The organism is Marihabitans asiaticum, assembly GCF_007828725.1.
In the GTDB taxonomy this organism is placed as follows: Bacteria; Actinomycetota; Actinomycetes; order Actinomycetales; family Dermatophilaceae; genus Marihabitans; species Marihabitans asiaticum.
In genome coordinates this window covers 225,876-621,211 of the sequence record NZ_VIUW01000003.1, presented here as the reverse complement: position 1 = coordinate 621,211, position 395,336 = coordinate 225,876, and the positions used below count along the sequence as shown (strand labels likewise).

The following is a 395,336-nucleotide window of genomic DNA, read 5'->3' as shown; positions in this document are numbered from 1 at the left end:
CACCCCTTCGTCGACTCGCTCGGACGAGAGATCGCCGAGCAACGGCTCGGCGGCGCCTGGGGGCTCCCGGACCGGCTGCCGGAGCGCGCCTACCGGGTGATCACGCTCGCGGGGACGGCGTCCGCAGCCGCTCGGATCGGGTTGGAGCACTCCGGGGCGGTGACCGCTCGTACCGCGGCAGACCGGGAGCAGGCGTTGCGCGCGCTGGCGAAGGGGGCGGATGCCCACCTCGTCGACGCGACGAACGCCGCCTGCGCGGCGGTCGCCGGCTGGGTCCCGGCCCGCTAGGCACGAAACCCAGCCGGCTGGGTCTTGATGAGCTGGCTGGGTCTCGAAAGCCAGCCAGGTCCACGAAACCCAGCCGGCTGGGTTTTGTGGAGGGGGCGAAGGGGTCAGAGCACCGAGCGGTACACCTCGAGGGTGCGCTCGGCGATGCTCTCCCAGGAGAACTCGCGCACCGCCCGCTCGCGTCCGGCGGCACCCATCGCCCTGGCGCGGTCCTCGTCTGAGACGGCCTCGGTCAGGGCGGCGGCGAGGTCGCTGACGAACCTCTCGGGGTCGGTCGGCGCGCCCGTGCCGTCGCTCACCTGGTCGATGGGGACGAGCCAGCCGGTCTCGCCGTCCGCGACCACCTCCGGGATCCCCCCGGTCGCGGTGCCCACGACCGGCAGGCCGCACGCCATCGCCTCGAGGTTGACGATGCCGAGGGGCTCGTAGACCGACGGGCAGACGAAGACCGTGCCGGCGCTGAGCAGCGCGATGACCTCAGCGCGCGGCAGCATCTCGGCGATCCAGACCACGCCGTCGCGCTCCTGGCGCAGCCCCGCGATGAGCTCCTCGACCTCGGCCTGGATCTCGGGGGTGTCCGGCGCCCCGGCGCAGAGCACGAGCTGGACCTCCGGCGGGAGCTCGGCCGCGGCTCGCAGGAGCAGGGGCAGGCCCTTCTGCCGGGTGATCCGGCCGACGAAGACCACGCTGGGCCGGCCGGGGTCGACGCCGTGGCGGCGCACCGCCTCGTCCTCGCGGGCGGGCTGCCACAGCTCGGCGTCGATGCCGTTGTGCACGACGTGGACCCGGTCGGGGTCGATGCCGGGGTAGGAGCGCAGGATGTCGGCGCGCATGCCCGCGCTCACCGCGATGATCGCGGCCGCAGAGCGGTAGGCGCTCTCCTCGATCCAGGAGGACAGGGCGTACCCTCCGCCGAGCTGCTCGGCCTTCCACGGCCGCAGCGGCTCGAGGCTGTGAGCGCTCACGACGTGCGGGATGCCGTGCAGCAGCGAGGCGACGTGCCCGCCGAGGTTGGCGTACCAGGTGTGCGAGTGCACGAGGTCGGCGCCGGCGCAGTCCTGCGCCATCGCCAGGTCCACGCCCATCGTCCGCAGCGCGGCGTTGGCCCCTCCCAGCTCGACGAGATCGGGGTATCCCGTGGTCCCCCCTTCGCCCCTCTCCTCGCCGAAGCAGCGCACCCGCACGTCGAGGTCGCCGCGGCTACGCAACGCCCTCGTCAGCTCCGCGACGTGCACCCCCGCCCCTCCGTAGATCGCCGGCGGGTACTCCTTGGTCAGGATGTCGAGACGCACACCCCACACGGTAGGGCCGACGCGCTAGGTTCGGGGGTGAAGACGACCCGAAAGGCAGCCATGCCGCAGCGACGCACCGCAGCACCGAAGGTCCTCGCCATCGTCCTCGCCGGCGGGGAGGGCAAGCGGCTCATGCCGCTCACCGCCGAGCGGGCCAAGCCGGCCGTCCCGTTCGGGGGGATCTACCGGCTCATCGACTTCGCCCTGTCCAACGTCATCAACTCCGGGTACCGCAAGGTCGTCGTCCTCACCCAGTACAAGTCGCACAGCCTGGACCGGCACGTCTCGCGCGCCTGGCGGATGTCGACCATGCTGGGCAACTACGTCGCCGCGATCCCGGCCCAGCAGCGGGTGGACAAGTCGTGGTACACCGGCAGCGCCAACGCGATCTTCCAGTCGCTCAACGCGATCGCCGACGAGCGCCCCGACATCGTCGTCGTCGTCGGCGCCGACCACGTGTACCGGATGGACTTCTCCCAGATGGTCGAGCAGCACCTCGACACCGGCGCCGCCTGCACCGTCGCCGCGATCCGCCAGCCGATCGAGCTGAGCACCCAGTTCGGCGTCGTCGAGGTCCAGCCGCAGGACCCTCGGCGCATCTCCGCCTTCCGGGAGAAGCCCGCCGACGCGGTCGGGCTGCCGGATGCCCCGCACGAGGTGCTCGCGTCGATGGGCAACTACGTCTTCACCACCGACGCGCTCATCGACGCCGTCACCCGCGACGACCGCGACGAGGACAGCTCGCACGACATGGGTGGCGACATCGTCCCGGACTTCGTCTCGCGCGGTGAGGCCTTCGCGTACGACTTCAGCAGCAACGAGGTGCCGGGGGCGAAGGACCGCGACCGCGGCTACTGGCGCGACGTCGGCACCCTCGACAGCTACTACGACGCGCAGATGGACCTCACCTCGATCCATCCGATCTTCAACCTCTACAACTACGACTGGCCGATCTACACCCACTACGGGCCGTACCCGCCGGCGAAGTTCGTCCACGGCGAGCAGGGCCGCATCGGTGAGGCGCTGAACAGCTGCGTCTCCCCCGGCGTCGTCGTCTCCGGCGCACGGGTGAACAACTCGATCCTCTCCCCCGGGTGCTTCGTGCACTCCTACTCCAGCATCGACGACTCGGTGCTGCTCAACGGCGTCGACGTCGGGCGCAGCGCCCAGCTGCGCCGGGTGATCCTCGACAAGGACGTCGTGGTCCCCGAGGGCGCCCAGATCGGCTTCGACGCCGAGCACGACCGGGCGCGCGGCTTCGTCGTGACCGAGTCCGGGATCACCGTCGTCGGCAAGGGCCAGGAGGTCCCGCGCTGAGCGCGCAGACCCGCGAGCAGTCGTCCCCGATGCTGCTCGTGATGGACGTCGACTCCACGCTGATCCAGGCCGAGGTGATCGAGCTGATCGCCGCCCATGCGGGGACCGAGGCCCAGGTCGCGGAGGTGACCGAGGCCGCCATGCGCGGCGAGCTCGACTTCGCCGCCAGCCTGCACGCCCGGGTGTCCACGCTCGCGGGGGTGCCGGTCTCGGCCTTCGACGATGTCCGCGAGGCCGTCGCGTACATGCCCGGGGCGAGGGAGCTGGTCACCACCTTCCGCTCCCGGGGATGGCCGGTCGGCCTGGTCTCCGGCGGCTTCGAGGAGGTCGTCCGACCGCTGGCCGACGAGCTCGGCATCGAGCACGTCCGGGCCAACCGGCTGCAGGTCGAAGGGGGTGTGCTCACCGGCCGCGTGGACGGCCCGGTCGTGGACCGGGCGGCCAAGGCCGACTTCCTGCGCGAGCTCGCCGCGCGCTACGACATCCCGATGGGCCGGACGGTCGCGGTCGGTGACGGCGCGAACGACATCGACATGGTGACCGCCGCCGGTACCGGCGTCGCCTTCTGCGCGAGGCCCGCGCTCCAGGCGGTGGCCGACGTGGTGCTCGACGAGCGCCGGCTCGACCTGCTCCTCCCCTCGCTCGGCCTGGCCCAGTAGAGGGTCAGGTGCCGACGGCGTGGAAGCCGCCGTCGACGTGGACGATCTCGCCGGTCGTCGCGGGGAACCAGTCCGAGAGCAGGGCGACGCACGCGCGCGCAGTGGGGACAGGGTCGGTCACGTCCCAGCCCAGCGGCGCCCGCTCCTGCCACTTCTCCTCGAACTGCTCGAAGCCGGGGATCGAGCGGGCCGCGGTGGTCTTGATCGGGCCGGCGGCGACGAGGTTGCAGCGCACCCCCTTCGGCCCGAGGTCGCGGGCGAGGTACCGGCTGGTGGACTCGAAGGCCGCCTTGGCCACCCCCATCCAGTCGTAGACCGGCCAGGCGAAGGAGGCGTCGAAGGTGAGCCCGACGACCGAGGAGCCCTCGCGCATCCGAGGCAGCGCCGCGACGGCGAGCGCCTTGAGCGAGTACGCCGAGACGTGCACGGCGGTGCTCACGTCCTCCCAGCTCGCCTCGAGGAAGGTGAAGGCACCCTCGGGAGCGAAGCCGATGGAGTGCAGCACCCCGTCGAGCTGGTCGCAGTGCTCGCCGAGCCGGTCGGCCAGGGTGTCGAGGTGGGCCTCGTCGGTGACGTCGAGCTCGATCACCGGGGGCCGCTCGGGCAGGCGCCCGGCGATCTTCTCGGTGATCCGCATCGTCCGGCCGAAGCTGGTGAGGATCACCGATGCGCCCTGCTCCTGGGCGAGCCGGGCGACGTGGAAGGCGATCGAGGACTCCATGAGCACCCCGGTGATGAGGAAGGTCTTGCCGGTCAGCATCTGGTGCCTTTCTGCAGAGGATGGTGGCTGGGGTACGACGGAGGAGCCTCGAAGGCCCTCAGTGCCCCATCCCGAGGCCGCCGTCGACGGGCAGCACGGCACCGCTGACGTAGGCGGCGTCGTCGGAGGCGAGGAAGGCGACGGCCCCGGCGACCTCCTCGGGCTGGGCGAAGCGCTTGGCCGGGATGGCGCCGCGGTACTCGTCCTGGGTCTTCTCGGGCAGCTCCGCGGTCATGTCGGTCTCGACGAAGCCGGGCGCGACGACGTTGGCGGTGATGCCGCGCCCCCCAAGCTCGCGGGTGATCGACCGCGCCATCCCGACCAGCCCGGACTTGCTCGCGGCGTAGTTGACCTGCCCTGGCGAGCCATACAGCCCGACGACGCTGGAGACGAGCACGATCCGTCCGAATCGCTTCTTGACCATCCCGGTGCTCGCCCGACGCACGCATCGGAAGGCGCCGGTGAGGTTGGTGTCGAGGACCGAGGTGAAGTCGTCCTCGCTCATCCGCATGAGCAGCTGGTCGTTGGTCACGCCGGCGTTGGCGACGAGCACCTCGACCGGCCCCCCGAGGATCTCCTCGGCCGTGGTGAAGGCGGCGTCGACCGATGCCGCGTCGGTGATCTCGCAGGCGACGACCTCGAGGCCGTCGACCGGGTCGCCGGAGCGCGAGGTGACGACCACCGAGTGCCCGTCGGCGACGAGGCGGTCGGCGATGGCGCGCCCGATCCCGCGGTTGCCGCCGGTGACGAGGGTCCGTCGTGGCGTCGTCATGGGTGTGCTCCTCGTCCCTGGTGGCTCCGCATGCGCGGGTGTGCGCTGCGTCACGTCCGCACGCTAGATCACTACCGGCCGGTAGAGCCAGGCGGGGTCCGTGGCCAGGGGCTTCTCAGGCCGCAGGCGTAGCCTGGGGTGATGCCTCACCCCGAGCAGGTCACGTCGATCACGACGGTGCCAGAGCCTGCCTCGGTGGACCGCGACCGTCGCACCCGCCAGTACCTGGCGATGATGGGGCTGCGGACACTCTGCTTCGTCCTCGCCTACTTCGCCGAGGGCTGGCTGCGCTGGACCTGCGTGGTTCTCGCGGTGGTCCTGCCGTACATCGCGGTGGTCGTCGCCAACGCCGTCCGGCCGCAGGTCGACACCACCGTCGCGCCCGTCCCACGGGACCAGCTGACCCGATGACCGGTCCTGATCTGCTCGTCTGCAGCGCGAAGGGGTGTCGGCGGGCCGCCGACGCGGCCGTCGTGTGGCGCAACCCCCGGCTGCACGACCGCACCCGCCGCAAGGTGTGGCTCGCCTGCACCGAGCACACCACGACCCTGCGGGACTTCCTCACACTTCGTTCCTTCCCCGTGCAGGTCCGCGCGCTCGACGACATCCCCGACGACGGCCGGCCGTGGGAGTGAGCGCGGAGCACCGCGCCGTGCTGCGACGCTCGCTCACCCTGCGCTGGCTCCGGTGGTGGCTGGTGGCCCTGCTCGTCGCCGTGGGCGCCTACGTCCTCGGTCAGTGGCAGTGGGGCAAGTACGAGGATCGCGCGGCCCGCGCGGACCGCGTGGAGCGTCACTACGAGGCGGCCCCGGTGCCGGTGGAGCAGGTGCTGGACGACGCCCCGGTCTCGCAGGACCGGGAGTGGACCCGGGTCGAGGCGAGCGGCCGGTACGCCGGCGACGATCTCGTCGTGCGCAACCGGCCCCGCGACGGGGACTACGGCTACGAGGTGCTCTCACGCCTCGTCCTCGCCGACGGGCGCTCGCTCGTCGTGGACCGGGGCTGGATCCCCTTCGCCGAAGGGGGTGCCACCGTCGCCCCGGACATCCCGCCGGCACCTGAGGGCGAGGTGAATGTGCTCGGGTGGGTCCGGCTCGGTGAGCCGTCCTTCGAGCGCGACATGCCGCCGGGGCAGGTGGCCAGCATCAACCTCCCGGAGGTCTCCGAGGCGTGGGACGAGCCGGTTCTCGGCGGGTACATCGTCCGGGACACCGGGGCGGGGGTGCGCGAGGGCGCCGGGTCACCGCTCGCGCTGGACCGGCCGAGCACCGGCACCGGACCGCACCTTGCCTACGCCATCCAGTGGTGGCTCGTCATCCCGGCGGGCTTCGCCGTCGTCTGGTTCGCCGCGCGTCGGGAGGAGCGGGAGGCCCGCGGCGAGCCGCGGGCTCGGCCCGCCAAGGTCCGGATCTGGGACGAGGAGGACGCCTAGGGCCGCATCGCGCCCTGCCCGACGGTCGCAGCGCCGTCGAGCACCTCGGGCGAGAAGCGGGTATCGTCGTCGAACTGGGTGCGGTACAGGTGGGCGTACAGGCCTCCACGCTCGAGGAGCTCCCGGTGCGTGCCGCGATCCACGACCCCTCCGTCCTCCAGGACGAGGATCTGATCGGCGCCCCTCACCGTGCTCAGGCGGTGGGCGATGACGATGGCCGTGCGGCCCTGCAGCGCGGTGTCCAGGGCACGTTGCACCGCGGCCTCGGAGCTGCTGTCGAGGTGCGCCGTCGCCTCGTCCAGCACGACGACGGACGGTGCCTTGAGCAGCAGGCGGGCGATGGCGAGGCGCTGCTTCTCCCCGCCGGAGAGCCGGTGTCCCCGGTCACCGACGACGGTGTCCAGCCCGGACGGCAGAGAGCGGACGAGGTCGATGATCTGAGCGTCCTCGAGGGCGCGCAACAACTCATCCTCGGTCGCCTCGGGCCGGGCGAAGAGGAGGTTCTCCCGGATCGTGTCGTGGAAGAGGTGGGCCTCCTGGCTCACGACGCCGATGGTCTCGCTGACCGACTCGAGGGTGGCGTCGCGCAGGTCCATCCCGCCGACCCTGATCGAGCCGGTGGTCGGGTCGTAGAGCCGGGCGACGAGGGCGGTGAGGGTCGTCTTGCCCGCGCCGCTCGGCCCCACGAGCGCCGTCACCGAGCCAGCGGGCACCGTGACGTCGATGTCGTGCAGGACCTCGTCACCGCCCTGACGATCGCCGGTCGTGCGGGACTCCAGCGAGGCGAGCGAGACCTCGTCCGCCCCGGGGTAGGCGAAGCCGACGTGGTCGAGCCGTACGTCGAGCGCGCGCCCGCTCGGCAACGGCCGCGCATCGGGACGCTCGGTGATCGTGGGCCGCAGGTCGAGCACCTCGAAGAGGCGGGCGAAGGAGACCAGCGCGGTGAGGATGTCGACCCGCGCGTTGCTGATCGCTGTCAGTGGCCCGTAGAGCCGGGCGAGCAGGGCGGCCAGCGCGAGGAGGGACCCGACGGTCAGGCCGCCGTCAACGGCCATCACCCCGCCGAATCCGTAGACCATCGCCGTCGCGAGCGAGGCGACGAGGGTGAGGATGACGAGGAAGACGCTGCGGTTGACCGCGATCCGCACCCCGATGTCGCGCACCAGTGCGGCCCGCTGGTCGTACTCGCGCTGCTCCCTCCCCCGCTTGCCGAAGAGCTTGACGAGCAGCGCGCCGCCGACGTTGAAGCGCTCGGTCATCTGGCTGCCGAGGTCGGCGTTGAGGTTCATCTGGTCGTAGGACAGCTCGGCCAGGCGCCGACCCATGACCCGGGCGGGGATGAGGAAGAGCGGGACGAGCGCGAGCGAGGCGAGGGTGAGCTGCCAGGAGAGGCTGGCCATGGCGGCGACGATGAGCACGAGCGAGATCGCGTTGCTCACCACGCTGGAGAGCACCGTCGTGAAGGCCTGCTGGGCGCCGGTGACGTCGCTGTTGAGCCGGGAGACGAGCGCTCCGGTCTGAGCCCGGGTGAAGAAGGCGATCGGCTGGGCGAGGACGTGGCCGAAGACCTGCGTTCTCAACCGGTAGATCAGCCCCTCGCCGATCCTGGCCGAGACCCAGCGCTGGACGAGCGTGACGACCGCCTCCACCGCCGCCAGGCCCGCGACGAGGAGTGCCAGGGTGACCACGACGTCCCTTCGTCCCGGGGTGACTCCGTCGTCGATGAGGCGCTGCAGGATGAGCGGGGTCGCGACGACGGTGACCCCGGAGACCGTGACGAGCGCGAGGAAGGCGGCGATCAGACCGCGCATGCCCCGGGCGTAGCCGAGGACCCGCCGGGACGTGCCGGCCGGCAGCGATGCGCTGTTGACCGAGCGGTCCTGGGTCATCGAGCGCATCAGCGCCCAGCCGTTGGTCTGGCTCACCGGCCGCCCTCCTTGAGTTGCTCTCGATGACTCAACCACCGATGGCGGGCACGGATTCCCGCGGGCCTGTCGGTATACCCGTCCTCGCCGCGGATCCACCGTCGATGATGCGCTCGCTCAGTTGCTCAGTCCCACCCGGCGGCCGATAAGCCGGTCCAGCGCGGCCGTCCCGAGCAGTCCACCGGCTGCCACCGGGATGTGGCGCGAGCGGGCGAGTCGGCCCACCCGGTCGTGCAACACCCCTTCGGCAAGGACGAAGGGCAGCACGGCCGCGGGCGGCTCGGGCAGGTAGGTCCCCACGGCCGGGTCGCGTTCGAGCAGCACCGGGTCGAGGTCGGCCAGGGTGGTGGTGCGCCAGGTGGGCGGCCCGTGCCGCGCGACGAGCGCCGCGAGCCCGCGCGCCGCGACGCCGTCGGAGCTGCCACCGGCGACGAGGACGACGCGTCCGGACGGGTCGACGCCGCACCGATCGAGCACCTCGACGCAACCCGCGACGAGCATCGGGTCGGGCGCGAGGGACTCGGCCATCACCACCCGACCCCCTCCGCGCCCGAGCAGGTCTGCGGCGCGGGGTAGGTCGACCCGGGCGTGGTACGCCGGGGTGATGAGCATCGGCACCACGAGCACGGTCCCGGTCAGCTCAGCGCCGAGCTGCTCCGGTGACGGGGTGTCGGTCTCGAGATAGGCACAACGCACCGGCAGCCCAGTGACTGTCGCAGTCCGCTCGGCCTGCGCCTGCACCGCCTGCCGGTGCCTGGGATCGGGGGACCCGTGGGCGAGCAGCACCACGGTGGTCCTCACCCGACGGCTTCGGTACACCCCTGCTGCATCCTCTCCGGCACGGTCACGACCTGACCGACGATCACGACGGCCGGGGCCTGTACCCCGGCTCTGCCGGCGTCTTCACCAGCGCGTCCCAGGGTAGTTCGAGTGACCCGCTGACTGGCGCTCCATCCACGCTCGACGATGGCGACAGGGGTGTCGGGGTCGCGACCCGTCGCGACCAGCCTCGCTGCCGTCCGTCCGAGCGCCGAGACCGCCATGAGCAGCACGAGGGTGGCATCGCGGGGTGCCTCCCGCGCCGCGTCGAGGGTCGGGCCGGCCCCGTCGTGCCCGCTCGCGACGACGAAGGAGGTACTGATCCCCCGGTGGGTCACCGGGATTCCTGCGGCGGCAGGGACCGAGATCGCGCTGGTGACTCCCGGCACGACCTCCACCGGGACCCCGTGGGCCGCGCAGTGCAGTGCCTCCTCGCCACCGCGGCCGAGGACGAAGGGGTCTCCGCCCTTGAGCCGGACCACCCGCAGACCACGCCGTGCCCGGTCGACGAGCAGCGCGTTGATCCGTTCCTGCGAGACCGCGTGGTGGCCGCGCTGCTTGCCGACATCGAGGATCTCCACGGAGGCGGGAAGACCCTCGAGCAGGTTGGTCGGTCCGAGCCGGTCGGCGATGACGACGTCCGCGGCCTCCAGCAGACGCCGCCCGCGGACCGTGATGAGGTCAGTGGGCCCAGGGCCCCCGCCGACCAGTGCGACGTGCCCGACCGCAGGCCTCCCGGACCGCTGCGTGCGGGTTCGGGCCACCGGCAGCTCCGTGCCGTCCAGGCGAGAGCCGATGGCGTCGCGCAGGCGCGTCGCCCGCCGCGGGTCGGCCCCGCCGGTCACTGCGACGGTGATCCCCTCGGCGGGGCCGGCGCCCCGGACGACGGCCGGGTTCCATGCCGCGGATCGGCTGGCGTCGTCGGCCCGCACGCACCACACACCGGCGTCCTCGGCAGCATCAGCCACGGCCGTATCAACCTCGGTGACGCCGGTCGCGGTGTGGACCAGCCAGAACCGGTCGGCGCGGTCCGTGCTGGGGGCGAGGTGGTGGCGATCGAAGCGGGCGCGGTGCCAGACCACCCTGGGGTGCTGCGCCAGGCCCGGCTCGTCCAGCTGAGGAGCGACGATGCTCACCCGCGCACCCGCGGCGAGGCAGGAACGCGCCTTGCGCACCGCGACCGGTCCACCACCCACGACGAGGACGCGACGATCGGTGAGATCGAGGCTGAGCGGGTAGGAGTCACCGCCCATCAGAGCGCCTCCTGCCTCACGTGTGGATCCCGCACTCGGTCTTCGCGCTGCCCGACCACCGGCCGGCGCGCGGGTCCTCGCCCTCGAGCGTCGGGCGGGTGCACGGAGCGCACCCGATCGAGGTGTACCCGCTGTGCTGGAGCGGGTTCTGGGGCACGTCGTGCTCAGCGAGGTATCGGTCGACGTCATCATCGGTCCAGCCCGCGATCGGGTTGAGCTTGACCATGCTCCTCGTGTGATCCCACTCGAGGATCTTCGTGCCGGCACGTGGCGGTGCGTCCTGGCGCCGGACCCCGCTCGCCCAGGCCTCGTAGCCGTCGAGGGCACGGCCCAGCGGCTCGACCTTACGGATCGCGCAGCACCGGTCGGGCTCGCGGTCGTGCAGGCGAGGACCGTGGCGCGCGTCCTGCTCGGCGACGCCGAGGAGCGGGTAGATCGTGCGGATGCGCAACGGCAGCATCGCCGCGTAGGCATCGCGGGTCGCGAGGGTCTCGGCGAAGTGGTACCCCGTGTCGAGGAAGAACACGTCTGCCCCGCTCAGCGTGGTCCCAGCGAGGTGGACCAGCGCGACGTCGCCCATCGAGGACGCGATGGTCAGGTCGTCGCCGTACCGATCGTGGGCCCATCGCAACGCCGAACGGGCCACCTCGACCCGGCCCTCGTACCGGTCGCCGTGAGCCCTCTCAGCTGAGGCGAGCTCGGCCGCCGCGTCCTCGAGCTCGGCCTGGACCTGCTCGTGGTCTGTGCTCGCCGTTGTCATCGGGCCTCCTCGAGGTCGGAGCGGTGCAAGGTGACGGTGAAGATGCGTACGCAGGACCCGCACGACCAGGCTCCGCGGGGTTCCTCGACCGGCCGCAGGTCGGTCTCGGCGCAGAACGGGCAGTGGTAGATCGCTGGCGTGCTCATCGGATGTCCTCCTCGTCGGCTCGGCGGGCCCACGCGGCGAAGGACTCGCCGCTCCCCCGCTGCGCGAGGTAGGTCCGTGAGACGCGCTCGATGTAATCGGGCAGCTCGTCAGCTCGGACCTTGAGCGCGCGGGTCTTGCGTGCGAGCGCCGGCTCGGCGCCGAGGGCGCCGCCGAGGTGGACCTGGTAGGTCTCGACGACCCGGTCCTCCTCCCCCTTCGCCACCATGCCCTTGAGGCCGATGTCGGCCGTCTGGGTGCGCGCGCAGCTGTTGGGGCAGCCGTTGAGGTGGATCGATATCGGGACGTCCATCTCCGGCAGGCGCGCCTCGAGCTGCTCGACGGTCCAGCGGGCGCGGCCCTTGGTCTCGGTCAGCGCGAGCTTGCAGTACTCGATGCCCGTGCACGCCATGACCCCCCGTCGCCACTCGCTGGGGCGGGCAGGTAGCCCCAGGCCGTCGAGGGTCGCGATCAGACCTTCGGCTCGGTCCGGCTCGACGTCCAGGACGAGCAGCTTCTGGTGCGGGGTCAGGCGGATGCGCCGAGAGCCGGCCGCCTCGGCGGCGTCGGCGACCGTCGCGAGGATCTCGCCGTTCACCCGCCCGCCGATGGCGGCGACACCGACCCAGACGCGGCCGTCCCGGTGGCGGTGCACGCCGACGTGGTCGCGACGCAGCTCACCAGGGGTGTGGGGGGCCGGCCCGTCGGGCAGCGCACGCCCGAGGTAGTCCTGCTCGAGCACCTCGCGGAAGCGCTCGGTGCCCCAGTCCGCGACGAGGAACTTCAGCCGGGCCCGGTTGCGGAGCCGTCGATAGCCGTGGTCACGGAAGATCCCGCACACCCCGGCCCACACCTCGGGCACCTCCTCAAGGGTGACGAAGGTGCCGAGCCGCTGAGCGAGCATCGGGTTGGTCGAGAGCCCGCCGCCGACCCAGAGGTCGAAGCCCGGACCGAGCTCGGGGTGCTCCACACCGACGAAGGAGACGTCGTTGATCTCGTGAGCGACGTCGAGGCTCGGGCTGCCGGACACCGCGGTCTTGAACTTGCGCGGCAGGTTGGAGAACTCTGGGCTGCCCAGGTACTGCCCGACGATCGCCTCTACCGCCGGCGTGCCGTCGATAATCTCGTCGGCCGCGATCCCGGCGACCGGCGAGCCGAGGACGACGCGCGGCACGTCTCCGCAGGCCTGGGTCGATCCGAGACCGACGCTCTCAAGCCGCTCCCAGATCTGCGGGACGTCCTCGACGCGCACCCAGTGCAGCTGGATGTTCTGCCGGTCGGTGATGTCCGCGGTCCCGCGGGCGAAGTCGGTGCTGATGCCGGCGACGACCCGAAGCTGCTCGGTGCTCAACGCGCCGCCGTCGCAGCGGATGCGCATCATGAAGTACTCGTCGTCGAGCCCGTCCCCGCCGGTGTGGGTTCCGTCGAGGCCCTGCTTGCGCTGGGTGTAGAGCCCCCACCAGCGCATCCGCCCGGTGAGGTCGTCCGGCGCGATCGAGGCGAAGCCTTCGCGGCTGTATGTCTCCAGGATCCGCGCTCGCACGTTGAGTCCGTCGTCGGCCTGCTTGAACTCTTCGTTGTGGTTGAGCGGGGAGCGGTCGCCGTCGGCCCACGCGCCGGTGGACGTGGTGCGGGTGGGCCGTGCAGCTCGTGGGGCAGCCTGTGCAGGGGTCGTTGCGTTCACCCCGCGAGCGTAGCGAGTCTCCTTATGCAATGCATAACGCTGAATTATGTGTTCTAGGTCATGCGAGCGACACGAGGTCCTGGTAGTCCGGCCCCCAGAGGTCCTCGACCCCGTCGGGGAGCAGAAGGATCCGCTCGGGCTGCAGTGCCTCGACCGCCCCTTCGTCGTGGGTGACGAGCACGACCGCGCCCTTGTAGGTCGAGAGTGCCCCGAGGATCTCCTCACGGCTCGCGGGGTCGAGGTTGTTCGTCGGCTCGTCGAGCAGCAGGACGTTGGCCGAGCTGACGACGAGCAGCGCGAGCGACAGCCGGGTCTTCTCTCCGCCGGAGAGCACACCGGCCGGCTTCTCCACGTCATCGCCGCTGAAGAGGAAGGAGCCGAGCACCTTGCGCACGTCTGTCTCCCCGAGGTCCGGCGCCGCGGACTTCATGTTGTCCAGGACGGACCGGTCGACGTCGAGGTTCTCGTGCTCCTGGGCGTAGTAGCCGAGCTTGAGGCCGTGGCCCGGCTCGACCTGCCCGGTGTCGGGCTGGTCGACCCCGGCGAGCATCCGCAGCAGCGTGGTCTTGCCCGCGCCGTTCAGACCGAGCACGACCACCTTGCTCCCCCGGTCGATCGCGAGGTCGACATCGGTGAAGATCTCCTGGCTCCCGTAGGAGCGGGACAGACCCGAGGCGCGAAGGGGGGTCCTGCCGCACGCGGACGGGTCGGGGAAGCGCAGCTTGGCGACCTTGTCCTGGGTCCGCTCCCCCTCGACCCCGGCGAGCATCCGCTCGGCACGGCGGATCATCTGCTGGGCCGCGGCGGCCTTGGTCGCCTTGGCCCTCATCTTCTCGGCCTGCTCGAGCAGGGCACCGGCCTTCTTCTGGGCGTTGGCGAGCTCGCGCTTGCGGCGCCGCTCATCGGTCTCCCGGGCCTGGAGGTACTGCTTCCACCCCATGTTGTAGATGTCGAGCTCGCAGCGGTTCGCGTCGAGGTGGAAGACCCGGTTGACCACCACCTCGATGAGATCGACGTCGTGGCTGATGATGATCAGGCCGCCGGCGTAACCGCGCAGATGGTCGCGCAGCCAGGCGATGGAGTCGGCGTCGAGGTGGTTGGTCGGCTCGTCCAGCAGCAGGGTCTCGGCTCCGCTGAAGAGGATCCGCGCCAGCTCGACCCGTCGGCGCTGACCGCCGGACAGCGTCGAGAGCGGCTGGTCCATGCGGTGGCTCTCGATGCCCAGAGCCTGGGCGATGGAGGCCGCCTCGGCCTCCGCGGCGTACCCGCCGGCGGACTCGAACTGGGCGTCCAGCCGCGAGTAGCGCCGCATCGCCCGCTCCATCGTCTCGGGGTCCTCGCTGGCCATCCCCTCCTCGGCGGCGGCGCGGTCGGCGACGATCGTGTCCAGGCCGCGGGCGGAGAGAATCCGCGCCCGGGCGCTGATCGACAGGTCACCGGTGCGCGGGTCCTGGGGCAGGTACCCGACATCGCCGCTGCTTAAGATCGTGCCCCCGGCCGCCTGGGTCTGGCCGGCGATCACCTTGGTGAGCGTCGTCTTACCGGCGCCGTTGCGCCCCACGAGTCCGACCCGGTCGCCGGGCGCTACCCGGAAGCTCGCCTCCTCCAGGAGGATGCGCGAGCCCGCGCGCAGCTCGACGGAGGTGGCGGTGATCATCGTGCTCCTGCAGGGGTCGATGGTGGGGGGTCGGTGTGGCCTGCCGGAGTCCCGCGCCCTCTCCAGGCGAAGGGAGGCGGCCTGGGTCGCGCGGCAGCGCCCCGTCGACGGGCCACGGGCTAGTCTAAGCGCCACCGGCCCCCGCCCCTGGGTGGCCCGCGCACGGACGAGACAAGGACGCGGCACGGATGAGTTTCAACGACAACGCATCCCTCGACACCTCTCGCATGGGTGGGGGTGGCGGTGGAGGCCGTGGTCCGGTGATCGCCGGGGGCGGCGGCATCGTCGGCCTGATCGTCGCGGTCGTCTACTTCCTCTTCACCGGCAACCTGCCCGGTGGCGACGGCGGTCAGTCCCAGGCGCCGGCCGAGCAGGGCCAGCAGCAGGGTCAGGGCAGCGGGTACGAGGAGTGCAGATCCGGGGCGGACGCCAACGAGAGCCGCACGTGCCTCATGGTCGGCGGCGAGAACAGCCTCTACGACTACTGGAGCAACCAGCCCGACCTGAAGCAGGGGCTCGGCGACCGGGAGTTCCCGAACCCGACGGTGAACATCTACTCCGGGCAGACCCAGTCGCAGTGCGGCACCGCGAGCAACCAGGTCGGCCCCTTCTACTGCCCGCTCGACCAGGGCATCTACATCGACACCGACTTCTTCGACATCATGGAGCGTCAGCTGGGGGCCGAGGACGGCCCGCTCGCCGAGCTCTACGTCCTGGCCCACGAGTACGGGCACCACATCCAGAACCTCTACGGCGTGCTGGAGGAGAGCCAGAAGGACCCGAAGGGGGCGAACTCGGGCGCGGTGCGTGTCGAGCTCATGGCTGACTGCTTCGCCGGTATGTGGGTCCAGGACGCGGCGACGACCAAGGACAAGAACGGCAACACGCTCCTGGAGCAGCCCACCGAGGAGCAGATCCGCAACGCGCTCGGCGCGGCGAAGTCTGTCGGGGACGACACGATCCAGAAGCGTTCGGGCGGTGGGGTCAACCCCGACGGCTGGACCCACGGGTCGGCTCAGGCGCGCCAGGGCTGGTTCATCAAGGGGATGCAGGCCGAGAACATCAACCAGTGCGACACCTTCGAGGTGGACAACCCCGAGAACGTCTGACCTCCCTCAGCCAGGGTCCTCGATCGTCACCCGCACCGCCCGTGCCCGCTCCAGGGCTGTGCGCAGCACCGTCAGGCGCGGGTCGGGCAGGTCGTAGAGCTCACGCGTCGGCAGGGAGCGAAGGGGGGTCAGTCGCGGGTCCTCGAGGACCTCGGCGAGGAGCTGGCGATCTCCGCCGAGACACATCCCGTCGAGCCTGCGTGCTCGGGCCTGTGGGTCCGGGTGGGTGAGCAGCCGCGCGGCGTGGTCTCTGACGCGGGTGACAAGCTCGTCGGCCTGCTTGCCGCGGCGCCGCGCGTAGCGCTGCTGGCTCCACCCGCCCTTCTTCGTCCGCGACTGGACGTAGGCGCTCCCCACCTTGTGCTCGACGAGGGTTCCCCCCTTCGCCAGGCCGATCGCGTAGCCGCCACGGCGCACGAGGAGGAGCCCGAGCAGGTCGTGCTCGAAGGTCTCGACCCCGACGACCCGCTGCGGCTCGGTCAGGCCGGCATTGCGCTCCTCGAAGCGCTCACGCCACGCCGGGTAGCGCTCGGGCGCCACCTCGACGACGCGCGTCACTCAGATGTTGAAGCCGAGGGCGCGCAGCTGCTCGCGGCCGTCGTCGGTGATCTTGTCCGGGCCCCACGGCGGCATCCAGACCCAGTTGATCCGGTGCCCGACGACGAGGCCCTCGAGGGTCTGCGCGACCTGGTCCTCGATGACGTCGGTGAGCGGACAGGCGGCCGAGGTGAGGGTCATGTCGATGATCGCGTTGTTCTGCGGGTCGACGCTCACGCCGTAGACGAGACCGAGGTCGACGACGTTGATGCCGAGCTCGGGGTCGACCACGTCGCGCAGCGCCTCCTCGACGTCGGCGACGTTGACGGGGGTGGGGGTCTGGGTCATGTCAGCTCTCTCCTTGGGTCGCGGTGAGCGCGGTCGGGTCGACGCCGGCCTGGGCCAGGGCGTCGGTCAGGGCCATCCACCCGAGCAGGGCGCACTTGACGCGGGCGGGGTACTTCGCGACGCCGGCGAGGGCGACGCCGTCACCGATGATCTCCTCGTCGCCGGGGTCCTCACCCTTGCTCGTGAGCATCGCCTTCATCCCGGCGTGCACCTGCATCGCCTCGGCGACCTCCTCGCCGGTGATCTCCTGGGCCATCATCGAGGTCGAGGCCGTCGAGATCGAGCAGCCTGTCGCCTCGTAGGAGATGTCGGCCAGCCGGGCGTGCGGGCCGTCGCCGTCGAGGTGGACCCGGAGGGTGACCTCGTCACCGCAGGTGGGGTTCACGTGGTGCACCTCGGCCTGGTGACCCTCCCGCAGACCGGTGTGGAAGGGTCGCTTGCTGTGCTCGAGGATGAGCTCTTGGTACAGGTCCACCGGGTCAGGCTCCCTTCGTCGTCGGCACCTGGTCAGGGTCAACGCTCGACCCGGCCGTCTCTATGCCGAAGATGTCTGGCACCCGGTCCAGCGCCGCGAGCAGCGCGTCGACCTCTGCCGCAGTGTTGTAGACGCCGAACGACGCCCGAGCGGTGGCCGCGGCCTCCATCCGGCGGTGCAGCGGCCACGCGCAGTGGTGTCCGACGCGGACCGCGATGCCGGAGTCGTCGAGCACCTGCCCGACGTCGTGCGCGTGCACGCCGTCGACGACGAAGGACACCGCACCGCCGCGGTCGGTGGTGTCGGTCGGACCGACCACCCGGACCCAGGGACGGCGCGCGAGCCCGTCGAGCAGACGGGCGGTGAGGGCGTCCTCGTGGGCGCGCACCGACTCGATCCCGAGGTCGTCGACCCAGCGCAGCGCCGCGGCGAGGCCGATCGCCTGGCTGGTCATCGGCACGCCCGCCTCGAAGCGGGTGGGTGGCGGCGCGTAGGTCGAGCCCTCCATCCGGACGAGCTCGATCATCGATCCGCCGGTGAGGAAGGGCGGCATCGCCTCGAGCAGCTCGTGGCGGCCCCAGAGGATGCCGATGCCGGACGGGCCGTAGACCTTGTGCCCGGAGAAGGCGAGGAAGTCCACGCCAAGCTCGGTGACGTCGACCCGCCGGTGGGGCACGGACTGGCAGGCGTCGAGGACGACGAGCGCGCCGACCGCGTGCGCGGCGTCCGCAACCTGGCGCACCGGGTTGGTCGTGCCGAGGACGTTGCTCACGTGGGTGAGCGCGACGATCTTGGTCCGCTCGGTGATCAGCTCGTCGAGCCCGGTGAGGTCGAGCCGACCCTCGTCGGTCACCCCGATCCAGCGCAGCGTGGCGCCGGTTCGCCGGCACAGCTCCTGCCACGGCACGAGGTTGGCGTGATGCTCCATCTCGGTGACGAGCACCTCGTCGCCCTCACCGAGCGCGAAGCGCTCGTGGCCCGGCAGGTCGGACGTCGCCGCGTTGGAGAAGGCGTAGGCGACGAGGTTGAGCGCCTCGGTCGCGTTCTTGGTGAACACGACGTCGTTCGGCTCGGCCCCGATGAAGGCCGCGATCGTCTCCCGGGCCTCCTCGTAGGCCTCCGTCGCCTCCTCCGAGAGCGCGTGCGCCCCCCGGTGAGGAGCGGAGTTCGCGGTCGTGAGGAAGTCACGCTCGGCGTCCAGGACGGCCAGCGGCTTGTGCGATGTCGCCCCGGAGTCGAGGTAGACGAGGGGCTTGTCGTCCCGGACCCGGCGAGCAAGGATCGGGAACTGGGCGCGGATCGCGTCCAGCTGCTCGTCGGTGAAGGGGCTCATCGTCAGGCCCCGGCGGTTACGAACCGGTCGTAGCCGTTCGCCTCGAGGTCGTCGGCGAGCTCGGGTCCACCCTGCTCGGCGATCCGCCCGTCGACGAAGACGTGGACGTGGTCCGGGGTGATGTAGCGCAGGATCCGCGTGTAGTGGGTGATGAGCAGGACCCCGGACCCGGTGGCCTCCTTGGCGCGGTTCACGCCCTCGGACACCACACGCAGGGCGTCGACGTCGAGGCCGGAGTCGGTCTCGTCGAGGACGGCGAACTTCGGCTCGAGCAGCTCCATCTGGAGGATCTCGTGGCGCTTCTTCTCACCACCGGAGAAGCCCTCGTTGACGTTGCGCTCGGCGAAGGAGGAGTCCATCCGCAGGTTGTCCATCGCCCCGCGCATGTCCTTGACCCAGTGCCGCAGCTTCGGGGCCTCTCCGGAGACGGCGGTCTTGGCGGTGCGCAGGAAGTTGCTCACCGTCACGCCCGGCACCTCGACCGGGTACTGCATCGCGAGGAAGAGCCCGGCGCGCGCCCGCTCGTCGACCGACATCGCGAGCACGTCCTCACCGTCGAGGGTGATCGTGCCGGAGGTGACCGTGTAGCGCGGGTGGCCCGCGATCGAGTAGGCGAGGGTGGACTTGCCCGAGCCGTTCGGGCCCATGATCGCGTGGGTCTCGCCGCTGTTGATGGTGAGGGTGACGCCCTTGAGGATCTCCTTGGCGCCCTCCTCGGTCTCGACGCTGACGTGCAGGTCGGTGATCTGGAGTGTCGACATCGGTGGTGCTTGCCTTCTTCCGGTTGACGAAGGGGTGGTGTCTTGGGGGTTGTCGGTGGGTGGCTCAGCCGGCGGCCAGGGCGACGAAGACCTGACCGTCGTCGTCGACCGTGACCTGGTGGACCGCGACGGGAACCGTGGCTGGCAGGCCGGAGGGCTCCCCGGTCCGGACGTCGAAGGTGGAGCCGTGCAGCCAGCACTCGACCTGGCAGCCCTCGACCTCACCCTCGGAGAGGGAGACGTTGGCGTGGGTGCAGGTGTCGTCGATGGCGTGCACTGCGCCGTCCTCGGTGCGCACGATCGCCACGAGGCGACCCTCGATCTCGGCCTGGGCGGCGCCCACCTCGGGGAGGTCGGCGACGCCGCAGACGTGGACCGGCTCGCCGTAGGTCGCGGTCGCGGCGGTCATGCCCGCTCCCCCGCCTGCGTCGAGACGGCGGCCAGCTCGTCCTCGATGGCGGTCATGAGCCGCTCGGTCACCTCGGGGATGCCGATCCGCGAGACGATCGCGGCGAAGAAGCCGCGCACGACGAGGCGGCGCGCCTCGTCCTCGGGGATGCCCCGGGACTGGAGGTAGAAGAGGTGCTGGTCGTCGAAGCGACCGGTGGTCGAGGCGTGGCCGGCGCCAGCGATCTCGCCGGTCTCGATCTCGAGGTTCGGCACCGAGTCGGCCCGGGCACCGTCGCTGAGCAGCAGGTTGCGGTTCAGCTCGTAGGTGTCGGTGCCTTCGGCCTCGGCCCGGATGAGCACGTCTCCGATCCAGACCGCCCGGGCGGTGTCGCCGTTCAGCGCGCCCTTGTACTCGACGTTGCTGCGGCAGTGCGGCGCCTCGTGGTCGACGAAGAGCCGGTGCTCGAGGTGCTGCCCGGCGTCGGAGAAGTACACGCCGAAGCCCTCGAAGGTGCCACCGGTGCCCGCGTAGGTCGCGTTGGTGCACACCCGGACCACCTCCCCGCCGAGGGTCACCGCGACGTGGCGCACCCGGGCGTCCCGGCCGACGACGACGTCGTGCTGGGCGAGGTGCTGGGCGTCGTCGGCCCACTCCTGGGTGGTGACGAGGGTGAGGTCGGCGCCGTCCTCGGTGGTCACCGTCAGCTGCTCGGCGTACCGCGAGGTCCCCGCGTGCTCGAGGATCACCGTCGCGCGGGCAAATCGCCCGACCCGCACGAGGAGGTGCCCGTGGACGACCTGCTCGGAGTCGCCGGTGAGCCGGATGCGGACCGGCTCGGTCAGCTCGGCCTCGGCCGGGATGTCGAGCACGGCGACCCCGCCGCTGCGGGCGGCGGCGATCGCCGCCGGCCGGTCTGCCGGACGCGGCAGACCGAGGCCGCGCCACTCCTCGACGCTCATGCTGCCCAGGGTCACCCCTTCGGGCAGCGACTCCTCCCAGTCCAGGCAGGCGCCGGTGGCCTCGTCGGCGAGCAGCGCGCCGAGGTCACCCACGGGGGTGAAGCGCCACTCCTCCTCGCGACCGGTCGGCATCGGGAAGTCGGCGACCTCGAAGGATCGGGGGCGCTCGCCGCGGGACTGGTCCGGGACCATCGTGTCCGCGCTGTGGGTGTGGGCCTGCTGGCCCGGGTTCTGCGTCAGCAGACTCATCAGCCGACGGCTCCTTCCATCTGCAGCTCGATGAGGCGGTTCAGCTCGAGGGCGTACTCCATCGGCAGCTCCTTGGCGATCGGCTCGACGAAGCCGCGCACGATCATCGCCATCGCCTCCTCCTCGCTCATGCCGCGGGACTGGAGGTAGAAGAGCTGGTCGTCGGAGACTTTGCTGACCGTCGCCTCGTGCCCCATCTCGACGTCGTCCTCACGCACGTCGACATAGGGGTAGGTGTCGGAGCGGCTGATCGTGTCGACGAGGAGCGCGTCGCAGACCACGTTGGCCTTGGACTTCGTCGCGCCCTCGAGGACCTGGACCAGGCCGCGGTAGCTCGTCCGGCCACCGCCCCGGGCGACCGACTTGCTCACGATGTTGCTCGAGGTGTTCGGGGCGGCGTGCACCATCTTGGACCCGGCGTCCTGGTGCTGGCCCTCGCCGGCGAAGGCGATGGAGAGGGTCTCCCCCTTCGCGTGCTCACCCATGAGGAAGACGGCCGGGTACTTCATCGTCACCTTCGAGCCGATGTTGCCGTCGACCCACTCCATGGTGGCGCCCTCGGCGCAGGTGGCCCGCTTGGTCACGAGGTTGTAGACGTTGTTCGACCAGTTCTGGATCGTCGTGTAGCGCACCCGGGCGTTCTTCTTCACGACGATCTCGACGACGGCGCTGTGCAGGCTGTCGGTCTTGTAGATCGGCGCGGTGCACCCCTCGACGTAGTGCACGTAGCTGCCCTCGTCGGCGATGATCAGGGTCCGCTCGAACTGGCCCATGTTCTCGGTGTTGATCCGGAAGTAGGCCTGCAGCGGGATGTCCACGTGGACACCCGGCGGGACGTAGATGAAGGACCCGCCGGACCAGACCGCGGTGTTCAGCGCGGAGAACTTGTTGTCCCCGGCCGGGATGACGGTGCCGAAGTACTCCCGGAAGAGGTCCTCGTGCTCCCGTAGCCCGGAGTCGGTGTCGACGAAGATGACGCCCTTCTCCTCCAGGTCCTCGCGGATCTGGTGGTAGACCACCTCGGACTCGTACTGGGCGGCGACGCCGGCGACGAGGCGCTGCTTCTCCGCCTCGGGGATGCCGAGCTTGTCGTAGGTGTTCTTGATGTCCTCGGGCAGGTCCTCCCAGCTCGTGGCCTGCTGCTCGGTGGACTTCACGAAGTACTTGATGTTGTGGAAGTCGATGCCGGTCAGGTCGCTGCCCCAGGTCGGCATGGGCTTCTTCTCGAACAGGCCCAGCGCCTTGCGCCGCAGGGCACGCATCCACTCCGGCTCGGACTTGCGCTCGGCGATGTCGTCGACGACGGCCTGGCTCAGCCCGCGCTGGGCCGAGGCGCCGGCGCTGTCGGTGTCGTGCCAGCCGTACTCGTAGCGGCCGAGGTCCTTCAGGCCGGGGTTGAGCTCTTCGATGTTGGTGCTCATCGCGTGGCCCTCTCTGTTGGGGTGCTGGTGGGGATGAAGGTCGTGCAGACGTGATCGCCCTGGGCGAGGGTGGCGAGGCGCTGGACGTGGGCTCCGACGAGCCGGGAGAAGGCCTCGGCCTCGGCCTCGCACAGCTCGGGCACCTCGTGGGCGACGTGCTGCACCGGGCAGTGGCCCTGGCACAGCTGGACGCCGGGGAGTCCGCGGTCGCCGACGGGTCGGACCGTGGCCGCGTAGCCGTCACGACGAAGGGCGGTGACGAGGGCCTCGACGCGCTCGGCAGGGTCGGTGCCGGCCGTGTCGACCTCGGCCGCGTACCGCTCCTCGAGGCGGGTCGCCCGCGCCTGGGCGAAGGACTGGATCGCGTCGTCGCCGGCGGTCTGGCGCAGGAAGCGGACCGCCTCGACCGCCATCGAGTCGTAGTGGGTCGGCAGGGCGTCGTGCCCGACCTCGGTCACGACCCACTCGCGGGCTGGGCGGCCTCGCCCACGCTTGCCGGTGGTGCGCTCGCGGGACTCGACGGCGCCGTCGGCGAGCAGCTGGTCGAGGTGACGTCGCACACCGGGCGGGGTGAGGCCGAGGTCATCGGCGATCTGCGCTGCCGTGATCGGACCGCGCTCGCTCACGGCGGCCAGGACCCGGTCCCGGGTGCGCGCGTCGTGGTCGGGCTCGCCGGCGGGACCGACGGCGGCACGCGTCGCGCGGCCCAGCTCGGGCTCCGATCCAATAAGCACACGACCATGTTACGTAATTGCTGTCGGGGTGTGAACCCAGGGGAGCCTTACCGCCCCGCCCGACCTAGACTCTCCGCTCGTGGCTGCAGTGGAGGTGCGTGACCTGACCCGTGTGCTCGGGGGCCGCCCGGTCGTGGACGGCGCGACCTTCAGTGCGCAGCGCGCCGAGATCACCTGCGTCCTCGGCCCCAACGGCGCCGGCAAGACGACGACGATCGAGTGCCTCGAGGGCCTGCAACGACCCGACGGTGGCAGCGTGCGGGTGCTCGACGCCGACCCCTGGCACGCGGGCGCGGCGCACCGGGCCCGGGTCGGGGTGATGCTCCAGGATGGCGGACTTCCCCAGTCGGTCACGCCCCAGCGGCTCCTCGCCCATCTCGACCGCCTGTACTCCGGCACCACCCTCCTTGCCGAGCTGTCCGAGCAGCTGGAGCTCTCCCCCTTCGCCCGGACCCCGGTCCGACGGCTCAGCGGCGGGCAGCGCCAGCGGGTGGCTCTTGCGGCCGCGCTGCTCGCCCGACCCGACGTCGCCTTCCTCGACGAGCCGTCGGCCGGTCTGGACCCGCACGCCCAGCGTGAGGTGCACGCGCTGCTGCGGCGGACCGCCGACGACGGCGCCGCCCTCGTCGTCACGACCCACTCCTTCACCGAGGCCGAGCGGCTCGCCGACCGGCTCGTGATCATGCATCGCGGCACGGTGGTCGCCGAGGGCAGTCCGGCGCAGGTCAGCGCCGGGAGCAGCCTCGAGCAGCGCTACTTCGAGCTGACCGACGCAGCGGCGGCATGAGCGCTGCCCCTCCCCTGCAGCGCGTCGGCGCGCAGACCCGTCACGAGGCAGGCGTGCTGCTGCGCAACGGCGAGCAGCTGCTCGTCTCGGTGGTCCTGCCGCTGCTCGCCCTCGTCGGGCTCGCCCTGGCCCCGTACCCCGAGCTGCCCGAGCCCCGGATCGACACGATCGCTCCCGGCGTCCTCGCGCTCGTCGTCGTGAGCACCGCATTCACCGGGCAGGCGATCCAGACCGGCTTCGACCGGCGCTACGGCGTGCTTCGGCTCCTGGGGACGACTCCGCTGGGGCGAGCCGGACTTCTCGCCGGCAAGGCGGTGGCGGTGCTCCTCGTGCTGCTGCTCCAGCTCGTGGCCGTCGCGATCATCGCCGCGCTCATGGGGTGGCGCCCCGCACCAGGGGGCATCGCGCCCGCGCTGGTCTCGGTGATCCTCGGGACGTGGTGCTTCGTCGCCCTCGCACTCGTGCTCGCGGGCACGCTGCGGGCCGAGGCCGTTCTCGCGCTGGCCAACCTCGTGTGGGTGCTCCTCGCCGGCGCCGGCGGACTGCTGCTCGCCGCCGACCTGATCAGCCCCGCGCTCGCCGCGGTCACCCGCTGGCTCCCGTCCGGGGCTCTCGGGGACGGCCTGCGGGCCAGCCTCCTCGGCGGAGACATCCCCTGGATCGAGTGGCTCGTCCTGCTCGGCTGGGCCGCGGGCCTGAGCGGCCTGGCGCTGCGGCTCTTCCGCTGGGACGACTGAGACTCCCCCTTCGCCCGACCTGCGTGCGGCCCACCCACCCGCACCGCCTACCGTTGGCTGCGTGAGCACGACCGCCCGCCAGGCCGACACACGTTGGCTGCCCGCCCTGCTCGTCGCCAACCTCGTCTGCCAGGTCGGCATCGTCGTCACCGGAGGGTTGGTGCGGGTGACCGGCAGCGGCCTTGGCTGCCCCACCTGGCCGCAGTGCGTGCCCGGCTCCTACGTGCCCACGGTGGAGCAGGAGGAGGGCTTCCACAAGATCATCGAGTTCGGCAACCGGACGCTCACCGGCGTGCTCTCCGTCGTGGCCCTCGCGCTGCTCTGGGCGCTGTGGCGGTACGCCCGGCACCGCCGTGACCTCATCCTCGGGACCGTCGGTGTTCTCGTGGGGATCGCCGCGCAGGCGATCGTCGGGGGCATCTCGGTGCGGACGGGGCTGAACCCCTGGATCGTCGGATTCCACTTCACCGCCTCGATGGTGCTCGTGGCGATCTCCGCCTGGCTGGTGTGGCGGGCGCGGCAGCCTGCGGGCCCGACCAACTCGCTGCTGCACCCCTTCGTCTCGCGGGCCAGCTGGGCCGTGGTGGCCGTGCTGGGCGTGGTGCTCGTGCTCGGCACCGTCGTCACCGGGTCGGGTCCGCACTCCGGCGACGCCGAGACGCCGGCCCGGACCGGCTTCGACCCGCGGACGATCTCGTGGCTGCACGCCGACGCCGTGATGCTGCTCGTCGGTCTCGTCGTGGCGGTGTGGATCGGCGCCCGCATCGCCAGCCGCTCCGAGATACCCGGCCGGGCCTGGGGGGTCGTTCTTGCGGTGACCCTTGCCCAGGGGCTGGTCGGCTACACCCAGTACCTGACGAACCTGCCCGAGGTGCTGGTCGTCACGCACATGCTCATGGCTGCCCTGCTCGTCGTCGCCGTGACCCGCGCGATGGTGCTGTCGCGGACCCCCAGCCCGCGGACGCCCGAGTCCCGGACCGCCGAATCTGGGGTCAGGTGAGGCCCGGGAGGGGGAGGTGCAGGAGGGGGTCGACCGCCACGCCGAGGAAGAGCAGCGAGACGTAGGTGATCGAGAAGTGGAAGAGCCGCATCGGGCGCAGCCGTGACTGCGGCTCTCCTCGGCGAGCGGCAGAGTGCAGGCGGTGCGCCTCGGCGATGAAGAGGCCGCCCGAGGCGACCGCGGCGACGAGGTAGACCCACCCCATCCCGGCCACCGGTACGAGCACCAACGAGGTCGCGACCATCACCCAGGAGTAGGCGACGATCTGGCGGGCGACGGTGATCTGCTCCTGGACGACGGGAGCCATCGGCACCCCGGCCCGCGCGTAGTCCTCGGTGAAGCGCATCGACAGCGGCCAGTAGTGCGGTGGGGTCCAGAAGAAGATCACGAGGAAGAGGATGATCGCCGGCCACTCGACCCGGTTGGTCACCGCGGACCAACCGATGAGGGTCGGCATGCACCCGGCGACCCCGCCCCACACGATGTTCTGCGCCGTGCGGCGCTTGAGGATCATCGTGTAGCCCACGGCGTAGAGGACGATCGCCGCGAGCGAGAGCAGCGCCGAGAGCGGGTTGACCAGCAGCCACAGCCACCCGGTCGAGGCGAGGGTGAGCACGACGCCGAAGACCGTCGCCGCGACCGGTGTCACCTCCCCCGTGACCAGCGGCCGCGACGCGGTGCGCCCCATCTGGGCGTCGATGTCGCGGTCGTAGACCATGTTGAAGGTGTTGGCGGCGCCCGCGCTCAGCGATCCACCGACGAGGGTCGCCAGGACCAGCCAGAGGTCGGGCAGTCCGCGCTGGGCGAGGAACATCACCGGCACCGTCGTCACGAGGAGCAGCTCGATGATCCGCGGCTTGGTCAGCGCGACGTACGCCCGGACCGTGCTCCCCCGCCGCCGCTCAGCGGCACCGGCAGGCGCGTGCGATCGCTCGATCGTGGTCAACGGGTCCTCGGGATGGGTCGCGGCAAAAGGTGCGCCAGGGTGGCGCCTCGACCATGCTATCGCCCCACCCCGACGTCTAGGCTGGTGGGGACGCGCCACGCACGACGCCAGACCACGAGAGAAGGCACCTTGACCGCGAAGAGCTCGACCACCAGCACGAAGAAGAAGACGGCGAAAGGGGGCGGCGCGGCGACCCGCAGCCGATCGGTGAAGAAGCCGGTCGCCCGCAAGGCGGGCTGGAACGACCTCGACATCGCTGCGGTCGACACCGTCCGCCTGCTCGCCGCCGACGCGGTGCAGCACAAGGGTGACGGGCACCCCGGCACCGCGATGAGCCTCGCCCCTGCCGCCTACCTGCTCTACCAGCAGGTGATGACTCACGACCCCAGCGACCCGGCCTGGCTCGGCCGCGATCGCTTCGTGCTGTCCTGCGGGCACTCCAGCCTGACCCAGTACATCCAGCTCTACCTCAGCGGCTACGGCCTCGAGCTCGACGACCTCAAGGCGCTGCGCACCTGGGGCAGCCTGACCCCGGGGCACCCCGAGGTGCACCACACCAAGGGCGTGGAGGTCACGACCGGCCCTCTCGGCTCCGGTCTGGCCACCGCCGTCGGCATGGCCGCCGCGCAGCGGCGCCAGCGCGGGATGCTCGACCCGGACGCGAAGGCTGCCGACTCCCCCTTCGACCACCACATCTGGGTGCTCGCCTCCGACGGAGACATCATGGAGGGCGTCGCGTCCGAGGCGAGCTCCTTCGCCGGTCACCAGGAGCTCGCCAACCTCACGGTGATCTACGACAACAACGAGATCTCCATCGAGGACGACACCGACATCTCCTTCAGCGAGGATGTCGTCAAGCGCTACGAGGCCTACGGCTGGCAGACGATCACCGTGGACTGGCGCTCGGGCAAGGACTACGTCGAGAACGTCGACGCCCTGCTCGCCGCCTGCGAGAAGGCCAAGCGCTCGCGCACCAAGCCGACCTTCATCGAGCTGCGCACGATCATCGCCTGGCCCGCCCCGACCAAGCGGGACACCGGCGCCGCCCACGGCTCGGCGCTCGGCGAGGACGAGGTCGCCGCGACCAAGGAGCTGCTCGGCTTCGACCCCGAGAAGAGCTTCGCCGTCGACCCCAAGGTCCTCGCCCACGCCCGCAAGGTCGGCAAGCGGGGCAAGGCGGCGCACAAGGACTGGGACAAGCGGTACGCAGCCTGGCGCAAGGCGAACCCCGAGAACGCCGAGCTGCTCGACCGGCTCGTGGCCAGCGAGCTGCCGAGCGGGATGACCAGGGCGCTGCCGACCTTCCCCGCCGACACCGAGAAGGGGATGGCCACCCGCGCCGCCTCCGGCAAGGTGCTTACCGCTCTCGCTGACGTCGTCCCCGAGCTCTGGGGCGGCTCGGCCGACCTCGCCGGCTCGAACAACACGACGATGGAAGGCGAGCCGTCCTTCGTCCCCCGAAGCAAGCAGACCGAGATGTTCTCCGGCGGCCCGTACGGCCGGACGCTGCACTTCGGCATCCGTGAGAACGCGATGGGGATGATCCTCAACGGGATCGCCCTCGAGGGCCTCACCCGACCGTACGGCGGGACCTTCCTCGTCTTCAGCGACTACATGCGCCCGGCGGTCCGGCTCGCCTCCCTCCAACAGCTGCCGGTCACCTTCGTCTGGACGCATGACTCGATCGGCCTCGGCGAGGACGGACCGACGCACCAGCCGATCGAGCACCTCGCCTCGCTGCGGGCGATCCCCGGTCTCGACGTCGTCCGCCCGGCGGACGCCAACGAGACCGCGGTTGTCTGGGGTCAGGTCCTGGGGAACGGCAGCACCGCGGGGCTGGCGCTGAGCCGACAGGCGCTGCCGGTCCTGGACCGGAAGCGCTACGCGAAGGCTGCCGGCGCGGCGAAGGGCGCCTACGTCCTGTCCGAGGCGAAGGGGGGAACCCCCGACGTCATCCTCATCGCCACCGGATCCGAGGTTTCGATCGCACTCGAGGCACAGACCCGCCTGGAGCGCGGTGGCACCGCGACCCGCGTCGTGTCGATGCCGTGCCGGGAGTGGTTCGAGCGCCAGTCCCGGCGGTACCAGGACTCGGTCCTGCCGAAGTCGGTGCGGGCCAGGGTCAGCGTCGAGGCGGGTGTGGCGATGGGCTGGCACGACATCGTCGGCGACTCCGGTCGCTGCGTGAGCATCGAGCACTTCGGCGCGAGCGCTCCGTACGAGACCCTCTACGAGAAGTTCGGCTTCACCCCCCAGGCCGTCGTCAGGGCCGCCAAGGACTCCCTCAAGGCGGCGAAGGCCGCCCACGGGGTCCCCTCGGTGCTCGAGACCGCACCCCGCAAGGACGACGAGACCGGCACCGACGTCGGCACCCCCCAGCCGGCGCAGAGCAAGGCCGCGGCCCAGGCCGCGACGAAGGCCTGAGACGCAAGGAGTGAGAGACATGACGACAGCCAAGCCCGCACCCATCGCCGCCCTCGAGGAGGTCGGGGTCTCGGTGTGGCTCGACGACCTCTCCCGTGAGCGGCTGGACAGCGGCAACCTCCAGGAGCTCATCGACACCAAGGGGATCGTCGGGGTGACGACGAACCCGTCGATCTTCCAGGCCGCCCTGGCCGACGGCGAGGCCTACACCGATCAGCTCACCGAGCTCGCTGCCGCAGGCACCGACGTCGACGAGGCGGTCTTCGCCCTGACGACCGACGATGTCCGCGAGGCCTGCGACCTCTTCCGCCCGGTCTACGAGGCGACCGACGGGGTCGACGGCCGGGTGTCCATCGAGGTCGACCCGCGGCTGGCGCGCGACACCGAGCAGACCGTCGAGGTCGCGGCCCGCCTGGCGCAGACGGTCGACCGGCCCCAGGTCTACATCAAGATCCCCGCGACCGAGCAGGGCCTCCCGGCGATCACGGAGACCCTCGCGGCAGGGATCAGCGTCAACGTCACCCTGATCTTCAGCCTCGAGCGCTACCGCGCGGTGATGAATGCCTTCATCGACGGCCTGGAGAAGGCGCACGCGGCGGGCCGGGACCTGAGCACCATCCACTCGGTCGCGTCCTTCTTCGTCTCCCGCGTCGACAGCGAGGTCGACGAGCGGCTGGAGCAGATCGGGACCGATGCCGCCCTCGCCCTGCGGGGCAAGGCCGGCATCGCCAACGCGCGCCTGGCCTACCAGGCCTACGAGGAGGTCTTCGCCACCCCGCGCTGGCAGCGCCTCGAGGACGAAGGGGGACGCCGGCAGCGCCCGCTGTGGGCCTCGACCGGAGTGAAGAACCCGGACTACCCCGACACGATGTACGTCACCGACCTCGCGGCGCCGAACACGGTGAACACCATGCCCGAGAAGACCCTCGACGCCGTGCTCGACCACGCGGAGGTCGCCGGCGACCAGGTCAGCGGCCGCTACGACGAGGCTCAGCAGGTCCTCGACCAGCTCGCCGACCTCGGGATCAGCTACACCAAGGTCACCGACCAGCTCGAGGCCGAGGGCGTCGAGAAGTTCGAGGCGTCCTGGGCCGAGCTGCTCTCGGGCGTGCAGGAGGAGCTGGACAAGGCAGGCCGGCGATGAGCGCGCTCTCGGTCAGCGCCTCCGGCGCCGCGGCCGACGCGATCGGGGCGGCCGTTCCCGCCCTGGTCGAGGAGCGCTTCGCGAGCCGGCTCTTCGAGCAGGACGCGACCCTGTGGGGGCCGGAGGCGGAGTCCGAGGCCAGCAAGCGGCTCTCCTGGGTCGGCCTCGCCCGCAGCTCCCGTCCGCTCCTCGGTGAGATCCGGGCGATGCGCGACGAGCTCCGCGAGCAGGGGGTGGACCGGGTGGTGCTGTGCGGCATGGGCGGCAGCTCCCTGGCGCCCGAGGTCATCTGCGCCACCGCGGGTGCCCCCCTCGTCGTGCTCGACTCCAGCCACCCCGATGTCGTCCGGGCGGCCTTGGTCGAGCTCGAGCGCACGGTCGTCGTCGTCTCGAGCAAGTCCGGGTCGACCGTCGAGACCGACAGCCAGCGTCGCTGCTTCGAGCAGGCCTTCACCGATGCCGACATCGACCCCGCGCAGCGGATCGTCGTCGTGACCGACCCCGGCAGCCCCCTCGAGGAGGAGGCACGCGGCAAGGGCTACCGGGTGGTGACCGCGGACCCCCAGGTCGGCGGACGCTACTCGGCGCTCACCGCCTTCGGGCTCGTCCCCTCCGGCCTGGCCGGCGCCGACATCGAAGAGCTGCTCGACGACGCCGAGTCCGTCACCGACCTGCTCGACGCCGACGACGAGGCCAACCCAGGCCTGCGGCTCGGCGCCGCGATGGCCGGCACCTCCCCCCTTCGCGACAAGCTCTACCTCGTCGACCACGGGACCCAGGTCGTCGGCTTCGGCGACTGGGCCGAGCAGCTCGTCGCCGAGTCCACGGGCAAGGAGGGCACCGGGCTCCTGCCCGTCGTCCTCGGCAGCCCTGGCGAGCGGTCCCTCCCCCAGGACGCGACCCTCGTCCGGCTGACCGCGCAGGGCGAGGAGTCGCCACCGCCGCCGGACGCGGCCTCGACCGTCGACGTCGCGGGCAGCCTCGGCGCCCAGCTCCTCCTGTGGGAGGTGGCCACCGCGGTCGCCGGCCGGCTGCTCGGGATCAACCCCTTCGACCAGCCCGACGTCGAGTCGGCGAAGGCGGCCGCGCGCGAGCTGATGGAGACCTCCGGCGGGGACCGCCCCGCGCCCGATGCGGTCGACGGCGCGGTCGAGATCCGCGGCCTGGGTGGTGACTGGCTGGGCGGCGCCGAGACCGTCGGCGACGCGGTCGACGCGCTCCTGGGCCGACTCACGCCGAGCGGGTATGTCGCGGTCATGGCCTACCTCAGCAGCGAGGTGCACCCCGAGCTCGAGGAGCTCGCCGACCAGCTCGGCGAGCGCAGCGGCCGACCCGCCACCTTCGGCTGGGGGCCGCGGTTCCTCCACTCGACCGGCCAGTACCACAAGGGTGGCCCGCAGAACGGGGTCTTCGTCCAGATCACCGACGAGCCGGACCACGACCTCGCCGTGCCGGGTCAGGACTTCACCCTCGGCGAATTCATCAGCGCCCAGGCCGGCGGCGACGCGCAGGTCCTCCTCGACCACGGCCGCCCGGTCCTCTCGCTGCACCTCACCGACAGCAGCGGCGCCGCGCAGGTCGCCGCCGCACTGCGCGAGACCCGCGGATGAGCCCGGCGCGGATCAGCGCGACGCGCAACCCCCTTCGCGATCCCCGCGACAAGCGGCTGCCGAGGATCGCCGGACCGTGCAGCCTGGTGCTCTTCGGGGTGACCGGCGACCTCGCGCGCAAGAAGCTCCTCCCGGCCATCTACGACCTCGCCAACCGTGGCCTGCTGCCGCCCGGCTTCAGCCTCGTTGGCTTCGCCCGCCGGGACTGGCAGGACCAAGACTTCGGCAAGGTGGTCTACGACGCCGTCCGGGAGCACGCCCGCACCCCCTTCCGCGAGGAGGTGTGGCAGGCGCTGGCCGAGGGCTTCCGCTTCGTACCGGGCGTCTTCGACGACGACGCGGCTTTCGACCTGCTCGCCGAGACGGTGCGCACGCTCGACGCCGAGCGCGGAACCGGCGGCAACCATGCCTTCTACCTCTCGATCCCGCCGGCGTTCTTCGCCACGGTGTGCGAGCAGCTGCAGCGCAGCGGGCTCACCGAGGGAGAGGGTGAGAGCTGGCGCCGGGTCGTCATCGAGAAGCCGTTCGGCCACGACCTGGAGAGCGCCCAGGAGCTGAACGCCATCGTCGAGTCGGTCTTCCCGGCCGACTCGATCTTCCGCATCGACCACTACCTCGGCAAGGAGACGGTGCAGAACCTCCTGGCGTTGCGCTTCGCCAACCAGCTCTTCGAGCCGGTGTGGAACAGCCACTACGTCGACCACGTGCAGATCACGATGGCCGAGGACATCGGGATCGGCGGCCGGGCCGGCTACTACGACGAGGTCGGCGCGGCGCGCGACGTCATCCAGAACCACCTGCTCCAGCTGCTCGCCCTCACCGCGATGGAGGAGCCGACGAGCTTCACCGCCGAGTCCCTGCGCGCCGAGAAGGAGAAGGTCCTCGCCGCGGTCCGTCTGCCCGACGACCTCGGCCGGCACACCGCCCGGGGGCAGTACGCGAAGGGGTGGCAGGGCGGGGAGCAGGTCGTCGGCTACCGCGACGAGGACGGGGTGGCGCCGGGCTCGACGACCGAGACCTACGCCGCGATGCGCCTGGACATCGACACCCGTCGGTGGGCCGGGGTGCCGTTCTACCTGCGCACCGGCAAACGGCTGGGCAAGCGGGTGACCGAGATCGCCGTCGTCTTCAAGCGGGCGCCGCACCTGCCCTTCGGCGACACCGAGACCGAGGAGCTGGGTCAGAACGCCGTGGTCATCCGGGTCCAGCCCGACGAAGGGATCACGATGCGCTTCGGGGCGAAGGTCCCCGGCAACCAGATGGAGGTCCGTGACGTCACGATGGACTTCGGCTACGGCCGGTCCTTCACCGAGGTCAGTCCCGAGGCCTACGAGCGGCTCATCCTTGACGTGCTGCTCGGCGACCCGCCGCTCTTCCCGCGCCACGAGGAGGTCGAGCTGTCCTGGAAGATCCTCGACCCGGTCGAGCGCTACTGGGCTCGGGCCGAGTCGATCGACACCTACCCGGCCGGTACCTGGGGCCCGGACAGCGCGGAGACGATGATGGAACGTGACGGACGAGAGTGGAGGATGCCGTGATCGTCGACCTGCCGAGCACCTCGACCCGAGAGGTGAGCAAGAAGCTCGTCGCGGTCCGTCAGGACGTCGGCGCGATGGCGCTCAGCCGGGTCCTGACCCTCGTCGTGCTCGTCGAGGAGTCAGGCCTGGAGGAGGCGCTGCGGACGGCCTCCGCGGCGAGCCACCAGCACCCGTGCCGGATCGTCGCGGTCGCGCTCGGCGGCAAGCGCGGCTCGGCGCGTCTGGACGCCCAGATCCGGGTCGGTGGTGACGCCGGCGCGAGCGAGATCGTCGTGCTGCGGCTCTTCGGGCCGCTCGTCGAGCATGCCCGCAGCGTGGTCACCCCACTCCTGCTGCCCGACTCCCCCGTCGTCGCCTGGTGGCCGCTGAAGCCGCCGAAGAACCCTGCTGCCGACCCGGTCGGCGCGATGGCGCAGCGACGGATCACCGACGTGGCGACGACCGGCAGCCACGGCCCCGCGCTGCGGACCCTGGCCAAGCACTACGCCGATGGTGACACCGACCTGGCGTGGGCCAGGGTCACGCACTGGCGGGCGATCCTCGCCAGCGTGCTGGACCGCGCCCCCTTCGAGCAGGTCACCGAGGCGGTCGTCGCGGGCGCCTCGGACTCGCCGTCCGCCGACCTGCTTGCGGGCTGGCTGGCCTTCCGGTTGAAGTGCCCGGTCTCCCTCGTCCGGTCCCGGGAGCGCTCCGGCGTCATCTCGGTGCGCCTCGAGCGGGCCAGCGGACCGATCGACCTCGTCCGTCCCCAAGACGGTGAGACCGCCGTGCTCAGCCAGGCCGGGCAGCCAGACCGCGCCATCGCGCTGCCGCACCGCAGCGACGAGGAGTGCCTGGCCGACGAGCTGAGCCGCCTCGACCCCGACGAGGTCTTCGAGGACGCCCTGACCAAGGGCATCCCGAAGGTGACGGTGCGCCGCATGTCGATGTCCGACGCGGTCGCTCGCGGAGACGCCCCGTCGCCCTCAGAGGGGCGATACACCGCCGCCCGGCTCGCGCGCGAGGCCCGCACCGGTGACGCCGCGGCGATGGTCGAGCGCGCCGCCCCGGAGAAGAAGTCCCGGGACAGCACGGCGGTGAAGAAGGCCGCTCGGCGCAAGCTCGCCGAGACGGAGGACTCGTGAGCAGCCCGGAGCTCGTCATCCGCCCCGACGCCGATGCCGCCGCCCGCGAGGTCGCGGCTCGGCTCCGGCAGGTCATCCCCGCCGGGCGCGCGGCGGGTCGACCCCTGGAGGTCGGCCTGACCGGCGGCTCGATGGGCACCGCCGCGGTCGCCGCCTGGGTCGAGGACCACCAACGTGACCCCTACGACCTGGACGGAGTGGCGATCTGGTGGGGCGACGAGCGCTTCCTGCCGGCCGGCGACCCGGACCGCAACGACACCCAGGCCGACGATGCCGGACTGACCCGTCTCGGCCTCGACCCCGCGACGGTGCACCGTGTCCTCGGGCCGGAGAGCTCACCGGACGTCGAGAGCGCGGCACAGGACTACGCCCACCAGATCCGCGAGCATGGCCGAGGAGGCTTCGAGGTCCTCATGCTCGGCGTCGGCCCCGACGGACATGTCGCCTCGCTCTTCCCCGGGCACCCCGCCCAGCTGACGCAGGACGCGATCACGGTCGGGGTGCACGGGTCACCCAAGCCGCCACCCGAGCGGGTCTCGCTCACCCTGGAGGCGATGGAGCGGGTGGTGCAGGTGTGGTTCGTCGTGGCTGGGGCGGACAAGGCGGAGGCGGTGCGCGACGCTCTCGCCGGCGCCGGCCCGAGCACGTCGACCGCGGCGCAGGTCACGGGCCAGCGCGCCACGGTCTGGTTCCTCGACGAGGCCGCCGCGAGCCTGATCGACCCGGACGGGGCGACCCCGGTCTAGCGGCCAGGCGGCCTAGCGGATGGTGCCGCGGTCGCGCAGCTGCCCGAGTCGCTCCTCGAGCAACGCCGCGCCCTCGGTGTCGCTGCGCCGCTCCTTCACGTAGGCGAGGTGAGTCTTGTAGACCTCGGCCTTCGGAGCCTGGGGCGGGTTCTCCTGGTCCTGCCCGGCCGGCAGACCGCAGCGGGGGCACTCCCACTGGTCGGGGATCTCGACGCCCTCCTCCCGGGCGAAGCTTGGGCGCACCTCGTGTCCGTTGCCGCACCAGTAGGACACCACGACCCGCGCAGCGCTCTCTCCGCGCTCGGCCTCACCGCTCGGTCCGGACCCGACCCGGCTCCCTCGGATAGCGTTGCCCCCGCCCGTGGCCATCGGTGATCGTCCTCAGACGTCGAACCGGTCGACGAGACCGATCCCGACGATGGAGACGAACCACAGCAGCCCGACGACGATGGTGAACCGGGTGAGGTTGCGCTCGGCCACCGAGGACGACCCGAGGGAGGCCGTCATCCCACCGCCGAACATGTCGGAGATGCCGCCGCCCTTGCCCTTGTGCATGAGGATGAGGAGGGTGAGGATCAGCCCGGTGATCACGAGGATCACCTGGAGTCCGATGCGTACTACGTCCACGGGTCGTGCCTTCGTCGTCGGTGCGGGGTTCGACGGCAGGATACCCGCAGGCACCCCGCCGCCCGATCAGGTCGTGAGGTGGTTCTGGTAGCGGCAGATCGCGGCGAACTCCTCGGCGTCCAGCGAGGCGCCGCCGACGAGCGCTCCGTCGACGTCCTCCCCGGCCATGATCGCCGCGACGTTACCCGACTTCACCGAGCCGCCGTAGAGCACGCGCACCCCGTCGGCCAGCTCGGGCGAGGTGATCTCGGCGATCGCCTCCCGGACCGCGGCGCACACCTCCTGTGCGTCCTCGGGGGTGGCGACCTCACCGGTGCCGATCGCCCACACCGGCTCGTAGGCCACGACGACGCTCGCGAGCTGCTCGTCGGTGAGCCCGGCCAGCGATCCCTTGACCTGGGCGACGACGTGCTCGACGTGCTCGCCCGCCTGGCGCACCTCGAGCCCTTCACCGACGCACACGAGCGGGGTGAGCTCGTGCCGGTAGGCGGCCGCCGCCTTGGCGGCCACCACCTCGTCGGACTCGTCGTGGTGCTCGCGGCGCTCGCTGTGCCCCACGACGACGTAGGTGCAGCCGAGCTTGGCGAGGAACGCCCCCGAGATCTCGCCGGTGTAGGCGCCGCTGTCGTGCACCGACACGTCCTGAGCCCCGTAGCGCAGCGCGAGCTGGTCGCCGTCGACGAGGGTCTGGACCGAGCGCAGGTCGGTGAAGGGCGGCAGCACCGCCACCTCTACGGCGCCGAAGTCGTGCTTGGCGTCGCGCAGCGTCCAGTCGAGCTTCTGCACGAGGTGTGCCGCCTGCTGGTGGTCGAGGTTCATCTTCCAGTTGCCCGCCATGAGCGGGGTGCGTGTGCTCATCACTTCTCCTCGTGCTGCTCGAAGATTGTCAGGCCGGGGAGCTCCTTGCCCTCCAGGTACTCCAGCGAAGCGCCGCCACCGGTGCTGATGTGGCCGAAGTCGCTGTCGGCGAAGCCGAGCTGGCGCACCGCGGCGGCGGAGTCCCCGCCACCGACGACGGTGAGGGCACCCCCCTTCGTCGCCTCTGCCAGGGCCTGCGCCACCGCCTTGGTGCCGGCGGCGTACGGCTCCATCTCGAAGGCACCCATCGGGCCGTTCCAGAACACCGTCTTGCAGTCGGTGAGCGCGTCGGCGAACTCCTGGGCGGCGTCCGGTCCGATGTCCAGGCCCATCCGGTCGGCGGGGATGGCGTCGGCCGCGACGACCTCGTGGTCGGCCTCGGCCGAGAACTCGGTCGCGACGACGACATCGCTCGGCAGGACGATCTGGACGCCCTCCTCCTCGGCGCGCTCGAGGTACTGGCGCACGGTGTCGACCTGGTCCTCCTCGAGCAGGCTCGTGCCTACCTCGTGGCCCTGCGCCTTGAGGAAGGTGAAGACCATCCCGCCTCCGATGAGCAGCCGGTCGGCCGTCCCGAGGAGGTTGTCGATCACCCCGAGCTTGTCGGAGACCTTGGCCCCGCCGAGGACGACGGCGTAGGGCCGCTCCGGCTCCTCGGTGAGCCGCTGCAGGACGTCGACCTCTGCCTGGACGAGCCCGCCGAGGGCGGCCGGCAGCCGGCTGGCGATGTCGTACACCGATGCCTGCTTGCGGTGCACCACCCCGAACCCGTCCGAGACGTAGACGTCGGCCAGCTCCGCGAGCTGGTCGGCGAAGGCGGCGCGCTCGCTCTCGTCCTTGCTCGTCTCCCCGGGGTTGAACCGGAGGTTCTCCAGCAGGGCCACCTGGCCGTCCTCGATCCCGTCCACGACCTCGTGGGCGCTCTCGCCGACGGTGTCCTCGGCGAAGGCGACGTCCTGGCCGAGCAGCTCACCGAGGCGACCGGCGACCGGGCGAAGGGAGTAGCGAGGGTCGACCTCGCCCTTGGGCCGGCCGAGGTGGGCGCACACGACGACCCGCGCGCCCGCCTCGGTCAGCCGGGTGATGGTCGGCAGCGAGGCCCGGATCCGCCCGTCATCGGTGATCCGGTCACCGTCGAGCGGGACGTTGAGGTCCGAGCGGAGCAGCACCCGCTGCCCGCGCAGCTCTCCGAGGTCGTCGATCGTGCGCACGTCTGGTCCTTTCGCTGCCGTGACGGATCAGAGGGAGGAGCCGACCAGCTGGGTCAGGTCGACGAGGCGGTTGGAGTAGCCCCACTCGTTGTCGTACCAGGAGACGACCTTGACCTGGTTGCCGATGACCTTGGTCAGGCCGGCGTCGAAGATCGAGCTGGCCGGGTCGGTGACGATGTCGGCCGAGACGATGGGGTCCTCGGTGTACTTCAGGATGCCCTTGAGGTCACCCTCCGCGGCCTTCTTGATCGCCGCGTTGACCTCGTCGACGGTCACCTCACGGCCGGCCTCGAAGGTGAGGTCGGTGGCCGACCCGGTCGGGGTGGGGACGCGCAGCGCGTAGCCGTCGAACTTGCCCTCGAGCTCGGGGATGACCAGCGCCACGGCCTTGGCCGCACCGGTCGAGGTCGGGATGATCGACAGGGCCGCCGCCCGGGCACGGCGCAGGTCCTTGTGCGGGCCGTCGAGCAGGTTCTGGTCCTGGGTGTAGGCGTGGACCGTCGTCATCAGTCCCTTGACGATGCCGAACTCGTCGTTGAGCACCTTGGCCATCGGCGCCAGGCAGTTCGTGGTGCACGAGGCGTTGGAGACGATGTGGTGCTTCTCCGGGTCGTAGTCGGAGTCGTTGACCCCCATGACGAAGGTGGCGTCCTCGTTCTTCGCCGGAGCCGAGATGATGACCTTCTTGGCGCCACCGTCGAGGTGCGCCTTGGCCTTCGTCGCGTCGGTGAAGATCCCGGTGGACTCGATGATGACGTCCGCGCCGGCGTCGCCCCAGGCGATGGCGGCGGGGTCCTTCTCGGCGAAGACCTTGATGGTCTTGTCCCCCACGGTGATCGAGTCCTCGGTGGCGCTGACGTCCTCGTCGAGGACGCCAAGCACCGAGTCGTACTTCAGCAGGTGGGCGATGCTCTTGTTGTCCATGAGGTCGTTGGCGGCGACGATCTCGATGTCGGCGCCGGACGCCTGCACGGCACGGAAGTAGTTGCGGCCGATCCGGCCAAATCCATTGATCCCAACACGAACGGTCACTGCGATGCCTCCAGGTGATCGGTGCGGCCGGGTCACTCGTCGACTCGGGCCGCGGGTGCACCACCTAGCCTATGCCGTCGGTCACCCTCGCCGCAGGCCGGGCCCGGGGGTCACCCGACGGGGGCTCACGGCTCGAGCATGTCCGCGGTGAGCGATGACTCCGTGTCGGGGATGCCCAGCTCGGCGGCGCGCTTGTCCGCCATCGCGAGGAGCCGGCGGATCCGCCCCGCGACGGCGTCCTTGGTCATCGGCGGGTCGGCGAGCCGGCCGAGCTCCTCGAGGCTGGCCTGTTTGTGCTCCACTCGCAGCTCACCGGCCTGACGCAGGTGGTCGGGGATGTCACCCTCGAGGATCTCCAGCGCCCGCTGCACCCGCGCACCGGCGGCGACCGCGGCCCGGGCCGAGCGGCGCAGGTTCGCGTCGTCGAAGTTCGCCAGGCGGTTGGCGGTCGCCCGGACCTCCCGGCGCATCCGGCGCTCCTCCCACGAGAGGACCGCGTCGTGGGCTCCGAGCTGGACGAGCAACGCCCCGATCGCGTCGCCGTCGCGGATCACCACGCGGTCGACCCCGCGCACCTCACGAGCCTTGGCGCTGACCCCGAGACGACGGGCGGCGCCGACGAGGGCGAGCGCGGACTCCGGGCCCGGGCAGGTGACCTCCAGCGCCGAGGACCGACCCGGCTCGGTGAGGCTGCCGTGGGCGAGGAATGCCCCCCGCCAGGCAGCCGCGGCGTCGCACTGGGCTCCCCCGACCACCTTGGGGGGCAGCCCGCGCACGGGGCGTCCCCTGCTGTCGACCAGCCCGGTCTGGCGCGCGAGCGCCTCACCCTCCTGTGCCACCCGCACGACGTAGCGGGTGCCCCGCCGGATGCCACCGGAGGCGAGCACCATGAGCTCGCTGGAGTGCCCGTAGACCTCGGCGAGGTCGGATCGCAGCCGGCGTGCCGCGCTGGCGGTGTCGAGCTCGGCCTCGACGACGATCCGGCCCCCGACGATGTGCAGCCCTCCGGCGAACCGGATGACCGAGGCGATCTCTGCCTTGCGGCAGCAGACCTTGGTCACCTCGTGACGGCTGAGCTCGTCCTTGACCGTGGCGGTCATGGCCATGCGGGGATCCTGCCTGTCGTCCGGCTCACCGGGCGGTCCGGGGCCTGTCGAGGATGTCACGGTACGCCGCGGCGAGCCGCAGCGCATCGTGGTGGCCGGGATGCCCCGGTCGGGCGACCTGGTGGAGCTCGAGCACGGCCCCGATGCGGGCGCAGGCTTCGTGCACGTCGTCGTGGGCGCCCCTGAGGAGGCCTGCGTCGACGAGGACGGTATCCACCTGCAGCTCCGGCGCCATCTCGCGGAGGGTCTCGAGATGCCGCACCACCGAGAACCCCTGGGTCTCCCCCGTGCTCAGCTCGAGGTTGAGGGTGAGGATCTTGTGCGCCTGGGTCTCCACCAGCGCTCGGCGCAGGTCAGGGACGAGGAGGTGGGTCAGGACCGAGGTGAACCACGAGCCCGGCCCGAGCACGACCGCATCAGCGGCCCGTACCGCCTCGACCGCCTCGACCCGCGCCGGCGGCGCCTCGGGAAGCACCGCGATCGACTCCACCGTGCCGGCCGTCGTCGCGATCTGGACCTGCCCGGTGACGATGTCGACCCGCTCCGGGTGCTGCGGGTCGACTCCCCGGACCTGAGCTCTTAGCTCGAGCGGCACCGCGGACATCGGCAGGACCCGGCCGCGCGCCTGGAGCAGGCGCCCCACGAGGTCGAGGCCGGCCACCGGGTCCTCGTTGAGCTGCCACAGCGAGACGATGAGGAGGTTCCCCAGCGCGTGCTGGCCCAGCTGCCCCGCGCCGGGGAAACGGTGCTGCAGCACCTCGCTCCAGGTGTGCCCCCACTCGCTGTCGTCGCACAGCGCGGTCAGCGCCATCCGCAGGTCCCCCGGAGGGAGCACCCCGAACTCCTGGCGCAGCCGGCCGCTCGACCCGCCGTCGTCGGCGACGGTGACCACCGCGGTCACCTGCTCGCTGATGTGGCGCAGGGCGGACAGGGTGGCGGCCAGCCCGTGCCCACCGCCGAGGGCCGCGACCTGCGGGTAGGTGCCTCGAGGCGTGAGCGCGGGAAGGCCGGGTGTGGTCCTCATCTGGTCGCTCCTGCTCATTCCTGGCCGAGGTCGCGGTGGACGATGAAGGTGTCCAGGCCTGGGCCGGAGAGCCGCCGGGCGAGCGCCTCGGCCATCGCCACGCTCCGGTGCTTGCCGCCGGTGCAGCCCACGGCGACCGTGACGTAGCGCCGGTTCTCCCGCAGGTAGCCCGCGGTGACCGGCACGAAGAGCGATACGACGCCGTCCAGGAACTCCTGCGCGCCCTCCTGACGCAGGACGTAGTCGGCGACCGGCACCTCTCGGCCGGTGCGCGAGCGCAGCTCGGGGACCCAGTACGGGTTGGGCAGGAAGCGCATGTCGAAGACGAAGTCGGCGTCGAGCGGCACGCCGTACTTGAAGCCGAAGGACATCACGGCCACCCGCACCCCGGCGTGCTCCTCGGTGGTGAAGATCGGGTGGATCTTGCGCGAGAGCTGGTGCACGTTCAGCCCGGAGGAGTCGATGACCACATCGGCGGTGGAGCGCAGGTCCGCCAGCCGCTCGCGCTCGTCCTGGATCGCGTCGAGGAGGCGTCCGTCGCCCTGCAGGGGGTGAGGCCGGCGCACGGACTCGAAGCGGCGCACCAGCGCCTCGTCGGTGGCCTCGAGGTAGAGCAGGGTGGCCTTCCGGCCCCGAGCCCGGATGCGCTCGACCGCCTCGACGAGGTGGTCGAAGCCGTGCGCCCGGATGTCGACGACCACCCCCACCCGGTCGACGGGGACGCCGCGCTCGAGCGCCTCGTCCTCGGTGACGCCAAGCTCGACGAGCTGTGGGAGCAGCGGCGTCGGCAGGTTGTCGATGACGTACCAGCCGAGGTCCTCCATGACGTTCGCGACGGTCGAGCGACCGGCCCCGCTCATCCCCGTCACGATGTAGACCTCGCCCCGAACCCCTTCGTCATCGCCACCGTGCACCGTGGCCAGCCCCTCTCCTGCGTCGTCATGCGTGGTCATCGAGCACCTCCCCGGTCCGTGGGTCGACCGCCGGCGCGGAACCCTGCGAGCCCAACTCTGCCGCAATGCGACCCGCCAGCCCAGGCCCGATCCCGGGGACCTCGGCCAGCTGCTCGGGCGTGGCCTCCTTGATCCGACGGACGGAGCCGAATCGGGCGAGCAGCGCCTTGCGCCGCGCCGCCCCGAGACCGCTGATGCCGTCGAGCGCCGAGGCGGTCATCGCCTTGCTCCGGCGCTGGCGGTGGAAGGTGATCGCGAAGCGGTGCGCCTCGTCCCTGACCCGCTGCAGCAGGTAGAGGCCCTCGGAGGTGCGGGGCAGGACGACGGGGTACTCCTCGCCGGGCAACCACAGCTCCTCGAGCCGCTTCGCCAGGCCGACCAGGGCGACGTCCTCGATCCCGAGGTCGTCGAGCACGCGCTGCGCGGCGGCCACCTGGGGGGCACCACCGTCGACGACGACGAGGTTCGGCGGGTAGGCGAAGCGGCGCGGCCGCCCGGTCTCCTCGTCGATCCCGGCGGGTGTCCCCCCTTCGCCGCCCGAAGGGGGCACGCCGGCGTGGTCATCCATGGCCACGAGGTGGCGCATCCGGCGGGTGAGGACCTCGTGCATCGCGGCGGTGTCGTCGGTGCGGCCGTCGACGTCGCCCCTGACGACGAACCGGCGGTACTCGGCCTTGCGCGGCAGCCCGTCCTCGAAGACCACCATCGACCCGACCACCTCCTGACCCTGGATGTGGGAGATGTCGAAGCACTCGATCCGCAGCGGCGCGTCCTCGAGCCCGAGGGCCTCCTTGATGTCCTGGAGGGCCTGGCTGCGGGCGGTGAGGTCCCCCGCGCGGGCGACCTTGTGCCGGGCCAGTGCCTGGCTGGCGTTGCGCGCCACCGTCTCCATGAGCGCCCGCTTGTCGCCGCGCCGCGGCACCCGCAGGTCGACCTGGCTGCCGCGCTGCTCGGAGAGCCAGGCGGCCAGCGCGTCGGCGTCGGCGGGCAGCACCGGGACGAGGACCTCGCGCGGCACGTCCTCCTCGCCGTAGACCCGTTGCAGGAGGTGCTGGACGACCTCCTCGAGGGTCTCGGCGTCCTTCTCCGCGACCCACCCGCGCTGGCCTCGGATCCGGCCCCCGCGGACGTGGAAGACCTGGATCGCCACCTCGAGCTCGTCGTCGGCGACGGCGAAGACGTCGGCGTCGGTCCCGTCGGGCAGGACGACCGCCGACTTCTCCAGGGCCTTGGTGAGCGCGCCGATGTCGTCGCGCAGCCGCGCCGCCTGCTCGTAGTCCATCTCCTCTGCAGCGGTGCGCATCCGCTGCTGCAGCCGGCGGACGAACCTGTCGTGGCTGCCGGCCATGAAGTCACACAGCTCCTCGGCGATCGCCTGGTGCTCCTGCGCGCTGACCCGCCCGACGCAGGGGGCGGAGCACTTGTCGATGTACCCGAGGAGGCAGGGCCGACCGACCTGCTCCGCGCGCTTGAAGACGCCGTTGCTGCAGGTGCGCACGGGGAAGACGCGCAGCAGCAGGTCGAGGGTCTCGCGGATCGCCCACGCGTGGGTGTAGGGGCCGAAGTAGCGGTTGCCCTTGCGCTTGGAGCCGCGCATGACCATCGCGCGCGGGTACTCCTCCGCCATCGTCACCGCGAGGTACGGGTAGGACTTGTCGTCGCGGTAGCGGACGTTGAAGCGCGGGTCGAACTCCTTGATCCAGGCGTACTCGAGCTGGAGCGCCTCAACCTCGGTCGCGACGACGGTCCACTCCACGGACGCACCGGTGCGGACCATGGTCGCCGTGCGCGGGTGCAGGCCCCGCGGGTCCTGGAAGTAGGAGGAGAGCCGGGAGCGCAGCGACTTCGCCTTGCCGACGTAGATGACCCGGCCGTGCGCGTCGCGGAACCGGTAGACCCCCGGGTCCACGGGGATGGACCCCGGGGAGGGGCGATAGGTCACCGGGTCAGCCACCCGGCCACCTTAGGTGCAGGGCCGACGGGCGAAGGGGGCAGTCCGCTCACCCGACGACGAGGGAGTCCCCGTCCTCGGTCACCGTGCGGCGGCCCAGCCCGCTGCTGGCCGGTCCCCCCGTCGGCTCCCCGCTCGCCGGGTCGAAGGTGCTGCCGTGGCACGGGCACACGATGCCCTGCTCGTCGACCTCGCCGACCGCGCACCCCTGGTGCGGGCAGGTCACGTCGAAGGCGTGGTACTCCCCCTTCGTCGGCTGGGTCACGACGACCGAGTCGACGATCACCCCGCCGCCGACCGGGACGTCACCGCTGGGCACGGTGACCTCGGCACCCCCTTCGCCGCCGGACTCGCCCTCGGACCCGCCGCAGCCGCCGAGCAGGCACGCGCACGCGGCCACCCCTGCCGGCGCCACGAGGGCGGTGCGGCGGGCCACCCCCTCGGGCGGGACTGGACCGGAGGGCGTCGGGGCGGCAGGTCGACTCATGACTCCATCGTCCCAGACCACCGGCCCGAGCCACGGGCAGGGGATCTCCTGGTAACAGGTTGATCACGGACGGCGGGAGGGGTACCCCGCACGGTACCAACGGGTCCACTATTCCTTCAGCCCACGCGTCGGTCGGGGGTCACGGGCCCTCGCCCGGTCTTTCTTCAGGAGGCAACGTGCACAAGCGTTCCGTCATCTCTGCGGGGGCCCTGCTCCTCGCGACGTCCATGACCCTCACCGCCTGCGGGACCCGCGGCGGCGACTCCGGCGGCGGCTCCGAGGGCGGCGGCGACAGCGGCGACAAGGTCGCCAAGATCGGCGTCATCGCCCCCCTGTCCGGCGACCTCTCCGCCCTGGGCAAGGGCATCGAGAACTCGGTGGACCTGGCCATCAAGCAGGCCAACGAGGAGGGTGGCATCGAGGGCTGGACCCTGGAGATCGCCCCCGAGGACGACCAGGCGAACCCCGACGTCGGCAAGAACGCGGCGAGCAAGCTCGCGGGCGACAAGGACGTCGTCGGCGTCGTCGGCACGCTGAACTCCTCGGTCGCCGGCACCGTCGCCCCCGTGCTCGACACCGCGAAGATCGTCCAGGTCTCCCCTGCCAACACCGGCGTCTCGCTCACCAAGGGCGAGGACGCGGAGAACCCCTCGCGGCCGTACGCGAACTACTTCCGGACCTGCACGACCGATGCCGTCCAGGGCCCCTTCGCTGCCCGGTACCTCTACGAGGAGGCCGGGATCAAGAAGGTGGCGACGATCCACGACAAGAAGGCCTACGGTCAGGGGCTGGTCGAGTCCTTCACCGAGGAGTTCGAGAAGCTCGGCGGCGAGATCGTCGCCGCGGAGACGATCAACCCCGACGACGACAAGTACGACGCCGTCGTCACCTCGGTCAAGGCCAAGAAGCCCGACGCCGTGTACTACGGCGGGGAGTACCCGCAGGCCGGTCCGCTGAGCCAGCAGATGAAGGCACAGGGCCTGAAGGTCCCGCTCATGGGTGGCGACGGGATCTTCAGCCCGGAGTTCATCAAGCTCGCCGGCAAGACCTCCAACGGCGACCTCGCGACCTCCATCGGCGCGCCGACCGAGAAGCTCGAGTCCGCCCAGGCCTTCGTCGACGCCTACGAGGGTGGCGGCTACTCCGACGACTATGAGGCTTACGGCGCGCAGTCCTACGACGCCGCCAACGCGATCATCGAGGCGCTCAAGGTCTCGCTCAAGGACGCCGAGACAGCCGAGGACGCCCGCCAGGCGACGATCGACGCCATGGCCGACGTGACCTTCGACGGCGCCACGGGCAAGGTGGCCTTCGACGAGTTCGGGGACACGACCACGCGGGTGCTCACCGCCTACGAGGTCAAGGACGGCGAGTGGACGGACGTCAACACCGAGGAGTTCAAGTGATCGGACGGGTCTGACCCGCCCTGACAAGAGAATCCCCTCGACTCATGTGGCGGGTGGAGCCCACCGGCTCCGCCCGCCCGTTCGGGCCGCCACCATCCCTCCCCACACCCAGGAGGCCATGTGGACCAGTTCCTGCAGCAGCTCGTCAACGGGCTGACGATCGGCTCGTTGTACGCGCTGATCGCTGTCGGGTACACCGTCGTCTACGGCATCGTGCAGCTGATCAACTTCGCGCACGGCGAGATCTTCATGATCGGCGCCTTCGGCGCGCTGAGCACCTACCTCATCCTCTTCCAGGGGCAGACCTCGCTGTGGGTGCTCCCCTTCCTCGTCCTCGGCGCGATGGCCGCCTCGGTGGGGGTGGCGGTCCTCACCGAGCGAGTGGCCTACCGGCCGCTGCGTGGAGCCGGGCGGCTCGCGCCGCTCATCACCGCGATCGGCATCTCCGTCTTCCTCCAGGAGTTCGTCCGCCTCTTCTACGACAAGGTCCCCGGGCTGGACTTCCCGTCGGCCAAGCAGAAGATCCCCTTCCCCCAGATCGAGGTGGTCACCGGTCCGGCGATCGAGCTCGGGCCGGTCACCATCCAGCGGGCCGCGGTCTTCACCATCGGCTGCCTCATCATGTGCGGCGCGGCCCTGTGGTGGTTCATCAACCGCACCCGTACCGGGCGCGGGATGCAAGCCGTCTCCCAGGACCCCGACACCGCCAAGCTCATGGGTATCAACGTCGACCGCGTCATCGTCGTCGCCTTCGCCGTCGGTGCGGCCCTGGCCGCGATCGCCGGCGTCGCCCAGGGTCTGCTCAACACGAACATCAACTTCAAGATGGGCTTCATCGCCGGGTTGAAGGCCTTCACGGCCGCAGTCCTCGGCGGGATCGGCAACGTCTGGGGCGCGATCCTCGGTGGTCTCGTCCTCGGCGTCCTCGAGACGCTCGCCGTCCAGTTCCTCCCCGGCGGATCGCCGTGGAAGGACGTCTGGGCCTTCGCCCTGCTCATCCTCGTCCTCGTCTTCCGGCCCCAGGGCCTCCTCGGCGCCAAGGTGGTCGACCGCGCATGAGCACCATCACCTCCAGCAGCACCACGACCGGCCGCGAGCGCCTCGGCCTGCGGCTCGCCCTCGCCGGCGGCGCGCTGCTCCTCGTCTCGGGCCTGCTCTCCTGGTCCTTCGAGCCGATCTTCGGTGACATCAGCATCCGGCTGTGGCCGGTGTCGCTGCAGGTCTTCGCGATGCTCATCGGGCTCACCGCTGTCGCCCTGGCGCTCTCCCCCACGGTGCTGCGCCGAGCGCTGGGCTGGGTGCACGCCGGTCCCGGGCTGTGGGCCCTGGGTATCGGCGCCACCGCATACACGGCGCTGTCGCTCGCTGCGATCGCCGTCGAGGCCGGTGGGCTGATCAACGCCAACGAGGGGGCTTGGATCGCCCTCGTCGGCGCCCTGCTCCTGCTCGGCGGCGGCTGGATGGTGCGGGACCGACCCCGCGCACCCGAGGCGTTCAGCGCCCAGGGGCCGGCGACCGTCGAGATCGTGACGATCGTCGCGATCTGCGCGCTCGCGCTGGCCGCTGCCGCCTATGCCCTCGGCCGCGACGACGCCTGGGTGTTCGTCCTCTTCCTGCTCACCCTCGGCGTCATCGGCACCGCACTGGCTCGCGCCGAGGTCTTCGAGTGGCTCGGGGGTGCCGCGGGCCGGCACCAGCACGTGCTGACCCTGGGCGCCTTCGCGGCGGCGTTCCTCTTCCCGTTCACCCAGGACGGGTCGGAGATCAACATGTCGATCGCCACCCTCGTGCTGATCTTCGCCGCGACCGCCATCGGCCTGAACATCGTCGTCGGGCTCGCCGGACTGCTCGACCTGGGGTACATCGCCTTCCTCGGTGCCGGCGCCTATGTCGGGGCGATCTTCTCCGGGTCGGTCTCCTCCTCGATCGGGTGGACCCCGCCGTTCCTCGTCACCGCCCTGATGGGCGGACTGTTCGCCGCCCTGCTGGGTCTGATCGTCGGCTCGCCGACGCTACGCGTCAGCGGTGACTACCTCGCCATCGTGACCCTCGCCTTCGGCGAGATCTTCCGGCTCGCGATGTTCAACCTCGACGGCAACAACGGCCCGGACCTGACGAACGGGCCGAACGGGATCACCGCGATCCCGAACCTGTCGATCCTCGGCTTCGACTTCGGCGAGTCGCACACGATCGCCGGGGTCGAGCTCAGCCGGGCGGCCAACTACTACCTCTTCATGCTCTTCATCACCGCGCTCATCGTGCTGATCTTCGCGCGGCTGAACAACAGCCGGATCGGCCGCGGCTGGGTGGCGATCCGCGAGGACGAGCGGGCCGCCGAGGCGATGGGTGTCAACGTCTTCGGTCTGAAGCTGCTGGCCTTCGCCGGCGGCGCCTTCCTCGCCGGTGTCGCCGGCACGGTCAAGGCCCACTACGACACCTCGGTGACACCCGACCAGTACCAGTTCCTCGAGTCCGCGTTCCTCCTCGCGGCCGTCGTCCTCGGCGGCATGGGGACGATCGCGGGCGTCATCCTCGGAGCGGTCGTGCTCAAGCTCATGCCGGAGAAGCTGCGCTTCTTCAGCGAGTACCGGCTGCTCCTCTTCGGGCTGCTCCTCGTGATCATGATGCGCTTCCGGCCCGAGGGTCTGGTGGCGAACAAGAGGCGTCAGCTCGAGCTGCACGACGACGACCAGGACCGTGCCGCGCAGACCGATCGGTCGCCGCAGACCAAGGAGGCGCTCCAGTGAGCACCGCAGCCGTCCCCCACGCCGATGCTCCGTCCTCCCCCGGGCGGGGGGTGGTGCTGGAGGCCCGCAACATCGTCATGAGGTTTGGCGGGCTCACCGCCGTCGACGACGTCTCGTTCCAGGTGCACGAAGGGGAGATCGTGGGCCTGATCGGCCCCAACGGCGCCGGCAAGACGACCTTCTTCAACTGCCTGACCGGGATGTACAAGCCGACGAGCGGTGAGGTCACCCTCGGCGGGCGGGCCCTGCCGCCGCGGCCCCGGGCCGTGGTGACGGCGGGCATGGCGCGGACCTTCCAGAACATCCGCCTCTTCGGCAACATGACCGCGCTGGAGAACGTCATGGTGGGGCGTTACTGCCGCACCTCGTCGATGGCTCTCACCTCGATCCTGCGCGGGCCGAAGTTCCGCCGCGAGGAGCGCGAGTCGATCGACCGGGGCCGGGAGCTGCTGCGCTTCGTCGGTCTGGACGACAAGGCCGACCACCTGGCGCGCAACCTCCCCTACGGCGAGCAGCGTCGCCTGGAGATCGCCCGGGCGCTGGCCACGGAGCCTCAGGTCGTGCTGCTCGACGAGCCCACGGCCGGTATGAACCCCCGGGAGACCGAGGAGGCGATGCGGCTGATCTTCCGCATCCGCGAGCTCGGGATGGCGGTGGTGGTGATCGAGCACGACATGCGCTTCATCTTCACGCTGTGCGACCGCGTGCTCTGCCTCGTCCGTGGCGCGCTGCTCGTCGAGGGCAGCCCGGCGCAGGTCCAGTCCGACCCTCGGGTCATCGAGGCCTACATCGGAGGGTCGGAGGACGACGACATCAGCGCGGACGAGCTGACCGAGGAGGACGTCGAGGTGCTTCACGCCGAAGGGGTCGACGTCGAGCCCTCGCGGACCTCGGCCCGGTCGGAGAACGGCCGATGACCGCCCTGCTGGAGGTCAAGGACCTCGTGGTGGCCTACGGCAAGATCGTCGCCGTCAAGGGCATCTCCTTCATCGTCGGTGAGGGCGAGGTCGTGACCCTCATCGGTACCAACGGCGCGGGCAAGACGACGACGCTGCGCACGATCTCCGGTCTGCTCCGCCCGGCGGGCGGGTCGGTGCTCTACCGGGGCGAGGACATCAGCGCCACGCCGGCGCACCAGATCGTCGGTCTGGGCCTGGCGCACTCGCCCGAGGGGCGGCGGATCTTCCCGCGGATGAGCGTGGAGGAGAACCTCCTGCTCGGGGCCTACGGTCGACGTGACAACGACATCGACCGTGATCTCAAGGCCGCCTACGAGCTCTTCCCCATCCTCGGCGAGCGCTCACGCCAGCACGCGGGCACCTTCTCCGGCGGGGAGCAGCAGATGCTCGCGATGGGCCGGGCGATGATGAGCCGCCCGAAGCTGCTCATGCTCGACGAGCCGTCGATGGGCCTGTCGCCGCTGATGATGAAGCGGATCATGTCGACCGTCACGACCCTGCGCGAGCAGGGGACGACGATCCTCCTCGTGGAGCAGAACGCGCGGGCCGCGCTGAAGATCGCCGACAAGGGCTACGTGCTCGAGGTCGGGCAGATCGTCACCGAGGGGACCGGCCAGGAGCTGCTGCACAGCGACGAGGTGCGCAAGGCCTACCTCGGCGAGGACTGAGGCCCGCTCAGCCCGCGCGCTTGGCCCGGCGAGCGGCGGCCTTGGCCTTCGCCGACGGCGCGGCCTTGCTCGTCGCCTTCTTCGGTTGCCGCTTCGCCGCGCCCTTCGCTGCCCCCTTCGTCGCCGACGCCTTCCCCGACCGCGGGGTCGCCTTCGCCGCTCTCCTGCCGGCCTCGCTGTGCTCGGTGATGTGATCGGCGAGGGTGTCCTGCGGCGAGCCCACCTCGACCCGGGGATGGCGGGCGAGGACCGGCGCGAGGAACCGGCCGGTGTGCGACCCGGTCTGCTCGTGCCGGTCGACGACCTCCTCGGGCGTCCCTTCCGCGACGACCCGGCCACCGCCGGAGCCGCCCTCGGGGCCCATGTCGATGACCCAGTCGGCGCTCTTGATGACGTCGAGGTTGTGCTCGATGACGATCACGGTGTTGCCCTTGTCCACCAGGCCCTGCAGCACGTGGAGCAGCTTGCGGATGTCCTCGAAGTGCAGGCCGGTGGTGGGCTCGTCCAGGACGTAGACGGTGCGCCCGTTGGAGCGCTTCTGCAGCTCGGCGGAGAGCTTGACCCGCTGGGCCTCGCCGCCGGACAGGGTCGTCGCGGGCTGCCCGAGCTTGACGTAGCCCAGGCCGACCGAGTTGAGCGTCTTCATGTAGCGGGTGATCGAGGGGACCGCCGCGAAGAAGTCCTCGGCCTCCTCGATCGGCATGTCGAGGACCTCGGCGATCGACTTGTCCTTGAAGGTCACCTCGAGCGTCTCGCGGTTGTACCTCGCGCCGTGGCACACCTCGCACGGCACGTAGACGTCCGGGAGGAAGTTCATCTCGATCTTCAGGGTCCCGTCACCGGAGCAGGCCTCGCAACGGCCGCCCTTGACGTTGAAGGAGAAGCGTCCCGCCTGGTAGCCGCGCACCTTGGCCTCGGTGGTGTCGGCGAAGAGGGCGCGCACCTTGTCGAAGACGCCCGTGTAGGTCGCCGGGTTGCTCCTGGGGGTCCGTCCGATCGGGCTCTGGTCGACGTGGACCACCTTGTCGAGGTGCTCCAGCCCGGTCACCGTCTTGTGCCGTCCCGGCACGTGCCGGGCACGGTTGAGCCGGTTGGCCAGGACGTTGTAGAGGATGTCGTTGACCAGGGTCGACTTGCCCGACCCCGAGACCCCGGTGACCGCGACGAGCTGCCCGAGCGGGAAGGTGACGTCGATGCCGGCGAGGTTGTTCTCCCGGGCTCCCTGGACGACCAGCTCGCGGCCGGTCTCACGGGGCCGGCGAACCGGCGGCATCGGGATCTCCAGCTCCCCGGACAGGTAGCGTCCGGTCACCGACTCGCGGGTGCTGGCGAGCCGGTCGACCGGGCCGGAGTAGACGACCGCTCCCCCGTGCTCCCCTGCTCCCGGGCCGATGTCGACGATCCAGTCCGCGGCGTGGATCGTGTCCTCGTCGTGCTCGACGACGATGAGGGTGTTGCCGAGGTCGCGCAGCCGAGTCAGGGTCTCGATGAGGCGGGCGTTGTCGCGCTGGTGCAGGCCGATGCTTGGCTCGTCGAGGACGTAGAGCACGCCCACGAGCCCCGCGCCGATCTGCGTCGCCAGGCGGATCCGCTGGGCCTCGCCGCCCGAGAGCGTGCCGGCCGCCCGCGAGAGGGTGAGGTAGTCCAGCCCCACGTCGAGGAGGAACTTCAGCCGCGCCTCGATCTCCTTGACCACGAGGGCCGCGATGTGGCGCTCCCGGTCGGTGAGCTCGACGGTGTCGATGTACTCCTTGGCGTCGGCGATGGACAGCTCGGAGACCTCGGCGATGTTCTTCCCCGACACCGTGACGGCGAGGACCTCCGGCTTGAGCCGGGTACCGCCGCACGTCGGGCAGGCCACCTCGCGCATGTAGCCCTCGTACTTGTCCCGGCTCCACTCCGAGTCGGTCTCGGCGTGCCGGCGCTTGATGAAGCTCACCACCCCCTCGAAGCCGGTCGAGTAGGCACGCTCGCGGCCGAAGCGGTTGCGGTAGCGGACGTGCACCTTGTGGTTGCGTCCGTGCAGCAGCGCGGTCCGGGCCCGCTCGGGCAGCGCGCGCCACGGGGTGTCCATGTCAAAGCCCAGGTCGTCGCCGAGGGCGCTCATCGTCCGCTGGAAGTACTGGGCCGACTGGGTGCCCGACGCCCAGGGCTGGATGGCGCCCTCACGGAGGGTGAGGTCCTCGTCGGGCACGACGAGGTCGGCGTCCACCTCGAGCTCGACCCCGATGCCGGTGCAGGCCGGGCAGGCCCCGTAGGGCGCGTTGAAGGAGAAGGTCCGCGGCTCGAGCTCGTCGAGCGCGATCTCGTGCTCGTTGGGGCAGGCCATCTTCTCGGAGAAGCGGCGCTGCGAGGGCAGCGGCTCCCCGCGGGAGTCCAGCACCTCACCCCCTTCGTCGGTCACGTCGACGAAGTCGATGACGACGATCCCCGACGCCAGGCCGAGCGCCGTCTCCACCGAGTCGGTGAGGCGCTGCTTGGCGGTGCGGTCGCCCCCCTTCGCCACGAGCCGGTCGACCACCACCTCGATCGTGTGCTTCACCTGCTTGGTCAGCTTCGGTGGATCGCTGAGCTGGATGACCTCTCCGTCGACCCGGGCGCGGCTGTAGCCGGCCGTCTGCAGCTCGGCGAAGAGGTCGACGAACTCCCCCTTCTGCCCCCGGACCACCGGCGCGAGCACCTGGAAGCGGGTCCGGTCGGGCAGGTCGAGCAGCCGGTCGACGATCTGCTGCGGGGTCTGTCGGCCGACGGGCTCCCCGCACACCGGGCAGTGCGGCCGCCCCACCCGGGCGAAGAGCAGCCGCAGGTAGTCGTTGACCTCGGTGATGGTGCCGACCGTCGAGCGAGGGTTACGGTTGGTCGACTTCTGGTCGATCGAGACCGCCGGGGACAGCCCCTCGATGAAGTCGACGTCGGGCTTGTCCATCTGGCCGAGGAACATCCGCGCGTAGGCCGAGAGGGACTCGACGTAGCGCCGTTGCCCCTCGGCGAAGATCGTGTCGAAGGCCAGCGAGGACTTGCCCGACCCGGACAGGCCGGTGAAGACGACGAGGCTGTCCCGGGGCAGCTCGACGTCGACGTTCTTGAGGTTGTGCTCACGGGCGCCCTGGACGACGATCTGGTCGTGGGCGCGCGAGCCGGCGCGTCGCGGAGAAGTCACACGGTCAACTGTAGGTCGCACCCCCGACAGCCATCGCAACCGTGTCTAGGGTGACCAGATGAGCACGCCCATCGAGGACTACGCGATCATCGGCGACACCGAGACCGGGGCGCTCGTGAGCCGGGACGGCTCGATCGACTGGCTCTGCCTGCCCCGCTTCGACTCCGCCTCCTGCTTCACCGCCCTGCTGGGGACCCCGGAGCACGGCCGCTGGCTGCTCACCCCGTCGGCTCCGGCCACGACGACGCGAGCGTACCGGGGCGACTCCTTCGTCCTGGAGACGACGCACGAGACCGCGAGCGGGACGGTGAGGGTGACCGATCTCATGCCCCTCGCCGACGGCCGGGCCGACATCATCCGCCGGGTCGAAGGGGTGAGCGGGCGGGTCGAGATGACCCAGGAGTGGGTGGTCCGCCTGGGCTACGGCCGGGTGGTCCCATGGGTCTCCCGGCGGGAGGAGCACGGCGAGACGCTGCTCACGGCCGTCGCCGGGCCGGACATGCTCGTCCTGCGCGGCGGGCACCTCCCGGACCCGGACGGGCGCCACCACCGCGGCCGCTTCACCGTCACCGAGGGAGACGTGCTCGACCTCACCCTCACGTGGTGCCCGTCGTGGGAGCCGGTGCCGGAGCCGCTTGCGGTCGACGAGCGGATCGAGAGCACGGTCGAGCGCTCGAGCGCCTGGGCGAGCCAGTGCACCTACGACGGCCCGTACCGCGCCGCCGTGGTGCGCTCCCTTCTCGTGCTCCGGCTGCTGACCGACACCCGTCGTGGGGGCATCGTCGCCGCGCCCACGACCTCGTTGCCCGAGGACATCGGGGGCGAGCGCAACTGGGACTACCGGTACTGCTGGCTGCGGGACGCCTCGCTGACCCTGGAGTCGCTCCTGCGGTCCGGGTTCGTCGAGTCCGCCGGCCGATGGCGCGACTGGCTGGTCCGCGCGGTCGCGGGCGACCCGGAGGACCTGCAGATCATGTATGCGGTGGACGGCGGTCGGGAGCTGCCCGAGCGCGAGCTGGACCACCTGCCCGGCTACGCGGACAGCCGTCCGGTCCGGGTGGGCAACGCCGCGGTCGACCAGCGGCAGACAGACGTCCTCGGAGAGGTGATGATCGCTCTCGAGGACGCCCGCGCGCTCGGCCTCGCCGAGTCCGCGCAGTCCTGGGCGGTGCAGCGGGCGCTCGTCGACAGCCTGGTCGAGCACTGGGACGAGCCCGACAACGGGCTGTGGGAGATCCGCGGGCCGACACACCACTTCACCCACAGCCGGGTGATGGTCTGGGTCGCCTTCGACCGCGCGGTGCGCGCGGCCGAGACCTACGGCTACGAAGGGGACGTGCGGACCTGGCGGGAGCTGCGCGACCGGGTGCACGCCGAGGTGTGCGAGCGGGGCTGGGACGAGGAGAAGCAGAGCTTCACCCAGCACTACGACACCGACGAGGTCGACGCGTCCCTGCTCCTCCTCCCCCTCGTGGGGTTTCTGCCGCCAGACGACCCCCGGGTCCGGTCCACCATCGCCGCGGTCGAGCACGACCTCATGCGCGAGGGCTTCTTGCTGCGCTACCGCACCGAGACCGGTGTGGACGGGCTGGCCGGCGACGAGCACCCCTTCCTCGCGTGCTCGTGGTGGCTGGTGAGCGCCCTCGCGGTCACCGGGGAGGTCGAGCGGGCGCGCGAGCTCATGGATCGTCTCCTCGCCGTGCTCAACGATGTCGGCCTCGTCGCCGAGGAGTACGACCCGGTCGCCGGGCGCCAGGTCGGGAACTTCCCGCAGGCGTTCTCCCACCTCACCCTCATCGGGGCCGCGCACGACCTCGCCGAGGCCACCGCGGGTACGGTCGGTCCATGATCGAGGAGACGGAGTACACCGGAGCGGTCACCCCGGGAGGCGCGGCCCAGGTCCGAGAGCTGGAGCACCTCACCATCCGCAAGATGGCGGTGAGCGAGATGAGCAACAACGTCTACCTCCTGACCTGTCGGAGCACCGGTGAGCAGCTGCTGATCGACGCGGCGGACGACGCACCACGCTGCCTCGAGCTGGTCGCGCTCGGCGGGCAGCGCCTGGCTCACCTCGTGACCACGCACCGGCACTGGGACCACGTGCGCGCGCTGGCCGAGGTCGCCGAGGAGACCGGTGCGAGGACCTACGCCGGTGCGGACGACGCCGACCACCTGCCCGTGGCACCGGACGTCCCGCTCGAGCAGGGTGATCGGATCCGCTGCGGCGAGGTCGAGCTCGAGGTCTCCGTCGTCCGCGGGCACACCCCGGGATCGGTAGTGCTGGCTTACGCAGCAGCCGACGGGTCGACGCACCTTTTCACCGGTGACACCCTCTTCCCCGGCGGGGTCGGAGCGACCGACCGCTACGACTACCAGGACTTCGAGACCCTCTACCAGGACGTCGTCGAGCGGATCTTCGAGGTCTACGATGACCGCACCTGGTTCTACCCCGGTCACGGGGACGACTCCACCCTGGCGGCGGAGCGCCCGGAGCTCGACTCCTGGCGCGAGCGCGGTTGGTGAGCACGCGGGTCCCGGCACCCCTCCTCGTCCTCGGAGGGGTGATCTCGGTCCAGTTCGGGGGCGCCCTGGCCGCGACCCTCGTCCCTCAGATCGGTGCGGCGGCGGCGGTCCTGCTGCGGCTGCTCTTCGCTGCCGGGATCATGCTGGCCGTCGCCCGGCCGAGGCTCTCGGGTCACAGCGCCCAGGCCTGGCGCACCGTCGTCCTCTTCGGCCTCGCCCTCGGCGGGATGAACTGGGCCTTCTACTCGTCGCTGGCGTACCTGCCGATCGGGGTGGCCGTCACCTTCGAGTTCATCGGCCCGTTGCTCCTCGCGGCCTCTGGTTCGCGCCGGCCGCGCGACATCGCCGCGGTCGGTGCAGCGGCGGTGGGCGTGGTCCTCGTCTCCGAGGTGACCCACGTGCCGCTGCATGAGCTGAGCTGGCGAGGTATCGCCCTGGCACTGCTCGCCGGTGCGTTCTGGGCTGCCTACATCGTCTTCTCGGCACGCACGGGGGCCGCGTTCGAGCGGCTGGACGGTCTCACCCTCGCGATGGTCGTGGCGACCGCGGTCGTGCTGCCCGCGGGCGCGCTGAACGTCGAGGCGATCGGGCTCGACCACGTACTCAAGGGGCTCGGCCTGGCCCTGCTCAGCTCGGTGGTGCCCTACTCGCTCGAGCTGCTCGCCCTGCGACGGCTGAGCGCGACGGTCTTCGGGATCCTGCTCAGCCTCGAGCCGGCCGTCGCCGCCCTGGCCGGGCTCGTGGTCCTCGGACAGGTCCTCGGCGGCGCCCAGCTCGCCGGCATGGCGATGGTCGTCCTCGCGAGCGTGATCGTCCTCGGCAGCCCGAGACCGCGCCAGGAGTCGCCGTCGGACCTGACCGAGACCGGCGGATAAGGGGTCAGCTCGACTCGGCGTCCTGCGGCCCGTCGTTCCGGGTCTTCCACAGGCTGGCCGCCGCCGTCACGCCGAGGATGAGGACGATGCCGCCCAGCGAGACCGCGATTGGGATCTCCGGCACCGGGACGTGCTCGCCGCCGTTGATGAAGGGCAGCTCGTTCTCGTGCAGGGCGTGCAGGAAGAGCTTGAGGGCGATGAATCCGAGCAGCACGGCCAGGCCGAGGTGGAGGTAGACCAGCTTCTTGAGCAGGCCGCCGATGAGGAAGTAGAGCTGGCGCAGCCCCATGAGGGCGAAGAGGTTCGCGGTGAGCACGATGTAGGGCTCCCGGGTGAGGCCGTAGATCGCCGGGATCGAGTCAACAGCGAAGAGCAGGTCGGTCAGGCCGAGGGCCACGACGACGATGAACATCGGGGTGACGAGACGCTTGGCGTTCTCCTTCACGAAGAGCTTGGTCGACCACTCGGTCGTGCTCGGGAAGGTCTTCTGGACCCACTGGACGATCCGGTTGTCCTCGTCCCCGGCGGTGTCGTCTCCTCCCTGCTCCCGGACCTGGGTGATCGCGGCCCAGAGGAGGATCGCGGCGAAGATGTAGAAGACCCAGGAGAAGTTGTTGATCGCCGCGGCGCCGACGAAGATGAAGATCGTCCGCAGGACGATCGCGATGATGATGCCCCACAGCAGCGCGGTCTGCTGGTACTTCTGAGGCACGTTGAACTTCGCCATGATGAGCAGGAAGACGAAGAGGTTGTCGATCGAGAGCGAGTACTCGGTCAACCAGCCGGCGAAGAACTCCGTCCCACGCTCACCACCCTGCAGGGCCCACAAGCCGAAGCCGAAGACGACCGCAGCCGAGACGTAGATGCCCAGCACGACCGAGACCTCGCGGGTCGACGGCACGTGCGGGTTGCGTGCCACCCACCAGACGTCGAAGGTCAGCACCGCGGCGGCGACGGCGAGCGTGAGGAGCCATACCCACGTGGGGATGTCCATCTCGCCGCCGCTGATGAGCGCGGGCGAGATGCTCGGGAGGGTGGCGATCGTCGAGGTCACAGGTTGCCTTCCGGACAGCAGCTGGTCACGTCCGGAGGTCTCTCCCACCCTGGGGCCGGGCCCCCGGGCTCCCGCTCCACTCGGAGAGGTCGCCGTGCTGACGAGGGCGCCGCGTAGGGATACTCCCCTCCGCTCCGGAGGATTCTCGCAGACAAGCCCGCCTGCGACGACCGCTGGCCCCTCAGCGCGTCGCCTCCGTCATCTGGCGCAGCTCCTTCTTCAGGTCGCCGACCTCGTCGCGCAGCCGGGCCGCCAACTCGAAGTGCAGGTCGGTCGCCGCCTGGTGCATCTGGGTCGTCAGCTCCTGGATGAGGTCGGCGAGCTCGCCTGCCGCCATGTCCTGACCGCGCTCGCGGCGCCCCTCGTCGGCCAGCGCCGGGCGCGCTCCGCCCTTGCCCCGGGACTGTGCGCGCCCGGAGCCGATGAGCGCGTCGGTGTCGGCGTCCTCGCGGGCCAGCAGGTCGGTGATGTCAGCGATCTTCTTGCGCAGCGGCTGGGGATCGACCCCGTGCTCGCGGTTGTAGGCGATCTGCTTCTCCCGGCGCCGGTGCGTTTCGTCGATCGCGTGCTGCATCGAGTCGGTGATGTTGTCGGCGTACATGTGCACCTGGCCCGAGACGTTGCGCGCGGCGCGCCCGATCGTCTGGATCAACGATCTCGAGCTGCGCAGGAACCCTTCCTTGTCGGCGTCGAGGATGCTCACGAGCGAGACCTCGGGCAGGTCCAGGCCCTCACGCAGCAGGTTGATGCCGACGAGCACGTCGAACTCGCCCAGCCGCAGCTCACGCAGCAGCTCGACCCGGCGCAGGGTGTCGATGTCGGAGTGCAGGTAGCGCACCCGGACGCCCTTGTCCAGGAGGTAGTCGGTGAGGTCCTCGGCCATCTTCTTGGTCAGGGTGGTGACGAGGACCCGCTCGTTGCGCTCGGACCGGACGGTGATCTCGTGGAGCAGGTCGTCGATCTGCCCCTTCGTCGGCTTGAGCACGACCTCGGGGTCGACCAAGCCGGTCGGGCGGATGATCTGCTCGACCACCCCGTCGCTCTTGGCCCGCTCGTAGTCCCCAGGGGTGGCGCTGAGGTAGACGGTCTGACCGATCCGCTCGAGGAACTCCTCCCAGGTGAGCGGCCGGTTGTCCATCGCCGAGGGCAGCCGGAAGCCGTGGTCGACCAGGGTGCGCTTGCGGGACATGTCGCCCTCGTACATCGCGCCGATCTGGGGCACGGTCACGTGCGACTCGTCGATGACGAGGACGAAGTCCTCGGGGAAGTAGTCGAGCAGGCAGTTCGGCGCCGACCCCGGCTCGCGGCCGTCGATGTGCATGGAGTAGTTCTCGATCCCCGAGCAGCTGCCGACCTGGCGCATCATCTCGATGTCGTAGGTCGTGCGCATCCGCAGCCGCTGCGCCTCGAGCAGCTTGCCCTGGCTCTCGAAGGTCTTCAGCTGCTCGGCCAGCTCGTGCTCGATCCCGGTGATCGCCCGTTCCATCCGCTCCGGTCCGGCGACGTAGTGCGTCGCCGGGAAGACGTACATCTCCTGCTCCTCGCGGACCACCTCCCCTGTCACCGGGTGCAGGGTGTAGATGCGCTCGATCTCGTCGCCGAACATCTCGATCCGGATGGCGTGCTCCTCGTAGACCGGGATGATCTCGATGGTGTCGCCGCGCACCCGGAAGGTCCCTCGCGTGAAGGCGAGGTCGTTGCGGGTGTACTGCATCGTGACGAAGCGACGCAGCAGGGTGTCCCGGTCGATCTCCTCGCCGACCCGCAGCGAGACCATCCGATCGACGTACTCCTGCGGGGTACCCAGGCCGTAGATGCACGACACCGACGCGACGACGACGACGTCACGCCGGGTGAGCAGGCTGTTGGTCGCGGAGTGCCGCAGCCGCTCGACCTCGTCGTTGATCGAGCTGTCCTTCTCGATGTAGGTGTCCGACTGCGGCACGTAGGCCTCGGGCTGGTAGTAGTCGTAGTAGCTGACGAAGTACTCCACCGCGTTGTGCGGCAGGAGCTCGCGGAACTCGTTGGCCAGCTGGGCGGCGAGGGTCTTGTTGGGCGCCATGACCAGGGTCGGGCGCTGGATCTGCTCGATCAGCCAGGCGGTCGTGGCGGACTTGCCGGTGCCCGTCGCCCCGAGGAGGACGACGTCCTGCTCACCGGCGTTGACCCGCCGGGCGAGCTCGGCGATGGCCGCCGGCTGGTCCCCCGCCGGCTCGAACTCCGAGACGACGTCGAAGGGAGCCACCGTGCGCTGCAGATCGGTCACCGGACGCATGAGACCAACCTAGACGCCGCCACCGACAACCTCAGAACTCCACCGGGAACTCCGGCGCCCCGGGCGCAACGCCCTCCCGGATCGAGCGCCAGTGCCCGCCCGGACCGCGGCGCAGGGTCCATCCGCCGAGGATCGCGTGCTCTCCCAGCGCGGCGACGAGGCGGGTGACCACCCCTTCGGCCTCGGCGTCCTCCTCGGCGTCGCTGCTCGGCTCGACGAGGAAGCGCAGATGGATCTGCGGCTGCATCGATACGAGCTCGACCGAGCGGTCCTCGACCCGGTGGGTGGCGGCCAGGAGCCGCTCCGCGGTCGGGAGCAGGGTGGCCGGGGCGACGCCGGGTCGGGTCTCGTGGACGTCGATCGCGACGCGGTAGGAGGGCATCAGTCCTCCCCCGGCTGCCAGCGGGTGCGGCGCGCCCACTCCTGCGCGCGGGAGTCGGCCACGGCGAACCACGGCTCCTTGGCCTCGGGATACCTCGCCCAGACACCGTCGGCCGCGACGATCTCCCGTTTCATCGCCGCGTAGTCCGCCCGCGCCTCCGGGTCGGCCCGCAGCCAGTCGCGGACGAGGAGCGTCCACTGCCACCCCGGCGACCCGACCTCGCGGACGTGGACGTGGGTCATCCGCCCGGGGTCGCTCGTGAGGTGGTAGCGCTTGGGCCAGGGGGTGTCGTCCTTGCTCACGTCGTGGTCGATCTCGAGGCGGCGGGGGTAGCCGGCGGCGGTGAGCGCCTCGACGAAGGCGGGGTCGTCGGCGTCCTCGAGGTGGGCCACGCCGAGCTGGATGTCGATGACGTCCTTGGCGACCAGCCCGGGTACCGCGGTGGAGCCCACGTGGTGCGCGGAGACCAACCGGTCGCCCAGGGCGTGCCGGATCCGGGCGATCAGGCGATCGGCCTGGCCGGGCCAGATCGGGTCCGGATCGGCCAGCTGGACCACGCTCGGGCGATCGGCGGCGCGGCCGGCCACGAGGTTGTCGGCGAAGGGGGTGAGCCGCTCGGCCCAGAGCCGGTCCACCTGGGCCGCCAGATCCTCCGGCGTGCCCTCGTTGCCGAGGAGCACATCAGCGGCCGCGCGACGCTGCGCGTCGCTCACCTGGGAGCGCATGCGTGCCCGGGCGTCCTCCTCGGGGATGCCGCGATGCTCCACCAGCCGGCGCACCCGGGTCTCCTCGCTGGTGTCGACGACGAGGACGAGGTGGTACTGCGCGCCCATGTCCTTCTCGAGCAGCAGCGGCATGTCGTGGACGAGGACCCGTGCCCCCTCGGCGCGCGCCTGCTCCCGCAGCCGGGCGGTCCGCTCCCAGATCGCGGGGTGGGTGATCGCCTCGAGGTCGCGCAGCGCAGCGGGGTCACCGAAGACGACCCGGCCCAGCGCCGGCCGGTCGAGCTCACCCTCTTCCGTGAGCAGGTGGTCGCCGAAGCGCTCCGCGATCTGCGCGAGGGCGGGTTCCCCCTTCGCCACGACCTCGCGGGCCACCTGGTCCGCGTCGACGACGACGGCGCCGAGCTCGGCGAGGCGGCGCGCGACGGTCGACTTGCCGGACCCGATGCCGCCGGTCAGTCCCAGATGCAGCATGCCGGCAACTCTATGCAGTCTCACCGACACCGTGCGCCCACCGACGCCGAAGGGGGCCACGCACCGACTCGGTGCGTGGCCCCCTTCGCCTGGGGCGACCTGAGGTCAGCCGCCGGTCAGCTTCTCCCGCAGGGCGGCCAGCGCCTCGTCCGAGGCGAGGGTGCCCTCGGAGGCCGGAGCAGCCGGCGCCGGGGCACTGCTGGTGCTGCTGGACGAGCTCGAGGAGCTGTCCGAGGAGTAGGAGCTGGTGGACTCCCCCGCCTCGGCCGCGGCGGCGTCGTCGGCCGCGGACTTCTCGATCTGGGCGCGGTGGGCCTCCCAGCGCGCGTGGGCGTCGGCGTACTGCTTCTCCCATGCCTCGCGCTGGGCCTCGAAGCCCTCGAGCCACTCGTTGGTCTCGGGGTCGAAGCCCTCCGGGTACTTGTAGTTGCCCTGCTCGTCGTACTCGGCGGCCATGCCGTACATCGTCGGGTCGAACTCGGTCATGCTCGCGCCGTCCTCGTTGGCCTGCTTGAGGCTGAGCGAGATGCGGCGACGCTCGAGGTCGATGTCGATGACCTTGACGAAGATCTCGGTGCCGACGGTGACGACCTGCTCAGGCAGCTCGACGTGACGCTCGGCGAGCTCGGAGATGTGCACCAGGCCCTCGATGCCGTCCTCGACGCGCACGAACGCACCGAAGGGGACGAGCTTGGTGACCTTGCCCGGGACGACCTGGCCGATCGCGTGGGTCCGGGCGAAGTGCTGCCACGGGTCCTCCTGCGTGGCCTTGAGCGAGAGCGAGACGCGCTCACGGTCCATGTCGACGTCGAGCACCTCGACGGTGACCTCGTCGCCGACCTCGACGACCTCACCGGGGTGGTCGATGTGCTTCCAGGACAGCTCGGAGACGTGGACGAGGCCGTCGACGCCACCGAGGTCGACGAAGGCGCCGAAGTTGACGATCGAGGAGACGACGCCGGAGCGGACCTGGCCCTTCTGCAGCTCCTTGAGGAAGGTGGTGCGGACCTCGGACTGGGTCTGCTCGAGCCAGGCGCGGCGGGACAGGACGACGTTGTTGCGGTTCTTGTCCAGCTCGATGATCTTGGCCTCGATCTCCTTGCCGACGTACGGCTGGAGGTCGCGCACGCGGCGCATCTCGACGAGGGAGGCGGGCAGGAAGCCGCGCAGGCCGATGTCGAGGATGAGGCCGCCCTTGACGACCTCGATGACGGTGCCGGTGACGACGCCGTCCTCTTCCTTGATCTGCTCGATGGTGCCCCAGGCGCGCTCGTACTGCGCACGCTTCTTGGAGAGGATCAGCCGCCCTTCCTTGTCCTCCTTCTGCAGGACAAGGGCCTCGACCGGGTCGCCGACGGCGACAACCTCGCCGGGGTCGACGTCGTGCTTGATGCTCAGCTCGCGCGAGGGGATGACGCCCTCGGTCTTGTAGCCGATGTCGAGGAGGACCTCGTCGCGGTCCACCTTGACGATGTGACCCTCGACGATGTCGCCGTCGTTGAAGTCCTTGATCGTGGAGTCGATCGCGGCGAGAAGTTCTTCCTGAGAGCCGATGTCGTTGACGGCGATCTCGGGGGCGGTCTGAGAGACCGTGGTGGCAGTCATGTAGTAGGAGCTCCGATGCGGACAGGTAATCGATGTGGACAGTTAATGCTGGTGGACCGTCGGTGCATGCCACAGAGGCGCGCACAGCGGTCGCCCAGCAATCCTAGCGACCATGCTCCGGCAACACCAACGGGGGGCCCTTGGCACGATGAGCCCATGGCAGAGCATCCCCACTTCGGCCGTCGTCCCCTCTCCGGCGGGGAGACCACCTCGGCCAACCGGCGCTGGTGGGACTCCGAGGCCGCCGACTACTACGCGGAGCACGGCGACTTCCTCGGCGACTGCGAGCTGGTCTGGGGGCCAGAGGGGTGGCGCGAGGACGAGCTGGCGGTGCTCGGCCCGCCGGAGCGGCTGCGTGGGGCTCGGGTCCTGGAGTTCGGCGCCGGCGGCGCCCAGGGCGGTCGGTGGCTCGCCGCTCGCGGCGCGACGGTGGTGAGCAGCGACCTGTCCGAGGGGATGATCGAGGTCGCGAAGGGGGTGAACCGGCGGGTCGAGACCGGCGGCTCCCCTATACCCGCTCTCGCCGTCGCGGACGCCTGCTCACTCCCCTTCGCCGACGCCTCCTTCGACCTCGCGGTCTCGGCCTACGGGGCGGTCCCCTTCGTCGCCGACTCGGCGGGGCTCATGGTCGAGCTCGCCCGGGTGCTGCGGCCCGGGGGCCGGCTCGTCTTCTCCACCACCCACCCGATCAGGTGGGCCTTCCCCGATGCTCCCGGACCGGACGGCTTGGCGGCACGGTACAGCTACTTCGACCGCACGCCCTACGTGGAGGGCGAAGGGGGAATCGTCACCTACGCCGAGCATCACCGCACGCTCGGTGACCGGGTGCGCGAGCTGGTCGCCGCCGGCTTCGTCGTCGAGGACCTGGTCGAGCCGGAGTGGCACCCGCAGAACTCTCAGACGTGGGGCGGGTGGTCACCCCTGCGGGGAGATCTGCTGCCCGGGACGGTGATCTTCAGCGCCCGTCGTTAGCGCCGCTGCGGGTCGTCGAAGACCTCGGTGATGCCCTGCTCACGCACCGATCCATGGCGCGGCTCGCTGGGGCGTCGGTCCGACCCGCTGCGTCCGGAGAGCAGCAGGAGGGCGCCCACTGCGAGGAAGATCAGTCCCGCGATCGCCGAGAGCAGCGGGAGACGCTCGATCAGGGCGAGGCTGCTTGCATTGTCCTTGGCGTCCGCGACGTTGGCCGCGACAGTCTCGTCGGTGAAGGCGATGTCGAGAGCGAGCACCGACTGGCCGTCCTCGAGCTTGCGCTCCTGCTTCTCGTGCTGCTTGATCATCGACCCGGTCGTTGGGTCGACCCAGATGTCCTTGGTGCTGCTGTAGGTGCCCTCGACGTCGGTGGCGATCTCGGCGGGCTCGTCCGTGGACTCGACGCGGAAGACGTAGGTGTTCAACCCGTCGAGCTCCTCCTCGCCCTGGAACTCGGCGTCTACCGCGCGACCGAGGACGCCGTCCCAGAACGGGTAGGTCTTCTGCTCGACGTCGAAGGGGAACTTGTTGACCAGCCCGGTGTGGGGCTCGGCGTCCTCGCCGACGTACTCCTGATAACCCTCTTCGAGCGCAAGCGCGGTCTCGCGGTCGGTGGCGAACTTGTCCGTGCCGGCGTTGACGAGGCGCTTGTCCTCGTCGTTGTCATCAACGCAGTCGGGAGGGTTGGGGCCCTCGACCTTGGTGAGGCAGGTGAAGGTGGAGAAGGCGATGACCTCGTCGGTCGAGTTCTCGGGGTCGGCGACGCTGTGGCTGAAGTACTGCACCGGCGAGGAACCACCGGTCGGCAGGGCCGACGCCTCCCCGGTCAGGTAGGTCTTGGTGTCGATGCCCAGAGGGGTCTTCTTGACCTGACCCGGGATCCAGGTCAGCGCGAGGACCGACAGCATGAGAAGGAGGCCGGCCAGGGCCAGGCTGATCAATCCGAGGACCTTGCGCATCGTGTGGATACCTATCTCTGCGGGTTACTTGCGGGCAACATAGCAGCCAAAGCGCTTTGAGCATCGTTCATCTGCGCGACATGGGTCACATCCGTGGTGCGACAACGAGCACCTTCGCGAACGCCTCGCGACGGGATATCGTGCCGGCCGTGAGTACCCCCCGCGGCGAAGGCGCCAAGACTATCGGTCAGCGCCTTGACGCCGCCGTGGACTGGGCTCGGTCACGTGGTGGCGCGAATCGTCCGGCGCTCCTGGTGGTCGGTCTCCACCTGATCCTCGTGGCTTGGCTGGTCGTGCCCGGCGGCCTTTTCATCGACGACTTCCGTGCACAGGCCTACGCAGCCGGCCGGGGACCCTGGCCGTTCATCATTGAGAGCAACCGCACCCATCTTGCACCAGGCCCCAGAACCGTGGACTGGCTCATGGCGCACGGCGCCCCGCTCGAGCACTGGCCCGCTGTCGTGCTGACCCTCCTCATAGCCGCGACGCTGGCTACATCGGTGTGGCTGCTCATCAACGAGCTGACGACACGACGGCTCGGCGCTGTAGCGGGCACTGTGATCCTGCTCACCTCGGCTGGCTTCGCTCCGTCTACCGCCTGGTTTCGTCAAAGCCTGACCACGCACGCCGCGCTCGCCCTTGGGGTCTTCGCAACCTGGGCGACGATCCGCGGCGTCCGTGAGGAGAATCGCCGGTTGGCCCTGCTGCCCGTCGTCCTGCTGCCACTGGCGTACTGCTTCTCCGAGCGTGCCGTCCTGTTCACCCTCGTCATCGCCTGGGTCCACCTCGTCCACGGTCGAGGCGCGATCAGCGAGCGACTCCGGACCTCGCTGCCCGTCGCACTGCCCCTTGCAGGGTTCACCGCCGCATTCCTCGGGGTGTACGCAGCGGGGGATTTTGACACGTTGGACAAGGGTGACCCGAGCGTTGGGCACTTCTTGGCGAGCACCGGACGCTCGCTCTTCAAGAACGAGATCCCGGCCCTGCTCGGCGGTCCGCTGCGGTGGCAGGTCGAGAACGGGGCATACTCCTCGGCACAGACTCCTACCGGTTTCGCGGCCGCTACTTGCCTAGGGCTGCTCCTTGTCGTCCTGTGGCGGGCACGGGACCGTAGCGCCCGTCGCCGGATCGCGCACGTAGCAGCTCCTGCCGGGATCTTCGTCTTGGCCGTATACGTACTCATCTACTTCGGACGGATCAGCCGAGGCGCGACCGACATCGTCGACGACCTACGCCTGTACCCCGACGTCCTCGTTGCTCTCGGAGTCACGCTGGCGGTCGTCCTCGACACCATCCCCGCCCCGACTCGGGCCTGGAGGCGAACTGCCGCCGCGAGCGTCGCCTGCGTCGTCGGACTCAGTCTCTTCTCATGGGTCTCTTTCGGCCTGAGATGGCACACCAACCCCTCGACCAGCTATGTAGAGGCGCTGCGCAGCGGACTTGAGCGTGACCCATCGACGCCCGTCCTCCCGGCCGCAGTGCCCGACTCGATCGTGCCGTGGTGGGTCCAACCGGACTTCTCCACGGAGCCGCTTATAGCGCTGCTTTCCCCCGAGACGCCGACAGCGGTGGCTCGCGAGGACAGCCGTGTGGTCTCACCGAGCGGCAAACCGGTACCGGGCCACCTGACCGCACTGATGTCGTCCGAGAAGTCCGAGCAGCTGTGCGCCGCCGTCTCGGTGGACGGTCAAGCCATCGTCCGGCTTCCGGGAGCGCAAGGCTACTTCCGCGGCTCTTTGGTCCGTGTGGGAGCGCTGGTGGGCGATGCCACCGACATCGAGCTCGGCGTGCTCACCGACCAGGGTGAGATCATCATGACGGAGACGGTCCGACCGATCACCGTACGACGAGGTCCTCACACTCTGATCGCGCCCGTCCCCCGCGATGCCCGAGTGCGGGCGGTTGTGGTACGTCAGAGCGATTCCGAGGTTAACGTCTGCCTGACCAGCGGCTCCGTCACGCTGCCGAAGGAGAGCCGATGACTGCCGTGACGGTTCCGGCGGCTACACCGACAGCCGTTGAGCGTGACAACCAGCTCGAAGGCTTGCGCGCGGTTGCGGCCCTAGCCGTGCTGATGACGCACGCCGGCTTCCTCTCGGGCCGGACCGGTGGCACCGTGCTGCCGGGACCACTCGCGCGTCTCGATATCGGCGTCGCCATCTTCTTCGTCCTCAGCGGCTTTCTGCTCTACCGACCCCACGCCCGTCACCACGCGGGTCTGGGCGAACGACCTGCTCTCCGGCCCTATGCCGTTCGACGTTTTTTCCGCCTCGTGCCCGCCCTGCTTCCGGTGCTTGCGGCGACCTACCTGCTGGTGCCCGACTCACGGGCCGCAGGCGCCATGCCATGGCTGGCCAACCTGGTCCAGCTCCAGAGCGTCAGGTCAGATTGGCAGCTCCCTGGGCTCGCGCAGCTGTGGAGCCTGTCGACCGAGGTGATGTTCTACGTCGCGTTGCCTCTACTAGCGCTGCTGATCGGGCAGGCGGCGCGCGGCCGTGGCGGAAGAGAGATGCTGGTCCTCGCAGGGTTGTGTGCCCTCGCCTGGGGCGCGCGCGCGTGGTTGACAGAGGACTCGGGTGGGACGTTCACCTGGGGACGGACCCTGGTGTGCCACCTGGACTGGTTCGCTGGGGGGATGGCCCTCGCGGTCATTCGGGTGCGCCCCCCGCTTCTCGCGGTGGCGCGGGCCACTCTCACGCCGTCGGTGGGAAGCGTGCTTGCGATCGCAGCATCGCTCTTCTGGGTGCTCTCCACCTCCCTCGCAGGCCCGTTCGACCTGAGCCGCCCAGGTCTGGCTTCGGACCTCTTCAAGCACATCGGGTACGGGGTGTTCTCGGTTCTGCTTGTCGCGCCCGCTGCTCTGCTGGATCACCCGGCCCTCCGATCGGTCCTTGCATCCCGCGTGATGGTCGCCCTCGGAACGATCAGCTATGGAGTGTTCCTTTGGCACCTGCCAATCATGTTCTTCGTGCGTGATACCGCGGGCTGGCAGCTTTTCGGTGGCCACTTCTGGCTCACCTGCGCGATAACCCTGGCTGTGACCGTCCCAGTAGCGCAGCTGAGCTGGCGCCTGCTCGAGAAGCCGATCATGGAGTGGGCGCGACGACTCTAGGATCCGCTTCGTCCCCGAGCACGTGCTTGTGGCGCCGACACGGCAGCGCCGACCACCGTCAGGGCGAGCAGCTGACTGACGACGTCCCGATTCGTCTCCAGCCCTGAGGGCCAGGGAGAAGCGGCTGACCACACCACCCAGACCGTGGCGAGCACGGCGAGAAGTACCGCTGGTCGGCACCGCTCCGGGAGCCGCACGAGACCAAGACCGAGCAGGCCCAGCGGCCCTCCCAGGAAGAACAGCGCGGCGGACGGGATCGCAATGCTCGACCAGCGCCGTGCAGGCGTCCCAACGGTGGTCGGAACCGTCGTGCTCTTGCGTCGGCTGACGACCGCGAGGGCGAGAACCATGCCCGCCAGGACCAGTCCGCCCACGATGAGCGCAAAATAGACACGCTGCGGGCGGAACTCCAGGTCCACGGAGGTTGCCCCTCCGGCGGGAAGAACCCACCCCTGGGACCACCCGTCTACAGTGATCGGGCTCAGGACCTCGCCGCCACTGGTCGCAACCCAGCCCGGGTTGGCGTTCTCTCGAACCTGAAGCACCACAGCCTCGGCCCGCTCGCCGACCTCGACGCTGCGACTGGTGCTTGTCCAACGCGTCGGCTCGACCGGAGCAGACTCTGGCTCCGCGAGCGCGTCTGAGGCGAGCGTCAGTGTCCTCGGCGCGAACGCAGGGGAGGCAAGCACACGGATCCGGTGAGTGCCCACCGACAGGGAGACATCGCCGCATGCAGTCAGACTCATCGGCCGACCCAGGCGCAGTTGCTCGCGCGTGCCCGTCACCCGGGTCTGCACTTCCTCGCCGTCCACCTGCAGCGACGGACCGAAACCGCACTTCAGCCCGACCTTCTGGGCGCCGTCCAGGGCACTTCGTGGCGCATCGACCACCTCGACCTCACCGATGACCACCGGGGGCTCGTCGGACGGGAGCAGCAGCTGCGGGCGCGTCGACTCGGCCTCCAGCACGGTGACCCTGATCCGGCTCGTGCGTACCTCAGGGATCGTCACTGTGCCGTCCGCGGAGACCGCGCGCTCGACATCACTGCGGCCGTCCGACTGGATCCGGACCTTCGTGGGTCTGCGCCCACCCACGGCAGGGTCGGTTTGCAGAGCCAGCTCGGTGACCGGCCGACGATCGGGCCAGGAAAGCTCGATCCATGGGTCGCCGTCGGCCTCCGGCCTCGGCGCCCAGTACGTCGAGGGGTCACCATCGACGCCGAGCTCGGCCGCGGTCTGCGGGGAGTGGAAGGTGCTCGATGCACTGACGTCCAGCCCGTCGAGTCGAGCCAGCAGCCGGTCCGAGGCAGGTCGGGGAATGAGGGTCCCGGTGATCGCGACCGTGCTTTCGCCGGCGAGCTCGATCTCTCGGCGCAGGTCGGTCTCGTCCGGCGCCCGCCGATCGGATCCGTCCCGGCAGCGCACGATACCTGCCCGGTCCGTGATACACGCGTAGGCACGGTCGATGGAGGTCTGCAGATGGGTTCCGGCCAGCTGACCGGGCACCGGCCCTGGGACCCGCGCCCAGGTCTCTACCCGAGGAAGAGAGCCAGCGCCGATATCACGGATGGACACCGTGGGACGCTCGTCGTGGACGTCGGTCACCCGCAGACGGAACCGACTGCTGGAGCCGGCTGGCACCGCGACGTCGACGGTGTATCGGGCTGGCGGGTCACTGGCGAAGCCCGGCGGGGTGATGGGTGTCCGGGCGCTTCCGGCATCGGTCTCCACCCGGACCTCAGCCACGCTGGCACCTTCGTCCATATCAAAGGTGACGGGGATGGTGAGGCCGAGGTCCACCTGGTCCTCCCACTGGACCTCGATCCACTGCCCTACTGGATCCTCTCCCGCGGATCGCCAGGCGGTATCACCGGAGCCGTCGAAGGCCGACTCGGGCAATGCAGATGGATCGCCTTTCTGGCCGAAGGCAGGCATCGTCAGCGAACTCGAGGCCCGGACCGACTCGGCGCCTGACAGAAGCGCGGCGGTCTGTGCGTCACCACCGTCAGCCGGCAGCCACGGCATCAGCCAGTCGTGGTCGGCGCGATTCGCCCGATACGGCTCGTCCTCGGCGAGCAACGGCCCGTACAGCGAGCGCACGGCGGCGAAGTTCGCCTCCCGGCGCTGCAGGGTGTCGGTCAGGATGACCGAGCTGTCAGTCTCGACCGTCTCGGTGACCGACCGCGTGTCGCTGGCAAGGACCATCGGGCGCTTCGTCGCGGTGAGCGCTACCGCCTCGGGTCCACCCACGACGACCAGCGGCTTGGCGCGAGCTGTTGGGGGAACCACCCCGCTCGAGCCCGGTAGCTCATAGATGCCGATCGCCGGCAGCGCAGCTTCCTCGCCGACGAAGGGTCGTAGGGTCGCCGATGCTGAGAGACCGACCTCTGGTCCTATCGACTTCACCCGTCGCAGACCGGCGGAGCGTAATGCAGCGTCGGTCACCTGCGGTTCGGGGGCGCCGGAAGCGCTGTAGTCGAGGTCTGCGCGCAGGAGCACACGAGTGATCCCGGTGCGCTCGAACAGCCGTCCCAGCTCCTCGCCGCCGTACCCCGATGCGATGCGGGCTTCGATGTCGTTGAGCAGACGGGTCGCTCCGGCCGAGCCAAGTGGGACTGCGTTGCGCACCATCCAGGGAGTCATGGCGAGAGGTTGCAGCGGCTCGTCTCGGGAGTTGCCCCAGTACGATGCCGGGAAGGTCGCACCGGGTACGACGAGAGCACGACCGCCGTCGTCGGTCGCTTCTAGATAGTCCGCAGCCTCCTGCCAGTAGTCGGGCACCTCGACGAAGCTCCCGCGCTGGACAACGCCTACCAAGGCCGGTCCTGCTCCCATGGCGACGACCGCAGCGGCCGCCACGGTGGGGACGAGTGCGGGCCGCCACCATCGTCGGCGGGCCCCCCACCGCGCGAGCACCGGGACAGCGTGTGTCAGTCCCATGACGAGTGGGATGCGGATCACAGGCTCGAACTTATGGGCGTTTCGCAAGGGTGCGAGGGCGCCGTCGAGCAGCGGCTGAGCCGCGGCGATCGGCGCCCACGGCAGCGCCCCTGTGGTTGACCCCAGCATCACCAGCACCAGCCCAGCCAGCAGGCCCACGCGCGCGAACCCACCCCATGTCGACGGGGCGGTGACGAGGCCTGCCAGGCCAAGCAGAACGAGCACCAGGCCGAGTGCGACCAGCGGCGTCGCGCCAAGGACGATCGGGCCCGCCGGCCAGAGGCTGTTCTGCGGCCAGCCGATCGTCGCTAGCCACTGCGTCGTACCGCGGAGCGCCTCGGTCGCCGAGGCGAGCGATGTCGAGACCTCCGCCGCCTCGATCCAGGAGAGGAAGGGTGGGCTGTACCGGCCGAGGAGCAGCAACGGGCCGACCCACCACAGCGATACCGCGGCGACGGCAACCGCCCAGCGCCAGAGCAATGCCAGACGCCAGCGCTCCCGGGTGAGGATCCACAACACCGGGAGGACGAGCACGGCACCGGTCGCGACCGCGTTGACCGCCCCGGTCATGAGCACAGCGGCAGCGGATCGTAGCGCGGCGGTCCACAACTCACCAGGACCCACAGCGACGAGTGGGATCAGGACCCATGGCGCAACCGCCATCGGCCAGATCTCGGAGCTCACCGCACCGAGCCCGAGGAGCATGCGCGGCGCAAGTGCGTAGGCAAGCGCGCCGAGCAACCGAGACCCCTCGGTGCCGATCGAAAGTCGCTTGAGGAGGAGACGCATCCCATGGAAGGCGACCAGCAGGATAAGCGCCCACCACAACCGCTGAGTCACCCAGGCTGGCACTCCGACCAGGTCGAAGACTGCGAAGAACGGGCCCATCGGCCAGAGGTAGCCGTAGGCCTGGTTCTGAAGCTGGCCCGCCGCCCCCGTGCTGTCCCACAGCTGAAGTGCTCTGCTGAGGTAGCCGACGGGGTCGACGACGAGGTCGAGCTTGGTGTCACCCGCGATCCGACCCGGCTGTTGGACGAGAGCGAAGGCGATCAGGAACGCGGACGGCCCAAGTGCCCGTAGCCACCTAGTGATGCGGCTCTCCGGCTCGCCGGAGTGATCGCCACTCACCCCCGCTCCAGCACGATCACGGCGTTCCAGGACAGCACCTCACGGACGCCGGGCAGACGCATGACCCAGCGGGCCCACGACGGGTGGTACCGAGGCAGCAAACCGACCACACGGACGTCTCCAACCCTCTCCCTGGCCGCGACGGCTCGCCGCATGCGAGCGATCGAGCAGGCGAAGAGGGTCTTGCCGAAGTCGTTCTTGGGGCGGTGTCCGTGGCGGGCCGCGTAGCGGTCCGCCGCCGAACGCCCACCGAGGTAGTGCCACGGGGAGGTCTCGTGACCACCCCACGGGGAGAGCCACGGTGTCCAGGACAGGTAGATCAGCCCGGACGCTCGGGTGATGCGGATCATCTCGTCCAGCATCTGCTCCGGCGAGCTCACGTGCTCGAGCACGTTGCTGGAGAAGGCGATGTCCACCGAGGCCGACTCAAGGGGGATCGCCGTCCCGGACCCCCGCAGGCAGTTGCGCCCAGCTACTCCTCGAGCGGTGAGCTCGCCGACATCGGGCTCGATCCCGACATAGCGTGCTCCGCCCGACGCGAAGGCGTCCGCGAAGTAGCCTGGGCCGCCTCCGATGTCGACGAGCAGCGCGCCGTCAAGCCGTCTCCACCGTGCAAGCTCCGCGACCGAGTCGGCGGCCAGTAGCCCGTAGAACCGATCGGGATCTGTCTGCTCGCTGCGGAACGCGCTGAAGAGCGCGACGCTCCGCCGCAGGCTCCCGGGAGCGTACTGCGGGGTATACCTGCGGGTAGCATCAGCCCGTCCTGCAGACATCCAGATCCTCTCTCTGCCGTTGGAGGCACTCCGTATGCGCATCGCCTTCCTCAGCTGGCGAGACTCCACCCACCCCGAGGGTGGCGGCGCCGAGCACTACGCCGAGCGGGTGTGCGAGGGGCTTGGCGCTCTTGGTCACGACGTCACCCTGTTCTGCGCTGCGCACGACGGGGCTCCGACCGATGAGTCTCGCCGAGGCTACCGCGTCCACCGCGCGGGCGGCCGCTTCTCGGTGTATGCCGCGTCACTCCTGGCGATGCGAGCCGCCGCGCGACGCGACGCGCCCTTCGACGTCGTCGTCGACACCCAGAACGGCGTCCCGTTCTGGGCGCCTCTCGTGACCCGCACTCCCGTGGTCGTCCTCGTCCACCACGTCCACCGCGAGCAGTGGCCGGTGATCTTCGGGCCCCTCCTGGCGCGCCTGGGCTGGCTCGTCGAGTCCCGAGTAGCACCACACGTCTATCGCCACCGGCGGTACGTCGTGGTCTCTGCACCGACTCGCGATGAGCTGGTCGACCTCGGGGTGGCTGACGATCGGATCAGGATCATCCACAACGGGACCGACACTCCCCGCGCCATGGCGGTGCCCCGGGCCGCGGCTCCGACGCTGGTCGTCCTGGGGCGACTGGTGCCGCACAAGCGCGTCGAGCACGCAATCGACCTGATCCAGCTGCTGCGCGGCACCCATCCCGACCTCCGGCTCCGCATCATCGGCGAGGGGTGGTGGCACGACCGACTCGTCGAGCACGCACGGCTGACCGGTCAGAGCGACGTCGTGACGATGACCGGCTACCTGTCAGAAGAGGACAAGCACGCCGAGCTGGCTCGCGCGTGGGTCGCGATCGCACCAAGCATCAAAGAGGGGTGGGGGCTGACGGTTGTCGACGCCGCGACCCACGGCGTGCCGACCGTCGCCTACCACGGCACGGGAGGACTCGAGGACTCGATCGTCGACGGCACCACGGGCGTCCTGGTCGAAGATTTCGACGCGATGGTCGACGCAGTAGACACCCTGCTCACCGAGCGCGAGACGCGGGAGCAGCTTGGCGAAGCGGCGCGCGCCTACGCAGCGCAGTTCAGCTGGTCGACGACGGTTCAGGAGTGGGACGACGAGCTCAGTCGCGTCATCGCCGCCGACGGAACTCAGGACCCGTAGTTGACGACCTCGTCGGCGCTCGTCTCGATACCAGAGGTGTTGTCCGGCGAAACGGCCATGAGCAGCGCCCAGACCAGCAGGAATGCGGCAAGCGCTCCGAGGACAAGGCTGATGACGGCGGAAAGCGCCTTGGGGCGCCCCGAGGTTGCAGTCGACATGAAAGTCCTTTCTCTACTCGAGAGTAGATAGTAGTCGACCCGTGACCTGTGCGCGAGCCTCGCCCGACGGTGGCGCGTCGCCCGCTCCCGATCGTCCTGCATCGTCGCGTGTCCACACCGCGAAGGCGGGCCCGTCGTGAACCAGCTCGAACCCCCGGACCTGACGAGGCCACTCTCCCGGGCTGTCCTTCCAGATAAAGACAGCCTCGACGTCATGCGCGTCGAGATCGTGCGGCTCGAGCAGGCCCGAGCGCCATCGACTCGCTGCCGCGGGCTCTCCGTCGTCCACCGTGATCAGCGAGCCGCCGCGCTCGACGGTGAGGGTCGTGGACCGGACGGTGCGCGCGTCCACGGCAAGTGGCAGAGGGTCGACGAAGGGGCGCCCGTCGGCCCAGGTCGGCGCCCTCAGTGCCTGCCACGGAAGGACCAGCACCCGCCCGTCGGAGGGGACCGCCGCGACTGCCTGCGACCACTCCCGCGGGATGTCGGTGGGCCGGTACGCCTCGCGAAGTCGCGCCCCGGCATCCGGTGCGGTGAGGGCGCACAGACTAACGGCGACGACGGCCATCGCCGGGCCGGCCGCGCGCACCCGCAGCCTGGACCGGAGCCCGGTGACCGCGGCGGACGCTCCGAGCGCAGTGAGGACCGCGACGGCACCGGCGCTCCAGCCCAGCAGGCGATGACTGTCGCGGATCAAGGCCACACCCGGGACGGCCTGGAGCTGGGCCGCGACGCCCTGGCCCCACGTCGTCGCGAGCACGAGCACCACCACGGTCGGTACCGACCAACCGGCGAGCGCGAGCCGGACCTCCCCGCGCCCAGCACTGGCGCGGACGGCGCCGTACCCGGCAAGAAGGATCAGAGCCACTGAGGCGATGAGCGGACCGCCGGAGAGCCGGGAGGCCAGGTGCGCTCCCTGCGCCCAGATGCCCCCGAGCGTCATGATCGACGTGAGGACACCCCCAGGCGCATCCGCCTGCGGAGCGAACGCAACGGCACCGTCGGCGTCCGCGCTCCCGACACCGTTGGACAGTGCCGGGAGCAACCACGGCATCGTGAGCAGAGCGGGGCCGGCGAGGAGCGGCAGACCTGTGGCGAGGCGACGGGAGTGGGCGATGAGCGCAGTCACCGTGATGAGTGTGGCGACCGAGCCCCACGGGGTAAGGGCAGCCGGCAACGCGGCACAGGTCAGCACGAGCGTCCGGCGCCCCAGCCCCCCCTTCGCCCGGAACGCCAGCACCAGCCACGGGATGGTGGTGTAGGCGAGCATGGTCGGAGCCTGGCCCAGCAGGAGTCGCTCGACGACGAAGGGGTTCCAGATCGCCGCCGCGGCGGCGACCGGTGGCGCCCACGGCCATGATCGGACCAGGAGCGCGAAACCCATCCCTGCACCAAGCAGAGCAACGAGGAGCAGGACCCGTTGCTGGACGGCGGGCGGTACGAGGCCGGCGATGAGCGCCGTGACCAGGTCCAGCGGCACCGCCCGCGGCAGGTAGCCGTCCATCCCCAGCGCGGCCTCGTTGATCACGGGGTCAGGGACGGTCACGAAGTCCCGGAACAGGATGTGCCCGTGCCGCGCCGTGCTCGCCAGCATGATCGCGGTAAGTACCACGGACACCGCTCCAGCGGCCCAGAGCTGACCATGCTCGGCCCTCCGTGAGCCGCTCAGTGCGCGGCCTCGTGCCACGACCGGCCGGCCCCGATGCTCACCTCGAGCGGCACCTCGAGCTCCAGCGCACCGCCCATCTGCTCACGCAGCAGCTCCTCGACCTGGTCGCGCTCCCCCGTCGCCACCTCGACGACGAGCTCGTCGTGCACCTGCAGCAGCACCCTGGAGGCGAGCTCTCGCTCCTCCAGCGCGGCGTGCACCCCGAGCATCGCGAGCTTGACCACATCGGCTGCCGAGCCCTGGATCGGTGCGTTGAGCGCCATCCGCTCGGCCATCTCGCGGCGCTGCCGGTTGTCGCTGCCCAGGTCGGGCAGGTAGCGGCGCCGACCGAGCATCGTCTCGGTGTAGCCCGTGGCCCGCGCCCGCTCGACCACCTCGTGCAGGTAGTCGCGCACGCCGCCGAACCGCTCGAAGTACTCGTCCATCAACCCCTTCGCCTCGGCCGTGCTGATCGTCAGCTGCCGGGAGAGGCCGAAGGCCGAGAGTCCATAGGCCAGGCCGTAGCTCATCGCCTTGACCTTGCTGCGCATCTCAGGGGTGACCTCCGCCGGCTCGACGCCGAAGACCCGCGACCCCACGAAGCGGTGCAGGTCCTCCCCGGAGCGGAACGCCTCGATCAACCCCTCGTCACCGGAGAGGTGGGCCATGATCCGCATCTCGATCTGGCTGTAGTCCGCCGAGAGCAGGCAGTCGTAGCCCTGGCCGACGACGAAGCTCTCCCGGATTCGCCGCCCCTCCTCGGTACGGATCGGGATGTTCTGCAGGTTCGGGTCGGTCGAGGAGAGCCGGCCGGTCGCGGCGATCGTCTGCTGGTAGGTCGTGTGGATCCGCCCGTCGTCGCTGACCGACTTGATCAGCCCCTCGACGGTCACCCGCAGCCGCGCCGCGTCGCGGTGGCGCAGCAGCGCCTCGAGGAAGGGATGCTCGGTCTTGGCGTAGAGATCGGCCAGCGCCTCAGCGTCGGTGGTGTACCCCGTCTTGGTCCGCCGCGTCTTAGGCAGTCCGAGTGTGTCGAAGAGGACCGCCTGCAGCTGCTTCGGCGAGCCGAGGTTGATCTGCTCGTCACCGATCGCCGCCCACGCGTCCGCCTGAGCCTGCGCGACCTTGTCGGCGAAGTAGGCCTCCAGGCGGGTCAGCGCCTCCATGTCCGCAGCGATACCGGCCCGCTCCATGTCGGCGAGCACCCCCACCAGCGGCAGCTCGACGTCGCGCAGCAGATCGGTGCCCCCGGTGTCCTCCACCTGCTCGAGGAGGACACCGGCCAGCTCAGCCACCGCCCGGGCCCGGACCATCGAGTCCTGCGCGGCCTCGTCCTCGTCGGCCGTGAACTCGAGCACCCCCTGCTCCTGCGGCGCCCCGCCGCCGCCCCCTTCGACCGCCAGCTCTCGGCCGAGGTGGCGCACGCACAGGTCCGCCAGGTCGTAGGAGCGCTGGTCCGGCCGGACGAGGTAGGCCGCAATCGCGGTGTCGACCTCGAGCCCGGCCAGGGACCAGCCGCGCGCCCCGAGGGCCTGCGAGGCTCCCTTCGCGTCGTGCATCACCTTGTGCCGGGTCGGGTCGGCGAGCCAGTCGTGCAGCGCGGCCTCGTCCTGCGGGGTCATCTCGGCGACGTCGACCGATGCCGCCGACCCGTCGGCGGTGGACAGTGCGACCGAGGCGACCTCGCCGGTCCCCCGGCCCCAGGCGCCGACGACGTCAAGACCGAGCCGCACCCGGTCGCCGCCGTGCTCGGCCAGCCACCCCGACAGCGCGCCGGGCGCCAGGGTCTCGCCGTCGACCGCCAGCCCGCCGCTCACCTCGGTCTGCGCGGTGTCGAAGGTCTCGAAGAGGCGGTCGCGCAGCACCCGGAACTCGAGGCTGTCGAAGAGGGTGTGCACCGCCTCCCGGTCCCAGGTCTGGCGCCCGAGCTCGCTGACGTCGACCCCGACCGGAGCGTCGGTGAGCAGGCGGTTGAGCCGCCGGTTGCGCAGCACGTCGTCGAGGTGGTCGCGCAGCGACTGGCCCGCCTTGCCGCCGATCTCCCCGACGCTGGCGACGATTCCCTCGAGGTCGCCGTAGGCGCCGATCCACTTCGCGGCGGTCTTAGGACCCACCCCGGGCACCCCGGGCAGGTTGTCGCTGCTCTCCCCGACCAGCGCCGCGAGGTCGCTGTAGCGCTCCGGACCGACCCCGTACTTCTCGGTGACCGCCGAAGGGGTCATCCGGGCCAGGTCGGACACCCCCTTGCGGGGGTAGAGGACGGTCGTGCCCTCGTCGACCAGCTGGAGGGTGTCCCTGTCGCCCGAGCAGATGAGCACCTCCATGCCCGCCGCACGGCCCTGGGTGGTGAGGGTGGCGATGATGTCGTCGGCCTCGTAGCCCTCGAGCTCGACGTGGCGGATATGCAGGGCGTCGAGCACCTCCTTGAGCAGCGGGATCTGCCCCTTGAAGGCGCTCGGGGTCTCCGACCGGCCCGCCTTGTACTCCGCGTACTGCTCGCTGCGGAAGGTCTGCCGGGAGATGTCGAAGGCGACGCCGACATGCGTCGGGTCCTCGTCACGCAGCACGTTGATGAGCATCGCGGTGAAGCCGTAGACCGCGTTGGTGTGCTGCCCCGTGCTCGTCGAGAAGTTCTCCGCCGGCAGGGCGAAGAACGCGCGGTAGGCCAGGGAGTGCCCGTCGAGGAGGAGAAGTCGACTCACGCCCCCAACCCTAGGCGCTCGCGCGGACAACGCTGCCCGACCGTAGGCTGCACCTGATCGACACCCGGGAGCACACCCGCCGTGGGCCCCGCACATCACCAGAAGGAGGACGCGTGAGCGACCTGGAGCAGCGTGACACCGAGCACCGTGACACCGACGAGACCTCCCAGGCCATGCTCGAGCAGCTGGCCGGCATGCACGAGGGCACCCTGCTCGAGCGGATGGGCATCGAGATCGTCGAGGTCTCCCCGCAGCGAGTGGTCGGACGAATGCCGGTGGCAGGCAACACCCAGCCCTACGGGCTGCTGCACGGCGGCGCCTCGGTCGTGCTGGCCGAGAGCCTCGGCTCCGTCGGCTCGGCCGTCCATGCGGGGCGGGACAGGATCGCCGTCGGTCTGGAGATCAACGCCTCGCACCATCGCGCTGCCCGCGAGGGCTACGTCACCGGGGTCGCCACTGCCGTCAGCCTCGGGCGCACCCTCGCCTCCTACGACGTCGTGATCACCGACGAGAGCGAGCGACGCACCTGCACCGCCCGGATCACCTGCCTGCTGCGCGACGCGGCTCCGGGCAGCTGACCGAGCGATCTGAGGGAGCACGGCGATGATCGGCACCGGCACGCTGCTCAACATCGTCACCGTGCTCGTCGGCGGCGGCCTGGGGATCCTCGTCGGCAACCGTCTGCCCGAGCGGACCCGCAGCGTCGTCACCGACGGTCTGGGCCTGGTCACCCTGCTCATGGCCGGCCTGAGCGTCGCCGAGGTGACCTCGCCCGTCGTCTCGGACGCGCTCGGCTCCGGCGCCCCGATCCTCGTGGTCCTCGGGTCGTTGCTGCTCGGCGGGATCGCCGGGTCCCTGCTGCGCATCGAGGAGCGGCTGGAGTCCCTCGCCGGGCGTGTCCAGCGCGTCGTCGGTCAGCGCAGCACCTCGCACGAGAGCCGGGAGCGGTTCATCGAGGGATGGCTGACCGCGAGCCTGCTCTTCTGCGTGGGGCCCCTGACGATCCTCGGCAGCCTCGACGACGGCCTCGGGCGGGGCATCGACAAGCTCGCCCTCAAGGCGGTCCTCGACGGTTTCGCCTCCCTGGCCTTCGCCTCGACCTTCGGCGTCGGCGTGCTCTTCTCGGCGGTCAGCGTCGGGGTCGTCCAGGGCACGCTCACCGCGGTCGGGTGGGCCCTGGGGTCGGTTCTGCCGGAGGCGCACATCCTCGTGCTCACCGCGACCGGCGGCCTCGTCCTCGTCGGAATCTCGCTGCGGCTGCTGCGCATCCGCGATATCCCGGTGGGTGACCTCCTGCCGGCCCTGGTCATCGCCCCGCTGCTCACCGAGCTGGTGATCAGCCTGCGCTGACCGGGCGAAGGGGGTGGATCAGGCCTTGTCCATCCCGGCCACGACCGCGTCGGCGACCTCGCGCATCCCCATCCGCCGGTCCATGGCGGTCTTCTGGATCCACCGGAAGGCCTCGGCCTCGGTGATCTTGAGCTTCTTCATCAGGACCCCCTTCGCCCTCTCGACCGCCTTGCGGGTCTCGAGGCGCTCCCCGAGGTCGGCCACCTCGTCCTCGAGCGCGTGCAGCTCGGCCCAGCGGGACATCGCGACCTCGATGGCGGGGCGGACGTCGGCCATGGTGAAGGGCTTGATGACGTACCCCATCACCCCGGCGTCCCTCGCGCGCTCGACGAGCTCGCGCTGGCTGAAGGCGGTGAGCATGACAACGGGACAGATCCGCTGGTTGCCGATCGCCTCGGCCGCGGCGAGCCCGTCCATGACCGGCATCTTGACGTCGCAGATCGCCAGGTCCGGCCGCAGCTCCTCGGCGAGGGCCACCGCCTCCTGCCCGTCACCAGCCTGCCCGACCACCTCGTAACCCTCTTCGACGAGCATCTCGGCCAGGTCACCCCGGATCAGCGCCTCGTCCTCGGCGATGAGGATGCGCCGGGGGGCTTGGGAGCCGGTCTGGTCAGTCGGCGTCATCTACGACCTCACTGTCGGTTCGTGCTGGATCGTGCCAGCGGGGGCTTGGCGACGTGCCGGGAGCGGGACTCGAACCCGCACGCCCTTGCGGGCAGAGCATTTTGAGTGCTCCGTGTCTGCCATTCCACCACCCCGGCGCGGACCACAGCATATCGGCGCCGCCAAAGGTCAGAGCATCCGGTAGGCGCTCGCCACACCGTTGCGCGCATCGCCGAGCCGGTGCACCCGGATCCCGTTCGTCGAGCCGGGGATGCCGGGAGGGGACCCCGCGACGATGACCACCTTGTCGCCCTCGTCGCCGCGACCGGAGTCCAGCAGCACCTCGTCGACCATCATCGCGTACTGGTCGGTGCTCGTGACCTCAGGCGTCAGGAAGGTCTCGATGCCCCAGACGAGCGCCAGCTGGGAGCGGACGTCCTGGAGTGGGCTGAAGGCAAGGATCGGCAGCTTCGGGCGGAGCTGGGCAAGGCGCCGGGCGGTCCCCCCGGTCTGGGTGAAGGCGATGAGGAACCTCACCCCGAGCTCCTCGCCGATGTCGGTGGCCGCTCGGGCGATGACCACCCCCTGGGTCCGGCCCATGCCGTCGAGGTCACCGATGCGGTGCAGCGCCTGCTTCTCGGTGCTCGTGATGATCCGAGCCATCGTCTTGACCGTCTCGATCGGGAACTTGCCCGCGGCGGTCTCGCCCGAGAGCATCAGCGCGTCGGCCCCGTCCAGCACGGCGTTGGCGGCGTCCGAGGCCTCGGCCCGGGTCGGGCGGCTGTTGTCCACCATCGACTCCAGCACCTGGGTGGCGACGATGACCGGCTTGGCCTTGCGACGGGCCAGTTCGACCGCCCGCTTCTGCACGACCGGGACCTCCTCGAGGGGCATCTCGACCCCGAGGTCTCCCCGGGCCACCATGATCCCGTCGAAGGCGTCGATGACGGCCTCGAGGTCGGCGACCGCCTGCGGCTTCTCGATCTTGGCGATGACCGGCAGACGCACCCCCTCCTCGTCCATGATCGCGTGCACCCGCTGGATGTCGTGCGGGCTGCGCACGAAGCTCAGCGCGATGTAGTCGGCGCGCAGGTGCAGCGCCCAGCGCAGGTCCTCCTCGTCCTTCTCGCTCAGGGCCGGCACGGAGACCGGCACGCCGGGGAGGTTGATGCCCTTGTTGTCCGAGAGCGATCCGCCGTAGATCACGACGCAGCGGACGTCGGTCTCGGTGACGTCGTGGACCGAGAGCGAGATCTTGCCGTCATCGATGAGGATCCGGTCCCCGGCGCTGACGTCGCGGGGCAACCCGTCGTACGTCGTGCCGACCTCGGTCGCGTCCCCCGGGACGTCCCTGGTCGTGATCGTGAACTTGTCGCCGGCGTTGAGCCGCACCGGGCCCTGCGCGAACCGACCGGTGCGGATCTTGGGGCCTTGCAGGTCGACGAGCGTGCCGACCGCGCGGCCCATCGCGTCCCCCGCCGCCCGCACGGCACGGTAGTTCTCCTCGTGGAAGGCGTAGTCACCGTGGGAGAGGTTGAACCGCGCGAGGTCCATGCCCGAGGCGACGATCTCCTGGATGCGCTGCGGGGTCGACGTGGCCGGTCCTAGGGTGCAGACGATCTTCGCTCGGCGCATGGCCCCGAGTCTACGTGCCGGCGCGTGCCTCAGACGGTCAGCGGTCGATCGGTCGGCTCCACGGGTCGCGGCAGCTTCGACTCGCCCATGAGGTACTCGTCGACGCCGTGCGCGGCCGCCCGCCCCTCGGCGATCGCCCACACGATGAGGGACTGGCCGCGACCGGCGTCGCCGGCGACGAAGACGCCCGGCACGCTCGTCATGTACCGGCGGTCCCGCACGATGTTCGAGCGCTCGTCGAGCTCGACGCCGAGCTGCTCGACCACCCCTTCGCCCTGCGGGCCGAGGAACCCCATGGCGAGGAGGATGAGCTGGGCCGGGATCTCGCGCTCGCTGCCCTCGACCGGCTCGAAGCCGTCGTCGGTGCGCTTCACCTCGGTGAGGCGCAGACCCGCGACGTTGCCCTCGTCGTCCCCGACGATCTCGGTGGTCGAGACCGCGTAGACCCGGTCGCCGCCCTCCTCGTGCGCCGACGCGACGCGGTAGAGCATCGGGTAGGTGGGCCAGGGCTGGTTCGCCGCCCGCTCCTCCCCCGGCTGGGGCATGATCTCCAGGCTGGTGACCGACCGGGCGCCCTGGCGGATGGAGGTGCCGAGGCAGTCGGCGCCGGTGTCTCCACCACCGATGATGACGACATCCTTGCCTGCGGCCGTGACCTGACCCTCGACCTCCTCGCCCAGGGCCACGCGGTTGGCGTCGGGCAGGAAGTCCATGGCCTGCACGACACCGGCGAGCTCACGCCCGGGGACCGGAAGATCGCGTGGCACGGTGGCGCCGACCGCGAGCACGATCGCGTCGTACCGGTCGCGCAGCTGCTGGCCGGTGACCTCGCTGCCGACGTCGACTCCGGAGCGGAAGCGGGTGCCCTCCGAGCGCATCTGGGTGATCCGCCGGTCCAGGATGCGCTTCTCCATCTTGAACTCCGGGATGCCGTAGCGCATCAGGCCGCCGGGCTTGTCCGCCCGCTCGTAGACGGCGACGGTGTGCCCGGACCGGGTGAGCTGCTGGGCGACCGCCAGCCCCGCCGGGCCCGAGCCGACGACGGCGACCGTCTTGCCGGTGAGCCGGTCCGGGATCTGCGGCGGGACGTCCCCGCGACCGAAGGCCTCCTCGATCGTCGTGAGCTCGACCTGCTTGATCGTCACCGCCGGCTGGTTGATGCCGAGGACGCACGCGGTCTCGCAGGGCGCCGGGCACAGCCGACCGGTGAACTCGGGGAAGTTGTTTGTGGCGTGCAGCCGCTCGATGGCGTCGTGCCACTCCCCCTTCCAGGCCAGGGTGTTCCACTCCGGGATGAGGTTGCCGAGCGGGCAGCCGGAGTGGCAGAACGGGATGCCGCAGTCCATGCAGCGGCCCGCCTGGCGCTGGAGCTGGCCGAGCTGCTGCTCCTCGTAGACCTCCTGCCAGTCCTTGATCCGGACATCGACGGGTCGGCGGGCGGGCAGCTCGCGCTCACGGGTGGTGAGGAAGCCCTTCGGGTCAGCCATGCGATGCCTCCATGATCCGGTCCCACACCTCGGCGCCGTCGACGTCGAGACCCTCGGTCTCGGCCTCGGCGCGGATGTCGAGGACCTTCTGGTAGTTGCGGGGAAGGACGAGCGAGAGCCGTGCCAGGCCGTCGTCACCGGCGTCGAGCAGCCGGCGTGCGACCGCCGACCCGGTGACCTCCAGGTGCGCCTGCAGCAGCTCCCGGGCCCGCTCGCGGTCGCCCTCGCGCAGCGCCGAGACGTCGACCAGCTCGGGGTTGACGAGGTCGGCGTCGAGGTCGAGCACGTAGGCGACGCCGCCGGACATGCCGGCCGCGACGTTGCGCCCGGTTGGGCCGAGGATCATCACCTCGCCACCGGTCATGTACTCGCAGGCGTGGTCACCCACCCCTTCGACCACCGCGGTGGCCCCGGAGTTGCGCACGCAGAAGCGCTCCCCGACGATCCCGCGCAGGAAGATCTCGCCGGAGGTCGCGCCGTACCCGATGACGTTGCCGGCGATGACGTTGTCCTCGGCCACGAGGGCCGAGTCCTCGGCCGGGACGACGACGACCTGCCCGCCGGAGAGCCCCTTGCCGACGTAGTCGTTGGCGTCACCGATGAGGCGAAGGGAGATCCCGCGCGGCACGAAGGCGCCGAAGGACTGACCGGCGCTCCCGCGGGCGGTGATCCTGATCGTCCCGTCGGGCAGCCCCTCGGGGTGACGCTTGGTCACCTCGTGCCCGAGCATCGTCCCCACCGTGCGGTTGACGTTGCGGATGCTGACCTCGCCGCTGGCCTGGGTGCCGTCCTCAAGCGCGGGTCGAGCGATCCGGATCAGCTCGTGGTCCAGCGCGTGCTCCAGGCCGTGGTCCTGCGCCTTGCTGTGCCGGATGCCCGAGCCGTCGAAGGACTCCACCCGCTGCAGCACCGGGGCGAGGTCCAGACCGCTGGCCTTCCAGTGCGCGACGGCGCGCCGGGTGTCGAGCAGGTCGATCTGCCCGATGGCCTCCTCGATCGAGCGGAGCCCGAGAGCCGCGAGGTGCTCGCGCACCTCCTCGGCGATGTACTCGAAGAAGGTCTCGACGAACTCCGGCTTGCCCGAGAAGCGGCTGCGCAGCTCGGGGTTCTGCGTCGCGATGCCCACCGGGCAGGTGTCGAGGTGGCAGACCCGCATCATGATGCAACCGCTCACGACGAGCGGGGCGGTGGCGAAGCCGAACTCCTCGGCGCCGAGCAGCGCGGCGATGACGACGTCGCGTCCGGTCTTGATCTGACCGTCCACCTGGACGACGATCCGGTCGCGCAGGCCGTTGAGCACCAGGGTCTGCTGGGTCTCGGCCAGGCCCAGCTCCCACGGCCCGCCCGCGTGCTTGAGCGAGGTGAGCGGGGAGGCGCCGGTGCCGCCGTCGTGGCCGGAGATGAGCACCACGTCGGCGTGCGCCTTGCTCACGCCGGCCGCGACCGTGCCCACGCCGACCTCGGAGACGAGCTTGACGTGCACGCGGGCGTCGGGGTTGGAGTTCTTCAGGTCGTGGATCAGCTGGGCGAGATCCTCGATCGAGTAGATGTCGTGGTGCGGCGGCGGGCTGATCAGCCCCACACCCGGGGTCGAGTGCCGGGTCTTGGCCACCCACGGGTAGACCTTGGGACCAGGCAGCTGTCCCCCTTCGCCCGGCTTGGCGCCCTGCGCCATCTTGATCTGCAGGTCGTCGGCGTTGGTGAGATAGGTCGAGGTGACCCCGAAGCGGCCGGAGGCGATCTGCTTGATCGAGCTGCGCCGCTCCGGGTCCATCAGCCGCTCGAGGTCCTCACCACCCTCGCCGGTGTTGCTCCGCGCCCCGAGGTGGTTCATCGCGACGGCGAGCGTCTCGTGGGCCTCCTGGCTGATCGACCCGTAGCTCATCGCGCCGGTCGAGAAGCGCTTGACGATCTCCTCGGCCGACTCGACCTCGTCGATGCTGATCGGCTCGCGTGGCGTCTGCCCGCCGAGCTCGAAGAGCCCGCGCAGGGTCATCAGCCGCTCCGACTGGTCGTCGACCCGCTGGGAGTACTGCTTGAAGATGTCGTAGCGGCGCTGACGGGTCGAGTGCTGCAGCCGGAAGACGGTGTCGGGGTCGAAGAGGTGCGGCTCCCCCTCACGGCGCCACTTGTACTCCCCGCCCGCCGGGAGGGTGCGGTGCGGCAGGCGCATCCCGTCCTGGGGGTAGGCCGAGGCGTGGCGGGCGGCGGCTTCCTGCGCGATGACGTCGAGGCCGACACCGCCGAGCTGGCTCACCGTGCCGGTGAAGTACTCGTCGACGAGCTCCTGCGACAGCCCGATCGCCTCGAAGACCTGGGCGCCCCGGTAGCTCGCGACGGTGGAGATGCCCATCTTGGACATCACCTTGAGCACGCCCTTGCCGAGCGCCCTGATCAGGTTGGCGACCGCCTCCTCCTCGCTCACCCCGGTGATCACCTCGCGACGGACCATGTCCTCGACGGACTCCATCGCGAGGTAGGGGTTGACCGCGGCCGCCCCGTAGCCGATGAGCAGCGCGACGTGGTGTACCTCGCGGACGTCTCCGGCCTCGACCAGCAGACCGACCTGGGTGCGGGTCTTCTCCCGGATGAGGTGGTGGTGGACCGCGGCGGTGAGGAGGAGCGAAGGGATGGGCGCGTGGTCGCGTCCGGAGTCCCGGTCGGACAGCACGATGAACCGCGCTCCCTCGTCGATCGCCGCCGACACCTCCTCGCAGATCTCCCGGATCCGCTCGGCCATGCCCTCGCCGCCGCGCAGGTGGTCGTAGAGACCGCGCACCACGTGGGTCGCGTAGCCGGGCAGGTCACCGTCGGCGTTGATGTGGACGATCTTGGCCAGCTCGTCGTTGTCGATGACGGGGAAGGGCAGGATGACCTGGCGGGCGTGAGCCGGCTCGGCGTCCAGGGCGTTGCCCTCGGGCCCGATCGCCGTCCCCAGCGCCGTCACGAGCTCCTCGCGGATCGCGTCCAGCGGCGGGTTGGTCACCTGGGCGAACTGCTGGGTGAAGTAGTCGAAGATCAGCCTCGGCTTCTGGGAGAGCACGGCGATGGGCGTGTCGGTGCCCATCGAGCCGAGCGCCTCCGCGCCCTGCTTCGCCATCGGCGTGAGGAGGATCGAGAGCTCCTCGGCGGTGTACCCGAAGGTCTGCTGGCGCCGCATGACCGAGGCAGGGGTGTGCAGCACGTGCTCGCGAGAAGGCAGGTCGCCCAGGTTGATCCGACCGGCGTGCAGCCAGTCCCCGTAGGGGTGCTCCGCCGCCAGCTCGGACTTGATCTCGTCGTCCTCGACGATGCGACCGGCCGCGGTGTCGACGAGGAACATCCGTCCGGGGTTGAGCCGCCCCTTGCGCACGACCCGCTCCGGCTCGATGTCGAGCACCCCGGACTCCGAGGCCAGCACCACCAGGCCGTCGTCGGTCACCCAGTACCGGCCCGGGCGCAGCCCGTTGCGGTCGAGGACCGCGCCGACGAGGGTGCCGTCGGTGAAGGTCACCGCCGCCGGGCCGTCCCAGGGCTCCATGAACATCGAGTGGAACTCGTAGAAGGCCTTGCGGGCCGGGTCCATCGTGGCGTGGTTCTCCCACGCCTCGGGGATCATCATGAGCACCGCGTGCGGGAGCGAGCGGCCCCCGAGGTGCAGCAGCTCAAGGACCTCGTCGAAGGACGCCGAGTCCGACGCCTCGGGGGTGCAGATCGGGTAGAGCCTGCTCAGGTCGCCGGGGATGAGGCTGGAGTCGAGCTGGGACTCCCGGGCATGCATCCAGTTGCGGTTGCCCTTGACGGTGTTGATCTCGCCGTTGTGGGCGATGTAGCGCATGGGGTGCGACAGCGGCCAGCTCGGGAAGGTGTTCGTGGAGAAGCGGGAGTGGACCAGCGCCAGCTCGCTCTCGAAGCGCTCGTCGGAGAGGTCGGGGTAGAAGGGCTCGAGCTGAGCAGTCGTGAGCATGCCCTTGTAGACGAGGGTCCGGCAGGAGAGGGAGGCGAAGTAGACGTCGGTCTCGCGCTCGGCCCGCTTGCGCACGCAGAAGGCCAGCCGCTCGAGGGTCATGCCCGAGACCTCGCCTCCGGGGGCGGCGACGACGAGCTGGGCGAAGTGGGGCATGCAGTCCCGTGCCATCTCACCGACGAGCTCCCGCTCGACCGGGACGTCACGCCAGCCGAGGACGACCAGTCCCTCCTCGCCGACGATGGCCTCGACCCGGCCCATGACCTCGCGTCGCTCGCCGGCGTCCAGCGGCAGGTACGCGGTCCCCACGGCGTAGGCGCCCGCTCGCGGGAGCTCGAAGTCGACCACCTCGCGCAGGAAGCGGTCCGGCACCTGGGTGATGATGCCCGCGCCGTCCCCCACGAGCGGGTCGGCACCGGTAGCACCACGGTGCTCCAGGTTGGTCAGCGCGAGGAGCGCCTGGTCGACGATGTCGCGCCCGGCACGACCACGCATCGTCGCCAACATCGCCACACCGCAGGCGTCGTGCTCGGCGGCCGAGCGGTAGAGACCCTGGTCGTACGGCTGGGCGGAGTAGCGGCGGTAAGGCGAGGTCGCCACCGGCGATCACCGTCCTCTCACTTGTGGGGACACCCCGACCTCGCCGCAGGGGGGCGAGGTCGGCTTGCACGGGTGTGGACGGCACCGGCCACTGGAGCGGAGGATATCAGGGGGCCGTCTTACCTAGTGACCCTCTGGTCTCTCATCGTGAGACGGCCTGAGTCTCCGCCCTCATCGGCCGCGTCCTTCGTCGACGACGCTCGTCGGCGCCCACACGCCACCCAGATGAGCACCCCGAGCCCCATGACCACGAGGGAGGTCCAGACGTTCAGCCGCTGACCGAGCACCACCTCGGCCTCGTCGGTGCGCATCAGCTCAAGGAAGACCCGGCCCACGGGATAGCCGGCGACGTAGGCGCCGAAGAGCTGGCCCGGGGCGAGGTCCGGCAGGCGCCGCTCGAGCAGGAGGAGCAGGACGGCGAGGACCAGGCAGAACAGGGACTCGTAGAGGAAGACCGGGTGGAAGGTGCCGAGCACCTCGGCCTGCCCGGAGGCGTCGGTGACCGCCCGGCCCGCGCCGGCGTCCCAGCGGTGGATCTCCAACGCCCAGGGGAGGTCGGTGGGGCCCCCGTAGAGCTCGTTGTTGAACCAGTTGCCCCAGCGACCCACCGCTTGCGCAACCGGCAGGGCCGGCGCGATGGCCGTGCCGAGGGTGAGGAACGGCACGTCGTAGCGCCGGCAGGCGATCCACGCGCCGATCGCACCCCCGGCGACCGCGCCCCAGATGCCCAGGCCGCCGTTCCAGATCTTCAGCGCGTCGACGAGCTCGCCCTGCGGGCCGAAGTACGGGTCAGGGGTGGTGATGACGTGGTAGATCCGGGCGCCGATGATCCCCGCCGGCACCGCCCACAGCGCGATGTCCACCACGACGCCGTCCTGCCCGCCGCGGGCGCTGAGGCGGCGCTGGGTGATCCAGACCGCGGCCATGATGCCCGCGAGGATGCACAGCGCGTACGCGTGCAGGGTGATCGGCCCGAGCGAGAGCGCGGCGACCTCGGGGCTGGGCAGGGTGGCCGGCGCGAGCCCGAGGCTCACTGCTGGGCGACCCGGTCCTGCGGCACCTCACCGGAGGTGAGGACCTCCTCGAAGGCGTCGATGTCCGGCTGGCCGTCCTCGGTGGCGAAGGAGCCCCAGTTGACCTTGGTGTCACCGACCGAGAGCGACGGGGTGCCGGTGACGCCGTCCTTGACCGACTGGTCGTCGACACTCTTGACGTAGTCGACGTAGGTCTCGTTCTGCGCGCACTCGGTCCAGGCGTCGAGCTTCTCGCCGGAGAGCCCGGCCTGCTCGGCGAGCTGCTCGAACTGCTCCTGGCTGAACTCGTTCGGCTCCTGCGGCTGGTTGTCGAAGAGCGCCTTGTGGTACTCGGTCCAGACGCCCTGGTCGGCGGCGCAGAGCGCGTTGCTCGCCGCGATCGCGGAGTTGTCCTGGTTGAAGTTGGTGTCGATGACGGTCTTGAGGTGCACCTGCAGGGCGATCTTGCCGTCCTGGGCGAGCTCGGTGATCGACTGCCCGAAGGCGTCCTCGAAGATCTTGCATGCCGGGCAGCGGAAGTCCTCGTAGACGTGGACGGTCGGCGCACCCTCCACGAGCTCGGCATCCGGGTAGGGGTTGAAGGGCTGGCCCATCTCGGTGCTGGCGGGCGCCGAGCCGTCGCCGCCCTTGTCCTGCTGCGCCGACCAGATGACGCCCGCGACGACGAGGATCACGGCGACGATCGCCACGATGCCGCCGACGACGATGGCGTTGGCACCGGTCCCGCCGCTCTTCTTCTTCGCGGCGTCGATCTTTGCCTTGCGGTCGGTACTCATCGGTTCTCCTGGTCAGGGGACATGGAAGGGCGGGCTGGTCGGGTCAGCGACCGAGAAGATACCGGTCGAGGCTGAGCATGCTCTGCGGACGCCAGAGAAGCCAGGCCCCGCACAGCGCGAAGCCGATGTCGCGAACGATCTCGCGCCCGTACTTCGTCTCGTTCTCCGCGACCTGCCCCCCGCCACCGAAGCACCCGCAGTCGATGGTCAGCCCGCGAGCCCACGCCTGGGCGATCCCGACGACGAAGACGACCATGAGCAGCGCCCCGATGGCGGCGCTCACTCGGGTGAAGAGCCCGAGCACGAGCAGAGCGCCGAGGACCACCTCCGCGTACGGGAGGCCGTAGCCGACGTAGCGGGCCAGCTCGAAGGGGAGGACGTCGTAGGCCTGGACGGCGCGTGCGCTCGCCACGGGGTTACCGACCTTGAGCCCTCCGGCGAGGAGCAGCGCTCCCCCAAGAATCAGCCGGGCGAGCAGGCCCACGGCGTCGAGGACACGAGACGATGCCCTCACCGGTCCGCCTCCGCACCCGAGGCGCTGACCCCGGCGCGGACCCCGGCGCGGACCCCGGCGGCGAGCTCGCGGGTCAGGGCGTCGAGCCGCTCCAACCCCTGCTCGACCTCGACGTCCATGAGGCAGGAGACGAGCGCCGACCCCACGATCACGCCGTCGGCGAAGGAGGCGATCTGAGCCGCCTGCTCCCCGGTCGAGACCCCCAGGCCGACGCAGACCGGGGTCGAGGTGTGCTCCCGGGTGCGTCGCACGAGGTCCTCGGCCGTGCCGCCGACCGTGGCCCTCGCCCCGGTGACGCCCATCGTCGACGCGGCATAGACGAAGCCGCGCGTCGCCTCGGTCACGCGGGAGATCCGCTCCGGCGTCGAGCTCGGCGCGACGAGGAAGACTCGGTCCAGGCCGTGCTCGTCGGAGGCTGCGATCCACTCCTGCGCCTCGTCGGGCACGAGGTCGGGGGTGATCAGGCCGGCGCCGCCCGCAGCGGCCAGGTCGGCGGCGTAGGTCGGCACGCCGCGACGCAGCACGAGGTTCCAGTAGCTCATGACGAGCGGGGGGACCCCAGCCGCCCGGACGGCCTCGGTCGCCGCGAAGACGTGGTCCACGCCGACCCCGTTCGCCAGGGCTTCCGCAGCAGCTCGCTGGATGACCGGGCCGTCCATGAGCGGGTCGGAGTAGGGCATCCCCACCTCGACGACGTCGACGCCGGCGGCGCACATCGTCTCCATCGCGCGGATCGAGGTCGCGACGTCGGGGTAGCCGACGGACAGGTACCCGACGAGCGCGGCGCGCCCCTCGCGGCGGCAGGCCGCGAGCACCTCGCCGACGCCCCGGTCGGTCGCGCCGGTCGCGCCGGTCGCGCCGGTCGCGTCGGCCGGTACGGCGGTCATGCCTGGACCCCGTCCGCGACGCTCGCCGCGCCGACATCCTCGGCTCCCCCGGTGACGACCGCCCCGGGGGCCGGGGCGCTGCCCCCTTCGTCCTCGACGAGACCGAACCAACGGGCCGCGGTGTGCATGTCCTTGTCCCCCCGGCCGGAGAGGTTGACCAGGACGAGCCCGTCCGGGCCGAGCTCACGCCCGATCTCGAGGGCCCCGGCGAGGGCGTGGGCCGACTCCAGGGCGGGGATGATGCCCTCGGTGCGGCAGAGCAGGCGGAAGGCCTCCATCGCCTCCTCGTCGGTGGCATACCGGTACTGCGCCCGCCCGGTGTCGCGCAGGTGCGCGTGCTCCGGCCCGACGCTGGGGTAGTCCAGGCCCGCCGAGACCGAGTGGGTCTCGAGGGTCTGGCCCTCCCCGTCCTGCATGAGGTAGCTCATCGCGCCGTGCAGGACGCCGGGCTCGGCGGAGGCGAAGCGGGCCGCGTGGCGACCACCCTCGATGCCCTCTCCCCCGGCTTCGACGCCGACGAGGCGCACCGCGGCGTCGTCGACGAAGCGGTGGAAGATCCCCATCGCGTTGGACCCGCCGCCGACGCACGCGACGACGGCGTCGGGGAGGCGGCCGGTGAGGTCGAGGACCTGCTGGCGGGCCTCCTCGCCGATGATCGCGTGGAAGTCGCGCACCATCTCCGGGAACGGGTGCGGACCCGTGACCGTGCCGAGCACGTAGTGCGTGCGCTCGACGTTGGTCACCCAGTCGCGCAGGGCCTCGTTGATCGCGTCCTTGAGGGTGGCGCTGCCGTGCTCGACGGCGACGACCTCGGCACCGAGGATGCGCATGCGGGCGACGTTGAGCGCCTGCCGCTCGGTGTCCACCTTGCCCATGTAGACGGTGCACTCCAGGCCCATGAGCGCGGCGGCCGTCGCGGTCGCGACCCCGTGCTGCCCGGCGCCGGTCTCGGCGATGACCCGGCGCTTGCCCATCCGCTGGGTCAGGAGGCACTGAGCGAGGACGTTGTTGATCTTGTGCGAGCCGGTGTGGTTGAGGTCCTCGCGCTTGAGGATGACCCGCGCCCCGCCGGCGTGGGCGGCGAAGCGCGGCACCTCGGTGATGATGCTCGGCCGACCGGTGTAGGTCCGGTGCAGCCGCTCGAGCTCGTCGGTGAACTCGGGGTCGAGCATCGCCTTCTGCCGGGCCTCGTCGAGCTCTTCCAGAGCGGGGATGAGCGCTTCCGGGACGTACCTGCCGCCGAAGGCCCCGAACCGGCCCGGCCGCGGCGCGGCGCTCATCGACCGGCTCGCATGCTCGCGACCGCCGCTGCCGGGTCTCCCCCGGTGACCAGCGCCTCGCCGACGAGGACCGCGTCGGCGCCGGCGCGGGCGAAGTCCGTCGCCGCCTCCGGCCCACGGATGCCGGACTCGGCCACCGTGACGCAGTGCTCCGGGATGTGCGGTGCCACCCGCGCGAAGGTCCCGAGGTCCACCTCGAGCGTCTTCAGGTCGCGGTTGTTGACCCCGATCACCTCGGCGCCCGCGGCGACGGCACGCTCGGTCTCGGCCTCGTCGTGGACCTCGACGAGCGCGGTCATCCCGAGCTGCCCGGTGAGCGCGAGCAGCTCGCCGAGCCGGGCGTCGTCCAGCGCGGCGACGATGAGCAGGACGAGGTCGGCGCCGTAGGCCCGCGCCTCCCACACCTGGTAGGGGGTGACGAGGAAGTCCTTGCGCAGGATCGGCACGTCGACGACGGACCGGACGGCCTGCAGGTCGGCCAGGGAGCCGCCGAAGCGGCGCTCCTCGGTGAGCACGGAGATCGCCGCGGCCCCGCCGGCGGCGTACTGGGCGGCGAGGGCGGCCGGGTCCGGGATGTCGGCGAGCGGGCCGCGGCTGGGGCTGGAGCGCTTCACCTCGGCGATGACGGACAGGCCGGGCGCGGTGAGCCGCGGCATGACGTCGAGGGCTGCGGGAGCCGCCTCGGCGCGACGCTGGATGTCAGCGAGTGAGGTGCTCTGCTGCCGGCTCGCGAGGTCCTCGCGCACGCCGTCGATGATGTCGGTGAGGACGGTCGGCATGGCCCCAGGCTAGCCGTCGGTCGGGTCGTCCCCGTCGCTCACCCGGTCCCAGGCGGAGCGCGCCGGTCCGGTCGGACGGTTCGGTGCCGTCTGCGCGCGGGACCCACCCGGATCCTCACCGAGGGCGGACCAGCGTCGTCCGCCGGTCAGCACACCGGCAGCGGCCAGGACGAAGGGGGCGGCAGCCGCGGCGCCGAGGACCGGCCAGGGGGTGGCCGAGGCGTCGACCACCCGCTCCGGTCCGTCCGCGTGGGAGGCGGACAGGATGGCGAAGGGGGCGAGCCCGGCCCGCAGCGCCAGGCCGACGAGGGCGAGGGAGAGCAGGACCAGCGCGACGGCCGAGACGAGCCGGCCGGCTCGCCCGCTCGTCACGGCGGCGACCCCGGCGGCCAGGCCGACGAGGGCGAGCCCGACCAGACCCGGTGCGGCTTCGGCCCCGGTTGCCGCAGCGGGGACCTCGCCGGTCACGGCGGTCACCGTCCCCGTCACCCAGGTGCTCCGCGAGGCGACGAGCGCGATGATCGCGCCGGCGACGCACAGCAGCAGCACGACCGGCTTGCGGGCGAGGGCCGAGCGCCGGCTCACCCGCCAACCGTCCGCATCGCGGACGCCGTCGCCACGGCCCGCAGCGTGGCCGCGGCCTTGTTGACGCACTCCTCGTGCTCGAGGTGCGGGACGGAGTCGGCGACGATGCCCGCTCCGGCCTGCACGTGGGCCTGCCCGTCGACGATCACCGCGGTACGGATGGCGATCGCCATGTCCATGTCTCCGTGGAAGTCGAGGTAGCCCACCACCCCGCCGTACACGCCCCGGCGGCTGCGCTCGTAGTGCTCGATCAGCTCCAGGGCCCGCGGCTTGGGCGCCCCGGACAGGGTGCCCGCGGGGAAGGTCGCGGTGAGCACGTCGTAGGCGCTGGCCTCCTCGCGCATCGTCCCGACGACGGTGGACTCCAGGTGCATGACGTGGCTGTAGCGGCGCACGGTCATCAGCTCGAGGCAGTCGACGGTCCCCGGCTCGCACACCCGCTGCAGGTCGTTGCGGGAGAGGTCGACGAGCATGAGGTGCTCGGCGCGCTCCTTAGCGTCGGCGAGCAGCTCCTCGGAGAGCCGCACGTCGTCGTCGGCGACCTTGCCCCGCGGCCTCGTCCCCGCGATGGGGTGGGTCAGCGCCTCCCGGCCGGTGACGGTGACCAGCGCCTCGGGTGAGCCACCCACGACGTCGTAGGTCGAGCCGTCGGGCCGCGGCAGCCGGAAGTAGTACATGTACGGGCTGGGGTTCGCGGCGCGCAGCGCGCGGTAGACGTCGAGCGGGTCGGCGGTGCACGAGACGGAGAAGCGCTGGGAGAGGACGACCTGGAAGACCTCCCCGGAGCGGATGTCCTCCTTCGCCTCCTCGACGATCTCCTCGTACCGCGCGGCGGTGACATCGCTGCTCACCCCGGCCAGCAGCCGCGCGGCGGCGTCGGCGTCGACGGTGGCGACCGACGACGGCGAAGGGAGGGCGAGCGCCTGGGTCATCGCGTCCAGCCGCCGCACGGCGTCGGCGTACGCCTCGTCGGCCCGCTCGGGCGAGTTGTCGTAGTTGATCGCGTTGGCGACGAGGAGGAGCGAGCCGTCGAGGTGGTCGAGCACGGCGACGTCCGTCGCGAGGACCATCCCGAGCTCGGGCAGCCCGAGGGTGTCCGGGAGGTCCGCGGGGACCCGCTCCCAGCGGCGGACCGCGTCGTAGCTCACGGCGCCGACCATCCCTGAGGTCAGCGGGGGCAGCCCCTCGACGGGCTCGGTGGCCAGCACCTCGAGGGTCGCCCGGAGCACCTCCGTCGGCGCCCCCTCGGTCGGGACCCCGACAGGTGGCTCGCCGATCCAGACCGCGCGACCGTCCTTCTCGGTGAGGGTGGCCCGGCTCGCGGCCCCGATGATCGACCAGCGCGACCACACCCCCTGCTCGGCCGACTCGAGGAGGAAGGTGCCCGGCTCCCCCTTCGCCAGCTTGCGGTAGACCGAGACGGGGGTCTCGCCGTCGGCCATGAGCCGGCGCACGACGGGGATGACCCGGCGGTCCCGGGCGAGCACGGCGAAGGCGTCGGCGTCCGGCCAGGTGCCGCCGTAGCCGAGCTCGGGCACGCCGGTCACGAGCCGTCCCCCGCGAGCGCGCCGAGGTCGTCGGCGAAGCAGGTGCGCGACCCGGTGTGGCACGCGGCGCCTACCTGATCGACCCGGACGAGCAGGGCGTCACCGTCGCAGTCGAGGGCGACCGACCGGACGTGCTGGACATGCCCGGAGGTGTCTCCCTTGCGCCAGTACTCGCCGCGGCTGCGCGACCAGTAGGTGACTCGTCCGGTCGTCAGGGTGCGGTGCAGCGCCTCGTCGTCCATCCAGCCGAGCATGAGCACCTCCCCGGTGTCGTGCTGCTGGACGACCGCCGCGACGAGGCCGTGCTCGTCTCGCTTCAGGCGGGCAGCCAGGGAGCGCTCGAGGGGCGAAGGGGTGGGGTCTGGCACCGGCACATCGTCGCAGAGGGAGCTGTCGGCTCGCGTCGGGGCCCGCGACCGCCGCGCAGGCGGCTAGCGCGCGTTCTGGGCCGTCCACGAGGCGTGCAGGCCCGCCTAGGTCCCGCCGGCGCGGACCAGATCGCGGTGATGGCCCTGCTCGACGATGCGGCCCTGCTCGACGACGACGACCTCGTCTGCGGCCTCGGCGGTGGAGAGTCGGTGCGCGATGGTCAGCGAGGTCCGCCCCGCCATGAGGCGCTCCAGGGCGACCTGGATGCGCACGTCGGTGCGCGGGTCGACCGCCGAGGTCGCCTCGTCGAGCACGAGGAGATCGGGGTCGCTGAGGTAGGCACGAATGACGGCCACGAGCTGTCGCTCACCGGCCGAGAGGGACGACCCTGCGGGCCCGACCGGGGTGGCGAGCCCTGCGGGCAACGAGTCCACCCACCCGGTGAGCCCGAGGTCCTCGATCGCGGCGAGGATGCTCGCCCCGGTCGCCTCGGGCGCACCGACAGCGGCGTTGACCGCGAGGTCGGCGTCGAAGAGGAATCCCTCCTGCGGGACGAACGCCACCCGGTCGCGAAGGGTGGCGAAGCGCACCTCGCGGATGTCGACGCCGTCGAGGCAGACCGTGCCTGCGCTCGGGTCGACGAGGCGGGTGACGAGCTTGGCCAGGGTGGACTTGCCCGAGCCGGTCTCGCCGACGATCGCGACCCGGGCCCGGGCCGGGACGTGCCAGGTGATCCCGTGGAGCACCGGCTCGCCCCCGGGGTAGGCGAAGTCGACGTCGTGCAGGTCGAGGGTGACCGGCCCGCGCGGCAGGTCCACCCCGGAGTCACCGGGGTCGGCCACATCGGCCGGCGTGTCCACGAGATCGAGCACGCGGCGCCACCCGGCCACGGCGTTCTGCAGCTCGTTGAGCACCTCGGTCGCGATCTGTACCGGCTGGGTGAAGAGGGTGACGAGGAAGATGAAGGCGAGCAGCTGGCCGAGGGTGATCCGCCCCCCGGCAGCCATCCAGGTCCCCACCGCGAGCACGGTCGCCAGGGTCAGACCGGTGAAGAGCTGGCCGGTGCTGAACGCGAGGGTGCTGCGGACGTGGGCTCGTACCCCCGCGCGACGGTGCTCCTCGACCGCATGGTCGATCCGCGCGGCGGTGCGGCCCTGGACGTGATGGGCGCGGATGGTCTCGGCCCCACCGATGGCCTCCGAGATCGCCGCGAGCATGTCCGCGACCCGCTCCCGCACCGCGAGGTAGGCCCGTCCCAGCATGGGCTGGAGCCGGCTCACCGCCATCGTCAGCGGCACGAAGGTGGCGAGGACGACGAGCAGCAGCATCGGGCTGTAGAAGGCCATGAGCAGCGCCGAGACGACGATCTGCCCCAGGCTCACGACGAGGGTGATGCCGCCGAACTGGGCGAACTGGCTGATGGTGTCCACGTCGGAGGTGACCCGGGCGACCATGCTGCCGCGGCGCTGAGAGGTCTGGGTGAGCACCGAGAGGTCGTGCATGTGTCGGAAGGCGGTGGTCCTCAAGGTGGCCAGGCCGGCCTCGGACGCCCGGAAGAGCCGGATGTTCACCAGCCGCGCCGCCCATGCGGTGACGACGACGGCGGTGGCGCACCCGACGAGGGTGAGGGCCACCGCGCCGGCGTCGACACCTCCAGCCTCACCGAGCCCGCGGTCGACGGTCTGCTGGACCGCCACCGGCACCACGACCCGGCCGAGGGTCATCAGCGCCGCCAGCGCGACGGTGACAGCGAGACCCTGGGTGAGCTCGGGCGAGAGCGCCAAGCCGCGGCGGACGGTCTCGCGCACCGAGCTGGTCGACGTGCTCAGGTCCGGGGCGGACGGGGTGGTCGAGTGACTCATCGCGCCGCGCCGTCCAGCCGATCGTCGGAGGTGTCGGCGTCCCGTCGGGCGTAGGCGGTGACCAGCTCGGCGTAGGTGGGGTCGCGCTCGAGCAGCTCGAGGTGCGTCCCACGGTCGACCACCCTGCCCTGGTCGAGATGAACCACCTCGTCGGCGAGAGCGATGGTGGAGAGACGGTAGGCGATGAGGACGACGGTCCCGCCGCCGCGAGCAGCCAGGCCCGCCAGGATCTCCAGCTCGACGGAGGGGTCGACCGCCGAGGTGGCGTCGTCGAGGACCAGCAGGCGGGGCCGGCGCACGAGGGCCCGTGCCAGCGCGATCCGCTGCCGCTGCCCCCCGGAGAGCGACGTTCCACGCTCCCCGACCCGCGTGTCCCACCCCTGGGGCAGCGCGGCGACGAAGCCGTCCGCTCGCGCGGTCTGCAGCGCCGAGCGCACCTCGGCGTCGGAGTAGGCCTCCCCGAGGGTGATGTTGGCGCGCACCGAGTCGTCGAAGAGGAAGGTGCTCTGCGGCACGAGCACCGCCGATCTGCTCACCTCCCCGGGCGCGAGGTCGCCGACGTCGATGCCGTCGAGCTGCACCGAGCCCTCCTCCGGTCGGAGCAGCCGGACGAGGAGCGCGGCGAGGGTGGACTTGCCGGCGCCGGTCGCCCCGACGACGGCCAGGGTGCGACCCGGCTCGACCTTGAGGTCGACGCCGTCCAGCGCTCTGGGCCGGTCCGCGGAGGGAGGGTGATCGACGGTGTCCGCCGCGGCGCGCTCGGCCAGGTCGGCATGGCTGCCCGGCAGGTAGCGGTAGGAGACCCCGGCCAGCTCGACCGCGAGCGGGCCGGTGCCGCGGAGCTGCTGCGAGCCGCCCTCGGGTGGGACCTCGGCCTGCAGGACCGCGCTGACCCGCTCCCACGACGCAAGGGTGCGCGGTAGCTCGCCGAGCACCCACCCGAACGCCCGCACGGGGAAGGCGAGGAGCGCGAAGAGGTAGGCGACCTGGACGACCTCGGCCGCCGTCATCGATCCCGACGAGGCGCGCCAGGTGCCGACGGCCAGAACGACGAGGGTGCCCACCTGGGGGATCGCCTCGACCAGCGGGTCGAAGGTCGCTCGTGCCCGCCCCACGGCGACGTTGGCGCGCCGCAGGCGGTCCGTGGCCTCGGCGAACCGCTCGGTCTCGCGCTGCTCGGCGCCCACGGCCTTGACGAGGAGCGCCGCCTCGAGCGACTCGTGAGCCACCTCGCTCACCTCCGCGCGCATCGCCTGCGCGCGGGTCGCCAAGGGTGTCATCGCTCGCTGGTACACGGCGTTGACGACCATGAGCAGTGGGAAGACCACCAGCCCCACCAGCGCCATGACCGGGTCGACGAGGGTCATCTCGAGAAGGCCGACGAGGAGCATCACCAGGACCCCGAGCGCCATCGGCAGCGGCATGAAGACCATCCAGGTGGCCTCGACGTCGGCGTTCGCGTTGGACAGCAGCTGGCCCGACGGATGGCGGTGGTGCCAGGACAGCGGGAGGCGCAGGTACTGGCGGGTGACGAGACGGCGGTCGTGCGCCGCGGCGGCGAACATCGTCATGGCACCGCCGATGCGGCGGAGCAGGACCCCGATCGTCGTGCCGAGGACGACGAGGACGACGGCCACGACGATGACGCCGATATCGCGCCCGCTCACCTGCCCGGACGAGACGGCAGGGGTGATCTGCTCCTCGGTCACCCAGCCGACGACCCGGGCCATCGCCACGGTCATCACCCCGAAGACGGCCGAGCCGACGACGGCCACGGCGAAGGTACGTGGGGAGATGCGCACGCCCCGCCAGATCACCCGCGCGGCGCGCCGCGCGACCGAGGCTCCCGCACCGGGCGGCGTCAGGTCGGGTCCGACGGTCGGCACAGCGATACCCTGCCAGGTCAGAGCGACACCTCGTGCATCGCCGACCCCGACCAGACCTGGGAGACCTCATGCGACTCGCCCGCGCCGAACGCCACGCCCTCTGCGACACCCTCCTCGCTGCCGGACCGACCGCTCCCACGCTCAGCGGGAGTTGGACCACCGCCGACCTGGCTGCCCACCTCGTGCTGCGCGAGAGCCACCGGCTCGACCTCGCCGCGGGCATCGTCGCCCCGCCGCTCGCGCAGCGCACCGACCAGGCAACTCGCCGGCTCGCCGAGGACACCCCCTTCGAGTCCCTCGTCGAGAAGGTGCGCTCGGGTCCACCGGCGTGGCACCCGACCCGGCTCCGGGCCCTGGACGAGGCCGCGAACCTCGTCGAGATGTTCGTCCACCACGAGGACGTGCGGCGCGCCCGCGGCGTGGTCAACCCGCGCCAGCTCGACCAGGACATGACCGACGGGCTGTCCGCCCGGCTGGTCGCGATGGCCCCCCTCATGCTGCGCGGCGTGAAGGACATCGACGTCGAGCTGGTCACCGCACGGACCCGCAAGCGGGTGAGCCGCGGACGGGGGCCGGTGGTCGAGATCCACGGGCACCCCGGCGAGCAGATCCTCTTCCTCTACGGCCGCAAGGGCGTGGCTCAGGTGGAGTTCCTCGGAGACGACGCCTCCGTGGCGTCGCTGTCCTCGGCCAGCCTCGGCGTCTGAGCCGCGGCCCGGCCCCGACGGACCGGGTGCCCGGCGCGCTCGAGAGCGTCCTTGACCTCCCCGATGCCGACCTCGCCGAAGTGGAAGATGCTCGCGGCCAGCACGGCGTCGGCCCCGGCCTGAACCGCCGGCGCGAAGTGGGCGGGCGAGCCGGCCCCTCCGCTGGCGATCACCGGCACCTGGACCTCCCCGCGCACCGCGCGGATCAGCTCGACGTCGAACCCCGCCTTGGTCCCGTCGGCATCCATCGAGTTCAGCAGGATCTCGCCGGCTCCCAGGTCGGCCGCCCGGGCGCACCACTGCACCGCGTCGATGCCGGTCCCGCGGCGTCCCCCGTGGGTGGTGACCTCGAAGCCTCCGGTCACCGCCCCGGTGTCGTCCCGGCGCCGCCGGACGTCCGCCGAGAGCACGAGGACCTGGGCGCCGAACCGGTCGGCGACCTCGGCGATGAGCTCCGGGCGCGCGATCGCCGCGGTGTTCACCCCCACCTTGTCCGCGCCGACCCGCAGCAGCCGGTCGACGTCCTCGACCGTGCGGACCCCGCCCCCGACGGTGAGCGGGATGAAGACCTCCTCGGCGGTCCTGCGGACGACGTCGTAGGTGGTGGACCGGTCCGAGCTGCTCGCGGTCACGTCGAGGAAGGTCAGCTCGTCGGCTCCGTCCTCCCCGTAGCGCCGAGCCAGCTCCACGGGGTCGCCGGCGTCGCGCAGGTCGGCGAAGTTGACCCCCTTGACCACCCGCCCGTCGTCGACGTCCAGGCAGGGGATCACACGTACAGCCACAGACACGAGCGGCAGCCTAGTCCCGGGATACCCTCGGACGTCGTGAGGCATCAGCCGCCGGACCCCGCCGCGTCGCCCGCGCTCCGGGTCGCCGACCTCGTGCGTGAGGCTCCCCCGGTGGGCGCTGCCCGGGTCGTCGGCATCGACGGGCGCAGCGGCGCCGGCAAGACCGACCTCGCCGACGAGGTCCACGCCGCCACCGGGTGGCCGGTGGTCCACGCCGAGGGCGTCTACCCCGGCTGGGACGGACTCGCGAAGGCTCCCGCGCTGCTCGCCGAGCACCTGCTCCGACCGTTGTCCCACGGCCAGGACGCCGAGCTGCCGACCTGGGACTGGCGGGCGGGACACCCCGGGCCGGTGCGGTTCGTCCCCTTCGCCCCTGTCGTCGTCCTCGAGGGGTGCGCCGCGACGGCGGAGCCGGCCCGCGAGCTCCTGTGCGTCACCGTCTGGCTCAGCGCGCCGGAGGCTGTCCGGCGCCGGCGCGCGCTGGACCGGGACGGCGAGACCTTCGCACCTCACTGGGAGAGGTGGGCCAGGCAGGAGCGGTCGGTGCTGAGGGGCCTGGAGGGGCAAGCCGACCTCGTGCTGGCGACATGAGCATCCGGGCCGAGGTGAGGGCGCTGCGCCCGCGCGCGACGGTCCGCGCTCGCTTCCAGCGGGTCCTCGACCGCTCCAGCCGGATCCTCCTGGCATCGATCGGCGCTGCGGCCGCGTGGTGGCTCGCCCGGTACGGCCTGGACCACCCCGCCCCCTTCTTCGCGCCGGTCACGGTCGTCGTCACCCTCGGCCTGACCTACGGTCAGCGGCTGCGCCGGATCGCCGAGCTCGTCGTCGGCGTCGCGGTCGGGGTGCTCGTCGGTGATCTCTTCGTGCTCACCTTCGGCACCGGCGTCTGGCAGATCTCGGTCGCCGCCTCGATCGCGATGTTCATCGCGACCTTCCTCGGCGCCGGTCCCCTGCTGACCGTCCAGGCCGGGGTGCAGGCGATCATCATCACCACCCTCGTGGCCGACGCCGATGCCGCCCTCTCGCGATGGCTCGACGCGGTGGTCGGCGGCGTCATCGCGCTGCTTCTCGCGACCCTCGTGCCTTCCTCACCCTTGCACCGACCGCGACGGGAGGTCTCCGAGCTGGTCGACGAGGTGGCCGAGATCCTGCGCGACTGCGTGCACGCCGTGCGCGAGCGCGACGAGGTGGCCGCCGAGCGCGCGCTGCACCGCGCGCGGTCCACCGAGACCGCGGTCACCCAGCTGCGCGAGGACGCGAAGGCGGCGCTCGAGGTCGCGGCGATCTCTCCTTTCCACCTGCGTCGCAGGCCGGACCTGCGGACCGTGTCGGCGACGGTCACCCCGCTCGACCGGTGCATCCGCAACCTGCGGGTCCTCGCCCGCCGCAGCGGCGTCGCCGTCCGCTCCGACGAGCCGGTCCCGGGCGCCTACCTCGACTTCCTCACCCATCTCGCCGACGCCGCCACGGCGCTGAGCGAGGACCTCGGGCAACGCGGGTCCGGCGAGTCGCTCCGGGCGCCCCTGGCGGCCGTCGCCGCCGAGGGCGCGGCCCGCGCGGAGGACGCCTCGCTCTCCGCCGAGCTGATGCGTGCCCAGATGCGCTCGATGTGCCTCGACCTGCTGATGGTCACCGGGCTGGGCTACCAGCAGGCGCGCGAGCTGATCATCGCCGCCGATGCCGCGCCACGAGATCGCTGAGCCGCTGGGCCTCCGCGACCGAGCCCGGGCCGTCGGCCCGCTGGATGGCCATCACCGCCACGTCGTCGCCGTCCTCGAGGTCGAGCCGGACCCACGGCATGCCCTCGGCGAAGCGGACCCCCTCGATCTGCTGCCACGGGATGGTCTGCGCGGGCCCGAGGTTGCGCACGAAGAGACCGTCCTCGTGCGCGGCGGCGCGGATCGTGACGTACCGGCTCAGGACGAGCGCGACGGCGACCCCGAGGCCGACGAAGGCGACGCGGTCCGCCAGCTGGAAGCGCTCGGGCACGACGAAGGCGACGACGGTGAAGACGACGACCGAGGCCACGGCGAGGACCGCGGGCACGACCCGGCCGCGCCGCGGGACGAAGGGGGCGTCGCCGGCCATCAGATCCGGCACGCCGTGATCTCGGTGACGAGGATGGCGCGTGCGCCGAGCTCGTAGAGCTGGTCCATGATCGCGTTGGTCCGCGTACGCGGCACCATCGCCCGCACCGCGAACCAGGTCTCGTCGTGCAACGGCGAGAGCGTGGGCGACTCCAGGCCGGGAGTGAGCTCGGCGGCCCGCTCCACGAGCTCAGCCGGGCAGTCGTAGTCGAGCATCACGTAGTGCCTGGCGGTGACCACTCCCGTGAGCCGGCGGCGCAGGACCTCGACCGCGCCCCCTTCGTCTCTGCCCGGACGCCGGATAAGCACGGCCTCGCTGCGCAGGATGGGCTCACCGAAGACCTCCAGCCCCTGGTTGCGCAGGGTGGTCCCGGTCTCCACGACGTCAGCGATGGCGTCGGCCACCCCGAGCGTGATCGCGGTCTCGACCGCGCCGTCGAGGCGGACCACCTCGGCGTCGATCCCGGCCTGCGCGAGGCAGGACCGCACCAGACCCGGGTACGAGGTGGCCACCCGCCTGCCGTCGAGGTCGCCGGCGGTCTGCGCCGTCCCGGGCCGACCGGCGAAGCGGAAGGTCGACCGGGCGAAGCCGAGCGCCAGGGCCTCCACGGCGGGGCTGGCCGAGTCGAGCAGGAGGTCGCGGCCGGTGATACCCGCGTCCACCTGCCCCTTGCCGACGTAGACGGCGACGTCGCGTGGCCTGAGGTAGAAGAACTCGACGCCGTTGTCGGGGTCGGCGACGACGAGCTCCTTGCTGTCGCGTCGCACCCGGTAGCCCGCCTCTCGCAGCATGGCGACGGCGGGCTCGGAGAGCGAGCCCTTGTTCGGGACGGCGATGCGCATCGCGGTGCAGTACTCCTCTTCTCAGAGCTTGGCGTAGACGTCGTCGAGGGTCAGGCCGCCGTCGATCATCAGCACCTGGAGGTGGTAGAGCAGCTGGCTGATCTCCTCGGCGAGGCGCTCCTGCCCCTCGTGCTCGGCGGCCATCCACACCTCGGCGGCCTCCTCGATCACCTTCTTGCCGATCGCATGGGTGCCGGCGTCGAGGGCGGCGACGGTGCCCGACCCCTCGGGGCGGCTCGCCGCCTTGTCCGACAGCTCGGCAAACAGGTCCTCGAAGGTCTTCACGGCGAAGATTCTAGGTCGCCGCTCCCGCGGCCCTCTCCTCCGGCTGCCTGTCGGGACGCTCGGTGCGCGAGGCCCGCAGCCAGACGGTGAAGCCGTACACCACGAAGACGGCGTAGACGGCGTAGAGGACGGCCGTCGGCACGTAGCCGCTGTGCCACAGCAGCGGCACCCCGACGAGGTCGACGGCGATCCACGCCAGCCAGAACTCGTTCCACCCCTTCGCCATCGCGAAGGTCGCGACGAAGGAGCCGACGAAGATCCACGCGTCCGCCCAGTAGTACCACCGCGGGGCCGGCCACCCGGCCCCGAGCTGGGCGAAGACCCACTGCCCGACGATGACGCCGGCGACCCACCCGGCGACGAGCAGGAGGCGCTGGTTCATCGTCTGCCAGCGGGGGGTGATGGCGTGCCGCTCGTGCTGGTTGACCCGCTTGACCTGGCTCCAGCGCCACCAGCCGTAGAGGCTGGTCACGATGAAGAAGATCTGCCGGCCGGACTGGCCGAAGAGCGGGGCCTTGTCGGCGCCGTCGTCGAGCCCGATCGTGATGCCGACGTAGACGAAGAAGAGGATGGCGTTGCCGACGATCCCGATGGGCCAGGCCCAGACCTTGCGGAGCATCCCGCCGATCGCCGAGCCGAGACCGAAGGTGACGCCGACGAGCTCCATCACCGAGAGCCGGTAACCCGCGACGTCGAAGCCCGCCGAGTAGAACCACTCGAGGAGAGACATGGTTGATCCTTCTCTGCCGCACCCCTCTCGTCCGGACTATGACCGTCGGCCCTGGGGTCTCACCAGAGTTCACCGTCTGCATTGGGCAGCCGGGTCGCGGGCTCTCTACCGCCGGTTCGGGATCTCACCGAGTCACGAGGTGCGTGCGCGGCTCATTGTGGCGAAGGGTGGTCGCCGGCCGAAATCGGGTGGCCGTGGGCTCGGCCACCCGATTGGATGGCGGGATGGATGCCGCACCCTCCGAGGACGCCTTCCGGGCCCTCGCTCGCAGCTCACCGTGGCGCTGGAGCAGCGTGCGGTTGACGTGGCACGACCCGCTCGGCGACGACGTCGGTGACGCCCAGGCGTGGATCCGTGACCGCAGCCTGCTCCGGGTCGAGTACGCCGGGGAGGTCCAGGTGGGCCGTCACGAGCCCGCCGTGGCGATGCGCTACGCCCTCGACGGTGACCGGACCGGCGGTGAGCCGGTGCACCTGCCCCGGCTCCGGGAGATCGACCCGGTCCTGGGCGAGGACGGACTGGTCCTGCTCCGCCCGGACCGGGACGACGTCGAGGACGCGGACCCCTTCTGGCAGACCTACCTGTGGCTCGCGCTGCTCGATCCGGTCGAGGTCGCCGACGGTGACTCCTCCCGAGACCCGGTCACCGGGGAGGAGCGCCCGCTCGCCGAGGGTGAGCAGGTGCCCGGCACGCGCATCACCGAGCTGCGAGCAGCGCAGCGACGGGGCCGGGAGACGTGGTGGGCCCGGGTCACGCCGACCTGGGCCTACGCCCCGCGCTGCGGCTGCTGCCCGCTGCTCTGGGGCGAGGTCTCTGAGTGGTTCGAGGGCGAGGCGGGCGGCCCGGTCGCCGATCGTCGGGACTACCCGGAGAGCTACGAGGTCGCCCTGGACGTGCAGACCGGCATCTGTGTGCAGGCCAGACCGGTCGGGTCTGCGCCCGCCTTCGCCGGGCACGACGTCACCATCCACGAGGTCGACGTCGCCTACCCCGACGAGCTCTTCACCCGCTCCGGCCGGCTGCGGCGCCTGCTCAGTGGGCGTGGCCGCTGACCTGGGCGCGCAGGTCCTCGATCGCCTCGGCTGCCGACTCCGCTCCGTAGACGGCCGACCCGGCGACGAAGACGTCGGCGCCGGCCTCGGCGCACCGCTCGATGGTCTCCCCGGAGACTCCCCCGTCGACCTGGATCCAGATCTCTCCCCCGCGCCTGCGGACCGCCTCGCGCACCTCGCGCACCTTGGGCATCTGGTCGGCCATGAAGGCCTGCCCGCCGAAGCCGGGCTCGACGGTCATCACGAGGACCATGTCGAGCTCGGGCAGGAGCTCTTCGTAGGGCGCGAAGGGGGTACCCGGCTTCAGCGCCATGCTCGCCCGGGCCCCCTGGGCCCGGATGTCCCGGGCGAGGGTCACCGGGTCCGCCGCGGCCTCGATGTGGAAGGTCACGCTGCCCGCTCCGGCCTCGGCGTACGGAGGGGCCCAGCGGTCTGGGTCCTCGATCATCAGGTGGCAATCGATCGGGACCGGGCTGACCTTCAGCAGGCTCTCCACGACCGGCAGCCCGAGCGTGAGGTTGGGCACGAAGTGGTTGTCCATGACGTCGACGTGCGCCCAGTCGGCGGTCGCGATCGCCTCGAGCTCGTGCTGGAGGTTGGCGAAGTCGGCGGCCAGGATGCTCGGTGAGATCTGCACGGGCGGTGCCCTCCCTGCGGTCGGTGGTCGGTCAGCGGGTCTTGCGGATCAGGGCGAGGAACATGCCGTCGGTGCCGTGCAGGTGCGGCCAGAGCTGGGCCATCGGCCCGTCGCCGGTGCCCTCGAGGTCGCCGACGCAGACCTGCTGCAGCGTCTCGGGGGCGTCCAGCAGCTCGGCGTCGCCCCGCCGGCGCAGCACGTCCTCGACGACGAAGCGGGTCTCGGACAGGTGCGGGCTGCACGTGGCGTAGGCGAGGACCCCGCCCGGGGCGAGAGCGTCCAGCCCGGAGGTCAGCAGGTCGCGCTGCAGCGGCCCCAGGGTGGTGAGGTCGTCCGGGCTGCGGCGCCACCGGGCCTCCGGCCGCCGGCGCAACGCCCCGAGACCGGTGCACGGTGCGTCGACGAGCACGCGGTGGTACCGAGCCGGCTCCTCCGCGCCGACCTCGCGGCCGTCCCCGACGCGTACCTCCAGCTCGCGCCCCGCCTCCCGGGCGGCGGCAAGGGCTGGGCGCAGCGTCTGGCGGACCAGCTCGGCGCGGTGCTCGCTCACCTCGTTGGCGACGAGCGCGGCGCCTCGCTCGGCGGCGAGCGAGGCGAGCAGCCCCGCCTTGCCGCCGGGTCCGGCGCACAGGTCGAGCCAGCGCTCTGCCCCGTCGACCCCCTCGACGGGAACCTGCGCGAGCGCCAGCGGCAGCAGCTGGCTGCCTTCGTCCTGCACCGCCGCCCGGCCCTCGCGGACCGCGGCGAGCGAGCCCGGGTCGCCGCCGGCGATGACGACGGCGAAGGGAGAGTGCTCACCCGCGCTGGTCGTCAGCCCGACGGCGCCCAGCAGCTCCTCGGCGGTGGACAGGCCGGGGCGTGCGACGAGGGTGACCGGCGCGGGGACGTTGTGGGCGGTGAGCAGCTCGCCGAGGCGCTCGTCGATCGTCTCCTTCGTCGCGGCGCCGTGACCGACGAGCGCCTGGCGCAGCGCCTTGACCACCCACTCGGGGTGAGAGGTCGAGACCGCCAGACGGGCGGCGGCCGGCTGGTCAGGGACGACCTCCTCGCGCCACTGCTCCAGGGTGCGCTCGGACATCCTCCGCATCACCGCGTTGACCAGGCCGGCGGCTCCGGCGCCCGCGACCTGCCGGGCCAGCGCGACCGACTGGTCGGCGGCCGCGTGCTCGGGTACGCGCATCCCGAAGAGCTGGTGCGCCCCGAGGCGAAGCACGTCCAGGGCGGAGGGGTCGAGGCGGCGGACCGGCCGGTCGGCCGCCACGGCGATGATCTCGTCGTAGAGCCCCTGCATCCGCAGGGTGCCGTAGGTCAGCTCGGTGGCGAACCCGGCGTCGCGCCCGGAGAGGCGACGGCGGCGGATCTCCTGGGGCAGCTCGAGGTTGGCGTAGGCACCGTCGGCGACCGCACGCAGCACCGTGTAGGCCGCGAGGCGGGACGGGTCGCCCTGCCGTCCGCGCTGCGCGGGCGCGGTGCGCGACCGCTGCGGGGGCCCACCACGCCGCCCACCTCGTCGACCGTCGGTGGGCCGCCCACCTCGCCGATCGTCGGCGGGCCGCCCACCGCGGCCCCCGTCGGTGGGCCGGTCGCCTCGTCGGTCCGCGCTCATGAGACCTCATCCTCTCCCAGCCGCTCACCGGGCTCGATGCGCACCCCGCGCGCCCAGTCGGCGGCGTCCATCGCCTTCTTGCCGACCGGGGTGACCTGCCCGAGGCGGACCGGCTGGTCGGCGGTGCCGACGAGCACCTCGCGCTTGCCGGGGTGGATCTCGCCGGGGCGCAGGCTCACGCCGGTGTCGGCACCGGTGTCGGCGCAGGTGACCGGTCCGATTCGCAGCCGGTGCCCGCGGAAGGTGGTCCAGGCGCCCGGAGCGGGGGTGCAGCCGCGCACCAGCCGGTCGATCGCGCTCCTGCGCCGGGTCCAGTCGATGCGCGCATCGGCGGGCTGCAGCTTGGGCGCGGTGGAGACCCCGTCGACCGCCTGGGGACGCGCCTCCAGCCGGCTGGCGGCGAGCCCGTCCATCGTGGCGACGAGCAGCTCGGCGCCGCCCTCGGCGAGGCGCTCCAGCAGCTCACCCGAGGTGTCGCGGTCGCGGATCGTCTCGGTCATCGACCCGAGGACCGGGCCGGTGTCCAGGCCCTGCTCGATGACGAAGGTGCTGGCACCGGTCACCTCGTCGCCGGCGATGATCGCGCGCTGAACCGGCGCTGCCCCCCGCCAGGCCGGGAGCAGCGAGAAGTGCAGGTTGACCCACCCGTGCTCGGGGATAGCCAGTACCTCGGCCGGGAGGATCTCGCCGTAGGCGACCACCGGGCAGCAGTCGAGGTCGAGCGCAGCGAGACGCTCGGCGAAGCCGTCGTCGCGCGGTCGATCGGTGATGACCTCGATCCCGAGCTCCTCGGCCACCCGCCGCACCGGGGTCGGTTCGCGGCGTCGACCCCGCCCGACCGGGGCGTCGGGACGGGTGAGCACGGCGACCACCTCGTGCGCGGACGCGGCGAGCGCGCGAAGGGAGGGGACAGCGGCCTGCGGGCTGCCGGCGAAGAGGAGACGCACGACAGGGCAGTCTAGGTGCGCCGCGGGCGGTTGCGACCGGACCCCTGGCGGGCGCAGAGTGCTCCCATGAGCGAGAACGAGAAGAAGACCGCCGAGCGTCAAGAGCGCGGCGAGGACCGTCCGGCCGTCGAGCCCGACACGGTCTCCGACCCGGCCAAGGACGACGACACCGGCCGCAACTGGACCGACGAGGGCGGCGCGATGCCGCAGGGCCCGGCCACCGACGAGGACGCCGCCGACCACGACTGAGCGGCTCAGGCCCCGTCGACGGCACCGACCCGCACCGAGGTCAGCACGGCCTCCTTGTGCGCGCTCTCGCGCGCTCGGACCTCCCGTAGCGCCCCTGCGAGCGCGCCGGCCTGCTCCCACGGCCCGCGTACGACGAGGAGCACCGCCGCGTCGTCACCCGGCACGGGTAGGGGTCCGAGCACCTCACCCCCGGACCCCGACACGGCGCTGGTGATGCCCGCCACGCGGGTGCGCAGGGTGCGGACCTGCGCCGACCACGACGTCGGCGGGAGACCGAGCTCGGCCCGCTCGGCCAGCTCGCGGCCGGCGAACCACTGCGGGTCCCAGCGCACCAGCGCCTCGACCGGGGGCAGGGTCACCTGGGCCGGGGCACCGGCGAGCACGACCACTCCCCCCGCGGACCAGGGCAGCGACAGCGCGGCGGCGCCGAACCACCTGCGGACCGCCTCCTCGGCCGCCCGCAGGTCGGGGCGGTCCAGCAGCGCCCAGGCGTCGAGCAGGAGCACCGCCGCGTAGCCGCCGTCGGCGACCGGCTCGGCGCCCGGGGTCGCGACGACGACCGCCGGCTCCCGCGGCACGCGCGCGTGCACCCGGTCCCCGCCGGAGGTGATCACGGCGACACCCGGGAAGGCGCGCCCGATCTCCTCGGCGGTCCTGCGGGCCCCGATCACCCCGGCTCGCAGCCGGGTGCCCGCGCAGTGTGGGCAGGTGAACTGCCCGGCGGCGTGCCCGCACCACCGGCACCGGGGGTCCTGCGAGGGCCCGTCCAGGGCCAGCGGGCCCTGGCAGCGCTCGCACCGCGCGGGTGCGCGACAGGTGGCGCACGACATCGCCGGTAGGTACCCCCGGCGTGGCACCTGAATCAGCACCGGACCGTGGGCGAGCGCCTCGCGTGCGGCCCGGTAGGCGCTCGGCGGGATGCGCGCATGGGCGGCGTGCCCCTCTCGCTCCTCCTCAAGCCCCTCGCCGGCGACCAGGACCCGTGGGGCGGCCCGCCGCTGCGGGGTACCGCCGATGACGTGCAGCCGCCCCTCCCCGACCTCTCGGGCGGTCTCGGCCGACATGGTCAGGCCCCCGACGAGCAGTGCTGCCCCTGCCTGGTCGGCCCGCGCGGTGAGGACGAGCCGGGTGTGCGGGTACGGGGCGCGGGGCTCTGCGTGCAGGTCGTCTCCGTCGTCCCACCAGGCCACCAGGCCGAGGTCGTGCACGGGGGCGTAGGCGGCGGCCCGGGTGCCGACGACCACCCGCACGTGGCCTCGGAGCACCTTCAGCCACGCGGTGTAGCGCGCCTGGGGGCCCTGGTCGGCGGTGAGGCGGACGTGCCGTCCGGGGCCGAGCACCTCGGTCAGGCGCTCGTCCACCCGGTCGACGTCGCGGGCGTCGGGCAGCACGATCACGGCGCCGCGCCCCGCCCCCTCGGCAGCCAGGGCGGCCTCGGCCAGCGCCTGGGGCCAGTCCTGCTCCGGTGGCAGGCAGGGCGCCGCGAGCCAGGCCGCCCTGGGGGACTGCCCCGCGTGCACCCGGCGCCACCATGCGGCCCCGGCGCGGTAGCGACCCAGCGCCGAGCACGGGTCGCTCTCGGGCGCTCGCGTCGCCTCCTGGACCCCGGGCTGGTCCGGGCCTGACGACGGGAGCGCCTTCTCGGCGCGCGCGTGCCGCGGCGGGATGGCCAGCCGGAGGACGTCCATCACCGTGCCCGCCTGCTCGGCGGCCACCTGCCGGGCCAGCTGCAGGATCTCGGGCGTGAGCACCGGCTCGACCGAGACGACCGAGCGGATCGGGGCGAGCCGCCCACCGTGGGTGGCGCTCTCCCGGCGCTGGATCACGAAGCCGGGCAGGTCGCGGCCGGCGAAGCGCACCTTGACCCGGACCCCCGGTCGGGCGGCGTCGGCGAGCTCTGCCGGGACCGAGTACTCGAACTCCCGGTCCAGGTGAGCCAGGCCGGTGTCGACGAGGACCGCCGCGACCGGCTCCTCCACCGCCGCCGACTCCTCCACCGGGTCCGTCCCCGGACCGGCGTCACGCTCCCCCTTCGCCGTGGGGTCGGGCAGCTCGAGCAGCGGCTCGGGCTCGTCTGCGGTGGGCATGTCGCCGAACCTACCCAGCGGGACCGACAGCGGCCCGCGGGACCCAGGTCAGAGGCTGGCAGCCGCCCTCAGCTGGTCCACCTTCGTCGTGCGCTCCCAGGTGAAGGGATTGTCCACGCCCGGGGCCTCGGTCCGGCCGAAGTGCCCGTACGCGGCCGTCGGCCGGTAGATCGGGCGCAGCAGGTCCAGCTCCTCGACGATGGCGAGCGGCCGGAGGTCGAAGACTGACTCGACCGCCGCCTGGATGCGCTCGGCGGGGACGGTCTCGGTGCCGAACGTCTCGATGTAGAGCCCGACCGGGTGGGCCTTGCCGATCGCGTAGGCGACCTGGACCTCGCAGCGCCGGGCCAGGCCCGCGGCGACGACGTTCTTGGCGACCCAGCGGGTGGCGTAGGCGCCGGAGCGGTCGACCTTGCTCGGGTCCTTGCCCGAGAAGGCGCCGCCACCGTGACGGGCCATCCCGCCGTAGGTGTCGACGATGATCTTGCGCCCGGTGAGCCCGGCATCGCCCATGGGGCCGCCGATGACGAACGTGCCCGTCGGGTTGATCAGGGTGCGGTAGTCCGCGGTGTCCAGCTCGACGCCGGAGCCGAGCAGGTCGGCCATGACCGGGTCGAGGACGTGCTCTCGCAGGTCCGCGGGCAGCTGGCGCTCGTGGTCGATCTCGGCGCTGTGCTGGGTCGAGATCACGACGGTGTCGAGCCGCACCGCGGCGTCGCCGTCGTAGTCGATGGTGACCTGGGTCTTGCCGTCCGGGCGCAGGTAGTCCAGCGTGCCGTCCTTGCGCACCTGCGCCAGCCGCTGGCTGAGCCGGTGGGCCAGCGAGATCGGCAGCGGCATCAGCTCGGGGGTGTCGTCGCAGGCGTAGCCGAACATCAGGCCCTGGTCGCCGGCGCCCTGCTTGTCCTTGGGGTCGACACCGCCGGTGCGGTTCTCGTAGGCGGTGTCGACACCCTGGGCGATGTCGGGGCTCTGCTGACCGATCGAGACCGACACCCCGCAGGATCGGCCGTCGAAGCCCTTCTCGCTGCTGTCGTACCCGACGCCGTCGGCGACGAGGTCACGGACCAGCTTGGGGATCTCGACGTAGCCCTGGGTGGTCACCTCACCGGCGATGTGCACCAGGCCCGTCGTGACCATCGTCTCGACGGCGACGCGGCTGGCGGGGTCCTGCTCGAGCATCGCGTCGAGGATGGTGTCGGAGATCTGGTCGCAGATCTTGTCCGGGTGCCCCTCGGTGACGGACTCGGAGGTGAACAGGCGACCGGCCACGGGTGCTCCTGACGGGTTGGGGCGGGATGAAGCGCCGCGGCCGTGGCCGAGCGCGCACAGCAGTCTAGGACGTGGCCGTCTCGGACCGGACGAGGTCCCAGATGGCGTGGGCCACAGCGGCCTTCGGGGCGGGGCCGACGGTGACCTGCTCGTGGCCCGGCCGCAGCAGGTGCACGGTGCTGGAGTCCTGGCCGAAGGTGATCCCCACCCCCACCTCGTTGACGACCAGGAGGTCGCAGCCCTTGCGGGCCAGCTTGGCGCGGCCCAGCGCGAGGACGTCGCCGGTGGAGTCACCGGTCTCGGCGGCAAAACCGACGACGAAGGGGGTGTCCCCCCCTTCGCGGTCCGCGACGACCCCGGCGAGGATGTCGGGGTTGCGGACCAGCTCGATCTGCGGGGCGGAGTCGTCACCGGGCCCGTCGTGGCTCTTCTTGATCTTGGAGTCGGCGTACTCGGCCGGCCGGAAGTCGGCGACGGCGGCCGCCATGACGACGACGTCGCTCGCGCCCGCCCGCTCGGCGACGGCCCGCTGCATCTCAAGCGCTGTCTCGACCGCCACGACCTCGACGCCCGCAGGGGGTGGGACCTCCAGGTGCGCAGCGACGAGGGTGACCGCGGCTCCTCGCGCCGCCGCGGTCTGCGCCAGCGCCACTCCCTGCTTGCCGCTGCTGCGGTTGCCCAGGTACCGGACGGGGTCCAACGGCTCACGGGTGCCGCCGGCGGTGATGAGCACCGAGAGCCCAGACAAGTCTGGCTCGCTGTCGACCGGCTCGACCGCGGCGAGAGCCGACCGGTAGATCTCCTCGGGCTCGGGCAGCCGGCCTGGTCCGGTGTCGGTGCCGGTGAGGCGCCCTGACGCGGGCTCGACGATGCGCACCCCCCGCGCACGGAGGGTGGCTACGTTCGCGACCGTCGCGGGGTGCTGCCACATCTCGGTGTGCATGGCGGGGGCCATGACCACCGGGCAGCGGGCGGTGAGCAGGACGTTGGTGAGCAGGTCACCGGCCAGGCCGGTCGCGGCCTTGGCGAGGATGTCCGCCGTCGCGGGGGCGACGACGACGAGGTCGGCCTCCTGCCCGATGCGGACGTGCGGGACCTCGGTGATCGAGGCCCACACCTCGCTGCGCACCGGCCGCCCCGACAGCGCCTCCCAGGTGGGGGCGCCGACGAAGCGCAGGGCGGCCTCGGTCGGGACGACGGTGACCTCGTGCCCGGCCTCGGTGAAGAGCCGGAGCAGCAGCGCCGCCTTGTAGGCGGCGATGCCGCCGGTCACGCCGAGGACGACGCGCACGAGACCTCGCTCAGGCCTGGTCGTCGGTGAAGGCCAGGTCCGCCTCCGGGGTGGCTGACTCGCTCGCCGCGCCCAGCGGCTGCTCCGCGGCGACGGAGGCGACGCTCTCGGTGATCGGCTCGCTCGTGAGCAGCCCCTCGTTGATCTCGCGCAGGGCGATCGACATCGGCTTCTCGTGCACCTGGGCGTCGACGAGCGGGCCGATGTACTCCAGCAGGCCCTCCTGGAGCTGGCTGTAGTAGGCGTTGATCTGCCGCGCCCGCTTCGCGCTGTAGAGCACGAGGGCGTACTTGCTGTCGGCCTTGGTCAGAAGGTCGTCGATCGGCGGGTTGGTGATGCCGGTCGGGTTCGCCTGGGTACCAGACACGTGTGTCCTATCCGGTTGGTTCTGATGCGGTCTTCTTCTCGGATCTCATCAATGATACGAGTTCCTGCGCCGCACGCCGAACCTCGTCGTTGACGATGACCTCGTCGAACTCCTTGCTCGCCGCCAGCTCGACCTTCGCCGTCTCCAGCCGGACGGCCCGCTCGGCCTCGCTCTCGGTGCCCCGGCCGACGAGCCGGGTCACGAGGTCGTCCCAGGACGGCGGGGCGAGGAAGACGAAGCGCGCGTCCGGCATGCTGGCCCGCACCTGACGCGCGCCCTGCAGGTCGATCTCGAGCAGGGGCAGCCGCCCCTCGGCGAGGGCCTCCTCGACCGGTCGCCGGGGCGTCCCGTAGGAGGCTCGGCCGTGCACCACGGCCCACTCGAGCATCTCGCCCGCAGCGACCATCTCGGCAAAGCGGTCTCCGCTGACGAAGTGGTAGTGCACGCCGTCGACCTCACCGGGTCGAGCGGGCCGGGTCGTGGCCGACACGGACAGCCAGACCTCGGGGTGCTGCTCGCGGATGTGGGCCGCGACAGTCCCCTTGCCGACCGCGGTCGGCCCGGCGAGGACGGTGAGGCGTCCCGTCACTGGCCGTCGAAGCGGGCGACGAGGGCAGCGATCTGGTGCTGCCCCAGCCCGCGCAGGCGCCGCGACTCGGCAATCCCCAGCTCGCGCATGATCCGCCGGGCCTTGACCCGCCCGACACCGGGCATCGACTCGAGCAGGGCGGTGACCTTCATCTTCGCGATCGCCTCGCTGCGGTCACGCTCCCCGATGACCTCGCGGATGGAGCCGTCGGCACTCTTCAGCCGCGCCTTGATCGAGGCGCGCTCACGCCGGGCCTGAGCGGCCTTGGCGAGCGCATCGGCTCGTTGCTCTGTGGTGAGTGGTGGGACGGCCACGCCGACTCCTTGCTCTCGTGGGACGCGCCAGATGATGGGCGGTCGCGCCAGTCTACTGAGGATCGCAGCGCCGTCAGGCGCCTGTCACGACCTCACGTACCTGAGCGGCCACCTCGTGCGCGCGGCGGCGCAGGGCCGCGGTGTCGGGTCCGGCACGCAGCACGTCGCGACTGCTCGAGGCGAGGACCTGATCCAGCGCCCCTGCGAAGACGCGGCGCACGTCATCCGCGGTCGCGCCCTGCGCGCCGAGGCCAGGCGCGAGCAGGGGGCCAGCGCTCCTCGGCAGGTCGATCCCCAGGTCGGCGACGGCGCTTCCGACGGTGGCACCAACGACGAGACCGACGCTGCCGAGCTCACCGGCAGCCAGGGCGTCGGCGTTGTCCTCGGCGGCCCCGTCGGCGATGGTCGCGGCCACGGAGCGGCCGTCCTCGCCGCGGGCGTGCTGGACGCTCGCCCCCTCGGGGTTGGAGGTCAGCGCGAGGACGAAGACCCCGCGTCCGGTCTGGTGCGCGAGATCGATCGCCGGGCGCAAGGACCCGTATCCGAGGTACGGGCTGAGCGTGATCGCGTCCGCCGGTGCGGGGGCGTCCGTGCCGAGGAAGGCCTGCGCATACGCATCGACCGTGGTCCCGATGTCGCCGCGCTTGACGTCGAGGACGGACAGGGTGCCGGCAGCGCGAAGCTCGTCGGTCACCCGCTCGAGCAGGGCGACGCCGCGGGAGCCGAAGACCTCGAAGAAGGCCGACTGGGGCTTGACCGCCGCGACCGACCCGGCGAAGGCCTCGACGCAGGTCAGGGCGAAGCGCTCGACCCCCGAGTAGTCGTAGGTGAGCCCCCAGGACTCGACGAGCTCGCGGTGCGGGTCGATCCCCGCGCACAGCGGCCCGTGCCGGTCCATGGCCGGGCGCAGGCGGGTGCCGAAGGGGGCCTCCACACTCGTCATCGAAGCCCTCCCTCGTGGGCGATCCCGACGACGTCGGCGAGCCGGTCCACTCCGAGCGCGTCGAGTGCGTCGGCGAGCTCCCGGCCGACCCGCAGCGGCGCCGTCGGGTCGTTGAAGGCGGCTGTCCCAACCTGGACGGCGGTCGCGCCGGCGGCGAGAAGCTCCAGGGCGTCGGCCCCGGTGCGCACACCCCCCGCGCCGACGATGGGCACGGCTGGCACCCTCCCTTCGCGCATGGCCGCGCTGACCTGCCAGATCGCCCGCACGGCGACCGGGCGGACGGCCGGGCCGGAGAGGCCACCGGTCGTCGCCGCGAGGTGCGGGCGGAGCCGCACCGGATCGATCGCGACGCCGAGCAGGGTGTTGATCATCGTCAGACCGTGCGCTCCGGCCTTGACCACGGCGGCCGCGATCTCGGTGATGTCGGTGACGTCGGGGCTCAGCTTGGCCAGGATCGGGATGCCCCGCGGCACCTCCTCGCGGACCAGGGTGATCACCTTGTGCGAGCCGCTCGGCTCGCAGGCGAAGACCAGCCCGCGGTTGGCGACGTTGGGGCAGGAGATGTTGACCTCGATCGCCGCAACAGCGGAGGCGTACGGGGAGCGCACCACCCGCCGCGCCACGGCGGCGAACTCGCTGGCCGTGCCGCCTGCGATCGAGACGACGACCCGCGCGCCGATCGAGTGCAGCCAGGCGAGGTCCTCCTCGACGAAGGCGGCGACACCCGGGCCCTGCAGGCCGATCGAGTTGAGCATCCCGGAGTCGGTCTCGGCCATCCGCGGGGTCGGCCGGCCGCTCACCGGTGCCGCCTTGACCGACTTGGTGACGAAGGCACCGAGCTCGGTGATGTCGATGAACCGGTGCATCTCGCGGCCGTTCGCCGCGCACCCCGAGGCCGTCATCATCGGGCTCGGCAGAGGCACACCGGCGAGGTCCACGCTCAGGTCGACCATCAGCGCGCACCCGCCTCGGGGGCGCCGAGCGCGTCGTCGGGCACGAGGCAGCGACCGTCGACGAAGGCATCCCACCGCACCCGGTCACCGCGGAAGACCGGGCCCTCGACGCAGGAGCGGACCATCTTCGTCGTCCCTGTCGCGTCGCGGACCGGCATGACGCAGGTCATGCAGATGCCGATGCCGCACGCCATCGCCTCCTCGACCGCGACCTGGGCGACGATCCCGTGCTCCTGAGCGGCCTCGTGCAGCGAGCGCAGCATCCCCATCGGCCCGCAGCCGTAGATCACCGAGGCGCCGGTTCGGGTGATCAGCTCGGGCAGCACGTCGCTGACCCATCCCTTGCTGCCCTCCGAGCCGTCATCGGTGGTGATCGTGACCCCGTCGGCGCTCCGGCGCCCCTCCAGGACGCCGAAGAGCCGGTCGCGGCTCGCCGCGCCGAGGACGATCTCGACGTGACAACCGCGCTCGCGCAGCACGTCCGCGAGCCAGAAGAGCGGGGCGGACCCGTAGCCGCCTCCGACGAGCACGCAGGCCACCGGCTCCTGCGGGACCGGGAAGGGGCGACCGAGCGGGCCGATGAGGTTGACCCGAGCACCGGTGGGCAGGGCGAGGAGCTGCTCGGTGCCGGGTCCGTGCGCGGCCACGACGATCTCGACGGTCCCGCCGTAGGCGCCCTGGGGGCTGACCCGGTGGATCGAGAAGCTGCGGCGCAGCAGCATCGAGGAGTGCTCGTCGCCGATCGCGGCCGCGACGAACTGCCCGGGTCGGGCCAGCTCGGCGATCCCGGGCGCGACGAGGGTGAGGTGCTGGTAGATGCCCGCCGGGGCGCTGCGGATCACCTCGGCGTCGACCTGGACCACGCGCGCGCCCTCCCGGGCCGCGGTGCCCAGCGGGTGGGACGGGGTCACGAGCTGCGCCCGTAGAGGTCGAGGTCGGCGGCGTGCTCCTGCAGCGGCTTGACCCGCAGCTCGCCGTGGATCCGCGACTCGATCGCCTGCACCGCCGCGCCGAGCTGCTGCACGGTGGTGACGATGGGTTTGTCCATCGCCGTCGTCGCGGCCCGGATCGCGTAGCCGTCGGCCCGGGCGTGCTGGCCGGACGGGGTGTTGAAGACCATGTCGATCTCGCCGTCGAGGATCCGCTCGACGATGCTCGGCTCGCCCCCTTCGCGCTCGGAGTGCTTGCGCGCGACCTCCGCCTCGATCCCGTTGCGGCGCAGCACCTCCGCGGTGCCTCGCGTCGCGACGATCCTGAAGCCGAGGTCGGCGAGCCGCTTGACCGGGAAGAGCATGGCCCGCTTGTCCCGGTTGGCGACCGAGACGAAGACCGCCCCGGTGGTTGGTAGTCCGGTGGAGAGCGTGCCGAGCTGGCTCTTGGCGAAGGCGTGACCGAAGTCGGTGTCGATCCCCATCACCTCTCCGGTGCTGCGCATCTCCGGCCCGAGCAGGCTGTCGACGATCTCACCCTCGCGGGTGCGGAAGCGCTTGAAGGGCAGCACCGCCTCCTTGACCGACATCGGGGCGTGCGCGGGCAGGTCTCCCCCGTCGCCGTGGGCCGGCAGCAGTCCCTCGGCCCGCAGCTCGGCGATGCGCGCCCCGAGCATGACCCGGGCGGCAGCCTTGGCGATCGGCACCCCGGTCGCCTTGGCGACGAAGGGGACGGTCCGCGAGGCGCGCGGGTTGGCCTCGAGGACGTACAGGACGTCCTGGGCGAGGGCGAACTGGACGTTCATCAACCCACGCACCCCGACCCCCTTCGCCAGCGCCTCGGTGGCCTCGCGGACCCGCGCCAGCTCGGATGCGCCGAGCGTCGCCGGCGGCAGGGTGCAGCTGGAGTCACCGGAGTGGATGCCGGCCTCCTCGATGTGCTCCATGATCCCGCCGAGGTACATCTCCTCGCCGTCGTAGAGCGCGTCGACGTCGATCTCGATGGCGTCGTCGAGGAAGCGGTCGACCAGGATCGGGTGCTCCGGGCTGGCGACGGCGGCCCGGGTCACGTACTCGGCGAGGGTCTCGTCGTCGTAGACGATCTCCATGCCGCGACCGCCGAGGACGTAGCTCGGGCGCACGAGCACCGGGTACCCGATCTCCCGGGCGATCTGCACCGCCTCGTCGGCGGAGAAGGCGGTGCCGTGCTTCGGCGCGTTGAGGCCGGCCTCGGCGAGCACCCGGCCGAAGTGGCCCCGGTCCTCGGCGAGGTCGATCGCCTCCGGCGAGGTGCCGACCACCGGCACCCCCTCGTCCTTGAGGGCCTGGGCGAGCCCAAGCGGGGTCTGCCCGCCGAGCTGGACGATGACACCGGCCACCGGGCCCGCGGCGGTCTCGGCGTGGATCACCTCGAGGACGTCCTCGAGGGTCAGCGGCTCGAAGTAGAGACGGCTGCTCGTGTCGTAGTCGGTCGAGACCGTCTCGGGGTTGCAGTTGACCATCACCGTGTCGTACCCGGCGTCGCGCAGGGCGAAGCTCGCGTGCACGCACGAGTAGTCGAACTCGACGCCCTGACCGATCCGGTTCGGGCCCGAGCCGAGGATGATCACCGCGGGGTTCTCCCGCGGCTGGACCTCGTCCTCGACGTCGTAGCTGGAGTAGTGGTACGGCGTGCGGGCCGCGAACTCGGCCGCGCAGGTGTCGACGGTCTTGTAGACAGGGCGCACCCCGAGGGCGTGGCGCACCCCGCGCACGACCGACTCGGGCATCCGGCGCAGCCGGGCGACCTGGGCGTCGCTGAAGCCGTGCCGCTTGGCCTCGGTGAGCACCTCCGGCGAGAGGCGCGGGGCGTCATGGATCCGCTGGGCGGTGTCGTTGATCAGCGCCATCTGGTCGAGGAACCACGGGTCGATGCTCGTCGCGGCGTGCACCTCCTCGACCGAGCAGCCACCGCGCAGCGCCTGCTGGACGAGGACGATCCGCCCGTCGGTGGGGGTGCGCGCCTCCTCGAGCAGCTCGCGCGCCCGCTCGAGGCTGGGCTCGTCACCGTCCCAGTGGAAGGTCGACCCCGCGGCCTCCATCGAGCGCAGCGCCTTCTGCAGCGCCTCGGTGAAGTTGCGGCCGATCGCCATCGCCTCGCCGACGGACTTCATCGTCGTCGTCAGCGTCGGGTCGGCCGCCGGGAACTTCTCGAAGGCGAAGCGGGGCACCTTGACCACGACGTAGTCCAGCGTCGGCTCGAAGCTCGCCGGCGTCTCCTGGGTGATGTCGTTGGGCACCTCGTCGAGGGTGTAGCCGATCGCCATCTTCGCCGCGATCTTCGCGATGGGGAAGCCCGTCGCCTTGCTCGCCAGGGCCGAGGAGCGCGAGACGCGCGGGTTCATCTCGATGACGATGATCCGCCCGTCGACGGGGTTGACCGCGAACTGGATGTTGCACCCACCGGTGTCGACCCCGACCTCGCGGATCACCGCGATGCCGATGTCCCGGAGCCGCTGGTACTCGCGGTCGGTGAGGGTGAGCGCGGGGGCCACGGTGATCGAGTCGCCGGTGTGCACCCCCATCGGGTCGAGGTTCTCGATCGAGCAGACGACGACGACGTTGTCGGCGTGGTCCCGCATGACCTCGAGCTCGTACTCCTTCCACCCGAGGATCGACTCCTCGAGGAGCACCTCGGTCACGGGGGAGTACTGCAGGCCGGCGCCGGCGATCCGGCGCAGCTCGGTCTCGTCGAAGGCGAAGCCGGACCCGAGCCCGCCCATGGTGAAGGAGGGGCGCACGACGACCGGGTAGCCGAGGTCGTCGGCGGCGGCGAGCACCTGCTCCATCGAGTGGCAGATCCGGCTGCGCGCCGACTCGGCACCGCAGCGCTCGACGACGCCCTTGAAGCGTTCGCGGTCCTCGCCGAGCTGGATCGCCTCGACGTTCGCCCCGATGAGCGGGCAGCCGTACTTCTCAAGGACCCCCGCGTCGTGGAGGGCGATCGCGGTGTTGAGCGCGGTCTGACCGCCGAGGGTGGCGAGCACCGCGTCGGGGCGCTCGCGCTCGATGATCTTCTCGACGACCTCGGGGGTGATCGGCTCGACGTAGGTCGCGTCGGCGAACTCGGGGTCGGTCATGATCGTCGCGGGGTTGGAGTTGACGAGGATGACCCGGATGCCCTCCTCGCGCAGGACGCGGCAGGCCTGGGTGCCGGAGTAGTCGAACTCGCAGGCCTGCCCGATGACGATCGGGCCCGAGCCGATGACGAGGACGCTGCGGATGTCGTCGCGCGTGGGCACTTTAGGCCTGACCTTCCATGAGGGTGACGAAGCGGTCGAAGAGGTACCCGGCGTCGTGCGGGCCGGCGGCCGCCTCGGGGTGGTACTGCACGGAGAAGGCGAGCAGACGGCCCGTGGAGTCCTCCGAGGGCTCGCGCAGCTCCAGCCCCTCGACGACGTCGTCGTTGAGGCAGACGTGGCTGACGGTGACCGACCCGAAGGGGGTCTGCGTCGCCTGGTCCAGGGGGGCTTCGACGGCGAAGCCGTGGTTGTGCGCGGTCACCTCGACCGTGCCGGTGGTGCGGTCCATCACCGGCTGGTTGATCCCGCGGTGGCCGTACTTCAGCTTGTAGGTGCCAAAGCCGAGGGCTCGCCCGAAGATCTGGTTGCCGAAGCAGATGCCGAAGTAGGGGGTGCGATCCTCAAGCACCTCTCGCAGCAGCGCGACCGCGTGCTCGGCGGTCGCGGGGTCTCCGGGACCGTTGGAGAAGAAGACCCCGTCGGGCGCGACGGCGCGGATGTCCTCGATGCTCGCATCGGCGGGCAGGACGTGCACCTCGATCCCGCGCTCGGCGAGCATGCGCGGGGTGTTGGTCTTGATCCCCAGGTCGAGCGCGGCGACGGTGAGGCGCTTCTCCCCCTTCGCCGGGACCACGTAGCGCTCCCTCGTCGAGACCTCACCGGCCAGGTCGGCCCCGGACATCGCCGGGGCGGAGCACACGCGCTCCAGCGCTTCCTCGTCGCTCGCCGGCCGGTCCGCGCCGGAGAAGATCCCCACCCGCATCGCCCCCCGCTCGCGCAGGTGCCGGGTGAGCGCCCGGGTGTCGATCCCGCAGATACCGACGACCCCTTGGGTGGCGAGCTCGTCCTCGAGGGTGCCGCTCGCCCGCCAGCTGCTGGGCCGCACCGCCGGGTCACGCACGACGAAGCCGCTGACCCAGATCCGCGCCGACTCGTCGTCCTCGTCGTTCCACCCGGTGTTGCCGACGTGCGGCGCGGTCATGACGACGACCTGACCGTGGTAGCTCGGGTCGGTGAGGGTCTCCTGGTAGCCGGTCATCCCGGTCGAGAACACCGCCTCGCCGACCGTGGCGCCGAGGGCGCCGTAGGACTGGCCAGGGAAGGTGCGCCCGTCCTCGAGGACGAGGACGGCGGGCTGCCGGTCGGGGGTCATGCGGTCACCTCGGGGTCGGTCGTGGGCTGCGGCGAGTAGGTGATCCGGCCGCGCAGGACGGTGGCGCGCACCGCGCCGGTGAAGGTGCGGCCGTGCCAGGGGTTGTTGCGGGCCAGGGAGGCCGAGCGGGTGGCGTCGACGGTGACCGGCGCCTCGGTGTCGACGAGGACGAGGTTGGCCGGGCGGCCCACCTCGATCAGGCCGCCGTGGCCGGCCGCGCTCAGGCCGGCGAGCCGGGCGGGCGCGGTGGACATCACCCGGGTGAGGTCGGCCAGCGTCATCTCACCGGTGCGGACCATGAGGTCGTGGACGACGGCGAAGGCGGTCTCGAGCCCGAGCATCCCGAAGGCCGCGTCGACGAAGGCGTGCTCCTTGTCGTGGCGGGCGTGGGGGGCGTGGTCGGTCGCGACGACGTCGATCGTGCCGTCGGCGAGAGCGGCCCGCAGCGCGGCGACGTCCTCGTCGGGGCGAAGGGGTGGGTTGACCTTGTACACCGGGTCGTAGCCCCGCAGCAGGTCGCTGGTCAGGGCGAGGTGGTGCGGGGTGACCTCGGCGGTCAGCCGCGCTCCCCTGGCCTTGGCCCAGCGCACGACCTCGACCCCTTCGGCGGTCGTGACGTGCGCGACGTGCACCCGGGCTCCGGTGAGCAGGCTCAGCTCGGCGTCGCGGGCGATGATGCTCGCCTCGGCGGCCGCCGGCCAGCCCGGCAGGCCGAGGCGGCCGGAGAGCTCGCCCTCGTCGCAGCAGGCGCTGGGACCGGCGAGGTCGGGGTCCTGGGCGTGCTGGGAGATCACCCCGTCGAAGGCGCGGACGTACTCCAGGGCTCGCCGCATCACCCGCGGGTCGGCTACGCAGCGGCCGTCGTCGGAGAAGACGGTCACCGCGGCACGGGAGCGGTGCATCAGCGCGAGCTCGGCGAGCTCGCTGCCGCCGAGGTCCTTGGTCACCGCCCCGATGGGCTGGACGTCGACCAGCCCCGCGGCCCGGCCGAGGTCGAGGACCCGCTCGGCGTTCTCCGCGGTGTCGGTGACCGGGGTGGTGTTGGCCATCGCGAGGATCGCGGTGAACCCGCCGGCGGCCGCGGCCGCCGAGCCGGTCGCGATCGTCTCGGCGTCCTCACGGCCCGGCTCGCGCAGGTGCGTGTGCACGTCGACCAGGCCGGGCAGCAGGTCCAGGCCGTCGCCGTCGAGGCGGGCGGGCTCCCCCTTCGCCTCCGCCGTCGCCTCTGCTCCGAGGGCGACGACGACCCCGCCGCGGACGAGGACGTCGGTCGCACCGCCCGCGACGCGGGCCCCGGCGATGAGCAGGTCGGTGTCGGGGGCGCTCACGCGCTCGCTCCTTCCTCGGAGGCCAGCAGGTGGTAGAGGACGCTCATCCGGACCGCGACGCCGGCGCTCACCTGGTCGAGCACGAGGGAGCTGGCCGCGTCGGCGGCGTCGGCGGCGATCTCCAGGCCGCGGTTCATCGGGCCGGGGTGGCAGATCACGCCGTGCGGGCTGGCAGCGGTGAAGGCGGCGAGCCGGTCGCGGGTCAGGCCGTAGCCGATCGTGTACTCGCGCGGGGTCGGGAAGTAGCCGCCGCTCATCCGCTCGCGCTGCACCCGCAGCATCATCAGCACGTCCGGGACGCCGCCTGCTACCTCTCCGGCGAGGACGGCGTCGAGGTCGTGGCTGAGCGTGAAGCCGTCGCGCTCGGCCCACGCGGACGCGCCGCTGGGCATGAGGGTCGGCGGGGCGACGACGGTGACCTGGGCACCGAGCATCGCCAGGGACAGCAGGTTGGAGCGGAAGACGCGGCTGTGCGTGACGTCGCCGACGATCGCCACGTGCCGCCCGTCAAGCGACCCGAGGCGGCGCTCGACGGTGTAGGCGTCGAGGAGGGCCTGGGTCGGGTGCTCATGGGTGCCGTCGCCGGCGTTGACCACGCTGGTACCCGTGCCGAGCTCGTCGAGCCATCGGGCGACCTGATGGGCCGCGCCGGAGGCGCCGTGCCGCATGACGATGGCGTCGACACCCATGGCGGCGATGGTCAGCGCCGTGTCGCGCAGCGACTCGCCCTTGCTCGTCGAGCTGCCCTTGCCGGTGATGTTGATCGTGTCGGCCGACATCCACTTGCCGGCGATCTCGAAGGAGCTGCGGGTGCGGGTGGAGTCCTCGAAGAAGAGGTTGATCACGGTGCGGCCGCGCAGGGTCGGGATCTTCTTGACCTGGCGGCGCTGGACCTCCTGCATCTCCACGGCCGTGTCGAGGATGCGACGCACGGCCGCGGCGTCGAGGTCGGCGACCGAGAGGAGGTGGCGCGCGGCGCGCGGCTCCGGTGCGCTCATCGGGCCCCCCCGGAGATGGTCACCGAGTCGGCCTCGTCGTCGTACCCGCGCAGGCGCACCGAGACCCGCTCGCTGTGCGAGGTCGGGAGGTTCTTGCCGACGTGGTCGGCGCGGATCGGCAGCTCGCGGTGGCCGCGGTCGACGAGGACGGCGAGCCGGACCGCGCGCGGCCGGCCGTAGTCGGCGAGCGCGTCGAGGGCGGCCCGGACGGTCCGCCCGGAGTAGAGGACGTCGTCGACGAGGACGACGACCAGGCCGTCGACACCGCCGCCGGGGATCTGGGTCTCCTGGGCGGCGCGGGTGGGCTGGGCGCGCAGGTCATCGCGGTACATCGTCACGTCGAGCGAGCCGGCGAGGACCTCGCGCCCCTCGATCTCGGTGATCAGCGCGGCCAGGCGGCGGGCGAGCTCGACCCCCCGGGTGGGGATGCCGAGGATGACGAGGTCGTCGGCTCCCCTGCTCTGCTCGAGGACCTCGTGGGCGATGCGCTTGAGGGCCCTGGCGATGTCGCTCTCGGAGAGGACCTCGCGGGCGTCGATGGTCGAGTCAGGACGTGGCATGTCGGCCATGCGCCGCAGACCTCCTTCTCTGCCTCACGGGACAGCGGTTAAAGGATGTCGATCGCAGGACACTCTAGAGGGCCGCCTGGAGTCCTGGCAGGGTGGGGTCATGAGCACCCTGAGCACCGCCGAGATCCTCGACCTCGACCTGCCCGACTGGCGCCCGGTGGGCGGCGCCCTGCGCACCCGCTTCGTCACCAAGGGCTTCACGGCCGGCATGGAGCTGCTCCGGGCGATCACGCCGCTCGCCGAGGAGGCGAACCACCATCCCGACGTCACCCTCACCTGGCCGCACGTCGACATCGCCCTCGTCACCCACGACGCGGGCGGGCTGACCGGCAAGGACGTCGACCTCGCGCGGGCCATCTCGGCAGTCGCCGCCGAGCAGGGGGTCCCTGCCGACCCGAGCGTCGTGCAGGTGCTCGAGGTGGCGCTGGACACCGGCGACCACGAGGCGATCGAGCCCTTCTGGTCGGCGGTGCTCACCGGCGCGCCGGACAACGTCACCGACCACGAGGTCATCGACCCGACCGGACAGCTGCCCGGCCTGTGGCTGCAGGCCAGCGAGAGCGCCGGCGAAGGGAGCGAGAAGCAGCCCGCGATGCGGTTCCACCTCGACGTGTACGTCCCGCACGACCAGGCCAAGGCGCGGGTGGAGGCGGCGGTCGCCGCCGGCGGACGGGTCACGCAGACCCGCTTCGAGCCGTCCTGGACCGTGCTCGAGGACACCCACGGCAACACCGCGTGCGTGTGCACGGACCTCCCGCACGGCTAAGGCGCGACACGACTAAGGCGCGGCCCGGTCCCCCGTCTCGCCCTCGCTCTGGTCCCATCGGTCCCGCCGGGGCCGACGGGTCGCACCGTCGCGTCGCCCCGGCACGATCTCGGGACGCCGGCCGACCACGTCGGCGACCGAGCCGAAGCTGGCCAGCTCGGTGAGGATCACCCGCGTCGGCGTCATGAGCCGGACCTCGCCCCGCTCCCTCGATAGGAGCAGGTCGTCCACCGGCTCCCAGCCGGCCCGCACCGCCTCCGTCGTCGTGTTGCGCAGCTCGTCCTCGGGGCCGCAGGGCAGGACGAAGAAGACGACGTCGAAGCGCTTCGGCGAGACGGCAGGGGTCACCCAGCAGTCCCAGGCGAGGAGGTCGGCGAGATCCACGCGGTGGCCGGTCTCCTCGGCGAGCTCGCGCACCCCGGCGCGGTGCGCCGCGACGACGAGCCGCGTCGGGTCCGCGGCGAGGGAGGTGTGCCGCCACGCGGCGAGGTCGAGGTCGGACCCGGCTGGGTCGTCGCCCGCGGGGTCGGTGTCGACGGGGTCGGTGTCGACAGGGTCGACCCGGCCGCCGGGGAAGACGACGGCGCCAGCGGCGAAGTCCATCGTCGCCGCGCGGTGCTGGACGAAGACCTCCAGCCCGCCCGCCCCGTCCCGCAGCGGGATGACGCTCACCGCCGGACGCGCCGGCACCGGGTCGACGAGGCGCCGCGCCATCGTCACCCGCTCGGGCCCGTCGAGAAGCCCGGCAGCGCGCTCGGTGTCGACGAGGTGGCTCAGAGCCGACGGGGAGGGGTCAAGCACCTCGTAGCCCCGAGCGGCGTACCAGGGCCCGTTCCACGGCACGTCACGGTAGGTCCGCAGGGTGAGCGCGTGGGCCCCTGCGTCCCGGGCGAGCGACTCGGCGGCATCGAGGAGGTCACCGCCGATGCCGCGGCCCTGGTGGTCGGGGTGGACGCTGATCTGCTCCAGGTGCCACCACCCGGGGACCGGCCGGACGAGGTGGACGAACCCGACAAGCCCGCGCTCTCCCCCTTCGCCGTCCGCTCCCCCGTCGGCAACGAGCAGGTCCCCGCCGGCTCGCAGCCGCTCCCCAGGCACCGGATCGGTCCACCTCGAGGTGTCCACCACCGCCTCGAAGCGCCGGCCCGCGGCCCGCTCGACGGCAGCGATCGCCGCGGCATCATGGGGCTCTGCCGGGCGGATCATCGAGACGCTAAGGCCGCCCTACACCAGGGTGGGCTTGACCTCGGAGATGCGGGCGAGCAGGCCGTTGACGAAGCGGGGCGACTCGTCGGTGCTCAGGGTGGTCGCGAGGGCTACCGCCTCCGAGATCGCGACCGGGTCGGGGACCTCCTCGGAGTGCAGGATCTCCCAAGCTCCGACGCGCAGGACGGCCCGGTCGACGTCGGGCATCCGCTCCAGGGTCCACCCGTGGCTGTAGGTCGAGAGCAGCTCGTCGACGTCGGCCCAGTGCTCGACCAGGCCCTCGACGATCGCGATCGTGTACTCCTGCAGCGGGTGCTGGGTCGTCGGCGTCTCGACGCGCTCGGCGAGCAGCGAACCGACGTTGACCCCGCGCGCCTCGGCCTCGTAGAGCAGCTCGACCGCTCGCTTGCGCGCCTTGGTCCGCTTGGCCACTCAGCTCACGCGGCCGAGGTAGCTGCCGTCCCGGGTGTCGACCTTGACCTTGGTGCCCTGCTCGACGAAGAGCGGCACCTGGATCTCCGCACCGGTCTCGACGGTGGCCGGCTTGGTGCCACCGGAGGACCGGTCACCCTGCAGGCCGGGCTCGGTGTAGGTGATCTCGAGGACGACCGACGGAGGCAGCTCGATGAAGAGCACCTCACCCTCGTGCCGGGCGACGACGGCCTCGCCGTTCTCGAGGAGGAACTTGCTCGCGTCACCGACGACCTCCGGGGTCACCGGGATCTGGTCGAAGGTGTCGGGGTCCATGAAGACGAAGTCGGTGCCGTCGTTGTAGAGGTACTGCATCGTCCGGCGGTCGACGTTGGCCGTCTCGACCTTGGTCCCGGCGTTGAAGGTCTTGTCGACGACCTTGCCGGTCGTCACCGACTTCATCTTGGTCCGCACGAAGGCGGGGCCCTTGCCGGGCTTGACGTGCTGGAACTCCACGACGGACCAGAGCTGGTTGTCGAGCTTGAGGACCATGCCGTTCTTCAGGTCGTTGGTGCTTGCCACGTCTTCTCGCGCCTCACGTCTGGTGTCGATGATCCCGGACATCCTATCGAGCACAGAGCCACCCGCCGAACCAGCCGTCTCCCGCCTCGATACGGGCACACTGGCTCTCATGTCGACCTCGAAGATCCTCGGTGCCGCCGCTGCTGCTCTCGGCGGCATCGCGCTGCACGACGTCCTCCAGCGCGAGCACACCCTCAAGCACAACTTCCCCGTCGTGGGGAACCTGCGCTATCTGCTCGAGCGGATCGGGCCCGAGCTGCGCCAGTACATCGTCACGAGCAACGACGAGGAGCGCCCGTTCAGCCGGGACCAGCGCGGCTGGGTCTACGCGAGCAGCAAGCTGGCGAACAACTACACCGGCTTCGGCACCGACAATGACATCGAGCGCGACGACGCACACGTCGTGATCAAGCACCGCACCTTCTCCGACGTGGCCCCCTCTTCGTCGCTGGCGCACGGCGCGAAGGGGGACCACGACGACGTCGTCCACCTCCCCGCCGCCAAGGTCATGGGGGCCGCCCGAGAGCGGCGGCACGCCTTCCGGCCGTCCTCGATCGTCAACGTCTCGGGAATGAGCTACGGGTCGCTGTCCGGGCCGGCGGTCGAGTCGCTCAACCGTGGGGTCGCCCTGGCCGGCGCCTACCAGAACACCGGCGAAGGGGGCCTGTCCCCCTACCACCGCAACGGCGGCGACCTGATGTTCCAGGTCGGCACCGCCTACTTCGGCTGCCGCGACAAGGAGGGTCGCTTCGACCTCGACCAGCTGGTCGAGCTCGTCGAGTCCGCGCCGGTCAAGGCGATCGAGGTCAAGCTGAGCCAGGGCGCCAAGCCGGGCCTGGGCGGGATGCTGCCCGCCGCGAAGATCAGCGAGCAGATCTCGCAGATCCGGGGGATCCCGATGGGCGAGGACTGCGCCTCGCCGTCGCGGCACACCGCCTTCAGCGACGTGGACTCGATGCTCGACTTCGTCGAGACCATCGCCGACGCGACCGGCCTGCCGGTCGGGATCAAGTCCGCCGTCGGCGACCTCAGCTTCTGGATCGAGCTGGCCAGCCAGATGGGTGACGGGCAGCGCGGCGTGGACTTCGTCGCGGTGGACGGAGGCGAAGGGGGGACCGGCGCGGCCCCGCTGATCTTCACCGACAACGTCGCCCTGCCGTTCCGGATGGCCTTTGCGCGGGTGTTCGGGGTGTTCGCCGAGGCGGGCCTGACCGATGACATCACCTTCATCGGTGCCGGCAAGCTCGGGCTGCCCGACAACGCGATGGTCGCGATGGCCCTGGGCTGCGACGTCATCCACGTCGGGCGGGAGGCGATGCTCGCGATCGGGTGCATCCAGGCGCAGAAGTGCCACACCGACCACTGCCCCACCGGCGTCGCGACCCAGAACGACTGGCTCTCGCGCGGGCTCGACCCCGAGCTGAAGTCGGTGCGGCTCGCGAACTACCTCAACACGCTGCGCCGTGACCTGCTCAAGGTCTCCGAGGCGATCGGGGTGTGGCACCCCTCGCTCGTGACCGGTGAGGACATCGAGATCGTCAGCGAGTCGCGCTCGGGCATGAGCGTGCGCGAAGCCTTCGGTTACCAGCAGGGCTGGGCCGACCTGCGGCCCGAGCTCGAGGACGAGGTGATCGCGATGATGAAATCGATGGCCGAGCCCGAGGAGGACCAACCCGAGCCGTCGGTCGAGGAGTGAGGCCTACCCCTCGTCACCGCCCGATCGCCGCGTAGGCCGCCCGCAGCAGCCCCTCGCTCGGACCTTCGAGCCGGGCGGGCTGCGCGAGACCGTCGAGGACGACGAAACGCAGCAGCGAGCCGCGAGACTTCTTGTCCCGACGCATCGCGGTGTACAGCTGGTCGAAGGTCGCGTCGGCGTAGCCGGTCGGCAGCCTCAGCGCAGCAAGCACGTCACGGTGTCGCTGCACCAGCGCGTCGTCGATCCGGCCGGCGCGAGAGGAGAGCTCGGCGGCGAAGACCATGCCGATCGCGACCGCCTCGCCGTGCCGCATCCGGTAGTGCTCGTGGTGCTCGATCGCGTGCCCGAGCGTGTGCCCGTAGTTGAGGATCTCGCGCAGGTGCGACTCCAAGAGGTCGGCCGCGACCACCTGGGCCTTGACGCGGATCTTGCGCTCGATGACCTCGCGCAGCCGGGGCGAGCCGGGCCTCACCGCGTCGTCGGGATCCGCCTCGACGAGTTCGAGGATGGCCGGATCGGCGATGAATCCTCCCTTGACCGCCTCGGCGAGCCCGGCCCGCAGGTCAGCGGGCGGCAGGGTCTTGAGGGAGTCGAGGTCGCAGAGCACGCCGACCGGCACGTGGAAGGCGCCGACGAGGTTCTTGCCCTCGGCTGTGTTGACCCCCGTCTTGCCGCCGACGGCGGCATCGACCATGCCGAGGACGGTCGTCGGGACGTGGATCACCGGGACGCCGCGCAGCCAGGAGGCGGCGACGAAGCCGGCGAGGTCGGTGACGCTGCCCCCGCCGACCCCGACGACGAGGTCGGTCCGGGTGAACTCGGCCTGCCCCATCTGCGACCAGAGCCGCGCCGCGACGTCGATGGTCTTGGCCGCCTCCGCGTCCGGGACCGGACCGGTGATCACCTCGAGGCCCGCGCCCTCGAGAGCGGCGACCACCGGGTCAGCCAGGCGGGCCAGCGGCTCTGGGTGGACCACCAGTGCCCGGCGGGCCCCGACGGGGACGAGGTCGACAACCTCGTGCGACACCCCATGACCGACGAGGACGTCGTAGTCCTCACCCACCGAGATGACGGTCGTCGCCTCGGCGCTCACTCGCCCTCCCCGAGGATGGCCAGGACCTCGGCGACGACATCCTCGACGCTGCGGCCAGCCGTGTCGACGACGTCGGTCGCCAGCCGCTCGTAGGTGGGACGGCGTTCGCTCATCATCGCCAGCCACGAGGCGCGGGGGTTGACCGCGAGCAGCGGACGGGACTGGTTGAATCCGATCCGCTTCGCCGCGTCGGCGATGCCGACGTCGAGCATGACGACCCGGGCGCCACGGGCTGCCGCGGCAGACACCCCTTCGTCGACGGCGGCGGTCATCACCGCTCCCCCGCCGAGGCACACGACCGCTCCGTCGTGCTGCAGGGCGGCGTCGACCGCCGCTGCCTCCGCCACGCGGAAGGCTTCCTCGCCGTCCTCGACGAAGACGTCGGAGATCGACTTGCCGAGCGCGACCTCGATGTCGACGTCGGTGTCGCGCAGGTCTGCTCCGAGGCGCTCGGCGACGGCGGCTGCGACGGTGGACTTGCCGACCCCGGGCGGGCCGATGAGCACGAGTGCCGGTGCGCTCACGCGATCCCTCCCCACTCCTCGCCGTCCCAGCTGCGCATCAGCTCGGGGATCGAGTCGAGGTAGCCGCGGTGGTTGCGGGCGGTCTCGGCGACGCTGTCGCCGCCGAACTTCTCCACGCAGGCCTGCGCGATCTCCAGCGCCACCATCGCCTGGGCGACGACCCCGGCAGCAGGCACGGCGCAGACGTCCGAGCGCTGGTGGATCGCGGTAGCGGCCGCACCGGTGGTCACGTCGACGGTCTGCAGGGCGCGCGGGACGGTGCTGATCGGCTTCATCGCCGCGCGGACCCGCAGCGGCTCGCCGGTGGACATCCCGCCCTCGGTGCCGCCTGCTCGACCGGTACTGCGCCGGATCACGCCGTCCTCGCCCCGGACGATCTCGTCGTGCGCGGCGCTGCCGCGCCGGCGGGCGGTCGCGAAGCCGTCGCCAAGCTCGACGCCCTTGATCGCCTGGATGCCCATGAGGGCCGCGGCCAGGCGCGCGTCGAGGCGGCGGTCGCCGTGGACGTGACTGCCCAGCCCCGGCGGGAGTCCGTAGGCGAGCACCTCGACGACCCCACCAAGGGTGTCGCCGGCCTTCTTCGCGGACTCGATCTCGGCGATCATCGCGGCGGTCCCCTGCTCGGACAGTGAGCGGACAGGGCTGTCGTCGAGCGCGGCGGTGTCGTCTGGCGTGGGCAGCGGTGCGTCGTCGGGGACGTCGCCCTCGCCGATGGCGACGGTGTGGGCGACGAGGCGGATCCCGTAGGCCTGCCGGAGGAAGCGCCCCGCGATCTCCCCGAGGGCCACCCGGGCGGCGGTCTCCCGCGCGGAGGCGCGCTCGAGGACCGGCCGGGCCTCGGTGAAGCCGTACTTCTGCATCCCGACGAGGTCGGCGTGCCCGGGTCGGGGCCTCGTGAGCGGACGGTTGCGGGCGATCTCCTTCTCCGCCCCGATGTCGCTGGACGCGGCGAGATCCGCCTCGCTCACCGGGTCGGCGCTCATGACGGTCTGCCACTTGGGCCACTCGGTGTTGCCGATCATCACCGCGATCGGTGAGCCGAGGCTCACCCCGTGGCGCACCCCACCGAGGAAGGTCACCTCGTCCTGCTCGAAGCTCATTCGCGCGCCTCGCCCGTAACCGAGGCGACGGCGGGCGAGGGCGGCAGCGACGTCGGTGGTGCTCACCTCGACGCCGGCGGGGAGTCCTTCGAGGGTCGCGACCAGTGCCTGGCCGTGCGACTCACCAGCAGTCAACCAACGCAGCATGGCTCGATCTTCCCATCGACGCGGACGTGCCTCGTACCGCGGTCCGCGATCTGTCACCGCGGGCCGACGTCGGCCGGGACCTCACGCCCGGGCCTCACGCCGCCGCATCCAGCAGACTCGCGACCCATGCCTCCATCGGGCTGAGCTCGCCCGCCGCCGGGGGTCCGCTGCCATGCCCGCGAAGGGGTGGTGCGGCTGCGTCGTGGGTCGACCCGGTAGGGGCGTGGACCCGCACGGTGTGCGGACCAGATCCAGGGAGAACCTCGACGCTCCAGCCGGGTGCTTCCTTGTCGTAGTTGTGCCGCGCACACTCACCGGCCCCGTTGCTGCTGCTCGTCGCGCCCCCGGTCGAGGCCGGGTCGACGTGGTCGGCGTGGCGGGTCGGTGCGTCGCACCACGGTATCCGGCAGGTCGGGTCGCGCAGGGCGAGCAGGCGGCGTAGTCCTCCGGAGAAGAGGCGGCGCCGTGAGTCCGCCCCGACGAGGTTGCGCCCGCTCGGGTCGGTGAAGAGCCGCCGGATCCAGACCCCGTCGCGCTCGCGGCTGGCGCGGCCGCCCGCGGCGTCGTCGCCAGCGTCGTCGCCAGCGACACCCTCGTCCACCCCGGCGAGCAGGTCCGCGATCTGCTCTCGGGCGATCTCGGCGGGCACCGGCCCCCACCCGGGGACCTCCGCCGGGTCGCTCGGTCGCCCCAGCGGGCTGCCGGCGACATCGCCGAGCCGAGGGAGGAGGGCGGCCGGGGTCATCACGAGTCCAACCTCGACCGGCTGGACCTCGCCCTCTCCCCGCCCGGACAGCAGGGCGAGGGCGGTATCGGCCATCCAGGCCCCGCGGCCACGGTCATCCGCTGCGCGCGCCGCGTCTCGGGCGGCGTCGCCGGTGCTCACCCACCGGGCCTGCTCGGCAGCGTCGAGCGACGCCTTGGCGCCCACGACGTCGACCATCCGGCCGAGCACGGTGAGGAAGGCCATGCCGTCGGGGGCTGGCCGCACGCTCACATGACGGGAGGCGACCGCACGCCGGTGCCGCTCGACCACCGACTCGGCGTCGATCTCGGCAGCGACCCGGCGCGCCGCCGCGTCCACACCGCGGTCACCCAGCCCTCGCAGGTCGGGGCTGAGTCGGCGATCCGCCTCACGGCGGTCCCCCGCCGACAGGCAAGCGGTACCGCGGGCCACGAGCGTGGCTCGCCACTCGCTGATCTCCCCCTTGGTCAGCGCGGCCATCGTCTGCGGCAGCTCGCCGGTCAGCGCCTTGGCCAGCCCGACATGACGGTCGGCCTGGCTCGGTGAGCACCGTCGTGCAAGCGCCACCTCGGAGCGAGCGGCCGCCCGCCGCTGGCGCGCGGTCCGCGCGTCGATCTCGCGACCGGACTCCAGGGCCGCGACCTCGGCGTCACGGCCCTCGACGAAGGAGGAGGTGAGCCGAGCCTGCGCGGCCGCGGCCGCCCCCTTCGCCCGCTCGAGCAGCTCGATCATCTCGATGGTCTCGCCGTCGTCGAGGACCTGCTGGCCGACCGTCGTCAGCCAGTCGAGGAGCTCACGCGCGACGGCGCAGGGCGGACCGTCCCACTCGCCCTTCGCCGCTGATCTGCTCATGCTCACGACCCTAGGGCCGACCGGTGACAACGCTCCGCTGCGCAGCGCTGACCGGGGCGTTAGCCTCGCCGAGTGTTGTCCGACGATCCATCGCTCGAGGCATGGACCGTGGCGGCCGTGCTCGCCGACCCGGTGTGCCGTGCCGTCCTCGACCGGATGAATCAGCTGGACCTTCCCGACGACCGGGACCTGTCATGGGAGGCCGACGGTGTACGCCCCCTTCGGGCTCGAGGACGTCGTGGCCATGCACATGTGTCCGCACCGGGTCATCGCTCCCGCCCAGATCTACGAGGACAAGGTCCGGTCCTACCGTGAGCGCTGGCCGTCGCTGACCGCTGAACGGTGGTGATCATCGCCAACCCGGTGGCCGCCGCGGGGCGAACGTCCAACCAACGCGACCCAACTCGCGTAGACCGATCCGTCTACACGAGACGTACGGTGAGGCGATGAGCGAGACCACCGCCATCCGCATCAGTCGCGACACCCACGCCCAGGTGACCCGACTCGCGGCCGAACGTCACGAGACGATTGACGCGACCGTCAGCCAGGCATTGCGAGCGCTGCGACAGGATGCGATGGCCCGTGACCTCGCCGCCGAGCTGAGCGAGGACGAGACCCGGTGGCTCGATGCTGACGCCGGGGTGATGTCGTCGAACTCGATCTGAGTACGCCCGTCGGCAGCGAGGCCGGCCGTAGACGACCGGCAGTCGTCGTCACCGCCGCTCGCGTGCTGCGCGGTGGACCGAACGTCATCCAGGTCGTTCCCCTGACCCGCACACGCCGCAGGAGCAGTACTGAGATCGTCATCGATCCCGACGAAGGCAACGGTCTCGCGGCAGCATCCTCGGCGCAGTGCCAGCACGTGCGCTCCGTCGCCACGGCGCGCATCCACGACCGCACGGGCAACATCGGGCCGGTAGCCCTCGGCGAGGTCCGAGAGGTACTGGGCCTGCTCATGGACCTCTGAGCCCTATCGAGGTAGCAACGCCTCCCGCCCTGCTGCCTGCATAGCAGCCACAGGAGCGACCTCGCCGGTGAAGAGCTCGAACTGCCGCGCCGCCTGGTGCACGAGCATCTCCAGACCTGACACGACCGTGGCCCCCGCCGCAGTGGCAGCCCGAGCAAGCCCGGTCGGCCAGTCGGCATAGACCACGTCGAGCAGTACCGTCCCCGACAGGTCGCCCGGGGAGGCGACCAGGGCGTCCGTCGCAGCCTGCGCCCCCGCGCCGGGGACCGTGCTCACAACGACCCGGCTCTCCCCCTCCGCCCAGTCCGCGATCGGCACGTGCACCACGTCGACCGCGGTCAGATCGGCCAGCACCGCAACCGCCTCCGCGTTGCGCGCCGCGACCCGCACCCGCGCCGACCCGAGCTCCTCGAGCGCCAGCAGCGCGGAGCGCGCCGTCGCGCCGGACCCGATGATCGTCGCCTCCTCGGGGCGCTCCACCCCCGCCTCGCGGAGCGCAGCGGCAACCCCGTGGACGTCGGTGTTGTCCCCCGCCCACCCGGTCTCGGTCCGCACGAGCGTGTTGATCGCCCCGGCACGCCGGGCCAGCCCGGAGACCTCCTCGGCGACGTCGAAGGCGACGACCTTGAGCGGCATGGTCAGGCTCAGCCCACGCCAGGAGGCGTCCAGACCGACGACGAAGGGGGCGAGCCCCCCTTCGTCGACCTCGAACCGCCCGTAGTCCCAGCCCCGCAGACCCAGGGCGGCGTACGCGGCCGTGTGCAGGACCGGGGAGAGGGAGTGCGCGACCGGGGAGCCGAGGACCGCTGCCCTCAGCAGCTGTCCTGGTTCTCCGAGCACCACTGCTCGAACTCCTGACGGTTCTGCTCGTGCTCCTCGGGCGAGGCGGTGAACTTGGTCTCCCCGCTGCTCGGGTCGACCGTGACGAAGAAGAGCCAGTCACCCTCCTCCGGGTCGGCCGCCGCCTCGATCGCCGCGGCGCCGGGGTTGTTGATCGGTCCCGGCGGCAGTCCCTGGTGGACGTAGGTGTTGTAAGGGCTCTGGTCGGCGCGCATCTCGTCGGTCGTGCCGGCCTTGCCGCGCTCCTGGTAGATGTAGTGGACGGTGCTGTCCATCTGGAGCTTGCCGACGGTCGGGCCGTCGGTCTGCTCGAGCCGGTTCTCCACGACCCGCGCGACCTTGCCCCGGTCCGCCGCACCCGACTCGCCCTCGACGATCGAGGCGACGGTCAAGGTGCGCTCCCAGTCCTCGCGCGGCAGGCCGATCTTTTCCAGCTCTTCAACGGTCTTGCCGATCATCGTGTTGAGCTGCTGGACGGCGGTCGCGTCCTTCTCGAACTCGTACGTCGAGGGGAAGAGCCAGCCCTCGACCTTGCCGTCGGCCTCGGCCGGCAGCTCGAGCTCGTCGGAGGACTCCGCGGCCTCGTAGTCCTCGACCGGGATCTCCGTGCTCTCGGACAGCTTCTGATAGATCTCCGAGCGCCACAGGCCCTCCTGGATCGTCAGCCCCTCCGCGATCCGGTTGGCGTTGTCGGCCAGCCAGGCGAAGGCGTCGCTGGCCTTCATCTCCTCCTTGAGCTGGTAGACGCCCGGCTGGATCTTCGCCGCCTTGTCGGGGTCGGCGTTGGCCTCCTGGATGAAGGCACCGGCGGAGGCGACGACGCCGGCGTCGGTGAGGGTGGAGGCGATGTCCGAGCCGGACTGACCCTCCTCGACCGTCACCTCGACCTGGCCCGAGCCTGGCCCCTCGTAGTCCGCGTAGTCCTCCCCGCCGGAGGGGATGAGCGAGCGAAGGGAGCCGAAGGCGAAGACGACCGCCGCAAGGACCAGCACCGCCGCGATCACCACGGCGACCACCGTGCGTCCGCGCTTGGGTGAGGGCCCGTGCACTCGCCGCTCACGCCTCGAGGACGGGGGCGGCCGATGGTCGTCGAAGATGTCGTCCTCGAGGTGGGCGTTCATCGTCGACCGTCCTTACGTCTCGGCTTGCGAGCAGGGGGACCGGCGAAGAGCTCCCCGAGGGGCTCCCCCAGACTGCGTTCCCGGTCGATCGCCGCCTGGAGGATCAGGACGGCCGCCGCCTGGTCGACAACCGTGCGGTGGGATCGTCCTGGCAATCCGCTGGCATGCAAGCCACGGTGAGCATCTACCGTCGTCAGGCGTTCGTCCACGAGGCGGATCGGCGTGTCGGCAAGCCCCGGTCGGGCGTTCAGCCTGGTCCGAAGCGCCTCGCACCACTCGCGGACGTGCTGCGCGGCGGCTCTCTCCGCGCCGTCCAGCGACCGCGGCAGGCCGACGACGACCCCGACGGCGCTGCGGTCGGCGACCACCTCGACGACCTCTTCGACGTCGCCCCAGCCGTCGAGATCGCGACGAAGGGTGGTCAGCGGCGTCGCGAGCAGACCGTCGGGATCGCACACGGCAACCCCGACCCGGGCGGCGCCGACGTCGATGCCGACGCGCACGCCGCGCTGCCAGCCGGCGCTCAGGAGCTCGCCCCCAGCTCTCGCCGCACGGCCGCGAGCGCGTCGTCGACCTTGCTCGCGTCCGCACCTCCGCCCTGGGCGAGGTCGTCCTTGCCGCCGCCACCTCCGCCGAGGGTCTGGGCCGCCACGCGCACCAGCGCCCCCGCCTTGACCCCGCGCTCCCGCGCGGCCTGGTTGGTGGCGATGACGACGACCGGCTTCGCGCCACCGTCGCCGGTCAGCGCGACGACGACCGGACGGTCCTCGCCGAGCTTGCCGCGGGTGTCCAGCACCATCTGGCGGACGTCGGCGGCGGAGCCGCCGGCGACATGGGTCGCGACGAGGGTGATCCCGCCGACGTCCTCGCCTTGGTCGGTCAGCGAGCCAGCCGCCGCGGCGACCTGCTCCTTGCGCAGGGCGTCGAGCTGTCGTTCGGTGTCACGCAGCCGAGCGACCAGCTCGCTGACCCGCTCGGGCAGCTGCGGTCCGGGCGCCTTGACGATCTCGGAGAGCTGGGCGAGCAGAGCGCGCTCGGTCGCGAGGTAGGACAGGGCGTTCATCCCGACGAAGGCTTCGAGCCGGCGCACCCCGGAGCCGACCGAGGACTCGCCGGTGAGGGTGAGCGCCCCGATCTGGCTGGAGCGCCGCACGTGCGTCCCTCCGCACAGCTCACGCGACCACGGCCCGCCGATCTCGACGACCCGGACCTGCTCGTCGTAGGTCTCGCCGAAGAGGGCGAGCGCGCCCTGCTCGCGCGCCTCGGGCAGGGTCATGTAGGCGGCCGAGACGGGCAGGTCGTCGCGCACCGCGAGGTTGGCCACGTGCTCGATCTCGGCGCGGGCGTCCGCGGACAGGCCCTGGTTCCACGCGAAGTCCAGGCGCAGGTAGCCCGGCTTGTTGTACGAGCCGGACTGCAGGGCCGACGGGCCGAGCACCTGCCGCAGGGCGGCGTGCACGACGTGGGTGCCCGAGTGGGCCTGGCAGGCGTCGATCCGCCACTGCGGGTCGACCTCGGCGAGCACGGGGGTCCCGACCCGGACCGGTCCGGTGACGACCTCGACCGTGTGCGCGACGAGGCCCTTGACCGGTCGCTGCACGTCCTTGACGACGAGGTGGGTCCCGTCCCCGCTGATCACCCCGGCGTCGGCGATCTGACCGCCGGACTCGGCATAGAAGGGCGTGCGGTCGAGGACCACCTGACCGGACTCCCCCGGCGCGATCTCCTCGACCCGGCGGCCCTGGCTCACCAGGCCCACGACGGTCGCCTCGGTGGTCAGCTCGGTGTACGCCCGCCAGTCGGTCGCCCCGGCGGAGCGCAGCTCCTTGAAGACCTCGGTGTTGGCGTGGCCTCCCTTCTTGGCCTTCGCGTCGGCCTTCGCGCGCTGGCGCTGCTCCTCCATGAGCGCGACGAAGCCCTCGCGATCCACCGCCAGCCCCTGCTCGGCGGCCATCTCCAGGGTGAGGTCGATCGGGAAGCCGTAGGTGTCGTGCAGCTTGAAGGCGTCGCTGCCGGACAGCTGCTCTCCCCCGGACTCCTTGGTCAGCACGACCGCGGTGTCGAGGATCTGGGTGCCAGAGGCGAGGGTGCGCCGGAAGGCCTGCTCCTCGGCGTAGGCGATCTGCGCGATCCGCTCGAAACCGTCACGCAGCTCGGGGTAGCTCGCGCTCATCTTCTCCATCGACACCGGCAGCAGCTCGGGTAGCGCGGGGTCCTCGTAGCCGAGGAGACGCATCGAGCGCACCGCGCGGCGCAGCATCCGCCGCAGCACGTAGCCGCGTCCCTCGTTGCCGGGGGTGACGCCGTCACCGATGAGCATGAGGGAGCTACGGACGTGGTCGGCGACCACCCGCAGGCGCACGTCGTCCGGGTGGGACTCCCCGGCGGTCTTGGCCCCGGTCGCGCCGTAGGTCTTGCCGGTCATCTCGGCGGCCTTGGCGAGGACGGGGTAGACCTCGTCGATCTCGTACATGTTGTCGACGCCCTGCAGGATGCTCGCGATGCGCTCCAGGCCCATGCCGGTGTCGACGCTCTGCGCGGGCAGCTCACCGGCCACGTCGAAGTCGTCCTTCGCCCGGACCGCCGAGAGGTCGTACTGCATGAAGACGAGGTTCCACACCTCCATGTAGCGGTCCTCGTCGACCTCCGGCCCGCCCTCCTGGCCGTACTCCGGGCCGCGGTCGTAGAAGATCTCGCTGCACGGACCGCCCGGACCCGGCACGCCCATGTGCCAGTAGTTGTCCTTCTTGCCGCGGCGCACGATCCGCTCCGCGGGCAGCGGGGTGACCTCCTGCCACAGCCGCTCGGCCTCGTCGTCGTCCTCGTAGACCGTCGCCCAGAGACGGTCGGGGTCCAGGCCGTAGCCGCCATCTGCCTGATCGCTGGTGAGCAGCTCCCAGGCGAAGGCGATCGCGTCGCGCTTGAAGTAGTCGCCGAAGGAGAAGTTGCCGTTCATCTGGAAGAACGTGCCGTGCCGCGAGGTCTTGCCGACCTCGTCGATGTCACCGGTGCGCACGCACTTCTGCACGCTCGTCGCCCGGTCCCACGGGGCGCTCTCCTGCCCGAGGAAGTACGGCTTGAAGGGGACCATGCCGGCGTTGACGAAGAGCAGGTTGGGGTCTTCGTGGATCAGCGGGGCAGAGGGGATCACCGCGTGGCCCTTGCCCTCGAAGAAGGTCAGCCAGCGGCGCCGGATCTCGGCAGTCTCCATAGAGTGTCGTCAGTCCTTGCTCGGGTCCCTGACCGACGGGCTCGGTCGGGTCGGCCCGGTCCGGGCCTGCGCCGGATCTTACGGGGCGAAGGGGGCAGAGCTCACCTCACATCTCGGTGGGCTGGACACCCTCAGCGCGCGCGCAGCCGGCTTCTCAGCCAGGACCACCGCTCCTGCAGCCGGGACTCGAAGCCCCGGTCGGTGGGTCGGTAGTAGGAGCGGTCGGCGAGCTCGCGGTCCAGCTCGTCGGGCAGGTACTGCTGCGCGGCGACCCCGTCGGCCTCGTCGTGGGAGTAGACATATCCCTGCACCTTCGACCCGCCCGACGCGCCGGCCGCGCGATCCGACGCCTGGGTGTAGCCGCTCCCCCGCAGGTGCGCCGGGACCGCCCCGACCTTGCCGGCGCGCACGTCGGCGACGGCCTCGTTGATCCCGGTGTAGGCGGCGTTGGACTTCGGCGCGAGCGCGTTGTGCACGACCGCCTGGGCGAGGATGATCCGCGCCTCGGGCATCCCGATCTGGGCGACGGCGTGCATCGCGGCGACCGCGGTCTGCAGCGCCGTCGGGTCGCCCAGGCCGACGTCCTCGGAGGCGGCGATGACCACCCGCCGGGCGATGAAGCGCGGGTCCTCCCCCGCTTCGAGCTGGCGGGCGAGGTAGTGCAATGCCGCGTCGACGTCGGAGCCGCGCATCGACTTGATGAAGGCCGAGGCGACGTCGTAGTGCTGGTCGCCGGTCCGGTCGTAGCGCACCGCCGCACGGGCCACCGCCTGCTCGACGTGGGCGAGGGTGATCGGCAGCACCGCGTCGGGGTCGAGCACCACCCCGGCATCGTCCTGGGCCACCCCGGCCGCCGCCTCGAGGCTGGTCAGTGCACGCCGGGCGTCGCCGCCGGCGATCGCGACGAGGTGATCGCGGGCGTCCTCGGCGAGCGCGAAGCGTCCGTCCAGGCCGCGCTCGTCGGATACCGCCGCCGTGACGACCTCGGCGACGTCGTCACGAGCCAGCGACTCCAAGGTCACGAGGATCGAGCGGGAGAGCAGCGGAGCGATGACCGAGAAGGAGGGGTTCTCCGTCGTCGCCGCGACGAGGACGACGTCCCTGTTCTCCACCCCCGGCAGCAGCGCGTCCTGCTGGGCCTTGGTGAAGCGGTGGATCTCGTCGAGGAAGAGGACCGTCGAGCGGCCGTAGAGCGAGCGCGCGGTCGCCGCATCCTCCAGCACCTTGCGCACGTCCTTGACCCCGGCGGTCACCGCCGACAGCTCGACGAAGTCGCGGTCCGCCGCGGTCGCGACGAGGTGAGCCAGGGTGGTCTTGCCGGTCCCCGGAGGACCCCAGATGATCGCCGACACCGGGCCGGCCGCTCCCTTCGCGCCCTCGACGAGGCGGCGCATCGGGCTACCGGGCCGCAGCACCTCCCCCTGGCCCCGGACCTCGTCCAAGGTGCGCGGGCGCATCCGCACCGCGAGCGGGGCGGTGTGCGCGTCGCCGCCGCTCTGCTCACCCGCGCCCGCACCGAAGAGATCGTCGTCAGCCACGAGTGGCAGGCTAGCCCGCGTGACCGACACCCCCGCCCGCCCTTCGCTGCTGCGGCGCTGGGGCGAGGTCGTCGGAGAGCACCCGTGGCGGGTCGTGGCCGCCTGGGCGGTGCTCGTCGCCATGAGCTTCGCCCTCGCGCTCGGGGCAGTGGGCAACGAGCCGCTCTTCGACCGGCTCGGCAGCGGCGAGATCAGCTCACCGGGCGACGCCCGCGACGCCCGAGATCTCGTCGAGGCGGCCGGCGGGGGCGGCTACGCCGACGACACGATGATCATGCGCGGCGTCGACCTCACCGACGCCCAGGCCCAGGCCGCCGCGCTGGAGGCGCTCGCCGATCTGAACGACGTCGACGGGGTCGCTCAGGTCGCCCACCCCCTGCTCTTCCCCGACGGTCCCTCGGACGCCCGGGCCGCCCCCTTCGTCCGACCCGGCGAGGGCCAGGCCAGCGACGTCGTCACCGTCGTCGGCTACGAGTCGAGCCTGACCGCGGGCGAGCTGGAGCAGGCACGCGCGCGGGTCGCCGACGGTCTGGGCGAGCTCGCCGAGGCCTCTGAGGCGAGCAGCTCGAGCACCGGCAGCGTCAAGGACCTCGTCGACGCGATCGTCGGGCAGGTGTCGACGGACATGAAGCGCGGCGAGGGGATCGCGTTGCCGATCTCCTTCGTCGTCATGGTCCTCGTCTTCGGCGGGTTCCTCGCCGCCGGGCTGCCGATCCTCGGGGCGATCGCCTCGATCGGGGGTGCGCTCGCGGCGCTGCTCGGCTTCTCCCACCTCATCGACCTCGATGCGACCGTGGTCAACATCGTCACCGTCCTCGGACTCGGGTTGTGCATCGACTACGGCCTGCTCGTCGTCAGCCGCTTCCGGGAGGAGCTGCGCGCCGGCGGCGACGGCGGGCCGGGCGCGGTGACCCACGAGCAGGTGGTCGCCGCCACCGGACGCACCCTGGACCGCGCCGGTCGCACCGTGATCTTCTCCGCGGTGACCGTGGCGATCTCGATGGCCGGGCTCCTCTTCTTCCCCACCGTCTTCATGCGGGCCAGCGGGGCTGCGGGGATGAGCGTCGTCGTCCTCGCCCTGCTCGTCGCGACCAGCCTCATCCCGGCGCTCTGCGCGCTCGGCGCCCGCCGCCCGCTGCGCAAGGGCACCGAGACCAGCGGCGACGAGGGCATCTTCAGCCGGCTCGCCGCCTGGGTGCAACGTGCCCCGTGGCTGGTCATCACCGCCGTCCTCGCCGTCCTGGTCACCCTCGCCCTGCCGAGCCTGCAGCTGCGCACGACCTCATCCGGCGCCGAGCTGCTCCCGACGAGCGCGCCGGAACGTCAGTTCATCGAGACCCTCGCCGAGGACTTCCCGGCCCTCTCCAGCCCTCAGGTGAGCATCGTCACCACCGCCCCGACGGAGCAGGTGCAGCGATGGGCCGAGCAGGAGGCGCCGCAGCTGCCCGGGGTGGAGCAGGTGGGTCAGGTCGAGCAGATCGGCACGACCGACGCCGGTGATGCGGTGCAGGTCCTCGGCCTGCGCACCGGCGAGGTCGACCCGCTCGGCGAGCGCAGCCGCGACCTGGTCGCCGCCCTGCACGCCGACCGCCCTCCCTTCGACGCCGCCATCGGTGGACAGGCCTCGAGCCTGCGCGACTTCACCTCGAGCACGCTGCAACGGGCCCCCTTCGCCCTCGCCCTGGTCATCCTCGCGACCTTCGCCCTGCTCTTCCTCATGACCGGCTCGGTGGTCATCCCGGTCAAGGCCCTGGTGATGAACGTCGTCTCCCTCGGGGCGAGCCTGGGCGCGCTGGTGTGGATCTTCCAGGACGGGCACCTCCAGGGCGTGCTCGACTTCAGCTCGGTCGGCGCCGTGGAAGCCACGATCGTCGTGCTCGTCCTGGCCTTCGGCTTCGGCCTGTCGATGGACTACGAGGTCTTCCTCCTCGCCCGCATCGTCGAGCTGCACGAGCGGGGAGTCCCGACCGACGAGGCGGTGCGGCTCGGGCTGCAGCGATCCGGTCGGATCATCACCAGCGCCGCGCTGCTCATGGTCATCGTCTTCTCCGGCTTCGTCACCGCGCAGGTGCTGGCAGTCAAGGAGACCGGCGTCGCGCTCGTGCTCGCGATCGTCCTCGACGCCACGCTCGTGCGGATGCTCCTCGTGCCCGCGACGATGACCGTGCTCGGCGAGTGGAACTGGTGGGCTCCGCGGTGGATGAAGAGCCTGCACGCGCGTTACGGCATCACCGAGTGACCGTCGCAGCCCTGACGAAGGGGGACCTCCTCGCCCTCGCCGGAGGCCACCCGGTCATCGAGTGCGAGGTCGATGCGTCGTCGACGCGCAGCGTGGGTCTGCGGTCGCGGACGGGCTGGGCAGCCCTCGTCTTGCGTCCGACCCGCACGCACGGCACGCCCGTGGACCTCCTCGGCGACGACGCCGCGACGATCGTCTCGCTGCTCACCGACCCGCCGACCGCGCGCTGGCTCGATGATCACGGGGCGAGCGGCGCGACGATCACGCGGCCTCACGCACCCGAAGTCATCACGGCGCTGGGCACCGATCCGGCGGCGTACACCGACTGGGAGTGGCTCGTGACGACCAGGCCGCCCGCTCCCCCGGCCCGCGCGGTCGAGGACCTCAACGAGACCTGCCGCGAGGAGATCACCTCGTTCCTCGCCAAGCACAGCCCCCGCTCCGACGGCCGCCCCTTCGCCTGGCCCGGACAGCTGTGGCTCGGCGTGCGGGACCCCCGAGGGCAGCTCCTCGGGGTCGGCTGCCGCGACTGGTCGCTCGGTGGCTACCCGAAGCTCACCGGCATCGCCACGGCGAGCGCACGTCGCGGCGAGGGCATCGGTCGCTCGGTGACGGCAGCGCTGACCCGTCACGCCCTCGACGAGTCGTCGATGTGCACCATCGAGCACTACAGCGACAACGTCGTCGCCGCCCGGCTGTACCGGGACATGGGCTTCGACCAGGCCGTGGAGTGGCGCAGCGGGCCCCTTCGCTGAGTCCCACAGTCCGGGTCCGCCGACCCGGTCGTGGTGCCAGGATGGAGGTGCAGAGACGCAGATCGTGCGCCGCGCTCACCGTCGAGGAGATGCCATGAGAGCACTGCAGTACACGTCGATCGGACGTCCGCCGGAGGTCGTCGAGATCCCCACTCCCGAGCCCGGCCCCGGCGAGGTCCTGCTCAAGGTCACCGCCGCCGGTGCCTGCCACTCCGACGAGTTCGTCATGAGCCTGCCGGAGGATCAGTACGCCTACGGCCTGCCGCTCACCCTCGGCCACGAAGGGGCGGGCGTCGTCGCCGCGCTCGGCGAGGGCGTCACGGAGCTCGAGGTGGGCACGGCGGTCGCGGTCTACGGCCCGTGGGGGTGCGGCTCGTGCCGCACGTGCCTCACCGGCGCCGAGCAGTACTGCGAGGTCGCTGCGAAGCGCGGGATCATGCCCCCAGGTCTCGGGGCACCGGGAGCGATGGCCGAGTACATGATCGTCGACCGCTCCCGGCACCTCGTGCCCATCGGCGACCTCGACCCCGTCAGCGCCGTGCCCCTGACGGACGCCGGCCTCACGCCCTACCACGCGATCAAGCCGTCGCTGCCCAAGCTCGTCCCCGGCTCCACCGCCGTCGTCATCGGCGCGGGCGGCCTCGGGCACATGGGCATCCAGATCCTCAAGGCCCTCTCGTCCTGCCGGGTCGTCGCCCTCGACGTCGGTGAGGACAAGCTCGCCTTCGCGCGCGAGGTAGGCGCCGACCACGCCCTGACCTCCGACGAGAGCGCCGTCGACGCCGTCCGGGAGCTGACCGGAGGACGGGGCGCCACCGCTGTCTTCGACTTCGTCGGGGTCCAGGCCACGACCGCTCTCGCGGCGCAGATGGTGCACTTCCAGTCCGACATCGTCATCGTCGGTGTGGGCGATGGCGCTGTCTCCGTCGGCTTCTTCACCACGCCGTGGGAGACGTCGGTCCGCTCGCCGTACTGGGGGACCATCCCCGAGCTCCACGAGGTCGTCGCGCTGGCCCAGAGCGGCGCCATCCACGTCGAGACCGAGACCTTCAGCCTCGACGAGGCCCCGAGCGCCTACGAGCGGATGCACGCCCGGACTCTTCGCGGCCGCGCCGTCATCGTCCCCTGACCTCAGGAACCGCCCTCGGCGAGCACCTCGGTGCCCGTCAACCCGGCCACGAGATCGGCGACGCCGGTGATGTCGCCGACGACGGCACGTCCACCGGTCCGCTCGACGAACCGGAGCGCTGCCTCGACCTTCGGCCCCATCGACCCCGGGGGGAGGTCGAGGTCGCGCACGTCCGCACGGCGCAGACGGCGCACGAGCGAGGGCTCCCGGGTGCCCCGGTCGGCGATGACTCCCGCCACGTCGGTGAGCAGGAGCAGGACGTCCGCCCCGATGCGCTCGGCGAGGAGGCCCGAGGTGAGGTCCTTGTCGACGACGGCCTCCACGCCGCGCAGCCGCCCCCCTTCCCCCCGCGTCACCGGGACGCCACCGCCTCCACCGCAGACGACGACCGCCCCGGTGACGAGCAACGTCTCGATCTCGCGTGTCTCGAGGACCTCGAGCGGCTCCGGCGAAGGGACGACCCGTCGCCAGCCGTCGCCCTCGCGTTCGAGGTCCCAGCCGTAGCGGTTCCGGGCGGCGCTGGCAGCCACCTCGGGGAGGACCGGGCCGACCGGCTTCGTCGGACGCTGCAGCGCAGGGTCGTCCGGCGCGACGAGCGTCTGGTCGAGCAGGCCGAAGACACCTCGCCCGGGCAGCTCGCTGCGCAGCGCCTGCGTGATCCAGTAACCGATCATCCCCTGGGTCTGGGCGCCGATGACGTCAAGCGGGTACGGCCGCTCAAGACTCGGATCGGCGCTGCTCTGCGCGGCGAGCAGGCCGACCTGCGGCCCGTTGCCGTGGGTGACGACCAGCTCATGCTGGTGCGCGAGCGGCGCCAGGGCAGCGACGGCCTCCGCGACGTGCTCCTGCTGCACCCGCGCCTCTGGACGCTCCCCGCGACGCAGCAGCGCATTGCCCCCGAGCGCGACGACGAGTCTCATAGCTCACACGGTGGCACACCGGAGGCTGCGCCGTCCCTCGATACGATGGCAGTGGCGGGTCCCGCAGCCAGGACTGCCCGCGCGAAGGGCGTGTCGGTCACCGCGGTCGACCTCAGCCGTGGAGAGCGCGATGACAGTCCAGACCCCCACCACACCCCCTCCGGTCCGTCGCCGGGTGGTCATCCTCGGAGCCGCCGGCCGCGACTTCCACAACTTCAACGTCGCCTTCCGCGACGACCCCGAGAGCGAGGTCGTGGCATTCACCGCGACGCAGATCCCGGACATCGACGGTCGGCGGTACCCGGCGGAGCTCGCCGGAGCGCTCTACCCGGACGGCATCGCGATCGTCGCTGAGGAGGGCCTGGAGGACCTCGTCCGCGACGAGGCGATCGACGTCGTGGTCCTCGCCTACTCCGACCTCAAGCACGAGACGGTCATGCACCTGGCGTCACGGTGCATCGCCGCAGGTGCGGACTTCACCCTCATGGGCGCCCGGTCGACCATGCTCGAGAGCTCGGTGCCGATCATCGCCGTCTGCGCAGTGCGCACCGGCGTGGGCAAGTCCCAGACGAGCCGGTACCTCGCGCGGATCCTCGTCGGCATGGGCAGGCGCGTCGTCTCGGTCCGGCACCCGATGCCGTACGGCGACCTGGCGAAGCAGGCGGTCCAACGCTTCGCCACGTACGAGGACCTCGACCGGCACGAGTGCACTATCGAGGAGCGCGAGGAGTACGAGCCACACATCGACGCCGGGCTGGTCATCTACGCCGGCGTGGACTACGAGGCGATCCTGCGGCAGGCCGAGCGGGAGGCCGACGTCATCCTCTGGGACGGCGGCAACAACGACCTGCCCTTCTACCGACCGGACCTCATGATCACGCTGGCCGACCCCCTTCGCCCCGGCGACGAAGCCCGGTACCACCCGGGCGAGGCGAACGTCCGGATGTCCGACGTCGTCGTCATCGCCAAGTGCGACAGCGCATCCCCCGACGACGTCTCGGCCGTCGAGGCCTCCGTCCGTGCGCTCGCCCCCGACGCCGAGATCGTCCTCGTCGACTCCCCGGTCACCGTCGAGGACCCGACCGTCGTCGAGGGCCGACGGGTCGTCGTCGTCGAGGACGGCCCGACCCTGACCCACGGGTCGATGTCCTTCGGCGCGGGCGTTGTCGGCGCGAAGGGGGCGGGCGCCACCGAGATCGTCGACCCCACCCCCTTCGCCGTCGGCTCGATCGCGGACACCTACGCGGCGTACCCCAACGCGCGAGGCATCCTCCCGGCGATGGGGTACGGCGCGGAGCAGGTCCGTGACCTCGAGGCGACGATCGCGGCGGTGCCGTGCGACGCCGTGGTCTCGGGGACCCCGATCGACATCACGCGCGTGCTCTCGGTCGACAAGCCGCTGACCCGCGCCCGCTACGAGCTGCGCGAGCGCGAGCCGGGCCAGCTCGAGGCAGCGGTGCGCCGTGCTCTCGCGTAGATCGGCGCTCACCGGAACCGAGGAGCTGCAGGCCGCCGAGCACCTGCGTTGCTGCGAGACGCTGGCTCGGGTCGCACCGGACAGCCCGACGGCGTGCGAGGGCTGGACCGCGCACGACCTGGCCGCCCATCTCTGGTCGCTCAAGCAGCGTGACCCGAGGTGGTGGGTCGGTCCGGGCTCTCGCCGACGCGTCGCCCGTCTCAAGGAGACCTTGCGCTACGAGGAGCTCGTCGACCGACTGCGCGCCACCCCACCGGGCTTCGCGTGCATGCCCGACGACCGGTTCAACCGCTACCTGCACTCGCTCGGCGAGTACTACGTCCACGGGCAGGACGTCGCCCGACCTGCGGGAATCACCCGGCCGCCGCTCGGCGCCGCCCTCGACGAGGCCTTGTGGGTCCGCGCCGGGCAGGCTGCGCGGATCCTCCGTCGGCGGCCCCCGGGCCTCGTCCTGGCCACGCCAGACGGACGGTCCCAGGCGGTCACCCGTGGCCGTCCCCGTCAGCGCGTGACCGGGCCACCCGGCGAGGTCGTCCTGTGGGTCTACGGACGGACGAACATCGCTCGGGTCGAGGTGGAAGACCTCGCTCAGCCCTGAACGGCCTCACCCTTCGGCTCGGGCTGTGCGTCAATCCCGGCCTCCTTGCGCTGCTCCGGGGTGATCGGCGCGGGGGCGTCGGTGAGCGGGTCGTAGCCCCCTCCGGACTTCGGGAAGGCGATGACGTCGCGGATCGAGTCGGCGCCGAGGAGGAGCATGACGAGGCGGTCCCAGCCCAGGGCAATGCCGCCGTGCGGGGGCGCGCCGAACTTGAAGGCGTCGAGGAGGAAGCCGAACTTCTCCTGCGCCTGCTCCTCCGAGAGGCCCATGACCTTGAAGACCCGCTCCTGGACGTCGCGGCGGTGGATACGGATCGACCCGCCGCCCAGCTCGTTGCCGTTGAGGACGATGTCGTAGGCGTAGGCGAGGGCCTCGCCCGGTCGCTCGTCGAAGGTGTCGAGGTACTCGTTCTTCGGCGAGGTGAAGGCGTGGTGGACCGCGGTCCACGCACCCCCGCCGACCGCGACGTCGCCGGCCGCGACGGCGTCGGACGCCGGCTCGAAGAGCGGGGCGTCCTTGACCCAGACGAAGGCCCACTGCGACTCGTCGACGAGGTCGCAGCGCTTGCCGATCTCGACCCGCGCCGCGCCGAGCAGAGCCCGGCTGGCCTTGGGCGCACCTGCGGCGAAGAAGATGCAGTCGCCCGGCTCGGCGCCGACGTGCGCGGCGAGGCCGGCCTTCTCCTCCTCGGAGATGTTCTTCGCGACCGGGCCACCCAGCTCGCCGTCCTCGCCGACGGTGACGTAGGCCAGGCCCTTCGCCCCGCGCTGCTTGGCCCACTCCTGCCAGGCGTCGAACTGGCGCCGCGGTTGGCTGCCGCCACCCGGCATGACGACCGCGCCGACGTACTCGGCCTGGAAGACCCGGAACGGGGTGCCCGCGAAGTAGTCGGTGCACTCGACGAGCTCGACCCCGAAGCGCAGGTCCGGCTTGTCGCTGCCGAAGCGCGTCATCGCGTCGTGGTACGTCATCCGCGGGAACGGCGTGGTCAGCTCGACGCCGATGACCTTCCAGATCTCGGCCAGCAGCGCCTCGGTGAGCTCGATGATGTCGTCCTCGGTGACGAAGGACATCTCGATGTCGAGCTGGGTGAACTCCGGCTGCCGGTCCGCGCGGAAGTCCTCGTCGCGGTAGCAGCGCGCGATCTGGTAGTAGCGCTCCATCCCGGCGACCATGAGCAGCTGCTTGAAGAGCTGGGGGCTCTGCGGCAGCGCGTACCACGCCCCCGGAGACAGCCGGGCGGGGACGAGGAAGTCGCGGGCCCCTTCGGGCGTCGACCGGGTGAGGGTCGGGGTCTCGATCTCGACGAAGTCGCGCGCCTCGAGCACCCGTCGGGCGGCGGCGCTGACCTTGCTGCGCAGCCGCAGGCCGGCGCCGGCGCTGTGCGCGCCGGGGCGGCGCAGGTCGAGGTAGCGGTGCTTCAGGCGCGCCTCCTCGCCGACGGTGACGCGCTCGTCGATCTGGAAGGGCAGCGGGTCACTGGTCGAGAGCACCTCGATCTCGCTGGCCACGACGTCGATCTCGCCGGTGGGGATGCTCGGGTTGACGTCCTTGGCCTCGCGCGGGGTCACCTCACCGACCACCTTGATGCAGAACTCGCTGCGCAGGTCGTGGGCGGCCCCGGTGAGCACCTCGTCGCGGGCGACGACCTGGACGTGCCCGCTGGCGTCGCGCAGGTCGATGAAGGCGACACCGCCATGGTCACGGCGGCGGCCCACCCATCCGGTGAGGGTGACGGTGGTACCGGCGTGCTCGGCGCGCAGGGTGCCGGCCTCGTGGCTACGAAGCATGAGGGATCCTCTCGGGTCAGGTCCGCGGCAGACCACGAGAGCGGCTGCCGAGGAGCGGCGAGCCCAGTCAGGTGCGGGCGGGGGCCAGGTCGCGGTGCCACCACACCTTCGCCGAGAGATCCTCGGCCTTTCGTGCCCGGTCGCGTCGGGCGAACGGCCTGGCGGCTGATGAGGTCATCGGGCGGGTCGTCACGCCGCCACCACCGGACGGACACGATGATAGGGCGAAGGGGGATGTGCGCGGAAACGTGTTGTCCGGCAGCTACCGTCGTGACCGTGACCAGCACCAACGCCCGCCGCCCTGACCAGCCAGCCCTGACCCGACGTGCCGCCCTGCTCCTCGGCTCGGCCGGGATCGTCGGGGTCGCCGCGGCGTGCAGCGACGGGTCCGACGGGCCGGACATCCCATTCGTCGGCGACGACACGTCCACCGACGGGGCGCAGCCGTCGGAAGAGATCAGCTGGCCGGTCACCGCCCCGGGAGATCCGGCAGCCGCCGCGGTCGCGGTCTCCGCGGCCCTGATCGCCTCCTCCCCCGCAGCCGTCGTCGTCGGCCCGGACGCGGCCGACGAGGTGCTCACCGAAGCCGGGGAGGCAGCCGTCGCCGCCGGCGTGCCGTGCTTCGTCGACTCCCCCGACCTGGGCGGCGAGCTGGAGCGGCTGGGCGTCGAGCGGGTTCGGCTCTTCCCGGCCACGACGGCCGGATCCAGCGAGACCACCAGCGAGACCTCGAGCGGCTCGGCCAGCAGCTCCGCCTCGGGCGAGAGCGCGTGGAGCGAGGCGGTGAGCGCGCTGGAGCAGGTCGACTCGCTGCCCGAGGTCGAGCGGGACGACACCCGGCGGGTCGTCGTGACCACGCCCGACGAGGCAGCCTTCGGCGCGGCGGTGGCGACGGTGCGCGCGGTCCTCGGTGCTGGGGAGGGCACCACCGTGGTGCAGGCGAGCGACCCGCGCGAGGACGAGGCCGTCGAGGCGCTGCGCGCCGAGCGGGAGACCTCGCTCGTCGCGGTCGGCGACAGCGACACCCTCACCGGCGACGCGCTTGCCGGGGCAGCCACCATGGCCGCAGCGGCGCAGACCCTGCCGACCGGAGGCATCCTGCCCCTGGGCGGCGAGCGCCGGATGATCGCCCTCTACGGTCACCCCGGGGTGGCCGGGCTGGGGCTTCTCGGCGAGCAGGACCTCGACACCTCGATCGAGCGGGTCAAGGGTCTGGTCGGCGACTATGCCTCGATCGACGACAGCCAGTTCATGCCCGCCTTCGAGGTGATCGTCACCATCGCCGACTCGGCCGCCGGCGAGGATGGCAACTACTCCACCGAGGGCGATCCGCAGATGTACCGGCCGTGGGTCGACGCCGCCAAGGAGGCGGGGGTCTACGTGCTGCTCGACCTCCAGCCCGGCTACACCGACTTCGTCACCCAGGCCAAGATCTACGAGGAGCTCCTCGCCGAGCCGCACGTCGGGCTGGCGCTGGACCCGGAGTGGCGACTCGAGCCGGGCCAGCGGCACATGGAGCAGATCGGCCACGTCGAGATCGAGGAGGTCAACGAGACCGCCGCCTGGCTGGCCGAGCTGACCCGCTCCAAGGGCCTGCCGCAGAAGGTCTTCATGCTCCACCAGTTCCAGCTGCAGATGCTGCGCGACCGCGACCAGCTGCGCACGGACCTGCCCGAGATCGTCACCGTCATCCACGCCGACGGGCACGGCACCCCGGACCTGAAGCAGGGCACCTGGGGCGCGATCAAGGCCGACCTGCCCGATGGGGTGCTGCTCGGCTGGAAGAACTTCATCGACGAGGACAAGCCGACCTTCACCCCGCAGCGGACGATGACCGAGGTCGACCCCAAGCCGAGGTTCGTCTCCTACCAGTAGCCGCTAGGGCAGGTCGTCTCCGCTGACGTAGACCCACCGGCCGCCACGCCGCACGAAGGTCGAGGCCTCGGCGTGCTCGCCGGACTGGTAGGTGGGCCCCTCCCCCGTCTCCCACGAGGCCCGGAAGTGCACCCGTCCGTCGAGGTCCTCCGCCTGGCCGCCCACGGTCGCGAGCACCCTCAGCCCGGTCCAGCGCAGCCCGGGCGACGGCTCGACCCGCTCCGGGCGGGTGCGCGGGTGCCAGGTCCGCCAGAGATGGTCGGCGGCGCGGGCGTCGCCCCGCTGGAGCAGGTCGTACGCGGTGTACCGGGAGCGCATGAGCGCCTCGGCGCTCTGCGCCGGCTCACCGTCGAGGATCGGCTCGCAGTGCTGGGCGAAGGGGGAACCCGCCCCGCACGGGCATGGCAGACTCACCGGTTCGCCGGGTGCTCGGGCCACGGGGTGTCGGCCGGTCGGAGGTCGGCCCAGTCCCTGGCTCGGTACTCCAGGGCGGTCAGGGCCGCAACGAGCAGGGTCGAGTTGTGCAGCCGACCGGCGAGGATCGCCCCGCGGATCTCCTCGAGCCCGGCCCGCCGGACGACGAGGTGGGCTTCCTCCCCTTCGCGCTCGTGCCGCTCACTCTGGGCGACCTCGCCCAGGCCGGTCGCAAGGTAGACCCGGATGCACTCGTCGAGCCCGCCGGGCGAGGTGAAGTAGTCGACGAGGACCGACCAGTGCTCGGCGACGAGGTCGACCTCCTCGGCCAGCTCGCGCTGGGCGGCCCGCAGCGGGTCCTCGCCCTCGACGTCGAGCAGACCGGCAGGCAGCTCCCACTCCTTGGCCGCGACCGGATGACGGTACTGCTGGATGAGCACGGCCCGCCCGTCGTCGTCGAGCGCCAGGACGGCCACCGCACCGGGATGGTCGACGACCTCCCGGGTCAGCCGGGTCCCCTCGAGCTCGAAGGTGTCGCGGCGGACGTCCCACACGGCGCCGTCGAAGACGCGCTCCGATGAGTCCACCTCCCGCCGGACCAGCTCGTCGCGTAGCTCGCTCACGCCGTCGTGCCCGGCTCGCGGGCGCGCTCGACCTCGACGAGGCGGGCGTCACGCTGGGCCTGCACCCCGGCGCCGATCAGGCCGGCGAAGAGCGGGTGCGACCGGTCCGGACGTGACTTGAACTCCGGGTGCGCCTGGGTCGAGACGTAGTAGGGGTGGACCTGGGCGGGCAGCTCGACGAACTCCACGAGACCCAGCTCGGGGTGAGTGCCGCTCACGACGAGACCCGCCGCCTCGAGATCGGAGACGTAGGCGTTGTTGACCTCGTAGCGGTGACGATGCCGCTCGGTGACCTGGGTCGCCCCGTAGGCGCCCGCCGTGACCGACCCGTCAGCCAGGCGCGCCGGGTACGACCCCAGGCGCATCGTCCCCCCGAGGTCGCCCGCTCCCTCGACGAAGGACTTCTGCTCCTCCATCGTCGAGACGACCGGGGCCGGCGTCTGCGGGTCGAACTCGGTCGAGCTCGCCCCCTCGATGCCGGCGACGTTGCGGGCGTACTCGATGACCATGCACTGCAGCCCAAGGCAGATGCCCAGGGTGGGGACCTGCTGCTCGCGGGCCCAGCGCAGGGCCCCGAGCTTGCCCTCGATCCCCCGCACGCCGAAGCCGCCGGGGACGAGGACGGCGTCGACGCCACCAAGGGCCTTCTGCGCGCCCGCCTCGGTCTGACAGTCGTCGGAGGCGACCCACCGGATCGCCACCTTGGCGTCGTGGTGGAAGCCGCCGGCGCGCAACGCCTCGGTCACCGAGAGGTAGGCGTCGGGCAGGTCGACGTACTTGCCGACCAGCGCCACCTCGACCTCGTGCTCGGGGTGGTGCACCCGGCGCAGCAAGGTGTCCCAGGAGTCCCAGTCGACGTCCTTGAACGGCAGGTTGAGTCGGCGGATCACGTAGGTGTCGAGCTGCTCGCTGTGCAGCACCTTGGGGATGTCGTAGATGCTCGGCGCGTCGACGGCGGCGGCGACGGCGGCCGGCTCGACGTCACACATGAGCGAGATCTTGCGCTTGATGTCGGTGGGGATCTCCCGGTCGGCCCGCAGCACGAGCCCGTCGGCCGAGATCCCGACCTGGCGCAGCGCGGCGACGGAGTGCTGGGTCGGCTTGGTCTTCAGCTCCCCGCTCGGGGCGAGATAGGGCACGAGCGAGACGTGAAGGAAGAAGGAGTTCTCCCGCCCGATCTCGTGCCGCACCTGACGCGCCGCCTCGAGGAAGGGCAGCGACTCGATGTCGCCGACGGTGCCACCGATCTCGGTGATGATGATGTCTGGGGCCTCGCCGTCGCTCACCCCGGGGCTGCCCGCGGCGGGCGCGCGCATCCGGTCCTTGATCTCGTTGGTGATGTGCGGGATCACCTGGACCGTGTCGCCGAGGTACTCCCCGCGCCGCTCCCGGGCGATGACCCGGCTGTAGACCTGGCCGGTCGTGACGTTGGCCGATCCCTCGAGGTCTGCGCCGAGGAAGCGCTCGTAGTGGCCGATGTCGAGGTCGCACTCGGCGCCGTCCTCGGTGACGAAGACCTCGCCGTGCTGGAAGGGGTTCATCGTCCCCGGGTCGACGTTGAGATAGGGGTCGAGCTTCTGCATCGTCACCCGCAGGCCGCGCTGGCCGAGGAGGTGCCCGAGGCTCGAGGCCGTCAGTCCTTTGCCGAGGGAAGAGGCTACGCCTCCGGTCACGAAGATGTGCTTGGTGAGAGCCGCCACGGGCTTCCACCTTACGGCACGTCGAGGCTCTCCTCGTACCACCGGGCCCACATCCGAGCCGTGTCCCGCAGACCCGGCCAGCCGGTGGCGCGCTCCCGCGCGACGCCCGCGAGATGCTCGGCGCGGGCCGGGTCGGCGAGGAGGTCGAGCACCCCCGTCGAGATCCGCGCGGCGAAGCTGGGGCCTGGCCCGGGCGGGACCAGCACGCCGGCTCCGTCGACCAGGTCGACCAGTCCACCGACGGCACTGGCGACGACCGGCGTGCCGGCTGCCATCGCCTCCTGCACGACGAGCGCCCGCGCCTCCCACTCGCTCGGGACGACGAGGACGTCGGCAGCGAGCAACCACGCCTCGACCTCGGCGCTCTCGCCGAGCATGGCGACCTCCCCTAGCCCGTCGACCCGGCCCGCCATGTCCTGCTGGCCCGGGCCGACCAGCGCCCACTGGGCAGCTGCGGCGCCGTCGCAGGAGCTCGCGGCGACGAAGGCGTCGAGCCTCTTCTGGGGCGCGACGCGCCCGAGCGCCAGGGCGAGCGGTCGGTGCGGGCTTAGCCCGTACCGCGACAGCAGCTCGCCGCGGTGCTCTGCCCGCCAGCCCGCACGGTCCGTGGCCAGCAGCCCCGGGACCCGCGGGGAGGGCACGGGCGCCAGGCGGGCGTCCCGCGCCCCGAGCGCGACGGCGTCCGCGACGAGGTCCGAGCTGGCGCCGGTGACGAAGGTGGCGCCGCGCACGAGATGGCGGGCCGCCGCCGCACCGACAATCCGTCGCGGCGAGATCCGGGACCCGCGGACCTGGTTGTGCAGGCTGAGGACGACCGGAGGGCCGCCCGAGCCCAGACCTCCGCCACCGCGAGCGGCGCGCACCGCGCGCAGGCCGGCTCGGAAACCGTGGGCGTGCACGACCTCGACCCCGCCGGCCACCTCACGCGCCCGACCAGGGCTGGGGTCGACGACCGCGTGCGGGAAGGCGAACCGGTCCTGCGTGGCGGCGTCGGTGAGGACGGTGACCTCGTGCCCGAGCGTGCGCAGACTGGCGTCCAGGTCACGGACGTGGGTGCCGATCCCCCCGGCGCTCTCCCACAGCACGAGCAGCACCCGGGTCATGAGCGCCACCGCAGCAGTGCCGCACGCACGACGGGATCCACGACCGCAGCGGCGGCCGCGGTCAGGGCGGCGAGCACGGTCGCCACACCGAGCGACACGGCAAGCGCCGGCACCTCCGTGAGGTCGGAGCGCCGGACGAGCCAGGCGAGCACGCACGCGAGGACGAGCGCGCCCCCGACAACCCCGACCAGGCGGGCGAGCCCGGTCACCGCTGTCGGCCCCCAGTCGCGACGGACGAGGACGAGGAGGATCGTGGCGGCGACCGACATCCCCGCAGCACTGGAGCATCCCAGCACCACGAGCGTTCGCCCAGGACCGGCGTCGGGGGCGAGCACCACCGCCGGGACGCCCGCGGAGATCACCCAGCCAACGGCCATCGCGAGGCCGGCCTGCACCGCCCGCCCGTGCAGGTACAGCGACCTCGTCGCCAGCGCCGTCACCGAGAAGCCCACGAGACCGAGGGCGGTGCTCGCCAGCGCCACGGGGAGCGCGTCGAGCGCCCCGGACCCAGCGCCCGCCTGCCGCGCCGAGCGGTCGAGCAGGCCGAACGCGACCCCCACGGCGGGCGCGGCGGCGACCAGGCCCGCAGCCGCCGCGCCGGAGACCGCCGTGACCACGCGCAGCGCCGAGCCCAGCGTCCTCGCCGCGCCCTCCTCGCCGGCGGAGCGGGCGAGCCGGGCGAAGGTGGCCGTGGCGATCGGGACGGCGAGCACCGCGTAGGGCAGGAGGTAGACGGTCTGCGCGTACTGGTGGACGACGAGGGCGCCGTCGCCGCCGGAGCGGTTGGCCACCCGGATCACGACGAGCAGAGCCAGCTGCTGAGCGATCAGCGCGACCACTCCTGCCGCTGCGAGGGAGGCCGCGCGGCCGGTCTCCTCGGCGCTGAGCGACCAGCGTGGCCGCAGGGTGATCCCCGCCGAGGCCGCGACGGCCAGCAGCGGCAGCGAGAGGGCCGCCACCCCGGCGGTCGTCCCGACCCCGAGGATCACCCAGCCGGCCGTGGGGATGACCGCCGAGCCGTCCGGTGGTCGCGGGACGACCGCAGCGTAGAGGAGATAGGTCGCGATGACGACCACGCTCGAGAGCAGCGGCGCGAGCGCGGCGGCGAGGAGTCGCTCGTGCGCCTGCAGCACCCCGGTGACGACGATGCCGATGCCGTAGAGCAGGACCTGGGGGCTGAAGAGGACGAGCAGTCGGGTGCCGAGTGCGGCCGCGCCGTCCACCTCGACCCCGGCGAGCAGGGCCCGGCTGATCCAGGGCGCCGCCAGGGCGAGGGCGATCGAGGCGGGGAGGAGGACGGCGACGGCCCGGGTGAGCAGCGCCGAGGCCACGTGGTCGGATCGCGCCCGTCCGCTCGCCTGGGCGACGAGCGGCACGACGACCGCGGCCAGCACTCCCCCGGCGGCGATCTCGTAGACGAGGTTGGGGACCGCGTTGACGCTCTGGTACACCGTCCCGACCCCGCTCGCGCCGACGGCTCCCGCGAAGGCCAGCCACCGGAGAAGCCCGGCGACCCGAGCGGCCCCGGTGACGACCCCGACCTGGGCGGCGGCCGTGCGCAGGGCGACGCTCTCGCGTGGCCCAGCACTCACCGCTTCGCCCCCTCCGGTCGTGACCGGCCGAGCTGGTCCAGGGCGCGAAGGGCGGGTGTCGCCTCGATCACCCGGGTGAAGCTGATCCGCTCGCTGGCGAGGGTGAGTGCGAGGACGCCTCCGAGCACGCCGGCGCGCGTCGTCGGCCGAAGCGCCCGGACCGCGGAGAGCCCAAGGAGCGAGCCGAGGGCGTTGGCCCCGCAGTCACCCAGTATCGAGCGCCCCGCGAGGTCGTGCGGCAGCACCCCGAGACCTGCACCCAGACCCGCTGCGAGCGCCGGCCGACCAGCTGGCCGGGTCAGCAGGGGGAGACCGATGAGGCAGCCCACCTTCAGCGCCCGCCCCGGACGCAGGTCGAAGAGGTTGAGCAGGTTGGCCGTCCCGGCGATCACCCCGGCATCGACGAGCAGCCACGCGCGCTCCCCTCCCGCCTCCCGGCGCGCCGCCCAGGCGGCGGCGCCGATGATCGTGACGATCTTCAGCGACCCCGTGCTCACCCGGCCGCGGCGCAGCGCGCCGAGGTGACCGCGCACCCCCTTCGTCCCGGCGTCCCCGACGAGGTCGTCGACCAGACCGGCAGCCCCGCTGCCGAGGACGCAGCCGAGCGCCGTCGCGTCTCCCGCGGCTGCGGCTGCGATGGCGGTCGCGGCGACCCAGGCGGGGCCCTCCGCGAGGGTGACGGCGCTCCCGTCGAAGCTCGTCCGTTCGAGGGCGCGTCGGGCCGGAGCCGGGAGGCGGTGGTCAAGGGTGACCAGACCGGCCGCGCAGCCGGCGCCGAGCAGAGCCGCGCCCGCGGCGCTCAGGGGGCGCATCACGACTCGTCGGGGATGGCCGACGTGGCGTCGGCGGCCACCCCGTAGTGCCCGCTGTCGCCGGCGAGCTGCTCCTGGAGCGCCAGGACCACCTGGGCTCGGCCGATGGCCCGCTCCGGACCGTCGACGGTGGACAGCCCGTCGCTCAGCCCGGAGTCCTCGCGGGCCACGCTGACCGGGGAGACGGCCTGGCCGCCCACGGACGGTTCGGGGGCGGTGAGCACCGCACCGCCGCTGCGTCGATCGATGTCGGCGGCGAGCTCGACGAGCTGCGTGGCGGTGCGGGTCGCGGCATCGTCCTCGCCCTGACCGTCGCCTGCGTCCTGGGGGATCATGCCTCCCACGAGGACCACGGCGCTCGGACTCTCCTGGGGCGGGGCGCCGCTGACCAGACCCGCGTCGCCGAGGACGGCGAACGCTGCGCGCCGCTGGGCGGTCGACGGGAGGGGAAGGTTGTCGGCCGAGCGGCTGCCGATGATCAGCCCGAGGATCTCGGGCATCGTCGGCTCGCCAGAGGTCCGCCCGATCGCACGACGGGCGTCGGCGAGCACCTGCGGCGAGCCGGGCGCGAGATCCATGGTCCGCGAGCCCGCCGCGGCGAACCAGTCCTGGTCGACCGTGACGGTGGCCGTGACTCGACCGCCGGCATCCCGCACCGCGTCGGCGATGCCGGTCACGTCGCCGTTGTCGGCCCGCGGCAGACGCACCAGCGCGACCCCGCGCCCGTCGAGCCGGCCGTCGACGACGGTGGGCAGCAGCGTGTCGACGAAGTCGTCCTGCGCCTCCAGGGCCCGGTCGCGCTCCTCGGACTGGGCACGCAGGGTCTCCTTCTCCTGCCGCAGCTTGGTGACCTCGCCGGTCAGGGTGTCGCCGATGTCGTCGCGCAAGGGTCCGGCCCCGAGGAGTACTCCCATCGCGAGCGCGACGAGCACCGCGGCGAGGGAGACCATGTGGTAGCGGAAGTCGATCACGACAGCGCCCCCACGGTGGCCGCCCACAGGTCGTCCCACCACGCCCCGACGATCTGCAGCAGCGCCTGCCCGGTCGGTGTGGCCCACATCGCGACGAGCAGCGCGAGCACCCCGACCAGGGCGAGGAGGAGGATCGACCCCACGGAGATGCGGGCTCGGTAGAGCCGGCTCACCCCCTTCGCGTCGATGAGCTTGCTGCCCACCCGCAGCCGGGTGAGGAAGGTGCTCGACATCCCCGCCCTCCCCTTGTCGAGGAACTCCTCCAGCGTGGCGTGCGTCCCCACGGCGACGATGAGCGTGGCCCCCCGGTCGTCCGCGAGGAGCATCGCGATGTCCTCGCTCGTGCCGGTGGCGGGGAAGGCGACATGGTCGACCCCGAGGGCCTCCACCCGCTCGACGCCGGGCGCGCGCCCGTCCCGGTAGGCGTGCACGACCACCTCGGCACCGCAGGACAAGGTCGCATCGCTCACCGAGTCCATGTCGCCGACGATCAGGTCGGGTCGGTGGCCAGCCTCGACGAGCGCGTCGGCGCCACCGTCCACACCGATGAGCACGGGCTTGTACTCCCGGATGTAGTGCTGCAGCGCCGCGAGGTCGTCCTTGTAGTGGTAGCCGCGGACGACGACGAGGGCGTGCCGACCCTCGAAGTCGGTGCGCACGTCGGGCACCCCGACCCCGTCGAAGAGGAGCGCCCGCTCCTCGATCATGTAGCGCATGGTGTTTTCTGCGAAGGACTCGAGCTGGACGGCGAGCCCGGCGCGGGCCTCCTCCATCGCCGTGCGCACGGACTCGGCGGTGAGCAGCTCGCCGGGGATGACGACCTCGCCGCTGATCAGTCGGGCGCCGTCGAGCTGAGCGGGCCGACCCTCGGCGAGCCGCTCGAAGAGCTCGGGGCCGGCCGCGTCGAGCAGGGGGATCCCCGCCTCGACGATCGCCTCCGGGCCCTGGTTCGGGTAGCGTCCGGTGATCGAGCGGGCGGCGTTGACGACCGCTGCCGGCTGGCACTGCACCAGGGCCTCCCCGCTGACCCGGTCGATGTCCTCGTGGTCGATGACGGCGATCTCACCCGGCCGCAGCCGCTTGGTCAGCTGCTTGGTGCGCCGGTCCATGCGCAGCACCCCGGGCACACCAGGCAGGTCGGTGCCACCGGGGTCGGCGCGCTGCGGACGAAGGGCCATCCGGGGCATCGTCCCACGGCCACCCGAGAGCCTCCGCTCCACCACGCTCACCCCCTCGCGGCGTCGGCCGACGGGTTCGGGGTTCGACCGGCCTGGCACGACTCGAGCAGCTCTTCGGCGTGCGTCAGACCGGCAGAGGAGTCGGCCCCACCCATCATCCTGGAGAGTTCGACGAGGCGGTCGGTTCCGGTGACCTCGTGCACGTCGCTGGCGGTGACCCGGCCGTCTGTCGTCTTGCGCACGACGAGGTGACGGTCGGCGTGCGCGGCGACCTGGGCGAGGTGGGTCACGACGAGCACCTGGCTGCGCCGGGCGAGCGCCTGGAGCCGCGCGCCCACGTCCAGCCCCGCGCGCCCGCCGACCCCGGCGTCGACCTCGTCGAAGACGAAGGTCGGCATCGAGCTCGCGCTGTCGGCGACGGCCACCTCGAGCGCCAGCATGATGCGGGATAGCTCACCCCCGGACGCCGCCTGAGCGACCGAGCGGGGCGGGCTGCCGGGGTTGGCGGCAAGCATGATCTCCACCCGGTCGGCGCCGTGCGGGCCGGCATGTATCAGGCCGTGCGGGCCAGGCACCCGATCGGACTCGTCGCCGCTGGCGGCGCCGACCACGACCGACACCGACGCATCGGGCATCGCGAGGTGGGCAAGCTCCTCGGCGACCCGCTGCGCCAGGGCTTCAGCCGCCCGGCTCCGGGCCCGCGTCAACCCCTCGGCGGCCTCGGCCACCTCGGCCGCGGCCGCCTCGACCTGCTCGGCGATGCCGTCCAGGCGGTCGTCGGCCTGCTGCAGCTCGAGGAGCCGGGAGCGGATGCTGTCGCGGTGGGCCAGGACCGCGTCGATGTCCTCCCCGTAGCGCCGGGTGAGTGCGGTCAGCCGGGCGCGGCGCTCGTGGACGGCGTCGAGCCGCTCGGGGTCGACCTCGATGTCGGCGGCGTACCCGCTGAGGTCGGCCGCGACGTCGATGAGGAGGGTCCGGACCTCGGCGACCCGGTCGCGAAGGGGGGTGAGCCGCCGGTCGCGGTCGAGCACCTGGTCCAGGGCCCGCTCGGCCTCGGCGGTCAGCGCAGCCGCATCAGGATGCTCGGGCAGTTCTCCTCCGCTGAGCGCCCCGTGCGCCTGCAGGGCGGCGACCCGCAGGTCGTCCGCGTGACCGAGGCGCTCGGACTCCTCTCGCAGCGCGTGATCCTCCCCCGGGGTCGGGTCGACGGAGTCGATCTGCTCCAGCTGGTAGGTCAGGGCGTCCAGCTCCTGTCGCCGGCCGGCCTCGGACGCGGTGAGCTCGGCCAGCTCGTCACGCAGCCCGGTCCACCGGGCGCGCGCCTGGTCGTACTCCGAGCGCGCGGCCGCGACCGCCTCGCCGCCGAAGAGGTCGAGGACCTCGCGGTGCTCGCTGGCTCGCCGCAGGCGCCACTGGTCGGCCTGGCCGTGCAGGGCGACCAGACCACGGGTGATCTCACCGAGGGTGCCGACCGGGATCGTCCGACCACCCGCGTGAGCCCGGGACCGGCCGCCCGCCCGGACCACCCGGCTCACCGGCAGCAAACGGTCCTCGAGGCGGGCACCTGCCCCCTTCGCGATGATGCTCGCCTCGGACGGCTCCTCGACCTCGAGCACGGCGTCGATCGAGGACTCGGTGGCGCCCTCGCGGACCAGACCCGCGTCGGAGCGGGCGCCGAGGAGCAGCTCGATGCTGGAGACGAGCATCGTCTTGCCCGCGCCCGTCTCGCCGGTGAGCACGGTCAGCCCCGGATGGAGGTCGACGGTCGCGTCGGCGATGACCCCGAGGTCCTGGATACGGATCTCCTGGATCAACAGGCCCCCTCGTCCTCCGCACGCTCCTCCCTGCGGCCACCACGCCAGCCCTCGACCGACAGGTCGAACTTCGCGACGAGGCGGTCGGTGAAGGGCGAGTCGGTCAGGCGCGCCAGCCGGACGGGCTCTCCGGAGAGCGAGACCTCGATCCGCGAGCCCGGCGGCAGGTCCACGGCGCGCCGCCCGTCGCACCACAGCACGCCGTGGCCGTCGGTGCCGGCGACCAGGTCGACGGCGAGGTGCGCGGTCGGGCTGAGGACCAGCGGACGGGCGAAGAGGGCGTGGGCGCTGAGCGGGACGACGAGGACGGCCTCGACGCCGGGCCAGACGATCGGCCCCCCGGCCGAGAAGGCGTAGGCCGTGGACCCGGTCGGGGTGGACATCACCACCCCGTCGCACCCCCAGGTCGACAGGGGGCGCCCGTCGATCTCGACGGTGAGCACAAGCATCCGCTCGCGGGCCGCCTTCTCCACGGTCACCTCGTTCAGCGCCCAGCTGCGTGCCAGCTCCCGGCCATCGAGGGTGCCCACGACCTCGAGGGTGATCCGCTCCTCGACCGTGTACGAGCGACCGACGATGTGCTCGACCGTCGCGTCGAGGTCCTCACGCTCGGCCTCGGCGAGGAAGCCGACGTGGCCGAGGTTGACCCCGAGCACGGGGACGTCGCTGCCTCGCGCGAGCTCCGCCCCTCGCAGGATCGTCCCGTCTCCCCCGAGGACCACGACGAGCTCGCACCCCGCGGCCGCGCCCCCGGGAGCGGCCGGGTCGCCCGGGACCACCCCAGGGGTCGTGCCGAGCGGGCCGTCCATGAGCTCGCCGACGGGGAGGGCTACCTCGAGCCCTGCGGCCTGCAGTCGCCCCACGACCTGCCCGGCGACGTCGAGCGCCTCGGGCCGACCGGGGTGCGCCACGAGCAGGATGCGCCTGGTGCTCATCAGTGGTCCTCCTGGGTCGTCACGGCCCGCACCGTCTCGGTCTGAGCCTGCCACGACATGCCGACATCGCTCGCGGCGGCCAGCCAGAGCAGGTACTCGCGGTTGCCCTCCCCGCCGGTAATCGGGCTGCGCTCGAGTCCTAGGACGGCAAGCCCTTCTTCCCCCGCCGAGGTGAGGACGCCGACGAGGGCATCGTGCCGCGCTGCGGCAGAGCCGACGACACCGTGCTTGCTCAGGCGGGCCCGACCGACCTCGAACTGCGGCTTGACGAGGAGCACGGCCTGTCCGCCCGGCAGGAGACAGCGCCGGACGGACGGCAGGGCGAGGCGAAGGGAGATGAAGCTCAGGTCGGCGACGATCCGGTCGACCGGGCCGCCGATGTCGCCGGGGCTCAGGCCCCGCACGGTCACCCCGCTGAGGTCGGTGACCCGAGGGTCGGCTCGCAGCTCGCCCGCCAGCTGGTCGTGCCCGACATCGAGCGCGACGACGTGCGCCGCACCCCGGTCGAGGAGGACCTGGGTGAACCCCCCGGTGCAGGCACCGAGGTCGAGGCAGCGCAGGCCCTCGACCCGCCACCCCGCGCCCGCCTGTCCAGCAGGCGCGGATCCGGCGAACGCGTCGAAGGCTCCCACGAGCTTGTGCGCGGAGCGACTGACCCAGCGGGCGTCGTCACCGAGCACCTGGAGCAGCTGGTCGGCGCGCACCCGTTGACTGACCTTCGTCGCGGGCACGCCGTCGATGGTCACGAGACGGCGATCGACGAGGTCCTTGGCCTGTCCACGCGAGCGGGCCAGCCCGCCGTGCACCAGGGCGACGTCGAGCCGGCGCTCTTCACTCACCGAGGTCGCTCAGCCTGCCCTGCAGCGTGCGGTGCAACGACTCGGCCGCACCAAGGATGCCGTCGAGGTCCTCTGCCGGGAGAGCGGTGAGCTCACCGAGAGCACCGTCGATCACGAGGTCGCCGGTCTCGGTGGGGGTGGCATCGGTGGTGGTGGTGGCGTCGGTGGCGACGGGGGCGGTCGGACCTGGCTCACTGGTCATGCCGTGCTCGTCCCGCGCTTCGCCGCGGTGGTGGACGTCGACGACGTGTTCTTCGCAGGGGTCTTCTTGGCCGAGGTCTTCTTGGCAGGGGTCTTCTTGGCGGACGTGCTCGCCGGGGCCCTCTTCGCGGTCGTCTTCTTCGTCGAGGCCTTCTTCGTCGGCGTCTTCTTCGCGGGCGTCTTCTTCGTCGAGGCCTTCTTCGTCGAGGCCTTCTTCGCCGGTGTCCTCGTCGCCGGCGTCCTCGTCGCCGGTGTCCTCGTCGCCCGCTCCTGCTCCTCCGGCTCCGTCCGGGCGCGCAGCGCCGCAGACGCACCGGCGAGGTCGCCGGTCTCCTCCTCCGGCCAGGCAGACCCCCGGGGCGGCGTCACGGCCGACGACGCCTTCGACTGGGCGGAGGCGACGAGCAGGGTATCCGCGACACGGACGACGTCCAGGGCCCGGGTGAGCACCTCCTCGGTGACCGAGAGATAGAGGTGGACGAGCTTGCGGGCCGGATCCATGGCGCGACGCCTTTCACGACGAGGTCATTCGACCCGTCAACGCTACCCTGCCCGCTCCACGAGTCGCTGCATCACGCCTTGGGCGTCGGCGCGGGTCAGTCGGGCGTCGTCGACCGCCGCCCAGACCGCGTCGAGAGCGGCGCGCAGGGCGTCGACGCCCCTCCCCTCGAGCCGCACCTCACTCCCGTCGAACCTCGCCATCGCCCCGCCGCGGCGGTGGGTCCCCTCGCTCAGCTGCGCGGGCGGGTACTCGCCCCGCAGACCCCGCAGATCCTCGAGCACCAGGTCGGGTCGCTCGGTCGGGTCGGCCTGGGCCGCATCGACCCAGCCATGCACGCCGGTGAGCACCAGCGCCCCCTTCGTCCCGGCAGCCGTGGCACCTGCGATGTCGGTCTCGAGCCGGTCTCCGATCGCGAGTACTCGCGCAGGCGGGCAGCCGAGACGGCGGGCAGCGATCTGGTACATCGGCGCGTTCGGCTTGCCGACGACCTCGGGTCGACGCTGCACGGCGCCGGCCACGGCACCGACCAGCGAGCCGTTGCCCGGGGCGATGCCACGCTCGGTCGGGAGGGTCTGGTCATCGTTGGTCGCGAGCCACAGCGCCCCTCCCTCGATGGCGTAGGCAGCTTCGGCGAGGTCGGCAGCACACACCTGCGGGCCATAACCCTGCACGACCGCATCCACCGGCTCGGAGCCCGCCGCGTCGGACGGCAGGACGACCTCGTAGCCGCCCTCGGTCAGGGCTTGGGCGACCCCTGGCCCTCCGATGGCCAGCACGCGTGCCCCCCGCGGCAGTCGCTCGCCGAGGATGGCGGCAGCCGTCGTCGAGCTCGTCACCACGTCCGCGGGGTCGACGTGCAGGCCGAGCGAGCGCAGCTGCTCGGCAACGGCCTCGGGGGGACGTGAGGCGTTGTTCGTGGCGTAGACGACCGGCAGCCCGGTGCCGGAGAGTGCTTCGACCGCGTGCGGTACCGCGTCCGCGCCGCGATAGACGACGCCGTCGAGGTCGCAGATCAGCCCCTCGACCCCGCGCAGCGGGCTTGCCGTGGTCGCTGACGGCGAAGGGGTCACAGCTCGTCCAGCGGACCGACGCCGTCCAGCTCGTCGACCCGCTCGGCGGCATCGGTCAGACCGTCGTTGTCGGCCAGGGCCGCCTTGGCAAACCACTCCCGCGCCTCGTCCCGGCGGCCGACCTCGAGCAGGGCGTCGGCATAGGCGTAGTACAGCCGTTCGGACCCAGGCCGTACTGGTCCGCTCACCGCGTTCTGCAGGGCCAGCACCGCGGCCTGGGGCTGCCCCATGTCTCGGCGGATCCCCGATCCGATGATGAGCATCTCAAGCTGGTCCTCGGCGCCGAGGGAGCGCGCCTCAGGGGAACGCAGCAGCTCGAGCGCCCGCTCGGGCCGGCCAAGTCCCCGCTCGCAGTCGATCATCAGCGGCAACAGGTGCGAGGACCCGCTCAGCCGACGTACGGTGCGGAACTCGGTCAGCGCCCGGGCGAAGTCGCCCGACCGGTAGGCGACGAAGCCGAGCGCCTCCCGGGCCGCCGGGACCCGGCCGGCGCGCCGGACAACCGTCTCGGCGTGCGCCATCGCACCCTCGTAGTCCTCTTCCTCAAGCCGTCGCGCCACCATCACCAGGTGCTGGGCGACCCCATCGGCGTTGTCCTTGCTCAGCGTCCTCAGCTGGGCGCGCACCGATCGGTCCAGCTCGCCGCCGGTGACGTCGTCAGCGATAGCCGGCTCGGGGCGACGCCCCTGCTTCGGGACGAGCCGCGAGCCCGAGACCCGTCCTTCTCGGTCGGCTCCCCCACGCGCGGGCCGGGACGAGCTCGCGCGGCCCTGCCCGTCGCCGCGTTGCCGTCCCCGAGTCGAAGAGCCCTCGCGGCGGGACGGCCCGCGTCGATCGCCGGTCGCGTCTCGCCCGTCACGGGCGCGGTCCTCAGCCACATCGATCTCCTTCGTCGGCGGCGCACGGCCGCGCACAGATTACTGCTCCACCGCGGTGGTCTGACACGACCACTCCCAGCACAGCAGAAGGCCCCTGGTCGCATCACCCTTATGGGGAGCGGCCAAGGGCCTTCCGACTTGAAGTGGTGTCCGGCTGCGTCCTACTCTCCCACACTGTCTCCGGTGCAGTACCATCGGCGCTGAAGGGCTTAGCTTCCGGGTTCGGAATGGAGCCGGGCGTTTCCCCTTCGCTGTGACAGCCGTAACTCTGTCGAGATATTCACGTGTTCAACCACTACCCGGTTGGGGTGTGGGTGTTCGTGTCTCGGGAACCGAGCAGTGGACGCGAGCAGTAAGTTCTTACCTGTTGGTGTTTCTTATGGTTTGTTGGTCAAGTTGTCGGCTTATTAGTACCAGTCAGCTGCGTGCATTGCTGCACTTCCACGTCTGGCCTATCAACCCAGTAGTCTGCTGGGAGCCTCTCACACCATGGGTGTGTGGAAACCTCATCTTGAGACGTGCTTCCCGCTTAGATGCTTTCAGCGGTTATCACTCCCGAACGTAGCTAATCAGCGGTGCCCCTGGCGGGACAACTGACACACCAGTGGTTCGTCCAACCCGGTCCTCTCGTACTAGGGTCAGCCTCTCTCAAGTTTCCTACGCGCGCAGAGGATAGGGACCGAACTGTCTCACGACGTTCTAAACCCAGCTCGCGTGCCGCTTTAATGGGCGAACAGCCCAACCCTTGGGAGCAACTCCACCCCCAGGATGCGACGAGCCGACATCGAGGTGCCAAACCATCCCGTCGATATGGACTCTTGGGGAAGATCAGCCTGTTATCCCCGGGGTACCTTTTATCCGTTGAGCGACGGCGCTTCCACAAGCCACCGTCGGGTCACTAGTTCCGACTTTCGTCCCTGCTTGACATGTCTGTCTCGCAGTCAAGCTCCCTTGTACACTTGCACTCGCCACCTGATTGCCAACCAGGCTGAGGGAACCTTTGAGCGCCTCCGTTACATTTTGGGAGGCAACCGCCCCAGTTAAACTACCCACCAGGCACTGTCCCTGATCCGGATCACGGACCGAGGTTAGACAACCAGAACGACCAGAGTGGTATTTCAACGATGACTCCACACCCGCTGGCGCGGGTGTTTCACAGTCTCCCACCTATCCTACACAAGCCGTCCCGATCACCAATACCAAGCTGTAGTGAAGGTCCCGGGGTCTTTCCGTCCTTCTGCGCGTAACGAGCATCTTTACTCGTAGTGCAATTTCGCCGAGCTCGCGGTTGAGACAGTGGAGAAGTCGTTACGCCATTCGTGCAGGTCGGAACTTACCCGACAAGGAATTTCGCTACCTTAGGATGGTTATAGTTACCACCGCCGTTTACTGGGGCTTAAATTCTCCGCTTCGCCACCAAAAGTGGCTAACAGGTCCTCTTAACCTTCCAGCACCGGGCAGGCGTCAGTCCGTATACATCGTCTTGCGACTTCGCACGGACCTGTGTTTTTAGTAAACAGTCGCTTCTCCCTGGTCTCTGCGGCCCTCACCCCTAGTGAGCAAGCCACTTCAGGGTTTGGGCCCCCCTTCTCCCGAAGTTACGGGGGCATTTTGCCGAATTCCTTAACCACGATTCACTCGATCGCCTTAGTATTCTCTACCTATCCACCTGAGTCGGTTTGGGGTACGGGCGGCATGCACCCTCGCTAGAGGATTTTCTCGACAGCATAGGATCACCCTACTTCCCACAAGTGTGGTCACCATCAGGCCTGAGGATAAATGCCAGGCGGATTTGCCTACCTGACTCCCTGCACCCTTGGACGTGGACTACCATCGCCACGCGGAGGCTACCTTCCTGCGTCTCCCCATCGCTTGGCTACTACGAGATCGGGTCGAGCGTTCCACCCGCAGATGCTGACCCGAAGGCCAGCTGTCGCGGGTTTCAGACTCTTAGCATCACTCGGTTCGCCAGGGGCGGTTGCACGCCGGTTCCGGAATATCAACCGGATGTCCATCGACTACGCCTGTCGGCCTCGCCTTAGGTCCCGACTTACCCAGGGCAGATTAGCTTGACCCTGGAACCCTTGGATATTCGGCGGACGGGTTTCTCACCCGTCTTTCGCTACTCATGCCTGCATTCTCACTCGTGCGGCATCCACGACTGGATCACTCCGCCGCTTCACTCGCCGCACGACGCTCCCCTACCCAACGACACGCCTGGACACCACCCACAAGGAGTCATGTCAAGCAAAGATGTCGATGCCACAGCTTCGGTGGTGTGCTTGAGCCCCGCTACATTGTCGGCGCGGAATCACTTGACCAGTGAGCTATTACGCACTCTTTCAAGGGTGGCTGCTTCTAAGCCAACCTCCTGGTTGTCACGGCAACTCCACATCCTTTCCCACTTAGCACACGCTTAGGGACCTTAGCTGGTGATCTGGGCTGTTTCCCTCTCGACCACGGAGCTTATCCCCCGCGGTCTCACTGCCACGCTTACAACTTACCGGCATTCGGAGTTTGGCTAACGTCAGTAACCTGGTGAGGCCCATCGGCTATCCAGTAGCTCTACCTCCGGTAAGAAACACGTGACGCTGCACCTAAATGCATTTCGGGGAGAACCAGCTATCACGGAGTTTGATTGGCCTTTCACCCCTACCCACAGCTCATCCCCTCAGTTTTCAACCTAAGTGGGTTCGGTCCTCCACGACGTCTTACCGTCGCTTCAACCTGGCCATGGGTAGATCACTCCGCTTCGGGTCTAGACCCAGCGACTAAAACGCCTCATTTAAGACTCGCTTTCGCTACGGCTTCCCCACACGGGTTAACCTCGCCACTGAGCACTAACTCGCAGGCTCATTCTTCAAAAGGCACGCCGTCACAAGACTTAACGCTTGCTCCGACGGATTGTAAGCACACGGTTTCAGGATCTATTTCACTCCCCTCCCGGGGTACTTTTCACCTTTCCCTCACGGTACTTGTCCGCTATCGGTCACCAGGGAATATTTAGGCTTAGCGGGTGGTCCCGCCAGATTCACACGAGATTTCTCGGGCCCCGTGCTACTTGGGATAACTCACGGGAGTGCACAACATTTCGTCTACGGGGGTCGCACCCTCTACGCCCAGCCATTCAAGACTATTCGACTATGCCACGCATTTCTCACTCCCTGACGGATCATCAGCTCCGCCGGCAAGCTCCCACAACCCCGCACCTGCAACGCCTGACAGCTATCACACAGGCACGGTTTAGCCTGATCCGCTTTCGCTCGCCACTACTCACGGAATCGCGGTTGCTTTCTCTTCCTGTGGGTACTGAGATGTTTCACTTCCCCACGTTCCCTCAACCCTGCCTATATATTCAGCAGGGAGTGACTGGACTTAACCTCCAGCCGGGTTTCCCCATTCGGAAATCCTCGGATCACAGTCTGGTTATCGACTCCCCGAGGCTTATCGCAGATTCCTACGTCCTTCTTCGGTTCCTGGTACCAAGGCATCCACCGTGCGCCCTTAAAAACTTGAGCCACAAAAGATACACAAAGATAAGATGCTCGCGTCCACTGTTCAGTTCTCAACACACGACCAGCCACCAACCGAAACCACCAGCACCACACACCACCAACAAAAGAAGCGCGAACTCCTTCTGCAGGCGACGGGTATACCGGCCACGGCCAGCCCCAGCCACAGAGACCACCACACACCACCCCACGGGCGGCGCATGATCCCTCAGGACCCAACAACGTGCCATCTTCTTCTGTGCCGACACCCACCACACCAGACCCCATCAGGCAGCTTTCCCCACCACCAAGCACCCCCACCCTCGAAAAAGAGAGAAGGGGACGCGTGGTGGTCGTACTCACGCCAACAGGGCCCACAGCAGTGAGCGCCTCGCAACCGATGTTCCACCCAGAGCAACCTGCCGCCCCACACACGGGGACGAAACAGGCCACCACCAACCCCACCACGTGGGGCCGGTTGAGTGAGCTCCTTAGAAAGGAGGTGATCCAGCCGCACCTTCCGGTACGGCTACCTTGTTACGACTTAGTCCCAATCACCAGTCCCACCTTCGACGGCTCCCCCCACAAGGGTTGGGCCACCGGCTTCGGGTGTTACCGACTTTCGTGACTTGACGGGCGGTGTGTACAAGGCCCGGGAACGTATTCACCGCAGCGTTGCTGATCTGCGATTACTAGCGACTCCGACTTCATGGGGTCGAGTTGCAGACCCCAATCCGAACTGAGACCGGTTTTTTGGGATTCGCTCCACCTTACAGTTTCGCAGCCCTTTGTACCGGCCATTGTAGCATGCGTGAAGCCCAAGACATAAGGGGCATGATGATTTGACGTCATCCCCACCTTCCTCCGAGTTGACCCCGGCAGTCTCCTATGAGTCCCCACCATCACGTGCTGGCAACATAGAACGAGGGTTGCGCTCGTTGCGGGACTTAACCCAACATCTCACGACACGAGCTGACGACAACCATGCACCACCTGTATACCAGCCACAAAGGGAACACCCATCTCTGAGTGCGTCCGGTATATGTCAAGCCTTGGTAAGGTTCTTCGCGTTGCATCGAATTAATCCGCATGCTCCGCCGCTTGTGCGGGCCCCCGTCAATTCCTTTGAGTTTTAGCCTTGCGGCCGTACTCCCCAGGCGGGGCGCTTAATGCGTTAGCTGCGGCACAGACCTCGTGGAATGAGGCCCACACCTAGCGCCCAACGTTTACGGCATGGACTACCAGGGTATCTAATCCTGTTCGCTCCCCATGCTTTCGCTTCTCAGCGTCAGTAGTGGCCCAGAGACCTGCCTTCGCCATCGGTGTTCCTCCTGATATCTGCGCATTTCACCGCTACACCAGGAATTCCAGTCTCCCCTACCACACTCTAGCCTGCCCGTACCCACTGCACGTCCAAAGTTAAGCCTTGGATTTTCACAGCAGACGCGACAAACCGCCTACAAGCTCTTTACGCCCAATAATTCCGGACAACGCTCGCACCCTACGTATTACCGCGGCTGCTGGCACGTAGTTAGCCGGTGCTTCTTCTGCAGGTACCGTCACCCAAAGGCTTCTTCCCTGCTGAAAGAGGTTTACAACCCGAAGGCCGTCATCCCTCACGCGGCGTCGCTGCATCAGGCTTGCGCCCATTGTGCAATATTCCCCACTGCTGCCTCCCGTAGGAGTCTGGGCCGTGTCTCAGTCCCAGTGTGGCCGGTCGCCCTCTCAGGCCGGCTACCCGTCGTCGCCTTGGTAAGCCACTACCTCACCAACAAGCTGATAGGCCGCGAGTCCATCCCAAACCGAAAAACTTTCCACACCACCCCATGCGAGGCGATGTCATATCCAGTATTAGACGCCGTTTCCAGCGCTTATTCCAGAGTCCGGGGCAGGTTACTCACGTGTTACTCACCCGTTCGCCACTAATCCACCCGTGCAAGCACGGGCTTCATCGTTCGACTTGCATGTGTTAAGCACGCCGCCAGCGTTCGTCCTGAGCCAGGATCAAACTCTCCGTTGATGAACAAAACCCCCACCCCCCACAAGAGCAAGGGGCAAGAGCCAATCCAAAACACCGAAGTGTCAAACATCCCAGCCGAGACGCAACAACTAGCAAAACCTAGTCATCACAATCCCAACCAAAGGAAAAGACCACCACCAACACACACCCACACCACAACGATGCAGGCACACGCCAGTGACAGCCCAAAAAAATTGGCATCGATCACTAAAAAAATGACACGCTGTTGAGTTCTCAAGAATCACACACACACCAACAAGCACAACCCAACCGGGCCACACCATCAGGGCGTCTGATCGTCATGCTCACCGCCGTAGCGGCGAGCATCTACTGTAGCAGCCCTTCCGGGCGGCTCACAACTTGCTCAGCTCCGGGGACCGGCCTACTTGGTGCGACCCGGCAAGGGCCGCCGCTTGGTGTCCGTTCCTCCCGTATCGGGCTGACTGGAGAAACAGTAGACGGTGTCGGCCGCGCGAACCAAATCGGGGCTGTGTGGCCGCCTCTGCAGCCGGCGTCAGGCGCGTGCGAGCCGAGCCGCGGCGAGGTTCTTCTTGCCGCGACGCACGACCGCCACCTGCCCGTGGAGGAAGTCCTCCGGTGCCAGGGCCGCCTCCGAGTCGGCGATCTTGACCCCGTTCACCGAGGCCGCACCGTCCGCCACCGCCCGCCGGGCGGCGTTGCGGCTCTCGACGAGTCCGGTCGCGACGAGCACGTCGACGATGGTGTCGCCCGGGGCGACCTCGCCCCCCGGCAGCTCGTCCGTGGCGTCCCTGAGGGTGTCGGCCCCAAGGGTGCGCAGGTCCCCCTTGCCGAAGAGTGCCTCCGAGGCCGCTACCACCTGCTCGGTCGCGTCGGCGCCGTGCACGAGCGTGGTCACGTCGGCTGCGAGAGCACGCTGGGCGGCTCGGCGGTAGGGCTCCTCCGCCACCTGCCGCTCGAGCTCGGCGATCTCCTCCTGACCACGATCGGTGAAGGTCTTCAGCAACGCCACGACCGAGGCGTCCTCGACGCCCAACCAGTACTGGTAGAAGGCGTACGGGCTGGTCATCGTCGGATCCAGCCATACGGCGTTGCCCTCGGACTTGCCGAACTTGCGGCCCTGGGAGTCGGTGATCAACGGGGTCGTCAGGGCGTGCGCCGACCCTCCGTCGACGCGGTGGATCAGGTCGACTCCGGCGGTGATGTTGCCCCACTGGTCCTGGGCACCGGTCTGCAGCGTGCAGCCGTGCTCACGGTACAGGTGGAGGTAGTCCAGCGCCTGGAGGATCTGGTAGCTGAACTCGGTGTAGCTGATCCCCTGCTCCGACCCGAGCCGAGCGGCGACCGCATCCTTCTTGATCATCTGGTTGACCCGGAAGTGCTTGCCGTAGTCACGCAGGAAGTCAAGCGCCGAGATCGGTGCGGTCCAGTCGAGGTTGTTCACGAAGACCGGCTCGGCCCCCTCCTTCGAGGTAAGGATCCTGCGGACCTGTGCGGCGATGCGCTCGACGTCCTGCGCCGTCTGCTCCTTGGTCTTCAGCACCCGCTCGCTCGTCGGTCGCGGGTCGCCGATGAGACCGGTCGAGCCGCCGACCAGACCGATGACCTGGTGCCCGGCTCGTTGGAGGTGACGCAGCAGGATGAGCTGGACGAGGTTGCCGAAGTGCAAGGACGGGGCCGTCGGGTCGAAGCCGCAGTAGACCGTGATCGGGCCGTCCGCCAGCGCCTGCCTAAGGGCGGACTCGTCGGTCGTCTGCGCCACGAGCCCACGCCACGTGAGCTCGTCGAGGATGTCGGTCACCGCGGGTCACTGCCTTCGTGTCTGGGAGCGGGGTCGGGGGCAAGCCTGCCACGCCGCCCGGGGCGGTACGCCGACACGCTCGGCTCACCGTCGACCCAGAAGCGCCAGGGGTAGGCGACCGCGTCCCCGCCGGGTCCGCTCACCCCGACCCGGGGTCCGCTGCGGATGAGCGAAGGGGGAAGAGCCTCCCTCTTCGACACCGCGACCCGGCCCGAGCCGAGGGCGTCCGAGCCGTCGTCAGAGGAGTCGAGGGCGAGCGCCTTGGTCAGCCGAGCCGGGCCGCGGGTCCAGTCCCGTGGTCGCACCGCAGCGCGCCGGGCGGCGACGAGGTCGTGGCCGCGGATCACCTCACCGGCCCGCAGCAGCACCGCCCCGGAGCGGCCCGGCGGCCAGCAGACGAGGTTGGCGCACCAGTGCATGCCGTACGTGAAGTAGAGGTAGAGGTGACCGGGCGGGCCCCACATCGACTCGACCCGCGGGGTGCGGCCGCGGTAGGAGTGCGAGCCGGGGTCCTCCCCCTGGCCGCGGTACGCCTCGACCTCGGTGAGCCGCACGACGACGTCGTCGACGCGCAGGTGCGCGCCGAGGAGCTCGGGCGCCACCTCGACCGGGTCCCGGTCGAAGAACGAGCGCGGCAACGGCGCGGGGTCGGGGCTCACCGAATGCTCAGCGGGCGACGATGCGGGTGCTCGCCCACTCCCCGAGCTCGTCGGCACGGGCTCGGGCCGCCTGCAGCTGCTCGGCCACGCGGGCGGGGGCGGTTCCCCCCTTCGCGTCCCGGGAGGCCATCGATCCCTGCACCGAGAGCACCTCGCGCACCCCGGACGTGAGGTGCGGCGAGATCGCGGCGAGGTCCGCGTCGGAGAGGTCCCACAGCTCGATGCCTCGCTCCTCGCACACCCGCACGCACGACCCGGCGACCTCGTGCGCGATGCGGAAGGGCACCCCTTCGCGAACCAACCACTCCGCCACGTCCGTCGCGAGCGAGAAGCCCTGGGGCGCGAGAGCGGCCATCCGGTCGGTGTGGAACCTCAGCGTGGCCACCATCCCCGCCACAGCGGGCAGCAGCAGCTCGAGAGTGTCGACGGCGTCGAAGACCGGCTCCTTGTCCTCCTGCAGGTCCCGGTTGTAGGCCAGCGGCAGCGCCTTGAGCGTCGCGAGCAGGCCGGCCAGGTCACCGATGAGCCGGCCGGCCTTGCCGCGGGCCAGCTCGGCGACGTCGGGGTTCTTCTTCTGCGGCATGATGCTCGACCCGGTCGAGTAGCTGTCGTCGAGGGTGACGAAGGCGAACTCCTTGGTCGCCCAGAGGATGACCTCCTCGGACAGCCGCGAGATGTCGACCGCGGCCATCGCGCAGACGAAGGCGAGCTCGGCGACGAAGTCCCGCGACGCGGTGCCGTCGATCGAGTTCTCGACCGAGGAGTCGAAGCCGAGGTCGGCGGCGACCGCTTCCGGGTCGAGACCGAGGCTGGAGCCGGCGAGCGCACCCGAGCCGTAGGGAGAGGAGGCGGTGCGCCGGTCCCAGTCGCGCAGCCGCTCGACGTCGCGCAGCAGCGGCCAGGCGTGCGCGAGGAGGTGGTGGCCCAGCAGCACCGGCTGGGCGTGCTGCAGGTGGGTGCGACCGGGCATCGCCGCGGTCGGGTGGTCCTCGGCCTGGGCGAGCAGAGCCTCCACGACGGCGAGCAGGTGCGCGGCAACGACCCGCGCGTGGTCGCGCAGGTACATCCGGAAGAGCGTGGCGACCTGGTCGTTGCGCGAGCGCCCCGCGCGCAGTCGCCCGCCGACCTCGGCCCCGGCGCGCTCGATGAGTCCGCGCTCCAGCGCGGTGTGCACGTCCTCGTCGTCGGCGGCGGGGATGAAGGAGCCGGACTCGACGTCGGCCAGGAGCTGCTCCAGCCCGGCGAGCATCGCGTCGCGGGTGTCGTCGTCGAGCAGCCCGGCGGCGTGCAGCACCCGGGTGTGGCCGCGCGAGCCGGCGATGTCGTACGGCGCCAGCCGCCAGTCGAAGTGGGTGGACTTGCTCAGCGCGGCAAGCGCATCGCTCGGCCCGCCGGCGAAGCGGCCGCCCCAGAGGCTGATCCGACCCTCGCCGGTGGTCTGGTCCTGGGTCACGCGGTCTCCTCGGTCTCGGTCTCGCTGTCGGTGGGGGTGTCGGTGCTGGTGTCGGTCGTAGCGGGTGGTGTCGCGGTCGACTCGTCGCGGGTCGCGGTCAGCGCGTGGAGCCGGTGCACGAGGCCCTCGGCGGCATCGGAGCCCACGGTGACGACCATGATCGTGTCGTCACCGGCGATCGACCCGACGACCTCGGGCATCCGTGAGTGGTCGATCGCCGAGGCGAGGTAGCTGGCCGCCCCCGGGGGCGTGCGCAGCACGACGATCTGCTCGCTGCGCTCGGCGGTCACGAGGAGCTCCTCGCACAGCCGCCGGAGCCGGTCGTCGTGCTCCTGGGGGTCGACGGCGGCCCGGGGGGTGCGGTCTCCCCCTTCGCCGGGGACGGCGTAGACCAGGGCGCGCCCGACCCGGACCTTTTCGGCCCGCAGGTCGAGGAGGTCACGGCTGAGCGTCGCCTGGGTCACCGAGATGCCGTCGGCCTCGAGCAGCTCGAGCAGCTCGACCTGGGAGCGCACCGCGTGCTCGGAGAGGAGCTTGACGATCCGGGCCTGGCGGCCCTGCCGGGTCGAGACGATCATGGCATGCTCCCTCCGCTGAGCAGGAAGGCCAGGACCGCCTTCTGCGCGTGGAGCCGGTTCTCCGCCTCGTCCCAGACGACCGACTGCGGGCCGTCGATGACCTCGGCGCTGATCTCGAACCCGCGGTAGGCGGGGAGGCAGTGCAGGACGAGGGCGTCCCGGGCGGCCCGGACGAGCAGCTCGGGGGTCAGGGCGAAGGGGGTGAACGGCGAGTCCTCGGCCTGGCGAGAGGTCTTCTCCCCCTCCTGGCCCATCGACACCCAGGTGTCGGTGGCGACGGCGTCGACGCCGTCCACCGCGGCCAAGGGATCGTCGGTGACGCCGACCGAGCCGCCGGTCTCGGCGGCGATCCGCTCCGCGCGGGTGAGGATGTCGGCCCTCGGGCGGTGGCTGGCCGGAGAGGCGAGGCGCACGTGCATCCCGGCGGTGGCGCAGGCGAGCAGGTAGCTCTGCGCCATGTTGTTCGCGCCGTCGCCGAGATAGGCGAGGCTCCGTCCGGCCAGGTCGCCGCGGTGCTCGCGGATCGTCATCAGGTCCGCGAGGAGCTGGCAGGGGTGGTAGTCGTCGGTCAGGGCGTTGACCACGGGGACCGCGGCGTGTCGAGCCATCTCCTCGAGCCGGTCCTGCCCGTAGGTGCGCCAGACGATCGCCGAGACCTGGCGGCCGACGACGCGGGCCACGTCGGCGACGGACTCGCGGACCCCGATCTGGGCCAGGTCGCCGTCGACGACCATGGGGTAGCCGCCGAGCTCGGAAACTCCGGCGGCGAAGGAGAGCTGGGTGCGCAGGGTGGGCTTGTCGAAGATGATCGCGACGGTCTGTGGGCCCTCCAGCGGACGCCGGGCGTAGCGGTCGGCCTTCATCGCCAGGGCCAGGTCGAGGACGCGGCGCTGCTCCTGCGGGGTGAGGTCGTCGTCGGCGAGCAGGTGGCGGGTCATGGGGTGCTCCTGGCGGCGGCCGAGTCGAGGATGGTCGGGAGGGCGGTGACGAGGCGGTCGAGCTCGTCGTCGGTGACGACGAGCGGTGGGGCGAGGCGGATCGCGTCCGGGGCGACCGGGTTGACGAGGAAGCCGGCCTCGCGCGCGGCCAGCGCCACGGCCGCCGCGCACGGCTCGCGCAGGGCGATGGCGCGCAGCAGGCCCCGCCCTCGGATCTCGCGCACCATGGGGTGCTCCAGCGCGGTGATGGCGCGCGCCAGCCGGTCTCCCGCGCGCTGGGCGTGCGCGACGAGACCGTCGCGCTCGATCGTGTCGAGCACGGTCAGCGCGGCGGCGCAGGCCAGGGGGTTGCCTCCGAAGGTCGACCCATGCTGCCCCGCGGCGAGCAGACCGGTCACCTCGGGGCCGAAGGTCACGAGCGCCCCGATCGGCACCCCGCCCCCGAGGCCCTTGGCGAGGGTCATCGCGTCGGGGACGATGCCGCGCTGCTGGTGGGCGAACCACGAGCCGGTCCGGGCGATGCCGGTCTGGATCTCGTCCACGACGAGCAGGGCACCGACCTCGGTGGTCAGCTCGCGCGCTGCCCTGAGGTAGTCGGTGCTCAGCGGTCGCACCCCTGCCTCGCCCTGGACCGGCTCCAGGATGAGCATGGCGGTGCGCTCGTCGAGGGCCGCCCGCAGGGCGCCGACGTCGTCGGGCGGGACGTGGTGGACGTCCGGGATGAGCGGCTCGAAGGGGTCGCGGTAGGCGGCCTTGTGGGTGAGCGCGACGGCCCCGGTGGTGCGTCCGTGGAAGGCACCCTCGAGCGCGACGATCCGGGACCGTCCAGTGCGGCGCGAGAGCTTGATCGCCGCCTCGACGGCCTCGCTGCCGCTGTTGCAGAAGAAGACCCCGGAGCCGGGGGGCGCCGCCGCGAGCTCGAGCACGCGCTCGGCGGCGCTGACCTGCGCCGGCGTGGTGAAGAAGTTCGAGACGTGGACGAGCTGGCCGACCTGCCTGCTCAGCGCGGCGACGAGGTCCGGGTGGGCGTGCCCGAGGCTGTTCACCGCGATGCCGGAGAGCAGGTCGAGGTACGCGCGGCCCTCGACGTCCCAGACCGTGCATCCCGAACCGTGGTCGAGGACGAGGCCGGGCACGCCGAAGACCGTGATCGCGCTGTCGTCGTAGCGCTGCAGCCAGTCGGCGGTCGTGCCGGTCTGCGCGCGCGTGCCGGTCTGTGCACTCGTGCCGGTCTCTGCATTCATCGCGTGGCCTCGCCGGCGGTCTCGTCGGGCACGATCATCGTCCCGATGCCCTCGGTGGTGAAGATCTCGAGGAGCATCGAGTGGGCCTGTCGCCCGTCGACCACATGCGCCTGCGGCACTCCCCCTTCGACCGCCCGTACGCAGGCCTCGAGTTTCGGGATCATCCCGCTGTCCACCGACCGCAGCAGCTCGCGGGCGCCGGCGACCGAGAGCCGGCTGAGCAGCGAGTCCCGGTCCGGCCAGTCGGCGTACACCCCTTCGACGTCGGTGAGCACGACGAGCTTCTGGGCCCGCAGCGCGACCGCGAGCGCGGCGGCGGCACTGTCGGCGTTGACGTTGAGCACCTGGCCGGTCGCGTCGAGGTCCGGGGCGATGCTCGAGACCACCGGGATCCGGCCCGCGCCGAGGATGTCGCGTACCGCCGACGGGTCGACCTGCTCGACGTCGCCGACGAGCCCGAGGTCCACCTCCTCGCCGTCCACCTCGACGCTGCGGCGCCGGGCGCCGAAGAGCCCGGCATCCTCGCCGGACAGCCCGACGGCGACCGGACCGTGCTCGTTGAGCAGACCGACGAGCTCGCGTCCGACCTGGCCCATGAGCACCATGCGCACGACCTCCATCACCTCGGGGGTGGTGACGCGCAGCCCGCCCTGGAACTCGCTCGCCAGCCCCAGCCGACGGAGCATCGCGGCGATCTGCGGCCCTCCGCCGTGGACGACCACCGGACGCAGGCCCGCATGCCGCAGGAAGACGACGTCCTCGGCGAAGGCGCGCCGCAGGGCATCGTCGGTCATCGCGTTGCCGCCGTACTTCACGACGACGAGGGCGCCGTGGAATCGCTCCAGCCAGGGCAGCGCCTCGATCAGGGTGCTTGCCTTGCTGCGAGCGACGCGAAGGGCGGCAGCGTCGATCGCGCCGCGCAGGGTCGGCACCTCGGCGCTCATGTCGAGTACGCCGAGTTCTCGTGGACGTAGTCGTGGGTGAGGTCGTTGGTCCACACCGTCACCTCGTGCTCTCCGGCGTGCAGGTCGATGATGACACGCACCTCGCGGGCGCTGAGGTCGACCCTCCCGCGGTCCTCGCCCACCCCGCCCGCGCGGCACACCTGGACCCCGTTGATCGCGACGTCGAGCACCCCCGGCTCGAAGTCGGCCGAGGTCGTCCCGACGGCGGCGAGCACCCGCCCCCAGTTGGGGTCCTCACCAAAGACGGCGCACTTGAAGAGGGCGTTGCGCGCGACCGCCCGAGCCACCTCCAGCCCGTCGTCCTCGGAGGCAGCGCCGATCACGCTCACCGCGATGTCGTGGCGGGCACCCTCGGCGTCCCCGATGAGGGCGCGGGCGAGCTCGGCGCACACCCGGCGGACCGCCTCAGTGAGCTCGTGGCGCCCCGGGGTGATGCCCGAGGCGCCGGAGGCCAGGAGCAGGACGGTGTCGTTGGTGGACTGGCAGCCGTCGGAGTCGATCCGGTCGAAGGTCGTGCGGACCGCCTCGCGCAGCACCGCGTCGGCGTCCGGCGCGGCGAGCACCGCGTCGGTGGTGATCACGACGAGCATCGTCGCCAGCGCCGGGGCGAGCATGCCCGCGCCCTTGGCCATCCCCCCGACGCTCCAGCCGTCGCCGGTGACGGCCGCGCTCTTGGGCACGGTGTCGGTCGTCATGATCGCCTCGGCCGCGGCGGGCCCGCCCTCGGCGCCCAGCGCGGCGGAGGCGTCGTCGACCCCGGCCAGCAACCGGTCCATCGGCAGCAGCTCGCCGATGAGCCCGGTGCTGCAGACCGCGACGTCTCCGGCGGAGACGCCCAACCGCTCGGCCAGGTGCTCCGCCGTGCGGTGGGTGTCGGCGAAGCCCTGGGCTCCGGTGCAGGCGTTGGCGCCGCCGGAGTTGAGCACCACCGCGTCGACCCGGCCGTCGCCGACCACCTGGCGTGTCCAGGTGACCGGGGCGGCCTCGACCCGGTTGGAGGTAAAGACGCCCGCGGCCACGTGCTCGGGGCCGTCGTTGACCACGACGGCGACGTCGGGGCGCCCGCTGGCCTTCAGCCCAGCGGTGACCCCGGCTGCGCGGAAGCCGCGCGGGGTGGTGACGCTCATGACTCCTCCTTCGGCGGTGGCGTCCAGGACGAGAGCGACGAGGCGGTGACGACCAGCCCCGCCTTGCGCCAGGCGGTCGCTGCGTCCGTGGCCCGCTCGGCCGGGACGAGGATCCAGTCGGTGTCATAGGTCGACATCGTCAGCAGCGGGATGCGCCGCTGGGTCGTCGGGCCGAGCAGCTCGTGCATCACCCCCACCATCTCGAAGTCGAGCGGACCGGCGACCTCGAAGGCGACGTAGGGCCCCTCCTGCCGGGTGCCCGACGGGACGAGGTGGGCGTCGCAGAGCACCGAGGTCTCGTCCGGTGTCCGGGTGATGGAGCAGAAGCGGGCGCTGGCCAGCGGCCAGGTCGGGTCCTCCCCCGCGGCCAGCCGGGCGATCGCGAGCTGCTCGGGGTGCTGCATCAGGTGCAACGGCATCCGGCTCACGGGGCCACCCCGATCACCGGGAGGCCGGTGTCCTCCGGCAGGCCGAGGGCGAGGTTCATCGACTGCACCGCAGCCCCGGCGGTCCCCTTCGTGAGGTTGTCGACGGCGGCGACGGCGACGACCCGACCCGCATGCGCGTCGAGGGTGACCTGGACGTGCACCTGGTTGCTCCCGAGCACGTCGCCGGTGCGCGGCCAGCGCCCCTCGGGCAGGAGGTGGACGAAGGGCTCGTCGTCGTAGGCGCGGGACCACGCGTCGCGCACCGCGCGCTCGTCGCAGCCCTCGGCCACCCGGGCGGTCGCGGTCGCGAGGATGCCCCGCGGCATCGGGGCGAGGGTGGGGGTGAAGGACACCCGGGCGGCTCGCCCGGCGGCGAGCGCGAGGTTCTGCTCGATCTCCGGGGTGTGCCGGTGCGCCCCGCCGACGCCGTAGGGCGACATCGCCCCCATCACCTCGGCGCCGATCAGGTGTGCCTTGGCGGCGCGTCCGGCGCCAGAGGTCCCCGAGGCAGCGACGACGACGACGTCCTCGGGCTCGCAGACGCCCGCGGCAAGGCCGGGCGCGAGGGCGAGGCTGACCGCGGTCGGGTAGCAGCCCGGCACCGCCACCCGCCGGGCCCCGCGCAGGCTCTCCCTCCCCTTCGTCCCGTCGCCGGTGACGAGCTCGGGCAGGCCGTAGGGCCAGGTCCCGGCGAAGGGGGTGTCGTAGAAGCGGGTCCAGGCGCTCTCGTCGCGCAGCCGGTAGTCGGCGCCGCAGTCGATCACCACGGTGTCCTCACCGAGCTCGGCGGCGATCCGCGCCGAATGGCCGTGCGGCAGGGCGAGGAAGACGATGTCATGGCCGGCGAGGACCTCGGGGGTGGTCTCGTCGAGCACGCGGTCGGCGAAGGGGGTGAGCTGGGGCGCGATGTCGCCCACCGTGGATCCGGCGTTGCCGGAGGCCGTGAGGGCCCCGACCTCGATGTCCGGGTGACCCGCGAGCAGGCGGATCAGCTCCGCCCCCGCGTATCCGCTCGCGCCTGCGACCGCCGCCGTCTTCATCTGCATGATCTTACATGACCATGAGTGAGTATCCACACGCGCCCCCTGGCGCGGCGTTGCCCGGCCCTACCGCTGCACCGCCCCCGTCGCCGTCGCCGCCGCGGCGACGGCGGCATCCCGTGCGGCGCTCACCTCGTCGGTCGTCAGCGTGCGCTCGCCGGAGCGGAAGGAGAGCCGGTAGGCCAGCGACTTGCGTCCCTCCCCCAGCTGGTCGCCGCGGTAGACGTCGAAGAGCGCGAGCGCCTCGAGATCGGCGCCGGCCCCGGAGCGCAGGGCGCCCTCCACCGCGGCGGCCGGGACGGAGTCGTCGACGACGAGCGCCACGTCGGTGTGCGCCACCGGGAAGGTCGAGAGGGTGCGGGCGCGGACCGGCACCCCGGAGGCCGCGACGAGGGCGTCGAGGTCCAGCTCGGCGGCCACCGGCCGGCCGGGCAGCCCCGTCGCAGCGGCCACCGCGGGCGCGAGCTCCCCGACGTGCCCCACGGCGAGCTCCTCGCCGTCGACCACGACAACGACCCGGGCGCACCGGCCCGGGTGGAACGGCTCGACGCTGTCGGCGCACAGCTGGACCTCCAGCGCGAGCGCCTCACCGATGGCGCGGACGATCTCGACCGCATCGGTGGTCTCGGCGGCTCGGCCGCTGCCCCACCATCCGGCCCGATCCCGCTCGCCGACGAGGACGAAGGCGAGGTGGCGCGGCTGGTCCGGGACCCCGGCGTGGATCGCGGCGAGGGTCGCCGCGTCGGGGTGGGCTCCGACGTCGAGGGTCGGTGCGGCGGCACGCTCCCCGCGCTGGTCGAGCACCAGCCCGATCTCGAAGAGGGCGACGTCCTTGGCCCCGCGGGAGACGTTGCGGCGGGCGGAGTCGATGAGCGTGGTGAGCAGGCGGGTGCGCAGCAGCGGCTGCTCGTCGGAGAGCGGGTTGAGCACCGCCACCGTGCGCTCTCGCTCGGCGCCTGCGTCCAGGCCGAGCGCCTCGTGCTGGGCGTCCCCGACGAAGGGGGCGCTCCACACCTCGCTCAGACCCTGGTCTGCGAGGAGGTCGGCCAGCCGGCGCCGGACCCGCTGGGCGTGGGTCAGCCCCGACCCACCTGGCGGGGTCGGCAGCACCGACGGGATGCGGTCGTAACCGCCGAGCCGGGCGATCTCCTCGACAAGATCCTCTCCGGTGCGCAGATCGGGTCGCCAGCTCGGCGGGGTGACCTCGATCGGGTCCTCGCCGGTCACGGCGGCGCCGATCTCGGTGAGCGAGCGGCGCACCTCCTCGGCGGGGTAGTCGACGCCGACGATCCGGCTCGGCATCGAGACGGGCAGGGTGATCGGGGTCGGGAGCGGGGGCTCGCCGACGTCGGTGACGCCGGGGTCGGCCACCCCGCCGCCGTGCTCGACGAGCAGCTCGACGGCGCGCTGCGCCGCGGCGGGCGCGAGCAGCGGGTCGACGCCACGCTCGAAGCGGCGCGAGGCCTCTGAGGGCAGCTTGTGCCGGCGAGCGGTGCGGGCCACGGTGACCGGGTCGAAGTGGGCCGCCTCGATGAGGATGTCGGTCGTGCTCTCGCCGACCTCGCTGTCCTGCCCGCCCATGACGCCGGCCAGGGCGAGGACCCGCTCGCCCCCGTCGGTGATGAGCAGGTCCTCGGCGTCGAGGGTCCGCTCAGTCCCGTCGAGGGTGCGCAGGCGCTCCCCGGCTCGCGCCCGACGCACGAGGACCGGACCCTCCAGCGTCGCCAGGTCGAAGGTGTGCAACGGCTGACCGAGGTCGAGCATGACGTAGTTGGCGATGTCGACCGGTAGGGAGATCGGCCGCATGCCAGCCTCGGTGAGCCGGGTCGCCATCCACGGCGGGGTGGGCGCGGACACGTCGACCCCCCGCACGACGCGGGCCACGTAGCGGCCGCAGCCGGCCTGGCCGCGGATCGGGCGGTCGTCGCGCAGCTCGACCGGGTAGCCGTCGGCCGTGGGCGCCGGCGCCCGCTCGGTGAGGGCGGGGACGGGGTCGACGAAGGGGGCACCCGTGGCGTGCCCGTACTCCCGGGCCACTCCCCGGATCGAGAAGCAGTACCCCCGGTCCGGGGTGACGTTGATCTCGACGGTCTCGCGGTCCAGGCCGAGCAGCGCGATCGCGTCCTGGCCCGGGGTGAGCTCCGCGGCGTCCGGGCGGTCGGTGAGGACGAGGATGCCGTCGTGGTCCTGACCGATCCCGAGCTCGAGGGTCGAGCAGATCATCCCCGCCGAGACGTGGCCGTAGGTCTTGCGAGCGGAGATCTCGAAGCCGCCGGGCAGCACCCCGCCGGGCAGGATGACGACGACGAGGTCGCCGACGCCGAAGTTGTGCGCACCGCAGACGATGCCCTGCGGCTCACCGGTCCCGTTGGAGTCACCGACATCGACGGTGCACCAGTTGATGACCTTGCCGTTCTTCTGCTCCTCGGGCTGGCAGCTGAGCACCCGGCCGACGACGAGCGGGCCGGTGATGTCGCCGGAGTGCAACCCCTCCTCCTCCAGGCCCACCCGCACGAGTGCGGCGGCCACCCCTTCGCCGGTGACGTCCGGCGCCAGGGTGACGTGCTCGCCGAGCCAGTCCACGGGTACCCGCATCAGATCTCCATCCCGAACTGGGCGTCGAAGCGGACGTCGCCCTCGATCATGTCGCGCATGTCCGACACCCCGGTGCGGAACATCAGCGCCCGGTCGATGCCCATCCCGAAGGCGAAGCCGGTGTAGCGGTCCGGGTCCACGCCGACCGCGGTGAGCACGTTGCGGTTGACCATCCCGCAGCCGCCCCACTCGATCCAGCCCGTGCCGCCGCAGGTACGGCAGGCGGCGTCCTCGCCACGGCAGACGAAGCACCGCAGGTCCATCTCGGCGCTCGGCTCGGTGAAGGGGAAGAAGGACGGGCGCAGCCGGGTGGTGATGCCCTCGCCGAAGAGCTCGGTGGCCAGCCGGTCCAGGGTGCCCTTGAGGTGCGCCATCGTGATGCCCTCGTCGACGGCGAGCCCCTCGACCTGGTGGAAGGCCGGCATGTGCGTCGCGTCGAGCTCGTCGGTGCGGAAGACCCGCCCGATCGCCGCCACGTAGAGCGGGACGCCCCGCTCGAGCATCGCGCGGGCCTGCACCGGAGAGGTGTGCGTGCGCAGGATCAGCCCGCGCTCGCGCGGGTCGACGTAGAAGGTGTCCTGCATCTGGCGCGCCGGGTGGTCGGCGTCGAAGTTCAGCGCGTCGAAGTTGAACCACTCGGCCTCCACCTCGGGGCCCTCGGCGATCTCCCAGCCCATCCCGACGAAGAGGTCGGCGATGCGCTGGCTCATGAGCTCGATCGGGTGCCGCCGTCCGAGCGGGCGCCGCCCGGAGGTCTGGGTGAGGTCGAGGGTCTCCTCCCGGAGCACCCGCTCGTCGCGCTCGGCTTCGAGCTCGGCCTGGCGTGCGGCGAAGGCCTGGCCCACCCGGCCGCGGGCCTGACCGACCCGCTTGCCGGCGTCGGCCTTCGCGCTCGGCGGGAGCGCACCGATCTCGCGGTTGGCCAGGGCCAGGGGGCTCTTGTCCCCCTGGTGGGCCGGGCGGATCGCCTTGAGGTCCTCGAGCGAGTCGGCCTGGGCGATCGCGGACAGGGCCGCGTCGACGGCCGACTCGACCGCCTCCGGGGCGAGCGCGGCCACCTCGACGGGGTCGTAGCTGGTGTTGGGTCCGGACACGGGTGGAGAGTCTACGGGCGCCCGCTCGCCGACCGGATCGGGGTTTTGGTCGTCGGGATCGCTCGCGGGGGTGCGCGCGCTGCCCGACCCGGCGAGGATGAGCGGGTCAGCCACGTCGGACGAAGGAGTCTCACGATGACCACGCCGAGCCATGCCACCGGCCGCACCGACATCCCCGTGCCGACCGTGACGATCGGTGACCGGTTCGACGAGACCGCGCAGCGATGGAGCGAGCGAGAGGCGCTAGTGGAGTGCCAGAGCGGGCGGAGGTGGACCTACGGCGAGCTGCGCGACGACGTCGACCGGCTCGCCCGGGGCCTGCTCGCCGTGGGTGTGGCGGCCGGGGACCGCGTCGGCATCTGGGCGCCGAACTGCGCCGAGTGGGTGCACGTGCAGCTCGCGACGGCGAAGATCGGCGCGATCCTCGTCACCGTCAACCCGGCCTACCGCACCCACGAGGTGCAGTACGTCATCGACCAGGCCGGCATCTCGGTGATGGTGGTCGCCGAGCGGTTCAGGACGAGCGACTACCCGGCGATGCTCGAGGAGATCGCCAGCGAGGTCCCGTCGCTTGCCCGCACCGTGGTCATCGGCTCGTCGGGCTGGGAGCAGCTGCTGGAGCGCGGTGACGAGGTCGACGCCGGCGAGCTGCGGGAGCGCCAGGGGAGCCTGGACCCGGGCGAGGCGATCAACATCCAGTACACCTCGGGCACGACCGGCTTCCCGAAGGGGGCGACCCTGAGCCACCGCAACATCCTCGGCAACGGCTTCTTCGTCGGGGAGTACTGCGGCTACACCGAGGAGGACCGGATCTGCATCCCGGTGCCCTTCTACCACTGCTTCGGCATGGTCATGGGCAACCTCGCGGCGATCACGCACGGGTCGTGCATGGTCATCCCGGCCGCCGGCTTCGACCCCGCCGCCTCCCTCGACGCGGTCGAGGCGGAGCGGTGCACGAGCCTGTACGGGGTCCCGACGATGTTCATCGCGGAGTGGGCGCTGCCGGACTTCGCCGAGCGCGACGTCTCGAGTGTCCGGACGGGGATCATGGCCGGGTCCCCCTGCCCCGCCGAGATGATGCGCAAGGTCATCGATGCCGGCATCACCGACATGACGATCTGCTACGGGATGACCGAGACCTCCCCGGTCTCGACCCAGACCACGGCCGACGACCCCTTCGAGGCGAAGGTGGGGACGGTCGGCCGGGTAGGGCCGCACCTCGAGGTCGCGGTGGTAGACCCGGTGACCGGCGAGACCGTGCCCCGGGGCGAGCCCGGCGAGCTGTGCACGAAGGGGTACTCGGTGATGCTCGGGTACTGGGACGAGCCGGAGAAGACCGCGGAGGTGCTGCGCGACGGCTGGATGCACACCGGTGACCTCGCGGTCATGGACGAGCAGGGCTACCTGCGGATCACCGGCCGGATCAAGGACCTGGTGATCCGTGGCGGAGAGAACATCTACCCGCGCGAGATCGAGGAGTTCCTCTACACCCACCCCGACGTGCTCGACGCCCAGGTCATCGGGGTGCCGGACGAGAAGTACGGCGAGGAGCTCATGGCCTGGGTGCAGCTGCGCGATGGCGCCGAGCCGATGACGGCGCAGTCGTTGCGGGAGTTCGCCAGCGGCTCGCTGGCCCACTACAAGATCCCGCGGTACGTGCACGTCGTCGACGAGTTCCCCATGACGGTCACCGGGAAGGTGCGCAAGGTCGAGATGCGGGCGGCGGCCGAGGAGATCCTGAGCCATCAGTCTTGATCCGTTCCAAGATTGGTGAGATTCTAGGCGGATCATGTCTTCCCCCCTGGCGACTCCCCTGGCGAGCGACGACGCGGCTGAGCTGCTGCGACGGCACTCCCTGCGCGTCACCGCCCCACGCCTGGCCGTCATGCGCGAGCTCGCCGACCACCCGCACGCCGACGTCGACACCCTCACCCAGGGCGCGCGGGCGAGCCTTGGGTCGGTGAGCACCCAGGCCGTGTACGACGTGCTGCGCGCGCTGGCCCGGGTCGGGCTGGTCCGCCGCTTCGAGCCCGCCGGTCACCCGGCGCGGTTCGAGCTCGAGCTGGGGGACAACCATCACCACCTCGTGTGCCGTTCGTGCGGCACGATGAGTGATGTCGAGTGCGCCCCCGGCGCGGCGCCGTGCCTGACCGCCGCGGACGACAAGGGCTACTCGATCGACGAGGCGGAGGTCATCTACTGGGGCTACTGCCCCGACTGCTCCGCTCCGTAGGACCAGGCGCCGCGCCACGACCGGAGCCCCTGACCACGCACCGCAGCATCCACGACACGCCCACCGGGCACGGGTCGGCCCCAACGCCGAGCAGCTCCCGGTGAACCGGCCGGCGGTGGAGCGCACCAACACCTACGCCTTCGACGGGGCGATGACCTACGAGCACTCGGGGTCCGCGCCGACCTACCTGCCCAACAGCTTCGGCCGCCCGCACGCCGACGAGGAGGGCCCTGTCCCCACCGGCTGGGAGGCCGACGGCGAGATGGTGCGCTCGGTCTACGAGCTGCACCCCGAGGACGACGACTTCTCCCAGCCCGGCGCCCTGGTGCGCGAGGTCTTCGACGACGCCGCGCGCGAGAGGCTCGTCGCCACGGTCGCCGGCACGCTGGACGATGTCGTCGAGCCGGTGCTCTCCAACGTCTTTACGTACTGGAGCAACATCGACGAGCAGATCGGCCAGCGGATCAAGGCCGCCTACGACGAGGCGAAGGGCGCGAGCAACCCTGGCGGGGAGCCCGAGGACGCCAAGGACGAGCAGGACGTGATCAAGGAGTAGGTCTGGGGCGATGCGGGTGCTCAACCCCGCGTGGAGGCGTACAGGCACAATGTCGCCGCCATCGCGAGGTTGAGCGACTCGGCGTGGCCGTAGATCGGGACCCTGACCGTCTCGTCGCAGCGCCGGCGACGTTCCGTCGGCAGGCCCCAAGCCTCGTTGCCCATGATCCAGGCATGCGGGGAGCGGCGGTCGACCTCGTCGACGGTCCGCTCCCCCGTGCCGTCGGCGGCGTAGGTCCTCACCCCGGCCGCCCGGAGCCGGTCCAGCGTGTCCTCGACGTCGAGGCCGGTGACCACGGGCAGGTGGAAGAGCGAGCCGGCGGTCGAGCGGACCACCTTCGGGCTGGTCACGTCGACCGAGTCCGACGAGACGAGCACGGCGTCGGCGCCGGCGGCGTCGGCTCCCCGGATCACGGTCCCGAGGTTGCCCGGGTCGCGCACGTTGGTGAGGAAGATCAGCGTGCCCGGGGAGGCGTCGAGGACGTCGTCGATCGCGGCGGGGCGCCAGGAGACGACCGCGGCCATCCCCTGCGGGTGCTCCGCGTCGCACATCGCGCGGAGCACCTCGTCGGTAACCTCGTGGACGAAGCGGCCGGCGGAGCGGGCGCCGTCGACGATGTCCCGGTGGCGCTCGGTGGCCGCCTCGGTGACGTACAGGTCGACCAGGTCCTGGGGCGCGTGCCGGACGACCTCACGGACCCCCTGAGGACCCTCCACGAGGATCGCGCCGCTCTTGCGTCGCGCGCCACGACGCGAGAGCCCCCGCACCGACCGGACCCGATCCGAGGTCGGGTTGGTCAGCACGGGGGCTGATCGCGCGGTGCGCTCCGGCTCAGTCCCGGGCGGCACCGGTGGAGGCGCCGGTCTCGGGGACATTGGCCTTGGCGATCTCGACCAGCGCGGCGAAGGCCGCCTCGTCGTTGACCGCGAGCTCGGCGAGCATGCGGCGGTCGACCTCGATCTCGGCGGCGCGCAGGCCCTGGATGAACCGGTTGTAGGTCATGCCGTTGGCCCGGGCCCCGGCGTTGATCCGCTGGATCCAGAGGCGGCGGAAGTCGCCCTTCTTCTGCCGGCGGTCGCGGTAGCTGTAGCCGAGGCTGTGGATGACCTGCTCGTTGGCCTTGCGGTAGAGCCGCGAGCGCTGGCCGCGGTAGCCGCTGGCGCGCTCCAGGACGACCCGGCGCTTCTTGTGGGCGTTGACCGCCCGCTTCACGCGTGCCACGTGATTACTCCTTCGATGTCGGGGGCGTCCGGTCGCTCAGCGACCGAGCAGCTTCTTGATCTTCTTCTCGTCGGCCTTGGAGACGACGACGTCGCTTGCCAGACGCCGAGCGTGCTGCGGGCTCTTCTCGTGGAACTTGTGGACGTGGTTCGCGCGCTGGCGCATGACCTTGCCCGAGCCGGTGACCCGGAAGCGCTTCTTGGCGCCGCTGTGCGTCTTGTTCTTCGGCATGACGCCGATCTCCTTCTCGCTTGGTTGCGGTGGTGAGTCTGTGCGGTGAGTCGTGCTGGCCGACCGAGCTCCAGGTCAGCCCTGGGCCGGAGCGCCGTTCTCGGCGGGCTGCCCGTCCGTGGCCTCCGCGACGTCCGCGGCGTCCTCGTCGGACGCGCCGGCCTCGTCGGGCGCGCCGGCCTTGGTGTTCTTGGCGGCCTTGGCCTCGTCCTGGCGGCGTCGCTGCTCGGCCTTGGCCTCGGACTTCTTGCGGGTCGGTGCCAGCACCATCACCATGTTGCGACCGTCCTGCTTCGGCTGGGACTCGACGGTCCCGAGCTCGACGACGTCCTCGGCGAGGCGCTGCAGCAGCCGGAAGCCCAGCTCGGGCCGGGACTGCTCACGGCCGCGGAACATGATCGTCACCTTGACCTTGTCCCCGCCGGAGAGGAAGCGCTCGACGTGGCCCTTCTTGGTGCCGTAGTCGTGCGAGTCGATCTTCGGGCGGAGCTTGATCTCCTTGATGACGGTGTTGACCTGGTTCTTGCGCGCTTCACGCGCCTTCATGGCGGCTTCGTACTTGTACTTGCCGAAGTCCATGAGCTTGGCGACGGGAGGCTTGGCCATCGGGGCCACCTCGACGAGGTCGAGGTCTGCCTCGGCCGCCAGCCGGAGCGCGTCCTCGACCCGGACGATCCCGACCTGCTCCCCGTTGGGGCCGACCAGCCGCACCTCGGGAACACGGATGCGGTCGTTGATGCGAGGCTCGCTGATGTGATGCTCCTTCTGCTGTTCGGATCACGGACCGAGGAGACGACGAAGGGCTCCCCGTCACCTGCCCGAGAAGCCCACCGATCCGAACGCAGACACCCCCGCGGTCCGGCCGGACTGGCCGGGCGACGAGGACGTCGCGACCTGAAGACCCGGACGAGCGATACCTGATCGTGCTCGACTTGGGTGGAAGCGGTGAGGCCTCTCTTGCGCCGCGCACGAACGTACGCGACCGGTCGATCGCCAAGGATAGCGCGCGTGGCCCTCGCATCACCAATCGAGGGGGCGCTCGGCCCGCTTCGCGCGCCGAGAGAGCCTCAGCGCACCCGGAAGGACATCTCGTCGACCCGGGCGCGCAGCTCGCCGTCGCTCGCGAGCCGCTCACCGACATCGGTCACCAGCGACTCCAGCCGCTCCCTGGACAGGCCGGGCACGAGGACGAGCTCGACGACCAGGAGACCGGGGGCGTCCCCGGGCTCGAGCGAGTGCTCGATGACCTCGTCGTGGGTCGAGAGCGCGCCGTGCACTGCCGTACGCACGAAGGGGTCCTCGTGAGCTGGGGTCCAGGGCTGGCGCTGGGCCAGCGCCCACATCATGCTGGGCCGGATCTCGACGGCGTGGTCGCTCGCGCAGTCGAGCACCATGAGGTGAGCACGCTCGGTCACCGCCGCCTCTGCCGCGCGCTCGCTCGTCACCGGCACCGGCCGGAGCGAGGGGTCGAAGGCGGCGAGGTCACCCAGTGAGCTGAAGACCGGCAGCGCGGTCCGGCCGTCGGGGTGGTCGAGGAGCACCACGGCCATGTCGGTCTCGGCCTCGCCAGGTACCGCGGTCACCGGCACGAGCAGCCGGACGCCCCGAAGTCCCTCGACGAGCACGGCGTCGCCCTGACCCAGGGCAGCATCGAGCGAGGGTGGGCGCGTGCCGTCGTCCCCCTCGAACCCCGTGCTCGGCAGGGTGCGTCCTCCCCAGGGCACCCCGGCGGAGTCTGCGGAGCCGGCGTGGTCGTCGCCTCGGCCCGGGGTCACTGCGGCCCCGCTGCGGCGATGGCATCGGCCAGCGTGAGCGTGCCCCGGTACAGCGCGGACCCGATGATCGCCCCCTCGACCCCGTCCGGGACGAGGGTGCGCAGCGCGGCGACGTCATCTCGTGTCGTCACCCCGCCGGAGGCCACGACCGGCGCCTCGGTGCGTGAGCACACCGAGCGCAGGAGCTCGAGGTTGGGCCCGGCGAGCATCCCGTCCTTGGCCACGTCGGTGACGACGTAGCGGGCGCAGCCCTCGCGGTCGAGGCGCTCGAGGGTCTCCCAGAGGTCTCCCCCTTCGCTGGTCCATCCGCGTGCGGCCAGGGTCGTCCCTCGCACGTCGAGACCGACCGCGACCCGGTCGCCGTGCTCGGCGACCGCCCGGGCGGTCCACGCGGGGTCCTCCAGTGCGGCCGTGCCGAGATTGACCCGGCGGCAGCCGGTGGCAAGGGCGCGCTCCAGCGAGGCCTGGTCCCGGATCCCGCCGCTCATCTCGACGGCGATGTCGAGCCGTCCGACGATCTGCGCGAGCAGATCGGCGTTGCTGCCCTTGCCGAAGGCGGCGTCGAGGTCGACCAGGTGCAGCCAGGTCGCACCTTCACGCTGCCACTGCAGCGCCGCCTCGACCGGGTCGCCGAACTGGCCCCCGCTGCCGGCGACCCCTTGGACGAGCTGGACGGCGCGCCCCTCGGAGACGTCGACGGCCGGCAGCAGCTCGAGAGCTCGGTCATTCACAGTGATCTCACCCAGTTCTTCAGTAGGCGCAGCCCGGCATCCCCGGACTTCTCCGGGTGGAACTGCGTCGCGGACAGCGGGCCGTCCTCGACGGCGGCGACGAAACGGTGCCCGTGCTCGGCCGTGGAGACGACGCGGCTGGCCCGTTCGCCGTCGTCGGGGACGGCATAGGAGTGGACGAAGTAGAAGCGCTCGTCGGCGAGCCCCTCGAACAGGGCCGACCCAGGCCCCGGTCGCACCGGGCTCCACCCCATGTGCGGAACGACGTCGGCCGGTAGGCGCTCGACCCGCCCGCGCCAGATCCCCATCCCGGGCTCGGCGGCGGCGGAGTGCTCGGTCGAGCCGTCGTAAAGGACCTGGAGGCCGACGCAGATGCCCAGCACCGGGGCGTCGCGGGCCACGCGGGCGCGCACGAGCTCCTCACCCCGGGCCGCTCTCAGGCCGGCGATGCAGGCATGGAAGTTGCCGACCCCTGGGACGAGCAGCCCGTCGGCCCCGGCGGCGCGGGCCGGGTCGGCGGTGAGCTCGACGCTGGCGCCGACATGCTCGAGGGCCCGGACGACGGAGCGGACGTTGCCGCTGCCGTAGTCGAGGACGACGACGGAGGCGGTCATGGGCGGACATCCTTCAGGGCGCTGGCGAAGGCGGCGACGGAGCGCTCGTGGGGTTCGACGAGCGGGCCCGCGACGTCGCCACTGACGATGATGTCGCCCCCGGGCAGACCGAGGGAGCCGAGCACGTCGGCGAGCCACTCGTGGGCGGTCTGGCCCCGCCGGCGCAGCAGGGTGGCCAGCTCACCCTCGGAGCGCCGACCCCCGGAGAGGGGCGCGAGGTCGCCCGGACGAAGGGGGGCCAGCCCGGGGGTGCGTACCACCGGGCCGAGGCGTGGCCGGACGGCCCACCGGGCCAGGGTGCGGAATCCGGGGCGTTGGGTGGTGAGCACGGCGGTGTCGCCGGTGACGGCGGCCCCGATCGACGGCCCCAGACGGTGCGTGGCGCGCGAGAGCAGCACGCTCACCGCGTCGTCGTACGGGGGTGGCGCAGAGGCTGCGCCGGGATGCGGCACGACGACGGCCCACCGGCCCGCGGCGGCGACGTGGCAGGGCACGACCCCTTGGCGCACCCACGACGCGGCCGCGGGAGCGGAGGCCTGCAGCAGGACGACCGCGGTCATCGTCGGCGCGGTCCCACGATCAGAGCGAGCCCTTCGCGCTCGGGATGCCCTCGACGCGCGGGTCCCGGGCCACGGCGGCGCGCAGCGCCCTCGCGACGGCCTTGAACTGGGCCTCGACGACGTGGTGCGGGTCGCGGCCGGAGAGCACCCGCACGTGCAGGGCGATCCCCGCGTGGTGGGCCAGCGACTCGAAGACGTGCCGGGTGAGCGAGCCGATGAAGTTGCCTCCGATGACGACGTGCTCCTGGCCCGCCGGCTCGCCGGTGTGGACGACGTACGGGCGTCCCGCGACGTCGACCACCGCGTGGACGAGGGCCTCGTCCAGGGGCACCGTCGCGTCGCCGAACCGGGAGATCCCCGACTTGTCGCCGAGCGCCTCGCGCAGGGCGTCCCCGAGCACGATGGCTACGTCCTCGACGGTGTGGTGCGCGTCGACGTCGACGTCGCCGCTCGCGCGGACGTCGAGGTCGATCAGGGCGTGCTTGGCCAGGGAGGCGAGCATGTGGTCGTAGAAGCGCACCCCGGTCTGGACCGAGCTGCGCCCGGTGCCGTCGAGGTCGAGGGTCAGCTCCACCGAGCTCTCCGAGGTGGAGCGGGTGATGGTCGCGGTGCGGTGCTCGCTCATGAGGTGCCTCCGTGGTGCCGGTGGGCTGCGGGTCGATCGGCGGGGCGCTGGGCATGGTCGAGGTGCTCCGGCACGAGGTCGCCCATCGCCTCGAGGAAGCGGCTGGTCTCCTCCGGGGTCCCGGCGGTGACCCGCAGGTGCCCGGGGATCCCGATGTCGCGCACGAGCACCCCGGCGGCCAGGAGAGCCTCCCACGTCTCCGCCGCGTCGGCGAGCCCGCCGAAGAGGACGAAGTTCGCATCGCTCGGCACGGGCCGCAGGCCCATCGCGGCCAGCTCCTCGACGAGGCGGTCACGCTCGGCCTTGATCGCGTCGACGGTCGCGAGCAGCGCGGGCGCGTGGCGCAGGGCGACCTCGGCCACCGCCTGGGTGGGCGTGGAGAGGTGGTACGGCAGGCGCACCAGCCGGAGCGCGTCGACGAGGTCGGGGTGGGCGGCGAGATAGCCGAGCCGGGCACCGGCCAGGGTGAAGGCCTTGCTCATGGTCCGGGTCACGACGAGGCGGTGGTGGTCGCCGAGCAGCTCCAGCGCCGAACGGGTCCCGGGCCGGGCGAACTCGGCATAGGCCTCGTCGACGACGACGATCGCGCGCGGCGCCGCGGCAAGCACGGTCTCGATCGCGGCGAAGGGCAGCGCGGTGCCGGTCGGGTTGTTCGGCGAGCAGAGCAGGACGAGGTCCGGGTCGCAGGCACGCACCTGCTCGGCGGCGGAGTCGACGTCGAGGTCGAAGCTCTCGGCGTGACGCTGGCCGTCGACCCAGCGGGTGCCGAGGGTCTCGGCGATGATCGGGTGCATCGAGTAGGCGGGCGTGAACCCGATGGCGGTCCGCCCTGGGCCCCCGAACGCCTGGACGAGGTGCTGGAGCACCTCGTTGCTGCCGTTCCCGGCCCACAGCTGTGCCGGCGAGAGGCGGACGCCGGACTGCATCGCGAGGTAGTCGGCGAGTGCGGCGCGGAGGCTGGAGAACTCCCGGTCGGGGTAGCGGTTCAGCCCCTCGAGGTCGGTCCGGAGCCGGTCCAGGGCGTCGGCGATCACCTCGCCCGGCACCGGGTAGCTGCTCTCGTTGGTGTTCAGCTGCACGGCGACGTCGAGCTGGGGAGCGCCATAGGCGGTGCGTCCGCGCAGGTCGGGGCGCAGCGCGGCCTCGACCTCCGGTATCCGACTCATCGCGGCGCGCCCTGCGGGTCGGTGCGCGCGGTGACGGCCTCGCCGTGGGCGGGCAGGTCCTCTGCCTCGGCGAGCGTCACGACGTGCGGGGCGACCTCGGCGAGGGCGGCCTCGTCGTACCGGATGACGTGGATCCCTCGCAGGAAGGACTGCACCGACAGCCCGCTGCTGTGGCAGGCGCAGCCGCCGGTAGGCAGCACGTGGTTGCTGCCCGCCGCGTAGTCCCCCAGCGACACCGGGCTGTACGGGCCGACGAAGACCGCTCCGGCGTTGCGCACCCGCGCCGCGACCGTGTCGGCGTCTGCGGTGATGACCTCGAGGTGCTCCGCGGCGTAGGCGTCGACCACGGCGAGGCCGGCGTCGAGGTCGTCGACGAGGACGGTGCCCGACTGCTTGCCGGTCAGGGCCGTGCGCACCCGCTCGCGGTGCTTCGTGGCGTCCGCCCGGCGGGCCACCGCCGCGTCGACCGCGTCGGCCAGCTCCGGGCTGTCGGTCACGAGGACCGAGGCGGCGAGCGGGTCGTGCTCGGCCTGGCTCACGAGGTCGGCGGCGACGTGGTCGGGGTCGGCGGTGGCGTCGGCGAGCACCGCGATCTCGGTCGGCCCGGCCTCGGAGTCGATGCCGATGAGGCCCTTGAGCATCCGCTTGGCCGCGGCGACGTAGACGTTGCCCGGACCGGTCACCAGGCTGACCGGCTCGCACCGGGGGTGCGCTCCCCCCTCTGTCGGTGCGGTGGTGTCCGTGAAGCCGTGGGCGAAGGCCGCGATCGCCTGCGCCCCGCCCATGGCGTAGACCTCGTCGACCCCGAGCAGCGCGCAGGCGGCAAGGATCGTGGGGTGCGGGTAGCCCGTCAGCGCGTCGGGGTTGTCGCGCTGGGGCGGGCTGGCGACGGCGAGGGAGCCGACCCCGGCGATCTGGGCGGGCACGACGTTCATCACGACCGACGAGGGGTAGACGGCCAGCCCGCCCGGGACGTAGAGGCCCACCCGCTCGACCGAGACCCAGCGCTCGGTCACGGTGCCTCCGGGAGCCACCTGGGTCGTCGTGTCGGTACGGACCTGGTCGGCGTGCACGGCCCGGGCGCGCTCGATCGAGACCTCGAGGGCGCGGCGGACGTCGGGGTCGAGCATCTCCAGCGCGGCGGTGAGGACGTCGGCGGGCACCCGGAGCCGCTCCGGTCGCACCCCGTCGAACCGCTCGGCGCAGTCCAGCAGGGCCGCCGCCCCGCGGTCCTGCACGTCGGCGACGATGGGAGCCACGGCGCCCAGCGCCGCCTCGACGTCGTACTCGGCGCGCGGCAGCGCCGCGCGCAGCTCGGCCACCGACAAGGCGGTGCCACGCAGATCGGTCGTCGAGAGCATGGCGACCATCCTAGGTTCGCCGCGCGGTCCCCCTTCGCCCCGTCTCATCGGCCCACCGGCCAAGGCGAAGGGGTGAGCTCAGCTCTCCCCGTAGAAGACTCGGTCCACGACCGCCCGGGCGTGCCGGGTCGCGCGACGGTAGGAGTCGGCCAGGGTCGACCCGGACTGCGGGGGCAGGCCGACGATGCGGGCCACCCCGTCGGACTCGCGGGCGTTGGACGGGACCGAGTCCACGGGTCGGCCGCGCGCGAGCATCCCGGCGTTGCGCAGCCGGGAGGCGAGCGACCAGGCCCGGCGCAGCACGGCCGCGTCCTCGGTGCTCACCAGATCGGCCTCCTCGGCGGCGGCGAGCGCGCGCAGCGTGCGGGTCGTGCGCAGACCCGGCACCGAGTGGGCGTGCTGCATCTGCAGCAGCTGGACGGTCCACTCGACGTCGGAGAGCCCGCCGTAGCCGAGCTTGAAGTGGGCGCGCCGGTCGGCGCCCCGCGGCAGGCGCTCGCCCTCCATCCGGGCCTTGAGCCGGCGCACCTGACGCATGGCGTCGACGGAGAGGCCGCCCTCGGGCCAGCGCAGGGGGTCGATCAGCGCGGTGAAGCGCTCGCCGAGGTCGGCGTCACCGGCGACCGGCGCCGCCCGCAGCAGCGCCTGGGCCTCCCATGGCTCGGACCAGCGCTCGTAGTACGCGCGGTAGGAGGCCAGGCTGCGGATGATCGGCCCGGACCGGCCCTCCGGGCGCAGGTCGGCGTCGAGCCCGAGCGGGGGGTCCGACCCGGGGGTCCCGAGCGCCTTCTGCAACCGCCGGACGACCTCCAGCGCGCCCTCCTGCGCCTCCTGGTCACCGACCCCGTCGTGCGGGTCGTGGACGAAGAGGACGTCGGCGTCGCTGCTGTACCCGGACTCGGCGCCACCGAGCCGGCCCATCCCCACGACGAGTAGGTCGGTCCCGAGCTCGCGGCCGAGGGAGCCCTCGACGTCGGCGACGACGACCTCGAGCGCGGCGTCGATCGTGGCGCTCGTGAGATCGGTCAGGGCGACGCCGACCTCGTCGAGGCTGATCTGCTCGGTGAGGTCGGCCACCGCGATCCGGAAGTACTCCGCGCGCCGGATCGAGCGGATCGAGCCGATCGCCGCCTCGAGGTCGTCCTTGCGGCCGGCGGCAGCCCGCATCCGGCCGAGGACGTCCTGACGCGAGCGCGGCTCGAGCCCGGTGCTCTCGCCGAGCATCTGCACCGCCTCGGGGCTGGCGAGGAGCAGGTCGGCGGCGAAGCGGCTCGCGCCGAGGACGGTCGCGAGGGTGTGCGCCGCCTCCCCTTCGTCGCGCAGCAGGCGCAGGTACCAGTGCGTCGTCCCGAGCGACTCGCTGACCTTGCGGAAGGCGAGCAGGCCCGCGTCCGGGTCGGCCTCGTCGGCGAACCAGCCGAGCATCACCGGAAGCAGCTGCTTCTGGATGGAGGCGGTCCGGCTCACCCCGTCGGTCAGGGCCTGGAGGTGGCGCAGCGCCCCGTCGGGGTCGCGGTACCCGAGCGCGAGGAGGCGGTCCTTGGCCGCCTCGGGCGAGAGACGGACCTCGTCGGTCGAGAGCTTGGCCACCGCGGAGAGGAGCGGGCGGTAGAAGAGGCGCTCGTGCAGCCGCCGCACCTCGACCGACTGCTCCTTGCGAAGGGAGGTCACCGAGTCGGCGGGATCGGCGAAGATCTTCATCGCCCGGCCGAGGACGCGCAGCTCGGCTTCCGCGGTCGGCATGAGGTGGGTGCGGCGCAACCGCCGCAGCTGGATGCGATGCTCCAGGGCGCGCAGCACCCGGTAGGCGTGGTCGAGGGTGGCGGCGTCCTCCCGGCCGATGTAGCCGCCGCGGGCGAGGGCGTCGAGGGCGACGAGCGTGGTCCCCGAGCGCACTGACGGGTCGGCCCGGCCGTGGACCAGCTGGAGCAGCTGGACGCTGAACTCCACGTCACGCAGCCCGCCGGGGCCGAGCTTGATCTGGCGGGCGGCCTCGCCGGAGGGGATGTGGTCCTCGACCCGGCGCCGCATCGCCTGGACGTCGTCGACGAAGTCCTCTCGTGAGGAGGCCTCCCAGACGAAGGGGCGGATCGCCTCGAGGTAGGCCTGGCCGAGGTCGGCGTCGCCAGCGACGGGGCGCGCCTTGAGCAGGGCCTGGAACTCCCAGGTCTTGGCCCACCGCTCGTAGTACGTCTTGTGGCTGGCGACGGTGCGCACGAGCGGGCCCTGCTTGCCCTCGGGCCGCAGCGCCGCGTCGACCGGCCACAGCGAGCCGTGGCTCGTCGACGCCGAGCAGACCGCCATCATCCGCGTCGCGATCCGGGTAGCGGCGGCCAGCGCCTCGTCCTCGTCGCACCCGTCGCGGGCTTCGGCGACGAAGATCACGTCGACGTCGGAGAGGTAGTTCAGCTCGCGGCCGCCGCTCTTGCCCATGCCGATCACCGCGAGGCGGCAGCGGTGCGCGTCCTCGGGCGCCTCGCGGGAGGCGATGTCGACCGCGGCCTCGAGCGCGGCCCCGGCGAGGTCGGCGAGCGCGCTCGCCGTGCTCGGCAGGTGCTCGGCAGGGTCGGGTGCGCTGACGTCGCGGGCGGTGATGCCACAGAGCTGACGTCGGTACTCCACCCGCAGGGCGTCCTGGGGGTCGAGCCCGTCCGGCTCGCGGACCGCGGCGAGCATCGCCTCGACCCGTTCCTGCGGCGCGAGCTCCTCGGCGGCGGCGACGTCGCGCCAGTGCTCCGGGTGGGCGACGAGGTGGTCGGTGAGCGCCGAGGACGCCCCGAGCACCCCGAGCACCCGGTCCCGCGCAGCGGGGTCGGTGCGCAGGGCCTCGACGAGGCCGGTGGCGCTCTCCCCCTTCGCGACCTCGAGCAGGCGGACCAGGCCGAGCAGGGCGGCGTCGGGGTCCGCGGTCGTCGCGAGCGCGTCGAGCACCTCGCCGCGCAGCCCGGTCAGCGGGTCCAGCGCCGGGTCCTCGATGAGCTGGTGCCCGCGCCGGGTGTCGAGGATCCCGTGCCGGGAGAGGTCGGCCGAGGGGGTGCGGCCACCGGTGTCGTCAGGCATGGGCTACAACCGCGGCAGCAGGTGCTCGAGCTCGAAGGGGGTGACCTGGTTGCGGTAGTCGTGCCACTCCTGCTGCTTGTTGCGCAGGACGAAGTCGAAGACGTGCTCGCCAAGGGTCTCGGCGGCGAGCTCGCTGGACTCCATCGCCTCGATCGCCTCCGACAGCGACGCGGGGAGCGGCTTGATGCCCATCGCGCGCCGCTCGCGATCGGTGAGCTGCCAGACGTCGTCCTCGGTCTCGGCGGGCAGGTCGTAGCCCTCCTCGATGCCCTTCAGCCCCGCGGCGAGCATCACCGAGAAGGCGAGGTAGGGGTTGCAGGCGGCGTCGACGGTGCGCACCTCGACCCGGCTGCTCTGCGCCTTGTGCGGCTTGTACATCGGGACCCGAACCATCGCGGAGCGGTTGTTGTGCCCCCAGGTGAGGTGCGCCGGCGCCTCTCCCCCGCCCCAGAGCCGCTTGTAGCTGTTGACCCACTGGTTGGTGATGAGGGTGAACTCGCGGCCGTGGTGCAGCAGGCCGGCGATGAACTGGCGACCGGTCTTGCTCAGCGAGTAGGGCGCCCCCGGCTCGAAGAAGGCGTTGGAGTCGCCCTCGAAGAGTGACATGTGGGTGTGCATGCCCGATCCCGGGTGGTCGGCGAAGACCTTGGGCATGAAGGTCGCGTAGATGCCTTGCTCGAGCGCTACCTCCTTGATCACGGTGCGGAAGGTCATGATGTTGTCCGCGGTGGACAGGGCATCGGCGTAGCGCAGGTCGATCTCGTTCTGCCCCGGCGCGCCCTCGTGGTGGCTGAACTCGACGGAGATCCCGACCTGCTCGAGCATCGTGATCGCGGCCCGGCGGAAGTCGTGGGCGGTGCCCTTGGGCACGTGGTCGAAGTAGCCGCCCTGGTCGACCGGGACCGGCGCGGCATCGGGGGTGCCCTGCTTGAGCAGGAAGAACTCGATCTCGGGGTGGGTGTAGAAGGAGAAGCCCATGTCGGCGGCCCGGGAGAGGGTGCGCCGCAGCACGTAGCGTGCGTCGGCCAGGGCCGGGCTGCCGTCCGGGAGGGTGATGTCGCAGAACATCCGGGCGGTGCCCGGCTTCTCGCCACGCCAGGGCAGCACCTGGAAGGTCGAGGGGTCCGGCTTGGCCAGCATGTCCGCCTCGTAGACGCGGGTGAACCCCTCGATCGCGCTGCCGTCGAAGCCGATCCCCTCGGCGAAGGCCCCCTCGAGCTCCGCGGGCGCGATCGCGACCGACTTCAGTGTGCCGAGGACGTCGGTGAACCACAGCCGCACGAAGCGGATGTCACGCTCCTCGATGGTGCGAAGGACGAACTCCTGCTGGCGATCCATGACCCCATCCTGCCGTACCCGACGAACGGACCCCGGGGCGGCGCGGTGCGTCGCCCCGGGGTCCGTTCGAGTGGTGTGTCCGCCGTGCTCTAGGAGCGCTTGCGCACCTTGAGCACCATGTTGTCCCCGTACTCGGCGATCACCTTGATCTGGGTGCCGGTCCCCGCGACCTTGGTCGAGCCCAGCGGGTTGTCGGCGGTCCAGTACCGGTTCGGGTCGAGGTCGTCGAAGGTCCGCTCGGGGCGCTGCGAACGCACCCGCTCGGCCATGCCGTTGCGATGGAAGGTCACCTTGTCGGTGCGCTGCCGGCCGAAGGTCGCGTCGAAGGGCTGCCGCCGGTTGCCGAGCTTGACCCCGTCACGGAAGGTGATCGGGTCGGGCCGGGCGTCCACCGGGAGCACCTGGCCGTGACCGGGGTGCTGGGAGGTGTTGTTGTCCGAGTACTCGTTGTCGATGTACCAGACGAGCAGACCGTCCTGGTAGGGGAAGCGCTCCACCCAGTTCGGCTTGGTGCTGGCCCACCCGAAGTTGTATGGCCCGGTCTTCAGGTAGGCGTCGTACCCGGAGTACACCCGGTTCTCCGCGAGGTAGTAGTGCGAGACGGTCTCGGTGGTCGAGCCACCCATCCGGGTGAAGCCGTCAGCGCTCCAGCCGTTGTCCCCGGACTCCACGTCGTCGTCGAGGCGGACCTGACCGTCGGCGGTGATCCGCACGTCGTCGATGAAGGCACCCTTGAGGTGCACCCCGCCGTCGGTCTGGTAACGGAACCTGACCTCGATCTCCTGTCCGGCGAGGGCCGACAGGTCGAAGGTGTACTCGGTCCAGCTCATGTCGCCGCCGTCGATGGTGGGCCCGACCTGCTGCCAGGTCGCTCCCCCCTTCGGCCGGGCCTCCGCGACGAGGAAGTCGTAGCCCTCCTCGATATCGTGAGCGATCCACGCCGACATCGACGCCGACGTGACTCCGGAGAGGTCGACGCTGCGGGTGAGGGTGTTGTTCAGGTCGTCTGCGGACCCGCTCCACCACTCGGAGGAGCCCGAGTGCGGGGTGTTGTAGTCGGTGGTGATCTTCTTGTCCGGCAGGGTCACCGCGACCGCCTGCGGCAGATCCGGGTCGTCCCGGTCCGCCGGGCCGACCGGCACGGTCTGCGCGCGCTTGCCGGCCTCGACGGTCTGCACGTCGGACCAGCCCAGCTGGAGCTTCTCCCAGGCGCCCATGTAGCCGGGGCTCGAGCCGATGTCCACGGTGCCGTCGTTCAGCCAGCTACCGCCGGACATCAGCGTCCAGAAGCCGGTGCCGTTGTCACCGCCGGCAGTGTCGTACAGGTCGGGAAGGCCGAGGTCGTGGCCGAACTCGTGGGCGAAGACGCCCAGACCACCGTTCTCCGGCTCGGTGGTGTAGTCACCGATCCAGATGCCCGAGTCACCGAGCGGCACTCCTCCGAGGAGGTTGCCCTGAGGCCCGGAGCGGCCGATGCCGTTGGAGAAGGCGTACCACCGGTGCGACCAGATGGCGTCCTCACCCTGCGCTCCGCCGCCGGCCTCCTCGCCCTCGCCGGCGTGGATTGCCTGGAAGTGGTCGATGTAGCCGTCCGGCTCGTTGAAGTCTCCGTCGGCGTCGTGGTCGTAACGGTCCCAGACGTCGAACTGCGCGAGGTACTGCTTGATCTCGCGCTTGGTCTTGCCCTGGGCACGCTGGTCCTCGTACCAGGCGGTGGCGGTGTCCTTGATGTAGTTCCAGTAGCCCTCGGCCTCGGAGGTACCGTCGCCGGAGACCGGGTTGTGACCGTAGCGGGCCTCGTTGTAGGGCACGGTCACCCAGTTGCTCACGTCGCCCTGGAGGAGGAAACGGCCGTTGCTCTGCTTCTGGTAGAAGTGCCGCATCGACTCCTTGCGCTTGTGGAACATCAGCTGCCGGTAGTGCTTGCGGTTGAAGTTCTTCTTCCAGATGGTCGAGTTGTCGTCCGTGGCGTTGCCGTCCCAGATCCGGTCGGGCTTCTCGATCTCGTTGTGCACCGGGCCCGGCTCGCCCCCCTGGGGCTGCTTGGTCTGGTCGCCGAAGTCGGTGAGGATCGTGAAGAGGTTGGCCGTCCGGTCGACGTCGTACTCGACGTAGCGAGACGGCTTCTGAGCGGCGCGAGCCCGCGCGTTCTTCGGCGGCGCAGCACCCTCGACCTCGATCACCTCCTTGCCGGCCCGAGTGGTCACCTTCGCCTCGCCTCGGACGAGCTGGTCGACGGCGGCCTCACGGAGCCGGCGGCGTTCTTCCTCGAGCGGGTGGGGCTTGTCATCGGTCTGTGCAGGCTGGGCGGAGTCCTGATCCGCCGGGGGCGCGGCGGTTGGGGCCGCGGAGGAGGAGGACATCGGGACCATCGCGAGGATGAGCGCAGAGGAAGCGATGCCGGCCAGAGCCGTGGTGTGGCGTCTACTCACAGGGTGACTTCTTCCGTTCCGGACCGCGGGCTCCGTCGCCGCGCGGCTGTGGCTGCACTCAACCAACTGATTCCTCTCCCCTGGAAGCAACTTGTCGGATCTTGAACCGATCTTTACCGCCGCCTGACCATCTCGCTCCCTCGGCTCCGCCGGCAGCCGGGTGGCTACCCTGGCGCCATGCCTGAGAACGGACCCGCGCAGCCGGACCAGCCCCAGCCGCCGTACGGGGGTGGCCCCGCCAGCGGGGCAGCCTCATCGCCACCGCGCCGCATCCGGATCCCGCACCTGCACGAGATGACCTCGACGGGCGAGCGCTGGACGATGCTCACCGCCTACGACATGTATGCGGCCGAGATCTTCGACGAGGCCGGGGTCGAGGTGCTGCTCGTCGGTGACTCCGCGGGCAACAACGTCTTCGGCTACGAGACCACCCTCCCGGTGACCGTCGAGCAGATGATCGCCCTCACCCGAGGCGTCGCGGTGAGTGCCCGGCGCGCCCTCGTCCTGGCCGACCTCCCCTTCGGCAGCTACCAGGCCTCGCCAGAGCAGGCCTATCTCACCGCCAGCCGGTTCATGAAGGAGGGGTTGGCGCACGCGGTCAAGCTCGAAGGGGGCGCCGAGATGGCTCCGACCATCGAGCGTCTCGTCCGCGGCGGGATCCCCGTCTGCGCCCACATCGGATTCACCCCCCAGAGCGAGCACACCCTCGGCGGCTACCGGGTCCAAGGGCGCGGCGACGCGGCGGAGAAGACCCTCGCCGACGCGCGCGCGGTCGAGCAGGCCGGTGCCTTCGCCGTCGTGCTCGAGATGGTCCCCGCCCCGACCGCCGCGGCGGTCACCGAGGCCCTGTCGATCCCCACCGTCGGGATCGGCGCCGGCCCGGACTGCGACGCCCAGGTGCTCGTCTGGCAGGACATGGCGGGGCTGCGCGGCGGCAAGGCGCCACGCTTCGTCAAGAAGTACGCCGACCTGCGTGGCGAGCTGGCCCGTGCGGCCGGCGAGTACGTGCGGGAGGTCAAGGACGGTTCCTTCCCGGCGGCAGAGCATTCCTTCGAGTCATGAGCGAGCCTCCCCCCTTCGACTCCCCGCAGATCCGGACCCGATGGTCCGAGGTCAGCGGGGGGATCGACGCGGCCAATGCCTACCAGCGTCACTTCGACGCCCTCCTCGCCGACGGGGTCGACATCCACGGCGAGGCCCGCTTCGTGCACGCGCTGCGGCCCGCGCCGATCCGCGTCCTCGACGCCGGCTGCGGCACCGGCAGGGTCGCGACCGAGCTGACCCGGCTGGGTCACGACGTCGTCGGGGTCGACGCTGACCCGCACATGATCGAGGTCGCCGAGGAGCTCGACGACCTCACCCGATTCGTCGTCGCCGATATCTCCACCCTCGAGCTGCGCACCCAGGCCTTCGACATCGTCCTGCTCGCCGGCAACGTCCTGCCCTTCCTCGCCGACGGGACCCTCGTCGCCGCCCTACGGCGGCTCCGGGCCCATCTCGCCGCGGACGGCCTGCTCGTGGCCGGCTGGTCCCTGCCGGGCCACCAGCCCGAGGGCGCCTCGGCGCTCGGCGTCGCCGAGGTCGAGCGGGCGGCCTTCGCCGCCGGTCTCTCGCTCGTGCGGCGCTATGCCGGCTGGGGTGGCGAGCGGTGGCCCGGCGACGGGTCGTACTGCCTCGCCCTCTACCGACGGTCCTGAGGCGGCTGCGCGGGAGGCGAAGGGAGGGTCAGCAGGACCCGTCGTCCGCGGCGGACCCCCAGCCCTTCTCCTCCCAGGCCTTGTCCTCCTCGTCCCACTTCTCGGTCTTCTCGGCCGCGGTCGCGAGCGCGTCCCGCGCCTCCGCCTCGGTGTCGTAGGGGCCCATGAGGTTCTCCCCCTTCGACTTGACCTCGTCGGCCTCGACCTCGCCGGACTCGATGTTGTACCAGAAGACCATCGCGGTGATCCCTCTCTCGTGTCGGGGCCGTCGTCGGCCCATGCCTACACTCGACCCTATGCCTGGAGCAGCCGTACGTCCCGACCACCAGGTCCGTGCTGGTGCGGTCTCACCACGCCGCCCGGTGCCGGCCACGATCGCCCGACCCGAGTACGTCGACAAGCCGGCGCCCGCCCCCTTCACCGGGAGCGAGGTCAAGGACGCCGAGACGATCGAGCGGATGCGCGTCGCCGGCAGGATCGCTGCCCGGGCGCTGGCCGCGGCTGCGGCCGAGATCGCCCCTGGCGTGAGCACCGACCGGCTCGACGCGGTCGCCCACGAGTACCTGCTCGACCACGGCGCGTACCCCTCGACCCTGGGCTACCGGGGCTTCCCGAAGTCGGTGTGCACCTCGGTCAACGAGGTGATCTGCCACGGCATCCCCGACGACCGGCCGCTGCAGGACGGTGACATCGTCAACATCGACATCACCGCCTTCGTCGACGGCGTCCACGGCGACACCGACGCCACCTACCTCGTCGGTGAGGTCGACGAGGAGTCGCGCCTGCTCGTCGAGCGCACCCACGAGGCGATGATGCGCGGGATCAAGGCCGCCCGTCCGGGCCGCCAGATCAACGTCATCGGGATGGTCATCGAGAAGTACGCGGCCCGGTTCGGCTACGGCGTGGTCCGTGACTTCACCGGCCACGGCATCGGCAGCGCGTTCCACTCCGGCTTGGTCATCCCTCACTACGACGCGGCCCCCGGCTACGACACCGTCATCGAGCCGGGCATGACCTTCACCGTCGAGCCGATGCTCAACCTCGGCACGCACGAGTGGACCATGTGGGACGACGACTGGACCGTCGTCACCAAGGACCTGGCTCGCTCGGCACAGTTCGAGCACACCATCCTCATCACCGAGGACGGCCACGAGATCCTCACCCTCCCCTGAGTCGAAGGCGATCACCAATGGGTAAGAAAGAGCACGCGCTGGGCGTCGACATCGGCGGGAGCGGGATCAAGGGCGCGCCGGTCGACCTGGACAGGGGCGCCTTCGCCGACGACCGGCTCCGGATCCCCACCCCGGACGTTGCGACCCCGGAGGCGGTGAGCGAGGTCGTCGCGGAGATCGTCGAGCACTTCTCGCTGAAGAAGGGCGCGCCGGTCGGTATCACCCTGCCGGCGGTCGTCACCCACGGCGTCGCCCGCAGCGCGGCGAACATCGACCCCTCGTGGATCGACTGCGACGCCCGCGAGCTGTTCACCGAGCGCCTCGGCCGCCCGGTGACCCTGGTCAACGACGCCGATGCCGCCGGGGTCGCCGAGGGCCAGTTCGGCGCGGCGAAGAAGCAGGACGGGCTGGTCATCCTCACCACCCTCGGTACGGGCATCGGCAGCGCGATGCTGCTCGACGGCGACCTCGTGCCCAACTCCGAGCTCGGCCACCTCGAGATCGACGGTCATGACGCCGAGACCCGGGCCGCGGAGTCGGCACGCGACCGCGAGGAGCTGGACTGGGAGGAGTGGGCGCAACGGCTCACCACCTACTACCGGCGGGTCGAGGACCTCTTCTGGCCCGAGCTCTTCGTCGTGGGCGGCGGCATCAGCAAGCGCGCCGACGAGTTCTTGCCGTTGCTGCAGATCCGCACCGAGATCGTGCCCGCGAAGCTGAAGAACAAGGCGGGCATCATCGGGGCGGCCTACCTGGCGGCGCGGGAGAGCTGACCCATCGAGCGGCGCCTGGGGACCCCTGACGCGGTCGCCGTCGGCCTGGCGACCATGATCGGCGCCGGCGTCTTCGTCGCCTTCGCACCGGCGGCGCGCGCGTCGGGCGACCTCCTGCTCCTCGCGCTGGCGATCGCGGTGGTCGTGGCCGGTCTCAACGCGCACAGCAGCGCCCGGCTCGCCGCCCGGTACGCGGAGTCCGGTGGGGCCTACGTCTACGGGCGCGAGCGCCTGGGCACGCCGTGGGGCCACCTCGCGGGCTGGGCCTTCGTCGTGGGCAAGACGGCATCGTCGGCGGCGATGGCGCTCACCGTCGGCGCCTACCTCGCGCCGGGCCGCAGCACCAGCCTGGCGGTCGTGGTCGTCCTGGCGGTGCTCGCGCTGAACCTCCTCGGCGTCCAGCGCAGCGCCCGTGCAGCGACGGTGATCGCCGCCGTCGTCATCGCGGGCCTGCTCGCCTTCGTCGCCGTCATGCTCCTCGCGCCGCCCGAGCTGCTCGTCGAGTCCGCTCCTCGCAGCGACCCGGTCGGGGTGCTCGGCGTGCTTCAGGGCGCCGGCTTCCTCTTCTTCGCCTTCGCCGGCTACGCCCGCATCGCGACCCTGGGCGAGGAGGTGCGCGACCCGGCCCGCGCCATCCCCCGGGCGGTCCTCATCGCCCTCTCCGCGGTTGCCGTGATCTACCTCCTCGTGGCCGTCGCGCTGCTGCGATCGGTCGGCAGCGAGTGGCTCAGCGCGCGGGTCTCGCCGCTGGCCGAGGCGGCGGAGATCTCCGGGGTGCCGTGGCTTGGTCCGGTGCTGCGTGTCGTCGCCGGCGTGGCGGCCACCGGCGCCCTGCTGGCCCTGCTCCTCGGGGTCTCTCGCACCGTGCTCGCCATGGCTCGCGACCGCTACCTGCCGCACCTCCTCGCACGGGTCGATCAGCGTGGGGTCCCGGTCGCCGCGGAGCTGAGCGTGGCGCTCGCCGTGGTCCTTCTCGTCGTCCTCTTCGACGTCCGGGCCGTCATCGGCTTCAGCAGCGTGTGCGTCCTGGCCTACTACGCGATCGCCAACGCCAGCGCCGCGACGCTCCCGGCGGGTGCGCTCGCTCGGTCCATCCCCGTGCTCGGGATGATCGGGTGCCTCGTCGTGGCGCTCGCCCTCCCCCTCACCTCGCTGGTGTCCGGGGTGCTGGTCCTGCTCGTCGGGGCGGCCACCGGGTGGCTGTCGCACACGGCGCGGACAGCGGGGGGCGAAGGGGGATGAGCCGGCCTGTAAGCCGGGTCCTGTGACGCGCCGCGAGCGGCGCGCGACGGCCATCCATCTGGGGTCGCCGTCACCGACGACCTCTAGCGTCCTACCCGTGCGCTCGGGCGGGCCGCCCTGGTGACGCGCACTGTCTGGACTTGCTCCAGGTGGGGTTTACCTAGCCGGACCGGTCACCCGGCCCGCTGGTGGTCTCTTACACCACCGTTTCACCCTTACCGGCGCCAGGCACCGGCGGTCTGCTCTCTGTGGCACTGTCCCGCGGGTCGCCCCGGGTGGCCGTTAGCCACCACCTTGCCCTTCGGAGCCCGGACTTTCCTCGACGCCGAGACGCCGCGGCCGTCCGGCCGACTCATCCGGGACCAGGATACCCACCCGCGGGGCGGCAGCGTCAGCCGACGATCTCGAGCTCGACCCGGCTGGACGCGACATCGGCGGTCACGACCCGGACCGTCACCGCCGACCCGAGCTCGACCCCCTTCGTCCCGGTGTCGTGGCTCGCGCGCGCGAGGACGGGCGGGTCCTGCAGCTGCACCTCGACCTGACCCCCGCTGCGGCCGGTCGCGTCGTCGACGACGACCGCCGGCAGTCGATCGCCGACGCGACCTGCGAGCACCACGGCCTCGACGGTGTCGGTGCAGGCCCGCTCGACCGCTCCCGCCAGACGCCCGGAGCGCTCCATGATCTCGGGCAGGTCGGGCAGCGCCTCGCGCGCCCAGCCCGGCGCCTCGTCCCCGGAGCTGATCGCCGCGCACACCGCGAGACCGAAGCGGTCGACCAGGCGGCGCAGGGGTGCGGTGACGTGGGCGTAGGGCGCAGCGATCGCGGCCTGCTCGGTCTCCTCAGGCAGCTCACCGTCGAAGGCGGTGTACCCGGCCCCGCGGAAGAGCATCGTCGCCTCGTGCACGAGCGCGAGGTGAGCCGGGTCGCTCACGTCGAGCGAGCGGAGCAGCTCGCCGTAGCCATACTCGCGCGGCCAATCGACCCCGAGCCCGAGCGCCACCGCCCGCAGCTGTCGGATCGCTCGGTCCTCGGGCGCGGGCATGGTGCGCAGCACCCCGACCCGCCCCGAGAGCATCAGCTCGCCTGCGACCATCCCCGTCATGAGCGAGATCTGCGCGTTGAAGCGCTCGACCGGCAGCAGGGGTCGCAAGGTCAGCTCGACCTGGCCGTCCGCGCCGAGCACCACCTCCTGCTCTGGCATCGGCAGGGTGGCACCGCCGCGGGCCTCCTCCAGGGCGATGCGGCGCCGCCCGACCTCGGCGAGCAGCGCGATGCGGCCCTCGCCGTCGCCGTCGTCGAGCTCTGCCTGGGCCTGGTCGTAGTCGAGCCGGTCGACCGAGCGGACCATCGCCGCGTAGAGCTCGTGCCGGACCACCTCACCCTCGGCGTCCAGCCGGAGGTCCCAGACGTAGGCCGGGGTGCGCTGTCCTGGGAGCAGGCTGGCGGCCCCCTCGGAGAAGACGGGTGGGTGCAGCGGTGTCCGGGTGTCCGGTGAGTAGATCGTCTGGCCACGGCGCCGGGCCTCGGCGTGGACGGCTCCCCCGGGCGCGACGAAGGCGTCGAGGTAGGCGATCGCGTAGCGCACCCGGTGTCCCTCCCCGTCGCGCTCCAGGTGCATCGCCTGGTCGAGGTCCATCGAACCCGGGGGGTCGATGGTGAAGAAGGGCACGTCGGTCTCGTCGCGGCCGGGGAGGTGCAGCGGCTGCTCCGCGACCCGGGAGGCCTCGGCCAGGACGTCGTCGGGGAACTCCGCCGGCACCTCGAGCTCGTCGCGGATCTGCTCGAAGCGCTCGTGGAGGGCAGAGCCGTCGCCGCCGGGCACCCCGCTCGGGAGCGTCGTGCGGGTCGGGCGGATCGTCCGTGGGCGCTGCGCAGGCATGGCCGCAGCCTAGGTCGTCGGGTCGGCTAGGTGCGGTTGGTGAAGGCGACGACGGCGTGGCCGTCGGGCCAGGCCTCGATGGCGGTGAGCGAGCCCGGCGCGCCGGCAAGGCGCCAGATGCGGTCGTGGGCGAGCCCGAGGACGTGGGCGAGGACGACGAGGATCGGCTTGCGGTGGCAGACGACCACCACGGTCCCCCCGCGGGCTACGACGGCCTCCCAGGCGGGGAGCACCCGGGCGGTCAGGTCGTCGTGGGACTCCCCTCCCGGCGGGGCGTAGGCGGCGTCGTCGCGCAGCGCCCGGAAGGCCTCGGCGTCGCGCGCGACGAGATCGCCGACCGCCTCCCCGTCCCATGTGCCGAAGGACTGCTCGTCCCACTCGGCGTCGGTCTCGACCTCCGCGCCCAGGGCGGCCCCGACGTGGGCCGCGGTCTGGCGGGCCCGTGCCAAGGACGAGCTGATCACGGTGGCCTCGCTCTCCCCGACGAGGGCCGCGACGGCTGCGGCAGCGCTGCGCGCCTGCTCGTGACCGGTCTCGGTGAGGTCCGGGTCGACGCCGCCGCGCCCGTCGAGCCGCCCCTCCTCGGTGAGCCGGGTGACCCCGTGGCGCACGAGGACGATCCGGGTGGGCTCACCCGGGTGCGGCGGCGGGCGAAGGGGGAGCTGCTGGGCGTCGGAGGTCGGCTCGAGTTCGTCGGGGTCGGCCCCTCCCTCCTCGGTGGCGACGTGCCACCGCTCGATGGTCTCCCCGTCCATGGCGCGGTTGGAGAGCGCGTCGGCGTCGGCGTTGTCGGCGCGGGGGACCCAGGAGTAGCGGACCGACCCGCCCGCCGCGACGATGGCGTCGGCGAGCTTCCTCGCCTCGAGCGCGAGGGCGCGCATGTCGGCGTGCTTGATCTTCCACCGCCCGGACATCTGCTCGACGACGAGCTTGGAGTCCAGCGCCGCCTCGACCTCGACGTCAGCGCCGATCCGTTGCGCCGCCTCGAGGCCGGCGATGAGGCCGCGGTACTCGGCGACGTTGTTCGACGCCGTGCCCAGCGGCGCGGCCAGCTCGACGAGCAGATCACCGCTGTCGGCGTCCCGCAGGAGCGCGCCGTACCCGGCCACCCCCGGGTTGCCCCTCGATCCGCCGTCGGCCTCGAGGCGCAGCCGTCTGGGCATCACTCGCCGGGGCGCACGAGGATGCGCCCGCACTCCTCGCAGCGCGCCACCTCGTCGGGTGGCAGCGCGCTGATCCGCTCGAGGTCGACGGGGTTGAGCTCGAGCTGGCACCCGCCGCACCGCCGCGCCGTCAGCTCGGCGGCGGCCAGACCGCCGGACTGGGCCCGGATCCGGTCGTAGAGGGCGAGCAGCGGGTCCTCGATCTCGGCCGCGATGCCGTCGCGAGGGGCGCTCACCTCCTGCTCGTCTCGGTCGAGGACGGCGCGGGCGGCGGCGACCTCCGAGCGGAGCCGCTCGACCTCCTCGACCAGGCCGGGCTCTCGCGCGCTCGCCTCCTCGAGGGCGCCGCGGCGCTCCTCGGCGCGCTCCATGACCTCCAGCTCGACGTCCTCGAGCTCGGACTGGCGCCGGGCGAGGGACTCCAGCTCGTGCTGCAGAGCCTGCAGGTCCTTCGCGCTGCCCTGCCCGGAGTCCAGCCGGGCCTGGTCGCGCGCGGCCCGGTCGCGGACGAGCTGGACATCGGCCTCGGCACGCTGCAGCTCACGCTCGACGTCGCTGACCTGGGTCTGGGCCAGGACGACCGCGTCCCGGACCCCGGCCAGCTGCGCCTCGGCCTCGGTCAGCTCGGCCTGCTGCGGGATCCGGGTCCTCGCGTGGGCGATCTGCTGCAGCCGGGTGTCGATCTGCTGCAGGTCGAGCAGTCGGCGCTGGGTGCTCGGGTCGGCCTTCAATCCTGGGCTCCTTCGGGGCCGGTCGCGCCGACCGTGAAGGTCCACGGGTCGGTGCAGAGGGTGCTGACGTAGGTGTCCACCGTAGCCGGGTCGTGCCCGTCCGCCGCGAGGCCGGAGAGCAGGTCGGTCAGGGCGCGGGACAGCCACAGCGACTCCCCCGCCCAGTGACCGACGTCGAGGAGGTACGGCGGACCGCCCCGGGACTCCTCGCGGGCCTCGAGGGCGGGGTGGTGGCGCAGGTCGGCGGTGACGTAGGCGTCGGCTCCGCTGCGGCGCACCGCGTCGAGCATGCCGTCACCGGCGCCGCCCATCACCGCGACCGTCTCGATGGCCGCGTCCGCGGGTCCGGACACGCGGATCCCTCCCGGGGCCGCGGGCAGCGAGCCGTGAAGCCGCTCCGCCAGCGCTCGCAGCGACAGCGGTGCGGCGAGCCTGCCGACCAGCCCGAGCGGGCGCTCCTCCTCGATCGCCAGCGGCTCGGGTGCCTCGATCCCGGCGGCTGCGGCGAGCGCGGTGTTCACGCCCGGGTCGGCGGAGTCGGCGTTGGTGTGGGCGACGTAGAGGGCCACGTCGCCGACGACGAGGGAGGTCACGGACTCCCCCTTCGCCGTCGTCGTCGCGACCGAGTGCACCCCCCGCAGCAGCAACGGGTGGTGGGTCAGCAGCAGGTCGGCGCCGGCGTCGCGCGCCTCCTGGATCACCGCGAGGGTGGGGTCGACCGCAGCGTGCACCCGGCGGACCGGCTGGTCCAGGTCGCCGGTGACCAGCCCGACCTGGTCCCAGGACTGCGCGCTCTGCGGCGGGAAGAGACGGGAGAGCACGGCGACGACGTCGCCCACGGTGACGCTCATGTGGGCCCGGCCGGGATCGAACCGACGACATCCACGGTGTAAACGTGGCGCTCTACCAGCTGAGCTACAGGCCCTGGCCTCGCGCGGCGAGGCGCAGTCATTGTGCCAGGCGCTGCCTGCGCTCCCCCTGCCGCTCGCCGTCAGCCGAGCCGCTCGACCGCCTCGCGGTACCCGGCGAAGTCCCGCCGCTCCCCCGCCCCAGCGATGAGCGACCAGGCCACCCGTCCGTCCGGGGCGACGAGGTAGGTGCCGCGCACCGCCATGCCGCGCTCCTCGTCGAAGACGCCATAGCGGCGGGCGACCTCGCCGTGCGGCCAGAAGTCGGAGAGGAGCGGGAAGAAGTAGCTCTGCTGGTCGGCCCAGGCGCGCAGCGTGTACACGGGGTCGCAGGAGATCGCGAGGACCTCGCGGCGCTCCCCGGCGAAGCTCTCGAGGTCGTCGCGGATCTCGCTCAGCTCACCGGTGCAGATCCCGGAGAAGGCGAAGGGGTAGAAGACGAGGAGCACGCTCTTGCGGCCTCGGTAGTCCGACAGCGCGACGGTGGCGCCGTTCTGGTCGCGCAGGGAGAGCTCCGGCGCCTGGTCACCGACCGAGATCACGGCGGTACCAGCTCAGCGGGGGCTCTTCGGGGACACCAGGCGGGTGCAGATCCAGTCCTGGCCGCACTTCGTGGTGCCCGAGGTGTGCAGCCCGGCGGTGCTGGAGGCCTCTTCGACCTCGGTGGGGTCGACCTCCTCGGGCCGGCCCGGGCACGGGGTGAGCAGCAGGATGCTGCCGCCGTCCTCGAGGGTGCCGATCGAGTCCACGAGCGCGTCGGTCAGGTCACCGTCCCCGGCGCGCCACCAGAGCAGCACGTGATCGACCACCCCGGTGTAGCCCTCGTCCTCGAGCTCGGCCCCGATGGCCTCCTGGGCTGCGGCACGGAACTGCTCGTCCGTGTCCTCGTCCCAGCCGAACTCCTGGATGACCTGGTCGTTCTCCAGGCCGAGCCGGCTCACGGCTGCGGCCGCGGTCTCGCCCGTCACCGATGCGTCCTTTCCGTCGTGGGCACGACCGGCTGGTCGCGCTGCGTGCCTCCCAAGTCCACCCAATCAGACTCGGATCCGCAACTGCCGTGCGCGGGGCCCTTGTCGATGCTTGCGCTGCGGGCGGTGCTGGAGCGTCGCCGGATCTCTTCGGCCACGGCCTCCGCGGTGCGCGCGTCGAGATGCTGGGCGAGCGGCTGCACCGCGCCCTGAGTCGAGATCACCCGCACGTCCGCGAGCCGCAGCCCGCGCGCCAGCCAGCCCTGGCTCACCGCCACGGACTGCACCCGGCGCCAGGGCGCCACCTCGACGACCCGTCCGAGCCGTCCGCGGCGGACGACGACGAGGTCCGGCGTGAGCAGGACTCCTTGGTAGCGCCAGGCGAAGGGGTCGAACCACCTGGCCCGTCGGGGGCACCCGATCGCCGCCGCGGGCAGACCGTGGTCCATCACCTCGAGGACGGGCGCGAGGTCGATGCCCGGTCCGAGCGCCCCGACCACCGCTCGTACCTCGTCTCGGGTCGCGGTCGGGACGAGGCTTCCCTCGCTGCCCACGTCCTCGCCGCCGACCTTGACCCCGGCGACGTTGGCCGAGATCGACCACCACCCCAGGCCGCGCCAGAGCCACGGCTGGGCGATGCCGATCGCCTGCACCTTGCCGACCGGCACGCTGGAGGTGGCCAGCGTGGTCAGCCCGTGCCGCATCCGCAGGGTGTCGCCCTGCAGCCTCACCGTGAGGTTGGCCCAGGTGGTGAGCCGCTTGACGACGTTGATCCCCCCGAAGAAGAGCACGGGGACGAAGGCGCTCGCGGCCGCCGGCTCGACGAGCACCCCGACGACCGCCGCGACGAGCCCACCGAGGAGGACGAAGAGGGTGCCGGGACTAAGCACCGAGCCCACCACGAGGCGGGAGAAGGGCATCTGCACCAGCGGAGGCGTCGCCGCAGCGGCTCGCCCGTCGCCGGCGCCCGTCGCCGGATGACCGTTCGTCTGAGGTTTCCCGGGGATCTGCGGTGGTGAGAGGTACCGGTCGGGGCCGACCGGGGCACCCTCGACCGGGGAACCCTCGATCAGGGCGCCCTCGACCGGGGCACCTGAGCGCTCGGCGAGGTCGACGATCCGGTCGCGAAGCTCGTCGGCCTCGGCCTTGCCCAGGTACGCCAGTGAGGCGTGCGAGTCCTCGCCTCCGGCGGCCTCGACCCGCACCTCGGAGAGGCCGAAGAGCCGGGCGAGGAGCGGCTGGTTGGCGTTGACCGACTGGATCTGGGAGTACCGGATCTCCCGGTGCTGCCGGAAGAGCGCCCCGGTGCGGACCTCGACGCTCGTCGGTCCGAGCCGGTACTGGGAGAACCACCAGGACGCGAAGCCGAGGGCCACGACCCCGGACAACGTCACGGCGAAGGCAGCGAGGGCGAGCAGCGGATGGGACGCCGCGGACGCCTCGAACCCGTCCGGGCCTGGAGGACCGCCGCCGGTGTCCCCCGGGCGGCCTCCCGTCGCCGCGGTGAGGAGGTCGTCGGCCATCTGGCTGAGGAAGTAGCCGACGGCGGCGAGGAGGAAGAGGCCACCGCGAAGGGGTGGTGAGAGGGGGTGGAAGCGACGCCACCCGCCCTCGGGAGCGGTCCCGCTCATAGGCCCGCGCGCCTGCTCTCACCGAGCGCGGTGAGCCGCTGCCGCAGCTGCTGGGCCTGGACCTCTGGGAGGCCGGGCAGGTCACCGGCGCTCACCGGGTTGGCGGTGTGGACCTCGATGGAGGCCAGCCCGCTCTGGCGCATCAGCGGCCCGGCGGAGACGTCGACGTACTGGATCCGGCCGTAGGGGATGGTGACCAGCGAGCGGAAGAGCCGGCCCTTGCGGATCGCCAGCTCGTCCTCCAGCTCGGCGAAGGAGATCGCGCTGACCTGCCGGCCGATGAACCACACCGACCAGATCCACAGCGCCAGCGCCAGCACCGCACCGATCGCGAACCACGGTGACACGAGCACCGCGGGCACGGTCAGCCCGAGGGCGAGCGGGAGCAGCCACACCGAGGCCACGAGCCGGCGGACCCGCGCCAGCCTGGGGTCGATCGCGCGCCAGTCCGCGCCCGCGGAACCCCGCAGAGGCAGACCGTCCGGAAGGTCCGTGACGTCCTGAAGGACCGCTCCCTGCTCGCTCACGCCCCCTATGGAAGCACGACCCGCACCGAGCGCCGCGCACCTCATCCCCCTTCGCTCCCCCCTCGCTCCCCTTGGTGAGGCCCCGGCATGTGACGCGGGCCACGCCAGGTGGGAGGATGGGAGCACACGACCCACCGGGCTCGTGGCTCGCGACGCGAAAGGACCCCGAACGTGACGGCAGGCGACGACCGGCTCAAGGACGGACCGATCCTCAACGGCATCCCGGCCAACCTCCCCGACATCGACCCGGACGAGACCCAGGAGTGGGTCGAGTCCCTCGACGCGCTCGTCGACGAGTCCGGTCGGCGGCGGGCTCGGTACGTGATGCTGCGCCTGCTCGAGCGGGCGCGGGCGATGAACGTCGGGGTGCCCTCGCTGACGACCACCGACTACGTCAACACGATCCGCCCGGAGCACGAGCCGTGGTACCCCGGCGACGAGGAGATCGAGCGCCGCTACCGCGCGTGGATCCGGTGGAACTCGGCGGTGCAGGTGCACCGGGCCCAGCGCCCGGACCTCTCGGTCGGGGGTCACATCTCCACCTACGCCTCGGCAGCGACGCTGTACGAGATCGGCTTCAACCACTTCTGGCGTGGCAAGGACCACCCCGGCGGCGGTGACCACATCTTCTTCCAGGGCCACGCCGCCCCGGGGATGTACGCGCGGGCGTTCCTCGAGGGGCGCTTCGACGAGGCCGACATGGACAGCTTCCGCCAGGAGGCGGCCCACCTCTCGGGGCAGGACGTCCCCGGGCTGCCGAGCTACCCGCACCCGCGCCTGCTCCCCGACTTCTGGGAGTTCCCGACCGTCTCGATGGGTCTGGGCCCGATGAACGCCATCCACCAGGCCCAGATGAACAAGTACCTCCACAACCGCGGCATCAAGGACACCAGCGACCAGCGGGTGTGGGCCTTCCTCGGTGACGGCGAGATGGACGAGCCGGAGAGCCGGGGGCTGCTGCACACGGCCGCCTACGAGGAGCTGGACAACCTCACCTTCGTCATCAACTGCAACCTGCAGCGGCTCGACGGCCCGGTCCGGGGCAACGGCAAGATCATCCAGGAGCTCGAGGCCTTCTTCCGCGGCGCCGGCTGGAACGTCATCAAGGTCGTGTGGGGCCGCGGCTGGGACCCGCTGCTCGCCGCCGACCACGACGGTGCGCTGGTCAACCTCATGAACCACACCCTCGACGGCGACTACCAGACCTTCCGCGCCAACGACGGCCAGTACGTCCGGGAGCACTTCTTCGACCGCGACCCGCGCACGCGCCGGATGGTCGAGGACTGGAGCGACGAGGACATCTGGTGGAAGCTCAAGCGTGGCGGCCACGACTACACCAAGGTCTACGCCGCCTACAAGGCCGCGGTCGAGCACTCCGGTCAGCCCACGGTGATCCTCGTCAAGACGATCAAGGGGTACGGCCTCGGTGAGCACTTCGCGGGTCGCAACGCCACCCACCAGATGAAGAAGCTCACGCTGGATGACCTCAAGGGGCTGCGCGACAGCCTGAAGATCCCGGTCAGCGACGAGGAGCTGGAGAAGGACCCCTACCTCCCGCCGTACTACAACCCCGGCCCGGACGACGAGGCCATCCAGTACATGAAGGAGCGTCGCGAGAAGCTCGGCGGCTACCTGCCCACGCGCACCGTGAGCTACCCGGAGATGACCCTGCCCGGGGAGGACACCTACAAGCAGCTGCGCAAGGGTTCGGGCAAGCAGGAGGTCGCCACCACCATGGCGTGGGTGCGGCTGGTCAAGGACCTCATGCGGGACAAGGAGATCGGCCACCGCTTCGTGCCGATCATCCCCGACGAGGCGCGCACCTTCGGGATGGACTCGTTCTTCCCCACGAAGAAGATCTACAACCCTCACGGGCAGAACTACACCTCGGTCGACGCCGAGCTCATGCTCGCCTACCGGGAGTCCGACGAGGGCGTGCTGCTGCACACGGGCATCAACGAAGCGGGGTCGGTCGCGGCCTTCACCGCCGCCGGGACCGCGTACGCGACCCACGGCGAGCCGCTCATCCCGCTGTACATCTTCTACTCGATGTTCGGCTTCCAGCGCACCGGTGACGGCATCTGGGCCGCTCAGGACCAGATGGCCCGCGGCTTCCTGCTCGGAGCCACCGCTGGTCGGACCACCCTGACCGGCGAGGGTCTGCAGCACGCCGACGGGCACTCCCAGCTGCTGGCGGCGGCCAACCCCGCCGTCGTCGCCTGGGACCCGGCCTTCGGCTTCGAGATCGCGCACATCATGCGGGCCGGCCTGGAGCAGATGTATGGCGGGGACGCGCCTCAGGAGGACCCCTCGCGCAACGTCATCTACTACCTCACGATGTACAACGAGCCGATGGTCCAGCCCGCCGAGCCGGACGGCATCGACGTCGACGGCCTGCTCAAGGGGATGTACCTCTACCGGTCCGGTGACGCCGACGGCCTGGGCGAGACCCCACCTCGCTGCCAGCTGCTCGGCAGCGGTGTCGGGCTCCCGTGGGCGCTGGAGGCGCAGGAGCTGCTGCGCGAGGACTGGGGGGTCGTCGCCGACGTCTGGTCGGTCACCTCCTGGAGCGAGCTGCGGCGCGAGGCGATGCGCTGCGACGAGGACGCCTTCCTGCGACCCGAGCAGGAGAAGCGCACGCCGTACATCAGCACGGCGCTGCAGGACACCGTCGGCCCGGTGATCGCGGTCTCGGACTACATGAAGCAGGTCCAGGACCAGATCCGCCCCTGGGTGCCCGAGGAGTTCGCCGCCCTCGGCACCGACGGCTTCGGCTTCTCCGACACCCGGGCTGCCGCCCGGCGCTACTTCCACGTCGACGGTCCCTCGATGACGGTCCGTGCCCTGCAGCTGCTCGCCGCCCGGGGCTGGGTGGACGAGGACATGCCCAGGCAGGCGGCCGAGAAGTACCAGCTGCACGACACCCAGGCCGGGACCTCGGGCACCGCTGGAGGCGACGCCTGAGGCGCTCACCCCTCGCCGGCCACCCCGTCGCGTGCGGTGACGCACATGTCGGGGTGGTCGCAGAACAGCCCGTCGACGCCGGCCTCGATGAAGGCGTGAGCCTCGGCCACCGCGCGGCCGTGCCCTCCCGGGTCCTCGCCGAGGCGGTAGTCGAGCGGCAGGAAGGCGTTCTCCGCGCGGAAGGTCCACGGCATCACCTGCACCCCTGCCGCGTGCGCCGCATCGACCAGCGTCGTCGGGTCACCGAGCGAGCCATCGGGTCGACGAGAGATCAGCTGACTCCTGTCCGGTCCGATGGCGTCCACCCAGGGTGAGAGACCGGTCAGGGCCTCCGGCGTGGACAGCTCGGCGTAGGTGGTCCCGGTCTCGGCGAGGTCGTAGGGGCCGCCCTCCTGCGTCATGAGCAGCAGCGTCCTGGCGCGGTACCCGTGCCGCTCCCGCAGCGCCTTGAGGGTGGCCACCTCGAAGCACTGGGTCCACATCGGGGCCGACACCGAGTTCAGCCCGAAGGCGGTGACCAGCCGGACCAGCTCGGTCTCCGGGTCCAACCCGAGGCCGTGGAGATACGTCGGGTGCTTGATCTCGGGGATGATCCCGATCTCTCGCCCCATCTCGCCGGAGAGGGTCTCGCGCAGGCGCAGCGCCTCCTCGAAGGTGAGGATCTCGTGCTGCCCGTCGTGGGTTGCCGAGTCCGGGCGCAGCTCACCGAGCCGCTCGACCGCCCGGAGCGTCTTCAGCTCCGCGAGGGTGAAGTCGTCGGCGAACCACCCCGTGACCGCCACCCCGTCGATGGTCCTCGTGGTCCGGCGATCGGCGAACCGCGGGTGCGTCGCGACGTCGGTCGTGCTGCCGATCTCCGGCTCGTGCCGGACGACGAGCACACCGTCGCTGCTCATCACGAGGTCGGGCTCGATGTAGTCGGCCCCCAGCTGCGCCGCGAGGCGGTAGGCGACCTCGGTGTGCTCGGGCCGGTACCCCGATGCCCCGCGGTGACCGATGATCAGGGGACGGCCCAGGTCTGGCACGCTCTGCTCCCTTCGCGCCGTGCGGTGTGGTGGTGGACGCCGGTCGAGACGATGACGGCTGAGCGCCTAGGATCGGGCGCGTGTCCAAGGTACTGACGTCTCTGCCAGCAGGTGAGCGTGTCGGGATCGCCTTCTCCGGTGGTCTCGACACCTCCGTCGCCGTCGCGTGGATGCGGGAGAAGGGGGCGATCCCTTGCACCTACACCGCCGACCTCGGCCAGTACGACGAGGACGACATCGCCTCGATCCCCGGCCGGGCGGCACAGTACGGCGCGGAGCTCTCTCGCCTCGTGGACTGCAAACCCCAGCTCGTCGCCGAGGGGCTCTCGGCGATCGCCTGCGGCGCCTTCCACATCCGCTCCGGTGGGCGCACCTACTTCAACACCACTCCCCTGGGCCGGGCCGTCACCGGCACGATGCTCGTGCGTGCAATGGCCGAGGACGACGTCTTCATCTGGGGTGACGGCTCGACCTACAAGGGCAACGACATCGAGCGGTTCTACCGCTACGGGCTCATGGCCAACCCCGCACTGCGTATCTACAAGCCGTGGCTGGACAGCGATTTCGTCACCGAGCTCGGCGGACGCCAGGAGATGAGCGAGTGGCTCACCGAGCGTGACCTGCCCTACCGGGACAGCGCGGAGAAGGCCTACAGCACCGACGCCAACATCTGGGGCGCGACCCACGAGGCCAAGACCCTGGAGCACCTCGACGAGTCGATCGAGATCGTCGACCCGATCATGGGTGTGCGCTTCTGGGACGAGGCGGTGGGGATCGAGACCGAGGACGTCACGGTGCGCTTCGAGCGCGGACGGCCGGTCGCGATCAACGGCACCCGCTATGACGACCCGGTGGCCCTGGTCCACGAGGCCAACACCATCGGCGGCCGGCACGGTCTGGGCATGTCCGACCAGATCGAGAACCGGATCATCGAGGCGAAGTCGCGCGGCATCTACGAGGCGCCTGGCATCGCGCTGCTCCACATCACCTACGAGCGCCTCGTCCAGGCGATCCACAACGAGGACACCATCGCCGAGTACCACGCCGAGGGGCGCAGGCTTGGTCGCCTCATGTACGAGGGCCGGTGGTTCGACCCTCAGGCGCTCATGCTGCGCGAGTCCCTGGAGCGGTGGGTCGCCTCGGTCGTCACCGGCTCGGTCACCCTGCGGCTGCGTCGCGGCGAGGACTGGAGCATCATCGCCACCGAGGGTGAGAACTTCAGCTACCACCCGGACAAGCTCTCGATGGAGCGCACGGACAACGCCGCCTTCGGCCCGATGGACCGGATCGGTCAGCTGACGATGCGCAACCTCGACATCGCCGACAGCCGCTCCAAGCTGGAGGTCTACGCCGCTCAGGACCAGCTCGGCGGCGGCTACGCCGACGTCATGGGCGACCTCGAACCCGGTGGCGCCGAGCAGATCGCGGCCAATCCGGCGACGAAGGACGTCGACGAGGAGGGCGAGGCCCTCGACCGCGCGGCGATGGAGTTCGGCACCGACTAGAGGCGCCCCGGCCCGCTTGTCGGTCATCGACAAATAGGCTGTCGGCATGGCCGGTTCCCGCGTCCCCGCGCGCACCCGTGACGCCGTGCGGCGGCGCTCCGGTCAGCTCGCGACGGCCGCGACCCGCAGCATCGAGCAGACCTACGGCTGGTACGGCGAGCTGACCGCCCAGGAGCGGTCCTGGGTCGCGCAGATCGCCCAGGCCGGCATCGCCGACTTCGTCGCCTGGATGGCGAGCCCGCCGGACGACGGCCGGCATCACCCGGAGGCGATCTTCGGTGCCGCGCCGCGGGCGCTCACCCGATCGATCAGCCTGGCCCAGACGCTGGACCTCGTGCGCGAGGTGGTCGACGTCGTCGAGACCCACGTCGAGACGATCGCCCGCCCGGGCGATGTCCCCGCGCTGCGCGACGCCGTGCTGCGCTACAGCCGGGAGGTCGCCTTCGGCGCCGCCCAGGTGTACGCGGAGGCGGCGGAGCAGCGTGGCGCCTGGGACGCCCGGCTCGAGTCGCTCGTCCTCGACGCCGTCCTGCGCGGCGAGGTGGACGAGTCGATCCGCTCGCAGGCGACGGCCCTGGGGTGGAGCGCGACCTCCTCGGTGGCCGTCGTGGTGGGCGCATCACCGGCGGTGTCCGTCGACGACTTCGAAGGGGTGGTCTCGGGGCTGCACCGATCGGCCGCCCGGCGAGGGCTGATGATCATCGCCGGGGTCCAGGGCCGCCGCCTCGTTGTCGTGCTGGGGCAGGTGAACGACCTCGCCGGCGACGTCGACAGCCTGCTCGAGCACTTCGGGGACGGGCCGGTCGTGCACGGTCACCTCGTCGAGGACCTCGTCGCCGCACCGCTGTCGGCGGGCGCTGCGCTCGCCGGGCACGACGTGGCGTCGGGCTGGCCGCGATGTCCCCGCCCGGTGAGCGCGGCCGACCTGCTCCCCGAGCGGGCCCTCGCAGGAGAGGAGTGGGCGCGCCTCGAGCTGCTGTCGACGGTGTGGGAGCCGCTGCAGTCCCAGCCGGCGCTGCTCGAGACGGCCGAGCAGCACCTCGACACCCGGTCAGGGTTGGAGGGCACGGCCCGCGCGCTTTTCGTGCACGTCAACACGGTGCGCTACCGGATCGCCCGGATCGGTGATCTCACCGGGCTCGACCTCGCGGACCCGCACGACGCCTTCACCGTCAGGGTCGCCCTCACCCTAGGACGCCTGTTGGAGGTTTCCTCTAAATCGACACGGTGAACGCTGGCGAGGTCGGTATCGCTGGACGGGGCCGCGGCTCGCGAGAGTAGACGGGTGCTAGCGATCACCTGCCCCGGACAGGGCTCCCAGTCCCCCGGCTTCCTCTCTCCGTGGCTCGAGCTGCCCGGCATGCGCGACCGCCTGCACTGGCTGTCGACCGTCGCCGGCGTGGACCTCGAGCAGCACGGGACGGTCTCGGACGAGGCGACGATCAAGGACACGGCGGTGGCACAGCCACTCATCGTCGCCAGCGGGATGCTGGGGCTCCTGGGCCTCTTCGAGCACCCCGCCGACGGCTTCCGAGTCGTCGGGGTCGGCGCCGGGCACTCGGTCGGTGAGCTCACCGCCGCGGCCGCTGCGGGGGTGATCACCGCCGAGCAGGCGATGGTCCTCGTCGCGCAGCGGGGCCGGGCCATGGCCGATGCCTCGGCAGTCACCGAGACGGGCATGAGCGCTGTGGTCGGCGGGGACGCCGCCGAGGTCCAGGCGAGCATCGAGAAGCACGGCCTGACCCCTGCCAACGTCAACGGCGCAGGCCAGGTGGTCGCCGCCGGTACTCGCGAGCAGCTCCAGGCGCTGGCCGAGGAGCCTCCGGCGAAGGCCCGGGTCCTCCCGCTCCAGGTGGCCGGAGCCTTCCACACCGAGCACATGCGTCCGGCGGTGTCGGTCATGCACCGCCTCGCCCGAGCCGTCTCCACCCACGACGCCCGGGTACCCCTCCTGAGCAACGCCGACGGGACCGTCGTCACCTCGGGCCGCGACGTGCTCCAGCGCATCGTGGGCCAGGTGGCCTCACCAGTGCGCTGGGACCTCTGCCTGGAGACGATGCGCGACCTGGGCGTCACCGGGGTGATCGAGGTGCCCCCAGCGGGCACTCTCACCGGCCTGTCCAAGCGTGAGCTCAAGGGTGTCGAGACCCTCGCGCTGCGCACCCCGGACGACCTGGAGGCGGCCCAGCGGATGGTGCGCGAGCACGGCGAGGAGCGCACTGCGTCCTCGCCCGCGTGGCGTCTCGTGGTCGCCCCGGCCAAGGGCACCGTGGCCCTGGAGCCCGCCGGACCCGGGGAGGACGTGGACCCCGGTGCGGTTATCGCTCGCGTCTCGTCGTTGCGGGACACCCACGAGGTCGTCTGCGCCCACGGAGGTCAGGTGCTCGAGTGGCTCGTCGAGGAGGGCGACCCGGTAAGCCCGGGTCAACCGATCCTCCGGCTGCACCCGATGGGACAGACCGGATGAGCATGGTCACCCTCAGCCCGGGACTGGGCACGACGACCGGCGGGTTCCACTCCAGGATCAGCGGCATCGCCGGGTACCGGCCGGAGCGGGTCGTCACCAACGACGAGGTCTGCGAGCAGATCGACTCCACCGACGAGTGGATCCGGGAGCGCACAGGCATCCGTACCCGGCACCGCGCCGCGCCGGACGAGAGCGTGGTCGACATGAGCGAGGTCGTGGCGCGGCGTGCCATCGACCATGCGGGCCTGACGCCCTCGGACATCGACGTCGTGCTGCTCGCCACGGTCACCCACCCGTACCAGACCCCCGCCGCGGCGCCCGAGGTCGCGCACCGCCTAGGACTGACCTGCATGGCGATCGACATCTCGGCCGCGTGCGCCGGCTACTGCCACGGCATCGGACTCGCCTCGGACATGGTCCGCGCCGGCTCGGCGGTCAACGTCCTCGTCATCGGGGTCGAGAAGCTGTCCGACTTCACCGACCCCACCGACCGGACGATCGCCTTCATCTTCGGTGACGGTGCTGGCGCCGCGGTCGTCTCCCGCTCCGAGACCCCTCAGATCAGCCCGACCGTGTGGGGCAGCGCCGGCGACCAGCACCGGGTCATCTCCCAGGACGACTCGTGGGTCGACGTGCGGCACAACCCCGACATCGTCTTCCCGACGATCAAGATGCAGGGCCAGACGGTCTTCCGCTGGGCGGTCTGGTCCGTGGCCAAGCACGCCCAGGAGACCCTCGACCGCGCCGGGATCACGGCGGGCGACCTCGACGTCTTCGTGCCGCACCAGGCGAACCTGCGGATCGTGGACTCGATGGTCAAGACCTTGGGCATTCCCGACCATGTGACCGTGGCCCGCGACATCGTCACGACCGGCAACACCTCGGCCGCGTCGATCCCGCTCGCGATGAGCAGGATGCTCGAGGAAGGCGAGATCGCCAGCGGCGACCTCGCCCTGCAGATCGGCTTCGGCGCGGGCCTCGCCTACGCCGGGCAGGTGGTCGTCGTCCCCTAGCGAGGACCACCGCAGCACGACCCCACGAGAAATCACCACCAGAGAAGGAGCATCACCCATGGCTCACACCGAGCAGGAGATCCTCGACGGACTCGCCGAGATCGTCGCCGAGGAGACCGGCGTCGACACCGCTGAGGTCACCGCGGACAAGAGCTTCACCGACGACCTCGACGTCGACTCGCTGTCGATGATGACGATCGCCGTGAGCGCCGAGGAGAAGTTCGGAGCGAAGATCCCCGACGAGGAGGTCAAGAACCTCAAGACCGTCGGCGACGCCGTGACGTACATCAAGAACAACCAGGCCTAAGGGCCAGCCCCAGGCGTCGGCCGGCTCGCTCGAGCCGGCCGACGTCACCCCCTTCGCTCCGTAGAAGAAGGAGACCTCATGTCCTCCCGCTCCGTCGTCGTCACCGGCCTCGGCGCCACCACTCCTCTCGGCGGCGACGTCGCCACCACCTGGGAGGCGATCCTCGCCGGCACCCCGGGCGCACGTCCCCTGACCGAGGACTGGGTCGGCGAGCACGAGCTGCCGGTGACCTTCGCAGCCACCCTGCACACCCCGGCGGCGGAGGTCCTGGCCCGGGTCGAGACCAAGCGGCTCGACCCCTTCGCCCAGTACGCCCTCGTGGCCTCTCGTGAGGCCTGGACCCACGCCGGCAGGCCCGAGGTCGACCCGGAGCGCCTCGGTGTCGCGATCGGCAGCGGGATCGGAGGGATCACGACGATCATCACCGCCTGGGACACCCTGCGGGAGAAGGGCGCGCGACGGGTCTACCCCCTCTCGATCCCCATGCTCATGCCCAACAGCGCCGCGGGCACGATCTCGCTCGAGCTGGGCGCCCGTGCGGGCGCGCACGCGCTCGTCTCGGCCTGCAGCTCGGGTGCCGAGTCGATCGGCTACGGCGCGGGGATGATCCGCTCGGGCAAGGCCGATGTCGTCGTCGCCGGAGGCGCGGAGGCGGCGGTGCACCCGCTGCCCATCGCCGGGTTCGCGGCGATGCAGGCCCTCTCGACGCGCAACGACGACCCGGCCGGCGCGTCGCGGCCCTACGACGCGAGCCGCGACGGCTTCGTCCTCGGTGAGGGCGCCGCCGTCATGGTCCTCGAGGACGAGGAGCACGCGCGGGCCCGCGGGGCGAGCATCATCTGCCGCCTGTCCGGGGTCGGGACCAGCGCCGACGCCCACCACATCGCCGCCCCCGAGCCGGAGGGCGCCGGGGCCGCTCGGGCGATGACCGAGGCGGTGCAGGACGCCGGTGCCGCGGCCTCCGACCTCAGCCACATCAACGCGCACGCGACCTCCACCCCCGTCGGCGACGTCGCGGAGGTGGCCGCGATCCGTCGCGCCTTCGGGTCCGACGCTGACCACATGGCCGTGAGCGGGACCAAGTCGATGACCGGTCACCTGCTCGGGGCGGCCGGCTCGCTCGAAGCCGTGCTCACGGTACTGGCGGTGCAGCACCGGGTGGCGCCCCCGACGATCAACATCACCGAGCTCGACCCCGAGGTCGACCTCGACGTCGTCCGGGACGAGCCGCGACCCCTCGGGGACGGGCCGCTCCTGGCGCTGAACAACTCCTTCGGCTTCGGCGGCCACGACGTGGCGCTCGCCTTCGGGTCGCTCTGATGGCTCGCCAGCCCAACGCCGCGTCGGCCCAGGCGTCCTCGACGACGGCCGGCAAGCCGGCCCGCGCGGACGACCCCCGGCACCCCCAGCGCCGGTTGGAGGCGTGCCTGGACGACGGCTCGCTCGAGCTGCTCGCGCCGGACGACACCTCCGGGATGCTCACGGCCCGAGGGACGGTCCGGGGTCGCCCCGTCATCGCCTTCGCCTCCGACCCGACGGTCATGGGTGGCGCGATGGGCGTCGAGGGATGCCGCAAGGTGGTCGAGGCGTACGAGCGCGCGATCGAGGACGAGCTGCCGATCATCGGCATCTGGCACAGCGGCGGGGCCCGCCTGCCCGAAGGGGTCGTCTCGCTGCACGCGGTCGGCGAGATCTTCGCCGTGATGACGCGCGCGTCCGGGCTGATCCCGCAGATCTCCGTCGTCATCGGCGCCGCCGCCGGTGGGGCCGCCTACGGCCCTGCGCTGACCGACATCGTCATCCTCGCGCCGGAGGGACGGATCTTCGTCACCGGACCGGACGTGGTCCGGTCCGTTACCGGTGAGGCGGTCGACGCCCTTCGCCTTGGTGGGCCTGAGCCCCACGGCCGGCGCAGCGGGGTGGTGCACGTCCTCGCGAGCTCGATCGACGACGCCTTCGAGCGGGCTCGGTCTATCACCTCCCTGCTCGACCCCTCGGCGGTCGGCACCTGTGACCCCGGGTCCGTGCAGGACCGTGACCTCGCGCGCTCCTTCCCGGAGTCGGCTCGTCGTGCCTATGACGTCCACCCGGTCGTCGAGGACCTGCTCGACGAGGGAACGACCGAGGAGCTGCACGGGCGCTGGGCGCCGAACATCGTCACGGCGCTCGGGCGGCTCGGTGGCGGCGCGGTCGGTGTCATCGCCAACAACCCGATGCGCCTCGGCGGCTGCCTGGACTCGGCGTCGGCTGAGAAGTCCGCCCGGTTCGTGCGGATGTGCGACGCCTTCGGCATCCCGCTCGTGGTGCTCGTCGACGTGCCCGGCTACCTCCCCGGGGTCGGCCAGGAGTGGGACGGAGTCGTGCGTCGCGGGGCGAAGCTGCTGCACGCCTTCGCCGAGTCGGTGGTCCCGCGCGTGACCGTCGTCACCCGCAAGACCTACGGCGGCGCCTACATCGCAATGAACTCACGCTCTCTCGGAGCCACCCGCGTCTTCGCCTGGCCCGACGCCCAGGTCGCGGTGATGGGCTCGGTCGCGGCGATCCGGATCCTGCACCGGCGCCGGCTCGCGGAGGTCGACGACGCCGAGCGCGAGGCGGTCGAGGCCGAGCTGGCGGCCGAGCACGACCGTCTCTCCGGCGGTTTGGAGCGGGCGGTGGAGATCGGGGTGGTCGACGAGGTCGTCGAGCCGGCGCAGACCCGGTCCGCGATCGCGGCGACCATCGCCTCCGCGCCGGCCCGGCGGGGGCGGCACACCAACATCCCGTTGTGAGGCGATGGCGAAGGGGGTGACTCCCCTAGCCGACCTTGTGCAGCCAGCGCACCGGTGCGCCGTCGCCGGCGTGCCGGAAGGCCTCGAGCTCGGCGTCCCACGCGGTGCCGAGCAGCTCGCCGAGCATGTCCTCGACGGCCTCTCCGGCGCCCTGGGCGAGGGTGAGCACCTCACGGAGCCGGTTCTCGTGCACGACGACGTCGCCCGAGGCGGAGATGGTGGCGTGGTGGATGCCCAGGCTGGGGGTGTGCGACCAGCGGGAGCCGTCGAGGCCGGGGCTGGGCTCCTCGGTCACCTCGTACCGGACACCGTCCCACCCTCGCAGGGCAGACGCCAGCGCTGCTCCGGTGCCCGGGGCTCCGGTCCAGGAGAACTCGGCACGCTTGAGCGACCGGCCGAGCGGCTGCTCGGTCCAGTCGAGAGACACGTCACGACCCAGGGCAGACTCCATCGCCCACGTGATGTGGGGGCAGAGCGCCGTCGGGGTGCTGTGAATGAACACCACGCCTCGCGTCGTAGCTGACATCCCGTTCCTCCTCGGTGCGATGGACGTCTTCCCCAACGCCACACACCTGGATGATTAGAGGTGGGATGCCGACCTGAGCGGCCAGCGGGTGCAACCGTATGTCCGAGCGAGCTCGGTTGTGCTGCCATTGTGCACCATCCGTCTCGTGAGCACCACCCTTCACAGCGGTCACTCTGCTGACGGTGCGGGCGGCCTCCTCAGAGGTCGACGACGGGCGCGTCGGAGTCCTTGGCCGGCTCCTCGCCGGCCAGGCCCTTGGCCATGGTCACGAGCATCCCGAGCTTGCCGGGCGACTCCCACAGCTGGGCGGTGTCGCCGTCGACCTCGAGCAGCACGTTCTCGGGGTCCTCGGGACCCCCGCTCATGAAGGCGGAGGCGGAGGGGTCCCACAGCTCCTCGATCTTGGCACGGTCCTGGTTGACGCGTGCGGTGCCGGAGAGCGAGACCCAGCCCTTGTCGCTGGAGTAGGAGACGTTGACCGCGGGACGAGCGGTGATCGCCTCGACCTTCTCGCTGTCGAAGCGGGTGAGGAACCAGATCTGCGCCGGGTCCTCGAAGTCCTGGGTGCCCATGGGGGTCGAGACGAGCCGACCCTGCGGGTCCTGGTAGGTCAGGATCGCGATCTGCGTGTCCTTCATGACCTCGGCGACGGTGTCGCGGTCGGTGGTGCTCATGTCTGCTCCTCGCGCTGGTTAACGGCTTGGTCGCCACGACTCTAGGTGCCAGCACCGACAAGCACCGCCGGGAGCAGTCGGTGTCCTGTCGCCGGGTCGCCAGTCCGCACCGTGGGGCGGCTGGGGCTTGAACCCAGGACCGACGGATTATGAGTCCGCTGCTCTGACCGACTGAGCTACCGCCCCTGCGCCGTCGGCGCGACGGCCCCCGCAGGCTACCCGCCCGAGCGCACCACCTAGGAGTCGAATCCGACGCCGAGCGCGTCCAGGCCCTTGAGCAGCAGCGGCCGGCGCCCGGTGCGGTCCTCGCGAGCGAGCGCGGCGCGGGTGCTCTGCACCGCGAGGTAGCGCAGCGGCTCCGGCGGGAAGGGGACGGGCTTGTCCCGCACCATCGACAGCTGCGTGACCTCGCTATCGGCGCCCTCGAGCAGGTCCAGACCGACCCGAGCCCCGAATCTGGTCGAGGCGACACCCAGCCCGGTGTAGCCGACCGCGTAGGCGACGCGTCCCCCCTTCGCCGTGCCGAAGACTGGGGTGAAGCGCGACGTCGTGTCGATCACCCCGGCCCACCGGTGGGTGAACCGCAACCCCTCGAGCTGCGGGAAGATCTCGAAGAAGTGCCGGGCCAGCAGGTCGTGCGACGGCCCCTGCTCGAGCTCGACCGCGATCTGACCCCCGAAGTGGTAGTTGGCGTCGTAGCCACCGAAGAGCACCCGGTCGTCGAGGGTGCGCCGGTAGTAGTGGAACTGGTTGCCCGCGTCGGTCAGTCCCTCTCGCCCCTGCCAGCCCACGGCGTCCAGCTGCGTAGCGGACAGTGGCTCGGACATCAGCACGTGGTCGTACACCGGCAGCACCCAGGCGTCGATCCGGCGCAGCAACCCCGGGAAGGGTCCGGTCGCCAGGAGCACCTGGCCGGCGAGAACCTCTCCCCCGTCGCAGCGCAGCCGCACGCCAGCGCCGTCGACCTCGAGCTCGCGCACCACCGTCGACTCCACGATCTCCACCCCCAGCTTGCGCGCGGCTGCGGCGAGGCCCAAGGCGAGCCGAGCGGGGTCGACCAGGCCGACAAGGGGGTCACGCATCCCCGCCAGGTACCGCGGCGAGCTCACGGCAGCGCGGCACTCCTCGGCGTCGAGCAGGCTCACCTGCGCGCCATGCTCGCGGTGCAGCCGGTAGGAGTCGTGGACCGCGTCGACCTGGTGCTCGTCCAGAGCGAAGGTCAGCTCCCCGGGGACGTGCAGGTCGCAGTCGATCCCGAGGCGCTCGACGTCGGCGCGCAGGCCGGCGAAGTTCTCCTCCCCCAGGCGCTCCAACGTCGCGATCTCGTCCGGCCAGCAGGCCACCCCTTGGGCCAGACCATGGGTGAGGGAGGGGCTGACGAAACCTCCGTTGCGCCCGGACCCGCCAAAGGCGAGGGTCCCCCCTTCGAGCACCATGACCCGTCGGCCCGGGTCCCGCTCGCGGGCCTGGAGCGCCGCCCACAACCCGGTGAAGCCGCCCCCCACGATCGCGAGGTCGGTGGTTGCCGTCCCGGCGAGCGGTCCCTCCGACTCTGGGACCGGGCGCACGTCGGGGTCGGTCCAGAACGGCCGGCGCCGCGCGCCGTCCAGTGCCGGGTGCTCTGCCTGATCCGTCATCGGATCCTCCTTCGCCGATGACCGCAGCCTAGTGAGCGATCACGCTGCAGACGCTGACCTTGAGGAGCCGGCCGCAGTGCGAGGATGGCGCCATGAGGCGGGTAGGTGTCGCAGCAGCTCTCGTGGCGCTGCTCGCTGCCCTGCCGGGATGCGCCGACCGCGAGCGGATCCCGCCGAGCACGACCACGTCGACCACCACGACGACGATGGGGCCGACGACGAGCGAGGCGAGCGCGCCGCCCGCCCCTGACGAGCTCCGCGTGGCGATCAGCGACGACCAGCCGGGGCTGGGCCTGAAGCGCGAGGGCACGTACACCGGCCTGGACGCCGACATCGCCCGCTTCGTCGCCGGGCAGCTCGGGGTCGAGCAGGTGACCTTCGTCAGGTCCGTGCCCGACCAGCGCGACGAGCTCCTCGCGACCCGGCAGGCCGACCTCGTCGTGGCCTCCTACTCGATGACCGAGGAGCGCGCGCGCACCGTGCGTTTCGCCGGCCCCTATCTCGTCACCGGCCAGGACCTGCTGGTCCGGGAGGGCAGCAAGATCGGCTCGCCGAAGAACCTTCGGGGCAAGACCGTGTGCGGCGCGACCGGCAGCGCCGGGACGGCGCTGCTCGTGGAGAAGTTCGTCGGCCTGCGTATCGTCACCGAGCCCACGGTCGCCGCGTGCGTCGAGCGACTGCGCGAGGGCGACGTCGCGGCGGTCACCTCGGACGCGGCGATCCTCGCCGGGTACCTCATGGACGACGAGGGTGAGCGCGACCTCAAGCTGACCGGCAAGCAGTTCAGCACCGAGCGGTACGGCATCGCCATGCGGCCGGAGGACGAGCAGCTCTGCGAGCGGGTCACCGCCGCGCTGGAGACGATGATGCGCTCCGGCGCCTGGCGCACGGCCGTCCGCTCCAACCTCCCGGAGCCCCAGCTCATCGGCACGAGGACCTACGTCACGCCCCAGGTCGAGCCCTGCCTGCACACCCCTGAGCAGGACGAGACCGAGACGAGCCCGGCGACGACGACTGGGTGAGGGCGAAGGGGGAACGGCGAAGGCCATGTCCCGGGACGCATCCCGGGACATGGCCTGACTGGCTCCCCCGGTTGGACTCGAACCAACAACCCTCCGGTTAACAGCCGAATGCTCTGCCAGTTGAGCTACAGGGGATCGCGCCGGGCCACGATAGCAAGAACTCTCCGGCCGGGCGAAACCGCTTCAGAGCTCGCGCCCGACGTGCTCGGCGAGGCGAGTCACCGAGTCCGCGACGCCGGCCCGCAGCTCGGGATGATCGGGGTCGGCGCCGTCCTTGTAGAGCACCTGGACGCTGAGGGCGCCGTCGGAGAGGTCCTTGCGCAGGACCACCCGCGCCGAGGTCGCCCGGTCGATGTCGACCCGCTCGACGAGCACGACGCTGGCCTGGACCCGCTCGCGGAAGGCGTCGGGCACCTGGGCCGGAGCGCTGATCCGCCAGGTCTGGCGGGGGCGCTCGTCGACGAAGCTCGCCCACAGCTCGTCTCGGTCGGGCCGGTAGCCGCCGCTGTCGATGAGGTGCCAGGGGCAGCGCACCGACTCCGGCCCGTCGACGATCAGCCGGTGGGTGGTCACGGTGATCGTCCCGCCGTCGTCGAGCGGCGCGGCCGCGATGACCCGCTCCCCATGGTCGAGGTCCTGGGGCGCGGGAGGCGGGTGCTGTCGTCGGGGCCACCTCATCGCACGATCTCCTCTCGGATCTTCGCCCGGCGACGTTCGAGGTCCTGGAGCTGCACGGAGAGCTCGCGGACCTGCTGGGGGTCGCCGTCCGGCGCGGCGGAGAGCCGCCTCATCTGCGACATCGCCTCGGCGATCTGGCGACTGACCGACACCTCCTGCACCCGGGCGAGCAGGGAGTCGACGTAAGGCCGCGGCGGGAGCCCGGTGGAGCTGTCGTGGACGACCGGCAGGGGGGCGACCGCCAGCTCGGCCAGCAGCCCGCGGACCGCGAGGGGGGCCGCGTCGGTGACCGCGGAGTGCCACGCGGCGAGGGAGAGGTCCGCTCGCAGGCCGACGATGCGCAGCGCGTCGAGCACGGCGCCGTGCGCAGGTGCGGTGAGGGCGTGCGGAGCGATCTGGTCGATCGTCTCGGGCGAGAACAGGCTCGGGTACTGCAGGAGCGACTGCAGCAGCTGACGCTCGGCGGAGACCACCGGGTCGCGCAGGTCTGGGGGCGGCAGGCTGACGGCGGCCTCACCGGCCGAGGGCTCGGGGACGGCCTCTTCGCCCTGTCGTCGGGTGGGAGCGGACGGCGAAGGGGGGCGAGCTCGCCCCGCACGCTGGGTCGCCGAGCGCATCTGGTCGACCTCGACCCCGACCCATCCGGCAACCGTGCGGATGTACTCCGGACGCAGCGCCGAGTCTCGGATGCTGTTGATGATCGGCGCCACGGCGGCCATGGCGCGCACCCGGCCCTCCGCGCTCGAGAGGTCGAATCGCTCGAGGGTGGTGCGCACGGCGAACTCGAACATCGGTACCGCGGACTCGACGAGGTCGCGAACCGCCGCGTCACCTTCACGCAGTCTCAGGTCGCACGGGTCCATCCCGTCCTTCGCGACCGCGACGAAGGACTGGCTGGCCCACCGCTGGTCCTCCGCGTAGGCCTTCATCGCCGCCTTCTGGCCGGCCGCGTCGCCGTCGAAGGTGAAGACGACGCGGGCCGGTGAGAGGTCGGGCTCGTCCCGCATGATCCGCCGGAGCACCTTGATGTGGTCTACGCCGAAGGCGGTGCCGCACGTGGCGACCGCCTGCTGGATCCCAGCCAGGTGGGCGGCCATGACGTCGGTGTACCCCTCGACGACGACCGCCTTGCGCTCGGTGGAGATCGCCTTCTTGGCCAGGTCGAGGCCGTAGAGCACCTGGCTCTTCTTGTACACGCTCGTCTCGGAGGTGTTGAGGTACTTCGCCTGGACCCGGTCGTCCTCGAAGAGCCGCCGCGCGCCGAAGCCGACCGTGTCGCCGGTCGTGTCCCGGATCGGCCAGAGCAGGCGACCACGGAAGCGGTCATACAGCCCGCGCGAACCCCGTCCGCAGAGCCCGGCCGCGAGCACCTCGTCGTCGGTGAACCCACGCCCGAGCAGGTGCCGCACCAGCTCCTCCCCGCCCCGAGGGGCGTAGCCGAGCCCGAAGTGCTCCGCCTCGGGGCGCATGAACCCCCGCTCCCGCAGGAAGTCCCGCCCGGCCCGGCCCTCCCTGGTGTCGACGAGCATCTGGTGGTACCACTGCTCGGCGACCCGGTTGGCCTCGATGAGCCGGGAGCGCTTGCCCAGGCTCTCCCCCTGACGTGGTGCCGACCCCTCCTCGTAGCGCAGCTCGAGCCCGAGCTTGGCGGCGAGCCGCTCGACCGCCTCGGTGAAGGTGAGGTGGTCCACGGCCCGGACGAAGTCGATGACGTCACCCCCTTCGCCGCAGCCGAAGCAGTGGTAGCTGCCCACCGACTCGCGCACGGTGAAGGACGGGGTCTTCTCGTCGTGGAAGGGGCACAGACCCTTCATCGCGCCGACGCCCGCCGGACGCAGGGTGACGTGCTCACGGACGACGTCGGTGATCGAGGTGCGCTCCTTGACGCTGACCACGTCCTCAGCACGGATCAGCCCGGCCATCGCTCACCTCGCTCCCTCGACGTCCTCGGGCGAGTCTAGGACCTGACCGTTGTGCGGCCCGGCCGACCGCCTACCGGGTCCTCGCTGGAGGTCAGGGCGTGGGGACCAGCATGACCCGGCCACCCTGGCCTCCAGGCTCGCCGGAGTCACCCTCGGACCAGATCGCCTCCACCCTGTAGCTCTCGGCACCGATGACGACGGTCGTGCCCTCCTCGACGTCGTGCGGCTCGAAGGGGGAGGTGCCGTCGGCGATGCGTACCGTGGCGCTGTCGCCGTCGACACCGGTGGCTACTGCCCTGCCGCCGTCGATGTCGGCCGGTTGGTTCTCGGAGAGCACGACCGCATCGTCCGGGGTAGTGGCCGGTGGCCCCGCCGCGGCCGCGGAGCACGCCGAGAGCGACAGACTGCCGACGACGGCTCCCGCCGCGGTCACGGCACGCAGACCCACCTCAGTCCGCCCCATCGACTCGACGAAGGGTGACCCGCCCGGAGGCCCTCCCGGGCGGTCCGTCCGCTCACATCCTCCTACCGCGTTTGGCGTGGACGAAGCGACCGATGAGCCGGCTGGTCATGTCCTTCAGCTGTGCCAGCGCAGGGCGGGAGTCGTCGAAGGAGGCCGGGACGGCCCGTGTCGCCAGCAGACGTCGGTGATCGAGGTGCGCTCCTTGACGCTGACCACGTCCTCAGCGCGGATCCTGCCCGCCACGTCTCACCTCCGTCGTCCTTCCCGGCGAGTGCCAGTGGCGCAGCGCCTAGCGCGACTACTGGTCCTCAGGGACGAGGACCACGACACCGTCTCGCCCGGCACCCGACGCTCGGGCACCGTCGTCGACGGTCCGCACGAGATAGCGGCTCTCGCCGACCCTCACCTCGTCGCCCTCGACAACCTCCGTCGGCTCGGCCACCCCTGACGATCCGACGAGGTGGAGGGTCGCCCGGCCATCGTCGATACCGGAGACAGCGACGGTGCTCCCTGCGACGTCTGCCTGCACGTTGGTGCCGATGATCACCGCCCCCGGCTCGTCAGCCCCCTCGATCTCACCCGCGCAACCCCCGAGAGCCGCGACCACCGCGGCCAGTGCGAGCGCCATCCACCGGCGCAGCGTCATGACGCGATTCTCCTGAGCACCACCCGGCCCGAGGCCTGTCCCTCCGGGCAGGTCTCCGCGCTGGAGGCCCGAGGAGTCCTGCCCTGCCAGGCCTGGGCCAACCGGGCCGCAGATCGCCGCGTCTCGAGCCGCGAGACCTCGATGGCCCGCACCTGCCCGAGCACCGCGCGCTCGCTCGCCCGCACCCGCTCGACATCCATCCCTTCGCTGACGCTCATCCCTGCTCCTCGACCTCGGTACGCCCGGCGTTCCGACGGTAGGCACCGGGTGCGTGGGGTGACCATGGGGAGCACTCCCCTCCCCAGCGGGGTCAGTCGTAGCGGTGCGCGTGCAGCAGCAGCGCGCGGGCGTCGGTGAGCGAGGCCACCTGGTCGACGACGACCCGCAGGCGCCCCGCCTCGTCGGTCGCCGCGGCGTGGTCGGCGGCGAGGTCGGGGTCGAGCCGCTGCTCGGGGCGCTCGGCGAACCACTGCACCAGGTCGGTGACGACCTGTCGTTGATGGACGTAGACCTCACGCCGCGAGTCGGCGCTCATGACGAAGTGGTGCGCGACCGCCTTGAGCATCGCCACCTCGGCCCGGCTGGTGGCGGGCACGACGAGCGAGGCCGAGTAGCGCGAGAGGTCGGCAGGCCCGTAGACCTGACGGGTCGCCGCCTCCGCGGCGTGGACGAAGCGACCGATGAGCCGGCTGGTCATGTCCTTGAGCTGGGCCAGCGCAGGGCGGGAGCCGTCGAAGGAGGCGGGGACGGCGCCTGTCGCCAGCAGCCGCTCCAGACCGGAGCCGAGGTCATCGTCGGTGAGGTCCGCGGCGTAGGTCTGCCGCGCCGCGGCGACCAGGGTGGAGCGCACCCCGATGTCGCGCAGCGCTCGCAGGTCGAGCAGCCCGGCCGCCACCGCGTCCTCGACGTCGTGCACGCAGTAGGCGACGTCGTCGGACCAGTCCATGACGTCGGCCTCGAGGCAGCGCGCCCCCGGCGGCCGGTCGGCCGGCACGCCCTCGCGCACCCAGGCGAAGGCGTCCAGGTCGTCCTCGTACACCCCGAACTTCGAGGTCGGGTACGGTCCGTCGCCGCGCCGCCAGGGGTACTTGATCGACGCGTCGAGGCTCGCCCGGGTGAGGTTGAGTCCACCGGGTCGGCCATCGGGGTGGGCTCGTTTGGGCTCGAGACGGGTGAGGATCCGCAGCGTCTGGGCGTTGCCCTCGAAGCCTCCGATGTCGGCCGCGATCTCGTCGAGCGCGCTCTCGCCGTTGTGGCCGAAGGGGGGATGTCCCAGGTCGTGGGCGAGGCAGGCGACCTCGACGACGTCGGCGTTGCAGCCCAGCGCTCCCCCGAACTCCCGGCCGATCTGGGCGACCTCGAGGCTGTGGGTGAGCCGGTTGCGGATGAAGTCGTCGCTGCTCGGCTGGAGCACCTGGGTCTTGGCCGAGAGCCGGCGCAAGGCTGCCGAGTGGATCAGCCGGCCCCGGTCCCGCGCGAAGTCGTCACGGTCGGCACGCTTGTGCGCTGGATCCTCCTGGACCCAGCGCCGCCGGGCGTGGTCGCTGTACCTCACGGGGGCACTCTAGGCATGCCCGGTGTCCGTCCCGTGCCCCGGAACGAGCGGCGGCCCCCTCCACGGCGACCGGTAGCCTCGACCCAGCCGAGCGAAGGGATACCCATGTTCCGCAAGATCCTCGTGGCCAACCGGGGCGAGATCGCGATCCGCGCCTTCCGCGCCGCCACCGAGCTGGGCGCGACGACGGTGGCCATCTACCCCTTCGAGGACCGCAACTCCGAGCACCGGATGAAGGCCGACGAGGCCTACCAGATCGGCGAGGAGGGGCACCCCGTGCGCTCCTACCTCGACCACGAGGCGGTCGTGCGGATCGCGGTCGAGGCCGGCGTCGACGCGATCTACCCCGGCTACGGCTTCCTCTCCGAGAACCCGCAGCTGGCCGAGGCGTGCGAGCGGGCGGGGATCACCTTCGTCGGCCCGCCCGCCGAGGTGCTGCACCTGACCGGCAACAAGGCGCGGGCCATCGCTGCGGCGAAGGGGGCAGGGCTGCCGACGCTGCGCGGTGCCGAGCCCACCACCGACCTGGACCAGCTCGAGCGCGCCGCTGCCGAGATCGGCTTCCCGGTCTTCGTCAAGGCGGTCAGCGGCGGCGGCGGCCGCGGGATGCGCCGGGTCGAGGCGGCCGGTGAGCTGCGCGACGCGCTCGAGGCGGCACAGCGCGAGGCCGACGCCGCCTTCGGCGACCCGACGCTCTACCTCGAGGAGGCGGTGGTCAACCCCCGCCACATCGAGGTGCAGGTCCTCGGGGACGCCACCGGAGAGGTCGTGCACTACTTCGAGCGGGACTGCTCGGTGCAGCGCCGCCACCAGAAGGTCGTCGAGATCGCTCCGGCGCCGAACCTCGACCCGGACCTGCGCGAGCGGATGTGCGCCGACGCCGTCGCCTTCGCCCAATCGATCGGCTACGTCAACGCCGGGACCGTGGAGTTCCTCCTCGGGGAGGACGGTCGCTACGTCTTCATCGAGATGAACCCGAGGATCCAGGTCGAGCACACCGTCACCGAGGAGGTGACCGGGGCCGACCTCGTCGTGAGCCAGCTGCAGATCGCCAGCGGCGCGACCCTCGCCGACCTCGGCGTGCGCCAAGAGGAGATCGCCACCCAGGGCTACGCCCTGCAGTGCCGGATCACCACCGAGGACCCGGCCAACGGCTTCCGACCCGACGCCGGCATCATCTCGGCCTACCGCTCCGCCGGCGGGTCGGGGGTGCGCCTGGACGGCGGCACCACCTTCGTCGGGTCCGAGGTGAGCGCCCACTTCGACTCGATGCTGGTCAAGCTCACCTGCCGCGGGTCCACCTTCGACATGGCCGTCCGGCGCGCCCGAAGGGCCCTGGCCGAGTTCCGCATCCGCGGGGTCTCGACGAACATCCCCTTCCTCGAGGCCGTGCTCGCCGACCCGACCTTCCTCGCCGGCGAGGTGACGACGAGCTTCATCGACGAGCGACCCCAGCTGCTCAAGGCGCCCACCGGCAAGGACCGGGCGACGCGGCTGCTGACCTACCTCGCCGAGACGACGGTCAACCAGCCGCACGGGCCCCGCACGACGACGATCCACGCCCGGGACAAGCTGCCCGAGCTGCCGAAGGGAGACCTGCCGGAGGGCACCCGGGACCGGCTGCGCCGCCTCGGACCCGGTGGCTTCGCCCGCGACCTGCGCGAGCGCACCGAGGTCGCCGTCACCGAGACCACCTTCCGGGACGCGCACCAGTCCCTCCTCGCGACGCGGATGCGTACCCGCGACCTGCTGCACGTCGCCCCCTTCGTCGCGCGGATGACCCCGCAGCTGCTCTCGATGGAGGCCTGGGGCGGCGCGACCTACGACGTCGCCCTGCGCTTCCTCCAGGAGGACCCGTGGGAGCGCCTCGACGCCCTGCATACGGCGATGCCCAACGTGCCGCTGCAGATGCTGCTGCGCGGTCGCAACACCGTCGGGTACACGCCCTACCCGACGCAGGTGACCGACGCCTTCGTCGCCGAGGCCGCGCGCAGCGGGCTGGACATCTTCCGGATCTTCGACTCCCTCAACGACGTCGAGCAGATGCGCCCGGCGATCGACGCCGTGCTCGAGACCGGGACCGCGCTAGCCGAGGTGGCACTGTGCTACACCGGCAACCTGCTCGACCCGGGTGAGGAGCTCTACACCCTCGACTACTACCTCGGGCTGGCCGAGCAGATCGTCGACGCCGGCGCCCACGTGCTCGCGATCAAGGACATGGCCGGTCTGCTGCGTGCGCCCGCCGCGGCCCGCCTCGTGCGCGCGTTGCGCGAGCGCTTCGACCTGCCCGTGCACCTGCACACCCACGACACCGCCGGTGGACAGATCGGCACCCTGCTCGCCGCGATCGACGCCGGGGTCGACGCCGTCGACGCCGCGAGCGCGACCATGGCCGGCACGACCTCGCAGCCCTCGCTCTCCGCGCTCGTCGCGGCCACCGACGGCACCGAGCGACCCACCGGGCTCGACATCGAGGCCGTCTTCGCCCTCGAGCCCTACTGGGAGGCGGTCCGTAGCCTCTACGCCCCCTTCGAGTCCGGGCTGTCCTCTCCCACCGGCCGGGTCTACCGGCACGAGATCCCCGGCGGGCAGCTGTCCAACCTGCGCCAGCAGGCGATCGCCCTCGGGCTGGGTCATCGCTTCGAGGACATCGAGGACATGTACGCCGCGGCCAACGCGATCCTCGGCAACATCGTCAAGGTCACCCCGTCCAGCAAGGTCGTCGGCGACCTCGCGCTCTCCCTGGTCGGCGCGGGCGCCGACCCGGCGGAGTTCGAGGCCGACCCTGCCCGCTTCGACATCCCCGACTCGGTCATCGGCTTCCTCAGCGGCGACCTCGGCGACCCGCCGGGTGGCTGGCCGGAGCCGTTCCGCAGCAAGGCGCTGCAGGGCCGGCAGGTCCGCACCCCGCAGGCCGAGCTGACCTCCGAGCAGCAGCAGCGCCTGGCCGACGAGCCGCGAGCGACGCTCAACGAGCTGCTCTTCCCCGGGCCGACCAAGGAGATGCTCGCCGCTCGGGAGAAGTACGGCGACACCTCCGTCCTCGGCACCCTCGTCTTCTGGCACGGCCTGGAGCACGGCGACGAGTACCGCGTCGAGATCGAGCCGGGCAAGACCCTCGGCCTCGGGATCAGCTCGATCAGCGAGCCGGACGAGCATGGCATCCGAACCGTCATGGCGACGGTCAACGGTCAGCTGCGCCCGGTCCGGGTCCGCGACGAGAGCGTGGCGGCCGACGTCGTGGCGGCCGAGAAGGCCGACTCGTCGGTCCCGGGTCAGGTGGCTGCCCCCTTCGCCGGGGTGGTGAGTCTCCAGGTGGCCGAGGGCGACAGCGTCGAGGCCGGGGCCACCGTGGCGACCATCGAGGCGATGAAAATGGAGGCGAGCATCACCAGCCCGGTCGGGGGAAAGGTGGCGCGCGCCGCAATCGGCCCCGCCCAGCAGGTCGAAGGGGGTGACCTGCTCGTCGTCGTGGAGTGACCTGGCGTCCGGTGATCCGCGTCGGCCGGCCGGCTCAGCCGCCGCTGACCGACAGCTCGGCCTGGGCGACCTGCTCGGCCTGGGCCTGGTCCAGCTCGCGGCTGCGCAGCCAGTTCTCCGGGAGCGCGACCTGACGCGGCGACCCCGCCCGGCCGCGCGGACCCTCGGCCGCCTCTGCCGGCCACGGCACGTCCGGGTCGAGGGTGGCGATGAGGGCATCCAGCGCCGCGAGGGAGTCCACGAGCGCGAGCTGGTTGCGGACGTGAGATCCGGCGGGGAACCCCTTGAGGTACCACGCGATGTGCTTGCGGATCTCGCGGCAGGCACGCAGCTCGTCGTCGAAGAACTCGGTGAGGTGCTCGGCGTGCAACCGCAGCGTCGCGCTCACCTCGCCGAGGGTCGGCCGGACCCGCTCGTTGGACCCGGCGAAGGCCGCCGCGAGGTCGGTGAAGAGCCAGGGCCTCCCCAGGCAGCCCCGCCCGACGACCACCCCGTCGCAGCCGGTCTCGGCAACCATGCGCAGGGCGTCCTCGGCCGACCAGATGTCGCCGTTGCCGAGGACCGGGACGCTCGTGACCGTCTCCTTGAGCAGGCGGATGGCCGACCAGTCGGCCTGCCCCGAGTAGGCCTGGGAGGCGGTGCGCCCGTGCAGGGCGACCGCTGCCACCCCTTCGTCCACCGCCGCCTGCGCCGCGTCGAGGTAGGTGAGGTGGGCGTCGTCGATCCCCTTGCGCATCTTGACCGTCACCGGGATGTCGCGGCGGGCGCCCTCCTCGACCGCGGCGGCGACGATCGAGCGGAAGAGGTCACGCTTCCACGGCAGGGCCGCTCCCCCGCCCTTGCGGGTGACCTTGGGGACCGGGCAGCCGAAGTTGAGGTCGATGTGGTCGGCGAGGTCCTCCTGGACGATCGTGCGCGCCGCCAGCCGGGTGGCGGCGGGGTCGACGCTGTAGAGCTGGACGCTGCGCGGGAACTCGTCGGGGTCGTGCTCGAGGAGCCGCATGGTCTCCGGCGCCCGCTCGACGACCGCGCGGGAGGTGACCATCTCGTTGACGTAGAGGCTGGTGGCGCCGCTGGCGCCTCCCGCTGTGCTGCCCTGCGCGCCGTAGCGGCGGCAGAGCCGGCGGAAGGCAAGGTTGGTGATCCCCGCCATGGGGGCCAGCACGACCGGTGAGGTGATCTCGAGGGGCCCCAGGCGAAGGGGGGCCAGCGTCGTGGGGGTCTCGGTCAGGGTGCTCATGACGCCCCCATCGTCCCATCGATGGGCTAGTCGGCTCCAACCGCGGGCCAGGGCGAGGCCAGCGCTGGGTGCAGGACCAGCTCCCCGGGCTTCGGGCGCGGGCCGCCGACGTAGCCGGTGAGCTCGGCGACCCGGGCCACGGCGCCCTCGGCCGGGTCGTACTCGAGGATCCAGGGCTGGGTCTGGGTGAAGGTCGAGGAGAGCAGCACCCGCTCGCCGCTCCAGCCCGACGGCTGTGGACCGGAGAAGGACCCCTCGCCCCGCTCGAAGGCGAGGATCCGGGCGTCGTCGGTGGCGTCGGGCGCGGAGATGTAGATCGCTTCGTCGGCACCCAGGTCCGCCGCCACCGGCGGCAGGAGGGAGACCGCGGCCGCTGCTCGGCCCTGCGGCGAGACCGCGGTCGGGCCCAGCACGCTGTTGACCGGTCCAGGCATGGGGCCCCGGTCCCCGGCGATCCCACCGTCCTCGTCGTAGGAGGCCATGCTCAGGTGTCCCGGGGAGCTGGTGATGAGCCGCCGTGAGGTGGTCGCGGTCGAGCCGTGGTCGCGCGTCGCGGTGCCGTCGCTCACCCGCCACGCGGCCGTGCGGCCCTGGGCGAGGAGGTCGCCGCTGGCGGTCCAGCCGGCCTGGGCGACGGTCTCGTCGGGGATTGCGACCTCGCTCACCGATCCGCCCGCGACGTCGACGACGACGACCGCGCCCGGCTGGGGGACGACGACCTGGTGTCCGTCCCGGGAGATCCAGCTGCTCTGCGGCGTGAGGGGCTCGGGGCCGTCCTGCAGTCGTCCGTGCAGCTCGCGGTCGACCTCGACGTACTCCTCCTCGGCGCCCGGGAGGTAGAGGACGAGGTGGACCCGCGCCGAGGTCTCCGCCTGGCGCAGCATCACCGCGCGCACGGGCTGGTCGGTCGCGGCGAGGCCGGGCAGGTCCTGGCCGGGCTCGATCCCGAGGGTCGGTGGCAGGCCGCTCGCCTCCCGGTCCGTCGTCTCGGGCAGCTCTGCGATCGGGACATCGGCGGCGAGCAGGTCGACCCTCGCCCCGTCGAGCTCGTGCACCGAGACGTGGGTGGAGCTCGACTCGTCGGTGGGCTCCTCGCTGCCGGTGCAGCCAGCCGCCGCGAGCAGCACAGCAACGAGCGCGACCGTCGCCCTCCGGGGCCGCCGCCGCTGCTCGCGTCGTCGCGGTGCTGCACGCACGGGCACGAGCATGCCAGACGAAGGGGTGGGAGAGGATGGGGTCGTGACGGGGCGATCGAGCGTGGGTGCGGGCCGAGGCTCGCTGGAGCGGTACGCCTGGGTGGCGATCGCGGCCGCGCTGGCGACGATCGGGCTGAAGACGAGCGCCTGGCTGGTCACCGACTCCGTCGGCCTGCTCTCCGACGCCGTGGAGTCCCTGGTCAACCTGGTCGCCGCGATTGCTGCGCTGGTCGCGTTGCGGGTCGCCGCGCGACCCGCCGATCAGACCCACCACTTCGGTCACGCCAAGGCCGAGTACTTCTCCGCGGCGATCGAGGGCGCGATGATCGCGGTCGCGGCGCTGGTCATCATCTGGCAGTCGGTGCTTCGACTGCTCGACCCGAGCCCGCTCGAGGAGGTCGGGGTCGGGCTGACCATCTCGGTGATCGCATCGGTGCTCAACGCCGCCGTCGCCGTCATCCTCATCCGGGCCGGGCGCCGCCACCGCTCGATCACCCTGCGCGCCGACGGCCGTCACCTCATGACCGACGTCGTCACCTCGGTGGGGGTCGTGCTCGGCGTGGGCCTGGTCTGGCTCAGCGGACTGGAGTGGCTGGACCCGGTGGTCGCCCTCGTCGTCGCAGCCAACATACTGCTCGCGGGATGGCAGCTGCTCCGCGAGTCCTCCGAGGGCCTCATGGACTCACCGGTGGACGAGGTGACGACCGAGCAGATCATCGCGGTGCTGACCGACCACAGCTCGGGGCAGGTCCACTTCCACGGGTTGAGCACCCGGGTCTCGGGGCACCGGATGTTCGCCCAGGTACACATGCTTGTCCCCGGGCGTTGGAGCGTGCGCGAGTCGCACGACCGCCTTGAGGAGATCGATCAAGCGCTGCTCGAGGCGATCCCCGAGCTGATCATGAGCATCCACCTCGAGCCGCGCGAGGACCCTCGCTCCTACGACGACTACGAGACCGAGGTGCCGATCCACGGACCCGACCAGGTCGCGGGCTCACCCGCCGAAGGGAAGACGACATGAGTGCACTGATCACCCCCACCACCGTGAGCACGATGCTCGAGGGTGACGACCGGGTCGTCGTCCTCGACGTCCAGTACGAGCTCGGCGGGCGCTCGAACGACGAGCTCTACCGTGACCGCCACATCCCCGGGGCCCGGGCGCTTGACCTGGACACGGCCCTGGCCGGCCCGCCCGGTGCCGGCGGTCGACACCCCCTGCCCGAGGCCGAGGTGCTCGAGCGCGCCCTTCGCCAGGCCGGGGTCGAGCAGGGCGACACGGTCGTCGTGTACGACCAACGCACCTCGCTGGCCGCGGCCCGCGCCTGGTGGGTGCTGCGCTGGGCCGGGCTCGACTCGGTCCTGGTCCTCGACGGCGGTCTGGACGGATGGGAGCGGGCGGGGTACCCGACAAGCACCGAGCAGGTCGACCCGCCGCCGGGAGGGGTCAGCGTGCAGCCGGGCTCGCAGGCCGTGCTCGACGCCGTGACGGCAGCGCAGGTCGCCGAGGCCGGCGTGCTCGTCGACGCGCGTACCCCGGCACGCTTCCGCGGCGAGGAGGAGCCCATCGACGCGGTCGCCGGTCATATCCCCGGAGCGGTCAACGTGCCGATGGCCGACCTGATCGCCGACGACGGCACGATGCTGCCCGCGGAGCAGCTCCGAGCTCGCTTCCACGCCGTCGGCGCGCACCGCGGCGGCAGCGCCCCGGTCGGCGCGTACTGCGGCTCCGGGATCACCGCCGCGCACAGCGTCCTGGCGATGCACGAGGCCGGGATCGCCGCACTGCCCTACATCGGGTCCTGGAGTCAGTGGATCACCGACAGCGGCCGCCCCAACGCGACCGTCGACGCCGAGGGGGAGTCGTGAACCGCGACCGTGAGCGCACCGCAGTCACCGGCAGAGGGTGGCTGGCCTCGCTGCTCGCCACGGCGGTGGCCTTCGGGGTGCTTGACGGGGTGTGGCTGGGCATCGTGGCCGGCGGGCACTACCGCGACGCCCTCGGACCTCTCGCGGCCGAGCCGGCAAACGTGAGCGCCGCGGCCCTCTTCTACGTCGTCTACTGCGGCGGGCTCACCTACTTCGGGACCGTCGAAGGGGTGGCTGCTCGCCGCGTCGCCCCGGCCGCGCTGCGGGGCGGGATGCTCGGGCTCGTCGCCTACTCGACGTGGGACCTCACCAGCCTCGCCGTCATCGACGGCTTCCCGGTCGGCATCGTCCCGGTCGACATCGCATGGGGCACCGTCGCGAGCGCCCTGGCCTGCGGTCTGGCCGCGGCCGCGGTCAACCGGCTCGGCCTGGGCGGATCTCCTCGGCGATGAAGTCGCGCAACGCCTTCGCGACCCCGTCCGGGTGGGTGACCGGAGCCAGGTGCGTCCCCGGCACGTGAACGACAGTCGCGCCCGGCCGAAGTCGCAGCGCGTCCTGCTCCCCGAGCCGGAACTGGTCCAGCTGACCGTTGATGAAGCGCACCGGGACGCTCACGTCGTGCAGCAGCGAGAGGTCACCGTGATCGACCACGGCCTGCCACGCGACGGGGATGGTCGCCACGTCCACGCCGTGCTCGACGATGGCCTCACCGGCCTCGCCGAGGGCCCGCTGCAGCAGGGTCTTGTCGGCGGCGGTCAGGGTCTCCCTCAGCCGGGTCACGGACAGGCCCAGGCGCACCCCTTCGCCGACGGCCTTGTACGGGGCGGCCATCGGGGTGCTCGGGTCGGCGGAGGCGCCGAGCAGCGCCAGTCCGGCGATCTCGCGATGCCCGGCCCGGGCCGCGCACTCCAGCGCGACGTACCCGCCGAGACTGTGGCCCACGAGCAGCGGCGGGGCGGCGCACTCGATGACCGCCTGCTCGACCACGGCGACCGCCGAGTCCATGTCGAAGTCCTCGCCGAGGCGCGTCCCGTGACCCGGCAGGTCGGGTGCGTGGATGACATGGCCGGGCAGCCTCTCGCGCAACGGACCCCAGCAGGCGGCGTTGAGCCGGCTGCCGTGGACGAGCACCAGCTCGAGAGGCATCCGCGCGGCCCTCAGCAGCCGAGGAGGCGAGGGGCGAGGTAGGCCTGCACCTGGTCGATGCTGATCCGCTCCTGCGCCATGGTGTCGCGCTCGCGGATCGTCACCGAGTCGTCCTGCAGGGTGTCGAAGTCCACGGTGATGCAGTACGGCGTACCGATCTCGTCCTGGCGCCGGTAGCGCTTGCCGATCGCCTGGGCGTCGTCGAAGTCGACGTTCCAGTGCTGGCGCAGCGCGGCGGCGAGGTCGCGGGCCTTCGGCGAGAGGTCGGCGTTGCGCGAGAGCGGGAGCACGGCCGCCTTGACCGGCGCGAGGCGGTGGTCCAGGCGCAGCACCGTGCGCTTGTCGACCCCGCCCTTGGCGTTGGGCGCCTCGTCCTCGGCGTACGCGTCGACGAGGAAGGTCATGAGCGAGCGTGACAGGCCGGCGGCCGGTTCGATGACGAAGGGGGTGTACTTCTCCCCGCTCGCCTGGTCGAAGTACACCAGCTCGGTGCCCGAGTGCTTGCTGTGGCTGGAGAGGTCGAAGTCGGTGCGGTTGGCGATGCCTTCAAGCTCGCCCCACTCGCTGCCGGTGAAGCCGAACCGGTACTCGATGTCGGTCGTGCCCTTGGAGTAGTGGCTGAGCTTCTCCTTCGGGTGCTCGTAGAGACGCAGGTTGTCGGGGTTGATCCCGAGGTCGGTGTACCAGCGCATCCGCTCCTCGATCCAGTAGCGGTGCCACTGCTCGTCCTCGCCGGGCTTGACGAAGAACTCCATCTCCATCTGCTCGAACTCACGGGTGCGGAAGATGAAGTTGCCCGGCGTGATCTCGTTGCGGAAGGACTTGCCGATCTGACCGATGCCGAAGGGGGGCTTGCGCCGGCTCGTCCCGAGGACGTTGAGGAAGTTGATGAAGATGCCCTGCGCGGTCTCGGGGCGCAGGTAGTGCAGGCCGCTCTCGTCCTCGACCACCCCGAGGTAGGTCTTGAGCATCATGTTGAACTCGCGCGGCTCGGTCCAACGCCCCCGCGTCCCGCAGTCCGGGCAGGCGATGTCGCTCGCCGGGATGTCGTCGGGGTTGACCTCCGGGGCGTCGGCGCCCTTCTTCGCGTTGACCTTGTCGGCCAGTGCCTCCTGGAGGTGGTCGAGGCGGTGCCGCTTGTGGCACTGGAGGCACTCGACCAGCGGGTCGGAGAAGGTGCCGACGTGGCCGGAGGCGACCCAGGTCTCGCGCGGGAGGATGATCGAGGAGTCCAGGCCGACGACGTCGTCGCGACCCTGGACCATCGAGCGCCACCACTGCCGCTTGATGTTCTCCTTCAGCTCGACACCGAGCGGGCCGTAGTCCCAGGCCGAACGCGTCCCTCCGTAGATCTCGCCGCAGGGGAAGACGAACCCGCGGCGCTTGCACAGGGAGACGACGGTGTCGACGGTCGAGGTCTGCTTGGCCATGCGGGCAAGGTTATCGGCCCGTCGGGGTGCGGCGAGAACCGCTTGGACAGGCGCCTACGCTGGTCCCGTGCCAGACCACCGCGCTCCCTCGTCGCAGACCCCGTCGGACACCCCCGTGGCGCGGGCCACTGCCCCGCTGGTCCGGTTCGTCTCCGGCCTGCCGCCCGCCGTCCCGGTGCTCTTCGTCTTCGGGCTCGTGATCATCGGGAGCGTCTTGCAGAGCTGGGGGTGGCTGCTCCTCGCCGCTGCCGCGCTCATCCTCGTGTGGGTCCTGGCGATCAGCTGGCCCCGGCTCACGCAGTCGGAGAAGCTGCTGCGCCTCGCCGTCATCGCGCTCGTCGTCGCGGTCACGATAGTCCGCGCCCTCCCCCGCTAAAGATCCGAATTTCCCTAGGTTTCTGTCAGGCGCTCAGGAATCTTCCTGAGCGCCTGACAGAAGCCTAGGGATCTGCGGGGGCGCTGGATTGACAACCATTATCGAAGTAGTGAGAATGGTTGTCATGCAGAAGCTCGTCGCCCTCTCCGCCGTCGCCGCCCTCTCCCTCGCCGCCTGCGGCGAGAGCAGCTCCTCCACCGAGGGCCAGGGCGAGGCGGCAGGCGAGACGCTCGACGTCGTCACCTCCTTCTACCCGCTCCAGTACGCGATCGAGCAGGTCGGGGGCGAGCGGGTCAGCGTGAACAACCTCACCAAGCCCGGCGCCGAGCCGCACGACCTCGAGCTCTCGCCCCAGGACGTCCTCACGGTGAGCAAGGCCGACGCGCTGGTCTATCTCAAGGACTTCCAGCCCGCGGTCGACGACGCCGTGGGTGAGGCGAAGGAGAGCCTGGACGTGACCGAGGCCGCGCGGCTCGACCTCAGCACGACCGACGAGCACGAGGGCGAAGGCCACGAGCACGAAGGCGACGACCACGACCACGACCACGGCTCTCAGGACCCGCACTTCTGGCTGGACCCGATGCGCTACGCCGATGTCGCCGACGCCATCGCCGAGGAGCTCGGCCGGCTCGACCCGGAGCACCAGTCGGACTACACGGCAGCGGCGAAGGACCTGCGCACCCGCCTGACCGACCTCGACGCGAGCTTCACCGAGGGCCTGAAGACCTGCACTCAGGACGACCTCGTGACCAACCACGCCGCCTTCGGCTATCTCGCCGACGCGTACGGCTTCCACCAGGAGGCCATCACCCTCGGCCCGGACACCGAGCCCAGCTCGACGGCGATGGCCGAGGTCGTCGCGCACGTCAAGGAGCACGACATCGCGACGATCTACGCCGAGACGCTCGTGCCCACCGACGTCGCCGACACGATCGCCAAGGAGACCGGAGCCACGGTCGAGGTCCTCGACCCGATCGAGGGGGTCACCGACTCCTCCGCCGCGCATGACTACTTCGGCATCATGGATGCCAACCTCGAGACGCTGAAGAAGGGGCAGGACTGCTCGTGACCTCTCCACGGCTGGCCACGCCGGTCGTCCGACTGCGCTCGGCGTCCTTCGGGTACGCCGAGCGCGTCGTCGTGACCGGGGTCGACCTGACCGTCGACGCGGGCGAGGTGATCGCGGTGCTCGGGCCGAACGGGTCGGGCAAGTCCACCATCGTCAAGGGCATCCTCGGTCTTGCCCAGCTGACCTCCGGGACCGTCGAGCTCTTCGGGGAAGCGGCCGACGAGCTCTCGGACCGCACCCGACTGGGCTACGTCCCGCAGCGGCACACCCTCTCGGCGGCGATCAAGGCCACGGTGGAGGAGATCGTGGCCATCGGGCGTGTCCCCCACCACCCGGTGTGGGCGCCGTGGCGCCAGTACCGCCGCAGCGAGCGTCGGGTGATCCGCGACGCCATCGACGTCGTCGGCCTGGGCAGCCAGCGGACGCACGACGTGGCCACCCTCTCGGGAGGCCAGCAGCGGCGGGTGCTCATCGCCCGGGCGCTGGCGTCCTCCCCCGAGCTGTTCCTCCTCGACGAGCCGACCGCCGGGGTCGACGTCGGCAACCAGCAGGTGCTCGCCGACGTCCTGGCGCGCCTCGTCGCGTCCGGTGCCACGATGATCATCGTCACCCACGAGCTCGCCGCCCTGCGCGACATCGTCACCCGCGCCGTCGTGGTCAGGGACGGCGGGATCACCTACGACGGCCCGCCCGCGGCACTCTCCGACTCAGACCACGCCCACGACCACCACCATCACGACGACGACCTGGCTCCGCCCCCTTCGCACCTGCCACGACAGATCCCCACCACCGGGAGCGCCCGATGAGCGACCTGCTCTCCCTCGAGTTCATGCGCAACGCGCTCATGGCTGCTCTGCTCGTCGGGCTCGCCGCCCCGCTCGTCGGGGTCTTCCTCGTCCAGCGGGGCATGTCGCTCATCGGCGACGGACTGGGCCACATGGCCCTCGCGGGCGTCGGGATCGGGGTGGCCACCTCGACCTCACCGGTCTTCGTCGCCCTCGTCGTGACCCTCGTGGCGGCGGTGCTCATCGAGCTGTTGCGGCACTACGCCCGCACGAGCGGCGACCTCGCGCTCGCGGTGATGTTCTACGGCGGGATCGCCGCCGGTGTGGTCCTCGTCGCGAAGGCACCCAGCGGGTCATCCGTGAACCTCTCCGGCTTCCTCTTCGGGGCGATCACGACCGTGACCCGGGCCGACCTCGTGACCTTCGCGACGCTGACCCTCGCGGTGGTGCTGGCGACGGGCCTGATGCGCCAGCGCCTCTTCGCCGTGGCCCAGGACGAGGAGTACGCCCGGGCTGTCGGACTGCCGGTCACCGCGCTCAATGTGCTGCTCGCCGCGCTGACTGCCCTGATCGTCGTGGTTTCGATGCGCGTCGTCGGGCTGCTGCTCATCAGCGCCCTGATGATCCTGCCGAACGCGACCGGCCAGCAGCTCGGGCGCAGCTACCGCGGGTCGCTACTGTGGGCCGTGCTCGTCGGCGTGCTCGCCAGCGTCGGCGGGGTGATCACCTCCTTCTACGCCGACACCCCCTCCGGCGGCACCATCGTCCTGATCCTCATCGCGGTCTTCGTCGTCTCGGCCACCGGAGCAGGCCTGCATAGGACGCTGCGGCGGTCCCGGAGCACCCCGGTCACCGGGCACCCCCACGGGCACGTCCACTGGGAGAGCTGTGGTCACGAGCAGGTGCTGCACGGAGACCACGTCGACTACCTGCACGACGGCCACCGGCACGCGGCTCACGGCGACCACTGGCACGAGCACGGTGAGCACGACGACGGTGAGCACGACGACGTAGAGTCGGCCCCGACACCGACGGGAGGACAGCGATGACCCAGACCACGCGACGACCCACCCGGCAGCGCCGCGCCGTCGCCGAGGCGCTGGCCACCTCGCCGGAGTTCCACTCCGCCCAGCAGCTGCACGCCCACCTCCAGCGCGAGGGCACCAAGATCGGGTTGGCGACGGTCTACCGGGCGCTGCAGGCGATGAGCGACGACGGCGACGTCGACGTCGTCCGGACCGACGACGGCGAGTCGCTCTACCGCAGCTGCAGCACCGGGCACCACCACCACCTCGTCTGCCGTGGGTGCGGCCGGGCGGTGGAGATCGAGGGACCTGCCGTGGAGCGCTGGGCCACCCGGGTCAGCGACGAGCACGGCTTCGTCGACGTCGAGCACACCGTCGAGATCTTCGGCACCTGCCAGGACTGCGCCGACTGATCGGGCACCTGCGGGTCAGCTCGACGGGCGGTCCACGGCTCCCCCGTACCTCCGGTCGCGCCGGGCGTACGTCTCGATGGCCTGCCACAGGTGCCGGCGGTCGTAGTCCGGCCACAGCGTCTCCTGGAAGACCATCTCGGCGTAGGCGCTCTGCCACAGCAGGAAGTTGCTCGTGCGCTGCTCACCGCTGGAGCGCACGAAGAGGTCGACGTCCGGCATCCCCGGCTCGGGCAGGTACCGGGCGACCGTCCGCTCGTCGACGCCGCTGCCCTTGAGCCGGCCCCGGCGGACGTCCTCGGCGATGCGCTGCACGGCGTCGGCGATCTCGGCCCGGCCTCCGTAGTTGACGCAGAAGTACAAGGTCATCGCGTCGTTGTCGGCGGTCAGCTCCTGGGCGGTCTCCAGCTCCTTGATCACCGAGCCCCACAGCCGGGGGCGCCGCCCCACCCAGCGCATCCGCACCCCCCACTCGTGCAGCTGGTCGCGTCGCCGACGGATCACGTCGCGGTTGAAGCCCATGAGGAAGCGCACCTCCTCGGGCGAGCGCTTCCAGTTCTCGGTCGAGAACGCGTACGCCGACAGGTGGGTGACCCCGATCTCGAGCGCACCGGCCACCACGTCGAGCAGGGCCGCCTCACCGGCCTCGTGCCCTCGGGTGCGGGGCAGCCCGCGCTCGTTGGCCCAGCGGCCGTTGCCGTCCATGACGATCGCGACATGACCCGGGACGAGCTCGGGGGGCAGTGCCGGCGGGCGGGCGCCGCTGGGATGGGCGAAGGGGGGGACGTAGCGGCTCATCGTGTCCTTCCGGGATCGGGGGTGCGGTCGACGTACCCGAGCGCGCGGATCCCGCGCTCGAGGTGCCACTGGGCGAAGGCTGCGGTCAGCCCGCTGCCCTCGCGACGCTCGCGAGGGCCGGAGTCGTCGGCCCGCGCCCAGTCCCCGGACAGCAGCGCACCGAGCAGCTCGAGGGTCGCCGGCGCCGGCGCCGAGGAGCCGGCCGGGCGGCAGCTGGGGCACACCGCTCCGCCGGAGGCGATGTGGAACGCTCGGTGCGGCCCCTCGGCCCCGCACCGAGCGCAGTCGTGCAGGCTCGGCGCCCACCCGGCCACCGAGAGCGCCCGCAGCAGGTAGGCGTCGAGGACCAGCGTCGCCTCGTGGGCGCCGCCGGCGAGGGTGCGCAGGGCACCGCACAGCAGGTGGTACTGCGCCACCGCGCTCTCGTGCTCCTCGGTCAGCCGGTCGGCGGTCTCGAGGATCGCGACAGCGGCCGTCCAGTCGGCGTAGGACGAGGCGAGCACGTGGCCCCAGGCGTCCAGCCCGACGGCCTGGGTGATCGTGTCCAGGGAACGCCCCTCGTAGCACTGCAGGTCGACGTGCATGCCGGGCTCGAGGCGCGCCCCGAAGCGGGACTTGGTGCGGCGCACACCCTTCGCCACCGCCCGCACCTTGCCTCTCGACCGGGTGAGGATCGTGATGATCCGGTCCGCCTCACCGAGCTTGTGCGTGCGCAGCACGACACCGGAGTCACGGTAGAGGGGCATGGGGACAGTCTCCTACACGCCGTTCCTCGCACACCTGTTCGATCGGGCTGCTAGCCTGGGCACATGCTGCAGGCGACCCTCTTCGACGAGGCGGCGGTGCCGACGCTGGCGCCGCTGGCCCCGAGTCGTCGGGCGCTCGATGCCACGGCGTGGATCGACGTCCAACCGGGCTGGCTCACCGGCGGGCACGAGGTCCTGGACACCCTGGTCCGTGAGGTGGACTGGGTCGCCGAGCGCCGCCAGATGTACGACCGGGTGCTCGACGTGCCCCGCCTGACCCGCTTCTACGCCGAGGGCGAGCCGCTCCCCCGCGACATCGTTCGCCAGGCTGGCGCGGTCCTCACCGAGCACTATCGAGACGAGCTCGGCGAGCCCTTCGCGACCGCCGGGATGTGCCTCTACCGCGACGGCGAGGACTCCGTCGCCTGGCACGGAGATCGCATCGGCCGCAGCCGTGAGCGCGACACGATGATCGCGATCGTCTCCCTCGGCTCGGCCCGGGTGCTGGCCCTGCGCCCTCGGGACGGCGGCTCGAGCACCCGGGTGACCCTCGGCCACGGTGACCTGATCGTCATGGGCGGGTCGTGCCAGCGGACCTGGGACCACTGCGTCCCCAAGGCGAAGGGGGTGACCTCCGCCCGGATCAGCATCCAGTACCGGGTCCGCGGGGTGCGCTGACCGACCGCTTACTCGCGACCGGAGCTGATCCAGGTCGGGTCCAAGTTGATGTTTCGGCCGCCCTCCACTGCGGCCGCCACCGCGTCCAGCTCAGCCATCGCGTCGTCGTCAAGCCTGAGATCGGCGAAGGCGAGGTTCTCCCGCATCCGCTGGACTCGCCGTGATCCGGGGATCGGCACGCAGGTCACGCCGAGCCGGTCCGCGCGCTGGACCAGCCAGGCAAGTGCCACCTGTGCGCGGCTGGCTCCATACCTCCCGGCCACCTCGCCGATCGCGGCGACCACACGCTCCACTCGCTCTGCACCGCGCTGATCGGGTGGACGGCATGCGCGCGCCGCAGCTCCGATGCGGTGACCTCGCTCAGGCCGAGGTGACCGACCGCGCCCGCTGCTAGCAGACGGCCACGACGAAGGCGAAGGCGGCCATGACGAGAACGGCGACGATGAGGGTACCGGAGGGACCGTCGAAAACCAGGCGGTGGGGAGCAGCACGCCCACCGAGGCGGCCACGGCGCTGCCCAGGACGAGGAATCCCCCGGCGTGAAGGAAGTCGTGCCGGGCCGCCGCGACCATCTGCGCCAGGCGGCTGCCGTGGACGTGCTCCCGCGAGGGCATCTTGATCATGTCGTCGCGCCCGAGCCGCAACCACACCCAGCCGACGATGACCGCCGTGGCGAAGGAGGCGAGGAAGCGGGCCAGCACCATCTCGGTCTGGCCGGATCCCTCGGGAGACGAGCGAGCCGGCGATCGGCACGCTGGCCCACTCGCACCCTGGGAGCACCATCCCGGACAGTCCCGCGACCGGCACCGCCGAGGCGGGCCGTCGCGGGAGCATCCGGGTGATGGCGTCCGGTGGGATGAGCACGGCGATCGCCGCCGAGAGCACTACTCCGAGGACGAGGAAGGGCAGCGCCTGCAACGAGATCGACACGAAGACGGTGAATCACGACGCGAGCGCGGTGTGCTCCTCGAAGAGCCCGGTGATCCACGGCCGGGCCAGGGTGAGAGCGGCGATGGCCCCGGCGAGGACGAAGACCGGCAGCGCCGACTCGCGTCGTCCGGCCTCCGGTCGAGGTCGGACCTCCCAGTCCGTGCTGTCCAGGTCGTGGCTCACGCCGCCCACACTAGAGCGAGACCCGAGCCGAGTCGCGTTCTGCCCTGTTCACCGCCGACATGATCGCCCGCAACGAGGCCTTGACGATCGACTCGTGCAGCCCGACCCCCCACAGCACCCGGTCCCCGACCGCGCACTCGACGTAGGACGCGGCGCGCGCATCACCACCGGCGGAGAGCGCATGCTCGTGGTAGTCGAGCACCCGCACGTCGACGCCGATGCTCGACAGGGCGTCGGTGAAGGCGTCGATCGGGCCGTTGCCGCGTCCGTGCAGGGTGACCTCCTGCCCGCCGTCGCGGATGACCGACTCGATGTGGTCCATCCCGTCCTCGCTGCCGGTGAGGGTCGAGCGGACCGGGCTGAGGCGGCCCCAGCGCTCCCCCTCGACCTCGCCGTGCAGGTACTCGTCGGAGAAGATCCGCCACAGCGCCTCGGCGCTGACCTCTCCCCCTTCGCTGTCGGTCTTGCGCTGGACCACCTGAGAGAACTCGACCTGCAGGCGCCGCGGCATGTCCAGGCCGTGGTCGGCCTTGAGCAGGTAGGACACCCCGCCCTTGCCGGACTGGCTGTTGACCCGGACCACGGCCTCGTAGGACCGGCCGATGTCGTGCGGGTCGATCGGCAGGTAGGGCACGCCCCAGGGGATGTCGTCGACGCTGGTGCCGGCCTCCTTGGCCCGGCGCTCCATGTCGTCGAAGCCCTTGTTGATCGCGTCCTGGTGCGACCCGGAGAAGGCGGTGTACACCAGGTCACCGCCCCACGGGTGGCGCGGGTGGACCGGCAGCTGGTTGCAGTGCTCGACGGTGCGGCGGATCTCGTCCATCCGGCTGAAGTCGATCTGCGGGTCGATGCCCTGGCTGAAGAGGTTCATCCCCAGGGTGACGAGGTCGACGTTGCCGGTGCGCTCACCGTTGCCGAAGAGGCAGCCCTCGATCCGGTCGGCCCCGGCCAGGTACCCGAGCTCGGCGGCGGCTACCCCTTCGCCCCGGTCGTTGTGCGGGTGCAGCGAGATGAGCACGCTGTCCCGCCGGTCGAGGTGGCGGCCCATCCACTCGATCGAGTCGGCGTAGACGTTGGGGCTGGCCATCTCGACGGTCGCCGGCAGGTTGATGATCATCTTGTGCTCGGGGGTGGGGTCGATCACGGCGATGACCTCGTTGCAGATCCGCGCAGCGAACTCCAGCTCGGTGCCCGTGTAGGACTCGGGGCTGTACTCGTAGTAGACGACCGTCTGCGGGATGCCCGCCTCGAGCTCCTTGCACAGACGCGCACCCTGCAACGCGATGTCGATGATGCCGTCCTGGCTGGCGCCGAAGACGACGCGACGCTGCAGCACGGAGGTCGAGTTGTAGAAGTGCACGATCGCCTGGGGGGCACCGGCGATCGCCTCGAAGGTCCGCTCGATGAGGTGCTCGCGGCACTGGGTGAGCACCTGGATCGTCACGTCGGGCGGGATGTGACCGCCCTCGACGAGCTGACGGCAGAAGTCGAAGTCGGTCTGGCTGGCGCTGGGGAAGCCGACCTCGATCTCCTTGTAGCCCATCTGCACGAGCAGGCGGAACATCGTCAGCTTGCGCTCGGAGTCCATCGGGTCGATGAGCGCCTGGTTGCCGTCGCGCAGGTCGACCGCGCACCAGCGCGGAGCCTTCGTCATCACCTGGTCGGGCCAGGTGCGGTCAGGCAGCTCGACGCTGATCTGGTCCTGGAAGGGGAGGTACTTGCGGGTCGGCATCCCGGAGGGGGCCTGGGGGTGGATCATCGTACTGCTCCTGGTCGTCGCTGCTGGCTCGGCCGGGCACGAGCTCCTCCGCGACGAGGGGCGGCCGGTACTAGGCCTCGTCGCGGCGAAGAAGGAGCAGAAGGGTCCGCACGGCGGTCACCCTAGCGCTCACGAGCGGCGGGCGTGCAACGCCTCCGCGATCTGGACGGCGTTGAGCGCCGCGCCCTTGCGAAGGTTGTCCCCGACGACGAAGAGCACGAGGCCCTTGCCCTCGGGCGCCGCCTGATCGGCGCGGACCCGCCCGACGAAGACCTCGTCGCGCCCGGTCGCCTCGAGCGGGTTGGGGTGCTCGGTCACGACGACACCGGGCGCCTCCTCGAGCAGCTCGAGGGCCCGCTCGACCGACAGCTCGTCGGCGAGCTCGACGTGCACCGCGAGGGCGTGCCCGGTGAAGACCGGGACGCGCACGCAGGTGCCCGAGACCCGCATGTCAGGGGCGTGCAGGATGCGGCGCGACTCGTTGCGCAGCTTCTGCTCCTCGTCGGTCTCGCGGGACCCGTCCTCGACCACCGACCCGGCCACGGGGACGACGTTGAAGGCGACCGGCACGACGTACGTCTCAGGCGAAGGGAGGGTCAGGGCCGACCCGTCGCGGGCGAGGTCCTTGGGGTCGCCGCTGGCGTACCCGGCGCGCAGCTGGGAGTCGAGCTCGTCCAGACCGGCACCCCCGGAGCCGGAGACGGCCTGGTAGCTGGCCACCCGCAGGCCGACGATGCCGGCCTCTTCGTGCAGCGGGCTGAGCACCGGCATAGCGGCCATCGTGGTGCAGTTCGGGTTGGCGACGATGCCCTTGGGGATGTCGTTGAGGTCGGCGGCGTTGACCTCGGAGACGACGAGCGGCACCTGGGGGTCCTTGCGCCACGCGCTGGAGTTGTCGATGACGGTGGCGCCCGCCGCGGCGACCTTGGGCGCCCACTCCGTGCTCGTGCTACCACCCGCTGAGAAGAGGGCGATGTCCAGGCCCGAGAAGTCGGCGGTCGCGGTGTCCTCGACGGCGATCTCCTCGCCCTTCCACGGCAGGGTCGTGCCGGCTGAGCGGGCCGAGGCGAAGTACCGCATGGAGGTCACGGGGAACTCCCGCTGCTCCAGCAGGTCCCGCATGACCTGACCGACCTGTCCAGTGGCTCCGAAGACTCCGATGTGCATGTGCTCCACCCTACGAGACGCCAGCGGGCCCGCCGTCACGGTGCTCGTGACGGCGGGCCCGGCCGAATGATGACGCGCAGGTCAGCGGTCGCGTCGTCGCTCTCGATCTCGGTGGAGGACGTCGCGCACCTCCGAACGCAGCTCGTTCACCTCTTCCTCGAAGTCGTGCACCTCGCTACGCACCTCCTGGACCAGGGACTTGCGGAACTGCCGTCGACGCCCGTGGACGAGCAGCTCGTTCTCGCGCATGAGTGCCTTGCCGGTCGCGACCGCCATCCCGATCATCACGAAGACGAACGGCACGGCTACGAGGATCGACATGGTCTGCAGCGCGGACAGCCCGCTGCCTCCCGCGCCCCCGACGATGATCAGCGCCGCGGCGATCGAGCCCTCGAGCACGGCCCACAGGATGCGGCTCCAGGTCGGCGGGTTCGGGTCGCCGCCGGAGGCGATCATGTCCACGACGAACGAGCCCGAGTCTGAGCTCGTGACGAAGAAGACGATCACCAGGCCGATGGCCACGACGCTCAGCAGGGTCGAGAGCGGGAGTCCGTCGAGCATCTGGAACAGGGCGAGATCGGTCGAGACCGCGCCCTCGGAGTCGATCAGGCCACCGTCACCGAAGATCTCCCGGTAGATGCCGCTGCCACCGAAGATCGAGAACCAGAGCAGCCCGACCAGCGTGGGCGCGAGCAGGACGCCGAAGACGAACTCCCGGACGGTGCGTCCGCGCGAGATGCGCGCGATGAAGACGCCGACGAAGGGCGACCAGCTGATCCACCAGCCCCAGTAGAAGGTGGTCCAGCGCGAGAGCCAGCCCTGCCCGTCCTCGCCGGAGAAGGCGAAGGTGCGGAAGCTGAGCCGGAAGAAGTTCTGGATGTAGGAACCGAGCTGCTGCACGAAGTCGCTCAGCAGGAAGAAGGTCGGTCCCAGCAGCAGCACGGTCACCATGAGCAGGCCGGCGACGACCATGTTGATGTTCGAGAGGAACTGGATGCCCTTGTCGACACCGGTGACCACGGAGATCGTGGCGATGGCGGTGATACCGACGATGAGCAGCACCAGGAGCGTGGTCGACACGCTCCCCTCGTCGTTGACCTCGGCGACGCCGAGGTGACCCAGACCGGCCCCGACCTGGGAGACACCCAGGCCCAGCGAGGTCGCCACGCCGAAGAGTGTGCCGACGATGGCCAGGACGTCGATGACGTCGCCGACCCAGCCCTTGACCCGGTCGCCGAAGATCGGCTCCAGGGCCCAGCGGATCGAGATCGGGCGCTTCTTGCGGTGGACGGCGTAGGCCATCGCGAGGCCGACGACGACGTAGATCGCCCAGGCGTGCAGACCCCAGTGCAAGAAGGTGGTGTCCATCGCCTCACGAGCCCGTGCCGCGGCGGAGTCGCCCGTACCCGGCGGCGGGCTGGCGAAGTGGTTCAGCGGCTCGGCGACGCCCCAGAAGACCAGGCCGATGCCCATGCCCGCGGCGAAGAGCATCGCGAACCATGACGGCAGGGAGAACTCCGGGTCCTCGTCCGGGTCACCGAGGACGATGTTGCCCATCTGGCTGAAGCCGATCCAGAAGGAGAAGAAGACCATGGCGGTCACGCTGAGCACGAAGAACCAGCCGAGGTCGCCGACCACGGTGTCCATGACCGTGCCGAGCGCCTCGTCCAGGGTGCCGGGCGCGATGAGCGCGAAGCCCACGAAGACCACCAGCAGCACGGTGGCGGGCCAGAAGACCCGGGGGGCAGAGATCGCGCCCTCGGAGTAGTGAGTGGGCGGCAGGGGTGGCGGTTCGGTCTCGGTCGCGGCCAGCGGGACCTCGCCGGGCGGCTGGCTCGAGTGCTTGGTGTCCTCGCTCACAGGGACTCTCCGATCGGTGGCGTACAGAGCTGTCGGCGACCGCGCCGGTGGTGGTTTCGCGGACGCCGACCTGGGTCTCGTGCGGGCTCACTGTACAAGGTCGCCCGCTCGCCACCCGGTGCTCGCGCCGTCGACCCGCTCGTCGCCAACGGCGTCGGCCCAGGTCAGAAGCCCAGACGCTGCAGCTGCTTGGGGTCCCGCTGCCAGTCCTTGGCGACCTTGACGTGCAGGTCGAGATACACGCGCTGACCGAGCACCCGCTCGATGCCCTGGCGGGCCGACGTGCCGACCTCGCGCAGCCTCGACCCACCGCGCCCGATGATGATCGCCTTCTGGCTCTCCCGCTCGACGAAGACGTGAACCCGCACGTCGACCATCGGGGCGTCCGCGGGCCGGTCGGCGCGCGGGGCCATCTCCTCGACGACGACGGCCAGGGAGTGGGGCAGCTCGTCCCGGACACCCTCAAGCGCCGCCTCTCGGACGAGCTCGGCGATCATCGTCTCGGTGGGCTCGTCGGTGAGGACGTCCTCCGGGTAGAGCGGGGCGGGCGACTCGGGCAGCTGCTCGCCGAGCACGGAGAGCACGTCGTCGACCTGGTCTCCGGCCACCGCCGAGCAGGGGACGATGGCTGCCCAGTCACCGAGCTGGTCGATCGCGATGAGATGCTCGGCGAGGCGCTGCTTGTCCACCGCGTCGCTCTTGGTCGCGATCGCCACGACCGGTGTGCGGCGCACGCGCTGCAGCTCGGCGAGATCCTTGGCGATGTAGGTGTCACCGGGCCCGATCCGCTGGTCGGCGGGCAAGCAGAATCCGACGACGTCGACGTCGAGCAGGGTCTCGCGCACGAGGTCGTTGAGCCGCTGCCCGAGGAGGGTCCGCGGCTTGTGCAGGCCGGGTGTGTCGACGAGGACGAGCTGGCGTCCCGGGCGGGAGACGATGCCGCGGATCGTGTGGCGGGTCGTCTGCGGCTTGCTCGAGGTGATCGCCACCTTGTCACCGACGAGGGCGTTGGTCAGCGTTGACTTGCCGGCGTTGGGCCGGCCGACGAGGCAGGCGAAGCCGGCGCGGTAGGGGCCTGCGGCTGCTCCGGCGCTCATCTCTCGTCCTCGCTCTCGTCGCTCTCCTCCGGCAGCCGGTCGACGACGACGGTCGCGATCCGGTGCCTCCTGCCGGCCATCTTCTCAGCCGTCAGCGCGAGCCCGGCGATCTCGACGCGGGACCCGAGGATCGGGACGCGGCCGCCGACCTTGCCGATGAGGCCTCCGACGGTGTCGACCTCCTCCTCGTCGAGGGTGATGTCGAAGAGCTCCTCGAGGTCGTCGACGTGCATCGACGCAGGTACCCGCGTGCGCCCGTCCTCGAGCTCCTCGACGCCCGGCGTCTCCCGGTCGTACTCGTCCTCGATCTCGCCGACGATCTCCTCGATGATGTCCTCGATCGTCACCATCCCCGCGGTTCCCCCGTACTCGTCGACGACGATCGCGGCGTGGATGTGGTCCTGCTGCATCTCGCGCAGCAGGGCGTCGACCGCCTTGCTCTCGGGGACGAAGGGCGCGGGGCGCATCATCGTGCTCACGAGATCTCCCGCCGCCTCGGGAGCGGCGTCGACCCTTCGCACGACGTCCTTGAGGTACAGCAGCCCGACGATGTCGTCGGTGCTCTCCCCCACGACGGGCACGCGCGAGAACCCGGAGCGGATGAAGAGCTTCATCGCCTTGCGCACCGGCTTGTCGGCCTCGATGGTGATCATGTCGGTCCGCGGCACCATCACCTCGCGGGCGAAGGTGTCACCGAGCTCGAAGACCGAGTGCAGCATCTCGCGCTCGCCGGCCTCGATGAGCGCCGACTCCCCGGCGAGGTCGACCAGATCCCGCAGCTCGGCCTCGGAGCGGAACGGCCCGTCGCGGTAGCCCTTGCCGGGTGTCACGGCGTTGCCGAGGGTCACGAGCAGCCGGGCGACCGGGCCGAGGACGCGGCGCAGCCCGACGACGACGGGGGCGGCGGCCAGCGAGACGGCGGTGCTGTGCTGGCGACCGAGGGTCCGCGGCGACACCCCGACGAGGACGAAGGACACGAGGGCCATGACCGCGACCGCGGCGAGCAGCGCCCGGGTGTCGTCCTCGACGATGTCGGCCACGACGATGGTGACGATGACGGCCGCGGTGGCCTCGGCGATGGCCCGCACGAAGGTGAGGACGGCGACGTACCCGGAGCTGTCGGCGAGGATCGTGCGAAGGGGGCCCGCCCCCCTTCGCCCGTCGTCCTCGGCCTCGTCGGCCGCGACCCGGGAGGTCGAGGCGATCGCCGACTCGGTGAGGGCGAGGACGAAGGCCAGCAGGACCGCCGCGATCGTGGCGAGGACGAGAGGGGCGCTCACGAGCGGCCGGCGGGCGGCGTGGCCGTGCGGCCGCGCTCGGCGAGGAAGGTGAGGAGCAGACGGCGCTGGAGGTCGAACATCTCGCGCTCCTCGGCGACCTCGGCGTGGTCGTAGCCCAGGAGGTGGAGGATGCCGTGGGTGGTGAGCAGGAGGAGCTCTTCCTCCACCGCGTGCCCGGCCTGGACCGCCTGGCGCGCAGCGACCGCCGGGCACAGGACGATGTCGCCGAGGATCCCCTCGGAGAGCTCGCCGGGCCGTCCGGGGAGCAGCTCGTCCATCGGGAAGGACATCACGTCGGTCGGTCCCTCGAGGTCCATCCACTGCTCGTGCAGCTCGGCGATCGTCGGCTCGTCGACGAGGCGCACGTAGAGATCGGACTGAGGGTGCACGTGCATCTCGTCCAGGACGTACTCGGCCAGCTCACGGATCTCGGCCAGGTCCGCGGCGTGGTCGGTCTCGTTGCTCAGCTCGATGCTCATCGGGCGCCCTCTCCCCCCTTCGTCCGGCCGCCGGAACGGCTGGCGTCCCACCGGTCGTAGGCGTCGACGATCTGCCCGACCAGGCGGTGGCGCACGACGTCCTGGCTGGTCAGCTCGGCGAAGTGGATGTCCTCGATTCCGTCGAGGACCCGGCGCACGACCTTCAGCCCGGACTCGGTCCCGCCGGGCAGGTCGACCTGGGTGGTGTCGCCGGTGACGACGACCTTGGAGCCGAAGCCGAGCCGGGTGAGGAACATCTTCATCTGCTCGGGCGAGGTGTTCTGCGCCTCGTCGAGGATGATGAAGGCATCGTTCAGGGTTCTTCCACGCATATAAGCCAGTGGCGCGACCTCGATCGTGCCGGCCGCCATGAGCCGGGGGATCGACTCGGGGTCGAGCATGTCGTGCAGGGCGTCGTAGAGCGGGCGCAGGTAGGGGTCGATCTTGTCGTTCAGCGACCCGGGCAGGAAGCCGAGGCGCTCCCCCGCCTCGACGGCGGGCCGGGTGAGGATGATCCGGTTGACCTGCTTGGCCTGCAGCGCCGCGACGGCCTTGGCCATCGCGAGGTAGGTCTTGCCGGTGCCGGCCGGCCCGAGGCCGAAGACGACGGTGTTGGTGTCGATCGCGTCGACGTACTGCTTCTGGCCGAGGGTCTTGGGCCGGATCGTGCGGCCGCGGTTGCTCACGATGTTCTGCGTCAGGACGTCGGCGGGTCGGTCGTGGGTCTGCCCGCGCAGCATCGAGATCGAGCGCTCGACCGCGTCGCGGTTGAGCGCCTGGCCGGTCGAGGCGATCTCGATGAGCTCACCGAGCAGGCGGTCGATGATGTCGACGTCGTCCTTGGGGCCGCTGAGGCGGAACTCGTTGCCGCGCACGAGGATCTCGGTCTTGGGGAACTGCCGTTCCATGGTCCGCAGCAGCTCGTCCCGCGCCCCGAGCAGGGCGACGGGCGAGACCGAGTCGGGCAGGACGATTGTCTCGTCGACGATCCGGGCGGGGCCGGAGCCGGTGCGCACGGTCTCGTCGGGCAGGGCGTCGAGGGCGGAGAGGTCTGGTCGGTCGGAGTCAGGCATCGTGGTCACGAGTTTACGGGCGAAGGGGTCACCGTCAGCCCCAGCGGAGGCGGGCGGCGATCACGGCGATGGCGGCGGGTCCGGCGACCCCGGCGCGGAGCACGCTCGGCCCGAGGCGGACCGCGGTCGCGCCGGCGCCCTCGAGCCGCGACAGCTCGCCGGCGGCGATGCCGCCCTCGGGGCCCACGACGAGGACGATCTCCTCGGGTGCGCTCAGCCGATCCTCTGGGAGTGTGGCGAGCGGGGTGGATGCCTGCTCGTGGAGGACGAAGGGGGCGCTGCCCCCTTCGCCGATCCGCTGCAGGAGTGCCGCGGTGCCGAGGACCTCACCGACCGCGGGCACCCGCGAGCGCCGGGACTGCTTGGTCGCGGCGGTGACGACGTTGGTCCACTTCTGCCGGCCCTTGGCCCGCTTGGCGTCCTTCCACCGGACGATGCAGCGCTCGGCCTCCCACGGGATCACCTCGTCGACGCCGAGCTCGGTGGCCGCCTCGATGGCGTCCTCGTCGCGCCCGCCCTTCACCAGCGCCTGGACGAGGACGATCCGCGGGCGCGGCTCGGGGTCGTGGCGGAGCGACTCCACGACGAGGTCGACCTCGCGCGCGCCGACCGCCGCGACGACGGCCGCGGCGCTGCGGCCGGCCCCGTCCGCGACGAGCAGCTGCTCGCCCGGCGTGACCCGCTTGACCGTCGCGGCGTGTCGCGCCTCCTCGCCGATGAGGGTGAGGCGCCCACCCTCGGCCAGCGCGTCCAGCGAGCCGGGCGGGACGAGGTAGAGCTGGGCGGTCACCGGTGCCTCACGCCCGGTCAGCGCCCCTTGAAGGCGTGCCGCAGCCGGCCCATGAGGCTGTCGTCGAGGTCGCGCAGCTCGCCGCTTGGGTTGGTCTCCTCGCGGGTCTCGGCCAGGTCGCGCAGCAGCTGCTCCTGCCGGCCGTCGAGCCGGGTCGGGGTACGCACGTCGGCGTGGATCACGAGGTCACCTCGGCCCTGGCCGCGCAGGTGGGTCACGCCGAGCCCGTCGAGCACGATCGTGTCGCCGGGCTGGGTGCCGCGCCTGATCTCGACCTCTCGGTCGCCGTCGAAGGTGGTGAAGGAGACCGTCGTGCCCAGCGCCGCCGCGGTCATCGGGAGGGCGATCGAGGCATGCAGGTCGTCGCCCTCTCGGCGGAAGGTCGGGTGGTCCTGGACCCGCAGCTCGACGAAGAGGTCGCCGGCCGGCCCGCCCCCCATGCCGACCTCCCCTTCGCCGGCGAGGTGGATCCGGGTGCCGCTGTCGACCCCAGCGGGGATCTTGATGTTCATCGTCCGGCGCGCGCGCACCCGGCCCTGGCCGGAGCACTCGTGGCAGGGGTTCGGGATGACCTCGCCGAAGCCCTGGCAGGCAGCGCAGGGCCGGGAGGTCATCACCTGGCCGAGGAAGCTGCGCTGGACCATCTGCACCTCGCCGCGGCCGCCGCAGGCGTCGCAGGTGCGCCGGCTCGTGCCGGGCTGGGCCCCGTCACCGGTGCAGGTGCCGCAGGTCTGCGCGGTGTCGACCGTCAGCTCCTGGGTGCCGCCGAAGACCGCCTGCTCGAGGTCGATCCGCAGCCCGACGAGGGCGTCCTGGCCACGCGTCTGGCGCGAGCGGGGACCGCGCCCACCGGCGGCGGTGCCGAAGAACTGCTCCATGATGTCGCTGAAGGAGAAGCCCTGGCCGAAGCCGTCGTGCGCGCCGCCGTAGGGGTCGGCACCCATGTCGTACTGGCGCCGCTTGCCCTCGTCGGAGAGCACGTCGTAGGCCTGGCTGACCCGCTTGAACTCCTCCTCGGCCTCCGGGCCGGGGTTGACGTCCGGGTGCAGGGTGCGGGCCTTCTTGCGGTAGGCCTTCTTGATCTCCTCCGCAGTCGCGGAGCGCTCGACGCCGAGGTCGGTGTAGTAGTCGTTCACAGGTGGTGACGTCCTCGTAGGTCTCGTGATGGGGCGGTAGTCCGGTGGGGGCGCTGAGGCGCTGCTCAGCCCTCCATGATGCGGGAGAGGTAGGTGGCGACGGTACGCACCTGGCTGATCGCCGCGGGGTAGTTCATCCGGGTCGGGCCGAGCACCCCGACGTGCCCGACCAGTTCGTCACCGACCCCGTAGCCGCTGGTGACGATCGAGGTGGACTGCAGGCCGGTCACGGGGTTCTCCCGGCCGATCCGCACGGCGACCTCGCCGGCCCCCTCCTCCTCGGTGCCGGCGTGGGTGCCGAGCAGACGGAGCAGGACGACGTGCTGCTCGAGCGCGTCGAGCACCGGCTCGAGGGTGAGCGGGAAGTCCGAGGGGGTGCGCGCGAGGTTGGCGGTGCCGGCGAGCGCGACCTTGGTCTCGCTCTCGTCGCGGGCGGCGTCCTCGAGCGCCGCGAGCACGCCGGAGGTGAGGCTGGAGCTGGTGTGCTGGTCGTCGTCGAGGGAGCGCAGCGCGGTGAGCGCATCGCCGAGCCGGCGCTCGAGCGCGGCGGCGTTGATCACCGTCCGCGAGCGGGCGAGCTCGTCGAGGCCGGTCGGGGTGGTGTAGTCGGTGTCGGTGAGGATGACGCGCTGCTCGACCCGGCCGGTGCCCATGATGACGACGACCATGAGCCGGGTCGGGCTCATCGGGACGAGCTCGACGTGGCGCACGGTCGAGCGGGTGAGCGAGGGGTACTGCACCACGGCGACCTGCTTGGTCAGCGTCGCGAGCAGCCGCACGGTGCGGTCGAGCACCTCGTCGAGCTCGTCGGCACCGTCGAGGAACTGCGCGATCGCGGCGCGCTCTGCGCGCGACAGCGGCTTGAGCTGGGCGAGCTCGTCGACGAAGGTGCGGTAGCCGGCATCGGTGGGGATCCGTCCGGCGCTCGTGTGCGGCGCGGTGATCAGCCCGGCGTCCTCGAGCGCGGCCATGTCGTTGCGCACGGTCGCGGCGCTCACGCCCAGCTGGTGGCGGTCGAGCAGCGAGCGGGACCCGACGGGCTCGCTCGTGCGCACGTAGTCCTCGACGATCGCGGCGAGGACCGCCATCCGACGGTCGGTGCTCATCCCCACCTCCTGGCGACATCTCGGACCTGGTCGGTGCCGTTGGCACTCTCGTTCACTGAGTGCCAAGTCTACGGAGGGGTGGCGACATTCCCAACCGGCTCGCTCCCCCTTCGCCCGTCCTCGGCTAGTCTCCCGCGCCGTGGCGGACCGATATGGCGACGACGTGCTCTCCGGCGACTGGCGGGCGGCGGGGCGCCGCCGTGCGCGCGAGGTCGAGGCGCAGACCGGGATGGTGCTCGAGGACGTCGAGACCGGGTGGGTCGGGGCGGCGATCGCGATCGAGAAGTCCGGCGGCATGCACGTCGTCCATCTCGAGGACCGCCGCGGCAAGGTCAAGGCCTTCCGGCTCGGACCGGGGTTCCTCGTCGACGGCGAGCCGGTGACCCTCACTCCCCCGAAGGCCGCGGGCCGGGCGGCCCTGGCCCAGGCGCGGCAGGCGAGCTCACGGACCGCCAGCGGCTCGGTCGCGGTGCAGGGCGCGGCGGCCCGGGTCGCGGTGGGCTCGCGGATCTTCGTCGAGGGGCGCCATGACGCCGAGCTCGTCGAGAAGGTCTGGGGCCACGACCTGCGCGTCGAAGGGGTCGTCGTCGAGATGCTCGACGGGGTCGACGACCTGGCCGGCGCGATCCGGGACTTCGCCCCCACCCCCGATCGGCGGATGGGGGTCCTCGTCGATCACCTCGTGCCTGGGTCCAAGGAGTCCCGGATCGTGGCCGAGGCCGCGCGGGTCGACCCGAGCAACGTGCTCGTCGTCGGTCACCCCTTCGTCGACGTCTGGCAGTCGGTCCGGCCCGAACGCCTCGGCATGGAGCAGTGGCCGCAGGTCCCCCGCTCGGTGGAGTGGAAGCGGGGGATCTGCGCCCACCTCGGCTGGCCGCACGAGGATCAGGCCGACATCGCGCGGGCCTGGCAGCGGATCCTCGCCCAGGTGAGCAGCTACACCGACCTCGAGCCCGCGCTGCTCGGCCGGGTCGAGGAGCTCATCGACTTCGTCACCGCCCCCTGATGCGCCCCCTGAGATCCGAATCTCCCTAGGCGTTTGACAAGGCGCCGAGGAAATTTCCCGGGCGGCTGACAGGAACCTAGGGAGATTCGGCTCTGGGGTGGGGTGTGCGAAGGGGGGTGAAGGGGGGCGAAGGGGGAGGTCGGTCAGTCGCGGGGGCCGCCGGCGACGTAGACGACCTGCCCGGAGACGAAGCCGGCCTGCTCGCTGCAGAAGAACGACGCCATCGCCGCGATGTCCTCGGGCTGGCCGACCCGCTGGACGGGGATCTCCTTGGCCGCGTAGGCGATGAAGTCGTCGAAGGGGACACCCATCCGCTCGGCGGTCGCGGCGGTCATGTCGGTCTGGATGAAGCCGGGCGCGATCGCGTTGGCGGTGACACCGAACTTGCCGAGCTCGATCGCCAGGGTCTTGGTGAAGCCCTGCATCCCCGCCTTCGCCGCCGAGTAGTTGGCCTGCCCGCGGTTGCCGAGCGCGGAGGTGGAGGACAGGTTGACCACGCGGCCGAACTTCTCCTGGGTCATGTACGCCTGGCAGGCCTTGGTCATGAGGAAGGCGCCGCGCAGGTGCACCCCGAGGACGGAGTCCCAGTCGTCGGTGGTCATCTTGAAGAGCATGTTGTCGCGGATGATTCCGGCGTTGTTCACCAGGATCGTCGGCGCCCCGAGCTCCTCGGCGATGCGCTCGACGGCGGCGGCGACCTGCTCCTCGTCGGCCACGTCGACACCGACCGCGAGCGCCTGCCCGCCGGCGGCCTGGATCTCCTCGACGGTGCCCTGGCAAGCCCCCTCGTCGAGGTCGAGGACGGCGACCTTGTTCCCGTCCTGGGCGAGGCGAAGGGCGACGGCCTTGCCGATGCCACGGGCGGCTCCGGTGACGACGGCGGTGCGCTGGGTACTCATGAACTCTCCTTCGAGCTGATGGTCAGGTCACGATCAGGTGATCGGTGTCCATACCTACCAGGACAACGGCGAAGGGGGATCACCGGCCCACCGGTCGGTCACCACCTCTTCGAGCGTCGGGACGACACCTGCCGGCCGAGCTTGCTGAAGGAGTTGACCGCCTTCTGCGGCACGGCGCCGGGCAGGCGCGGGGTGGGCAGCCTCCCCTCGGTGGGCACCACCCACCCACGTCGTCGGGCGAGAAGGCACAGCCCTGCCCCGACGAGCAGCGCGGCGGGGGCCGCCCAGACCTCCACCTCGAGCGCGTCGAGGGCCACGTAGGCCGCGGCCGCGGCGAGCGCGGCGGAGGCGTAGAGCTCGGACTGGCGCAGGATCTGAGGGACCTGCCCGAGCATGATGTCGCGCACCGCTCCGCCCCCGACGGCGGTGAGCACCCCGAGGAGCATCGCGGGCAGGGGGGAGAGCCCGTAGAGCAGCGACTTCTGCGTCCCCGCGACGGCCCAGGCGCCGAGCGCGACGGCGTCGACGTAGGGGAAGACCTGGCGCCACCGCCGGCCCTCGAAGCGGACGAAGAAGGCGACCACCGCCGCGCCGAGCGCGCAGCCGAGGTAGGCACGGTCGGTCAGGGCGACCGGTGTCTGGTCGAGCATGACGTCGCGGATCACCCCGCCGCCCAGCGCCGAGACGATCGAGAGCACGGCGAAGCCCACCGCGTCGAGCCGGAACTGGCGCGCCACCGCGGCCCCGAGCAGGGCGTTGGTCACGACCGCGATGAGGTCGAGATGGCGCAGTGCGGCGGTGACGATCTCCTCGGAGCCGCTCACTCGTCCTCCTCCAGCAGTGCTCGGACCACGGTGTCGGCCAGCAGGCGGCCGCGGCGGGTCAGCACGAGCCGCCCTCCCAGCGCCTCGCGACCGTCGACGAGCTGGTCCGCGATGAGGCCCGCGACGGCCTGGCGACCCGCAGGTCCGACCCGGTCGGTCGGCAGGCCCTCGGCGAGGCGGATCCGCAGGAGCACCTCCTCGGCGTGGCGTTGCTCGTCGGTGAGCTGCTCTCGGGCGGCGGCCGGCGAGGCCCCGTCGGCGAGCCGCTGCGACCACGTCCGGGGATGCTTGACGTTCCACCACCGGGTGCCGGCCACGTGGCTGTGCGCGCCCGGCCCGACACCCCACCAGTCGTCCCCGCGCCAGTAGGCGAGGTTGTGCCGGCACTGGTCGGCAGGGGTGGCTGCCCAGTTGCTGATCTCGTACCACCGGTACCCGGCATCGGTGAGCAGCGCATCGGCCAGCTCGTACTTGTCGGCCTCGTCGTCCCCGGTCGGCAGCGGCAGCTCGCCGCGGCGCACCCGGGAGTGCATCTTCGTGCCCTCCTCGACGGTCAGGGCGTACGCCGACACGTGGTCGGGCTGCAGCTGCAGCGCCGCCTGCACCGAGTCACGCCAGTCCGGGACGCTCTCCCCCGGCGTGCCATAGATGAGGTCGAGGCTGACGGCGAGCCCCGTCGCGCGGGCGGCGGCGACGGCGCGGGCGACATTCGCGGGGTCGTGGGTGCGGTCCAGGGTGCGCAGGACCGAGCCGACGGAGGACTGCATCCCGATACTTACCCGGGTGAAGCCCCCTTCGCGCAGGGTCCTCAGCGAGGCCTCGGTGACCGAGTCCGGGTTGGCCTCCGTCGTCACCTCGGCTCCGTCGGCGAGGCCGAACCTCGTGCGGACGCCGTCCAGCACGCGGACGAGGTCGCCGGCGTCGAGCAGGGTGGGCGTGCCGCCGCCGAAGAAGACCGTGCTGACCGGCGGCGCCTGGAGCCCGAGCACCTGGGTCGCCAGGTCGAGCTCGGCCAGAGCGCCGACGGCGAAGGTGTCCCGGCTCGCCCCGGGAGGGCCGTCGGGGGTGCCCAGCTCGGCTGCGGTGTAGGTGTTGAAGTCGCAGTAGCCGCAGCGCACGGCGCAGAACGGTACGTGCACGTAGATGCTCAGCGGCCGGGCCCCGACCCGGGCCGCGCTCGACCGGTCGAGCGGACCGTGCGGCGGCACGTCGGCTCCCTCGGGTGTGTGCGGCACCGGCCCATCCTGCCATCGCGGCACGCGGCCTCCCCCAGCACGCCACCTGCTACCGGGCACACGGGACGTGCGCACGCCTAGAGTCGGTCGTGACCTACCGACGGAGGCATTCATGCGAACTGTTCGACGGACCACCCCGGCCTCGCCGGAGAAGGTGTGGGGCGTCCTGGCCGACGGCTGGACCTACCCGAACTGGGTGGTCGGAGCCTCGCGGATGCGGGCGGTGAGCGCCGACTGGCCCGGTCCAGGCGCCACGCTGCACCACTCGGTGGGGACCTGGCCGCTGGTGCGCGACGACGAGACGCGGGTGCAGGAGGTCGAGGAGGGCCGACGTATCGTCGTGGAGGCCCATGCCCAACCCGCCGGGTCCGCGGTCGTCGAGATCGTGCTCACCCCGGACGGGGAGGGCACGACGGTGGAGATGCGCGAGGACGCGGTCTCGGGTCCGGCGCTGCTCGTGCCGGAGCCGGCCCGTCAGGCCGCGATCGCCGTACGCAACCGGGAGGCCCTGCGACGCATGACGCTGCTGGCGGAGCGCGCCGACGACCCGGGCGACGTCCCCCCGCTCTGAGGACGGCCGGGCCTCACCACCGGGGCTCCCGCCGGCTGATGGCACGGATCGCCGCGCGCTGAGCGAGCCCCGTGGGGCGACCCCACCAGGAGGCGTCGCGAAGGGCGGCCCGGGCCGCGAGATGCCCGCACCCCCCGTGGACCCCACCGCCGGGGTGGATCGCGGCGCTGCCGAGATAGAGACCGGCGATGTGGGTGCGTGGCCCCCCGAGGCCGGTCGTCGGCCGCCAGATCGCCTGCTGGAAGAGCTGCATCGTGCCGCCGGCGATCGCGCCCTCCCCGAGGTTGGGGTCGGCCTCCTCGAGGTCGCCGGGCCCCCGGTGCTCCCGACCGACGACACCGTCCCGCCAGCCCGGCGCCAGCTCGTCCAGCATCTGCTCGCAGCGCTCGGTCGTCACCGCGACAGCCGCCGCCCCACCCACCTGCCGCGGCAGGTGGGTGTACAGCCACAGCGACTCCCCGCCGTGGGGGGCTCTGGTCGGGTCGACCGTGGCCATCTGCCCGACGAGGGCGAAGGGGTGATCCGGCACCCTCCCGGCACCGAGCTCGGCCGCCCAGGTGACCAGGCCCGGCAGGTCCCGGCCCGCGTGCACCACGGCCGCCCCCCGGGCCCGCTGCGCGCGCCAGGGCATCGGCCGGCTGAGCCGGTAGTCGAGCTTGAGCGTCGGCAGGTCCCAGACGAAACGCTCCATCCGGGTCCGCAACCCGCCCGGCACGTCGGTGTCGTCGAGGAGGCGGCGGTAGAGATCCGGGGCACTGGTGTCGGCGACCACACCACGGCGGGCCCGCACCACCTGGCCGTCCTCGGTCTCCACGGCCGTCGCACGCCCCCCTTCGACCCGGACCCGGCGCACCGGCCGCCCGGTCTCCACCTGCGCACCCGCCCACTCGGCGCGGCTGCGCAAGGCCTGGGCGAGGACCCGGGCTCCGCCCTTCGGGGAGGGGAACCCTACGTCCTGGGCGAGCATCGACATCACCCATCCGTAGAGGCCGCTGCCCGGGGCGTCCGGCGGGATGTCGGCGTGGAGGGCGTTGCCGGCGAGGATCTCCCGACCTCGAGCACCGCCGAAGATCTCGCGGCCCATCTGGGCCACCGGGAGCAGGGCGAAGCGCGCCAGGTCTGGCAGGTCGAGGACGCCGACGGAGCGCACGAGCGGCAGCAGCGAGGTCGTCGGGGGCCACTGGGTGAGCAGGGCCCGCCAGAGCGGCTCCCTGATGGCCCGGTAGCGGGAGCAGAGCCGCAGCCACGCCTCGCCGTCGCCCGGATGGTCCTGCTCGAGCAGCTCGGCGGTCTGCTCAGGTCGGGCGAGCACTGCCGAGCCCTGGACGTCCAGCGGGCCGCTGACATGGGTCACGGGGGCCGGGGCGTGGGCCCACTCCAGGCCGAAGCGGTCGAGCTCGAGACCGCGCAGGACCGGTGAGGCCAGACCGAGGGGGTGGCAGGCGCTGAACTCGTCCATCACCCACCCGTCGACGTCACGGGAGGCGACGGCGCCCCCGACGCGCTCTTCGCCTTCCAGGACGAGCACGTCCCAGCCGGCATCGGCCAGCTCGCAGGCCGCGACCAGCCCGTGGTGCCCGGCTCCGATGACGACGACGTCGACGCTCTGGGTGCTCACGCCCCTCACTCTCGCACCCGGACCCGGTCGGTGTCGGTGAGAGCACCGAACGGGTCCTACAGTGGCGACCATGCAGCGGTGGATCGAGCTCGAGGGCGTCGTCAACATGCGAGACCTCGGCGGGCTGCCGACATCGGACGGCCGTGAGGTCCAGCCCCGACGCCTGATCCGCAGCGACAACCTCCAGGACCTCTCCCCCGGCTCCGTGGCTCACCTCGTCGACGAGCTCCGCGTCACCGACGTCGTCGACCTGCGCAGCAACATCGAGCACGAGGTGACCGGAGAGGGACCGCTCCGGTCGAGCGGGCTACGCCACCACCACCACAGCCTGATCATCGAGGACGCCGACCAGCGGCGCACCGTAGAGGCCGCGCTGGCCTTCAGCTTCGAGGACGACGAGCAGCCGCGGGCGAAGCCGGTGCGGGACGCGGACTTCTGGTCCCGGCACTACACCGGGTACATCACCACCCGCCCCGACTCCCTCGTCGCGGCGCTCGACGTCATCTCCCGCAGCGCCGGCGGCACGATCGTCCACTGCGCAGCGGGCAAGGACCGGACGGGGACGGTCGTCGCCCTCGCGCTGGACGTCGCCGGGGTGCCCCAGGAGGAGATCGTCGCCGACTACGTGCTCTCCGCCGAGCGGATCGAGGCGATCATCGGACGGCTCGTCGACGTCGAGCCCTACCGGCGCACGCTGCCCTCGCACACGATCGACGAGCAGCGCCCGCGCGCCGAGGCGATGACCGGCGTGCTCGGCTGGGTCCGACGCGAGCACGGCGACACCGCCGGCTGGCTGCGCGCTCAGGGGTGGACCGCGCAGGACGTCGAGCGCCTGCGCTCACGGCTCGTGGACTGAGGTCAGCCCTTCGCCGGCTTGGCGGTGACGTAGATCGGGATGACGCCCTGCACCGCGACCTGCCCGTCGGTGCGCACGGCCTTGACCCGCACGTCGACGTCGAAGGGGGCCTCGCGCGCCCAGTCCTCCTCGGAGGTCTCAGCGACGCAGAGCAGGTCGGTGGTCGACTTCGCGAGGTACTCGACCTGCAGGCCCCGAGGCAGCCAGCGCTGCTCCGCCGGGCAGGTCGCCTCGGCGAGCAGCCCCATCGCGGCCTCGAGCCCGTTGCACACGGCGATCGCGTGCAGCGTGCCGATGTGGTTGTGCACCGCCTTGCGGTTCGCGATGGTCAGCTCGGCGTGGTGCGGGCGGACCTCACGCACCTGCGGGCGCACGGTCCAGAAGTAGCGCGCCTTGCGGGCGTAGAGCACGGAGAAGAGGCGCTTGCCGAAGGGCATCTGCAGGGCGCGCTGGTAGAGCGCGTAGGTGGGCTGCGACATGAACACCCAGCCTAGGCTGGGGCCGCGGGGCCGCGCGCACGCCCGGGACGTGACCTGCCCTACTTCGCGTCCTTGGCCTTGCCGTCGTCGGAGGAGAGCGCGGCGATGAAGGCCTCCTGCGGCACCTCGACGGAGCCGATGTTCTTCATCCGCTTCTTGCCCTCCTTCTGCTTCTCGATGAGCTTGCGCTTGCGGGAAATGTCGCCGCCGTAGCACTTGGCCAGCACGTCCTTGCGGATCGCGCGGATCGTCTCGCGGGCGATGACCCGCGAGCCGATCGCCGCCTGGATCGGGACCTCGAACTGCTGACGCGGGATGAGCTCCTTGAGCTTGCCGGCCATCATCGTGCCGTAGGCGTAGGCCTTGTCCTTGTGCACGATCGCGCTGAAGGCGTCCACCCCTTCGCCCTGGAGGAGGATGTCCACCTTGACCAGGTCCGCGGCCTGGTCACCGGCGTCCTGGTAGTCCAGCGAGGCGTAGCCCCGGGTGCGCGACTTCAGCTGGTCGAAGAAATCGAAGACGATCTCGGCGAGCGGCAGGGTGTAGCGCAGCTCGACCCGGTCCTCGGAGAGGTAGTCCATGCCGCCCATCTGGCCACGCTTGCCCTGGCACAGCTCCATCACCGCACCGATGAACTCGCTCGGCACGAGGATCGTCGCCTTGACCACCGGCTCGCGGACCTCGGCGACCTTGCCGTAGGGGAACTCGCTCGGGTTGGTCACGACGATCTCGCTGCCGTCGTCCATCGTCACGTCGTAGACGACGTTGGGCTGGGTGGCGATGAGGTCGAGGGCGAACTCGCGCTCGAGGCGCTCTCTACAGATCTCCAGGTGCAGCAGACCGAGGAATCCGACGCGGAAGCCGAAGCCGAGGGCCGCCGAGGTCTCGGGCTCGTAGACCAGCGAGGCATCGTTGAGCTTGAGCTTGTCCAGGGCGTCGCGCAGGTCCGGGTAGTCCGAGCCGTCGATCGGGTAGAGCCCGGAGAAGACCATCGGCTTGGGGTCCTTGTACCCCCCGATGGCCCGGGTCGCGGGGGCGGAGGCGGCGGTGACGGTGTCACCGACCTTGGACTGGCGCACGTCCTTGACCCCGGTGATGAGGTACCCGACCTCACCGACGCCGAGGCCCTCGCTCGGGATCGGCTCGGGGCTGATCACCCCGATCTCGAGCAGCTCGTGGGTGGCCTTGGTGCTCATCATCGCGATCTTCTCGCGCGGGGTGAGGTTGCCGTCGACCACGCGCACGTAGGTGACGACGCCGCGGTAGGTGTCGTAGACCGAGTCGAAGATCATCGCCCGAGCGGGCGCGTCGGGGTCGCCCTCGGGAGCGGGCAGCTGGGTGACGATCTCGTCGAGCAGCTCTTCCACCCCTTCGCCGGTCTTGCCCGAGACCTTGAGCACGTCCGAGGGCTCGCACCCGATGAGCCCGGCGAGCTCCTCGGCGTACTTCTCCGGCTGCGCCGAGGGCAGGTCGATCTTGTTGAGCACCGGGATGATGGTCAGGTCGTTCTCCATCGCCAGGTACAGGTTGGCCAGGGTCTGGGCCTCGATGCCCTGCGCGGCGTCGACGAGCAGCACCGCACCCTCGCACGCCGCGAGGCTGCGGGAGACCTCGTAGGTGAAGTCGACGTGCCCGGGGGTGTCGATCATGTTCAGCGCGACGGTCTCGTCGAGGACCTGCCAGGGCATGCGCACGGCCTGGCTCTTGATCGTGATCCCCCGCTCACGCTCGATGTCCATGCGGTCGAGGTACTGGGCGCGCATCTGACGGGGCTGGACGACCCCGGTGATCTGCAGCATGCGGTCGGCCAGCGTCGACTTGCCGTGGTCGATGTGGGCGATGATGCAGAAGTTGCGGATCTGCTCCGGCGGGGTCGCGTGCGGCGGCAGCGCGTGGGTCGCGATGGGTGACACGAGAGGGACTCTCACCTCGGGCAGGATCGAAGGGGGCGGGCACGGATCGAGGCTCATTGTCGCACCCAAGAGCCGACGCGGAAGAACTCGACCTACGCTGCGCACGTGGCCCCGACCGCGACCCGCCCACCGCTCCCGAGGACCTCCGCGTCGCCGCGGACCCTCGTGACCGAGACCGTGCTCGTGCTGCTCGTCTCGCTCGGCGCGTCCGCGCTGCGTTCGGCCTTCGCCCTGGCCATCAAGCTCGCCCGACCCGAGCCCCTGCGCGAGCAGACCACGGCGATGAACTCCTCGCGCGCCCCGGACCTGCCGTGGCTGGACCTGGCCTACCAGCTGGTCGACGTCGGGCTCGGCCTCATCCCCGCGCTCCTTGCGCTGCACCTGCTGCTGCGCGACGACTCCCGCGCGGCCCGCGCGATCGGCTTCGACGGTCGACGGCCGGGATCCGACCTCGCCCGCGGCCTGCTCCTCGCCGCTGCCGTCGGGCTGCCTGGCCTCGGGTGGTACCTCGCCGCCCGGGCCATCGGCATCAACACCACCGTCGCGGCGGCGAACCTCGAGAGTCACTGGTGGAGCGTGCCCGTCCTCGTCCTCGCGGCCATTCAGAACGCCGTGCTCGAGGAGGTCGTCATGGTCGGCTATCTCTTCACCCGGTGGGGGCAGGCCGGGTGGGGAGTGGTCGTCGTGATCCTTACCAGCGCCCTGATCCGAGGGAGCTACCACCTCTACCAGGGCGTGGGCGGCTTCGCCGGCAACCTCGTCATGGGGCTCCTCTTCGGCTGGGTCTACACCCGCACCCGCCGGGTGATGCCGCTCGTCATCGCCCATACCGTGCTCGACGTCGTCGCCTTCGTCGGCTACGCCCTGCTCCGGGGCCAGGTGGGCTGGCTGACCTGAGCTGCTGACCTGGCCCGATGCCAGGCGGGGCGAAGGGGGGTACCCGGCAACCCCCAGCGTCGGCGCGGACCGTCCTACCCTGTGGCCCCATGAGCGCTCTGACCTCGGCCACCCGTCGCCTGGTCTCGGCTGCCTCCGAGGCGGTGGCTCGTCGCCGCGACCGCCCCCGTCGGGGCCCAAGGATGCACACCCAGAGCCAGCGGACCGCCGCGCGCGGCAGCCAGTACCCCGGCGACTTCGACGGGGCGGCCGGTGCCCCCTTCGCCGCCCGAGTCGATGACGAGGCGCAACCCGGTGAGGTCGTCTGGGCCTGGGTTCCGTACGAGGAGGACCACGCCAAGGGCAAGGACCGGCCGGTGCTGGTGATCGGCAGCGACGGGCCGTGGCTGCTCGCCCTGCCGATGACGAGCATCGACCACGACCTCGACGAGGATCAGGAGCGCTCCCAGGGTCGCTACTGGATCGACGTCGGCTCCGGCGGCTGGGACCGGCGGCGCCGGCCGAGCGAGGCCCGGCTCGACCGCGTCGTGCGGATCCACCCGCACTCGGTCCGGCGCCCGGGCGCGGCGGTCAGCCGCGCGGTGTACGAGGCGGTGCTCGACGGCATGGCGGCGATCCGCGAGGGCCGCCCATACGACGACGACCCGGTCTAGGACCGGGTCGTCGTGAAGGGATCAGCTCAGCTGCTGAGGCTGTTGACCCGCTTGGCCATGGCCGACTTCTTGTTCGCGGCCTGGTTGCGGTGGATGACGCCCTTGCTCACGGCCTTGTCGAGCTTCTTCGACGCGGTCTTGAGCGTGTCGTTAGCCAGGGTGGCGTCGCCGGCGTCGACGGCCTGGCGGACCTTGCGGATCCAGGTGCGCAGCTCGGACTTGTAGGCGCGGTTGCGCTCGGTCCGGGCCTGGTTGGTCTTGACCCGCTTGATCTGGGACTTGATGTTTGCCACGTGTGTGCGCTCTTCCTTCGATGGTCGATGGTTGCCGTTGAGGGCGGCAGGACGTCTCGGGACCGGCGTGGGGATACCGTGGGAGAGACACCCTGGGTCGTGCTTGCAGTGCGCGCACGACCGAGGCGCGCACGCGACCGCCAAGGCTACCAGCGGGCCGGATGCCTCGGGAAATCGGCCGTGGTGGCTCAGCCGGAGCCGTGGGTGCGGGTGATCGTGAGGATCGCGCGCTCCACCGCGTACACCGGGTCGCGGCCACCCCCCTTGACCTCCTCGTCTGCGGCGGCGACCGCCTGGATCGCCGTGGCCAGGCCCGGGCCGCTCCATCCGTTCAGGGCGCGGCGGGCCTTGTCGACCTGCCACGGCGCCATGCCGAGCTCGCGCGCGAGGTCGGTCGAGCGCCCGCGGCCGGCACCGCCGACCTTGGCGAGCTGCCTCAGCTGACCGGCCAGCACCGCGACGATCGGCACCGGGTCCACCCCGACCGCGACCGCGTGCCGCAGCAGCCGCAGCGCCTCCCCCGCCTCGCCGGCGACCGCCGCGTCGGCGACGCGGAACCCGGTCGCCTCGACCTTGCCCCCGTGATAGCGCTCCACGACGTCGGCGTCGATCGTCCCGGTCGTGTCGTCGACGAGCTGGGTGCATGCCGAGGCGAGCTCGCGCAGGTCCTTGCCCACCGCCTCGACGAGGGCCTGCACGGCGTCCTGGGTGATCTTGCGCCGGGCCCGGCGGAACTCGCCGGTGACGAAGTCGGCCTTGTCCCGGTCGGACTTCACCGCCGGACAGTCGATGACGCGCGCCCGGGACTTCTTCAGTGTGTCCAGGACCCGCTTGCCGCGGTTGCCCGAGCCGTGCAGGACGACGAGGGTGACGTGCTCGACGGGGTCGGCGAGGTAGTCGAGCAGGTCCTGCTGCAGGGCATCGGTCGCCTCGTGCAGACCGTGGACGACGACGGCCTTGTCCTCGCCGAAGAGCGAGGGACTCACGTGCACCCCGAGCGCGCCAGCCTCGTACCCCGCCGGCTCGACGTCGATGACGTCGACCTCGGGTGAGGACACCCGCAGGTCTTGGAGCAGGGAGTCGACGGCACGCTCGGCCAGCAGGTCCTCCGGGCCGCTGACGAGCACGAGCGGGGGCACGCGGCTGGGGACGTCGACGGACTCGGTCACGGGATCACCCTGCCACGGCCCACCGACGGCTCACTCCCCCTTCGTCGCCGACGGGCCCGCACCCCTGGCCGGCAGCGGGTGCTCGGCGCCGTCGGCGTCCGTGCCCGCCGCCGCCTTGCCGGAGACCACCGCCCCGGTCAGCCCTCGCCGCGCCGGGTCGGCGACCGGCAGCGGCGGCTCGGCGGTCTCGTCCAGGCGCCGCAGCGCCCGAAGCACGAGCTCTCGGTCGGTCGTCGGCCAGAACGGCGGCAGCGAGCGCTGCAGGAACCCGGCGTAGCGGGCCGTGATCATCCGGTTGTCCAGGAAGGCGACGACCCCCTTGTCGTCGCCCCGGCGGATGAGTCGACCCGCACCCTGAGCCAGGCGAAGGGCGGCATGGGTCGCCGAGACGGACATGAAGCCGTTGCCGCCGCGGCGACCGATCTCCTCGGTGCGGGCCGAGGACAGCGGGTCGTCCGGGCGGGGGAAGGGGATGCGGTCGATGAGGACGAGCTGGCAGCTGCTCCCCGGCACGTCGACCCCCTGCCACAGGGTGAGGGTCCCGAAGAGGCACGTGGTGGGATCCCGGGCGAAGGCGCGCACCAGGGTGGTGATCTGGTCCTCGCCCTGGCAGAGCACCTCGATCTCCTCGCCGAGCCGCTCGCGCATCGCCTCGGTGGCCTCCCGGGCCGCGCGCATCGAGGAGAAGAGCCCGAGGGTGCGCCCGCCGGCAGCCCGCACGAGCGCCTCGATCTCGTCGAGGGTCTGGGTCGCGAGGCCGTCGCGGCCGGGCGCGGGCAGGTGCTCGGCCACGTAGGCGATGCCTTGCTCGGGATAGGCGAAGGGAGACCCGACGTCGAGTCCTCGCCAGGGGGGTGCTCCCTCGCCCGAGAGGCCGAGGGTGCGGGCGACCGAGTCGAAGCTGCCGCCCAGCTCGAGGGTCGCCGAGGTGAGGATCACGCTCCGGTCGGTCCGGTTGCCGGCCTCGTCGGTGGAGTCGTCCTCGAAGATCCGGTCGCGCACGAGCATCGCGACGCTCATCGGCGCGACCCGGAGCACCGGCCCGCGCCGCGCATCGCCGGCGAGCCAGACGACGTCGAGCTCGCGCTCCTCGAGGATCCGCCCCGCCACGTCGAAGAGGTCCTCGACCGCGGCGGTCGCGACCTGCCGCCCGCCGTCGACACCGTCAGTGCCGCCCCCCTTCTCGGGCGTCAGCTCGGTGAGCAGCCCGCGGGTGATGTCGCGCAGACGGGTCAGGGCGAGCGCCAGCGCGTCCGGCAGTCCCCCGCGGAGCCGGCCCTCGGGAGCCTCGGCCAGCAGCGCCTCGAGGTGGTCCGCGAGGTCGTCCAGCTCGTCGGTGGACTCCACGAGCTTCCCCGCTCGCCTACCCGCCGCACGCAGCGCACCGGCGGTGAGGTCGTCGGTGATCGTGGAGGTGACCCGGTCGACCAGCTCGTGCGCCTCGTCGACGATGAGGACGTCGTGCGGGGGCAGGAGGAACCGGCCCTCGAAGGCGTCGATCGCCATGAAGGAGTGGTTGGTGACGACGACGTCAACCTCGCGGGCGGCGGCGCGGGACTGCTCGACGAAGCACTCCGAGAACTCGGGGCAGCGCCCACCGAGGCACTCCTCGGCACTGACCGACACCTGCCGCCAGGCGCGCTCGGAGACTCCGGGGACCAGCTCGTCGCGGTCACCGGACTCGGTCTGCTCCGCCCACTCGCGCAGACGCACCACCTCCTGTCCGAGCCGACCGGCGGCCGCGTCGACCTCACCGACGTCGAGCAGGCCCCCGTCGTCGTCGGGGAACCCGCCGTCGAGCTTGTGCCGACACACGTAGTTGCGCCGGCCCTTGACCAGGGCGTAGGTCGGTCGGCGGCCGAGCTCGCCCTCGAGCGCGTCCGCGAGGCGGGGCATGTCACGGTCGACGATCTGGCCCTGGAGCGCGATGGTGGCCGTCGCGACGACGGCCGGTCGCCCGGCCCGCATCGCGTGCTGGACCGCCGGCACGAGATAGGCGAGGGACTTGCCGGTGCCGGTCCCGGCCTGGACGAGCAGGTGCTCGCCGGAGCTGATCGCCTGCTGCACCGCGTGGGCCATCTCGACCTGACCGGGCCGGGTCGTGCCACCCACGCCGTCGACGGCGGCGGCCAGCAGGTCGTCGAGGGAGGGCACCGGCCCACCCTATGTGCGTCCGTCGGACTCGGATCCATCGGAGAGAGAGCCTGTGGATGAACCGTCCGACGCCCCGGGCTCCTACGCTCAGAGCATGGCGAGCCCCGAGCGCCCTGGCCGGGCCGCGAGTGCGGACCCCAGCGCCGATCCCCGACGATGGTGGGCCCTCGCGGTCCTCGCCGCAGGTCTGTCGATGATCGTCCTCGACGGCACGATCGTCGCGATCGCCCTGCCGACGATCATCACCGAGCTCGACCTCGACCTCACCGACGCGCAGTGGGTCGGGAGCCTGTACGCAGTCGTCTTCGCGGCGCTCCTCCTGTCCTTCGGTCGCCTCGGCGACCGGTTGGGGAGGCGGCGCGTCTTCGCGGTGGGGGTGGCCACCTTCGTCCTCGCCTCGGTGCTCGCCGGCTCCGCGGACTCCGCCGGCACGCTCATCGCCGCCCGCGCCCTTCAGGGGGTCGGCGGCGCGATGGTCCTGCCGGCGAGCCTGTCGAGCGTCAACGCGACCTTCCGCGGGCGTGATCGCGCCGCCGCCTTCGGGGTGTGGGGCGCGGTGATGGCAGGCATGGCCGCGGTCGGTCCCCTCCTCGGCGGCTGGTTGGCGACCGCGGTGGACTGGCGCTGGATCTTCTACGTCAACGTTCCCCTCGGGGCGGCAGTCTTCGTCGGCACCTTCCTCGTTGTCCCGGAGACGAAGGGGGCGGGCTTCGGCCGCGGGATCGACGTCGACGGCCTGCTCACGAGCTCGATCGGATTCGGCCTTCTCGTCTTCGGGCTCATCGAGGGCTCCGACCTCGGCTGGTGGAAGCCGCAGCGGGCATTCACCGTCGCCGGGGTCACCTGGCCGGCCGACGCCCCGGTCTCCCCCGTCCCGGTGTCGATCGCGCTGGGGTTGGCCTTCATCGGCCTCTTCCTCCTCTGGGAGCGCCACCGCGCCCGGGTGGCTCGCTCGGCGATCCTCGACCTCGAGCTCTTCCGGCACGGCACCTTCAGCTGGGGCAACCTCACGGCGATGACCGTGGCTGTCGGGGAGTTCGCCCTCGTCTTCGTCCTCCCGCTTTTCCTCGTCAACGCCCTCGGCCTCACCGTCATGCAGGCCGGGTGGGTGCTCGCGGCGATGGCGATCGGCGCCTTCGTCGCCGGCGCGCAGGCGCGACACCTCGCGGCCCGGATGGGACCGCCAGGGGTCGTCGTGCTCGGCCTCGCGCTCGAGGTCATCGGCGTGGCCGCGACGGCCTTCGTCGTACGTCCCGACGCCAGCCCGTTGCTCATCGCCGCGGCGATGGTCGTCTACGGCGTAGGCCTCGGCCTCGCCTCGGCCCAGCTCACCTCCACCGTGCTGGCGGACGTCCCTCCGGAAGAGTCCGGTAGCGGTTCGGCGACCCAGTCGACAGTGCGACAGGTCGGCTCGGCGCTCGGCAGCGCGCTCGCCGGATCGGTCCTCGCCGCCGGCCTGGCGCACTCCCTCCCGTCCCAGCTCGCGGAGGTCGGCGGGCTGCCTCCTGACGTCGCCGACGGCCTTGAATCATCGACCTCGGCCTCGGCCGGTGGCGTGATCCGCTCGCTCGCGGAGCAGGGCACCGCCGGTCGGCTCGGCGAGATGGGCCCTCAGGTCGTCGACGCGCTCGCCGCTGGATTCGCCGACGCGACCCGGGTCGTGGTGCTCGCCGCCACCGGCTGCCTCGCGCTCGGGCTCGTCGGGGCAGTCCAGGTGGCCCGCGCGGCGCGGTCCGCGCAGGCCACCGACGGGCCGGGTCAACCGAAGGACTGACCCCAGGTCCCTCCCTTCGCCCGATGTGCGCAGGTCCCCCTCCGCGATGTCATCGAAGGGTGACGAACAAACCTGCACGCGCCGCAAGCGCGGTCACCGGGCGCCTCGGCGCCCGGGTCGCCCTCGCCCTCGGCATCCTCGTGGCCGTCGTGATCACGGTGCTCCTTGGCTCGGTGGAGGCGCCACCGCGCGGGTCGGGTGTGCCCGACGGCGCGGAGTCGGCCGGCGTCGCCGAGCAGCTGGAGCAACGACCCGGGAGCGACATCGCGCCGGTCCTCCTCGTCGGTTCTCGTGGCGACGGCTCCGAGCTCACCGACGCCGACCTCGGCTACCTCGCCGATCTCGGCACCACCCTCGGCGAGCAGACCGGTCACCAGGCCTCACCCCCTCGGCCCAGCGAGGACGGGCAGGCGGCCATGGTGGCGGTGCCGATGACCCTCTCGGCTCAGAGCACCGGCGACGCCGAGACCATCGGTGCGCTGCGCGACCGCGTCGCCGACTCCCCGACCCCGCCCGGGCTCGAGGTCTCGATCACCGGCGGCCCGGCCTTCGGCGCCGACGTGGCCTCCGCCTTCGACGGGGCCGACCTGCGGCTGCTGCTGGTCACCGTGGCCGTCGTCGCGGTGCTCCTGCTGCTCACCTACCGCTCGCCGGTGCTGTGGCTCGTGCCGCTCGCGGTCGTCGGGCTCGCCGACCAGGTGGCGGGTCGGGTCGCGGCGGCCGCGGGCTCGCTCTCCGGCCTGGACTTCGACGCCGGCATCGTCAGCGTCCTCGTCTTCGGCGCGGGCACCAACTACGCCCTCCTGCTCATCTCCCGCTACCGCGAGGAGCTGCGCCGCGAGGCCGACCACCGCCTCGCCCTGGCCCGAGCCCTGACCGCCACCACCCCCGCGATCCTCGCGAGCAACCTGACCGTCGTGCTCGCCCTGCTCACCCTGCTGCTGGCGGCCGTGCCGAGCACCCGGGGGCTAGGCCTGGCCTCGGCCGCGGGTCTGCTCGTCGCGCTGGCCGCCGCCCTGATCGTCCTGCCGGCCGCGCTGGCGCTGTGCGGCCGCCGGATCTTCTGGCCCTTCGTCCCGCAGCCGGGCACCGAGGGAGAGCAGGCGAAGGGGGTGTGGGGCCGGGTCGCGTCCGCGGTCGGTCGTCGCCCGGCGGCCGTCCTCACCGCCGGGACGGTGCTCCTCGCGGTCCTCGCGAGCGGCCTGCTCGGCACCTCGGTCGGGCTGAGCCAGGAGGACTCCTTCCGTGGCGGCAGCGAGTCCGCGCGCGGGTTGGCGGTGGTCGCCGAGCACTTCCCCGCCGGGGAGACCGCACCGCTGACGATCACCGCCGCAGCCCGAGCCGTGCCTGGGGTGCAAGCCGCCGCCGAGGATGTGCCGGGAGTGGTCTCGGTCCGCCCGAGCGGCGCGCCGGCGGACGGCACCGCGGTGCTCACGGTGGTCGGCGAACCGGCACCGGGGACCCCCGCCAGCCGAGAGCTCGTCGCCTCGCTACGTGACGCCGTCCACGAGGTCCCAGGAGCTGAGGCGCTCGTCGGTGGTGCGAGCGCGGAGTCGCTCGACGCCCGCGAGGCAGCCAAGCGTGACCTGCTCGTCGTCGCCCCGCTGATCCTCGCGGTGGTCGCGCTCGTGCTGCTCGTGCTGCTGCGCTCGGTGCTCGCGCCGCTGGTCCTGCTGACCCTCAACATCGCGAGCGCGATGGCGGCCCTGGGCCTGGGGTCCTTCCTCAGCCGGACCGTCCTGGGCTTCCCCGCCCTGGACACCGCCGTGCCCCTCATGGCCTTCCTCTTCCTCGTCGCCCTCGGCGTCGACTACACGATCTTCCTCGTCCACCGCGCCCGACACGAGGCCGCGACCCACGGGACCCGCGCCGGCATGGTGCGCGCGGTGGAGCGCACCGGTGCGGTCATCACCAGCGCGGGGATCGTGCTCGCCGGGGTCTTCGCCGCGCTCGGTGTGCTGCCGCTGGTCGTCCTCGCCCAGCTCGGTCTCATCGTCGGCATCGGCATCCTCATCGACACCCTCCTCGTGCGCACGATGCTCGTCCCGGCCGCCGTCGAGATCCTCGGCGACCGGTTCTGGTGGCCGGCCGCGGCTCCGAGCCGCGGCGCCTCCCGCCGGTAGGTTGGCCGCTATGGCCGCCGATCTCGCCACCCGTGACGGGCTTACCGACACGGTGCGCGCTCTCCAGGTGGGCCAGCACCTCCTCTTCGCGGCACTCCTCCTCGTGTGCACGACGCGTGCCCTGACCGAGGGGGCGACCCCCTTCGCCCAGCTGCCCGCCGCACTCGCCCTGATGCTCTGGTACGTCCTCGGCGTGCGCCTGGCCCGGTCGCGCACCTCCGGCCGCACCCGAGGCACGGCCGTCGCGTGGCTGCTCGGCCTCGTCCTGCTCTGGTGCCTCCTGGCCGTCATCAGCGCGGAGAACGTGTGGATCGCCTTCAGCCTGTGGCTGCTCGCCGGTCACCTGCTCCCCCTCGGCCCCGCGCTCGCGGTGAGCGGCGCCATCCTCGCGGTCGTGCTGACCGCGCCGCTCGCCCACGGCCGCGAGACCAGCTACGCCGCCCTCATCGGCCCGACCCTGGGGGCACTCGTCGCCCTCGGGGTCGCTCGCGCCCAGGCGCGCCTGGTCCGGGAGTCCCGGGCACGGCAGGAGATGCTGGCCCGTCTGCTCCGGGCCCAGGAGGAGACCGCGACCCTGACCGAAGAGCTGGCCCGCAGCCAGCGTGACGCCGGCGTGCTCGCCGAGCGGACCCGGCTCTCCCGGGACATCCACGACACCCTCGCGCAGGGCTTCTCCGCGATCCTCATGCTCTCCCGTGCGGGTGCCGCCGAGCAGGACCTGGAGGCTCGGACTTCTCTGCTGCGCCAGATCGAGACCACCGCGGCCGAGAACCTCGACGAGGCGCGGCGGGTCGTCGGCGCCCTGGCCCCCGGCCCCCTCGAGAGTGCCTCGTTCCCGGCCGCCCTGGGCCGGATCCTCCAACGGCTGACCGAGCAGACGGGCATCGAGGCGACCCTCGACGTCGACCCCGACCTGCCCCCGCTCACCACCGGCACCGAGGTGGTCCTGCTGCGCGCCGCGCAGTCGGCACTGGCCAACGTCCGCGCCCACTCCCAGGCCGCAACGGTGCGCGTCACGGTCACCGCCGTCCCCGATCCGGGCGGCCAGCAGATGCTGCGGCTCGACGTCGTCGACGACGGGCGCGGCTTTGACGCGAGCCGGTCGGTCCCGCCCGGAGAGGGCGAGGACGGCCCCCTTCGCGGTGGCTACGGACTTCTCGCGATGTCCGCCCGGCTGCGCGAGATCGGGGGCAGCCTGGAGGTCGAGTCCGCCCCCGGCGAGGGCACCGCCGTCTGCGTCGCCGTGCCGATCCCCGCACCGAGCAACCCGCCGCAGGAGCGCTCATGACCGAGCACGCCGTCACCGCGGTCGTCGTCGACGACCACCCGATCACCCGGCTCGGGGTGGTCACCATGCTTCAGCAGCACGGCATCGTCGTGGTCGGCGAGGCAGGCACGGGCGAGGACGGCGTCGCCGTCGTGGCCCAGCACCGCCCGGACGTGCTCGTCACCGACCTGCGCCTCGGCGCCGGCATCGACGGGGTGGGGGTGACCGAGCAGGTGCGAGCCCTCCCTTCGCCGCCGGCCGTGCTCGTGCTGACCACCTACGACGAGGACCGCGACATCGTCCGTGCCGTCGAGGCCGGCGCCGCCGGCTACCTCCTCAAGGACGCACCGCCGGACCAGCTTGGGCGAGCCGTCCGCGACGCGGCGCGGGGCCTGACTGTGCTCACGCCCGACCTCGCCAGACGCGTCGTGACCCACCTGCAGGAGGGGCGGGTGAGCCTCTCCGCCCGGGAGAGCCAGATCCTGGCGCTCGTCGCCGACGGCCGCAGCAACCGCGACATCGCCCGCGCACTGGTGATCTCCGAGGCGACGGTCAAGACCCACCTCGTGCACATCTTCACCAAGCTCGACGCGAGCTCGCGCACCGAGGCGGCCGCCATCGCCCGCCGGCGGGGGCTGCTCGGCTGACCTCCACCCCTTCGCGATATGAAGGGAGACGTGAGCACACCCACAACCTCCGCCACCGTCCCCAGCGACCTCGACATCGCCACCGCAGCGACCCTGCGACCCCTGGGCGAGATCGCCGACGAGCTCGGCATCCCGGCCGATCAGGTCGAGCCCTACGGGCGCGACGTCGCCAAGGTCAGCCTCGAGGCGGCGAAGGGGGAGCAGCGCGGCCGCTACGTCGTGGTCACGGCGGTGACGCCCACCCCGCTCGGCGAGGGCAAGACGACGACCTGCGTCGGGCTGGCCCAGGGGTTGCGCCGGCTCGGGAGCAAGGCCGTGGTCACCCTGCGGCAGCCGTCGATGGGGCCGACCTTCGGCATCAAGGGCGGGGCGGCCGGGGGCGGGTACAGCCAGGTGCTGCCGATGGAGCGGCTCAACCTGCACCTCACCGGCGACTTCCACGCCATCACCGCCGCGCACAACCTGCTCGCCGCGATGATCGACAACCACCTGCACTTCGGCAACGAGCTCGGCCTCGACCCACGAGGCATCACCTGGCGCCGGGTGCTCGACATCAACGACCGTGCGCTGCGCGATGTCGTCGTCGGGCTCGGTGCGCGGGTCGACGGGGTGCCGCGGCAGACCGGCTTCGACATCACCGCCGCCAGCGAGCTCATGGTGCTCATGACCCTCGCCACCTCGCTGACCGACCTGCGCGAGCGGCTCGGGCGGATCGTCGTCGGCTACAGCGTCGACGGCGCGCCGGTCACCGCCGAGCAGCTCGGGGCGGCGGGTGCGATGGCAGTCATCCTCCGTGACGCCCTGCAGCCCAACCTGCTGCAGACCCTCGAGGGCGGGCCCGCGCTGGTGCACCTCGGCCCGTTCGGCAACATCGCCACCGGGACCTCCTCCGTCGTCGCCGACCAGGTCGCTCTCGCTCATGCCGACGTGGTCGTCACCGAGGCGGGATTCGGCGCCGACATGGGCGCCGAGCGATTCGTCAACGTCAAGTGCCGCCAGGGTGGCCTCACCCCTGATGTCGCGGTCGTCGTCGTCACCGTGCGGGCCCTCAAGGCGCACTCGGGACGCTTCGAGATCAGGCCGGGTCGGCCGCTGCCCGAGGGTCTCCTGGAGGAGTCACCGGAGGACGTGCGTGCCGGGCTGGCGAACCTGCGCAAGCACGTCGAGATCGTGCGTTCCTTCGGGATCAGCCCGGTCGTGGCGATCAACGCCTTCCCCCAGGACCACGAGAGCGAGCACGCGGTGATCGAGCAGCTGGCCACCGAGATGGGCGTGCGCTGCGCGGTCACCCGGCACGTCGCCGAGGGCGGCGCCGGCGCCGAGGAGCTCTCGCGGGTCGTTCTCGAGGCGCTGGAGGAGCCCGGCAAGCTGACCTTCACCTACCCGCTGGACGCTCCGCTGGCGGAGAAGATCGAGGCGGTCGCCACGCTCGTCTACGGGGCCGACGGGATCGACCTCTCCCCCGTGGCGTCCAAGCATCTCGCGGAGTACGAGCAGCTCGGCTTCGGCCACCTGCCGGTGGTCATCGCCAAGACCCACCTGTCGATCAGTCACGACCCCGCGCTCCTCGGTGCACCGACCGGATGGCGCCTCCCGGTGCGCGAGGTGCGCGCCAACGTCGGTGCCGGCTACGTCTACGCGATCTGCGGTGACATGCGCACGATGCCCGGCCTCTCGCGCCACCCCAACGCCGAGCGGATCGACCTCGACGCCTCCGGGGAGATCTCCGGCTTGTCCTAGACGGCGCCCGGCTGCTGCATCAGGCCCCCGTCGGCGAAGATCGTCGTCGCGGTGATGTAGCTCGCCGCGTCGGAGGCGACGAAGCAGGTGACCTTGCCCATCTCCTCGGGGCTGCCGATGTACCCCAGCGGGATCGCTGCTCGCAGGGCGGCCTGGTCGGCGGCGTCGTCGTCGGCGTTGATCGGGGTGCGGATGGCGCCCGGCGCGACGTTGACCACCCGGATGCCGTGCTCACCCAGCTCGACCCCGGCAGTCCGGGTGAGCATCTTCATCCCGCCCTTGCTCACGCAGTAGGTGAGGTCGCTCGGCATCGGCCACTCCTCGTGGGTGCTCGAGGTGTTGACGATCACTCCCCCACCACCCTGGGCGATGAGCTGCTCGGCGGCGATCTTGGAGCCGAACACCGCGCCCTTGAGGTTGATCGCCATCTGCAGGTCGTACTTGTCCTCGGTGAGGGTGAGCAGCTGCTGGGAGAACTCGACCCCGGCGTTGTTGACCCAGACGTCGATCCGGCCGAAGGCTGCGACCGCCTCGTCCTTGAGCCGGGTCAGGTCCGCGACCGAGCTGACGTCTGCCTCGACGGCGATCGCCCGCTCCGGCCCGCCGAGCTCGGCGACCATGGCCTGCGCATGCTCGGCGTCGGAGACGTAGTCGATGATGACCCGCGCGCCCTGCGCGGAGGCCTCGCGGACGATGCCCTCGCCGATGCCGGAGCTGCCGCCGGTGACGACGACGACCTTGTCCTGCAACGGCCCAAGCGACTCACTCATGCGTTCTCCCTCATGCGTTCTCCCTCTCGGTGTGCGCGTCGGTGTCGGTGGAGCAGATGAGGTGGGCGACGATCGCCGTCCACCCGGCCTGGTGGCTGGCCCCGAGCCCGCGCCCGGAGTCGCCGTGGAAGTACTCGCTGAAGGTCGGGTGCGCCTGCCCCCACAGCGGGCCGGTCGGGACGTGGATCGGGTCGCTGGGGCGGCGACCGTCCTCACCGAGCCGGAAGAGGCTGATGAGCCGCTGGTCCAGCTCGAGGGCGGCCTGGCGCAGACTCACCTCGTGGCCGCTGCCGGTCGGCAGCTCGACGCTGACCTCGCGGGACATGTCGACCCCGTAGGTGCGCAGGGCATCGGTGAGCAGCACGTTGACCGGGAACCACACCGGCCCACGCCAGTTGCTGTTGCCACCGAACATCCCGTTCTCCGACTCACCCGGGACGTACCGCACCGACAGGTCGCGCCCGTCGAGGTGGACGGTGGTGCCCTCCCGGTACGCGGCGGACAGCGAGCGGATGCCGAAGGGAGAGAGGAACTCCCCTTCGTCGAGCAGCCGGGCGAGGATGCGCCGCAGGCGATCCGGGGAGAGGACCGAGAGGGTGGTGTCCTCGCGCCCGTCGCGCTCGGAGTGCACGAGCGAGCCGGTCAGCTCCGGGCGGCGCTGGCGCAGCCACTCCAGGCGCCGGCTGTAGTCCTTCAGCTCCCCGGGCACCCAGTCCGGCTCGTTGGCCACCGCCATGAGGGGCAGCAGGCCGACCATCGAGCGGACCGCGATCGGTGTGCTCACCCCGTCCTCGCCGACGACGACGTCGAAGTAGAAGCCCTCGTCCTCGTCCCAGAGGTGCACCGACCCGGTCCCGAAGCTCTCCATCGCCTCGGCGATCGCGAGGAAGTGCTCGAGGAACTTCGTCGCGAGCTCGTCCCAGGCCCGGTCCACCCGGGCCAGCTCCCACGCGACGCGGAGCATGTTGAGGCAGAAGAAGGCCATCCAGCTCGTCGCGTCGGACTGCTCGAGGACCTGACCGTCGGGCAGCGGCTCGGAGCGGTCGAAGGGACCGATGTTGTCCATCCCAAGGAACCCGCCCTCGAAGAGGTTGGAGCCGTCGGTGTCCTTGCGGTTGACCCACCAGCCGAAGTTGAGCAGCAACTTGGAGAAGACGCGCACGAGGAAGTCGTGATCCTCGCCGGAGTCGATGGCGTAGACCTGCCAGGCCGCCCAGGCGTGCACCGGCGGGTTGACGTCGGAGAAGTTCCACTCGTAGGCGGGCATCTGCCCGTTCGGGTGCATCGCCCACTCGCGGCACAGCAGCAGCAGCTGCTCCTTGGCGAAGGCGGGGTCCATGTGCGCGATCGCGACGCAGTGGAAGGCGAGGTCCCAGGTCGCGAACCAGGGGTACTCCCACTCGTCGGGCATCGAGATGACGTCGGCCAGGGCGAGATGGCGCCAGTCGGTGTTGCGGCCCTGCGGCGGGGGCGCGAGGCGCTGCGGCGGTGGGGTGGGCTCGGCGGGGTCGGGGTCGCCCTCGAGCCACTGCCGCACGTCGTAGCGGTAGAGCTGCTTGCACCAGTTCAGCCCGGCGAAGGCACGACGGGCGATGAGTCGGTCCTCCTCACTCGTCTGCTCGGGGATGATCGCGGCGTAGAACGCGTCGGCCTCCGCGCGGCGGGTCTGCACGAGCTGGGCGGCGTCGGCGAAGGGGGTGAGCCTGCCGTCGTGATCGAGCGAGTCCTCGCGGACGAGCCGCAACCGGACGGTGACGCTCTCGCCCCCCGGGACTGCGTCGAAGGCCCAGACGAAGGCGGCCTTGGTGCCGCTCTCGGCGGCGAGCAGCGACCGGTCGCCGCTCACGATCGCGGCGTCGATCGCATCCTTGGGGTGGGCCGCCTGCCCCTTCTCAGTCCCGAACGCGGCCACCGTGTTGGTCTCGTTGTCGCAGAGCAGCAGCTCGGGCCGCCCGCCGTCGCTCGCGTCGTCCGCGAGGACGAGGTAGCGACCGAGCCAGTCGTGCTCCGCGACGAGGGCGCTGCCTCCTTCGCCCTCGTCTGTCGCGACCCGGGTCAGCGACGGGCGTCGCTCGTCACGCCCCCAGCTCCAGGTGTTGCGGAAGACGACCTGCGGGGCGAGGTGCAGCGGCGCGGGGTCCGGGCCGTGGTTGGTCGCGGTGATCTCGATGATGACGTCGGTCTCGCTGCGCTTGGCGTGCCGGGTGACGACGTCGAAGAAGCGGTCGCCCTGAAGGACCCCAGTGTCGCTCAGCTCGAACTCGTCGTCGGCGTAGCCGCGCTCGGCATTGCGCGCCACGAGCTCGGCGTAGGGGTAGGCGGCCTGCGGGTAGCGGTACAGGTACTCCGCGAAGGAGTGGGTGGGGGTGGCGTCGAGGTGCCACCAGTACTCCTTGACGTCCTCGCCGTGGTTGCCCTGCGGGCCGGTCAGGCCGAAGAGGCGCTCCTTGAGCCGGTCGTCGCGCCCGTTCCACATCGCCGTCGCGACGTGCAGGAAGCCGTAGCGGTCGGTCAGCCCGGCGATCCCGTCCCCACCCCACCGGTAGGCCCGGGTGTGCGACTGCTCGAAGGGGAAGTGCTCCCAGGCGTCGCCGTCGGCGCTGTAGTCCTCGCGGACGGTCCCCCACTGCCGGCCCGAGAGATACGGGCCCCAGAGGCGCCACGGGTCGTCGCTCGTCGGTGACTGGGAGAGGCGTTCGTGCTCAGCGGTCTGCGGCTGTCTCGGCTGATCGCTCACAGCCGCCCACTCTATGCAGGCGTCAGAGGGTCGGGGACCGCTCCGGTCACCCTGTTCAGCGCGCGCATCCCGTGGAAGCCGATGAGGGCGGCCGCGGTCCCCAGGGCGATCCCGGCGAGCTGGACGTCACCGATCGCCCAGGTGAAGTCCGCGATGCCGATGATCAGGGCGACGGCGCCGGTCATGAGGTTGATCGGGTTGCCGAAGTCGACCCTGTTCTCCACCCAGATCTTCACGCCGAGCAGGCCGATCATCCCGTAGAGCGCGGTCCCTGCCCCGCCGAGCACGCCCTGCGGGACGGTGGCGATGAGCTGGCCGAACTTCGGGCTGAGCGAGAGGAGCACGGCGAAGGCGGCGGCGACCCAGTACGCGGCGGTCGAGTAGACCCGGGTCGCCGCCATTACCCCGATGTTCTCGGCGTAGGTCGTCGTGCCCGATCCGCCGCCGGAGCCGGCGAGGGTGGTCGCCAGGCCGTCGGCGATGAGTGCCCGGCCCATGTACGGGTCGAGGTCGTCGCCGGTCATCGTCGCGACCGAGCGGACGTGACCGACGTTCTCGGCGACGAGGACGAGGATGACGGGGATGAAGAGCCCGGCGACAGCGATGTCGAAGTGCGGCGCGGTGAAGTCGGGCAGGCCGATCCACCCGGCCTGCCCGACCTGGGTGAAGTCCAGCTCGCCACGGACCGCGGCGACGAGATAGCCGGCGATCACGCCGACGAGGATCGAGAGGCGAGAGAGCATCCCCTTCGAGAGGACGGACACGACGAGGATCGTCACGAGCGTCACGGTGGCGGTCACGGGCGAGACGACGAAGTTGTTCTTCGCCGCCGGCGCGAGGTTGAGCCCGATGAGCGCGACGATCGCCCCGGTAACCATCGGCGGCATGAGGGCGCGCAACCACCGGTCGCCGGCGGCGTGGACGACGACACCGAGGACGGCGAGCGCGACACCGGCCATGACCACACCGCCGAGGGCCGTCGGCAGGTCGTGGCTGGCCGTGGCGGCGGTGAGGGGTGCGATGAAGGCGAAGGAGCTGCCCAGGTAGCTCGGCACCCGGCCGGCGGTGATGACGAGGAAGAGCATCGTGCCGACGCCGGAGAAGAAGAGCGTCGTCGCCGGTGGCAGGCCGGTGAGCAGTGGCACGAGGAAGGTCGCGCCGAACATCGCGACGACGTGCTGCATGCCCAGGCCGACGGTGCGCCCCCAGGAGAGCCGCTCCCGCGGGCCGACGACCTCTCCGGGCGCGATGGTTCGTCCGTCGCCGTGGAGGCGCCAGCCTCGGGTCGAGGTCTGCTCGGTGCGCTCGTCAGCAGGGGCTGTCATGGCGGCAACTGTAGGCGCAGGGTGGAGACCCTCCACGAGGTCTACCCGATGAGCTCCCCGCGGATCCGCTCGAGGTACTCAGCGCCCAGCTCGGTCAGGGTCAGGTCCTTGCGTTTGACGCCCGTTCGTGGGACCGGGACGTCCGTGCTCCGCAGGACCCCGTTCGCAATCAGCCGCCGCACCGTTCGGTAGAGACCGCGCTCGGTGAAGGTCCACCCAGTCTGCTCGGCGAGCTCGTCAACAAGACCCTGGACGGTGATCGGCTGCTCGTCGCGGACGATGCCCAGGACGACCACCGTCGTCATCGACTTCTTGTAGACCTCGGTCCAGGACGAGGTCATCTCCTCGAGCCACTCGTCGTGCTCACTCGTCACGGACGGTCCTCGAAGCCGCGCTGGCTGATCGCGGACACGGTGTGCACGAGAAGGCCCAGCCCCCACAGCGCCGTCATCGCGACCACGGCACCGAACCAACCCTCGTCGAGCGGGAAGCCGGTGCGGGCCCACTCGCCCGTGGACGCGCGGACGAAGAGGTGGAGGTGGAACGAGGTGATCACGACAGCGAAGGTGGCGGCGTGGGCGAGATAGGGGCCGAAACGCAGACGGCGCAGCTCGTGACGGCGAGCGATCAGGAACCAGGCGTAGTAGAGCGCCAGAACCACGGTGGCCACGGCTGCCGGTAGGCCGATACGACCCCCGTCGAGCGCGACCACGACCTGAACCGCTATCGCTAGGGCGATGACGGTGAGGACGAACGGAAGGAGAGTCCTCCGGCTGTCGATCGTCGTTGTCATGACCACTCCCTTTGTGCGCATCGTTGGTTGTGTACCAATAGTACACAACCATCGATGCGCACAGAGAAGGTCAGTCGAGTCGCCGCACCAGGGTCACAGAGTCTCGGTCGTCGCCTTCGGCGACGCGGATCAGCCCGGGAACCCTGCCCACCTCGCGATAGCCGAGCTGGCCGTAGAAGTCGCCCAAGCCGTCACCATCGCGGTAGTCCAGGGTCAGCAGCTCCACGCCCTGCTCCCGCGCGGCTCGGTGCAGCACTGCCATGAGCTGGCGACCGTGTCCTCGCCCTTGGCGCTGCGGGTCGATCATGACCGCCTCGGCGACCCGGGCGTGGCTCATCAGCTCATTGGTCGCGCGACGAAGGAAACCGACACCGATGATCGACCCCGTGGGCGACATCAGGGCCAGACCGGTCTGGGTCCCGGACTCCAGTGCGGCGGCGCGCCGGTCGAGCTCGGCCTCGACCGCCTCGGCCGAGGCGCCGGGCAGGAACCCGACCGACCCTCCAGCGTCGTTGACCCGGGTCCACAGGCCGCGCAGCTGCGCCCGTGGCGCCTCGGGGCAGGCGACTGAACGAGCGGGGGTACGGGGACTCCAGGACGTGCCACCGACGACCCTTGGCCTCGTGATCTTGCTGCTCGACGTGCACCAGGCCCGCCGACTCCGCAAGTGCCTGGGTCGCCGGGTCATCTGCGCCGACCCTCAGGCGAAGCGGCGCGTCGGGGAGCCACTCCAGGGAGTGAGCGACCACGAGCTGCAGCACCGCAGCCGCTCGGCCGTCCGCCGCAGCCGCTGCGCTGGAGCGAATCGTCAGCGCAATGTCTTCCTCGCGCGGGCGCACGCCGACGAAGCCGAGGAGTGCACCGTCGGCCCCCTCGACGACCCACGACCCGTAGCCGTCGACCTCCCAGTGCCCGACCCAGCTGGCGACGACCTCTGCAGCATGCTCCGGGTCGCCGACGAGCTCACCGAGCGCCTCCGCGTCCGACTCCGCCGGCTGACGCACGATGAAGCCGTCACCGGCGATCGAGGTCGGCATGCTCGCAGACGACGAAGTGAACGGCTGGTAACCCATGGGTCCATCGTGACCCATCTGTCGTCTCGGTGAGAGGAACCTGCCGGGGCAGAGTGGGAGAATGCCCAGGATGCCCGCCACACCACTGCCCGCCCTCGAGGTCAGCACGAGCTCGAGCTCCGAGGACGTCCTCGACGCGGTGACGCGCTGGGCGTCAGAGCGTGGGATGACGCTCTATCCGCACCAGGAGGAGGCGGCCCTCGCGCTCATCGCCGACGAGCACGTCATCCTCACCACCCCCACCGGGTCCGGGAAGTCCCTCGTCGCGACCGCCGCCATCGCCCACGCGCTCAGCCAGGACAAGGTCGCGGTCTACACCGCCCCGATCAAGGCCCTGGTCAGCGAGAAGTTCTTCGACCTGTGCGCGATCTTCGGCGCTGCGGACGTCGGGATGCTCACCGGCGACGCAGCGGTGAACGCGGATGCGCCCGTGCTGGTGTGCACCGCCGAGGTGCTGGCCAACATGGCGCTGCGCGAGGGCCGGCGGGCCGACGTCGGTCTGGTCGTCATGGACGAGTTCCACTACTACGCCGAGCCCGACCGCGGCTGGGCCTGGCAGGTGCCGCTGCTCGAGCTGGTCGACGCGCAGATGCTGCTCATGTCGGCCACGCTCGGCGACACCACCCGCTTCGTCGAGGACCTTCAGCGGCGCACCGGACGCGAGGTCACCGTCGTCGCCGACGCTCCCCGCCCGGTCCCCCTCACCTTCTCCTGGTCGATGACGCCGCTGCAGGAGACCATCGAGGACCTCCTGGAGTGGGACCGGGTGCCGGTCTACGTCGTGCACCAGACCCAGGCCAACGCCGCCGAGCACGCCCGCACCCTCGCGACGATGCCCAAGCTGCTCACCCCTTCGGAGAAGGCGGCGCTCGCCGAGGAGCTTGCCGGCTTCCGCTTCTCGGCCGGATTCGGCCGCACCCTCTCCTCGTTGCTGCGCAAGGGCGTCGGGGTGCATCACGCCGGCATGCTCCCCCGCTACCGCCGGCTCGTCGAGCGCCTCGCGCAGCGGGGGTTGCTGAAGATCATCTGCGGCACCGACACCCTCGGCGTGGGGATCAACGTCCCGATCCGCACCGTGCTCTTCACCTCGCTGACGAAGTTCGACGGGCACCGCCACCGGGTGCTGCGGGTGCGCGAGTTCCTCCAGGTCGCCGGGCGGGCAGGACGCGCCGGCTTCGACACCGAGGGCTTCGTCGTGGTCCAGGCGCCCGAGCACGTCATCGAGAACGAGCGGGCCGTCGCCAAGGCCGGGGACGACCCGAAGAAGCGCAAGAAGATCCAACGCAAGAAGGCGCCCGACGGCTTCGTCGTGTGGACCGAGGACACCTTCACCAAGCTGACGTCCAACCCGCCGGAGACGCTGCGCTCCCGGATGAAGGTCGACAACTCGACCCTGCTCAACGTCGTCGCCCGGGAGGAGGACGCCGTGGCCGTGCTCTCTCGTCTCACCCGGGACAACCACGAGGACGCGAAGGGGAGAGCGCGCCTTGCGCGACGGGCGATCCGGCTCGGTCGCTCCCTCCTGGACTCGCAGGTGCTCACCCGTCTGGACCCGCCGGACGAGCACGGGCGCAGCGTCGCCCTCACCGTGGACCTGCCCGCCGACTTCGCGCTGAACCAGCCGCTCGCCCACTTCGCCCTCGCCGCGCTCGAGCTGCTCGACCCTGACGACCCGAGCTACGCCCTCGACGTGGTCTCGGTCGTCGAGGCCGTGCTCGATGCCCCCCGCCCCCTGCTCCTGGCGCAGCAGTGGGCCGCGCGCAACGTCGCGCTCGCCGAGATGAAGGCCGACGGGGTGGAGTACGAGGAGCGGATGGCCCGGCTGGACGAGATCACCTGGCCGGAGCCGCTCGCCGACCTGCTGCGCCCGGCCTACGAGGAGTACCTCGTCGCTCACCCGTGGCTGCCGGCGGACGGGCTCGTCCCGTGCAGCATCGTGCGGCACATGTGGGAGGACGGCATGTCCTTCTCCGACCTCGTGCGCCGCTACGAGCTCGCCCCCCGAGAGGGCCTGCTGCTGCGCTACCTCTCCGACGCCTACCGCACCCTGGCGCACACCGTGCCTGCGTCGTTCCGGGACGAGCGGGTCGAGGAGATCATCGGCTGGCTCGGCGAGGTCATCCGTCAGACCGACTCCTCGCTCCTCGACGAGTGGGAGGCCCTGGCGAACCCAGCGGCCGATGTGGCCGAGGCAGTAGCGCACCACGAGCCCGGTGACCTGCGCCCCTCGTCGCGCCCGATCTCGGCGCAGCCGCAGGCCTTCCGCCCGATGGTCCGTGGGGCGTTGTGGCAGCGGGTCGCGCTCTCGGCGCGGGACGACCTCGACGCGCTGGCCGCGCTGGAGCACGCGGCCTGCGCCCTGGCCGACGACGGGCGCTCCCCCCTGATGACGAGGGACGACTGGGATGTCGCTCTCGGGGACTACTGGGAGGAGCACGGCTCGATCGGCACAGACGCCGACGCCAGAGGGCCGCACCGGATCCGGATCGAGACCGACGCGCTCGGGCCAGCCCCGGGCATGCCCGATGGCGGGGCCGAGGCCACCTCGGACGTGCGGCTGTGGCGGGTCACGCAGACGCTCAGCGACCCCGAGCAGCACGGCGACTGGGTGATCGAGGCCGAGGTCGACCTCGACGCCTCCGACCGGGTCGGTGAGCCCGTCGTACTCGCGACCGCGCTGCGGCGGCTGTGATCGTGAGCTCGCCGTGATCCTCATCGACCCGCCCACCTGGGAGGGCTGGGACACGACATGGAGCCACCTTGTCTCCGACACCTCGCTCGAGGAGCTGCACGAGCTCGCCGGGCGGGTCGGCCTGCCGCGGCGGCTCTTCGACCTCGACCACTATGACGTCCCGGCCCGGGAGTACGAGCGGGTCGTCGCCGCCGGCGCGGTCGAGGTGAGCGGGCGTGAGCTGATCACGCGCCTGCGCGCGTCCGGTCTCCGGGTCAGCGCAGCCGACCGAGCTCGCGCCGGAGGTTATCCCGCGCGGCATCGGTCCAAAGCTCGTGGGCGTGCTCGGTGGCGTACAGCCGGGGACGGGTGACGAAGGGGGTGAGCACGGCGGTCCGCCCGCGGCGGTAGTCCGCGTCGTCGACGTGCGCGTACTCGCGACGGACGTCGGAGCAGTACTCGTCGAAGCGCTCGGCGGGCGTGGCGAGGATCCACAGGTCGGCGTCGTGAAGCACTGCCTCGTCGCTGTCGCCGTCCGTCGGCAGCTCGTGCGCGGCGGTCGACCGGACGAGTCGAGCCACCTCGGCGACCTCGCGCTCCTCGACACCCAGCGCCGCGAGCTCTTCTTCTGCCAGGCGCGCGCTGGCCTCCTCGTCCTCGCCGGGGCGACCCTCGTACACCGCGTCGTGGTACCAGGCGGCGAGCACGGTCACGGGACGGGACCCCAGCACCTCGACCGCAGACAGCACCTCGGCCAGGTGGCGCTCGTCGTGGTAGCCCCGATGAGGCTCTCGCCAGCGCTCGAGCAGCCCCTCGGCCACGTCCGATCTCGGGTCCCCCGCCAGCGCCTCGACCGCGCGCACGAAGCCCGTCGTCGCCACGACGTACGCCTCGCGCTCCCTCACGATGCCGATCCTCGCAGGCAATCTCGCAGCCTCGCTCACGACGCCTCGGCGAGGAGTCGTTCGAGATAGTCCTCGAGCGGCGATCGTGCCGACGGCGTGGCGGTCGGGCTCGTCCCGTGACCACGGATCGGCGGCGCCACCGCGTGATGTCGTCGACCGGCCGGGGTGATGATCTCGAGGGTGTGTGCTCCGCCCCCGGGGTCGAGCCCGCCAGCGACGACCTGAACCCGCCAGCCCGGTGCGTCCTTGACGTGGTTGTGCCGCTCGCACACGCCGCCGGCGTTGACCGCGCTCGTCGGACCTCCGTCGGCATATCGCTCGACGTGATCGACGTGCCGGATAGGCGCGTCGCAGAACGGGATCCGGCAGATCTGGTCGCGCAGCTCGATGAGCTGGCGCAGCCCGCCACCGAAGAGTCGACGCCTGGAGTCCATCGCGACGAGGTCGCGACCGTCCGGCGAGGTGAAGAGTCGTCGCAGCCAGACCGCGGCAGTTGATTGCTCGGCCAGGTCGAGCAGTCGGAGGACGTGATCGCGGGCTGCGCTGCCGGGGACCGGGCCCTGGCCGGGGATCTCCGCGACGCCCTCCCCACCACCGAGCAGGTCTCCCGGGGTCATGACGAGTGCGACCTCCACCGCCTGCGGCTGGCCCTCCGTCCTCCCCGAGAGCAGCTCGAGGGCTCGGTCGGCGATCCACGCCCCCGGGCCACGCCGGTCAGCAGCGCGGACGGCGTCGGTTGCGTCGTCCCCGGTCGCGACCCAGCGCTGCTTCTCCGCGAGGGTCAGCGCAACCTGTGCGCCGACGATCTCGACCATCGGCCCGAGGATCGTCAGGTACGCCATCCCGTCTGGCGCGGGACGCACGCTCACCTGCCGCGAGGCAGCCGCCCGCCGCTGCCGCTCGACGATCGCCTCCTGGTCGAGCTCGATGGCGGCCCGGCGCGCAGCGTTGCCCAGCGCACGGTCACCGAGCCGACGCAGGTCGGGTGCAAGCCTGCTGTCGATCTCGCGCCGGTGCTCGGCCGAGACGGTCGCGGTCTCACGCACGAGGAGCGTCGCCCGCCACTCGCTGATCTCACCGCCGCTCAGCGCGGCCATGGTCTCGGGCATCTCGTGGCACACCGCCGCGGCGAAGCCGACATGACGGTCGGCCTGCGCGGGCGAGCACCGTCGAGCGAGCGCCACCTCGGCGCGAGAGCCGGCTCGAGCATCGGCAGCCTGGCGGGCATCAAGCTCGCCGCGCGAGCGCTGGTCGTCGACCCGCTGGTCACGGGACGCGACAAAGGCCGCCGTCGCTCGCGCCTGCACGGCGGCTGCCGCGGCCTTGACGCTCTCCATCGCGGCGATGAGGTCGAGGCACTCGACCTCTGGCAACCGCTCGACGACGCCGTCATCCCAGACGCTCACGGACGCAAGGATCGCGCGGCCGGCGGCAGCCACCCCTTCGTGCCTCCCCTGTCCAGTCGAGTCCAGGTCGCTCACGTCCGTCATGTCCACCTCCCCCGTCGACCTCGTCGTCTACCTATATTAGAACATGTGTTCGATCAACGGTCAAGAGGTCGCCGTCATCCCGTCCGTCGCTGCCCTCCTCGCCCCTCGACCGGGGCTGTGGGAAGGTTCGGCCATGAGCACCCAGACCGCGCCCGACGAGGACCGCACGCTCGAAGCCGTCCGCAGGCGCGGCGTCGAGACCACCGGCATCGAGATCATCGAGGAGTCAGAGCGGACCGCGCGGCCCCGCGACCTCTTCTGGCCCTGGTTCGCCGCCAATGTCTCCGTCTTCGGCATCTCCTACGCCGCCTTCGTCCTCGGCTTCGGGATCTCCTTCGCCCAGGCCGCGATCGTCTCGGTGGTCGGCGTGATCATCTCCTTCGCGCTGTGCGGTGTCATCGCGATCGCCGGCAAGCGCGGCTCGGCCCCGACGATGATCCTCTCCCGCGCGGCCTTCGGGGTGACCGGGCAGAAGGTGCCCGGAGTCGTCAGCTGGCTCGTCTCCATCGGCTGGGAGACCTTCCTCGCGATCATGGCGGTGCTCGCGACCTCGACGATCTTCGACCGGCTCGGTTGGGGCGGGGGCGCCGGCACCAAGGTGGTCGCCGCGATCGTCGTCGCCGCCCTCATCGTCGCGGCCTCCGTCGCCGGCTACCACATCATCATGCGGATGCAGTCGGTGCTCACCTGGATCACCGCGGCGATCACGATCCTCTACGTCGCGATGACGGTCGACCACATCGACACCGCTGCGCTCGCCGACCTGCCCTCCGGGTCCGCCGGGGCGACGATCGGGGCGCTGGTCATGGTGATGACCGGCTTCGGTCTGGGGTGGATCAACATCGCCGCCGACTGGTCGCGCTACCAGAGCCGCGATGCCTCCGGCGCCGCCATCGCCGGGTGGAACACTCTCGGCGGCGCGCTCGCCCCGGCCCTGCTCGTCTGCTACGGCCTGGCCATCGCCGGCTCGGACGAGGCCGTACGCGAGGGCATCGGCGGTGACCCGATCGGGACCCTCGCCACCCTGCTGCCGACCTGGGTTCTCGTGCCCTTCCTGCTCGCCGCGATCCTCTCGCTCGTCTCGGGCGCCGTGCTCGGCATCTACTCCTCGGGGCTGACCCTGCTCTCGCTCGGCGTGCGCATCCCCCGGCCGATGGCGGCCCTGATCGACGGGATCATCCTCACCCTCGGCACCTTCTACGTCGTCTTCGTCGCCCAGGACTTCCTCGGCCCCTTCCAGAGCTTCCTCATCACCCTCGGGGTGCCGCTCGCCGCCTGGGCGGGGGTGATGATCGCCGACATCGCGCTGCGCCGGCGCGACTACGACGAGGGGGCGCTCTTCGACACCTCGGGGCGGTACGGCGCGTGGGACTGGGTCTCGATCGGGACGATGGCGCTCGCGTCGACCCTCGGCTGGGGCCTGGTCGTCAACACCTTCACCGATGCGGCGAGCTGGAACAACTGGCAGGGCTTCCTGCTCGAGCCGCTCGGCCTCGGCACCTGGAACGCCGCCGACGGATACTGGGAGGGCAACTGGGCCTACGCCAACCTCGGGGTGCTCCTCGCCCTCTCCCTCTCCTTCGCCGTGACCTACCTGGCTCGACGTGGCACGGTCGCCCGGCAGGAGGAGCGGGCATGACGGGCGAAGGGGGTGAGCCGGCCGAGACGGGACTGCCCGACCTCGGGGACGCCTGGCTGCTCGTCGTCGATCCGCAGCGCATCTTCGCCTCGCCGGAGGAGTCCCCGTGGGGGTCACCGATGTTCGAGTCGATCGTCGAGCCGCTTCATCGGCTCGCCGGTGCGCTCGGACCGGACCGGACGGTCATCACCCGCTGGCTGCCCGGCCAGGCGCGCCCCGGGGCGTGGGCGGAGTACTTCGCGGCGTGGCCCTTCGCGGACCGTCCCCCCTCGGACCAGGTCTTCGACCTCGTCGCGGACCTGCGCGGCCGCACCGCTCACCCGACGCTCGACCAGCCCACCTTCGGCAAGTGGTGCCCGGAGCTCATCGATCGGGTCGGAGCGACCCCGACCCTGCTCCTGACCGGGGTCTCGACCGACTGCTGCGTGCTCTCCACGGCGCTGCCCGCCGCCGACTCCGGTGCGCGGGTGGTCGTCGTCACCGATGCCTGCGCCGGGTCGACCCCGCAGAACCACGGCGCGGCGCTGACGGTCCTCGGGCTCTACCCGCCGCAGATCACGCTCGCGACGAGCGCCGAGGTCCTCGCCGCCCTGGGCTGAGCACTCAGCCCGCGGTAGCCATGGTATCGAGCCCGATCATCGGCCGGTCCGAGCGGTCCGCCAGGGCGATGTCCACCGGCGCGTCGGCGCTGACCCGGTGCTCCTTGCCCCGGACCCGGAAGGCGACCGGGTCGCCGTCCTCGAGGGTCACGGTGAACCGCTCGCCGGTCACGCGGGCACGCAGGCGACTCCCCCGGATCGTCAGGGGGAAGCTCATCGCCTCCCAGGCCCGCGGGAGGCGCGGGTCGAAGGTCAGCTCGCCCCCGCCGTCGCGCATCCCACCGAAGCCGGACACCAGGCAGGCCCACACACCGCCGGTGGAGGCGACGTGGACCCCGTCGGAGGTGTTGCGGTGCAGGTCGGCGAGGTCGGTGAAGAGCGCCGACTGGAAGTACGCCAGCGCCTCGTCGGGCAGGCCGACCTCGGCGGCGATGATCGACTGGACGACCGCGGAGAGCGAGGAGTCGCCGGTGGTGATCGGGTCGTAGTAGTCGAAGTCGCGCCGCTTCTCCTCGGCGGTGAACATGTCTCCCTGCAGGTAGAGCGCCAGCACGACGTCGGCCTGCTTGAGCACCTGGAACCGGTAGATCACCAGCGGGTGGAAGTGCAGCAGCAGCGGGCGCTTCTCCGGCGAGGTGCCCTCGAGGTCCCACAGCTCCTTGTCGAGGAACTGATCGTCCTGGGGGTGCACCCCCAGCTCCTCGTCATAGGGGATGCACATGCCCTCGGCACACTCCCGCCAGGTCGCGGCCTCGTCCTCGGCCAGCCCGAGACGGCTGCGGACGAGGTCGGCGCGATCACCGGCGTACTCGTCCAGCCGCTCGACCGCATCGGCAGCGCAGAGCAGGTTGCCCCGGGCCATGACGTTGGTGAAGAGGTTGTTGTTGACCACGGTCGTGTACTCGTCGGGACCGGTGACCCCGTGGATCTCGAACGACCGCTCCTCCCCCGTGCCTCGCCAGAAGCCGAGGTCGGCCCACATCCGGGCGGTCTCGACGAGCACGTCGATCCCGTCCCGGGCGAGGAAGTCGGTGTCGCCGGTGACGTCGACGTACTTCGTCAGCGCGTAGGCGATGTCGGCGTTGATGTGGTACTGCGCCGTACCCGCCGCGTAGTACGCCGAGGCCTCCTCGCCGTTGATCGTGCGCCACGGGAAGAGCGCCCCGTCGACGTCGAGCTCCTCGGCCCGATCCCGCGCCCGCGGGAGCATCGCGACCCTGGCTCGCAGCGCGCTGCGGGCGGCGGCGGGCATCGTGTGGACGAGGAACGGGACGACGTAGACCTCGGTGTCCCAGAAGTAGTGGCCCTCGTACCCGGACCCGGTCACCCCCTTCGCCGAGACGCCGAGCTGGTCCGACCGGGCGGTGGCCTGCGCCAGCTGGAAGAGGTTCCACCGGATCGCCTGCTGCAGTGCCGGCTGGCCCTCGACGACGACGTCGCAACCGGCCCAGTACTCGTCGAGCCAGCGGCGCTGCTCCTGCTGGAAGTGCTCGATCCCGCGCCGCCGCACGCGGTCAAGGGTGCGCCGACAGCGGTCCGCCAGCTCGCGGACGGGTACCCCCCGCGAGGTGTGGTAGGTGACCGCCTTGGTGATGGTGATGGGTTGGCCCTCGCGCGCGTCGACCTGATACACCTTCTTGGCCAGGTCCGGCTCGGAGGCCTCGATCTCGCTCCAGTCGTTGTCGGTGACGATCGCGTGCTCCGCGCCCACCGCGATGGTCATCCCCGAGGTCGCGACCCGGTGGCCCAGGAGCATCCGGCGCTCGTTGCACCAGTCCAGCTGCGGCTCGAGCACCCGATGCGCGAAGGTGGCGGTCTTGCGCGGGTCGAACCCCTCGCCCATCGCCGCCTCCTTCGCGTAGTACTCGTCGCTGCCGTCCTGCCGGTTGAGCAGCTGGGAGCTGACGACGACAGGGGCGTCGCCGGAGAGCATCTCGATCTCCATCGTGAGCAGCGCGAGGTGCCGCTCGGTGAAGGAGACCATCCGCGAGGTCCGGATGCGGACCTTCTTGCGCGAGGGGGTGTTCCAGATGATCTCGCGCCGCAGGACTCCGTCGCGGAAGTTGAGGGCACGCTCGTAGTGCTCGAGGTCGGCGAGGGAGAGGAGCAGCGGCTCGTCGTCGACGTAGATCTTCATCAGCTTGCCGTCGGGCACGCTGACGATCGTCTGCCCGGTCTTGGCGAAGCCGTAGGCCGCCTCGGGGTGCTGGATCTCCCAGGTCTCGTGGAAGCCGTTGACGAAGGTGCCGTGGGTGTGGGCGTCGCGACCCTCGGTGGGGTTGCCGCGCATGCCGAGGTAGCCGTTGCCGACGGCGAAGAGGGTCTCGTCGCGGCCGAGGGTCTTCGTCGACGGCGAGGACTCGACCAGGCGCCACTCATCGACGGGGAAGCGGGTCCGGTCGATCGGGTCGGCGAGCTCGGCGGGGTGACCGGGGGTAGCGCCGTTCGGGCTCACGGGAGCAGCTCCTCGAGGTCGTCGACGACGACGTCCGCGCCCCGCGCGGTCAAGGTGTCCGCGCCGGCACCGCGGTCGACCCCGACGACCAGGCCGAAGCCGCCGGCACGCCCGGCGGCCACCCCGGACTCGGCGTCCTCGAGCACCACCGACCGCTCCCGGGTCACGCCCAGCCGGTCGGCCGCCTTGAGGAAGGTGTCGGGGGCCGGCTTGCCCGGAAGACCCTCCGCCGCGGCCACCGCGCCGTCGACGACGACGGGGAAGCGCTCGGCGATCCCGGCGGCGGCCAGGACCGCCGGCGCGTTCTGGCTGGAGGAGACCACTGCGAGCCGAGCTCCCTTCGCCGCCAACGCATCGAGCAGCCGCACCGACCCGGGGTAGGGCTCGACACCGTCCCGCTCCAGCACGGCGTTGAAGGCGTCGTTCTTGCGGTTGCCCAGACCGCACACCGTCTCGACCTCCGGGGAGTCAGAGGGCTCCCCCTCGGGCAGCTCGATCCCCCGCGAAGCGAGGAAGGAACGCACCCCGTCGTACCGGGGCTTGCCATCGACGTAGGCGTAGTAGTCCTCATCGGTGTACGGGCGCTGGCCATCCCGGCCGGCGAGGTAGTCGTTGAACATCTCGGCCCAGGCGGCCATGTGCACGGTCGCGGTCGGGGTGAGCACCCCGTCGAGGTCGAAGAGCGCGGCGTCGTAGTCGTCCCAGTTCACGCGGGACAGCCTACGAATCAATCCCGGCAGAGCGCGAAGCCAGGCCCATGCTGCCCGCCCAGCAGACGAGGCCGACCAGGCCCCCGGCGACGAGCGCAGCGGCACCCGGCCCCGAGAGCACCGCCGCGGCGATGCCGCCGATGCCGGCCGCCGTCGCCGCCAGCCCCATCGTCCTGAACGGCGCCCAGTCCAGGACGAGCGCCAACGGGATGAGGTGCTGCCCGAAGATCACCGCCGCCAGCGGGAGGATCAGCTGCGGGCGGTCCACGGCCAGCCCGATCGTCACGACGAGCCCGGTCGCCAGCACCGCAGCGATGACGATCCGCCACCACAGCCGGCGGCGGTCCCCCAGGTCCTCGATCCGCTCGTCGTCGGCCTGCCGCACGGCGACGAGCACGAGGTAGGCACCGATGAAGAAGCCGACGGCGACCCAGATCGCGGTGCTCGAGACGAAGCCACCGGCGAGCGCGAGGAGCCACCACAGCGTGCCGAGCACGGCGTAGATGAGCGCGTTCATCCGCGCGGCGATGGGCGGTCGGGCCGCCTCGGCCGGGTCAGCCGGCATGAGCCTGCACGGCGAAGGGGGTGAGCTCGGCTGCGAGGTCGCCCATCACCTTGGCCTGGACGTGAGTGCCCTCGGCGCGGTGCTCCTCGATGAGGATCTCCGCCTCCTCGTGGATCCGCGAGACGAGGTCCCCGCGGCCGTAGGGGATGAGCACGTCCACCTCGATGTCGGGCTGCGGAAGCTCCTCGGCGACGAGCTGGCGCAGCTCCGGCACGCCCTCACCCGTACGGGCGCTGACGGCGATCGCGTACCGCTCGTGCCGCAGGATGCGCTCGACCACCTCGGGGTCGGCGACGTCGGCCTTGTTGACGACGATGACCTCCTTGACGTCGGCCGCGTCGACGTCGGCGAGCACCCCTCGCACGGCGCTGATCTGACCCTCCGGGTCGGGGTGGCTGCCGTCGACGACGTGCAGGACGAGGTCGGCGTCGGCGCACTCCTCGAGGGTGCTGCGGAAGGCCTCGACGAGCTCGTGCGGGAGCTGGCGCACGAAGCCGACCGTGTCGGTGAGGGTGTACTCGCGCCCGTCCGGGGTCTCGGCCCGGCGGACGGTCGTGTCCAGGGTCGCGAAGAGCTGGTTGTCCACGAGCACTCCGGCGTGGGTGAGCCGGTTGAGCAGGGTGGACTTGCCGGCGTTGGTGTACCCGGCGATGACGACCGCGGGCAGCTGGTGGGATTGGCGGGCGTTGCGGCGGGTGTCGCGGTGGGTCTTCATCGCGGTGAGCTCACGCCGCAGCTTGGCGATGCGGCTGTTGATCCGGCGCCGGTCCAGCTCGATCTTGGTCTCACCGGGACCGCGCGAGCCCATGCCCTGCCCGCCGGCGGCCTGGCCACCGGCCTGCCGGGACATCGACTCACCCCAGCCGCGCAGCCGCGGCAGGAGGTACTGCAGCTGGGCGAGCTCGACCTGCGCCTTGCCCTCCTTGGACTTCGCGTGCTGGGCGAAGATGTCGAGGATCAGCGCGGTCCGGTCGATCACCTTGACCTTGACGACGTCCTCGAGCGCGCGCCGCTGGCTGGGGGCGAGCTCGGTGTCGCAGACGACGGTGTCGGCACCCTCCGCGACCACGATGTCGCGCAGCTCGGCGGCCTTGCCCGAGCCGAGGTAGGTGCCGGGATCGGGTCGCTGGCGGCGCTGGAGCACACCGGCGAGGACCTCCGACCCGGCGGTCTCGGCGAGCGCGGCGAGCTCGCGCAGCGAGTTCTCCGCGTCCTCGAGCGTGCCCTCGGTCCAGATGGCGGCGAGGACGACCCGCTCCAGGCGCAGCTGGCGGTACTCGACCTCGGTGATGTCCTCGAGCTCGGTGGACAGGCCCTGGACGCGGCGCAGGGCGCTGCGCTCCTCACGGTCAAGCTGCTCGCCGTCGTAGCCGGCTTGCTCTCGGGCGCCCGCGGGTCCCCCTTCGCGCCCGTCGGCGAGCGCCGACGCACGCCGGGAGAGCACCCGGTCCACCGCGCGCTGCCCGGCGTTGGTGTCGTCGTCGCTCCCGACGGCCTCGAGCCAGCCGTCGTCGGAGATGTCAGTGGTGTGCGGTTCAGTCATGTTCTCCTCAGGATCTCATCGGAGAACGCCGCGACGCGAGCGATTAGTCCCCTCCGCCTCCCAGTCCTCCTGCAGGTCAGCCGTGGGCGCGGGTCCGGATGTCGATCGCCTCGGTGCGCTCGGCGTCCGCGCGCTCGTCGTCGGTCATCTGCTGGCTCTCGATCTCGGCTTGCACCCGGCGCAGGTAGTGGGCGACCTCGGATGAGGTCCGCTCCTCGTCCCAGCCGAGCTCAGCGGCCATGAGGCGTGCGGCCGGCTCGGCTGCCTCGAGGCCGCGGTCGAGGGTCTCGATGGAGATCCGGGTGCGCCGGGTGAGCACGTCATTCAGGTGCAGGGCCCCTTCGGCACGGGCGGCGTAGACCACCTCGACCGCGAGGTACTCCTCGGCCCCAGCCAGCGGCTCGGCGAGCTCGGGGCGGTCAGCCATGAGCTCGAAAAGGTCTTCGACGAGCGAGCCGTAGCGGTCGAGCAGGTGGGTCACCCGCCAGGTCGGCAGGTCGTGGCGCCGGCTGAGGGCATCGAGCTGGTTGACCAGGGCCTGGTAGCCCTCCGCCCCGACGAGCGGGATGTGCGCGGTCACGCTCTCGGGCACGCCGGCCCCCAGGTCCTCCCGGGCCGCGTCCACGGCGTCGGCGGCCATGACCCGGTAGGTCGTGTACTTGCCGCCGGCGATCGAGACCAGGCCGGGCTGGGGACGGGCGACGGCGTGCTCGCGGCTCAGCTGGGAGGTCTCCTCGCTCTCGCCGGCAAGCAGCGGGCGCAACCCGGCGTAGACCCCCTGGATGTCCTCGCGGGTGAGCGGGGTGAGCAGCACCTCGTTGATCTGGCCGAGAAGGTAGTCGATGTCTGCCGAGGTCGCCGCGGGGTGAGCCCGGGAGAGGTTCCAGTCGGTGTCGGTCGTGCCGATGATCCAGTGGGTACCCCACGGGATGCAGAAGAGCACCGAGGTCGGGGTCCGCAGGATCAGGCCGGTCTCGGAGTTGATCCGGTCTCGGGCGACGACGAGGTGCACGCCCTTGCTCGCCCGGACGTGGAAGCGACCGCGGCCCCCGGCCATGGTCTGGATGTCGTCGGTCCAGACTCCGGTGCAGTTGATCACCACCGACGCCTGCACCTCGGTCTCCTCGCCGGACTCGACGTCGAGCACCCTGGCCCCGACAACCCGCTCCCCCGCGTGGAGCAGACCGACGACCTTGGCCGAGGTGAGCACCCGCGCTCCGTACGCCGCGGCCGTCCGGGCGACCATCATCGTGTGGCGCGCGTCATCGCACTGCGCGTCGTGGTACTGCAGACCCCCGTGGTGGGTCTCCGGCTTGAGCGCCGGCGCGATCGTGCGCACGCCCCGCCTGGAGAGCTGCTTGGTGCGCGGCACCGAGCGCGCCCCACCCATCGTGTCGTAGAGGGTCAGGCCAGCAGTGACGTACGGGCGCTCCCAGAACGCATGCTCGAGCGGGTAGAGGAAGGCGACCGGCTTGACCAGGTGCGGCGCGATCCGGGTGAGCATCAGCTCACGCTCCTTGAGCGCCTCGCGCACCAGCGCGAAGTTGAGCTGCTCGAGGTAGCGCACCCCACCGTGGAAGAGCTTGCTCGAGCGCGACGAGGTCCCCGAGGCGAAGTCGCGCTGCTCCACCAGGGCGACCTTCAGACCACGGGTCGCGGCGTCCAGGGCGACACCGGCCCCGGTCACCCCGCCCCCGATGACGAGCACGTCGAGCTCGGTCGCTCCGAGCTCCTGCCATGCCGCGGCTCTCTGGTCCGGGTTGAGTGCGACGGATGCGGGCACAGATCTCTCCTGCCGGTGGCTCGGTCGGCGCCGCGGTTCACGGCGCCTCTGAACCACCCACGTTAGCCCCCTGACCCTGTCCCCCAGCGACCGCGCTCCGCCCAGGTCTCGCACCTGCCAGACTGCCGGTCATGACCCCTTCGCAGACGTACGTCCTCGCCATCGACCAGGGCACGACGAGCAGCCGGGCGATGATCTTCGACGAGTCGGGCGAGGTGGCGGCCGTCGACCAGGTCGAGCACGAGCAGATCTTCCTGCGGGCCGGCTGGGTAGAGCATGACCCGATCGAGATCTGGAAGAACACCCGCAAGGTGATCGGCGGAGCTCTCGCCCAGGGCAACTTCAACAGCAAGCACATCGCCGCAGTCGGCATCACCAACCAGCGCGAGACCGTCGTGGTCTGGGAGAAGAGCACGGGCCAGCCCATCCACAACGCCGTCGTGTGGCAGGACACGCGGACCCAGCGACTCGTCGACGAGCTCGCCGGCGACGACGGACCCGACCGGTTCAAGGCAGTCTGCGGTCTCCCGCTGGCCACCTACTTCGCCGGGCCGAAGATCCGCTGGATCCTCGACCACGTCGACGGGGCGCGCGAGCGCGCCGAGGCCGGAGAGCTGCTCGCCGGCACCATGGACACCTGGGTGCTGTGGAATCTCACCGGTGGTGCGGACAACGACGGGGTCCACGTCACCGACGTCACCAACGCCTCGCGCACGATGCTGATGGACCTGCGCTCCCTCTCCTGGAGCGAGGAGCTGTGCGAGGCGATCGGTGTGCCGATGGCGATGCTGCCTCAGATCCGCAGCAGCTCCGAGGTCTACGGAGAGTGCAAGCCCGGCGTGCTCAACGGCACCCCGGTGGCCGGCATCCTCGGTGACCAGCAGGCGGCGACCTTCGGGCAGGCCTGTCTCGAGCCCGGGACGGCCAAAAACACCTACGGCACCGGCAGCTTCATGCTGCTCAACACCGGCACCGAGATCGTCGAGAGCGACAACGGCCTGCTCACCACCGTCTGCTACCGGCTCGGCGAGGAGGACGCGGTGTATGCCCTCGAGGGGTCGATCGCGGTCACCGGCTCACTCGTGCAATGGGTGCGGGACAACCTCGGGCTGATCGACGACGCGCCCCAGATCGAGGACCTCGCCGGCACCGTCGAGGACAACGGCGGCGTCTACTTCGTGCCGGCCTTCTCCGGCCTCTTCGCTCCGCACTGGCGCCCCGACGCGCGCGGCGCGATCGTCGGGCTGACCCGGTATGCCAACAAGGGCCACATCGCCCGCGCGGTGCTCGAGGCCACCGCCTTCCAGACCCGTGAGGTGCTGGACGCGATGCAGGCCGATGCCGAGCGGGCGGGCGATCGGCTGAGCGAGCTCAAGGTCGACGGCGGCATGATCGCCAACGAGACCCTCATGCAGTTCCAGGCCGACATCCTCGGGCTGGACGTGGTGCGCCCCGAGGTCGCCGAGACCACCGCGCTCGGTGCCGCGTACGCGGCAGGGCTGGCCGTCGGCTACTGGGACTCCGTCGACGAGATCACCGCGAACTGGGGCGAGGGCCAGCGGTGGAGCCCGCAGATGGACGACGACGAGGTCGCCCGGCTGTACCGGCAGTGGCAGAAGGCGGTCACCCGCACCCTGGACTGGGTCGACGAGGACACCGACTCGGAGGAGACACCCCAGGCGGGGACCGAGTGACCGAGCACTACTTCAGCGAAGGGGTGCCGGCTACGGAGGCGGAGCGCCGCCCCCAACGGGTCGACCTGGGTGGGTCCACGGTCACGGTCGAGACCGCTGGCGGGGTCTTCTCCCCCGGAGGCCTGGACAAGGCGACCGCGATCCTCCTCGACGAGGTGCCCGCACCTCCCCCTTCGGGCACCGCTGTCGACCTGGGCTGCGGATGGGGGCCGATCGCCCTCGCGATGGCTCTGCGCTCGCCTGGCCTGGATGTCCTCGCGGTCGACGTCAACGAGCGCGCGCTCGACCTCACCCGGCGCAACGCCGCCAGCCTGGGCTGTGAGCGGGTGCGGGCGATCCGGCCCGACGACGTGCCCGACGACCTAGAGGTGGACCTGCTCTGGTCGAACCCGCCGATCCGGGTCGGCAAGGCGGCGCTGCACGAGCTGCTGTCGATGTGGCTGCCGCGCCTGACGCCCGCCGGGGAGGCGTGGCTCGTCGTCGGCAAGAACCTCGGCGCCGACAGCCTGCAGCGCTGGATCGGCGACGAGCTCGCCCTGGTCTGCACCCGGGAGGCGTCCTCGAAGGGCTTCCGCGTCCTGCGCGTCACCCACTGACGCCAGTCCTACGACTGTCAGAGGAGGGAGGTCTCGCCATCGGCGACGAGCACCGCGGGACCGGCGAGCTCGACCTCGCGGCCGGGCAGCGCCCGCACCCGGAGCGAGCCGCCGGGCACATCGACCCGCCACTGCGTGGACTCGTCCGCGGCCCCGGACCAGATGCCCATCGCCAGGGCCGCCGCGCACACCCCGGTACCGCAAGAGCGGGTCTCGCCCACCCCTCGCTCGTAGACCCGCATCGCGAGATGACCCGGCCCGAGCACCCGGACGAACTCGACGTTGCTGCCCTCGCGCGGAGCCGGTCGGACCACGGGCGCCCGCGTGAGGTCGAGGCCGTCGAGAGAGACCTCGGGGGGCAGTGCCACGACGGTGTGCGGGTTGCCGAGGTCGAGCGAGAGCGCGCTGTAGGGCTCGTCGATCTCCTCAGCCTCCTCGACGTGGACCAGGGAGTCCGCCCCACGCTCGGCCACCTCGTCGCCGTGCACGAGGCGCCAGGCCCCCATGTGCGTCACGACCTCCTCGCCCTCGAAGCGGACCCGACGCACCCCGGCCCGGGTCGCGATCGCGGTCTCACCGTCGCCGATGAGCCCTTCGCGGCGCAGCCAGGCGGCGAGCACCCGGGTGCCGTTGCCACACATCTGCGCGAGCGAGCCGTCGGCGTTGCGGTAGTCCATGAACCACTCGGCGGCGCCGGCCTGCTCCAGGACGTCCGGCTCATCGGCAAGTCGCGTCGGCACGACGCGGATCACCCCGTCGCCGCCGATCCCGGCATGGCGGTCGGCGAGCAGCGCCACCTGCTGCGCGGTGAGGTCGAGCCGCCCATCGAGATCGGGGACGACGACGAAGTCGTTCTCGGTGCCATGGCCCTTGGTGAAGCGCACTGTCATGACCCCATTGTGCGCGAGCTCAGGGGGAGACGTCGCCGGCCTCGACCTCGCACAGCGCCCGGCCGACCAGGTCCGGCTCGGTGACGCAGAGCCAGCGCACCCGCGGGTCGGGGCGCAGCCACGACTCCTGGCGGCGGGCGTAGCGCCGCGTGGCCGCCTGCGTCGAGGTGATCGCCTCGGCCTCGCCGATCACGCCGTCCAGCTGGCGCAGCGCCTGGGCGTAGCCGATCGCCCGCGACGCCGTGCGCCCCTCGCGCAACCCCGCCCGGTCGAGGTCGGCGACCTCGTCGAGCATCCCGTCGGCCCACATCCGTCGCACCCGCTGCTCCAGCCGCGCGGTCAGCGCGTCCCAGTCGTCGTACAGCCCGATGACGACCGAAGGGAGGACGTAGCGCTTGGTAGGAGCCGTCGCCGAGAACGGCCGGCCGGTCAGCTCGATCACCTCGAGGGCCCGGATGACCCGCCGGACGTTGTTCGGCTCGATGGCGTCGGCGGCGGCGGGGTCGGCGGCACGCAGCTCCGTGCGCAGCAGGTCGTCCTGACCGTCCGCGCTGCGCTCCTCGAGGCGTGCCCGTACGTCCGGGTCCGTCGGCGGGATCTCCAGCTCATCCAGGGCGGCACGCACGTAGAGGCCCGAACCCCCGGCGAGGATCGGCAACCTGCCTCGCGCCCGGACCTGCTCGATCGCCTCCCGAGCCCGCAGCTGGTAGTCCGCGACCGTGGACTCCTCGGTGACGTCCAGGACGTCGAGGAGGTGGTGGGCGATCCCCCTTCGCTCCTGGGGCGTCAGCTTGGCCGTGCCGATGTCCATGCCTCGGTAGAGCTGCATGGAGTCGGCGTTGACGACCTCGCCGCCGAGCCGCTCGGCGAGGTCGAGGGCGAGCCCGGACTTGCCGGTGGCGGTCGCCCCGACGACGGCCACGACCTGGGCCGGGGCCACCATCAGTCGTCGTCGTGGCCGAAGGGGTCCTCGTCCTCGCCGGGCATCCAGCTGTGGCCCGGCACCCCCCAGCCCTCCCGCTTGACGGCCTTGCGCGCCCTCTTCTTGTGCTTGTCGGCCAGCCGGTCGACGTAGAGGAAGCCGTTGAGGTGGTCGTACTCGTGCTGCATGCAACGGGCGAACCAGCCGGTGGCGGTGAAGGCGAGCTCGTTGCCGTCGAGGTCGTACCCGGTCACCTCGGCGCTCTCCCCGCGTCGAAGGGGGAAGGAGTAGCCGGGGACGGACAGGCACCCCTCGGACTCGTGCTCGGGGTCGGCGTCACCGACCGCCGGCTTCGCGGCCTTGACGTAGGGGTTGATGATGTGGCCCTGGGCGGGTACCCCGTCGGCGTTCTCCATCTTCCAGGTGAAGACGCGCAGCCCGACCCCGATCTGGGGCGCGGCGAGCCCGACGCCGTTGGCCGCGTCCTGGGTCTGGAGCATGTCGGCCACGAGGGTGGCGATCTCCTCGTCGATCTCAGTCACGGGCCGGGCCCGGGTGTGCAGGACGGGGTCGCCGGTGATGACGACGGGGCGGATGGTCATGGAGAGGATTCTCTCGCATGACCATCCGCCCCGTGCATCGGCTCAGCCCTGCTGGATCGCGGAGACCTCCAGGTTCAGCACGATCTTCTTCGAGACGAGGACGCCACCGGTCTCGAGCGCGGCGTTCCACGTCAGGTCCCACTCCTCACGGTCGACCTCGGTCGACGCGGTGAAGCCGATCCGGGTGTTGCCGAAGGGGTCCTGAGCGCTGCCCTCGTACTCGGCCGCCAGCTCGACGGTACGGGTGACGCCCTTGATCGTCAGCTCACCGACGAGGACGAACTCGTCACCGGAGACGTCCCGGACACCGGTCGAGACGAAGGTGATCTCGGGGTGGGTCTCGGCGTCGAAGAAGTCGGCGGAGCGGAGGTGACCGTCGCGGTCGGAGTTGCCGGAGTCGATCGAGGCGACCTGCATCGTGGCGCGCGCGCTCGAGGCGGAGAAGTCGTCGGCGACGACGATCTCGCCGGCCAGGTCCCGGAAGGAGCCGCGGACCTTGGTGACCATCGCGTGGCGGGCGACGAAGCCCACCTCGCTGTGGCTCGGGTCGATGGTGTAGCTGCCGGGGGTGATGGCGATGGACTGGTTGGTGGTGCTCGACGTTGTCATGGCTCTTACCTTAGTTTATATTTCATCTATCTGCAACCGGCTGAGACTTCCCTCCCCTCTCGACCCCACCCGCGCTCGTACTTGTGGTTGCCTGGTGGGGCAGCGCTGCGCTCGCAGCGTGACCCGAGCGAAGGGAGATCACTATGGGTTTCATGGACGACGCCAAGAGCAAGGCTCAGGACGCCATGGACAACAACCCTGACAAGGTCGAGGAGTACTCCGACCAGGGGCTCGAGAAGGGCGGCGACTTCGCCGAGTCGAAGGGCGCCAGCTCCGAGCACGTCGACAAGGGCAAGGACACCCTCGACGGCAAGATTGGCGAGTGAGCCACCTCTGACACCGTCCGGGGGCCGTCCCACACTGGTGGGGCGGCCCCCTTCGTCATGTCTGGGCGGGCGTCAGGCCGAGCAGGTCAGCCGGTCTGGCAGGCGCTCGCCGCGATCGCCGGCGCGGGGGGCGCACCGATCCCCGGCATCCCGAGCGATACCGCCGGCTTGCCCCCCGGCTCACCCTGCGCCCGCTCCCAGGCGTCACCGCCGGCCGTGCGACGCACGCTGTAGACCCCGCCGCTCAGGGCACCGTCGGCGATCAGGTGGTGCGGGGCCCCGTAGGTGACATCGACCTGGACCAGGTCACCGGGCCGTGGGTGCTCGCCGCCCTCGGGCACGGCGAAGTGGACCAGCCGGTTGTCCCGCGCCCGTCCGGAGAGCCGGTGGGTCTGTCCGTCCTTGCGGCCCTCGCCGGTCGCGACGAGAACCTCGACGGTGCGCCCCTCGACGCCGCGGTTCTCCTCCCAGGAGATCTGGTCCTGGAGGGCGACGAGCCGCTCGAAGCGCTCCTGGACGACCTCCTTGGGCACCTGGTCGGGCATCGTCGCGGCGGGGGTCCCCGGACGGATCGAGTACTGGAAGGTGAAGGCGCTGGCGAAGCGGGACTCGGCGACGACCCGCAGGGTCTCCTCGAAGTCCTCATCGGTCTCGCCGGGGAAGCCGACGATGAGGTCGGTGGTGATCGCGGCGTCCGGAATCTGCTGACGCACGCGTTCGAGGATGCCGAGGAACCTGGTGCTGCGGTAGCTGCGCCGCATCGCCTTGAGGACCCGGTCCGAGCCGGACTGCAGCGGCATGTGCAGGCTGGGCATGACGTTGCCCGTCTGCGCCATAGCCTCGATGACGTCGTCGGTGAAGGCGGCAGGGTGCGGGCTGGTGAAGCGCACCCGCTCCAGGCCCTCGACCTCGCCGGCGGCCCGGAGCAGCTTGCCGAAGGCGAGCCGGTCGCCGAACTCGACGCCGTAGCTGTTGACGTTCTGACCGAGCAGGGTCACCTCGATGACGCCCTGGGCGACGAGCGCCTCGAGCTCGGCGAGGATCAGGCCCGGCCGGCGATCCTTCTCCTTGCCCCGCAACGCGGGGACGATGCAGAAGGTGCAGGTGTTGTTGCAGCCGACCGAGATCGAGGTCCACCCCGCGTAGGCCGAGTCGCGGCGGGTCGGCAGGGTTGAGGGGAAGGTCTCGAGGGACTCCAGGATCTCGACCTGGGCCTCCTGGTTGTGCCGGGCGCGGTCGAGCAGGGCGGGTAGCGAGCCGATGTTGTGCGTGCCGAAGACGACGTCGACCCAGGGGGCCTTCGCGACGATCGTGTCGCGGTCCTTCTGCGCCATGCAGCCGCCGACGGCGATCTGCACCCCGGGGTTGCGCTGCTTGCTGGGGCGCAGCTGCCCGAGGTTGCCGTAGAGCTTGTTGTCGGCGTTCTCGCGGACCGCGCAAGTGTTGAACACGACGACGTCCGCGGTCTCGCCGCGCTCCGCCTCCGGCAGCGAGGCGTGGTCGACGTAGCCGGCGGTCTCGAGCAGGCCGGCGAGGCGCTCGGAGTCGTGGACGTTCATCTGGCACCCGTGGGTGCGGACGTCGTAGGTCTTCGGTGCAGCAGTCATGACCGCACCAGGGTAGTCACCCCCGGAGCGGCCCTCTCCTCGTGACATGCTGGCCCTTAGCCGTACCACCGACGAGAGGGCGACCGATGGACGCCACGGCCGCACCGGAGCGCGACCCTGCCGACCTCGTCGTCCTGCTCGACGAGGACGGCGAACCCACCGGGACCGCACCGCGGCTGGACGTGCACACGAGCGACACCCCGCTGCACCTCGCCTTCTCCTGCCACGTCACCGACGGCGCCGGGAGGCTGCTGCTCACCCGCCGCGCGCTGAGCAAGCGGGCCTGGCCCGGGGTGTGGACCAACGCCTTCTGCGGACACCCGCGACCTGGGGAGGACCCGGTCGCCGCCGTGCACCGCTACGCCGAGCACGAGCTCGGTCTCGTCCTGGGCGATCTCGAGCCGCTGCTGCCCGACTTCCGCTACCGCGCGGTCGACCCCGGCGGCGTCGTGGAGCACGAGGTCTGCCCGGTCTGGCTGGGCCGGACCACGACGCCCCCGCGCCTGAACCCGGACGAGGCGGTGGAGTGGACCTGGGTGACCCCCCGTGAGCTGCGCACGACCGTGGCGGTGGCCCCGTGGGCCCTCAGCCCCTGGCTGGTCCTGCAGCTCGATCAGCTCCCGGCCGACGTCAGCCTCCTCGACCGCGCAGGTGCGCTCCCATGACCGCCGGGACTCAGGCCGACCGCCCCGCCGACCCCCTGAGCCGCCCGACGTCCGACGCCGGCGGGCGCAGGCCCGAGCTGAGGGACGGCCAGGCGCTCGAGGAGGCCCTAAAGTCGGCGCAGAGCGGGGGCAAGCGGTTCCGCCCCCGCCTCGTCCGCTCGGTCCACGACCTGCTCGGCGGTGACGCCGGGCCGGCCGTCGACCAGGTCGCCGACGCGGTCGAGCTCCTCCACACCGCCTTCGTCGTCCACGACGACGTCATCGACGGGGACGACCTGCGCCGCGGCGCGCCGAGCGCCCCCGGCAGGTTCCGGGCCGCCGCGATCCGGGGCGGTGCCGCGACGGGACCGGCCGGGTCCTACGCGACCGCAGGGGCTATCCTCACCGGGGACCTCGCCCTCGGTGCTGCCCTGCGGGCCGTCGCGACGGCCCCGGTCGCGCGCGAGCAGGTGCACCGGATGCTCGAGCTCTTCGACCACGCCCTCGCGGTCTCCGCCGCCGGCGAGCTGGCCGACGTCCGGCTCTCGCTCGGCGCGCGCGAGCCGACGCTCGAGGAGGCCCTCGCGGTGGCCGAGCAGAAGACGGCGGTCTACTCCTTCAGCCTGCCGATGCAGTGCGGGGCGGTCCTCGCCGGAGCTCGGGCGTCGGTCGTCGACGGGCTCGGCCGGATCGGCCGCGACCTCGGGCTGGCCTTCCAGCTCATCGACGACCTCACCGGGGTCTTCGGCGCGCCGGCGCAGACCGGCAAGGGGGAGATCGCCGGCGACCTGCGCGAGGGCAAGCGCACCCCGCTCGTCGTCCACGCCCGCTCGACCCCGGCGTGGCCGGTCGTCGAGCGCCACCTCGGCGACCCCACGCTCGACGAGCAGGGTGTCGCGCGGGTGCGCGCCGCGCTCACCGACGCCGGGTCGCGATCCTTCGTCAGCGACCTCGCCCTAGAGCGGCTCCGGACGGCCAGCGTCCGAGCGGCCGACCTCGGGCTGCCGCCCGAGCTCGTGGCCTGGGTCCGCGAGCTGTCCGGCTCCCTGCAGGAGGGTGCCGAGTGAGGGCAGCTCGCCGACCCCGCCCGGGGGACGGCCCGGCATACCAGCGCTACGACGCGACCGCGCAGGCGGCAGCCGAGCTCGTCATCGGGCGGTACTCGACCTCCTTCGGGCTGGCCACCCGGCTGCTCGAGACGCCGGTCCGCGGTGACGTGCGCGCCATCTACGCTCTGGTGCGGGTCGCCGACGAGATCGTCGACGCGCCCCGCCCCGACGTCACCGTCGACGACCAGCGGGCCGTCCTCGACCACCTCGAGTCCGAGGTGGGCAGCGCGATCGAGCGCGGGCTCAGCTCCGACCTCGTCGTCCACGCCTTCGCCCGGACCGCTCGACGGTGCGGGATCAGGATGGATCTCGTTGAACCGTTCTTCGCCTCCATGCGAACCGACCTGACCCGGACCACCCACGACCCGGCCAGCTTCGCGACCTACGTCCACGGCTCCGCCGAGGTCGTCGGGCTGATGTGCCTGCGGGCCTTCCTCACCGAGGAGGTGGACCCGGAGCAGGCCTACGCCCGGCTCAGGCCCGGGGCGCAGCGCCTCGGCGCGGCCTTCCAGAAGGTGAACTTCCTGCGCGACATCGCCGCCGACCGCGAGGACCTCGGCCGCGGCTACTTCCCCGGCGTCGACCCCCGCGCGGTCGACGACGCCGAGCGCGACCGGATCCTCGACGACGTCGACGCCGACCTCGCGGCCGCTGCCGTGGCCATCGCGCAGCTGCCCCGGAGCAGCCGCCGCGCCGTGGAGGTGGCGCACCGGCTCTTCGCCGAGCTGTCCGCACGGCTGCGCCGCACCCCCGCCGACCAGCTGCGCTCGGAGCGGATCCGCGTCCCCGGCCCGCGCAAGGCCGCGGTCGTCCTCGACACCCTCGTGCGAGGCGCCCGATGAGGTTCCTCCCCCGCCCCTCCCGCACCGGGGCACCCCGCGAGCCGGGCACCGCGTGCGTCATCGGCGGTGGCGTGAGCGGCCTGGCGACCGCCGCGCTCCTCGCCGCCGACGGCTGGCAGGTCGAGCTGGTCGAGCGCGCGGAGCACCTCGGCGGCCGCGCCGGGCTGTGGGAGCACGACGGCTACCGCTTCGACACGGGCCCCTCCTGGTACCTCATGCCGGAGGTCTTCGAGCACTTCTTCGAGATGGTGGGGACCTCGGTGGACGCCGAGCTCGACCTCGTGCGCCTCGACCCGGCCTACCGGGTCTTCTTCGAGGACCATGACGGACCCCTCGACGTGCAGGGCACGCGGGCGGCCAACGAGGCGCTCTTCGAATCCCTCGAGCCCGGCGCCGCGGCGGCCCTGTCCGACTACCTCGACTCCGCGCGCCACGTCTACGAGCTCGCGGTCGACCGTTTCCTCTACACGAGCTTCGACAGCGCCGGCTCCCTGCTCAACACCGACGTGCTGCGCAACGGGCCGCGGCTGTCCAGCCTGCTCACCCGCTCCCTCGAGTCGTACGTCGCCGCCCGGTTCACGGACCCGCGGCTGCGGCAGGTTCTCGGCTACCCGGCCGTCTTCCTCGGCACCTCCCCGGACCGCGCGCCGAGCATGTACCACCTCATGAGCTGGATGGATCTCGCCGAGGGGGTCCTCTACCCGTGCGGTGGCTTCACCGCCCTCGTCGACGCACTGGCGCGCTGCGCCGTCCGGCACGGGGTCCGGGTGCGCACGAGCACGAGCGCGACCGCCATCACCACGACGGAGGCCCCGCGACCCCGGGTCACCGGGGTGAGCGTGCTCGGCCCGGACGGGACGCCGGAGGTCATCGCCTGCGACGTCGTCGTCGGCGCCGCCGACCTGCACCACGTCGAGACCGAGCTGCTCCCCGAGCACCTGCAGACCTACCCGCAGTCCTGGTGGGAGCAGGTCGACGCCGGTCCCGGAGGTGTCCTGGCGCTGCTCGGCGTCGACGGCGCGCTGCCCGAGCTCGCGCACCACTCGCTCTTCTTCACCACCGACTGGCGCCGCAACTTCGACGACATCCTCGGGCCCGACCCGCAGGTGCCCGACCCCGCGTCGATCTACGTGTGCCGCCCCTCCGCCACCGACGCCACGGTGGCGCCGGCGGGCAAGGAGAACCTCTTCGTCCTCGTGCCCGTCCCGGCCGACCCGGGCATCGGCGAAGGGGGCACCGACGGCGCGGGTGACCCCCTCGTCGAGCGGGCGGTCGACGCCGCGATCACGCAGATCGCGGCCTGGGCGGAGGTGCCGGACCTCGCCGAGCGGATCGAGGTCCGACGCACGATCGGACCCGCCGACTTCGCCCACGACCTCTCCACCTACTCGGGCAGCATGCTCGGGCCCGGGCACGTCCTGCGTCAGAGCGCCTTCTTCCGCGCGGACAACATCTCGAGGAAGGTCGAGGACCTGTACTACGCCGGCTACTCGACCCGACCCGGCATCGGACTGCCGATGTGCCTCATCAGCGCCGAGCTGGTCCTCAAGCGGCTCCGCGGCGACTCCTCGAGCGGGCCGAGCCGCACCCCGGCCGTCACCGACCGCGGGAGGGCGGAGTGAGCCTGGTCTACCTCGCGACGGTGGTCGTCTCGGGTCTCTGCATGGCTCTGGTGGACTACCGGTGGCGCCTCGCGCTCTTCGACCGGCCACTGCCCACCGCCATCGTCGTGGCCGCCGGGAGCGTGCTCTTCCTCGCGTGGGACCTCGTCGCGATCGCGTCGGGCATGTACGTGCGCGGGGAGTCACCGGCGATGACCGGGATCGAGCTGCTGCCGGAGCTGCCGCTCGAGGAGATCGCCTTCATCGTCTTCCTCAGCTACCTCACCTGCGTGCTGCACGGGCTCTTCTCCCGGCTGCTGCCCGCCGCCGAGGAGGGGGCCCGATGACCTACGCAGGTCTGGCCGGGTGCTTCCTCGCCGGGTCCGCTCTCGTCCTCATCGTCGCGGCGGTGCTGCGCCGGCCCGCGCGGCGGTGGTGGCTGGCGACCGGAGCGACCGCGCTCGCCCTCGTCGTGCTCACTGCGGTCTTCGACAACGTCATGATCGCCGCCGACCTCTTCCGCTTCGACGAGAGCCAGCTCTCCGGGGTGCACGTCGGGCTCGCGCCGGCCGAGGACTTCGCCTGGCCGCTCGCGGCGGCGCTGGCCCTGCCCGCCCTGCGCCTGCTCCTTACCCCCGACGACGAGCGTGCTGCCCGGGTCGGTGGCCGATGACCACGACCACGATGCGCTCCCCCGTCGCCAACCTCGTCGGCTCGTCGCGGCCGCTGTCCTGGGTCAACACGGCCTACCCCTTCGCCGCCGCCTACCTGCTCGCCGGCGGACGGGTCGACCTGACCTGGGTCATCGGCACGCTGTGGTTCCTTGTGCCCTACAACCTGCTCATGTACGGCGTCAACGACGTCTTCGACTACGAGTCCGACATCCGCAACCCGCGCAAGGGCGGGGTCGAAGGGGTCGTCCTCGACCGTGGCCTGCACCGGATCACCCTGTGGGCGGCGGTGCTGTCGAACCTCCCCTTCGTCCTCGCCCTGGTCGTCCTCGGCGACCTCCGCGCGACCCTCGTGCTCGCCGGGTCGGTCTTCGCCGTCGTGGCGTACTCGGCACCCGGTCTGCGGTCCAAGGAGCGCCCGTTCCTCGACTCCCTGACCTCGAGCACCCACTTCGTCAGCCCGGCGGTGCTCGGCGTCGCCCTGGCGGGGGGCAGCTTCGACCGGGTGGCCCTCGCCGCCCTCGGGGGCTTCTTCGCCTGGGGCGTCGGCTCGCATGCCTTCGGTGCCGTGCAGGACATCGAGGCCGACCGGGCGGGGGGTATCGCCTCGATCGGCACCGTCCTCGGCGCGCGGGCCACGACGCGCGTGGCGCTGGCGGCCTACCTGCTGGCCGGGGTCCTCCTGCTCACCCTCCCCTGGCCCGCCCGGCTCGCCGCCCCGCTGGTCCTGCCGTACCTCGCGAACCTCGTGCCCTATCTCCACCTCACCGACGCCGAGTGCGAGCGGGCCCACGCCGGCTGGCGACGCTTCCTCTGGCTGAACTACCTCACCGGCTTCCTCGTCACCCAGCTGCTCATCGTCATGACGCTCGGCCTGCTCGGGCCTTGACCGCTCGCCGGAGGCGCACCCCTCGGTCGCGCCAGCGCAGCCACGGGGGGTGCACCCGCCAGTTGACCTCGAGGGTGCGCACCGCGCGGACGAAGCGGCGCCGCACCTGCTCGCCCCCGCGCAGCGAGCGGGCCGACATCTCGACCCGCAGGCCGGGTGCTAACCGGATCCGCCGGGAGGGCCCGAGGACGAAGGCGAGATCCATGTCGTCGTGCAGGTCAGGGTCGTCGCGGTGCACCTCGCCGCGCACCTCGACCCACACGCTGCGGCGCAGGGCCATGCTCGATCCCCACAGCACCGTGTGGCCCAGCGCGAGGTGACTCAGCAGGTAGTAGGCACCGAGGTAGAGCGCCGCAGCGGGTGCGACGAGCGGCCGCGGCAGGTCGTAGAAGGTGCCCCAGCCGGTCACCGCGCTGAGCTGAGGGTCGGCCATCTCGCGGGCCACCCGCTCGACCCACCGGGGGCCGGGTCGCGAGTCGGCGTCGAGCCGGGCGATGACCTCACCGCGGGCCGCGTCGTACCCCGCGGCCGTGGCCGGCGGGATGCCGACCTGCGCCTCGTGCAGGACCACCGCACCGGCGGCCCGTGCGACCGCCGCGGTCTCGTCCTGCGAGGCGTTGTCGACGACGACGACCTCGAGGGGTGCCAGGCTCTGGCGGGCGAGCAGCGCGAGGCAGGTGCGCAGCGCAGGGGCGTCGTCGCGGGCCGGGATGACGACCGAGACGCTCGGGAGCGCCGCGGCGTCCACCGCAGCCCTCATCGCCGGCCCCCGGGCGACGGCCGACTCACCGCGAGGAGCAGGGCGGCGACGACGGCGCCGAGGAGCCCGGCGGCGAGGTCACCGAGGGTGTCCTCGTAGCCCACCTGGATGCGGTCGTCGAGGACGGTGTGGCCGAACCACTCCCCCATCTCCCAGAGCAGCGCGAGCGTCGTGGCCAGGGCGCTGCCCACGACGACCACGCCCGCCCGGGTCATGCCGTCCCCGAAGAGCCCGACCCGCTCCAGCGCGGCGTACCCGATGGCGCCGACGAGGCCGGTCATCGCGGCGTGCACGACGACGTCGAGCCAGCTCACCGCGACGTACCAGTCGAGCATCGCGGCCCAGGCGCCGAGGAGGAGCGTCGTGCAGTAGGCGACGTCGAGCGGGGCCGGCGTGCGCAGCGTGCGGGGGATCATCGAGCCGCCGAGTACGAGCATGAAGAGGGCGAACCCGATGAACCCCCACCACAAGGTCCCCACGACCACGCTGACCGCGGCCACGAGACGCAGCAGGTCCACCGGGACCGGTCTGAGCAGCTCGCGCCAGGGCTGGCCCCGCAGCGCCGCCAGGGCGTCTCGCACTGGCTCAGCTCACCCGAGTCACCGTGATCTCGACGTCGAGCTCGCTCAGCTCGGGGCCGGCGTACATGCCACGGAACGGCGAGACGTCGTCGTAGTTGCGTCCCCGCCCGACGACGACGTAGTCGAGGTCGACCTGGGTGAGGTTGGTCGGGTCGTAGGGCAGCCAGGCGCCGTCCCACACCTCGATCCAGGCGTGCGACTCACCGGGGCAGTCCTCGCCGCGCTGCAGCTCGGACTCCTGCGCGACGTACCCCGATACGTAGCGGGTGGGGACACCGATCGAGCGCAGCGCCCCGATGGTGATGTGCGCGAAGTCCTGGCAGACGCCGCGACCCCGCTCCCACGCATCGGCGGCGTTCTCGAAGACCTTCGTGGCCCCCTTCGCGTACTCCATCCGCTCGTGCACCCGCTCGACGACGAAGCGCGCGGCGGCGCGCGGGGTCGGCTCCTCACGCGCCTGCTTCGCGATCTCCTGGAGGTCGGCGGGCGGCTGGCTGCGCGGCCCGATGTTGAGGTACTCGCTCAGCAGGTCGCAGGTGGCCTCGTCCGCCAGCGCGTCCCACCCGCTGGTCTGCACCTCGACGGGCAGCTCGGAGCGCTCGACGATCGAGCTGGCCTCGATCTCGAGGACCCGGTGGGGCACCTGCACCTCGACCGCCATCACCTCGGTGCCCCAGTGGTCGGTGTAGTGATGGCTGAAGGAGTGCGGGCGCACCCGGATGCGTGCCTCGACGGTCGTCTGCCCGGGCTCGTCGACCGGGATCATTCGCAGCTCGTTGTGCGAGGCGACGACGTCGTCCTCGTAGCGCATGATCGTCCGGTGCACGATGCGGTGCCGTCGGGTGCTCACAGGATCTCCCCCGTCCACTCCTGGACCGGAGCTGACTTGAAGTAGCGGTCGCCGATGGCCTCGGACGCCGCGGTGACGGCGTCCTGGACCTGGCGCATCTGGTTGGGCAGGTCGGCGAGGACGTGGTCGGGGTCGTTGTACTCGAGCCGGCTGCGCATCTCGCCGAGGATGCGGCGGCCCTCGTCGGAGAAGCCGACCCGGTCGTTGTCGGGCGCGAGTGTCATGAGGCGACGCTCGGCGTCCTCGAGCGAGGCGAGGACCGAGCGCGGGAAGCGGCGGTCGAGGCTGAGGAAGGCCGCGGCGCTGCGGTCGGTGATCACGCCGCGCATGGTCCGCAGCATCGCCTGCTGCGCGCCGCAGCTGGAGAGGACGACCCCCCAGCTCGGACCCCAGTCGAGGGCCCCCGTGGCGACGATCCGTGCGGTCATGTCCGCGCGCTCGAGAGATCGGCCGAGGCAGATGAAGTTCCACGCGTCGTCGTGGCTCATCGTGACGTCGGCGATGCCGGCCACGAGCGCGGAGCGTTCGCGCACCCACCCGAGGTGCTGCTGGGTGGCCGCCTTCGTCCCGAGCCCGTTCCACCGGTGCCAGGAGGTGTTGATGACCTCCCACAGCTCGGTGGAGAGGGTCTCGCGTGCCCGGCGAGCGTTCTCGCGCGCGGCGAGCCACGAGCCGGAGATGGCGCTGGGGTTGGCGGCGTCGAAGACGAGCTGACGCGCGACCTCCTCGTAGCCCACCTCGGGGTTGATCTCGTCGTACCCCATGATCCCGCCGAGCAGCATCGAGGAGGTGTAGTTCTCGTTCTGCGCCGGGTCCTCGATGAGCGAGAGGCGAAGGGTGTCGACCATCCGGGCGGTGCCGTCGGCGCGCTCGATGTAGCGCCCGATCCAGAACAACGAGTCGGCGATCCGGCTGAGCATCAGCTCTCCTCCCCCGTCGTCGGGACCGCCTGGGGCGGTGAGGTCTGCGTGGGGCTGGGCTCGGAGTCCAGCGGCTCGGTCGGGGGTGCGTCGTCGTCGCTGCTGTGCGGGCGCTGGCTGCTGAGCAGGATCATCTCGGCTGCCTCGTTCGACGGAACGCGGACGTTGCGCCCGGCGAGCACCCAGGTGTCCTTGGAGCCGCCACCCTGGCTGGAGTTGACGACCAGCTGGCCCTCGGGGAGGGCGACCCGGGTGAGGCCGCCGGGGACGACCTCGACCTTGTCTCCGTCGTTGACGGCGAAGGGGCGCAGGTCGACGTGGCGTGGGCGGAGCTTGCCGTCGATGAGGGTCGGGACGGTGGAGAGCTGGACGACGGGCTGGGCGATCCAGCCCCGCGGGTCGCGCTCGAGGTTGGCACGCAGCTCGTCCAGCTCCTGGCCGGTGGCCTTGGGCCCGATGACCAGGCCCTTGCCGCCGGAGCCGTCGACGGGCTTGACGACCATCTCGTCGAGGCGGTCGAGCACGGTCTGCAGGTGCTCGGGCTCGTTGCACCGGTAGGTGTCGACGTTGGGGAGGATCGGGTCCTCCTCCAGGTAGTAGCGGATGAGGTCCGGCAGGTAGGAGTAGACGAGCTTGTCGTCGGCGACGCCGTTGCCGATGGCGTTGGCCAGTGTGACTCGTCCCGCGCGAAGGGCGGAGATCAGCCCGGTGACGCCGAGCATCGAGTCGCGGCGGAAGTGCACCGGGTCGAGGAAGTCGTCGTCGATGCGCCGGTAGATGACGTCGACGCGCTCCTCGCCGTGGGTGGTGCGCATCTTGACCTCGCCGTTGCGCACGACGAGGTCGCGCCCCTCGACGAGCTCGACGCCCATCATCCGGGCGAGGAGCGTGTGCTCGAAGTAGGCGCTGTTGTAGACACCGGGGGTGAGCACGACGACCGTCGGGTCGGTACGGCCCTCGGGAGCCGCGGCGCGCAGCGCTCGCAGGAGCATGCGGGGGTACTCGTGCACCGGGCGGATCCGCATGGTGGCGAAGGCCTCGGGGAAGACGTTGGCCATCGCGCGGCGGTTGGCGATGACGTAGGAGACACCCGAGGGCACCCGGACGTTGTCCTCGAGGACACGGAAGTCGCCGTTCTCGTCGCGGATGAGGTCGATGCCGCTGACATGGGCCCGCACGCCGTTCGCCGGTCGTAGACCCGCCACGGCGCGGTGGAAGTGGCTTGAGGTGGCGATGAGGCGCCAGGGGATGATGCCGTCGTCGACCGCGCGGGGCATGCTGCCCTGCCGGGAGTAGATGTCGTCGAGGAAGTGCTCAAGGGCATCCACCCGCTGCGCCACGCCCCGCTCGACGTCCGCCCACGCGTCGGCGTCGATGACGCGCGGCACGGCGTCCAGGGGGAAGGGCCGCTCCTCACCCGCGTGGTCGAAGGTGACGCCCTGGTCGAGGAACATCGACGCGAGCGCGTCGGCGCGCTCCTTCAAGCTCTCGGGGTCCATCTCCCGCAGCGTGTGATGGATCGGCTTGAAGGGAGCCCGCGGCTGCCCCTCCTCGGACATCATCTCGTCCCACGCCTCGCCGGCGGCGTAGCCGCTGAAGAGGCCCTGGGACTGGCTCTGGCTCTGGCCCGCGGAACCTTGGGACTGTCGTTGCGCCTGACTCACGCCGCCCACCCTATGCAATCGGGGCGCCGCTCACGGCTGGTCAGTCGCGCCGATGCTCGGGCAGCGCGTCGAGCGCCTCGGAGATCACCTGGCGCGAGACCTCGCCGCCGTGTCCCTTGCGCGCGAGCATGCCGGCGAGGCGCCGGGTCTGCACGGCTCGGTCCAGGCCGTGCATCGAGCGCAGCTTCTTGTCCACCAGCCGGCGTGCGATCTCGCGCTCGTCCTCGGGCTCGATGTCGCCCAGCACCTCCCGGGCGGTCTCCTCGTCGACGCCCTTGGCCCGCAGCTCGTGCTGCAGGGCCCGGCGGGCGAGCCCTCGCCCCTCCTGCTTGGAGCGGACGAAGCCGCGGGCGTAGGCCTGATCATCGACCAGGCCCACCTCCTCCATGCGGTCGAGCACGGTGGCGGCGACGTCGTCGGGGCAGCCCTTGCGCCTCAGCCCCTGCTCGAGCTGCGAGCGCGACTTCGGCGATCCGGTGAGCATGCGCAGCACCACCGCCCGGGCCACGGCGTGCGGATCGGCATCGGGATCCGGCTGCTCGCGTGGCTCGGGCGGCGGGGTGCTGTGCACGGTGCTCACGAGTCCCTTGGGGCGCTGCTCTAGAAGTCGACCGGGACGTCCTCGACCTGCTCGGCGTCTGCCGCTTCCTCGGGCTGGACACCGATGCCGAGCTTGCTCTTGATCTTGGTCTCGATCTCGTCGGCGAGCTCGGGGTTGTCCTTGAGGAAGTTCCGCGCGTTTTCCTTGCCCTGGCCGAGCTGATCGCCCTCGTAGGTGTACCAGGCGCCGGCCTTGCGCACGAAGCCCTGGTCGACCCCCATGTCGATCAGGCCGCCCTCGCGGGAGATGCCATGGCCGTAGAGGATGTCGAACTCGGCCTGCTTGAACGGCGGGGAGACCTTGTTCTTCACGACCTTGACCCGGGTGCGGTTGCCGACGGCGTCGGTGCCGTCCTTGAGGGTCTCGATCCGGCGGACGTCGAGACGGACCGAGGCGTAGAACTTCAGCGCCTTGCCGCCGGTCGTGGTCTCCGGCGAGCCGAACATCACCCCGATCTTCTCGCGCAGCTGGTTGATGAAGATCGCCGTCGTGCCAGAGGTGCTCAGCGCACCGGTGATCTTGCGCAGGGCCTGACTCATGAGCCGGGCCTGCAGACCGACGTGGCTGTCACCCATCTCGCCCTCGATCTCGGCGCGCGGGACGAGCGCCGCGACCGAGTCGATGACGATGATGTCCAGCGCCCCGGAGCGCACGAGCATGTCGGCGATCTCGAGCGCCTGCTCACCGGTGTCGGGCTGGGAGACGAGGAGCGCGTCGGTGTCGACGCCGAGCTTCTTGGCGTACTCGGGGTCGAGCGCGTGCTCGGCGTCGATGAAGGCCGCGATGCCGCCGGCCCGCTGGGCGTTGGCCACCGCGTGCAGAGCAACCGTCGTCTTACCGGAGGACTCCGGGCCGTAGACCTCGACGACACGGCCTCGCGGCAGGCCACCGATGCCCAGGGCGATGTCCAGGGAGATCGAGCCGGTCGGGATGACCGAGATCGGCGGACGGATGTCGTCGCCGAGGCGCATGACCGCGCCCTTGCCGTAGGCCTTCTCAACCTGACCCATGACGTTCTCGAGGGACTTCAGCTTCTGCTCGTGGAGCTTGCTGTCGATGGCGGTGACGTCTGCCATGTGCGCTACCTGCTTCCTTCTGCTCGTGTCGTGCGCGCCCACCGGCGACCAGGACCGTCGGTCGGACTTCTCGCGTCCTGGTCAGACGCTAGAGATCACCACCGACAACGATCCGCAGCCGCCGTGAGGCTGTGGATCGTGGCGTCGCCGCGGCGATCACTGTGGATGACACTATCCCGAACACCTGTTCGAGCCTGGGCAAGGGTGGCGCGACACGCCGCGTGTCGTCTGCGGGACGCCACCGAGCCAGCACGCGGCGCCATCATGGGGTGATGGACCACCCCCTGCCCCGGCTGCGCCAGACCGTGCTGGACGCCGAGAACGTGCGCGAGCTCGCGGAGTTCTACCGGCAGCTCCTCGGCCTGGTCTACCGCGAGGAGGCGGAGCCACCCACGAAGGGCGAGGACGACGCGGACTGGCTCAACCTGCGCTACCCCGACGGCTCCCCTGCCCTGGCCTTCCAGCAGGTCGACCGGGCGGTCTCGCTCGGGGGCCGGGTCCTGCTCGACCGGTCCGACGATCCCGAGGAGCCCCTCTTCGTCGTCGCCGACCCCGCCGGCCACCCGTTCTGCCTCTTCGTCGCCTGACCGTCGCCCGATGCGGGCTACCCGCCCGACCCCAGGGGCAGGGAGGCCAGGACCTCGTGGCGGGGTCTCCCCTTCGCCGCTTCGTGCAGGTAGGAGGCAACCAGCTCGACCGAGTCGACGACGAAGGGGTCACTGGTCCAGGTGTCGAGGACCCGCAGCCACCGGGTGGCCTCGATCGGCCGGCGCAGCCGGGCGAGGGTGAGATGCGGGACGAAGGCCTTGCCCTCCGGCGTGGCGCCGGTGACGTTGGCGGCTGCCCGGCTGGACGCGGCCAGATGGGTGAGCGGCTCTCGGGCGGCGTCGTCGACGCCGAGCCAGAGGACCGAGGCGCGGGTCGGGTCCGGGAAGCACCCGGCCCCGGTGAGCCGTAGGGCGAAGGGGGCGACCCGGCCGGCAGCCTCGGCCAACCGCTCGGTCAGCTCGTCCGTCCGCGCCTCGTGGACCGAGGACATGAAGGCCAGGGTGAGATGCCACTGCGCCGGGTCGATCCAGGGCATCCCCTCGCGCGGCGCGAGGAAGTCGGCGAGGTCCTCGCGCACCGGGTCGGGCAGGCCCACCGAGACGAACATCCGTTGCCCCATGCCGGCACTGTGCCAGGTCGAGGCGCCTCAGGAGCGCAGCAGGGTCTCGATCCGGCGGGCGGCACCCCACGCACCCGCCACCCCGAGCACGACGAGATAGAGCACGTGGAGCAGCAGCCCGGGCCCGACGTCGCCGAGCATCAGCCCCCGCTCCAGTGCCACGCCGTGGTACAGCGGGCTGAGCATGACGACCGGCTCGGCCCAGTCCGGATAGGTCGACAGCGGGAAGAAGGTCGCCGAGAGGAGGAAGAGCGGCTGGATCGCCAGGAAGATCCAGTCGAAGTCCACCCAGCTGCGCATGAAGGTCGTCGCGAACATCCCGACCCCGGAGAAGGCCAGACCGATGAGCAGGGCCGCAGGGACCGCGAGCCAGGCCCACGGGTTGGCGAAGGGGTCGACCACCCCGATCCCGAGGGCGATGAGGAAGAAGGCGAGCGCGTACGCCCCTCCCCGGATGAGGGACCAGACGACCTCACCGGTCGCGACGTCGCGCGGCCCGATCGGGGTGGCGAGCATCGCGTCGTAGAGCTTGGCGTACTTCAGCTTGAAGAAGACGTTGAACGTCGAGTCCATGACCGCGCCCATCATCGCCGAGCTCGCGAGCATCGCCGGGGCCACGAAGACCGCGTACTCGACGACGCGGCCGGACTCGGCGGTGACGCTCGGGACGAGCGCCCCGACCCCGATGCCGAGCGAGAGCAGGTAGAAGACCGGCTCGGCGAGCCCGGTGAGGAAGATCAGCCACTGCCGTCGGAAGGCGGTCACGTTGCGGGCCACCACGCCGCGCCAGAGCATCAGCCCCGGCGTGATCGGGGGCACGGTGCGCGGCGACGCCGGAGCCGAGGGGCGGGCGGTCGTGCTCATGACACCAACCTCTTGCGCATCCCGGTCAGGGCGAGGACCAGACCGCCGGCGACGAAGACGAGCAGCACCGCCAGGTGAACCAGGGACATGACGTCGGCGCTCGCGGTGGCGCAGTCGCGGGAGAGCTCCACGCCGTGCCAGAGCGGGGTGACCCAGGCGAGGACCTGCATCCCGGTCGGCAGCAGGTCGACGGGGAAGAACACGCCGCTGAAGAGCATGAGCGGGGTGATGACGAGGCGGAAGACGACGTTGAAGACGCCGTCGGTACGCGCCCGCGAGGTCACCCCGAACAGCACGGTCGCGAACGCCAGGCAGGTCAGCACCCCCACCGGGATCGACAGCAACGCCCACCAGGAGGCGAAGGCTCCGAAGAGCGAGGCGACGAGGACGAAGGCGGCCGACGCGATCGCGGACTGCATCGCGATGACCGACAGGTGCCCGAGCACGACGTCGGTGACCGTGAGCGAGGTCGCGAGCATCGAGTGGTACATCCGGTTCCAGGTGAAGTAGCCGTAGACCGGCCACATCGACTCCTGCGCGGCGTCCATCATCCCCTGCACCGCGATGAGCGCCGGGGCGACGAAGAAAAGGTAGCCGACCCCGCCGACACCGCCGGAGCTGTCGTCGACGAGCGACCCGAGACCGATCCCGAGCGCGAGCAGCATGAGCAGCGGCCCGCCGAAACGGCTGAAGACCGACCCGACCCAGGTCCGCCGCCAGACCCGGAGGAAGTACTCCGCCGCCAGCCCGACGCGCCGGGGACCCGGCGGGACGAGGGGGGCCACCCCTTCGCTCGTCATCAGTCGACCAGGGTCCGACCGGTGAGGTGGAGGAAGACGTCCTCGAGGGTGGACCGGCGCACCAGCGCGCTGACCGGCTGCAGACCGCGGTCGGTCACCGTCTCGAGCGCCGCGTCGCCATGGTCGGCGTAGATCAGCAGGCGGTCCGGCAGCGCCTCGACCCGCTCCCCGACGCCCTCGACGAGGTGAGCCAGCTCGGTGTGCCCGCCGTCGCTCTCGTCGTGCCCGTCGACCGGCAGCCGCAGCTCGAGGACCTCGCGGGTGGAGTGCTCCTGGATCAGCGCCCGCGGCGAGCCCTCGGCGACGATCCGGCCGTGGTCCATCACGACGAGCCGGTCGCACAGCTGCTCGGCCTCGTCCATGTAGTGGGTGGTGAGGATCAGGGTGACCCCGCGCCGCTTGAGCCGGAAGAGCCGGTCCCAGAGCACGTGCCGGGCCTGCGGGTCCAGGCCGGTGGTCGGCTCGTCGAGGAGCAGCACGTCGGGGTCGTTGACCAGTGCGCGGGCGATGGTCAGGCGCCTCTTCATGCCGCCGGAGAGGGGCTCGACCTTGTCGCGGCGGCGCTCGGTGAGCTGGGCGAAGTCGAGCAGCTCCTCGGTGCGCTCGCGGATCACCGCCCGTGGTAGGCCGAAGAAGCGGCCGTAGACGTGGAGGTTCTCCTCGACGGTCAGCTCCTCGTCGAGGTTGTCCTGCTGCGGGCAGCTGCCCAGGCGGGCGCGGATCGCCGCGCCGTCGACGTCGGGGTCGAGGCCGAACATGCTCAGCTCGCCCCCGGTCCGCGGCGAGGTCGCCGCGACCATCTTCATCGTCGAGGACTTGCCGGCGCCGTTCGGTCCGAGGAAGCCGAAGGCCTCCCCCTTCGCCACCTCGACGTCGATGCCCTTGACCGCCTCGAAGTCGCCGAAGGTCTTGGTCAGGCCGCGGGCGAGGAGGATGGGCACGAGGGGTGAGGCTACTCCCCGATCGAGTCGGTGACCGAGCGCGGGACGTCCATCGTGGTGTCCTCCCCCAGCCGGCGGGACTCGGGGACGTCCATCGCGTCGCAGATCGCGTGCCACACCTGCCGCGGCGGCAGGCCGGCGTCGAGCGCCTCGTTCACGGTGCGCCCGCCGAGCGCCTCAAGCACGTGGTGGCGCGCCAGGGTATGGGCGTACCCGGCGCCGAACTCGCCCTCCATGAGCGACCAGAACTGACTCATCCGCACCACTGCACCGTAACCGCGGGCCGGCGCTGTCACCGCAGGCGGGCATACTGCGGAGCGTGCGACTCATCACAGCCGACGAGGTCCCCACCAGCCTGGCCCGGACCCAGGAGCCGACCGCGGCCCCGGTGCGGGTCGCCCTGGTCCAGCACTCCTGGCGCGAGGACGGGGACGAGCTGGTGCGCGTGCTCACCGACGCGATCGGCCAGGCCGCGAGCGCCGGCGCGCAGATCGTCTTCCTGCCCGAGATCACCCTGCTGCGCTACCCCGCCGACGTGCTGCCGACCGAGCCTCCCGGCCCGGGCGCGGAGTCCCTCCAGGACGGCCCCACCGTCACCTTCGCCCGCGCGGCCGCGCGTGAGCACGGCGTCTTCGTCCACGCGTCCCTGTACGAGCGGGCCGAGCGACCCGACGGCTCCGACGAGGGCACCGAGCCCGACGGGCTCGGCTACAACACCGCGGTCGTGATCAGCCCGGACGGCGAGATCGTCGCCCGCACCCGCAAGACCCACATCCCCGTCACCGCCGGGTACTACGAGGACAAGTACTTCCGGGCGGGCCCGGCCGACGACCCCTACCCGGTGCACGAGGTGGCGCTGGGCGAAGGGGGGTCCTCCCCCCTTCGCCTCGGGTTGCCCACCTGCTGGGACGAGTGGTTCCCCGAGGTGGCCCGCGCCTACTCCCTCGGGGGCGCGCAGGTGCTCTGCTACCCGACCGCGATCGGGTCCGAGCCCGACCACCCCGACTTCGACACCCAGCCGCTGTGGCAGCAGGTGATCGTCGGCAACGGCATCGCCAACGGGCTCTTCATGGTCGTGCCCAACCGCACCGGCGACGAAGGGGTCAACGACTTCTACGGCTCGTCCTTCATCTCCGACCCGTACGGCCGGGTGCTCGTCCAGGCGCCGCGCGACGAGGAGGCGGTGCTCGTCGCCGACCTCGATCTCGCGCAGCGCGACGACTGGCTCGCGCTCTTCCCCTTCCTCTCGACCCGGCGGCCCGACACCTACGGCGTGCTTGCCGAGCCGATCAGGCCCGAGCACGAGCGCGTCGACCCGCACGCCGTGACGCAGGGCACCGAGGTCGAGAGATGACCGACTGGCGGATGCCGGCTGAGTGGGAGCGTCACGACCGCACCTGGATGGCCTGGCCGAGCTCCGGCTACACGCTCGGCGCGACTGTCGAGGAGGCCGACGATGCGCGGCGCACCTGGGCTGCCGTGGCGCGCGCGGTGGCCCGCTTCGAGCCGGTGACGATGGTCGTCACCCCGCCCGACGTCGGGGTGGCCCGCGAGCACCTCGGCACCGGCTCCGAGCACGAGATCGATATCGTCGAGGCAGACCTCGACGACGCCTGGATGCGCGACATCGGTCCCACCTTCGTCATCGCCGACGGCCGGCTCGGCGGCGTCGACTGGGTCTTCAACGGCTGGGGCGGCCAGGAGTGGGCCAGCTGGAGCCGCGACGCGCAGGTCGCTGGGCTCGTCACCGACGTCGCCGGCGCCACCCACCTGCCCTCGCCGATCGTCAACGAGGGCGGCGGCTTCCACGTCGACGGGCAGGGCACGGTGCTGCTCACCGAGACGGTCCAGCTCGACCCCGGCCGCAACCCCGGCGCGACGAAGGAGTCGATCGAGGCCGAGCTCGCCGCTCGCCTCGGGGTGACGACAGCGATCTGGCTGCCGCGCGGGCTGACCCGCGACTACGACGAGTTCGGCACCCGTGGGCACATCGACATCGTCGCCTGCTTCAGCGAGCCCGGCGTCGTCCTGCTCCACTGGCAGGACGACCCGGAGCACCCCGACCACGAGGTGAGCCGCGAGGCCGAGGCCGTCCTGCTCGCCGCCACCGACGCGAAGGGGGACCCGCTGCGGGTCGTCCGCGTCCCGGCCCCGCGGACCCTCCGCGACGACGAGGGTCCGGTCGACTGGAGCTACATCAACCACCTGGTGTGCAACGACGGGGTGGTCGCGTGCGTCTTCGACGACCCGCGCGACGAGGAGGCGCTCGCCGTCCTGCGTGAGGCCTACCCCGACCGCGAGGTCGTTGGCGTCGACGCCCGACCCCTCTTCGACCGCGGCGGGGGTATCCACTGCATCACCCAGCAGCAGCCGGCAATCTGAGGAGCGCCCTGGGCCGACCCACCGCACTCGGCGGAGTCGCACCGCCTGAGCGATTATCTTGCTTCATTAAGTTACCTCTGCAAGTATGTACCCATGGGCACTCTTGCACACGACCTGCACGTCCTCGTGCGACGCATGGACCGCGAGGCCGACCGCCGCCTCGCGGCCCTCGGGACGAGCTACTCCCGCTACGTCGTCCTGCTCGTCACCGGTGAGCAGCCCGGCCTGACCCAGCGAGACCTCGCCGAGGCGATCGGGGTCAGCGAGCCGGCGACGAGCCGGACGGTCGCGGCGCTCGTTGCGGGTGGGGCGATGGCCTCGGAACGCGTCCCCGGGACGGGCAACCGCCGGGCGCTCCACCTCACCGACGCGGGTCGCCGCCTCGTCGATGACGCGAGCGCAGTGCTCGGCAGCTCCTTCGACGACCTCGCCCGGTCGCTCGGGATCGACCCGGAGGCCATGGCCGCCGACGTCCGTCGGCTCGCCGAGACGGTAGAGGAGGGCTGAGCCTTGACCGACGACCTGCTCGTGACCCACCTCGCCGCCGCACTCGTCGCGCTGCCGCTCGGCGGCTACCAGCTCTTCCGCCGGACGAAGGGGGATGCCCGCCACGTCCTCGTCGGCCGGGTCTGGGTCGGGCTGATGCTCTACGTCGCGCTGTCCTCCTTCGGTCTGCGCGACCTCAACAACGGGTCCTTCAGCCTGCTGCACGTCCTCTCGATCGTCACGCTCGTCTCGCTCTCCCTCGGGATCTGGCGCATCCGCGCCGGCGACGTCCGCGCGCACCGAGGCGCCATGACCGGCAGCTGGCTCGGGCTGTGCGGTGCCTTCGTCGCCGCCGTCGCCGTCCCCGATCGGACGCTGCCGACCTTCGCCCTCGACCACCCGACCGGGGCCCTCGCAGCCCTCCTCGCCGTGGCGGCGACGAGTTGGGTCGTCATCCGGCTCGGCGGCCTCCTCGCCGACCGCGCTGCCCTGCCGGCAGCACCCCTTCGTCCGCCCGACTGACGGTCGGTGCGGGGCGAGGGGAGCTGCCGGGATCACCGCCCAGACAGGATCTCCTCGGCCATCGCCAGCCCGGCCTCACGCTCGGGCTGCATGATCCGGTCCGCCCCGAGCCGAGAGAGCGCGGTCGTGTGCTGGGCGGACCCGGACTTGGCCCAGATCTCCCGCACGCCGAGCGCCGTGAGCGCGGTCATGATAAGCAGCGAGGCCTCGACGTCGGTCACTCGAGGATGCACAGGGTGTCCTCGTCGATGCCGATCTGGGTCAGGGTTTCGACGTCGTGGGCCTCGGCGATGACGAGGTGCCGGATGTCGTCGGCGAGCGCCTGGACGAGCGTCTCGTCTCGGGGTGAGCACCGCGATCTGGCTGCCGCGCGGGCTGACCCGCGACTGCGGCGAGTTCGGCACCCGTGGGCACGTCGACATCGTCGCGTGCTTCGCCGAGCCGGGCGTCGTGCTGCTGCACTGGCAGGACGACCCGTCGCACCCGGACTTCGAGGTGAGCCGGGAGGCCGAGGCGGTGCTCGCGGCCGCGACCGACGCGAAGGGGGATCCGCTGCGGGTCGTCCGGGTGCCGGCACCTCGCACCCTCACCGACGACGAGGGTCCGGTCGACTGGAGCTACATCAACCACCTGGTGTGCAACGACGGGGTGGTCGCGTGCGTCTTCGACGACCCGCGCGACGAGGAGGCGCTCGCGGTGCTGCGCGAGGCCTACCCCGACCGCGAGGTCGTTGGCGTCGACGCCCGACCCCTCTTCGACCGCGGCGGGGGTATCCACTGCATCACCCAGCAGCAGCCGGCGCTCTGATCAGGCTCGTCCGTAGCGCAGGAAGAGGAAGTCGTCGGCCTCGTATGCGGCGGCCAGGGCCAGTCCCCGAGGGGCCGGGGCCGGCACATCGCCGGTGATGCGACTGGCATCTCCGCCGCCGACGAGTGTCGGTGAGATGGTGATCGACAGCTCGTCGACGAGGTCGTCGGCGACGAGGTCACCGAGGAGGCTGGGCCCCCCTTCGCTAAGGATCCGGGTCAGCCCGCGGGCTGCCAGCTCATCCACCGCCCGTGCGGCATCGACCCGCCGCTCGCCGGCGACGATCACCTCGGCGACCTCCCCGGCGCGCTCGATCCGGCCGGGTGGAGCGGTCGCGCAGGTGATCATGATCGGCCGTTCGGGGGCGTCGACGAAGGCCGGCGAGGACAGGTCGAGGTCGAGGCTGGCACTGACCACGGCGAGCTGCGGGTGGCGCAGCGGCCGGTCGCCGCGATGGTCCATGTCCTGCGGCCGGGTGCGCACGGCGCCGTACCCCTCCGCTCGCACCGTGCCCGCCCCGACGAGCACCACATCGCTGAGCGAGCGCTGCAGCAGGAGCAGGTCGAGGTCCACCGCTCCCGAGAGCGGCCCGGAGCGACCGTCGAGGACACCGGACCCGTCGACGCTGGAGACCATGTTCGAGCGCACGACCGGTCCGGGTCGTGAGGCGAAGGTGTACTCGGTGCCCGCGTCGACGCTGTCGGCGGGGGTGGGGAGCAGGCGGCGAAGGGTCGGCACGGCCGCAGGATGCCATCCTCGTGCCCCTGCCCTGCAGATGTGACGGGGGGCTGTCGGTCCTGGGTGGCAGGCTGTCCCCTGCGATGACCAGCCCCGACGTCCTCGAGCGCTTCTCCCCCGCGACCCGCGCGTGGTTCGAGAGCAGCTTCGCCGCGCCCACCGACGCCCAGCAGGGAGCCTGGTCGGCGATCAGCGCGGGCAGCCACGCGCTCGTCGTCGCGCCCACCGGGTCGGGCAAGACGCTCTCGGCCTTCCTCTGGGCGATCGACCGGCTCATCTCCACCCCACCGCCGCAGGAGCCGTTGGCCCGCTGCCGGGTGCTCTACATCTCCCCGCTCAAGGCGCTCGCCGTCGACGTCGAGCGCAACCTGCGCTCACCGCTGGTCGGCATCGGGCACGCCGCGACCCGGCTGGGTCTCGACGCGCCCGAGGTGAGTGTCTCGGTGCGCTCCGGCGACACCCCGGCCAGCGAGCGCCGCGCCTTCGCCAAGGCACCGAGCGACATCCTCATCACCACGCCCGAGTCGCTCTTCCTCATGCTCACCTCGGCCGCCCGCGACGCACTCGTCGGGGTCGAGACGGTCATCGTCGACGAGATCCACGCCCTCGCCGGGACCAAGCGCGGCGCTCACCTGGCACTGAGCCTCGAGCGGCTCGACGCCCTCCTCCCCCGGCCCGCTCAGCGGGTCGGCCTCTCGGCCACCGTGCGTCCGATGGAGGAGGTCGCCCGCTACCTCGCCGGGGGTCGTCCTGCCGAGATCGTCGCCCCGCCGTCGACGAAGGAGTGGGACCTCGACGTGGTCGTCCCGGTGGCCGACCTCGGCGAGCTCGGCCAGACCGTCGAAGAAGACCTCACCGGACCGGCCGCCGGGCAGCAGGCCCGCACCTCCATCTGGCCGCACGTCGAGGAGCGGGTCGTCGACCTCGTGCAGCAGCAGCGCTCCACCCTGGTCTTCGTCAACAGTCGCCGGCTCGCGGAGCGGCTCACCACCCGGCTCAACGAGATCCACGTCGAGAGGCTCGAGGCAGCGGCCGCCGCCGGCTCCCCCACGGACGAAGGGGGTGAGGTCACCCCGTCGTCCCCACCCGTCTCGAACGTCGCGACCCAGAGCCCGCCTGCCCAGGTGGGCGGGCAGGCCGGGACGGGCGGCGGCGTGCCCGCGATCCTCGCCCGCGCCCACCACGGCTCGGTGAGCAAGGAGCAGCGCGACGAGATCGAGGAGGCGCTCAAGGCCGGCCGCCTGCCGTGCGTCGTCGCGACGAGCAGCCTCGAGCTGGGCATCGACATGGGCTCGATCGACCTCGTGATCCAGATCGAGTCGCCGCCCTCGGTCGCCTCCGGCCTGCAGCGCGTCGGACGAGCCGGGCACCAGGTGGGGGCGGTCAGCCACGGGGTGGTGATGCCGAAGTTCCGCGGCGACCTCGTCCAGGCCACCGTCGTCGTCGAGCGCATGCGCAAGGGCGCCATCGAGTCCCTCACCGTGCCGACCAACCCCCTCGACGTCCTTGCGCAGCAGGTCGTCGCGATGTGCGCCCTCGACGACTGGACCGTCACCGATCTCGGCGCGCTCGTGCGCCGCTCCGCCCCCTTCGCCACTCTCGCCGAGCCGGTCCTCCAGGCGACGCTGGACATGCTCGCCGGGGCCTACCCCTCCGAGGACTTCGCCGAGCTGCGCCCCCGGATCACCTGGGACCGGGTCGCCGGCACCCTCACCGGGCGCCGCGGGGCGCAGCGGCTCGCGGTGACCAGCGGCGGGACCATCCCCGACCGGGGCCTGTACGGCGTCTTCCTCGCCGGCGGCGACGGTCCCGGCCGGCGCGTCGGCGAGCTCGACGAGGAGATGGTCTACGAGTCGCGTGTCGGTGACGTCTTCACCCTCGGCACGACCTCCTGGCGGGTCGAGGACATCACCCACGACCAGGTGCTCGTCACCCCCGCGCCGGGGCAGCCGGGCCGGTTGCCCTTCTGGCACGGCGACCAGCTCGGCCGCCCGGCCGAGCTCGGCGCCGCCCTCGGCGGCATGGTCCGCGAGCTCGTCGGCCTGCCCGCCACCGCCGCGCGTGAGCGCCTCGCCGCAGCCGGTCTCGACCCGTGGGCGGCGGACAACCTCGTCGGGTACCTGCACGAGCAGCGCGAGGCGACCCGGCACGTCCCCGATGACCGCACCATCGTCATCGAGCGCTTCCGCGACGAGATCGGCGACTGGCGGATCGCGGTGCTCTCCCCCTTCGGCGGGCAGGTGCACGCCCCGTGGGCGCTGGCGATCTCGGCGCGGATGCGCGAGCGCTACGGCATCGAGGTGCAGGCGATGCACGGTGACGACGGCATCGTGCTGCGACTGCCCGACTGGGAGGTCGACGCCGATGGCGGGCTCGGCGCCGGCGGCCGGATGGGTGAGGAGCTCATCGAGCTGATCACCCTTGACCCGCGCGAGATCCAGCCCCTCGTCACCGAGCAGGTCGGCGGGTCCGCGCTCTTCGCCGCCCGCTTCCGCGAATGCGCTGCCCGGGCCCTGCTGCTGCCGCGCCGGCGGCCCGACCGCCGCCAGCCGCTGTGGCAGCAGCGCCAGCGCGCCGCCTCGCTGCTCGAGGTGGCCAGCCGGTATCCCAGCTTCCCCATCGTCCTGGAGACCGTCCGCGAGGTGCTCCAGGACGTCTACGACGTCCCTGGCCTGGTGCGCCTCATGGAGGGCATCGAGCGCCGCGAGGTCACCCTCGTAGAGGTCGAGAGCCCGCGGCCCTCCCCCTTCGCCGCGTCGTTGATGTTCGGCTACGTCGCGCAGTTCCTCTACGAGGGCGACAGTCCTCTCGCCGAGCGGCGCGCGGCCGCGCTGACCCTCGACCCGGCGCTGCTGGCAGACCTCCTCGGGCAGGGCGAGCAGGTGGCGCTGGCCGACCTGCTCGATGTCGAGGCGTTGCAGCGCACCGAGGCCGAGCTGCAGCGCCTCGCCGACGGGCGGCGTGCCCGCGACGCCGAGGATGTCGCCGACCTGCTCCGGGCCCTCGGCCCGCTCTCGGCGGCGGCGATCGAGGAGCGGTCCGAGCCCGCCCTGAGGGGCGAAGGGGTGTCCGCCGCCCTGACCAGCCTGGCCCGGTCGCGCCAGGTGGTCGAGGTCACCGTCGCCGGGGAGGTCCGGTGGGCGGTCGTCGAGGATGCGGCACGGCTCCGCGACGCGCTCGGGGTGCCGCTTCCACCGGGCGTGCCCCAGGTCTTCCTCGAGCCGAGCGAGGACCCGCTCGGTGACCTGCTCTCGCGCTATGCCCGCACCCACGTCCCCTTCGCGGCCGAGGACGCGGCAGCGCACTGGGGCATCGGGACGGCGGTCGCGCGCGACGGTCTGCGCCGACTGACCCAGCGCGGGCGTGTGGTCGAGGGCGACCTGCGACCGTCCGAGCTGGGCGGAGGCAGCGGCGGCGACTTCTGCGACGCCGAGGTGCTCCGGCTGCTGCGGCGACGCTCGCTGGCCGCGCTGCGCCACGAGGTGGAGCCGGTGCCGCCCGAGCAGCTCGCCGCCTTCGTCCCTGTCTGGCAGGGCATCGGCGGGAGCATGCGGGGCGAGGACGGCGTGCTCCGTGTCGTCGAGCAGCTCGACGGCGTGCGGCTGCCCGCATCGGCGCTGGAGTCGCTCGTCCTTCCCGCCCGGGTGAGCGACTACGCACCGGGGATGCTCGACGCGCTCGTCTCGACCGGTGAGGTGCTCTGGGCCGGGCACGGCTCGCTGCCCGGCGACGACTGCTGGGTCTCGCTGCACCTGGCCGACACCGCCGCGCTCACCCTGCCGCCGGCGCAGCTCGAGGACCTGCCCGAGCCGCACCGCCAGGTGCTCGACGCGCTCAGCGGGGGCGGCTCCTTCCTCTTCCGCGCCCTGTCCGAGCAGGTCGGGTCGACCGACGACACCGAGCTCGCCGCGCTGCTGTGGGACCTCGTCCACCGCGGGCTGGCCAGCGGCGACACCCTCGCGCCGGTGCGCGGCCTGCTCGCCGGCGGCCGGACCGCGCACCGCACCCCGAGACGCCCGGTGGCGCGCACCCGCTACGGCCGGCGGACCAGCCTGGGCCGGGCGCCGCTTCCCTCGCGGACCGGGCCGCCGCAGGTCGCCGGCCGCTGGTCCCGCCTCCCGGAGGTGGAGACCGACCCGACGGTGCGGATCCATGCCTTCGCCGAGGGTCTGCTCGACCGGCACGGGGTGCTCACCCGGGGCGCGGTGCAGTCCGAGTCCGTGCCCGGAGGTTTCGCGGCGATCCACCGGGTGCTCACCGCCGCCGAGGAGGCGGGCCAGGTGCGGCGCGGCTACTTCGTCGAGGGGCTGGGCGGCTCGCAGTTCGCCGTGCCCGGCGCGGTCGACCAGGTCCGCTCGGCCTCCGGTGACGCCGAGGTGTGGGTGCTCGCCGCGACCGATCCCGCGAACCCTTACGGCGCGGCCCTGCGCTGGCCCGAGTCCGAAGGGTCGCACCAGCCCGGCCGCAAGGCCGGTGCGCTCGTGGTGCTCGTCGACGGCCGGCTCGTGCTCTACGTCGAGCGCGGCGGGCGCAGCCTGCTCTCGTGGAGCTCGGAGGAGGCGGTCCTGGGTCGGGCGGCCCGAGGGCTGGCCGAGGCCGTGGCGAAGGGCGCGCTCGGGCGCCTCACCGTGCAGCGGGCCGACGGTCAGCAGCTGCTGGGCAGCGAGCACCCGCTGACGCGGGCACTGGAGGAGGCCGGGTTCCACGCCACTCCGCGGGGCCTGCGGTTGCGCCGCGCACCTCGAGGGTCGGCTCGTGCCTGAGGGAGATACCGTCGCCCGCACCGCCGACCGGTTGCACCGCGCCCTCAGCGGGGTGCCGCTGGACCGGGTCGACCTGCGCTGGGGCACTCTCGACGGCTCGCCCCTGGTCGGGGCCCGCACCCTGGAGGTGGTCAGCCGGGGCAAGCACCTGCTGCACCGCGTCGAGGGCGGGTGGACGATCCACAGCCATCTGAAGATGGAGGGTCAGTGGCGGGTCGAGCGCCCGTCGTCCCCGTCGGGGCGCCGGTACGAACGCCACCCGCACGTGCGGGCGCTCCTCGATGCGCGCGGCTGGCGCTGCGTCGGCCTGCGACTCGGTCAGCTCGACCTGGTCCGCACCGACGAGGGCGAGCTCGTCGAGCACCTCGGCCCGGATATCCTAGACCCTACGGTCGATCTCGGCGCGGTCGCCGCCGCCGTGACGACGGACCCCCGCGGTCTGGCCGAGACCTTGCTCGACCAGCGGGTCGTGGCCGGGATCGGCACCTTCTGGGCGAGCGAGCTGCTCTTCATCAAGGCGTTGCCGCCGTGGTTACCGTCTGCTGAGGTACCCGTGGACTCCGTCCGGACGCTGCTGGAGCGCGGCGCCCGCCTCATGGCACGGGCCGCGCAGACCGGCTGGCAGTCCAGCACCGGTGAGACCCGCCGCGACCGGACGCAGTACGTCCACGCCCGGTCCGGTCGGCCGTGCCTGCGCTGCGGCGACACCGTGCGGGTCGCCTTGTCCGGCCCGCCGGGGCGCGAGCGCACGATCTTCTACTGCCCGCGGTGCCAGGGCGGTCTCGCCCCGACCGACGACGGGCGCCCGCAGCGGCCCCTCGGCGCCTCCGGTGGTCACCGCTGAGCGGAGAGGACCGGGATGCGCGAGCGGACCGCCTCGACCTGCCCGAGGTCGATCGTGCGCCCGAGCAGGCCCGGCTCTGAGCCGAGCTCGTCGACCGGGTTGCCGAGCGGGTCGATCACCGCGGAGTGACCGATACCCAGCGGCGCCGCCCCCTTCGCCTCCTGGTGCGCCTGCCCGGCCGCGACGAGCCAGGACTGGGAGTCCAGCGCCCGCGCCCGGGTGAGGGTCTGCCACTGCTCGAGCTTGCCCGGCCCGGCCCCCCAGGAGGTCGGCAGGGCGATCACCTCGGCCCCACGCAGGCCGAGGGCGGTGAACTGGTCGGCGAAGCGCACGTCGTAGCAGGTGGCGAGGCCGACTTGCACGGTCCCGCCCCGGCCGTCGGCGACCGGCGCCACGACGTACTCCTCTCCCGGGGCGACCGTATCTGACTCCTTCGAGCCGAAGGCGTCGAAGAGGTGGACCTTGCGATAGACCGCCTCTCCGGCGGGCCCGGTGAGCAGCACGGTGTTGTGCACCCGGCCACCGCCCGCCGGGGTGAAGAACCCGGCCGCGATGGTGATCCCCAGCTCGCCGGCGAGTCGGCGCAGCAGTGTCGGCGTCGCTCCGTCGTCAAGGTCCTCGGCCGCCGCGCGGACGGAAGATCCGAACCAGCTGCTCGTCGCCTCGGGGAAGACGACGAGCGCCGCTCCCTGGCGAGCTGCCTCTTGCGCTGCCCCGCGGACCTGTCGAAGGTTGTCCTCGCGGTCGTCGGTGGATCGGATCTGCGCCGCGGCCACGGTGAACGACCGCTGCGCAGGGGTGTCGTCGGTGCTCATGTCAGGCTCCTTGGGCGCTGGCGGTCGGTCTCGCCAGACTACGCATGCCAGACTCGGCACACGCCGAGCGCGGCGGCGATGCACTCACAGGTATTGGCCGAGCTGATCCAGTCCCTCCTCGCCAAGCACCTCTCCCGCGAGCAGCGGGATCTGGGTGACCGGCAGTCCGGGCAGCAGCTCGGCAAGCCGGGTGAGGTGTCCGTCCTCGACCTCGCGCCGAGCTGCCAGGAGATCCCCGGCGCCGGCGGGCGACCGCTTGTTGACGACCAGCGCCCCCACCGACATCCCGGCCCGACTCAGCTGAGCGTGCAGCTCGGCGCTCTCCAGGACCGGTAGGCGCTCGGCGGCGAGCACGATGACGAAGGCTGCGCGCTGCTCGTCCTGCAACAGGTCGCGCATCCCGCCCAGGCGTGCCTGCCGACGCTCCAGGATGGCCCGGATCTCCTCGTCGCGACGCTCCCGACGGTCTCGGGCCCCGCCGCGTTCGCCACCGTCCGGCGCCAGGCCCCGCGCTGCCGCACCGAAGCGGGCCGAGCGCTCCTGGCGCCGTAGCAGCCCGTCGGTCCATGCCTGCATCATCTCCGGGAGGGCCAGCAGCCTGGCGGTGTGACCGGACGGCGCGGTGTCGACGACGACGAGCTCCCCGGGCCGCCGCTGCTCGAGCACCTCAGCCAGCCGCTCGAGCACCGCTGCCTCATGGGTGCCCGGCGCGTCGCGGGCGAGATCGAGGTGACGCGCCACCTCGCCGTGGAGACGCTCCGGCATGAGCCGCTGGAGGGTGGAGCGCACGGCGCGCAGGTGGTCCTCGGTGGTCCGGGCGGGGTCGATCTCCAGACTCCGCAGGCCGCCGGCGCGGGTCGAAGCCGGCAGCAGGTCCACCGGCTCGTCCCCGACCTCTCTCCCCCAGAGGTGGCCGAGGTTGTGCGCGGGGTCGGTCGAGACCACGAGCGCCCTTCGCCCACTGCGCGCCGCGCCGAGCGCGAGCGCGCTGGCCACCGCGGTCTTGCCGACCCCGCCCTTGCCGCCCACGAAGATCACCTCGCGCTCGGCCGCGAGGGCATGCACCTCGCCCATCAGCAGCAGCTGAGGTGCTCGAGCGGGCTGGAGTCCAGGCCCATCCGGCGGTGCCAGGCGTGCACCTCGTCGTAGACCGCAGGCAGCAGCTCGAGGGTGTAGAAGGACGCCGGTCCTGGCACACCGAGCGCCTCAGCCATGACGATGACCATGAGCAGGTCGTCCTCCTCGCGCTGGGCCCGAGCCAGGGTGCGTCGGTAGGGAGCCGCGTACGCCTCCGCCAGTCCACGGCGCAGCCCCGCGAGCCGGCTGCGCCCGCTCACGTCCGCTCCTTCACCTCGGCCTCGCTCAGCTCGGCGAGCTCGGCGTCGTCGTCGCCGTCGTAGCCCCTCGCCTTGCTCATCGCGGTCACCGCCTCGACGAGCACCCAGACCGCGGCGACGAGGATCACGAGGTCGAGCCCGAGGAGGAGCCAGTTCTGCTCGCTCCAGAAGGTGCCCAGCTGGATGAAGAGGGCGTAGATCGTGACGATGCCCAGGAAGACCAGGGGCACGAGGGCAGGCAGCGGGGTCCGACCACGACGGATGAGCATGATCGCGACGATCGAGAGGCTCAGCGCCGCCATGAGCTGGTTGGTCGTGCCGAAGAGCGGCCAGATGAGCAGCCCGCCGGAGCCGTCGGCGCCGGCGCCGAAGGTCAGCGCGAGAGCCACGCCGACCGCGATGACCGTCGCGACGAGCTTGCCGAGCCGCACGCCGGCGATGTCGCCGATCTCCTGGACGACGAAGCGCTGCAGGCGCACCCCGGTGTCCATCGTCGTCGCGGCGAAGAGGATCGCGGTGGTGGCCATGACCGTCGCGGCGAGCGACTGCGGCAACCCCAGGCCCGCCTCGACGATCCGTCCACCACCTTCGACGAAGGCGGTCACGCCACCGTCGTTGAACGCCTGGTAGGTCTCCTCCCAGTCCGAGAGGGTGGCGAAGCCGGCGGTCGTCGCGATGATCGCGCCGAGGGCGAGCAGCCCCTCGCCGACCGCACCGAAGTAGCCGACGAACCGGGCGTCGCTCTCCTTGGCCAGCTGCTTGCTGCTCGTGCCCGAGCTGACCATGCCGTGGAACCCGCTGATCGCCCCGCAGGCGATGGTCACGAAGAGCAGCGGCACGAGCGACGGGGTGCCGTCGGGCACCTCCTGGTTGTACGACGGGGCGACGATCTGCGGGCGGGCCAGGAGCACCGAGCCGTAGAGGATGCCCAGGGCGATGAAGAGCTGCAACCCGTTGATGTAGTCACGGGGCTGGAGCAGCACCCACACCGGGAGCAGGGAGGCGATGCCGGCGTAGAGGAAGAGCAGGACGATCCAGACCGCCTTGTCGGGCAGGCCCAGCACCGTCTCGGGCAGCGCCAGCGGAGCCGAGTCGCCAATCCAGATGAGGGCGTAGAGGGCGAGGACGCCGACGACGGAGACGAGCGGCAGGCTCCAGCGCAGCCGGTAGATCGCCTGGCCGATGAGCAACGCGACGACGAGGGCACCCCAGGTCGGGATCACCGCCGTCGGTGTCGCGATGAGCAGGTTGGCGATGACGACGGCGAAGGCCGCGTTGACCATGAGCAGCAGCAAGAAGATCACGACGAGGAAGAGGTTGCGTCCCCGCGCGCCGATGTACCGCCCGGACAGCGCCCCGATCGAGCGGCCCCGGTTGCGCACCGACGCCCACAGCGCCCCCAGGTCGTGCGCTCCGGCGAAGAAGACCGTGCCGATCGTCACCCAGAGGAAGGCTGGCAGCCAGCCCCAGATGACCGCGACGGCGGGGCCGACGATCGGCGCGGCACCGGCGACGGAGGTGAAGTGGTGGCCCCACAGGACGAACTTGTTCGTCGGGACGTAGTCGACCCCGTCCTCGAGCTGCACCGCCGGGGTGGGCCGGGAGTCGTCCAGCGCGTAGATCTTCTCCGCGAGGAATCGCGAGTACAAGACGTAGCCGGCGAGGATCATGCCGATCCCGATGACGGAGAGCAGCAGGGAGTTCATGTCGTCACGTCCTCGTCGACGTCGGTGTGGTCTGCGTCACCCGACCGTACACGCCCCGATCTGGTCGAGCTGCCAGGCCCACTCCCACGCCGTTTGCTCCCACGCCGCGTAGCGCCCGGAGCGTCCGCCATGACCGGCCACCATCTCGGTGCGCAGCAGGATCGGTGCGGTCGCCGGGTCGTTCGTCGTCAGGTCGCGCAGCCGCGCCACCCACTTCGCCGGCTCGGTGAAGCTGACCCGGGTGTCGTTGAGCGAGGTCGTCGCGAGGATCGCCGGATAGGCGGTTGCGGCGACGTTCTCGTACGGGCTGTAGCCGCGCATGTAGTCGTAGACCTCGGCATGATGCAGCGGGTCGCCCCACTCGTCCCACTCCCCGACGGTCAGCGGCAGCTCCGGGCGCAGGATCGTCGTGAGCGCGTCGACGAAGGGCACCGCGGCGAGCACCGAGCGCCACAGCTGTGGCGCGAGGTTGGCAGCGGCACCGACGAGCAGGCCGCCGGCCGACCCCCCTTCGGCCGCCAGGCGGTCTTGGGCCACCCAGCCGGACTCGACGAGGTGGCGACCGCAGTCGACGAAGTCGGTGAAGGTGTTCTGCTTGCGCTCGAGCCGCCCGTCCTCGTACCAGGCGCGTCCCATCTCACCGCCGCCGCGCACGTGCGCCACGGCGTAGACGACCCCGCGGTCGAGCAGCGAGAGCCGCGCGATCGAGAAGTACGGGTCGAGGCTGATCTCGTAGCTGCCGTACCCGGTGAGCCACCCGGGGTTGCTCCCGTCCGGGACGACGCCGCGGCGAGTGACGATCGAGAGCGGGATCGTCGTGCCGTCCTCTGCGCTGACCCACTCGCGGCGCTGCTCGTAGTCCTTCAGGTCGACCCCGAGGACCGGCTGCTGCTTGAGCGTGACCTGCTCGCCGGTGGCGACGACGACGTCGAGGACGGTGCGCGGGCTGACCCAGCTCTCGTGGGTGACCCGCACCCGGTCGGTGTCCGGGTCGGCCGCGCCGATCAGCCCGAGCGTGGCCATGGGGTCCTCGCTGACCACCAGGTCGTGCGGGGCGGCGTAGTCGGACCCGGCGAAGGGGGCGGAGCGGGTCGTGCGCGGGAGCACCCGGGCGGCGGGCACCCCGTCCTTGCGAAGGGAGAGGACGGCGAAGTCGTCGTAGGCCTCGGCGTGGAGGAACCGCTCGCCGTCGACCCGCTCGAGCAGGGGCTGCCAGTCCTCGGAGGACGTCGAGTCCAGCGGGGCCCAGGAGAGGTCCCACTCGCGGTGGCGGCGGTTGTGGGTGATGAGCAGGTGGTCGGCGGCGGGCTCGACCTCGTACTCCACGCCCTCCTCTCGGGGAGAGACGCACCGCGCCGGCCCCGTCGGGTCGTCGGCGTCGATCAGATGGGTCTCGCTCGTGGTGCGGCTGCCGAGCGCGATGACGACCCAGCGGTCGTCGCGGCTCGGGGCGATGCCCATCCAGAAGCGCTCGTCGTCCTCCTGGTGGACCAGGACATCACCGGAAGCTGCGGACCCGACCTCGTGCCGCCACACCTGGTAGGGGCGCCACGCCTGGTCGACCCGCACCGTGAAGAGGTGAGAGCCGTCGCGGGAGAAGACCGCGCCGTAGCCCGCACCGCTGATGGCGTCGTCGAGGACCTCGCCGCTGGCGATGTCGAGCACGACGACGTCGAAGCGCTCGTCGCCGGCGGTGTCGACCGAGTAGGCCAGGCGGGTGTGGTCGGGGCTGACCTCGAAGGCGCCGAGGGCGAAGAAGTCGTGGCCCTCGGCCACCGCGTTCTCGTCGAGGAGCACCTGCTCGCCCGGCAAGGCCGCTCCCGGCTCGAGGTCGGGCACGTCGCTGCGGTCGCGCAGCGGCGCCCGGCAGTGGATGCCGTACTGAAGCCCCTCGACGGTGCGGGTGTAGTACCACCACGGCCCGGCGGGCATGGGCACGGTGAGGTCGGTCTCGAGGGTTCGTGAGCGGATCTCCTGCACGATCTCCTGCCGCACCGGCTCCAGGTGATCCGTCATCGCCTCGGCGTAGGCGTTCTCGGCGCGCAGGTGCTCCAGCACCTCTGCGGAGTCTCCGTCGCGCAGCCACTCGTAGGGGTCCTCGAAGACCTGCCCGTGGTGCTCTCGGCGCCAGCTGCCGGTGCGCGCGACGGGCGGCGTGGGACGGGCCGGGGACTGCTCACCCATCAGGCCGACACCGCTCGCGGGCCGAGGAGCACCTTGAGGTCGGCGATGAGCGCCTCGGAGACGTCGACCCGCCACGCCGGGTCCACCGCCATGGTGACCGACCGACCGGGTTGCATGAGCCGCAGGTGGACCTCGGTGGTGCCGGGGTGCTGGCCGAGCACGTCCTTGATCTGCTCGATCCGACCGGTGGTGGCCCGGCGCAGGTCCATCGAGAGGGTGATCGGGCCGCGTGGGCCGTCGGTGATCTCGGGGATCGTCAACGACTCGGCGTAGATGCTCACCGAGTCGTCGCGCACGTTGATCCGGCCCTTGACCACGACGACGATGTCCTGGGTGAGCATCGTTGAGACGGTCATGTAGGTCTTGGGGAAGAAGAGGCACTCGATCGAGCCCTCGAGGTCCTCGACGGTGGCGATCGCCCACAGGTCGCCCTTCTTGGTCCGCTTGACGGACAGGCCGGTGACGAGGCCGGCGATGGTCACGTCACCCTTGCGCTCCTCGAGGGACTCGGCCTGGGTGAGGCTAGAGATCGCGGTGTCGGCGGCGCGCTGGAGCACGTGCTCGACCCCGAAGAGCGGATGGTCGCTGACGTAGAGACCGAGCATCTCCCGCTCGAAGCTCAGCTTGGCCTGCTTGTCCCATTCGACGTCCGGGACGGTGCGCAGCCCCATCGCGTCGATGCCGGCGGGCGTGTCGTCGTCGTCGCCGCCGAGGAGATCCCAGAGGCTGTCCTGACCGACGGCTTCCTGGCGCTTGACCGAGACGAAGGCGTCGACGTACTCCTCGTGCACCATGACCAGCCCCTGGCGCGGGTGCTCGAGGTCGTCGAACGCTCCGGCCTTGATGAGCGACTCGATGGTGCGCTTGTTGCACACGACGGCGGGGCACTTGGAGAGGAAGTCCTCGAAGGAAGTGAAGCGGCCCTTCTCCTCGCGGGCGCGCACGATCGCGTCGACGACGTTGCGGCCGACGTTGCGGATCGCCTCCAGGCCGAACCTGATGTCCTCCCCCACGGCGGCGAAGCGTCCGACGGACTCGTTGACCGACGGGGGGAGCACGCGCACCTTCATGTGCCGGCACTCCCCGAGGTAGAGCGCCGACTTGTCCTTGTCGTCACCGACGGAGGTGAGCAGGGCGGCCATGTACTCGGCGGGGTAGTTGGCCTTGAGGTAGGCCGTCCAGTACGACACGAGGCCGTAGGCGGCGGTGTGCGCCTTGTTGAAGGCATAGTCGGAGAACGGGACGAGGACTCCCCACAACGCCGCGATCGACGCCTCGTTGTAGCCGCCGGCCTTCATCCCCTCGCTGAAGGGGACGTACTCGGCGTCGAGGACCTCCTTCTTCTTCTTGCCCATCGCGCGCCGGAGGAGATCGGCGTTGCCGAGGGTGTACCCCGCCAGCTTCTGCGCGATCTCCATCACCTGTTCCTGGTAGATGCACAAACCGTAGGTCGTGCCGAGGATCGGCTCGAGCGCCTCCACCATCTGCGGCTGCAGCTTGCCCTCGAGCTGGGGGTCTAGCGGTGTCGGCTTCTGCTTGCCGTTCTTGCGCAGCGCGAAGTTGGTGTGGGCGTTGACGCCCATCGGGCCGGGCCGGTACAGCGCGAGCGCGGCGGAGATGTCCTCGAAGTTGTCCGGCTGCATCAGACGCAGCAGGGTGCGCATGCCGCCACCGTCGAGCTGGAAGACCCCGAGCGTGTCCCCGCGCGCGAGCAGCTCGTAGGTCTTGGGGTCGGTCATGTCCTTGCTCAGCGCGTCGAGGTCGATCTCGAGGTCGCGGTTGAGCTTCACGTTCTCCAGGGCGTCGTCGAGGATCGTGAGGTTGCGCAGGCCGAGGAAGTCCATCTTGACCAGGCCGAGGTTCTCGCAGCTCGGGTAGTCGAACTGGGTGAGCACCTGCCCGTCCTGGAGGCGCCGCATGATGGGGATGACGTCGATCAGCGGCTCGCTGGACATGATCACGCCGGCGGCGTGCACCCCCCACTGCCGCTTCAGGCCCTCCAACCCCTTCGCGGTCTCGAGGATCTCCGCGAAGTTCGACTCGCTCGCGACGAGGTCGCGGAACTCCTGGCCCTCGGCATAGCGCTCGTGCTCGCTGTCCCACATCTTGCTCAGCGGCACGCCCTTGCCCATGACGTCGGCGGGCATGGCCTTGGTCAGCTGTTCACCGACGGCGAAGGGGTGACCCATCACCCTGGCCGCATCCTTGACCGCTTGCTTGGCCTTGATCGTCCCGTAGGTCGCGATCATCGCGACGCGTTCGTCGCCGTACTTCTCGGTGACGTAGCGGATCACCTCGCTGCGGCGCCGCTCGTCGAAGTCGACGTCGAAGTCGGGCATCGACCTACGCTCGGGGTTGAGGAAGCGCTCGAAGATCAGGCCGTGCGGGACCGGGTCAAGGTCGGTGATCCCCATCGCATACGCGCACATCGAGCCCGCTCCGGAGCCTCGCCCGGGCCCCACCCGGATGCCGTTGTCCTTGGCCCAGTTGATGAAGTCCGCCACGACGAGGAAGTACCCCGGGTATCCCTTTCCGACGATCACCTCGATCTCGTAGTCGGCCTGCCGGGTGGCGTACTCGGGCACACCGTCGGGGAAGCGCTTGGCCAGCCCCGAGCGCACCTCCTTGACGAACCACGACTCCTCGGTCTCCCCGGGCGGGCAGTCGAAGCGCGGCATGAAGCGCCCTTCGCCCTCGGTGAAGGACACCTCGCACATGTCGGCGACGAGGAGGGTGTTGTCGCACGCCTCCGGCAGCTCACGCCACAGGTGACGCATCTCATCCGGCGACTTCAGGTAGTAGCCGTCGCCCTCGAAGGAGAACCGGTCCGGGTCGAGCAGCGTCGACCCGGAGTTGATGCACAGCAGCGCGTCCTGCGCGATGCTGTCCTCCTTCTTGACGTAGTGCAGGTCGTTGGTCGCCAGCAGCGGCAGCCCGAGCTCGCGCCCGAGCCGCAGCAGGTCCTCGCGGACCCGGCGCTCGATGGCGATGCCGTGGTCCATCAGCTCGAGGAAGTAGTGCTCCGCCCCGAAGATGTCGCGGAACTCCGACGCCGCCGCGAGCGCCTCGTCGTACTGCCCCATCCGCAGCCGGGTCTGGATCTCGCCCGACGGGCAGCCGGTCGTGGCGATGAGCCCCTCGCCGTACTGGCTCAGCAGCTCGCGGTCCAGGCGCGGCCACTTCGCGTAGACCGAGTCCAGCGACCCGCGCGAGCTCATCGTGAAGAGGTTGTGCATGCCGGTGTTGTTGCGGGCCAGCAGCGTCATGTGGGTGTACGCGCCACCACCGGAGACGTCGTCGCGCGGGTTGCTCCGGTCACCGCCGAAGCGCACCCGGGTCTTGTCGCTGCGGTGCGTCCCCGGCGCCACGTAGGCCTCGACCCCGATGATCGGCTTGACGTCGTACTTCTGCGCCGTCGACCAGAACTCGTAGGCCCCGAAGAGGTAGCCGTGATCGGTCGTCGCGATCGCCGGCATCCCCATCTCCTGGGCGGTCGCGAACATGTCCTCGATCCGGGCCGCACCGTCGAGCATCGAGTACTCGGTGTGGTTGTGCAGGTGGACGAAGTTCTTCTCGCGAGGCAGGGGCTGTGGCATCCCCGCGATTCTAGGACGAGGCGCTGACACCCCTTCGCCAGCCGCCACGGGGCGGCGGGACTCGCTACGGTCTGATGCCATGTTCGTCCCGATGTCCGTCAACGACTTCATCGACCGCGCAGCGACGGTCTACGGCGACCGGGTGGCGGTGGTCGACGAACCGGACCAGCCCGCTCCCCCGCTCGAGGGCCTCACCTCCACCCGCCTACGCGAGCTGGCCCACGCCCAGGCGGCCCACCTCGACGCCCTGGGCGTCGGGCCCGGCGAGCGGGTCGCCGTCGTCTCGCAGAACTCGGCGCGGCTGCTCGTGAGCTTCTTCGGCGTGTGCGGGTCGGGTCGGGTGCTCGTCCCGGTCAACTTCCGCCTCGCCCCGGAGGAGGTGCGGTACATCGTCGAGCACTCCGGCGCCCGGGTGCTCTACATCGACCCCGAGCTCACCGCCATCCGGGCGGAGGTGAGTGCCGAGCACACGTTCGTCCTCGGTGAGGACGAGGACCTCTTCGGTACCGAGCGCGAGGACTCTCCCGAGCCGCGAGCGTGGCAGCCGGACGAGAACGCGACGGCGACGATCAACTACACCTCGGGGACCACGGCCAGGCCGAAGGGGGTGCAGATCACCCATCGCAACATCTGGGTCAATGCCCTCACCTTCGCGCTGCACGCCGGGATCACCGACCGAGACGTGTACCTGCACACCTTGCCGATGTTCCACGCCAACGGCTGGGGCATGCCCTTCGCGCTGACCGGGCTGGGCGTCCCGCAGGTCGTGCTGCGCAAGGTCGACGGGGCCGAGATCCTGCGGCGGGTGGAGGAGCACGGCGTCACCGTGATGTGTGCCGCCCCCGCCGTGGTCGCCGCCGTCCTCGACGCAGCCGCTCGGTGGAAGGGCGAGATCCCGGGTCGGGACCGCGTGCGGATCATCGTCGCCGGCGCTCCGCCGCCCACCGAGACCGTCGCCCGGGTCGAGTCGGAGCTGGGCTGGGAGTTCATCCAGATCTACGGGCTGACCGAGACCAGCCCGCTGCTGACGATCAACCGCGCCCGCGCCGAGTGGGACGAGCTCCCGGCCCAGGAGCGGGCCACCCGGCTCGTCCGGGCCGGGGCGCCGGCGCTGGGCGTGCGGATGGCGCTCTCGGACTCCGGCGAGCTGCTCGCCCGGAGCAATGTCGTCATGGAGGGGTACTGGGAGCAGCCGGAGGAGAGCGCGCGGGCGCTGGAGGACGGGTGGTTCCACACCGGCGACGGCGGCTCGATCGACGACGAGGGCTACGTCACCATCAGCGACCGACGCAAGGACGTCATCATCACCGGCGGGGAGAACGTGTCCTCGATCGAGGTCGAGGACGTGATCTTCTCCCACCCCGACGTGACCGAGGTGGCCGTGATCGGAGTGCCCAGCGAGAAGTGGGGCGAGACGATCAAGGCCCTCGTCGTCCTCACCGAGGGCAGCACCGCGACCGAGGCGGACATCATCGCGTGGTGCAAGAGCCGGATCGCCGGGTACAAGGCGCCTACCTCGGTCGAAATCCGCGAGGACCTCGCCCGCACCGCGACCGGCAAGCTGCAGAAGTTCAAGCTGCGCGCCCCGTACTGGCAAGGCCAGGACCGAGGCGTCAGCTAGGGCGCGCCCGAGCGCCCGGTCGGGCGAGGGTGGACCGGTCAGGCCAGGTCGTCCAACCGGTCCAGCGCCTCCTGCAGGTCTGCCGGGTAGCTGCTGCGGAACTCGACGTACTCCCCCGACCCCGGGTGGACGAAGCCCAGCCCCATCGCGTGCAGCCACTGCCGTTGCAATCCCAGACGAGTCCCGAGCGAGGGGTCCGCGCCGTACATCGGGTCGCCCACGCACGGGTGCTTCAGCGCGGCCATGTGCACCCTGATCTGGTGGGTCCGTCCGGTCTCGAGGTGCACCTCGAGCAGGGACGCGTGCCGGTAGGCCTCGATCAGCTCATAGTGCGTCACCGCCGGCTTGCCCGAGTCCATGACCGCGAACTTGAAGTCGTGCCCCGGGTGCCGGCCGATCGGCGCGTCGATCGTGCCGACGAGCGGGTCGGGCAGGCCCTGGACCAATGCGTGGTAGACCTTGTCGACCGTGCGCTCCTTGAAGGCGCGCTTGAGCACCGAGTAGGCGTGCTCGCTCTTGCACACCACCATCAGCCCGGAGGTGCCGACGTCGAGGCGAGAGACGATGCCCTGACGCTCGCTCGCCCCGCTCGTGCTGATCCGGTAGCCCGCCGCCGCGAGACTCCCGAGCACCGTCGGCCCGCTCCACCCGACGCTCGGGTGCGCGGCCACCCCGACCGGCTTGTCGACGACGACGATGTCGTCGTCGTCGTGGATGACGCGCATGCCCGGCACCGGCTCGGCGACCACCTCCAGGCCCGGGGTCTCCCCGGGAGAGGGCAGCGAGATCTCGACGTGGCTGCCCGGATGGACGCGCTCGGACTTCGTCGCGGCCGCACCGTCGAGGAGGATCTTGCCCTCCGCCGCCAGGTCGGCGGCCTTGCTGCGCGACACCCCGAAGAGCCGGGCGACGGCGGTGTCGAGCCGCTCCCCGGCCAGCCCGTCGGGGACGAGGACGTTGCGCACCTCAGGCATGGTCCTCCCCCTTCGCCCCGACGACGCCGGGCTCCTCCCCGGCTCGGGCGTGCCGCCCGCCCTTGACCCCGTCCAGCCCGACGTCGCTGAGGCTGAGCCAGAGCAGGCCCACAGCGCCGATGACGATCGCGACGTCGGCGATGTTGCCCACGAAGAGGCCGCCGTAGTCGATGAAGTCGATGACGTGCCCCTTGCCCGGCGCGGGCTCCCGGAAGAAGCGGTCGTAGAGGTTGCCGAGAGACCCGCCGAAGAGCGCACCCAGCGACAGCGCCCAGCCGACGCTGCGGGTGCGCCAGGCGGCAACGGCGACGACGACGGTGATCACCACGGCCAGGCCGGTCATGACGAGCGTGCTCGAGCCCCCCAGGCTGAACGCCGCGCCCGGGTTGCGGATGAGGCGCAGGCTGAGCAGGTCGCCGAGGAGCGGGACGACGTGACCGTCGTCGAGGGATCGGAGGGCCCAGACCTTGCTCGCCTGGTCGGCGACCAGGCAGGCTGCGGCGACGAGGGCGAAGGGGGTGAGCGTGGCCCTGGTCAGCGCCGCTCCTGCTTGGTCTTGCATGGCACGCACAGGGTCGCACGCGGATAGGCCTGAAGTCGAAGCTTGCCGATCGCGTTGCCGCAGGACTCGCACTGCCCGTAGCTACCGTCCTCGAGGCGCTCGAGCGCGTGCAGGTTCTGGATCAGCATCGAGCGGGCGTTGTTGGTGAGCGTGATCTCCTGCTCGCGCTCGAAGGTCTTGGCGCCCTGGTCCGCCTGGTCGTCGCCCGCGCCGTCGGCGTGATCGCGCATGAGGTCGACCAGCTCGTGCTCGGCCACCTCGATCTCCTCGCGGAGGCGCTCGACCTCGCCCTCGATCTCGGCCCGCACCGACTTCAGCTCGGACTTGGTCCACGGGCTCTCGTCCTCACGGACCACGAGTCGCGGGGCGAGCGTGCCGGCGCTGCTCCGCCCGCGACGGGGGGCGGTCTGCGACGACGCCCTGGTCGCGGTCTTCTTCGTCGGCGCTGCGTTCTTCGCCGTGGCCTTCTTCGCCGTGGCTTTCTTCGCGCTGGTCTTCGTGCTCTTCTTCGCCGGCACTGCCTTCTTCGGCGTGGCCTTCTTCGCGCTGGTCTTCTTCGCGCTGGCCTTCGTGCTCTTCTTCGCCGGCACTGCCTTCTTCGTCGTGGCCTTCTTCGCGCTCTTCTTCGCCGGCGCCGCCTTCTTCGCCGAGGTCGACGTCTTCGCGGTGGCCTTCTTCGTGGCGCCCGTCTTCTTGGGCGGCGCCTTCTTCGCCGATCCGGCGGATGTCGACCTGGCCATGACCGTCCTCACGTCGAACGACCCGCATGGTGCGGGCCGAGGGTGGCCGCAGGATAGACGCTCCCTACGGCCGACGGCTACCGGAACGCGCCCGGAGATGCGGAACGGGGCGGTGCATCGTCACGATGCACCGCCCCGCCCGTGGTCTGCGGGTACCGCTCGATCAGGCCTGCTTCTGCTCCTGGCGCGGGTCACCCTTGGGCTGAACCCCCACCGTGTCGAGCTCGCGAAGCTGCCCGGAGATGTAGTCCTTGAGCCGGCTGCGGTAGTCCTTCTCGAAGGCCTTGAGGTCCGCGATCTGCTTCTCGATCGTGGACTTCTGCTGCTCGAGCTCTCCGAGGATGCGCTTGCGCTTGTCCTCCGCCTCGGCAACCATGCCCTCCGACTTCGTCGTGGCGTCGCCGATCAGCTTGTCGCGCTGGCTGGTGCCCTCGCCGATCAGCTTCTCGTTCTGCGCCCGGCCCTTGGCGACGAGGTCGTCGTGCTCGGCCTGGCCCTTGGCGCGGGTCTCCTGCGCATTGGCCTGGGCCTCGGCGACCAGCTTGTCGCGCTGGCTCTGGCCCTCGGCCACGTGCTCGTCGTGCAGCTTCTGCGCCAGGGCGATCAAGCCCGCTGCGCCGCCCCCACCGGCGGCTGCGCCTCCGGCCAGGGCCGCCATGCTGCTGCTGCCGTCGCTCTGCGGCGGCGTGGCCGCGCCGGCCTCCTCCATCCGACGACGCGAGTCGGCCTCGGCCTTCTCGGCGTCGGCGTTCGCCTTCGTGATCCGCTCCTGGGCGGCCCGCTCGGCCTCGTCGGCACGCGCGTTGACCGTGCTGATCCGCTCCTCGGCACCTCGCTCTGCGTCGGCGACCTGCGCGTCCTGGTCCTTGCGGGCCTTCTCGTCGCGGCCTCGCGCGGCGTCGGCGCTCTTGTCCTGCGCGTCCTGCTCGCTTGCCTTGGCGCGGGCGTCCTCGAGGGCGGACTCGGTCCGCTCCAGCCGAGCCTTGAGCTCGCGGTTCTCCTTGAGCAGCGAGTCGTTCTCCTTGGCGATCGCACCGTCGTCGGCCGCTCCAGCACCCGACCCCGCGGCGGCCGCGGTGGACTCGCCCGTCGCGGCAGAGCCACCGTCCTGGACGCGGGCGCGCAGGTCCTCGTTCTCCTTGACCATCCGTCGCATCTCCGCGACGACCTCGTCCAGGAAGTCGTCGACCTCCCGCTCGTCGTAGCCACGACGGAACTGGGTCTGGGTGAACGTCTTGTTGAGGACGTCCTCTGGCGTCAGCGCCATCTTTTCTCCTCGTTGCACGGTCATCGCGCCCTGAAGGACATCGGGCGCCGATGCATCAGCAGGCGTACCGCGTCAGCCTAGACGATGCTCAGCAGGATCGATACTCCGAGGATCAGCACGAGGAAGGCGAGGTCGAGCTGCACCCCGCCGAGCCGAAGCGGGGGGATGACTCGCCGCAGGGCGCGCAGCGGTGGGTCGGTGATCGTGTAGACGGCCTCGGCGACGACGAGGACGATCCCTCGCGGACGCCAGTCCCGCGCGAAGACCTGGATCCAGTCGAAGACCAGCCGCGCCAGGAGCACGAGGAAGAAGGCGTAGAGCACCAGGTGCAGCACCGCGCGGAGGAGTTCCATGGCTCATTGATACCCGAGAGACCTGGCAGTCGTGGAGCGCGGGTCGCCCCGCTCCGTTGCGACAGGAGGGCGAAGGGGTGAAACGACGCCAGGGCGCCCCCGCGAGTGTCCGCGGGGGCGCCCTGTGGGACGCGTGGGGTGTGCGAAGGGGGGTCAGCTCTGGTTGAAGAGGTTCCTCGCCGCAGGACCGTCGGAGGACTCGGCTGCCACCTCGACATGCTCGGGCGAGAGCAGGAAGACCTTGTTGGTCACCCGCTCGATCGTGCCGTGCAGACCGAACACCAGGCCGGCGGCGAAGTCCACGAGCCGTTTGGCGTCGGCGTCGTCCATGTCGGTGAGGTTCATGATGACCGGCACGTCGTCGCGGAAGCTCTCACCGATGGCGCGGGCGTCGTTGTAGGTGCTCGGGTGGATCGTCGTGATCCGGTTCAGCGGCCCGACGGAGACCTCCCGCACCGCGGCCCGTCGGTCAGCCTGCTCCACCGGGTGAAGCCTGGTGACAGCCGCCTGCGGAGCCTCCTCGATCTCGTACTCGGCCTGAGCGTCGTCGACCAGCTGATCGTCGTACTCGTCGTACCTCTGCTCCTCGGCGAACCCGAGGTAGACCATCGCGTCACGAAGTCCCATGTCTTGATCCTTGCCTCAGCCGAACACGGCTGGCCGATTCACCGTCGCGACTGAAGTTACCGGTGTGACTCACGAGATCCGAGGATTGCCGACCCGACACGCAGGTGTGTCGCACCGTGAGCGATGGCCTGCTCCAGGTCCGAGCTCATACCCGCCGAGACGATCTTCGCCTCCGGGTGCGCCTCTCTCAGCCGCGCGGACAGGTCCTGCAGACGGGCGAAGGCCTCGGCAGGGTCCGCGCCACGCGGCGCGACGGCCATGACGCCGCCGAGGCGCAGCCCGCTCTCGACCACCTGGTCGCCGAGCTCGATCACGGCACCGGGCGCGGCTCCGCCACGGCCTGGGTCCTCCCCGTCGAGGTCGACCTGGATCAGGGCGGTCAGGTCATGACCCTCTCCGGCTCCCTTCGCCAGAGCACGCACGATCTTGGGTCGATCCACCGAGTGCACGACATCGGCGAACCCCGCCACCAGCGCTGCTTTGTTGCTCTGCAGCTGCCCGACGAAGTGGACCCGGACGTCGGCGGGCAGCGCGCCTTCGTCGACGAGCTTGGCCTGCGCCTCCTGCGCCTTGTTCTCGCCGAGGTCGCGGACCCCGAGCTCGAGGAGCAGGTCGACATCGCTGCGAGGGAAGTACTTCGTCACGACGACGACGTGCACGTCGTCCCGGCGGCGGCCGGCGTCACGGCACGCGGCGTCGACCCGGTCGTCGAGCGCGCGCAGCGCGTGACCCAGCTCGTCGCGTCTGGCGGATCGGTCGGTCACGAGGACAGGCCTACCACGCCGGCCAGCCGGCCGGTGCGCCCGTCCCGGCGGTAGGAGTACAGCGAGTCGTCCTCGCGCGTGCACCCCGGGAGCCAGGTGCAGGAGGTGACGGCGGGCAGGGTGGCGAGCTGGGCCATCACCGCTCCGGCCACGTCGATCGCCGGCGTGCCGCCCCAGGTCATGGCGTAGGCCGCGGGGTTCTCCGCCGCCGCCTCGGACCGCATCTTCGCCGGGACCTCGTAGCACCGCGAGCAGACCGACGGGCCGATGACCGCGCTGATGTCCGATGCCCCCAGGTCGGCCATCGCCTCGACGACCGCGGGCACGACACCTGCGAGCATCCCCGGCCGGCCGGCGTGCGCCACCCCGACCACCCCCGCCGCCGGGTCGGCGAGCATCACCGGGGTGCAGTCCGCGACGAGGACTGCTAGCGCGAGACCGGGGGTCGTCGTGACCATCGCGTCGCACGTCGGCTCGCCACTCGCGTCGCCCACCTGCTCGACCGCAGCACCGTGCACCTGCCGCATGTAGGCCACCGGCACGCCGAGACGCTCGCTCAGCACCTGCCGGTTCCTTTGGACAGACTTCTCGACGTCGTCGACGTGGCTGCCGAGGTTCAGCCCGGCGTACTCCCCGTCGCTCACCCCACCGTGCCGGTGGGTGAGCGCGGTCAGCACACCTCCCGCACGGCGCTCCCAGCGCAGGGGGTCGCTCGGTGCGAGCACGCGCGGCTCAGCTCACTTGAGGAAGTCGGGCACGTCCAGGTCGTCACCGTCGTCGAAGGTGACCTGCCGCGGCGGCTGCTGCTGCGTAGCGGCGCGCTCACGCCCTTCGCCAGCGGTCCGCTCCTCCGGCTGCGAGCCAGCAGCGCCTTCGGCAGACGGCCGCTCGCCCTGACCCTGCGCCGCCTGACCGGCAGACTCGCGCGCCGGCTGCTCCACCGACCCGTCGATCGCCCCGGCCTGCTGCGGCGCCTGGCGCTGCGGCGTCGGCTCCTGCTCACGGCTGGGTGCGGAACCGGACTGGCCACCGGGCTGCGGCTGGCGAGGGTTCTGGCTGGACCCCTGGACGGTGCCGAGCGCCCGCTCGTCCGGGCGAGGGTTGGGCGAGCCGCCGTCGAACCCGGCGGCGATGACGGTGACCCGCACCTCGTCCCCAAGGGCGTCATCAACGACAGCACCGAAGATGATGTTCGCGTCGGGGTGGGCGGCTTCCTGAACCAGGCGCGCGGCCTCATTGATCTCGAAGAGGCCGATGTCGGACCCGCCCTGGACCGAGAGCAGGACACCGTGGGCCCCGTCAATGCTCGCCTCGAGGAGCGGGCTGCTGATCGCCAGCTCGGCGGCCTGGACCGCACGGTCCTCGCCCCGAGCCGAGCCGATCCCCATGAGCGCGGACCCGGCCCCCTGCATCACCGACTTGACGTCGGCGAAGTCGAGGTTGATCAGGCCGGGAGTGGTGATGAGGTCGGTGATGCCCTGGACACCGGAGAGCAGGACCTGGTCCGCACTGCGGAAGGCGTCGAGCATCGAGACGGCGCGGTCGCTGATCGAGAGCAGGCGGTCGTTCGGGATGACGATGAGCGTGTCGACCTCGTCGCGCAGCGCGCCGATGCCCGACTCGGCCTGGGTCGCTCGGCGGCGCCCCTCGAAGGTGAACGGTCGGGTGACCACACCGATGGTCAGCGCGCCGAGCGACTTCGCGATCTTGGCCACGACGGGCGCGCCACCGGTTCCGGTGCCGCCGCCTTCACCGGCGGTCACGAAGACCATGTCGGCACCCTTGAGCACCTCTTCGATCTCGTCCGAGTGGTCCTCGGCGGCCTTCTTGCCGACCTCCGGGTCCGCCCCCGCCCCCAGACCGCGGGTGAGGTCACGGCCCACGTCGAGCTTGACGTCGGCGTCGCTCATGAGCAGGGCCTGAGCGTCGGTGTTGATCGCGATGAACTCGACGCCCTTGAGGCCGACCTCGATCATCCGGTTGATCGCGTTGACACCCCCGCCGCCGATGCCGACGACCTTGATCACGGCGAGGTAGTTCTGGGCAGATGCCACGGGGGTCTCCTGGGTGGGTCCGACGGTGAGGGGCTCGCGCGGAGGTCACATCTCAACCTTGAGTAGAGGATTACTCCAAGATCATGACCTTGCGGATCCGACGGTATGCCCCTTCCCCCGCCACCGCAAGAACGGGCCCTGCGTGTCGAGATCCTCGGGTCACGCCCTAGCGCGTGACAGGCATCCGCGGAGTAGAGACGTCGATCCGCTGCGGCTTCTCCTCGAGCAGGACCGACAGTACCTCAACCTTTAGCTGAGGTTCTGATGCGTCGCCCCAGACGACGGTCGTCTTGCCGGCGCGGAAGGACACTCGCTCCGCGGGATCCACGGTCACCGACGAGACCGTCCGTCGGACTTCCTCGGGGAGGGACTCGAGCAGCGACAACGCGGCTCGGACACCGTCGGCCCCGACGTCCTCGGTGCCATCGGCTGTCACCGTGGGGACACCCTTGGGCGCCGACCGGGCGCGCTCGACGAGATTCCCGTCGATATCGTAGATCTCTACCTGACGTTTACTTTTCTGCACGGCCAGCGCAGGAACCCTGGGGACCACGTCGACCCTCAGGCTCGAGGGCCAGTCGCGCGATACCTCTGCGGACTCCACCGTCGGCCGCTCCTCGACGCGGTCCGTGAGCTCTGCGAGGTCTGACCGAGCCAGTGGGGTGCCCACCGAGCTCTCCAGCGACCCGCGGATCGCCTCCTGCTCCGGAGCGTCAACCCCGACGACCTGGACCGACCGCACGGCCAGCACGGGGCTGAGCAACAGCAGGTAGGCCAGGCCGAGGACGAGGGCGACACCCGCGACCCACGCCAGGACGCGGCGTCGACGAAGGGCGGTGATCCGTGCCGCCCGCTCGACGAACCGGTCGTGCTGCCCGTCTCGAGCGGTCATCGAGCGCCGAGCCTCTCGACGATCGTCCCGGCCAGCGCGGTGACGTCCCCGGCCCCCACGGTCATGACGATGTCACCGCTGCGAGCGTTGGAGACGACATGAGACAGCGCGTCCGCCTCCGAGCGCACCTGGACCGAGCGGCCTGCCGCGCGCAGTCCCGCCGCGACGAGCTCCGAGGTCACCCCCGGAACCGGGTCCTCACGGGCCCCGTAGATCTCGAGGAGGGTGACGTCGTCCGCGGCCGCCAGACCTCGCGCGAAGTCCTCGGCGAAGTCTCTGGTCCGCGAGTAGAGGTGCGGCTGGAAGATGACGTGCAGCCGACCCGGGCGGGCGATCTCGGCAGCGGTGCTGACGACCGCGGCGACCTTGCCGGGGTTGTGCGCGTAGTCGTCGACGACGGTGATCCCGTCGACCTCGCCACGGACCTCGAACCGTCGCCGGGTCCCGACGAACGCGGCCAGGCCCTCGAGGACGCGGTCGGGGTCGTGGCCGCACCCCTGCGTCGCGGCGAGGAAGGCACCCGCGGCGTTGAGCAGGTTGTGCCGGCCAGGGACTCGCAGCACCAATCGGTAGCTCCGCCGGGCCACGGTGAGGCGCGCCGACCCTCCATGCCCCTCGAGCGTCACTTCGTCGAGGCGGGCATCGGCGGTGTCGGAGAAGCCGTAGGACACGACCGTGCGGTCGCCGGACTCGCCACGGAACCTCTCCCCCAGCGACGCCGAGCCGGGGTCGTCGGCACACACCACGAGCAGACCCCCGGGACGGACGGTGCGGGCGAACTCCCCGTACGCGGCCTGGACGGTCGCGAAGTCACCGTAGAAGTCGAGGTGGTCCGGCTGGACGTTGGTGACGACGGCGACGTGCGGGTGGTAGACGAGGAAGGACCCGTCGGACTCGTCGGCCTCGGCGACGAAGTCGTCGCCCTCGCCCAGCGCGGCGTTCGTCCGCTGCTCGGCCAGCTCGCCCCCGAGGGCGAAGCTGGGAGCGGCCCCGATGTGCAGCAGCGCCGAGGTGAGCATCGAGGAGGTCGTCGTCTTGCCGTTGGCCCCGGCGACCGCGACCCGTCGGGAGTCCTGCATCGCCACGGCGAGCGCCTGGCTGCGGTGCAGGACCCGGGCCCCCGCCGCGCGCGCGGCGCCGAGCTCGACGTTGTCCTCGCGGATCGCCGAGGACACCACGACGGTGTCGGCGCCCTCGACCTGGCGTGGGTCGTGACCGATCGCGACGCGGGCGCCGCGGGCTCGCAGGTCGTCCAGGACGGGCCCGTCCTTGGCGTCGCTGCCGCTCACGGTCAGGCCCGCGTCGAGCAGCAGCCGCGCGACCGCGGACATCCCCGCGCCGCCGATGGCGAGGACGTGCACGTGAGCGAGCTGGTGCAGCGGCGGAAGGTCTGCCTCGACGTCGAACCGGAAGGGCAGCGCTGACCGGACGTTCATCGCCGTCCGCCCAAGCGCCAGGCCCGCACGACGAGGTCGGCGAGCAGCTCATCGGCGTCTCGCTCCCCGATGCCCTCGGCTGCGGCAGCCATCGCCGCCAACCGCCCTTCGTCGGTGAGCAGCGGGACCACCACGTCGCGCACCCACGCCGGGGTGACCTCGGAGTCCTCGGTCAGCGTCCCGCCGCCCGCCGCGACGACATCCCGCGCGTTGAGCCGCTGCTCCCCGTTGCCGATCGGCAGCGGCACGTAGCAGGCCGGCAGACCGACGGCGGTCAGCTCGCAGACGGTGTTGGCGCCGGCACGACAGACGACGGCGTCGGCGGCGGCGTAGGCGAGGTCCATCCGATCGACGTACGGCACGACGACGTAGGGCACGGTCGACCCCTCCGTCGCCGGCTCGAACTCCTTGCCCGCCCCGGTCACGTGCAGCACCTGCACCCCGGCAGACTGCAGGACCCCAACCGATCGCGCGAAGGACTCGTTGAGACGCTGCGCCCCGAGCGAGCCCCCGGTGACGAGCAGGGTCGGCAGCTCCGGTCGCAGACCGAAGTGGGAACGCCCCTCCGCGCGCCGGGCGTCGCGGTCCAGGCCCGCGATCTCACGGCGCAGCGGCATGCCGATGACCTGCGCGTGGGCCAGCTCGGTCTGGGCGAAGGTGGTCGCGACGTGACGCGTCAGCCGAGCACCGACCTTGTTCGCGATGCCCGCTCGTGCGTTCTGCTCGTGGATCGCGATCGGGACCCGTCGGCGCCGGGCCGCGAGGTAGACGGGGGTGCTGACGTAGCCGCCGAACCCGACGACGACCTCGGCGCCGCTCGCGTCGATGATCTCGCCTGCGCGGCGGACCGCGCCGGCGAGCGCACCGGGCAGCGCGAGCAGCTCGGCGCTCGGCCGACGCGGCAACGGCACCTTGGGGATCGTCGCGAGCTCATACCCCCGGTCGGGAACGAGCCGTGCCTCGAGACCCGCCGCGGTACCGACCACGACGATGTCGACGTCAGGGTCGCGGCGTCGCAGGCAGTCGGCCAGCGCGAGCAGCGGGGAGACATGGCCTGCGGTCCCACCACCGGCGAGGAGGACGCGTCGGGGACCGCTGTCTGGGGGCGTCACGAGCGCGTCCTCCGTCGGGCGAAGGGGATCGGCACCAGGGCGCGGGCCCTGGACCGAAGGGTGGGCCGGGTCGAGAGCGCCGCGGCACAGGCTGGCTCGCTGCGGGCGAAGGAGATGAGGATCCCCACCCCGATCATCGTCATGACCAGCGAGGACCCTCCGGCCGAGACGAAGGGCAGCGGGACCCCGATGACCGGGAGCATCCCGATGACCGACCCGATGTTCACCATGGCCTGGACGAGGATCCAGGCGCACACACCCACCGTGACGAGGCGCACGAAGAAGTCGTCGGTCTGGTCGAAGAGCCGTAGCCCGACGACGGCGAAGCCGGCGAAGAGCGCGACGATCGTCAGCGTCCCGAGCAGGCCGAGCTCTTCACCGATGATCGCGAAGATGAAGTCGTTGTACGGCTCGGAGAGCCATCCCCACTTCTCCCGGCTCGCGCCGAGCCCGACCCCCCACCAGCCGCCGTCGGCGAGGGCGTAGCGACCATGCATCGGCTGCCGGCAGATCGCGTAGTAGAGGTCGGTGCCTGGGGCGCACTGCTCCGGGTAGAGCCAGATCCGGATGCGTTCCATGCGATTGCTGCTCGTCGCGGCGAGGACGGCCACGACCGCGCTCATCGCGCCCAGACCGATCGCGAACCACCGCAGCCGCACGCCGGCCGCGAAGAGCATCCCGACGGCGATGGCCGCGATGACCAGGGCGGTGCCGAGGTCCCGCCCGACGAGGACGAGGCCGAGGACCACGACGGTGATCGGGACGACGAAGGGGACGAGGGCGTGCCCGAGGCTGCCCAGGAGCGCACGCTTGCGCTCCAGGACCAAGGCTCCGCCCAGGATCAGCCCGATCTTCGCGATCTCGCTGGGCTGGATGCTCACCGGGCCGACGTAGATCCAGTTCTTGTTGCCCTGGAAGCCCTGGCCGATGAGTGGGACGAGCGCCAGCAGCGCGACCCCGCCCGCAAGGGCGAGCAACGACACCCGCTTCCAGAAGCGGATGCTGCGGGTGGCGGAGAAGGCCAGCGCGCCCAGGCCGATCGTCGCGAACATCAGCTGCTTGAGGAAGATCGTGAAGGAGGAGTCGTTCTCCTTCAGGGAGGCGATCATCGACGCGGAGAGCACCATGACCAGGCCGATGGTCACGAGGAGTCCGACGATGCCGAGGAGCAGGTAGTAGGTGGTCAGCGGCGACTCCAGGCGCCGCAGCACGGTCCGCGCCGAGGACCCCGACGAGCGGCGCGACAGCGACCCTCCGCTCGTCGCATTGCTGCTCACGTGGCTCACCCCTGGTCGTAGTGCCGGTGCACGGCCCGGGCGAAGGCGTCGCCGCGCGCCGCGTAGCTCTCGAACATGTCCATGGACGCCGCCGCCGGTGCCAGGAGAACCACGTCACCCGGGCGGGCGGCTGCGGCGGCCTGGCGGACGACGAGGTCCATCGCCTCAGTGTCGGTGGCGGCGATGTCGAGCACGGGGACATCCGGCGCGTGTCGCTCGATCGCGTCGGCGATCTGCTGGCGGTCCGCCCCGATGAGCACGACCGCGCGGAGCCGGTCGGCGTTGTCCCGCACGAGCTCGTCGACGTCGGCGCCCTTGAGGAGCCCTCCGGCCACCCAGACCACCCGCTCGTAGGCGCGCAGCGACGCGGCTGCGGCATGCGGGTTGGTCGCCTTGCTGTCGTCCACCCAGTGGACGTCGTCGACGGTGCGGACGTGGGCGATGCGGTGCTCGTCGGGCCGCCAGGCGCGCAGGCCCTCCTGCACGGCGTGCGGGGGGACCCCGCAGGCCCGCGCCAGCGCCGCTGCGGCGAGTGCGTTGGCGACGACGTGGTCGGGGACGGGGAGCCCGTCCGCTCCGAGGTCGGCCGCCGTAGCGAGCTCGGCGGCCTGGTGGGCCCGGTCCGGGACGTAGGCGCGGTCGACGAGCACGTCCTCGACCCGGCCGAGCATCGATGGCGCTGGAGAGCCCAGGGTGAAGCCGATCGCCCGGCAGCCCTCGACGACGTCGGCCCGCTCGACGAGCGTGCGCGTCGCGACATCGCCGACGTTGTAGACGCAGGCCACCTCGGTGCCCTCGTAGACCTTGCCCTTCGCCGCGAGGTACTCCTCGAACGAGCCGTGCCAGTCGACGTGGTCGGGCGCGATGTTCAGGCACGCCGAGGCGAGGGGGCGCACCGAGTCCTGCCAGTGCAGCTGGAAGCTGCTCAGCTCGACGGCGATGACGTCGTACGGCTCGGGGTGGAGCACGGCCTCGAGGATCGGGGTGCCGACGTTGCCGGCGGCGCAGGCCCGCAGCCCCGAGGCCTGGAGGATCGAGGTGAGCATCTGGACAGTGGTCGTCTTGCCGTTGGTCCCGGTAAGGGTCAGCCACGGGGCGCCGCCGCTCTCGGGGCGCATGCGCCAGGCCAGCTCGACCTCTCCCCAGATCGGGATGCCGAGCTCGGCAGCGCGGGCGAGGAGGCGCTGGTGCGGCGGCCACCCCGGAGAGGTGACGACGACGTCGATGCCGGGATCGATCTCGACCTCGCCCGCCTGCTCCCCGAGGTACATCCTCGCGCCGAGAACCTCGAGGATCGTCGCCCGCTGTGCGAGCGGGGAGCCGTCCGGTGCCGCCTTGCCGTCGACGACGCTCACCTCTGCACCGCGCTCGAGCAGGGCGTCGGCCGCAGCGAACCCGGAGACGCCCAGGCCGGTCACGAGCACCCGCAGACCAGACCAGTCCGCGTCGCGGTGGGTCAGGCCGCCCAGCCGGGCCGTGGGAGCGCTCATGCCCCGACCACCCACTCGGCGTAGAAGAGCCCGAGACCGAGGGCGACGAAGAGCCCGGCGATGATCCAGAAGCGGATGACGATGGTGACCTCCTGCCACCCGAGCAGCTCGAAGTGGTGCTGCAGCGGCGCCATCCGGAAGACCCGCTTGCCGGTTGTCTTGAACGAGGCGACCTGGATGATCACCGAGAGGGTGATGACGACGAAGAGCCCGCCGAGGATGACGATGAGCAGCTCGGTCCGGGTGAGGATCGCCAGGCCCGAGAGCGCGCCGCCGAGGGCGAGCGAGCCGGTGTCGCCCATGAAGATCTTGGCCGGCGAGGCGTTCCACCACAGGAACCCGAAGCAGGCACCCATGCCAGCGGCGGCGACCACGGACAGGTCGATCGGATCTCGGACGTCGTAGCAGGCGATGCCGGGGGTGGTCTGGCAGTTCTGGTTGAACTGCCAGATCGAGATGAGGACGTACGCGGCGAAGACCATGACCGACGCGCCGGTGGCCAGGCCGTCGAGCCCGTCGGTGAGGTTCACGCCGTTGCTCGTCCCCGCGATCATCAGGTTGGCCCAGAGCACGAAGAGCACGATCCCCAACGCCGGTCCGGCGAAGGCGAGGTCGAGCGGGAGGTCTCGGGCGAAGGAGATGTGGGTCGAGGCCGGGGTGCGCAGCGCCTCGTTGGGGAACTGCAGGGCGAGCACGGCGAAGATCACCCCGACGGCGGTCTGCCCGATGAGCTTCTGGTGGGAGCGCAGCCCGAGGCTGCGCTGCTTGCTGATCTTGATGTAGTCGTCGGCGAAGCCGACCGCCCCTAGCCCCGTCATGAGCAGCAGGACGAGGATGCCGCTGGCGGTGGGTGCGGACCAGGTGAGCAGGTGGGCGGCCGCATAGGCGATCAGGGTGGCCGCGATGATCACCGCGCCGCCCATCGTCGGCGTACCGCGCTTGGTGTGGTGGCTCGTGGGGCCGTCGTCGCGGATGAACTGCCCGTACCCCTGGCGCACGAGGTACTTGATGAACATCGGTGTGCCGAAGAGCGCCACCACGAGGGAGACGACGGACGCGATGAGTACTGCCTTCACTCCGTGACCTCCATGGACTCCGTGGCGAGCCTGTCCCCGAGGAACCGTAGCCCGGCGTCGCGGCTGGACTTCAGCAGCACCACGTCGCCTGATCGGAGCAGCCCGGACAGCGCGCGGTGGGCTGCATCAACGTCCCCGACCTCGTCTACCTGGGCCACCCCGGCACTGCGAGCGCCCTCGGCAATGGACCTGGCCTCGTCGCCGACCGAGAGGACGATGTCGATGCCGAGCTCGCCGGCGAGCTCACCGACCTCGCGGTGCAAGGTCGGCGACTCCGGCCCGAGCTCGAGCATGGCGCCGAGCACCGCGACGCACCGCCCAGGCCGGTCGTCGGCGCCCCGCCGCGAGTTCATCGTCACCATGGCGCGCAGCGCGGCGGCCATCGAGTCGGGGTTGGCGTTGTAGGCGTCGTTGACCACCCGCACCCCGTCGGGACGCTCGGTGACCTCCATCCGCCACCGGCTGGTCGGGTGGGCGGTGGCCATCGCCCGGGCGATGCTCTCGAGCGGCATCCCGGCAGCGTGCGCCGCCGCGAGCGCGGCGAGGGCGTTGCCCACGTGATGCCTCCCGACGAGCGGGAGGGTGACCTGAGCGGTGCCGAAGGGGGCGTGCACGGCGAAGGTGGGTCGGCCCCCTTCGTCTAGGGTCACCGCGCTCGCGCGGACGTCCGCGTCGGCGGACTCCCCCACGAGCAGCACCGGGCACGGCGCTACCTGCGCCATCGCGCGGACCCGCGGGTCGTCGGCGTTGAGCACGGCGAGTCCGTCCGGCGGGAGTGCGCGGACCAGCTCGGACTTCGCCGTCGCGACCGCGTCGAGCGAGCCGAACTCGCCGACGTGGGCGTGCCCGACGTTGAGGACGATGCCGACCTGCGGAGGGGCGATGCGGGTGAGGTACTCGACGTGACCGCCGCCTCGGGCACCCATCTCCACGACGAGGTGGCGGGTGCTCTCGGTGACCCGGCAGACCGTGAGGGGCACCCCGACCTCGGAGTTGTACGAGCCCTGCGGGGCGATGGTCTCGCCGTCGGCGGCGAGCACCGAGCCGAGGAGGTCCTTGGTGCTCGTCTTGCCCGAGGACCCGGTGATCCCGATGACGTGCAGGCCCTCGACCCGCTCCAGGAGCGCTCTGCTGAGGGCGACGAACGCCGCCTGGGTGTCCTCGACGACCACGCACGGCAGCCCGTCGACGGCCCTGGTGGTCAGCGCGGCGGCCGCGCCGCGCTCGGCGGCCTGGTCGACGTAGGCGTGACCGTCGGCGTGCTCGCCGACCCGGGCGATGTAGAGGCTCCCCGTCTCGGCCTCCCGGGCGTCGGTGACGACGGGTCCGTCGAGAATGACCTCGGCGTCGCCGTGCAGCTCGCCCGCCGTGATCTCGGCCAGCTCGGCCAGCGTGAGAGCGATCATGACCCCGTCTCCCTGATCAGCTCGACGAGCTCGTCGGCGGCCACCTGCCGGTCGTCGAAGGGGGTGGTCACGCCGTCGATCTCCTGTCCACTCTCGTGCCCCTTGCCCAGCAGGGCGACGGTGCCGCCCGGACGCGCGGCGCGCAGAGCGTGGGCGATCGCGGCACGACGGCCGGCGACCTCGACGACCTCGCCGGGGCCGCGGCGGGCACCGTCGACGAGGGCGGCGCGGATCGCCTCCGGGGACTCGGCTCGCGGGTTGTCGTCGGTGACGACGACGAGGTCGGCATGGGCGGCCGCTGCGGCACCCATCGCGGGACGCTTGCCGGGGTCGCGGGAGCCACCGGCGCCGATCACGGCGACCAGGGCGCCGCCGGCGTCCTCGCGCAGCGCCGCGAGCGCCGAGGCGACGGCGTCCGGGGTGTGCGCGAAGTCGACCACGACCGTAGGAAGGTCCTCCCCGCTCGAGCTCTCGGGGGCGGGGACCAGCTCCATCCGACCGGGCACGACGGGGCGCTCGAGAACGGCCGCGCCGACCGTCTCGGGGTCGTGCCCGGCGAGCAGCAGCGCGGTGGCAGCCATGGCCGTGTTGGTGCGGTTGAAGCTGCCGGGCAGATGGCTGCGCAGGGCGAGGTCCACAGCGGTACCGGCGACCTCTCCGACGAGACGGAAGTCGCTGCCGTCGACCTCGGTGAGGACGACGTCGGCCGGCGTGTCGCTCGTCGAGGCGAGCGTCACCACGGGGACCTCGGCCTGCTCGGCCAGTCGGGCGCCCCAGGTGTCGTCGACGCAGACCACGCCCTGGCGGGACCGTGCGGGCGTGAAGAGCGAGGCCTTCGCGGCGAAGTAGTCCTCCATGTCGGCGTGGAAGTCGAGATGGTCCTGGCTGAGGTTGGTGAAGAGCGCGATGTCGAAGACGACCTCGTCGACGCGGTGCAGCACGAGGGCGTGGCTGCTCACCTCCATCACGCAGTCCTGCACCGCACGGTCGGACATCACCCGGAGCAGGGCGTGCAGGTCCGGGCTCTCCGGGGTGGTGCGCGCGCTCGGCACCCGATCAGCGCCGACCCGCGTCTCCACGGTCCCGATCAGGCCGGCGCGCCGACCCATGGCCTCGAGGGCGCTGGTGAGGAGGTAGGCGGTGGTGGTCTTGCCGTTGGTTCCGGTGATGCCGACCGCGCGGATACCCGGTCCGGCTGGCAGCGCGGTCCCGTACACGATCGCCGCGACCGCCCCGAGGATTGCTCGGGGGTCCTCGACGACGATCGTCGGCAGGTCCACCCCGGACTCGTGCACCAGTCTCGCTCCCCGCTCGTCGGTCAGCACCGCTGCGGCGCCGGCCGCTGCGGCCTGGACCACGAACTGCGCGCCGTGGGCGTTCGCGCCGGGAAGGGCGGCGTAGAGGTCACCGGGTTGGACCGCGAGCGAGCTCAGGCTGACCCCGGAGACGGCGGCCTGCGTCGTCGGCGAGGTGGCACCGGCGACCCGAGCGATGTCGGTCACGGCTGTCGGGGTGAGCCCCTCAGGGCGGGGGTATGGCACGACCGGCGACCCTACCTCGCGCCCGGGTTGCCCCGGTCACGTAGCAGCCCGGGGGTGTCCTCCGCGGGCTTCTCGTCCAGGCTGGTCTTGATCGGGTCACCCTCGATCGGCGACGGCGGCACCTTCTCCGCCTGCAGGGCGTGGGTCATGACGTCCTTGAAGACCGGGGCCGCGACCTGACCTCCGAAGTACCCCTTGATCGGTCGCTGCACGATGACGGCGACCACGAGCTCGGGGTCCTGCGCGGGGGCGAAGCCGATGAAGCTCGCGGTCTTGCCGGAGTAGCCACCCGCCTCCTCGTCGTATCGGTCCGCGGTACCGGTCTTGCCCGCGACCCGGTAGCCCTCGATCTGGGCCTTGGGTGCGGTGCCCTGCTCGGTCACGACGCCCTCGAGCATCCGGTTGACCGACCGGGCGGTGTCCTTGGAGACCACCTGGGTCCGCTTGCCGGCGGGAGCGGGGGTCCACCCCCCTTCGCCGTCCGACGTCGCCGCCACCAGGCTCGGGGTGACCCGCACGCCGTCGTTGGCGATGGTCTGGAAGACCCCGGCGACCTGCACCGCGGTCGTCGAGAGCCCCTGCCCGTAGGTCACCGTGTACCGCTGCACGCCGTCCCACTTGTCGGCCGCGGGCAGCAGCCCGGCCGACTCGCCGGGGAAGCCGAGCCCGGTCTTTGACCCGAGGCCGAACCCCCGGAAGTAGCTCTCCATGGTCCGCGGCTCCAGCGTCTCGCCGATGAGCATCATGCCGACGTTGCTGGACTCGGCCAGCGCGCCGCCGACGGTCCGGTACTCCACCGGGTGCGGGTGGGAGTCGCGCAGCGTCGCGTCGTAGCGCTGGAGGTGGTCGGGGATGATCATCGGGCTGTCGGGGGTGATCGTCCCCTCCTCGAGCCCCGCGGCCACCGTCATGATCTTGCTCGTCGAGCCGGGCTCGAAGACGTCGCTGAAGGCGAGGTTGGCGAAGACTCCGTCGGCGTCGCCGATGTTGTTGGGGTCGAAGGTGGGGTAGCTGGCCAGCGCGACCAGCTCGCCGGTGTCGACTCGCATCACGACGACGGTGCCGGACAGCGCATCGGTCTCCTCGACCTTCGCCGCCAGCGCGTTCTGCGCGTACCACTGGACGTCGTTGTCGATGGTCAGGCGGACGTCCTTGCCCGGCCGGGCCGAGCTGCCGGCGGAGTCCGCGCTCGGGAGGCGGCTGCCGTCCTGGGCGATCTCGTAGGTCGCCTCGCCCTGCTGACCCTTGAGGGTGTCGTCGAGCATGAGCTCGAGGCCCCCGCCGGCGCTCTGGTCGTGCGGCTGGACGAAGCCGACGAGGCTCGCGACCGTCGTGGACTGCGGGTAGGTGCGCTGGGTCGCGCGCTCGCTGTAGACGCCGGGGATCCCCAGGGCACTGATCTTGCGCCAGGTCAGCGGCGAGATGTTCGGGGCGAGGATGGTGTAGCGCCGGTCCCCGGTCAGCGCCGTCCGCACCTCGCCCTCCTCCTTGCCGATCAACCCGGCCAGCTCCTCCGCGGCGCCGGCGACGCCGACCTTGACCTGCTTCTCCCCCTCGGTACGCGTGTACTCGGGCACGGCGCTCTGGTCCACGACGACGCGGCGCCGCTCGGCCGAGGCGGCGAGCACGGTCCCGTGGGCGTCGTAGATCGTCCCTCGCTGGGCGGGGATCGCCTCGCTCAGGGTCCGCTGACGCAAGGCGTCGCGGGCGACCTCCGCCGAGTCGATGCCCTGGATCCGCACGAGCTGCGCGGCGAAGAGGCTGAGCACGATGAGCGCGGCCACCATGAGCAGGCGCATCCGCGGGCGTGGGTTGCCCGGTCGTGGCGGGGCCGGGGCCGCGGTCCGGGGTGGGGGCGCACTCGCGCGGGTCGGGCGCGGCCGGGTAGCCGTCGAGGAGGGACGCCGCTGGCTCACGTGCTCTCCTGTCCTGATCGCTCCGGGGATCCGTCGGGGTGCGTGCGGTGGTGGGTCGGTGGGTCAGTCCGCGTCCTGCGGACCCTTCTTCTCTGCGCCGTCGGCCTTGGTGCCCTTGTCCTTGGTGCCCTTGTCGTCCTTCTGCGCCCCCTTCGCCTCGCCCGCCGTGCTGCCCTCCTCATCGTCGGCCGGCGCGCCCGGGGCGGTGCTCCCCGACGCCGAGGCGGCCGCGTCCACGGTAAATCCGTCCGGCTTCTCCGCGGCCTTCGCCACGCCGAGCACCGCGCCCTGCTCCAGGTCGACGAAGGCCGCCGCGTCAGAGGGGACCATCCCGAGCGCGCCGGCCCGGGCGGCGAGCGCCTGCGGCGCGGACTGCGCGTTGACGTCCTGGACCAGCGCCTCCCGGGTCTCGGACAGCTCGGCCGAGCGCGCCTCGAGCCGCCCGGCCTCGAAGGAGTCCTTGGCCATCGCCGTGTTGAGCGCCAGCAGGGCGGCCAGCCCGGCGAGGAGCAGGCTCACGAGCAGCACCGGGAACCACGGGGAGCCCGTGGCGTCGGCGGCGGTGAGCACGCGCAGGTCGCGGCCGGACCGGCGGCTGCCCTGGGTGCTGGGACGACGGGCGACAGTGGTCGCGGTGGAGAGCTGGCTCATCGCGGGGTCCTTCCGGTGCCAGGCGGCGTGGTGCGGGGTGGGCGGATGCGTTCGGCGGCTCGAAGGCGTGCAGAGGCGGAGCGGGAGTTGGCGGCGAGCTCGTCGGCGTCGGCCCGGCCCGCCCCTCGGGTGAGCAGCCGCAGCTCGGGGGCGTGCTCCTCGAGCTCGACCGGGAGGTCGGCGGGTGCGCTCGACGTGGCGCCAGCGGTCAGTCCTCGCTTGGTGATCCGGTCCTCGAGGGAGTGGAAGGACAGGACGGCGATCCGTCCGCCGACGGCGAGGCGGTCCAGCGCTCGTGGCATCGCCCGGGACCAGACGGAGAGCTCGGCGTTGACCTCGATCCGCAGCGCCTGGAAGGTCCGCTTCGCCGGGTGCCCGCCGCTTCGCTGGGCGGCCGCGGGGATCGCGGCGCGGAGCAGCTCGACCAGTCGGGCGGAGCGGGCGAAGGGGGTGACCTCCCGCTCGCGGACCACGGCTCGGGCGATCCGCCGGGCGAACCGCTCCTCGCCGTACTCCTGCAGGACCCGGGCGATCTCGCGCTCGTCGTAGTCGTTGAGCACGTCGGCGGCGGTCAGCTCCGCGCCGGGGTCCATCCGCATGTCCAGCGGTGCGTCCTGGGCGTAGGCGAAGCCACGGTCGGGCTCGTCCAGCTGGACGCTGCTCACGCCGAGGTCGAAGAACATCGAGCTGGCCGTGTCCAGCCCGAGGTCGTCGAGGACCTCGGGCAGCTCGTCGTTCGTCGCGTGGGCGTAGCTGACCCGGTCGGCGAAGGGGGCGAGCCGCCCCTTGGCCAGGTCGAGCGCCAGCGGGTCGCGGTCGATCGCGACGACCCGGACGCCGGGGTGTCGCTGCAGCACCGCCTCGGCGTGTCCCCCCATGCCGAGGGTGCCGTCGACATGGACGGCCCCGTCGGTGAGGACGGGGCCGAGGAGGTCCAGGACGGGACCGAGCATGACCGGCACGTGCCGCTCCGCGGGGGTACGCATCGGGGCTGCCTCCTTCGGGGGCATCGGCTCGGGTGTGTCGGTCATGGGTGTCTGCGGTGCTCCCGGGGCTGCTGGGTCCTGGTCCCCATCCGGACCGGTCCGGCGCGGGGGAAGACGCGTCGGCGTCGGCTCGGCTGGAGGCCAGGGCCCAGCAGCGGTCACATGAGTCCCGGGATCACCTCTTCGGACTGGTCGGAGAAGGCCTGCTCGGTGGCCTCGAGGTAGGACGCCCAGGCCTCGGCGTCCCAGACCTCGACGCGGTTCCCGGCGCCGATCACGGTGCAGTCGCGGCTCAGGCCGGCGTACTCGCGCAGCGCGGTGGGGATCGTCACCCGCCCCTGCTTGTCGGGGATCTCGTCGGAGGCGCCGGAGAGGAAGACACGCATGTAGTCCCGCGCCGCCTTGCTCGACGTCGGAGCCTTCTGCATCGCGGTGGCGATCTCGGTGAAGGCGTCGAGGGGGAAGACGTACAGGCAGCGCTCCTGCCCGCGGGTGACGACCAGTCCGTTCGCCAGGCGATCACGGAACTTGGCCGGGAGGAAGAGGCGCCCCTTGTCGTCCAGCCGAGGCGTGTGGGTACCGAGAAACACCGGAGCACCTCCCAACCGACTCGACCCAGGCGACGCCAGTGCGTCCCGATGTCCTCCACTTTACTCCACTATTGCTCCCTACACCACCATCCGATGACCGCAAGAACGCAGTTTCTCGTCGGTGAAGCCCTGATTTCTCGCGGTGGTGCAAAGTGGAGCGACTTTCTGCGCACGACGCGGCTTGCGGCGCCCTTTCGACCCCTTCACCCCCTTCGCAACCTCGCATCCGCGACGACGCCACCGGGCGGCCCGGGGCCGTAGGGTCGGGGGGAGCAATGTGGGGCACGCAGGAGTGCACCCCGAGAGGAGTCCGGTGACCACCCAGCTGCAGCCCAGTGCCCCCAGCCAGGGCGATCTCGACGAGGTGGCCCAGGTCGCCGGCGCCCTGGTCGAGGCGATGCGCTCGGTCATCGAGGGCAAGGACGAGGTGATCGATGCGGCGGTCACCGTCCTCCTCGCCGAGGGGCACCTGCTCATCGAGGACGTGCCCGGCGTCGGCAAGACGATGCTCGCCAAGACGCTCGCGAGGGCCCTGGACACCTCGATGCGGCGGATCCAGTTCACCCCAGACCTGCTCCCCAGCGACATCACCGGGGTTAGCGTCTTCAACCAGGACGATCGGCAGTTCGAGTTCCGCCCCGGCGCGGTCTTCGCCAACGTCGTCGTCGGTGACGAGATCAACCGTGCCTCCCCCAAGGCACAGTCCGCCCTGCTGGAGTGCATGGAGGAGCACCGGGTCACGGTCGACGGCACGACCTATGCGCTACCCCACCCCTTCATCATCATGGCGACCCAGAACCCGGTCGAGATGGAGGGCACCTACCCGCTGCCGGAGGCCCAGCGCGACCGCTTCATGGCCCGGGTCTCCGTCGGCTACCCCGACGCCCGAGCCGAGATGGCGATGCTCGATCACCACGGGTCCGCCTCCCCGCTGGAGGAGGTCCGTCCCGTGACGGACGCCGAGGGGGTCGCCGCACTGATCCGCACCGTCCGCCGGGTGCACGCCTCCCCCGCCGCCCGGCAGTACGTCGTCGACCTCGCCGCGGCGACCCGCACGAGCAGCGCGGTGCGGCTCGGCGCGTCGCCCCGTGCCACGCTGCACCTGCTGCGCGCCGCGAGGGCACGGGCAGCGCTGCGCGGGCGTGACCACGTGCTGCCCGACGACGTCCAGGCCCTGGCGCAGGCCGTGCTCAGCCACCGCATCCTGCTGAGCAGCGAGGCGCACGTCGCGAGGCAGACGCCGGAGCGGGTCATCGCCGACCTCGTCCAGCGGACGCGGGTCCCCGGCGGCCGGTGAGCGGCGCGGCATGGGCTCGAGCCTGACCCTGCGCGGGCGCCTCGTCCTGGCACTCGGGGCCGCGCTGGTCCTCGCCGGCGTCCTGCTCGGCGTACCGGACCTGACCCGCGTCGGGGTCCTCCTGCTCGGGCTCGCCCTCATCGCCCGGCTGCTCGTCGCCCGCCCGCTCTCCCTCGCGCTCGAGCGCCAGGTCTCCCCCGCGACCGTGGCCCCGGGCGAGGGGGCGAGCGTGACCCTCGACCTCCACAACGTCGGCCGGAGCACGACCGCGATGCTGCAGGCAGAGGAGGAGGTCGGCCACGCCCTCGGGGACCGGCCGAGGATGCTCGTCCCGCGGATCGCGGCCGCCGAGCACCGGCGGGTCACCTATCCCATCCGCTCCGAGCTCCGGGGGCGCCACCAGCTCGGTCCGCTGACCGTCCGGGCCAGCGATGCGTTCGGTCTGGCGGTCCGCTCCGGCCGGCTGTCCGGGAGCAGCGCCGTGACCGTGCTGCCTCGCACCGTCCGGCTCACGAGCATGCCGCGCTCCCGACCCGGAGCCGGAGGCGAGACCCCCGCGACGGCGCAGCTCAGCCTCCACGGCGAGAGCGACGTCGGGGTGCGCGAGTACCGGCAGGGAGACGACCTGCGCCGGATCCACTGGCCCTCCACGGCGCGGACCGGAGCGATGATGGTCCGACAGGACGATCAGCCGAGCCGCACGCGCGCGCTGGTCCTCCTCGACAACCGCGCCGCGGTGCACACCGGCAGCGCAGCGGGTGACTCCTTCGAGTGGGCGGTGTCGGCCGCCGCCTCGATCGCGGTGCACCTGCTGGCCGAGGAGGTCGAGACCTACCTCGCGACCTCGGACCCCGCGCACCTGGCGCTGGCGCCACTGCCCTCGATCGAGGAGACGCTCGAGGCGCTGGCGGTGGTACAGCAGTGCTCGGCAGCCACCGCGGACTCCCTCACCGAGTCCGCCGCAGAGCTGGGCTCCTACGGCGGCGCGAGCACCATCGCCGTGGTCGGCCCGCTGAGCGAGGTCGAGGGCCGGGCGCTCACCGCCGCGGGCCGGGGCCTCGCGCTCGTCATCGACCCTACGGTGCTCGGCACGGGCGACGGGCGGTCGAGCCCGACGACGCACCTGCTGATCGGCGGAGGGTGGCGGGCCCTGGACGTGCATCTCGGCGATCGGGTCGAGGACCTGTGGGCCGAGCTGGTGGGCGACCCCGTGCCCGCCGTTGGGGGGACCCGATGACCCGGTCGGTCCCCACCGCAGCGCTGGCCGGCCTGGCCGTGCTCGCCGCGGCCCTCCCCCTTCGCACCCTCTTCGACGGGCCAGGGTGGTTCCACCACGTCGTCCTCGCGGTCGCGGTGGTCGTGGTCACCGGCGTGCTGATGCGTCTGCTCACCCGGTCGGCGCTGGTCCTGCTGCTGGGGCAGATGCTCGCGCTGGGTCTCACCCTGGCGCTCGACTTCGCCCGCGCCACCCTGGTGCTCCTGCTCCCCACCCCCGAGACCGCGAGAGCGGCGGTGGCGCTCATGGAGCAGTCTCGCGAGACCATCACCGGCTCCGCCGCACCGGCCCCGATGAACGACGGCGTCGCGTTCTCCCTGGCCCTGGTCATCGGCATGGTGGCCATCACCGCCGACCTCGCCGCGGCGACCGGCGATGCCCCGGTCGCCGCCGGCATCCCGATCGGCGCCGTCTTCGCGGTGTCGGCCGCGAACTCCACCGACCCGCTGCACTGGGCCTTCTTCGTCCTGCCCGCGGCGCTGTGGATGACGATGGTCGTCGCGCACTCGCGTGCCGGGGTGATGCGCTGGGTGACGATGCTCGCCGGCAGGTCCGGAGAGGACCACGAGGAGCGGGTGCGCCGCGACCACACCCGGCAGGGCGTCGGGCTGGCAGCCATGGCCCTCGCGCTCGCCCTCTTCGTGCCCGGTGTCATCCCGCACCTGTCCCCCTATGCCTTCGGCGAAGGGCTTCGCAGCGGCCGCGAGGGCCCAGCTCCCGGTCGCGGCGAGATCTCGCTGTCCAGCGAGATCGATCTGCGGCGTTCCCTGGAGGACCCGGACCCGGCACCGGTCATCCGGTACGAGACCGACGACCCGACTCCTCCCCCCCTTCGCGTCGGGGTGGCCGAGGACTTCGCCAACGGCCGCGCGAGCATCCCGCAGGAGGCGACGTCCTCCGTACCGCCCGGCGATCTCGCCGCGCTCGGGGTGGAGACGTCGCAGGAGGAGAGCTGGACGACCCGGTTCGTGGAGAACCTCGTGCTCGCGCCGCAGCTGCCCTCCCCCTTCGCCACCGTGGCTGTGCGGGGCGACGTCGAGAGCTGGACCCTGGACCAGAACGGCGTGGCCCGCGCGCAGAGCGCCGGCCGCACCTACGAGGTGGACTACGTCGAGCCGCTCGACGACACCGAGGCCGTGCTCGGGCTCATCGGCGACGGTGGGCCGTCACCGACGACCGGCGAGGTGGACCCGCAGATCGCCGACGAGCTCCGAGCGGTCCTCGACACGATCGTCGACCCCGGGTCCAGCGACCTCGAGGCGGCGCAGGCGATCCAGAGCTATCTGCGCGGGGACGAGTTCTCCTACGATCTCGACCTGCAGCCGGGTCTGCCCGGGGAGCACCCGGTCAGCCGCTTCCTGCGAACCAAGCAGGGCTACTGCCAGCAGTTCGCCGCGACCATGGTCCACCTCGCGCAGGCCCACGGAATCCCCGCCCGCTTCGTCGTCGGCTTCCTCCCCGGGACCTCGGACGTCGACGGCGGTCGCGTCGTGCGAGCCGCGGACGCGCACGCCTGGCCCGAGCTGTACTTCCCGGGCGTGGGATGGCTGCGGTTCGAGCCGACCCCGGGCGGGCGAGCGGCGAACGTGCCGGGCTACTCGATCCAGCGGGCCGAGGTCGAGTCGAGCTCGACCTCGACGACGAGCTCCACCAGCTCGCCGAGCACCGAGGAGAGCGACCCTGACGCCGCAGCGCAGACGTCGGACGAGCGCACCGGGGTGGCGTGGGCGCGACCCCTCCTCGTCGTGCTCGGTATCGCCGTCCTCCTCGGGGTGCTGCCGCTGACCGCGCTCGTCCTGCGCGAGCGGTCGCGGCGGCGAGAGGTGGACCCCGCCGAGAGGGTCGAGCGGGAGTGGGCCCGTCTCCTCACCGAGCTCGCGGACCTGGGGGTCGAGGCACCGGTGGGCGCGACACCACGCCAGTCCGGCCGACACCTGATGGGCCACCCTGGGGTGAGCAGCGCGAACGCCGAGCGGATGGGCGCCATCGTCGGCGCCGTGGAGCGCGCCCGCTACGCCCCGCCCGGGGCGCCCGTCGCCGACATCGGCCACGACGTCGACCGGGTCGTCCAGCGGGTCCGCCGCGGTCGGTCCCGCTCCCGTCGGGTGCAGGCTGCCCTCGCGCCGACATCGGCACGCGCCTGGTGGCGCGAGCTGCCGGGTCGCGGAACCTCCGCGCTGGCCCGTGGAGCCGCGACGGCCCGGAGTGCGGCGGGTGGGCGGCGCCGGACTCGGTCCAGGTAGGCGATCAGTCCAGGTAGTCGCGCAGCACCTGAGAGCGGCTCGGGTGCCGCAGCTTGCTCATCGTCTTGGACTCGATCTGGCGGATCCGCTCGCGCGTGACGCCGTAGACCTTGCCGATCTCGTCCAGGGTCTTCGGCTGGCCGTCGGACAGGCCGAACCGCATCGACACCACGCCGGCCTCACGCTCGGAGAGGGTGTCGAGCACGCTGTGCAGCTGCTCCTGGAGCAGGGTGAAACTCACCGCGTCCGACGGGACGACCGCCTCGGAGTCCTCGATGAGGTCGCCGAACTCGGAGTCGCCGTCCTCGCCGAGCGGGGTGTGCAGCGAGATCGGCTCGCGGCCGTACTTCTGGACCTCGACCACCTTCTCCGGGGTCATGTCCAGCTCCTTGGCCAGCTCCTCCGGAGTGGGCTCGCGCCCGAGGTCCTGGAGCATCTGCCGCTGCACCCGAGCCAGCTTGTTGATGACCTCGACCATGTGCACCGGGATGCGGATGGTGCGGGCCTGGTCGGCCATCGCCCGAGTGATCGCCTGACGGATCCACCACGTCGCGTACGTCGAGAACTTGTAGCCCTTGGTGTAGTCGAACTTCTCGACCGCGCGGATCAGGCCGAGGTTGCCCTCCTGGATCAGGTCGAGGAAGAGCATGCCGCGGCCGGTGTACCGCTTGGCCAGGGAGACGACCAGGCGCAGGTTGGCCTCGAGCAGGTGGTTCTTGGCGTTCTTGCCGTCCTGGGCGATCCACCACAGCTCGCGGCCCAGCTTGTCGGTCACCTTCTCGCCGGAGGCGAGCTTCTCCTCGGCGAAGAGACCCGCCTCGATCCGCTTGGCGAGCTCGACCTCCTGCTCGGCGTTGAGCAGGGCGACCTTGCCGATCTGCTTGAGGTAGTCCTTGACCGGGTCGGCCGTGGCCCCCGCGGTGACGACCTGCTGCGCCGGGGCGTCGTCGTCGTCTCGGTTGGAGAGGACGAAGCCGACGTTCTCGTCGCTGTTGTCGTTCTCGCTCTTGACCGCCTTGGTCGGCTCGGGGCTGGCCGGCTCCTGCTCCTCGGACTCCACGTCGTCGCTGTCGTCCGCCGGCTCGTCCTCGCTCGGCTCCGATGGCTCGTCGGCGTCGTCCGCAGCCGGGGCTGCGCTCGCAGCCGTCTTCGCGGTGCCGGCGCCCTTCGTCGCGGCGGTCTTCTTGGCCGGGGCCTTCTTCGCCGGGCTGGCGGCGCGGGCGGCGGACTTGGTGGGGCTCGCCTTCTTCGTCGCGGCCTTCTTCGCCGGCGCCGCCTTCGTGGCCGCGGTCTTCGCCGGTGCTGCCTTCTTCGCGGGAGCCTTGGTCGCTGCGGCCTTCTGCTCCGGCGCGCTCTTCTTCGCCGTGGTCTTCTTCGCGGGAGCCTTCTTCGCGGGGGTCTTCTTCGCCGTGGTCTTCTTCGCGGCGGTCTTCTTCGTGGTGGTCTCGGCCGTCTTCGACGCAGAGGCAGCCGTCGACTTCCGACCCGTCGTGGCAGACCCGCCGGTCGTCTTCTTCGGTGCGTCCTGGGGCACGTGAACCTCGATTCCCTGTTCTGTCAACGTCGCCAGCACCACGCGTGCGCGGCGCGGGGTGAGCCCCGCGTCGCGGATCGCGATTGCCACGTCCTCGTCTGTGACCTGCCCGGTGGCCCGCCCCTTGCGGAACATCGTCTGGATCGCGTCGTGGCCGAACTCACGTGGCAACGGCTCAGACGCTGCAGTGCGAGGCGACACGCGTGATGCAACCTTCCGTGGCGGGGCTGTGGTACTTGGCCCGGCCTCGGGCTTACCACCATTATAAATCCGCGCACCCCGGAGCCCGAAAGCGGCCGAGCCCGCTCCCCCGGTGGAGCCCGGAGTTACGCTTCTGCCTTGACCGCGAGGACGGCGCAGGGCGCATCGAGAAGCACCCGCTGGGCGTTGGATCCGAGGATGAGCTTGCCGACCGGGGTCCGGCGACGCAGGCCGATGACGATGAGCGCCGCATCGGTCTCCTCCGCGACCGCGATGAGGTCCTCGGCGGGCTCCTTGCCCCGGACCAGCCCCCGGACGGTGACCTCGACACCGGAGTCGGCCAGGTCAGCCTGGACCTCCTGCAGGACCTTCTCCTGCTGCGCGGCGTGGTCGCCGGTCAGGGCCGAGCCGCCACGGTCCGAGTGGATCACCACGAGCGGGAGCTCCCGCAGCTTGGCCTCTGCCACCGCGCGGTCGAGGGCGGCGTGCCCCTCCTTGGTGGCGACGTATCCGACGACGATCGTCATGGTGTGCTCCTCCTCAGGCGCCAGGTGATGACTTGACGCTACACCGCACCGGGTGCCCCTTGGCGCAGATCACGCCCGGCCCCGGGTACGAGAGCCTTGGCGAGGATCGCGCCGACCTGGTCGCTCTCGGTGAGGAATCCGTCGTGCCCGCACCGGCTCGTCACGGTGAGCAGCCGGGTGCTCGGCCGCGCGGCCTGGATCTCCTCGCTCAACCGAGGCGGGTAGAGCCGGTCGCTGTCCACCGCGACCACGGTCAGCTCGCCACCGAATCTCGCCAACGCGCTCCGAAGACCGCCCCGTCCGCGTCCGATGTCGTGGGAGTTCATCGCCTCGGTGAGCACGACGTAGGAGTTCGCGTCGAACCGGCCGGCGAGCTTGGCCCCGTGGTGGGCCAGGTAGCTCTCGATCGCGAACTGCCCGTCGCCCTGATCAGTCAGTGGCGACTGCGGCCTGCGTCCGAAGCGGTCATGCAGCTCGAGCTCGCTGCGGTAGGTGACGTGCGCGATCTGCCGGGCGATGGTCAGCCCGGCGTCCGGACCGACGGGCTGGCGGTAGTAGTCGCCCCCGGCGAAGTGGCCGTCGGTGCGGATGGCCATCAGCGCAGGTGCGGACCACCCGATCTGCTCGGCGGTGGCGTAGGCCGTGCTCGCGAGGACGACCGCACGGGCGACCCGCTCGGGGTGGCCGACAGCCCACTCCAGCGCCCTCATGCCGCCCATCGAGCCGCCGACGACGGCTGCCCACCGGTCGATGCCGAGCCGGTCGGCCAGGGCGACCTCGGCCGCCACCTGGTCGCGCACGGTGATCTGAGGGAATCGGCCACCCCACGCCTCACCGTCCGGAGCCGGGCTGCTCGGTCCGGTGGAGCCCTGGCATCCCCCGAGGACGTTCGGGGCGACGACGAACCAGCGATCGGTGTCGATCGGCGCGCCCGGGCCGACGATGCCCTCCCACCAGCCGGCAGAGGGGTGTCCCGGCGATGCCTCGCCGACGACGTGACTGTCACCGGTCAGGGCGTGCTCGATCAGGACCGCGTTGGACCCGTCTGGAGCGAGCCGGCCCCACGTCTCGTAGGCGATCTGCAGCTCCGGTAGCCGGTCGCCGCCCTCGAGGTCGAGCGCGCCGAGCTGGCAGAAGAGACGATCACCGGGGTCGTCACCCGGGAGCCACGCTGACGTGGGTCGAGGGTCCACTGACGTCACACTCATGGGGATGCTCCCGGGGTCTCGCCTTGCCGCACCACTGCGATGCGGCCCGGTCATCACCCGGGGCACCCCATCGCGAGGAGGGTTGCCGTCCAGCCAGCCGGGGCTTGTCGCTGGAGCTCATGACCTGCCGTGAACTATATCGGCCCCCACGACCGGGGCCAACGGCACCGACGACGAGTTCCACGATGTGACCACGCGCGCCGTCACGGCGAAGCGCCCGCCGGTCGTCGGCCGCCGACCCACCTCCTGCGCCGTCAGGCCGCCGGAAGGCGCACACCGTGGTCGACGAGGCCCTGGAGCAGCACGGCGAGCCGGTACTCCGGGTCGTGCCGACGGGCCTCGTCCAACGCGCACGCGGCGAGCGCGCCCGACCCCGACCACCAGGCGAGGTGGGCGATGACGGTGAGCAGCGGAGCAGAGCGCTCAGCCGGGATCTCGCCGAGGACCGCGACGAGCACCGAGAGCGCCGACGGGAGGTCGAGCACCTCCCCGTCGTCGGCCGAGGCCGGCCCCTCGGCGCGTCCGGTGATCCAGGCACAGGCGCAGGCCGCGGCACCCGCGGCCTCGAGCGGCAGCTCGGCGAGCAGCGCTGCCGTGCCGCTCGTCGGGCACAGCACGGCGATCAGGGCGTCGCGCCACATGGTGTCCTCGAGGGAGCGGATCACCTCGACGAGGTCGTCGACGGTGATGTCCGCCCCCAGGCCGTGAAGCCCTGTACCGACGCCGCGGGACGACAGGCCTCGCGGTGACAGCACTCGCCGCCACACCTCAGCCCACCGCGCGGGCGTGGCCGGGCCGGTCTGCGCGGGCGGCTCCGCGAGGAGCGAGGCCACCTCGTCGACCCGCGGCCCACGCCCAGGGATTACGTGGTCGGCGATGTCGGAGCGGTCCGGGAGCGCGGCCATGCCCTCGAGGATCAGCTCGGCGACGGCGGGCACCCTCTCGGGGTCCGGCAGGGGGTATCCGACCCGGTTCGCCTTCCCTCCCCCGTCCGGGTACCACCGGCCGTCCCGCACCACCCCTGAGGTCACCGCGCGAACCGACCGCGAGGCGCTCCGGACGACCGCGCGGACCGTCCGGCGGGACTCCTGCGGCGAGGTCTCGTAGGCGATGGCGATGATGTGGCTGGCGCCGTCGCGGCAGGCCCGGGCGACCAGCTGCCTGGCCATGCGCTCGAGGTCGACCTCACCCGCCTCGTCGCGCTCGGGCAGGTCGATCCGCTGGAGCAGCCCGAGCTGGTTGCCACGGACCGCTACGAGGACGAGGGAGCGCCGTGGGTGGAACCCGAGCAGGTAGGGGACGACGACCGCCAGGTCGGCGGGACTGGTGACAGAAGTGGGTGCCATGCAGGCCACGCTCGTCTCGCGTGGCGCCCGCTCGCCCACCTCACAGCGGGGCTGTGGAGATCGAGGAGGTCCGCCGCCAACCTGTGGATGACGCGGCCCGGCGGACGATCAGTCGGGCACGACCTCGCCGGGGATGGGCTGCCCGACCCCGCCGCGCACTCCCTGCTCCCAGGCGATGAACTGCTCGGTCTCCTGGACCAGGGCCACCGCCAGCCAGGACAGGACGACCGCGTCGTCGACGAGACCGACGACGAGCAGCAGACCCTCGGGCACGACGTCGACCGGCGAGATGACGTAGCCGAGCCCGAGGAGCAGGGTGAGCAGTCGGGTGTTGCTCATCCCGGTGTACTCGCCGGCCCGTACCGCGCGGATCATCCGTGGGAGCGCGGCGAGGCGCTGGCCCAGGCTCGGCGACCCGGGCGCCGACGCACCGCGCACCGCGCGGGCGAGGTGGGCTGCGGACCGGGCCTGGTTGCGTCGTCGGGCCATTGCGTCGGCTCCTTGTCGGCGGATCGGCGGCAAACGTCTCTGTCTGGTCCAACGTCGTCGACTGCGCGCCGATTCCCACCGGCCCGGCCGGCTCAGGCGCCTGGGGCGCCCCCCTGCGGCGGGAACTCGGTGCGCACGTGGTCACCGAGCTGCTTCATCAGCCAGCCATCGAGGCCGGCCCCGACGGCGCCGCCGACGAGCGGGATGGACCGGCCGAATCGGGAAAAGGTCTTCTTGCCCGCCGTCGAGAGGATCCGGAAGCCGACGGCCTTGTTGACCACCATGAGGGCCGGCCCGGGCAGCTTCTGCGCGGCCAGGCTCGTGAGTCGCCCGGTCGGGGCGACCATCCCGGCCTTGGCGAGGAGGTCCTGGTTGTCGGCACCGACGAGCGAGAGGAGGACCGCGGAGCGGATGTGCGGGTCGGTGATGTCGTAGCCACGCAGCCGGGCCACACCTGCCGCCATCCTGGTGGCGAGGAGGTAGAAACCAAGGACGTTGGCGGGCAGCGCCACCGGCAGGGTGATGAAGCCGCCGAGGTTGGTCACGAAGCCGCTGGCGGCGACGAGCTTGAGGTGATCGCCGACGACCTCGTCGACCGCCTTCTCGACGTCGCCTCCGTGCTTGGCTCGCGCCGCGTCGGCGACCTTGGTCGCCGAGTCGAAGGGACCCTTGCCGTCGATCCCGGTGTCGAGGAGGTTCTCGACGAGCTTGGAGACGCTGGAGCTGAGGGCCCCCTGGTCCTGCGGCTCGCGCGCCTGCTCGAGGGCGGTGCGGGTCTGCTGCACCTGCTTCTTCTGCTCCTTGCCGAAGCCGAGCGTGTCGGAGATGAAGCCCACAGGTGTCCCTTCGTCGGGGTCGTTGCGGCGAGGAGGACCTCGCCCGTCGGAGGCATCCTGCCACGATGACTGCGACGTCGACCGCGAGCGAAGGGGGCGCAGCTGCGCCCTAAGGTGGCCCGGTGACGACATCGTCGGCGCCCCGGTGGCGCGGCCTCGCCCTGCTGCCGGACGCCGGTGGGGTCGCCGTCGTCGAGACCGACGGCGCGACGTCGATGGCGACCGGCCGCTCCGAGGTCGAGGCACTCATCACCCGGTTGACACCGACGACGCGCTGGGTGACGTGGTCTGCCGACGAGCTGCGCCCGCTGATCCTCGCGCGCCTTCCCCTGCCGCGCACATGGTCGGTCGCCGAGGCGCACCGGCTGCTGCACGGCGGCCTGCGCGCCGACCCGCACCGGTGCTGGGCCGCCGCGCGCGGGTTGGACCTCGGCACCCTCCCGTCACCTCCTCGCACCGACCTCTTCGCCCTGCTCGACGAAGGCGAGGACGGCGGCGAGACCGAGCCGTCGAGGACGGCCTCGCCCGGTGGGCCGGTGTGGCCGGTACGCCGCGACGGGTACCTGCGCGCCGAGGTCGACCACTCCACCCTGACCACGCTCGAGGAGGCCGGTGCCTGGGCCGTGGCGGCGGTCCAGGTCGCCCACGCGCAGCGGGAGGCGCTGCAGCAGCGAGGTCCGCGGGCGATCGCGACCTGTCACAGCGAGTCGGCGGCTGCGGTGCTCGCCGTGGAGCTCGAGCGCGACGGCCTGCCGATCGACCGCCCCGTCCTCGAGGAGCTCATCACCCGCTCTGCCGGGGCCCGCCCGATCACCGAGCGGGACGAGCTCGCACGCCGAGCGGACCGCGACCGCTCCGTCCTCGAGGCGGTACCCGGCATCGGGCGGGTCGACCTGCGCAACCCGGCCTCGGTGCGCCAGCTCCTCGCGACCGCCGGCGTCGATGTGCCGAGCACCCGCAAGTGGGTCCTGGAGCAGCACGCCGACCGCCACCGCGTGATCCCCGCCCTGCTCGACTGGCGCCGCCGGGAGCGGATCGCGACCACCTACGGGTGGCGCTGGCTGGACGCGCACGTGGGGCCCGACGACCGGTTGCGGGGTGCCTGGTCGGCGTGCGACGGGGCGGCCGGCCGGATGACCGCCCAGGCGGGGCTGCACAGCCTGCCCAGCGAGCTGCGTCCGGGCGTGGCCGCGGCTCCCGGGCACCTGATCGTGCGCGCCGACCTGGGCCAGGTCGAGCCCCGCGTCCTTGCGGCCGTGAGCGGCGACGAGGCCTTCGCGGCCGCGACGCTCGCCGAGGACCTCTACCTCCCGGTGGCGCAGCGACTCGGGTCGGACCGCAGCGTCGCCAAGGTCGCGGTGCTCGCCGCGATGTACGGCCAGCGCAGCGGGGCGGCCGGCGAGGCGCTGCGGGGCCTGGAGCGCGAGTACCCGGTCGCCATGCGTCTGCTGGACCACGCCCAACGCCGAGGCGAAGGGGGCATGCCGGTCTGGACCGTCGGCGGCCGCCTGGTGCGGACCAACCTGCCGGAGCAGAGCGAGCGGCTTGGTGCCGACCAGCGTCAGTCCCTCGCCCGGGCCCGGGGTCGCTTCGCCCGCAACGCGGTGATCCAGGGCTCGGCCGCCGAGCTGTTCAAGGCGTGGGCGGTGACGGTGCGCGAGAGCGTCCGCGACCTCGACGCCCAGGTCGTGCTCTGCCTGCACGACGAGCTGCTCGTGCACGTGCGGCAGGAGCAGGCGCAGCGGTGCGCCGACGTCGTGCACGAGGCGCTCGCCGCGAGCTCACGGCGGTGGGTGGGCCACGACAGGGTGCGCTTCGTCGCCGACGTCAGCGTGGTGCGCCGCTGGTCCGAGGCCAAGGACTAGGCGGCGCGGATCCCCCTTCGTCAGCTGCCGCTGGCGTCCTCGTCGTCGACGGTGCGCAGGAAGTCCTCGAACTCGGCGCCGATCTCGTCGGCCGTCGGGATGTCGTCGCTCTCCGAGGCGAGCAGGCTGGGGCGCTCGAGCCCGCGCAGGTGCACGTCGTACTGCTGCTCGAGGGCCTGCACGGCCTCGCCGACCTCGGCGTTCTCGGCGACCTCCTTCTCGATCGCCCGCCGGTTCTCCCCCGCCGCCTGAACGAGGGCGTCGTTGGGCAGGTTGAGGCCGGTCGCGTCGACGATCGCGTTGAGCGCGGCGATCGCGCCGTCGTGGAAGGCGGCGCCGGCGAGGTAGTGCGGGACGTGGATCGAGAAGCCGACGGCGTCGAAGCCAGCCTCACCGAGGCGCAGCTCGAGCAGGCTGGTCAGCCCCGCCGGGACCTGGACGGTCCCGAAGACCGGCTTGCGGTCACCGATGAGGCGCTCGTCGGTGGCATGAGCGGTCATCCCGATCGGACGGGTGTGCGGCACCGCCATGGGGATGCCGTGCGCCTGGACGACGAGGGTGAGCCCGAGCCGGCGCATGAGGTCGGTGACCGCCATGATGACGGCCTCCCACCGGTAGTCCGGCTCCGGGCCGGTGAGCAGGTAGTAGGGCTCGCCCTCGCGGTCGGTGAGCAGGTAGAGCAGCAGCGCCGGGTCCTCGTAGGAGGTGTAGCGGGTGGCCTCGAAGACCAGCGCCGGACGGCGACCGCGGTAGTCGATGAGCGAGTCGAGGTCGAAGGAGGCGACGACGCGGGCGTCCTCGCCGGACAGGAGGTGCTCGACGAGGATCTTCTGCGCGCCGCCGGCGTCGATGAAGCCGTCGAAGGCGACGATCATCGGTCCGGGTGTCAGCGCGGCGGGCTCCACGTCGACCTCGAAGCGGTAGAGGTCCATGGGGTCGGTCACGGTGGTGCCTCCTCGTCGGGGTGGACGGTCATTGTCGCAACGGGCAGCGAGGGTCGCGCATTCCCCCTGGCCACCCGCGTGGCGGCGCCCACCGACCTCAGCCGTGCGGGTCGACGGCCCGACGCACCTCGGCCATGGCCCGGCGCACCCGCTTGGCCGAGACCGGTCCGACTGCGCCGACCGACTGGGCGAAGAGGGAGACCCGCAGCTCCTCGATCTGCCAAGCGATCGCGCGCACGTCCTCACGGTCGCGCTGCAGCGGGTCGAGCGACTCGAGCAGGTCGGCGTACTCGGTCTCGACCTCGTCGATCACCCGTTGGTGCTCGGCGTCCCGTGCCGGGGCGTCCCCCAGTCGCTCCAGGCGCACCTCGATGCCGCGGAGGTAACGGGTGAGGTCGGAGAGCCGGCCCAGGCCGGCGGCGGTGACGAAGCCCGGGCCGACGAGGCCGTCGAGCTGGGCGCGCATGTCGGCGACCGCCGGGGCGAGCGAGGCGGCGGTGATGCGGTCCAGCGAGGCGTGGATCGCCTTGCGCCGCACCAGGATCGGCTGGATCTCACGGACCGCCAGCAGGGTTCGCGCGCCGAGGTGGGTGCGCACCGCCCGCAGCGCCTCGTCGAAGGCTTCCCGGTCGCGGATCTCTTCGGGAGCGTGCTCGGCGGTGATGTCGTCGACGGCGGCGCCGAGGCAGTCCTCTAGCAGCGCGGGGACTGACCCGTGCGGGTTGTCACCGAGCGCCAGCTTGTCGGCGTTGCTCAGCGAGGCGAGGACCCGCTTCCACGGCGGGGAGGTGCCGAGCAGGAGGAGCCGGCGCACGCCGAGGCGTCCGGCTGCCTCCGCCTCGCGCCAGTCGGGCAGGACCCGGATCGCGACGCTGCTGCCCTCGTCGACGAGGGCGGGGTAGCCGACGACCTGCGCCCGCCCGCTGCCGGAGGTGACGGTGGCGGGCAGCTCGCCGAGGTCCCAGTCGGTCAGCCCGGCCCGCTCCAGCGATGCCCCCGCCTTGCTCACCCGGGCCTGGACGTGCCCGGCGACCTCGTCGCGCAGCGCGGCCAGGTCGGTGCCCTCGGCGAGCCGGCGACCCCGCTCCCCCTCGACCCGGAAGGTCATCCGCAGGTGCGTCGGCACGGCGGTCGGGTCCCATTGGCCGGGCGGCACCTCGATGCCGGTGAGGGTCTTCAGCGCCCGCCCGAGGGCGACGGCGAAGGGGGTGGTGCCCGGCTCGTCGGTGAGAGCGACGAGGGCGCGCCGGGCGTGGTCGGGGGCGGGCGCGAAGGAGCGACGGGTCGCCTTGGGCAGGCTCCGGATCAGGGCGGTGGCCAGCTCCTCGCGCAGGCCGGGCACCTGCCAGTCGAAGCCGGAGTCCTCGATCTGGTTGAGCAGGTGGACGGGCAGGTGCACGGTCACCCCGTCGGCGTCGGTGCCCGGCTCGAACTGGTAGGTGAGGCGAAGGGAGTGCTCGCCCGCCTGCCACCGGGTCGGGTAGTCGCCCTGGTCGACGGTGTCGGCGTCGGGCTTGACGAGGTGCTCCGGCGCCAGCGTGAGCAGCTCGGGGCTCTCCCGGCGGGCCTGCTTCCACCACCGGTCGAAGTGCCGCCCGGAGACCACCTCCTGCGGGACCCGGGCGTCGTAGAAGGCGAGCAGGTCCTCCTCGTCCGCGGCGATGCCGCGGCGGCGGGTGCGGGCCTCGAGCTCCTCGATCCGGGCGAGCTCGCGGGCGTTGCGGCGCAGCACCTCGTGCTGGTGGTCCCAGTCGCCGGCGACGATGCCCTCGCGCAGGAAGAGCTCGCGGGCCAGGACCGGGTCGATGCGTGAGAGCTGGACGGTGCGGCCGGCGACGAGCGGGACGCCGTAGAGGGTGACCCGCTCGGTGGCGATCGCGCTGGCTTGCTTCTTGGACCACCTCGGCTCGGAGTAGCTGCGCTTGACCAGGTGCGCGCCGAGCCGCTCGGCCCAGGCGGGGTCGATCGCGGCGTTGGTGCGCGCCCACAGCCGGGTGGTCTCGACGAGCTCGCCGGCCATGACGACCTGCGGCTGGCGGCGGAAGAGGGTCGAGCCCGGCTGGATGGAGAAGCGGGCACCGCGAGCGCCGAGATAGTCGCGCTTGTCCTCGTCGCGGACCCCGACGTGGCTGAGCAGGCCGGCAAGCAGCGCCTGGTGCACGACGGAGAAGTCCGGGTCCTCCCCCTTCGACGCGGTCCGGGAGCGGGTGTCCATCCGGGCGCTCTGGGCGGCGCGGCGCAGCTGGGAGTGCAGGTCCTGCCACTCCCGGATACGCAGGTAGTGCAGGTACTCGCGCTTGCACATCCGGCGGAACGCGCTGGAGGAGAGCGCCTTCTGCTGGGAGCGCAGGTAGGTCCAGAGCTTCCAGTAGCCGGCGAAGTCGGAGTGCTCGTCGCGGAAGCGGGCGTGCTGCTGGTCGGCCTGGGCCTGCTGCTCCAGCGGACGCTCGCGCGGGTCCTGGATCGACATCGCGGAGACGACGACGAGCACCTCGGTGAGGCATCCGAGTCGGTCGGCCTCGATGAGCATCCGACCCAGCCGCGGGTCGACCGGCAGCCGGGCCAGGGTTCGTCCGGTGCGGGTGAGCCGGCGCGGCTCCCCCTTCGCCCCGCGGGCGGGCTCGTGGACCGCCTGGAGCTCCTCGAGCAGGCGCATGCCGTCGGCGACCTGGCGGGAGTCCGGCGGCTCGACGAAGGGGAACCGGGCGACGTCGCCGAGGCCGAGCGAGGTCATCGAGAGGATGACCGAGGCCAGCGAGGTGCGCAGGATCTCGGGGTCGGTGAACTCGGGGCGGGCCTGGTAGTCCTCCTCGGAGTAGAGGCGGATGCAGATGCCGTCGGAGACGCGGCCGCAGCGGCCGGCGCGCTGGTCGGCGCTGGCCTGGCTGATCGGCTCGATCGGCAATCGCTGGACCTTGGTGCGCTGGCTGTAGCGGGAGATCCGCGCGACGCCGGTGTCGATGACGTAGCGGATGCCCGGCACGGTCAGCGAGGTCTCGGCGACGTTGGTGGCCAGGACGATCCGCCGGCCGCTGTGCCGGGCGAAGACCCGGTGCTGCTCGGCGGCGGAGAGCCGGGCGAAGAGCGGGAGCACCTCGGTGCCGGGGAGGTTCATCGCGGTCAGGGCGTCGGCGGCGTCGCGGATCTCCCGCTCCCCGGAGAGGAAGACCAGCACGTCGCGCTCGGCCGAGCCGGCGTGGTCGGGCTCGGTCCACAGCTCCTC

At 71.6% G+C, this 395,336-nt stretch carries 355 protein-coding genes, 4 tRNA genes, 3 rRNA genes, 1 other RNA gene, 5 pseudogenes and 2 riboswitches (1 of these 370 only partly in view); of the genes and pseudogenes, 112 read left to right on the top strand and 256 right to left on the bottom strand.

What is annotated here, in order from left to right:
• Window positions 1–288: pseudogene (locus tag FB557_RS14220) on the top strand (hypothetical protein); the annotation flags it as partial.
• A 104-nt stretch (window positions 289–392) separates the two neighbouring features.
• On the opposite strand, the gene glgA reads toward FB557_RS14220, so the two are convergent.
• Window positions 393–1,580, bottom strand: coding sequence for a glycogen synthase (gene glgA, locus FB557_RS11020; protein ID WP_144857633.1), 1,188 nt, complete (start codon window positions 1,578–1,580; stop codon window positions 393–395).
• Between the two features lie 60 nt (window positions 1,581–1,640).
• Here glgA and glgC point away from each other — a divergent pair, with 60 nt between their 5' ends.
• Both glgC and serB read left to right on the top strand, forming a co-directional pair.
• Window positions 1,641–2,897, top strand: coding sequence for a glucose-1-phosphate adenylyltransferase (gene glgC, locus FB557_RS11015; RefSeq protein WP_144857694.1), 1,257 nt, complete (start codon window positions 1,641–1,643; stop codon window positions 2,895–2,897).
• Window positions 2,898–2,926: 29 nt separating this feature from the next.
• Window positions 2,927–3,556 carry a phosphoserine phosphatase SerB gene (gene serB, locus FB557_RS11010; protein ID WP_144857632.1) on the top strand — a complete coding sequence of 210 codons (630 nt, stop codon included), beginning with the start codon at window positions 2,927–2,929 and terminating at the stop codon, window positions 3,554–3,556.
• Between the two features lie 4 nt (window positions 3,557–3,560).
• On the opposite strand, the gene fabI is transcribed toward serB, so the two are convergent.
• Together fabI and fabG (FB557_RS11000) are read right to left on the bottom strand one after the other, a co-directional pair.
• Window positions 3,561–4,316, bottom strand: a complete 756-nt coding sequence (gene fabI, locus FB557_RS11005) for an enoyl-ACP reductase FabI (RefSeq protein ID WP_144857631.1) — start codon at window positions 4,314–4,316, stop codon at window positions 3,561–3,563.
• A 58-nt stretch (window positions 4,317–4,374) separates the two neighbouring features.
• Window positions 4,375–5,088: a beta-ketoacyl-ACP reductase gene (gene fabG, locus FB557_RS11000; RefSeq protein WP_144857630.1), complete on the bottom strand. Its 714-nt coding sequence runs from the start codon at window positions 5,086–5,088 to the stop codon at window positions 4,375–4,377.
• A 141-nt stretch (window positions 5,089–5,229) separates the two neighbouring features.
• On the opposite strand from fabG (FB557_RS11000), the gene FB557_RS10995 reads away from it, so the two are divergent.
• Genes FB557_RS10995 through FB557_RS10985 form a run of 3 tightly spaced genes read left to right on the top strand, consistent with a single transcriptional unit; the run spans window position 5,230 to window position 6,520 of the window.
• Window positions 5,230–5,499 (top strand): DUF3099 domain-containing protein, encoded by a 270-nt coding sequence (locus FB557_RS10995; protein WP_144857629.1) that lies wholly within the window; start codon window positions 5,230–5,232, stop codon window positions 5,497–5,499.
• Entirely contained in the window at window positions 5,496–5,723 is a 228-nt protein-coding gene (locus tag FB557_RS10990; RefSeq protein WP_144857628.1) for a hypothetical protein, read from the top strand. The genes FB557_RS10995 and FB557_RS10990 overlap by 4 nt, the downstream gene beginning before the upstream one ends.
• Window positions 5,714–6,520, top strand: coding sequence for an SURF1 family cytochrome oxidase biogenesis protein (locus FB557_RS10985; RefSeq protein ID WP_246074713.1), 807 nt, complete (start codon window positions 5,714–5,716; stop codon window positions 6,518–6,520). Before FB557_RS10990 ends, FB557_RS10985 begins: the two co-directional genes overlap by 10 nt.
• Here the strand turns inward: FB557_RS10985 and FB557_RS10980 are convergent.
• The 7 genes from FB557_RS10980 to FB557_RS10955 all read right to left on the bottom strand — a co-directional run bounded on the left by FB557_RS10980 (window position 6,517) and on the right by FB557_RS10955 (window position 14,762).
• Entirely contained in the window at window positions 6,517–8,418 is a 1,902-nt protein-coding gene (locus FB557_RS10980) for an ABC transporter ATP-binding protein (protein WP_144857692.1), read from the bottom strand. The genes FB557_RS10985 and FB557_RS10980 overlap by 4 nt on opposite strands.
• Window positions 8,419–8,562: 144 nt before the next feature.
• Window positions 8,563–9,246: a sirohydrochlorin chelatase gene (locus tag FB557_RS10975; protein WP_170236270.1), complete on the bottom strand. Its 684-nt coding sequence runs from the start codon at window positions 9,244–9,246 to the stop codon at window positions 8,563–8,565.
• Window positions 9,243–10,517 (bottom strand): uroporphyrinogen-III C-methyltransferase, encoded by a 1,275-nt coding sequence (gene cobA, locus FB557_RS10970; protein ID WP_144857626.1) that lies wholly within the window; start codon window positions 10,515–10,517, stop codon window positions 9,243–9,245. Before cobA ends, FB557_RS10975 begins: the two co-directional genes overlap by 4 nt.
• A 16-nt stretch (window positions 10,518–10,533) precedes the next feature.
• Window positions 10,534–11,277, bottom strand: coding sequence for a phosphoadenylyl-sulfate reductase (locus FB557_RS10965; protein ID WP_144857625.1), 744 nt, complete (start codon window positions 11,275–11,277; stop codon window positions 10,534–10,536).
• The gene (locus tag FB557_RS14215; protein WP_170236269.1) at window positions 11,274–11,423 is read right to left on the bottom strand and encodes a hypothetical protein; all 150 of its coding nucleotides are present in this window, start codon (window positions 11,421–11,423) and stop codon (window positions 11,274–11,276) included. The genes FB557_RS10965 and FB557_RS14215 overlap by 4 nt, the downstream gene beginning before the upstream one ends.
• Window positions 11,420–13,105 carry a nitrite/sulfite reductase gene (locus tag FB557_RS10960; protein ID WP_144857624.1) on the bottom strand — a complete coding sequence of 562 codons (1,686 nt, stop codon included), beginning with the start codon at window positions 13,103–13,105 and terminating at the stop codon, window positions 11,420–11,422. The genes FB557_RS14215 and FB557_RS10960 overlap by 4 nt, the downstream gene beginning before the upstream one ends.
• Window positions 13,106–13,163: 58 nt before the next feature.
• On the bottom strand, window positions 13,164–14,762 hold the full coding sequence (locus tag FB557_RS10955; protein ID WP_144857623.1) for an ABC-F family ATP-binding cassette domain-containing protein: 1,599 nt from the start codon (window positions 14,760–14,762) through the stop codon (window positions 13,164–13,166).
• A gap of 188 nt (window positions 14,763–14,950) precedes the next feature.
• On the opposite strand from FB557_RS10955, the gene ypfJ reads away from it, so the two are divergent.
• Complete coding sequence (gene ypfJ, locus FB557_RS10950; RefSeq protein WP_144857622.1) at window positions 14,951–15,871, top strand: KPN_02809 family neutral zinc metallopeptidase; 921 nt, start codon at window positions 14,951–14,953, stop codon at window positions 15,869–15,871.
• 6 nt (window positions 15,872–15,877) lie between these two features.
• Here the strand turns inward: ypfJ and FB557_RS10945 are convergent, their stop codons facing one another.
• From FB557_RS10945 to FB557_RS10905, 9 genes are all read right to left on the bottom strand, one after another.
• A complete protein-coding gene (locus FB557_RS10945) occupies window positions 15,878–16,429 on the bottom strand; it encodes an acVLRF1 family peptidyl-tRNA hydrolase (protein ID WP_144857621.1) in 552 nt (183 codons plus the stop codon).
• Window positions 16,430–16,756, bottom strand: coding sequence for a metal-sulfur cluster assembly factor (locus FB557_RS10940; RefSeq protein WP_144857620.1), 327 nt, complete (start codon window positions 16,754–16,756; stop codon window positions 16,430–16,432).
• Between the two features lies 1 nt (window position 16,757).
• Complete coding sequence (sufU, locus tag FB557_RS10935; protein ID WP_144857619.1) at window positions 16,758–17,231, bottom strand: Fe-S cluster assembly sulfur transfer protein SufU; 474 nt, start codon at window positions 17,229–17,231, stop codon at window positions 16,758–16,760.
• A gap of 4 nt (window positions 17,232–17,235) precedes the next feature.
• On the bottom strand, window positions 17,236–18,564 hold the full coding sequence (locus tag FB557_RS10930) for a SufS family cysteine desulfurase (protein ID WP_144857618.1): 1,329 nt from the start codon (window positions 18,562–18,564) through the stop codon (window positions 17,236–17,238).
• Window positions 18,565–18,566: 2 nt separating this feature from the next.
• Window positions 18,567–19,325 carry a Fe-S cluster assembly ATPase SufC gene (gene sufC / locus FB557_RS10925; RefSeq protein WP_144857617.1) on the bottom strand — a complete coding sequence of 253 codons (759 nt, stop codon included), beginning with the start codon at window positions 19,323–19,325 and terminating at the stop codon, window positions 18,567–18,569.
• Window positions 19,326–19,389: 64 nt separating this feature from the next.
• Window positions 19,390–19,734, bottom strand: a complete 345-nt coding sequence (locus FB557_RS10920; protein WP_144857616.1) for a non-heme iron oxygenase ferredoxin subunit — start codon at window positions 19,732–19,734, stop codon at window positions 19,390–19,392.
• Entirely contained in the window at window positions 19,731–20,924 is a 1,194-nt protein-coding gene (gene sufD / locus FB557_RS10915; RefSeq protein WP_144857615.1) for a Fe-S cluster assembly protein SufD, read from the bottom strand. Before sufD ends, FB557_RS10920 begins: the two co-directional genes overlap by 4 nt.
• The gene (gene sufB / locus FB557_RS10910; RefSeq protein WP_144857614.1) at window positions 20,924–22,345 is read right to left on the bottom strand and encodes a Fe-S cluster assembly protein SufB; all 1,422 of its coding nucleotides are present in this window, start codon (window positions 22,343–22,345) and stop codon (window positions 20,924–20,926) included. Before sufB ends, sufD begins: the two co-directional genes overlap by 1 nt.
• A complete protein-coding gene (locus tag FB557_RS10905) occupies window positions 22,342–23,079 on the bottom strand; it encodes a helix-turn-helix transcriptional regulator (RefSeq protein ID WP_246074711.1) in 738 nt (245 codons plus the stop codon). Before FB557_RS10905 ends, sufB begins: the two co-directional genes overlap by 4 nt.
• Before the next feature lie 79 nt (window positions 23,080–23,158).
• Between FB557_RS10905 and FB557_RS10900 the strand changes: the two genes are divergently transcribed.
• The 3 genes from FB557_RS10900 (at window position 23,159) to FB557_RS10890 (ending at window position 25,603) form a co-directional block, all read left to right on the top strand.
• A complete protein-coding gene (locus FB557_RS10900) occupies window positions 23,159–23,866 on the top strand; it encodes an ABC transporter ATP-binding protein (protein ID WP_144857613.1) in 708 nt (235 codons plus the stop codon).
• Window positions 23,863–24,603, top strand: coding sequence for an ABC transporter permease (locus FB557_RS10895; protein WP_144857612.1), 741 nt, complete (start codon window positions 23,863–23,865; stop codon window positions 24,601–24,603). The genes FB557_RS10900 and FB557_RS10895 overlap by 4 nt, the downstream gene beginning before the upstream one ends.
• A 61-nt stretch (window positions 24,604–24,664) precedes the next feature.
• The gene (locus tag FB557_RS10890) at window positions 24,665–25,603 is read left to right on the top strand and encodes a COX15/CtaA family protein (protein ID WP_144857611.1); all 939 of its coding nucleotides are present in this window, start codon (window positions 24,665–24,667) and stop codon (window positions 25,601–25,603) included.
• Here the strand turns inward: FB557_RS10890 and FB557_RS10885 are convergent.
• Entirely contained in the window at window positions 25,596–26,540 is a 945-nt protein-coding gene (locus tag FB557_RS10885) for a heme o synthase (RefSeq protein WP_246074730.1), read from the bottom strand. The two genes, FB557_RS10890 and FB557_RS10885, sit on opposite strands and share 8 nt — an antisense overlap.
• A 138-nt stretch (window positions 26,541–26,678) precedes the next feature.
• Here FB557_RS10885 and tkt point away from each other — a divergent pair, with 138 nt between their 5' ends.
• The 6 genes from tkt to pgl are packed head-to-tail and all read left to right on the top strand — an operon-like array spanning window position 26,679 to window position 35,135.
• Window positions 26,679–28,973 carry a transketolase gene (gene tkt / locus FB557_RS10880; protein ID WP_425462987.1) on the top strand — a complete coding sequence of 765 codons (2,295 nt, stop codon included), beginning with the start codon at window positions 26,679–26,681 and terminating at the stop codon, window positions 28,971–28,973.
• Between the two features lie 19 nt (window positions 28,974–28,992).
• A complete protein-coding gene (tal, locus tag FB557_RS10875; protein WP_144857608.1) occupies window positions 28,993–30,117 on the top strand; it encodes a transaldolase in 1,125 nt (374 codons plus the stop codon).
• Window positions 30,114–31,727 carry a glucose-6-phosphate isomerase gene (locus FB557_RS10870; RefSeq protein WP_144857607.1) on the top strand — a complete coding sequence of 538 codons (1,614 nt, stop codon included), beginning with the start codon at window positions 30,114–30,116 and terminating at the stop codon, window positions 31,725–31,727. The genes tal and FB557_RS10870 overlap by 4 nt, the downstream gene beginning before the upstream one ends.
• Window positions 31,724–33,265 (top strand): glucose-6-phosphate dehydrogenase, encoded by a 1,542-nt coding sequence (gene zwf / locus FB557_RS10865; RefSeq protein WP_144857606.1) that lies wholly within the window; start codon window positions 31,724–31,726, stop codon window positions 33,263–33,265. Before FB557_RS10870 ends, zwf begins: the two co-directional genes overlap by 4 nt.
• Window positions 33,262–34,389 (top strand): glucose-6-phosphate dehydrogenase assembly protein OpcA, encoded by a 1,128-nt coding sequence (locus FB557_RS10860; RefSeq protein ID WP_144857605.1) that lies wholly within the window; start codon window positions 33,262–33,264, stop codon window positions 34,387–34,389. Before zwf ends, FB557_RS10860 begins: the two co-directional genes overlap by 4 nt.
• The gene (gene pgl, locus FB557_RS10855) at window positions 34,386–35,135 is read left to right on the top strand and encodes a 6-phosphogluconolactonase (RefSeq protein WP_144857604.1); all 750 of its coding nucleotides are present in this window, start codon (window positions 34,386–34,388) and stop codon (window positions 35,133–35,135) included. Before FB557_RS10860 ends, pgl begins: the two co-directional genes overlap by 4 nt.
• A gap of 12 nt (window positions 35,136–35,147) precedes the next feature.
• Here the strand turns inward: pgl and FB557_RS10850 are convergent, their stop codons facing one another.
• The 10 genes from FB557_RS10850 to FB557_RS10805 form a co-directional block, all read right to left on the bottom strand.
• A complete protein-coding gene (locus FB557_RS10850; RefSeq protein WP_144857603.1) occupies window positions 35,148–35,504 on the bottom strand; it encodes an RNA polymerase-binding protein RbpA in 357 nt (118 codons plus the stop codon).
• A gap of 12 nt (window positions 35,505–35,516) precedes the next feature.
• Window positions 35,517–35,762, bottom strand: a complete 246-nt coding sequence (gene secG / locus FB557_RS10845) for a preprotein translocase subunit SecG (protein ID WP_144857602.1) — start codon at window positions 35,760–35,762, stop codon at window positions 35,517–35,519.
• A gap of 66 nt (window positions 35,763–35,828) precedes the next feature.
• Window positions 35,829–36,620: a triose-phosphate isomerase gene (tpiA, locus tag FB557_RS10840; RefSeq protein ID WP_144857601.1), complete on the bottom strand. Its 792-nt coding sequence runs from the start codon at window positions 36,618–36,620 to the stop codon at window positions 35,829–35,831.
• Window positions 36,620–37,831 (bottom strand): phosphoglycerate kinase, encoded by a 1,212-nt coding sequence (locus FB557_RS10835; protein WP_144857600.1) that lies wholly within the window; start codon window positions 37,829–37,831, stop codon window positions 36,620–36,622. Before FB557_RS10835 ends, tpiA begins: the two co-directional genes overlap by 1 nt.
• 27 nt (window positions 37,832–37,858) lie before the next feature.
• The gene (gene gap, locus FB557_RS10830; RefSeq protein ID WP_144857599.1) at window positions 37,859–38,863 is read right to left on the bottom strand and encodes a type I glyceraldehyde-3-phosphate dehydrogenase; all 1,005 of its coding nucleotides are present in this window, start codon (window positions 38,861–38,863) and stop codon (window positions 37,859–37,861) included.
• Between the two features lie 125 nt (window positions 38,864–38,988).
• Window positions 38,989–39,969 (bottom strand): DNA-binding protein WhiA, encoded by a 981-nt coding sequence (gene whiA, locus FB557_RS10825; protein WP_144857598.1) that lies wholly within the window; start codon window positions 39,967–39,969, stop codon window positions 38,989–38,991.
• Between the two features lie 25 nt (window positions 39,970–39,994).
• On the bottom strand, window positions 39,995–40,993 hold the full coding sequence (locus FB557_RS10820; RefSeq protein WP_211356537.1) for a gluconeogenesis factor YvcK family protein: 999 nt from the start codon (window positions 40,991–40,993) through the stop codon (window positions 39,995–39,997).
• A 14-nt stretch (window positions 40,994–41,007) separates the two neighbouring features.
• Complete coding sequence (gene rapZ, locus FB557_RS10815) at window positions 41,008–41,946, bottom strand: RNase adapter RapZ (protein ID WP_144857596.1); 939 nt, start codon at window positions 41,944–41,946, stop codon at window positions 41,008–41,010.
• Complete coding sequence (gene uvrC, locus FB557_RS10810; protein ID WP_144857595.1) at window positions 41,933–43,900, bottom strand: excinuclease ABC subunit UvrC; 1,968 nt, start codon at window positions 43,898–43,900, stop codon at window positions 41,933–41,935. The genes rapZ and uvrC overlap by 14 nt, the downstream gene beginning before the upstream one ends.
• A 46-nt stretch (window positions 43,901–43,946) precedes the next feature.
• Window positions 43,947–44,384 (bottom strand): Rieske (2Fe-2S) protein, encoded by a 438-nt coding sequence (locus tag FB557_RS10805; RefSeq protein ID WP_144857594.1) that lies wholly within the window; start codon window positions 44,382–44,384, stop codon window positions 43,947–43,949.
• Between the two features lie 176 nt (window positions 44,385–44,560).
• Between FB557_RS10805 and FB557_RS10800 the strand changes: the two genes are divergently transcribed.
• The 5 genes from FB557_RS10800 to FB557_RS10780 all read left to right on the top strand — a co-directional run bounded on the left by FB557_RS10800 (window position 44,561) and on the right by FB557_RS10780 (window position 50,164).
• Window positions 44,561–45,790, top strand: coding sequence for a branched-chain amino acid ABC transporter substrate-binding protein (locus FB557_RS10800; protein ID WP_246074709.1), 1,230 nt, complete (start codon window positions 44,561–44,563; stop codon window positions 45,788–45,790).
• A 120-nt stretch (window positions 45,791–45,910) separates the two neighbouring features.
• On the top strand, window positions 45,911–46,849 hold the full coding sequence (locus FB557_RS10795) for a branched-chain amino acid ABC transporter permease (RefSeq protein WP_144857593.1): 939 nt from the start codon (window positions 45,911–45,913) through the stop codon (window positions 46,847–46,849).
• The gene (locus FB557_RS10790) at window positions 46,846–48,537 is read left to right on the top strand and encodes a branched-chain amino acid ABC transporter permease (RefSeq protein ID WP_144857592.1); all 1,692 of its coding nucleotides are present in this window, start codon (window positions 46,846–46,848) and stop codon (window positions 48,535–48,537) included. The genes FB557_RS10795 and FB557_RS10790 overlap by 4 nt, the downstream gene beginning before the upstream one ends.
• Window positions 48,534–49,454, top strand: coding sequence for an ABC transporter ATP-binding protein (locus FB557_RS10785; RefSeq protein ID WP_246074706.1), 921 nt, complete (start codon window positions 48,534–48,536; stop codon window positions 49,452–49,454). Before FB557_RS10790 ends, FB557_RS10785 begins: the two co-directional genes overlap by 4 nt.
• A complete protein-coding gene (locus FB557_RS10780) occupies window positions 49,451–50,164 on the top strand; it encodes an ABC transporter ATP-binding protein (RefSeq protein WP_144857591.1) in 714 nt (237 codons plus the stop codon). The genes FB557_RS10785 and FB557_RS10780 overlap by 4 nt, the downstream gene beginning before the upstream one ends.
• Window positions 50,165–50,171: 7 nt before the next feature.
• On the opposite strand, the gene uvrA is transcribed toward FB557_RS10780, so the two are convergent.
• Window positions 50,172–53,324, bottom strand: a complete 3,153-nt coding sequence (uvrA, locus tag FB557_RS10775) for an excinuclease ABC subunit UvrA (RefSeq protein WP_144857590.1) — start codon at window positions 53,322–53,324, stop codon at window positions 50,172–50,174.
• Window positions 53,325–53,382: 58 nt separating this feature from the next.
• Between uvrA and FB557_RS10770 the strand changes: the two genes are divergently transcribed.
• Genes FB557_RS10770 through FB557_RS10760 form a run of 3 tightly spaced genes read left to right on the top strand, consistent with a single transcriptional unit; the run spans window position 53,383 to window position 56,722 of the window.
• Complete coding sequence (locus tag FB557_RS10770; RefSeq protein WP_144857589.1) at window positions 53,383–55,173, top strand: glycoside hydrolase family 15 protein; 1,791 nt, start codon at window positions 53,383–53,385, stop codon at window positions 55,171–55,173.
• Window positions 55,170–55,847: an MBL fold metallo-hydrolase gene (locus tag FB557_RS10765; protein WP_144857588.1), complete on the top strand. Its 678-nt coding sequence runs from the start codon at window positions 55,170–55,172 to the stop codon at window positions 55,845–55,847. The genes FB557_RS10770 and FB557_RS10765 overlap by 4 nt, the downstream gene beginning before the upstream one ends.
• A complete protein-coding gene (locus FB557_RS10760; protein ID WP_144857587.1) occupies window positions 55,841–56,722 on the top strand; it encodes an EamA family transporter in 882 nt (293 codons plus the stop codon). The genes FB557_RS10765 and FB557_RS10760 overlap by 7 nt, the downstream gene beginning before the upstream one ends.
• Window positions 56,723–56,726: 4 nt before the next feature.
• Here FB557_RS10760 and FB557_RS10755 read toward each other — a convergent pair whose 3' ends face one another.
• The 5 genes from FB557_RS10755 to rpsA form a co-directional block, all read right to left on the bottom strand.
• Window positions 56,727–57,716: a TerC family protein gene (locus FB557_RS10755; RefSeq protein WP_144857688.1), complete on the bottom strand. Its 990-nt coding sequence runs from the start codon at window positions 57,714–57,716 to the stop codon at window positions 56,727–56,729.
• A 241-nt stretch (window positions 57,717–57,957) separates the two neighbouring features.
• On the bottom strand, window positions 57,958–60,051 hold the full coding sequence (gene uvrB / locus FB557_RS10750; protein ID WP_144857586.1) for an excinuclease ABC subunit UvrB: 2,094 nt from the start codon (window positions 60,049–60,051) through the stop codon (window positions 57,958–57,960).
• A gap of 31 nt (window positions 60,052–60,082) precedes the next feature.
• Window positions 60,083–60,433, bottom strand: a complete 351-nt coding sequence (locus FB557_RS10745) for a hypothetical protein (protein WP_144857585.1) — start codon at window positions 60,431–60,433, stop codon at window positions 60,083–60,085.
• Window positions 60,433–61,629, bottom strand: coding sequence for a dephospho-CoA kinase (gene coaE, locus FB557_RS10740; RefSeq protein WP_144857584.1), 1,197 nt, complete (start codon window positions 61,627–61,629; stop codon window positions 60,433–60,435). Before coaE ends, FB557_RS10745 begins: the two co-directional genes overlap by 1 nt.
• A gap of 105 nt (window positions 61,630–61,734) precedes the next feature.
• Window positions 61,735–63,234: a 30S ribosomal protein S1 gene (rpsA, locus tag FB557_RS10735; protein ID WP_144857583.1), complete on the bottom strand. Its 1,500-nt coding sequence runs from the start codon at window positions 63,232–63,234 to the stop codon at window positions 61,735–61,737.
• 156 nt (window positions 63,235–63,390) lie between these two features.
• Between rpsA and FB557_RS10730 the strand changes: the two genes are divergently transcribed.
• Entirely contained in the window at window positions 63,391–64,206 is an 816-nt protein-coding gene (locus FB557_RS10730) for a class I SAM-dependent methyltransferase (protein ID WP_144857582.1), read from the top strand.
• Here FB557_RS10730 and pgfA read toward each other — a convergent pair.
• Window positions 64,203–65,165 (bottom strand): cell envelope lipid trafficking protein PgfA, encoded by a 963-nt coding sequence (gene pgfA, locus FB557_RS10725; RefSeq protein WP_144857581.1) that lies wholly within the window; start codon window positions 65,163–65,165, stop codon window positions 64,203–64,205. The two genes, FB557_RS10730 and pgfA, sit on opposite strands and share 4 nt — an antisense overlap.
• Before the next feature lie 149 nt (window positions 65,166–65,314).
• Here pgfA and FB557_RS10720 point away from each other — a divergent pair, with 149 nt between their 5' ends.
• Window positions 65,315–67,147: a hypothetical protein gene (locus FB557_RS10720; protein WP_144857580.1), complete on the top strand. Its 1,833-nt coding sequence runs from the start codon at window positions 65,315–65,317 to the stop codon at window positions 67,145–67,147.
• Window positions 67,144–68,277: an acyltransferase family protein gene (locus FB557_RS10715; protein WP_144857579.1), complete on the top strand. Its 1,134-nt coding sequence runs from the start codon at window positions 67,144–67,146 to the stop codon at window positions 68,275–68,277. Before FB557_RS10720 ends, FB557_RS10715 begins: the two co-directional genes overlap by 4 nt.
• On the opposite strand, the gene FB557_RS10710 is transcribed toward FB557_RS10715, so the two are convergent.
• Both FB557_RS10710 and FB557_RS10705 read right to left on the bottom strand, forming a co-directional pair.
• Complete coding sequence (locus FB557_RS10710) at window positions 68,274–72,344, bottom strand: alpha-(1->3)-arabinofuranosyltransferase domain-containing protein (RefSeq protein ID WP_170236268.1); 4,071 nt, start codon at window positions 72,342–72,344, stop codon at window positions 68,274–68,276. The genes FB557_RS10715 and FB557_RS10710 overlap by 4 nt on opposite strands.
• Entirely contained in the window at window positions 72,341–73,117 is a 777-nt protein-coding gene (locus tag FB557_RS10705; RefSeq protein WP_144857577.1) for a class I SAM-dependent methyltransferase, read from the bottom strand. Before FB557_RS10705 ends, FB557_RS10710 begins: the two co-directional genes overlap by 4 nt.
• Window positions 73,118–73,151: 34 nt before the next feature.
• On the opposite strand from FB557_RS10705, the gene FB557_RS10700 reads away from it, so the two are divergent.
• Window positions 73,152–74,273, top strand: coding sequence for a glycosyltransferase family 4 protein (locus FB557_RS10700; RefSeq protein ID WP_144857576.1), 1,122 nt, complete (start codon window positions 73,152–73,154; stop codon window positions 74,271–74,273).
• Here the strand turns inward: FB557_RS10700 and FB557_RS14210 are convergent.
• The 3 genes from FB557_RS14210 to polA are packed head-to-tail and all read right to left on the bottom strand — an operon-like array spanning window position 74,261 to window position 78,781.
• Window positions 74,261–74,431: a hypothetical protein gene (locus FB557_RS14210; protein WP_170236267.1), complete on the bottom strand. Its 171-nt coding sequence runs from the start codon at window positions 74,429–74,431 to the stop codon at window positions 74,261–74,263. The genes FB557_RS10700 and FB557_RS14210 overlap by 13 nt on opposite strands.
• A 13-nt stretch (window positions 74,432–74,444) precedes the next feature.
• The gene (locus FB557_RS10695; RefSeq protein ID WP_144857575.1) at window positions 74,445–76,049 is read right to left on the bottom strand and encodes an MmpA family trehalose lipid delivery protein; all 1,605 of its coding nucleotides are present in this window, start codon (window positions 76,047–76,049) and stop codon (window positions 74,445–74,447) included.
• A 47-nt stretch (window positions 76,050–76,096) separates the two neighbouring features.
• Window positions 76,097–78,781 carry a DNA polymerase I gene (polA, locus tag FB557_RS10690; RefSeq protein WP_144857574.1) on the bottom strand — a complete coding sequence of 895 codons (2,685 nt, stop codon included), beginning with the start codon at window positions 78,779–78,781 and terminating at the stop codon, window positions 76,097–76,099.
• 173 nt (window positions 78,782–78,954) lie between these two features.
• Between polA and FB557_RS10685 the strand changes: the two genes are divergently transcribed.
• Both FB557_RS10685 and FB557_RS10680 read left to right on the top strand, forming a co-directional pair.
• Window positions 78,955–79,359 carry a PaaI family thioesterase gene (locus FB557_RS10685; protein ID WP_144857687.1) on the top strand — a complete coding sequence of 135 codons (405 nt, stop codon included), beginning with the start codon at window positions 78,955–78,957 and terminating at the stop codon, window positions 79,357–79,359.
• Between the two features lie 25 nt (window positions 79,360–79,384).
• Window positions 79,385–80,131 (top strand): DUF554 domain-containing protein, encoded by a 747-nt coding sequence (locus FB557_RS10680; RefSeq protein ID WP_144857573.1) that lies wholly within the window; start codon window positions 79,385–79,387, stop codon window positions 80,129–80,131.
• Between the two features lie 18 nt (window positions 80,132–80,149).
• Here the strand turns inward: FB557_RS10680 and FB557_RS10675 are convergent, their stop codons facing one another.
• The 16 genes from FB557_RS10675 to FB557_RS10600 form a co-directional block, all read right to left on the bottom strand.
• Complete coding sequence (locus FB557_RS10675; protein WP_144857572.1) at window positions 80,150–80,755, bottom strand: ANTAR domain-containing response regulator; 606 nt, start codon at window positions 80,753–80,755, stop codon at window positions 80,150–80,152.
• A gap of 54 nt (window positions 80,756–80,809) precedes the next feature.
• Window positions 80,810–80,892: transfer RNA gene (locus FB557_RS10670), tRNA-Leu, on the bottom strand.
• A gap of 31 nt (window positions 80,893–80,923) precedes the next feature.
• Window positions 80,924–82,369, bottom strand: a complete 1,446-nt coding sequence (gene pyk / locus FB557_RS10665; protein ID WP_144857571.1) for a pyruvate kinase — start codon at window positions 82,367–82,369, stop codon at window positions 80,924–80,926.
• Window positions 82,370–82,398: 29 nt separating this feature from the next.
• Complete coding sequence (locus tag FB557_RS10660) at window positions 82,399–83,856, bottom strand: glutamate synthase subunit beta (RefSeq protein WP_144857570.1); 1,458 nt, start codon at window positions 83,854–83,856, stop codon at window positions 82,399–82,401.
• On the bottom strand, window positions 83,849–88,402 hold the full coding sequence (gene gltB, locus FB557_RS10655) for a glutamate synthase large subunit (protein WP_144857569.1): 4,554 nt from the start codon (window positions 88,400–88,402) through the stop codon (window positions 83,849–83,851). The genes FB557_RS10660 and gltB overlap by 8 nt, the downstream gene beginning before the upstream one ends.
• Before the next feature lie 119 nt (window positions 88,403–88,521).
• On the bottom strand, window positions 88,522–89,436 hold the full coding sequence (lgt, locus tag FB557_RS10650) for a prolipoprotein diacylglyceryl transferase (protein WP_144857568.1): 915 nt from the start codon (window positions 89,434–89,436) through the stop codon (window positions 88,522–88,524).
• Window positions 89,433–90,212, bottom strand: a complete 780-nt coding sequence (locus FB557_RS10645) for a DsbA family protein (RefSeq protein ID WP_144857567.1) — start codon at window positions 90,210–90,212, stop codon at window positions 89,433–89,435. The genes lgt and FB557_RS10645 overlap by 4 nt, the downstream gene beginning before the upstream one ends.
• A gap of 43 nt (window positions 90,213–90,255) precedes the next feature.
• Window positions 90,256–90,726, bottom strand: coding sequence for a MauE/DoxX family redox-associated membrane protein (locus FB557_RS10640; protein ID WP_144857566.1), 471 nt, complete (start codon window positions 90,724–90,726; stop codon window positions 90,256–90,258).
• Complete coding sequence (gene trpA, locus FB557_RS10635) at window positions 90,723–91,613, bottom strand: tryptophan synthase subunit alpha (RefSeq protein WP_144857565.1); 891 nt, start codon at window positions 91,611–91,613, stop codon at window positions 90,723–90,725. The genes FB557_RS10640 and trpA overlap by 4 nt, the downstream gene beginning before the upstream one ends.
• Window positions 91,610–92,893 (bottom strand): tryptophan synthase subunit beta, encoded by a 1,284-nt coding sequence (gene trpB, locus FB557_RS10630; RefSeq protein WP_144857564.1) that lies wholly within the window; start codon window positions 92,891–92,893, stop codon window positions 91,610–91,612. Before trpB ends, trpA begins: the two co-directional genes overlap by 4 nt.
• Complete coding sequence (gene trpC, locus FB557_RS10625; protein WP_144857563.1) at window positions 92,890–93,672, bottom strand: indole-3-glycerol phosphate synthase TrpC; 783 nt, start codon at window positions 93,670–93,672, stop codon at window positions 92,890–92,892. Before trpC ends, trpB begins: the two co-directional genes overlap by 4 nt.
• A 9-nt stretch (window positions 93,673–93,681) precedes the next feature.
• The gene (locus tag FB557_RS10620) at window positions 93,682–94,257 is read right to left on the bottom strand and encodes a Trp biosynthesis-associated membrane protein (protein ID WP_170236265.1); all 576 of its coding nucleotides are present in this window, start codon (window positions 94,255–94,257) and stop codon (window positions 93,682–93,684) included.
• On the bottom strand, window positions 94,254–95,804 hold the full coding sequence (locus tag FB557_RS10615; RefSeq protein WP_144857561.1) for an anthranilate synthase component I: 1,551 nt from the start codon (window positions 95,802–95,804) through the stop codon (window positions 94,254–94,256). Before FB557_RS10615 ends, FB557_RS10620 begins: the two co-directional genes overlap by 4 nt.
• Complete coding sequence (gene hisI / locus FB557_RS10610) at window positions 95,801–96,172, bottom strand: phosphoribosyl-AMP cyclohydrolase (protein ID WP_144857560.1); 372 nt, start codon at window positions 96,170–96,172, stop codon at window positions 95,801–95,803. Before hisI ends, FB557_RS10615 begins: the two co-directional genes overlap by 4 nt.
• 105 nt (window positions 96,173–96,277) lie before the next feature.
• Window positions 96,278–98,035 carry an ABC transporter ATP-binding protein gene (locus FB557_RS10605; RefSeq protein ID WP_144857559.1) on the bottom strand — a complete coding sequence of 586 codons (1,758 nt, stop codon included), beginning with the start codon at window positions 98,033–98,035 and terminating at the stop codon, window positions 96,278–96,280.
• A complete protein-coding gene (locus tag FB557_RS10600; protein WP_246074704.1) occupies window positions 98,032–99,921 on the bottom strand; it encodes an ABC transporter ATP-binding protein in 1,890 nt (629 codons plus the stop codon). The genes FB557_RS10605 and FB557_RS10600 overlap by 4 nt, the downstream gene beginning before the upstream one ends.
• A 68-nt stretch (window positions 99,922–99,989) precedes the next feature.
• Between FB557_RS10600 and FB557_RS10595 the strand changes: the two genes are divergently transcribed.
• Window positions 99,990–100,628, top strand: a complete 639-nt coding sequence (locus tag FB557_RS10595; RefSeq protein WP_144857558.1) for a TIGR03085 family metal-binding protein — start codon at window positions 99,990–99,992, stop codon at window positions 100,626–100,628.
• Here FB557_RS10595 and hisF read toward each other — a convergent pair.
• Window positions 100,562–101,416: an imidazole glycerol phosphate synthase subunit HisF gene (hisF, locus tag FB557_RS10590; RefSeq protein ID WP_144857557.1), complete on the bottom strand. Its 855-nt coding sequence runs from the start codon at window positions 101,414–101,416 to the stop codon at window positions 100,562–100,564. The two genes, FB557_RS10595 and hisF, sit on opposite strands and share 67 nt — an antisense overlap.
• Window positions 101,417–101,452: 36 nt before the next feature.
• Between hisF and FB557_RS10585 the strand changes: the two genes are divergently transcribed.
• Entirely contained in the window at window positions 101,453–102,007 is a 555-nt protein-coding gene (locus tag FB557_RS10585; RefSeq protein WP_144857556.1) for a nucleoside/nucleotide kinase family protein, read from the top strand.
• Window positions 102,004–103,116 carry an FUSC family protein gene (locus FB557_RS10580; RefSeq protein WP_144857555.1) on the top strand — a complete coding sequence of 371 codons (1,113 nt, stop codon included), beginning with the start codon at window positions 102,004–102,006 and terminating at the stop codon, window positions 103,114–103,116. Before FB557_RS10585 ends, FB557_RS10580 begins: the two co-directional genes overlap by 4 nt.
• Here the strand turns inward: FB557_RS10580 and FB557_RS10575 are convergent.
• Genes FB557_RS10575 through FB557_RS10560 form a run of 4 tightly spaced genes read right to left on the bottom strand, consistent with a single transcriptional unit; the run spans window position 103,082 to window position 105,361 of the window.
• Window positions 103,082–103,516, bottom strand: a complete 435-nt coding sequence (locus FB557_RS10575) for a PH domain-containing protein (RefSeq protein ID WP_246074702.1) — start codon at window positions 103,514–103,516, stop codon at window positions 103,082–103,084. The two genes, FB557_RS10580 and FB557_RS10575, sit on opposite strands and share 35 nt — an antisense overlap.
• A complete protein-coding gene (gene hisG, locus FB557_RS10570) occupies window positions 103,504–104,346 on the bottom strand; it encodes an ATP phosphoribosyltransferase (protein WP_144857554.1) in 843 nt (280 codons plus the stop codon). The genes FB557_RS10575 and hisG overlap by 13 nt, the downstream gene beginning before the upstream one ends.
• A gap of 21 nt (window positions 104,347–104,367) precedes the next feature.
• On the bottom strand, window positions 104,368–104,631 hold the full coding sequence (locus tag FB557_RS10565; RefSeq protein WP_144857553.1) for a phosphoribosyl-ATP diphosphatase: 264 nt from the start codon (window positions 104,629–104,631) through the stop codon (window positions 104,368–104,370).
• Window positions 104,632–104,641: 10 nt separating this feature from the next.
• The gene (locus FB557_RS10560; RefSeq protein WP_144857552.1) at window positions 104,642–105,361 is read right to left on the bottom strand and encodes a nicotinamide mononucleotide transporter family protein; all 720 of its coding nucleotides are present in this window, start codon (window positions 105,359–105,361) and stop codon (window positions 104,642–104,644) included.
• Between the two features lie 15 nt (window positions 105,362–105,376).
• Window positions 105,377–105,507: riboswitch (FMN riboswitch) on the bottom strand.
• Between the two features lie 78 nt (window positions 105,508–105,585).
• Here FB557_RS10560 and FB557_RS10555 point away from each other — a divergent pair.
• Window positions 105,586–106,413, top strand: coding sequence for a hypothetical protein (locus FB557_RS10555; protein WP_144857551.1), 828 nt, complete (start codon window positions 105,586–105,588; stop codon window positions 106,411–106,413).
• Here the strand turns inward: FB557_RS10555 and rpe are convergent.
• From rpe to fmt, 3 genes are read right to left on the bottom strand one after another with little or no spacing between them, the layout of a single operon-like run.
• A complete protein-coding gene (rpe, locus tag FB557_RS10550; RefSeq protein ID WP_144857550.1) occupies window positions 106,394–107,050 on the bottom strand; it encodes a ribulose-phosphate 3-epimerase in 657 nt (218 codons plus the stop codon). The two genes, FB557_RS10555 and rpe, sit on opposite strands and share 20 nt — an antisense overlap.
• A gap of 31 nt (window positions 107,051–107,081) precedes the next feature.
• On the bottom strand, window positions 107,082–108,656 hold the full coding sequence (locus FB557_RS10545) for an RsmB/NOP family class I SAM-dependent RNA methyltransferase (protein ID WP_144857549.1): 1,575 nt from the start codon (window positions 108,654–108,656) through the stop codon (window positions 107,082–107,084).
• Entirely contained in the window at window positions 108,653–109,603 is a 951-nt protein-coding gene (fmt, locus tag FB557_RS10540; protein ID WP_144857548.1) for a methionyl-tRNA formyltransferase, read from the bottom strand. The genes FB557_RS10545 and fmt overlap by 4 nt, the downstream gene beginning before the upstream one ends.
• Window positions 109,604–109,669: 66 nt before the next feature.
• Between fmt and FB557_RS10535 the strand changes: the two genes are divergently transcribed.
• Entirely contained in the window at window positions 109,670–109,852 is a 183-nt protein-coding gene (locus tag FB557_RS10535) for a hypothetical protein (protein ID WP_144857547.1), read from the top strand.
• Window positions 109,853–109,857: 5 nt separating this feature from the next.
• Here the strand turns inward: FB557_RS10535 and FB557_RS10530 are convergent, their stop codons facing one another.
• The 14 genes from FB557_RS10530 to pyrR all read right to left on the bottom strand — a co-directional run bounded on the left by FB557_RS10530 (window position 109,858) and on the right by pyrR (window position 125,917).
• The gene (locus FB557_RS10530) at window positions 109,858–111,939 is read right to left on the bottom strand and encodes a primosomal protein N' family DNA-binding protein (RefSeq protein ID WP_170236264.1); all 2,082 of its coding nucleotides are present in this window, start codon (window positions 111,937–111,939) and stop codon (window positions 109,858–109,860) included.
• 48 nt (window positions 111,940–111,987) lie between these two features.
• Entirely contained in the window at window positions 111,988–113,211 is a 1,224-nt protein-coding gene (gene metK, locus FB557_RS10525) for a methionine adenosyltransferase (protein ID WP_144857546.1), read from the bottom strand.
• Window positions 113,212–113,275: 64 nt separating this feature from the next.
• Complete coding sequence (gene coaBC / locus FB557_RS10520; RefSeq protein WP_144857545.1) at window positions 113,276–114,502, bottom strand: bifunctional phosphopantothenoylcysteine decarboxylase/phosphopantothenate--cysteine ligase CoaBC; 1,227 nt, start codon at window positions 114,500–114,502, stop codon at window positions 113,276–113,278.
• A gap of 10 nt (window positions 114,503–114,512) precedes the next feature.
• A complete protein-coding gene (gene rpoZ / locus FB557_RS10515) occupies window positions 114,513–114,869 on the bottom strand; it encodes a DNA-directed RNA polymerase subunit omega (RefSeq protein ID WP_144857544.1) in 357 nt (118 codons plus the stop codon).
• A 7-nt stretch (window positions 114,870–114,876) separates the two neighbouring features.
• Window positions 114,877–115,458: a guanylate kinase gene (gene gmk, locus FB557_RS10510; RefSeq protein ID WP_144857543.1), complete on the bottom strand. Its 582-nt coding sequence runs from the start codon at window positions 115,456–115,458 to the stop codon at window positions 114,877–114,879.
• On the bottom strand, window positions 115,455–115,772 hold the full coding sequence (gene mihF / locus FB557_RS10505; protein ID WP_144857542.1) for an integration host factor, actinobacterial type: 318 nt from the start codon (window positions 115,770–115,772) through the stop codon (window positions 115,455–115,457). Before mihF ends, gmk begins: the two co-directional genes overlap by 4 nt.
• Before the next feature lie 73 nt (window positions 115,773–115,845).
• Window positions 115,846–116,715: an orotidine-5'-phosphate decarboxylase gene (gene pyrF / locus FB557_RS10500; RefSeq protein ID WP_144857541.1), complete on the bottom strand. Its 870-nt coding sequence runs from the start codon at window positions 116,713–116,715 to the stop codon at window positions 115,846–115,848.
• Window positions 116,712–117,668, bottom strand: coding sequence for a dihydroorotate dehydrogenase (locus tag FB557_RS10495; RefSeq protein WP_144857540.1), 957 nt, complete (start codon window positions 117,666–117,668; stop codon window positions 116,712–116,714). Before FB557_RS10495 ends, pyrF begins: the two co-directional genes overlap by 4 nt.
• Entirely contained in the window at window positions 117,668–118,579 is a 912-nt protein-coding gene (locus FB557_RS10490; protein WP_246074701.1) for a dihydroorotate dehydrogenase electron transfer subunit, read from the bottom strand. Before FB557_RS10490 ends, FB557_RS10495 begins: the two co-directional genes overlap by 1 nt.
• The gene (gene carB / locus FB557_RS10485; protein WP_144857539.1) at window positions 118,576–121,878 is read right to left on the bottom strand and encodes a carbamoyl-phosphate synthase large subunit; all 3,303 of its coding nucleotides are present in this window, start codon (window positions 121,876–121,878) and stop codon (window positions 118,576–118,578) included. The genes FB557_RS10490 and carB overlap by 4 nt, the downstream gene beginning before the upstream one ends.
• Window position 121,879: 1 nt before the next feature.
• The gene (gene carA, locus FB557_RS10480) at window positions 121,880–123,031 is read right to left on the bottom strand and encodes a glutamine-hydrolyzing carbamoyl-phosphate synthase small subunit (protein ID WP_144857538.1); all 1,152 of its coding nucleotides are present in this window, start codon (window positions 123,029–123,031) and stop codon (window positions 121,880–121,882) included.
• Window positions 123,028–124,359 carry a dihydroorotase gene (locus FB557_RS10475; protein WP_144857537.1) on the bottom strand — a complete coding sequence of 444 codons (1,332 nt, stop codon included), beginning with the start codon at window positions 124,357–124,359 and terminating at the stop codon, window positions 123,028–123,030. The genes carA and FB557_RS10475 overlap by 4 nt, the downstream gene beginning before the upstream one ends.
• Window positions 124,356–125,357, bottom strand: coding sequence for an aspartate carbamoyltransferase catalytic subunit (locus FB557_RS10470; protein ID WP_144857536.1), 1,002 nt, complete (start codon window positions 125,355–125,357; stop codon window positions 124,356–124,358). The genes FB557_RS10475 and FB557_RS10470 overlap by 4 nt, the downstream gene beginning before the upstream one ends.
• The gene (pyrR, locus tag FB557_RS10465) at window positions 125,354–125,917 is read right to left on the bottom strand and encodes a bifunctional pyr operon transcriptional regulator/uracil phosphoribosyltransferase PyrR (RefSeq protein WP_144857682.1); all 564 of its coding nucleotides are present in this window, start codon (window positions 125,915–125,917) and stop codon (window positions 125,354–125,356) included. The genes FB557_RS10470 and pyrR overlap by 4 nt, the downstream gene beginning before the upstream one ends.
• A 109-nt stretch (window positions 125,918–126,026) precedes the next feature.
• Between pyrR and FB557_RS10460 the strand changes: the two genes are divergently transcribed.
• A complete protein-coding gene (locus tag FB557_RS10460; RefSeq protein WP_144857535.1) occupies window positions 126,027–126,692 on the top strand; it encodes a 4a-hydroxytetrahydrobiopterin dehydratase in 666 nt (221 codons plus the stop codon).
• 12 nt (window positions 126,693–126,704) lie between these two features.
• Here FB557_RS10460 and FB557_RS14205 read toward each other — a convergent pair whose 3' ends face one another.
• Genes FB557_RS14205 through efp form a run of 3 tightly spaced genes read right to left on the bottom strand, consistent with a single transcriptional unit; the run spans window position 126,705 to window position 128,891 of the window.
• The gene (locus tag FB557_RS14205; protein ID WP_170236263.1) at window positions 126,705–127,898 is read right to left on the bottom strand and encodes a GNAT family N-acetyltransferase; all 1,194 of its coding nucleotides are present in this window, start codon (window positions 127,896–127,898) and stop codon (window positions 126,705–126,707) included.
• An 18-nt stretch (window positions 127,899–127,916) separates the two neighbouring features.
• Window positions 127,917–128,330: a transcription antitermination factor NusB gene (gene nusB, locus FB557_RS10450; RefSeq protein ID WP_144857534.1), complete on the bottom strand. Its 414-nt coding sequence runs from the start codon at window positions 128,328–128,330 to the stop codon at window positions 127,917–127,919.
• Window positions 128,331–128,891, bottom strand: coding sequence for an elongation factor P (efp, locus tag FB557_RS10445; protein WP_144857681.1), 561 nt, complete (start codon window positions 128,889–128,891; stop codon window positions 128,331–128,333).
• 109 nt (window positions 128,892–129,000) lie between these two features.
• Here efp and FB557_RS10440 point away from each other — a divergent pair, with 109 nt between their 5' ends.
• Window positions 129,001–130,587 carry an FMN-binding glutamate synthase family protein gene (locus tag FB557_RS10440; protein ID WP_144857533.1) on the top strand — a complete coding sequence of 529 codons (1,587 nt, stop codon included), beginning with the start codon at window positions 129,001–129,003 and terminating at the stop codon, window positions 130,585–130,587.
• 13 nt (window positions 130,588–130,600) lie between these two features.
• Here the strand turns inward: FB557_RS10440 and aroB are convergent, their stop codons facing one another.
• The 4 genes from aroB to FB557_RS10420 all read right to left on the bottom strand — a co-directional run bounded on the left by aroB (window position 130,601) and on the right by FB557_RS10420 (window position 135,048).
• On the bottom strand, window positions 130,601–131,680 hold the full coding sequence (aroB, locus tag FB557_RS10435) for a 3-dehydroquinate synthase (RefSeq protein ID WP_144857532.1): 1,080 nt from the start codon (window positions 131,678–131,680) through the stop codon (window positions 130,601–130,603).
• Window positions 131,677–132,204, bottom strand: a complete 528-nt coding sequence (locus FB557_RS10430; RefSeq protein ID WP_144857531.1) for a shikimate kinase — start codon at window positions 132,202–132,204, stop codon at window positions 131,677–131,679. Before FB557_RS10430 ends, aroB begins: the two co-directional genes overlap by 4 nt.
• Window positions 132,201–133,451: a chorismate synthase gene (aroC, locus tag FB557_RS10425; RefSeq protein ID WP_144857530.1), complete on the bottom strand. Its 1,251-nt coding sequence runs from the start codon at window positions 133,449–133,451 to the stop codon at window positions 132,201–132,203. The genes FB557_RS10430 and aroC overlap by 4 nt, the downstream gene beginning before the upstream one ends.
• 94 nt (window positions 133,452–133,545) lie before the next feature.
• A complete protein-coding gene (locus FB557_RS10420) occupies window positions 133,546–135,048 on the bottom strand; it encodes a DUF222 domain-containing protein (protein WP_144857529.1) in 1,503 nt (500 codons plus the stop codon).
• A gap of 208 nt (window positions 135,049–135,256) precedes the next feature.
• Here FB557_RS10420 and FB557_RS10415 point away from each other — a divergent pair, with 208 nt between their 5' ends.
• The 3 genes from FB557_RS10415 to FB557_RS10405 all read left to right on the top strand — a co-directional run bounded on the left by FB557_RS10415 (window position 135,257) and on the right by FB557_RS10405 (window position 136,015).
• Window positions 135,257–135,397 (top strand): nucleotidyltransferase family protein, encoded by a 141-nt coding sequence (locus tag FB557_RS10415; protein ID WP_246074699.1) that lies wholly within the window; start codon window positions 135,257–135,259, stop codon window positions 135,395–135,397.
• 97 nt (window positions 135,398–135,494) lie between these two features.
• Window positions 135,495–135,713 carry a hypothetical protein gene (locus FB557_RS10410; RefSeq protein ID WP_144857527.1) on the top strand — a complete coding sequence of 73 codons (219 nt, stop codon included), beginning with the start codon at window positions 135,495–135,497 and terminating at the stop codon, window positions 135,711–135,713.
• Window positions 135,710–136,015: a type II toxin-antitoxin system PemK/MazF family toxin gene (locus FB557_RS10405; RefSeq protein WP_144857526.1), complete on the top strand. Its 306-nt coding sequence runs from the start codon at window positions 135,710–135,712 to the stop codon at window positions 136,013–136,015. Before FB557_RS10410 ends, FB557_RS10405 begins: the two co-directional genes overlap by 4 nt.
• A gap of 3 nt (window positions 136,016–136,018) precedes the next feature.
• Here the strand turns inward: FB557_RS10405 and FB557_RS10400 are convergent, their stop codons facing one another.
• From FB557_RS10400 to FB557_RS10380, 5 genes are all read right to left on the bottom strand, one after another.
• Window positions 136,019–136,858: a shikimate dehydrogenase gene (locus tag FB557_RS10400; RefSeq protein ID WP_246074697.1), complete on the bottom strand. Its 840-nt coding sequence runs from the start codon at window positions 136,856–136,858 to the stop codon at window positions 136,019–136,021.
• A complete protein-coding gene (gene mltG, locus FB557_RS10395) occupies window positions 136,828–137,976 on the bottom strand; it encodes an endolytic transglycosylase MltG (protein ID WP_144857525.1) in 1,149 nt (382 codons plus the stop codon). The genes FB557_RS10400 and mltG overlap by 31 nt, the downstream gene beginning before the upstream one ends.
• Window positions 137,973–138,479, bottom strand: coding sequence for a Holliday junction resolvase RuvX (ruvX, locus tag FB557_RS10390; protein WP_144857524.1), 507 nt, complete (start codon window positions 138,477–138,479; stop codon window positions 137,973–137,975). Before ruvX ends, mltG begins: the two co-directional genes overlap by 4 nt.
• 20 nt (window positions 138,480–138,499) lie before the next feature.
• Window positions 138,500–141,187: an alanine--tRNA ligase gene (gene alaS, locus FB557_RS10385; RefSeq protein WP_144857523.1), complete on the bottom strand. Its 2,688-nt coding sequence runs from the start codon at window positions 141,185–141,187 to the stop codon at window positions 138,500–138,502.
• Between the two features lie 131 nt (window positions 141,188–141,318).
• Window positions 141,319–142,725, bottom strand: coding sequence for a replication-associated recombination protein A (locus FB557_RS10380; protein ID WP_246074696.1), 1,407 nt, complete (start codon window positions 142,723–142,725; stop codon window positions 141,319–141,321).
• Between the two features lie 19 nt (window positions 142,726–142,744).
• Here FB557_RS10380 and FB557_RS10375 point away from each other — a divergent pair, with 19 nt between their 5' ends.
• The 3 genes from FB557_RS10375 to FB557_RS10365 all read left to right on the top strand — a co-directional run bounded on the left by FB557_RS10375 (window position 142,745) and on the right by FB557_RS10365 (window position 146,848).
• Window positions 142,745–144,964, top strand: coding sequence for an MMPL family transporter (locus FB557_RS10375; RefSeq protein WP_246074694.1), 2,220 nt, complete (start codon window positions 142,745–142,747; stop codon window positions 144,962–144,964).
• Entirely contained in the window at window positions 144,961–145,719 is a 759-nt protein-coding gene (locus tag FB557_RS10370; protein ID WP_170236261.1) for a GNAT family N-acetyltransferase, read from the top strand. Before FB557_RS10375 ends, FB557_RS10370 begins: the two co-directional genes overlap by 4 nt.
• 94 nt (window positions 145,720–145,813) lie before the next feature.
• Window positions 145,814–146,848 (top strand): NAD(P)-dependent alcohol dehydrogenase, encoded by a 1,035-nt coding sequence (locus FB557_RS10365; protein ID WP_144857521.1) that lies wholly within the window; start codon window positions 145,814–145,816, stop codon window positions 146,846–146,848.
• Window positions 146,849–146,850: 2 nt separating this feature from the next.
• On the opposite strand, the gene FB557_RS10360 is transcribed toward FB557_RS10365, so the two are convergent.
• Entirely contained in the window at window positions 146,851–147,768 is a 918-nt protein-coding gene (locus tag FB557_RS10360; protein ID WP_144857520.1) for a carbamate kinase, read from the bottom strand.
• A gap of 130 nt (window positions 147,769–147,898) precedes the next feature.
• Here FB557_RS10360 and FB557_RS10355 point away from each other — a divergent pair, with 130 nt between their 5' ends.
• A complete protein-coding gene (locus FB557_RS10355; RefSeq protein WP_170236260.1) occupies window positions 147,899–149,245 on the top strand; it encodes a cyclic 2,3-diphosphoglycerate synthase in 1,347 nt (448 codons plus the stop codon).
• Window positions 149,232–149,843, top strand: a complete 612-nt coding sequence (locus FB557_RS10350) for a maleylpyruvate isomerase family mycothiol-dependent enzyme (protein ID WP_144857518.1) — start codon at window positions 149,232–149,234, stop codon at window positions 149,841–149,843. The genes FB557_RS10355 and FB557_RS10350 overlap by 14 nt, the downstream gene beginning before the upstream one ends.
• On the opposite strand, the gene aspS is transcribed toward FB557_RS10350, so the two are convergent.
• Complete coding sequence (gene aspS, locus FB557_RS10345; RefSeq protein ID WP_144857517.1) at window positions 149,834–151,633, bottom strand: aspartate--tRNA ligase; 1,800 nt, start codon at window positions 151,631–151,633, stop codon at window positions 149,834–149,836. The genes FB557_RS10350 and aspS overlap by 10 nt on opposite strands.
• Before the next feature lie 276 nt (window positions 151,634–151,909).
• Here aspS and FB557_RS10340 point away from each other — a divergent pair, with 276 nt between their 5' ends.
• Complete coding sequence (locus tag FB557_RS10340) at window positions 151,910–153,508, top strand: maleylacetate reductase (protein WP_144857516.1); 1,599 nt, start codon at window positions 151,910–151,912, stop codon at window positions 153,506–153,508.
• Between the two features lie 3 nt (window positions 153,509–153,511).
• Here FB557_RS10340 and FB557_RS10335 read toward each other — a convergent pair whose 3' ends face one another.
• From FB557_RS10335 to FB557_RS10280, 12 genes are read right to left on the bottom strand one after another with little or no spacing between them, the layout of a single operon-like run.
• Entirely contained in the window at window positions 153,512–153,922 is a 411-nt protein-coding gene (locus FB557_RS10335) for a YchJ family protein (protein WP_144857515.1), read from the bottom strand.
• Window positions 153,919–154,545 carry an NUDIX domain-containing protein gene (locus tag FB557_RS10330; protein ID WP_144857514.1) on the bottom strand — a complete coding sequence of 209 codons (627 nt, stop codon included), beginning with the start codon at window positions 154,543–154,545 and terminating at the stop codon, window positions 153,919–153,921. Before FB557_RS10330 ends, FB557_RS10335 begins: the two co-directional genes overlap by 4 nt.
• Window positions 154,542–156,245: a CTP synthase gene (locus tag FB557_RS10325; RefSeq protein WP_144857513.1), complete on the bottom strand. Its 1,704-nt coding sequence runs from the start codon at window positions 156,243–156,245 to the stop codon at window positions 154,542–154,544. The genes FB557_RS10330 and FB557_RS10325 overlap by 4 nt, the downstream gene beginning before the upstream one ends.
• Before the next feature lie 11 nt (window positions 156,246–156,256).
• A complete protein-coding gene (locus FB557_RS10320) occupies window positions 156,257–157,348 on the bottom strand; it encodes a glycosyltransferase family 4 protein (RefSeq protein WP_144857512.1) in 1,092 nt (363 codons plus the stop codon).
• On the bottom strand, window positions 157,345–158,940 hold the full coding sequence (gene murJ, locus FB557_RS10315; RefSeq protein WP_144857511.1) for a murein biosynthesis integral membrane protein MurJ: 1,596 nt from the start codon (window positions 158,938–158,940) through the stop codon (window positions 157,345–157,347). Before murJ ends, FB557_RS10320 begins: the two co-directional genes overlap by 4 nt.
• Window positions 158,937–159,752, bottom strand: a complete 816-nt coding sequence (locus FB557_RS10310; protein ID WP_144857510.1) for a hypothetical protein — start codon at window positions 159,750–159,752, stop codon at window positions 158,937–158,939. The genes murJ and FB557_RS10310 overlap by 4 nt, the downstream gene beginning before the upstream one ends.
• Window positions 159,752–160,723: a copper transporter gene (locus FB557_RS10305; RefSeq protein WP_144857509.1), complete on the bottom strand. Its 972-nt coding sequence runs from the start codon at window positions 160,721–160,723 to the stop codon at window positions 159,752–159,754. The genes FB557_RS10310 and FB557_RS10305 overlap by 1 nt, the downstream gene beginning before the upstream one ends.
• Window positions 160,720–161,901 (bottom strand): putative cytokinetic ring protein SteA, encoded by a 1,182-nt coding sequence (gene steA, locus FB557_RS10300; protein WP_246074691.1) that lies wholly within the window; start codon window positions 161,899–161,901, stop codon window positions 160,720–160,722. The genes FB557_RS10305 and steA overlap by 4 nt, the downstream gene beginning before the upstream one ends.
• Before the next feature lie 47 nt (window positions 161,902–161,948).
• Window positions 161,949–163,715 (bottom strand): DNA repair protein RecN, encoded by a 1,767-nt coding sequence (gene recN, locus FB557_RS10295; RefSeq protein WP_144857508.1) that lies wholly within the window; start codon window positions 163,713–163,715, stop codon window positions 161,949–161,951.
• Window positions 163,712–164,650 carry an NAD kinase gene (locus FB557_RS10290; RefSeq protein ID WP_144857507.1) on the bottom strand — a complete coding sequence of 313 codons (939 nt, stop codon included), beginning with the start codon at window positions 164,648–164,650 and terminating at the stop codon, window positions 163,712–163,714. Before FB557_RS10290 ends, recN begins: the two co-directional genes overlap by 4 nt.
• On the bottom strand, window positions 164,650–165,489 hold the full coding sequence (locus FB557_RS10285; protein WP_144857506.1) for a TlyA family RNA methyltransferase: 840 nt from the start codon (window positions 165,487–165,489) through the stop codon (window positions 164,650–164,652). Before FB557_RS10285 ends, FB557_RS10290 begins: the two co-directional genes overlap by 1 nt.
• Entirely contained in the window at window positions 165,482–165,691 is a 210-nt protein-coding gene (locus FB557_RS10280; RefSeq protein WP_144857505.1) for a hypothetical protein, read from the bottom strand. Before FB557_RS10280 ends, FB557_RS10285 begins: the two co-directional genes overlap by 8 nt.
• Window positions 165,692–165,694: 3 nt before the next feature.
• Between FB557_RS10280 and FB557_RS10275 the strand changes: the two genes are divergently transcribed.
• Window positions 165,695–166,162: a hypothetical protein gene (locus FB557_RS10275; protein ID WP_144857504.1), complete on the top strand. Its 468-nt coding sequence runs from the start codon at window positions 165,695–165,697 to the stop codon at window positions 166,160–166,162.
• Between the two features lie 71 nt (window positions 166,163–166,233).
• Here FB557_RS10275 and FB557_RS10270 read toward each other — a convergent pair whose 3' ends face one another.
• The 17 genes from FB557_RS10270 to pheS form a co-directional block, all read right to left on the bottom strand.
• On the bottom strand, window positions 166,234–167,262 hold the full coding sequence (locus FB557_RS10270) for an HAD-IIA family hydrolase (protein WP_246074689.1): 1,029 nt from the start codon (window positions 167,260–167,262) through the stop codon (window positions 166,234–166,236).
• Window positions 167,259–168,140, bottom strand: a complete 882-nt coding sequence (locus FB557_RS14610; RefSeq protein WP_246074688.1) for a tetratricopeptide repeat protein — start codon at window positions 168,138–168,140, stop codon at window positions 167,259–167,261. The genes FB557_RS10270 and FB557_RS14610 overlap by 4 nt, the downstream gene beginning before the upstream one ends.
• A 148-nt stretch (window positions 168,141–168,288) precedes the next feature.
• Window positions 168,289–168,405 (bottom strand): 5S ribosomal RNA (gene rrf / locus FB557_RS10260).
• Between the two features lie 122 nt (window positions 168,406–168,527).
• A 23S ribosomal RNA gene (locus tag FB557_RS10255) occupies window positions 168,528–171,658 on the bottom strand.
• A gap of 468 nt (window positions 171,659–172,126) precedes the next feature.
• Window positions 172,127–173,651 (bottom strand): 16S ribosomal RNA (locus FB557_RS10250).
• Together the 16S, 23S and 5S rRNA genes form the textbook arrangement of a ribosomal RNA operon.
• 514 nt (window positions 173,652–174,165) lie before the next feature.
• Window positions 174,166–175,431, bottom strand: coding sequence for a tyrosine--tRNA ligase (gene tyrS / locus FB557_RS10245; RefSeq protein ID WP_144857503.1), 1,266 nt, complete (start codon window positions 175,429–175,431; stop codon window positions 174,166–174,168).
• Entirely contained in the window at window positions 175,428–176,090 is a 663-nt protein-coding gene (locus FB557_RS10240) for a DNA-3-methyladenine glycosylase (RefSeq protein WP_211356535.1), read from the bottom strand. The genes tyrS and FB557_RS10240 overlap by 4 nt, the downstream gene beginning before the upstream one ends.
• Window positions 176,091–176,097: 7 nt before the next feature.
• Window positions 176,098–177,543: an argininosuccinate lyase gene (argH, locus tag FB557_RS10235; RefSeq protein WP_144857502.1), complete on the bottom strand. Its 1,446-nt coding sequence runs from the start codon at window positions 177,541–177,543 to the stop codon at window positions 176,098–176,100.
• The gene (locus tag FB557_RS10230; RefSeq protein ID WP_144857501.1) at window positions 177,540–178,121 is read right to left on the bottom strand and encodes an arginine repressor; all 582 of its coding nucleotides are present in this window, start codon (window positions 178,119–178,121) and stop codon (window positions 177,540–177,542) included. Before FB557_RS10230 ends, argH begins: the two co-directional genes overlap by 4 nt.
• Entirely contained in the window at window positions 178,118–179,059 is a 942-nt protein-coding gene (gene argF, locus FB557_RS10225) for an ornithine carbamoyltransferase (protein WP_144857500.1), read from the bottom strand. The genes FB557_RS10230 and argF overlap by 4 nt, the downstream gene beginning before the upstream one ends.
• Complete coding sequence (locus FB557_RS10220) at window positions 179,056–180,303, bottom strand: acetylornithine transaminase (RefSeq protein WP_144857499.1); 1,248 nt, start codon at window positions 180,301–180,303, stop codon at window positions 179,056–179,058. The genes argF and FB557_RS10220 overlap by 4 nt, the downstream gene beginning before the upstream one ends.
• On the bottom strand, window positions 180,300–181,247 hold the full coding sequence (gene argB / locus FB557_RS10215) for an acetylglutamate kinase (protein ID WP_144857498.1): 948 nt from the start codon (window positions 181,245–181,247) through the stop codon (window positions 180,300–180,302). The genes FB557_RS10220 and argB overlap by 4 nt, the downstream gene beginning before the upstream one ends.
• A complete protein-coding gene (gene argJ / locus FB557_RS10210) occupies window positions 181,244–182,395 on the bottom strand; it encodes a bifunctional glutamate N-acetyltransferase/amino-acid acetyltransferase ArgJ (RefSeq protein WP_144857497.1) in 1,152 nt (383 codons plus the stop codon). The genes argB and argJ overlap by 4 nt, the downstream gene beginning before the upstream one ends.
• On the bottom strand, window positions 182,392–182,814 hold the full coding sequence (locus FB557_RS10205) for an ACT domain-containing protein (RefSeq protein WP_170236276.1): 423 nt from the start codon (window positions 182,812–182,814) through the stop codon (window positions 182,392–182,394). Before FB557_RS10205 ends, argJ begins: the two co-directional genes overlap by 4 nt.
• A gap of 5 nt (window positions 182,815–182,819) precedes the next feature.
• Window positions 182,820–183,863 (bottom strand): N-acetyl-gamma-glutamyl-phosphate reductase, encoded by a 1,044-nt coding sequence (argC, locus tag FB557_RS10200; RefSeq protein ID WP_144857496.1) that lies wholly within the window; start codon window positions 183,861–183,863, stop codon window positions 182,820–182,822.
• A 66-nt stretch (window positions 183,864–183,929) separates the two neighbouring features.
• On the bottom strand, window positions 183,930–186,458 hold the full coding sequence (pheT, locus tag FB557_RS10195; RefSeq protein ID WP_144857495.1) for a phenylalanine--tRNA ligase subunit beta: 2,529 nt from the start codon (window positions 186,456–186,458) through the stop codon (window positions 183,930–183,932).
• Entirely contained in the window at window positions 186,458–187,552 is a 1,095-nt protein-coding gene (pheS, locus tag FB557_RS10190; RefSeq protein WP_144857494.1) for a phenylalanine--tRNA ligase subunit alpha, read from the bottom strand. Before pheS ends, pheT begins: the two co-directional genes overlap by 1 nt.
• Before the next feature lie 135 nt (window positions 187,553–187,687).
• Between pheS and FB557_RS10185 the strand changes: the two genes are divergently transcribed.
• The 4 genes and pseudogenes from FB557_RS10185 to FB557_RS14725 all read left to right on the top strand — a co-directional run bounded on the left by FB557_RS10185 (window position 187,688) and on the right by FB557_RS14725 (window position 190,341).
• Complete coding sequence (locus tag FB557_RS10185; protein WP_144857493.1) at window positions 187,688–189,307, top strand: AMP-binding protein; 1,620 nt, start codon at window positions 187,688–187,690, stop codon at window positions 189,305–189,307.
• A 34-nt stretch (window positions 189,308–189,341) separates the two neighbouring features.
• Window positions 189,342–189,785 carry a Fur family transcriptional regulator gene (locus tag FB557_RS10180; RefSeq protein WP_144857492.1) on the top strand — a complete coding sequence of 148 codons (444 nt, stop codon included), beginning with the start codon at window positions 189,342–189,344 and terminating at the stop codon, window positions 189,783–189,785.
• 67 nt (window positions 189,786–189,852) lie between these two features.
• Window positions 189,853–189,978, top strand: a pseudogene (locus FB557_RS14730) (catalase); the annotation flags it as partial.
• A 69-nt stretch (window positions 189,979–190,047) separates the two neighbouring features.
• Entirely contained in the window at window positions 190,048–190,341 is a 294-nt protein-coding gene (locus FB557_RS14725) for a catalase-related domain-containing protein (RefSeq protein WP_281290059.1), read from the top strand.
• A gap of 20 nt (window positions 190,342–190,361) precedes the next feature.
• Here FB557_RS14725 and FB557_RS10170 read toward each other — a convergent pair whose 3' ends face one another.
• The 14 genes from FB557_RS10170 to FB557_RS10105 form a co-directional block, all read right to left on the bottom strand.
• Complete coding sequence (locus FB557_RS10170; RefSeq protein ID WP_246074686.1) at window positions 190,362–191,144, bottom strand: TrmH family RNA methyltransferase; 783 nt, start codon at window positions 191,142–191,144, stop codon at window positions 190,362–190,364.
• 28 nt (window positions 191,145–191,172) lie between these two features.
• Window positions 191,173–191,562: a 50S ribosomal protein L20 gene (rplT, locus tag FB557_RS10165; protein WP_144857489.1), complete on the bottom strand. Its 390-nt coding sequence runs from the start codon at window positions 191,560–191,562 to the stop codon at window positions 191,173–191,175.
• A 36-nt stretch (window positions 191,563–191,598) separates the two neighbouring features.
• Window positions 191,599–191,793: a 50S ribosomal protein L35 gene (gene rpmI / locus FB557_RS10160; RefSeq protein ID WP_144857488.1), complete on the bottom strand. Its 195-nt coding sequence runs from the start codon at window positions 191,791–191,793 to the stop codon at window positions 191,599–191,601.
• Window positions 191,794–191,868: 75 nt separating this feature from the next.
• On the bottom strand, window positions 191,869–192,504 hold the full coding sequence (gene infC / locus FB557_RS10155) for a translation initiation factor IF-3 (RefSeq protein ID WP_246074684.1): 636 nt from the start codon (window positions 192,502–192,504) through the stop codon (window positions 191,869–191,871).
• 356 nt (window positions 192,505–192,860) lie between these two features.
• Window positions 192,861–193,568 (bottom strand): SseB family protein, encoded by a 708-nt coding sequence (locus FB557_RS10150; protein ID WP_144857486.1) that lies wholly within the window; start codon window positions 193,566–193,568, stop codon window positions 192,861–192,863.
• On the bottom strand, window positions 193,565–194,299 hold the full coding sequence (priA, locus tag FB557_RS10145) for a bifunctional 1-(5-phosphoribosyl)-5-((5-phosphoribosylamino)methylideneamino)imidazole-4-carboxamide isomerase/phosphoribosylanthranilate isomerase PriA (protein WP_144857485.1): 735 nt from the start codon (window positions 194,297–194,299) through the stop codon (window positions 193,565–193,567). Before priA ends, FB557_RS10150 begins: the two co-directional genes overlap by 4 nt.
• Window positions 194,296–194,913 (bottom strand): imidazole glycerol phosphate synthase subunit HisH, encoded by a 618-nt coding sequence (hisH, locus tag FB557_RS10140; protein WP_144857484.1) that lies wholly within the window; start codon window positions 194,911–194,913, stop codon window positions 194,296–194,298. Before hisH ends, priA begins: the two co-directional genes overlap by 4 nt.
• On the bottom strand, window positions 194,910–195,473 hold the full coding sequence (locus FB557_RS10135; protein WP_144857483.1) for a hypothetical protein: 564 nt from the start codon (window positions 195,471–195,473) through the stop codon (window positions 194,910–194,912). Before FB557_RS10135 ends, hisH begins: the two co-directional genes overlap by 4 nt.
• A 19-nt stretch (window positions 195,474–195,492) precedes the next feature.
• Window positions 195,493–196,098 carry an imidazoleglycerol-phosphate dehydratase HisB gene (gene hisB / locus FB557_RS10130; protein WP_144857482.1) on the bottom strand — a complete coding sequence of 202 codons (606 nt, stop codon included), beginning with the start codon at window positions 196,096–196,098 and terminating at the stop codon, window positions 195,493–195,495.
• Window positions 196,095–197,264 carry a histidinol-phosphate transaminase gene (locus tag FB557_RS10125; RefSeq protein ID WP_144857481.1) on the bottom strand — a complete coding sequence of 390 codons (1,170 nt, stop codon included), beginning with the start codon at window positions 197,262–197,264 and terminating at the stop codon, window positions 196,095–196,097. The genes hisB and FB557_RS10125 overlap by 4 nt, the downstream gene beginning before the upstream one ends.
• Window positions 197,261–198,625 (bottom strand): histidinol dehydrogenase, encoded by a 1,365-nt coding sequence (gene hisD / locus FB557_RS10120; protein WP_144857480.1) that lies wholly within the window; start codon window positions 198,623–198,625, stop codon window positions 197,261–197,263. The genes FB557_RS10125 and hisD overlap by 4 nt, the downstream gene beginning before the upstream one ends.
• A 78-nt stretch (window positions 198,626–198,703) precedes the next feature.
• Window positions 198,704–201,685, bottom strand: a complete 2,982-nt coding sequence (locus FB557_RS10115) for a bifunctional [glutamine synthetase] adenylyltransferase/[glutamine synthetase]-adenylyl-L-tyrosine phosphorylase (protein WP_144857479.1) — start codon at window positions 201,683–201,685, stop codon at window positions 198,704–198,706.
• Between the two features lie 3 nt (window positions 201,686–201,688).
• The gene (locus tag FB557_RS10110; protein ID WP_144857478.1) at window positions 201,689–203,023 is read right to left on the bottom strand and encodes a glutamine synthetase family protein; all 1,335 of its coding nucleotides are present in this window, start codon (window positions 203,021–203,023) and stop codon (window positions 201,689–201,691) included.
• A gap of 89 nt (window positions 203,024–203,112) precedes the next feature.
• Complete coding sequence (locus FB557_RS10105) at window positions 203,113–205,455, bottom strand: immune inhibitor A domain-containing protein (RefSeq protein ID WP_246074682.1); 2,343 nt, start codon at window positions 205,453–205,455, stop codon at window positions 203,113–203,115.
• Window positions 205,456–205,632: 177 nt separating this feature from the next.
• On the opposite strand from FB557_RS10105, the gene panB reads away from it, so the two are divergent.
• A complete protein-coding gene (gene panB, locus FB557_RS10100) occupies window positions 205,633–206,517 on the top strand; it encodes a 3-methyl-2-oxobutanoate hydroxymethyltransferase (RefSeq protein WP_144857477.1) in 885 nt (294 codons plus the stop codon).
• Window positions 206,514–207,152, top strand: a complete 639-nt coding sequence (locus FB557_RS10095) for a class I SAM-dependent methyltransferase (protein WP_144857476.1) — start codon at window positions 206,514–206,516, stop codon at window positions 207,150–207,152. Before panB ends, FB557_RS10095 begins: the two co-directional genes overlap by 4 nt.
• Before the next feature lie 28 nt (window positions 207,153–207,180).
• Here FB557_RS10095 and FB557_RS10090 read toward each other — a convergent pair whose 3' ends face one another.
• A complete protein-coding gene (locus tag FB557_RS10090; RefSeq protein ID WP_342778932.1) occupies window positions 207,181–207,432 on the bottom strand; it encodes a methionine aminopeptidase in 252 nt (83 codons plus the stop codon).
• 16 nt (window positions 207,433–207,448) lie between these two features.
• On the opposite strand from FB557_RS10090, the gene map reads away from it, so the two are divergent.
• Genes map through FB557_RS10075 form a run of 3 tightly spaced genes read left to right on the top strand, consistent with a single transcriptional unit; the run spans window position 207,449 to window position 210,339 of the window.
• On the top strand, window positions 207,449–208,324 hold the full coding sequence (gene map, locus FB557_RS10085) for a type I methionyl aminopeptidase (protein ID WP_144857475.1): 876 nt from the start codon (window positions 207,449–207,451) through the stop codon (window positions 208,322–208,324).
• Window positions 208,325–208,341: 17 nt separating this feature from the next.
• Window positions 208,342–209,097, top strand: coding sequence for a polyphosphate--glucose phosphotransferase (ppgK, locus tag FB557_RS10080; RefSeq protein WP_144857474.1), 756 nt, complete (start codon window positions 208,342–208,344; stop codon window positions 209,095–209,097).
• Window positions 209,098–209,100: 3 nt separating this feature from the next.
• Complete coding sequence (locus FB557_RS10075; protein ID WP_281290057.1) at window positions 209,101–210,339, top strand: APC family permease; 1,239 nt, start codon at window positions 209,101–209,103, stop codon at window positions 210,337–210,339.
• Here FB557_RS10075 and rnpB read toward each other — a convergent pair.
• The 10 genes from rnpB to FB557_RS10025 form a co-directional block, all read right to left on the bottom strand.
• Window positions 210,333–210,694, bottom strand: an RNA gene (gene rnpB, locus FB557_RS10070) — RNase P RNA component class A. The two genes, FB557_RS10075 and rnpB, sit on opposite strands and share 7 nt — an antisense overlap.
• A 36-nt stretch (window positions 210,695–210,730) precedes the next feature.
• Complete coding sequence (locus tag FB557_RS10065; protein WP_144857472.1) at window positions 210,731–212,221, bottom strand: RNB domain-containing ribonuclease; 1,491 nt, start codon at window positions 212,219–212,221, stop codon at window positions 210,731–210,733.
• Window positions 212,222–212,247: 26 nt separating this feature from the next.
• Window positions 212,248–213,384 carry a bifunctional RNase H/acid phosphatase gene (locus FB557_RS10060; RefSeq protein ID WP_144857471.1) on the bottom strand — a complete coding sequence of 379 codons (1,137 nt, stop codon included), beginning with the start codon at window positions 213,382–213,384 and terminating at the stop codon, window positions 212,248–212,250.
• Window positions 213,384–214,115, bottom strand: coding sequence for a zinc ribbon domain-containing protein (locus tag FB557_RS10055; RefSeq protein ID WP_144857470.1), 732 nt, complete (start codon window positions 214,113–214,115; stop codon window positions 213,384–213,386). The genes FB557_RS10060 and FB557_RS10055 overlap by 1 nt, the downstream gene beginning before the upstream one ends.
• The gene (locus tag FB557_RS10050; protein WP_144857469.1) at window positions 214,112–214,966 is read right to left on the bottom strand and encodes a Nif3-like dinuclear metal center hexameric protein; all 855 of its coding nucleotides are present in this window, start codon (window positions 214,964–214,966) and stop codon (window positions 214,112–214,114) included. The genes FB557_RS10055 and FB557_RS10050 overlap by 4 nt, the downstream gene beginning before the upstream one ends.
• Before the next feature lies 1 nt (window position 214,967).
• Window positions 214,968–215,040, bottom strand: a tRNA-Val gene (locus FB557_RS10045).
• A gap of 66 nt (window positions 215,041–215,106) precedes the next feature.
• Window positions 215,107–215,565: a peroxiredoxin gene (locus tag FB557_RS10040; protein ID WP_144857468.1), complete on the bottom strand. Its 459-nt coding sequence runs from the start codon at window positions 215,563–215,565 to the stop codon at window positions 215,107–215,109.
• Between the two features lie 12 nt (window positions 215,566–215,577).
• Window positions 215,578–215,991, bottom strand: a complete 414-nt coding sequence (locus FB557_RS10035; RefSeq protein ID WP_144857467.1) for a DUF3052 domain-containing protein — start codon at window positions 215,989–215,991, stop codon at window positions 215,578–215,580.
• Window positions 215,988–217,622 (bottom strand): PH domain-containing protein, encoded by a 1,635-nt coding sequence (locus FB557_RS10030; RefSeq protein ID WP_144857466.1) that lies wholly within the window; start codon window positions 217,620–217,622, stop codon window positions 215,988–215,990. Before FB557_RS10030 ends, FB557_RS10035 begins: the two co-directional genes overlap by 4 nt.
• On the bottom strand, window positions 217,619–218,149 hold the full coding sequence (locus FB557_RS10025) for a PH domain-containing protein (protein WP_246074680.1): 531 nt from the start codon (window positions 218,147–218,149) through the stop codon (window positions 217,619–217,621). The genes FB557_RS10030 and FB557_RS10025 overlap by 4 nt, the downstream gene beginning before the upstream one ends.
• A 171-nt stretch (window positions 218,150–218,320) precedes the next feature.
• Here FB557_RS10025 and aceE point away from each other — a divergent pair, with 171 nt between their 5' ends.
• Complete coding sequence (aceE, locus tag FB557_RS10020; RefSeq protein ID WP_211356534.1) at window positions 218,321–221,113, top strand: pyruvate dehydrogenase (acetyl-transferring), homodimeric type; 2,793 nt, start codon at window positions 218,321–218,323, stop codon at window positions 221,111–221,113.
• A 5-nt stretch (window positions 221,114–221,118) separates the two neighbouring features.
• Here the strand turns inward: aceE and FB557_RS10015 are convergent, their stop codons facing one another.
• Entirely contained in the window at window positions 221,119–222,138 is a 1,020-nt protein-coding gene (locus FB557_RS10015; RefSeq protein WP_144857463.1) for a glycerophosphodiester phosphodiesterase family protein, read from the bottom strand.
• A gap of 80 nt (window positions 222,139–222,218) precedes the next feature.
• Here FB557_RS10015 and argG point away from each other — a divergent pair, with 80 nt between their 5' ends.
• The 7 genes from argG to FB557_RS09980 all read left to right on the top strand — a co-directional run bounded on the left by argG (window position 222,219) and on the right by FB557_RS09980 (window position 230,201).
• Window positions 222,219–223,643 (top strand): argininosuccinate synthase, encoded by a 1,425-nt coding sequence (gene argG / locus FB557_RS10010; RefSeq protein WP_144857462.1) that lies wholly within the window; start codon window positions 222,219–222,221, stop codon window positions 223,641–223,643.
• A gap of 46 nt (window positions 223,644–223,689) precedes the next feature.
• Entirely contained in the window at window positions 223,690–224,874 is a 1,185-nt protein-coding gene (locus FB557_RS10005; RefSeq protein WP_144857461.1) for a PucR family transcriptional regulator, read from the top strand.
• A gap of 54 nt (window positions 224,875–224,928) precedes the next feature.
• Window positions 224,929–226,110 (top strand): acyltransferase domain-containing protein, encoded by a 1,182-nt coding sequence (locus FB557_RS10000; protein WP_144857460.1) that lies wholly within the window; start codon window positions 224,929–224,931, stop codon window positions 226,108–226,110.
• The gene (locus FB557_RS09995; protein ID WP_246074677.1) at window positions 226,107–227,123 is read left to right on the top strand and encodes a beta-ketoacyl-ACP synthase III; all 1,017 of its coding nucleotides are present in this window, start codon (window positions 226,107–226,109) and stop codon (window positions 227,121–227,123) included. Before FB557_RS10000 ends, FB557_RS09995 begins: the two co-directional genes overlap by 4 nt.
• A 58-nt stretch (window positions 227,124–227,181) precedes the next feature.
• Entirely contained in the window at window positions 227,182–227,430 is a 249-nt protein-coding gene (locus FB557_RS09990) for an acyl carrier protein (RefSeq protein WP_144857459.1), read from the top strand.
• A gap of 78 nt (window positions 227,431–227,508) precedes the next feature.
• The gene (fabF, locus tag FB557_RS09985) at window positions 227,509–228,750 is read left to right on the top strand and encodes a beta-ketoacyl-ACP synthase II (protein ID WP_144857458.1); all 1,242 of its coding nucleotides are present in this window, start codon (window positions 227,509–227,511) and stop codon (window positions 228,748–228,750) included.
• Window positions 228,750–230,201: an acyl-CoA carboxylase subunit beta gene (locus FB557_RS09980; protein WP_144857457.1), complete on the top strand. Its 1,452-nt coding sequence runs from the start codon at window positions 228,750–228,752 to the stop codon at window positions 230,199–230,201. The genes fabF and FB557_RS09980 overlap by 1 nt, the downstream gene beginning before the upstream one ends.
• Window positions 230,202–230,226: 25 nt before the next feature.
• Here FB557_RS09980 and FB557_RS09975 read toward each other — a convergent pair whose 3' ends face one another.
• The 4 genes from FB557_RS09975 to FB557_RS09960 all read right to left on the bottom strand — a co-directional run bounded on the left by FB557_RS09975 (window position 230,227) and on the right by FB557_RS09960 (window position 233,038).
• Window positions 230,227–230,727, bottom strand: a complete 501-nt coding sequence (locus FB557_RS09975) for a DUF3145 domain-containing protein (protein ID WP_144857456.1) — start codon at window positions 230,725–230,727, stop codon at window positions 230,227–230,229.
• A gap of 197 nt (window positions 230,728–230,924) precedes the next feature.
• Window positions 230,925–231,401, bottom strand: coding sequence for a pyridoxamine 5'-phosphate oxidase family protein (locus tag FB557_RS09970; RefSeq protein ID WP_144857455.1), 477 nt, complete (start codon window positions 231,399–231,401; stop codon window positions 230,925–230,927).
• 112 nt (window positions 231,402–231,513) lie between these two features.
• Window positions 231,514–231,587 (bottom strand) — tRNA-Ile (locus tag FB557_RS09965).
• Window positions 231,588–231,637: 50 nt separating this feature from the next.
• Complete coding sequence (locus tag FB557_RS09960) at window positions 231,638–233,038, bottom strand: NAD(P)/FAD-dependent oxidoreductase (protein ID WP_144857454.1); 1,401 nt, start codon at window positions 233,036–233,038, stop codon at window positions 231,638–231,640.
• Window positions 233,039–233,130: 92 nt separating this feature from the next.
• On the opposite strand from FB557_RS09960, the gene FB557_RS09955 reads away from it, so the two are divergent.
• Window positions 233,131–234,060: a transporter substrate-binding domain-containing protein gene (locus FB557_RS09955; protein WP_144857453.1), complete on the top strand. Its 930-nt coding sequence runs from the start codon at window positions 233,131–233,133 to the stop codon at window positions 234,058–234,060.
• A 59-nt stretch (window positions 234,061–234,119) separates the two neighbouring features.
• On the opposite strand, the gene FB557_RS09950 is transcribed toward FB557_RS09955, so the two are convergent.
• The 7 genes from FB557_RS09950 to FB557_RS09920 form a co-directional block, all read right to left on the bottom strand.
• A tRNA-Asn gene (locus FB557_RS09950) sits at window positions 234,120–234,195 on the bottom strand.
• Between the two features lie 48 nt (window positions 234,196–234,243).
• On the bottom strand, window positions 234,244–234,738 hold the full coding sequence (locus FB557_RS09945) for a hypothetical protein (RefSeq protein WP_144857452.1): 495 nt from the start codon (window positions 234,736–234,738) through the stop codon (window positions 234,244–234,246).
• Window positions 234,735–236,660 (bottom strand): DNA primase, encoded by a 1,926-nt coding sequence (gene dnaG, locus FB557_RS09940; protein ID WP_144857451.1) that lies wholly within the window; start codon window positions 236,658–236,660, stop codon window positions 234,735–234,737. Before dnaG ends, FB557_RS09945 begins: the two co-directional genes overlap by 4 nt.
• Before the next feature lie 91 nt (window positions 236,661–236,751).
• On the bottom strand, window positions 236,752–237,123 hold the full coding sequence (locus FB557_RS09935) for a hypothetical protein (RefSeq protein WP_144857450.1): 372 nt from the start codon (window positions 237,121–237,123) through the stop codon (window positions 236,752–236,754).
• Between the two features lie 298 nt (window positions 237,124–237,421).
• Window positions 237,422–237,769, bottom strand: coding sequence for a hypothetical protein (locus FB557_RS09930; RefSeq protein WP_144857449.1), 348 nt, complete (start codon window positions 237,767–237,769; stop codon window positions 237,422–237,424).
• Window positions 237,766–237,987 (bottom strand): hypothetical protein, encoded by a 222-nt coding sequence (locus FB557_RS09925; protein WP_144857448.1) that lies wholly within the window; start codon window positions 237,985–237,987, stop codon window positions 237,766–237,768. Before FB557_RS09925 ends, FB557_RS09930 begins: the two co-directional genes overlap by 4 nt.
• Window positions 237,988–238,079: 92 nt before the next feature.
• Window positions 238,080–239,324 carry a deoxyguanosinetriphosphate triphosphohydrolase gene (locus FB557_RS09920; protein ID WP_144857447.1) on the bottom strand — a complete coding sequence of 415 codons (1,245 nt, stop codon included), beginning with the start codon at window positions 239,322–239,324 and terminating at the stop codon, window positions 238,080–238,082.
• 105 nt (window positions 239,325–239,429) lie between these two features.
• Between FB557_RS09920 and FB557_RS09915 the strand changes: the two genes are divergently transcribed.
• Window positions 239,430–242,804: a pyruvate carboxylase gene (locus tag FB557_RS09915; protein WP_144857446.1), complete on the top strand. Its 3,375-nt coding sequence runs from the start codon at window positions 239,430–239,432 to the stop codon at window positions 242,802–242,804.
• A 34-nt stretch (window positions 242,805–242,838) separates the two neighbouring features.
• On the opposite strand, the gene dusB is transcribed toward FB557_RS09915, so the two are convergent.
• Together dusB and FB557_RS09905 are read right to left on the bottom strand one after the other, a co-directional pair.
• The gene (dusB, locus tag FB557_RS09910) at window positions 242,839–244,044 is read right to left on the bottom strand and encodes a tRNA dihydrouridine synthase DusB (RefSeq protein WP_144857445.1); all 1,206 of its coding nucleotides are present in this window, start codon (window positions 244,042–244,044) and stop codon (window positions 242,839–242,841) included.
• A gap of 26 nt (window positions 244,045–244,070) precedes the next feature.
• A complete protein-coding gene (locus tag FB557_RS09905) occupies window positions 244,071–245,240 on the bottom strand; it encodes a hypothetical protein (RefSeq protein ID WP_144857444.1) in 1,170 nt (389 codons plus the stop codon).
• A 43-nt stretch (window positions 245,241–245,283) separates the two neighbouring features.
• Between FB557_RS09905 and FB557_RS09900 the strand changes: the two genes are divergently transcribed.
• From FB557_RS09900 to FB557_RS09890, 3 genes are read left to right on the top strand one after another with little or no spacing between them, the layout of a single operon-like run.
• A complete protein-coding gene (locus tag FB557_RS09900) occupies window positions 245,284–246,261 on the top strand; it encodes a cation diffusion facilitator family transporter (RefSeq protein WP_246074675.1) in 978 nt (325 codons plus the stop codon).
• Window positions 246,258–247,106 carry a sulfurtransferase gene (locus FB557_RS09895; RefSeq protein ID WP_144857442.1) on the top strand — a complete coding sequence of 283 codons (849 nt, stop codon included), beginning with the start codon at window positions 246,258–246,260 and terminating at the stop codon, window positions 247,104–247,106. The genes FB557_RS09900 and FB557_RS09895 overlap by 4 nt, the downstream gene beginning before the upstream one ends.
• A complete protein-coding gene (locus tag FB557_RS09890; protein ID WP_170236259.1) occupies window positions 247,103–247,558 on the top strand; it encodes a DUF2177 family protein in 456 nt (151 codons plus the stop codon). The genes FB557_RS09895 and FB557_RS09890 overlap by 4 nt, the downstream gene beginning before the upstream one ends.
• Here FB557_RS09890 and FB557_RS09885 read toward each other — a convergent pair.
• The gene (locus tag FB557_RS09885; RefSeq protein ID WP_144857441.1) at window positions 247,521–248,252 is read right to left on the bottom strand and encodes an alpha/beta fold hydrolase; all 732 of its coding nucleotides are present in this window, start codon (window positions 248,250–248,252) and stop codon (window positions 247,521–247,523) included. The two genes, FB557_RS09890 and FB557_RS09885, sit on opposite strands and share 38 nt — an antisense overlap.
• Window positions 248,253–248,263: 11 nt before the next feature.
• Window positions 248,264–249,682, bottom strand: a complete 1,419-nt coding sequence (locus FB557_RS09880; RefSeq protein ID WP_144857440.1) for a glycine--tRNA ligase — start codon at window positions 249,680–249,682, stop codon at window positions 248,264–248,266.
• A 67-nt stretch (window positions 249,683–249,749) separates the two neighbouring features.
• On the opposite strand from FB557_RS09880, the gene FB557_RS09875 reads away from it, so the two are divergent.
• The 5 genes from FB557_RS09875 (at window position 249,750) to FB557_RS09855 (ending at window position 253,350) form a co-directional block, all read left to right on the top strand.
• Window positions 249,750–250,058 (top strand): hypothetical protein, encoded by a 309-nt coding sequence (locus FB557_RS09875; RefSeq protein ID WP_144857439.1) that lies wholly within the window; start codon window positions 249,750–249,752, stop codon window positions 250,056–250,058.
• A 124-nt stretch (window positions 250,059–250,182) separates the two neighbouring features.
• A complete protein-coding gene (locus FB557_RS09870; protein ID WP_246074674.1) occupies window positions 250,183–251,127 on the top strand; it encodes a metal ABC transporter substrate-binding protein in 945 nt (314 codons plus the stop codon).
• On the top strand, window positions 251,124–251,933 hold the full coding sequence (locus FB557_RS09865) for a metal ABC transporter ATP-binding protein (RefSeq protein ID WP_246074673.1): 810 nt from the start codon (window positions 251,124–251,126) through the stop codon (window positions 251,931–251,933). Before FB557_RS09870 ends, FB557_RS09865 begins: the two co-directional genes overlap by 4 nt.
• The gene (locus tag FB557_RS09860; RefSeq protein ID WP_144857436.1) at window positions 251,930–252,961 is read left to right on the top strand and encodes a metal ABC transporter permease; all 1,032 of its coding nucleotides are present in this window, start codon (window positions 251,930–251,932) and stop codon (window positions 252,959–252,961) included. The genes FB557_RS09865 and FB557_RS09860 overlap by 4 nt, the downstream gene beginning before the upstream one ends.
• Entirely contained in the window at window positions 252,958–253,350 is a 393-nt protein-coding gene (locus FB557_RS09855) for a Fur family transcriptional regulator (RefSeq protein ID WP_144857435.1), read from the top strand. Before FB557_RS09860 ends, FB557_RS09855 begins: the two co-directional genes overlap by 4 nt.
• Window positions 253,351–253,365: 15 nt before the next feature.
• Here FB557_RS09855 and FB557_RS09850 read toward each other — a convergent pair whose 3' ends face one another.
• Both FB557_RS09850 and recO read right to left on the bottom strand, forming a co-directional pair.
• On the bottom strand, window positions 253,366–254,145 hold the full coding sequence (locus tag FB557_RS09850) for an isoprenyl transferase (RefSeq protein WP_144857434.1): 780 nt from the start codon (window positions 254,143–254,145) through the stop codon (window positions 253,366–253,368).
• Entirely contained in the window at window positions 254,142–254,891 is a 750-nt protein-coding gene (gene recO / locus FB557_RS09845) for a DNA repair protein RecO (RefSeq protein ID WP_144857433.1), read from the bottom strand. The genes FB557_RS09850 and recO overlap by 4 nt, the downstream gene beginning before the upstream one ends.
• Window positions 254,892–254,954: 63 nt before the next feature.
• Between recO and FB557_RS09840 the strand changes: the two genes are divergently transcribed.
• Window positions 254,955–255,569 carry an alpha-ketoglutarate-dependent dioxygenase AlkB gene (locus FB557_RS09840; protein ID WP_144857432.1) on the top strand — a complete coding sequence of 205 codons (615 nt, stop codon included), beginning with the start codon at window positions 254,955–254,957 and terminating at the stop codon, window positions 255,567–255,569.
• A gap of 8 nt (window positions 255,570–255,577) precedes the next feature.
• Here FB557_RS09840 and FB557_RS14605 read toward each other — a convergent pair whose 3' ends face one another.
• From FB557_RS14605 to hrcA, 13 genes and pseudogenes are all read right to left on the bottom strand, one after another.
• Window positions 255,578–256,273 carry an aldo/keto reductase gene (locus FB557_RS14605; protein ID WP_246074670.1) on the bottom strand — a complete coding sequence of 232 codons (696 nt, stop codon included), beginning with the start codon at window positions 256,271–256,273 and terminating at the stop codon, window positions 255,578–255,580.
• Between the two features lie 25 nt (window positions 256,274–256,298).
• A pseudogene (locus tag FB557_RS14890) lies at window positions 256,299–256,499 on the bottom strand (permease); the annotation flags it as partial.
• A gap of 12 nt (window positions 256,500–256,511) precedes the next feature.
• On the bottom strand, window positions 256,512–256,682 hold the full coding sequence (locus FB557_RS14200; RefSeq protein WP_170236258.1) for a hypothetical protein: 171 nt from the start codon (window positions 256,680–256,682) through the stop codon (window positions 256,512–256,514).
• Between the two features lie 10 nt (window positions 256,683–256,692).
• On the bottom strand, window positions 256,693–258,441 hold the full coding sequence (leuA, locus tag FB557_RS09825; RefSeq protein ID WP_144857430.1) for a 2-isopropylmalate synthase: 1,749 nt from the start codon (window positions 258,439–258,441) through the stop codon (window positions 256,693–256,695).
• 129 nt (window positions 258,442–258,570) lie between these two features.
• Window positions 258,571–259,608 (bottom strand): aspartate-semialdehyde dehydrogenase, encoded by a 1,038-nt coding sequence (locus tag FB557_RS09820; protein ID WP_144857429.1) that lies wholly within the window; start codon window positions 259,606–259,608, stop codon window positions 258,571–258,573.
• Window positions 259,609–259,689: 81 nt separating this feature from the next.
• Complete coding sequence (locus FB557_RS09815; RefSeq protein WP_246074668.1) at window positions 259,690–261,468, bottom strand: BCCT family transporter; 1,779 nt, start codon at window positions 261,466–261,468, stop codon at window positions 259,690–259,692.
• Window positions 261,469–261,632: 164 nt separating this feature from the next.
• Window positions 261,633–262,565, bottom strand: a complete 933-nt coding sequence (gene era, locus FB557_RS09810) for a GTPase Era (RefSeq protein ID WP_144857428.1) — start codon at window positions 262,563–262,565, stop codon at window positions 261,633–261,635.
• The gene (locus FB557_RS09805; RefSeq protein WP_144857427.1) at window positions 262,562–263,845 is read right to left on the bottom strand and encodes a hemolysin family protein; all 1,284 of its coding nucleotides are present in this window, start codon (window positions 263,843–263,845) and stop codon (window positions 262,562–262,564) included. The genes era and FB557_RS09805 overlap by 4 nt, the downstream gene beginning before the upstream one ends.
• The gene (ybeY, locus tag FB557_RS09800) at window positions 263,842–264,324 is read right to left on the bottom strand and encodes an rRNA maturation RNase YbeY (protein WP_144857426.1); all 483 of its coding nucleotides are present in this window, start codon (window positions 264,322–264,324) and stop codon (window positions 263,842–263,844) included. Before ybeY ends, FB557_RS09805 begins: the two co-directional genes overlap by 4 nt.
• Window positions 264,321–265,397 carry a PhoH family protein gene (locus FB557_RS09795; protein ID WP_144857425.1) on the bottom strand — a complete coding sequence of 359 codons (1,077 nt, stop codon included), beginning with the start codon at window positions 265,395–265,397 and terminating at the stop codon, window positions 264,321–264,323. Before FB557_RS09795 ends, ybeY begins: the two co-directional genes overlap by 4 nt.
• A gap of 34 nt (window positions 265,398–265,431) precedes the next feature.
• Window positions 265,432–266,187, bottom strand: coding sequence for a 16S rRNA (uracil(1498)-N(3))-methyltransferase (locus FB557_RS09790; RefSeq protein ID WP_144857424.1), 756 nt, complete (start codon window positions 266,185–266,187; stop codon window positions 265,432–265,434).
• Window positions 266,188–266,204: 17 nt separating this feature from the next.
• Window positions 266,205–267,323 (bottom strand): molecular chaperone DnaJ, encoded by a 1,119-nt coding sequence (gene dnaJ / locus FB557_RS09785; protein ID WP_144857423.1) that lies wholly within the window; start codon window positions 267,321–267,323, stop codon window positions 266,205–266,207.
• A gap of 65 nt (window positions 267,324–267,388) precedes the next feature.
• On the bottom strand, window positions 267,389–268,429 hold the full coding sequence (gene hrcA / locus FB557_RS09780) for a heat-inducible transcriptional repressor HrcA (protein ID WP_144857422.1): 1,041 nt from the start codon (window positions 268,427–268,429) through the stop codon (window positions 267,389–267,391).
• A 139-nt stretch (window positions 268,430–268,568) separates the two neighbouring features.
• On the opposite strand from hrcA, the gene FB557_RS09775 reads away from it, so the two are divergent.
• Window positions 268,569–269,435, top strand: a complete 867-nt coding sequence (locus tag FB557_RS09775; protein ID WP_144857421.1) for a DUF3097 domain-containing protein — start codon at window positions 268,569–268,571, stop codon at window positions 269,433–269,435.
• Between the two features lie 143 nt (window positions 269,436–269,578).
• Here the strand turns inward: FB557_RS09775 and fabG (FB557_RS09770) are convergent, their stop codons facing one another.
• The 3 genes from fabG (FB557_RS09770) to hemW form a co-directional block, all read right to left on the bottom strand.
• Window positions 269,579–270,334, bottom strand: coding sequence for a 3-oxoacyl-ACP reductase FabG (gene fabG, locus FB557_RS09770; protein WP_144857420.1), 756 nt, complete (start codon window positions 270,332–270,334; stop codon window positions 269,579–269,581).
• Window positions 270,335–270,432: 98 nt separating this feature from the next.
• Window positions 270,433–271,158: a trimeric intracellular cation channel family protein gene (locus tag FB557_RS09765; RefSeq protein ID WP_246074665.1), complete on the bottom strand. Its 726-nt coding sequence runs from the start codon at window positions 271,156–271,158 to the stop codon at window positions 270,433–270,435.
• Window positions 271,155–272,393: a radical SAM family heme chaperone HemW gene (gene hemW, locus FB557_RS09760; RefSeq protein WP_425462986.1), complete on the bottom strand. Its 1,239-nt coding sequence runs from the start codon at window positions 272,391–272,393 to the stop codon at window positions 271,155–271,157. Before hemW ends, FB557_RS09765 begins: the two co-directional genes overlap by 4 nt.
• A 112-nt stretch (window positions 272,394–272,505) precedes the next feature.
• Here hemW and FB557_RS09755 point away from each other — a divergent pair, with 112 nt between their 5' ends.
• Complete coding sequence (locus FB557_RS09755; RefSeq protein WP_144857418.1) at window positions 272,506–272,964, top strand: SRPBCC family protein; 459 nt, start codon at window positions 272,506–272,508, stop codon at window positions 272,962–272,964.
• A 13-nt stretch (window positions 272,965–272,977) separates the two neighbouring features.
• Here the strand turns inward: FB557_RS09755 and FB557_RS09750 are convergent, their stop codons facing one another.
• Window positions 272,978–274,582, bottom strand: a complete 1,605-nt coding sequence (locus FB557_RS09750; RefSeq protein ID WP_246074663.1) for a phytoene desaturase family protein — start codon at window positions 274,580–274,582, stop codon at window positions 272,978–272,980.
• A gap of 70 nt (window positions 274,583–274,652) precedes the next feature.
• Between FB557_RS09750 and FB557_RS09745 the strand changes: the two genes are divergently transcribed.
• The gene (locus tag FB557_RS09745) at window positions 274,653–275,438 is read left to right on the top strand and encodes a tyrosine-protein phosphatase (protein ID WP_144857416.1); all 786 of its coding nucleotides are present in this window, start codon (window positions 274,653–274,655) and stop codon (window positions 275,436–275,438) included.
• A gap of 2 nt (window positions 275,439–275,440) precedes the next feature.
• Here FB557_RS09745 and FB557_RS09740 read toward each other — a convergent pair whose 3' ends face one another.
• Window positions 275,441–275,917 (bottom strand): hotdog fold domain-containing protein, encoded by a 477-nt coding sequence (locus FB557_RS09740; RefSeq protein WP_144857415.1) that lies wholly within the window; start codon window positions 275,915–275,917, stop codon window positions 275,441–275,443.
• 59 nt (window positions 275,918–275,976) lie between these two features.
• Complete coding sequence (gene lepA, locus FB557_RS09735) at window positions 275,977–277,830, bottom strand: translation elongation factor 4 (RefSeq protein ID WP_144857414.1); 1,854 nt, start codon at window positions 277,828–277,830, stop codon at window positions 275,977–275,979.
• Window positions 277,831–277,935: 105 nt separating this feature from the next.
• Here lepA and FB557_RS09730 point away from each other — a divergent pair, with 105 nt between their 5' ends.
• Both FB557_RS09730 and FB557_RS09725 read left to right on the top strand, forming a co-directional pair.
• A complete protein-coding gene (locus FB557_RS09730; RefSeq protein WP_144857413.1) occupies window positions 277,936–278,727 on the top strand; it encodes a CPBP family intramembrane glutamic endopeptidase in 792 nt (263 codons plus the stop codon).
• Between the two features lie 89 nt (window positions 278,728–278,816).
• On the top strand, window positions 278,817–279,380 hold the full coding sequence (locus FB557_RS09725; RefSeq protein WP_144857412.1) for a type II toxin-antitoxin system PemK/MazF family toxin: 564 nt from the start codon (window positions 278,817–278,819) through the stop codon (window positions 279,378–279,380).
• Between the two features lie 26 nt (window positions 279,381–279,406).
• Here FB557_RS09725 and rpsT read toward each other — a convergent pair whose 3' ends face one another.
• The 3 genes from rpsT to FB557_RS09710 form a co-directional block, all read right to left on the bottom strand.
• Window positions 279,407–279,673: a 30S ribosomal protein S20 gene (rpsT, locus tag FB557_RS09720; RefSeq protein WP_144857411.1), complete on the bottom strand. Its 267-nt coding sequence runs from the start codon at window positions 279,671–279,673 to the stop codon at window positions 279,407–279,409.
• A 188-nt stretch (window positions 279,674–279,861) separates the two neighbouring features.
• Window positions 279,862–280,842, bottom strand: coding sequence for a DNA polymerase III subunit delta (holA, locus tag FB557_RS09715; protein WP_246074661.1), 981 nt, complete (start codon window positions 280,840–280,842; stop codon window positions 279,862–279,864).
• 30 nt (window positions 280,843–280,872) lie between these two features.
• Window positions 280,873–282,996, bottom strand: a complete 2,124-nt coding sequence (locus tag FB557_RS09710; protein ID WP_246074659.1) for an ATP-dependent DNA helicase — start codon at window positions 282,994–282,996, stop codon at window positions 280,873–280,875.
• Between the two features lie 94 nt (window positions 282,997–283,090).
• Between FB557_RS09710 and FB557_RS09705 the strand changes: the two genes are divergently transcribed.
• The 5 genes from FB557_RS09705 to FB557_RS09685 are packed head-to-tail and all read left to right on the top strand — an operon-like array spanning window position 283,091 to window position 290,547.
• A complete protein-coding gene (locus FB557_RS09705; RefSeq protein ID WP_144857410.1) occupies window positions 283,091–284,770 on the top strand; it encodes a DHA2 family efflux MFS transporter permease subunit in 1,680 nt (559 codons plus the stop codon).
• Window positions 284,771–284,829: 59 nt separating this feature from the next.
• Window positions 284,830–286,893 carry an MMPL family transporter gene (locus FB557_RS09700; RefSeq protein WP_246074657.1) on the top strand — a complete coding sequence of 688 codons (2,064 nt, stop codon included), beginning with the start codon at window positions 284,830–284,832 and terminating at the stop codon, window positions 286,891–286,893.
• Between the two features lie 10 nt (window positions 286,894–286,903).
• Complete coding sequence (locus FB557_RS09695; RefSeq protein WP_144857408.1) at window positions 286,904–288,181, top strand: sensor histidine kinase; 1,278 nt, start codon at window positions 286,904–286,906, stop codon at window positions 288,179–288,181.
• Window positions 288,178–288,807, top strand: coding sequence for a response regulator (locus tag FB557_RS09690; protein WP_144857407.1), 630 nt, complete (start codon window positions 288,178–288,180; stop codon window positions 288,805–288,807). Before FB557_RS09695 ends, FB557_RS09690 begins: the two co-directional genes overlap by 4 nt.
• Window positions 288,808–288,837: 30 nt before the next feature.
• Window positions 288,838–290,547, top strand: coding sequence for a formate--tetrahydrofolate ligase (locus FB557_RS09685; protein WP_246074655.1), 1,710 nt, complete (start codon window positions 288,838–288,840; stop codon window positions 290,545–290,547).
• Here FB557_RS09685 and FB557_RS09680 read toward each other — a convergent pair.
• The 7 genes and pseudogenes from FB557_RS09680 to FB557_RS14885 all read right to left on the bottom strand — a co-directional run.
• Entirely contained in the window at window positions 290,544–291,317 is a 774-nt protein-coding gene (locus FB557_RS09680; protein ID WP_144857405.1) for an SDR family oxidoreductase, read from the bottom strand. The genes FB557_RS09685 and FB557_RS09680 overlap by 4 nt on opposite strands.
• A 10-nt stretch (window positions 291,318–291,327) precedes the next feature.
• A complete protein-coding gene (locus FB557_RS09675; protein ID WP_144857404.1) occupies window positions 291,328–294,054 on the bottom strand; it encodes an MGH1-like glycoside hydrolase domain-containing protein in 2,727 nt (908 codons plus the stop codon).
• 11 nt (window positions 294,055–294,065) lie between these two features.
• Entirely contained in the window at window positions 294,066–295,379 is a 1,314-nt protein-coding gene (locus tag FB557_RS09670; RefSeq protein WP_144857403.1) for a uracil-xanthine permease family protein, read from the bottom strand.
• Window positions 295,380–295,420: 41 nt separating this feature from the next.
• Complete coding sequence (locus FB557_RS09665; RefSeq protein ID WP_246074654.1) at window positions 295,421–295,753, bottom strand: helix-turn-helix transcriptional regulator; 333 nt, start codon at window positions 295,751–295,753, stop codon at window positions 295,421–295,423.
• Entirely contained in the window at window positions 295,750–296,172 is a 423-nt protein-coding gene (locus FB557_RS09660; RefSeq protein WP_144857402.1) for a hypothetical protein, read from the bottom strand. The genes FB557_RS09665 and FB557_RS09660 overlap by 4 nt, the downstream gene beginning before the upstream one ends.
• Before the next feature lie 70 nt (window positions 296,173–296,242).
• Window positions 296,243–296,860 (bottom strand): GNAT family N-acetyltransferase, encoded by a 618-nt coding sequence (locus FB557_RS09655; RefSeq protein ID WP_144857401.1) that lies wholly within the window; start codon window positions 296,858–296,860, stop codon window positions 296,243–296,245.
• Between the two features lie 19 nt (window positions 296,861–296,879).
• Window positions 296,880–297,209, bottom strand: a pseudogene (locus tag FB557_RS14885) (GNAT family N-acetyltransferase); the annotation flags it as partial.
• Window positions 297,210–297,315: 106 nt separating this feature from the next.
• On the opposite strand from FB557_RS14885, the gene FB557_RS09650 reads away from it, so the two are divergent.
• Both FB557_RS09650 and FB557_RS09645 read left to right on the top strand, forming a co-directional pair.
• Window positions 297,316–299,937 carry a DEAD/DEAH box helicase gene (locus FB557_RS09650; protein ID WP_144857400.1) on the top strand — a complete coding sequence of 874 codons (2,622 nt, stop codon included), beginning with the start codon at window positions 297,316–297,318 and terminating at the stop codon, window positions 299,935–299,937.
• Window positions 299,897–300,289, top strand: a complete 393-nt coding sequence (locus FB557_RS09645; RefSeq protein WP_342778931.1) for a DUF4031 domain-containing protein — start codon at window positions 299,897–299,899, stop codon at window positions 300,287–300,289. The genes FB557_RS09650 and FB557_RS09645 overlap by 41 nt, the downstream gene beginning before the upstream one ends.
• On the opposite strand, the gene FB557_RS09640 is transcribed toward FB557_RS09645, so the two are convergent.
• Together FB557_RS09640 and FB557_RS09635 are read right to left on the bottom strand one after the other, a co-directional pair.
• Complete coding sequence (locus FB557_RS09640) at window positions 300,192–300,821, bottom strand: HD domain-containing protein (RefSeq protein ID WP_211356533.1); 630 nt, start codon at window positions 300,819–300,821, stop codon at window positions 300,192–300,194. The two genes, FB557_RS09645 and FB557_RS09640, sit on opposite strands and share 98 nt — an antisense overlap.
• Before the next feature lie 35 nt (window positions 300,822–300,856).
• Complete coding sequence (locus tag FB557_RS09635; RefSeq protein WP_144857398.1) at window positions 300,857–302,311, bottom strand: HNH endonuclease signature motif containing protein; 1,455 nt, start codon at window positions 302,309–302,311, stop codon at window positions 300,857–300,859.
• 133 nt (window positions 302,312–302,444) lie between these two features.
• Between FB557_RS09635 and FB557_RS09630 the strand changes: the two genes are divergently transcribed.
• Window positions 302,445–303,950: a purine-cytosine permease family protein gene (locus FB557_RS09630; protein WP_144857397.1), complete on the top strand. Its 1,506-nt coding sequence runs from the start codon at window positions 302,445–302,447 to the stop codon at window positions 303,948–303,950.
• Complete coding sequence (locus FB557_RS09625) at window positions 303,947–304,549, top strand: cysteine hydrolase family protein (protein WP_144857396.1); 603 nt, start codon at window positions 303,947–303,949, stop codon at window positions 304,547–304,549. Before FB557_RS09630 ends, FB557_RS09625 begins: the two co-directional genes overlap by 4 nt.
• A gap of 4 nt (window positions 304,550–304,553) precedes the next feature.
• Here the strand turns inward: FB557_RS09625 and FB557_RS09620 are convergent, their stop codons facing one another.
• The 5 genes from FB557_RS09620 to FB557_RS09600 form a co-directional block, all read right to left on the bottom strand.
• Window positions 304,554–307,004: a glycoside hydrolase family 65 protein gene (locus tag FB557_RS09620; RefSeq protein ID WP_144857395.1), complete on the bottom strand. Its 2,451-nt coding sequence runs from the start codon at window positions 307,002–307,004 to the stop codon at window positions 304,554–304,556.
• A complete protein-coding gene (locus tag FB557_RS09615; protein WP_144857394.1) occupies window positions 307,001–307,714 on the bottom strand; it encodes an HAD family hydrolase in 714 nt (237 codons plus the stop codon). The genes FB557_RS09620 and FB557_RS09615 overlap by 4 nt, the downstream gene beginning before the upstream one ends.
• A gap of 10 nt (window positions 307,715–307,724) precedes the next feature.
• Window positions 307,725–308,279 (bottom strand): hypothetical protein, encoded by a 555-nt coding sequence (locus tag FB557_RS09610; RefSeq protein WP_144857393.1) that lies wholly within the window; start codon window positions 308,277–308,279, stop codon window positions 307,725–307,727.
• Window positions 308,269–309,822: a GTPase HflX gene (gene hflX, locus FB557_RS09605; RefSeq protein WP_144857392.1), complete on the bottom strand. Its 1,554-nt coding sequence runs from the start codon at window positions 309,820–309,822 to the stop codon at window positions 308,269–308,271. Before hflX ends, FB557_RS09610 begins: the two co-directional genes overlap by 11 nt.
• Window positions 309,823–309,898: 76 nt before the next feature.
• On the bottom strand, window positions 309,899–311,605 hold the full coding sequence (locus FB557_RS09600) for a glycerol-3-phosphate dehydrogenase/oxidase (RefSeq protein WP_144857391.1): 1,707 nt from the start codon (window positions 311,603–311,605) through the stop codon (window positions 309,899–309,901).
• Between the two features lie 131 nt (window positions 311,606–311,736).
• On the opposite strand from FB557_RS09600, the gene glpK reads away from it, so the two are divergent.
• Together glpK and FB557_RS09590 are read left to right on the top strand one after the other, a co-directional pair.
• Window positions 311,737–313,299: a glycerol kinase GlpK gene (gene glpK / locus FB557_RS09595; protein ID WP_144857390.1), complete on the top strand. Its 1,563-nt coding sequence runs from the start codon at window positions 311,737–311,739 to the stop codon at window positions 313,297–313,299.
• Window positions 313,296–313,895 (top strand): class I SAM-dependent methyltransferase, encoded by a 600-nt coding sequence (locus tag FB557_RS09590; RefSeq protein ID WP_144857389.1) that lies wholly within the window; start codon window positions 313,296–313,298, stop codon window positions 313,893–313,895. Before glpK ends, FB557_RS09590 begins: the two co-directional genes overlap by 4 nt.
• Window positions 313,896–313,912: 17 nt before the next feature.
• On the opposite strand, the gene dapF is transcribed toward FB557_RS09590, so the two are convergent.
• From dapF to FB557_RS09570, 4 genes are read right to left on the bottom strand one after another with little or no spacing between them, the layout of a single operon-like run.
• Entirely contained in the window at window positions 313,913–314,785 is an 873-nt protein-coding gene (gene dapF / locus FB557_RS09585; protein WP_144857388.1) for a diaminopimelate epimerase, read from the bottom strand.
• 19 nt (window positions 314,786–314,804) lie between these two features.
• Complete coding sequence (miaA, locus tag FB557_RS09580; RefSeq protein ID WP_144857387.1) at window positions 314,805–315,728, bottom strand: tRNA (adenosine(37)-N6)-dimethylallyltransferase MiaA; 924 nt, start codon at window positions 315,726–315,728, stop codon at window positions 314,805–314,807.
• Window positions 315,728–316,309 carry a peptide deformylase gene (gene def, locus FB557_RS09575; RefSeq protein WP_144857386.1) on the bottom strand — a complete coding sequence of 194 codons (582 nt, stop codon included), beginning with the start codon at window positions 316,307–316,309 and terminating at the stop codon, window positions 315,728–315,730. Before def ends, miaA begins: the two co-directional genes overlap by 1 nt.
• 42 nt (window positions 316,310–316,351) lie before the next feature.
• Window positions 316,352–316,918, bottom strand: coding sequence for a YceI family protein (locus FB557_RS09570; RefSeq protein WP_144857385.1), 567 nt, complete (start codon window positions 316,916–316,918; stop codon window positions 316,352–316,354).
• Window positions 316,919–317,070: 152 nt separating this feature from the next.
• On the opposite strand from FB557_RS09570, the gene FB557_RS09565 reads away from it, so the two are divergent.
• Window positions 317,071–317,244 carry an Rv0909 family putative TA system antitoxin gene (locus FB557_RS09565; RefSeq protein ID WP_246074651.1) on the top strand — a complete coding sequence of 58 codons (174 nt, stop codon included), beginning with the start codon at window positions 317,071–317,073 and terminating at the stop codon, window positions 317,242–317,244.
• An 86-nt stretch (window positions 317,245–317,330) separates the two neighbouring features.
• Here FB557_RS09565 and miaB read toward each other — a convergent pair whose 3' ends face one another.
• A complete protein-coding gene (gene miaB / locus FB557_RS09560; RefSeq protein ID WP_144857383.1) occupies window positions 317,331–318,851 on the bottom strand; it encodes a tRNA (N6-isopentenyl adenosine(37)-C2)-methylthiotransferase MiaB in 1,521 nt (506 codons plus the stop codon).
• 86 nt (window positions 318,852–318,937) lie between these two features.
• Here miaB and idi point away from each other — a divergent pair, with 86 nt between their 5' ends.
• The 7 genes from idi to FB557_RS09530 are packed head-to-tail and all read left to right on the top strand — an operon-like array spanning window position 318,938 to window position 324,607.
• A complete protein-coding gene (gene idi, locus FB557_RS09555; protein WP_144857382.1) occupies window positions 318,938–319,516 on the top strand; it encodes an isopentenyl-diphosphate Delta-isomerase in 579 nt (192 codons plus the stop codon).
• Window positions 319,513–320,562, top strand: a complete 1,050-nt coding sequence (locus FB557_RS09550; protein ID WP_144857381.1) for a polyprenyl synthetase family protein — start codon at window positions 319,513–319,515, stop codon at window positions 320,560–320,562. The genes idi and FB557_RS09550 overlap by 4 nt, the downstream gene beginning before the upstream one ends.
• The gene (locus FB557_RS14195) at window positions 320,559–321,446 is read left to right on the top strand and encodes a phytoene/squalene synthase family protein (RefSeq protein ID WP_170236256.1); all 888 of its coding nucleotides are present in this window, start codon (window positions 320,559–320,561) and stop codon (window positions 321,444–321,446) included. Before FB557_RS09550 ends, FB557_RS14195 begins: the two co-directional genes overlap by 4 nt.
• On the top strand, window positions 321,443–323,068 hold the full coding sequence (gene crtI, locus FB557_RS14190) for a phytoene desaturase family protein (protein ID WP_170236255.1): 1,626 nt from the start codon (window positions 321,443–321,445) through the stop codon (window positions 323,066–323,068). Before FB557_RS14195 ends, crtI begins: the two co-directional genes overlap by 4 nt.
• Window positions 323,065–323,394 (top strand): lycopene cyclase domain-containing protein, encoded by a 330-nt coding sequence (locus FB557_RS09540; RefSeq protein WP_144857380.1) that lies wholly within the window; start codon window positions 323,065–323,067, stop codon window positions 323,392–323,394. The genes crtI and FB557_RS09540 overlap by 4 nt, the downstream gene beginning before the upstream one ends.
• Window positions 323,391–323,720, top strand: a complete 330-nt coding sequence (locus FB557_RS09535; protein WP_144857379.1) for a lycopene cyclase domain-containing protein — start codon at window positions 323,391–323,393, stop codon at window positions 323,718–323,720. Before FB557_RS09540 ends, FB557_RS09535 begins: the two co-directional genes overlap by 4 nt.
• On the top strand, window positions 323,717–324,607 hold the full coding sequence (locus tag FB557_RS09530; protein ID WP_144857378.1) for a prenyltransferase: 891 nt from the start codon (window positions 323,717–323,719) through the stop codon (window positions 324,605–324,607). Before FB557_RS09535 ends, FB557_RS09530 begins: the two co-directional genes overlap by 4 nt.
• Here the strand turns inward: FB557_RS09530 and FB557_RS09525 are convergent.
• The 7 genes from FB557_RS09525 to recA form a co-directional block, all read right to left on the bottom strand.
• Window positions 324,579–325,367, bottom strand: a complete 789-nt coding sequence (locus FB557_RS09525) for a glycosyltransferase family 2 protein (protein WP_144857377.1) — start codon at window positions 325,365–325,367, stop codon at window positions 324,579–324,581. The two genes, FB557_RS09530 and FB557_RS09525, sit on opposite strands and share 29 nt — an antisense overlap.
• Window positions 325,364–325,948: a DUF2238 domain-containing protein gene (locus tag FB557_RS09520; protein WP_246074649.1), complete on the bottom strand. Its 585-nt coding sequence runs from the start codon at window positions 325,946–325,948 to the stop codon at window positions 325,364–325,366. The genes FB557_RS09525 and FB557_RS09520 overlap by 4 nt, the downstream gene beginning before the upstream one ends.
• Before the next feature lie 4 nt (window positions 325,949–325,952).
• A complete protein-coding gene (locus FB557_RS09515; RefSeq protein ID WP_144857376.1) occupies window positions 325,953–326,798 on the bottom strand; it encodes a transglutaminase family protein in 846 nt (281 codons plus the stop codon).
• Window positions 326,795–327,718: an alpha-E domain-containing protein gene (locus FB557_RS09510; protein WP_144857375.1), complete on the bottom strand. Its 924-nt coding sequence runs from the start codon at window positions 327,716–327,718 to the stop codon at window positions 326,795–326,797. The genes FB557_RS09515 and FB557_RS09510 overlap by 4 nt, the downstream gene beginning before the upstream one ends.
• Window positions 327,718–329,280, bottom strand: a complete 1,563-nt coding sequence (locus FB557_RS09505) for a circularly permuted type 2 ATP-grasp protein (RefSeq protein WP_144857661.1) — start codon at window positions 329,278–329,280, stop codon at window positions 327,718–327,720. The genes FB557_RS09510 and FB557_RS09505 overlap by 1 nt, the downstream gene beginning before the upstream one ends.
• A 142-nt stretch (window positions 329,281–329,422) precedes the next feature.
• Complete coding sequence (locus tag FB557_RS09500) at window positions 329,423–329,962, bottom strand: regulatory protein RecX (RefSeq protein WP_246074647.1); 540 nt, start codon at window positions 329,960–329,962, stop codon at window positions 329,423–329,425.
• A gap of 20 nt (window positions 329,963–329,982) precedes the next feature.
• Window positions 329,983–331,059 carry a recombinase RecA gene (gene recA, locus FB557_RS09495; protein ID WP_144857374.1) on the bottom strand — a complete coding sequence of 359 codons (1,077 nt, stop codon included), beginning with the start codon at window positions 331,057–331,059 and terminating at the stop codon, window positions 329,983–329,985.
• Between the two features lie 272 nt (window positions 331,060–331,331).
• Between recA and FB557_RS09490 the strand changes: the two genes are divergently transcribed.
• Window positions 331,332–331,646 carry a VOC family protein gene (locus tag FB557_RS09490; protein WP_144857373.1) on the top strand — a complete coding sequence of 105 codons (315 nt, stop codon included), beginning with the start codon at window positions 331,332–331,334 and terminating at the stop codon, window positions 331,644–331,646.
• Between the two features lie 17 nt (window positions 331,647–331,663).
• On the opposite strand, the gene thpR is transcribed toward FB557_RS09490, so the two are convergent.
• From thpR to FB557_RS09465, 5 genes are read right to left on the bottom strand one after another with little or no spacing between them, the layout of a single operon-like run.
• On the bottom strand, window positions 331,664–332,227 hold the full coding sequence (gene thpR / locus FB557_RS09485) for an RNA 2',3'-cyclic phosphodiesterase (RefSeq protein ID WP_144857372.1): 564 nt from the start codon (window positions 332,225–332,227) through the stop codon (window positions 331,664–331,666).
• 27 nt (window positions 332,228–332,254) lie between these two features.
• Window positions 332,255–333,091, bottom strand: coding sequence for an ABC transporter permease (locus FB557_RS09480; RefSeq protein ID WP_144857371.1), 837 nt, complete (start codon window positions 333,089–333,091; stop codon window positions 332,255–332,257).
• Window positions 333,088–333,891 (bottom strand): ABC transporter permease, encoded by an 804-nt coding sequence (locus tag FB557_RS09475; RefSeq protein ID WP_144857370.1) that lies wholly within the window; start codon window positions 333,889–333,891, stop codon window positions 333,088–333,090. Before FB557_RS09475 ends, FB557_RS09480 begins: the two co-directional genes overlap by 4 nt.
• Window positions 333,891–334,832, bottom strand: coding sequence for an ABC transporter ATP-binding protein (locus FB557_RS09470; RefSeq protein WP_144857369.1), 942 nt, complete (start codon window positions 334,830–334,832; stop codon window positions 333,891–333,893). The genes FB557_RS09475 and FB557_RS09470 overlap by 1 nt, the downstream gene beginning before the upstream one ends.
• A gap of 11 nt (window positions 334,833–334,843) precedes the next feature.
• A complete protein-coding gene (locus FB557_RS09465; RefSeq protein ID WP_342778930.1) occupies window positions 334,844–335,089 on the bottom strand; it encodes a DUF3046 domain-containing protein in 246 nt (81 codons plus the stop codon).
• 62 nt (window positions 335,090–335,151) lie between these two features.
• Between FB557_RS09465 and FB557_RS09460 the strand changes: the two genes are divergently transcribed.
• The 4 genes from FB557_RS09460 (at window position 335,152) to FB557_RS09445 (ending at window position 338,222) form a co-directional block, all read left to right on the top strand.
• Window positions 335,152–336,186 (top strand): nitrilase-related carbon-nitrogen hydrolase, encoded by a 1,035-nt coding sequence (locus FB557_RS09460; protein ID WP_144857367.1) that lies wholly within the window; start codon window positions 335,152–335,154, stop codon window positions 336,184–336,186.
• The gene (locus FB557_RS09455; RefSeq protein ID WP_144857366.1) at window positions 336,183–337,214 is read left to right on the top strand and encodes an agmatine deiminase family protein; all 1,032 of its coding nucleotides are present in this window, start codon (window positions 336,183–336,185) and stop codon (window positions 337,212–337,214) included. The genes FB557_RS09460 and FB557_RS09455 overlap by 4 nt, the downstream gene beginning before the upstream one ends.
• A gap of 93 nt (window positions 337,215–337,307) precedes the next feature.
• A complete protein-coding gene (locus FB557_RS09450; protein ID WP_144857365.1) occupies window positions 337,308–337,721 on the top strand; it encodes a MarR family winged helix-turn-helix transcriptional regulator in 414 nt (137 codons plus the stop codon).
• A gap of 3 nt (window positions 337,722–337,724) precedes the next feature.
• Window positions 337,725–338,222 carry a DUF2306 domain-containing protein gene (locus FB557_RS09445; protein ID WP_144857364.1) on the top strand — a complete coding sequence of 166 codons (498 nt, stop codon included), beginning with the start codon at window positions 337,725–337,727 and terminating at the stop codon, window positions 338,220–338,222.
• Window positions 338,223–338,254: 32 nt separating this feature from the next.
• Here FB557_RS09445 and FB557_RS09440 read toward each other — a convergent pair whose 3' ends face one another.
• Window positions 338,255–338,455, bottom strand: a complete 201-nt coding sequence (locus FB557_RS09440; protein ID WP_144857363.1) for a hypothetical protein — start codon at window positions 338,453–338,455, stop codon at window positions 338,255–338,257.
• Window positions 338,456–338,552: 97 nt separating this feature from the next.
• Here FB557_RS09440 and FB557_RS09435 point away from each other — a divergent pair.
• Window positions 338,553–339,029, top strand: a pseudogene (locus FB557_RS09435) (agmatine deiminase family protein); the annotation flags it as partial.
• Here FB557_RS09435 and FB557_RS09430 read toward each other — a convergent pair.
• Window positions 339,030–339,767 carry a pyrimidine reductase family protein gene (locus FB557_RS09430; RefSeq protein WP_144857361.1) on the bottom strand — a complete coding sequence of 246 codons (738 nt, stop codon included), beginning with the start codon at window positions 339,765–339,767 and terminating at the stop codon, window positions 339,030–339,032.
• 83 nt (window positions 339,768–339,850) lie between these two features.
• Here FB557_RS09430 and FB557_RS09425 point away from each other — a divergent pair, with 83 nt between their 5' ends.
• Together FB557_RS09425 and FB557_RS09420 are read left to right on the top strand one after the other, a co-directional pair.
• The gene (locus FB557_RS09425; RefSeq protein WP_144857360.1) at window positions 339,851–344,530 is read left to right on the top strand and encodes an ATP-dependent helicase; all 4,680 of its coding nucleotides are present in this window, start codon (window positions 339,851–339,853) and stop codon (window positions 344,528–344,530) included.
• On the top strand, window positions 344,523–345,374 hold the full coding sequence (locus FB557_RS09420) for a DNA-formamidopyrimidine glycosylase family protein (RefSeq protein ID WP_144857359.1): 852 nt from the start codon (window positions 344,523–344,525) through the stop codon (window positions 345,372–345,374). Before FB557_RS09425 ends, FB557_RS09420 begins: the two co-directional genes overlap by 8 nt.
• Here FB557_RS09420 and FB557_RS09415 read toward each other — a convergent pair.
• The 6 genes from FB557_RS09415 to dnaE all read right to left on the bottom strand — a co-directional run bounded on the left by FB557_RS09415 (window position 345,365) and on the right by dnaE (window position 355,012).
• Window positions 345,365–346,189 (bottom strand): carbon-nitrogen hydrolase family protein, encoded by an 825-nt coding sequence (locus FB557_RS09415; protein ID WP_144857358.1) that lies wholly within the window; start codon window positions 346,187–346,189, stop codon window positions 345,365–345,367. The two genes, FB557_RS09420 and FB557_RS09415, sit on opposite strands and share 10 nt — an antisense overlap.
• A gap of 84 nt (window positions 346,190–346,273) precedes the next feature.
• Window positions 346,274–347,263 carry an ArsA family ATPase gene (locus FB557_RS09410; protein WP_144857357.1) on the bottom strand — a complete coding sequence of 330 codons (990 nt, stop codon included), beginning with the start codon at window positions 347,261–347,263 and terminating at the stop codon, window positions 346,274–346,276.
• Entirely contained in the window at window positions 347,263–347,526 is a 264-nt protein-coding gene (locus FB557_RS09405) for a cory-CC-star protein (protein ID WP_144857356.1), read from the bottom strand. Before FB557_RS09405 ends, FB557_RS09410 begins: the two co-directional genes overlap by 1 nt.
• Window positions 347,523–349,232 (bottom strand): carbon starvation CstA family protein, encoded by a 1,710-nt coding sequence (locus FB557_RS09400; protein ID WP_144857355.1) that lies wholly within the window; start codon window positions 349,230–349,232, stop codon window positions 347,523–347,525. Before FB557_RS09400 ends, FB557_RS09405 begins: the two co-directional genes overlap by 4 nt.
• A 36-nt stretch (window positions 349,233–349,268) precedes the next feature.
• Window positions 349,269–351,416, bottom strand: coding sequence for a S9 family peptidase (locus tag FB557_RS09395; RefSeq protein ID WP_144857354.1), 2,148 nt, complete (start codon window positions 351,414–351,416; stop codon window positions 349,269–349,271).
• The gene (dnaE, locus tag FB557_RS09390; protein WP_144857353.1) at window positions 351,416–355,012 is read right to left on the bottom strand and encodes a DNA polymerase III subunit alpha; all 3,597 of its coding nucleotides are present in this window, start codon (window positions 355,010–355,012) and stop codon (window positions 351,416–351,418) included. Before dnaE ends, FB557_RS09395 begins: the two co-directional genes overlap by 1 nt.
• A gap of 79 nt (window positions 355,013–355,091) precedes the next feature.
• On the opposite strand from dnaE, the gene FB557_RS09385 reads away from it, so the two are divergent.
• Window positions 355,092–356,633, top strand: a complete 1,542-nt coding sequence (locus FB557_RS09385) for an AMP-binding protein (protein WP_144857352.1) — start codon at window positions 355,092–355,094, stop codon at window positions 356,631–356,633.
• A 38-nt stretch (window positions 356,634–356,671) separates the two neighbouring features.
• Here the strand turns inward: FB557_RS09385 and FB557_RS09380 are convergent, their stop codons facing one another.
• From FB557_RS09380 to mraZ, 21 genes are all read right to left on the bottom strand, one after another.
• Window positions 356,672–357,607, bottom strand: coding sequence for an RluA family pseudouridine synthase (locus tag FB557_RS09380; RefSeq protein WP_144857351.1), 936 nt, complete (start codon window positions 357,605–357,607; stop codon window positions 356,672–356,674).
• Window positions 357,600–358,169 (bottom strand): signal peptidase II, encoded by a 570-nt coding sequence (gene lspA, locus FB557_RS09375; protein ID WP_144857350.1) that lies wholly within the window; start codon window positions 358,167–358,169, stop codon window positions 357,600–357,602. Before lspA ends, FB557_RS09380 begins: the two co-directional genes overlap by 8 nt.
• Window positions 358,142–358,909, bottom strand: a complete 768-nt coding sequence (locus tag FB557_RS09370; protein WP_144857349.1) for a TraR/DksA family transcriptional regulator — start codon at window positions 358,907–358,909, stop codon at window positions 358,142–358,144. Before FB557_RS09370 ends, lspA begins: the two co-directional genes overlap by 28 nt.
• Window positions 358,910–359,072: 163 nt before the next feature.
• Window positions 359,073–360,176: a DivIVA domain-containing protein gene (locus FB557_RS14720; protein WP_170236254.1), complete on the bottom strand. Its 1,104-nt coding sequence runs from the start codon at window positions 360,174–360,176 to the stop codon at window positions 359,073–359,075.
• Between the two features lie 77 nt (window positions 360,177–360,253).
• Window positions 360,254–360,529 (bottom strand): YggT family protein, encoded by a 276-nt coding sequence (locus FB557_RS09360; protein WP_144857347.1) that lies wholly within the window; start codon window positions 360,527–360,529, stop codon window positions 360,254–360,256.
• 153 nt (window positions 360,530–360,682) lie between these two features.
• Window positions 360,683–361,156, bottom strand: coding sequence for a cell division protein SepF (locus FB557_RS09355; RefSeq protein ID WP_144857346.1), 474 nt, complete (start codon window positions 361,154–361,156; stop codon window positions 360,683–360,685).
• Window positions 361,157–361,212: 56 nt separating this feature from the next.
• Window positions 361,213–361,920, bottom strand: a complete 708-nt coding sequence (locus tag FB557_RS09350) for a YggS family pyridoxal phosphate-dependent enzyme (protein ID WP_144857345.1) — start codon at window positions 361,918–361,920, stop codon at window positions 361,213–361,215.
• Window positions 361,917–362,645, bottom strand: coding sequence for a purine nucleoside phosphorylase YfiH/LACC1 family protein (locus FB557_RS09345; RefSeq protein ID WP_246074645.1), 729 nt, complete (start codon window positions 362,643–362,645; stop codon window positions 361,917–361,919). The genes FB557_RS09350 and FB557_RS09345 overlap by 4 nt, the downstream gene beginning before the upstream one ends.
• Before the next feature lie 12 nt (window positions 362,646–362,657).
• Window positions 362,658–363,974 carry a cell division protein FtsZ gene (gene ftsZ / locus FB557_RS09340; RefSeq protein WP_144857344.1) on the bottom strand — a complete coding sequence of 439 codons (1,317 nt, stop codon included), beginning with the start codon at window positions 363,972–363,974 and terminating at the stop codon, window positions 362,658–362,660.
• Between the two features lie 166 nt (window positions 363,975–364,140).
• Complete coding sequence (locus FB557_RS09335; protein WP_144857343.1) at window positions 364,141–364,866, bottom strand: cell division protein FtsQ/DivIB; 726 nt, start codon at window positions 364,864–364,866, stop codon at window positions 364,141–364,143.
• A complete protein-coding gene (gene murC, locus FB557_RS09330) occupies window positions 364,863–366,302 on the bottom strand; it encodes a UDP-N-acetylmuramate--L-alanine ligase (RefSeq protein WP_144857342.1) in 1,440 nt (479 codons plus the stop codon). The genes FB557_RS09335 and murC overlap by 4 nt, the downstream gene beginning before the upstream one ends.
• The gene (murG, locus tag FB557_RS09325; RefSeq protein WP_144857341.1) at window positions 366,299–367,414 is read right to left on the bottom strand and encodes an undecaprenyldiphospho-muramoylpentapeptide beta-N-acetylglucosaminyltransferase; all 1,116 of its coding nucleotides are present in this window, start codon (window positions 367,412–367,414) and stop codon (window positions 366,299–366,301) included. Before murG ends, murC begins: the two co-directional genes overlap by 4 nt.
• Complete coding sequence (ftsW, locus tag FB557_RS09320; RefSeq protein WP_246074643.1) at window positions 367,411–368,691, bottom strand: putative lipid II flippase FtsW; 1,281 nt, start codon at window positions 368,689–368,691, stop codon at window positions 367,411–367,413. Before ftsW ends, murG begins: the two co-directional genes overlap by 4 nt.
• A gap of 5 nt (window positions 368,692–368,696) precedes the next feature.
• Window positions 368,697–370,181 (bottom strand): UDP-N-acetylmuramoyl-L-alanine--D-glutamate ligase, encoded by a 1,485-nt coding sequence (gene murD, locus FB557_RS09315; RefSeq protein ID WP_144857340.1) that lies wholly within the window; start codon window positions 370,179–370,181, stop codon window positions 368,697–368,699.
• Window positions 370,178–371,257, bottom strand: coding sequence for a phospho-N-acetylmuramoyl-pentapeptide-transferase (gene mraY, locus FB557_RS09310; protein WP_144857339.1), 1,080 nt, complete (start codon window positions 371,255–371,257; stop codon window positions 370,178–370,180). Before mraY ends, murD begins: the two co-directional genes overlap by 4 nt.
• A complete protein-coding gene (locus FB557_RS09305) occupies window positions 371,254–372,663 on the bottom strand; it encodes a UDP-N-acetylmuramoyl-tripeptide--D-alanyl-D-alanine ligase (protein WP_144857338.1) in 1,410 nt (469 codons plus the stop codon). The genes mraY and FB557_RS09305 overlap by 4 nt, the downstream gene beginning before the upstream one ends.
• Entirely contained in the window at window positions 372,660–374,165 is a 1,506-nt protein-coding gene (locus tag FB557_RS09300; RefSeq protein ID WP_246074642.1) for a UDP-N-acetylmuramoyl-L-alanyl-D-glutamate--2,6-diaminopimelate ligase, read from the bottom strand. The genes FB557_RS09305 and FB557_RS09300 overlap by 4 nt, the downstream gene beginning before the upstream one ends.
• Before the next feature lie 50 nt (window positions 374,166–374,215).
• Window positions 374,216–376,003, bottom strand: a complete 1,788-nt coding sequence (locus FB557_RS09295; protein ID WP_144857336.1) for a peptidoglycan D,D-transpeptidase FtsI family protein — start codon at window positions 376,001–376,003, stop codon at window positions 374,216–374,218.
• A gap of 180 nt (window positions 376,004–376,183) precedes the next feature.
• Window positions 376,184–376,771 (bottom strand): cell division protein FtsL, encoded by a 588-nt coding sequence (gene ftsL, locus FB557_RS09290; RefSeq protein WP_144857335.1) that lies wholly within the window; start codon window positions 376,769–376,771, stop codon window positions 376,184–376,186.
• The gene (gene rsmH / locus FB557_RS09285) at window positions 376,768–377,757 is read right to left on the bottom strand and encodes a 16S rRNA (cytosine(1402)-N(4))-methyltransferase RsmH (protein WP_246074640.1); all 990 of its coding nucleotides are present in this window, start codon (window positions 377,755–377,757) and stop codon (window positions 376,768–376,770) included. Before rsmH ends, ftsL begins: the two co-directional genes overlap by 4 nt.
• Before the next feature lie 158 nt (window positions 377,758–377,915).
• Window positions 377,916–378,347, bottom strand: a complete 432-nt coding sequence (mraZ, locus tag FB557_RS09280) for a division/cell wall cluster transcriptional repressor MraZ (RefSeq protein ID WP_144857333.1) — start codon at window positions 378,345–378,347, stop codon at window positions 377,916–377,918.
• A gap of 313 nt (window positions 378,348–378,660) precedes the next feature.
• On the opposite strand from mraZ, the gene FB557_RS09275 reads away from it, so the two are divergent.
• Genes FB557_RS09275 through FB557_RS09265 form a run of 3 tightly spaced genes read left to right on the top strand, consistent with a single transcriptional unit; the run spans window position 378,661 to window position 383,163 of the window.
• Window positions 378,661–379,644, top strand: a complete 984-nt coding sequence (locus tag FB557_RS09275) for an AAA family ATPase (protein ID WP_246074638.1) — start codon at window positions 378,661–378,663, stop codon at window positions 379,642–379,644.
• 10 nt (window positions 379,645–379,654) lie between these two features.
• On the top strand, window positions 379,655–380,881 hold the full coding sequence (locus FB557_RS09270; RefSeq protein ID WP_144857332.1) for a DUF58 domain-containing protein: 1,227 nt from the start codon (window positions 379,655–379,657) through the stop codon (window positions 380,879–380,881).
• Window positions 380,878–383,163: a transglutaminase TgpA family protein gene (locus FB557_RS09265; RefSeq protein WP_144857331.1), complete on the top strand. Its 2,286-nt coding sequence runs from the start codon at window positions 380,878–380,880 to the stop codon at window positions 383,161–383,163. Before FB557_RS09270 ends, FB557_RS09265 begins: the two co-directional genes overlap by 4 nt.
• Before the next feature lie 4 nt (window positions 383,164–383,167).
• Here the strand turns inward: FB557_RS09265 and FB557_RS09260 are convergent, their stop codons facing one another.
• From FB557_RS09260 to FB557_RS09235, 6 genes are all read right to left on the bottom strand, one after another.
• Window positions 383,168–384,832, bottom strand: coding sequence for an RNA polymerase sigma factor (locus FB557_RS09260; protein ID WP_144857656.1), 1,665 nt, complete (start codon window positions 384,830–384,832; stop codon window positions 383,168–383,170).
• A gap of 191 nt (window positions 384,833–385,023) precedes the next feature.
• Window positions 385,024–385,425 carry a universal stress protein gene (locus FB557_RS09255; protein ID WP_144857330.1) on the bottom strand — a complete coding sequence of 134 codons (402 nt, stop codon included), beginning with the start codon at window positions 385,423–385,425 and terminating at the stop codon, window positions 385,024–385,026.
• Window positions 385,426–385,463: 38 nt separating this feature from the next.
• Window positions 385,464–386,633, bottom strand: coding sequence for a homoserine O-acetyltransferase MetX (gene metX, locus FB557_RS09250; protein WP_144857329.1), 1,170 nt, complete (start codon window positions 386,631–386,633; stop codon window positions 385,464–385,466).
• Window positions 386,634–386,647: 14 nt separating this feature from the next.
• A riboswitch (SAM riboswitch) is annotated at window positions 386,648–386,758 on the bottom strand.
• A 129-nt stretch (window positions 386,759–386,887) separates the two neighbouring features.
• Window positions 386,888–387,979 (bottom strand): DUF4192 domain-containing protein, encoded by a 1,092-nt coding sequence (locus FB557_RS09245; RefSeq protein WP_144857328.1) that lies wholly within the window; start codon window positions 387,977–387,979, stop codon window positions 386,888–386,890.
• Between the two features lie 108 nt (window positions 387,980–388,087).
• Complete coding sequence (locus FB557_RS09240; protein WP_144857327.1) at window positions 388,088–388,468, bottom strand: YkvA family protein; 381 nt, start codon at window positions 388,466–388,468, stop codon at window positions 388,088–388,090.
• A 92-nt stretch (window positions 388,469–388,560) separates the two neighbouring features.
• Complete coding sequence (locus FB557_RS09235) at window positions 388,561–389,304, bottom strand: EcsC family protein (RefSeq protein WP_246074636.1); 744 nt, start codon at window positions 389,302–389,304, stop codon at window positions 388,561–388,563.
• A 122-nt stretch (window positions 389,305–389,426) separates the two neighbouring features.
• Between FB557_RS09235 and FB557_RS09230 the strand changes: the two genes are divergently transcribed.
• Window positions 389,427–391,169, top strand: a complete 1,743-nt coding sequence (locus FB557_RS09230) for a DNA polymerase (RefSeq protein WP_246074634.1) — start codon at window positions 389,427–389,429, stop codon at window positions 391,167–391,169.
• 20 nt (window positions 391,170–391,189) lie between these two features.
• On the opposite strand, the gene FB557_RS09225 is transcribed toward FB557_RS09230, so the two are convergent.
• Window positions 391,190–392,113, bottom strand: a complete 924-nt coding sequence (locus tag FB557_RS09225; RefSeq protein ID WP_144857325.1) for a proteasome assembly chaperone family protein — start codon at window positions 392,111–392,113, stop codon at window positions 391,190–391,192.
• 97 nt (window positions 392,114–392,210) lie between these two features.
• Window positions 392,211–395,336, bottom strand: partial view of an ATP-dependent RNA helicase HrpA gene (hrpA, locus tag FB557_RS09220; protein ID WP_144857324.1) — the 3' portion only. 717 nt of this gene lie beyond the right edge of the window; 3,126 of the gene's 3,843 nt are visible here — the last part of the coding sequence; the start codon falls outside the window, past its right edge; it ends in the stop codon at window positions 392,211–392,213.

Excerpts from the sequence above, each read along its gene's own strand:
- glgC (WP_144857694.1), top strand. The coding sequence starts at position 1,641 with ATGCCGCAGCGACGCACCGCAGCACCGAAGGTCCTCGCCATCGTCCTC.
- serB (WP_144857632.1), top strand. The coding sequence starts at position 2,927 with ATGCTGCTCGTGATGGACGTCGACTCCACGCTGATCCAGGCCGAGGTG.
- fabI (WP_144857631.1), bottom strand. The coding sequence starts at position 4,316 with ATGCTGACCGGCAAGACCTTCCTCATCACCGGGGTGCTCATGGAGTCC.
- fabG (WP_144857630.1), bottom strand. The coding sequence starts at position 5,088 with ATGACGACGCCACGACGGACCCTCGTCACCGGCGGCAACCGCGGGATC.
- FB557_RS10995 (WP_144857629.1), top strand. The coding sequence starts at position 5,230 with ATGCCTCACCCCGAGCAGGTCACGTCGATCACGACGGTGCCAGAGCCT.
- FB557_RS10990 (WP_144857628.1), top strand. The coding sequence starts at position 5,496 with ATGACCGGTCCTGATCTGCTCGTCTGCAGCGCGAAGGGGTGTCGGCGG.
- FB557_RS10980 (WP_144857692.1), bottom strand. The coding sequence starts at position 8,418 with ATGCGCTCGATGACCCAGGACCGCTCGGTCAACAGCGCATCGCTGCCG.
- cobA (WP_144857626.1), bottom strand. The coding sequence starts at position 10,517 with ATGGGCGGTGACTCCTACCCGCTCAGCCTCGATCTCACCGATCGTCGC.
- FB557_RS10965 (WP_144857625.1), bottom strand. The coding sequence starts at position 11,277 with ATGACAACGGCGAGCACAGACCACGAGCAGGTCCAGGCCGAGCTCGAG.
- FB557_RS14215 (WP_170236269.1), bottom strand. The coding sequence starts at position 11,423 with ATGAGCACGCCAGCGATCTACCACTGCCCGTTCTGCGCCGAGACCGAC.
- FB557_RS10955 (WP_144857623.1), bottom strand. The coding sequence starts at position 14,762 with ATGATCACCGCCACCTCCGTCGAGCTGCGCGCGGGCTCGCGCATCCTC.
- ypfJ (WP_144857622.1), top strand. The coding sequence starts at position 14,951 with ATGAGTTTCAACGACAACGCATCCCTCGACACCTCTCGCATGGGTGGG.
- FB557_RS10940 (WP_144857620.1), bottom strand. The coding sequence starts at position 16,756 with ATGACCCAGACCCCCACCCCCGTCAACGTCGCCGACGTCGAGGAGGCG.
- FB557_RS10930 (WP_144857618.1), bottom strand. The coding sequence starts at position 18,564 with ATGAGCCCCTTCACCGACGAGCAGCTGGACGCGATCCGCGCCCAGTTC.
- sufC (WP_144857617.1), bottom strand. The coding sequence starts at position 19,325 with ATGTCGACACTCCAGATCACCGACCTGCACGTCAGCGTCGAGACCGAG.
- FB557_RS10920 (WP_144857616.1), bottom strand. The coding sequence starts at position 19,734 with ATGACCGCCGCGACCGCGACCTACGGCGAGCCGGTCCACGTCTGCGGC.
- sufD (WP_144857615.1), bottom strand. The coding sequence starts at position 20,924 with ATGAGTCTGCTGACGCAGAACCCGGGCCAGCAGGCCCACACCCACAGC.
- sufB (WP_144857614.1), bottom strand. The coding sequence starts at position 22,345 with ATGAGCACCAACATCGAAGAGCTCAACCCCGGCCTGAAGGACCTCGGC.
- FB557_RS10895 (WP_144857612.1), top strand. The coding sequence starts at position 23,863 with ATGAGCGCTGCCCCTCCCCTGCAGCGCGTCGGCGCGCAGACCCGTCAC.
- tal (WP_144857608.1), top strand. The coding sequence starts at position 28,993 with ATGACGACAGCCAAGCCCGCACCCATCGCCGCCCTCGAGGAGGTCGGG.
- FB557_RS10870 (WP_144857607.1), top strand. The coding sequence starts at position 30,114 with ATGAGCGCGCTCTCGGTCAGCGCCTCCGGCGCCGCGGCCGACGCGATC.
- zwf (WP_144857606.1), top strand. The coding sequence starts at position 31,724 with ATGAGCCCGGCGCGGATCAGCGCGACGCGCAACCCCCTTCGCGATCCC.
- FB557_RS10850 (WP_144857603.1), bottom strand. The coding sequence starts at position 35,504 with ATGGCCACGGGCGGGGGCAACGCTATCCGAGGGAGCCGGGTCGGGTCC.
- tpiA (WP_144857601.1), bottom strand. The coding sequence starts at position 36,620 with ATGAGCACACGCACCCCGCTCATGGCGGGCAACTGGAAGATGAACCTC.
- whiA (WP_144857598.1), bottom strand. The coding sequence starts at position 39,969 with ATGGCCATGACCGCCACGGTCAAGGACGAGCTCAGCCGTCACGAGGTG.
- FB557_RS10820 (WP_211356537.1), bottom strand. The coding sequence starts at position 40,993 with ATGAGGACCACACCCGGCCTTCCCGCGCTCACGCCTCGAGGCACCTAC.
- rapZ (WP_144857596.1), bottom strand. The coding sequence starts at position 41,946 with ATGACCACGCATGACGACGCAGGAGAGGGGCTGGCCACGGTGCACGGT.
- FB557_RS10805 (WP_144857594.1), bottom strand. The coding sequence starts at position 44,384 with ATGAGTCGACCTGCCGCCCCGACGCCCTCCGGTCCAGTCCCGCCCGAG.
- FB557_RS10790 (WP_144857592.1), top strand. The coding sequence starts at position 46,846 with ATGAGCACCATCACCTCCAGCAGCACCACGACCGGCCGCGAGCGCCTC.
- FB557_RS10780 (WP_144857591.1), top strand. The coding sequence starts at position 49,451 with ATGACCGCCCTGCTGGAGGTCAAGGACCTCGTGGTGGCCTACGGCAAG.
- FB557_RS10770 (WP_144857589.1), top strand. The coding sequence starts at position 53,383 with ATGAGCACGCCCATCGAGGACTACGCGATCATCGGCGACACCGAGACC.
- FB557_RS10765 (WP_144857588.1), top strand. The coding sequence starts at position 55,170 with ATGATCGAGGAGACGGAGTACACCGGAGCGGTCACCCCGGGAGGCGCG.
- FB557_RS10755 (WP_144857688.1), bottom strand. The coding sequence starts at position 57,716 with ATGGACATCCCCACGTGGGTATGGCTCCTCACGCTCGCCGTCGCCGCC.
- uvrB (WP_144857586.1), bottom strand. The coding sequence starts at position 60,051 with ATGCGTCCGGTGACCGATCTGCAGCGCACGGTGGCTCCCTTCGACGTC.
- FB557_RS10745 (WP_144857585.1), bottom strand. The coding sequence starts at position 60,433 with ATGCCCTCCTACCGCGTCGCGATCGACGTCCACGAGACCCGACCCGGC.
- coaE (WP_144857584.1), bottom strand. The coding sequence starts at position 61,629 with ATGCTGCATCTGGGACTGACCGGCGGCATCGGGTCCGGCAAGTCGACC.
- rpsA (WP_144857583.1), bottom strand. The coding sequence starts at position 63,234 with ATGACTGCCACCACGGTCTCTCAGACCGCCCCCGAGATCGCCGTCAAC.
- FB557_RS10730 (WP_144857582.1), top strand. The coding sequence starts at position 63,391 with ATGGCAGAGCATCCCCACTTCGGCCGTCGTCCCCTCTCCGGCGGGGAG.
- pgfA (WP_144857581.1), bottom strand. The coding sequence starts at position 65,165 with ATGCGCAAGGTCCTCGGATTGATCAGCCTGGCCCTGGCCGGCCTCCTT.
- FB557_RS10715 (WP_144857579.1), top strand. The coding sequence starts at position 67,144 with ATGACTGCCGTGACGGTTCCGGCGGCTACACCGACAGCCGTTGAGCGT.
- FB557_RS10705 (WP_144857577.1), bottom strand. The coding sequence starts at position 73,117 with ATGTCTGCAGGACGGGCTGATGCTACCCGCAGGTATACCCCGCAGTAC.
- FB557_RS10700 (WP_144857576.1), top strand. The coding sequence starts at position 73,152 with ATGCGCATCGCCTTCCTCAGCTGGCGAGACTCCACCCACCCCGAGGGT.
- FB557_RS14210 (WP_170236267.1), bottom strand. The coding sequence starts at position 74,431 with ATGTCGACTGCAACCTCGGGGCGCCCCAAGGCGCTTTCCGCCGTCATC.
- FB557_RS10685 (WP_144857687.1), top strand. The coding sequence starts at position 78,955 with ATGCTCGAGCAGCTGGCCGGCATGCACGAGGGCACCCTGCTCGAGCGG.
- FB557_RS10680 (WP_144857573.1), top strand. The coding sequence starts at position 79,385 with ATGATCGGCACCGGCACGCTGCTCAACATCGTCACCGTGCTCGTCGGC.
- FB557_RS10675 (WP_144857572.1), bottom strand. The coding sequence starts at position 80,755 with ATGACGCCGACTGACCAGACCGGCTCCCAAGCCCCCCGGCGCATCCTC.
- pyk (WP_144857571.1), bottom strand. The coding sequence starts at position 82,369 with ATGCGCCGAGCGAAGATCGTCTGCACCCTAGGACCGGCCACGTCGACC.
- FB557_RS10660 (WP_144857570.1), bottom strand. The coding sequence starts at position 83,856 with ATGGCTGACCCGAAGGGCTTCCTCACCACCCGTGAGCGCGAGCTGCCC.
- FB557_RS10645 (WP_144857567.1), bottom strand. The coding sequence starts at position 90,212 with ATGAGTACCGACCGCAAGGCAAAGATCGACGCCGCGAAGAAGAAGAGC.
- trpA (WP_144857565.1), bottom strand. The coding sequence starts at position 91,613 with ATGACCGCCGTACCGGCCGACGCGACCGGCGCGACCGGCGCGACCGGC.
- trpB (WP_144857564.1), bottom strand. The coding sequence starts at position 92,893 with ATGAGCGCCGCGCCGCGGCCGGGCCGGTTCGGGGCCTTCGGCGGCAGG.
- trpC (WP_144857563.1), bottom strand. The coding sequence starts at position 93,672 with ATGCCGACCGTCCTCACCGACATCATCGACGGCGTGCGCGAGGACCTC.
- FB557_RS10605 (WP_144857559.1), bottom strand. The coding sequence starts at position 98,035 with ATGAGTCACTCGACCACCCCGTCCGCCCCGGACCTGAGCACGTCGACC.
- FB557_RS10595 (WP_144857558.1), top strand. The coding sequence starts at position 99,990 with ATGCGACTCGCCCGCGCCGAACGCCACGCCCTCTGCGACACCCTCCTC.
- FB557_RS10580 (WP_144857555.1), top strand. The coding sequence starts at position 102,004 with ATGAGCATCCGGGCCGAGGTGAGGGCGCTGCGCCCGCGCGCGACGGTC.
- hisG (WP_144857554.1), bottom strand. The coding sequence starts at position 104,346 with ATGCGCATCGCCGTCCCGAACAAGGGCTCGCTCTCCGAGCCCGCCGTC.
- FB557_RS10560 (WP_144857552.1), bottom strand. The coding sequence starts at position 105,361 with ATGTCTCTCCTCGAGTGGTTCTACTCGGCGGGCTTCGACGTCGCGGGT.
- FB557_RS10555 (WP_144857551.1), top strand. The coding sequence starts at position 105,586 with ATGGATGCCGCACCCTCCGAGGACGCCTTCCGGGCCCTCGCTCGCAGC.
- FB557_RS10545 (WP_144857549.1), bottom strand. The coding sequence starts at position 108,656 with ATGAGCGCGGACCGACGAGGCGACCGGCCCACCGACGGGGGCCGCGGT.
- FB557_RS10535 (WP_144857547.1), top strand. The coding sequence starts at position 109,670 with ATGAGCGAGAACGAGAAGAAGACCGCCGAGCGTCAAGAGCGCGGCGAG.
- FB557_RS10530 (WP_170236264.1), bottom strand. The coding sequence starts at position 111,939 with ATGCCCACCGCAGACGAGCCCGAGCCGCTGCTCGAGCTGCCCGACCCC.
- pyrF (WP_144857541.1), bottom strand. The coding sequence starts at position 116,715 with ATGACGAGTGTGGAGGCCCCCTTCGGCACCCGCCTGCGCCCGGCCATG.
- FB557_RS10495 (WP_144857540.1), bottom strand. The coding sequence starts at position 117,668 with ATGGTCGACCTGAGCGTGGACCTCGCCGGTGTGCCTCTGCCGAGCCCG.
- carA (WP_144857538.1), bottom strand. The coding sequence starts at position 123,031 with ATGACCCCCGACCGGCAGCCCGCCGTCCTCGTCCTCGAGGACGGGCGC.
- FB557_RS10470 (WP_144857536.1), bottom strand. The coding sequence starts at position 125,357 with ATGAGCGCACCGGAGCCGCGCGCCGCGCGCCACCTCCTCTCGGTCGCC.
- pyrR (WP_144857682.1), bottom strand. The coding sequence starts at position 125,917 with ATGCCACGTCCTGACTCGACCATCGACGCCCGCGAGGTCCTCTCCGAG.
- FB557_RS10460 (WP_144857535.1), top strand. The coding sequence starts at position 126,027 with ATGAGCACCCTGAGCACCGCCGAGATCCTCGACCTCGACCTGCCCGAC.
- FB557_RS14205 (WP_170236263.1), bottom strand. The coding sequence starts at position 127,898 with ATGATCCGCCCGGCAGAGCCCCATGATGCCGCGGCGATCGCTGCCGTC.
- FB557_RS10440 (WP_144857533.1), top strand. The coding sequence starts at position 129,001 with ATGTCGACCTCGAAGATCCTCGGTGCCGCCGCTGCTGCTCTCGGCGGC.
- aroC (WP_144857530.1), bottom strand. The coding sequence starts at position 133,451 with ATGCTGCGTTGGTTGACTGCTGGTGAGTCGCACGGCCAGGCACTGGTC.
- FB557_RS10420 (WP_144857529.1), bottom strand. The coding sequence starts at position 135,048 with ATGAGCAGATCAGCGGCGAAGGGCGAGTGGGACGGTCCGCCCTGCGCC.
- FB557_RS10410 (WP_144857527.1), top strand. The coding sequence starts at position 135,495 with ATGAGCGAGACCACCGCCATCCGCATCAGTCGCGACACCCACGCCCAG.
- mltG (WP_144857525.1), bottom strand. The coding sequence starts at position 137,976 with ATGAACGCCCACCTCGAGGACGACATCTTCGACGACCATCGGCCGCCC.
- alaS (WP_144857523.1), bottom strand. The coding sequence starts at position 141,187 with ATGGAGACTGCCGAGATCCGGCGCCGCTGGCTGACCTTCTTCGAGGGC.
- FB557_RS10365 (WP_144857521.1), top strand. The coding sequence starts at position 145,814 with ATGAGAGCACTGCAGTACACGTCGATCGGACGTCCGCCGGAGGTCGTC.
- FB557_RS10360 (WP_144857520.1), bottom strand. The coding sequence starts at position 147,768 with ATGAGACTCGTCGTCGCGCTCGGGGGCAATGCGCTGCTGCGTCGCGGG.
- FB557_RS10355 (WP_170236260.1), top strand. The coding sequence starts at position 147,899 with ATGACAGTCCAGACCCCCACCACACCCCCTCCGGTCCGTCGCCGGGTG.
- aspS (WP_144857517.1), bottom strand. The coding sequence starts at position 151,633 with ATGCTTCGTAGCCACGAGGCCGGCACCCTGCGCGCCGAGCACGCCGGT.
- FB557_RS10320 (WP_144857512.1), bottom strand. The coding sequence starts at position 157,348 with ATGACCCGGGTGCTGCTCGTGCTGTGGGAGAGCGCCGGGGGGATCGGC.
- FB557_RS10310 (WP_144857510.1), bottom strand. The coding sequence starts at position 159,752 with ATGCGCCCCCTGAGCGCCGCGGGCGCGGCTCTGCTCGGCGCCGGCTGC.
- steA (WP_246074691.1), bottom strand. The coding sequence starts at position 161,901 with ATGGCCCTTCGTCCGCAGCGCGCCGACCCCGGTGGCACCGACCTGCCT.
- FB557_RS10290 (WP_144857507.1), bottom strand. The coding sequence starts at position 164,650 with ATGAGCACCAGGCGCATCCTGCTCGTGGCGCACCCCGGTCGGCCCGAG.
- FB557_RS10280 (WP_144857505.1), bottom strand. The coding sequence starts at position 165,691 with ATGACCAGTGAGCCAGGTCCGACCGCCCCCGTCGCCACCGACGCCACC.
- FB557_RS10230 (WP_144857501.1), bottom strand. The coding sequence starts at position 178,121 with ATGATCGTCTCGACCCGGCAGGGCCGCCAGGCCCGGATCGTCAAGCTC.
- argF (WP_144857500.1), bottom strand. The coding sequence starts at position 179,059 with ATGACCCGCCACCTGCTCGCCGACGACGACCTCACCCCGCAGGAGCAG.
- FB557_RS10220 (WP_144857499.1), bottom strand. The coding sequence starts at position 180,303 with ATGAATGCAGAGACCGGCACGAGTGCACAGACCGGCACGCGCGCGCAG.
- argB (WP_144857498.1), bottom strand. The coding sequence starts at position 181,247 with ATGAGCGCCGAGGTGCCGACCCTGCGCGGCGCGATCGACGCTGCCGCC.
- argJ (WP_144857497.1), bottom strand. The coding sequence starts at position 182,395 with ATGAGCGTCACCACCCCGCGCGGCTTCCGCGCAGCCGGGGTCACCGCT.
- FB557_RS10205 (WP_170236276.1), bottom strand. The coding sequence starts at position 182,814 with ATGCCGTTGCACCTGATGCAGCACCCCGAGCAGCTCGCGATCGCCCGG.
- argC (WP_144857496.1), bottom strand. The coding sequence starts at position 183,863 with ATGAAGACGGCGGCGGTCGCAGGCGCGAGCGGATACGCGGGGGCGGAG.
- pheT (WP_144857495.1), bottom strand. The coding sequence starts at position 186,458 with ATGCGGGTACCCGTGGACTGGCTCGGCGAGCACGTCACCCTGGCGCCG.
- FB557_RS10185 (WP_144857493.1), top strand. The coding sequence starts at position 187,688 with ATGACCACGCCGAGCCATGCCACCGGCCGCACCGACATCCCCGTGCCG.
- FB557_RS10180 (WP_144857492.1), top strand. The coding sequence starts at position 189,342 with ATGTCTTCCCCCCTGGCGACTCCCCTGGCGAGCGACGACGCGGCTGAG.
- FB557_RS14725 (WP_281290059.1), top strand. The coding sequence starts at position 190,048 with ATGGTGCGCTCGGTCTACGAGCTGCACCCCGAGGACGACGACTTCTCC.
- rpmI (WP_144857488.1), bottom strand. The coding sequence starts at position 191,793 with ATGCCGAAGAACAAGACGCACAGCGGCGCCAAGAAGCGCTTCCGGGTC.
- hisH (WP_144857484.1), bottom strand. The coding sequence starts at position 194,913 with ATGACCGCCTCCGTCGTCGTCCTCGACTACGGCAGCGGCAACGTCCGC.
- FB557_RS10135 (WP_144857483.1), bottom strand. The coding sequence starts at position 195,473 with ATGACCGCGGTCGTCCTGCTGCAGGCCTCCGCTCCCGCGGCCGCGTCG.
- hisB (WP_144857482.1), bottom strand. The coding sequence starts at position 196,098 with ATGAGCGAGCACCGCACCGCGACCATCACCCGCTCCACCTCGGAGAGC.
- FB557_RS10125 (WP_144857481.1), bottom strand. The coding sequence starts at position 197,264 with ATGAGTCGGATACCGGAGGTCGAGGCCGCGCTGCGCCCCGACCTGCGC.
- hisD (WP_144857480.1), bottom strand. The coding sequence starts at position 198,625 with ATGCTCTCGACGACCGATCTGCGTGGCACCGCCTTGTCGGTGGCCGAG.
- FB557_RS10115 (WP_144857479.1), bottom strand. The coding sequence starts at position 201,685 with ATGCCTGACGACACCGGTGGCCGCACCCCCTCGGCCGACCTCTCCCGG.
- FB557_RS10110 (WP_144857478.1), bottom strand. The coding sequence starts at position 203,023 with ATGGATCGCCAGCAGGAGTTCGTCCTTCGCACCATCGAGGAGCGTGAC.
- panB (WP_144857477.1), top strand. The coding sequence starts at position 205,633 with ATGCCTGAGAACGGACCCGCGCAGCCGGACCAGCCCCAGCCGCCGTAC.
- FB557_RS10095 (WP_144857476.1), top strand. The coding sequence starts at position 206,514 with ATGAGCGAGCCTCCCCCCTTCGACTCCCCGCAGATCCGGACCCGATGG.
- FB557_RS10090 (WP_342778932.1), bottom strand. The coding sequence starts at position 207,432 with ATGGGCCGACGACGGCCCCGACACGAGAGAGGGATCACCGCGATGGTC.
- map (WP_144857475.1), top strand. The coding sequence starts at position 207,449 with ATGCCTGGAGCAGCCGTACGTCCCGACCACCAGGTCCGTGCTGGTGCG.
- ppgK (WP_144857474.1), top strand. The coding sequence starts at position 208,342 with ATGGGTAAGAAAGAGCACGCGCTGGGCGTCGACATCGGCGGGAGCGGG.
- FB557_RS10065 (WP_144857472.1), bottom strand. The coding sequence starts at position 212,221 with ATGCCTGCGCAGCGCCCACGGACGATCCGCCCGACCCGCACGACGCTC.
- FB557_RS10060 (WP_144857471.1), bottom strand. The coding sequence starts at position 213,384 with ATGCCCAGACGGCTGCGCCTCGAGGCCGACGGCGGATCGAGGGGCAAC.
- FB557_RS10050 (WP_144857469.1), bottom strand. The coding sequence starts at position 214,966 with ATGAGCGTCACCGTGGGCGACGTCGTCGCCGTGCTCTCCCGTCTCTTC.
- FB557_RS10030 (WP_144857466.1), bottom strand. The coding sequence starts at position 217,622 with ATGAGCGGGACCGCTCCCGAGGGCGGGTGGCGTCGCTTCCACCCCCTC.
- FB557_RS10005 (WP_144857461.1), top strand. The coding sequence starts at position 223,690 with ATGGCCGGTTCCCGCGTCCCCGCGCGCACCCGTGACGCCGTGCGGCGG.
- FB557_RS09995 (WP_246074677.1), top strand. The coding sequence starts at position 226,107 with ATGAGCATGGTCACCCTCAGCCCGGGACTGGGCACGACGACCGGCGGG.
- FB557_RS09990 (WP_144857459.1), top strand. The coding sequence starts at position 227,182 with ATGGCTCACACCGAGCAGGAGATCCTCGACGGACTCGCCGAGATCGTC.
- fabF (WP_144857458.1), top strand. The coding sequence starts at position 227,509 with ATGTCCTCCCGCTCCGTCGTCGTCACCGGCCTCGGCGCCACCACTCCT.
- FB557_RS09980 (WP_144857457.1), top strand. The coding sequence starts at position 228,750 with ATGGCTCGCCAGCCCAACGCCGCGTCGGCCCAGGCGTCCTCGACGACG.
- FB557_RS09975 (WP_144857456.1), bottom strand. The coding sequence starts at position 230,727 with ATGTCAGCTACGACGCGAGGCGTGGTGTTCATTCACAGCACCCCGACG.
- FB557_RS09970 (WP_144857455.1), bottom strand. The coding sequence starts at position 231,401 with ATGAGCACCACCGACCGCGACACCGTCGCCGAGGTCATGAAGGACACG.
- FB557_RS09960 (WP_144857454.1), bottom strand. The coding sequence starts at position 233,038 with ATGACGGATCAGGCAGAGCACCCGGCACTGGACGGCGCGCGGCGCCGG.
- FB557_RS09955 (WP_144857453.1), top strand. The coding sequence starts at position 233,131 with ATGAGGCGGGTAGGTGTCGCAGCAGCTCTCGTGGCGCTGCTCGCTGCC.
- FB557_RS09945 (WP_144857452.1), bottom strand. The coding sequence starts at position 234,738 with ATGAGGTGGCCCCGACGACAGCACCCGCCTCCCGCGCCCCAGGACCTC.
- dnaG (WP_144857451.1), bottom strand. The coding sequence starts at position 236,660 with ATGGCCGGGCTGATCCGTGCTGAGGACGTGGTCAGCGTCAAGGAGCGC.
- FB557_RS09935 (WP_144857450.1), bottom strand. The coding sequence starts at position 237,123 with ATGGGGCGGACTGAGGTGGGTCTGCGTGCCGTGACCGCGGCGGGAGCC.
- FB557_RS09930 (WP_144857449.1), bottom strand. The coding sequence starts at position 237,769 with ATGACGCTGCGCCGGTGGATGGCGCTCGCACTGGCCGCGGTGGTCGCG.
- FB557_RS09925 (WP_144857448.1), bottom strand. The coding sequence starts at position 237,987 with ATGAGCGTCAGCGAAGGGATGGATGTCGAGCGGGTGCGGGCGAGCGAG.
- FB557_RS09915 (WP_144857446.1), top strand. The coding sequence starts at position 239,430 with ATGTTCCGCAAGATCCTCGTGGCCAACCGGGGCGAGATCGCGATCCGC.
- dusB (WP_144857445.1), bottom strand. The coding sequence starts at position 244,044 with ATGAGCACCCTGACCGAGACCCCCACGACGCTGGCCCCCCTTCGCCTG.
- FB557_RS09895 (WP_144857442.1), top strand. The coding sequence starts at position 246,258 with ATGAGTGCACTGATCACCCCCACCACCGTGAGCACGATGCTCGAGGGT.
- FB557_RS09885 (WP_144857441.1), bottom strand. The coding sequence starts at position 248,252 with ATGCCTCTCGAGCTGGTGCTCGTCCACGGCAGCCGGCTCAACGCCGCC.
- FB557_RS09880 (WP_144857440.1), bottom strand. The coding sequence starts at position 249,682 with ATGGCCAAGCAGACCTCGACCGTCGACACCGTCGTCTCCCTGTGCAAG.
- FB557_RS09870 (WP_246074674.1), top strand. The coding sequence starts at position 250,183 with ATGCAGAAGCTCGTCGCCCTCTCCGCCGTCGCCGCCCTCTCCCTCGCC.
- FB557_RS09860 (WP_144857436.1), top strand. The coding sequence starts at position 251,930 with ATGAGCGACCTGCTCTCCCTCGAGTTCATGCGCAACGCGCTCATGGCT.
- FB557_RS09855 (WP_144857435.1), top strand. The coding sequence starts at position 252,958 with ATGACCCAGACCACGCGACGACCCACCCGGCAGCGCCGCGCCGTCGCC.
- FB557_RS09850 (WP_144857434.1), bottom strand. The coding sequence starts at position 254,145 with ATGAGCCGCTACGTCCCCCCCTTCGCCCATCCCAGCGGCGCCCGCCCG.
- recO (WP_144857433.1), bottom strand. The coding sequence starts at position 254,891 with ATGCCCCTCTACCGTGACTCCGGTGTCGTGCTGCGCACGCACAAGCTC.
- FB557_RS09840 (WP_144857432.1), top strand. The coding sequence starts at position 254,955 with ATGCTGCAGGCGACCCTCTTCGACGAGGCGGCGGTGCCGACGCTGGCG.
- FB557_RS14605 (WP_246074670.1), bottom strand. The coding sequence starts at position 256,273 with ATGGTGCTGGCCCGCTTCCTCGCCTCCTTCGCCACGGCGGTCATCGTC.
- leuA (WP_144857430.1), bottom strand. The coding sequence starts at position 258,441 with ATGATCCACCCCCAGGCCCCCTCCGGGATGCCGACCCGCAAGTACCTC.
- FB557_RS09820 (WP_144857429.1), bottom strand. The coding sequence starts at position 259,608 with ATGCACATCGGAGTCTTCGGAGCCACTGGACAGGTCGGTCAGGTCATG.
- era (WP_144857428.1), bottom strand. The coding sequence starts at position 262,565 with ATGAGCGCCGGAGCAGCCGCAGGCCCCTACCGCGCCGGCTTCGCCTGC.
- ybeY (WP_144857426.1), bottom strand. The coding sequence starts at position 264,324 with ATGAGCATCGAGCTGAGCAACGAGACCGACCACGCCGCGGACCTGGCC.
- FB557_RS09795 (WP_144857425.1), bottom strand. The coding sequence starts at position 265,397 with ATGCCTGACTCCGACCGACCAGACCTCTCCGCCCTCGACGCCCTGCCC.
- hrcA (WP_144857422.1), bottom strand. The coding sequence starts at position 268,429 with ATGAGCACCGACCGTCGGATGGCGGTCCTCGCCGCGATCGTCGAGGAC.
- fabG (WP_144857420.1), bottom strand. The coding sequence starts at position 270,334 with ATGAGTACCCAGCGCACCGCCGTCGTCACCGGAGCCGCCCGTGGCATC.
- FB557_RS09755 (WP_144857418.1), top strand. The coding sequence starts at position 272,506 with ATGCGAACTGTTCGACGGACCACCCCGGCCTCGCCGGAGAAGGTGTGG.
- FB557_RS09745 (WP_144857416.1), top strand. The coding sequence starts at position 274,653 with ATGCAGCGGTGGATCGAGCTCGAGGGCGTCGTCAACATGCGAGACCTC.
- FB557_RS09740 (WP_144857415.1), bottom strand. The coding sequence starts at position 275,917 with ATGTCGCAGCCCACCTACGCGCTCTACCAGCGCGCCCTGCAGATGCCC.
- FB557_RS09725 (WP_144857412.1), top strand. The coding sequence starts at position 278,817 with ATGAGCGCTCTGACCTCGGCCACCCGTCGCCTGGTCTCGGCTGCCTCC.
- FB557_RS09705 (WP_144857410.1), top strand. The coding sequence starts at position 283,091 with ATGGCGAGCCCCGAGCGCCCTGGCCGGGCCGCGAGTGCGGACCCCAGC.
- FB557_RS09695 (WP_144857408.1), top strand. The coding sequence starts at position 286,904 with ATGGCCGCCGATCTCGCCACCCGTGACGGGCTTACCGACACGGTGCGC.
- FB557_RS09690 (WP_144857407.1), top strand. The coding sequence starts at position 288,178 with ATGACCGAGCACGCCGTCACCGCGGTCGTCGTCGACGACCACCCGATC.
- FB557_RS09680 (WP_144857405.1), bottom strand. The coding sequence starts at position 291,317 with ATGAGTGAGTCGCTTGGGCCGTTGCAGGACAAGGTCGTCGTCGTCACC.
- FB557_RS09670 (WP_144857403.1), bottom strand. The coding sequence starts at position 295,379 with ATGACAGCCCCTGCTGACGAGCGCACCGAGCAGACCTCGACCCGAGGC.
- FB557_RS09660 (WP_144857402.1), bottom strand. The coding sequence starts at position 296,172 with ATGACAACGACGATCGACAGCCGGAGGACTCTCCTTCCGTTCGTCCTC.
- FB557_RS09655 (WP_144857401.1), bottom strand. The coding sequence starts at position 296,860 with ATGACCCGGCGACCCAGGCACTTGCGGAGTCGGCGGGCCTGGTGCACG.
- FB557_RS09650 (WP_144857400.1), top strand. The coding sequence starts at position 297,316 with ATGCCCGCCACACCACTGCCCGCCCTCGAGGTCAGCACGAGCTCGAGC.
- FB557_RS09635 (WP_144857398.1), bottom strand. The coding sequence starts at position 302,311 with ATGACGGACGTGAGCGACCTGGACTCGACTGGACAGGGGAGGCACGAA.
- FB557_RS09630 (WP_144857397.1), top strand. The coding sequence starts at position 302,445 with ATGAGCACCCAGACCGCGCCCGACGAGGACCGCACGCTCGAAGCCGTC.
- FB557_RS09625 (WP_144857396.1), top strand. The coding sequence starts at position 303,947 with ATGACGGGCGAAGGGGGTGAGCCGGCCGAGACGGGACTGCCCGACCTC.
- FB557_RS09610 (WP_144857393.1), bottom strand. The coding sequence starts at position 308,279 with ATGCCGGCTGACCCGGCCGAGGCGGCCCGACCGCCCATCGCCGCGCGG.
- hflX (WP_144857392.1), bottom strand. The coding sequence starts at position 309,822 with ATGACTGAACCGCACACCACTGACATCTCCGACGACGGCTGGCTCGAG.
- glpK (WP_144857390.1), top strand. The coding sequence starts at position 311,737 with ATGACCCCTTCGCAGACGTACGTCCTCGCCATCGACCAGGGCACGACG.
- dapF (WP_144857388.1), bottom strand. The coding sequence starts at position 314,785 with ATGACAGTGCGCTTCACCAAGGGCCATGGCACCGAGAACGACTTCGTC.
- miaA (WP_144857387.1), bottom strand. The coding sequence starts at position 315,728 with ATGGTGGCCCCGGCCCAGGTCGTGGCCGTCGTCGGGGCGACCGCCACC.
- def (WP_144857386.1), bottom strand. The coding sequence starts at position 316,309 with ATGACCATCCGCCCCGTCGTCATCACCGGCGACCCCGTCCTGCACACC.
- FB557_RS09570 (WP_144857385.1), bottom strand. The coding sequence starts at position 316,918 with ATGACAACGTCGAGCACCACCAACCAGTCCATCGCCATCACCCCCGGC.
- FB557_RS09565 (WP_246074651.1), top strand. The coding sequence starts at position 317,071 with ATGGACGACGCCAAGAGCAAGGCTCAGGACGCCATGGACAACAACCCT.
- miaB (WP_144857383.1), bottom strand. The coding sequence starts at position 318,851 with ATGACTGCTGCACCGAAGACCTACGACGTCCGCACCCACGGGTGCCAG.
- idi (WP_144857382.1), top strand. The coding sequence starts at position 318,938 with ATGGACGCCACGGCCGCACCGGAGCGCGACCCTGCCGACCTCGTCGTC.
- FB557_RS09550 (WP_144857381.1), top strand. The coding sequence starts at position 319,513 with ATGACCGCCGGGACTCAGGCCGACCGCCCCGCCGACCCCCTGAGCCGC.
- crtI (WP_170236255.1), top strand. The coding sequence starts at position 321,443 with ATGAGGTTCCTCCCCCGCCCCTCCCGCACCGGGGCACCCCGCGAGCCG.
- FB557_RS09535 (WP_144857379.1), top strand. The coding sequence starts at position 323,391 with ATGACCTACGCAGGTCTGGCCGGGTGCTTCCTCGCCGGGTCCGCTCTC.
- FB557_RS09530 (WP_144857378.1), top strand. The coding sequence starts at position 323,717 with ATGACCACGACCACGATGCGCTCCCCCGTCGCCAACCTCGTCGGCTCG.
- FB557_RS09525 (WP_144857377.1), bottom strand. The coding sequence starts at position 325,367 with ATGAGGGCTGCGGTGGACGCCGCGGCGCTCCCGAGCGTCTCGGTCGTC.
- FB557_RS09510 (WP_144857375.1), bottom strand. The coding sequence starts at position 327,718 with ATGCTCAGCCGGATCGCCGACTCGTTGTTCTGGATCGGGCGCTACATC.
- FB557_RS09505 (WP_144857661.1), bottom strand. The coding sequence starts at position 329,280 with ATGATGTCCGAGGAGGGGCAGCCGCGGGCTCCCTTCAAGCCGATCCAT.
- recA (WP_144857374.1), bottom strand. The coding sequence starts at position 331,059 with ATGGCAGACGTCACCGCCATCGACAGCAAGCTCCACGAGCAGAAGCTG.
- FB557_RS09490 (WP_144857373.1), top strand. The coding sequence starts at position 331,332 with ATGGACCACCCCCTGCCCCGGCTGCGCCAGACCGTGCTGGACGCCGAG.
- thpR (WP_144857372.1), bottom strand. The coding sequence starts at position 332,227 with ATGGGGCAACGGATGTTCGTCTCGGTGGGCCTGCCCGACCCGGTGCGC.
- FB557_RS09480 (WP_144857371.1), bottom strand. The coding sequence starts at position 333,091 with ATGAGCACGACCGCCCGCCCCTCGGCTCCGGCGTCGCCGCGCACCGTG.
- FB557_RS09475 (WP_144857370.1), bottom strand. The coding sequence starts at position 333,891 with ATGACGAGCGAAGGGGTGGCCCCCCTCGTCCCGCCGGGTCCCCGGCGC.
- FB557_RS09465 (WP_342778930.1), bottom strand. The coding sequence starts at position 335,089 with ATGAGTCAGTTCTGGTCGCTCATGGAGGGCGAGTTCGGCGCCGGGTAC.
- FB557_RS09455 (WP_144857366.1), top strand. The coding sequence starts at position 336,183 with ATGACCGACTGGCGGATGCCGGCTGAGTGGGAGCGTCACGACCGCACC.
- FB557_RS09450 (WP_144857365.1), top strand. The coding sequence starts at position 337,308 with ATGGGCACTCTTGCACACGACCTGCACGTCCTCGTGCGACGCATGGAC.
- FB557_RS09425 (WP_144857360.1), top strand. The coding sequence starts at position 339,851 with ATGACCAGCCCCGACGTCCTCGAGCGCTTCTCCCCCGCGACCCGCGCG.
- FB557_RS09415 (WP_144857358.1), bottom strand. The coding sequence starts at position 346,189 with ATGAGCACCGACGACACCCCTGCGCAGCGGTCGTTCACCGTGGCCGCG.
- FB557_RS09410 (WP_144857357.1), bottom strand. The coding sequence starts at position 347,263 with ATGGGCGAGGTGCATGCCCTCGCGGCCGAGCGCGAGGTGATCTTCGTG.
- FB557_RS09400 (WP_144857355.1), bottom strand. The coding sequence starts at position 349,232 with ATGAACTCCCTGCTGCTCTCCGTCATCGGGATCGGCATGATCCTCGCC.
- FB557_RS09395 (WP_144857354.1), bottom strand. The coding sequence starts at position 351,416 with ATGGGTGAGCAGTCCCCGGCCCGTCCCACGCCGCCCGTCGCGCGCACC.
- dnaE (WP_144857353.1), bottom strand. The coding sequence starts at position 355,012 with ATGCCACAGCCCCTGCCTCGCGAGAAGAACTTCGTCCACCTGCACAAC.
- FB557_RS09385 (WP_144857352.1), top strand. The coding sequence starts at position 355,092 with ATGTTCGTCCCGATGTCCGTCAACGACTTCATCGACCGCGCAGCGACG.
- FB557_RS09380 (WP_144857351.1), bottom strand. The coding sequence starts at position 357,607 with ATGCCTGAGGTGCGCAACGTCCTCGTCCCCGACGGGCTGGCCGGGGAG.
- lspA (WP_144857350.1), bottom strand. The coding sequence starts at position 358,169 with ATGCAAGACCAAGCAGGAGCGGCGCTGACCAGGGCCACGCTCACCCCC.
- FB557_RS09370 (WP_144857349.1), bottom strand. The coding sequence starts at position 358,909 with ATGGCCAGGTCGACATCCGCCGGATCGGCGAAGAAGGCGCCGCCCAAG.
- FB557_RS14720 (WP_170236254.1), bottom strand. The coding sequence starts at position 360,176 with ATGGCGCTGACGCCAGAGGACGTCCTCAACAAGACGTTCACCCAGACC.
- FB557_RS09360 (WP_144857347.1), bottom strand. The coding sequence starts at position 360,529 with ATGGAACTCCTCCGCGCGGTGCTGCACCTGGTGCTCTACGCCTTCTTC.
- FB557_RS09355 (WP_144857346.1), bottom strand. The coding sequence starts at position 361,156 with ATGGGACTTCGTGACGCGATGGTCTACCTCGGGTTCGCCGAGGAGCAG.
- FB557_RS09335 (WP_144857343.1), bottom strand. The coding sequence starts at position 364,866 with ATGACCGCTCGAGACGGGCAGCACGACCGGTTCGTCGAGCGGGCGGCA.
- murC (WP_144857342.1), bottom strand. The coding sequence starts at position 366,302 with ATGAACGTCCGGTCAGCGCTGCCCTTCCGGTTCGACGTCGAGGCAGAC.
- murD (WP_144857340.1), bottom strand. The coding sequence starts at position 370,181 with ATGAGCGCTCCCACGGCCCGGCTGGGCGGCCTGACCCACCGCGACGCG.
- FB557_RS09305 (WP_144857338.1), bottom strand. The coding sequence starts at position 372,663 with ATGATCGCTCTCACGCTGGCCGAGCTGGCCGAGATCACGGCGGGCGAG.
- FB557_RS09295 (WP_144857336.1), bottom strand. The coding sequence starts at position 376,003 with ATGCGCCTGCTCATGGTGGCCGCGCTCATCGTGCTCAGCCTCTTCGCC.
- ftsL (WP_144857335.1), bottom strand. The coding sequence starts at position 376,771 with ATGAGCCAGCTCTCCACCGCGACCACTGTCGCCCGTCGTCCCAGCACC.
- rsmH (WP_246074640.1), bottom strand. The coding sequence starts at position 377,757 with ATGCGTACCCCCGCGGAGCGGCACGTGCCGGTCATGCTCGGTCCCGTC.
- FB557_RS09270 (WP_144857332.1), top strand. The coding sequence starts at position 379,655 with ATGGGCTCGAGCCTGACCCTGCGCGGGCGCCTCGTCCTGGCACTCGGG.
- FB557_RS09265 (WP_144857331.1), top strand. The coding sequence starts at position 380,878 with ATGACCCGGTCGGTCCCCACCGCAGCGCTGGCCGGCCTGGCCGTGCTC.
- FB557_RS09260 (WP_144857656.1), bottom strand. The coding sequence starts at position 384,832 with ATGTTCCGCAAGGGGCGGGCCACCGGGCAGGTCACAGACGAGGACGTG.
- FB557_RS09255 (WP_144857330.1), bottom strand. The coding sequence starts at position 385,425 with ATGACGATCGTCGTCGGATACGTCGCCACCAAGGAGGGGCACGCCGCC.
- metX (WP_144857329.1), bottom strand. The coding sequence starts at position 386,633 with ATGAGTGTGACGTCAGTGGACCCTCGACCCACGTCAGCGTGGCTCCCG.
- FB557_RS09245 (WP_144857328.1), bottom strand. The coding sequence starts at position 387,979 with ATGGCACCCACTTCTGTCACCAGTCCCGCCGACCTGGCGGTCGTCGTC.
- FB557_RS09240 (WP_144857327.1), bottom strand. The coding sequence starts at position 388,468 with ATGGCCCGACGACGCAACCAGGCCCGGTCCGCAGCCCACCTCGCCCGC.